Origin of the sequence: Bacillus sp. 3a, from assembly GCF_017161885.1 — a bacterium.
In the GTDB taxonomy this organism is placed as follows: domain Bacteria; phylum Bacillota; class Bacilli; order Bacillales; family Bacillaceae; genus Bacillus; species Bacillus safensis.
Genome location: NZ_CP067376.1, coordinates 2,532,240 through 2,993,612 on the forward strand (window position 1 = coordinate 2,532,240; position 461,373 = coordinate 2,993,612).

The 461,373-nt window shown below is 41.1% G+C and carries 481 protein-coding genes, 3 pseudogenes, 8 riboswitches and 2 other annotated features (2 of these 494 running past the window's edge); of the genes and pseudogenes, 86 read left to right on the top strand and 398 right to left on the bottom strand.

Annotated features, from left to right (window positions below):
- The 24 genes from asd to JJ692_RS12960 all read right to left on the bottom strand — a co-directional run.
- A protein-coding gene (gene asd, locus JJ692_RS12845) for an aspartate-semialdehyde dehydrogenase (protein ID WP_024427010.1) crosses the window boundary here: on the bottom strand, window positions 1-802 show its 5' portion. It extends 218 nt beyond the left edge of the window; 802 of the gene's 1,020 nt are visible here — the first part of the coding sequence; its start codon is at window positions 800-802; its stop codon lies beyond the left edge, outside the window.
- A 139-nt stretch (window positions 803-941) separates the two neighbouring features.
- The gene (dpaB, locus tag JJ692_RS12850; protein WP_024427009.1) at window positions 942-1,535 is read right to left on the bottom strand and encodes a dipicolinate synthase subunit B; all 594 of its coding nucleotides are present in this window, start codon (window positions 1,533-1,535) and stop codon (window positions 942-944) included.
- On the bottom strand, window positions 1,532-2,434 hold the full coding sequence (gene dpaA / locus JJ692_RS12855; protein WP_206533849.1) for a dipicolinic acid synthetase subunit A: 903 nt from the start codon (window positions 2,432-2,434) through the stop codon (window positions 1,532-1,534). Before dpaA ends, dpaB begins: the two co-directional genes overlap by 4 nt.
- A gap of 125 nt (window positions 2,435-2,559) precedes the next feature.
- A complete protein-coding gene (locus JJ692_RS12860; RefSeq protein ID WP_073205208.1) occupies window positions 2,560-2,829 on the bottom strand; it encodes a YlmC/YmxH family sporulation protein in 270 nt (89 codons plus the stop codon).
- A gap of 71 nt (window positions 2,830-2,900) precedes the next feature.
- On the bottom strand, window positions 2,901-3,824 hold the full coding sequence (locus JJ692_RS12865) for an aminoglycoside phosphotransferase family protein (protein WP_206533850.1): 924 nt from the start codon (window positions 3,822-3,824) through the stop codon (window positions 2,901-2,903).
- A gap of 72 nt (window positions 3,825-3,896) precedes the next feature.
- Window positions 3,897-5,126 carry a M16 family metallopeptidase gene (locus JJ692_RS12870; protein WP_024424132.1) on the bottom strand — a complete coding sequence of 410 codons (1,230 nt, stop codon included), beginning with the start codon at window positions 5,124-5,126 and terminating at the stop codon, window positions 3,897-3,899.
- A 33-nt stretch (window positions 5,127-5,159) separates the two neighbouring features.
- The gene (locus JJ692_RS12875; RefSeq protein ID WP_056766474.1) at window positions 5,160-6,113 is read right to left on the bottom strand and encodes a polysaccharide deacetylase family protein; all 954 of its coding nucleotides are present in this window, start codon (window positions 6,111-6,113) and stop codon (window positions 5,160-5,162) included.
- A gap of 124 nt (window positions 6,114-6,237) precedes the next feature.
- The gene (pnp, locus tag JJ692_RS12880) at window positions 6,238-8,355 is read right to left on the bottom strand and encodes a polyribonucleotide nucleotidyltransferase (protein ID WP_024424134.1); all 2,118 of its coding nucleotides are present in this window, start codon (window positions 8,353-8,355) and stop codon (window positions 6,238-6,240) included.
- 181 nt (window positions 8,356-8,536) lie between these two features.
- The gene (rpsO, locus tag JJ692_RS12885; RefSeq protein ID WP_008354438.1) at window positions 8,537-8,806 is read right to left on the bottom strand and encodes a 30S ribosomal protein S15; all 270 of its coding nucleotides are present in this window, start codon (window positions 8,804-8,806) and stop codon (window positions 8,537-8,539) included.
- 140 nt (window positions 8,807-8,946) lie between these two features.
- A complete protein-coding gene (ribF, locus tag JJ692_RS12890; RefSeq protein WP_056766472.1) occupies window positions 8,947-9,912 on the bottom strand; it encodes a bifunctional riboflavin kinase/FAD synthetase in 966 nt (321 codons plus the stop codon).
- A gap of 17 nt (window positions 9,913-9,929) precedes the next feature.
- Window positions 9,930-10,859 carry a tRNA pseudouridine(55) synthase TruB gene (gene truB / locus JJ692_RS12895; RefSeq protein ID WP_024424136.1) on the bottom strand — a complete coding sequence of 310 codons (930 nt, stop codon included), beginning with the start codon at window positions 10,857-10,859 and terminating at the stop codon, window positions 9,930-9,932.
- A 68-nt stretch (window positions 10,860-10,927) separates the two neighbouring features.
- A complete protein-coding gene (gene rbfA / locus JJ692_RS12900) occupies window positions 10,928-11,278 on the bottom strand; it encodes a 30S ribosome-binding factor RbfA (protein ID WP_007499525.1) in 351 nt (116 codons plus the stop codon).
- A gap of 17 nt (window positions 11,279-11,295) precedes the next feature.
- The gene (locus JJ692_RS12905) at window positions 11,296-11,574 is read right to left on the bottom strand and encodes a DUF503 domain-containing protein (RefSeq protein ID WP_024424137.1); all 279 of its coding nucleotides are present in this window, start codon (window positions 11,572-11,574) and stop codon (window positions 11,296-11,298) included.
- Window positions 11,571-13,691, bottom strand: coding sequence for a translation initiation factor IF-2 (infB, locus tag JJ692_RS12910; protein ID WP_025092597.1), 2,121 nt, complete (start codon window positions 13,689-13,691; stop codon window positions 11,571-11,573). The genes JJ692_RS12905 and infB overlap by 4 nt, the downstream gene beginning before the upstream one ends.
- Window positions 13,692-13,710: 19 nt before the next feature.
- Window positions 13,711-14,013, bottom strand: coding sequence for a YlxQ family RNA-binding protein (locus tag JJ692_RS12915; protein WP_206533851.1), 303 nt, complete (start codon window positions 14,011-14,013; stop codon window positions 13,711-13,713).
- Window positions 14,006-14,290 carry an RNase P modulator RnpM gene (gene rnpM / locus JJ692_RS12920; protein ID WP_024424139.1) on the bottom strand — a complete coding sequence of 95 codons (285 nt, stop codon included), beginning with the start codon at window positions 14,288-14,290 and terminating at the stop codon, window positions 14,006-14,008. The genes JJ692_RS12915 and rnpM overlap by 8 nt, the downstream gene beginning before the upstream one ends.
- A 15-nt stretch (window positions 14,291-14,305) precedes the next feature.
- Window positions 14,306-15,421: a transcription termination factor NusA gene (nusA, locus tag JJ692_RS12925; protein ID WP_024424140.1), complete on the bottom strand. Its 1,116-nt coding sequence runs from the start codon at window positions 15,419-15,421 to the stop codon at window positions 14,306-14,308.
- Window positions 15,422-15,453: 32 nt separating this feature from the next.
- On the bottom strand, window positions 15,454-15,927 hold the full coding sequence (gene rimP / locus JJ692_RS12930; protein WP_003211398.1) for a ribosome maturation factor RimP: 474 nt from the start codon (window positions 15,925-15,927) through the stop codon (window positions 15,454-15,456).
- A 710-nt stretch (window positions 15,928-16,637) separates the two neighbouring features.
- A complete protein-coding gene (locus JJ692_RS12935; RefSeq protein ID WP_206533852.1) occupies window positions 16,638-17,444 on the bottom strand; it encodes a class I SAM-dependent methyltransferase in 807 nt (268 codons plus the stop codon).
- Between the two features lie 26 nt (window positions 17,445-17,470).
- Window positions 17,471-18,136 (bottom strand): CPBP family intramembrane glutamic endopeptidase, encoded by a 666-nt coding sequence (locus tag JJ692_RS12940; protein WP_206533853.1) that lies wholly within the window; start codon window positions 18,134-18,136, stop codon window positions 17,471-17,473.
- Window positions 18,137-18,149: 13 nt separating this feature from the next.
- Window positions 18,150-18,959, bottom strand: a complete 810-nt coding sequence (locus JJ692_RS12945; RefSeq protein ID WP_206533854.1) for a SagB/ThcOx family dehydrogenase — start codon at window positions 18,957-18,959, stop codon at window positions 18,150-18,152.
- A gap of 24 nt (window positions 18,960-18,983) precedes the next feature.
- The gene (locus JJ692_RS12950; RefSeq protein WP_206533855.1) at window positions 18,984-20,330 is read right to left on the bottom strand and encodes a YcaO-like family protein; all 1,347 of its coding nucleotides are present in this window, start codon (window positions 20,328-20,330) and stop codon (window positions 18,984-18,986) included.
- Between the two features lie 2 nt (window positions 20,331-20,332).
- Window positions 20,333-21,313: a TOMM precursor leader peptide-binding protein gene (locus JJ692_RS12955; protein WP_206533856.1), complete on the bottom strand. Its 981-nt coding sequence runs from the start codon at window positions 21,311-21,313 to the stop codon at window positions 20,333-20,335.
- A gap of 14 nt (window positions 21,314-21,327) precedes the next feature.
- Complete coding sequence (locus JJ692_RS12960) at window positions 21,328-21,918, bottom strand: Rossmann-fold NAD(P)-binding domain-containing protein (protein WP_241257963.1); 591 nt, start codon at window positions 21,916-21,918, stop codon at window positions 21,328-21,330.
- 533 nt (window positions 21,919-22,451) lie between these two features.
- Here JJ692_RS12960 and JJ692_RS12965 point away from each other — a divergent pair.
- The gene (locus JJ692_RS12965) at window positions 22,452-22,577 is read left to right on the top strand and encodes a plantazolicin family TOMM peptide (protein ID WP_080701195.1); all 126 of its coding nucleotides are present in this window, start codon (window positions 22,452-22,454) and stop codon (window positions 22,575-22,577) included.
- A 452-nt stretch (window positions 22,578-23,029) separates the two neighbouring features.
- Here the strand turns inward: JJ692_RS12965 and JJ692_RS12970 are convergent, their stop codons facing one another.
- The 85 genes from JJ692_RS12970 to JJ692_RS13390 form a co-directional block, all read right to left on the bottom strand.
- Window positions 23,030-23,506: a pentapeptide repeat-containing protein gene (locus JJ692_RS12970; RefSeq protein ID WP_206533857.1), complete on the bottom strand. Its 477-nt coding sequence runs from the start codon at window positions 23,504-23,506 to the stop codon at window positions 23,030-23,032.
- A 76-nt stretch (window positions 23,507-23,582) separates the two neighbouring features.
- A complete protein-coding gene (locus JJ692_RS19000; RefSeq protein WP_346986670.1) occupies window positions 23,583-23,996 on the bottom strand; it encodes an ABC transporter permease in 414 nt (137 codons plus the stop codon).
- Window positions 23,997-24,677: 681 nt separating this feature from the next.
- Window positions 24,678-25,466, bottom strand: coding sequence for an ABC transporter ATP-binding protein (locus tag JJ692_RS12980; RefSeq protein ID WP_241257966.1), 789 nt, complete (start codon window positions 25,464-25,466; stop codon window positions 24,678-24,680).
- 21 nt (window positions 25,467-25,487) lie between these two features.
- Window positions 25,488-25,781: a winged helix-turn-helix domain-containing protein gene (locus JJ692_RS12985; RefSeq protein ID WP_056766457.1), complete on the bottom strand. Its 294-nt coding sequence runs from the start codon at window positions 25,779-25,781 to the stop codon at window positions 25,488-25,490.
- Window positions 25,774-26,367, bottom strand: a complete 594-nt coding sequence (locus JJ692_RS12990) for a hypothetical protein (protein ID WP_206533858.1) — start codon at window positions 26,365-26,367, stop codon at window positions 25,774-25,776. The genes JJ692_RS12985 and JJ692_RS12990 overlap by 8 nt, the downstream gene beginning before the upstream one ends.
- Before the next feature lie 325 nt (window positions 26,368-26,692).
- Window positions 26,693-27,826: a glycoside hydrolase 5 family protein gene (locus JJ692_RS12995; RefSeq protein WP_206533859.1), complete on the bottom strand. Its 1,134-nt coding sequence runs from the start codon at window positions 27,824-27,826 to the stop codon at window positions 26,693-26,695.
- A gap of 24 nt (window positions 27,827-27,850) precedes the next feature.
- Window positions 27,851-29,080, bottom strand: a complete 1,230-nt coding sequence (locus tag JJ692_RS13000; protein ID WP_122631386.1) for an endo-1,4-beta-xylanase — start codon at window positions 29,078-29,080, stop codon at window positions 27,851-27,853.
- A gap of 81 nt (window positions 29,081-29,161) precedes the next feature.
- Window positions 29,162-31,267 (bottom strand): glycoside hydrolase family 48 protein, encoded by a 2,106-nt coding sequence (locus JJ692_RS13005; RefSeq protein ID WP_206533860.1) that lies wholly within the window; start codon window positions 31,265-31,267, stop codon window positions 29,162-29,164.
- Between the two features lie 33 nt (window positions 31,268-31,300).
- The gene (locus JJ692_RS13010) at window positions 31,301-33,151 is read right to left on the bottom strand and encodes a glycoside hydrolase family 9 protein (protein WP_206533861.1); all 1,851 of its coding nucleotides are present in this window, start codon (window positions 33,149-33,151) and stop codon (window positions 31,301-31,303) included.
- Between the two features lie 425 nt (window positions 33,152-33,576).
- Window positions 33,577-37,890: a PolC-type DNA polymerase III gene (locus JJ692_RS13015; RefSeq protein WP_206533862.1), complete on the bottom strand. Its 4,314-nt coding sequence runs from the start codon at window positions 37,888-37,890 to the stop codon at window positions 33,577-33,579.
- Between the two features lie 73 nt (window positions 37,891-37,963).
- Entirely contained in the window at window positions 37,964-39,661 is a 1,698-nt protein-coding gene (locus tag JJ692_RS13020) for a proline--tRNA ligase (protein ID WP_206533863.1), read from the bottom strand.
- 80 nt (window positions 39,662-39,741) lie between these two features.
- A complete protein-coding gene (rseP, locus tag JJ692_RS13025; RefSeq protein ID WP_087975441.1) occupies window positions 39,742-41,007 on the bottom strand; it encodes an RIP metalloprotease RseP in 1,266 nt (421 codons plus the stop codon).
- Window positions 41,008-41,013: 6 nt separating this feature from the next.
- A complete protein-coding gene (dxr, locus tag JJ692_RS13030; RefSeq protein WP_206533864.1) occupies window positions 41,014-42,165 on the bottom strand; it encodes a 1-deoxy-D-xylulose-5-phosphate reductoisomerase in 1,152 nt (383 codons plus the stop codon).
- A gap of 39 nt (window positions 42,166-42,204) precedes the next feature.
- Window positions 42,205-42,999: a phosphatidate cytidylyltransferase gene (locus JJ692_RS13035; protein WP_241257968.1), complete on the bottom strand. Its 795-nt coding sequence runs from the start codon at window positions 42,997-42,999 to the stop codon at window positions 42,205-42,207.
- Between the two features lie 12 nt (window positions 43,000-43,011).
- Window positions 43,012-43,794: an undecaprenyl pyrophosphate synthase gene (locus JJ692_RS13040; RefSeq protein ID WP_048239732.1), complete on the bottom strand. Its 783-nt coding sequence runs from the start codon at window positions 43,792-43,794 to the stop codon at window positions 43,012-43,014.
- A gap of 129 nt (window positions 43,795-43,923) precedes the next feature.
- On the bottom strand, window positions 43,924-44,481 hold the full coding sequence (gene frr, locus JJ692_RS13045; protein ID WP_024424150.1) for a ribosome recycling factor: 558 nt from the start codon (window positions 44,479-44,481) through the stop codon (window positions 43,924-43,926).
- A 1-nt stretch (window position 44,482) separates the two neighbouring features.
- A complete protein-coding gene (gene pyrH / locus JJ692_RS13050; RefSeq protein WP_008344767.1) occupies window positions 44,483-45,205 on the bottom strand; it encodes a UMP kinase in 723 nt (240 codons plus the stop codon).
- Between the two features lie 134 nt (window positions 45,206-45,339).
- A complete protein-coding gene (gene tsf, locus JJ692_RS13055; RefSeq protein WP_034281801.1) occupies window positions 45,340-46,221 on the bottom strand; it encodes a translation elongation factor Ts in 882 nt (293 codons plus the stop codon).
- A gap of 91 nt (window positions 46,222-46,312) precedes the next feature.
- Window positions 46,313-47,047 carry a 30S ribosomal protein S2 gene (gene rpsB, locus JJ692_RS13060; RefSeq protein WP_024426991.1) on the bottom strand — a complete coding sequence of 245 codons (735 nt, stop codon included), beginning with the start codon at window positions 47,045-47,047 and terminating at the stop codon, window positions 46,313-46,315.
- Between the two features lie 155 nt (window positions 47,048-47,202).
- Window positions 47,203-47,742, bottom strand: a complete 540-nt coding sequence (locus JJ692_RS13065) for a Swarming motility protein SwrB (RefSeq protein ID WP_144485199.1) — start codon at window positions 47,740-47,742, stop codon at window positions 47,203-47,205.
- Between the two features lie 21 nt (window positions 47,743-47,763).
- Entirely contained in the window at window positions 47,764-48,531 is a 768-nt protein-coding gene (locus JJ692_RS13070; RefSeq protein ID WP_048239727.1) for a FliA/WhiG family RNA polymerase sigma factor, read from the bottom strand.
- A gap of 24 nt (window positions 48,532-48,555) precedes the next feature.
- A complete protein-coding gene (locus tag JJ692_RS13075; protein WP_048239726.1) occupies window positions 48,556-49,056 on the bottom strand; it encodes a chemotaxis protein CheD in 501 nt (166 codons plus the stop codon).
- Complete coding sequence (locus tag JJ692_RS13080) at window positions 49,056-49,682, bottom strand: chemotaxis protein CheC (protein ID WP_095408489.1); 627 nt, start codon at window positions 49,680-49,682, stop codon at window positions 49,056-49,058. Before JJ692_RS13080 ends, JJ692_RS13075 begins: the two co-directional genes overlap by 1 nt.
- Before the next feature lie 12 nt (window positions 49,683-49,694).
- Window positions 49,695-50,156: a chemotaxis protein CheW gene (locus tag JJ692_RS13085; protein ID WP_024424157.1), complete on the bottom strand. Its 462-nt coding sequence runs from the start codon at window positions 50,154-50,156 to the stop codon at window positions 49,695-49,697.
- Between the two features lie 24 nt (window positions 50,157-50,180).
- Entirely contained in the window at window positions 50,181-52,205 is a 2,025-nt protein-coding gene (locus tag JJ692_RS13090) for a chemotaxis protein CheA (protein ID WP_206533866.1), read from the bottom strand.
- Window positions 52,206-52,210: 5 nt separating this feature from the next.
- Complete coding sequence (locus JJ692_RS13095; protein ID WP_142944796.1) at window positions 52,211-53,284, bottom strand: protein-glutamate methylesterase/protein-glutamine glutaminase; 1,074 nt, start codon at window positions 53,282-53,284, stop codon at window positions 52,211-52,213.
- On the bottom strand, window positions 53,281-54,186 hold the full coding sequence (locus tag JJ692_RS13100) for a MinD/ParA family protein (RefSeq protein WP_095408486.1): 906 nt from the start codon (window positions 54,184-54,186) through the stop codon (window positions 53,281-53,283). The genes JJ692_RS13095 and JJ692_RS13100 overlap by 4 nt, the downstream gene beginning before the upstream one ends.
- Window positions 54,180-55,301 (bottom strand): flagellar biosynthesis GTPase FlhF, encoded by a 1,122-nt coding sequence (gene flhF, locus JJ692_RS13105; RefSeq protein WP_206533867.1) that lies wholly within the window; start codon window positions 55,299-55,301, stop codon window positions 54,180-54,182. The genes JJ692_RS13100 and flhF overlap by 7 nt, the downstream gene beginning before the upstream one ends.
- Entirely contained in the window at window positions 55,301-57,334 is a 2,034-nt protein-coding gene (gene flhA, locus JJ692_RS13110; RefSeq protein ID WP_206533868.1) for a flagellar biosynthesis protein FlhA, read from the bottom strand. The genes flhF and flhA overlap by 1 nt, the downstream gene beginning before the upstream one ends.
- Before the next feature lie 29 nt (window positions 57,335-57,363).
- A complete protein-coding gene (flhB, locus tag JJ692_RS13115; RefSeq protein WP_206533869.1) occupies window positions 57,364-58,452 on the bottom strand; it encodes a flagellar biosynthesis protein FlhB in 1,089 nt (362 codons plus the stop codon).
- Window positions 58,449-59,228 (bottom strand): flagellar biosynthetic protein FliR, encoded by a 780-nt coding sequence (gene fliR, locus JJ692_RS13120; RefSeq protein WP_024426982.1) that lies wholly within the window; start codon window positions 59,226-59,228, stop codon window positions 58,449-58,451. Before fliR ends, flhB begins: the two co-directional genes overlap by 4 nt.
- 6 nt (window positions 59,229-59,234) lie before the next feature.
- The gene (gene fliQ / locus JJ692_RS13125) at window positions 59,235-59,504 is read right to left on the bottom strand and encodes a flagellar biosynthesis protein FliQ (protein WP_003211206.1); all 270 of its coding nucleotides are present in this window, start codon (window positions 59,502-59,504) and stop codon (window positions 59,235-59,237) included.
- 16 nt (window positions 59,505-59,520) lie between these two features.
- Window positions 59,521-60,186, bottom strand: coding sequence for a flagellar type III secretion system pore protein FliP (gene fliP / locus JJ692_RS13130; RefSeq protein ID WP_008354479.1), 666 nt, complete (start codon window positions 60,184-60,186; stop codon window positions 59,521-59,523).
- On the bottom strand, window positions 60,179-60,838 hold the full coding sequence (gene fliZ, locus JJ692_RS13135; RefSeq protein WP_024424165.1) for a flagella biosynthesis regulatory protein FliZ: 660 nt from the start codon (window positions 60,836-60,838) through the stop codon (window positions 60,179-60,181). The genes fliP and fliZ overlap by 8 nt, the downstream gene beginning before the upstream one ends.
- An 18-nt stretch (window positions 60,839-60,856) precedes the next feature.
- On the bottom strand, window positions 60,857-61,219 hold the full coding sequence (locus JJ692_RS13140) for a chemotaxis protein CheY (protein ID WP_007499584.1): 363 nt from the start codon (window positions 61,217-61,219) through the stop codon (window positions 60,857-60,859).
- A 27-nt stretch (window positions 61,220-61,246) separates the two neighbouring features.
- Complete coding sequence (gene fliY / locus JJ692_RS13145) at window positions 61,247-62,368, bottom strand: flagellar motor switch phosphatase FliY (RefSeq protein ID WP_122631393.1); 1,122 nt, start codon at window positions 62,366-62,368, stop codon at window positions 61,247-61,249.
- Window positions 62,358-63,356 (bottom strand): flagellar motor switch protein FliM, encoded by a 999-nt coding sequence (gene fliM, locus JJ692_RS13150; RefSeq protein ID WP_024424167.1) that lies wholly within the window; start codon window positions 63,354-63,356, stop codon window positions 62,358-62,360. The genes fliY and fliM overlap by 11 nt, the downstream gene beginning before the upstream one ends.
- Window positions 63,357-63,388: 32 nt before the next feature.
- Window positions 63,389-63,817, bottom strand: coding sequence for a flagellar basal body-associated protein FliL (fliL, locus tag JJ692_RS13155; protein WP_024424168.1), 429 nt, complete (start codon window positions 63,815-63,817; stop codon window positions 63,389-63,391).
- Window positions 63,814-64,029 carry a swarming motility protein SwrD gene (gene swrD, locus JJ692_RS13160; RefSeq protein WP_008344794.1) on the bottom strand — a complete coding sequence of 72 codons (216 nt, stop codon included), beginning with the start codon at window positions 64,027-64,029 and terminating at the stop codon, window positions 63,814-63,816. The genes fliL and swrD overlap by 4 nt, the downstream gene beginning before the upstream one ends.
- Window positions 64,030-64,066: 37 nt before the next feature.
- Window positions 64,067-64,861: a flagellar basal body rod protein FlgG gene (flgG, locus tag JJ692_RS13165; protein ID WP_073205183.1), complete on the bottom strand. Its 795-nt coding sequence runs from the start codon at window positions 64,859-64,861 to the stop codon at window positions 64,067-64,069.
- Window positions 64,862-64,878: 17 nt separating this feature from the next.
- A complete protein-coding gene (gene flgD / locus JJ692_RS13170; RefSeq protein WP_024426978.1) occupies window positions 64,879-65,325 on the bottom strand; it encodes a flagellar hook assembly protein FlgD in 447 nt (148 codons plus the stop codon).
- Window positions 65,325-66,650, bottom strand: coding sequence for a flagellar hook-length control protein FliK (locus JJ692_RS13175; RefSeq protein WP_206533870.1), 1,326 nt, complete (start codon window positions 66,648-66,650; stop codon window positions 65,325-65,327). The genes flgD and JJ692_RS13175 overlap by 1 nt, the downstream gene beginning before the upstream one ends.
- Window positions 66,651-67,352: a MotE family protein gene (locus JJ692_RS13180; RefSeq protein WP_025092579.1), complete on the bottom strand. Its 702-nt coding sequence runs from the start codon at window positions 67,350-67,352 to the stop codon at window positions 66,651-66,653.
- A 12-nt stretch (window positions 67,353-67,364) separates the two neighbouring features.
- Window positions 67,365-67,808: a flagellar export protein FliJ gene (gene fliJ / locus JJ692_RS13185; RefSeq protein ID WP_024424173.1), complete on the bottom strand. Its 444-nt coding sequence runs from the start codon at window positions 67,806-67,808 to the stop codon at window positions 67,365-67,367.
- 8 nt (window positions 67,809-67,816) lie between these two features.
- Entirely contained in the window at window positions 67,817-69,133 is a 1,317-nt protein-coding gene (gene fliI / locus JJ692_RS13190; RefSeq protein WP_024424174.1) for a flagellar protein export ATPase FliI, read from the bottom strand.
- Window positions 69,130-69,894 carry a flagellar assembly protein FliH gene (gene fliH, locus JJ692_RS13195; RefSeq protein ID WP_122631395.1) on the bottom strand — a complete coding sequence of 255 codons (765 nt, stop codon included), beginning with the start codon at window positions 69,892-69,894 and terminating at the stop codon, window positions 69,130-69,132. Before fliH ends, fliI begins: the two co-directional genes overlap by 4 nt.
- A complete protein-coding gene (gene fliG / locus JJ692_RS13200; RefSeq protein WP_024424176.1) occupies window positions 69,887-70,903 on the bottom strand; it encodes a flagellar motor switch protein FliG in 1,017 nt (338 codons plus the stop codon). Before fliG ends, fliH begins: the two co-directional genes overlap by 8 nt.
- An 11-nt stretch (window positions 70,904-70,914) precedes the next feature.
- Window positions 70,915-72,507, bottom strand: a complete 1,593-nt coding sequence (fliF, locus tag JJ692_RS13205) for a flagellar basal-body MS-ring/collar protein FliF (protein WP_073205172.1) — start codon at window positions 72,505-72,507, stop codon at window positions 70,915-70,917.
- A 49-nt stretch (window positions 72,508-72,556) separates the two neighbouring features.
- Complete coding sequence (gene fliE / locus JJ692_RS13210; protein WP_025092577.1) at window positions 72,557-72,874, bottom strand: flagellar hook-basal body complex protein FliE; 318 nt, start codon at window positions 72,872-72,874, stop codon at window positions 72,557-72,559.
- 11 nt (window positions 72,875-72,885) lie between these two features.
- A complete protein-coding gene (flgC, locus tag JJ692_RS13215; RefSeq protein WP_024424179.1) occupies window positions 72,886-73,338 on the bottom strand; it encodes a flagellar basal body rod protein FlgC in 453 nt (150 codons plus the stop codon).
- Window positions 73,338-73,727 (bottom strand): flagellar basal body rod protein FlgB, encoded by a 390-nt coding sequence (gene flgB / locus JJ692_RS13220; protein WP_012009952.1) that lies wholly within the window; start codon window positions 73,725-73,727, stop codon window positions 73,338-73,340. The genes flgC and flgB overlap by 1 nt, the downstream gene beginning before the upstream one ends.
- Window positions 73,728-74,015: 288 nt before the next feature.
- The gene (gene codY / locus JJ692_RS13225) at window positions 74,016-74,795 is read right to left on the bottom strand and encodes a GTP-sensing pleiotropic transcriptional regulator CodY (RefSeq protein WP_007499612.1); all 780 of its coding nucleotides are present in this window, start codon (window positions 74,793-74,795) and stop codon (window positions 74,016-74,018) included.
- A gap of 34 nt (window positions 74,796-74,829) precedes the next feature.
- Entirely contained in the window at window positions 74,830-76,230 is a 1,401-nt protein-coding gene (gene hslU, locus JJ692_RS13230; protein ID WP_024424180.1) for an ATP-dependent protease ATPase subunit HslU, read from the bottom strand.
- A gap of 16 nt (window positions 76,231-76,246) precedes the next feature.
- A complete protein-coding gene (gene hslV / locus JJ692_RS13235; RefSeq protein WP_024424181.1) occupies window positions 76,247-76,792 on the bottom strand; it encodes an ATP-dependent protease subunit HslV in 546 nt (181 codons plus the stop codon).
- A gap of 14 nt (window positions 76,793-76,806) precedes the next feature.
- A complete protein-coding gene (gene xerC, locus JJ692_RS13240; protein WP_024424182.1) occupies window positions 76,807-77,724 on the bottom strand; it encodes a tyrosine recombinase XerC in 918 nt (305 codons plus the stop codon).
- 62 nt (window positions 77,725-77,786) lie between these two features.
- Window positions 77,787-79,091, bottom strand: a complete 1,305-nt coding sequence (gene trmFO, locus JJ692_RS13245; RefSeq protein ID WP_073205170.1) for an FADH(2)-oxidizing methylenetetrahydrofolate--tRNA-(uracil(54)-C(5))-methyltransferase TrmFO — start codon at window positions 79,089-79,091, stop codon at window positions 77,787-77,789.
- 70 nt (window positions 79,092-79,161) lie between these two features.
- On the bottom strand, window positions 79,162-81,237 hold the full coding sequence (gene topA / locus JJ692_RS13250; protein WP_044330667.1) for a type I DNA topoisomerase: 2,076 nt from the start codon (window positions 81,235-81,237) through the stop codon (window positions 79,162-79,164).
- 192 nt (window positions 81,238-81,429) lie between these two features.
- Window positions 81,430-82,332, bottom strand: coding sequence for a DNA-processing protein DprA (dprA, locus tag JJ692_RS13255; protein WP_073205168.1), 903 nt, complete (start codon window positions 82,330-82,332; stop codon window positions 81,430-81,432).
- 63 nt (window positions 82,333-82,395) lie between these two features.
- Window positions 82,396-83,298 (bottom strand): succinate--CoA ligase subunit alpha, encoded by a 903-nt coding sequence (sucD, locus tag JJ692_RS13260; RefSeq protein ID WP_007499624.1) that lies wholly within the window; start codon window positions 83,296-83,298, stop codon window positions 82,396-82,398.
- Between the two features lie 22 nt (window positions 83,299-83,320).
- The gene (sucC, locus tag JJ692_RS13265; RefSeq protein ID WP_024426972.1) at window positions 83,321-84,481 is read right to left on the bottom strand and encodes an ADP-forming succinate--CoA ligase subunit beta; all 1,161 of its coding nucleotides are present in this window, start codon (window positions 84,479-84,481) and stop codon (window positions 83,321-83,323) included.
- 176 nt (window positions 84,482-84,657) lie between these two features.
- The gene (locus JJ692_RS13270) at window positions 84,658-84,933 is read right to left on the bottom strand and encodes a FlhB-like flagellar biosynthesis protein (RefSeq protein ID WP_003211418.1); all 276 of its coding nucleotides are present in this window, start codon (window positions 84,931-84,933) and stop codon (window positions 84,658-84,660) included.
- A complete protein-coding gene (locus tag JJ692_RS13275) occupies window positions 84,930-86,669 on the bottom strand; it encodes a glycosyltransferase (RefSeq protein WP_122631399.1) in 1,740 nt (579 codons plus the stop codon). The genes JJ692_RS13270 and JJ692_RS13275 overlap by 4 nt, the downstream gene beginning before the upstream one ends.
- Before the next feature lie 26 nt (window positions 86,670-86,695).
- On the bottom strand, window positions 86,696-87,460 hold the full coding sequence (locus JJ692_RS13280) for a ribonuclease HII (RefSeq protein ID WP_206533871.1): 765 nt from the start codon (window positions 87,458-87,460) through the stop codon (window positions 86,696-86,698).
- 76 nt (window positions 87,461-87,536) lie between these two features.
- Window positions 87,537-88,385, bottom strand: coding sequence for a ribosome biogenesis GTPase YlqF (ylqF, locus tag JJ692_RS13285; protein WP_024424188.1), 849 nt, complete (start codon window positions 88,383-88,385; stop codon window positions 87,537-87,539).
- A gap of 89 nt (window positions 88,386-88,474) precedes the next feature.
- On the bottom strand, window positions 88,475-88,822 hold the full coding sequence (gene rplS / locus JJ692_RS13290; RefSeq protein WP_008354510.1) for a 50S ribosomal protein L19: 348 nt from the start codon (window positions 88,820-88,822) through the stop codon (window positions 88,475-88,477).
- Between the two features lie 137 nt (window positions 88,823-88,959).
- Complete coding sequence (trmD, locus tag JJ692_RS13295) at window positions 88,960-89,694, bottom strand: tRNA (guanosine(37)-N1)-methyltransferase TrmD (protein ID WP_024424189.1); 735 nt, start codon at window positions 89,692-89,694, stop codon at window positions 88,960-88,962.
- Window positions 89,691-90,215: a ribosome maturation factor RimM gene (rimM, locus tag JJ692_RS13300; RefSeq protein WP_044330677.1), complete on the bottom strand. Its 525-nt coding sequence runs from the start codon at window positions 90,213-90,215 to the stop codon at window positions 89,691-89,693. The genes trmD and rimM overlap by 4 nt, the downstream gene beginning before the upstream one ends.
- Before the next feature lie 8 nt (window positions 90,216-90,223).
- A complete protein-coding gene (locus JJ692_RS13305) occupies window positions 90,224-90,610 on the bottom strand; it encodes a YlqD family protein (RefSeq protein ID WP_024424191.1) in 387 nt (128 codons plus the stop codon).
- 103 nt (window positions 90,611-90,713) lie between these two features.
- Window positions 90,714-90,959, bottom strand: a complete 246-nt coding sequence (locus JJ692_RS13310) for a KH domain-containing protein (RefSeq protein WP_024424192.1) — start codon at window positions 90,957-90,959, stop codon at window positions 90,714-90,716.
- The gene (rpsP, locus tag JJ692_RS13315) at window positions 90,959-91,231 is read right to left on the bottom strand and encodes a 30S ribosomal protein S16 (RefSeq protein WP_008344841.1); all 273 of its coding nucleotides are present in this window, start codon (window positions 91,229-91,231) and stop codon (window positions 90,959-90,961) included. The genes JJ692_RS13310 and rpsP overlap by 1 nt, the downstream gene beginning before the upstream one ends.
- A 105-nt stretch (window positions 91,232-91,336) precedes the next feature.
- Window positions 91,337-92,677, bottom strand: a complete 1,341-nt coding sequence (ffh, locus tag JJ692_RS13320) for a signal recognition particle protein (protein ID WP_024426967.1) — start codon at window positions 92,675-92,677, stop codon at window positions 91,337-91,339.
- 13 nt (window positions 92,678-92,690) lie between these two features.
- Window positions 92,691-93,023, bottom strand: a complete 333-nt coding sequence (locus JJ692_RS13325; RefSeq protein ID WP_012009935.1) for a putative DNA-binding protein — start codon at window positions 93,021-93,023, stop codon at window positions 92,691-92,693.
- A 143-nt stretch (window positions 93,024-93,166) separates the two neighbouring features.
- The gene (ftsY, locus tag JJ692_RS13330; RefSeq protein ID WP_024424194.1) at window positions 93,167-94,153 is read right to left on the bottom strand and encodes a signal recognition particle-docking protein FtsY; all 987 of its coding nucleotides are present in this window, start codon (window positions 94,151-94,153) and stop codon (window positions 93,167-93,169) included.
- Between the two features lie 21 nt (window positions 94,154-94,174).
- The gene (smc, locus tag JJ692_RS13335) at window positions 94,175-97,735 is read right to left on the bottom strand and encodes a chromosome segregation protein SMC (protein ID WP_122631400.1); all 3,561 of its coding nucleotides are present in this window, start codon (window positions 97,733-97,735) and stop codon (window positions 94,175-94,177) included.
- A 105-nt stretch (window positions 97,736-97,840) separates the two neighbouring features.
- Window positions 97,841-98,584, bottom strand: coding sequence for a ribonuclease III (gene rnc, locus JJ692_RS13340; RefSeq protein WP_008344850.1), 744 nt, complete (start codon window positions 98,582-98,584; stop codon window positions 97,841-97,843).
- A 181-nt stretch (window positions 98,585-98,765) separates the two neighbouring features.
- Entirely contained in the window at window positions 98,766-98,999 is a 234-nt protein-coding gene (acpP, locus tag JJ692_RS13345; protein WP_003212028.1) for an acyl carrier protein, read from the bottom strand.
- 81 nt (window positions 99,000-99,080) lie between these two features.
- Window positions 99,081-99,824 carry a 3-oxoacyl-[acyl-carrier-protein] reductase gene (gene fabG / locus JJ692_RS13350; protein WP_025092570.1) on the bottom strand — a complete coding sequence of 248 codons (744 nt, stop codon included), beginning with the start codon at window positions 99,822-99,824 and terminating at the stop codon, window positions 99,081-99,083.
- Complete coding sequence (gene fabD, locus JJ692_RS13355; protein WP_206533872.1) at window positions 99,824-100,768, bottom strand: ACP S-malonyltransferase; 945 nt, start codon at window positions 100,766-100,768, stop codon at window positions 99,824-99,826. The genes fabG and fabD overlap by 1 nt, the downstream gene beginning before the upstream one ends.
- A gap of 16 nt (window positions 100,769-100,784) precedes the next feature.
- Complete coding sequence (gene plsX / locus JJ692_RS13360; protein WP_024426965.1) at window positions 100,785-101,783, bottom strand: phosphate acyltransferase PlsX; 999 nt, start codon at window positions 101,781-101,783, stop codon at window positions 100,785-100,787.
- Between the two features lie 15 nt (window positions 101,784-101,798).
- Window positions 101,799-102,365: a transcription factor FapR gene (gene fapR / locus JJ692_RS13365; RefSeq protein WP_024424199.1), complete on the bottom strand. Its 567-nt coding sequence runs from the start codon at window positions 102,363-102,365 to the stop codon at window positions 101,799-101,801.
- Window positions 102,366-102,477: 112 nt separating this feature from the next.
- The gene (gene recG / locus JJ692_RS13370; protein WP_151039470.1) at window positions 102,478-104,526 is read right to left on the bottom strand and encodes an ATP-dependent DNA helicase RecG; all 2,049 of its coding nucleotides are present in this window, start codon (window positions 104,524-104,526) and stop codon (window positions 102,478-102,480) included.
- Complete coding sequence (gene sdaAA, locus JJ692_RS13375) at window positions 104,504-105,406, bottom strand: L-serine ammonia-lyase, iron-sulfur-dependent, subunit alpha (protein ID WP_024424200.1); 903 nt, start codon at window positions 105,404-105,406, stop codon at window positions 104,504-104,506. The genes recG and sdaAA overlap by 23 nt, the downstream gene beginning before the upstream one ends.
- 20 nt (window positions 105,407-105,426) lie before the next feature.
- Complete coding sequence (sdaAB, locus tag JJ692_RS13380) at window positions 105,427-106,089, bottom strand: L-serine ammonia-lyase, iron-sulfur-dependent subunit beta (RefSeq protein ID WP_024424201.1); 663 nt, start codon at window positions 106,087-106,089, stop codon at window positions 105,427-105,429.
- 148 nt (window positions 106,090-106,237) lie between these two features.
- Window positions 106,238-107,911, bottom strand: a complete 1,674-nt coding sequence (locus JJ692_RS13385; protein ID WP_151039469.1) for a DAK2 domain-containing protein — start codon at window positions 107,909-107,911, stop codon at window positions 106,238-106,240.
- 15 nt (window positions 107,912-107,926) lie between these two features.
- Window positions 107,927-108,289 (bottom strand): Asp23/Gls24 family envelope stress response protein, encoded by a 363-nt coding sequence (locus JJ692_RS13390; protein WP_008344871.1) that lies wholly within the window; start codon window positions 108,287-108,289, stop codon window positions 107,927-107,929.
- 271 nt (window positions 108,290-108,560) lie between these two features.
- Here JJ692_RS13390 and rpmB point away from each other — a divergent pair, with 271 nt between their 5' ends.
- Entirely contained in the window at window positions 108,561-108,749 is a 189-nt protein-coding gene (gene rpmB, locus JJ692_RS13395) for a 50S ribosomal protein L28 (protein WP_003212514.1), read from the top strand.
- A 69-nt stretch (window positions 108,750-108,818) separates the two neighbouring features.
- Here rpmB and spoVM read toward each other — a convergent pair whose 3' ends face one another.
- The 17 genes from spoVM to JJ692_RS13480 all read right to left on the bottom strand — a co-directional run bounded on the left by spoVM (window position 108,819) and on the right by JJ692_RS13480 (window position 126,386).
- Complete coding sequence (gene spoVM, locus JJ692_RS13400) at window positions 108,819-108,899, bottom strand: stage V sporulation protein SpoVM (protein ID WP_008354550.1); 81 nt, start codon at window positions 108,897-108,899, stop codon at window positions 108,819-108,821.
- A 71-nt stretch (window positions 108,900-108,970) separates the two neighbouring features.
- Window positions 108,971-109,615, bottom strand: coding sequence for a thiamine diphosphokinase (locus JJ692_RS13405; RefSeq protein ID WP_087975454.1), 645 nt, complete (start codon window positions 109,613-109,615; stop codon window positions 108,971-108,973).
- Window positions 109,616-109,675: 60 nt separating this feature from the next.
- Entirely contained in the window at window positions 109,676-110,326 is a 651-nt protein-coding gene (rpe, locus tag JJ692_RS13410; RefSeq protein WP_122631402.1) for a ribulose-phosphate 3-epimerase, read from the bottom strand.
- Window positions 110,327-110,329: 3 nt separating this feature from the next.
- Window positions 110,330-111,226, bottom strand: coding sequence for a ribosome small subunit-dependent GTPase A (rsgA, locus tag JJ692_RS13415; protein WP_024424205.1), 897 nt, complete (start codon window positions 111,224-111,226; stop codon window positions 110,330-110,332).
- 12 nt (window positions 111,227-111,238) lie between these two features.
- Entirely contained in the window at window positions 111,239-113,194 is a 1,956-nt protein-coding gene (pknB, locus tag JJ692_RS13420; RefSeq protein WP_044330695.1) for a Stk1 family PASTA domain-containing Ser/Thr kinase, read from the bottom strand.
- Entirely contained in the window at window positions 113,188-113,958 is a 771-nt protein-coding gene (locus JJ692_RS13425; protein ID WP_029706534.1) for a Stp1/IreP family PP2C-type Ser/Thr phosphatase, read from the bottom strand. The genes pknB and JJ692_RS13425 overlap by 7 nt, the downstream gene beginning before the upstream one ends.
- 3 nt (window positions 113,959-113,961) lie before the next feature.
- A complete protein-coding gene (gene rlmN / locus JJ692_RS13430) occupies window positions 113,962-115,044 on the bottom strand; it encodes a dual-specificity RNA methyltransferase RlmN (protein WP_024424208.1) in 1,083 nt (360 codons plus the stop codon).
- 3 nt (window positions 115,045-115,047) lie between these two features.
- Window positions 115,048-116,391 carry a 16S rRNA (cytosine(967)-C(5))-methyltransferase RsmB gene (gene rsmB / locus JJ692_RS13435; RefSeq protein ID WP_024426957.1) on the bottom strand — a complete coding sequence of 448 codons (1,344 nt, stop codon included), beginning with the start codon at window positions 116,389-116,391 and terminating at the stop codon, window positions 115,048-115,050.
- A complete protein-coding gene (gene fmt / locus JJ692_RS13440; RefSeq protein WP_206533873.1) occupies window positions 116,378-117,331 on the bottom strand; it encodes a methionyl-tRNA formyltransferase in 954 nt (317 codons plus the stop codon). The genes rsmB and fmt overlap by 14 nt, the downstream gene beginning before the upstream one ends.
- A gap of 5 nt (window positions 117,332-117,336) precedes the next feature.
- Window positions 117,337-117,819: a peptide deformylase gene (def, locus tag JJ692_RS13445; RefSeq protein ID WP_024424211.1), complete on the bottom strand. Its 483-nt coding sequence runs from the start codon at window positions 117,817-117,819 to the stop codon at window positions 117,337-117,339.
- Between the two features lie 15 nt (window positions 117,820-117,834).
- Window positions 117,835-120,243, bottom strand: a complete 2,409-nt coding sequence (gene priA / locus JJ692_RS13450) for a primosomal protein N' (protein WP_122631404.1) — start codon at window positions 120,241-120,243, stop codon at window positions 117,835-117,837.
- Entirely contained in the window at window positions 120,240-121,457 is a 1,218-nt protein-coding gene (gene coaBC, locus JJ692_RS13455; RefSeq protein ID WP_044330707.1) for a bifunctional phosphopantothenoylcysteine decarboxylase/phosphopantothenate--cysteine ligase CoaBC, read from the bottom strand. Before coaBC ends, priA begins: the two co-directional genes overlap by 4 nt.
- Window positions 121,458-121,574: 117 nt before the next feature.
- Window positions 121,575-121,778 carry a DNA-directed RNA polymerase subunit omega gene (gene rpoZ / locus JJ692_RS13460; RefSeq protein WP_003211647.1) on the bottom strand — a complete coding sequence of 68 codons (204 nt, stop codon included), beginning with the start codon at window positions 121,776-121,778 and terminating at the stop codon, window positions 121,575-121,577.
- A gap of 3 nt (window positions 121,779-121,781) precedes the next feature.
- Entirely contained in the window at window positions 121,782-122,396 is a 615-nt protein-coding gene (gmk, locus tag JJ692_RS13465) for a guanylate kinase (protein WP_024424214.1), read from the bottom strand.
- 9 nt (window positions 122,397-122,405) lie between these two features.
- The gene (gene remA, locus JJ692_RS13470; RefSeq protein WP_008344898.1) at window positions 122,406-122,675 is read right to left on the bottom strand and encodes an extracellular matrix/biofilm regulator RemA; all 270 of its coding nucleotides are present in this window, start codon (window positions 122,673-122,675) and stop codon (window positions 122,406-122,408) included.
- 76 nt (window positions 122,676-122,751) lie between these two features.
- Entirely contained in the window at window positions 122,752-123,627 is an 876-nt protein-coding gene (locus JJ692_RS13475; protein WP_034281735.1) for a YicC/YloC family endoribonuclease, read from the bottom strand.
- Between the two features lie 83 nt (window positions 123,628-123,710).
- Window positions 123,711-126,386: a calcium-translocating P-type ATPase, SERCA-type gene (locus JJ692_RS13480; protein WP_206533874.1), complete on the bottom strand. Its 2,676-nt coding sequence runs from the start codon at window positions 126,384-126,386 to the stop codon at window positions 123,711-123,713.
- Window positions 126,387-126,550: 164 nt separating this feature from the next.
- Between JJ692_RS13480 and JJ692_RS13485 the strand changes: the two genes are divergently transcribed.
- Window positions 126,551-128,260, top strand: a complete 1,710-nt coding sequence (locus JJ692_RS13485; RefSeq protein ID WP_206533875.1) for an Rqc2 family fibronectin-binding protein — start codon at window positions 126,551-126,553, stop codon at window positions 128,258-128,260.
- A gap of 35 nt (window positions 128,261-128,295) precedes the next feature.
- On the opposite strand, the gene JJ692_RS13490 is transcribed toward JJ692_RS13485, so the two are convergent.
- From JJ692_RS13490 to JJ692_RS13780, 59 genes are all read right to left on the bottom strand, one after another.
- Complete coding sequence (locus tag JJ692_RS13490; RefSeq protein ID WP_103132561.1) at window positions 128,296-128,799, bottom strand: precorrin-2 dehydrogenase/sirohydrochlorin ferrochelatase family protein; 504 nt, start codon at window positions 128,797-128,799, stop codon at window positions 128,296-128,298.
- Entirely contained in the window at window positions 128,780-129,565 is a 786-nt protein-coding gene (locus tag JJ692_RS13495; RefSeq protein ID WP_149126679.1) for a sirohydrochlorin chelatase, read from the bottom strand. Before JJ692_RS13495 ends, JJ692_RS13490 begins: the two co-directional genes overlap by 20 nt.
- A 74-nt stretch (window positions 129,566-129,639) precedes the next feature.
- Window positions 129,640-130,395 (bottom strand): uroporphyrinogen-III C-methyltransferase, encoded by a 756-nt coding sequence (gene cobA / locus JJ692_RS13500; RefSeq protein ID WP_025092552.1) that lies wholly within the window; start codon window positions 130,393-130,395, stop codon window positions 129,640-129,642.
- 29 nt (window positions 130,396-130,424) lie between these two features.
- Window positions 130,425-131,018 carry an adenylyl-sulfate kinase gene (gene cysC, locus JJ692_RS13505; protein ID WP_024424221.1) on the bottom strand — a complete coding sequence of 198 codons (594 nt, stop codon included), beginning with the start codon at window positions 131,016-131,018 and terminating at the stop codon, window positions 130,425-130,427.
- Between the two features lie 14 nt (window positions 131,019-131,032).
- Complete coding sequence (sat, locus tag JJ692_RS13510) at window positions 131,033-132,169, bottom strand: sulfate adenylyltransferase (RefSeq protein WP_024424222.1); 1,137 nt, start codon at window positions 132,167-132,169, stop codon at window positions 131,033-131,035.
- A gap of 57 nt (window positions 132,170-132,226) precedes the next feature.
- Complete coding sequence (locus JJ692_RS13515; protein ID WP_025092551.1) at window positions 132,227-133,291, bottom strand: sulfate permease; 1,065 nt, start codon at window positions 133,289-133,291, stop codon at window positions 132,227-132,229.
- Window positions 133,292-133,304: 13 nt separating this feature from the next.
- Window positions 133,305-134,006, bottom strand: coding sequence for a phosphoadenylyl-sulfate reductase (locus JJ692_RS13520; protein WP_024424224.1), 702 nt, complete (start codon window positions 134,004-134,006; stop codon window positions 133,305-133,307).
- 45 nt (window positions 134,007-134,051) lie between these two features.
- On the bottom strand, window positions 134,052-134,156 hold the full coding sequence (locus tag JJ692_RS13525; protein ID WP_369810469.1) for a DUF2292 domain-containing protein: 105 nt from the start codon (window positions 134,154-134,156) through the stop codon (window positions 134,052-134,054).
- Window positions 134,157-134,272: 116 nt separating this feature from the next.
- A riboswitch (SAM riboswitch) is annotated at window positions 134,273-134,375 on the bottom strand.
- A gap of 166 nt (window positions 134,376-134,541) precedes the next feature.
- Window positions 134,542-135,180 (bottom strand): orotate phosphoribosyltransferase, encoded by a 639-nt coding sequence (pyrE, locus tag JJ692_RS13530; RefSeq protein ID WP_024424225.1) that lies wholly within the window; start codon window positions 135,178-135,180, stop codon window positions 134,542-134,544.
- A gap of 7 nt (window positions 135,181-135,187) precedes the next feature.
- Complete coding sequence (pyrF, locus tag JJ692_RS13535) at window positions 135,188-135,892, bottom strand: orotidine-5'-phosphate decarboxylase (protein ID WP_171464215.1); 705 nt, start codon at window positions 135,890-135,892, stop codon at window positions 135,188-135,190.
- Entirely contained in the window at window positions 135,864-136,796 is a 933-nt protein-coding gene (locus JJ692_RS13540) for a dihydroorotate dehydrogenase (protein WP_024426944.1), read from the bottom strand. The genes pyrF and JJ692_RS13540 overlap by 29 nt, the downstream gene beginning before the upstream one ends.
- Window positions 136,790-137,566, bottom strand: coding sequence for a dihydroorotate dehydrogenase electron transfer subunit (locus JJ692_RS13545; RefSeq protein ID WP_176967438.1), 777 nt, complete (start codon window positions 137,564-137,566; stop codon window positions 136,790-136,792). Before JJ692_RS13545 ends, JJ692_RS13540 begins: the two co-directional genes overlap by 7 nt.
- Entirely contained in the window at window positions 137,563-140,778 is a 3,216-nt protein-coding gene (gene carB / locus JJ692_RS13550; protein ID WP_024424229.1) for a carbamoyl-phosphate synthase (glutamine-hydrolyzing) large subunit, read from the bottom strand. Before carB ends, JJ692_RS13545 begins: the two co-directional genes overlap by 4 nt.
- Window positions 140,763-141,857, bottom strand: coding sequence for a carbamoyl phosphate synthase small subunit (locus JJ692_RS13555; protein WP_024424230.1), 1,095 nt, complete (start codon window positions 141,855-141,857; stop codon window positions 140,763-140,765). The genes carB and JJ692_RS13555 overlap by 16 nt, the downstream gene beginning before the upstream one ends.
- On the bottom strand, window positions 141,854-143,140 hold the full coding sequence (locus JJ692_RS13560; RefSeq protein ID WP_206533876.1) for a dihydroorotase: 1,287 nt from the start codon (window positions 143,138-143,140) through the stop codon (window positions 141,854-141,856). Before JJ692_RS13560 ends, JJ692_RS13555 begins: the two co-directional genes overlap by 4 nt.
- Complete coding sequence (locus tag JJ692_RS13565; RefSeq protein WP_024424232.1) at window positions 143,124-144,047, bottom strand: aspartate carbamoyltransferase catalytic subunit; 924 nt, start codon at window positions 144,045-144,047, stop codon at window positions 143,124-143,126. Before JJ692_RS13565 ends, JJ692_RS13560 begins: the two co-directional genes overlap by 17 nt.
- 130 nt (window positions 144,048-144,177) lie before the next feature.
- Window positions 144,178-145,506, bottom strand: a complete 1,329-nt coding sequence (locus tag JJ692_RS13570; RefSeq protein ID WP_025092549.1) for a solute carrier family 23 protein — start codon at window positions 145,504-145,506, stop codon at window positions 144,178-144,180.
- A gap of 155 nt (window positions 145,507-145,661) precedes the next feature.
- Window positions 145,662-146,204 (bottom strand): bifunctional pyr operon transcriptional regulator/uracil phosphoribosyltransferase PyrR, encoded by a 543-nt coding sequence (gene pyrR / locus JJ692_RS13575; RefSeq protein ID WP_024424234.1) that lies wholly within the window; start codon window positions 146,202-146,204, stop codon window positions 145,662-145,664.
- A 170-nt stretch (window positions 146,205-146,374) separates the two neighbouring features.
- A complete protein-coding gene (locus tag JJ692_RS13580) occupies window positions 146,375-147,289 on the bottom strand; it encodes an RluA family pseudouridine synthase (RefSeq protein ID WP_024426940.1) in 915 nt (304 codons plus the stop codon).
- Complete coding sequence (gene lspA / locus JJ692_RS13585) at window positions 147,286-147,753, bottom strand: signal peptidase II (protein ID WP_024424236.1); 468 nt, start codon at window positions 147,751-147,753, stop codon at window positions 147,286-147,288. The genes JJ692_RS13580 and lspA overlap by 4 nt, the downstream gene beginning before the upstream one ends.
- A gap of 94 nt (window positions 147,754-147,847) precedes the next feature.
- Complete coding sequence (locus tag JJ692_RS13590) at window positions 147,848-148,222, bottom strand: TraR/DksA C4-type zinc finger protein (protein ID WP_206533877.1); 375 nt, start codon at window positions 148,220-148,222, stop codon at window positions 147,848-147,850.
- Between the two features lie 160 nt (window positions 148,223-148,382).
- The gene (gene ileS / locus JJ692_RS13595) at window positions 148,383-151,148 is read right to left on the bottom strand and encodes an isoleucine--tRNA ligase (protein WP_024424238.1); all 2,766 of its coding nucleotides are present in this window, start codon (window positions 151,146-151,148) and stop codon (window positions 148,383-148,385) included.
- A 59-nt stretch (window positions 151,149-151,207) separates the two neighbouring features.
- Window positions 151,208-151,444, bottom strand: a binding site (T-box leader).
- A 59-nt stretch (window positions 151,445-151,503) separates the two neighbouring features.
- Complete coding sequence (locus JJ692_RS13600; protein WP_008344947.1) at window positions 151,504-151,998, bottom strand: DivIVA domain-containing protein; 495 nt, start codon at window positions 151,996-151,998, stop codon at window positions 151,504-151,506.
- Between the two features lie 26 nt (window positions 151,999-152,024).
- Window positions 152,025-152,801, bottom strand: a complete 777-nt coding sequence (locus JJ692_RS13605; RefSeq protein ID WP_024424239.1) for a YlmH family RNA-binding protein — start codon at window positions 152,799-152,801, stop codon at window positions 152,025-152,027.
- A gap of 53 nt (window positions 152,802-152,854) precedes the next feature.
- Window positions 152,855-153,136, bottom strand: coding sequence for a YggT family protein (locus JJ692_RS13610; protein WP_024424240.1), 282 nt, complete (start codon window positions 153,134-153,136; stop codon window positions 152,855-152,857).
- Window positions 153,137-153,142: 6 nt separating this feature from the next.
- A complete protein-coding gene (sepF, locus tag JJ692_RS13615) occupies window positions 153,143-153,601 on the bottom strand; it encodes a cell division protein SepF (protein WP_024424241.1) in 459 nt (152 codons plus the stop codon).
- Window position 153,602: 1 nt separating this feature from the next.
- Window positions 153,603-154,292 (bottom strand): YggS family pyridoxal phosphate-dependent enzyme, encoded by a 690-nt coding sequence (locus tag JJ692_RS13620; RefSeq protein WP_024424242.1) that lies wholly within the window; start codon window positions 154,290-154,292, stop codon window positions 153,603-153,605.
- A gap of 6 nt (window positions 154,293-154,298) precedes the next feature.
- Window positions 154,299-155,162, bottom strand: coding sequence for a peptidoglycan editing factor PgeF (pgeF, locus tag JJ692_RS13625; protein WP_073205108.1), 864 nt, complete (start codon window positions 155,160-155,162; stop codon window positions 154,299-154,301).
- A gap of 211 nt (window positions 155,163-155,373) precedes the next feature.
- Window positions 155,374-155,610: a YlmC/YmxH family sporulation protein gene (locus tag JJ692_RS13630; RefSeq protein ID WP_008344958.1), complete on the bottom strand. Its 237-nt coding sequence runs from the start codon at window positions 155,608-155,610 to the stop codon at window positions 155,374-155,376.
- 79 nt (window positions 155,611-155,689) lie between these two features.
- Window positions 155,690-156,466: an ABC transporter ATP-binding protein gene (locus tag JJ692_RS13635; RefSeq protein WP_024424244.1), complete on the bottom strand. Its 777-nt coding sequence runs from the start codon at window positions 156,464-156,466 to the stop codon at window positions 155,690-155,692.
- Between the two features lie 129 nt (window positions 156,467-156,595).
- Window positions 156,596-156,952, bottom strand: a complete 357-nt coding sequence (locus tag JJ692_RS13640; RefSeq protein WP_099680479.1) for a PTS glucitol/sorbitol transporter subunit IIA — start codon at window positions 156,950-156,952, stop codon at window positions 156,596-156,598.
- A gap of 26 nt (window positions 156,953-156,978) precedes the next feature.
- Window positions 156,979-157,989, bottom strand: a complete 1,011-nt coding sequence (gene srlE, locus JJ692_RS13645) for a PTS glucitol/sorbitol transporter subunit IIB (RefSeq protein ID WP_024426936.1) — start codon at window positions 157,987-157,989, stop codon at window positions 156,979-156,981.
- 13 nt (window positions 157,990-158,002) lie between these two features.
- Window positions 158,003-158,533: a PTS glucitol/sorbitol transporter subunit IIC gene (gene srlA / locus JJ692_RS13650; RefSeq protein ID WP_024424246.1), complete on the bottom strand. Its 531-nt coding sequence runs from the start codon at window positions 158,531-158,533 to the stop codon at window positions 158,003-158,005.
- 18 nt (window positions 158,534-158,551) lie between these two features.
- Window positions 158,552-158,983, bottom strand: a complete 432-nt coding sequence (locus JJ692_RS13655) for a transcriptional regulator GutM (RefSeq protein ID WP_024424247.1) — start codon at window positions 158,981-158,983, stop codon at window positions 158,552-158,554.
- Between the two features lie 12 nt (window positions 158,984-158,995).
- On the bottom strand, window positions 158,996-160,240 hold the full coding sequence (locus JJ692_RS13660) for an NAD(P)H-dependent oxidoreductase (protein ID WP_024426935.1): 1,245 nt from the start codon (window positions 160,238-160,240) through the stop codon (window positions 158,996-158,998).
- Window positions 160,241-160,484: 244 nt separating this feature from the next.
- On the bottom strand, window positions 160,485-161,423 hold the full coding sequence (locus JJ692_RS13665; RefSeq protein ID WP_024424249.1) for a sugar-binding transcriptional regulator: 939 nt from the start codon (window positions 161,421-161,423) through the stop codon (window positions 160,485-160,487).
- A 150-nt stretch (window positions 161,424-161,573) separates the two neighbouring features.
- The gene (sigG, locus tag JJ692_RS13670) at window positions 161,574-162,353 is read right to left on the bottom strand and encodes an RNA polymerase sporulation sigma factor SigG (protein WP_024424250.1); all 780 of its coding nucleotides are present in this window, start codon (window positions 162,351-162,353) and stop codon (window positions 161,574-161,576) included.
- A gap of 143 nt (window positions 162,354-162,496) precedes the next feature.
- Window positions 162,497-163,216 carry an RNA polymerase sporulation sigma factor SigE gene (gene sigE / locus JJ692_RS13675; RefSeq protein WP_007499746.1) on the bottom strand — a complete coding sequence of 240 codons (720 nt, stop codon included), beginning with the start codon at window positions 163,214-163,216 and terminating at the stop codon, window positions 162,497-162,499.
- 58 nt (window positions 163,217-163,274) lie between these two features.
- Window positions 163,275-164,204: a sigma-E processing peptidase SpoIIGA gene (gene spoIIGA, locus JJ692_RS13680; protein ID WP_206533878.1), complete on the bottom strand. Its 930-nt coding sequence runs from the start codon at window positions 164,202-164,204 to the stop codon at window positions 163,275-163,277.
- A 249-nt stretch (window positions 164,205-164,453) separates the two neighbouring features.
- Window positions 164,454-168,770, bottom strand: coding sequence for a S8 family peptidase (locus tag JJ692_RS13685; RefSeq protein ID WP_206533879.1), 4,317 nt, complete (start codon window positions 168,768-168,770; stop codon window positions 164,454-164,456).
- Window positions 168,771-169,072: 302 nt separating this feature from the next.
- Complete coding sequence (gene ftsZ, locus JJ692_RS13690; RefSeq protein WP_024426931.1) at window positions 169,073-170,218, bottom strand: cell division protein FtsZ; 1,146 nt, start codon at window positions 170,216-170,218, stop codon at window positions 169,073-169,075.
- A gap of 33 nt (window positions 170,219-170,251) precedes the next feature.
- On the bottom strand, window positions 170,252-171,574 hold the full coding sequence (gene ftsA / locus JJ692_RS13695; RefSeq protein ID WP_024424253.1) for a cell division protein FtsA: 1,323 nt from the start codon (window positions 171,572-171,574) through the stop codon (window positions 170,252-170,254).
- Window positions 171,575-171,733: 159 nt separating this feature from the next.
- Window positions 171,734-172,102 carry a small basic family protein gene (locus JJ692_RS13700; protein ID WP_003210988.1) on the bottom strand — a complete coding sequence of 123 codons (369 nt, stop codon included), beginning with the start codon at window positions 172,100-172,102 and terminating at the stop codon, window positions 171,734-171,736.
- A complete protein-coding gene (locus JJ692_RS13705) occupies window positions 172,102-172,827 on the bottom strand; it encodes a DUF881 domain-containing protein (protein ID WP_206533880.1) in 726 nt (241 codons plus the stop codon). The genes JJ692_RS13700 and JJ692_RS13705 overlap by 1 nt, the downstream gene beginning before the upstream one ends.
- Window positions 172,828-172,847: 20 nt before the next feature.
- A complete protein-coding gene (locus tag JJ692_RS13710; protein ID WP_039178348.1) occupies window positions 172,848-173,537 on the bottom strand; it encodes a DUF881 domain-containing protein in 690 nt (229 codons plus the stop codon).
- Entirely contained in the window at window positions 173,534-174,313 is a 780-nt protein-coding gene (locus JJ692_RS13715) for a cell division protein FtsQ/DivIB (protein ID WP_024424256.1), read from the bottom strand. Before JJ692_RS13715 ends, JJ692_RS13710 begins: the two co-directional genes overlap by 4 nt.
- Before the next feature lie 125 nt (window positions 174,314-174,438).
- Complete coding sequence (gene murB / locus JJ692_RS13720; protein ID WP_024426930.1) at window positions 174,439-175,350, bottom strand: UDP-N-acetylmuramate dehydrogenase; 912 nt, start codon at window positions 175,348-175,350, stop codon at window positions 174,439-174,441.
- A 31-nt stretch (window positions 175,351-175,381) separates the two neighbouring features.
- Window positions 175,382-176,476: an undecaprenyldiphospho-muramoylpentapeptide beta-N-acetylglucosaminyltransferase gene (gene murG, locus JJ692_RS13725; RefSeq protein WP_034623688.1), complete on the bottom strand. Its 1,095-nt coding sequence runs from the start codon at window positions 176,474-176,476 to the stop codon at window positions 175,382-175,384.
- Between the two features lie 196 nt (window positions 176,477-176,672).
- The gene (gene spoVE, locus JJ692_RS13730) at window positions 176,673-177,773 is read right to left on the bottom strand and encodes a stage V sporulation protein E (RefSeq protein WP_024424259.1); all 1,101 of its coding nucleotides are present in this window, start codon (window positions 177,771-177,773) and stop codon (window positions 176,673-176,675) included.
- Between the two features lie 59 nt (window positions 177,774-177,832).
- On the bottom strand, window positions 177,833-179,179 hold the full coding sequence (gene murD / locus JJ692_RS13735; protein WP_415475391.1) for a UDP-N-acetylmuramoyl-L-alanine--D-glutamate ligase: 1,347 nt from the start codon (window positions 179,177-179,179) through the stop codon (window positions 177,833-177,835).
- Window positions 179,180-179,188: 9 nt separating this feature from the next.
- Window positions 179,189-180,163, bottom strand: coding sequence for a phospho-N-acetylmuramoyl-pentapeptide-transferase (gene mraY, locus JJ692_RS13740; RefSeq protein WP_003211854.1), 975 nt, complete (start codon window positions 180,161-180,163; stop codon window positions 179,189-179,191).
- A 135-nt stretch (window positions 180,164-180,298) separates the two neighbouring features.
- On the bottom strand, window positions 180,299-181,774 hold the full coding sequence (locus JJ692_RS13745) for a UDP-N-acetylmuramoyl-L-alanyl-D-glutamate--2,6-diaminopimelate ligase (RefSeq protein ID WP_024424262.1): 1,476 nt from the start codon (window positions 181,772-181,774) through the stop codon (window positions 180,299-180,301).
- Window positions 181,775-181,985: 211 nt separating this feature from the next.
- Window positions 181,986-183,905 carry a stage V sporulation protein D gene (locus JJ692_RS13750; protein WP_024424263.1) on the bottom strand — a complete coding sequence of 640 codons (1,920 nt, stop codon included), beginning with the start codon at window positions 183,903-183,905 and terminating at the stop codon, window positions 181,986-181,988.
- 133 nt (window positions 183,906-184,038) lie between these two features.
- Complete coding sequence (locus tag JJ692_RS13755; RefSeq protein ID WP_206534469.1) at window positions 184,039-186,189, bottom strand: penicillin-binding protein; 2,151 nt, start codon at window positions 186,187-186,189, stop codon at window positions 184,039-184,041.
- 7 nt (window positions 186,190-186,196) lie between these two features.
- On the bottom strand, window positions 186,197-186,544 hold the full coding sequence (gene ftsL / locus JJ692_RS13760; RefSeq protein WP_024424265.1) for a cell division protein FtsL: 348 nt from the start codon (window positions 186,542-186,544) through the stop codon (window positions 186,197-186,199).
- Window positions 186,545-186,581: 37 nt separating this feature from the next.
- Window positions 186,582-187,514, bottom strand: coding sequence for a 16S rRNA (cytosine(1402)-N(4))-methyltransferase RsmH (rsmH, locus tag JJ692_RS13765; protein ID WP_024426925.1), 933 nt, complete (start codon window positions 187,512-187,514; stop codon window positions 186,582-186,584).
- A gap of 66 nt (window positions 187,515-187,580) precedes the next feature.
- Window positions 187,581-188,012, bottom strand: a complete 432-nt coding sequence (gene mraZ / locus JJ692_RS13770; protein ID WP_003211163.1) for a division/cell wall cluster transcriptional repressor MraZ — start codon at window positions 188,010-188,012, stop codon at window positions 187,581-187,583.
- Window positions 188,013-188,140: 128 nt separating this feature from the next.
- Entirely contained in the window at window positions 188,141-189,760 is a 1,620-nt protein-coding gene (gene bshC, locus JJ692_RS13775; protein WP_073205080.1) for a bacillithiol biosynthesis cysteine-adding enzyme BshC, read from the bottom strand.
- Between the two features lie 65 nt (window positions 189,761-189,825).
- A complete protein-coding gene (locus JJ692_RS13780; RefSeq protein ID WP_073205078.1) occupies window positions 189,826-190,725 on the bottom strand; it encodes a 2-dehydropantoate 2-reductase in 900 nt (299 codons plus the stop codon).
- A gap of 210 nt (window positions 190,726-190,935) precedes the next feature.
- Between JJ692_RS13780 and JJ692_RS13785 the strand changes: the two genes are divergently transcribed.
- The gene (locus JJ692_RS13785) at window positions 190,936-191,415 is read left to right on the top strand and encodes an N-acetyltransferase (protein WP_007499784.1); all 480 of its coding nucleotides are present in this window, start codon (window positions 190,936-190,938) and stop codon (window positions 191,413-191,415) included.
- A 45-nt stretch (window positions 191,416-191,460) separates the two neighbouring features.
- On the opposite strand, the gene gerR is transcribed toward JJ692_RS13785, so the two are convergent.
- The 3 genes from gerR to JJ692_RS13800 form a co-directional block, all read right to left on the bottom strand.
- A complete protein-coding gene (gene gerR / locus JJ692_RS13790; protein WP_024424269.1) occupies window positions 191,461-192,000 on the bottom strand; it encodes a sporulation-specific transcriptional regulator GerR in 540 nt (179 codons plus the stop codon).
- Window positions 192,001-192,138: 138 nt separating this feature from the next.
- The gene (gene rpmF, locus JJ692_RS13795) at window positions 192,139-192,312 is read right to left on the bottom strand and encodes a 50S ribosomal protein L32 (protein WP_008354700.1); all 174 of its coding nucleotides are present in this window, start codon (window positions 192,310-192,312) and stop codon (window positions 192,139-192,141) included.
- A 21-nt stretch (window positions 192,313-192,333) separates the two neighbouring features.
- Window positions 192,334-192,852 carry a YceD family protein gene (locus JJ692_RS13800; protein ID WP_019743276.1) on the bottom strand — a complete coding sequence of 173 codons (519 nt, stop codon included), beginning with the start codon at window positions 192,850-192,852 and terminating at the stop codon, window positions 192,334-192,336.
- A gap of 206 nt (window positions 192,853-193,058) precedes the next feature.
- On the opposite strand from JJ692_RS13800, the gene JJ692_RS13805 reads away from it, so the two are divergent.
- Window positions 193,059-194,306 carry a nucleotidyltransferase gene (locus JJ692_RS13805; protein ID WP_073208307.1) on the top strand — a complete coding sequence of 416 codons (1,248 nt, stop codon included), beginning with the start codon at window positions 193,059-193,061 and terminating at the stop codon, window positions 194,304-194,306.
- A 232-nt stretch (window positions 194,307-194,538) separates the two neighbouring features.
- Here the strand turns inward: JJ692_RS13805 and JJ692_RS13810 are convergent, their stop codons facing one another.
- Together JJ692_RS13810 and JJ692_RS13815 are read right to left on the bottom strand one after the other, a co-directional pair.
- A complete protein-coding gene (locus tag JJ692_RS13810) occupies window positions 194,539-195,567 on the bottom strand; it encodes a SepM family pheromone-processing serine protease (RefSeq protein ID WP_025092533.1) in 1,029 nt (342 codons plus the stop codon).
- 4 nt (window positions 195,568-195,571) lie between these two features.
- Window positions 195,572-196,351, bottom strand: a complete 780-nt coding sequence (locus JJ692_RS13815) for a patatin-like phospholipase family protein (protein ID WP_024424272.1) — start codon at window positions 196,349-196,351, stop codon at window positions 195,572-195,574.
- Between the two features lie 156 nt (window positions 196,352-196,507).
- Between JJ692_RS13815 and ylbJ the strand changes: the two genes are divergently transcribed.
- On the top strand, window positions 196,508-197,716 hold the full coding sequence (gene ylbJ, locus JJ692_RS13820; protein WP_042968177.1) for a sporulation integral membrane protein YlbJ: 1,209 nt from the start codon (window positions 196,508-196,510) through the stop codon (window positions 197,714-197,716).
- A 13-nt stretch (window positions 197,717-197,729) separates the two neighbouring features.
- Here the strand turns inward: ylbJ and coaD are convergent, their stop codons facing one another.
- The 9 genes from coaD to JJ692_RS13865 all read right to left on the bottom strand — a co-directional run bounded on the left by coaD (window position 197,730) and on the right by JJ692_RS13865 (window position 202,788).
- Complete coding sequence (gene coaD, locus JJ692_RS13825; RefSeq protein ID WP_024424274.1) at window positions 197,730-198,212, bottom strand: pantetheine-phosphate adenylyltransferase; 483 nt, start codon at window positions 198,210-198,212, stop codon at window positions 197,730-197,732.
- A 1-nt stretch (window position 198,213) separates the two neighbouring features.
- Window positions 198,214-198,771 carry a 16S rRNA (guanine(966)-N(2))-methyltransferase RsmD gene (gene rsmD / locus JJ692_RS13830; protein WP_034623702.1) on the bottom strand — a complete coding sequence of 186 codons (558 nt, stop codon included), beginning with the start codon at window positions 198,769-198,771 and terminating at the stop codon, window positions 198,214-198,216.
- A gap of 310 nt (window positions 198,772-199,081) precedes the next feature.
- Window positions 199,082-199,354, bottom strand: coding sequence for a YlbG family protein (locus JJ692_RS13835; protein WP_024424276.1), 273 nt, complete (start codon window positions 199,352-199,354; stop codon window positions 199,082-199,084).
- Window positions 199,355-199,419: 65 nt separating this feature from the next.
- A complete protein-coding gene (gene ricF / locus JJ692_RS13840) occupies window positions 199,420-199,869 on the bottom strand; it encodes a regulatory iron-sulfur-containing complex subunit RicF (RefSeq protein ID WP_007499807.1) in 450 nt (149 codons plus the stop codon).
- A 57-nt stretch (window positions 199,870-199,926) separates the two neighbouring features.
- Complete coding sequence (locus JJ692_RS13845) at window positions 199,927-200,334, bottom strand: hypothetical protein (protein ID WP_206533882.1); 408 nt, start codon at window positions 200,332-200,334, stop codon at window positions 199,927-199,929.
- A gap of 73 nt (window positions 200,335-200,407) precedes the next feature.
- On the bottom strand, window positions 200,408-200,656 hold the full coding sequence (locus JJ692_RS13850; protein WP_024424278.1) for a YlbE-like family protein: 249 nt from the start codon (window positions 200,654-200,656) through the stop codon (window positions 200,408-200,410).
- A 19-nt stretch (window positions 200,657-200,675) separates the two neighbouring features.
- On the bottom strand, window positions 200,676-201,089 hold the full coding sequence (locus tag JJ692_RS13855) for a YlbD family protein (protein WP_044330803.1): 414 nt from the start codon (window positions 201,087-201,089) through the stop codon (window positions 200,676-200,678).
- A gap of 110 nt (window positions 201,090-201,199) precedes the next feature.
- Window positions 201,200-202,243, bottom strand: a complete 1,044-nt coding sequence (locus JJ692_RS13860; RefSeq protein WP_044330804.1) for a CAP domain-containing protein — start codon at window positions 202,241-202,243, stop codon at window positions 201,200-201,202.
- Between the two features lie 122 nt (window positions 202,244-202,365).
- Entirely contained in the window at window positions 202,366-202,788 is a 423-nt protein-coding gene (locus JJ692_RS13865; RefSeq protein WP_029707658.1) for a CBS domain-containing protein, read from the bottom strand.
- Between the two features lie 161 nt (window positions 202,789-202,949).
- On the opposite strand from JJ692_RS13865, the gene JJ692_RS13870 reads away from it, so the two are divergent.
- Entirely contained in the window at window positions 202,950-203,315 is a 366-nt protein-coding gene (locus tag JJ692_RS13870; RefSeq protein ID WP_024424282.1) for a YugN family protein, read from the top strand.
- A gap of 101 nt (window positions 203,316-203,416) precedes the next feature.
- Here JJ692_RS13870 and JJ692_RS13875 read toward each other — a convergent pair.
- The 7 genes from JJ692_RS13875 to cyoE all read right to left on the bottom strand — a co-directional run bounded on the left by JJ692_RS13875 (window position 203,417) and on the right by cyoE (window position 210,852).
- A protein-coding gene (locus JJ692_RS13875) for an IS3 family transposase (protein ID WP_206533883.1) occupies window positions 203,417-204,567 on the bottom strand; the annotation gives its coding sequence in 2 pieces (ribosomal slippage) (window positions 203,417-204,294 and window positions 204,294-204,567; 1,152 coding nt in all).
- A gap of 112 nt (window positions 204,568-204,679) precedes the next feature.
- Window positions 204,680-205,558, bottom strand: coding sequence for a cytochrome c oxidase assembly factor CtaG (ctaG, locus tag JJ692_RS13880; protein WP_024424782.1), 879 nt, complete (start codon window positions 205,556-205,558; stop codon window positions 204,680-204,682).
- Window positions 205,559-205,588: 30 nt separating this feature from the next.
- A complete protein-coding gene (gene ctaF / locus JJ692_RS13885; protein WP_024426910.1) occupies window positions 205,589-205,918 on the bottom strand; it encodes a cytochrome c oxidase subunit IVB in 330 nt (109 codons plus the stop codon).
- A gap of 2 nt (window positions 205,919-205,920) precedes the next feature.
- Window positions 205,921-206,541: a cytochrome c oxidase subunit III gene (gene ctaE / locus JJ692_RS13890; RefSeq protein ID WP_024424780.1), complete on the bottom strand. Its 621-nt coding sequence runs from the start codon at window positions 206,539-206,541 to the stop codon at window positions 205,921-205,923.
- Window positions 206,541-208,412 (bottom strand): cytochrome c oxidase subunit I, encoded by a 1,872-nt coding sequence (gene ctaD, locus JJ692_RS13895; protein WP_024424779.1) that lies wholly within the window; start codon window positions 208,410-208,412, stop codon window positions 206,541-206,543. The genes ctaE and ctaD overlap by 1 nt, the downstream gene beginning before the upstream one ends.
- 175 nt (window positions 208,413-208,587) lie before the next feature.
- Entirely contained in the window at window positions 208,588-209,655 is a 1,068-nt protein-coding gene (coxB, locus tag JJ692_RS13900) for a cytochrome c oxidase subunit II (protein WP_024424778.1), read from the bottom strand.
- A 279-nt stretch (window positions 209,656-209,934) separates the two neighbouring features.
- Window positions 209,935-210,852 (bottom strand): heme o synthase, encoded by a 918-nt coding sequence (gene cyoE, locus JJ692_RS13905; RefSeq protein ID WP_034281660.1) that lies wholly within the window; start codon window positions 210,850-210,852, stop codon window positions 209,935-209,937.
- Window positions 210,853-211,245: 393 nt separating this feature from the next.
- On the opposite strand from cyoE, the gene JJ692_RS13910 reads away from it, so the two are divergent.
- A complete protein-coding gene (locus tag JJ692_RS13910; protein WP_044334038.1) occupies window positions 211,246-212,169 on the top strand; it encodes a COX15/CtaA family protein in 924 nt (307 codons plus the stop codon).
- Between the two features lie 37 nt (window positions 212,170-212,206).
- On the opposite strand, the gene JJ692_RS13915 is transcribed toward JJ692_RS13910, so the two are convergent.
- The 5 genes from JJ692_RS13915 to glsA form a co-directional block, all read right to left on the bottom strand.
- Window positions 212,207-213,643 (bottom strand): cryptochrome/photolyase family protein, encoded by a 1,437-nt coding sequence (locus JJ692_RS13915; protein WP_268748934.1) that lies wholly within the window; start codon window positions 213,641-213,643, stop codon window positions 212,207-212,209.
- 100 nt (window positions 213,644-213,743) lie between these two features.
- The gene (pyc, locus tag JJ692_RS13920) at window positions 213,744-217,190 is read right to left on the bottom strand and encodes a pyruvate carboxylase (protein WP_206533884.1); all 3,447 of its coding nucleotides are present in this window, start codon (window positions 217,188-217,190) and stop codon (window positions 213,744-213,746) included.
- 79 nt (window positions 217,191-217,269) lie between these two features.
- Window positions 217,270-218,481, bottom strand: a complete 1,212-nt coding sequence (gene ftsW, locus JJ692_RS13925) for a putative lipid II flippase FtsW (protein ID WP_034621092.1) — start codon at window positions 218,479-218,481, stop codon at window positions 217,270-217,272.
- A gap of 210 nt (window positions 218,482-218,691) precedes the next feature.
- Window positions 218,692-218,973: an Fpa/YlaN family protein gene (locus tag JJ692_RS13930; RefSeq protein WP_003212509.1), complete on the bottom strand. Its 282-nt coding sequence runs from the start codon at window positions 218,971-218,973 to the stop codon at window positions 218,692-218,694.
- Window positions 218,974-219,095: 122 nt separating this feature from the next.
- On the bottom strand, window positions 219,096-220,025 hold the full coding sequence (gene glsA, locus JJ692_RS13935) for a glutaminase A (protein WP_206533885.1): 930 nt from the start codon (window positions 220,023-220,025) through the stop codon (window positions 219,096-219,098).
- A 120-nt stretch (window positions 220,026-220,145) separates the two neighbouring features.
- Between glsA and JJ692_RS13940 the strand changes: the two genes are divergently transcribed.
- Complete coding sequence (locus JJ692_RS13940; protein WP_024426903.1) at window positions 220,146-220,628, top strand: hypothetical protein; 483 nt, start codon at window positions 220,146-220,148, stop codon at window positions 220,626-220,628.
- Between the two features lie 15 nt (window positions 220,629-220,643).
- Here JJ692_RS13940 and JJ692_RS13945 read toward each other — a convergent pair whose 3' ends face one another.
- Window positions 220,644-221,966 (bottom strand): PhoH family protein, encoded by a 1,323-nt coding sequence (locus tag JJ692_RS13945; protein WP_025092370.1) that lies wholly within the window; start codon window positions 221,964-221,966, stop codon window positions 220,644-220,646.
- Window positions 221,967-222,106: 140 nt separating this feature from the next.
- Here JJ692_RS13945 and JJ692_RS13950 point away from each other — a divergent pair, with 140 nt between their 5' ends.
- Together JJ692_RS13950 and JJ692_RS13955 are read left to right on the top strand one after the other, a co-directional pair.
- Window positions 222,107-222,724 carry a YhcN/YlaJ family sporulation lipoprotein gene (locus tag JJ692_RS13950; RefSeq protein ID WP_133743858.1) on the top strand — a complete coding sequence of 206 codons (618 nt, stop codon included), beginning with the start codon at window positions 222,107-222,109 and terminating at the stop codon, window positions 222,722-222,724.
- Between the two features lie 102 nt (window positions 222,725-222,826).
- A complete protein-coding gene (locus tag JJ692_RS13955; RefSeq protein ID WP_024424769.1) occupies window positions 222,827-223,057 on the top strand; it encodes a YlaI family protein in 231 nt (76 codons plus the stop codon).
- Window positions 223,058-223,088: 31 nt separating this feature from the next.
- Here the strand turns inward: JJ692_RS13955 and JJ692_RS13960 are convergent, their stop codons facing one another.
- A complete protein-coding gene (locus tag JJ692_RS13960) occupies window positions 223,089-223,370 on the bottom strand; it encodes a YlaH-like family protein (protein ID WP_044334035.1) in 282 nt (93 codons plus the stop codon).
- Between the two features lie 96 nt (window positions 223,371-223,466).
- Window positions 223,467-225,305, bottom strand: coding sequence for a translational GTPase TypA (typA, locus tag JJ692_RS13965; RefSeq protein WP_024424768.1), 1,839 nt, complete (start codon window positions 225,303-225,305; stop codon window positions 223,467-223,469).
- Window positions 225,306-225,418: 113 nt separating this feature from the next.
- Between typA and JJ692_RS13970 the strand changes: the two genes are divergently transcribed.
- Together JJ692_RS13970 and JJ692_RS13975 are read left to right on the top strand one after the other, a co-directional pair.
- On the top strand, window positions 225,419-225,598 hold the full coding sequence (locus tag JJ692_RS13970) for a DUF5325 family protein (protein ID WP_024424767.1): 180 nt from the start codon (window positions 225,419-225,421) through the stop codon (window positions 225,596-225,598).
- Between the two features lie 275 nt (window positions 225,599-225,873).
- Window positions 225,874-226,509, top strand: coding sequence for a hypothetical protein (locus JJ692_RS13975; protein ID WP_024424766.1), 636 nt, complete (start codon window positions 225,874-225,876; stop codon window positions 226,507-226,509).
- A gap of 42 nt (window positions 226,510-226,551) precedes the next feature.
- Here the strand turns inward: JJ692_RS13975 and JJ692_RS13980 are convergent, their stop codons facing one another.
- The 6 genes from JJ692_RS13980 to JJ692_RS14005 all read right to left on the bottom strand — a co-directional run bounded on the left by JJ692_RS13980 (window position 226,552) and on the right by JJ692_RS14005 (window position 230,782).
- Entirely contained in the window at window positions 226,552-226,848 is a 297-nt protein-coding gene (locus JJ692_RS13980; RefSeq protein ID WP_044334015.1) for an anti-sigma factor family protein, read from the bottom strand.
- On the bottom strand, window positions 226,845-227,363 hold the full coding sequence (locus JJ692_RS13985; RefSeq protein ID WP_044334033.1) for a sigma-70 family RNA polymerase sigma factor: 519 nt from the start codon (window positions 227,361-227,363) through the stop codon (window positions 226,845-226,847). Before JJ692_RS13985 ends, JJ692_RS13980 begins: the two co-directional genes overlap by 4 nt.
- Window positions 227,363-227,626 (bottom strand): hypothetical protein, encoded by a 264-nt coding sequence (locus JJ692_RS13990; protein ID WP_044334013.1) that lies wholly within the window; start codon window positions 227,624-227,626, stop codon window positions 227,363-227,365. The genes JJ692_RS13985 and JJ692_RS13990 overlap by 1 nt, the downstream gene beginning before the upstream one ends.
- Window positions 227,616-229,541 (bottom strand): hypothetical protein, encoded by a 1,926-nt coding sequence (locus JJ692_RS13995; RefSeq protein ID WP_206533886.1) that lies wholly within the window; start codon window positions 229,539-229,541, stop codon window positions 227,616-227,618. The genes JJ692_RS13990 and JJ692_RS13995 overlap by 11 nt, the downstream gene beginning before the upstream one ends.
- Before the next feature lie 111 nt (window positions 229,542-229,652).
- A complete protein-coding gene (locus JJ692_RS14000) occupies window positions 229,653-230,459 on the bottom strand; it encodes an inositol monophosphatase family protein (protein ID WP_044334009.1) in 807 nt (268 codons plus the stop codon).
- 134 nt (window positions 230,460-230,593) lie between these two features.
- Window positions 230,594-230,782 carry a hypothetical protein gene (locus JJ692_RS14005; RefSeq protein WP_024424761.1) on the bottom strand — a complete coding sequence of 63 codons (189 nt, stop codon included), beginning with the start codon at window positions 230,780-230,782 and terminating at the stop codon, window positions 230,594-230,596.
- Window positions 230,783-231,060: 278 nt separating this feature from the next.
- On the opposite strand from JJ692_RS14005, the gene JJ692_RS14010 reads away from it, so the two are divergent.
- Window positions 231,061-231,696 (top strand): DUF1054 domain-containing protein, encoded by a 636-nt coding sequence (locus JJ692_RS14010; protein ID WP_024426894.1) that lies wholly within the window; start codon window positions 231,061-231,063, stop codon window positions 231,694-231,696.
- 227 nt (window positions 231,697-231,923) lie between these two features.
- Here JJ692_RS14010 and JJ692_RS14015 read toward each other — a convergent pair whose 3' ends face one another.
- Window positions 231,924-232,193, bottom strand: a complete 270-nt coding sequence (locus JJ692_RS14015; RefSeq protein WP_034281639.1) for a UPF0223 family protein — start codon at window positions 232,191-232,193, stop codon at window positions 231,924-231,926.
- 190 nt (window positions 232,194-232,383) lie between these two features.
- Between JJ692_RS14015 and JJ692_RS14020 the strand changes: the two genes are divergently transcribed.
- Complete coding sequence (locus JJ692_RS14020; RefSeq protein ID WP_103132241.1) at window positions 232,384-233,856, top strand: aminotransferase class I/II-fold pyridoxal phosphate-dependent enzyme; 1,473 nt, start codon at window positions 232,384-232,386, stop codon at window positions 233,854-233,856.
- A gap of 43 nt (window positions 233,857-233,899) precedes the next feature.
- On the opposite strand, the gene JJ692_RS14025 is transcribed toward JJ692_RS14020, so the two are convergent.
- The gene (locus JJ692_RS14025; RefSeq protein ID WP_003212464.1) at window positions 233,900-234,019 is read right to left on the bottom strand and encodes a GapA-binding peptide SR1P; all 120 of its coding nucleotides are present in this window, start codon (window positions 234,017-234,019) and stop codon (window positions 233,900-233,902) included.
- A gap of 316 nt (window positions 234,020-234,335) precedes the next feature.
- Between JJ692_RS14025 and JJ692_RS14030 the strand changes: the two genes are divergently transcribed.
- Window positions 234,336-234,716 (top strand): hypothetical protein, encoded by a 381-nt coding sequence (locus JJ692_RS14030; RefSeq protein WP_223250976.1) that lies wholly within the window; start codon window positions 234,336-234,338, stop codon window positions 234,714-234,716.
- Window positions 234,717-234,842: 126 nt separating this feature from the next.
- Here the strand turns inward: JJ692_RS14030 and lpdA (JJ692_RS14035) are convergent, their stop codons facing one another.
- The 5 genes from lpdA (JJ692_RS14035) to JJ692_RS14055 form a co-directional block, all read right to left on the bottom strand.
- Window positions 234,843-236,255 (bottom strand): dihydrolipoyl dehydrogenase, encoded by a 1,413-nt coding sequence (gene lpdA / locus JJ692_RS14035; RefSeq protein WP_024426892.1) that lies wholly within the window; start codon window positions 236,253-236,255, stop codon window positions 234,843-234,845.
- A gap of 4 nt (window positions 236,256-236,259) precedes the next feature.
- Window positions 236,260-237,600, bottom strand: a complete 1,341-nt coding sequence (locus JJ692_RS14040; protein WP_024426891.1) for a dihydrolipoamide acetyltransferase family protein — start codon at window positions 237,598-237,600, stop codon at window positions 236,260-236,262.
- Between the two features lie 107 nt (window positions 237,601-237,707).
- Entirely contained in the window at window positions 237,708-238,685 is a 978-nt protein-coding gene (gene pdhB / locus JJ692_RS14045; protein WP_012009824.1) for a pyruvate dehydrogenase complex E1 component subunit beta, read from the bottom strand.
- Between the two features lie 3 nt (window positions 238,686-238,688).
- The gene (pdhA, locus tag JJ692_RS14050; RefSeq protein ID WP_024424754.1) at window positions 238,689-239,804 is read right to left on the bottom strand and encodes a pyruvate dehydrogenase (acetyl-transferring) E1 component subunit alpha; all 1,116 of its coding nucleotides are present in this window, start codon (window positions 239,802-239,804) and stop codon (window positions 238,689-238,691) included.
- 409 nt (window positions 239,805-240,213) lie between these two features.
- Entirely contained in the window at window positions 240,214-240,882 is a 669-nt protein-coding gene (locus JJ692_RS14055; protein ID WP_044334002.1) for a YkyA family protein, read from the bottom strand.
- Between the two features lie 234 nt (window positions 240,883-241,116).
- Here JJ692_RS14055 and JJ692_RS14060 point away from each other — a divergent pair, with 234 nt between their 5' ends.
- A complete protein-coding gene (locus JJ692_RS14060) occupies window positions 241,117-241,308 on the top strand; it encodes a YjcZ family sporulation protein (protein ID WP_029706718.1) in 192 nt (63 codons plus the stop codon).
- Window positions 241,309-241,419: 111 nt separating this feature from the next.
- A complete protein-coding gene (gene def, locus JJ692_RS14065) occupies window positions 241,420-241,977 on the top strand; it encodes a peptide deformylase (protein WP_024424751.1) in 558 nt (185 codons plus the stop codon).
- Window positions 241,978-242,016: 39 nt separating this feature from the next.
- On the opposite strand, the gene JJ692_RS14070 is transcribed toward def (JJ692_RS14065), so the two are convergent.
- Entirely contained in the window at window positions 242,017-242,796 is a 780-nt protein-coding gene (locus JJ692_RS14070; protein WP_206533887.1) for a Cof-type HAD-IIB family hydrolase, read from the bottom strand.
- Between the two features lie 397 nt (window positions 242,797-243,193).
- On the opposite strand from JJ692_RS14070, the gene JJ692_RS14075 reads away from it, so the two are divergent.
- On the top strand, window positions 243,194-243,403 hold the full coding sequence (locus JJ692_RS14075) for a DNA-dependent RNA polymerase subunit epsilon (RefSeq protein WP_008345114.1): 210 nt from the start codon (window positions 243,194-243,196) through the stop codon (window positions 243,401-243,403).
- Window positions 243,404-243,408: 5 nt separating this feature from the next.
- Window positions 243,409-245,076, top strand: a complete 1,668-nt coding sequence (gene rnjA / locus JJ692_RS14080) for a ribonuclease J1 (RefSeq protein WP_012009818.1) — start codon at window positions 243,409-243,411, stop codon at window positions 245,074-245,076.
- A 98-nt stretch (window positions 245,077-245,174) separates the two neighbouring features.
- Here the strand turns inward: rnjA and ade are convergent, their stop codons facing one another.
- The 5 genes from ade to JJ692_RS14105 form a co-directional block, all read right to left on the bottom strand.
- Window positions 245,175-246,902, bottom strand: coding sequence for an adenine deaminase (gene ade / locus JJ692_RS14085; protein WP_206533888.1), 1,728 nt, complete (start codon window positions 246,900-246,902; stop codon window positions 245,175-245,177).
- 261 nt (window positions 246,903-247,163) lie between these two features.
- Window positions 247,164-247,832, bottom strand: coding sequence for a potassium channel family protein (locus tag JJ692_RS14090; protein ID WP_008345123.1), 669 nt, complete (start codon window positions 247,830-247,832; stop codon window positions 247,164-247,166).
- Window positions 247,833-247,869: 37 nt separating this feature from the next.
- On the bottom strand, window positions 247,870-248,706 hold the full coding sequence (locus JJ692_RS14095; RefSeq protein WP_206533889.1) for a gamma-glutamylcyclotransferase family protein: 837 nt from the start codon (window positions 248,704-248,706) through the stop codon (window positions 247,870-247,872).
- 4 nt (window positions 248,707-248,710) lie between these two features.
- A complete protein-coding gene (locus JJ692_RS14100) occupies window positions 248,711-250,021 on the bottom strand; it encodes an ATP-binding protein (protein WP_024424747.1) in 1,311 nt (436 codons plus the stop codon).
- Window positions 250,022-250,166: 145 nt separating this feature from the next.
- Window positions 250,167-250,445: a transcriptional regulator AbhA gene (locus JJ692_RS14105; protein ID WP_024424746.1), complete on the bottom strand. Its 279-nt coding sequence runs from the start codon at window positions 250,443-250,445 to the stop codon at window positions 250,167-250,169.
- Between the two features lie 276 nt (window positions 250,446-250,721).
- Between JJ692_RS14105 and mreBH the strand changes: the two genes are divergently transcribed.
- The 3 genes from mreBH to JJ692_RS14120 all read left to right on the top strand — a co-directional run bounded on the left by mreBH (window position 250,722) and on the right by JJ692_RS14120 (window position 253,275).
- Window positions 250,722-251,729, top strand: coding sequence for a rod-share determining protein MreBH (gene mreBH, locus JJ692_RS14110; protein ID WP_024424745.1), 1,008 nt, complete (start codon window positions 250,722-250,724; stop codon window positions 251,727-251,729).
- 74 nt (window positions 251,730-251,803) lie between these two features.
- Window positions 251,804-251,935, top strand: a complete 132-nt coding sequence (locus JJ692_RS14115; protein WP_003210922.1) for a protein YkpC — start codon at window positions 251,804-251,806, stop codon at window positions 251,933-251,935.
- Window positions 251,936-252,042: 107 nt separating this feature from the next.
- Entirely contained in the window at window positions 252,043-253,275 is a 1,233-nt protein-coding gene (locus tag JJ692_RS14120) for an aminopeptidase (protein WP_024424744.1), read from the top strand.
- 34 nt (window positions 253,276-253,309) lie between these two features.
- On the opposite strand, the gene JJ692_RS14125 is transcribed toward JJ692_RS14120, so the two are convergent.
- Window positions 253,310-254,929 carry an ABC-F family ATP-binding cassette domain-containing protein gene (locus JJ692_RS14125; RefSeq protein WP_024426884.1) on the bottom strand — a complete coding sequence of 540 codons (1,620 nt, stop codon included), beginning with the start codon at window positions 254,927-254,929 and terminating at the stop codon, window positions 253,310-253,312.
- Between the two features lie 143 nt (window positions 254,930-255,072).
- Between JJ692_RS14125 and JJ692_RS14130 the strand changes: the two genes are divergently transcribed.
- A complete protein-coding gene (locus JJ692_RS14130) occupies window positions 255,073-255,348 on the top strand; it encodes a hypothetical protein (protein ID WP_024424743.1) in 276 nt (91 codons plus the stop codon).
- A 63-nt stretch (window positions 255,349-255,411) separates the two neighbouring features.
- Here the strand turns inward: JJ692_RS14130 and lepB are convergent, their stop codons facing one another.
- The 8 genes from lepB to yknW all read right to left on the bottom strand — a co-directional run bounded on the left by lepB (window position 255,412) and on the right by yknW (window position 263,704).
- Entirely contained in the window at window positions 255,412-255,984 is a 573-nt protein-coding gene (gene lepB, locus JJ692_RS14135; protein ID WP_029706712.1) for a signal peptidase I, read from the bottom strand.
- A gap of 211 nt (window positions 255,985-256,195) precedes the next feature.
- Window positions 256,196-258,088 (bottom strand): PTS fructose transporter subunit IIABC, encoded by a 1,893-nt coding sequence (locus JJ692_RS14140; protein WP_024424741.1) that lies wholly within the window; start codon window positions 258,086-258,088, stop codon window positions 256,196-256,198.
- A 13-nt stretch (window positions 258,089-258,101) separates the two neighbouring features.
- Entirely contained in the window at window positions 258,102-259,013 is a 912-nt protein-coding gene (pfkB, locus tag JJ692_RS14145; RefSeq protein ID WP_025092362.1) for a 1-phosphofructokinase, read from the bottom strand.
- Window positions 259,010-259,765: a DeoR/GlpR family DNA-binding transcription regulator gene (locus JJ692_RS14150; protein WP_024424739.1), complete on the bottom strand. Its 756-nt coding sequence runs from the start codon at window positions 259,763-259,765 to the stop codon at window positions 259,010-259,012. Before JJ692_RS14150 ends, pfkB begins: the two co-directional genes overlap by 4 nt.
- A gap of 318 nt (window positions 259,766-260,083) precedes the next feature.
- Window positions 260,084-261,277, bottom strand: a complete 1,194-nt coding sequence (locus tag JJ692_RS14155) for an ABC transporter permease (protein ID WP_073205022.1) — start codon at window positions 261,275-261,277, stop codon at window positions 260,084-260,086.
- Complete coding sequence (locus JJ692_RS14160; protein WP_024424737.1) at window positions 261,264-261,965, bottom strand: ABC transporter ATP-binding protein; 702 nt, start codon at window positions 261,963-261,965, stop codon at window positions 261,264-261,266. The genes JJ692_RS14155 and JJ692_RS14160 overlap by 14 nt, the downstream gene beginning before the upstream one ends.
- Entirely contained in the window at window positions 261,962-263,068 is a 1,107-nt protein-coding gene (locus JJ692_RS14165; protein WP_073205021.1) for an efflux RND transporter periplasmic adaptor subunit, read from the bottom strand. The genes JJ692_RS14160 and JJ692_RS14165 overlap by 4 nt, the downstream gene beginning before the upstream one ends.
- A gap of 9 nt (window positions 263,069-263,077) precedes the next feature.
- The gene (gene yknW / locus JJ692_RS14170; RefSeq protein ID WP_073205018.1) at window positions 263,078-263,704 is read right to left on the bottom strand and encodes a YknW family membrane protein; all 627 of its coding nucleotides are present in this window, start codon (window positions 263,702-263,704) and stop codon (window positions 263,078-263,080) included.
- 519 nt (window positions 263,705-264,223) lie between these two features.
- On the opposite strand from yknW, the gene JJ692_RS14175 reads away from it, so the two are divergent.
- Window positions 264,224-264,601, top strand: a complete 378-nt coding sequence (locus JJ692_RS14175) for a Rok-like winged helix domain-containing protein (RefSeq protein ID WP_024424734.1) — start codon at window positions 264,224-264,226, stop codon at window positions 264,599-264,601.
- A gap of 47 nt (window positions 264,602-264,648) precedes the next feature.
- Here JJ692_RS14175 and moaD read toward each other — a convergent pair whose 3' ends face one another.
- Genes moaD through JJ692_RS14205 form a run of 6 tightly spaced genes read right to left on the bottom strand, consistent with a single transcriptional unit; the run spans window position 264,649 to window position 268,784 of the window.
- Window positions 264,649-264,882 carry a molybdopterin converting factor subunit 1 gene (gene moaD / locus JJ692_RS14180; RefSeq protein WP_024424733.1) on the bottom strand — a complete coding sequence of 78 codons (234 nt, stop codon included), beginning with the start codon at window positions 264,880-264,882 and terminating at the stop codon, window positions 264,649-264,651.
- A complete protein-coding gene (locus tag JJ692_RS14185; protein WP_073205015.1) occupies window positions 264,875-265,366 on the bottom strand; it encodes a molybdenum cofactor biosynthesis protein MoaE in 492 nt (163 codons plus the stop codon). Before JJ692_RS14185 ends, moaD begins: the two co-directional genes overlap by 8 nt.
- Window positions 265,363-265,887, bottom strand: a complete 525-nt coding sequence (gene mobB, locus JJ692_RS14190; RefSeq protein WP_073208298.1) for a molybdopterin-guanine dinucleotide biosynthesis protein B — start codon at window positions 265,885-265,887, stop codon at window positions 265,363-265,365. The genes JJ692_RS14185 and mobB overlap by 4 nt, the downstream gene beginning before the upstream one ends.
- On the bottom strand, window positions 265,869-267,146 hold the full coding sequence (locus tag JJ692_RS14195; protein WP_073205013.1) for a molybdopterin molybdotransferase MoeA: 1,278 nt from the start codon (window positions 267,144-267,146) through the stop codon (window positions 265,869-265,871). The genes mobB and JJ692_RS14195 overlap by 19 nt, the downstream gene beginning before the upstream one ends.
- A gap of 9 nt (window positions 267,147-267,155) precedes the next feature.
- The gene (locus JJ692_RS14200) at window positions 267,156-268,172 is read right to left on the bottom strand and encodes a ThiF family adenylyltransferase (RefSeq protein ID WP_206533890.1); all 1,017 of its coding nucleotides are present in this window, start codon (window positions 268,170-268,172) and stop codon (window positions 267,156-267,158) included.
- Window positions 268,173-268,202: 30 nt separating this feature from the next.
- On the bottom strand, window positions 268,203-268,784 hold the full coding sequence (locus tag JJ692_RS14205) for a molybdenum cofactor guanylyltransferase (protein ID WP_206533891.1): 582 nt from the start codon (window positions 268,782-268,784) through the stop codon (window positions 268,203-268,205).
- Between the two features lie 85 nt (window positions 268,785-268,869).
- Between JJ692_RS14205 and JJ692_RS14210 the strand changes: the two genes are divergently transcribed.
- Entirely contained in the window at window positions 268,870-269,787 is a 918-nt protein-coding gene (locus JJ692_RS14210; protein ID WP_206533892.1) for a coiled-coil domain-containing protein, read from the top strand.
- Window positions 269,788-269,834: 47 nt separating this feature from the next.
- On the opposite strand, the gene rok is transcribed toward JJ692_RS14210, so the two are convergent.
- From rok to ahpA, 3 genes are all read right to left on the bottom strand, one after another.
- The gene (gene rok / locus JJ692_RS14215; protein ID WP_024426871.1) at window positions 269,835-270,407 is read right to left on the bottom strand and encodes a transcriptional regulator Rok; all 573 of its coding nucleotides are present in this window, start codon (window positions 270,405-270,407) and stop codon (window positions 269,835-269,837) included.
- A 469-nt stretch (window positions 270,408-270,876) separates the two neighbouring features.
- Window positions 270,877-271,335, bottom strand: coding sequence for a TlpA family protein disulfide reductase (locus JJ692_RS14220; RefSeq protein ID WP_024424727.1), 459 nt, complete (start codon window positions 271,333-271,335; stop codon window positions 270,877-270,879).
- A gap of 82 nt (window positions 271,336-271,417) precedes the next feature.
- Entirely contained in the window at window positions 271,418-271,960 is a 543-nt protein-coding gene (gene ahpA, locus JJ692_RS14225; RefSeq protein WP_003211758.1) for a biofilm-specific peroxidase AhpA, read from the bottom strand.
- A gap of 271 nt (window positions 271,961-272,231) precedes the next feature.
- Here ahpA and JJ692_RS14230 point away from each other — a divergent pair, with 271 nt between their 5' ends.
- Window positions 272,232-273,041, top strand: coding sequence for a mechanosensitive ion channel family protein (locus JJ692_RS14230; RefSeq protein ID WP_024424726.1), 810 nt, complete (start codon window positions 272,232-272,234; stop codon window positions 273,039-273,041).
- 22 nt (window positions 273,042-273,063) lie between these two features.
- On the opposite strand, the gene JJ692_RS14235 is transcribed toward JJ692_RS14230, so the two are convergent.
- The 15 genes from JJ692_RS14235 to fadH all read right to left on the bottom strand — a co-directional run bounded on the left by JJ692_RS14235 (window position 273,064) and on the right by fadH (window position 284,252).
- The gene (locus JJ692_RS14235; protein WP_024424725.1) at window positions 273,064-273,306 is read right to left on the bottom strand and encodes a YkuS family protein; all 243 of its coding nucleotides are present in this window, start codon (window positions 273,304-273,306) and stop codon (window positions 273,064-273,066) included.
- Between the two features lie 50 nt (window positions 273,307-273,356).
- The gene (locus JJ692_RS14240; protein ID WP_151863012.1) at window positions 273,357-274,487 is read right to left on the bottom strand and encodes an N-acetyldiaminopimelate deacetylase; all 1,131 of its coding nucleotides are present in this window, start codon (window positions 274,485-274,487) and stop codon (window positions 273,357-273,359) included.
- Between the two features lie 82 nt (window positions 274,488-274,569).
- The gene (gene dapD / locus JJ692_RS14245; RefSeq protein ID WP_008347987.1) at window positions 274,570-275,280 is read right to left on the bottom strand and encodes a 2,3,4,5-tetrahydropyridine-2,6-dicarboxylate N-acetyltransferase; all 711 of its coding nucleotides are present in this window, start codon (window positions 275,278-275,280) and stop codon (window positions 274,570-274,572) included.
- A 109-nt stretch (window positions 275,281-275,389) separates the two neighbouring features.
- A complete protein-coding gene (locus JJ692_RS14250) occupies window positions 275,390-275,815 on the bottom strand; it encodes a flavodoxin (protein WP_029706705.1) in 426 nt (141 codons plus the stop codon).
- Between the two features lie 49 nt (window positions 275,816-275,864).
- Complete coding sequence (locus JJ692_RS14255; RefSeq protein ID WP_024426867.1) at window positions 275,865-276,758, bottom strand: hypothetical protein; 894 nt, start codon at window positions 276,756-276,758, stop codon at window positions 275,865-275,867.
- Window positions 276,748-277,224, bottom strand: a complete 477-nt coding sequence (locus JJ692_RS14260; RefSeq protein ID WP_024426866.1) for a flavodoxin — start codon at window positions 277,222-277,224, stop codon at window positions 276,748-276,750. Before JJ692_RS14260 ends, JJ692_RS14255 begins: the two co-directional genes overlap by 11 nt.
- A 184-nt stretch (window positions 277,225-277,408) precedes the next feature.
- Window positions 277,409-277,831, bottom strand: a complete 423-nt coding sequence (locus JJ692_RS14265) for a DUF4275 family protein (protein WP_206533893.1) — start codon at window positions 277,829-277,831, stop codon at window positions 277,409-277,411.
- Window positions 277,832-277,908: 77 nt separating this feature from the next.
- Entirely contained in the window at window positions 277,909-278,790 is an 882-nt protein-coding gene (locus JJ692_RS14270) for a transcriptional regulator CcpC (protein WP_024424721.1), read from the bottom strand.
- A gap of 96 nt (window positions 278,791-278,886) precedes the next feature.
- Entirely contained in the window at window positions 278,887-279,330 is a 444-nt protein-coding gene (cbpB, locus tag JJ692_RS14275) for a cyclic-di-AMP-binding protein CbpB (RefSeq protein WP_024424720.1), read from the bottom strand.
- Window positions 279,331-279,476: 146 nt separating this feature from the next.
- Window positions 279,477-279,668: an antirepressor AbbA gene (abbA, locus tag JJ692_RS14280; protein ID WP_003210802.1), complete on the bottom strand. Its 192-nt coding sequence runs from the start codon at window positions 279,666-279,668 to the stop codon at window positions 279,477-279,479.
- Between the two features lie 149 nt (window positions 279,669-279,817).
- Window positions 279,818-280,333, bottom strand: coding sequence for a ribonuclease H-like YkuK family protein (locus tag JJ692_RS14285; RefSeq protein ID WP_024426864.1), 516 nt, complete (start codon window positions 280,331-280,333; stop codon window positions 279,818-279,820).
- Window positions 280,334-280,479: 146 nt separating this feature from the next.
- The gene (locus tag JJ692_RS14290; protein ID WP_003212254.1) at window positions 280,480-280,722 is read right to left on the bottom strand and encodes a YkuJ family protein; all 243 of its coding nucleotides are present in this window, start codon (window positions 280,720-280,722) and stop codon (window positions 280,480-280,482) included.
- Between the two features lie 184 nt (window positions 280,723-280,906).
- Window positions 280,907-281,803, bottom strand: coding sequence for a manganese catalase family protein (locus JJ692_RS14295; RefSeq protein ID WP_024424718.1), 897 nt, complete (start codon window positions 281,801-281,803; stop codon window positions 280,907-280,909).
- A 399-nt stretch (window positions 281,804-282,202) separates the two neighbouring features.
- Window positions 282,203-283,423, bottom strand: a complete 1,221-nt coding sequence (locus JJ692_RS14300) for an EAL domain-containing protein (RefSeq protein ID WP_044331961.1) — start codon at window positions 283,421-283,423, stop codon at window positions 282,203-282,205.
- Between the two features lie 64 nt (window positions 283,424-283,487).
- Window positions 283,488-284,252 (bottom strand): 2,4-dienoyl-CoA reductase, encoded by a 765-nt coding sequence (gene fadH, locus JJ692_RS14305; protein ID WP_024426862.1) that lies wholly within the window; start codon window positions 284,250-284,252, stop codon window positions 283,488-283,490.
- A 138-nt stretch (window positions 284,253-284,390) separates the two neighbouring features.
- On the opposite strand from fadH, the gene JJ692_RS14310 reads away from it, so the two are divergent.
- The 4 genes from JJ692_RS14310 to JJ692_RS14325 all read left to right on the top strand — a co-directional run bounded on the left by JJ692_RS14310 (window position 284,391) and on the right by JJ692_RS14325 (window position 287,728).
- Window positions 284,391-285,248 (top strand): metallophosphoesterase, encoded by an 858-nt coding sequence (locus tag JJ692_RS14310; RefSeq protein ID WP_206533894.1) that lies wholly within the window; start codon window positions 284,391-284,393, stop codon window positions 285,246-285,248.
- A 156-nt stretch (window positions 285,249-285,404) separates the two neighbouring features.
- Window positions 285,405-285,902, top strand: coding sequence for a L,D-transpeptidase family protein (locus JJ692_RS14315; protein WP_034623332.1), 498 nt, complete (start codon window positions 285,405-285,407; stop codon window positions 285,900-285,902).
- Window positions 285,903-285,975: 73 nt separating this feature from the next.
- Window positions 285,976-287,253: an MFS transporter gene (locus JJ692_RS14320; RefSeq protein ID WP_024426859.1), complete on the top strand. Its 1,278-nt coding sequence runs from the start codon at window positions 285,976-285,978 to the stop codon at window positions 287,251-287,253.
- Window positions 287,254-287,512: 259 nt separating this feature from the next.
- Window positions 287,513-287,728, top strand: coding sequence for a hypothetical protein (locus tag JJ692_RS14325; protein WP_151863011.1), 216 nt, complete (start codon window positions 287,513-287,515; stop codon window positions 287,726-287,728).
- A 152-nt stretch (window positions 287,729-287,880) separates the two neighbouring features.
- Here JJ692_RS14325 and JJ692_RS14330 read toward each other — a convergent pair whose 3' ends face one another.
- Window positions 287,881-288,777 carry a DMT family transporter gene (locus JJ692_RS14330; protein WP_151863010.1) on the bottom strand — a complete coding sequence of 299 codons (897 nt, stop codon included), beginning with the start codon at window positions 288,775-288,777 and terminating at the stop codon, window positions 287,881-287,883.
- Window positions 288,778-288,895: 118 nt separating this feature from the next.
- On the opposite strand from JJ692_RS14330, the gene JJ692_RS14335 reads away from it, so the two are divergent.
- Together JJ692_RS14335 and JJ692_RS14340 are read left to right on the top strand one after the other, a co-directional pair.
- The gene (locus tag JJ692_RS14335; protein WP_151863009.1) at window positions 288,896-289,813 is read left to right on the top strand and encodes an AraC family transcriptional regulator; all 918 of its coding nucleotides are present in this window, start codon (window positions 288,896-288,898) and stop codon (window positions 289,811-289,813) included.
- Between the two features lie 178 nt (window positions 289,814-289,991).
- A complete protein-coding gene (locus JJ692_RS14340; protein WP_008356877.1) occupies window positions 289,992-290,453 on the top strand; it encodes a YkyB family protein in 462 nt (153 codons plus the stop codon).
- A gap of 36 nt (window positions 290,454-290,489) precedes the next feature.
- Here the strand turns inward: JJ692_RS14340 and JJ692_RS14345 are convergent, their stop codons facing one another.
- From JJ692_RS14345 to JJ692_RS14355, 3 genes are all read right to left on the bottom strand, one after another.
- Window positions 290,490-291,398, bottom strand: coding sequence for a chemotaxis protein (locus JJ692_RS14345; protein WP_024424709.1), 909 nt, complete (start codon window positions 291,396-291,398; stop codon window positions 290,490-290,492).
- Window positions 291,399-291,471: 73 nt separating this feature from the next.
- Window positions 291,472-292,782: an MFS transporter gene (locus tag JJ692_RS14350; protein ID WP_024424708.1), complete on the bottom strand. Its 1,311-nt coding sequence runs from the start codon at window positions 292,780-292,782 to the stop codon at window positions 291,472-291,474.
- Window positions 292,783-292,907: 125 nt separating this feature from the next.
- The gene (locus tag JJ692_RS14355; RefSeq protein WP_024424707.1) at window positions 292,908-293,447 is read right to left on the bottom strand and encodes an RDD family protein; all 540 of its coding nucleotides are present in this window, start codon (window positions 293,445-293,447) and stop codon (window positions 292,908-292,910) included.
- A gap of 301 nt (window positions 293,448-293,748) precedes the next feature.
- On the opposite strand from JJ692_RS14355, the gene JJ692_RS14360 reads away from it, so the two are divergent.
- A complete protein-coding gene (locus JJ692_RS14360; protein ID WP_162842519.1) occupies window positions 293,749-293,901 on the top strand; it encodes a hypothetical protein in 153 nt (50 codons plus the stop codon).
- Between the two features lie 64 nt (window positions 293,902-293,965).
- Here the strand turns inward: JJ692_RS14360 and JJ692_RS14365 are convergent, their stop codons facing one another.
- Window positions 293,966-294,850 carry a cation diffusion facilitator family transporter gene (locus JJ692_RS14365; RefSeq protein ID WP_024424706.1) on the bottom strand — a complete coding sequence of 295 codons (885 nt, stop codon included), beginning with the start codon at window positions 294,848-294,850 and terminating at the stop codon, window positions 293,966-293,968.
- A 293-nt stretch (window positions 294,851-295,143) separates the two neighbouring features.
- Here JJ692_RS14365 and JJ692_RS14370 point away from each other — a divergent pair, with 293 nt between their 5' ends.
- Window positions 295,144-296,313 carry an aminotransferase A gene (locus JJ692_RS14370; RefSeq protein ID WP_024426854.1) on the top strand — a complete coding sequence of 390 codons (1,170 nt, stop codon included), beginning with the start codon at window positions 295,144-295,146 and terminating at the stop codon, window positions 296,311-296,313.
- A 25-nt stretch (window positions 296,314-296,338) separates the two neighbouring features.
- On the opposite strand, the gene JJ692_RS14375 is transcribed toward JJ692_RS14370, so the two are convergent.
- Both JJ692_RS14375 and JJ692_RS14380 read right to left on the bottom strand, forming a co-directional pair.
- Window positions 296,339-298,168 (bottom strand): PAS domain-containing sensor histidine kinase, encoded by a 1,830-nt coding sequence (locus JJ692_RS14375; protein WP_206533895.1) that lies wholly within the window; start codon window positions 298,166-298,168, stop codon window positions 296,339-296,341.
- Between the two features lie 156 nt (window positions 298,169-298,324).
- Window positions 298,325-300,451, bottom strand: a complete 2,127-nt coding sequence (locus tag JJ692_RS14380; RefSeq protein ID WP_206533896.1) for a peptidoglycan D,D-transpeptidase FtsI family protein — start codon at window positions 300,449-300,451, stop codon at window positions 298,325-298,327.
- Window positions 300,452-300,788: 337 nt separating this feature from the next.
- Here JJ692_RS14380 and JJ692_RS14385 point away from each other — a divergent pair, with 337 nt between their 5' ends.
- The gene (locus JJ692_RS14385) at window positions 300,789-301,589 is read left to right on the top strand and encodes a CAP domain-containing protein (RefSeq protein ID WP_073204985.1); all 801 of its coding nucleotides are present in this window, start codon (window positions 300,789-300,791) and stop codon (window positions 301,587-301,589) included.
- A 61-nt stretch (window positions 301,590-301,650) separates the two neighbouring features.
- On the opposite strand, the gene JJ692_RS14390 is transcribed toward JJ692_RS14385, so the two are convergent.
- The 10 genes from JJ692_RS14390 to JJ692_RS14435 form a co-directional block, all read right to left on the bottom strand.
- Window positions 301,651-302,523 (bottom strand): NAD(P)-dependent oxidoreductase, encoded by an 873-nt coding sequence (locus JJ692_RS14390; RefSeq protein ID WP_151039407.1) that lies wholly within the window; start codon window positions 302,521-302,523, stop codon window positions 301,651-301,653.
- 13 nt (window positions 302,524-302,536) lie between these two features.
- Window positions 302,537-303,322 (bottom strand): SDR family oxidoreductase, encoded by a 786-nt coding sequence (locus JJ692_RS14395; protein ID WP_044331932.1) that lies wholly within the window; start codon window positions 303,320-303,322, stop codon window positions 302,537-302,539.
- A 73-nt stretch (window positions 303,323-303,395) separates the two neighbouring features.
- Complete coding sequence (locus JJ692_RS14400) at window positions 303,396-305,357, bottom strand: methyl-accepting chemotaxis protein (RefSeq protein WP_122631263.1); 1,962 nt, start codon at window positions 305,355-305,357, stop codon at window positions 303,396-303,398.
- A gap of 113 nt (window positions 305,358-305,470) precedes the next feature.
- Window positions 305,471-306,499, bottom strand: a complete 1,029-nt coding sequence (splB, locus tag JJ692_RS14405) for a spore photoproduct lyase (RefSeq protein ID WP_024424698.1) — start codon at window positions 306,497-306,499, stop codon at window positions 305,471-305,473.
- A gap of 82 nt (window positions 306,500-306,581) precedes the next feature.
- Entirely contained in the window at window positions 306,582-306,809 is a 228-nt protein-coding gene (locus JJ692_RS14410) for a transcriptional regulator SplA domain-containing protein (RefSeq protein ID WP_003211490.1), read from the bottom strand.
- Window positions 306,810-306,924: 115 nt separating this feature from the next.
- Entirely contained in the window at window positions 306,925-308,643 is a 1,719-nt protein-coding gene (ptsP, locus tag JJ692_RS14415; protein WP_024426847.1) for a phosphoenolpyruvate--protein phosphotransferase, read from the bottom strand.
- Entirely contained in the window at window positions 308,643-308,909 is a 267-nt protein-coding gene (locus tag JJ692_RS14420; protein WP_003211078.1) for a phosphocarrier protein HPr, read from the bottom strand. Before JJ692_RS14420 ends, ptsP begins: the two co-directional genes overlap by 1 nt.
- Window positions 308,910-309,002: 93 nt before the next feature.
- Window positions 309,003-311,102, bottom strand: coding sequence for a glucose-specific PTS transporter subunit IIBC (ptsG, locus tag JJ692_RS14425; protein ID WP_024426846.1), 2,100 nt, complete (start codon window positions 311,100-311,102; stop codon window positions 309,003-309,005).
- A 202-nt stretch (window positions 311,103-311,304) separates the two neighbouring features.
- Window positions 311,305-312,159 carry a glucose PTS transporter transcription antiterminator GlcT gene (gene glcT / locus JJ692_RS14430; protein ID WP_024424695.1) on the bottom strand — a complete coding sequence of 285 codons (855 nt, stop codon included), beginning with the start codon at window positions 312,157-312,159 and terminating at the stop codon, window positions 311,305-311,307.
- 55 nt (window positions 312,160-312,214) lie between these two features.
- A complete protein-coding gene (locus JJ692_RS14435) occupies window positions 312,215-313,204 on the bottom strand; it encodes a LacI family DNA-binding transcriptional regulator (protein ID WP_044331922.1) in 990 nt (329 codons plus the stop codon).
- 93 nt (window positions 313,205-313,297) lie between these two features.
- On the opposite strand from JJ692_RS14435, the gene JJ692_RS14440 reads away from it, so the two are divergent.
- The gene (locus tag JJ692_RS14440; protein WP_172643420.1) at window positions 313,298-313,441 is read left to right on the top strand and encodes a hypothetical protein; all 144 of its coding nucleotides are present in this window, start codon (window positions 313,298-313,300) and stop codon (window positions 313,439-313,441) included.
- Window positions 313,442-313,495: 54 nt separating this feature from the next.
- Here JJ692_RS14440 and JJ692_RS14445 read toward each other — a convergent pair whose 3' ends face one another.
- From JJ692_RS14445 to JJ692_RS14465, 5 genes are all read right to left on the bottom strand, one after another.
- The gene (locus tag JJ692_RS14445) at window positions 313,496-314,590 is read right to left on the bottom strand and encodes a M24 family metallopeptidase (protein ID WP_206533897.1); all 1,095 of its coding nucleotides are present in this window, start codon (window positions 314,588-314,590) and stop codon (window positions 313,496-313,498) included.
- A 104-nt stretch (window positions 314,591-314,694) separates the two neighbouring features.
- A complete protein-coding gene (locus JJ692_RS14450) occupies window positions 314,695-316,614 on the bottom strand; it encodes a heavy metal translocating P-type ATPase (RefSeq protein WP_034623349.1) in 1,920 nt (639 codons plus the stop codon).
- 289 nt (window positions 316,615-316,903) lie between these two features.
- Window positions 316,904-317,392 carry an endospore biogenesis thiol-disulfide oxidoreductase StoA gene (gene stoA / locus JJ692_RS14455; protein WP_034623351.1) on the bottom strand — a complete coding sequence of 163 codons (489 nt, stop codon included), beginning with the start codon at window positions 317,390-317,392 and terminating at the stop codon, window positions 316,904-316,906.
- 54 nt (window positions 317,393-317,446) lie between these two features.
- Window positions 317,447-318,763, bottom strand: coding sequence for a polysaccharide biosynthesis protein (locus JJ692_RS14460; protein WP_024424690.1), 1,317 nt, complete (start codon window positions 318,761-318,763; stop codon window positions 317,447-317,449).
- Window positions 318,764-319,072: 309 nt separating this feature from the next.
- Window positions 319,073-319,744 carry a hypothetical protein gene (locus JJ692_RS14465; RefSeq protein ID WP_087977256.1) on the bottom strand — a complete coding sequence of 224 codons (672 nt, stop codon included), beginning with the start codon at window positions 319,742-319,744 and terminating at the stop codon, window positions 319,073-319,075.
- Between the two features lie 407 nt (window positions 319,745-320,151).
- On the opposite strand from JJ692_RS14465, the gene JJ692_RS14470 reads away from it, so the two are divergent.
- The 3 genes from JJ692_RS14470 to JJ692_RS14480 all read left to right on the top strand — a co-directional run bounded on the left by JJ692_RS14470 (window position 320,152) and on the right by JJ692_RS14480 (window position 322,073).
- The gene (locus JJ692_RS14470) at window positions 320,152-320,322 is read left to right on the top strand and encodes a hypothetical protein (RefSeq protein WP_163115210.1); all 171 of its coding nucleotides are present in this window, start codon (window positions 320,152-320,154) and stop codon (window positions 320,320-320,322) included.
- Window positions 320,323-320,650: 328 nt separating this feature from the next.
- On the top strand, window positions 320,651-321,799 hold the full coding sequence (locus JJ692_RS14475; protein WP_206533898.1) for a Rap family tetratricopeptide repeat protein: 1,149 nt from the start codon (window positions 320,651-320,653) through the stop codon (window positions 321,797-321,799).
- Complete coding sequence (locus JJ692_RS14480) at window positions 321,789-322,073, top strand: hypothetical protein (protein WP_206533899.1); 285 nt, start codon at window positions 321,789-321,791, stop codon at window positions 322,071-322,073. The genes JJ692_RS14475 and JJ692_RS14480 overlap by 11 nt, the downstream gene beginning before the upstream one ends.
- Before the next feature lie 35 nt (window positions 322,074-322,108).
- On the opposite strand, the pseudogene JJ692_RS19005 reads toward JJ692_RS14480, so the two are convergent.
- From JJ692_RS19005 to JJ692_RS14490, 3 genes and pseudogenes are all read right to left on the bottom strand, one after another.
- A pseudogene (locus JJ692_RS19005) lies at window positions 322,109-322,337 on the bottom strand (transposase); the annotation flags it as partial.
- A gap of 276 nt (window positions 322,338-322,613) precedes the next feature.
- Window positions 322,614-323,264: a cell wall hydrolase gene (locus JJ692_RS14485; RefSeq protein ID WP_206533900.1), complete on the bottom strand. Its 651-nt coding sequence runs from the start codon at window positions 323,262-323,264 to the stop codon at window positions 322,614-322,616.
- A 307-nt stretch (window positions 323,265-323,571) separates the two neighbouring features.
- A complete protein-coding gene (locus JJ692_RS14490) occupies window positions 323,572-323,766 on the bottom strand; it encodes a hypothetical protein (protein WP_039178090.1) in 195 nt (64 codons plus the stop codon).
- 167 nt (window positions 323,767-323,933) lie between these two features.
- On the opposite strand from JJ692_RS14490, the gene JJ692_RS14495 reads away from it, so the two are divergent.
- Together JJ692_RS14495 and JJ692_RS14500 are read left to right on the top strand one after the other, a co-directional pair.
- A complete protein-coding gene (locus tag JJ692_RS14495; protein WP_003211747.1) occupies window positions 323,934-324,122 on the top strand; it encodes a YkvS family protein in 189 nt (62 codons plus the stop codon).
- A gap of 147 nt (window positions 324,123-324,269) precedes the next feature.
- Window positions 324,270-324,794, top strand: a complete 525-nt coding sequence (locus tag JJ692_RS14500) for a GNAT family N-acetyltransferase (protein ID WP_206533901.1) — start codon at window positions 324,270-324,272, stop codon at window positions 324,792-324,794.
- Window positions 324,795-324,893: 99 nt separating this feature from the next.
- Here JJ692_RS14500 and JJ692_RS14505 read toward each other — a convergent pair whose 3' ends face one another.
- Both JJ692_RS14505 and JJ692_RS14510 read right to left on the bottom strand, forming a co-directional pair.
- A complete protein-coding gene (locus tag JJ692_RS14505; protein WP_206533902.1) occupies window positions 324,894-325,112 on the bottom strand; it encodes a hypothetical protein in 219 nt (72 codons plus the stop codon).
- Between the two features lie 381 nt (window positions 325,113-325,493).
- On the bottom strand, window positions 325,494-326,240 hold the full coding sequence (locus JJ692_RS14510; RefSeq protein ID WP_034623355.1) for an SDR family NAD(P)-dependent oxidoreductase: 747 nt from the start codon (window positions 326,238-326,240) through the stop codon (window positions 325,494-325,496).
- 168 nt (window positions 326,241-326,408) lie between these two features.
- Here JJ692_RS14510 and JJ692_RS14515 point away from each other — a divergent pair, with 168 nt between their 5' ends.
- Window positions 326,409-326,771, top strand: coding sequence for a winged helix-turn-helix transcriptional regulator (locus tag JJ692_RS14515; RefSeq protein WP_034667321.1), 363 nt, complete (start codon window positions 326,409-326,411; stop codon window positions 326,769-326,771).
- A 442-nt stretch (window positions 326,772-327,213) separates the two neighbouring features.
- On the opposite strand, the gene queF is transcribed toward JJ692_RS14515, so the two are convergent.
- From queF to JJ692_RS14540, 5 genes are all read right to left on the bottom strand, one after another.
- Window positions 327,214-327,711 (bottom strand): preQ(1) synthase, encoded by a 498-nt coding sequence (gene queF, locus JJ692_RS14520; protein ID WP_122631255.1) that lies wholly within the window; start codon window positions 327,709-327,711, stop codon window positions 327,214-327,216.
- A 15-nt stretch (window positions 327,712-327,726) separates the two neighbouring features.
- Window positions 327,727-328,458 (bottom strand): 7-carboxy-7-deazaguanine synthase QueE, encoded by a 732-nt coding sequence (queE, locus tag JJ692_RS14525; protein ID WP_034623358.1) that lies wholly within the window; start codon window positions 328,456-328,458, stop codon window positions 327,727-327,729.
- Window positions 328,451-328,891 (bottom strand): 6-carboxytetrahydropterin synthase QueD, encoded by a 441-nt coding sequence (gene queD, locus JJ692_RS14530; RefSeq protein ID WP_024424684.1) that lies wholly within the window; start codon window positions 328,889-328,891, stop codon window positions 328,451-328,453. Before queD ends, queE begins: the two co-directional genes overlap by 8 nt.
- Window positions 328,892-329,548, bottom strand: coding sequence for a 7-cyano-7-deazaguanine synthase QueC (gene queC / locus JJ692_RS14535; RefSeq protein ID WP_024424683.1), 657 nt, complete (start codon window positions 329,546-329,548; stop codon window positions 328,892-328,894). It abuts the gene before it with no gap.
- Window positions 329,549-329,706: 158 nt separating this feature from the next.
- Window positions 329,707-329,751, bottom strand: a riboswitch (PreQ1 riboswitch).
- Window positions 329,752-329,822: 71 nt separating this feature from the next.
- A complete protein-coding gene (locus tag JJ692_RS14540) occupies window positions 329,823-330,866 on the bottom strand; it encodes a YkvI family membrane protein (RefSeq protein WP_073204958.1) in 1,044 nt (347 codons plus the stop codon).
- Window positions 330,867-331,110: 244 nt separating this feature from the next.
- On the opposite strand from JJ692_RS14540, the gene JJ692_RS14545 reads away from it, so the two are divergent.
- The 3 genes from JJ692_RS14545 (at window position 331,111) to motB (ending at window position 335,149) form a co-directional block, all read left to right on the top strand.
- Window positions 331,111-333,213 carry an ATP-dependent Clp protease ATP-binding subunit gene (locus tag JJ692_RS14545; RefSeq protein WP_206533903.1) on the top strand — a complete coding sequence of 701 codons (2,103 nt, stop codon included), beginning with the start codon at window positions 331,111-331,113 and terminating at the stop codon, window positions 333,211-333,213.
- 378 nt (window positions 333,214-333,591) lie between these two features.
- Window positions 333,592-334,386 carry a flagellar motor stator protein MotA gene (gene motA, locus JJ692_RS14550; RefSeq protein WP_024424680.1) on the top strand — a complete coding sequence of 265 codons (795 nt, stop codon included), beginning with the start codon at window positions 333,592-333,594 and terminating at the stop codon, window positions 334,384-334,386.
- The gene (gene motB / locus JJ692_RS14555) at window positions 334,379-335,149 is read left to right on the top strand and encodes a flagellar motor protein MotB (RefSeq protein WP_024424679.1); all 771 of its coding nucleotides are present in this window, start codon (window positions 334,379-334,381) and stop codon (window positions 335,147-335,149) included. Before motA ends, motB begins: the two co-directional genes overlap by 8 nt.
- Before the next feature lie 192 nt (window positions 335,150-335,341).
- On the opposite strand, the gene mhqR is transcribed toward motB, so the two are convergent.
- Entirely contained in the window at window positions 335,342-335,797 is a 456-nt protein-coding gene (mhqR, locus tag JJ692_RS14560; RefSeq protein WP_024424678.1) for a MarR family transcriptional regulator MhqR, read from the bottom strand.
- Between the two features lie 204 nt (window positions 335,798-336,001).
- Here mhqR and JJ692_RS14565 point away from each other — a divergent pair, with 204 nt between their 5' ends.
- Window positions 336,002-337,507: a sporulation kinase KinD gene (locus tag JJ692_RS14565; protein WP_024424677.1), complete on the top strand. Its 1,506-nt coding sequence runs from the start codon at window positions 336,002-336,004 to the stop codon at window positions 337,505-337,507.
- Between the two features lie 46 nt (window positions 337,508-337,553).
- Here JJ692_RS14565 and JJ692_RS14570 read toward each other — a convergent pair whose 3' ends face one another.
- The 6 genes from JJ692_RS14570 to JJ692_RS14595 form a co-directional block, all read right to left on the bottom strand.
- The gene (locus tag JJ692_RS14570; protein ID WP_024424676.1) at window positions 337,554-337,796 is read right to left on the bottom strand and encodes an aspartyl-phosphate phosphatase Spo0E family protein; all 243 of its coding nucleotides are present in this window, start codon (window positions 337,794-337,796) and stop codon (window positions 337,554-337,556) included.
- 300 nt (window positions 337,797-338,096) lie between these two features.
- A complete protein-coding gene (locus JJ692_RS14575) occupies window positions 338,097-338,627 on the bottom strand; it encodes a 1,2-dihydroxy-3-keto-5-methylthiopentene dioxygenase (RefSeq protein ID WP_073204954.1) in 531 nt (176 codons plus the stop codon).
- Between the two features lie 16 nt (window positions 338,628-338,643).
- Entirely contained in the window at window positions 338,644-339,282 is a 639-nt protein-coding gene (locus tag JJ692_RS14580; RefSeq protein ID WP_025092328.1) for a methylthioribulose 1-phosphate dehydratase, read from the bottom strand.
- Entirely contained in the window at window positions 339,246-339,941 is a 696-nt protein-coding gene (locus tag JJ692_RS14585; protein ID WP_061109754.1) for a 2-hydroxy-3-keto-5-methylthiopentenyl-1-phosphate phosphatase, read from the bottom strand. The genes JJ692_RS14580 and JJ692_RS14585 overlap by 37 nt, the downstream gene beginning before the upstream one ends.
- A complete protein-coding gene (gene mtnW / locus JJ692_RS14590; RefSeq protein ID WP_073204952.1) occupies window positions 339,941-341,161 on the bottom strand; it encodes a 2,3-diketo-5-methylthiopentyl-1-phosphate enolase in 1,221 nt (406 codons plus the stop codon). Before mtnW ends, JJ692_RS14585 begins: the two co-directional genes overlap by 1 nt.
- Window positions 341,162-341,263: 102 nt before the next feature.
- A riboswitch (SAM riboswitch) is annotated at window positions 341,264-341,365 on the bottom strand.
- A gap of 44 nt (window positions 341,366-341,409) precedes the next feature.
- Window positions 341,410-342,600, bottom strand: a complete 1,191-nt coding sequence (locus JJ692_RS14595; RefSeq protein WP_073204950.1) for a pyridoxal phosphate-dependent aminotransferase — start codon at window positions 342,598-342,600, stop codon at window positions 341,410-341,412.
- A gap of 164 nt (window positions 342,601-342,764) precedes the next feature.
- Window positions 342,765-342,922: riboswitch (SAM riboswitch) on the top strand.
- Window positions 342,923-343,002: 80 nt separating this feature from the next.
- Here JJ692_RS14595 and mtnK point away from each other — a divergent pair.
- Together mtnK and mtnA are read left to right on the top strand one after the other, a co-directional pair.
- The gene (gene mtnK, locus JJ692_RS14600; protein WP_024424671.1) at window positions 343,003-344,196 is read left to right on the top strand and encodes an S-methyl-5-thioribose kinase; all 1,194 of its coding nucleotides are present in this window, start codon (window positions 343,003-343,005) and stop codon (window positions 344,194-344,196) included.
- A gap of 6 nt (window positions 344,197-344,202) precedes the next feature.
- The gene (mtnA, locus tag JJ692_RS14605) at window positions 344,203-345,264 is read left to right on the top strand and encodes an S-methyl-5-thioribose-1-phosphate isomerase (RefSeq protein WP_073204948.1); all 1,062 of its coding nucleotides are present in this window, start codon (window positions 344,203-344,205) and stop codon (window positions 345,262-345,264) included.
- 24 nt (window positions 345,265-345,288) lie between these two features.
- Here mtnA and JJ692_RS14610 read toward each other — a convergent pair whose 3' ends face one another.
- The 3 genes from JJ692_RS14610 to JJ692_RS14620 all read right to left on the bottom strand — a co-directional run bounded on the left by JJ692_RS14610 (window position 345,289) and on the right by JJ692_RS14620 (window position 348,219).
- Complete coding sequence (locus JJ692_RS14610) at window positions 345,289-345,426, bottom strand: hypothetical protein (protein WP_162860203.1); 138 nt, start codon at window positions 345,424-345,426, stop codon at window positions 345,289-345,291.
- 89 nt (window positions 345,427-345,515) lie between these two features.
- Window positions 345,516-346,007, bottom strand: a complete 492-nt coding sequence (locus JJ692_RS14615; protein WP_024424669.1) for a methylated-DNA--[protein]-cysteine S-methyltransferase — start codon at window positions 346,005-346,007, stop codon at window positions 345,516-345,518.
- 1 nt (window position 346,008) lies between these two features.
- Window positions 346,009-348,219, bottom strand: a complete 2,211-nt coding sequence (locus JJ692_RS14620; RefSeq protein WP_024424668.1) for a PAS domain-containing sensor histidine kinase — start codon at window positions 348,217-348,219, stop codon at window positions 346,009-346,011.
- Window positions 348,220-348,512: 293 nt separating this feature from the next.
- On the opposite strand from JJ692_RS14620, the gene JJ692_RS14625 reads away from it, so the two are divergent.
- The gene (locus JJ692_RS14625; protein ID WP_041116436.1) at window positions 348,513-349,532 is read left to right on the top strand and encodes an acyltransferase family protein; all 1,020 of its coding nucleotides are present in this window, start codon (window positions 348,513-348,515) and stop codon (window positions 349,530-349,532) included.
- Between the two features lie 28 nt (window positions 349,533-349,560).
- Here JJ692_RS14625 and JJ692_RS14630 read toward each other — a convergent pair whose 3' ends face one another.
- The 5 genes from JJ692_RS14630 to htpX form a co-directional block, all read right to left on the bottom strand.
- Window positions 349,561-349,734: a hypothetical protein gene (locus JJ692_RS14630; RefSeq protein ID WP_166644678.1), complete on the bottom strand. Its 174-nt coding sequence runs from the start codon at window positions 349,732-349,734 to the stop codon at window positions 349,561-349,563.
- Window positions 349,727-349,891: a hypothetical protein gene (locus JJ692_RS14635; RefSeq protein ID WP_087975542.1), complete on the bottom strand. Its 165-nt coding sequence runs from the start codon at window positions 349,889-349,891 to the stop codon at window positions 349,727-349,729. The genes JJ692_RS14630 and JJ692_RS14635 overlap by 8 nt, the downstream gene beginning before the upstream one ends.
- 6 nt (window positions 349,892-349,897) lie before the next feature.
- Window positions 349,898-350,416: a DUF421 domain-containing protein gene (locus JJ692_RS14640; RefSeq protein ID WP_024424666.1), complete on the bottom strand. Its 519-nt coding sequence runs from the start codon at window positions 350,414-350,416 to the stop codon at window positions 349,898-349,900.
- Window positions 350,417-350,513: 97 nt separating this feature from the next.
- Window positions 350,514-351,860, bottom strand: coding sequence for a TrkH family potassium uptake protein (locus JJ692_RS14645; protein ID WP_080696318.1), 1,347 nt, complete (start codon window positions 351,858-351,860; stop codon window positions 350,514-350,516).
- A gap of 144 nt (window positions 351,861-352,004) precedes the next feature.
- Complete coding sequence (gene htpX / locus JJ692_RS14650; RefSeq protein ID WP_024424664.1) at window positions 352,005-352,904, bottom strand: protease HtpX; 900 nt, start codon at window positions 352,902-352,904, stop codon at window positions 352,005-352,007.
- Window positions 352,905-353,182: 278 nt separating this feature from the next.
- On the opposite strand from htpX, the gene JJ692_RS14655 reads away from it, so the two are divergent.
- Window positions 353,183-353,899 carry a DUF1836 domain-containing protein gene (locus tag JJ692_RS14655; protein WP_024424663.1) on the top strand — a complete coding sequence of 239 codons (717 nt, stop codon included), beginning with the start codon at window positions 353,183-353,185 and terminating at the stop codon, window positions 353,897-353,899.
- A 124-nt stretch (window positions 353,900-354,023) separates the two neighbouring features.
- Window positions 354,024-354,218 carry an alpha/beta-type small acid-soluble spore protein gene (locus JJ692_RS14660; protein WP_024424662.1) on the top strand — a complete coding sequence of 65 codons (195 nt, stop codon included), beginning with the start codon at window positions 354,024-354,026 and terminating at the stop codon, window positions 354,216-354,218.
- Between the two features lie 38 nt (window positions 354,219-354,256).
- Here the strand turns inward: JJ692_RS14660 and JJ692_RS14665 are convergent, their stop codons facing one another.
- The 4 genes from JJ692_RS14665 to JJ692_RS14680 all read right to left on the bottom strand — a co-directional run bounded on the left by JJ692_RS14665 (window position 354,257) and on the right by JJ692_RS14680 (window position 358,088).
- On the bottom strand, window positions 354,257-355,435 hold the full coding sequence (locus JJ692_RS14665; protein ID WP_185854362.1) for an anti-sigma factor domain-containing protein: 1,179 nt from the start codon (window positions 355,433-355,435) through the stop codon (window positions 354,257-354,259).
- Complete coding sequence (gene sigI, locus JJ692_RS14670) at window positions 355,432-356,187, bottom strand: RNA polymerase sigma factor SigI (RefSeq protein ID WP_003210952.1); 756 nt, start codon at window positions 356,185-356,187, stop codon at window positions 355,432-355,434. The genes JJ692_RS14665 and sigI overlap by 4 nt, the downstream gene beginning before the upstream one ends.
- A 215-nt stretch (window positions 356,188-356,402) precedes the next feature.
- Window positions 356,403-357,194: a TerC family protein gene (locus tag JJ692_RS14675; protein ID WP_025092318.1), complete on the bottom strand. Its 792-nt coding sequence runs from the start codon at window positions 357,192-357,194 to the stop codon at window positions 356,403-356,405.
- 31 nt (window positions 357,195-357,225) lie between these two features.
- A riboswitch (yybP-ykoY riboswitch) is annotated at window positions 357,226-357,396 on the bottom strand.
- Between the two features lie 77 nt (window positions 357,397-357,473).
- Window positions 357,474-358,088, bottom strand: coding sequence for a DedA family protein (locus JJ692_RS14680; RefSeq protein ID WP_133743894.1), 615 nt, complete (start codon window positions 358,086-358,088; stop codon window positions 357,474-357,476).
- Between the two features lie 246 nt (window positions 358,089-358,334).
- On the opposite strand from JJ692_RS14680, the gene JJ692_RS14685 reads away from it, so the two are divergent.
- On the top strand, window positions 358,335-360,755 hold the full coding sequence (locus JJ692_RS14685) for a bifunctional diguanylate cyclase/phosphodiesterase (protein WP_151039387.1): 2,421 nt from the start codon (window positions 358,335-358,337) through the stop codon (window positions 360,753-360,755).
- A gap of 234 nt (window positions 360,756-360,989) precedes the next feature.
- On the opposite strand, the gene JJ692_RS14690 is transcribed toward JJ692_RS14685, so the two are convergent.
- The 3 genes from JJ692_RS14690 to JJ692_RS14700 form a co-directional block, all read right to left on the bottom strand.
- Complete coding sequence (locus tag JJ692_RS14690) at window positions 360,990-361,454, bottom strand: MarR family winged helix-turn-helix transcriptional regulator (RefSeq protein WP_087975546.1); 465 nt, start codon at window positions 361,452-361,454, stop codon at window positions 360,990-360,992.
- 356 nt (window positions 361,455-361,810) lie between these two features.
- Window positions 361,811-361,975, bottom strand: a complete 165-nt coding sequence (locus tag JJ692_RS14695) for a hypothetical protein (protein WP_024426818.1) — start codon at window positions 361,973-361,975, stop codon at window positions 361,811-361,813.
- A gap of 37 nt (window positions 361,976-362,012) precedes the next feature.
- Window positions 362,013-362,168, bottom strand: coding sequence for a hypothetical protein (locus JJ692_RS14700; RefSeq protein WP_087977671.1), 156 nt, complete (start codon window positions 362,166-362,168; stop codon window positions 362,013-362,015).
- Between the two features lie 192 nt (window positions 362,169-362,360).
- Here JJ692_RS14700 and JJ692_RS14705 point away from each other — a divergent pair, with 192 nt between their 5' ends.
- Window positions 362,361-362,690: a MerR family transcriptional regulator gene (locus tag JJ692_RS14705; RefSeq protein WP_024424656.1), complete on the top strand. Its 330-nt coding sequence runs from the start codon at window positions 362,361-362,363 to the stop codon at window positions 362,688-362,690.
- A gap of 34 nt (window positions 362,691-362,724) precedes the next feature.
- Here JJ692_RS14705 and JJ692_RS14710 read toward each other — a convergent pair whose 3' ends face one another.
- The 7 genes from JJ692_RS14710 to JJ692_RS14740 form a co-directional block, all read right to left on the bottom strand.
- On the bottom strand, window positions 362,725-363,123 hold the full coding sequence (locus JJ692_RS14710) for a hypothetical protein (RefSeq protein ID WP_073204935.1): 399 nt from the start codon (window positions 363,121-363,123) through the stop codon (window positions 362,725-362,727).
- Between the two features lie 290 nt (window positions 363,124-363,413).
- Complete coding sequence (gene mgtE / locus JJ692_RS14715) at window positions 363,414-364,772, bottom strand: magnesium transporter (protein ID WP_039178033.1); 1,359 nt, start codon at window positions 364,770-364,772, stop codon at window positions 363,414-363,416.
- A 207-nt stretch (window positions 364,773-364,979) separates the two neighbouring features.
- A riboswitch (M-box (ykoK) riboswitch) is annotated at window positions 364,980-365,144 on the bottom strand.
- Between the two features lie 133 nt (window positions 365,145-365,277).
- A complete protein-coding gene (locus tag JJ692_RS14720; protein ID WP_003212346.1) occupies window positions 365,278-365,418 on the bottom strand; it encodes a hypothetical protein in 141 nt (46 codons plus the stop codon).
- Between the two features lie 205 nt (window positions 365,419-365,623).
- Window positions 365,624-366,142 (bottom strand): PepSY domain-containing protein, encoded by a 519-nt coding sequence (locus JJ692_RS14725; protein ID WP_151039385.1) that lies wholly within the window; start codon window positions 366,140-366,142, stop codon window positions 365,624-365,626.
- A 93-nt stretch (window positions 366,143-366,235) separates the two neighbouring features.
- Window positions 366,236-366,925, bottom strand: a complete 690-nt coding sequence (locus JJ692_RS14730; protein WP_151039383.1) for a PepSY domain-containing protein — start codon at window positions 366,923-366,925, stop codon at window positions 366,236-366,238.
- A gap of 66 nt (window positions 366,926-366,991) precedes the next feature.
- Window positions 366,992-368,341 (bottom strand): sensor histidine kinase, encoded by a 1,350-nt coding sequence (locus JJ692_RS14735; RefSeq protein ID WP_122631239.1) that lies wholly within the window; start codon window positions 368,339-368,341, stop codon window positions 366,992-366,994.
- Window positions 368,342-368,344: 3 nt separating this feature from the next.
- Window positions 368,345-369,031, bottom strand: coding sequence for a response regulator transcription factor (locus tag JJ692_RS14740; protein ID WP_206533904.1), 687 nt, complete (start codon window positions 369,029-369,031; stop codon window positions 368,345-368,347).
- A gap of 443 nt (window positions 369,032-369,474) precedes the next feature.
- Here JJ692_RS14740 and JJ692_RS14745 point away from each other — a divergent pair, with 443 nt between their 5' ends.
- The 3 genes from JJ692_RS14745 (at window position 369,475) to guaD (ending at window position 373,787) form a co-directional block, all read left to right on the top strand.
- Window positions 369,475-370,434, top strand: coding sequence for a S8 family peptidase (locus JJ692_RS14745; RefSeq protein ID WP_024424648.1), 960 nt, complete (start codon window positions 369,475-369,477; stop codon window positions 370,432-370,434).
- Between the two features lie 112 nt (window positions 370,435-370,546).
- Window positions 370,547-370,738, top strand: a riboswitch (cobalamin riboswitch).
- A 150-nt stretch (window positions 370,739-370,888) separates the two neighbouring features.
- Window positions 370,889-373,177 carry a 5-methyltetrahydropteroyltriglutamate--homocysteine S-methyltransferase gene (metE, locus tag JJ692_RS14750; protein ID WP_024424647.1) on the top strand — a complete coding sequence of 763 codons (2,289 nt, stop codon included), beginning with the start codon at window positions 370,889-370,891 and terminating at the stop codon, window positions 373,175-373,177.
- Window positions 373,178-373,316: 139 nt separating this feature from the next.
- Window positions 373,317-373,787, top strand: a complete 471-nt coding sequence (gene guaD, locus JJ692_RS14755) for a guanine deaminase (RefSeq protein ID WP_206533905.1) — start codon at window positions 373,317-373,319, stop codon at window positions 373,785-373,787.
- 237 nt (window positions 373,788-374,024) lie between these two features.
- On the opposite strand, the gene ohrB is transcribed toward guaD, so the two are convergent.
- Window positions 374,025-374,441 (bottom strand): organic hydroperoxide resistance protein OhrB, encoded by a 417-nt coding sequence (ohrB, locus tag JJ692_RS14760; RefSeq protein WP_024424645.1) that lies wholly within the window; start codon window positions 374,439-374,441, stop codon window positions 374,025-374,027.
- Between the two features lie 161 nt (window positions 374,442-374,602).
- On the opposite strand from ohrB, the gene JJ692_RS14765 reads away from it, so the two are divergent.
- Complete coding sequence (locus JJ692_RS14765) at window positions 374,603-375,049, top strand: MarR family winged helix-turn-helix transcriptional regulator (RefSeq protein ID WP_024424644.1); 447 nt, start codon at window positions 374,603-374,605, stop codon at window positions 375,047-375,049.
- A 32-nt stretch (window positions 375,050-375,081) separates the two neighbouring features.
- Here JJ692_RS14765 and JJ692_RS14770 read toward each other — a convergent pair whose 3' ends face one another.
- The 6 genes from JJ692_RS14770 to purU all read right to left on the bottom strand — a co-directional run bounded on the left by JJ692_RS14770 (window position 375,082) and on the right by purU (window position 380,643).
- Window positions 375,082-375,510 (bottom strand): organic hydroperoxide resistance protein, encoded by a 429-nt coding sequence (locus JJ692_RS14770; RefSeq protein WP_024424643.1) that lies wholly within the window; start codon window positions 375,508-375,510, stop codon window positions 375,082-375,084.
- Window positions 375,511-375,680: 170 nt separating this feature from the next.
- Complete coding sequence (locus JJ692_RS14775) at window positions 375,681-375,815, bottom strand: hypothetical protein (RefSeq protein ID WP_024424642.1); 135 nt, start codon at window positions 375,813-375,815, stop codon at window positions 375,681-375,683.
- Window positions 375,805-376,941: a Rap family tetratricopeptide repeat protein gene (locus JJ692_RS14780; RefSeq protein WP_024426809.1), complete on the bottom strand. Its 1,137-nt coding sequence runs from the start codon at window positions 376,939-376,941 to the stop codon at window positions 375,805-375,807. Before JJ692_RS14780 ends, JJ692_RS14775 begins: the two co-directional genes overlap by 11 nt.
- 124 nt (window positions 376,942-377,065) lie before the next feature.
- Window positions 377,066-378,313, bottom strand: coding sequence for a glutamate-5-semialdehyde dehydrogenase (locus JJ692_RS14785; RefSeq protein WP_206533906.1), 1,248 nt, complete (start codon window positions 378,311-378,313; stop codon window positions 377,066-377,068).
- A gap of 12 nt (window positions 378,314-378,325) precedes the next feature.
- Window positions 378,326-379,423: a glutamate 5-kinase gene (gene proB, locus JJ692_RS14790; RefSeq protein ID WP_024424639.1), complete on the bottom strand. Its 1,098-nt coding sequence runs from the start codon at window positions 379,421-379,423 to the stop codon at window positions 378,326-378,328.
- A 55-nt stretch (window positions 379,424-379,478) separates the two neighbouring features.
- Window positions 379,479-379,697, bottom strand: a binding site (T-box leader).
- A gap of 43 nt (window positions 379,698-379,740) precedes the next feature.
- Window positions 379,741-380,643: a formyltetrahydrofolate deformylase gene (purU, locus tag JJ692_RS14795; RefSeq protein WP_024424638.1), complete on the bottom strand. Its 903-nt coding sequence runs from the start codon at window positions 380,641-380,643 to the stop codon at window positions 379,741-379,743.
- Window positions 380,644-380,804: 161 nt separating this feature from the next.
- On the opposite strand from purU, the gene JJ692_RS14800 reads away from it, so the two are divergent.
- Window positions 380,805-380,990, top strand: a complete 186-nt coding sequence (locus JJ692_RS14800; RefSeq protein ID WP_024424637.1) for a hypothetical protein — start codon at window positions 380,805-380,807, stop codon at window positions 380,988-380,990.
- 67 nt (window positions 380,991-381,057) lie between these two features.
- Here the strand turns inward: JJ692_RS14800 and JJ692_RS14805 are convergent, their stop codons facing one another.
- Window positions 381,058-381,372: a DMT family transporter gene (locus tag JJ692_RS14805; protein WP_024424636.1), complete on the bottom strand. Its 315-nt coding sequence runs from the start codon at window positions 381,370-381,372 to the stop codon at window positions 381,058-381,060.
- Window positions 381,369-381,698, bottom strand: a complete 330-nt coding sequence (locus tag JJ692_RS14810; RefSeq protein WP_025092310.1) for a DMT family transporter — start codon at window positions 381,696-381,698, stop codon at window positions 381,369-381,371. The genes JJ692_RS14805 and JJ692_RS14810 overlap by 4 nt, the downstream gene beginning before the upstream one ends.
- Window positions 381,699-381,764: 66 nt before the next feature.
- Window positions 381,765-381,874, bottom strand: a riboswitch (guanidine-I (ykkC/yxkD leader).
- A 223-nt stretch (window positions 381,875-382,097) separates the two neighbouring features.
- On the opposite strand from JJ692_RS14810, the gene JJ692_RS14815 reads away from it, so the two are divergent.
- Complete coding sequence (locus JJ692_RS14815; protein WP_073204910.1) at window positions 382,098-382,232, top strand: YrzI family small protein; 135 nt, start codon at window positions 382,098-382,100, stop codon at window positions 382,230-382,232.
- A gap of 229 nt (window positions 382,233-382,461) precedes the next feature.
- Window positions 382,462-383,505, top strand: coding sequence for a bifunctional transcriptional activator/DNA repair enzyme AdaA (locus JJ692_RS14820; RefSeq protein WP_024424634.1), 1,044 nt, complete (start codon window positions 382,462-382,464; stop codon window positions 383,503-383,505).
- Between the two features lie 14 nt (window positions 383,506-383,519).
- Here the strand turns inward: JJ692_RS14820 and JJ692_RS14825 are convergent, their stop codons facing one another.
- From JJ692_RS14825 to JJ692_RS14845, 5 genes are all read right to left on the bottom strand, one after another.
- Window positions 383,520-384,065 (bottom strand): GNAT family N-acetyltransferase, encoded by a 546-nt coding sequence (locus JJ692_RS14825; protein WP_024424633.1) that lies wholly within the window; start codon window positions 384,063-384,065, stop codon window positions 383,520-383,522.
- Window positions 384,066-384,082: 17 nt separating this feature from the next.
- Entirely contained in the window at window positions 384,083-384,571 is a 489-nt protein-coding gene (locus JJ692_RS14830) for a small multi-drug export protein (RefSeq protein ID WP_024424632.1), read from the bottom strand.
- 105 nt (window positions 384,572-384,676) lie between these two features.
- Entirely contained in the window at window positions 384,677-385,435 is a 759-nt protein-coding gene (locus JJ692_RS14835; RefSeq protein ID WP_073204907.1) for an HAAS domain-containing protein, read from the bottom strand.
- 4 nt (window positions 385,436-385,439) lie between these two features.
- Window positions 385,440-385,766 (bottom strand): PadR family transcriptional regulator, encoded by a 327-nt coding sequence (locus JJ692_RS14840; protein ID WP_073204905.1) that lies wholly within the window; start codon window positions 385,764-385,766, stop codon window positions 385,440-385,442.
- A gap of 114 nt (window positions 385,767-385,880) precedes the next feature.
- Window positions 385,881-386,402 carry an acyl-CoA thioesterase gene (locus JJ692_RS14845; RefSeq protein ID WP_008346212.1) on the bottom strand — a complete coding sequence of 174 codons (522 nt, stop codon included), beginning with the start codon at window positions 386,400-386,402 and terminating at the stop codon, window positions 385,881-385,883.
- A 178-nt stretch (window positions 386,403-386,580) separates the two neighbouring features.
- Here JJ692_RS14845 and JJ692_RS14850 point away from each other — a divergent pair, with 178 nt between their 5' ends.
- The gene (locus JJ692_RS14850; protein ID WP_073204903.1) at window positions 386,581-387,462 is read left to right on the top strand and encodes a dimethylarginine dimethylaminohydrolase family protein; all 882 of its coding nucleotides are present in this window, start codon (window positions 386,581-386,583) and stop codon (window positions 387,460-387,462) included.
- Window positions 387,463-387,507: 45 nt separating this feature from the next.
- Here the strand turns inward: JJ692_RS14850 and JJ692_RS14855 are convergent, their stop codons facing one another.
- From JJ692_RS14855 to proG, 10 genes are all read right to left on the bottom strand, one after another.
- Window positions 387,508-388,476 carry an ABC transporter ATP-binding protein gene (locus JJ692_RS14855; RefSeq protein WP_073204901.1) on the bottom strand — a complete coding sequence of 323 codons (969 nt, stop codon included), beginning with the start codon at window positions 388,474-388,476 and terminating at the stop codon, window positions 387,508-387,510.
- Window positions 388,473-389,384, bottom strand: coding sequence for a C40 family peptidase (locus JJ692_RS14860; protein WP_073204898.1), 912 nt, complete (start codon window positions 389,382-389,384; stop codon window positions 388,473-388,475). The genes JJ692_RS14855 and JJ692_RS14860 overlap by 4 nt, the downstream gene beginning before the upstream one ends.
- Entirely contained in the window at window positions 389,384-390,463 is a 1,080-nt protein-coding gene (locus JJ692_RS14865) for a dipeptide epimerase (protein ID WP_073204895.1), read from the bottom strand. Before JJ692_RS14865 ends, JJ692_RS14860 begins: the two co-directional genes overlap by 1 nt.
- On the bottom strand, window positions 390,460-391,401 hold the full coding sequence (locus JJ692_RS14870; RefSeq protein WP_025092301.1) for a S66 peptidase family protein: 942 nt from the start codon (window positions 391,399-391,401) through the stop codon (window positions 390,460-390,462). The genes JJ692_RS14865 and JJ692_RS14870 overlap by 4 nt, the downstream gene beginning before the upstream one ends.
- A gap of 316 nt (window positions 391,402-391,717) precedes the next feature.
- Window positions 391,718-393,340, bottom strand: a complete 1,623-nt coding sequence (locus JJ692_RS14875; protein ID WP_073204892.1) for a peptide ABC transporter substrate-binding protein — start codon at window positions 393,338-393,340, stop codon at window positions 391,718-391,720.
- A complete protein-coding gene (locus tag JJ692_RS14880) occupies window positions 393,337-394,350 on the bottom strand; it encodes an ABC transporter ATP-binding protein (RefSeq protein ID WP_073204889.1) in 1,014 nt (337 codons plus the stop codon). Before JJ692_RS14880 ends, JJ692_RS14875 begins: the two co-directional genes overlap by 4 nt.
- Window positions 394,351-394,357: 7 nt before the next feature.
- The gene (locus tag JJ692_RS14885) at window positions 394,358-395,320 is read right to left on the bottom strand and encodes an ABC transporter permease (protein ID WP_024424622.1); all 963 of its coding nucleotides are present in this window, start codon (window positions 395,318-395,320) and stop codon (window positions 394,358-394,360) included.
- Window positions 395,317-396,252: an ABC transporter permease gene (locus JJ692_RS14890; RefSeq protein WP_024424621.1), complete on the bottom strand. Its 936-nt coding sequence runs from the start codon at window positions 396,250-396,252 to the stop codon at window positions 395,317-395,319. The genes JJ692_RS14885 and JJ692_RS14890 overlap by 4 nt, the downstream gene beginning before the upstream one ends.
- 18 nt (window positions 396,253-396,270) lie before the next feature.
- On the bottom strand, window positions 396,271-397,095 hold the full coding sequence (locus JJ692_RS14895) for a M55 family metallopeptidase (protein ID WP_073204886.1): 825 nt from the start codon (window positions 397,093-397,095) through the stop codon (window positions 396,271-396,273).
- Between the two features lie 189 nt (window positions 397,096-397,284).
- Complete coding sequence (gene proG, locus JJ692_RS14900) at window positions 397,285-398,109, bottom strand: pyrroline-5-carboxylate reductase ProG (protein ID WP_073204883.1); 825 nt, start codon at window positions 398,107-398,109, stop codon at window positions 397,285-397,287.
- 167 nt (window positions 398,110-398,276) lie between these two features.
- Between proG and JJ692_RS14905 the strand changes: the two genes are divergently transcribed.
- The gene (locus JJ692_RS14905) at window positions 398,277-399,566 is read left to right on the top strand and encodes a S1C family serine protease (protein WP_073204880.1); all 1,290 of its coding nucleotides are present in this window, start codon (window positions 398,277-398,279) and stop codon (window positions 399,564-399,566) included.
- Between the two features lie 35 nt (window positions 399,567-399,601).
- Here JJ692_RS14905 and JJ692_RS14910 read toward each other — a convergent pair whose 3' ends face one another.
- Window positions 399,602-400,558, bottom strand: a complete 957-nt coding sequence (locus JJ692_RS14910) for a ring-cleaving dioxygenase (RefSeq protein WP_025092293.1) — start codon at window positions 400,556-400,558, stop codon at window positions 399,602-399,604.
- Between the two features lie 329 nt (window positions 400,559-400,887).
- Here JJ692_RS14910 and JJ692_RS14915 point away from each other — a divergent pair, with 329 nt between their 5' ends.
- Window positions 400,888-402,213, top strand: a complete 1,326-nt coding sequence (locus JJ692_RS14915; RefSeq protein ID WP_025092292.1) for an APC family permease — start codon at window positions 400,888-400,890, stop codon at window positions 402,211-402,213.
- Window positions 402,214-402,387: 174 nt separating this feature from the next.
- Here JJ692_RS14915 and JJ692_RS14920 read toward each other — a convergent pair whose 3' ends face one another.
- From JJ692_RS14920 to ggt, 18 genes are all read right to left on the bottom strand, one after another.
- The gene (locus tag JJ692_RS14920) at window positions 402,388-402,717 is read right to left on the bottom strand and encodes a bh protein (protein ID WP_034281483.1); all 330 of its coding nucleotides are present in this window, start codon (window positions 402,715-402,717) and stop codon (window positions 402,388-402,390) included.
- Window positions 402,718-402,780: 63 nt separating this feature from the next.
- On the bottom strand, window positions 402,781-403,737 hold the full coding sequence (locus tag JJ692_RS14925) for a sugar-binding transcriptional regulator (RefSeq protein WP_024424944.1): 957 nt from the start codon (window positions 403,735-403,737) through the stop codon (window positions 402,781-402,783).
- Window positions 403,738-403,830: 93 nt separating this feature from the next.
- Window positions 403,831-404,616: an SDR family NAD(P)-dependent oxidoreductase gene (locus JJ692_RS14930; RefSeq protein WP_206534470.1), complete on the bottom strand. Its 786-nt coding sequence runs from the start codon at window positions 404,614-404,616 to the stop codon at window positions 403,831-403,833.
- Entirely contained in the window at window positions 404,594-405,295 is a 702-nt protein-coding gene (locus tag JJ692_RS14935; RefSeq protein WP_175579094.1) for an SDR family NAD(P)-dependent oxidoreductase, read from the bottom strand. Before JJ692_RS14935 ends, JJ692_RS14930 begins: the two co-directional genes overlap by 23 nt.
- A gap of 25 nt (window positions 405,296-405,320) precedes the next feature.
- Window positions 405,321-406,703, bottom strand: a complete 1,383-nt coding sequence (gene lpdA, locus JJ692_RS14940) for a dihydrolipoyl dehydrogenase (protein WP_122631228.1) — start codon at window positions 406,701-406,703, stop codon at window positions 405,321-405,323.
- A gap of 12 nt (window positions 406,704-406,715) precedes the next feature.
- A complete protein-coding gene (locus JJ692_RS14945) occupies window positions 406,716-408,041 on the bottom strand; it encodes a dihydrolipoamide acetyltransferase family protein (protein WP_122631227.1) in 1,326 nt (441 codons plus the stop codon).
- Window positions 408,042-408,058: 17 nt separating this feature from the next.
- Window positions 408,059-409,039, bottom strand: a complete 981-nt coding sequence (locus JJ692_RS14950) for an alpha-ketoacid dehydrogenase subunit beta (RefSeq protein WP_034281944.1) — start codon at window positions 409,037-409,039, stop codon at window positions 408,059-408,061.
- A gap of 31 nt (window positions 409,040-409,070) precedes the next feature.
- Entirely contained in the window at window positions 409,071-410,054 is a 984-nt protein-coding gene (gene pdhA, locus JJ692_RS14955) for a pyruvate dehydrogenase (acetyl-transferring) E1 component subunit alpha (protein WP_024424949.1), read from the bottom strand.
- 180 nt (window positions 410,055-410,234) lie between these two features.
- Entirely contained in the window at window positions 410,235-411,266 is a 1,032-nt protein-coding gene (locus tag JJ692_RS14960) for an alcohol dehydrogenase catalytic domain-containing protein (RefSeq protein ID WP_024424950.1), read from the bottom strand.
- Entirely contained in the window at window positions 411,263-411,709 is a 447-nt protein-coding gene (locus JJ692_RS14965) for a hypothetical protein (RefSeq protein ID WP_073204868.1), read from the bottom strand. The genes JJ692_RS14960 and JJ692_RS14965 overlap by 4 nt, the downstream gene beginning before the upstream one ends.
- A 60-nt stretch (window positions 411,710-411,769) precedes the next feature.
- On the bottom strand, window positions 411,770-412,048 hold the full coding sequence (locus tag JJ692_RS14970; protein WP_003212259.1) for a PTS sugar transporter subunit IIB: 279 nt from the start codon (window positions 412,046-412,048) through the stop codon (window positions 411,770-411,772).
- A 19-nt stretch (window positions 412,049-412,067) separates the two neighbouring features.
- Complete coding sequence (locus tag JJ692_RS14975; protein ID WP_025093457.1) at window positions 412,068-413,441, bottom strand: PTS galactitol transporter subunit IIC; 1,374 nt, start codon at window positions 413,439-413,441, stop codon at window positions 412,068-412,070.
- A 53-nt stretch (window positions 413,442-413,494) separates the two neighbouring features.
- On the bottom strand, window positions 413,495-413,962 hold the full coding sequence (locus tag JJ692_RS14980; RefSeq protein ID WP_024424952.1) for a PTS sugar transporter subunit IIA: 468 nt from the start codon (window positions 413,960-413,962) through the stop codon (window positions 413,495-413,497).
- A 238-nt stretch (window positions 413,963-414,200) separates the two neighbouring features.
- Window positions 414,201-414,932, bottom strand: coding sequence for a sulfate/molybdate ABC transporter ATP-binding protein (locus JJ692_RS14985; protein ID WP_206533907.1), 732 nt, complete (start codon window positions 414,930-414,932; stop codon window positions 414,201-414,203).
- A gap of 15 nt (window positions 414,933-414,947) precedes the next feature.
- Complete coding sequence (gene cysW, locus JJ692_RS14990; RefSeq protein WP_024426779.1) at window positions 414,948-415,817, bottom strand: sulfate ABC transporter permease subunit CysW; 870 nt, start codon at window positions 415,815-415,817, stop codon at window positions 414,948-414,950.
- A gap of 5 nt (window positions 415,818-415,822) precedes the next feature.
- Window positions 415,823-416,668, bottom strand: a complete 846-nt coding sequence (gene cysT / locus JJ692_RS14995) for a sulfate ABC transporter permease subunit CysT (protein ID WP_206533908.1) — start codon at window positions 416,666-416,668, stop codon at window positions 415,823-415,825.
- Between the two features lie 11 nt (window positions 416,669-416,679).
- Window positions 416,680-417,717, bottom strand: coding sequence for a sulfate ABC transporter substrate-binding protein (locus tag JJ692_RS15000; RefSeq protein WP_206533909.1), 1,038 nt, complete (start codon window positions 417,715-417,717; stop codon window positions 416,680-416,682).
- A 261-nt stretch (window positions 417,718-417,978) separates the two neighbouring features.
- A complete protein-coding gene (ggt, locus tag JJ692_RS15005) occupies window positions 417,979-419,730 on the bottom strand; it encodes a gamma-glutamyltransferase (RefSeq protein ID WP_029707621.1) in 1,752 nt (583 codons plus the stop codon).
- Between the two features lie 227 nt (window positions 419,731-419,957).
- Here ggt and JJ692_RS15010 point away from each other — a divergent pair, with 227 nt between their 5' ends.
- From JJ692_RS15010 to JJ692_RS15035, 6 genes are all read left to right on the top strand, one after another.
- Window positions 419,958-420,416, top strand: a complete 459-nt coding sequence (locus JJ692_RS15010) for an ASCH domain-containing protein (protein ID WP_024424958.1) — start codon at window positions 419,958-419,960, stop codon at window positions 420,414-420,416.
- Window positions 420,417-420,622: 206 nt separating this feature from the next.
- The gene (locus JJ692_RS15015; RefSeq protein ID WP_024426775.1) at window positions 420,623-421,240 is read left to right on the top strand and encodes a DUF47 domain-containing protein; all 618 of its coding nucleotides are present in this window, start codon (window positions 420,623-420,625) and stop codon (window positions 421,238-421,240) included.
- 15 nt (window positions 421,241-421,255) lie between these two features.
- Window positions 421,256-422,254: an inorganic phosphate transporter gene (locus JJ692_RS15020; protein WP_017359158.1), complete on the top strand. Its 999-nt coding sequence runs from the start codon at window positions 421,256-421,258 to the stop codon at window positions 422,252-422,254.
- Window positions 422,255-422,400: 146 nt separating this feature from the next.
- Entirely contained in the window at window positions 422,401-423,171 is a 771-nt protein-coding gene (locus JJ692_RS15025; RefSeq protein ID WP_024424960.1) for a type II toxin-antitoxin system SpoIISA family toxin, read from the top strand.
- The gene (locus tag JJ692_RS15030) at window positions 423,146-423,316 is read left to right on the top strand and encodes a type II toxin-antitoxin system SpoIISB family antitoxin (protein ID WP_024424961.1); all 171 of its coding nucleotides are present in this window, start codon (window positions 423,146-423,148) and stop codon (window positions 423,314-423,316) included. Before JJ692_RS15025 ends, JJ692_RS15030 begins: the two co-directional genes overlap by 26 nt.
- Window positions 423,317-423,414: 98 nt before the next feature.
- A complete protein-coding gene (locus JJ692_RS15035; RefSeq protein WP_120207232.1) occupies window positions 423,415-423,546 on the top strand; it encodes a type II toxin-antitoxin system SpoIISB family antitoxin in 132 nt (43 codons plus the stop codon).
- Here JJ692_RS15035 and JJ692_RS15040 read toward each other — a convergent pair.
- Window positions 423,535-424,434, bottom strand: a complete 900-nt coding sequence (locus tag JJ692_RS15040; protein ID WP_206533910.1) for an N-acetylmuramoyl-L-alanine amidase — start codon at window positions 424,432-424,434, stop codon at window positions 423,535-423,537. The two genes, JJ692_RS15035 and JJ692_RS15040, sit on opposite strands and share 12 nt — an antisense overlap.
- A gap of 310 nt (window positions 424,435-424,744) precedes the next feature.
- Here JJ692_RS15040 and JJ692_RS15045 point away from each other — a divergent pair, with 310 nt between their 5' ends.
- Window positions 424,745-425,293, top strand: a complete 549-nt coding sequence (locus JJ692_RS15045; protein WP_024424963.1) for an ImmA/IrrE family metallo-endopeptidase — start codon at window positions 424,745-424,747, stop codon at window positions 425,291-425,293.
- Window positions 425,294-425,319: 26 nt separating this feature from the next.
- Here the strand turns inward: JJ692_RS15045 and JJ692_RS15050 are convergent, their stop codons facing one another.
- Entirely contained in the window at window positions 425,320-425,943 is a 624-nt protein-coding gene (locus JJ692_RS15050) for a poly-gamma-glutamate hydrolase family protein (RefSeq protein ID WP_024424964.1), read from the bottom strand.
- 242 nt (window positions 425,944-426,185) lie between these two features.
- Here JJ692_RS15050 and JJ692_RS15055 point away from each other — a divergent pair, with 242 nt between their 5' ends.
- Complete coding sequence (locus tag JJ692_RS15055; protein WP_041105917.1) at window positions 426,186-426,557, top strand: DUF5412 domain-containing protein; 372 nt, start codon at window positions 426,186-426,188, stop codon at window positions 426,555-426,557.
- A 38-nt stretch (window positions 426,558-426,595) separates the two neighbouring features.
- On the opposite strand, the gene JJ692_RS15060 is transcribed toward JJ692_RS15055, so the two are convergent.
- On the bottom strand, window positions 426,596-427,420 hold the full coding sequence (locus JJ692_RS15060) for a methyl-accepting chemotaxis protein (RefSeq protein WP_034281469.1): 825 nt from the start codon (window positions 427,418-427,420) through the stop codon (window positions 426,596-426,598).
- 216 nt (window positions 427,421-427,636) lie between these two features.
- On the opposite strand from JJ692_RS15060, the gene JJ692_RS15065 reads away from it, so the two are divergent.
- Window positions 427,637-429,109, top strand: coding sequence for an FAD-dependent oxidoreductase (locus JJ692_RS15065; protein ID WP_206533911.1), 1,473 nt, complete (start codon window positions 427,637-427,639; stop codon window positions 429,107-429,109).
- 34 nt (window positions 429,110-429,143) lie between these two features.
- Here JJ692_RS15065 and hag (JJ692_RS15070) read toward each other — a convergent pair whose 3' ends face one another.
- From hag (JJ692_RS15070) to JJ692_RS15090, 5 genes are all read right to left on the bottom strand, one after another.
- Complete coding sequence (gene hag, locus JJ692_RS15070) at window positions 429,144-429,965, bottom strand: flagellin Hag (RefSeq protein WP_073204837.1); 822 nt, start codon at window positions 429,963-429,965, stop codon at window positions 429,144-429,146.
- Window positions 429,966-430,252: 287 nt separating this feature from the next.
- Window positions 430,253-431,188: a flagellin Hag gene (gene hag / locus JJ692_RS15075; protein ID WP_048238583.1), complete on the bottom strand. Its 936-nt coding sequence runs from the start codon at window positions 431,186-431,188 to the stop codon at window positions 430,253-430,255.
- A 231-nt stretch (window positions 431,189-431,419) separates the two neighbouring features.
- Window positions 431,420-432,949 carry a Kelch repeat-containing protein gene (locus tag JJ692_RS15080; protein WP_073204834.1) on the bottom strand — a complete coding sequence of 510 codons (1,530 nt, stop codon included), beginning with the start codon at window positions 432,947-432,949 and terminating at the stop codon, window positions 431,420-431,422.
- A 118-nt stretch (window positions 432,950-433,067) separates the two neighbouring features.
- Window positions 433,068-434,249: an alanine racemase gene (gene alr, locus JJ692_RS15085; protein ID WP_073204833.1), complete on the bottom strand. Its 1,182-nt coding sequence runs from the start codon at window positions 434,247-434,249 to the stop codon at window positions 433,068-433,070.
- Between the two features lie 172 nt (window positions 434,250-434,421).
- On the bottom strand, window positions 434,422-435,033 hold the full coding sequence (locus tag JJ692_RS15090) for a hypothetical protein (RefSeq protein WP_073204831.1): 612 nt from the start codon (window positions 435,031-435,033) through the stop codon (window positions 434,422-434,424).
- A gap of 140 nt (window positions 435,034-435,173) precedes the next feature.
- Here JJ692_RS15090 and JJ692_RS15095 point away from each other — a divergent pair, with 140 nt between their 5' ends.
- Complete coding sequence (locus JJ692_RS15095; protein WP_133743922.1) at window positions 435,174-435,542, top strand: YunG family protein; 369 nt, start codon at window positions 435,174-435,176, stop codon at window positions 435,540-435,542.
- A 33-nt stretch (window positions 435,543-435,575) separates the two neighbouring features.
- Here the strand turns inward: JJ692_RS15095 and JJ692_RS15100 are convergent, their stop codons facing one another.
- From JJ692_RS15100 to JJ692_RS15115, 4 genes are all read right to left on the bottom strand, one after another.
- Window positions 435,576-436,025 carry an AraC family transcriptional regulator gene (locus JJ692_RS15100; protein ID WP_206533912.1) on the bottom strand — a complete coding sequence of 150 codons (450 nt, stop codon included), beginning with the start codon at window positions 436,023-436,025 and terminating at the stop codon, window positions 435,576-435,578.
- 370 nt (window positions 436,026-436,395) lie between these two features.
- Window positions 436,396-437,529: a Rap family tetratricopeptide repeat protein gene (locus JJ692_RS15105; RefSeq protein ID WP_044334601.1), complete on the bottom strand. Its 1,134-nt coding sequence runs from the start codon at window positions 437,527-437,529 to the stop codon at window positions 436,396-436,398.
- Between the two features lie 129 nt (window positions 437,530-437,658).
- On the bottom strand, window positions 437,659-438,078 hold the full coding sequence (locus JJ692_RS15110; protein ID WP_206533913.1) for a GNAT family N-acetyltransferase: 420 nt from the start codon (window positions 438,076-438,078) through the stop codon (window positions 437,659-437,661).
- A 31-nt stretch (window positions 438,079-438,109) separates the two neighbouring features.
- Window positions 438,110-438,679 carry a TetR/AcrR family transcriptional regulator gene (locus JJ692_RS15115; protein WP_206533914.1) on the bottom strand — a complete coding sequence of 190 codons (570 nt, stop codon included), beginning with the start codon at window positions 438,677-438,679 and terminating at the stop codon, window positions 438,110-438,112.
- A gap of 186 nt (window positions 438,680-438,865) precedes the next feature.
- On the opposite strand from JJ692_RS15115, the gene lpdA (JJ692_RS15120) reads away from it, so the two are divergent.
- Entirely contained in the window at window positions 438,866-440,260 is a 1,395-nt protein-coding gene (gene lpdA / locus JJ692_RS15120) for a dihydrolipoyl dehydrogenase (protein ID WP_206533915.1), read from the top strand.
- 110 nt (window positions 440,261-440,370) lie between these two features.
- Here the strand turns inward: lpdA (JJ692_RS15120) and JJ692_RS15125 are convergent, their stop codons facing one another.
- Window positions 440,371-441,528, bottom strand: a complete 1,158-nt coding sequence (locus JJ692_RS15125; protein WP_206533916.1) for an MFS transporter — start codon at window positions 441,526-441,528, stop codon at window positions 440,371-440,373.
- A gap of 127 nt (window positions 441,529-441,655) precedes the next feature.
- Here JJ692_RS15125 and JJ692_RS15130 point away from each other — a divergent pair, with 127 nt between their 5' ends.
- Both JJ692_RS15130 and JJ692_RS15135 read left to right on the top strand, forming a co-directional pair.
- On the top strand, window positions 441,656-442,546 hold the full coding sequence (locus JJ692_RS15130) for a LysR family transcriptional regulator (protein WP_240503417.1): 891 nt from the start codon (window positions 441,656-441,658) through the stop codon (window positions 442,544-442,546).
- Window positions 442,547-442,563: 17 nt separating this feature from the next.
- Window positions 442,564-443,127: a GNAT family N-acetyltransferase gene (locus JJ692_RS15135; RefSeq protein WP_073204815.1), complete on the top strand. Its 564-nt coding sequence runs from the start codon at window positions 442,564-442,566 to the stop codon at window positions 443,125-443,127.
- 4 nt (window positions 443,128-443,131) lie between these two features.
- On the opposite strand, the gene JJ692_RS15140 is transcribed toward JJ692_RS15135, so the two are convergent.
- A complete protein-coding gene (locus JJ692_RS15140) occupies window positions 443,132-443,656 on the bottom strand; it encodes a DinB family protein (protein WP_206533917.1) in 525 nt (174 codons plus the stop codon).
- 179 nt (window positions 443,657-443,835) lie between these two features.
- Between JJ692_RS15140 and JJ692_RS15145 the strand changes: the two are divergent.
- Both JJ692_RS15145 and JJ692_RS15150 read left to right on the top strand, forming a co-directional pair.
- Window positions 443,836-444,361 (top strand): annotated as a pseudogene (locus JJ692_RS15145) (aspartate/glutamate racemase family protein).
- Window positions 444,362-444,384: 23 nt separating this feature from the next.
- A complete protein-coding gene (locus tag JJ692_RS15150; protein ID WP_206533918.1) occupies window positions 444,385-445,260 on the top strand; it encodes a LysR family transcriptional regulator in 876 nt (291 codons plus the stop codon).
- Window positions 445,261-445,304: 44 nt separating this feature from the next.
- Here the strand turns inward: JJ692_RS15150 and JJ692_RS15155 are convergent.
- Window positions 445,305-446,201 (bottom strand): annotated as a pseudogene (locus JJ692_RS15155) (macrolide 2'-phosphotransferase).
- Window positions 446,202-447,386: 1,185 nt separating this feature from the next.
- On the opposite strand from JJ692_RS15155, the gene JJ692_RS15160 reads away from it, so the two are divergent.
- Window positions 447,387-447,755: a hypothetical protein gene (locus tag JJ692_RS15160; protein ID WP_206533919.1), complete on the top strand. Its 369-nt coding sequence runs from the start codon at window positions 447,387-447,389 to the stop codon at window positions 447,753-447,755.
- A gap of 1,331 nt (window positions 447,756-449,086) precedes the next feature.
- Window positions 449,087-449,275, top strand: a complete 189-nt coding sequence (locus JJ692_RS15165) for a DUF2651 family protein (RefSeq protein WP_206534471.1) — start codon at window positions 449,087-449,089, stop codon at window positions 449,273-449,275.
- A gap of 32 nt (window positions 449,276-449,307) precedes the next feature.
- Here the strand turns inward: JJ692_RS15165 and JJ692_RS15170 are convergent, their stop codons facing one another.
- The 5 genes from JJ692_RS15170 to JJ692_RS15190 all read right to left on the bottom strand — a co-directional run bounded on the left by JJ692_RS15170 (window position 449,308) and on the right by JJ692_RS15190 (window position 452,943).
- A complete protein-coding gene (locus tag JJ692_RS15170; RefSeq protein WP_206533920.1) occupies window positions 449,308-450,135 on the bottom strand; it encodes an SMI1/KNR4 family protein in 828 nt (275 codons plus the stop codon).
- 109 nt (window positions 450,136-450,244) lie between these two features.
- Window positions 450,245-450,421 (bottom strand): hypothetical protein, encoded by a 177-nt coding sequence (locus JJ692_RS15175; protein ID WP_034621741.1) that lies wholly within the window; start codon window positions 450,419-450,421, stop codon window positions 450,245-450,247.
- On the bottom strand, window positions 450,411-451,529 hold the full coding sequence (locus JJ692_RS15180) for a Rap family tetratricopeptide repeat protein (protein WP_122631201.1): 1,119 nt from the start codon (window positions 451,527-451,529) through the stop codon (window positions 450,411-450,413). Before JJ692_RS15180 ends, JJ692_RS15175 begins: the two co-directional genes overlap by 11 nt.
- 205 nt (window positions 451,530-451,734) lie before the next feature.
- Window positions 451,735-452,397 (bottom strand): type A chloramphenicol O-acetyltransferase, encoded by a 663-nt coding sequence (catA, locus tag JJ692_RS15185; protein WP_206533921.1) that lies wholly within the window; start codon window positions 452,395-452,397, stop codon window positions 451,735-451,737.
- Between the two features lie 222 nt (window positions 452,398-452,619).
- Window positions 452,620-452,943, bottom strand: a complete 324-nt coding sequence (locus tag JJ692_RS15190; protein WP_206534472.1) for a SunI/YnzG family protein — start codon at window positions 452,941-452,943, stop codon at window positions 452,620-452,622.
- A 332-nt stretch (window positions 452,944-453,275) separates the two neighbouring features.
- Here JJ692_RS15190 and JJ692_RS15195 point away from each other — a divergent pair, with 332 nt between their 5' ends.
- Complete coding sequence (locus JJ692_RS15195; protein ID WP_044335953.1) at window positions 453,276-453,464, top strand: hypothetical protein; 189 nt, start codon at window positions 453,276-453,278, stop codon at window positions 453,462-453,464.
- Window positions 453,465-453,702: 238 nt separating this feature from the next.
- Here the strand turns inward: JJ692_RS15195 and hag (JJ692_RS15200) are convergent, their stop codons facing one another.
- Both hag (JJ692_RS15200) and JJ692_RS15205 read right to left on the bottom strand, forming a co-directional pair.
- On the bottom strand, window positions 453,703-454,674 hold the full coding sequence (hag, locus tag JJ692_RS15200) for a flagellin Hag (RefSeq protein ID WP_151039300.1): 972 nt from the start codon (window positions 454,672-454,674) through the stop codon (window positions 453,703-453,705).
- Window positions 454,664-454,849, bottom strand: a complete 186-nt coding sequence (locus JJ692_RS15205) for a hypothetical protein (protein WP_024424989.1) — start codon at window positions 454,847-454,849, stop codon at window positions 454,664-454,666. The genes hag (JJ692_RS15200) and JJ692_RS15205 overlap by 11 nt, the downstream gene beginning before the upstream one ends.
- Window positions 454,850-455,122: 273 nt before the next feature.
- Here JJ692_RS15205 and JJ692_RS15210 point away from each other — a divergent pair, with 273 nt between their 5' ends.
- Both JJ692_RS15210 and JJ692_RS15215 read left to right on the top strand, forming a co-directional pair.
- Window positions 455,123-455,569, top strand: a complete 447-nt coding sequence (locus tag JJ692_RS15210) for a MarR family winged helix-turn-helix transcriptional regulator (protein ID WP_044335949.1) — start codon at window positions 455,123-455,125, stop codon at window positions 455,567-455,569.
- A 32-nt stretch (window positions 455,570-455,601) separates the two neighbouring features.
- Window positions 455,602-456,543, top strand: a complete 942-nt coding sequence (locus JJ692_RS15215) for an acetyl-CoA carboxylase carboxyltransferase subunit alpha (RefSeq protein WP_206533922.1) — start codon at window positions 455,602-455,604, stop codon at window positions 456,541-456,543.
- A gap of 147 nt (window positions 456,544-456,690) precedes the next feature.
- On the opposite strand, the gene JJ692_RS15220 is transcribed toward JJ692_RS15215, so the two are convergent.
- The 3 genes from JJ692_RS15220 to JJ692_RS15230 form a co-directional block, all read right to left on the bottom strand.
- The gene (locus tag JJ692_RS15220; protein ID WP_326161022.1) at window positions 456,691-456,870 is read right to left on the bottom strand and encodes a hypothetical protein; all 180 of its coding nucleotides are present in this window, start codon (window positions 456,868-456,870) and stop codon (window positions 456,691-456,693) included.
- A 9-nt stretch (window positions 456,871-456,879) separates the two neighbouring features.
- Window positions 456,880-457,155, bottom strand: coding sequence for a MarR family winged helix-turn-helix transcriptional regulator (locus tag JJ692_RS15225; RefSeq protein ID WP_241257971.1), 276 nt, complete (start codon window positions 457,153-457,155; stop codon window positions 456,880-456,882).
- Between the two features lie 149 nt (window positions 457,156-457,304).
- Window positions 457,305-457,688: a RidA family protein gene (locus JJ692_RS15230; RefSeq protein ID WP_044334827.1), complete on the bottom strand. Its 384-nt coding sequence runs from the start codon at window positions 457,686-457,688 to the stop codon at window positions 457,305-457,307.
- 105 nt (window positions 457,689-457,793) lie between these two features.
- On the opposite strand from JJ692_RS15230, the gene JJ692_RS15235 reads away from it, so the two are divergent.
- Window positions 457,794-458,132 carry a winged helix-turn-helix transcriptional regulator gene (locus tag JJ692_RS15235; protein ID WP_024424994.1) on the top strand — a complete coding sequence of 113 codons (339 nt, stop codon included), beginning with the start codon at window positions 457,794-457,796 and terminating at the stop codon, window positions 458,130-458,132.
- Between the two features lie 399 nt (window positions 458,133-458,531).
- On the opposite strand, the gene JJ692_RS15240 is transcribed toward JJ692_RS15235, so the two are convergent.
- Both JJ692_RS15240 and JJ692_RS15245 read right to left on the bottom strand, forming a co-directional pair.
- Entirely contained in the window at window positions 458,532-459,638 is a 1,107-nt protein-coding gene (locus JJ692_RS15240; RefSeq protein ID WP_206533923.1) for a Rap family tetratricopeptide repeat protein, read from the bottom strand.
- Between the two features lie 202 nt (window positions 459,639-459,840).
- Window positions 459,841-460,677 carry an SMI1/KNR4 family protein gene (locus tag JJ692_RS15245; RefSeq protein WP_122631198.1) on the bottom strand — a complete coding sequence of 279 codons (837 nt, stop codon included), beginning with the start codon at window positions 460,675-460,677 and terminating at the stop codon, window positions 459,841-459,843.
- Window positions 460,678-460,799: 122 nt separating this feature from the next.
- Between JJ692_RS15245 and JJ692_RS19175 the strand changes: the two genes are divergently transcribed.
- Entirely contained in the window at window positions 460,800-460,922 is a 123-nt protein-coding gene (locus tag JJ692_RS19175) for a hypothetical protein (protein WP_259279658.1), read from the top strand.
- A gap of 323 nt (window positions 460,923-461,245) precedes the next feature.
- Here JJ692_RS19175 and JJ692_RS15250 read toward each other — a convergent pair whose 3' ends face one another.
- Window positions 461,246-461,373, bottom strand: partial view of a hypothetical protein gene (locus tag JJ692_RS15250; protein WP_206533924.1) — the 3' portion only. It continues 97 nt past the right edge of the window; only the last 128 of its 225 coding nucleotides appear in the window; its start codon lies off the right edge, out of view; its stop codon occupies window positions 461,246-461,248.

Sequence of the window (461,373 nt, forward strand, 5' to 3'; positions counted from 1 at the left end):
CATCTTTTAGAATTGATTTGAGGTCTTCCACTGTTGCATCATTTGATTCTAGTTCGACGTAGACAGATTCTGAATGGCCTGTTTCAATTGGAAGCCTTACGCATGTTGCCGCTACTTCCAGCTCAGGCATATGCATGATTTTTTTCGTTTCGTTGATCATTTTCATTTCTTCGAATGTATAACCGTTGTCTTGGAATTTATCAATTTGCGGGATCGCATTAAATGCAATTTGATAAGGCATGACTTCTGGTGTTACATCCTCTTTATTTAAAATGGCTTGTGATTGGCTGTATAGTTCGTCAATGGCTTCATGTCCCGCACCTGATACTGCTTGATACGTAGAGACAATGACTTTTTTCATTCCATATGCCTGACGAAGCGGTTCTAATGCCGCTACCATTTGAATCGTTGAACAGTTAGGGTTTGCAATGATCCCTTGATGATCATGCAAATCTTTTTCGTTTACCTCTGGTACGACAAGAGGGATGTTTTCGTCCATACGAAAAGCACTTGTGTTGTCAACAACAATCGCACCTCGTTTGACTGCTTCAGGAGCCAGCGCTTTAGAAACATTTCCTCCAGCACTGAATAATGCGATGTTCACTCCTTCAAAGCTTTCAGGTGTTGCTTCCTGAACAGTGTACTCTTGACCTCTGAATGTCACTTTTGTTCCAGCAGAACGTTTTGAGGATAGTAGAGTAAGTGTATCCATTTCAAAATCTCTGTCAGCTAGTGTTTTTAACATTTGTTGACCGACAGCTCCAGTCGCTCCAACTACAGCTACATGCAATCCTCTTCCCATCAGTAAAACTCCTTCCGACCCATCCATGATTCTTTTCTTTCGGATGGCCATCCTATGACTTTTTACATTTTATTTTACCATAGAAAAGCAAGGCTTGAAGCATCTTTTTTGAATCTTTCATGATTTTCTAGTGAATCTATTATTCGTTTGGTCCAATTAAAATTGGCTGAATTTGTCTATGCTGGAGTGCCTCTTCTACTGTTTGAGATAGCAGATCCATGTTCGCGACCATAGAGGTCGGTTTTTTGAATGGATCATCCTGACCAAACGGAATAAAGAAAATATTCTTTGTCGACATCAGCCTCATCAGATTTGTACCATTTAAACCTAACGCATCATTTGTTGAGATACCTAAAACGACTGGTCGATGATTCCGTATGGTTGCTTTAGCAGCCATTAAAACAGGACTGTCTGTCATAGCATTTGCAAATTTCGCCATCGAGTTACCAGTTAAAGGAGCAATGACCATACAATCAAGCGGCAGCTTAGGTCCGAGCGGCTCTGCTTTCACGATTGAGTCAATCGCTTGAAATCCAGTCAGCTTCTCAATCCGCTCGATCCACTCGGCTCCATCTCCAAATCTCGTATTCGTGCTCTGCACCGTGTACGACACCACTGGACGCACCTCTGCCCCTTCTTTTACAAGCGCTTCGATTTGCGGAAAAACAGCTTCATACGTACAGTGGGAACCTGTTAAACCAAAGCCGATTCTTTTCCCTTTTAATGTTGTCATGATTCCATCCCCCTTTTTTCCTCCGCAAGTTCACATAAAAGCCCGGAAAGCACTTTTGCAATGATTTGTCCTGCTGTTTTTGGTGCAACAATCCCCGGGAGTCCTGGTGCAAGAAGTGCCTTCACTCCGTGCTTTTGTGCAAAGTCAAAGTCTGTTCCGCCTGGGCGTGAGGCGATATCCAAAATGAGTGTCTTTGGTGTCATGCTGACGATGACAGATGAATCTAATACAAGACTTGGAATGGTATTGATGATAATATCAACATCCGTTACTTCCTCTTTTAACTGGTCCATTGAAAATGGATTAAGCCCCATCTCAAATGCCCGCGCTAAATGTGCTGTGTCTGCCGCCCCTACTTTTACGTCTGCCCCTAGTGCCCGAAATGTGCGGGCAATGGTGAGTCCTGTTCTTCCAAGTCCGAGAACAGCGACATGAGACCCGTGAATCGTATAGTCCGTTTGCTGAATGGCCATCATGATAATTCCTTCAACTGTTGGAATAGAGTTATATATGGCAATATCATCTCGCTCAAACAGCTTCACAAGCTTCCGGTTCACCTGCTTTGCCAGATTGTCTAAGTACGTATTTGAAATACCTGAGTACAAGATACAATGGGCAGGGGTTCTTTCTAAATATTTAGATTCCAGCAAGACCTGCTCGTTTGAAAAAACGGTAGCAACAGCGCCTTCATCCGTTGTCCCAGATACTGGAAGAATCATACTGTCTACTTGTTCGAATGGAAGTTCAGACATTTTCAGCTTTTCAGCACCGATAAATCCATGATCCAGTTGGTCAAACCCAACCAAAAATACTTTGGCATGCTGCTGTGACAACTTGCGAATAATTTCAAGCTGCCTTGCATCTCCCCCGATCACCGCAACCGTTAAACCGCTCAACATACTGACCGTTCACCTTCTTTATTTAAAAAAGTCTGTAATATTTTCTGAATCTCCCTTTCAGCATATGAGGAGAGGATTCAGCCTGTGAACGAATCAGAGAGAGAAAAGAAAAAGAGCACCCATTATTATGGGTGCTCTTTTTCTCCGTGCGGCTGAAGTTCTTCAGGCACATCGAGAATGATCATATCTGATCCTATTTTTTGAATGTGATTCCACGGGACGCGGATGTCATTTCCTTGTTTTCGAAAGCCAAACCACTTCACGGAAGGTATAATGAGTGCTGTAATTTGACCGTCCTGTTCATTGATTTCAAGGTCGGTTTGTCCAAGCACGCCAAGCCGCTCCGCTCTTTTAATATCGACGATCTCTTTTCCTGACAGTTCACTCAGCCTCAAAATCGCATCACTTCCCTTCCGTATCATATATGCAGCAAAAGGAAGAAATAGACCGTCCTGCTCTTTTCAAGTTATGTATGATGTGAGTTGGTATACCAAACAGGCTTAAGTTGATGAAAGCAATTATGATCTTTTAGCATTCTCTCCACTCGTTTCACCATGTCTTTTACATGTCCCGGATCATAGGAAAGCGACCAGATGATAGATGAAAAGCAGCTCATTGCTGTATAGATGGAAAAAAGAAGCCAAAAATGGTTTGTGGACTGCGTACTCACGTATTGATCCAGTTGTCCAGCTGAGAACGGAATGCTGCTTTCTCGACTAAATAAGGACAATTTATAAAAGTCATGAACCGGGTCGCCCCAGTCGGATTGATCGAAATCAATCACACCGGCATATTGATTACCTTGTATGATAATATTCCCTAAATGAAAATCATCATGCTGGAACTGGTTAGGCCTCTCTTTTACCGCATCAACATTCGACTTGATAAAATCTAATACAAACTGATCATTGGAAAACGTCACGCCACTTGATTGATAGGCATGTACATACCGTTCATGTTTTGCCATGACTTTCTCATCCCACGGACGAACATGAGAAGGTGCACGGCATGTATGCATCAAACTTAGCTCTCTGGCTGCCCGCCTCCCGATTTCATACTGCTCTTCATTTGTAAGTAGATGGATGGAGTCTCTAGCATTCTCGCCTTCGATAAAGGAGAAAATACGATAGGTACAGTTTAGTTCAGCACTCATTCCAATCTCAATCACTTCAGAACAAAGAATCCCTCGATCTTTTAACTTCCGCTGAAATGATGCTTTTCTTTTATAGCGCGAATACGTTTGAATGTCTGATAACTTAAGCACCAGCTTTTCACTAGATGATATTGTAACCAAAAAGGTGCGATCTCCCGAAAAACCAGATGTCATGGCTTGGAAAGAAATAGCTTGTGTCAGAAGTGGAGAGAGCTGTTTCAGCTTTTCATGTTCCATGAAAGCAGAACCCCTTTCTTCTTTACCTACAATAAAACGGCAGACTTTTTTGAGTCTGCCGTGTTGTTTACATTATGATGGCTGATCACCTGTCGGACTAATAAGCGAGAGCGCATAATCTTCTGTAAAGATACGTTTAGATAAGTTATTCACGCCATCTAATGTGACGCTGTTGATTTCATCAATAATTTCATCGAGTGTCCGATGTTTGCCAAGGAGCAGTTCATTTTTACCGTTTCGGCTCATTTTGCTGTTTGTGCTTTCAAGGCTGAGCATAAGGTTGCCTTTCATTTGCTCCTTAGAGTTCTCTAGTTCTTTCTGCGTGATTCCTTCACGCTTTAAGACGTCTAATGTTTGTAAGATGGTCTCAGAGAGCAGGTTTAGCTGCTTCGCTCCAGTCCCGCCATAAATCGTCAGCATTCCATTATCTGCAAATGAACTGTGATAGCTGAAGACGGAATAAGCAAGTCCTTTGTCCTCTCTTACATCTTGGAATAATCGGCTGCTCATGCTTCCGCCAAGAACATTATTTAAGACGATTAAGTCATAGATGCCCTTATCTCCAGCTGGAAGGCCATTAAAGCCCAGGCATAGGTGCGCTTGTTCCGTTTCCTTTTTGCGTGTGAGCTTGTCATAATGAAATGTTGGAGCTTCTACAGGCTGCTTCTTCCCTTTTCCTTCATAAGAACCGAACAGCTTTTCAACCTCACGAATAAAGGTCTCATCTACGTTCCCTGCAACAGAGATCACGACGCGGTCCGGCGTATAGAATTCATCCATATATTTTCTAAGTGAGTCTCCGTTAAAGGTAGAGAGTGTTTCCTCTGTTCCTAAAATCGGATATCCTAATGAATGATCACCATAAATGGCTTTGCTTAATAAATCATGAACGATGTCATCAGGAGTATCCTCATACATTTTAATTTCTTCGTACACCACATTTTTTTCTTTTTTCAGCTCTTCTTCATCAAAAGCTGAGTGAAAGAACATGTCGCTTAATACATCGAGGGCGTAGCCAGCATGTGAATCAAGCACCTTCGCATAGTAGCAAGTGTATTCTTTTGATGTAAAGGCATTCACCTGACCACCAATGCGGTCAAAGGATTCTGCGATATCACGTGCAGATCTTGTCTTTGTCCCTTTAAAAAACATATGCTCTAAAAAGTGTGAGATCCCATTAATTTCAGGTGTCTCATGTCTAGAGCCTGTTCCAATCCAGACGCCAATTGCGACAGACCTTACAGTGGGATTGTTTTCGAGTACAATTCTTACTCCGTTTTGGCATGTATACGTTTTGACCAAGTTTTGCTCCTCCTATTCAACAAACAGATCGCATCACGGATGTCTTTTTTCACTTAGGAGGTCAGAAACCGTCCCTAATTCATATCCTCTTTCCTTGATTTGAGTGATAAGTGCGTCAAGACTTTTCGCTGTTGCATCTGTTGGATGCATTAATATCATCGCCCCATTGTGAATTTTCCCAAGCACCCGCTTTTGTAAAATAGCCGGGGATGGTTTTTGCCAGTCGATGGTGTCTACTGTCCACATAATGGTTTCCATGCCTTCTTGTTTGGCAAGCTTGACTGTTTCTTCTTTAAAGCTGCCGCTTGGAGGCGCAAACCATTTTGGTTTCTTCCCAAGGGATTCTTCAATTTGGCGATTTGTTTTCGTTATCTGCTCTAATGCTCGTTCTCTTGTCAGTGTGCGCATATCTGGGTGATTGTATGAATGATTTCCAATTTCATGACCATCTGCCACGATTTTTTTAGCAAGCTCTGTGCTTTTTTTCACCCATTTGCCTTCTAAGAAAAAGGTCGCCTTGACTTGATGCTTTTCCAGCGTCTTTAACATGTTGATTAAATGCTCGTCACCCCAAGCTACGTTGATGAGGAATGCATTCATTTTTTTATCCGGATGTCCCTTATAAATGGGCTCTGCACCAAGCTCATGTAAATGAATAGATGGTTTTGTTTCATTAAAAACAAGCAGCTTTTCATCGAATGACCCCTGTTTCTTCATTTTTTCATAAGAGGCATCGATATCAACTGTCTGTCCATTTAAGCCAGGCATCTTTTTCCACACTTTATCAATCTTAGCATTTTGCGCCTTTACTTCATAGTCAGAAGACTTCGATTCAATTTCCTGAAATAAAATATCTTTTGAAACAGATGCAACCTCGGCATGCTCTTTCATTGATTCAATATATGTAACAGCAGCCGGCTGCTTCATCGTTTGATATGACACGAGCAGTAAAAATACAAACACAATGAATGGTAACGTTTTTTTCAATGGTTGTCCCTCCCCTTTACCACAAATTATGACGGGGAGAAACAAGCTAGAACTATTGTTAGCGCAAGAAAAGAAAGAAGCCTGGCACGGATACCTGGCTTCTAACACATTTTATTTGATCTCATTAAGACTGCTTTTCTTCTTTTTCCTTTTCTTCACGTAAAACAGCTTTCCGAGAAAGGTTCACACGGCCTTGTTTATCGATTTCAGTGACTTTGACAAGTAATTCATCGCCAAGTTTCACGACATCTTCTACTTTGCCCACACGCTCAAGCGCAAGCTCAGAAATATGAACAAGTCCATCTTTTCCGCTGAAGATTTCAAGGAAGGCACCGAATTTTTCAATGCGTTTGACTTTACCTAAGTAAAGCTGTCCTACTTCAACTTCTCTCACAAGATCTTCAATGATTTTCTTCGCTTTTTGGTTCATATCTTCTTCTGTAGAAGATATGAAGATTGTACCATCTTGTTCAATATCGATTTTCACACCGGTATCTTCAATAATTTTATTGATTTGTTTACCGCTTGGTCCAATGACATCGCGAATTTTATCCGGATTGATTGTCATCGTTAAGATTTTAGGTGCATAACGAGACAATTCTCCTCTAGAAGCAGGAATCGTTGACAGCATGCTGTCTAAGATTTCCATTCTTCCTTTTTTCGCTTGTTGAAGAGCCTCTTCTAAGATGTCTTTTGACAAGCCATCGATTTTGATGTCCATTTGAAGGGCTGTGACACCTTTTGATGTACCTGCCACTTTAAAGTCCATATCTCCAAGTGCATCTTCCATTCCTTGAATGTCTGTCAGCACTGTGTAGTATTCCCCAGATTTCACAAGTCCCATTGCAATCCCTGCAACTGGTGCTTTAATTGGAACACCCGCATCCATCATCGCAAGTGTGCTTGCGCAGATACTTGCTTGTGAAGTAGATCCGTTAGATTCTAATACCTCTGAAACGAGGCGAACCGTATAAGGGAAATCTTTTTCGGATGGAATGACTGGTTCTAGTGCACGTTCACCTAGTGCACCATGTCCGATCTCACGACGGCCTGGACCGCGCATTGGACCTGTCTCACCAACACTGAATTGCGGGAAGTTGTAATGGTGCATGAAGCGTTTTGATTCTTCAACACCTAGACCATCAAGAATTTGCACATCGCCAAGTGCACCTAATGTACAAATACTGAGGGCCTGTGTTTGTCCTCTTGTAAATAGGCCTGAACCGTGCGTTCTTGGCAGAAGTCCTACTTCTGAAGAAAGTGGACGGATTTGATCTACGCCGCGTCCATCTGGACGTACTTTCTCTTCAGTGATCAGACGGCGAACTTCGTTTTTGACAAGCTTGTTTAATACATCTTTTGCTTGTTTAATCGTTGCTTCGTCACGTTCTTCTGCTTCAAACTTCTCAACTACAGCTTTTTTCACAGCACTGATTGCATCCTCACGCGCATGCTTCTCATGTACTTGAATCGCTTTCAGCAGGTCAGCTTCAGCAAGTGCTTTTACTTCGTCTGCTAACGTTTGATCTACTTCATATAAAGGAATATCGATTTTTTCTTTACCGACTGCCTTCACAATTTCTTCTTGGAATTCGATTAAGCGTTTAATCTCTTGGTGACCGTACATGATCGCTTCAAGCATTGTCTCTTCCGGTACTTCATCAGCACCAGCTTCTACCATGTTGATCGCATCTTTTGTTCCGGCAACCACAAGATTGATGTCACTTTGTTCAAGCTGCTCCACATTTGGGTTAATGATCAGCTTTCCATCCACTCGTCCTACTGTAACGCCGGCGATTGGTCCCTCAAATGGAATGTCAGACACACATAAAGCTAAAGATGAGCCAAACATTGCAGCCATTTCAGATGAACAATCTTGATCCACACTCATGACGATACTAATGACTTGTACTTCGTTTCTAAATCCATCTGCAAACAGCGGACGAATTGGTCTGTCAATTAAGCGGCTCGCAAGGATAGCCTTTTCACTTGGACGGCCTTCTCTTTTAATGAAGCCGCCAGGAATTTTACCTACTGCGTATAGTCTTTCTTCGTAGTTCACAGTGAGCGGGAAGAAATCAAGTGGTTTTGGTTCTTTAGAAGCTGTTGCTGAGCTAAGCACAGCCGTATCTCCGTAGCGTACGAGGACCGCTCCGTTTGCTTGCTTTGCAAGCTGGCCAGTTTCAACTGTCAGTTGACGTCCAGCCCAGTCTATGGTGAAGACATGTTTCTCTTGTCCCATTCTGAGATAAACTCCTCTCTTATCGTAAAATTTTAGTTAGTTCTTATTATGAACAAAATGATTTTCACATATCAATGTGAAAGCTGTATGTAGAAGGGTATTTGCCATTCTTTCAACATTTTAACCATAAAATATTAGTGATTATACGATAAAAAAGCGGGAATCCTCCCGCTTTTTACGATTATCGACGTAAGCCTAGTTTGTTAATTAACTCACGGTAACGAGTTACGTCTTTATTACGTAGATACGTAAGAAGATTACGACGTCTACCTACCATTTTCAAAAGACCGCGACGTGAGTGGTGATCTTTCTTATGAGTACGTAAATGCTCGTTCAAGTTGTTAATTGATTCTGTTAGGACAGCGATCTGAACTTCTGGAGATCCAGTATCAGATTCGTGTGTTTTGAACTCATTAATTAATTGCGTTTTACGCTCTTGAGTAATTGCCATCCTGTTTCACCTCCAAATCATGTTAGCCCCATCTACCTCGCAGCCGTCGGTGAAGTCGGCCTGCCAAGTAAGTGGTTTTAAAGCTACAGGAATAATCATACTAAAAATATGCTGAATTTGCAAATGGTAGAGCAGTTTTTCTATGATTTTTTTGTTTGCTTATGCTGATCTTGAAAAAACTGAATCGCTTCTTCTTTATCTTGACTGATTTGAGCCGTCAGCTCCTGGATTCCGTTAAATTTTCGTTCACTGCGAATGCGCTTGAACCATTGTAATTTAATCGGCTGGCCATATATTTCTTCGTTAAAATCAAAGAGGTTTACTTCAATGGCAGGCTGATCAGGACGTTTTTCATAAAATGTTGGTTTATAGCCGACATTACAAACACCGTCATATACTTTACCTTTTACTTCTGCTCTTACTGCATATACCCCTGTTGGCGGAATAATGTATTCAGCAGATAAGCCGACATTAGCTGTCGGAAACCCGATCGTCCGTCCGCGTTTGTCTCCATGGATGACAATGCCGCGAAGCTGATAAGGTTTTCCTAAAAGCTCGCTCACATATTCAACATCCCCATTTTTTAATGCGGAACGGATGAGAGTGGAGCTGACTTTTCGGTCTTGATTGGACAGCTTAGGTACGATGGTTGCATTGATACGGCCTTTTCCGTATTCGTCGAACGTTTCCATTGTGCCTGCACCAAAACGGCCAAACGTAAAATCAAACCCCGCTACTGCGTGCTTCACATTCAATTCATCCAAATATTGATCCACAAACTCTTGAGGAGATAGAGCTGCAAAACTCTCGCTGAATTGTACGATGTATAAATAGTCAGCGCCCAGCTGTTCGATAAAATCAATTTTATCCTCAAGCGGTGTAATTAAGTCTTTTGGTTCCCGTGCCTTTTGCAAAACATGTGATGGATGCGGATGAAAGGTCATGACTGCTAAGGCCAATCCTTCTTTTTCCGCAATGCTTTTCGCTTTGTCAATGACTTTTTGATGCCCAAGGTGAACACCGTCAAAGTACCCTAAAGCCATGACAGACGGGACTTGATCCTTTTGATTCAATGTATGTGGGTGTGAAATATGTATAGTCTTCACGAGATGTCACCTTTTCTTTAAGATTGCTTGTCCTGAGATAAGATCTTCGCCGGCTTCATCAGGTTCTGTTTGGTCGGGTGCTTCATATAAATCGCCAGACAACGGCCTGAAGGAGCAAATACAGCGACACGATCCGACTCTGCGAAATGAGCAAATTCATCAGGCATTGGCAGGACTGCACCGTTTTCCACTTTACTTGCTAATGTATCATTTATCTCCCATTTCGGCAAATGATTGAGCGCACGCTCGATCGGGACAAGGTGCTCATCTACAGTTCCTTCCTCGCTTATATCTCGCAGCTCATCCAGCGTGATACATTCATCAAGTGTAAAATCACCAGACCCTGTACGAATGAGATGTGACATGTGGGCTGGAAACCCTAGTTTCTTCCCGATATCAACCGCTAAGGTCCTCACATATGTTCCCTTTGAACATAGAACGGTAAACCTAAATGACACGCTACCATCCTCATATGTGACAGGTGTAGTCCGCTCGATACGGTGAATAGTAATTTCTCGGCTCGGCCGCTCAATTTCAATGCCTTCTCTTGCATATTCATAGAGCTTTTTCCCGCCAATTTTCACAGCAGAAAACATGGGAGGAATTTGTTCAATGGTTCCTTCAAACTGCTTCAGCGCCTCATCAATTTCTTTTTCTGAGATCGGTTTTTCCACCTTTTTTTCTTCTACGATCTCACCTGTTTGGTCTTCTGTTGTTGTAGAAAAGCCAATCGTGATCTCCGCATCATACGTTTTCGATTTATCTGTTAAGTATTCTACAATCTTCGTTGCTCTTCCGATACAAATAGGGAGAACACCTGAAACCTCTGGGTCGAGGGTGCCTGTATGGCCGACTTTTTTTGTGTGCAAAATTTTTCTTACTTTAAACACACAGTCGTGTGAGGTCATGCCTCTTTCTTTATGTAATAAAAGAACACCATTTATCATCTGCGTTCTCTCCTTTCATAAACGATGAAAAAGGACAGACGATCATCGCCTATCCTTATTTCAACGTCTTATTCGTGATCTTTTGTGTTTAATTCAGCAATCAGGCTTTCAATTCGATTTCCGTAATCTACAGATTCGTCGAATTCAAAGTGCAGTTCTGGTGTTTTGCGAAGTCTGATTCGATTGCCAATTTCAGAGCGGATGTACCCTTTAGCCTTTGCAAGACCTTTTAAGGTTTCCTCTCTTTTCTTCTCGTCGCCAAGAACAGAAATGTAGACTTTGGCAATTTGCAAATCACCGGATACTTCGACATCAGTTACAGTCAAAAAGCCGATTCTTGGATCTTTTAGCTTTCTGCCTAAGATGTCGCCCAATTCTTTTTTCATTTGCTCACCCACACGGGTTGCTCTCATACTCATGATCTTATCACCTCTAATTAAAACCACTCAGTTTTCGTGATCGTTCGTTCAATTTCAGGAAAAGAATCGATAAAGCTTAATACACGCTGAAGCTCCTTTTCCACTTGAACCCGAGATGAGGAAATCACGGCGATTCCGATTGATGTACGCTGCCATGTATCCTGGTAATCCATTTCAGCAATGGTTACATTGAATTTATGACGCGTTCTTGTCAATATTCGCTGAAGAACCGCACGTTTTTCCTTCAGTGAGGATGCATCATAGATCATGCACTCACATTCGGTATAACCGATCATTTTCTTTCGATTTCTTGCATAACGAATGATTCCATGACATCACCTTCACGGATATCATTGTATTTCTTAATGGTAATACCACATTCATAGCCTTGTGAAACTTCTTTCACATCATCTTTAAATCGTTTTAACACGTCAACTTCGCCTTCAAAAATAACGACGCCGTCACGGATTAAGCGGATTCCGCTATCTCTTGTAATCGTTCCTTCAGTTACATAACCGCCAGCAATTGTACCGATTTTAGATACTTTGAACGTTTGACGGACTTCAACTTGACCGATGACTTTTTCTTCATATTCAGGGTCAAGCATTCCTTTCATCGCAGCTTCAATTTCATCGATGACTTTATAGATAATGCGGTGCAAGCGGATATCAACGTTCTCAGTCTCAGCTGTGCTCTTCGCATTTCCATCAGGACGTACGTTAAAGCCAATCACGATGGCATTAGAAGCACTTGCTAAAATGATGTCTGATTCTGTAATCGCTCCAACACCCGTATGGATGATTTTCACTTTTACGCCTTCGACTTCAATTTTTTGAAGAGCTGCTGTTAATGCTTCAGCAGAGCCTTGTACGTCTGCTTTCACGATCAAGTTGATATCTTTTACGTCACCTTGTTTGATTTGCTCAAATAGGTCGTCTAGAGATAATTTTGCTTTATCTGAACGCTGTTCGTCCAGCTGTTTAGAAGCACGCGCCTCACCGACTTGACGAGCTGTTTTTTCATCTTTGAATACGAGGAACTGATCCCCTGCATTCGGTACATCGTTTAAACCAGTGATTTCAACAGGTGTAGATGGTCCTGCTGTTTTCACGCGGCGGCCGATGTCATTGACCATTGCACGTACACGGCCAAATGTATTTCCGACAACGATTGGGTCACCTACATGAAGTGTACCTGTTTGAACAAGAAGGGTTGCAACAGAACCTCTTCCTTTATCAAGCTCAGCCTCGATGACAGTCCCTTTTGCCGCACGATTAGGGTTGGCTTTCAGTTCTGCTACTTCGCTGACAAGAAGGATCATTTCGATCAATTCGTCAATGCCTTCACCTGTTTTCGCAGATAGTGGAACGAAAATGGTTTCGCCGCCCCAAGCTTCTGGTACAAGACCATGCTCAGTTAATTCCTGCATCACGCGGTCAGGGTTCGCTGTTGGTTTGTCAATTTTGTTAACAGCGACAATGATTGGCACTTCTGCCGCTTTCGCATGGTTAATCGCTTCAATTGTTTGCGGCATGACACCATCATCAGCTGCAACAACCAGAATGGTCGTATCCGTTACTTCGGCACCACGTGCACGCATCGTTGTAAATGCTGCGTGTCCAGGTGTATCAAGGAATGTAATTTTTTTGCCGTTTTCTTCAATTTGGTATGCACCGATATGCTGCGTGATTCCACCTGCTTCGCCTTCGACGACTTTTGTCTTACGAATGCTGTCAAGAAGAGTTGTTTTCCCGTGGTCAACGTGTCCCATGATCGTTACAACTGGAGGGCGTACTTGCATATCTTCTTCTTTATCTTCAACTTCATACTTTTCAAGTTCAGTTTCTTCTAAAATAATGACTTCCTCTACTGGAACACCATATTCAGAAGCGATTAATTCAACTGTATCTTTATCAAGTTCTTGGTTGATCGTTGCCATGACACCAAGCATCATCAGCTTTTTGATGATTTCAGCTGTTTCTTTTCCAAGCTCATCAGCCAGCTGGCCGACAGTCATTGAATTTGTAAATTCAATTTTTTCAGGAAGCTCTTTTTTAGGCTTCACAGGTCTAGCTTGCTGATGCTGCGGTTTGTTATTTCCACCGCGTTTATTTTTGTTTTTATTTTGGTTGTTGTTTTTTTTGTTTTTATTAAATTGATTATTCTGCACGTCATTCTTCTTTCTATCATTGTTTTTGTTAGATGATTGTTTTTTTTGTTCTGCGGGTTTCTCGTTAGCTGTCTCTTTTGCTTTGGCTTTTTTATAGATAGCGTCTAGCTTTTTCACAGTGTCGTCTTCAAGCGTCGCCATGTGGTTGTTCACTTCCACGTTCATATCCTTAAGCGCTGCTATAATATCTTTACTTGAAACATCTATGGCTTTTGCGTATTCATATACTCTCACTTTAGCCATTCGTTCACCCCCAAATAAATTAATCGAGCAAGCTTATGAGCTTCTTAGCGAAGCCTTGGTCAGTGATAGCGACAACTACGCGAGCTTCTTTCCCAATAGAACGTCCGAGAACGGAACGGTCTTCAACTTTTCTAACCGGAACATTATAAAATTTGCATTTGTCAGATACCTTTTTCTCTGTGTTAGATGAGGCATCTGCTGCAAGAAGAACCAGCTTAGCACGCGCATGTCTAATTTCTTTGATCACCAGATCTTCTCCTGACACGACTTTACGAGCTCGATTTGCTAGACCAAGCAAAGGATACCATTCAGATTCATTCATTAGGTTTTTTCACCTTTTCAGCTAGTTCTAGTAATTCTTCAAATATGTGTTCGTCAATCTGTGTCTGAAATTGCTGCTGTAAACTGCGTTTGTTCTTTGCCGCAAGAATGGTTTCTTTATCGAGAGAAAGGTAAGCTCCGCGTCCGTTCATTTTTCCGGTAGCGTCAACAGACACTTCTCCTTCTTTAGAACGAACAACACGGATCAGTTCTTTCTTTGGTTTCATTTCTCCCGTCACGACGCATTTTCTAAGCGGGATTTTTTTTCGGCTTTTCACCTTTAATATCACCTCTTATTCGTCAGATTCCTCAGCTACTGGTTCAGCCTCTAAGAAAAGAGATTCAGAGTCTTCAGTTCTTGGGAAAATACCGAGTTCCCTTGCATCTGTTTCGCTTTTAATGTCGATTTTCCAGCTAGTCAGCTTCGCTGCAAGGCGGGCATTTTGACCTCTTTTACCAATCGCTAATGACAGCTGATAATCAGGGACAATGACTGTTGTCGCCTTGTCTTCTTCATTCACAATGACATCAAGTACTTTTGATGGACTGAGCGCATTGGCAACAAATTCAACCGGGTCATTAGACCAATGGACAATGTCAATTTTTTCGCCTTTTAGCTCATTGACAATTGCTTGTACACGCTGACCTTTTGGTCCAACACAGGAGCCAACTGGATCAACATCAGGATCATCTGTACGAACAGATATTTTAGAACGGTCCCCAGCTTCTCTAGCAACCGATTTAAGTTCTACAGTACCATCATAAATTTCTGGTACTTCAATTTCAAATAAACGCTTTAAAAGACCTGGATGTGTTCTAGACACATAAATTTGTGGTCCTTTTGTTGTTTTTTCTACTTTTGTAATGAACACTTTAATGCGGTCATGTGGTTTGTATTCTTCATTTGGCATTTGTTCATTGACAGGAAGAAGGGCTTCGATTTTGCCAAGTGACACGTAAATAAATTTACTGTCAATCCGCTGAACGATTCCCGTCATAATGTCTTCCTCGCGGTCGATGAACTCAGTGTAGATCACACCACGCTCTGCTTCTCTCACTCGCTGCGTCACAACTTGTTTCGCTGTCTGAGCTGCAATGCGTCCGAAGTCTTTTGGTGTGACTTCAATCTCAACGACGTCACCAACCATGTAATTCGGGTTAATATTGGCTGCATCATCTACAGAGATTTCAAGGCGAGAATCATACACTTCATCTACAACATCTTTTCTTGCGAACACACGAATCGTTCCCGTTTCGCGGTTTAAATCAACACGAACATTTTGTGCTTGATTAAAATTACGCTTATATGCAGAAATGAGTGCAGCTTCTATCGCTTCAATGATAATTTCTTTACTAATACCCTTCTCTTTCTCAAGAACAGTCAGGGCATCTAACAACTCACTACTCATTTTTATGGTTCCCCCTTATATCAATGAAAAGGTTAATTGAACGAAACTGCTAATCTTGCGTTAGCTATTTTTTCGTATGGAATATTGATCTCTTTCTTTCTTGTCTTGATCTTCACTGTCACTGTTGCAATCTCACCATCAAAGCTTGTAAGCTCACCTTCAAATGCTTTTTCACCATCAATTGGTTCATATGTTTTCATGAAAACATTTTTTCCAAGTGCTTTTTCAAAATCAGCTTTTTTCTTTAATGGGCGCTCCGCTCCAGGAGAGGACACTTCAAGAAAGTAGTTTTGGCTAATCGGATCTGCCTCATCAAGCTTTTCGCTCAAGGCTTCGCTCACTTTGGCACACTCTTCGATATCGACACCTTTATCAGAGTCAATAAACACGCGAAGGAACCAGTTTTGACCCTCTTTGACAAATTCAACATCAACGAGTTCAAGCTGTAAGCCATCTAAAATTGGCTGCACCATTTCGCTTACGACATCCACTACTTTTTTGCTCATTCTCTTCCTCCTTGTGCTTTCGATAAACGCTCTTATCAATCATTCTGCATAAAAACCCTGCTTTATGTGAGCAGGGGGAGCAGAAAACGGATGAATAATGTCGAGACAAAAATTGCCTGTTCAATACAAAAGAGCGGGTTTCCCCACTCTTGTCTCGGTAATCGTTAGCATTTCCATAAAAACTATACCATATCCAATTTTTTTATGCAAATGAAGTTCCTCCTTATAATAGGTACTTGCTCAACGATTACTGCAGCATGTTCAGTACCATTAATACCTCTCTCTTCCTTTATATATAAACGGAAAGCCACTATGAATAGAGCGGACTGGTAATAATGCACCTGAATGCAATGAGCGAAGAACAGAGCTCCCCTATGAAAGAAAGTAACATCTACACTAAGCCATCTCTATTTCCAAAAAACATTTTGTATGACACAGTATGGTTATTTATATAGAAGCAAAGAGTGTATCAGTAAACAGCCTTCACTTTCAAATTTTTCACCCCCCCCTAATGGATAAGTACTTTAACGTTAAAGAAATAAGCACTTTGCCTTTGCTCACTCACTTCAGAGAACCGAGTTCTAATTTTTAGGGAATAGCAATGTAAAGATCATTCATATTGAACTCCCCGAAGAGCAGGCGGAGACTGAACGGATAACCAAACCTTCATATTATACATAGAGAAAGAACCATGTTTATATGGAATGAATTTATCCAGACTGTTTAATCAGCCATGCATGTAAAAGTAAAGGTGTCTTCTGTGCTGAATTGCTATATTCATCTGGAACCTGCCTTAACGTTTGTTGTAAATTTTCATTTCCTATTAACGATAAAAATTCCATACTAAATGGGCTAAACCCTCCAATTATAGAAGTACCAATCTTATACATCATATCTTTTCTAGTTTTGGTCATATAGGTGAGTAGCTGCTCGAACTCAGATAATGTCAATGAGGCGTGATATTGATCATATAAATACAGTTCTTCTTCTTTGTTCTGAACTGAACTCAATCCACTTTCTAAACTATCTCGATTTAAATCAACTATATAAATAATCGATTCATTTGATAAATAAGGAAGTAACTGTTCTAATAATGCTAAAGGATCTTCAAATAGCCCAAAACACAGATGTATTAAAATCGCATCATAACTTTTCGCATGTGATGAAAAATTTTTGATATCTGTACAAATAAAATGAGCTTTTATATTCAATTGATTTGCACAATGTATGGCTTCTTCAGATGAATCAATTCCAGTCAAATCAGCTAGAGGTAATTGCTTAGATAAATACTCAAGCATCTGCCCTTGTCCACATCCTATATCTAAAATAGAGGCAGGGTTTTTTTTGAATGTTAGTTGATAATAAGAAATGAAAGTTTCAGCTGATAGACATCGAGTAAATGGCGTTTCTCTATTATCATAATTTGAACTTATTTTTCTTTTTTCTGGATCCAAAAACCATGACTGCGCCAGAGCTCTTTTTCCTTTAAGCTCTTTTATCTTTTCTTGTATTATCACAGGGTTTACCACCTTTATAAAAAGTCTCACCAATCAGTTTCAGATAATACGGGAGGTTTCGTTTTGAAGTTCTTTATTTTGCGAGGTTGAAAAAAATGAATGAACAGATTATGTGAAATATGAAATGCTATCGCTGCTAGAATACCAAATGTTAAGTATGAAATAACTGTGATTAATGTAAAAAGCGACATATAAGCAATAGACTTAACACCGCCTATTGGTATATGCAGCAAGATAAATCCTATTGAACTGATACAGATCGATACCGCTACAGACTCCACAGAATTTGTTAGTAAAAATAACGGAAGAAAGAACCGCCAAATCAATTCTTCTGATAGAGCCGTTAATGGAAGAAAAATGATTGAATCAACATTGACAACATATCTGCCTCTAAATGCAACAACTTTGTTTTTTAATTTCCATAGAAATGACGGTAATAGGACACCTAATAAAAAGAAGAATAAAACACCATACACATTTTTATTATTAGAAATTTCAACTAAGAGCTCTTGAGAAAATGCTCCACAGCATATAGAAGCTCCGATAATCGTGAATCCATCATAGCTCCTCTGAGGAGTGATATATGTTATTAACTTTCGATCGGATATTGGTTTATCTCTCTTGATTTTGATCACCATTTTAGAGCTTAAGGGACCCAAAAAGTGAATGAGGATCCCTAAAGCTGCTACCATTGAAATCATCTATTTAAGTACCCGCAATCAATGTATAAATTGGGGCATCATCTACTCCATTAAATCCACCGATCAGTTCCATTAACTCATCATCGATAAACCCTCCGAATGGTCGGCTATTAATCTTCTGTGCAGTAGATAGCAAAATCATATTTTGCATGACATGTCCTGCCTCCATAAAAACGAAGCGATAAGAACGATGTCCATACTTAAATCGAGAACGCCAAAAATTAGCTGAAATGACTACAGCAAATGCAAAATCTTGAACGGATTCTTCTTGTAACATTATTTTCTCAAATTCTTTTTCAGAGTAATCACCCATTTTAGTCAATCCTTTTCTATACGGATCGAAATGATAAATACCTTTGTCTAAAGAATCCACTTTATTGGCTACAATAAATAGATCTAGCGGATAAAGTGCCCCGCCAGATGGTATAGGGCGTCTAGGTCCCTCTTTACGCTCTACCAATCCATAACTCTTCTGTAAAACTGTTGAGAGTTGTTCTAATGAAACACTCCCCCCGTTAAAATAATCTGCACTTCTTCGTTCCTTAATGACATCGTCTAAAGTTATATTTGTATTTAATGGTTTAGGTAGTAAAATTAAAGGTAGGTCATCAAATCTTTTACTTGCATGTGTAGCAATCTTTTGCAAAGTTTGAGATCGCAGCAGCCCTGCAACACCAGGTGCGTCCCATGCCATTGAACCCCTATAGATTTTTGTTGCCTCAAACCAATTTTCAGAAGGATCATCAAACCGTAATGCTTCGTTTCCATACACAACATCAGCCAAATTAGTAGCATGTCTTTCAATACTATTCATATATTTAATCACCTTTCTACGATATTAAGGAAATGGATGTGGAATTGGATTCAGTTCTTCTAACTTAAAAGGTTTATCTACTAAACCTAAATGATAAGAATGTTTTAAAATTCGTTCTCCGCCCAACATTCTACCTCTATAAAGAACGTCAATCGGTTTATATCCAGGAATAATTGATTTTACGACATAGGCACCAGCATCTTTTATATCAGGGCTGGTTAAATCAAAAGTTGCCACATGATATCCTTGTTTTGATAAATGACTGACAAGGTTAGTCCATAAAATGTCTGGAGAACGATCATCAAACGGTGTATAGTCTTTAACGTCCACTAATTTCTCACTCGCTGTTAAAAAATCAGCTTCTTTCACAATATCTGTTCCCGCATAGAGTTTAATATGATCTTCAAAACTGTTAATATCTCGATGATAATCTACATCCACTAAGGCGTTCCCTAATCGTTGTTCTGTTTTTACCCAAGTTCTTGTATACATTCCCTCTATTGCAGCTTTCTCACATGCTCTTTCAATTGAATGAGCAGAGGCCGCGCCAATAGCAAATGGAGCTAAATCTGTATGAGGATTTCTTATCACTGCCAAAATAGTAGGAACACCAGAAAAAATGCTCATGTCTACTAAATGCAAATCAAGAGAAGTAGGTTTAATATATCTTTCATAGAAGTGTTTTAATCTAGGTGAGGTATTAATATCGATCTGCGGTAAACTTAACTTATTGTACCAAGTAAGCATAAATGCATCTCTTTCAATTGTTTCAAATAAACCTGAGATTGCCGCTTCTTGATATGTAATACCACAAGCTAGTCCATTACTAGTTGCATGACCAATATTGGGGTCTCCTGGCCACTCAGTATAGTTTGCAATATGAATTAATTGAGCAGGCGTCCAAACTTCTTCATTATTTTCAGCAATATGACCTTTTCTCCACCATAATTTTGTATCTTCATTCCATCTATCATGAGGAAAATTCGGGTCTTCATATTGAGTGACAGCATACATCTCCCACTTATCAAAGCCAATTACTGATTTGCCTTCATTGATTAAGTCCTTTTGAGTACCAAAACATACAACATCAGAGTTTAAAGGTAAATAAGCGGCACTATATCTTTCCACCGTTTCACCTATAGCTGCTAATCTGGCTGCAGCTGGATTAGCAGATCCTCCCCCATTATATGAATTAGATGGTATTCCAAATAAAATATTGCTGTCTGTACCATGCGCTCCATATGAATGACCCCATATATCATCAACGTCTCTGAGTTTTCTATACTCTCTACGGACTATCCCAACATAAGGATCTGCCAATTGGTCGAGTATTTCCCATGACTCTTCTAACGTTGTCCATTTATTAGCCATAATTAATTATTCACCTCACCATGAAACCAAACTTGAGGAAAACCTGTATCTGCAGCTGGGGAACACTTTGGGCATCTAGGAACTCGATAAACACGATGATGATTACATGAGACACCTTTATCATCTAAATTAATTGTTGTAAATCCACCTGGTGTTGCACTTGGTGCGTAATCTTTTAGTGTGAGCCATTCTAAAATTAAATTACTTGCAATTCCGATTTGAACTAAATTAATCGGCATATGATAAACCGGTTTCTTTTCAGGATTTATAGGTTTTATTTTCATTAAGTCTGATCGCAATACTTCGTCAGAAAAATTTGCTGATTTTCGAAGGTTATAGCAATGTAAACAAGCTGATTGATGTGGCAAGAAAAATGGACCTACCCAAGATGTCTGTCCATCATATGGCACAATGCTTAACCAAGGGACATGGTCTTCTAATGCCAGATCATTTATTTCTTCAAAAATCGGATCTAAATGAGAGTTGCCAATAGCAACCCTGATATCTGGCTGCTTATTTAATTCTCCTTTAAGCACTACTTGTAGCCCTGCCGCTTGCAAATGACGAATGAATTCAGCAGCAACTGGGTTATGATCTCGCGTAATAACTTCAACAATCCCTGTTTTTAAACGATCTAGTATATCTTCAACCAATACTTGTCCACCGGCTCTTTCATAAGACAAAAGCGCAGTTAAATCAAAGGTCATATCCGTCTTAACACACATTCCGTTCGCAACTAAAAATTCGAGGACATGTTTTAATTGATCACTCTCTACTTCGAAATTCTCCTCCAGCTCTTTAATGGAAACCCCATTATCTTCCGTAAGATAATTAGAAATTTCTTGAATAAATTCAATAATTCCGTCACCTTCAATTTTGGTGATAGTTTGCGCTTTTAAACCAATCAAACTGTCTTCTAGTTTACCTAGCGTAATGTGTGGTGCTAATTTATACCTCGTCATTTCTTGATCTTTGACAAACATATATTATTCCTCCTTTAAGAATAATTAATTTGTATTTTAGATAATTGTGCCTGATTTGGGGGGTGACCAATTATTTGTTCCAGCGTGTTCGTAAATGGCTGTAAATGTTTTGAAGAAGAAGCTTCTTGAAATTCGGCTAACCATTCTAATACGTCTAAAGGCATATTGTTCTGGGACAAAATTGATATGACCTCTTCTTTACTTTTACAATACAATTCAATTTTCATGTTTAAATCCTCTTCAAATATATCCTTCAGCCTACTCATACTTACTAACTCTGGTCCTGTTAAATCATATGCCTTTCCAGCGCGATTCCTAACATCCTGTTTAGGGATCAAACATGCCTTTACAACATCTTTTGTATTGATCCAATTAACTCCCTCGGGAGAAAATGCAGTTATTAATTTACCAGTAGCACCTGCCCATCCTCTGTAAAGTTCTATATTAATATCAAGCGGTGAAGTCCTATAAAGTATGCTATTCTGATGAATTTTCAACCAATTCACTTTCAGAACTAGTTCATCCTCAGTATACCAGCTTCTATTAGATAAAATAATCGTTTCCGTTTGAAAATCAGTATTATTTACTAAAGTATTCTTTTTCATAATAACAGCCCCGCCAAAATCAATTATTGAACAGGATAGTCTTCATACTCAACTTTCATCTTCTCTAAAATGACTTTTATTGGTTCTCTAATCCCGACATAATGAATACTCATAAAGATCCCCTCCCTCTCTTTTCTCTTTCTTGATTATGAGTGAATAGTGAAAATCTAAATTAATCAAACTTATAATAGAAATAGTAATCTTCTATTTGAGTTCTTCATAGCTGCCTCAACTTTTTTCATACATTTAATTAATAATATCTAAATACCCAAAATATTTGATCCAAATTAACACCAACCTTTAATCCAAAAATAACATAAAGACCATATAAAACCTTAAAATACATTAAATTTTAAATATAGTATTATTTTCCATAGTCATATTAAACCACATTTTCCGGTGGTATCAACGGACTTTTCAGAAAAATATAAAACTTTCACACTCGGATATTGACAAATAAAGACATGAACCATCATATGTAATATATCAACTACATATCTATGTTGATAAATTTTAACTAAGGAGGTCTAAAGATGACTAAAATTACAATCCCAACTGCTTTGGCTGCTAAGGTACATGGGGAAGGTCAACATTTATTCGAACCAATGGCTGCGCGCTGCACTTGCACAACAATCATCTCAAGTTCTTCAACTTTCTAATCAACTTTAGTTTTTTCGACATATCATTGAAAAGATCGCTCGCCCACCTAGCGAAGCAGACTTAGCTAGGTGGGTGGGCATTTTTTATTTGAAAATAAAGTTTCCACATTTATTTTGCTTAACGAAAACCTTGCATCCATATCATGTTAATGGGACAGCAAGAGATAGTGAATAAAACAAAAAAAGGCGTGGATTTTCTCAATGGCCCCCGCATAATATCCGATTGCCACACCGCTTAAATCTGCCCTTCTCCTGCTAAAATATGATAAGTCATTTTTATCCATTGTCACTCCAATAAGAAGTTTCAATTTTAATCGTACATGATTTAAAATTAACATTGATTGGTAGAATTCCTCAAAAGAATGTTTTAAAATAATGAATTTTCAAATAAAACATTTATTAAAGATGATTCATCAATGCTAATGTTGGGTAAAAATGACCCAGTATATGGATTAATTCGTTATCTCACAATGTTCAAAATGAGATTGAGTCAAATCACTCTTTTCAAAGGTAGATGAGGAAATTTCAGAATGGCTAATATTAACTTTTCTCAGATAGCACCCATTAAAATCTGAATGGCTCATTACTTTTTGTACAATCGATAGCCCCTTAAAATCGCATAACTTATATTTAACATTTATAAACGTTAACCAATCTAAATCAGCATTAACAAATATTTTTTTCACATGCTCTACGCGGTTATGTTCATCAATTACTAATGTATGATTATCAATGCTTATTTCGCCTGATTTCAGCTTTTCAATAAGCATATCTGACAATTCTATATCTTTTAATCCATCATTTTCGAGTTTTAATTTAACATTTCCAAGCAGCTCTAATAATTCTTTTTTCTTTTCTTCATATGTTTTGTCTTTTTTATATGGCCGAAAACAACTTTCAACATACAGTTCTAACTCTTCACTTAACATTGACTCACTCCTTTTTTCAGACAGCATACATGCATTGATTTTGCGGTGCATAACATTTAGCTGAAATTTTTAGAGACTAGCCTCTTGCTCGCTTTATATATTTTTTATAGCCAACCAACGAAAGAATAAACCCTAACAGTGTATAGCCTATAAGGACTGCTGTTACTAAGATCAAATTCTCTCCCCCTGGTAGTGTTGATACTGATTGCACTAAGCCTTGATGTGCCCAATATTGCGGGAAGAGCATACCAATTATTTTGAGATAACTAGGTAATTGATCAAATGGAGTCCATAAACCACAAGCAACTGCTGTCCCTAAAGCAATCATGTTCGTCATTACTAAGCCTGTATTCTCAGTTTTAGCAAATGCGGCGATGGCAACTCCCCATGAAGTCACTTGCATTGATAATAGGACAACTACTAGAAACCACGAGCTGTATTGTGTTATTTCAATACCATATAAATAAACCCTAAAAATGGTTAACAACAAAACTTGAAATAAGATAATGATAAAAAATGGAACGCACTTTCAAGAAAAAATGATGCGGCTGTAAGAGTGCCTTTAACCTTGCCACAATTCTGCTCTCACGATCTTTACAAAACTAATGACAATTGAGAAACTAATGACAAATGTGGAGAAAACACGCTCATCCCTGTCACTGATTGAGGAAGCAGCTAATGTTTTTGTGCTTGAGAACTACCTGATATAAATAATTCTATTAAAAGATAATTGAAGCAACTGGTAGCAAATGGTCCAGAACAACAATGATCGATCTTTCACCTGTTTTATAGATTCGATGCCGGATAATAGCCTATAAACATCACTTTCCCGTTATATTCATTTGATTCCCTTCTATATAACTCTTAAATAATCACATTTTTTATTTATTTTACCATTTTCGGATGTGACGAATTAGAAATTAGTCACGCAATGTTGACTAATTACGTATGATTTTGCAAATCTACGGTACACACAAATTAATTCTGTTCGTTAGATTTATGCTCTTTTACATTAGTTACTCTTTTAAGTTATTTTGATTTACGAAGAGTGCTTTTCATTCATAAAGACATTTTATTGTAATTGATCCGTAAATCTGTTCCTGATAGTGAAAGACACTCTTCAAGTCTCAGTCTGTACAAAGATAGTGTTGGGGAACCAATGATTCCTTTTTTACTCAGTTTGTAAATCTTCTAAAGTATCTAATGGTTTTGTAGTTTTAACTAACACTCCACCTTGATGAGTAACAAAATCATACCCGAGACTAGTTAATGTTTTATTAGGAATCATAGATTCAAAAAAGACAGATGTTTCTGCGTAACGATTCAAAAGCTCATCTATTTTGCCTTCTTCAACAATATTCCCTTTATCAATGAAAGCCACATAATCACATAAACTCTCTATTTCCTCCATATAATGACTAACATAGATAATAGTTCTTCCCTCTTCCTTCAATTTGTTAATGATGTCGAAAATATAACGTCTTGATTGAGGATCTACCCCCACTGTCGGTTCATCTAAAAGAATTAACTTAGGAGCATGCATTAGAGCGCAGCCAATATTCAAACGACGTTTCATTCCTCCTGAAAAGCTTTCAACTATATCATTTGCTCTTTCCCACAATCCTACATCTTTTAGTGTTTTTTCTACTCTTTCTTCTAATGTTTTCCCTTTCAAACCATAAATTTGTCCAAAAAACTCCATATTTACTTTAGCTGTTAATTTTTCCTCTAAGCTGATGTCTTGCGGGATGTAGCCGAGCGCACTCTTAGACTCACCAACATGCTCAACTCTGCCTTCATAAGATTTAATGATGTGAGATATAATTTTCATCAAGGTTGATTTACCAGAACCATTTGGACCTATTAATCCATAACAAACTCCTTCTGGAATCGTTAATGTAATACTCTTTAACGCTTGGGTAGTCCCGTATTTTTTACTGACGCTTTCTATTTTCAACATCCGGCACCCTTTCCTTCCATGTCATTTATTTTTTAAAATGGCTTCAATAACACTCAAATATTCTTTGTAGGCGTGCTCTCCTAAATCTGTTATACTAACGATTGTTTTTGGTTTTTTATCCACAAATGTCTTTGTAATTAGCACATAGCCTGCATCCTCTAATTTTTTTAAATGCGAGCCCAAATTACCGTCTGTTACAGATAAAGAGGCTTTTAAGAAGCTAAAATCACATTTTTCATAAATCATTAATAAACTCATAATCCCTAACCGAACTTTTGGATGGATTAAATCATTTAAACTATTGACATTACTCATTTCCTTGTCCTTTTCTTTTTAAAATCACACCAGTTAATAACAAACTTCCTCCACCAATAAAAGCGAAGATAATGTTCATTAAACTAGGAAATAATAAAAATGTAGTTACACCTAAAACACTTAGCCAGAACCCCATAATAAAGATTTCTTTAGCTAGAACAATACCTAAGAGTAAATACATGATAGAAACCAATAAAACAACATAAAAGGGTAAATTATTTAATGTATATGGTAATAAACCAACACATATTAAAAAAATAAAGATACCTAAAATAATTCCAAGACCAAGCCATGTGTATTGTAATTGAGTTCTTAAAAACAAGGGCATTGGGATCATTTTCTTTTGTTTAAAATATGTAGTTAAAGTGATAACCCAGCCCGCAATGCCTAAAATAAACCAAAAGACACCTGCAGTTATTGAATGAGCAACAAGTAAAGGTATTGAATATCCCATTATCCAAATGAGGCCCCAAATGATAAAATAAATACTGGTTTGTTTACAATACTCTGTTTTATAGTTTGTAATCGTCTTGATATGAGATAAATTCTCTAATATTTCTGAATTATTGAATTTTTCATTAGACATAAATAAACTCCTCTTCCACAAAGAACTCTGTACTACAGAGTATAGAATGAAATTTCCATTTAGTCAAGTTATTGGAAATACCTTTTTTATGAATTAAAATAAAAAATAGATATAACCACCTCCTTCCTAACGAATCTCCAAATACCTTCTGCTTCTTGATCGTTTCTGAAAACCCTTTTTAAGGGTTGTCGCATAACCGCTTCATATTTCAAGAAATTTAAATATAGAAAAAGTGATAAACAGGCATTTTAATTTTCTATTTGGAAAGTAAGAACTACTAATTGGAGTGAGCTATATAAACAGTTCCTTATTCAGCAGGCATTCGTCATCGATTCTTTTCATTCATTCTTTTCGCATGTTCACTAATAAGTGCTGCCTCCCTGCTTCCTTTTATAATGCGGAAACCGTCATAATCCGGATAGAGCGAGTCATCGTCCTGAATGCTTGTTAAAATCCAAAATTGACTGCCAGCGCCTCCGAGCCGCTCTACCGCTGACAGCCAGCTCTGATATACGTCAGGACGAGCTGATTGATTTTGACAGCCAAACTCTTCTAGCACAACTGGCTTTCCGATTGACTTCCCGCGGGTGATATGGTCTTCGATCCATTTCACTCCCCAGGCAGCAGACTTGCTCCAGTGATCTGGGTACAGATGATAGGTTCCATAATCGATATTAGGAAGAGATGTTAAACGGTCCCAATCGACGCCTTCTCCTCCTCCGTAAAACCAATCTTCATGTCCTGGTATGCGAAAGAATCCTTCATCTCCTACTGCAACAAGATGGTGACGATCCAGCGATTTGATCCATGTACTCATTTCATCTGCCCATTTGACTAGTACATTTCCCGTTGGATCTGACTGCATCCGCGGCTCGTTGGCTAATTCCCAAGTCATAATAGCTGGATCGTCTTTATATTGAACACCTGTGTACGTATTGGTTCTTTCTAATACATAGCGGACATAATTTTTGTAAGCTTTTTGAATACGAGGATCTGTATAAAAGGCATCATGCGATCCTGCCCCGAACCACTTCACATATTGATTCATACCGCCGAAGTCATCCCAATTATTCACTAGTGGGATGACAAGCTTTATTCCTTCCTGGCCTGCTTTATAAATCGCATAATCTAGTTTTTGAAAACCCGATTCTTCATAGACGCCTGGACTAGATTGTAAGACTGAGTTTTCTTGAGGGGCCCCGTCGTGAAAGCCCCAAATCCGTATGACCTTTAAATTCATTGCTTTCATATCATCGAACACAGCATCTACCATTTTTTTAGATTTGTAATGGAAATAGTAATTATTTGTGCCGGCGAAGTAAAATGGTTGATTGTTCAGCGTAAATTGTGTACCAGACGTCTGCACATAAGCGGCAGCCTTCATCGTAAGCGAAAACCAGCCAGACCATATAACGGCCACAAATATGAAGCAAGACACTCTTTGAGCCCACTTTTTCATTTACATTCTCCTCACAATCTATCTCTATCCTTCTTGAGGCAGGATCACGTCTAGTTGAAACGGTGTTTGTTCATTTGAATCAAGTTCAATCGTCTGCTGTTTGAGCATTTTATTTTCTTTACCGATTCGAATCTCATATGTTCCGTGAAATGCTGGACATTTCACATGGCCATTAGCATCTGTTTTTTCAACTCTTTGGGTCGTCCACTCGTTTAGAAGCTTTTCATAACGTCGTCCTGCTTCATTTAAAGACCAATCATAATTCACGATGGCTGCATGTTCACCTCTCCAATGGGCACCTGCCCAAAATCCCCACATCAGCACTCCTTTTACGGCTGGATGACTAAATGCGACGCGATATAAAGCTTCCAGGTTATCCGCTCTTCTATTAGGGTCAGGGTGAACAGAATCGTACTCTGTGACCCATATTGGAAGACCAAGCTCAGCCAGCACATCGAGCCTCTCTTTGACAATGACTGGATCGACCCGTTCTTCAAAATGGCCTTGAACCCCAATCGCCTCAATAGGTGCGCTTAACTGACGCAGTTCATTGATATGCGCTTTATAGGCATGGTGTTCACCATAAGAGATCACATTATAATCATTCACAAACAATAGGGCTTGAGGGTCAATTTTTTTCGTTTCTTCATACATCCACTTCCAAATATTTTTACCAAAGCGATCTTTAAAAAATGAACCATGCATCATTTCATTGTTTACATCCCAATGACGGAACCTTCCCTTAAAGTGATTGCCCGCATGCTCAAGCCGGTTTTTCATGGCTTCATATACTTCGTGATTCGGCAATGACCTTAGCCAGCTTGGATTCGCATCCTCTACCTCCCAAAATAAAGCGTGCCCCCTCACTGGAAGCTGATGTCGATCTGCAAAATTCAGCATCGCATCTGCTTTTTCGTAGGTGATTTTCCCTCTTTCTGGCTCATTCGCATACCATTTTGCTTCATTTTCAAAAACAGCCCAATTAAAATGCTTCACGAAAAAATCAGCATATTGTTGATTAAATAACACTTGATCATTCATCGCTGAACCAAAGGCGAATTCATGTCTGATTTGCTTTATTTCAACCTCTATTCCTGCTATTGGCTTTTTTTCGCCGTTTGTCACGTTGATCACAAGATCTCTTTGTCTATGCTCTGAGATTCGATCATCCGCCTCTTTTTTCCACATCAGATTTTCCTGCCCATTTTCGCCTCTATTGAAGGAATGATGAAGAAAGCTTCTTTCTTTGACCATGTGAAATCACCCTTATCTTCATTGGATTCATATTACCTATTCAAACTGCCGGCCAGAAGCCGGCAGCTTGCTTTTAACCTCTTAGTTGATCAGACGATGGTATTCAGCATAGGCAGTGGCCATATCCACTTGAGACCAGAAGCGGTGATAAGTGAAAACTGGTGCGCCATTCTCCCATTTGCCTGTAGCTTCATTAAATGAAGACTGATATTTACTTTCGAGTGAAGACCATGCTGGATCTTGTTTAATCTTCGGACGAAGATCAGCAAAACTCGTATAGACCCCATTCCCTCCTCGCTGCGGGTCAGAAGGAATGGTGCTGGCTCCAGGAATTTGATTTCCTTGACCAAATGTCCCGTTCCATCCATTTGGGAAATACACTTCTTTTCTAAAGAAACGGTCATAGTCTTCTCTATCTTCCTCTGTCACTATGCCGACGCCATCATTGTAATTCCATGCAACCTCTAGGAGCTGCGCAGCTGCATCTTTCGCTCTTGCACCAAGCGCTGTATAATCACCTGTTTCCTGCTTTGTGGCTGCAGCAAAGAATATCAAAGCTTTGGCTAGACTTCCTAATACGCCCGTATCCTGAGTCGGATCTTTAGTTACAGCTGTTAAATTTGGATTTCCTGTTGCAGACTGGAACCCGTTCCAAGTATCAGGCTGTCCGCTCCAAGCAATATTTCCAGGAAGCCAAAACTCTCCAGGCGCACTTGTTGTAGCAACTGAAACATTCGTTCCTCCTAGAATTCTCTGTCCTTGTTCATCTAAGAAATAACCCTCTTCATCTGACACAGGACGGCTGCCGATAAAAATGTAGTCTAAGGCATAGCTGACCCATTTTGTTATGACAGATTTGGCCATTTGGACATTTTCAGATGTTTTGTCGCCATCTTTTACAAAAATATAATAAAGCTCTGCTACGCGCTCCATTGGCCACGCCTGCATTCCAAACCAGTTATTTGAAGGCGGGTCAAGGTAAACAGGTGCATCTTCATATGCCATATCATAAAAAGTACTTCTTCCTGCTGGATAAGCGCTATAGTCTCCATTCCAGCTATTGGTTGCGCCTCCTGCTATGGCTCCTTCTTTCGATTGAAGCCATACGTAAAATTCAAGCTGTCTCTTTAATGTTTTTTCCCAATCACTTGCCCCGGTAGCTGAAGATGGCTTTAAGCCTCCTTTATCTGAGGATAAAGCATAAGCGGCAACAGGGTTTTGATATCCCTGATGACAATGGCTCGCCCCGATCCGCCATGACCAGTTTGCATAATCCCCAAGTCCTCCGCCCCAAGAGGTATACCATGCCATTAAATAATGACAGCCGCCCTTTCCGTTTCCAGGATACGGATTCCCCTGCTTCCCGCTTCCAATCGTTTGAAAATATTTATCGTACATGCCGTAACGGAGGAAATCCCCCATTTTTTTCGCTTTATCAAGATAAGCCGACTTATTATAGCCGAGCTCTTTTGCCCAATACATCGCTTGTATCGCACGTGCATCAGCATCCGTTGCATTCGTATAGCGCCACTGAGCAGCTGGAGCTTGATTTTCTTTTGTGAACAAGCTCATAAAGCCTTCATTCGGCTTGCCAAAAGATTTATCGTCCTGTGATGGATGAGGGATGGATTCCCATACAGATTCCTGTGGACCACGCTGGAAGGTGTTCACATATGCCGCTTTATGTGATGGGTTGAGCAAGTTTCCATAGCCATACCAGTTATCTACGTCAAGGAGCCAGTGCATTAAATACGTTTCATTCGATCCATAGGTTGATTTCAATTCACTATCAATTGGATCTTGACCAGCAGGACGGGCACCGGTTAATTGGCTTGGGTATTGATCCGGAAATGGTTTCTCTGCTGCGTATGTGGCTGGACTGGACGGATTATAAGCATTCATATGCGGCTGCTCATCATGTCCATCCTCATTGACTGGAATGATGTACTTCTCCATATTGTCCCAAGCTGCCTCTAATTTGCTCCAGTCCCCTGTGTAATGTCCATACAGCACCTCAAGCCACAGCCAATAGCTATACGCTTCTGAAGTTGTCATATGCCCATAATCAGGAGCTTCACAAATGAGCGTCTCAATTGAATGATACGGAATTCCTTCTGGTGAAAAATATCCATTCGCATCGCTTTTAATTTGATGATAAAGCGTTAAAAACCGTTCTTTGTTTGACAAATCCTTCACCCTTTCAATAAAATCGTTGTTTTTTTATTTATCTGGAAGTGTGCCAAATACTAAAGCACCATCGTCAAAGACAGGAATCTTCGTTGTTTTTTGCATATTGGATGTTAACCCTTGATAGGAATAATCATTTGAGGCATCCCATATATTCGATCCATTTGGAGCAGATAATCGAAATTGTATTTCCTTCTTATGCTCAGATTCTCCTCCAGGGAAAATAGCTACGCCCGTAAAATCGATCTCTGCAAAATAGACGTGTCTTGATGCGTCATATACCTTTAAAGGCGATAAGGAAGCGCCTTCATTGTAGGCTGCTGTCACTTGAATATCCTTTTCCGTGAATCCCTTTGCAAAGACCTCACTCAGATTGACGTAATATCTAAATGACAGTGTTTGACTGCTTCTTGCCGGCCAGCCGGACCGGTTGTATAGCACCGCTTTCACTTGAGTAGATGTTGTATCGTTATGCATCACAGCTGCCTCTACAAAAAACTCATCCTCCACCTGTTCTTTAGGCGGGAAATTTGGCAGTTTTGATTGTCCTTGACCAAACAGCTGCACCATTTTGGCGATATTTCCAGTAAAGGCGGCATTATAATCGGTCGCCACCTCGTTTGATATATAATCCGAGATGTCATCGTCATATTGATCCTGTGCATTAGGGCCCCCAACAAGCGCTCCATAAAGTGTGTGCCGATGAACTGAAGGATTTGTCAGCTGGTTCGACCATGAGCCGTGTGCAGTACGGTGGTGCGGATGCTTCGGCGGATTCTGGCCAAAACCAACGACGTAGCTTCTATTCAGCGGATTGTCACCTAGCATATAGTGAGTTTGCTTGATCGCAAACGATTGGTATCGATTCTTCTTTTCTTGATCAGATACCCAATCAGCATATACAAAGGCTAAAAATGCTGCATTGGCGGCATAACGAAGTGAACCCCATTGATCCAGCCATGCCAAACCGCCAGGCGTATAGGTGATTCTTTCTACTTTTCCATTTTGAACAAGACCTGTGGTCCAGTAATCAAGATTACGCTCAGTCGATTCTATAAATCTGTTCTCTTTCGTAATTCTTGCAAGTAAAATTTGTGAAGCAAAAAAAGTATTGTCCCATGACATGGTAAACGTATAATCCCAATCCTTCGGCCATTCCTCTACCGCTTTTAATGCTTGGTTTAAATACGTTTCTTCATTTGTGGCCAAGTACAGCCAGATTCCGCCCCAAATAAGTTCGTCAACATAGCCGCTCCAGGAGTTGTAAAATGGCTGCGCATTGGTGACACAATCTGTATACTTGCCGCGATACCTGTCAGCAAATGCATATAGCTGTTTGGCGTGCGTCAAAAGCTTTGCTGCATAAGACGCATCTGTTTCTTTAAAAATGATAGAACCTGCTGCTAAAGCCGCCGCAGTTTGTGCAGCTACTTCTGTTCCAGGACAATGTTCATCAATTTTAAAAGCTGGCCGGTTCATCGGCATCACTTCTGCTGGTCCCCACCAAGCGTGATCGGCGTTTCCATCACCTACTTGCGCCCAAAATTCATTCGGTCCTGTATGTGCTTTCAAGAAATAATCCGTTGCCCACTTGATTTGATCTAGTATCTCATCAAGCAGCTCCGCCTCTTCATAAGCTTCTCGGTATTCATATACTGTCCATGCAAGCACAGCTGCTGAGTAAGCCATCGGAAGTCCAAATTTCACATGATCTCCTGCATCATACCAGCCGCCAGTTAAGTCATGCCCAACATCCTTCCCGTCCTCTAGTCCAGAATCTCCCCGCCAGTTCAGACGATTACTATCCGGAAGCCGGCCTGACCGCTGCGCTTCATAAAACAGCATGGATTTTTGTAGAACCTCTACATAGTTGTAAGATGCCATTTCTTTATTGCTCACCCCTTCTTTTTAGTGAAACATTGATCAATAGACGAACCGCCTCCTTTTGATACTTCGTTTCGTGATCTGTACAGTTTTGAAAAGAATCAAATAGGTTTCAAAAATAAGCATGGTAAACAGCAATCAGCTTTACGCTCATCGAAGATTTTTCTTTTGATTCTCCTTCTGACTGTACCCAGAATGATCATATGTCGCTTAAGAACATTTCAGACGGCGAAATTCTCTTTTGAGCTCTATTTGGGTAGAAAGAATGACATACAATCTCTTCTCTTAAAACATCACGATAAATCAAGATATATGAATGAATAAGAAAATAATTCCAGTTGATGAGAAATCTTTATTAGTTAACATAATAAAATTATTGTATATATAAAAAAGAACGCCCTTTTAGGGCGCTCTTTTTTATCACATTAAAATAAAGAAAGCTGGTTTTGATCAGGAAGTGCTTCTAAACAGCCTTGACGATCTAAATATTCAAGGATGGTTTTCGACACTTTTCCACGTTTTTGTAAATCTTCTTTTGAAAGGAATTCCCCATCTTGCCGCGCGCGAACAATATTTAACGCAACGTTTGTTCCGAGTCCAGGGATTGAATTGAATGGCGGAATTAATCCGTCTCCATCAATGATAAACTCTGTTGCACTTGAGCGGTAGAGGTCCACTTTTTTGAAATGGTAGCCTCTTTCGCACATTTCAAGGGCAAGCTCTAGTACAGTTAATAGGTTCTTTTCTTTCGGTGATGCATCTAGACCTTTTGAGTTAATGTCATCCATAACGGCTCGAATCGCATTCGACCCTTTTGTCATCGTTTCTATATCAAAGTCATCCGCACGAACGGTAAAGTAAGCCGCATAGTACAGAAGTGCATGATGCACTTTGAAATAAGCAATACGAACAGCCATTAATACATAAGCAGCCGCGTGGGCTTTAGGGAACATGTATTTGATCTTTTTACAAGAATCAATATACCAGTTTGGTACATTATTATTCTTCATTTCTTCTTCCCATTCAGGAGGAAGTCCCTTTCCTTTACGAACAGATTCCATGATTTTAAAGGCGAGTGACGGCTCTAAGCCCTGATAGATGAGATAGACCATAATATCATCACGGCACCCAATCACTTCACTTAGTTCACACGTTTTATTGTGAATGAGCTCTTGCGCGTTTCCGAGCCATACATCCGTACCATGTGATAGTCCAGAAATCTGAACAAGCTCTGAGAAGGTCGTTGGTTTTGTATCCTCTAGCATTTGGCGAACAAATCTTGTCCCAAATTCCGGTATACCGAGTGTACCTGTTTTACAGCCAATTTGCTCTTCTGTTACACCTAAAGGCTCTGTCCCTTGGAAAATTTTCATCACTTCAGGGTCATCTGTTGGAATCGTTTTTGGATCGATACCGCTTAAATCTTGAAGCATACGAATGACCGTTGGATCATCGTGCCCAAGAATATCCAATTTCAACAAGTTATCGTGGATGGAATGGAAGTCAAAATGTGTCGTCTTCCAATCAGAACCTGTTGCATCTGCTGGGAATTGAATAGGTGAGAAATCGTAAATGTCCATATAATCAGGCACAACGATAATCCCGCCTGGATGCTGGCCCGTTGTCCGTTTTACCCCTGTACAGCCTTGTACAAGCCGGTCGATTTCAGCGCCTCTCATATGAAGGTTATGATCTCCTGCATAGCCTTTCACGTAACCGTATGCTGTTTTTTCTGCAACGGTACCAATCGTACCTGCTCGGTATACGTACTCTTCCCCGAACAACTCTTTCGTATAGTTATGCGCGATCGGCTGATATTCACCTGAGAAGTTCAAATCAATATCAGGGACTTTGTCTCCTTTAAATCCTAAGAACGTTTCAAACGGAATATCATGTCCGTCTTTTTTATACGGCGTACCACATTCTGGACAGTCTTTATCAGGAAGGTCAAAGCCTGAACCAACAGATCCGTCATTAAAGAACTCAGAGTGCTTACAGCTTGGGCATACATAATGAGGTGCAAGTGGATTCACTTCAGTAATCTCTGTTAATGTCGCAACAAGAGATGAGCCGACAGATCCCCTTGATCCAACTAGATATCCATCATCAAGTGATTTTTTTACGAGCTTATGAGAGATTAAGTAAATAACGGCGAATCCATGACCGATAATACTTTTTAATTCTTTCTCAATGCGGTCTTCTACGATTTTCGGCAGTTCATCTCCGTAGATGCTACGCGCCATTTGATAGCTCATTTCCCGTATTTCTTCATCTGCACCTTCGATTTTTGGTGTGTAAAGATCATCTTTGATAGGTTTAATGCTTTCGACCATCTCAGATACTTTTTGAGTATTCGTTACGACGATCTCTTTTGCTTTTTCGTCTCCTAGGAAGGAGAACGCTTCTAGCATTTCATCTGTCGTTCTAAAATGAACTTTTGGCAGTTCATGGCGGTTCAGCGGATTCGCTCCACCCTGTGATGAAATTAAGATTTTACGATAAATTTTGTCCTCTGGATGCAGGTAATGTACATTTCCAGTCGCTACAACTGGTTTATTCAGCTTTTCACCAAGTTTGACAATGTTTGTGATGATTTCTTTTAACGCACGTTCATCTCGAACAAGCTCAAGCTGCAGCAGGTGCTGATACACTTCTGGCGGATGTACCTCTAAATAGTCGTAAAATGCTGCAATGTCTTCCACCTCATCAGGTGATTTTTGCATCATCCCTTCAAACACTTCACCCTTATCACAGGCAGACCCGATTATTAAACCTTCTCGATATTTCTCAAGCTGTGAGCGAGGTATGCGCGGGACCCGGTAAAAATAATGAATATGAGAAAGTGAAACAAGTTTAAATAAATTTTTAAGGCCTGTCTCATTTTGAGCAATCAAAGTCGCATGGTAAGGACGTGAGCGCTGGTAGGCATTCGACTGCCCCATGTTTTCATTCAATTGATCGTGATAGGCAATCTCTTTTTCAGCCGCATCTTTTAGCATCTTCAGCATGAGATAGCCTGTCGCCTCTGCATCATAAATCGCCCGGTGATGCTGCGTTAGTTCAATATCGAACTTTTTACAGAGGGTGTTCAGCCGGTGATTTTTAAATTCTGGGTAAAGGAATCGGCCAAGTTCAAGTGTATCAATGACAGGGTTTGACGCTTTATCTGTTTTTAACAGACGTTTATATGCTGCATTTAAAAAGCCCATATCAAAGCTCGCATTGTGTGCAACAAGGATATCTTGTCCAATCCATTCTTTGAAATCCCGCACAACGTCGACAACATCTGGTGCATCTCTCACCATATCATCGGTGATACCTGTTAATTCAATGGTTGTCGCTGATAACGGGTGATGGGGGTTTGCAAATGCCTCAAAGCGGTCAATGATTTCCCCACCTTTTATTTTCACTGCTGCCAGCTCAATGATCGTGTCATAAACGGCTGAAAGTCCAGTTGTCTCTACGTCAAATACGACATACGTCGCATCCTCTAACAAGCGGTGCTCTGGGTTATATGCAATCGGTACACCATCATCAACTAAGTTGATTTCCACACCGTACATCATTTTGATGCCATGCTTTTTACTTGCTGCATACGCATCAGGGAAGGATTGTACAACGGCATGATCCGTCAAAGCAATTGCTTCATGTCCCCATTTTTTTGCTTGTTCAACAAGCCTGCCAATGCCAGTGACAGCATCCATTTGGCTCATAGGGGAATGTAAATGAAGCTCCACACGCTTTTCACCCTCAGGTGCTGTATCTTCTTTTAGCTGCGGTTTCATTTCATTGACATCATTGGCGATCATGACAAGATCTCTGACAAATGTATCATTTTGAATGCTTCCTCTTGCTTTCACCCACATGCCTTTTTTCAATGATTTCATCAGCTGAGCATCTTCTTTTTCTCTTGCAAACATTTTGATCAAAATACTGTTTGTATAATCTGTGATCTTAAAGATACAAAGCGTTCTCCCGCTTTTCAGCTCACGCGTTTCTGCATCGAATACGTAGCCTTGAACGGTAATTCTTCTTTCCTCGTCCATGATACTATCAAGCGTACGAATTTCTTCATTGTCTTTGATTTGATAGCCAATCATCAGAGGGCCTGACGGAGCTTCATCCTGCTCCTCACTTTCTTTCTTCTCCATCTCAGTGAGGGCTTGCATGGCTCTTTCTTGATCTTCAGCAAGCTTTTGTTCTCTGAACTTCTGAATCTCTTGATCTGATACAAAAATTTCTGTATCGAATTGCAGCTCTGGAAAGCCCACTTGTTTAAATGCAGCCTGGAGCATTGGGCTGTACTTTTTCTTAATAGCGAGTGCCTCTGTTTCGCTTTTCGTTTTAATGATGATTTTATGTCCAGACAGCGATGGTTTTTGCTGCTGAAGCAAACTGACGATTGGGGGGGAAATTCCTTGAAGTTCTTCCACACAATGTGACCAGTACGATTGCACGAGTTCTTCAGATATGTGCGGATCATTCACTTCAATCGTACAAGTGATTTGTGCAATATGAGAAAATGCATTTGTCAGCCTGCTGAGAAACATGGCGTATACTTTGTAAGGCAAAAGCGCCTGAAATTTAAAAAGGAAATGCCATGTTTTCGTCGCCTTATGCACCGTCAATTTGACGATTTCCCCTTCTTCAAAGTAACGACTGAGGTCATCATCTGTCATTTGAATCTGATTGAGTAATATATGAAATTGCCGCCGTGTGATCGATAATTGTTCATCCAAGACAGGACCCTCCTTTTGTCAATCAGAAAGGTACCTCTTTTCTCCAGGAGGTACCTTCATTTTTTTGTTCGTTTTATGCTTGGCGTATAAACGAAATCAGATCATCAACAGAAACTTCATGTGATTCACCTGATTTTCTAAACTTCACTTCAACAATACCTTCTTCTGAACGTTTTCCGCAGCTAATGCGAATTGGCAGTCCAATTAAATCACTGTCTGCAAATTTCACTCCTGCACGCTCCTGGCGGTCATCGAAAAGTACATCGAAGCCTTCATCTTCTAATCGCTCGTACAACGTTTCAGCCAGTTCTTTTTGCGCATCGTTTTTCATATTTAACGCAAGGAGATGAAGGTCATATGGCGCCACTGTTTCCGGCCAAATGATTCCTTTCTCATCGTGATGCTGTTCAACAATCGCTGAAAGCGTTCTAGAGATGCCGATGCCATAGCAGCCCATAATCATAGGCTGCGCACGACCATTCTCATCGAGGTACGTTGCATCCATTGATTCAGAATAACGAGTGCCCAGTTTAAAGACTTGTCCAACTTCAATCCCTTTTGCAAACTGAATAGTGCCTTCCCCATCTGGAGAAACGTCTCCTTCTTGAATCAAGCGAAGATCTGTGAATTCTTTTACCGACACATCTCGTGCTGGATTGACATTGACATAGTGATAATCCGCTTCGTTTGCACCAGCGACTGCATTTGTCATGCCTTTAACCGCAAGGTCCGCATAAATATCGACTTCTGCTTCCAGTTTAACAGGTCCAACAAATCCAGGCTCAGTTCCAATGACTTCCAGCACTTCTTCGCGTGAAGCAAGCTCGACAAGCTGTGCTCCTACTAAGTTTTTCACTTTCACATCATTTACTTCATGATCGCCTCTAGTAAGGATCAGAACATACGCATCATCTGCTTTAAATAAAACAGATTTAATGCAAGCAGAAGGATCCACTTCTAAAAATCCAGCCACATCTTGAATCGTTTTCGCTTGCGGCGTGTGGACTTTTTCAAGCTCTTTGAAGTCCGCAGGATTTGCTTCTTCTCCGTGATATACAGCCTCTGCCATTTCGATATTCGCGGCATATGAAGAAGTATCGGAATAAGCGATGGTATCCTCTCCGACTTCTGAGAGCGCCATGAACTCATGCGTATCTTTTCCGCCCATTGCCCCTGAATCTGCAATGACTGGTCTAAAATTGAGACCCACTTTTGAAAACACATTAGAGTAAGCCGTAAACATTTTGTTGTATGTTTCATCAAGGCTTTCTGGCGAAGAATGGAATGAGTATGCATCCTTCATAATAAATTCACGTCCGCGCAGAAGTCCAAAGCGTGGTCTCTGTTCATCACGGAATTTTGATTGAATTTGATATAGAGTTAAAGGAAGCTTCTTATACGATTTCACTTCGCTGCGTACTAGTGATGTGATCACTTCTTCGTGGGTTGGGCCAAGCGCAAATTCGCGGCCATGGCGATCCTTCATACGCATCAATTCGGGACCGTATGTATACCATCTTCCTGACTCTTGCCACATTTCTGCCTGCTGCAGCACTGGCATTAACAGCTCAGCTGCGCCTGCCTTTTCCATTTCCTTGCGGACGATGGATTGAATATGCTGAATGACTTTATGCGCAAGCGGCAGATAATGATAGATTCCACTTGTGTTTTGTCTAATAAATCCAGATCTTACTAAGAGTTGATGACTTTTTGCCTCAGCATCTGCTGGCACCTCTCGAAGAGTTGGAATGAAAGTCAGGGATTGTCTCATGTCGTTACACCTCATTTATGAAATAGGACTTCTCACAAAAACTCTTGTTTCCCGGAATGAGAAACAAGAGAGAATGGTTTTTATAAAAATAACCGCTGAATGTCATTCCACGTTACCACTAACATTAACAGCATGAGGAAAGCAACACCGATAAAGACGACAAGTGCTTCCTTCTCACGATTAATTGGCTTACCGCGAATGGCTTCAACAAATAAGAATAGTAAACGCCCTCCGTCTAGTGCAGGAATCGGTAATAAATTCACGATGCCTAGGTTGATACTGAGGAACGCCGCAAACTGCATTAATGTTAACACACCTTGTTTGGCTACTTCTCCTGTCATGTCATAAATTCCAACAGGCCCTGCTAGCATGTCTAGTGAAAATTGTCCTGTGACAATTTTTTGCAAGTTCGTTAAGATCAGACCTGCTGTTGATATGACAGTTGTTCCTGAAGAGGAAATGACTTTCAAAAATCCATTTTCCGTTGGTGGATAGGATCCGAAACGGCCAATGCTTTTTCCGTCAGCTTTCACAGCTTCTGGCACAACCTGCACAGTGCTTTCTTTGCCGTCTCGGTCAATGACGACATTCATTTTTTTCTCAGGGTTCTTTTGAACTGTTTGAACGACGTCTGTCCAAGAATTCATTTTCTCGCCGTTAATGGACACGATGTGATCTCCCTGCATGAGTCCAGCCTCCGCTGCTCGGCCGTCTTTCGTGAGCTTACCGAGTACAGGATCATCAACGGTTACCCCTTGAATAAAGCCTAAAGCAACCAAAATCACATACGCCAGGATAAAGTTCATGATCGGTCCAGCTGCGATGGCTTTAATTCGCTGCCATACTGTTTTTGAACCGAATTGACGATTGTATGGTGCGATTTGAATTTCTTCACCATCTGCAATATAGAAACTTGTTTGACTAACATTGTAGCCAGTCAGAATATCTTCATTTCCAGCCTCATATCCTGAGATTCTCATGGCATGATCTAAATCAATCTGCTCAACTTCGATGACAAGTGCATCAGGATATTTTTCTTTATCATTTAAAATGATCTTTTCTACTTCATTTTGCTCATTGAATAAGAGCCCCACTGTATGACCTGGTTTAATTTCGATGACTTCAGGGTCTTCTCCAGCCATTTTAACAAATCCGCCAATAGGGAGAAGTCTAATGGTATAAACGGTTTCTTTTCGTTTAAAGGAGAAAATCTTCGGCCCAAAACCAATTGCGAACTCGCGGCATAAAATCCCCGCGCGCTGCGCCATAATTAAATGGCCAAGCTCGTGGAAAAAAACGAGCGTTCCAAAAATAATAATAAACGCAATCACTGTATTCACGAACATACCACCTTATGTGAGGATTGATTGAACAAAGTCTCGTGTATCTTTGTCCACTTCATGGATATCTTGCAAACTAGGCGCTGAAATCACATGATGTCTAATTAGTGCCTTTTCAATCAATTCTTCAATTTGCAGGAACGTTACTTTGCCTTTCAGAAATGCATCAACTGCTATTTCATTTGCTGCATTGAGTACAGCAGGCATTGTCCCTCCTATTTTACCTGATTCATAAGCAAAATGTAAGCAGCGATACCTGTCAAAATCCGCTTTTTGGAAATTCAATTGTCCAATCTCCCAAAGGTTCAATGATTTCGCTTCTTGTAACGGCGCCCTGTCAGGATATGTGAGTGCATATTGAATAGGTACTCTCATGTCAGGTGTCCCTAACTGAGCCATGACGCTTTTGTCGTGAAATTCCACCATCGAATGGATAATGCTCTCTTTATGTAGCAGCACATCAATTTGTTCATAAGGGATATCAAACAACCAATGCGCCTCGATCACCTCGAGCCCTTTATTCATCATCGTCGCTGAATCAATGGTGATTTTCGCTCCCATCGACCAGTTCGGATGGTTCAGCGCTTCTTCAACCGTAACACCTTCAAGTTCAGTTCGTTTTTTATCTCGGAAACTACCACCTGAAGCTGTCACGATTAAGCGTTCAATGTTTTTAGCTTGTTCACCTTGCAGGCATTGAAAAATAGCGGAATGCTCACTATCGACAGGAAGTAAAGGTACATCATATGTTTTGGCGTACTCTTTTACTATATGACCAGCTGTCACAAGTGTTTCCTTATTTGCGAGTGCAATTGTCTTTTTTTGTTCAATGGCCTTTAATGTTGGAACAAGTCCAACACTTCCTACAAGTGCATTGACCACAACGTCCACTGCATCATAGGTCGCTGCCTCGATGTTGGCTTCATCACTAGCAGCCAGCTTCACGTCGTATGCAAATGAATGATTCTTTAGTGTGTGATAGGTTTCTTCGTCTACACAGCCGACGAATTCAGGCTGAAAGCGCTCAATGATCGGAATCGCCTTTGCTATATTTCTGCCAAATGTCATGGCTTTCAGCTGAAACTTGTCCGGGTGCTGACTGATCACATCTAACGTTTGTTCTCCAATTGATCCTGTTGCGCCTAATAGCGAAATATATTTCAAATTGCCACTCCTTCTCTCGTTCAATAAGTTTCTATGAGGTTAGCTGGCAAGCGTTGCGAGCAGTAAGTATAAAAACGGCAGAACGAATAAAAAGCTGTCAAACCTATCCAAAATCCCGCCATGACCAGGGAGAATTGTCCCTGAATCCTTCACGTGATAATGACGTTTTAAAGCAGATTCCACAAGGTCGCCAAGCTGTCCAAAGATACTAAGTAAAAGAGTAATAAACATCACAAGCAGATATGATGGCAAAAATCCTGTAACCGCCTGAAACACAAGTGACAACACGACCGCTGTGACGATTCCGCCGATAAATCCTTCTACTGTTTTGTTTGGGCTGATTTCTGGCCAAAGCTTTCGTTTCCCCATAGATTTCCCAATAAAGTAGGCTCCTGAGTCAGTAGACCAAATAATCACTGCTGCGAAGAAGATCGCACTCATGCCATATAAGCCTCTAATTTGGATAAAATAATAGAAACTAACGCCAATATATAATGTGGCTAATACAACAAAAGCAACCTCATCGAATGTGAAAGAGTTTTTGCTCAAAACTGTATAAGTTAAAAGTATTAAGACTGCAAATAAAGCAATCTGCATTTTTGATGCGTCTACGTTTGGGAAGAAGCTGTTGTCTCCGCCCATTAAAAGCCAAAGCAATATTAAGCTGACAATACCAGGAAAGCTGAAAATCGAGATCTTTTTCATTCTTAAAAGCTCAAAGAGAGCGACACTTCCCATTAAATAAATCAGCAGGGTAAATGGCATCTGTCCATATATAACAGCAAGTAAAAAGACTGCAGCTGCCAAAACACCCGTCAAAATTCTTTGTTTCATCTGCACCACCCTCTAAATTCCACCGAACCTCCGGCCGCGGCGCTGGTACTCTCCAATAGCGCCTATAAGGTGCTCATCAGAAAAGTCAGGCCAAAGCACATCCGTAAAGACAAACTCGCTGTACGCAATTTGCCAAAGCATAAAGTTGCTTAATCTAATTTCTCCACTCGTGCGAATGAGCAAATCCGGATCTTGAAGAGATTCTGTCATTAAATAAGCTGAAAACATCTCTTCTGTGATGTCTTCCGCTTGAAGCTTACCTTCTTTGACCTTTTCAGAAATTTGTCTGCATGCGGAGACGATTTCTGTGCGCCCTCCATAGTTGAGCGCAAAATTCAAAACGAGCCCGTCGTTATTCGCCGTACTCTTTACTGCGTTCTCTACCGCTTTTTTCGTATGCTGCGGGAGGCCGTCTGGATCACCTGTTAAACGCACACGGACATTTTCCTCGATGAGTTCAGGCAGGTAGATGTTTAAAAATTCTTCAGGAAGTTTCATTAAAAAGTCTACTTCTAGTTTTGGACGTTTCCAATTTTCCGTAGAGAAAGCATACAAAGTCAGCACTTTGACATTCAGCTCATTTGCAAGCTTTGTCATGCGCTTGACGACTTTCATTCCTTCATGATGACCTGCTACCCGTGGAAGAGCACGTTTTTTCGCCCATCTTCCGTTCCCATCCATGATAATGGCGATATGTTCAGGAATTTCTCCATTTAATATGTCTTCTTTTGTCAGGCTTTCTAAGTTGGAAGCTGCTGTTTGCTGATTCTTCCAATTTTTGAGTATATTGAGCATGAGATTCCTCCATCACCCAAAAAGGTTGCGTTCCCGCTAATAATATAGTCATCAACAGTATTAACAAAAAAACCCCCTGTAAACATGAAGAGGGTCTTTTCACTATTATCTATTGTACATAGTTTTTTCTTAAACTTCCATGATTTCTTTTTCTTTATCTTTCGTCACGTCATCAATTTTAGCGACATATTCATCTGTCAATTTTTGAACATCCTCTGTTGATGATCTTAATTCATCTTCAGTGATCTCCCCATTTTTCTCAAGCTTTTTCAAATCATCGTTTGCATCACGACGCACGTTACGAACAGCTACTTTTGCTTCTTCTGAGTATTTTTTTACGACTTTCACAAGCTCTTTACGTCTTTCTTCTGTCAGCGCAGGAATCGCAATGCGGATCACATTTCCGTCACTTGTTGGCGTGATGCCAAGATCAGACTTTTGGATCGCTTTTTCGATATCACCGATTGCTGTTTTATCGTAAGGTGTGATAATCAGCATACGTGCTTCTGGCACTGTGATCGACGCAATTTGGTTAAGCGGTGTTTGTGCACCGTAATAATCCACTGTCACTTTATCAAGCAGTGAAGCATTCGCACGGCCTGCACGAACAGTTGCAAGCTCACGTCCGTACGCTTGTACGGCTTTTTCCATTTTTTCCTTCGTTTGGTTCAATACTTCTTTTGACACGTTATTTCCCCCTCACGATCGTTCCGATTGATTCGCCGTTTACGGCACGTTTAATATTTCCTTCTTCCATAATGGAGAAGACGATTAATGGAATGTCATTGTCCATACATAATGAGGACGCAGTAGAATCCATTACAGCAAGCCCTTCTTTAAGTACATCAAGATATGAAAGCTTATCATATTTTACTGCATCCGCATCTGTACGAGGATCAGCACTGTAGACACCATCTACATTATTTTTCGCCATTAAAATGACATCTGCTTCAATTTCTGCTGCTCGAAGTGCTGCTGTAGTATCTGTAGAGAAATAAGGATTCCCTGTTCCAGCAGCAAAAATGACGACACGTTTCTTCTCAAGATGACGGATCGCTTTTCTTCTTATGTATGGTTCTGCAACCTGTCTCATTTCAATAGAGGTTTGCACTCTAGACTGAATGCCAAGCGTTTCTAGGCTGTCCTGTAACGCCAGTGAGTTCATCACTGTTGCCAGCATCCCCATGTAGTCTGCTGTTGCACGGTCCATTCCTAGATCACTGCCTGTCTTCCCGCGCCAAAGGTTTCCTCCGCCTACAACGACTGCAACTTCAACATCAAGCTCTGCAATTTCTTTTACTTGCTTTGCAATGGATTGAATGACAGTTGGGTTAATTCCATTTCCAGCATCACCCGCTAGTGCTTCGCCACTTAGCTTCAGTACAATGCGATTATATTTCGGTTTGCTCATGATAACCTCCAAGTGTATACTATACCGTCTCTTATTATGCGTAAGAAACTGCCTTTTGTAAATCAATATCCTCTAAAAAATAGGGAACACAGTGCTTGTGCTCCCTAAAAAAGCCCCAGAGAGCTTTTCAAACATTATTTTTTCACTTGGCTCATAACTTCTTCAGCAAAGTTGTCTTGACGCTTTTCGATACCTTCGCCCACTTCATAGCGAACATAAGTTTGAACAGTTGCGTTTTTCGCTGCTACAACTTGTTTCACTTTTTCATCTGGGTTTTTAACGAACGCTTGGTCAAGTAAGCAAATTTCTTCGAAGAATTTGTTTAGACGGCCTTCAACCATTTTAGCTACGATGTTTTCAGGCTTTCCTTCTTGAAGCGCTTGCTGTGTTAATACTTCACGCTCACGGTTTGCTTCTTCTTCTGACACTTGGTCACGAGAAATGTATTTAGGGTTTACAGCTGCAACGTGCATTGCGATGTCTCTTGCAAGCTCTTCGTCAGTTGTTCCGTTAAGAACAGCTAACACACCGATACGTCCGCCCATGTGCAGGTAAGAACCGAATGCAGCATTATCTTCTTTCGTGATGACAGAGAAACGGCGTAGAGTGATTTTCTCTCCGATTTTGGCAATTGCAGATGTGATATGCTCTTCAACTGTTGAACCATTTTCCATTTTAGAAGCATGAGCTTCTTCAATTGTTGCAGGTTTAGCAGCAAGCAAATGATCAGCAAGTTCGTTAAGAAGTGCTTGGAATCCTTCGTTTTTCGCAACGAAATCAGTCTCAGAGTTCACTTCAAGGATGACGCCTGTGTTGCCGTCAGTTTTGATAAGAGTTAATCCTTCTGCCGCAATACGGTCTGCTTTTTTCGCAGCTTTTGCGATTCCTTTTTCTCTTAGAAGGTCGATTGCTTTCTCGATGTCACCATCAGTTTCTGTTAATGCTTTTTTACAGTCCATCATACCTGCACCAGTTTTTTGACGCAGTTCTTTAACTAATTGAGCAGTAATTGCCATTTTACATTTCCTCCTTCTATGTTAAAACACGGATTACTAGGTGAAAAAAAGGTGATAAAAGGCATTTCCCTCTTATCACCTTTTGAATAGGTTACGCAGTTGTTGTTTCAGTTTCTGTCGTTTCTTCTACAACAGCTTCTTCTTCGCCTTGTTTAGACTCAAGAATCGCATCTGCCATTTTAGCAGTTAGAAGTTTTACAGCGCGGATTGCATCATCGTTTGCAGGGATCACAACATCAATTTCGTCTGGATCACAGTTTGTGTCAACGATACCGATGATTGGGATATTCAATTTACGAGCTTCTGCAACTGCAATACGCTCTTTACGAGGGTCGATAATGAAAAGTGCATCCGGAAGACTCTTCATGTCTTTGATTCCGCCTAGGAATTTTTCAAGACGCTCTAATTCTTTTTTCAGTTGAACGACTTCTTTCTTAGGAAGAACTTCGAATGTACCGTTTTCTTGCATTTTTTCAATATCTTTTAAACGTTTAATACGTTTTTGGATTGTTTCAAAGTTTGTTAAAGTTCCACCAAGCCAGCGTTGGTTCACATAGAACATACCAGAACGGATTGCTTCTTCTTTCACTGAATCTTGTGCTTGCTTTTTCGTACCAACGAAAAGGATTTTTCCTCCGTCAGCAGCAAGGTTTTTCGTGAAGTTGTAAGCTTCTTCTACTTTTTTCACCGTTTTTTGAAGGTCGATGATGTAGATACCGTTACGCTCTGTAAAGATGTAACGCTTCATTTTTGGGTTCCAACGGCGAGTTTGGTGACCGAAGTGAACACCAGCTTCTAGCAATTGTTTCATAGAAATAACTGACATTTTGTTGCCTCCTAATATAATGGTTTTTTTTCCTCCGCTTAAGTCATGTTCACATAAAACTGCGCCACGGCAGCACCTTCATACGAATCATTAAGCGTGTGTATTTAACACCAAGAAATAATATAACACATGATGGACTGACAATCAAGAATCCTTTACAGCTTTCCGCTAAATTTTAATAAAAGCTCGATTTCTGTCTTGCCAGTTTTCATTTCTTTCGCTATTTCTTCTAGTGACCGCCCTTCATCATATAAGGTCTTTACTTGGTCCTCGAATGTTTCTTCTATTTCACTTTTAGAAGGCAGAGAAGCCTCTGTGTCAAGTTGTGGAACGGGTTCATTTACCTTCTCTTCCTGTACCTCAACTTCGCTAAGGAGAGCCGACAGGTGCTCTGGTACTGGATCTTCACTTTCGACCGATTGCTGGGATTCAATTGGTGGTTGTGGCTGCTTTGGTGTCTGAAGATCCGATTTCAGCTCTTCAGCAGAAAAATCAGGGGAAGCGGCTGCCACTTTTGATAGTTTGTCATTCTCTTCTTTGACCTCCATCAAAAATGCAGCCAGGGTATTTTCCGTTTCTTCTAGAAGTTCTCGCTGCTTTTGTTCTGTTGCCTTCAGCGAATTCATTCTCGTATATAAAATGATCACAAAATAAATAAGTGCAGCATGAAGCATGAAGCTAATCAGCCATAACATATTTTTTCACTCACTAACTCTTTAAGATTGAATGGCTTTATCAAGCAGATGCTTAAGCTTGAACAAGGCCTTTGAATGAATTTGCGAAATGCGCGAGGTAGATAAATTGAGCACTTGACCGATTTCCGTTAATGTCAGTTCTTCTTTATAGAAAAGACTGATCACGAGCTTTTCTTTTTCAGAAAGCTCTGTGATTTTTTCAGAAAGCTGTTCAATTAATTCATCTTTCAGCATTTTCTCTTCAGGAGTCACTGTCTTCTCGTCGCGAATCATGACTTGGACGTTTTCTCCGTCTTCTTGATCATGCAGCTTCTCATCGATTGATAGCAGATTTGCAAAGAATCCTTCATTCATTGTTGTGACGACATCCTGTTCACTCATGCCGAGTTCCTCAGCCACCTCTGTCGGCGTCACATTACGCAAATAACGCTGTTCAAGCTTTTCGATAGCCGCTTCTACTTTTTTTGTTTTTTCTCTTGATGTACGAGGCAGCCAGTCCTCTTTACGAAGACCGTCGATGATGGCCCCGCGGATTCTGAAGGATGCATATGTATCAAACTTCAGATCTCTTCCAGGATCAAATTTTTCAAGGGCATCATATAAACCGAGCATCCCTAGACTGATCAAGTCTTCTTTATGCACTGACTTCGGGAGACCGATGGAAATTCTTCCAACATGATATGTGACGAGCGGCATATAGCGGCGCATAAGATCATCTCCAGCAGCTGGGTCTTTCCACTCTTTCCATCTAGCCCATAGCGCCTGATCTTCGTAATTTAAGGATTGCATCTTTATCCCCCTATACTTCCTTAGTTATATCTTCATAATGCCTTGCTTCACTGTACGGATCTCAAGCTCTGCCGTAAGCGGATCGAATTCAATCGTACGGCCATTGTTTCCGCCTGTATCCTCACTAATAATCGGGATATGATGAAGAGACAGATGTTCTTTCACAGCTGAAACGTTTCTAGGCCCAATTCTCATAAGATCATTGGTTGACTTAAACTTAAACATTTCCGCCCCGCCAGCAAGTTTTGCCTTTAGCGCATGTTTGCGTGCGCCTGCTTTTAGGAGCAGATCAATTGTATGCTTGACACCTGTATCTGCATATTTAGCCAAGTTCTCCACCGCCCCTTTTGAAAGGGAGGAATCTGGAAGCATAACATGGACAAGGCCTGCCAGCTTTTTCTCTTGATCAAACAAGACAAGCCCTACGCAAGAACCAAGACCAGATGTCCGAATGCGGTCCGGTGTTTTGACAAGCTGAACATCTGCAATACCAACCTTTACAACTGCCGGAATTTGCACGTTCATTATAGGTTACCTAATGCTTTGAATAGTTTTTCAAACGATTCAAAGTCTGGTAATAGAAACATATTTCCTTTCAGCTCTTGCTTATTTTGATCATCAAAAATAGATGTATCAATCACAATCGCCTGATCACCAAGAGGACTGAATTGCATTAACCCTTCACTAATGACAGCCCCGAACATATCGAGCGTGACATCTGGAACACTTGGGTAAAGCTGCAATTTTGTTAAGTCGGCAAGGGCTGATAAATAAGAGCCCGCTAAAATATTTCCCAGCTCATGAAGCGCTGACGTTCCCATCTCATGTTCATGAATCGTATCAATATCAAATGCCGGGTCCTGGACAAGCTCTCTTACAAATTGCTCCGCTTGCTCAAACGGCATAATGAAAAAGATTGAACCGGATAAATCCCCTTCCATTCGCAGGAAAATACTTGCAACGGGAAGGTCTGCACCGCCAAAGAAATCCATTAAATCTTCAAACGAGAGAACCTTGACAAAAGGAACAGCCATATCTATTTTGCGATCCAATAGGTTGGCAAGAGCAGACGCTGCGTGGCCTGCCCCGATATTCCCAACCTCTCCTAAAATATCTAGCTGTTCATCTTTAATTTCCTTGAAAATGCTCATTTCACATCCCCCTTAATGAACAGGTGCACCTTGAACGCTCTTGTCGAGGACAGCACCAGCATGAATGATATTGAAAAGACGCTGATCATGCTTAATGATACCTGTCACCCATGACTGTCCTTCTTTTTCAGCTGATTCAGGAGAAGATTCTACTTCTTCCTGATGGACGGTAATCACATCATTTGCTTCATCAACAATCCAGCCGACTTCAATGTCGCCAACTTGTACAATGATCATTCTTGTTTCATCTGTAATCTCGTTGTCAGTGGAACCAAGTCTGACTCTCAGGTCAATGACAGGCGTCACGACACCGCGTAAATTAATTACACCGCATATATAAGGGGCAACGCCAGGAACTCTTGTCGGCTGCTGCCATTTTTCAATGGACTTTACTTCTGATACTGAAATGGCGTATTCTTTTTTGTTTACGATAAACACAATCATCTTTTCGCCAGTTTTGATATCTGTACTCATTTCAGACCGCTCCTCTATTGTTTTTTACTTGATCAGTGCATTACAGTCAACGATGAGTGCAACTTGACCGTCACCTAGGATCGTTGCGCCGGATATCGCAAATACGTTTGGCAGATAATCTCCTAGTGATTTTAATACAACTTCTTGCTGACCAATAAATGAATCGACTACAAATGCTGTCAGCTTGTCTCCTTTACGAACAACAATGATGTGCAGTTCTTCCTCTAATTCATTCGCATTTGGTACGTGGAATTGTTTCTTCAAGTACACGACCGGTACGATAAATCCGCGGAAATCAATCACTTCACGATCATGCGTTTGAAGGATGTCACTTTTCTTAATGACAGCCGTTTCAATAATAGAAGAAATCGGAATCGCAAAAGTTTCCTCTTCTAGTTTTACAAGAAGAACGGAAATAATCGATAGTGTAAGCGGAAGCTGGATTGAGAATAGTGAGCCCTGTCCTTCTGTTGAGTTAATGCTCACAGATCCGCCTAGTGATTCCAGCTTGTTTTTCACAACGTCAAGACCTACACCACGGCCTGAGATGTCAGAAATCGTATCAGCTGTAGAGAATCCTGCTGCAAAGATCAATGAATCAATTTGATGATCTTCAAGCGTTTCTGCTTCTCTTTCTGTAATTACTCCGCGCTCTAATGCTTTTTCAAGCACCTTTTTACGGTTAATACCGCCTCCATCATCTTCTACTTCAATGAAGACATGGTTTCCGCTATGATACGCTTTTAATAGAACCGTACCTTTTTCCGGCTTGCCTTTTTTCACACGTTCTTCCGGTGATTCAATCCCGTGATCTAGGCTGTTTCTAAGTAAGTGTAAGAGTGGATCTCCAATCTCGTCGATCACTGTTCGATCAAGCTCTGTCTCAGCACCCTCAATAATAAGTTCAATTTTCTTATTAAGCTCTTTCGTCAATTGACGAATCATACGCGGGAATCTGTTAAACACAGTTTCCACAGGGACCATTCTCATGTTCAGGATGATTGATTGCAGGTCTCCTGAAATACGTGTCATTCGTTCGACTGTGTCTGTGAGTTCGTTATTTTCTAGTTCTTTCGCAATCTGTTCTAAACGGCCTCTATCAATTACAAGTTCTTCAAATAGGTTCATAAGAGAATCTAGACGGTCGATGTTGACACGAATTGTTTTTGTTCCGCCTGCAGCTGCACCGTTATTGCCATTTGCTTTTGGCGCATCATTTGCTGGCGTCTTCGCAGCAGGAACAGATACTTCTTCTTTTTTCTGTTCAGGCTGCGCCTCTTGTTTTTGAGCCGGAGCTGCTTCTTCAAATGCGGAGACTTCAGAGATCTCAACCTTCTCAACCTCTGAGATCGCCGTGACGATTTTCTTCACTTCGTCCATCGGCTGTTTAGAAAGATAAGAAATGCTGAATTCAGATTCAAAATCTTCTGATTCTAATAGTTCTGCATTTGGAACGGTTTTAACAACCTCACCTGCTTCATTTAGTCTTTCAAAAATCATATAGACACGAACGGCTTTTAGTAAGCACGCATCGCTTAATGTCACGTTGAGTTCATAACATTTGAAGCCTTGCTCTCTCGCTTCATCAAGAACCGTTCGTTCAAATTCGTTATAATCTAAGTCATTAGCAGCTGATACATCCGCTGTTTCAACGCTAGAAGCTGCCTCAGCATGGCTTCCTGTCACATCTAGCTTTTTACTAATCTCTGTGACATCACGTTTCCCGTCTCCGCCTTCTGCAATCGATTGAACCATTGCTTCAAGATGATCGAGTGCTTCGAACATCGTATCCATTGACTCAGGTGTGACAATCATTTGTTCATTACGGATAGCATCAAACATGTTTTCTAAATGATGCGTTAGGTGAGCCATATCGTCAAAGCCCATCGTTGCACTCATGCCTTTCAATGTATGAGCCGCTCTGAATATATCATTCACTAGCTGCAAGTCGGTTGGGTTCTTTTCTAAATCAAGAAGTTTTTCATTACAAGTTTGTAAGTGTTCTCTGCTTTCATCTAAAAAGATATCTAAGTATTGGTTTACATCCAACGTGTTCACGCCCTCTCTTTTTTCATGGAGCTTATAATTGCATGTGCGATGTCATCCACATGCCTTGTTTCATGTGCAAGGCCTGCTTTAATGACTGATTTAGGCATTCCGAAAACAACACATGATTCTTCTTTTTCTGCAATGACTTTCGTATGACCGCTTGCGACCATTTTTTTGACACCTTCAGTACCGTCACTGCCCATACCTGTCATAATGACAGCGATTTTCTCGTAACCCTTTATGCTGCTGATGGATTCAAATAAATAGTTAACAGATGGTTTGTGCCGGCTTTCCGTGTCTTCAGGGGACAGCCTAATGACGAGTGACCCCCCTTGGTCATGAAGTGACATATTCATTCCACCAGGAGCTATGTAAGCTACTCCATTTTTCGCGATGTCTCCATCTTGTGCTTCTTTAATTGTAATTTGTGATAAATGATCTAACCTCGTAGCAAGTGATGCCGTGAATCCTGCCGGCATATGCTGCACAATTAATATAGGTGCCTCTATGTCCTTAGGCAGCTTCGTTACGACTCGTTGAAGCGCCCTTGGCCCTCCTGTAGATGTTCCGATCGTAATAATCTTTCGGAGTGAGCTGCCTTTTACTGATTGCGGGCGAGGGGCAGCCACTGGACTTGGCGGCTTTATCACTGGCTTAGGAGACACCTTCTCTTCAGTGCGTTTCCTTGACAGTCCTGCCGCAAGTACCCGCTCTACAATTTGCCCCCTCACTTTGTGCAAATCGAGAGAAATACTTCCCGAAGGCTTTGTCACAAAGTCGAAAGCACCGAGTTCTAAGCAATGGATGGTTAAATCTTTTCCTTGCTTTGTCTGGCTTGACACCATAATCACGGCAAGGTCGTGTTCAGCCAGAATTTGTTTTAATGCTTCTGTTCCATTTAAAACAGGCATTTCCACATCTAATGTGACAACATCTGGATTCAGTTCCTTGATCCGTTTTAAGGCATCTTCCCCATTTCGCGCCGTTCCGACGACTTCTATTTCTTGCTCGGCACTTAGAAAATCACTAATGAGCTTTCTCATAAAGGCCGAGTCATCTACTACTAGCACTCTAATCATGAGTCCACCTTCCTCCTTTTAAAAAAAGAGGACAACTTATCTATAAACGTATGCTGTTCTCTCCGTGCCTCTCTTATCTGCTGATGATATAGTGTTTCTGCCAGCATCTTAATCGTTTTACTCAGCCTTGAATGAGGCTGCTTCATATAAAATGGAATTTGTTCTGATACTGCTTTAGGAACCGCAGGATCATCAGGCACAGCGCCAGCAAATACAAGTTTTCTGTGAAGAAAAGATGTGACCACTCCTGCTAATTTCCGGTAGGTTTCAGACCCTTCTGACGGGGTTTTACATCGGTTCACAATGATCTGCACAGACCGTTCAAACTGATGAATGGCTAAGTGTTTAATCGCGCTGTAGGCATCCATGATGGATGTTGGCTCTGGTGTAGTCACAACGACCACTTCTCCTGCTGATAAAACAAAAGGCAGTTGATCTTTTGACAAGCCAGCACCCATATCAAAGAAAATACAATCAAAGCCCTGCATGATTCTTTCCATCTCTTCCAAAAAGAACGACCATTGATCTTTATCTAAAGAAAACAGCTGTTCAAGCCCGCTTCCACCAGAAATGTAATATAGGTTATCCGTTCCTTTTGTCATGGCTGCTTGGAAGGATTTTTTTCTGACGAGAACATCTAATATAGAACTAGTCGATGCTTTCCCTAGTAAAATATCGATATTCCCCATCCCAAAATCAAGATCGATCACTAACACTCTTTTGCCTGTACTTGCGATAGACAGTGCCATATTCAGGGTCAAATTCGATTTACCTACCCCGCCTTTACCGCTCATGACGGCAATGGTTTTTGCCTGTCCGCTGACGTTAAGAGGAGCCGGTGTGATCATTTGACTCTGCTGAACTAGTTTTCTTAACCCTTCTGCTTGGTCGGGCTTCATGATTGTAAAACCATCCTTGTTAGTTCAAGAGGAGATCCTTCAAGAATATCCTCAGGCACATTTTGGCCATTTGTTAAAAAACCAAGTTTGATTTGAGAGTCTGCAATGATTTGAAAAATGGTTCCCATCGTGTCCGTTTCATCTACTTTTGTAAAAATGAATTGATCGATTGGAACGTGTTCAAAACGCTTGACCATGGCTTTCATGTCTTGATACTTCGATGTGGCACTCATCACAAGAAAACTTTGAATGCTCTCATCGAATGGAATAATGTCGGTCAGCTCTTTGATATACGCTTCTTCTTTAAAGTTACGACCTGCTGTATCAATGAAAATATGATCATACTCTTTAAAGGTCTCTTGGGCTTTCACAAAATCCTCTCTCGAATAACAAACCTCAAGCGGTGCATTCAGCAGTTCAGCATAAGTTTTCAGCTGTTCGATTGCTGCAATCCGGTACGTATCGGTTGTAATAAAAGCAATCTTCTTTTGCTGCTGAATGGCTGTTTTAGCGGCAAGCTTCGCAATCGTTGTCGTTTTACCAGCTCCGGTTGAACCGAACAGTACGATGTATTTTGAAGAAATCATCGGCTCATCAGAGGTTTGGGCTGGCAGCATATCAGTCAGCAGTTGTTCAAGTTCTTTATTTATGTGCTCTTCTTTAACTGCGCCCTTTGTTAAAAGACCCTTCAGGCATTCGTCTCGAATGGCATCATCAAGACCTTGATCCTTTAGCTTTTGATAGATTGCTATGAGAGGTTCGGGTAGAATACCCGCATGCCGTTCATTCCTCACATATTCTAAAGGCTGTGCGGCATGAGAAGGCGCTGGTTTTGCCGACTTGGGAGCAAAAGATGGCTCTTCGGGCTGCTTTTGAACTTGTTCCTTTTTTGGTAACACTGGAAGAGGCGGCGCAGGGTTTAAACCTTTACCAGCTCTTTCCTCGAAATCTTGATCCAGCACTGCAATCACTTCGACCATTTGCTGTTTCTTTAAACCGAACAGTTTGCGTTTGACAACGGTTTTGGAATTTAAAATAACGGCATCTTTCCCAAGCTGCTGCCTGATTTGAATCGTTGCCTCCTGCATAGAATTTGCTGTGATTTTTTTCATTTTCATTAGATATCCACCACTCCGATGCTCTGTACTTCCACATTCGCTTCTAGTTCGTTATAAGATAGTACCGGTAAATCTGGGAAATATCTTTCTAACAACTGCTTAACGTACATTCTTATAGGAGGTGAGCATAATAGAACCGGCGTTTCCTGACGAAGCGAAAGCTGTTCAATTTCTCTCGCCACTGATTGAATCACACTTTCAGAGGATTCTGGATCTAACGATAAGTAGTTGCCATGCTCTGTCTGCTGAACGCTGTCTGCAATCACCTTTTCTACTCGGCCTGAGCATGTCACGACTTTGAGTGATTCATCTTCTCTTGCATACTGTGCGGTAATCTGTCTTGCCAGCGCCTGTCTGACATACTCTGTTAATAAATCTGTATCAGTCGTTAATTTTCCGTAGTCTGCAAGCGTCTCAAAAATGGTGACAAGGTTTCGGATAGAGACCTTTTCTTTCAGCAGCTTCGCCAGTACTTTTTGAATATCACCGACTGCCAGCGGATTTGGCGTTACCTCATCCACTAAGACAGGATAACTTTCTTTCAAATGATCGATTAATTGCTTCGTTTCTTGGCGTCCGAGCAGTTCATGTGTATTTTGTCTAATCTTCTCTGTGATGTGAGTAGACACTACAGACGCTGGGTCCACTACCGTATAGCCAAGCATCTCAGCCTGATCTTTTTCTGCTTCTGAGATCCATTTAGCCGGAAGACCAAAGGATGGCTCGATTGTTTCAATTCCTTCAATCGGATCATCATCAGGCGTAGGCGACATCGCTAAGTAGTGATCAAGCAGAAGCTCGCCTTTTGCCACTTCGTTCCCTTTTATTTTGAGTCGATATTCATTTGGGTTAAGTGCAATGTTGTCCCGGATCCGGACAACTGGAATCACAAGACCAAGTTCAAGGGCAAGCTGCCTTCGAATCATCACAATCCGGTCTAACAGGTCACCGCCTTGATTTGCATCGGCTAGCGGAATCAGGCCATAGCCAAACTCAAATTCAATGGCATCCATTTGGAGAAGGTGAATGACACTTTCTGGACTTTTCATCTCTTCTACCTCTGCCTGCTCCTCTAGTACCTCTTCTATTTCTTCTTGATCCTGTTTGTTTTTTGACATCAAGTATGCGCCGAGGGCAAGTAAACCTGCGATCGGTCCTGTCAAAAGTACGCCGATTGGTGTAAACAACCCAAGAAGGAAGATCGTACCTGCCGTGACGTAAAGCATAGCTGGAAATGCAAACAGCTGTTCAGTGATATCTGACCCAAGGTTCCCATTAGAAGCAGCCCTTGTGACGACAATCCCTGTCGCTGTTGAAATGAGAAGTGCAGGGATTTGTGAAACAATCCCGTCTCCTACCGTTAATAATGTAAAGTGGGAAGCTGATTCTTGAATCGACATTCCTTGCTGAAGCATCCCGATGATAATCCCAAAAATAATATTAATAATGACGATGATAATACCTGCGATGGCATCCCCTTTGACGAACTTACTTGCTCCATCCATCGCACCATAAAAGTCTGCTTCTCTCGCTACTTTTTCACGGCGATTTCTTGCTTCACTTTCTGTCAGCATCCCAGCATTTAAATCTGCATCAATACTCATTTGTTTCCCTGGCATCGCATCGAGGGTAAATCTTGCCGCAACCTCTGAAACACGCTCAGCCCCTTTGGTAATGACAACAAATTGAATGATGATCAGAATAAGGAAGACCACAAGACCAACGAGTACATTTCCTCCAACAACAAATGAACCAAACGTTTCTACAACCTTTCCAGCGTCTCCAGTTGAAAGAATAGATCGTGTTGTAGAGATGTTAAGCCCTAAGCGAAAGAGCGTTAAGAGCAAAAGCAATGATGGAAATATTGAAAATTGTAGTGGTTCTTGCATGTTCATTGTGGTGAGAAGCACGATAAGCGCAAGAGAAATATTAATAATGATTAAAATACTTAATAGCATTGGCGGAAACGGTATGACCAGCATCGCCACAATTAAAATAACACTGAATAAAACAGATAAATCTCTTGCTGACATGCCTGTTCTCTCCTTTTAAAACCAAAAATTCATAAAATCTTTTGTTTCGTTTTATAAACATAAGCTAAAATTTCTGCGATGGCCTTAAAGTATTCCTCTGGCACCGCTTGGTCAATGTCGACCTGATCATAGAGTGCACGAGCGAGCGGCCGGTTTTCTACGGTCATAATATCGTGCTCTTTTGCAATCGTTCTAATTTTCAAAGCCAAAATATCTGTTCCCTTTGCGACAACAAAGGGCGCGTCCATCTTTTCTTCGTCATATTTCAAAGCAATGGCATAATGGGTTGGGTTTGTAATGATGACGTCCGCTTTTGGGACTTCCTGCATCATCCGTCTCATGGCCATTTCCCGCTGACGCTGTTTAATCTTTGATTTTATGAGCGGGTCACCCTCTGATTTTTTATACTCATCTTTGATGTCTTGTTTGGACATCCGTAAGTTTTTTTCATAATCAAATTTCTGATACATATAATCAAGCCCTGCCAAGATCAGAAGAGCACCAGCAGCATACAGCCCCATAATCAAGGTCATATTTGCGACGAAATGAAGGGTTTCCTCTGCTGTTAATAAAGGAAGCCGCAGAATTTCGTCAAAGTGCATCCAAAGAGCGATAAATGTCGCAAAGCCAACAAAGCCAATTTTCAAAATGGATTTTAATAGCTCTACGAGGGCTCGAATACTGTATATCCGTTTAAACCCTTTGATTGGGTCAAGCTTTTCTAATTTCGGTTTGATCACTTCTGTTGAAAAGAGAAAGCCGACTTGTAAATAGTTACTGATAATCCCCGCCAGCATGCCAACACCAAGGATTGGCATGAGGAGGAGCCCTGTTTCTTGAAGCAATTCCAAGAATAATTGATGAATATTAGATGTGCTAACTTTCATTAGCATGGTTGTTGAATAAAAACGTTCTATGAGCGCGATAATCCGCTCTTTCATAAAAGGCCCAATAAAAAAGAATGATAAAAAGATTAATAGAAATGAGATGGCTGTATTGACGTCGGTACTTTTGGCAACCTGTCCTTTTTTACGTGAATCCCGCCTTTTTTTCGGCGTTGCTTTTTCTGTTTTTTCACCTGCGAAAAATTGCAAGTCTAGTCTAAGCCTTGTCATCATGACGAACCACCGACCAATGCTAAGAAATTCCTCATGGTGAGTACAATCGTTTCAAATGTATTTTGGACAACACCGAAGATGACGCCCATACAGATGATGATCATAATAAAACTCACACCCATTTTAATAGGAAGTCCAACCACAAATACGTTCATTTGCGGAACTGTACGTGCCACAATCCCCAGCGCCAAATCGACTAAAAACAGACTTGCCACGACAGGTGCCGAGATTTGAAAGGCGATGATAAACATTTGGTTGAAGCTCTTTGCGATAAAGTAAGCAAAGGATTCACTGCCGAAATTCAGCGCGTATTGATCAACTGCAATGTATTGAAAGCTGTAATAGATTCCATCAAGCAGCAAGTGATGTGCGTTTGTTGCCAGCATCAACAGCAATGTGACCGTATAAAAAAACTGTCCCATCAGCGGTGTCTGCGCCCCTGTTTGCGGGTCAATAATATTGGCAATCGCAAAACCCATTTGAAAATCAATGAATGAGCCGGCAATTTGAACAGCGGACACCATGATGTATGCAATCAGTCCAAGCAGAAGTCCGACCATTGCTTCTTTCACCGCAAGCATCATATAAAGACCGTCTATGTCGAGTGCTGGCGGTTCTTTTATGGTGCTAAAACTAATGACAGCTAAAAACAGTGAGAATCCAACTCTGTGTACAGCCGGGATCGTTCTATGCGCTAAAAGCGGTACTGTCACAAAAAAAGCGGTGATCCGAATAAAAACTAAAAGAAAAGCAGGGAATAATTCTATGATTGACATCGCTGGTTAACCTGCAAATCGATCTAAATTCGAGAACAGCTCTGTCGTAAAGGACACAATTGTTGAAAGCATCCATGGACCAAACACAACAAGTCCAATGAGTACAGCAACAATCTTAGGAATAAACGCAAGCGTCTGTTCTTGAATTTGGGTTGTCGCCTGAAACACACTGACAATCAGTCCCACAATGAGTGCGAGCGCTAGAAGCGGCCCACTCACAAGCAATACTACATACACTGATCTTTCAGCCATCGTAATGACAAATTCTGAACTCATGTTTTAAGCACCTACTCTAAAAGCTTTGCAGCAAAGATTTCACTATCAAATACCATCCATCGACTAGAACAAATAACAATATTTTGAAAGGGAGCGATATCATAACCGGCGGAAGCATCATCATCCCCATTGACATCAGAACACTTGCGACCACCATGTCAATAATTAAAAATGGAATAAAGATCATAAAACCAATTTGAAATGCCGTCTTTAATTCTGAAATGGCAAAAGCGGGAACCATCGCCGTTAATGGAATATCTTTAATCGATTCAGGTGTATCCATTTTTGCGTAGCTAAGAAATAAAGCCAAATCTTTCTGTCTTGTATGTTTACTCATAAACTCTTTAATAGGCACTTCGGCTTTTTCATACGCCTGATTTAACGTGATGTCATCATTTAAAAGCGGCGTCAGCGCCTCTTTATTAATCTGTGAGAACGTGGGTGCCATAATAAAAAATGTGAGAAACAAAGCAAGTCCAACAAGCACTTGGTTTGGCGGCATTGAGTTGGTTGCAAGCGATGTTCTGACGAATGAAAGAACAATCACAATCCGTGTAAAACACGTCATTAAAATGAGAATGCCCGGTGCAACCGAAAATACAGTTAAAAGTAATAGAAGACGGACAGATGTGCTGATATTTCCTGCACCGCTGGAATTAAATAAATCGATAAACTCATTCATTTTGTTTCGGGCCTTTCTTTCTGACTTCTGATTGGGTCTTTTTCAATTCGGCTAGCTGCGCCTTTAAATTGGCTGAAAAAGAAGAAGTGGTCGTCTGATCATGTTTCTTTATCTGCGATGTGAATTTTTGAACCATTTTTGGTAAATCGGTTTTGCTTTCCATCGCTTCTTCATATTGTTTCACGATTGCTTCACATTCTTGTTCATCATCAATCTCTTTTAGCAGCTGGATTGAGTCTGCTACGCCGACAACTAATACTCTTTTGCCCACTTTGATCAGCTGGACTGAACGGTTTTGTCCGACTGTCGTTCCGCCAATATTTTCAACATAGCGAAATGGTTTAAGTAAGCGGTTTTGCTTACCAACAAATCTCACTAATCCATAAATAAGCAGGATGACAAAAAGTAAGGCACCAATCATTTTGACAAAATCCATAATGGAGACAGAAGAAGAGGGAACTTCTTCTGCCGGATTCGTTTGATTGTCAGTGGTTTTCTTCTCTGTATCCTTTTTGCTTTCTTTCTCATCTTTGAGCCAGTCATTCACTGTGCCATTCTCAGGATCTTTCGTTTCGGCAAACAGTGAGGCAGGCTGCATCGTCAAGAAAAGCATAAAACTGATCATTGCTATACATATCAAACGTTTTTTCAACAAATCTTACACCCTTTTTTAGCCTAACGTTTTATTAATTGCTTCAAGTACGCGGTCTGCCTGGAATGGCTTCACGATAAAGTCTTTTGCACCTGCTTGGATCGCGTCAATAACCATTGACTGCTGTCCCATAGCAGAACACATGATGATTTTTGCAGAAGCATCGATTTGTTTAATTTCTTTTAGTGCAGTGATTCCATCCATTTCTGGCATGGTGATATCCATTGTGACAAGATCAGGAGATGTTTCTTTGTATTTTTCAACTGCTTGTGCGCCGTTTTCTGCTTCTCCTACTACATCAAATCCGTTTTTTACAAGAATATCCTTGATCATCATTCTCATGAATGCTGCATCATCTACGATTAATACCTTAGTAGCCATTTACTTATTCTCTCCCTATATGTTTGTTTATTTTAAATTAGAAAGTCTTTCTGACTGACTTAAAATATCAGTCACACGAACACCAAAGTTCTCATCAATGACAACGACTTCCCCTTTGGCGACGATTCGTTTGTTCACTAGAATGTCTACTGGCTCACCAGCAAGTTTGTCCAGTTCAATGATACTTCCAGCTGAAAGCTCAAGAACTTCTTTCACACTGCGCTGAGTTCTTCCAAGTTCCACCGTAATGGAAAGCGGAATGTCCATCAACATATCAAGGTTTCCAAGCTGGCTTGTTGTATGCTGAGGCTCACTGAACGATTCAAATTCAACCGGCGCCACATTTACAGGTGCTGCCGGCTTTGGCTTCGCCTGTCTTTTCGGCGGTGCTGCTTGCTGCGCTGGGGCAGACTGCGTTTGCGGAGCTACCGGCTGAGGTTCAGGTGCACTCATTTCTTCTTGAACCGGCTCTTCTTCTTGCGCAGGATCTGTTAATTCTGCAATTAAATCCTTCGCAAATGTAATAGGATAAAGCTGCATAATATTTGAATCGATGAGTTCACCTATTTTTAATCTGAAGGATACTTTGACAAGCATTTCTTCAGCTGGAATGCGGTCTGTCCCTTCTCCTTCTTTCACATCAAGTAATTCGACGCGCGGCGGAGAAATATCAATCTTTTTATTAAAGACAGTCGACATGGATGTCGCAGCAGAACCCATCATTTGGTTCATTGCTTCTTGTACTGCACTTAAGTGAATCTCACTTAAAGAAGGGTCAGCATTTGTCCCGTCTCCGCCCATCATTAAGTCCGCAATAACTGCTGCATCTGTTTGCTGGACGACAAGCAGGTTACTTGCGCTGAAACCTTCCGTATAATTCACTTCAATAGCGACATACGGATGAGGAAATTCCTCATTCAGCATACTTTTTTGAATTACTGTAACAGTTGGAGTTGTAATCTCCACTTTTTGATTTAATAGGGTTGAAAGTGCTGTTGCAGAGCTGCCAAATGAAATATTTCCGATTTCTCCAATGGCATCTTGCTCCATTGCAGAAAGGATTGTATCAGGCTCTATATCGTCATTGCTGCCTCCTTTAAGGAGCGCATCGATTTCGTCTTGTGATAATTTACTTCCGTTATTCTCCATCTTCTTCACCTCTTATGTCGTGATCTAGAATTTGAATCGCCTGTTTCCGATTCACGCGGCCGGCCTGTCCCAAGAATTTCGGTTTATTTCCGACCATAACAGTAAGAGGCGCATTTACTGGTTTGTCCAAGGCAATACAATCACCAATTTCCAAATTCAAAAACTCTTCCACTGTCATTTCCGATTGTCCCAGCTCTGCGACTACCGGTATTTTTGCCTTCATAATCCGTTTTTCAATGGCCTTTGTTTCTTGCTGTTTTGGTTCATTTCGTTCAGACTGCATCCAGTAGTGTACAGACAGCTTCGGAATAATAGGCTCTAATACAACGTGAGGAATACATAGGTTAATAACCCCGCTTACCTCGCCAATTTGTGTATTAAGCGAAATGACGACAACTGTTTCGTTTGGTGACACCATTTGAACAAACTGGGGATTTACCTCGAAATCTGCCATTTCAGGCTCGATGTCGGTTATGGACTGCCACGCTTCTCTGTAATTTTCCAAAGCTCCCTCAAACATGTTTGAGATAATCTTTGTTTCAATTTCTGTAAGTGATTCTGTCTTATTATGACTAATGCCAATCCCGCCCATCAGCCTGTCCATCATCGCATAGCCGATTGTTGGGTTTACTTCAAGCATGATTCTTCCTTCAAGCGGGCTGACATAAAATAAGTTTAATAATGTCATATTAGGAATCGAACGAATAAACTCTTCGTATGGTACTTGGTCAACCGAGCTGACAGTAATTTGAATATATGATCTTAGCTGCGCTGAAAAATGAGTGGTGAGCAGTCTAGCGAAGTTATCATGAATCCTTGTTAAACTTCGAATCTGGTCTTTTGAAAAGCGCAGTGCACGTTTAAAGTCATACACCTTCACTTTTTTCGTCGTTTCTTCTTTTTTCAGCTCTTCTGCATCCATTTCGCCTGTTGAGATGGCGGATAATAGTGCGTCGATCTCATTCTGGGAAAGCACTTCTCCTGACATTTCTTCACCTCCATCGTGTCAATTAATCGCCTCTATTGCAGATTAAAGGAGGTTATATATACTTCTTTCACCTTGCCATCTTGCAAATAGTTATTCACTTTGTTTTTGACTTGTGTTTTAAAATGTTCTCTGCCTTTTTTGCCATCAAGTTCATCTGCATTCGTATCTGATAAAATGTCGATTACAGCATCTTTTACTTGGAAACTTCTTTTTTCAAGCTCTGATTTTGCTTTTTCAGAGTCCGTTTCAATATTCAGGACAAGTTTGACAGCATTTCCTTCAGATTTTAAATTGGTGATAATCTCAGGAATTTCAACAGAAGCTTTTACAACTTCATCTGCTGTTGGCTCTTTTTCGGCTTTTGCTTCGTCTGACCCATTCAGCAGAAAAAAGATGCCTGCTCCAATTCCGACGATGGCAATAATCATGATTAGCATTACTACGACTAATTTCTTCTTCATTCAAACTCCTCTATTCCTTGATTCAATGAAATGACTTGGATTTTTCTGTAGAATGAAATGATTTTCTCTTGAAGCTGCTCTTCATCTTCTTTCACAACGAATTTCTTTCCATTGGCCAAAGTAATGGTCGTGTCTGGAAAGCTTTCGATTTGCTCGATATGGAGAGCGTTCAGCATAAATCCTTTGCCATTTAATCTTGTCACTTCAATCATATTAAGCAGAGAAGCGAGCATCCGCTCCCCCTACCTCCTATCGTTTCAGATTCACAAGCTCTTGCAGAATTTCATCAGATGTTGTGATCGTCTTTGCATTCGATTGGAATCCACGCTGCGCGATAATCATTTCGGTAAACTCGTCTGTTAAATCAACGTTTGACATTTCAAGTTTCCCTGTTTGAAGTTCACCTGTTCCTTGACTTCCAGGAGCGATGGCATTACTTGGCGCACCGGAACTGAGCGTTTGGCGGTATAGGTTATCCCCAATCTTATCTAATCCTCCTGCATTACTGAATGACACAAGTGATATTTGCCCAACAGTACGAGAAACGTTGTTCTCAACAACAGAAACGGTCCCATCCGGCCCAACACTGACACTTGACACATTGTCGCTTGGAATGTTGATTCTTTGCCCATCCATGCCAAGTAGATAGTTTCCATCAGGTGTTGCCAAATCCCCATTTGAATCAGGTTTGAAGTTCCCTGTTCTTGTAAATAGGATTTCACCTTGCTTTTGAATACGGAAAAATCCATCTCCATTAATATAGAAATCATATGGTTCGTCTGTATTTTGAGAAGAGCCTGGTTTCATGATTTTATCAATAGAAGATAAAGATGATCCTAAACCAACTTGTTTTGAGTTTATTGAACCAGAGTTGTTCGTCGGTCCACCTGAGCTTGAAATGGTTTGGCTGACCATATCTTTAAATGTGATACGGCTTTTTTTGTATCCGTGTGTATTGACGTTGGCTACGTTGTTGGCTACCACATCTAATTTTGTTTGGAAGTTTTTCATTCCGCTAATTCCTGAGTAAAGTGAGCGTAACATTTATTTTCCTCCTCGAATTACTTCGTTTTTTCTCCAACTGCTGTAACATCCCAAGGGCTGATTTTCGTTCCATCTTCTAAAACAAGTAAGTATTCATTGTCTATGTTTTTAACAGACTTCACAGTGCCCGATATCTCTTTATCATCCAATTTGCCCGATACTTCTTTACCAATCCAGCCTACATACGTCGTAAACGGATCTTGGTGTGCAACAAATGTAGACATGAGCTGATTCAGCTTGGTGATCGAATCGTTCATATTGGTTTGCTGTTCTAAAGATGAAAATGTCGCAAGCTGCGTGACAAACTCACGGTCATCAAGCGGATTTGTCGGATCTTGGTTTTGAAGCTGCGTGAGCAAAATTTTCAAGAATTGATCTTTGCCAAGCGTATCTGTTTTCTTTTCTGCTTTTGAAGAAGTGTCTGCTTGTGCGGCTGTTCTATTCGTAGCATCAACTGTTGCCATTAGATCTCCTCCTCTTCTTCATCTGACCCAACAAGAGCGTCCAGTACATCTTGAAATTCTGCTTCCTGTTCATCAGTCTGCTGGAAATTCTGTCCTTTTGGCTGCTGCTGCTTGTTTTCTTCACTAAACTGTCCAAATAACGGCTGCTCATTTGATTGAAGCGGTATATGGAAACGGTCCACTTGAACCGACATATTCGGAAGCGCCTGCTTGAGCTGCGGCAGATGATGCTCTAACAGCTCTTTCGCTGCTTGCGTCGAGGCTGTAATTTTACTAGCATACATACCGTTTTGCTTCGTTAGCTGAATGGTAATGAATCCAAGATTTTCTGGATTTAATCGAACGGTAAAGCGTCCGCTTGAATTGCCAAACGGCGTGAATTTCATTTGCTTCCACGTGTTTAGAATTTGCTGATCAACTGTTCCCGGCTTCTCATCAGTCGTTTGTGTCTGCTGAACAGGAGCCGCTGACTGCAGTTGGAAAAACTGCTTATGACCTGGCAAAAGTGTATGGGTCATTATTTTTTCAGAAGCTGGTGCAGCAGCGCTTTGTCCTTTAACGACTTCTTTTTTGATGAGCCACTCAAGAGATGCATTCCCTTTTACCGGAGAAGAGAGTGTAGATTCTTGTTTTGGAGAGTTTAGTTCTTTCAACTCTCCAAGTGAAATTTTCCACTCTTTGTCAGACCCTTTCGCATTCGCCATCATATGGTCGATTAACTGATTAAAGTGCTTTAGCTCACTTTGAGTCATCGAATTCAGCTTTGGCGTTGATCCCTGCGAGAAGAACTGCTCTTTTACTTGCTGAATGAGTTTTTCATCTACCCCGTTTTTCGAAAGAAAGTGGATAAAGTCTTGACCTTTTCCTTCAATATCCTGCACAAGTTTCGCATCAAAGCTGAGCGGCTGTTGATTGAGCAATTGATAGATGAAGAAGTGGACTTGTATGAGCTGTTCACTATGTTCAGAACCTGGCTTTTCCGCTTGATCACCGTAAATGGAAGATTCCATTTTTTGAAATAATTCTTCAAGTGATTTGAGATCAGATGATTCAAGCGTTTGACCTTGTAGTGTTTGAAGCGCACTTAGTAGGTCTGCGCTCATTCCTTCTTCAGGTGATTGCATCCATTTTTCAACAATTTGCATCGCATCATTGATAGAAAGAGAGGCTGCAGCGGCTGTCTCAGCATGAACAGGACCGCTTTGAGCGCCTGCTCCGCTAAGCAATTGTTTAAACAAACCTCGTGCAGATGCGGCGCCGTCTCCTTTTAGCCCTGAAAGACCTTGAGAAGATTGCTGTAAGGCTCCAATATCCAATAGCTTCACTTATTGTCCACCCCCATTTTCACTTTCTTCTTTTTTGGCAAGCTCTTTTGTAAACGTTGCTGCCTTCTGAGGTGTCAGTTTTGCTAATATGTCTGTCAGTTTATTTTTGCTCAACTCTTCAAGAATTTTTAACGCCTCTTTATCACTTAATTCTGATAAAATTTTGGCGGATTTTCCTGGGTCCATGCTTTCATAAATGCTGGCGACCTTTCCTTTTGTCTGCTGATTAGAGGATGCCGCTGCATCAGAGGACGTCCCTGCCGAGTTATTATCTGACGTGTTATTTGATGAGCTGTTATTCGATGAACTGTCATTGGCTGACGTATTCTTTGCATCATTTTCAGATGTTTTTTCAAGTGAGTTGATTTTTTGATTCAGTCTTTTAATCTCTTCATCACTTGTTTTCAAATCTTTTTGTGCAATTTCGAGTTCATTTTTTTGCTCTTTAATGGTCTTTTTCAGTTCTTTCAACTCTGCATCGCTTTGATCATTAGGTGAAGATGACGTTTTTGAGGTGTCATCTGAACCAACTAAGCTGCTAATCACCGGAATGTTTTGGAGCGGTTTTTTTAGATCAAAACCTGCCATATAAAGGATCGTGCCAGTGACAATCACAAGCACAATCAATGGGATGATGACAATAAACAAGATCCATTGAAATTTCCCGCCGCCTGATTCCTTCGTTTTTTCCTTCTTAGGCATTCATCTCGACTCCTAATGTCCTTGAAACATGAATTGGCTGATAGAGATATCATCCATTTCTTTCATTTCAATTGCCTTATGTTCAAGGGAGAACTTTTCAAATTGCTTTTCTTTCATTTTTTCAAACTTTTTAAACTCAATGTTTTTTTCAGTTAAATCAGATTGTTTTTCATTCATTTGATGGCGTTTCATGATCACAAGCTGCTGATAATGCTGGATGGTGTTATCTAAGTTGGTCACAAATTGCTGGTAATGACGCATTTCTTGAACACTCATTCCACTTCTCAGCTTTTCTTCTTTGCTTTTTTCCATTAGCTCTTTTTTACTCATATTTTCATAGAGTTTTTCAGCAACTTGCTCAAATGCCGAAACGGATTGTTGGTATGCTGCGAGTGACTTGTCTTTTTCACTTTCTTTCAGTTCTAAGAGCTTTTGAAATTTGTATTGATATCTCACTGTTTTTGTCAATCCTCTCTATTCATCAAACTGAGCAATAAACTCACACTGTCTTCAATAGATACAGCCTCTTCTACATCCTGCTTCAAAAAAGAAATCAGGTGAGGGTAAGCCTGCATGGCCTCATCAATATCTTTGGAGGAGCCTTTTTTATATGCTCCAATATTAATGAGGTCTTCAGCGTTTTGATAAGTGGATAAAAGCTGGCGGAACCGGTTAGCCGCTTCCTTGTGATCATGACTTGCGATATTGCTCATGACACGGCTGATACTTTTCAAAATATTAACAGCGGGAAATTGTCCTTTGTTGGCTAAAGCACGATCAAGTACAATGTGACCATCCAGGATCCCCCTCACTGTATCAGCGATGGGCTCGTTCATATCGTCCCCATCAACAAGCACTGTGTAAAACGCTGTGATCGAACCAAGCTGATTTGTCCCAGTTCGTTCGAGCAATTTTGGCAGTATAGCGAACACTGAAGGTGTATATCCTTTTGTTGTTGGCGGCTCGCCAGTTGCGAGTCCTATTTCCCTTTGCGCCATGGCGACCCTTGTAACAGAATCCATCATGAACATGACATTTTTGCCTCTGTCCCTGAAATACTCCGCAATAGCTGTTGCTGTATACGCAGCTTTCAGTCTCGTCAGTGCAGGCTGGTCAGAAGTTGCAACGACAACAATGGATCGCTTCAGTCCTTCAGCACCTAAATCCTTTTCAATAAACTCACGAACTTCACGGCCACGCTCTCCAACAAGAGCAATGACATTCAGGTCTGCTTCTGTCTGCTTTGCAATCATCCCCATTAAGGTACTTTTTCCAACACCGCTTCCGGCAAAAATCCCGATCCTTTGACCAGTGCCAACTGTGAGCAGACTGTCAATGACTCTAACACCGACACCCATCTTTTCTCGAATAGGTGGCCTGTCCATTGGATTTGGGGGTGACTGATCTGTCGAAACAGGTGCAAGTCCTTTTGGAAGCATACTGCCATCAAGCGGATCACCGAAGGCATCAACGACTTCACCAATTAATCCAGTCCCAACTTTGACCTTCAGCGACTCACCCGTCGCTTCAACAAGACTTCCTGGTGAAATATTGGATGCTTCTACATAAGGCATGAGCAGAATGTTTTCATCTCTAAACCCTACGACCTCTGCTTTTATCGGATGGTGCTTGCTCCCTTTTTTATGAATGAGACATACATCACCGATCGAACTCTCCGGTCCCTTAGATTCAATCATCAGCCCAACCACTCGATTGACTTTACCAAATCGTTTATAAGGATCAGCGGTTTCAATCGTTTCTTTTAGCACATCCATTTTCATTTGTGATCACCTGAATCAATGACTTCTAATAATTTTTCTTTCAACTGATTCATTTGGGTATCAACACTCGCTTCCACTTTTCCAAAACTTGTTTCTACGTAACAAGTTCCTTTTGGCGCTTTTTCATCCGAGTAAATGGCAAGGTGTGTATCCTTTTGAAGGATTCTAATCAATTCGTCTTTATATTCCATCACATGCTCGTAATGTTCAGGGTCAACATAGATGGAAATATCATCATATTCTTTCACTTCTGAAATGACCTGCTTCACAAGAGCCAAAAATGGATCTTTCGTGTCCTCAGCTGCATTCCAAACGCGTTTGGCGAGTTCAAAAGCGAGTTCCACAATTTGCTCAACAGAGCTTTCAATTTTTTCTTCGTAGTCCTGCCTTGCAAGACGAACGATGTCATTTGCTTGATCAAGAATAGCTTGGTACTGCAAATTCGCATCTGCTTCGCCCTTTTGGAAGCCGTCTTGATAACCTGCTTGTTTCGCTTCTTCAATGAGCTGCATTCTTTCTTCTTCAAAATCAGTTCTGCGCTGATTGATTTCAGCCATTGTTTTTTCCAGCTCACTGTTTGCTTGTTCTAATATGCGGCTCGCTTGATCTTCTGCATCACTGAGTACAAGCTGCGATGCTTCGGTTTCATTGACAAGCTCTTCTTCGTGATGTTCTCTTTTAAAGTTTACTTGCTGTAAAGGAATCGTTTGCCGTCCTTGTTCAGGAATAACAGATGTTTCATGTTTGATAATCCTAGACAATGATATCGTCTCCTCCGCCTCGAGCTATGACGATTTCTCCAGCTTCCTCAAGTCGTCTTACGATGCTGACAATACGGGTTTGTGCTTCCTCGACATCTCTAAGCCGGACAGGCCCCATAAACTCCATTTCTTCTTTGAATGTTTCGACCATCCGCTGTGACATGTTGCGGAAGACAATTTCTTTGACCTCTTCGCTTGCCACTTTGAGTGCGAGCAATAAGTCATCATTTTCAACATCTCTGATGACGCGCTGAATCGCTCTGCTGTCAAGAGTGACAATATCTTCAAAGACAAACATACGTTTCTTAATTTCATCCGCAAGCTCTGGATCTTGAATTTCAAGTGTGTCTAAAATGGTCTTCTCAGTAGCACGGTCTACACCATTTAGCACTTCTACAACCGCTTCGACTCCGCCCGTTTGCGTATAGTCCTGCGTAAAGGTTGAAGAAAGCTTTTGTTCAAGAATACGTTCCACCTCATTGATGATCTCTGGAGATGTGCGGTCCATTAAGGCAATACGTCTCGCAACCTCAGTTTGTACTTCCTCGCCTAACTCAGATAAAATTTGCCCAGCCTGCACTGGATCCAGGTAGGAAAGGATAAGTGCAATCGTTTGTGGATGCTCATGCTGGATAAAGTTTAAAATTTGTTCTGGCTCAGCCTTTCGAGCAAAATCAAATGGTTTCACTTGAAGAGAGGATGTCAGCCTGTTTAAGATGCTGTCCGCTTTATCCTCACCAAGCGCTTTTTCAAGCACTTGTCTTGCGTACATAAGACCGCCCTGCGATATGTAGTCCTGCGCGATGGCAATGCTGTGAAACTCTTCGATGACTTCATCTTTTTTAGCAGTATCTACACTTCGTACATTGGAAATTTCTAATGTTAATTTTTCTATTTCGTCTTCAGACAGATGTTTGTATACAGATGCTGACACGTCTAGCCCTAAGGAAATCATTAGGATTGCTGCTTTTTGTCTGCCTGTTAGTCGATTTGGATCTTTTCTCGACATGTGTATTCCTCCTAATCCTCGGACAGCCAGCTGCGTAGCAATTTAGCAAAGTCTTCTGGTTTTTCTTTTGCCATTTTTTCAAGCTGATTTTTTCTCACCATTTCTTCTGTTTCTGGTTCAGTGTCGATATCAGGAACATCGATTGGTGTACGTTCATCAAACTCAAACTCTTCTTCCTCATCTTTTCTACGCTTGCGTACAAGAAGAATGATAAGAGCGATAATTGCAAGTAGGAGCACACCGCCTACAATATAAACCCAGATTGGAATATTGTTTGAAGGGTTATCTGCCGCAGTTTGCTGTTTACCGTCTAATTTTGATACAGATAAAACGATTTTGTTATCTAAGTCTGCTTGAGTGAGCGCTTGACCATTTGTGTATTCTTTATCAATCGATGTGCTAATGATCGTTGAAAGAATCTTTTTGATATCATCTTGTCTTTCTGCTGTTAAAGAGTTTGCATCGTTTGCAGTTGGTGGTTCGACCAATGCTTGAATGCCAACATCTCTAATTTTATAAGGACTTTCTTTGATATCTTTATGAATGCGGTTGACTTCATAATTGATACGATCTTCGCTCTTTTCGTAATCTCCGCTTCCATTCGCTCCATCGGCACCTTGATAATTTGTGACATCATCGTCACCTGTTCCAGCAGTGCCTCCAGCTGCTGCGCCATTACCTGAATAAGTTTCAGCAATCTTTTCAGCGCTGACAGCAATCCCCTGCATGTTTTCTTTATCAACAGGTTCTACAAGGTCTTCTTTTCTTTTTTCTTCAGTAAAATCAATGTCTGTTGTGACCGATACAGCCACTTTATCTTGACCCATCATTGTTCCGAGCAGCTGCTGAATTTTTCTTTGAAGATTCTTTTCAATTTCCTCTTTTTTCTGCTGCTGTGCATCCATTCCACTTGCATAGGAATCGGAGCTGGTGTTTAAGTCGTAGTAGTTGGAATCTTGGTCCATAATGACAATGTTTTCTGTTTTTAAATTCGGCACACTTTTTGAAATAAGATGATAAAGGCCTTTTACTTGCTGCGGTGTGAGCGTGTAGCCTGGCTCAACTTGCAGCACAATGGATGCTGATGCATTACTTTGCTCTTCTCCAACAAAAACGGAATCTTTTGGCAGGTTAATCATCACTTTTGAATCTTTAATCCCATCAATCGTGTTGATCAGATTGGATAGTTCTGTCTGAGTTGCGTCTACTTTCAGAACATCAAATTCATTATCTGTTAAACCGAAGCCTGAATTGTTTGCAAAGAAGGAATAATCAATGTTGCCTGTCTTAGGGAGCCCTTCAGATGCAAGTGTTACTTTTAAAGAATCTGCTTGCTTTTCTGGAACGAGAATCGTTGTTCCATTGTTTGCAAGTTCCGATTTAACGTTTTTGCCATCTAGTTCCTGTTTGATTTGTCCAGCTTCTGCCTCAGACAAGTCTCTAAAGAGCGGAACCATTTTTTCAGAAGAAGCAAAGATGCTAACAACCGTAATAATGATTGCTAGGGCAGCAACGCCGCCAATCATGAGTATTTTTTGTAATTTTGATCGATTTCGCCAAAACTCAACTGTTTTTGTTCTTAATTGCATTAAAGTACGATTCATCTTAACCCCCGGTCATTCCATTCAGTCTTTTTTTGTCCACCAGCACCTCCTACATCTGCATTCTCATAATCTCTTGGTACGCTTCGACTGCTTTATTACGAAACTCTGTTGCAGCTGTGAGTGTAACACTCGCTTTTTGCGCGGCAATCATGACTTCATCGAGATTGACATCTTTTCCTTGTGCAAGCGCATTTGTATACTGGTCTGATTTCAGCTGTGATTGATTTAATGCCTCAATGGAATTCTTCAGCACATCAGAGAAATTCGTTTGACTTTTAGGTGCAGCCGCCTGAACGGGCGTTGCATTCGTCAATTCACTTGCTTGCTGAGCAGTTTGAAGCTGGAAAGGAGATATTGCATTAACCAATTATTTTCACCTTACTTTCCTATTTCTAAAGCTTTCATCAGCATGCTTTTATTCGCATTTAGAGCAGTCACGTTTGCTTCATATGATCTTGAGCTGCTGATGAGGTCGACCATTTCTTTTAATGGATCGACATTTGGTGTTTGAACATATCCATTTTCATTGGCATCGGGATTTGTAGGATCATATTGAAGGTTGAATGGAGTTTCGTCTTCAGTAATCTTTGTTACTTTGACGCCGTTTCCTAATTTGCCGCTTGAATTCATACTTGAGTTCAATATAGATGAAAACGATTCACCTGACGGCTGTAATGTGACAAGCTTACGTCTATAAGGCTCCCAGTTGCCATCAACCTGTTTAGCTCTTGTTGTATCCATATTTGCAAGGTTTGAGGATACAACGTCCATTCTGAGCCTCTGTGCCGTTAATGCTGAGGCCGAAGCGTTCACTCCTGAAAAAATCGACATCACTTACCTCCTGTCAAAACTGTTTTAAGAGAATTGAATTTCCCGCTCATTCTTTCCACCAGCGCATTATACTGAATTTGGTTTTTAGCGAGTTCACTCATCTCTTGATCAATATCGACATTATTTCCGTTTTCTTGATAAGAAGTACGGTTGCTCGAAACAACTGAATAATTGGACCCTGTTTTTGAAAAATCAATGTGACCTTGGTATGTTTTTTTGGCATCTAATTTGATTGACGCATCATTTAGCATGTCATGGAATGCGACGTTTTTCGACTTGTAGTTCGGTGTGTCTATATTTGCGATATTATTGCTTATGACTTTTTGCTTAACATTCGCTCTGCCCAAGGCATTCTCAAGGTTGCTTATCGTTCCAGAAAATATATCCAAAACCATATACCTCCAATCATATGTATTTCATTCCATTTAATCATGTCGAGATTTGTAAAACCATATGTTCATTGTAAGAAATAATAGGATTAAAGTCTATGATGTATATGTAAAAAAAACTCGTAATATATATCTATTTTACGAATAGGTATAAAGACCTAGATTCAAAGCACTACAGATTTGTAAGGGGTTTCTTGGAAAAAAGAGTGACATTTTTCGGACAAATCCTCATTTTTTCACATAAAAAAACCCTTTTCAGCATTTATTTCGGCCAAAAAGGGTTTTTGATTAATGAGATTTTAAATTTTCGAGTTCAATTAAAAATTTGTTGTTTAACACTTTGATGTACGTTCCCTTCATTCCAAGAGAACGAGATTCAATCACGCCTGCACTTTCTAACTTACGTAAGGCGTTTACGATCACTGAGCGCGTGATCCCTACACGGTCTGCAATTTTACTTGCAACGAGAAGACCTTCGTTTCCATCCAGCTCTTCAAAAATGTGCTCAATCGCTTCAAGCTCACTGTAGGAAAGAGAGCTAATCGCCATTTGAACAACCGCTTTACTTCTTGCTTCTTCTTCGATTTCCTCTGCTTTCTCGCGAAGAATCTCCATTCCAACAACTGTTGCCCCGTATTCAGCAAGAATTAAATCATCATCTGTGAATGTATCTTGTAAGCGGGACAGGATTAACGTACCTAAACGATCTCCTCCGCCGATAATTGGAACAATTGTTGTTAAACCTGATTGGAATAAGTCCCGGTTTTCAATCGGGAAAGCTGTATATTCACTGTTAATATCAAGGTTTGAAGACGTTTCAGGGACATTGAATAGACTCTTTGTATATTCTTCAGGGAACTGACGATCTTCAAGCATTTTTTTCATACGTGCATTTTCGATCTGTTGATTAATGGAGTAGCCAAGAAGCTTTCCCCTTCTGCTTAATACGAAAATGTTTGAATCAATGACATCTCTCAGTGTTTCTGCCATTTCTTTGAAATTAACTGGTTTCCCCGCTGCATCTTGCAGCATTGAGTTAATAATCCTTGTTTTTTGTAGTAACGCCATAATAATGATCCTCCTAGATTACTTTATTCATTTGTTAAAGTATAAATTGACTTAAATCTTTGTTATTTGCAATCTTTCCTAGCTTCTCTTCGACATACTGAGGTGTAATGGTCACTGTCTCCATCGTAATATCAGGCGCCTCAAATGAAAGCTCTTCAAGCAGCTTCTCAAGTATGGTATGAAGCCTTCTTGCACCGATGTTATCTGTCTCCTGATTGACATGATAAGCCACTTCGGCAATCTTATGAATAGCATCGTCAGAAAATTCAAGAGATATACCTTCTGTTTCAAGTAAAGCTTTATATTGCTTTAATAATGCATTATCTGGTTCCGTTAAGATTTTCACAAAGTCTTCTATACTTAATTTATCTAATTCTACACGGATTGGGAAGCGTCCCTGAAGCTCTGGAATCAAATCTGATGGCTTTGCCATATGAAATGCACCTGCTGCAACAAACAGCACATGATCAGTTTTAACGGCACCATATTTCGTCATCACAGTTGAACCTTCTACAATCGGTAAAATATCACGCTGAACCCCTTCACGAGAAACATCTGCAGATGATGCACCACCGCTTTTGGCGATTTTGTCGATTTCATCGATAAAAATAATTCCTTGCTGCTCTGCTTTGTAGACCGCTTCCTGACTGACTTCATCCATATCAATCAGTTTTGAAGCTTCCTCAGCCGTTAACGCCTTTCTTGCTTCTCTGACAGTCAGCTTTCTGCGTTTTTTCTTTTTAGGCATGAGATTGCCGAGCGCATCCTGCATGTTCATACCCATTTGCTCCATACCCGAGCCTTGAAGCATATCAAACATGGAAGGCTGCTGTTCTTCTACTTCAATCGTAACGTAATGATCTTCAAGTTCTCCCATCGCCAGCTGATGAGCGATTCGCTTTCTTGTCGATTCGAGTTCCACTTCTTCATTTGAATGATCTCGATCACGGTCATCTTCATCAGAACCGCCAAACAGCATCTCAAACGGATTTTTCACAGACTGGCTTTTTTTCTTGCCAGGAACAAGTAAATGAACAAGACGTTTATTTGCTTGTTTTTCTGCTTCCTCTTGAACATCTTTCATCTTTTCTTCTTTGACGAGTCTAATCGCTGTTTCAACTAAATCTCTCACCATGGACTCTACGTCACGGCCGACATAACCCACTTCAGTAAATTTCGTCGCTTCCACTTTAATAAAAGGCGCACCAGAAATTCGAGCAATTCTGCGGGCAATTTCTGTTTTCCCCACACCTGTTGGACCGATCATTAAAATGTTTTTAGGAACGACTTCATCCTTTAGCTTATCATGCAAAAGACTTCTTCTGTAACGGTTTCTTAAAGCCACCGCCACTGCTTTTTTCGCATCAAGCTGACCAATGATGTATTGATCAAGCTTTTCAACTATCTCTCTTGGGGTGAACGGCTTTTTCTCCATACGTCTCATGTCCTTTCTATTCAAGCTCTTCTAAAGTGATTTGATCGTTCGTGTAGACACAGATTTCTCCGGCCGTTTCAAGAGCGGCCTTTGCAATTTCTCTCGCTGAGAGATGATCACCTGCATGGGTTTTGAGTGCTCTCCCGGCGCTAAGCGCATAGTTGCCGCCTGAGCCAATGGCCAAAATCCCATCATCTGGTTCGATGACCTCTCCTGTTCCAGAGACAAGCAGGATGCTTTCTTTGTTCATGACGATGAGCATGGCCTCAAGCTGCCTTAGCATCTTGTCACTTCGCCATTCCTTCGCTAGTTCTACGGCTGCCCGCTTTAAATTACCACCATATTCTTCAAGCTTTGTTTCAAACTTTTCAAAGAGTGTAAAAGCATCGGCTACTGAACCTGCAAAACCTGCAAGCACCTTGCCTCCGAAAAGACGGCGCACTTTTTTTGCTGTGTGTTTCATCACGACAGCCTGCCCGAAAGTGACTTGACCGTCGCCAGCCATTGCACTTTTTCCTTTATGCTGAACGGCAAAGATGGTTGTTGCATGAAATGATGACATGAAAAAACCTCCTTTTAGGATCGTTTAAAAGCCCTTGGGTGATGAGACATGTACGTGTTTCTTAAAGAATCTTTTGATACATGCGTGTACACCTGTGTAGATGATAAATTTGAATGACCGAGAAGTTCTTGAACACTTCTCAAATCCGCCCCCTCGTTTAAGAGATGCGTGGCAAAGGTGTGCCTTAACATGTGAGGATGGATATGTAATGTACCTGACGCCTTTTTCATTAATTCAGTGAGAATGAATCGTACACCTCGGTCTGTAAGAGGCGTCCCGCGCTGATTCAAAAACACATGAGTATCAGCACGGTCTTTCCCTTTAGATTTCAGCTTCTGCCTTCCATCCTCTAAATAAGTAATGAGCGCTTCATGAGCATATGACCCGAAAGGAACATACCGTTGCTTGCTGCCTTTCCCATGAACAAGCACTGTATCCATCGATAAATCAAGATCAGATTCTTTTAATGAACATAACTCACTGACCCTCATACCTGTTGCATAAAGAAGTTCTAAAATGGCTTGATTTCTTTGCCCAAGCGGTGTGCTGACATCAGAAACTGTAAAAAGCTCTTTTAGTTCCTCTTCATACAAAAATGAAGGAATCCGCTTATCCTGCTTTGGTAAGCTAACGAGTAAAAAAGGATTTTCTTTCACAAGCTGTTCTCTTAATAAAAATTTATAAAAGCTGCGAAGCGCAGAGACTTTCTTACTAATCGTTCTTCTTGTCAGGCCTTTTTCATAAGCTTCTGTTAAATAAATTCTCGTATCTTGATAGGATACCTCTTCAAAACCGTCTATTCCTTGAATGTTCATAAATCTGACAAACTCTTCAATGGCTTCTGTATATCCTGAGATCGTTAAAGCTGAATAGTTTTTTTCAATTTGCAGATATTCAATGAATAAGTGGACAAGACGCTGTTTATTCGTCATTTTTACACCTCTTTAAGGCTTTTAAATGGTATCACATATCTTGCTTTCCGTGCAATGTTTTACTACAGAGATTTCGAAATAGTTTGAATAGTTTCGATTGCGCGCTTAGCGTACTCTGCATAACGTTCTTGTTTGTTTTTAATTCGAACTCCTAGATCTTTCAGCAAACCGAAGTTCGCATTCATCGGCTGGAAGCTTTTCTTGTTTGTCGATGTGATGTAGTGAGCCATACTGCCAATCGCCGTCTCCTCAGGAAGTGTCACAAGCTCTTCTCCTTTGACAAAACGAGCGGCGTTAATTCCAGCCACAAGTCCGGACGCTGCGGACTCGACATACCCTTCAACGCCTGTCATTTGTCCGGCAAAGAATAGATCATCTCTATTTTTAAACTGATAAGTCGGTCTTAAAAGACTTGGCGAGTTAATAAATGTATTACGGTGCATCACGCCGTAACGAACAATCTCTGCTTCTTCAAGGCCTGGAATCAAACGGAATACTTCCTTTTGATCGCCCCACTTCAGATGTGTCTGGAAGCCAACGATGTTATATAAAGTACCTGCTGCATCATCCTGTCTTAATTGAACAACAGCGAAAGGTCTTTTTCCTGTTTTCGGATCTTCCAGTCCTACTGGCTTCATCGGACCAAACAGCATCGTTTTCTTTCCTCTTTTCGCCATGACTTCAATTGGCATACAGCCTTCAAAGAAGATTTCTTTTTCAAATTCTTTTAATGGCACAGTTTCAGCAGAAATGAGCGCCTCATAAAAACGATCGAATTCCTCTTCTGTCATTGGACAGTTTAAATAAGCGGCTTCTCCTTTGTCATAGCGTGATTTCAAGTACACCTTATCCATGTCAATGCTGTCTTTCTCTAGAATAGGTGCTGCTGCATCGTAGAAATAGAGATATTCTTCTCCTGTTAACGATTTTAATTCTTTTGAAAGTGCTTCTGATGTCAGCGGACCAGTCGCGATAATTGTCGGACCTTCTGGAATGCTCTGCACCTCTTCTTGAAAGACAGTAACATTCGGATGATTTTTCACGCGGTCAGTCACGTTTGCTGCAAATTCATGACGGTCTACTGCAAGCGCGCCGCCAGCAGGAACTGAGCTTTCATCTGCTGCTGCGATAATAGCTGAATCTAAATGACGCATTTCTTCCTTTAATACACCTACTGCATTCGTCAAAGCATTCGCACGCAGTGAGTTGCTGCATACAAGCTCCGCAAATTTATCTGTGTGGTGAGCCGGCGTTTGTTTCACAGGTCTCATTTCATATAAATTGACTTTAATCCCTCGTTTAGCGATTTGCCATGCAGCTTCACTTCCAGCTAAACCGGCTCCGATCACATTTACAAATTGACTCATTGTACAACTCTCCTATTTCGTAAGGTCTGTTTGATGACATAAAAAAGCAGGTGAACAAGGCTGCTCACCGCTATTTTTGTTGTTCCTCTTTATAATCACAGTTGACACATTGAACTTGAACGCCTTTTTTCAGCTTTTTCTCTACAAGCATATTTTCGCATTTTGGACACTTTCTTTCAATTGGTTTGTCCCAAGAGACGAATTCACACTCTGGAAAACGATCACAGCCGTAAAAAATGCGGCGTTTTTTCGATTTTCGTTCAACAATGTTTCCTTCATGACATGACGGGCATTTGACCCCGATATCTTTGACAATTGGCTTTGTGTTGCGGCAGTCAGGAAAGTTAGAGCACGCCATGAACTTGCCGTATCTACCCATTTTGTACACCATCGGATGTCCGCACTCTTCACAATCAACACCTGCGTATTCCGGCTCAATCTCAACTTCTTGCATCTCTGCTTCAGCTTTTTCTACCCGTTTTGCAAAGTCTTGATAGAAGCTGTCGATAATACGAACCCATTCGATCGTACCTTCTTCAACACTATCAAGTTCCTTTTCCATTTTCGCTGTAAATTCAACGTTGATGATTTCAGGGAAGAATTCAATGATTAAGTTGAGTACAATCTCTCCAAGCTCTGTCGGAGTAAATCGTTTATTATCAAGTGCGACATAGCCGCGCTTTTGAATTGTATCTAATGTTGGTGCATACGTAGATGGACGGCCTATACCGAGCTCTTCAAGTGTTTTGACCAATCTTGCCTCAGTGTAACGCGGAGGCGGCTGTGTGAAGTGCTGTTCAGGTTCGATATCTTTTGAAAGAACTGTGTCCCCTTCTTTCAGATCAGGAAGCATTTTGTCCTTTTCCTCTAGCTGGTCGTCCTTTCCTTCCACATAAACCTTCATAAACCCAGGGAATTTTACTTTACTGCCATTCGCACGGAAAGTAAGACCGTTATGATCAAGGTCCACACTCATTGTATCAAGAACAGCCGGCGCCATTTGGCTTGCCACGAATCGTTCCCAAATCAATTTATACAGACGAAGCTGATCGCGGCTTAGCACATGCTTGACATCTGCCGGTTTTCTTAACGTAGAAGTCGGGCGGATGGCTTCGTGAGCATCTTGTGCATTTTCATTCTTTTTAGCTGTTCGTTTTGTTGTGTTTAAGAAATTCTTGCCGTACGTCTGATCAATGAAGGCAGATACTTCTTCAATCGCTGTATTGGAAATACGCGTTGAGTCCGTTCTCATATATGTAATGAGACCGACTGTACCTTCTTTACCAAGATCAATTCCTTCATATAATTGCTGTGCAATCATCATTGTCTTTTTCGCACGGAAGTTTAATTTTCTTGCAGCCTCCTGCTGTAAAGTAGAGGTCGTAAACGGAACAGCTGGATTACGTTTCCGCTCTTTTTTCGTTACTTTCTCTACAGTGAATTTGCTTCCCTTTAATTTCGAAAGGATTTCTTTTACATCTTCTTTTGTTTTCAATGGATGTTTTTTGCCATTGAGGCCAAAGAAACTCGCTTCGAAGCTTTCTTTTCCTTTAAGGAATGTACCATCAATTGTCCAGTATTCTTCTGGTTTAAATTCATTAATTTCATTCTCGCGATCAATAATCAGGCGGAGTGCAACTGATTGAACACGTCCGGCACTTAAACCCTTTTTCACTTTCTTCCATAAAATCGGACTGATTTTATACCCAACGAGACGATCTAAGATCCGTCTTGCCTGCTGCGCATCAACTAGGTCCATATTGATCATACGTGGATGCTTAAAGGAATCTTTAATCGCATCCTTTGTAATCTCGTTAAAAACAACGCGGCAGTCAGAAGAGAGGTCAAGGTCAAGGCTGTGTGCTAAATGCCAAGCAATCGCTTCTCCCTCTCTATCGGGGTCAGCTGCGAGATAGACTTTTTTTGCTTTTTTCGCCGCTGTTTTTAATTCTTTTAAAACTGGGCCTTTTCCGCGAATCGTAATATACCTCGGTTCGAAGTCATGCTCAGTGTCAACACCGAGCTGACTTTTCGGTAAATCCCTTACGTGTCCCATTGAAGCTTTTACTTTATACTTTTTTCCTAAATAACGTTCAATCGTTTTCGCCTTTGCTGGCGACTCAACGATGACTAAATAATCAGCCATACTCAAAATCCCCCTTAAGAGGTGTTCTCTCTTTATACATTTCACAATTCATATTTATGTTAATTGCACCTATCTAACAGGCAATCATTAAAAATTCTTTATGATGAACATCATTATAAACACGAAAAACAAAGTGTAAACTTAAATCCTCACTATTATTAAATATTCCGATGTCTTTTGTCAAACGATATTTTATGAGGGTTCAGTATATTGAACGCTGTGGAAGGAGAATTCCTCTAAAATATCCTTTGTGGAATGAACAAGCTTTGCCCCCTGCTGAATGAGTCTTGCCGGACCTGTGGAATTAGAATCAAAGATGGATCCGGCAACCGCAAATACTTCTTTGCCTTGCTCAAGCGCTTGATAGGCTGTAATAAGAGAACCGCTCTTTTCTTTGCACTGAATCACGATGGTTCCTTTCGTCAATGCACTAATTAAACGATTTCTCATTGGAAAATGCCACTTTTCTGGTTTGACATAAGGCGGATGCTCTGACAAAAGCAAATGATGTTCGCCCATGTATTGAGCCATTTGTGCATGTTCTTTTGGGTATACATGCTGAAAGCCGCCTGCTATAATGCCGATCGTTTTTCCTTTTTTCCTGATGCACTCTTTATGTGCAAGTCCATCGATTCCTTTAGCTAAACCACTGACAATCATCCACTCTTCCTTGACAAGCTCACCAACAATTTTCTTCACACATGCATCTCCATAAGATGATGGAACTCTTGTGCCGACTACACCTAAACTTTTTTCTTCATTTAAATATGATACGTTTCCTTTTAGGAATAACACAGGGGGAGGATCATAAATATTTTTTAGTGTGCTGGGATATAAGGGTGATGTGATGGGAATCATGTGAACGTTTTGCTTTAAATAGGCTTGAACGATGTGTTGAAACATGGGGAATTCATTTTCTTCAGCTTGTTTTAAGCGGGTAAAGTCGATCGTTTGTAATGCTCGATCCTGTTTAAAATGATGTGTTTCTTCATTTATATATAGCTCAGGATCGACTTTCCACCATTTTGTTAATAATGAGGGTGAGATGAGGCCTTTTAAGCGGTGAAAAATCATTCTTTCGGACACGTTGTACATACCATTCCTCCTGTTTAAGATAGAAAGAAGAAGACTTGTCAAAGAACAAGTCTTCTTGTGTCATTAATGCGTTTTACAAGCTTCGAAGAGATTCTTCTCTTTTAATACTTTAATCAATGTTTCTCCCATGACAGATGGTGTTTCTGCCACTTCAATTCCACATTCACGCATTGTTTTTACCTTTTCATCAGCTGTGCCTTTACCACCAGAAATAATAGCACCAGCATGTCCCATACGTTTTCCTGGAGGCGCCGTTTTACCGCCAATAAAGCCAACGACTGGTTTTGTCATATTTGCTTTTACCCATTCAGCTGCTTCTTCTTCAGCCGTACCGCCGATTTCACCGATCATAATCACAGCATGTGTTTCAGGGTCTTCATTGAATGCTTTTAACACATCAATAAAGTTTGTCCCATTTACCGGGTCTCCCCCGATTCCTACAGCTGTCGATTGACCAACGCCAGCTTCTGAAAGCTGATGTACCGCTTCATATGTAAGCGTTCCAGAACGAGAAACAACACCCACATGACCTTTTTTATGAATGTAGCCAGGCATGATACCAATTTTACATTCTTCAGGTGTGATGACACCTGGGCAGTTTGGTCCAACTAGTCTTGTCTTTTTCCCTTCCATATACCGCTTCACTTTGACCATGTCAAGCACTGGAATATGTTCAGTGATACAAATGACGAGATCAACTTCTGCGTCAACAGCCTCTAAAATGGCATCTGCCGCAAATGGAGCTGGTACATAGATAACAGAAGCGTTCGCTCCAGTAGTCTGAACTGCTTCAGATACAGTATTAAATACAGGAACTCCTTCTACTTCAGTTCCACCTTTTCCAGGTGTGACACCACCAACAATATTTGTTCCGTACTCAATCATTTGTTTTGTGTGGAACAATGCGGTTGAACCGGTAATCCCCTGAACAATTACTCTCGTATTTTTATTAATAAATACACTCATTTAGGTTCCCTGCCTTTCTGCTCTACTTGACTAAAGATACAATCTTTTCTGCCCCGTCAGCCATAGACTCAGCAGAAGTGATATTTAAGCCTGAATCACTCAGGATTTTCTTCCCTAATTCAACGTTTGTTCCTTCAAGACGTACAACGAGTGGTAATGTTAAGCCGACTTGTTTCGTCGCTTCAACAACACCTTCTGCAATCACATCACATTTCATGATGCCGCCAAAAATGTTCACGAAAATCCCTTTAACATTTTGATCAGATAAGATGATTTTAAATGCTTCCGTTACTTTTTCAGCTGTTGCACCGCCGCCAACATCTAGGAAGTTTGCAGGGTCCCCGCCGTAATGCTTGATGATATCCATTGTAGACATCGCAAGACCTGCTCCATTGACCATACAGCCAATATTTCCATCTAGAGAAATGTAGCTTAAATCATATTTAGATGCTTCAATTTCTTTTGGATCCTCTTCATCAAGGTCACGGTATTCTAATATATCTTTTTGTCTATATAAGGCATTGCTATCAAAGTTTAATTTTGCATCAAGTGCCATGACTTTTCCATCGCCTGTTACAACAAGTGGATTAATCTCAGCAATTGAACAATCTTTTTCAATAAACGCATTGTAAAGGCTTGTCATAAACTTAACAGCTTGGCCAACTAATTTTGTTGGAATATTAATTTTAAATGCCACTTCTCTCGCCTGATAGCCTTGCAGACCAATCGCTGGATCGATGACCACTTTGACGATTTTTTCTGGCGTTTTTTCTGCTACTTCTTCAATTTCAGTACCGCCTTCTTCAGATGCCATCAACACAATTCTTGATGTCGCTCTGTCCAAAACTAGTCCAACATAGTATTCCTTTTGAATATCGCAGCCTTCTTCAATAAGTAAGCGTTTTATTTCGCGCCCTTCAGGCCCTGTTTGATGTGTGACAAGTGTCTTGCCGAGCAATTCCTCTGCAAACCCTTTCACTTCATCTTTCGTTTTTGCAATTTTTACCCCGCCTGCTTTACCACGGCCGCCTGCATGAATCTGTGCTTTTACGACATATACAGAGCTCCCTAGCTCTTCTGATGCTTTCACTGCTTCATCAGGTGTAAATGCTACTTTACCATTTGGAACTGAAACCCCATATTTTCTTAGGATTTCTTTTCCTTGGTACTCATGGATATTCATTTCCCATCCTCCCAACATATGTAGAAACAAAAATTATAAAATAGACTGCGCTTTCATTTTAAAGAATAAAAAAGAGAATGTCTAGGGTTCTATGTAAAATCGTAAAATCCTTCTAAACATTCAAACTTTTATTTTATTAAAAATATAAATTTTTCAGCCAAATCACTTATTTTACCTTATTTTTTCATTTTTTGATCTAACCTGTAGATAAACGAAAAAATTTCTGCTACAGTATCGTATAACGCTTCAGGGATCTCCTCATCTAATGTTAAGTGGCGCATGAGTTCGACTAAATTACGGTCTTCCTGGATTGGGACTCCCGACTTTTTTGCTTCTTCAATAATATGATCTGCCACATAGCCGCTGCCTGTTGCAACGACTTTTGGCGCCTTTTGTTTTTCTTCATCGTAATGCAGAGCGACCGCTCTTCTAAGCGGTTTTGAATCCTTCATACTCGTAAGTCCAGCCCTTTCTCGCTGATTTTATGAAAGTGTTCATCTAGAAATTGAGACGGATCTACTGGCTCTTGTCTCTTTTTTGCTGTAATTCCCGTTAAGCTGTATCCTAGCGCATTTAAATTCTCTCGAACAGCCGGAATCATTGGATTAATGGTGCCTTGCAGTTCATGGGCTGTCTCGACAGTAATGGACATGACCTTTTGCTGAATCGTACAGTCTATTAAGGTTTCTTCAAGGTTTTCCATGTTTAAGTAAAACATGAGGCGGCACTGAGAAATATCAATAGAGCCATCCTTTTTCTTATGTCCTTTTAGAATAAAGGTTAAATCTTGAACACTATGTTTTGAGAAAAGCGGATAGGAAATCATCATTTGACTGACGGTTTGGTTCTCCTGCTGCACAAATAACTGTCCATTCAATCTATGAAACAATTGATCCACTTCTTTTTTAACGGGCTCTGGTAAATCCGCCTGCCTCACATCATTTAAGGTGAGCTTTAATTGGTGTAGCTCCTGACTTTTGACATCCTGGCTGCCTTTTTCAAGCAGTTTCAGCATACCAATTTCATCACGTACACCTATTGCCTTTTTCATCGTCATAAGTAAATCGAGCACATCGGTTTTATTACTTAATGTTGGTTCTGTCTGCTGCACTACCTGGGCCAAAGCTTTTGCCTCTCTTTTTGACAGGAAGGGAAACTCTTTTTGAAGCACAGCTGCTTTTGCGTCAGGCTGAGATCCTGCCTGCTGGAGCCCGTGCAGCAATGCTGTGAGCTGTTTTAAGTTAGGTTCTTGCTGCCCGTCTGCACCTTGTTTCATCAAACTTGCCAGTATCCGCTCAATTTGCTGAGGCGGGATTTGCAGCTCTTCTTTTGGACTTGTTGACTGCTGCACGTTTGTCTGAGGAACTTGGGACGGCTGACGCTCTTGAACGATTGCGGCATGGCTATTTTCTTTTTGCTGAGAAGGATTGAGCTGAGTCGTTACTGGTGAATTGCCACCTTGCTTCGCCTCGCCTTCTCTCGCTGCTAGAAGGACCGATAAGAGCTTTTCTGCATGGACGGCTGTCTCTGCATCTACAACTGACCGAACGGCTTGTATAAGGGTCTGTGTGGCATCTGTGTGCTTCGGAAGCTGTGTTAATTGATTTAATAGTGCTGTTATATCCTGATGAAGGGCAGAGGGTGATTTTACGGCTAAAATAGATTGAAGCACCCCTTGCTGGATCGGTAAATCTTTCTTTAAAGCAAAGAGGAGGGCCTGGAGCCCTTTCTTCACATCAGCTCCTTGAAGCTGTTCGATCCACTTCACTGCCGTTTTTAACTCTCCTTCGTTGATGACGGACTTTTCCTTTAAAAAAGCTGTAGCTGTCAGCATGTTTTCAAGCCCATTTTTCAGTGAGAGACCTTCTAATAGTTTGACTGCTGCATCCTTTAATGTCTTAGGATCTTGGTCAAATTGCTGAACGGGTCTTAGTTTATTGAGGCTGCCTCCACCCTCTTGTTCAAATTGGAACCAATAAAATGCGTCTGCTTTAAGCTGAGCCGCCAGCTGTGCTTTTATTTTCGTTGAACCTATTTGAACAAGGGCTGTATCATCTCCAAGCATTTTTAGTACTTTACCGAGAATCAGCCGATGAACATTATCCTTCCCTTCGGTGTTTAATGGAACCGATTCGGCCGTATTCAGCCGGCTATTCAGTGCTGTATGTATGTCCTCAACTCTTGTCATCACAGGCAGCCTCCTTAGATTAAAATTTATGATATAACAGATTTCACTGGCGCAAACGATAACCGGTGGATGGGGGTAGCACCGTGTGTTTGAATCGCAGCCAGGTGCTCTTTCGTTCCGTACCCTTTATGTTTTTCAAATTGATACTCAGGATACTTACGCCCGTACTCTTCCATCATCTGATCTCTTGTCACCTTTGCAATACATGCACCTGCTGCAATGGATGCACTTTTTGCATCTCCTTTGATGATATTCTCTTGGTGAGTAGAAAGCGGGAGTGTCATGGCATCTATGAGTAGATAATCAGGTGTATGAGTTAACTGCTCTACAGCTCTTACCATCGCCAGTCTTGATGCTTCATAAATATTGATTTCATCAATCGTAGCCGCATCAACAATGCCGATTCCGATATCAAGTGCTTCTTTTTGAATTAAATCATAATAAGCCAATCTTTTTTTCTCAGATAATTGCTTTGAGTCGTTTAAACCGAGCAGGACTGTATTTTCCTTTAATATAACGGCTGCTGCCACAACTGGGCCGGCAAGCGGTCCTCTTCCTGCTTCATCTATTCCAGCAATACATGTGTATCCTTGCGCCTTTGCTTTGTTTTCAAATTGCAGCATGTCATCCCATGCCACGTGAAGTGCTTGCTGCTTTTCTCTCTCTTTGTGCCACTTTTCTATCAGTTTTTGGACACTTTTTCTCGTATCATCTTTCACAAGCTCGCGAATGTAGGACTCGTCGCCTGCATGCTTTTCTATAAGTTCTTTTATTTGTTTCACCGTGTACATAGGCTTTTTCGCAGCCTCCTTCTTTATATCGGCAGTTTTTCACAAAAAATAAAGACCCGCATGAGCTGCGTGTCTTTTAGCTTTCAGGCTTCTCAAAAGTGAGGGGACCAAATTTTTCTGTTCGAATGTCCCGAATAATGATTTCGGTGGTTTTGTCATAGTTTATGAATCCCCCGCTCATTAGACAGCCGCGCTTAGTGCCAATTGCATCAAACAGCTCAACCGTATCTTCAGGTATCTCCGCTAGGTCATAGCGTTTTTTTAATCGCTCTGGGTAGTTCTCTTCTAGAAAACGAAGGGCATACACAGCGACATCCTGTAAATTGATGATCGAATCTTTGATCGCTCCAGTCACCGCAAGTCTGAGTCCTACTTGCTCATCTTCAAACTTCGGCCAGAGGATTCCAGGGGTATCGAGCAGTTCTAGTTCTTTCCCTACCTTTACCCATTGCTGTGATGTCGTAATACCAGGCCGATCTCCTGTTTTGGCAATGTTCTTTTTTGCTAAACGATTGATTAAGGTCGATTTGCCGACGTTGGGAATCCCGATAATCAGTGCTCGAATTGCACGTGGTTTGACGCCTTTTGCTTTCATGCGGTCGAATTTTTCTTTTAAAATTTCTTTTGAAGTCGTGATGATCTGATTTAACCCTTGTCCATCGACAGAGTTAATGGCAAGTGACCGAACGCCTTGCTGCTCAAAATGCGCCTGCCACTCCTTTGTCATACGAGGATCTGCTTTATCTGCTTTGTTTAAGAGCATGATTTTGGGTTTGTTTTGAAGGATTTCTTCGATCATTGGGTTTCTAGAGGACATCGGAATTCTTGCATCGGTTAATTCAAATACGATGTCGATGAGCTTTAATTTTTCTGTGACTTCACGTCTTGCTTTTGCCATATGGCCTGGAAACCATTGAATCGTCATAGGTGCACCTTCTTTCTTCTACCATTATCTTTATACATTGTACAAAAAAAGAGCCTGTTACAGGTAACAAGCTCTTTCCTTTGATATCATTATCGTCTGATTTCTTTGATACGAGCCGCTTTACCGCGAAGTTCACGTAGGTAGTAAAGTTTCGCACGACGTACCTTACCGTGACGTACAACTTCGATCTTAGCGATTTTTGGTGTGTGTACAGGGAATGTACGCTCAACGCCTACACCGTAAGAGATCTTACGAACTGTGAAAGTTTCGCTGATTCCACCACCACGACGCTTAATTACAACACCTTCAAAGATCTGGATACGCTCACGAGTACCCTCGACAACTTTAACGTGTACACGTAAAGTGTCACCAGGACGGAACGCAGGAAGATCAGTGCGTAATTGTTCTTTTGTGATTTCTTCAATCAAATGTTGCATCGTTTTCAACTCCTTCCAACAGATGCTCATGTCCTCTTTCTTCATTGCAGCGGAACATCGTTTTCAAACTTGGATCAGCAAGCCGTCCAAGTCACAAGTAGTATCATACCATACCTCTATGCCGTGTGCAATACAATCTAGTCATTATGAAGCTGCCAAAGCCATCTTTTTTCTTCATCCGTTAATGTTTTGCAAGAATCGATCAAATCTGGCCTTCTTGTATAGGTTCGCTTCAAGGATTCTTTGCGCCGCCACTCTTCAATTTTGGCATGATTTCCAGAGAGAAGCACATCCGGCACTTTTAGTCCTTTATAATCCGCTGGCCTTGTATAGTGCGGGTGCTCAAGCAGACCTGTACTGAATGAATCTTCGATGTGAGACGCTTCTTTTCCAAGCACATGAGGCAAAAGCCTGACCACACTGTCTGCAATCATCATCGCTGGCAGCTCTCCGCCTGTGAGGACGAAATCTCCGATTGAAATCTCATCTGTGACAAGATGCTCCCTGATGCGCTCATCGTAGCCTTCATAGTGGCCGCAAATGAACATAAGATGCTCTTCTTTTGCAAGTTCCTCTGCTTTCTTTTGTGTATATCTTTCCCCTTGAGGACAAACAAGAATGATTCGTGGTTTCGTGCTTGCTTTTTTCGTTAAATCTTCTACCGCATCAAATACGGGCTGCGCTTTCAGTACCATACCAGCACCGCCGCCATACGGATAGTCATCCACTGTTTTATGCTTATGATCCGAATACTCTCTAAAATTGACGACTTGAAATGAGACAGCTTCTTTCTCCTGTGCTTTTTTTAAGATCGATGAGTGAAGCACACCTTCGAACATTTCAGGAAAAAGGGTTAAGAAATCGATTTTCATTCGTCAATAAGTCCTTCCATCACTTCAATGTGTACGGTTTTGGATGAGATATCGATCTTTTTGACGACAGATGGTATATATGGAATGAGGGCATCTTTTTTGCCTTTTCTTCCAACCACCCACACATCATTTGCCCCTGGCGTAAGGATTTCTTTGATTTGACCGATCAGCTTGTCCTCTTCATCGTATACTTCACAGCCAATGATTTGGTGGAAATAAAATTCTCCTTCGTCTAATGACCCAAGATGTTCTTTTTCTACCTTTAAGATTGATTCTTTCAAATGCTCTGCTTCATTTAATGAGCTGATTTCTTCAAATGTGATCAAATCAAACTGTTTGTGCTGGCGATGTGATGCGACAGTCACTTTCAGCGGCTCGCTTTGACCTTGCTTAAAAATATAGAGGACGCTTCCCTTTTTGTAGCGCTCTTCTGGGAAATCCGTCTTTGACACGACGCGTACTTCTCCGCGCACTCCGTGTGTATTGACGATCTTTCCAACATTCAACCATTCTAGCTCCATGTTCTCAATCACCCCTGACGTATTTCCACAATGGTGCCGTCTTTCACGACGATGACATTGTCTTGCATCTTGTCATCCCATTTATCACCTATTTTTACTTCAACCAATGCATCCACTTCTGTTTCTTTCATTTCACTTCCAAGCGGCAAAATATGCAGCTGCTCTACTTGAAAATCAATTTGCCGGATCTTCTCTTGCCTTTTATCGATCGCTTTTTGAAATTGAGGGATGGCTTCTTGCTGATGTGGTTCTTTTTCATGTTTTTTTAGTTGAAAATATAGTTGATTGCATTCACGTTCTAGTCTTTCTTTTTTCTCCAAAAAAGTCGTTAACAGTTTGTCCTTACTGCTTTCAGTTAATACTTGCATCACGGTGACATGTTGAATGATCTGCATCTTCCTTTTTGTCCCCCTATCCGAAGGCATTTGTCCTCTACAGTATAACGAAAAATAGATTTAAACGTGTAAAAAAAGGGGAGGTCCTAAGCCCTCTCCCTTTTTAGTCAGCAATCTCAAGTTGAACTTTCTTAGAAGACTCTGCACTTGCTGCAAAAATGACTGTTCGTATCGCTTTTGCTGTACGTCCCTGCTTTCCGATCACTTTTCCGGTATCTTCAGCATTGACAGACAGTGTGTAAATCACCTGCTCATCTTTTTCTAATGAAGATACGTGAATATCTTCAGGGAAATCAACAAGTGGCTCGACGATGGACACAATCAATTCTTCCAAGGACAGCTCATTCATTATTTGCTGTTTTTCGCATTATGAAATTTTTCAAGAATTCCTTGGCTTGAGAAAAGGTTGCGAACTGTATCAGATGGTTTCGCACCATTTTGAAGCCATTTAAGCGCTAATTCTTCGTTGATTTTCACCTCAGCTGGTGATACCACTGGGTTGTAAGTTCCAACTGTTTCGATGAAACGACCGTCACGTGGTGAACGAGAATCTGCTACAACAATACGATAGAAAGGAGATTTTTTTGCTCCCATACGTTTTAAACGAATTTTTACTGCCATTTTACTAGCACCTCCGAAAATATTTCAACAAGATAGTATATTAACAATGATAAAAGGGTTGGTAAAGTGTTTTTTCTTAACAACGGTTTTATCATGTATAACCAATTACATAAATGGTAATTTAAAGCCCTTTTTCTTTCCTTTGGACATGTTGGTCATTTGCTTCATCATCTTTTTCATTTCATCAAATTGCTTTAAAAGGCGATTGACTTCCTGTACAGATGTTCCGCTTCCTTTTGCAATCCGTTTTCTTCGGCTTGCATTGATGACCTCTGGCTGTTCTTTTTCCTGAGTCGTCATTGATTTAATGATCGCTTCGATGTGATTGAGCTGCTTTTCGTCTACTTGGACGTTTTTGAGCCCTTTCATTTTACCGGCTCCCGGCATCATTTGGATCAGTTCATCAAGTGGACCCATATTTCGAACTTGGCCAAGCTGCTCGAGGAAATCATCGAGCGTGAAGCTCATTGTCCGCATTTTTTGCTCAAGCTCTTTCGCTTTATCTTGGTCGACGTTTGCCTGTGCTTTTTCAATCAGCGTGAGCACATCTCCCATGCCAAGAATTCTTGATGCCATCCGCTCTGGATGGAATGGTTCAATCGCATCAAGCTTTTCTCCTAGTGCAGCGAATTTAATCGGCGTATTGGTGACAGCTCGAATAGAAAGTGCTGCACCGCCTCTTGTATCACCATCTAGTTTTGTGAGAACGACACCTGTTAAACCAAGCTGTTCATTAAAGCTTTTTGCGACATTGACCGCATCTTGACCTGTCATAGAGTCAACAACTAGGAAAATTTCTTCTGGATTCGCTACTTCTTTTACTTTCTGAAGTTCATCCATTAATTCTTCATCGATATGAAGACGTCCTGCTGTATCTAAAATGACATAATCATGGTGTTCTTCTTTCGCTTTTTCAATTGCCTGTTTGGCAATTTCGACAGGGCTGACTTGATCACCTAATGAAAACACCGGCATATCAAGCTGTTTCCCGAGCGTTTGAAGCTGCTGGATTGCTGCTGGTCGGTAAATATCAGCAGCCACCATCATCGGCTTGCGATTATGTTTTTTGCGAAGTAAATTGGCAAGCTTCCCAGTTGTGGTTGTTTTACCTGCCCCTTGAAGACCAACCATCATAATGACGGTCGGAGATTTTTTCGCTACAGCGATCTTACTCTCTTCTCCGCCCATTAATTCAGTGAGTTCTTCTTTTACAACTTTAATGACCTGCTGTCCAGGGGTAAGGCTTTTCATGACCTCTTGTCCAACTGCCCGCTCACTTACTTTTTTCACAAAGTCTTTGACTACTTTAAAATTGACGTCAGCTTCAAGAAGGGCAAGGCGTACCTCGCGCATCATTTCTTTTACATCTTGCTCTGACACTTTTCCTTTGCCGCGGATTTTTGAAATCGTCTGCTGCAGTCGGTCGGCTAATCCTTCAAATGCCATACTGTGCCGCCTCCTAATCTAATTTCTCAAGCGATTCAATTAAAGCTTCTGCTTCTTCTGTTTGCGCAGAATCAGCTACAAGCTCTCTCATTTTTTTGAGAAGTTCTTTACGCTCTTTAAATTTCTTAAACAAGAGCAGCTTTTCTTCATATTGTTCAAGCATCGCTTCAGTCCGTTTAATATTATCATAAACAGCCTGCCTTGATACTTCATATTCATCCGCAATTTCACCGAGGGAAAAATCGTCTAGGTAGTAAAGCGACATGTAGCTCTTTTGCTTTGCGGTCAACAACGATTGATAGAAGTCAAACAAGTAATTCATTCTCGTTGTTTTTTCAAGCGTCATGGGCTCTCTCCCCTTTGTTAAGTTCATTCCCTTTACATCAACTAAGTTTACACGGTTCTCTTCTGAGTGTCAAGTTTTTATCTTGTCACTTCATGAAGCGGCGTATAAATAAAAATGCCAGCAGTTTCGCCGGCATTTTTTTGTTAGTCTTGTTGATCAATTACGTCTGAGAATAATCCATACACATACGATTCTGCATCAAACTCTTGCAGATCGTCCACCTTTTCACCTAAACCAACAAGCTTCACGGGAATGTTCAGCTCATTTCGAATCGCAAGAACGATCCCGCCTTTTGCAGTACCGTCAAGCTTTGTTAAAGCAATCCCTGTCACATTTGTCGCTTTAGAAAATTCCTTGGCTTGTGCCATGGCGTTTTGACCCGTTGTCGCATCAAGAGCGAGCAATACTTCATGAGGTGCATCAGGAACCTCGCGCTCAATGACTCTCTTGACCTTCTCCAGCTCTTTCATCAAGTTGACTTTGTTTTGAAGTCTTCCTGCTGTATCGCAGATGAGGACATCCGCATTTTTCGCTTTTGCTGATTGAACGGCATCATAGATCACCGCTGCTGGATCAGAGCCTGCTGTTTGTTTGACGACAGGAACACCTGAACGCTCTCCCCACACTTCAAGCTGCTCGATGGCACCGGCACGGAACGTATCACCTGCTGCTAAAATGACGGATTTCCCTTCATTTTTCAGCTTGTTTGCAAGCTTGCCGATCGTCGTTGTTTTCCCAACACCGTTGACGCCTACAAATAAAATGATATTCAAACGCCCGTCTTCAATGTTCAGCGCAGAGATTTGTTCCTCTCCGCTATTGTAGATATCAACCAGTTTTTCAGAAATGACCGCTTGTACTTCGCTTGGGTCTTGAATGTTTCTTAATTTCACTTCTTTTTTCAGCTCATCAATCAGTTCCATCACAGTTGTGAAACCGACATCAGCTCCAATCAGAACCTCTTCCAGCTCTTCAAAAAAGTCTTCGTCGACCTTGCGATAGCGGGAAATCAGTTCATTTACTTTTCCTTGGAAGGAGTTTCTCGTTTTTTCGAGTCCATCTTTAAACTTTTCTGATACTGAATCGGTTTGCTGCGTAAATTTTTCTTTTAATTTCTTAAAAAAGCTCATTGGTTCAAAAACCTCCTTTAATTACTGGACAAGCTCTTTCGTTTCTTCTAGTTTGACAGATACAAGCTTAGAAACACCTGATTCCTGCATGGTCACGCCGTAGAGCACATCGGCTTCTTCCATTGTTCCCTTGCGGTGCGTAATGACAATGAACTGTGTTTCCTGGCTGTATTTCTTTAAATATTGCGCAAAACGGAAAACATTTGCTTCATCAAGTGCCGCTTCTACCTCATCTAACACGCAGAATGGAACAGGTCTCACTTTTAAAATAGAGAATAGTAAAGCGATCGCTGTTAAGGCTCTCTCTCCGCCTGAAAGAAGGCTTAAGTTTTGCAGTTTTTTCCCTGGCGGCTGCGCGACAATATCAACGCCAGAGTTGAGTAAATCATTTGGATCTGTCAGCTTAAGATCTGCTCTCCCACCGCCAAATAATGCTTGGAAAACAGATTCAAAATGCCCGCGGATTTGAGAGAATGTCTCAGAGAAACGCTTTGTCATCTCTTGATCCATTTCTTCGATGACTTGGAATAATGTATTTTTTGCTTCTGTCAGATCATTTCGCTGTTCTGTTAAGAAGAGATAGCGTTCATTCACACGTTCATACTCGTCAATGCTGCCTAAGTTCACTGTTCCAAGCTCTTCAATCGCTAGTTTGATCAGCTTCACTCGTTTTCTTGCTTCATCTGGCGATAACGTCAACTGATACATCTCTTTTGCTCCTTCAAATGAAAGAGCATATTCATCGTTCAAATAAGCGATCAGGTTATCGAGCTCGACTTCCATACGGCCAAGCTTAATCTCTTCATCTTTTAAGCTTGTGGTGAGCTGCTTATACAAACGTTTTTGTTCTTTAAGCTCACGTTCAGCGAATTCTAATGTTTCAGAAAGAGCGAGACGCTGCTTACGACGCTCTGAAATGAGGGCGGTTGTTTTGTTTTTGTTTTCCAGCTTCTCTTTCGCCGCTTCTTCCAGCTGTTCGGCTCCGCTTGAACTAGATGACATTTCACTTGTTAAGAGTGACAGATCTTCTTTTGTTTCCATCAGCGTCTGTTCAGCCTCTTCTAATTCAGCCATTAAGCTCGAAAGCTTTTCTTGTTCATTCGCTAAGGACTGCTCTTTTTTGGCAAGCGAGATTTTCAGCTCTGTTAATTCAGCTGAAATGGTTTCCTTCGTTGAGCTTTGCGTCTGCTTACGCTTTGTTAATGTATTGATTTCTTGATCAAGAGCCGTCAGTTTCTCACCTATAGAGGCTTCTAGAGCGACCTGCTTTTTGTCCTTATCCGCGAGTTCAGTAGAACGCTGCTGCAATTCTTCTTTTTCTTGATCATAGAGCTCAAGATGAGCATTGATATTTTTTTCTGCAACTTGCAGTTCGTATAGCTTCCCTTTGAGATCTTGCTGCTTTTCACGAAGCGTTTCGCCGCGCTGACGCAGTTCGTTTAATTGGCCTTCGTTAGCTCCGATCAATTGCTTTGTTTCTTTTGTTTCTTTTTCAAGGATCGTTGTTTTCTCTTCCATTTCAACGAGTTGCTTTGTTAACGTTTCGATCTCCCGGTTTCTTGAAAGAAGAGAGTTGTTCTTTTTCTTTACGCCGCCACCAGTCATTGAACCGCCGGGGTTTACGACATCTCCATCAAGGGTCACGATGCGGTAACGATGTCCAAGCATTTTCGCCAGTTCATTGGCGCCTTTTAAGTCTCTAACGATCAGCACAGTTCCAAGCAAATTCTGAATCACCTTTTGATACTTTTCGTCAAAAGAAACGAGGTGACTCGCTACGCCGATAAATGCACCGTGCTGCTCTGCTGTTTGAACATCTCTGAGCTGAATTGTTCTTTCTTTGATCACGTTCATTGGCAGGAAGGTTGCACGTCCAAAGGAGTGCTGCTTTAAGTAACCAATCGCTTGTCTCGCAGCTGCTTCATTTTCTGTAACGACGTGCTGCGTCGCTGCACCTAGCGCAATTTCAATCGCTGTCTCATACTGCTGATCCGTTTGAATCAGCTCTGCAATGGCACCATGAATACCGCCTAACCGTTCTTTTGCCTTTAAGACCTCTTTCACTCCTTGGAAAAAACCTGAGAAGTCTTCCTGCATGGATTCAAGCATTTCTTTTTTGGATTTTGCCTGCTGTACGTATTGATAGGCTTGGTAAAGAGCCGTTTCTTTTTTCTCGTATTGACGCTTTATTTGCTCAAGCTTTTGTTCTGCTTCTCTAAAGCGTTTGACTTGAGCCAGAATGTCTTCTTCCAGTGCTGAAAGCTGCTGCTCAGCTTCTGTTTTCTTTTCTTTAACAGACACCCGTTCTTCGATATGTTTTTGGTTATTTTGCGTCAGCCGCTCTAGCTGCATCGCTGCTTGGCGCTGCTGTTCTTCTAGTAATTTACGTTCATTACGGATGGAAGCCTGTTCATTGAGCAGATCAAAATAATCGCTTTTCAGCTGTTCAATTTGACCTTCCACATCTTCACTATGAAGCGACAGTTGATGCTGCTTTGTTTTCACTTCATCTTTTAGCTGGTGCACTTCTTTTTGCAGGCTGTCCCGAGTGATTTTCTGCTGCTCAATCTTTTCGGTTAACAGCGACTGCTTTTCAGTTAAACGAATGAGCGTTTCTTCAAGCTGTCCTTGGTTTGCGGCCGCATTTTTTTTCCGTTCTTTTAGCACTTCTTTTTTACCTTCAAGCTTTTCTAATTCTTCACTTGTGAAAAGAAGAACTTCTTGCAGGTCATTAATTGATTCGTCAAGCGCTTGAATGCGGTCTCTAGACTCTTCAATTTTGGCTTCTTTTGCTTGGATATCTGTAGACTGCTTCATTTCATCTTGTTTGAAGCGCTCGACTGCTTCACCAAGTGTTGTCCATTTTTCATGAAGTGCTTCGATGTCATGGACAGTTAGGGCAATTTCGACATTTTCAAGCTCTTCTTTTTTTTGCAAATAGTCCTTTGCAATGGATGCTTGCATTCTTAATGGTTCTACTTGATCTTCTAGTTCATGCAGAATATCTTCTACTCGGTTTAAGTTGTCCTGCGTTTCAAACAGTTTATTTTCGGCTTTTTTCTTTCTTGTTTTATATTTTAAAACGCCAGCCGCTTCTTCAAAAATACTTCTTCTCTCTTCTGCCTTGCTTGATAGAATTTCCTCTACCTTTCCTTGGCTGATGATTGAAAAAGCTTCCTTTCCAAGACCTGAATCCATGAAAAGATCAATAATATCCTTTAAGCGGACAGATTGATTGTTTATGAGAAATTCACTTTCGCCTGAACGATAAACCCTTCTTGTCACACTGACTTCATGAAAATCGATCGGTAAAAAGTGATCTTCGTTATCTAACGTTAAAGTCACCTCTGCTAGATTGACTCTTTTTCTTGAGTCACTTCCTGCAAAAATGATATCTTCCATTTTTCCTCCGCGGAGGCTTTTCGCTGATTGTTCTCCAAGTACCCAGCGGATGGCATCGGTAATATTACTTTTGCCGCTTCCGTTTGGTCCAACAACAGCTGTGACCCCTTTAACAAAGTCCACGGTCACTCGCTGTGCAAATGATTTGAATCCTATCACGTCTAAACGTTTGAGGAACATGAGAGTGATCCTCCTTATGTATTTAAAGTACTATCATCTTACCATATGAAGTGAAAAAAGATGATGGAAAACAGAGTGAAATCCCCCTGAATAACGAGGGGGATTTTATTGGTTCATATGATGTTTCTGCAATTTAGCAAGTGCTTCCTGTGCAGCGTGCTGTTCTGCTTCTTTTTTAGAGCGTCCATTTCCAATTCCGAGCACTTCACCTCGAAGGGATACATTTGCTTCAAATTCCCGGTTGTGTGCAGGCCCTTTTTCATGCAGGATACGGTATTCAAGCACACCTTTTCCATCGCGCTGTACAAATTCTTGCAGCTGGCTTTTAAAGTCCATGACGTGCGAGAATGCTCCATCGTTAATTTTCGGATAAACGTACGCTTCTAGGAACCGTTCAACCGGCTCAAGTCCTTGATCTAAATAAAGTGCACCGATAAACGCCTCGAATACGTCCGCTAAGAGTGCTGGGCGTTTTCTGCCGCCTGTCATTTCTTCGCCTTTTCCTAAAAGAACAAGGTCACCGAAGGACAGCTCGTGTGCCAGTGATACAAGTGACGGTTCACATACGATCGCCGCTCTTAGTTTCGTTAAATCTCCCTCGCTCATCGCTGGATATTTTGCAAATAAGAATTGAGAAATGGTCAATTCTAAAACAGCATCTCCTAAAAATTCAAGTCTTTCATTATCCTCGTATGGCTTTTTCCGGTGTTCATTCACATAAGAGGAATGGGTAAAGGCTTGATATAGAAGCTTTTCATTTTTAAAGTGTACAGAAATGCGCTGCTGGAATTCTCTAAATTGCTCTAGTTTTTTGCTCTGTTTCTGTTTGTCTTTATATTGTTTTGGCATAGCAACCTCCAGGTAGGCGTAATCGCCTTTAAGGATACTGATTATATGGAGTCTCTCTTTCTACATGCAGGGAAACATTGCTCCCAGCATCTGAAAAAGGCTGACAATTGATCAGCTGAATGTGTTGAAACTAACATAAATTTTCAAAGTCCCGTCGAAAGTAGACGGGACTTTGTTACGCTTATTGCTGGCTATTTATGTAGTTCACAGCGTCACCGACTGTTGCAATTTTTTCAGCATCTTCGTCAGAAATTTCCATATCGAACTCATCTTCAAGTTCCATAACTAGCTCAACTACATCAAGGGAATCAGCGCCTAAATCTTCTTTAAATGAAGCTTCCATTTTCACGTCAGCCTCATCAACGCCAAGGCGGTCTACAATAATTTTTGATACACGCTCTAATACGTCTGCCATTGCCTTTCACCTCCCCTCAAAGTATTATAGTTGAATTGTTTTTAAAAAACTAGAGAAAACCTAATGAAATTTTGATATTTCTTAGGACATGACCATTCCGCCATCTACTTGGATGGTTTGGCCTGTAATATAACCTGCTCCTTCTGAAGCTAAAAAGACAACGACGTTGCTAATATCTTCAGGTGCACCAAAGCGTGCGAGCGGAATTTGCTTGAGCATTTCCGTCTGTACATTTTCATCAAGCTTGTCTGTCATATCTGTTGAAATAAAGCCTGGTGCTACTGCATTAACAGTAATATGACGGGTTGCCAGCTCTTTTGCTGTTGTTTTCGTTAATCCGATGACACCAGCTTTTGCTGCAACATAGTTTGCTTGTCCAGGGTTACCACACACACCAACGACTGAAGCCAAATTGATGATTCTTCCGCTTCTTTGCTTCATCATTTGACGTGTCACGGCTTTTGTACAGTTAAAGACACCTTTTAAGTTTATGTTAATGACATCATCCCATTCATTCTCTTTCATTCTCATGAGCAGGTTGTCCTTTGTGATCCCTGCATTATTCACAAGAATGTCAATTGAACCAAAGGTATCAATTGCTTGTTTCATCATGGATTGTACTTCTTCAGCATTTGAGACATCAGCTTTCACAGCAAATGCCTGCTGGCCGAGTGCTTTGATTTCATCTACGACTTCATTTGCTTTTGCTTCGTTTCCAGAATAGTTCACGACAACATTTGCACCACTTTTCGCTAGATCGATCGCGATGGAACGACCAATCCCGCGTGATGCTCCTGTTACAACGGCTGTTTTATTTGTAAGCATCAAGAATCCCCCTTGAGTGTTTGAATGGCTGCTTCAATTGTTTCTTGATCTGAAACGGAAATCGTCGTCAGACGGCGATTCACTTTTTTCACAAGACCTGAAAGCACTTTGCCAGGACCAATTTCAATAAATGTTGTCACACCTAAATCAATGAGGCGTTCCACACTTTCTTCAAAACGAACTGGAGAATACAGTTGTTCAATGAGCTTTGTCTCAATTTCATCACGAGAAGTTACGATGTCTGCTGTTACGTTTGAGATGACCGGAGTTTTCGCATCTGCAATGTCCAGCTTTGACAAAACATCTGTAAATTTTTCAGCGGCTGGTTTCATTAATGCAGAATGGAAAGGTCCGCTTACTTCAAGGGCAATTGCACGTTTTGCGCCTTTTTCTTTCGCTTTCTCTGAAGCAAATTCTACTCCTTTTGCTGTACCAGAGATCACGATTTGACCAGGACAGTTTAAGTTAGCGAGCTCTACAAGGTGACCGCTCTCTGTCACTTCTTTTGTCACTTCTTCAAGTGCCGCTTTGTCTAAGCCAAGAATTGCTGCCATGGCGCCTTCTCCTGCTGGAACAGCTTCATTCATTAATTCTCCGCGCTTTCTGACTGCATAAACAGCATCTTTAAACGAAAGTGCGCCTGCTGCAACAAGGGCAGTGTATTCACCAAGACTGTGTCCTGCTGCATAATCTGCTTTGATTCCGCTCTCTTCAAATTTCTTTAAGATGGCGATACTTGTCGTTAAAAGAGCTGGCTGCGCGTTAAAGGTGAGCGTCAGTTCTTCTGTATCCCCTTCAAAAATCATAGAAGATAAGTCAAACCCGAGGGTATTGTCTGCTTCTTCAAAAACAGCTTTAGATACTGCTTCTTGGTCAAATAAATCTTTTCCCATGCCAATTTTTTGAGAGCCTTGGCCTGGGAATAAAAATGCAATTTTAGTCATGCTGCTTTACCTCCAATTAAGACTCTTTCGTCGTTTCTTTTTGGACTTCTTGATGAATGATAGCTGAAACATCTTTTTCTACGATATCACGGGCCTGACGAATTGCATGGAAAATGGCATTTTCATCAGAAGAGCCGTGCGCTTTAATAACAGGTGCCTTTAAACCAAATAAAGCAGCACCGCCATATTCAGAGTAATCCATTTTAGATTTCATCTGCATCAATTTCGGCTTCATCATGCCTGCTGCTATTTTTGCTGTGAAGCTTGATGTTAAGGTTTCTTTCAGCATTTTAAAGACAGAAAGGGCTGTGCCCTCAATCGTTTTAAGCGCAATATTTCCAGTGAAACCATCTGTGACAACAACGTCAGCAACACCTTCTAATAAGTCACGGGACTCTACATTTCCTACAAAATTCAAGTCGGAAGCTTTTAATAATTCAAAGGTTTTTTTCGTTAAATCGTTGCCTTTTTTATCTTCTGTTCCTACATTTAGCAGTCCAACACGCGGATTGCTCTTTGGGAAAACACGCTCTGCGTAGATGGATCCCATCATGGCATATTGCACGAGATGTTCTGGTTTAGCATCAACGTTGGCACCAACATCTAGTAATAAGAAGCCGCTGCCATCCAGTGTTGGCAAAGTTGGGGCAAGGGCTGGTCTGTCAATACCGTCAATTCTGCCTACGATAAACAGTCCCGCTGTCATGAGGGCGCCAGTATTTCCTGCTGAGATGCAGGCATCTGCTCGTCCCTCGGATACTTCCTGCGCCATTTTCACCATAGATGAATCCTTTTTACGTCTGACTGCACGCACTGGTTCATCTGTCGGTTCAATGACTTCTTTTGCATCTAAAATCGTGATGCGGTCGTTGTTTGTTATGTATGGTTTAATTTTGTTTTCATCGCCGACAAGTGTAATCTCGATATCTGAAAATGCTGTTAAGCTTTTTTGCACACCGTCAATAATGGCTTTAGGGGCATGATCTCCCCCCATTGCATCGACTGCAATTCTCATATTACGTGCCACCTTTTACTTTTGTTTTGAGCGATACATGACGAAGTCACCTGAGAAGACAACTTCCTCACCAACATAGCTGTTTACTTCAACTACGGTTCTTCCTTTTTCTTTATCATGTGAGGCTACTTTGGCTTTAGAGACGACTCTTTCGCCTTGTTTCACCTGCCTTGTAAACCTGATATTCGCTTTTGCTGTCAAAGCCAGTTCATCGTCAATGACGGCAACTGCCAGCGAATTTGCCTGGGCGAAGAGATGATGTCCCCTGGCAATTTGGTTTCGGCTGAATACATGCTCTTTTCTCACTTCTAAAATGGAAATGGCTTGATCATCAAGCTCTACATCAATCATTTCTCCAATCACTTCATCCAGTGGAAGTGACTTTACTTCATCCTCTAATGTCTTTTCGGCCACATGCTTAATTCTTTCGCGTAATTCAGGGATCGACAGCTCTAAACGATCAAGACGAACCGTTTGTATGCTGACACCGAATTTACTTGCCAATTCTTCATCAGTAATGAATGGAGTCGAGCTGATCGTTTGCTGGAGAAGCTTTTGACGTTCTTTTTTATTTAGTTTCATATGCAGACACCATCCGTACATTTATGACTAGGTACTAATAGTAGTATATAATCTCATAGATGATAAATCAATCCTTGTTTCAAAAAGACAAGAAAATTCCTCCAGCGTTTGATCAGCTTAATTTATCTCCTCCCAGCACACCGCTGTCTATCAGCGTTTGCCGAAGTTCTTTGTATTCGGGATCAGTCCAAAAGGCGTCCGATTGGACAAGATCTGCTGCATCTTTTCTAGCCGTTTCCAGCGCTCTATAGTCGTGAACCATATCTGCTACCTTAAATTCTGGCATCCCGCTTTGTTTTTTACCGAAGAAATCGCCGGGTCCTCTTAGTTCTAAGTCCTTTTCAGACAGCTCAAAGCCATCGGTTGTTTCGGACATGATCCGCATCCGCTCTTTCCCCGTTTCTGACTTCGGATCAGCCATTAAAATACAAAATGATTGATGCTCTCCTCGTCCGACCCGGCCTCTTAACTGATGAAGCTGAGACAGTCCGAAACGGTCTGCATCATAAATGACCATGATGGTTGCATTCGGCACGTTGACCCCGACTTCAACAACTGTGGTTGAAACGAGAATTTGTACTTCATTTGCGGTAAAGGCTCTCATGACCTGATCTTTTTCATCACTCGCCAGCTTCCCATGCATTAAGCCGATCGACCACTTGCCGCGGTATGCCTCAGTGAGCATGCTATGGACATCAAGCGCATTTTGGACATCAAGCTTGTCTGATTCTTCAATGAGCGGACAAATGATATATGCCTGTCTTCCTTTTCTCAGCTCTTTATCCACAAAAGCAAGAATTCTCTCAAGCATGTCATGCTTCACCCAATACGTTTCGATTTGTTTTCTGCCAGCTGGCAATTCATCAATGACGGATACGTCCATTTCTCCAAAGACAGTGATCGCAAGTGTTCGCGGAATAGGTGTGGCCGTCATAAACAAGACATCTGGGTCCTGTCCTTTACTTCGCAGTTTTTTCCGCTGCTCTACGCCAAACCGGTGCTGTTCATCTGTGATGACAAGACCGAGCTGCTGAAATTCGACTTCGTCTTGAATGAGCGCGTGCGTGCCGACTAATATGTCAATCTCGCCTTCTTTTAAACGTTCAAGCAATTCTCTGCGTCTCTTTCCTTTCACAGAGCTTGTCAAAAGGGCGATATTCAGCCCCCATTTTTCAAACAGCTGGTAAAGTGAATCGGCATGCTGCTCTGCCAAAATTTCTGTTGGGACCATTAATGCACCTTGAAAACCTGATAAATGAGCGGCATAAAGCGCAATGGCTGCAACAGCTGTTTTCCCTGAACCTACATCTCCTTGAAGCAGCCGGTTCATTCGATATGGAGACGCCATGTCCGACATGATTTCATCAAGTACTCTTGATTGTGCCTTCGTCAGCGGAAATGGCAGGCTGTTAACAAACTCAAAAACAGCCTCTTTGGAAAACGGATGCTGGATGCCTGATGTTCTCTCTCGTTCTTTCTTTCTAATCGCCTGCATCTTCAGCTGAAAAATGAGAAATTCCTCGTACACAAAACGGCGTCTTGCTTGCTTGAGCGAGTCTCTTGTTTCTGGAAGATGAATGGCTTTTAATGCTTCCTGATAGGACATGAGTTTATAGGCAGAGACAAGCTGATTTGGCAATGGATCTTCAGCTTTGTCTGCATAAAGTGACAAGGCCTGCTTTACAAAGCGCCTCATCATTTTCACGGTCACATTTTCTTTTACAGAATAAACGGGCTCTATACTGCCATCTTGCTCGTGCGTCCCTTTTTTAAATTCCTGCACCATGATAGATTGACGGTTTTTATCCCATTTTCCTGTAACGGAAACTGTATCACCTAACACAAGGCTTCGTTTTAAATATGGGCGATTGAAACAAATCGCTGTAATGAGAAAACGCCCGACAAGCAGCCTGAATGTCAGCCTGCTTCGTTTTTTTCCATAATAGGTGAGAACGGGCTCACTATGTACTTTTCCTTCAACTGTGACACGTTCGTCATGTTTGACTTCTTCTAAGTTACGAAGCTCATAGTCGTCATATCGATAAGGAAAGTAGCCGAGTAAATCGGCTACTGTGTAGATTCCAAGTTCATTGAGTGTTTTTTCGGTTTCCTCTCCAATCCCCTTCAGGACAGAGACATTATCTTGCAGTTTCTGTATCACGAGATGAGGTCACACCTCCGAAAATCTTCTTTTCAAGCTCTCTTGCTGTCGGTGTCGCAGCGAGACCGCCTTGTGCAGTTTCGCGAAGAGCTGTTGGCATCGTTTGACCGATTTTGTACATCGCATCAATGACTTCATCACAAGGAATGCGGCTTGTGATGCCAGCAAGAGCCATGTCTGCTGCGATCATCGCGTTAGATGCACCCATTGCGTTTCGTTTCACGCAAGGTACCTCGACAAGTCCCGCTACTGGATCGCAAACAAGTCCAAGCATATTTTTCAGTGTAATCGCCATTGCTTCTGCAGATTGCTGCGGTGTACCGCCTGCCATCTCGACAATCGCTGCTGCCGCCATACCTGATGCAGAACCTACCTCTGCCTGACAGCCGCCTGCTGCACCGGAAATGCTCGCGTTATTCGCCACAACAAAACCAAATGCGCCAGAAGTAAATAGGAATCTGACCATTTGTTCCTTTGTTGGCTTTAATGTTTCTTTTACTGCAAATAACGTACCTGGTACAACACCTGCTGAGCCTGCTGTAGGCGTTGCACAAATGGTTCCCATTGCGGCATTGACTTCATTTGTTGCAACTGCTTTACTGACAGCATCTAATATCGTATGACCAGACAGTGTTTTGCCTGATGCGATATAGGCTTGAAGTTTGACTGCATCTCCGCCTGTTAAACCTGATAATGATTTCACACCCTTCAGCCCGTTTTCAACGGCCTGCTCCATCACTTCTAGGTTGCGGTACATCTGGGAGAAAATTTCTTCACGTGACTTCCCTGTCACTTCCATTTCTTGCACAATCATAATTTCTGAAATGGAGGTATTCCGTTCTTCTGTTAGCTGCACGAGTTCTTTGACGTTTTTAAACATCATTCATAACCTCCTTGTTGTTACTCTGCAATTTGTGTGACTTGAATAATGTTTGGCAGCGTTTCAAGCTCTGATAGGACAGCTGGGTCAATATTTTGATCCACTTCAATGGTCATCAGTGCCTCTTGCCCGACATCTTTACGCGCCACTTCCATATGACCGATGTTGATGGCGAATTTCGCTAGGACATTAGCAACTGCCGCAATCGTCCCGTAGCGATCGTTATGAACCACAAGAATGGCAGGGTGATTCCCTGAAAGCCTGAGCTCAAAGCCATTTAATTCTGTGATTTCAATTTTACCTCCGCCGATGGAAATCCCGATTAGTTCAAGGCTTCCGTTCGCATCTGAAATCTCTACTTTTGCTGTATTCGGATGCGCCGGCACCGCCTCTTCTTCTTTAAATTCAATGTCGATCTCTTTGCTTTTTGCAATATCGATCGCTGTTTTGATTCGTTCATCAAATGTATCAAAGTCAAGAACACCGCCAATAATGGCGACATCTGTACCGTGTCCTTTATACGTATCTTTAAAAGAACCATAAAATGAAACGACAATTCGTTTCGGTTCTCTTCCAAATAAGCTGCGAGCTACTCTCCCTATACGAGCCGCACCCGCTGTGTGCGAACTTGATGGCCCAATCATGACAGGTCCAATAATATCAAACACACTTCTAAATTTCATAGGTCTTCCCCTCTCATCACCACTCGCGTATGGTTTGGTTCTTTCTTTAGACTAATGGATTCATTCGTTTCCCGCAACTCATTTCACCGTGGAATGGCTAGTAAAAAATTGCAAAAGAAGAAGAAGGGCTTTATTTGCCCTTCTTTCGTTATTCAACCGCCAAAATATATGAATAAAGCGGCTGTTTTCCATCGTGGACTTCAACTTCTACATCTTCAAATGTTTCTTCAATAAAGGCTTGCAGTGCATCCAGTTCATCAGATGATGCATCTTCCCCTTTAATGATGGTGACAATCTCATCATCTTCTGTCACCATTTTGGTGAGAAGTTCTTTTCCTGCATCTAATTGATTTTTCGCTGTTAAGGTGATTTTCCCGTTGAACAGACCCATATAGTCACCTTTGGCAATGTCGATGCCATCAATTTGAGTATCTCTCACTGCAAAGGTAATTTGCCCGCTTTTCACATGGTCAATCGCTTCTAGCATCGCTCTTTCGTTGTCTTCATTTGAAGCTGCTTCATTGAGAGAAAGAAGTGCCGACATTCCTTGAGGAACGGTCTTCGTCGGAATGACAACGACCTCACGGTTTGAGACAGTTGCCGCCTGTTTAGCTGCCATGACAATATTAGAATTATTAGGTAAGATAAAGACGGTTTCGGCATGTACGCTTTCTATTGCTGTGACAATGTCTTCTGTGCTCGGATTCATCGTCTGTCCGCCTTCAATGACGACGGAAGCTCCGATGCTTTTGAACAAGTCAGCAATTCCTTCTCCCATTGCGACACTGACGACGCCAAAGCGCTGTTTTTCAGCAGCAGGTGCTTTTGGTGCAGCAGGCACATGTTCTCTTTCTTCGTTCACGATTGAGCTATGCTGCTCTCTCATGTTTTCTATTTTCATATTAATTAAGCTGCCGTAGCGCTGTGCATAGGATAAGACATCTCCTGGCTGCTCTGCATGAATATGAACTTTCGCCAGTGTATCGTCAGATACCACAAGAAGTGAATCTCCGAATTCACTTAAGTCTTCTCTGAAGGCATTCTCATCAAAGGACTGTTTGTCTTCTTCAAATTTCACCATAAATTCAGTACAGTAGCCAAATTCGATATCTTCTGTGTTCATGTGGCTTTGCGCACTTTTATGATGCTCAGCACTAACGAGTTCTTTTAGCGTAGGTAAAGAAGCCGCTTTAGGAGGAAGCTCTTCTCCTCTTAATGAAGCAAGGAAACCTTCATATACGCATAGAAGTCCTTTACCTCCACTATCGACAACACCCACTTCTTTTAACACAGGAAGCAGATCTGGCGTTCGATCAAGTGATGCTCTTGCTTCCTCAATCGTTAACTCTAAAACGCGGTCAATTTGATCCTCTGCTGCCGAAACAGCAACCGCTTTCTTTGCTGCATCCTTTGCAACTGTTAAGATCGTTCCTTCAATCGGTTTCATCACGGCTTTATATGCTGTATCAACACCCGCCTGTAAGGCAAGAGCAAATTCTTTTGCATCAATCGTTTCTTTTTGTTCAATATGTTTACTGAAACCTCTAAAGAGCTGTGACAGGATCACGCCAGAGTTTCCTCTTGCGCCCATCAATAACCCTTTCGAGAGGGCCACGCCGACCTTCCCAATATGATCGGTATTTGTTTCTTCAACTGCTTTTGCCCCTGAAGTCATCGACAAATTCATATTTGTCCCCGTGTCTCCGTCTGGCACTGGAAAAACATTTAACGCATCAACAATTTGTGCGTTTTGAGAAAGATGGTGAGCACCTGCAAGAATCATTTTTGCAAATGAACGGCCATCAAGATTTCTAATAGACAATATATTTCCTCCTTACTACGGGTTCGTAACTTTTACTCCTTGTACATAAATGTTGACCGAGTCAACAGAAAGTCCGATTGTGTGATGAATCGTATATTTGACTTTCGTTTGAACATTATGTGCGACTTCTGATATTTTTGTACCGTAGCTGACGATGATGTACATATCAATATGAATGCGGTCTTCTTTTTGACGCACAAGAACACCCCGGCTGAAGTTCTCTTTGCGGAGAATATCCGTCAAGCCGTCCTTGATTTGATTTTTGGACGCCATGCCAACAATACCATAGCAATCGATCGCAGCGCCTCCTGCCACCATTGCAATGACTTCATTTGATATATCAATTTGTCCGTATTTCGTTCTAAGTTCAATGGACACATTGGTTCCCCCTTTTTGAGAAATTGCCCTGAGTTATCACTATTTTACTATAAGACCCTTCTTTTTAAAAGAAATCATTCAATCCGACCCAATCCTACTTATACTATAGCCTTGATTTTTTATCAAGATGTCAAGGTATTTTTCTTGAAAGAGGAGTAAACAATCCTTGCAAACCCCTTGAAGCTGTGGTAAATTATTAAAGTATCTTGAGGCATCTCTAAGTACGTATATGAAGAATATGATGATGTTTTCGCAGTTAGGAGGGAAACAAATGGCACGTAAATGCGTTATTACAGGCAGAAAAACAAAAGCTGGGAACAACCGTTCTCACGCAATGAACTCTACAAAACGTACATGGGGCGCGAACCTTCAAAAAGTTCGTATTCTAGTGGACGGTAAGCCTAAAAGAGTATATGTATCAGCTCGAGCTTTGAAATCTGGTAAAGTTGAGCGTGTATAAGCAAGAGTAAACGCCTGCTACAATAAACTGTAGCAGGCGTTTTTATGTGGAAATAAAGGAGATTACTCATTAATCTTTTTTAAATGAACCAAGCATCGCACGGACAATGCCGCCAAGAAATCTAGGCAGTTTGATTGTATAAAATTTCATTTTGTCCCCCTCCTAAAAGTACCGCTTGCAGCACAATTGAGCTTAATCAGCCATCCACATTGATAGGTTGGTCAATCTTTGCTTCTTACCATTATTAATATGCCTTCATGAAAAGAAAAAGTACCATTTGAGTGGATGAGTTCGTTACTAATACATAGTGTGGAACCAGGCTCAATATGACAATTTTTCAGAGGATATTTGAAACCTTTTAATGTCAGCTTTTCAACCGATGTACCAAAGGGCAGAAACGACACATATTTTTTATCAGGGTCTTCTTTTATTTCGTATGTACCAGGTCCAAACATTTGAATGATATTTTGCTTATCTATAAGAGTGATGTTCTGCTTGTGCTGAATGCCTTGATATAGAAGGTGAATATTTCCTAGAAAGTGATCAGCTCTTCCTCCTGTAATGCCGTAGATGTGAATATGCGCTGGGTGCTGGCGCATGGCCCAGTTCAGCGCAAGCTCTAAATCGGTTTCATCCTTTTCAGCCTGAAATACATTCAGGGCAGGCAATTTCTTTTTCAGCTCACAAAGCTCTTCTTCTGTTACACTGTCAAAATCACCAAAAGCCTTGGCAGGCATGATGCCGTGTTCTAGTAAAAAAAGCGTCCCCCGGTCTACACCGACCCAGAGAATATCGTCCTGTGATGCTTCCTGTTCAAGGGGCGGGATGTATTTAAAAGGACCGCCGGCTACGATATGTATGTGCATGATATACGCTCCTCTCCATGTAAAAAGAACCAAAGATCAGAGTGACTTTGGTTCCTTTTTTTACGCTTCTCGAATGGCCTGAATGGCGGCTGCACGGTTGTTTTTACCGTATACCGCTGAGCCGGCCACAAGTAAGTTAGCGCCCGCCTCTTTACAGCTCTTTGCAGTCTCTACATTGACACCGCCGTCTATTTCTATGAGTAAGTCTGATAATCCCTTTTGTTCGCTAAGGGACTTCACTTCTTTTACCTTCTCGAGGACAGATGGAATGAACGCCTGTCCGCCAAAACCAGGATTCACCGTCATGAATAAGACAAGGTCTACGTCCTCTAATACATGCTCAATCTGGGAAACAGGTGTGTGCGGGTTCAAGACGACCCCTGCTTTTACACCTTGTTCTTTTATGTGCTGTATCGTGCGGTGCAAGTGCGGACAAGCTTCTACATGGACAGAAATAATATCAGCACCTGCTTTTGCGAATGCAGGAATATACCGGTCTGGCTGTTCAATCATTAAGTGAACATCGAGCGGTAGCTTTGTATGCGGTCTGATTGCTTCCACAACATTCGGACCAAATGTAATATTCGGTACAAAATGGCCGTCCATCACGTCGATATGAATGTAATCCGCTCCGCCTTGTTCCACATCACGGATATCTTTCTCCAAATTGGCGAAATCTGCTGATAAAATGGAAGGGGCAATATAAACCATGAGTTAGTACCTCGGCTTTCTGTCTTTGATTTCAGTTAAAAACTCTAAATAATGCTGATAGCGATACGCTCTGATTTGCTCTTGTTCGACCGCGCCTTTTACCGCACAGCCAGGCTCTTTCACGTGCAGACAGCCTCTAAACTTACAATCTGCACTCCGCTCTTTGATTTCTAAAAAGTAAAGGCCTAAATCTTCCGCTTCGATGCCGGTAAATTCGAGCGAGCTAAAGCCAGGTGTATCTGCAATGAGCCCTTCTGCTGTACGAATGAGTTCGACATGTCTTGTCGTATGCTTCCCCCTTCCAAGATGAGAGGAAATATCATTGGTTTTCAGCGCCAAATCAGGACTCATCGCATTTAAAAGGGAGGACTTACCTACACCAGACTGACCGGCAAATACAGTGATTTTATTGTGAAAATGCGGGGTCAGCTTTTCAATTCCGTCTCCCTCGATCGTGGATGTTACATGAACATCATATCCAATTTGCCGATAGTCCTCTGCATAGCCTTGAATACTTTCACGCTCTTCATCTGTTTTCAATAAGTCCATTTTTGTGATACAGATAATCGGCTTAATATCATTTGCTTCCACCAGCACTAGAAATCTGTCTAAAAGCGATGTGCTAAAGGTCGGTTCTGTCGCAGAGAAAACGAGCACCGCTTGATCGACGTTACTAATAGGCGGACGAACAAGTTCGTTTGTCCGCTCTTTTACTTCTAATAAATAGCCTTCTTTATCGTTATCCGCTTGATATACGACATAATCTCCAACTAGAGGTGTGATTTTGTTTTTTCGAAAAATGCCTCTCGCTCTGCACTGAATCACTTTTCCACTTTCTAGAGACTCATCGAGCACATAATAAAATCCGCTTAATGCTTTAATAATTTTGCCCTCAGGCATAAAGTCCCTCCTTTATTCATCGTCAGGGTATTCGATTGTTTTAGAGCTTACGACTTTATCATCAACCGTCACTTGATAGTATCCTTTTTGACCTGGTTCAATCTTAAATTTAATGGTCCGTTCAGTTGGTGCAGTGATGTTAAAGGTTTCATATGAATCAGAAATGCTATGCTCAGCATCGTCAATGGAAATCTGAACGGTCATCTCTTGCCCTTCAGTGACTGGCTCATACGGGATGGCAATCTTCTCAGTAACCGTTTTAGCCGGTTTTTTCTTCGGTCCGAGTGAGAAGGTGATCTTAACCGTATCCCCTGGTTTCACAGCAGTACCTGCTCCTGGCTCCTGCTTCATGACCTCACCTTTTGGTACATCATCAGAATACGCTTCTTTTTCATCAAGCTTTAATCCGTTATCCTCTAAATAATTCGATGCAGCCTGTTTACTATATGTCGTTAAATCCCGCAAAGTAATATCGGCAGGACCTATGCTGACCGTCAACGTCACTTCTTCATCTGCTGCCACAAGCTCAGTACTCGCTGAAGGTTTCTGTTCCATGACAATCCCAGATTCGGTGTCATTATCATTTACTTCCTCCACAACAACTTGCTTAAACCCTTTTTTCTCTAATAATTCTTTTGCTTTATCGACCTTTTCACCTGTTACATCAGGTAATTCGGTCTTTTCCTTGCCCGAACTTTGGTACAGCTGAATCTCGGTGCCTTCTTTTACCTTTGTGCCGATTTTCGGGTCTGTTTTGACAACAAGCCCTTTTTCAATTTTCTCATCAGCGATCTCAATTGGTTCAGAGGCAACGGTAAAACCGGCTTTCTTCAAGGTGTCCTCTGCTTTTTCAATCGTCATGCCAGATACATCAGAGACCTCAACATCTTTTGGAAAGAGCAGTCCGGGAAACACAGTGATGGCTAAAATGGTCGCAGCCGTTAGAATAAACAGGATGGATGCCACAACCCATGGCCATTTTTTTCGTTTCTTTTTCGGCTTTTGTTTCTCTTTTTTCTTCGGTTTTTGCACCGGATGGACAGCTGTTTTTTCATTGTCTTCATCGACTTGATGATCTTGAATGATTGGGATCGCTTTCGTTGCTTCATGATCCTCTTCAATGACAAAGCGTTTTTCTTTTAGTCTTGAAGGGTCGAAAGCAGTTTGCAGATCTTTTTGCATTTCAGATGCATCTTCATATCGATAAAATGGATCTTTGGCCATTGCCTTTAAAATGATGTTTTCCACGCTTTGTGGAACAGAAGGATTCCACCTTCTTACAGATGGCGGCTCTGATTGCAAATGCTTCAGCGCAACACTGACAGCTGATTCCCCTTCAAATGGCATGCGTCCAGAAATGAGTTCATAGAGCACAATTCCAAGTGAATAGATGTCTGACTTTTTCGTCGCAAGACCTCCGCGGGCTTGCTCTGGAGACAAATAGTGCACGGATCCTAGAACCGAATTTGTGTGGGTGATGGTCGCTGAGCTGAGTGCAATGGCAATCCCAAAATCAGTGACTTTAATATTCCCCATGTTGTCTATTAATATATTGTGAGGCTTAATGTCCCGGTGGACGAGCTGCTTTGCATGGGCTTCTTCCATTGCCGCAACCACTTGCTCCATAATGCGAACGGCTTCTTTCGGATGAAGCGGGCCATTGGCATGTATGTATTCTTTCAGCGTCATCCCTTCGACATATTCCATGACAATATAATAAATGTCATCTTCTTCCCCTACATCGTAGATGCTGACAATATTTGAATGATCTAAACTTGCGGCTGACTGCGCCTCACGCCGGAAACGTCTAATAAAATCATCATCGCTTGCAAAGTCAAAGCGCAAAATTTTAATCGCGACTTCGCGATCTAAAATCATATCCTCCGCCAAATAAACGTTTGCCATTCCGCCTCCGCCTATGACGCGAAGAATCTGATAACGGCCGCTGATCCGTTTTCCGATCAACACTTGCTGTCACCCTCCTCTGGCTGGGAGGAGATTTCTAACAATACTGCTGTAATGTTATCTTCACCGCCGTTGTCATTCGCTGTTTGGATTAATGCTGTTACTTTTTCATCTGGTGCGGTCGTTTGGTTTAAAATATGAATCAAATTCTCTTCTTCTACTTTATTTGATAAACCATCTGAGCAAAGCAGGATTTGATCTCCTGGATCCACTTCAAAGGTATGTGCATCGATTTGAACGTGTTTATCTGTTCCTAATGCTTTCGTAAGCACATTTTTTCTTGGATGATATTCTGCATCCTCTTTAGAAATTTCACCTGTTTTCACAAGCTCATTTACAAGTGAATGGTCATCTGTTAGCTGGGTCAGTGCTCCTTCTCTTAGCAAGTAGCAGCGGCTGTCGCCAATATGGGCAATTGTGACCGTTTGCAAATGAACGAGCGCACAAACAATGGTTGTCCCCATTCCTTGGCATTCCTCATTGTTTTTCGCATGTTCATATACTTGATCATTAATGTCACTTATTTTTGAGATTAACCAGCTTTCTTGCTCTGCTGGTTTTGCTGGGATTGATGATGTTTCTTCCCAGTATTCTTTTAAAGAAGAGACGGCCATCCTACTGGCGACATCACCAGCAAGATGACCTCCCATTCCATCTGCTACAACAGCTAGAAGGGTGTCTTCTTTTGCTTCAAAAATACCTGCATCATCTTCATTATGCTGACGGACTTTTCCTGTATCGGTTTGAAAGGCTGCCCTTATCAACATTCGTCACCTCGTCTCTTCCTGACGCTCCTTCGCTCTTAGCTGACCGCAAGCAGCATCAATATCATGGCCTTGCTCTCGTCTAATTGTTACGTTTACGCCGCGTTCCTTCAGCGTTTTTTCAAATAGGAAGATTTGTTCTCTCGGTGTTCTTACATAATCCCTTTCCGGTACATAGTTCACCGGAATGAGGTTCACGTGGCACTTGATTCCTTTTAATAAGTCTGCAAGCTCTTCTGCATGATGAACTTGATCATTTACTCCGCCAAACAGGCCGTATTCAAAGCTGACACGTCTCCCCGTTTTTTGAATGTAGTATTCAATGGCTTCCATTAATTTTGGCAGCTTATATGCTTTATTGATCGGCATCAGACGGCTTCTGATCTCTGTGTTCGGTGCATGCAGAGAGACAGCAAAATTGATTTGCATTTGCTCATCAGCGAATTGATAGATCTTTGGAATGATTCCGCTTGTCGACACTGTAATATGACGCGCGCCAATATTTAAGCCGTTGTCATGGTTGATGATTTTAAGGAAGGCAAGCATTTCGTCAAAGTTATCAAACGGTTCGCCAATTCCCATGATGACAACCGAGCTGACTCTCTCATCTGTTTCGTCAAGTGCCTGCTGCACTTTCAATACTTGAGCAACGATTTCTCCTGCTTCAAGGTTTCGTTTTAACCCGCCAAGTGTAGATGCACAGAATGTACAGCCAATTCGGCAGCCAACCTGAGTTGTAACACAGACAGAGTTTCCGTATTCGTGGCGCATCAGTACTGTTTCAATCGTATAGCCATCATGTAATTCAAATAAAAACTTGATCGTTCCGTCTTGAGACGTTTGTTTGATCACGGTTTTTAATGTAGTGATCGCAAATTGATTTTTTAATTTTTCTCTTAAATCCTTTGAAAGGTTAGACATATCGTCAAAGGATGTCACACGTTTCTCATAAAGCCACTCGAAAATTTGAGCTGCGCGGAAAGGCTTTTCGCCTTGTTCTTTTAACCATTCTTTCATTTCGTGAAGCTCAAATGAGTAGATCGACGGCATTTCTGTCTTCAGTTCTTTTCTTACTTTTTGTTCTGTCATTTTTTATCCCTTCTTTCTCATGCTGCAAATAAAGAAACCATCTGTTCCGAAATAATGAGGAAGAATTTGTACACTTCCGTTTTGAACAAACGGAGCAACCTGCTCAGGCAGCCGTTCATTAAGAGATAGATCGGGTTCGAAGTCTTGGTGTTCTTGTAAAAACGCATGAATCACTTGTTGATTTTCTGTTGGGTCCATTGTACATGTACTGTATACAAGGGTTCCGCCCGGTTTTAAAAGCGGGGCCGCTTCCTTTAAAATGGCCTGCTGGATAGCCGCAAGCCTTGCTGAGTCTTCTTGTGACTTTGTATATTTCATATCTGGTTTTCGTCTAATGACGCCAAAACCGGAACACGGTGCATCAATGAGAATACGGTCAAACGAAGCTTCGCTGTAATAGTCTGCCGCTTTCCTTGCATCAAGTGCTTTTGCCTCAATGTGAGTAAGGTTTAGACGTTTTGCTGCTTGTTTGATGAGTTTCACTTTGTGTTCATGTAAATCAAGAGAAACAATTTTGCCCTCATCATTCATACGTTCTGCAATATGTGTTGATTTTCCGCCAGGAGCCGCACAGGCGTCAAGCACCGTTTCTCCCGGCTGAGGGTCGAGCGCTCTTGCGACAAGCATCGAGCTTTCATCTTGTATCGTCACATAGCCTTCTTGAAAAGAAGGGGTTGAGACGATGGACCCTTTCATGAGCTTAAGTGCATCTTCAGATAAGTCGCCAAGCTCCGTTTCAATGCCTGCATCCATTAGTTTTTGCTGCAGTGCCGTGCGGTCAGTTTTCATTCGATTGACACGAAGGGTTTGCTTTGGCGGAACTAAATGAATGCGGCACATGCTTTCTGCCGCTTCAAACCCGTACGCCTGAACCCACTCCTGCACAAGCCACAATGGGTGGCTTGTCTCAATGGACAGCCGCTTTACAGGGTCTTTGATCGCATCAAATGACGGAACGCCTTCTCTTTGCACGGAACGAAGAACACCGTTCACAAGTGAAGAAATGCCTTTGTGCCCTCGCTTTTTCGTTAGCTCGACAGCTTCATGAATGGCTGCACGATCTGGTATTTTTTCAAGGTACACCATTTGATAAAGAGACATCCGCAAAAGCTGCATCACCCATGGAGCGACCTTTTGCGGTTTTTTCACAAAGGGCGTCAGCATATAATCTAATGCCAGCTTATTCTGCAGTGTACCATATACAAGCTCTGTTAACAGCGGTTTGTCCTGATCAGCTAAGTCTTTATCTTTCATGACTGACTGCAACAGCAAATTACTGTAAGCTTGGTTTTGTTCGAGTTTGATTAAAGCGTCCAGCGCTACTTCTCTCACATTACTTTTCTTCATTCATTAACCCTAATTTCTGTCCAATTTCGATATTTGCGCCTCTTAAGAAGTCTTCGCCGCTCATTTTTTTCTTACCAGCTGGCTGCACACCTGTTAATAAAAGGCCTTGCTCATTCCCCGTTCCAATGACCGGACCTTCTTTTTGAAGTTCAATCACTTTCCCTGGTTCTTCTTGCACTTGAAGCGGAACCTTTTTCGCTTCCCATACTTTTAGATGAGCGCCGTTCCATTCAGTATAGGCAACTGGCCAAGGATTTAGCCCGCGAACTTGGTTGTAAAGCTCTTCACCGGTTTTTGTCCAGTCTAATCTTTCTTGCTCCCGCTTAATATTTGGTGCGTATGTGGCCGCTTCTTCATTTTGCGGAATCGGAGAAATAGACCCGCTTAGAACGTTTGGCACCGTATCTTTTAGCAGCGTGGCACCAGCTGCACTTAATTTGTCATGCAATGTTCCGACATTGTCTAATTCATCGATTTCTACTTCTACTTTACTGATCATGTCACCTGCATCAAGTCTTTCCACCATGTACATGATGGTAACGCCTGTTTTCTTTTTGCCTTGAAGGATCGCATAATGGATCGGCGCGCCGCCTCTTAGTTCTGGCAGGAGCGAGGCATGAACATTGATACAGCCAAACTGAGGTTCATCGAGTAATCGCTTTGGTAAGATTTGTCCAAATGCCGCTGTGACGATTAAATCCGGCTGTAATGCAAGCACCTTATCAATTTCTTCATCAAGGCGCACCTTTTCAGGCTGCAACACAGGAATGCCGTGCTTTAAGGCTTCCACTTTTACAGGAGGCGGTGTGAGCACTCGTTTTCTTCCTTTTGGGCGGTCTGGCTGCGTGACAACCCCTACCACTTCGTATCCTTCTGTTATCAGTGTTTGCAGCACAGGTACTGAGAAATCAGGGGTTCCCATAAATACGATACGTGCCATTTTCTTCACCCTTCCATTTCCGCAAGTTCTTTTTCTGTATACGTTTCAATGATTTTTGACGTAAATAAAATGCCGTCTAAATGATCAATTTCGTGCAATAAAGCTCTTGCTAAAAATCCGTCTGCTTCTATTGTAAATGGTTTGCCTTTCTTATCAAAGGCTTTTACCTTCACATAGTTCGGTCTCTCTACAGTGCCGTATAAAGATGGAAAGCTCAGGCAGCCTTCAATATCTGTCTGGCTTCCTTCTACTTCAAGCACCTCGGGGTTCACTAAGTCAATTCTGCCAGGTTCTTCCCCGATATCTACAACAGCGATTCTTTTTGAAATACCGATTTGTGGTGCTGCTAGTCCAACTCCATCCAGCTCAAGCATTGTATCATACATATCATCCAGCAGTTTTTTAAGCTTTTTATCGAACGTCTCGACGCGCTCTGTCTTTTGTTCAAGCACTTCTGCCGGATGTATGACTATTGGTTTTACTGCCACTTACAGCCCTCCGTTTTACATCATCATATATGGATTCATATCTATTGAAATCATCAATTGTTTTTGTTCCATTTCCTTTTGATAATGGTCTTGTATTTTCCGTAGTAAACTTGCCAGTTCATTTTCCCTTTTGTATTTTATCACGCATTGATACCGATATCTATCTTTGATCTTAGCGATTGGCGATGCGGCCGGACCAAGGATTCGAGTATTCGGTGCACAGTTCATTTTTAGGAACTGGACAATTTGATCAGTGACATGTGCTGCCTTCGTCACTTCTTCGTGTGACACTGTCACCATCGCCAAAAAGTAATAAGGCGGATAGGACTGGTGGCGGCGATGCAGCATCTCCTGTTCATAAAATGCTTCGTAGTCATGCTGCTTCGTTAATTCAATACTATAGTGAGAAGGTGTATACGATTGAATAATAACCGAGCCCGCTTTTTCATGGCGCCCTGCCCTGCCGCTGACCTGCGTGAGAAGCTGAAATGTTTTTTCACTTGAACGAAAATCAGGGATGTGAAGGGATGTATCCGCACTGAGAACACCAACAAGTGTGACATCTGGGAAATCCAGCCCCTTTGCAATCATCTGCGTCCCGAGCAAAATGTCCGCTTCTTTATTGCCAAAAGACGTAAGAAGCTTTTCGTGAGCACCTTTACGAGACGTTGTATCCACATCCATTCGGATCACACGCGCCTCAGGCAACACCTTTGTCAGTTCTTCTTCTACTCGCTGCGTGCCAGTCCCAAAGTAGCGAATATGCTCACTGTGGCATTCTGGACATTCAGCAGGTACTGGTGCTTCGTGACCACAATAATGGCACTTCAGCCGTTTTTGATAGCGGTGATAGGTAAGAGAAATTTCGCAATGAGGACATTGCTCCACATATCCGCAATCACGGCACATCACAAAGGATGAATAGCCTCTTTTGTTCAGAAATAAAACGGCTTGTTCTTTTCTTTCAAGCACTTCCTTTAACCTGATCATTAATTCTTCTGAGAACATGGAGCGGTTGCCATTTCTTAGTTCTTCTCTCATATCAATTAACGAAACGTGCGGCAGCTGCTGCTGGTTGACGCGGTGCTTGAGCGAGAGCAATGTATAGACGCCTTTTTTCGCACGTGCATAGGTTTCAAGTGAAGGTGTTGCACTGCCTAATACGACTGGACATTGATGCCGCACTGCTCGTTCAATGGCGACATCCTTGGCATGGTAACGAGGCATTTCTTCTTGTTTATAAGAGGATTCGTGCTCTTCATCTATAATAATCATGCCTAAGTTTTCAAATGGTGCGAAAACAGCAGATCTTGCGCCAACGACTAGTTTGACTTCCTTGCGATGGATTTTCCGCCATTCATCATATTTTTCTCCTGTCGATAAGCCGCTGTGAAGAACGGCTACATTTGAGCCAAATCGTTCTTTAAATCGCTGCACCATTTGAGGGGTTAACGAGATTTCAGGAACTAAAACGATCGCTTCTTTTCCTTTTTGAAGAACATGATCAATTGTCTGCAAGTAAATCTCCGTTTTGCCGCTTCCTGTCACTCCGTGCAGCAAAAAGGTTTCGTGCTGGTCCTCACTGACTGCTTGATGAATATGTTTTGCCGCCTCTGTTTGCTCAGGCGTGAGATCAAGTGATGCAGATGGTGTAAACTCCCGATCACGGTAAGGATCCCGGTAAACCTCTTCATAGTTTTCTGTTAACAGCCCTTCTTGAATAAAGGTTTTAAGCGTTTGAGAACTCGCGCCTGTTTGCTGCTGCAAGTCTTTCGCTAAAAAGGTTGTCTCTCCCGCTTGAAGCAAGTAAAAGATCAGTGCCTTTTGTTTTACCGCATTTTTCTTTAGCTGCTGCTGCTTTTCTTCAAGTTTTTCTTTCGATACAGCCAACTGGAGCATGCGGACCTTTTTCTTTCCAGATTTTTGCGAGACATGGTATCTCACCTCTAGATGACCTTTTTGGACATGCTTTTGAATCTGTTTTAATTGTTCAGCCGGGATGTCAGCATAAAGAATGCTCTCTCGCTGACCGAAAAGCTCTTTCAATGACTGCGGAAGTTCTTCCTCTGATAGCACCTGTATTTCTTTTTCATACTTTGCCTTCATGGCTGCGGGCAGCATCGATTGAAGTGCCGTAATATGATAGGACAATGTTTTTTCCGTCAGCCAGTGGGAAAGCTCCAGTAGCTCATCTGTCAGAACAGGTGATAAATCAAATAAATCGACTATCTCTTTGATGCTTCCTGTCTTGATGTCTGTTTCCTCTTTGACTTTTGTCACAAACCCTTGAATCTTCCGCGGGCCAAAGGGAACGACCACCCTCATTCCCGCTTTGACGAGATCTTTGAATCGATCTGGTACACGGTAATCAAATGGCCGGTCAATGGCTTTCGTTGTGACATCTACGATGACTTCAGCAATCATGCGCGATCACGCTCTTCTGGAAGCAGCTGTATTGCCTCCTTTAAAATTTCAAAAGCGAGGTCTTTTTTGCTCATCATCGGCAGCTCTTTTTTCGTTCCATCTGCTTTGATGATCGCTGCCACATTGGTATCTGTGCCAAAGCCTGCACCTTCTTTAGTGACGTTATTGGCCACAATCATATCTAGATGCTTGGATTCAATTTTCTTTTTCGCATAATATTCTACATCCTGCGTTTCAGCTGCAAATCCGATCAGCACTTGATGCTCTTTTCTTTTCCCCAGCTCTTTTAAAATATCTTTTGTCCGGGTGAATTCAATGTCCAGAGCGCCGTCCTGTTTTTTCATTTTATGAGCATATGTCGTGACAGGGGTGTAATCGGCGACAGCTGCTGATTTAATAACAAGATCAGCTTCTCCGTATACATCTAGCGCAGCTTGATACATCTCTTCAGCTGATTCAATGTGCACTACATGCACATGGTCAGGTTCAGTTAAAGAAACAGGTCCAGAAATCAGCGTCACATCTGCCCCCATTTGCTGAGCAGCCTCTGCAATCGCATAGCCCATTTTTCCACTAGAACGGTTTGTAAAGAACCGGACAGGATCGATGACTTCACGAGTAGGACCTGCTGTCACCACAACTTTTTTACCTGAGAGCGGTAAGCTTTTTGGCTCTTCAAAAAAGGCCCGGATGTGTTCCACAATTTTTTCAGGCTCTTCTAGTCGCCCTTTTCCAATGTACCCGCAGGCTAAATAACCTTCACTTGGCTCAATAAACCGGTAGCCGTCTTCATATAATGTGCGAATGTTCCGTTTCACAGCCGGGTGATCGTACATATGCACATTCATCGCTGGTGCGATCCATACAGGCGCTGTTGAAGCAAGCAAAGTCGTCGTGAGCATATCATCTGCAAGTCCAGCGGCCATTTTACCAATCGTATGTGCTGTTGCAGGGGCAACAAGAATGAGATCGGCCCAGTCAGCTACGTCAATATGTGCAATGACTTTTGGATTGTTTTCTTTGAATGTATCTACATATACCTCATGCCGAGACAGTGCTTGGAAGGTAAGCGGAGACACAAACTCACGAGCAGATTCCGTCATAATCACTCTGACATTTGCGCCTGCTTGTACGAGTTTACTAGTAAGTGCTGCTGCTTTATATACGGCAATTCCTCCGCTGACACCGAGCAAAATATTTTTTGACTGTAACATTTGTTTGTCCCCCTTAACGGCCTTTTTCACAAATTCGTCTACAATTCAAAAAAGTCAAAACCAATCATAGTTTTGACTTTTTTGAACGTATCGTATCTGCATTGCAGAAGCGATGTGTTATTCTTGATCCTCTTTTTCAAATGTCAAAAGACCAGCGTCGATTTCTTCTAGTGCTTTGCCTACGAATTTGTAAGACTTTGTGTTTTCAATCTGCTGATCTTGGTGGATCTGCATTTCACGTGCACGGCGTGCAGACACTGTTACAAGTGTATATTTTGAATCAAGTTTGTTCATCAATGAGTCAATTGAAGGATCTAACATGGTTTATTCTACCCCCAGCATTTTTTTATATCTTGGTGCGACTCTGTCTCTGCGCAGGTGTTCTGCAAGGACGATCGCTTTGATTCTTTCACAAGCAAGCTCGACATCATCGTTTTCAACGACATAGTCGTAAGCATCCATCATTTCAATTTCTTCTTTCGCAGCGGCCATTCGGTTTCGAATGAGCTCCTCAGATTCTGTACCGCGAGTAATGATGCGGTTTTGAAGTTCTGAAAGACTAGGCGGTGCAAGGAAAATAAAAAGACCTTCTGGGAATGCTTCTCTTACTTGAAGTGCGCCTTGCACTTCAATTTCAAGGAAAACATCTTTTCCTTCGCTCAATGTCTGTTCTACATAGTCAACAGGCGTGCCGTAGTAATTCCCGACGTACTCTGCCCATTCTAACAGTTTTTTGTTTTCAATCATATGTTCAAATTCTTCCCTGGTTTTAAAGAAATAATCGACACCATTTCTTTCACCTTCACGCGGTTTGCGCGTTGTCACAGAAATAGAGTATTCAAATTTCGTATCTTCCTGGGAGAAAATGGCTTGTCTGACCGTTCCTTTTCCAACTCCCGAAGGTCCAGAGAGAACGATTAAAAGTCCTCTTTCTTTCATAATGGCGTATTACCCCTGCCCTTCATCTATGATTTCTTCTTTTACAGAAAGTCTTTGCGCGACAGTCTCAGGCTGAACGGCAGATAAGATGACATGGTCACTGTCCATAATGACAACAGCACGGGTTCTTCTTCCGTATGTAGCATCTATGAGCATGCCTCGATCTCTTGCGTCTTGTATCATTCGTTTAATCGGTGCTGATTCCGGACTGACGATCGAAATCATCCGATTCGCTGAAATGATGTTTCCAAATCCGATATTGATCAACTTTATGGTCATCTTCTTTCGTCCCCCTGTAATATAAACGTCTCTAGTCTCGCCGAAAGAGACGCACTGTAAACAGCATACACAATGACTATTCTATATTTTGCACTTGTTCTTTTATTTTTTCAATAGCACTTTTCATTTCAACCACCAGCTTTGTTAAATGGTGATGGTTCGCTTTTGATCCAATGGTGTTCACTTCACGGTTGAGCTCCTGTACAAGGAAGTCAAGTTTTCGGCCGGCAGCACCGCCTTGCAGCAAGATTTGCTGAAACTGCTGAAAATGACTTTTTAATCTCGTAATCTCTTCTGTAATGTCACACCGGTCAGCAAAGATGGCTGCCTCTGTAGTCAGTCTGCTCTCGTCAAGCGCCTCTCCGATCCATTCTTGCAATCGCTGATTCAATCGTTCTTTGTACTGACTAACAACCTCTGGTGCAAAGACTTTGATTTCTTCTGTATAGGCCTCTAGTTCAGAAAGCCTCAGTTCACAGTCTTTTTGAAGGGATGCTCCCTCTTGCTCTCTCATGAAGCAAAGCTCCTTGACAGCAGCCTCGCAAGCTTCCATCAGCAGCTGCTCTAACTGTTCATTTCGGCTGGCTGACTCTTCCACCTGAACGGCAAGCTCCAGCCCCAGTAAGTCATGTGCATGCTGAATGCCTGAAATGTGATAGCGTTCCTCGAGGTCTTTTGCGGCTTTCATGTATTCATCAAGCAGCGGCCAGTCGATCTGTAAGGACCGGCTTGCTAGTTTACCGCCTTCAATCGTGACAAACAGCTCAATTCTACCGCGCTGCACGTGACGAAGAATGATCTTTTTTAATGTATCTTCGAAATATAAAAGCGGCCTCGGCAAACGGGCATGAACCTCTTTAAAACGGTGATTGACCGATTTTAGCTCAACTGACACTGTCAGTTCTCCATCCGTTTTACTCGCTTGGCCGAATCCCGTCATACTGCGTATCATGTCAAAACACCCAATTCTTTCATATTAATAAAATGAAAAAGGTAATAGCAGACACTATTACCTCAAAATTATACCATAATCAATTATTTTTTTCTTGTCAAAAGTGATCCTGCCAGTAAAAAAGTTGGCAGTGCAGACATCCCGATGATCAGCAGCCAATCAATCGGTGCAACCGCGACCGTTTTGAAAATCGGCTGAAGCGGCGGGTAATAAATGACCACAAGCATGAGCAAAAGTGATGACAAAACCGCACCGATCAAATAAAGGTTTCCAAATGGATTACGTTCAAAAATGGACCGTTCACTGCGGCAGTCAAATACATGAATGAGCTGCGCCAAAACAAGCGTACTAAATGCGACAGTCTGTGCATATTGCAGGTTGTTTGGATCGCGGTGATACACAAATATAAATGCCAAAAGGGTCGCAAGCCCGATGAGGAATCCTCTTGAGATGACCTTCCAGCCAAGCCCTCTTGCAAAAATGCCCTCTTTCATATTCCGCGGCTTTCTCTTCATGACATCGCCTTCTGGCTTATCCATGCCAAGTGCCATAGCCGGGAGACCATCTGTGACAAGGTTTACCCATAAGATTTGTATAGGAACGAGCGGCAGCGGCAGCGCGAGGAGCATCGCAAACAGCATGACCAAAATTTCCCCGACATTTGATGCCAGCAAATAGCGGACAAACTTACGAATGTTTTCATAAATATTCCGGCCTTCTTTAATGGCGGATTTAATGGTCGCAAAGTTGTCGTCAAGTAAAATAAGAGAAGACGCTTCTTTGGCTACGTCTGTTCCAGTGATGCCCATGGAGATGCCGATATCTGCTTGTTTAATGGCAGGCGCATCATTGACCCCATCACCTGTCATCGCCACAACATGCCCATTTTTTTGATAGGCTTTGACAATTCTCAGTTTATGCTCAGGGGAAACCCGGGCAAAGACGTATACATTTTCAGCCGTTTGCTCAAGCTCTTTGTCGCTCATCTGATCAAGTGCTTTTCCGTCTAGCACCTGTCCTTGCTTCGGTAAAAGGCTTAAGTCTTTTGCGATCGCTTTGGCCGTTTCCACGTGGTCGCCTGTAATCATGACCGTTTTAATCCCGGCATCCCGGCACTCTTTAATCGCTCGTCTGACTTCAGGACGCGGTGGATCGATCATGCCCTCTAACCCGATAAATGTTAAATCGGTTTCAGCCTGCTGTACAGAGGTGATTTTGTCTGTCAGACCGACTTTTTTATACGCAATGGCAATGGTTCTAAGCGCCTGTCTTGCTAAGCCTTGAATCGCAGCTTCTGTTTCTTGCCTGTGAGTTGCTGAAAAAGAAGCTGTGCGCCCGCCGTGCATGATATGACTTGAACGGTTCATTAGTACATCCGGCGCACCTTTTGCAATGACATACCGCTCTTTTTGATTCGTTTCAACGACGACTGACATCATCTTTCTTTCTGAATCAAAAGGAAACTCCTCAATGACATGAAATCCAGCTTCAATGAATTGCTCTGTAAAACCCGCTTTACGTGCTGCGGTAAGAAGCGCCCCCTCTGTCGGATCGCCATCAAGCCTCATCTCTCCATCTTTTTCAACGATGGTCGAAGTATTACAAAGCGCCCCGTATAATAACACCTTTTGCAGGCTTGGGTGCTTGTCGGCATGGACGATTTCTCCGTTTAAGGTAAAGTCACCGGATGGCTCGTAGCCTGTGCCAGAAATATTCCACGTTTTCCCCTCTGCCCATACATGGGTCACAGTCATTTTATTTTGCGTCATCGTTCCTGTTTTATCTGAGCAAATGATTGACGCGCAGCCGAGTGTTTCCACCGCCGGGAGTTTTCTGACAATCGATTTTTGTTTGATCATCCGCTGCACCCCTAGGGAAAGTGCAACAGTGACGATCGCCGGCAGTCCTTCTGGAATCGCCGCAACAGCAAGAGATACTCCCGCTAGGAACATATGATACAATTCATGTCCTTGCACAACACCGAGAATCACTACGAGCACCGTTAAAAATAAAGCAGCCACAATCAGAATTTTCCCGAGCTGCTCGAGACGCCTTTGCAGCGGCGTTTCCATATTACCTGCTGCATCCAGCATACCGGCAATTTGTCCCATTGCCGTATTCATTCCTGTACCAATGACAACCCCTACGCCGCTTCCTCTAGTAACAAGCGTCCCCATAAAGGCCATGTTCGTCAAATCTCCAAGTGAGACATGGCTGCTTGAAAGAGGACTTGCGTGTTTGACCGCTGGGATAGACTCGCCAGTGAGAGCGGACTCCTCAATTTCTAAGCTCTTTGTTTCTAGTAATCTAATATCTGCCCCAATCCGGTCTCCGCTTGAAAATTTCACAATATCCCCTGGCACGAGATGTTTAGACGGGATCTTGACCCATTCATTATTTCTCCTTGCATATACATGCGGAGTTGATAATTCTTTTAACGCTTGAAGGGATTTTTCCGCCCGGCGCTCTTGATAAAAGCCGAGTACACCATTAATCAAAACAATGGCTACAATCGCAACAGCATCAATGTATTCTCCTAAAAAGGCAGAAATGATTGTTGCTGCAAGCAAGATTAACACCATGAAATCTTTAAACTGTGCTAAAAAAATGATCAGAGCCGACGCCTTTTTTCCTTCCTGCAATTCATTTGGCCCGTGTTTTTCAAGCCGCTTTTGTACATCTTTTTCTGACAGTCCGTCACCTATCGATGTATTCATGGTTTTTAATAAATCGGTTTGGTTCAGTTCATGCCAATTCATTTGACCTCGTCCACTCCTCTTTTGTTCTCTCTCATATGCAGTGTTCTATAAGCCAGTTTATTCAGACTCGTCCTAAATCATGCTATAATAATAAGACTGCCTAAAGAACGAGAAAACGGAAGTTCTTTCAGTAGATTTGTGTGGAAGAAGAGGGTGTATCCAACATGTCATTTGACGGCATTTTTACATATGGTATGACAAATGAATTGCAAGAGACATTAACTGGCGGGAGGATTTCTAAAATCCATCAGCCATATAAGCACGAGCTGATTTTTCATATTCGGGCAAACGGAAAAAATCATAAGCTCCTTTTATCGGCTCATCCGAGCTATGCGAGAGTGCAGCTCACTGAGCATCAATACGACAATCCAAGCGAGCCGCCAATGTTTTGTATGCTCCTCAGAAAGCATCTTGAGGGCGGCTTCATTGAACGTTTTGAACAGATTGGATTTGACCGGGTGATCGTGCTTCATGTAAGAAGCAGAAATGAAATTGGCGATGAGCAGACGCGTAAGCTTTACATTGAAATCATGGGACGTCATAGTAATTTCATTCTGGTAGAGGATGGAACGCAGCAGATCATTGATGGTTTGAAACACCTTTCTCCATCTGTGAACAGCTATCGAACGGTGCTTCCTGGTCATGAATACCTTCTGCCGCCTGCGCAGCAAAAATTGAATCCTTTTGACGTGACAAAGGATGATATTTTGAAGCATTTACGCTTTCAAGAAGGAAAGATCGCAAATCAAATTGTCGATACCTTCTCTGGGGTTTCCCCGCTGTTTGCAAAGGAAGTTGTACACCGGGCCGGTCTTGCCAATCAAGAAACGATTCCAAATACACTGCTCGACATGTTCCAGCTCATTCGCATGCATTCTTTTACACCGCAGCTCACAAGAAAAGACGGAAAAGAGTATTTCTATTTATTAGAGCTTCAGCATGTCCATGGCGAGATGAAGACATTCGACTCACTCAGCCAGCTGCTTGACCGCTTTTATTTTGGAAAAGCTGAGAGAGATAGAGTCAAACAGCAGGCAGCGGACCTTGAACGGTTTGTCGTAAATGAAAAAAAGAAAAATGAAAACAAGCTGAAAAAGCTAAAAAGAACCCTTGAAGAATCTCAAGGTGCACACAAATATCAGCTCTATGGTGAGCTGTTAACAGCCAATTTATATGCGATTAAAAAAGGGGATAAAGAAGCGACTGTCATCAATTATTACGATGAAGACGGCGGAGAAATCACGATTCCGCTCAAAACAAACAAAACCCCTTCTGAAAATGCCCAGGCATATTTTACAAAATATCAAAAGGCAAAAAATGCTGTAGAAGCTGTAAATGAACAAATTAAGCGGACACATGAAGAAATTGCTTATTTTGAAGAGCTGATTCAGCAGCTGTCCTCTGCTTCACCGAAGGATTTAGAGGAAATGAGAGAAGAGCTTGTTGAAGGAAAATATTTACGCGCCAAACAAAAGCGTCTCGCCAAAAAGAAAAAACCGGCGGCCATTCAGCTCGAAACGTATGAATCATCCCAAGGCATACCAATTTTAGTCGGAAAAAACAACAAACAAAACGAGTATTTGACTACAAAGGCAGCTGCTCGTGATGATATTTGGCTGCATACAAAGGATATTCCTGGGTCACATGTCGTCATCCGCCACCAAGCACCTGATGAACAAACGCTGCTTGAAGCGGCTCAAATTGCCGCCTATTTTTCAAAGGCAAAAGAGTCCAGCTCCGTACCTGTCGACTATACAAAAATCCGGCATGTGAAAAAACCAAACGGAGCAAAGCCAGGCTTTGTTACGTATGATCAGCAGCAAACTTTATTTGTCACGCCTGACGAAGATCTTGTGCTCAAGCTGAGAAAATAAATAAAAAAAAGCCGATAAAATCTCCTGTAAGGATTTTATCGGCTTTTTCTTTGTCGTTTTTTTCTTTCGATGTAAAGGGCATCAAGTGCGTCAATATCCTCTTCTTCAAGCAAGGATTCTATTGCCGCAGCCAGCTGTTTTGTCCGGGCGGGGCTAGCACCGCTTGTAGAGACTGAAATCGTCACTTTTCCTGCTTTGACAACCTTCGGCATCATCACATTGCCGAGCTCAGATTGGCTCACACAATTCACGAGCTGGTGAGGCTGCGCTGTTTGTGCAATCCATTCATTTACCGAAGGGTCGTTTGTAGCAGCTACAATGAAAAACGCATCCTTCAAATCTTCAGCGCCCACCTTCTTTTCCTTCCAATTCAATGCGTATGTATCAATGAGGCACGCCATCTCTTCAGAAAGATCAGGACTCACAACAGTTATATGGCAAGACTCCGTACACAATGCCTTTGCTCTTCTTAATGCGACAGATCCGCCGCCGGCGATGACCACTTGTTTATTGGTTAAATCAAGATGGACTGGAAGCATGGCTTTCTCCTCGGAAACGAAACGCATCGTCTTTGTTTAAAATGGTTTCTTGCACGCGTTCAATATAAGCCGCTTTGACATGCGGATGAAAGCCAATATACCGGCATACCCGGACATCTTTCAGCCGCTTTCTCGCCTGAGCGGCTTCACTTTCAATTTCTTTCATTAAAATCCCCGTAAACAGTAAGTAAGGAACGATATAAACAGGCCCATCGTCATCTTCTGATAACTGCGCGAGAACATCTCGATAATTTGGCTCACATGCTGTAATAAAACACGGAAGAACCTCTGCATGCGGAAGCAGGCTTCGGACATCGTCTGCAATGCCAAACACATCTCGCTTCACATCCGGATCAGAACTCCCGCGGCCAATTAAAAGAATCCGAGCGCGCTCGCCTTGATATCCTGCTTCTTTAATTCTTGCGGCAACCGCTTTTGTTACTTCTTGATTCACCCCGATCGGCTTTCCATATGTGACCTTCACTTGCGGGAAACGCGCGCGCACTTTCTCAATTTCGACCGGGATATCCGATTTGGCATGCATGGCAGTTAAAAGGAGGAGCGGGACGATTGCAATGTGTGTCGCTCCTTTTTTCACACAGGCCTCAAATCCTTCTTCTATAGAAGGATCCGTCAGCTCTAAAAAACAAATTTCTTGTATATCTGCTTTCACTAACGGCATACAGCTTTTCATAAAAGAAATGGCCTTATCTTGTGCTTCTTTCACCCTGCTTCCATGCCCAACATAAAGGACAGCTTGTTTCATGCGGCTCCTCCCTCTCACTTGTTTTCATCAGACGAAAAGACACGATGTATGCACGTGTCTTTTCTCTACCATTCTCATTTCTCGATTAATGCGGGTTCAAACCAGTTCAGCTTTTGATGAAAATGAACGACATCTCCAACAACAATTAAACTTGGATGCTCGATCCCTTCTTTTTCAACAGTTTCAGACAGTGTCGCAACCGTGCAGCAAGTTGTCTTTTGCCTCGATGTGGTTCCCCAGTGTATAAATGCAGCGGGTGTTTCTGGGTCCCGTCCATTTTTTAAAAGCAGGCGCTGCACTCTTTCCACGTTTTTGACACCCATGTAAATCACAAGAGTATCAATCCCTGTAGCCAGCGCCTCCCACTTTTCTTCAAAATGTTCATCCTTTTGATAGTGGCCCGTGACAAAAGCAACATTTGAGCTGAATTCACGATGTGTCACAGGGATGCCCGCATAAGCAGCCGCTGCAATCCCAGAAGTAATTCCTGGGACGACCTCATACGGAATTCCGTGCTCAGCTAAGCATTCGATTTCTTCACCGCCGCGGCCAAAGACAAAGGGGTCGCCGCCTTTCAGCCGAACGACAACGTTCCCTTCCTTTGCATGAGCCACAAGCGCTTCATTGATGGCTTCCTGCCTCATTGTATGATGATTTGGCAGCTTGCCGCAATAAATCAATTCCGCCTCCGGTTTGGCATGGGCGAGAATTTCTTGATTGACAAGACGATCATATAAGATGACATCTGCCTGCTGTATCGCCTTATGGGCCTTTAATGTGATTAAATCTGGGTCACCGGGTCCAGCACCCACAATGTATACTTTCCCCATCTTGCTTTTCTCCCCCTGCCATCAGGCGATTATTTCGTTGTTCCTTTTACATAATCAACAAGACGCTGTTTAGATTCCTCACGGGATAATTCCCCTGTATCTAATACGAGCTCAGGCGCAGCAGGCTCTTCATACGGTGAATCGATTCCAGTGAAAAATGGAATTTCACCGTTTCTCGCCTTTTTATATAACCCTTTTGGATCACGCTCTTCACACACGTTCAGATCACATTTGACAAACACTTCGTGAAATTCTCCCTCTTCGACCAACTGTCTGACAGTGTGGCGGTCTTCCTGAAATGGAGAAATAAAAGCAGTGATGACAATCGTTCCTTGCTCCACAAATAATTTCGCCACTTCTCCGATCCGGCGGATGTTTTCTTTTCTGTCATCATCTGAAAACCCTAGATCTTTATTGAGTCCGTGCCGCACGTTATCGCCGTCAAGAACTGTGACTTGGTAGCCTTGTTCAAACAGCTCTCTTGCAGCTGCATTCGCGATCGTTGATTTACCTGACCCGCTTAGACCTGTAAGCCAGATAATGCCGCTCGTATGATTGTTTTTTTGTTGATATTCTTTTTTTGTAATAGATGAATCATGCCACACGATATGTTCGTTGCTCATGTCATACCCTCCCGTTAAGATACCGTCGTTTTTAATCCTTCGATTAATGTTTCAATGACTTCTTTTCGGCTGAACGTGCTTGGTGGTAATTCACCGTTTCTCAGCATTGTTCGAACCTTTGTACCTGAAAGAATGACATGCTCGCTTTTGTCGTGAGGACACGTTTTTGGAGTGGCCATCGCTTCACATGTATTACAGTAGAAGCTGTGTTCAAATTTTAATGGAGTAATGCCGATTTCTTCGCTTGTAAATTGATCAAATAGTTCCTGCGCCTCGTATGTGCCGTAATAGTCACCAACACCTGCATGATCTCTTCCGACAATAAAATGGGTGCAGCCATAATTTTTCCGTACGAGCGCATGAAAAATGGCTTCCTTTGGTCCAGCATAACGCATTGCAGCAGGAAAAACACCTAAAAAGACGCGGTCTTTTGGATAATAACCGTCCAATAACACTTGATAGCTTTTCATTCTTACATCTGCCGGGATGTCGTCAGATTTTGTTTCACCGACAAGAGGATTTAAAAATAAACCATCGACTGTTTCCAGTGCTGTTTTTTGAATATATTCATGAGCACGGTGAACCGGGTTTCTCGTTTGGAAACCAACAATGGTTTTCCAGCCGTTTTCTTTAAAATGACGTCTTGTTTCTTCTGGCTCATACGTAAATTGAGGGAATGGTTTTTCACTGCGTTTCGTCAGTGTAATTTTCCCGCCAATGTAAGTATCGCCGCGTTCAAATAATTTTTTCACGCCTGGATGATTGCGGTCATCTGTTTTATAGACATTCACCGCTTCTTTTTCCTTATCTGGTGTGTATTGATCCTCTACTTCAATGACCCCATATACAGTTCCATTGTAGGATAAGCGCACGATATCGCCTTGATGGATTTCCGCAGCCTTTTCTTTTGTCACTGGCAGTGTAATAGGAAGAGACCAAACGACACCACTTGCTAGCCGCATACTGCTTACAACTGCTTCATAATCAGCTTTTGTTAAAAACCCTTCAATTGGACTATATCCGCCAATTGCAATGAGTTCAAGGTCTGCAAAGGAAATCGCATCTAGTTCAATTTCCTTCGCAGCCGTGCTGAGATCATATTCTTCATTTACTCGATTAATTAATACGCCACCATGTGGTGTTAAACTCATTTGTTCATCTTCCTCTCAATGTTCATATTTATTAGATGTTAATAGTCGGATTTATGGTTAAATCCCGCCGCCCTGTTCATGAATAGAGCTGCTTTCATTTTTGACTGCTTTCATCAGACTCAGCGCACCAAGTGAGGCAAGCAGTACACTCATCATGATAAAGATAGAGTAATAGTCTCCTTTTAAGAAAAGGCTCACAAGCAAATACGATAGGCTGAGTGATAAGAAAGGTGAGACCACCCATACTTTCAGCATTTTTTTCACCACATGTTTGTGAAAAATGTTAGGCCCGCCTTTTGCCATTCCAAGCCCGATAATAGACGAGGAGGTGATTTGCGTAAGTGGAACGGGCAGCCCAAAAATAGAGCTGACGATGACAAGCCCGGCACCGGTACTCGAAAGTAAAATCCCTTCGCCTGTTTGATAGCGGGTAATTTTCTTTCCGTTTGTTTCCAGTACTCTTCTACCTAGCAAGAGGGCCCCTGCTGCGACGAAGATTCCGCCGTAAAGTGTTCCCTGCCCAACTGACAAAACCCCTGAAGCGACGAGCGGGCCGACGGCATTTGCCACATTGTTCATACCGGCTGAAAATGCCTCTAAAAATCCGCTGAGAATTAAAACGATAGATAAAATAGCTGTGCCTTTTTTAGACAGCTTCCGTTTAGGGAACATTCTGATGATTTTGACGACAGCAAAGGTAAAAAGAAAGGCGAAAAGCGGGATGATGACCCAAAATGCCACAATCACTAAAATGGATTTCACAAACAAAACTTTATATGCGACTGCCACACCAACTACAGCCCCTACTGTGACCTCGCTTGTTGATAAAGGAATCGCCATCAGATTTGCTATGAAAAGTGATAGTGCAGCAGAACCAATGATAATACAAACGATTTCAAGTGTAATGACTGATTCTGGCATAATACCAGAGCTGATCGTTTTGACGACCTCACCGCCGCCAATCACTGAACCTGCTAAAATCCCAACTGCACAAAAACTGAGCGCATAAATGGGCTTTTGAATGGCACCTGATCCATACGCAATGCCCATAGAAGCAGCTGCTCCGCTTGCGCCTATGTTTAAAGCAAAGAATAGACTAAATAAAATTGCGGCGATTTCCATACATTATGCTCCCTTACTCATGTAATCCGCACTCTGTCTTTGCTGTGCCTGACCATCTGCCAGAACGCAGATCATCTGCAGTAAATGCTGGCTGTGTACACGGTGCACAGCCGATACTTGGATATCCTTGGTCATGCAGCGGATTATAAGTAAGTTCCTCTCTAGATGCATATCTCCATATGTCCTTCCACGTCCAATGGATAAGCGGACATACTTTCACTGATTTGAATTTTTCATCCTTATTTAAGAAATTCGTCCCTGCTCGTTTTGGTGACTGCTCTCTTCTTAAACCAGAAAGCCATGCTGGATAACCAGATAAGGCTTCTTGCAAAGGAATGACCTTACGCATATGGCAGCAGCTTTGAGGATCTGTTTTCCATAATTGATCACCGTGCTGCTCATTTTGCTGTTCAACCGTCAGCTCAGGCGTTTTCAGTACAATATCTAAGCCCGGATATCTTTCCTTTACCGCATCAATTGTGTCGTAAGTTTCTTTAAAATGCAGACCTGTATCTAAAAAGACAATTCTCGCATCTTTTTTTACTTTTGCAATCAGATCAATTAGAACAATGCCCTCAATCCCAAAGCTGCACGCATATACGAGCTGGTCACCATAATGACCGTACGCCCATTTCAGTACAGACAGGGCTCCTTTATACAAATCATCCTCTTGAAATGTAATGGACGGCTCTTGCCAATTTTCATAAGTTAACATGATTTCTCCCCTTCCGGAGTACCGCTCATATTGCTATTTTCCGCACTACTTTAATCTAATTTTTTCGTTTTTTTCCACTTGAATCACTTGACCGTCCTGAACAATTAACGTAATTGAACCAAATTTCATATCCCCAATCAGTTCTTGCATATGCTTTACTAAGTCCTCATCCTGATTTTGTTTCACTTCCATCTCCTCTTCCTCCTCACCGTTAAAATAAAAAAACTTTCTTTCAGTCCGAAAGAAAGATGAGGAAGCTCACAATTTCCTTATCTTTCAAAATAGAATCATTTTGCAGGAAGTAGCACCTTGCGAATCGCAGGTTGCCGGGTTTCATCGGGCCAGTCCCTCCACCTCTCTGGATAAGAGTTTCAATTTGTCTTAAATATTAACACAATTCAAACAAAAGTCAACCCGACTTTATTGATAGGATTAGTTTTTATTAAATTTGAGTCTATTTTACTATTTTTACCCAAATAAAAAAGCCGTGCGGGCAGGCACAGCTTTAAAATTGTTAACGATGGACTTTGACTTTTCAGACCGTTTCTTCCATCCAAGATTCAGAGGAAGGATCTTGTCTCCAGCGTTTTAGTTTGTTCATCGCAGACGGCTCAATCGCTTTCAGTTCAAGTGCCACATCTGTCAATGTGTCATAGTCTGTCAGGGTGACATATGGAATATTTTTTTCTTGAAAAGCGGCCGCTGCTTTTGGCAGTCCGTATGTGAAGATTGCGGCAACTCCTAGTACCTCGCAGCCCTCAGCTTGAAGAGCAGCAACCACTTCCAGTACACTGCCTCCTGTGGAAATAAGGTCTTCGACGACGACAACCTTTTGGCCTTTCGATACGGCCCCTTCAATTTGATTTCCTTTGCCGTGTGCTTTCGGCTTACTTCTGACATAACACATCGGGATGTTCAAGCGGTCTGCTGCTAATGCCGCATGCGGAATGCCTGCTGTTGCAGTACCCGCAACAACCTCTGCACCCTTAAAATGAGTGAGAATCAAATCTTTTAGACCTTCCGCAATGTCGTGTCTGACTTCTGGATATGATAATGTGAGGCGGTTATCACAATAGATCGGTGATTTTATACCGCTCGCCCATGTAAACGGTTCGTCTGGTTTTAATGAGACCGCTTTGATTTGTAATAGATGTTTCGCGATTTTTGATTTCATCTGGCAGTCACTCCCACTCTTTCAAAATTTGATGATAGGCTTCTATTGGTTTATCAGCTTTTGTGATTGATCTTCCGACAACAATTTGTGAAACACCTTGCTCTTTTGCATAGGCAGGTGTCGCCACACGCTTTTGGTCATCGGTTTGATCATTCGGTAAGCGAATACCTGGCGTTACAGTGAGAAAGGAGGGTGAGATATGTTCATGAAGTGCTTTAGATTCATGAACAGAGCAAACAACCCCGTCCAGCCCACTTTCATATGCTAATTGTCCGTACCGGATCACAGTCTCTTGCAGCGGACGGTCAATGAGTAATTCTTTTCTCATCATGTCTTCTGACGTACTAGTCAGCTGGGTCACTGCAATAATGCCCGGGCGGCTTTGTCCAGCAGGAGTCCCGCTTTCAAGTCCCTCTAACGCAGCCTGCATCATTCGTTTCCCGCCAGCCGCATGCACATTGACCAAGTCAACGCCAAGTGCGGCAAGCCGGTTCATCGCTTTTTGCACCGTTGTTGGAATGTCATGTAATTTTAGATCGAGAAAAATGCGGCAATTTTTTTCTTTCAGCGCTTCAAGGATGGCAGGTCCTTCTTGGTAAAACAGCTCCATGCCGACCTTCACAAATAATGGTGTCCCTTCAAAGGGATCTAAAAAGGCAAGCGCCTCCTGTCCTGACGGAAAATCAAGCGCGATGATGGGCAAGTGCTTCATGTTTCCAGCTCCTTCCGATACATTCCTCTACAGATGAATAACCATATGCTGCTAACACATTTGGCAGCTCTTCAATGATTTCCGGGCAAATAAATGGATTCACAAAATTGGCTGTACCGACAGCTACTGCACTTGCACCTGCTAGTAAAAATTCAAGTACATCTTCAGCACTTTGCACTCCGCCCATTCCGATAATCGGAATAGAAACCGCTTGACTCACCTCATGCACCATACGTACAGCGACAGGTTTGACAGCTGGTCCTGATAATCCGCCTGTTTTATTGGCAAGGATGGGTTTCCCCGTTTTTAAATCTAAACGCATCCCAATTAATGTGTTAATCATGGTGAGTCCATCCGCTCCAGCAGCTTCAATTGCTTGAGCAATTTCTACAATATTGGCTACGTTAGGTGACAGCTTGACATAGACAGGTACGGAAGAGACTTTCTTGACTGCTTTTGTCAATGATGCTGCCATATTTGGATCTGTACCAAAGGCGATTCCGCCGGTTTTCACATTTGGGCAAGAAATATTCAGCTCAAGGGCATGAACATTTTTTGCTTGGCTGATTTGCTTGGCTACTTCAACATAATCATCCACCTGTGAGCCAGCAACATTCGCAATAATAGGCGTATCAAACTGCTCGAGCCAAGGCAATTCATTTTCAAGCACGCCTTTTAGACCTGGATTTTGAAGGCCGATTGCATTGAGCATACCAGCTCCTGTCTCAGCAACCCTTGGAGTCGGATTGCCAAATCTCGGTTCAAGGGTTGTGGCTTTGATCATGATACCGCCCAGCAATGATAGGTCATATAAGGATGCAAATTCTCTCCCGAATCCAAAGCAGCCTGATGCAGGGATAATTGGATTCTTTAAAGATAATCCCGGTAACTCAACGCTTAGCATGACAATGCCACCTCCTCTGCTTTAAAAACAGGTCCATCAAGACACACTTTGACATAAGGTTTGTCGAGCTGATCGGTATGACAGACACATGCAAAGCAGGCACCAATTCCGCAGCCCATTCGTTCTTCCATCGAAATGTAGACAGGCTTATCAGGATACGTGTCTTTCAGCGCTTTTAGCATAGGTGTTGGACCACAGGAAAGCAGCACATCAAAGCTCAGGTTTTGCTCTTTTATCACATCTGTTACAAAGCCTTTAGCACCGTATGTGCCATCAACCGTTGCAATAAACGTATCGCCGAGTGCTCTAAATTTTTCCTCGTAAAATACATCCTTTTTCGATTGAAAGCCGAGGACATGCTTTACGATGACGCCTTTTTTCGTTAACCGCTTAGACAGCTCATATAGAGGTGGTACGCCAATTCCGCCGCCGACTAGTAATGCCGTCTCTCCGGGCTTGACGACTGAAGGATCATACCCGTTTCCAAGCGGCCCTAATACATCGACTGATTCTCCCTCCCGCTTTTGGGAGAGGAGCTTTGTGCCCTCTCCCTCTGCGCGGTAAATGATGGTTGCTTCTTTTTGCTCGGCATGAATGTTGGCAATACTGATCGGTCTTCTCAGCAGCGGTGTCATCGATTCACTGACCTTTAGATGAAGAAATTGTCCAGCCGTTTGAAAGGAGTCCACAAGGTCACCTTTTAATGTCATTTCGTAAATATGATCAGCGATCTCTCGGTTCGAGACGACCGTCAAGTATGCTTTTTTCATATCGTTACTGTCACCTCAGCATTCGTTTTCACTTCTGGCATTTCATCCGCTCTAAATGTCATGCTCTCAAGCACTCTTAAAATGGCTTCTGCTGTATCTAGTGACGTTAAGCAAGCCACTCCGTTTTCAACAGATTCACGTCTAATTCTAAAGCCGTCTCTTGCCGGCTGTTTTCCTTTTGTTAATGTGTTGATCACGAATTGGGCTTCCCCGTTTCGAATGACATCAAGAAGATTTTTGCCTTCTTCTCCAATTTTGCCGACTACACTTGAAGGAATGGAGGCTTGTTTTAAATAATTCGCCGTTCCTTCTGTTGCTAAAATATGATAGCCGATCGAATGGAATCTTCTTGCGATCTCAAGTCCTTCTTCTTTATCCTTATCAGCCACTGTCAGAAGAACTGTTCCGTCATTAGGGATTTGAATGCCTGATGCAATCAATCCTTTATATAGGGCTTTTTCGATCGTGACATCTTTCCCCATGACCTCACCTGTTGATTTCATTTCAGGCCCGAGTGTAATATCCACTCTTCTTAATTTTGCAAAAGAGAAGACTGGAACTTTGACGTACACTCCTTCTTGCTCTGTATGAAGCCCTTCTTCGTAGCCATAATTTTTGAGCTTGTCTCCTAAGATGACTTTTGTCGCAAGGTTTGCCATCGGGATGCCTGTAATTTTACTTAAGAAAGGAACCGTCCGGCTTGATCGCGGGTTCACTTCAAGGACATACACTTCACCTTTTGATAGGACAAATTGAATGTTCAAAAGCCCAATAATGTTGAGTCCTTTTGCAAGCTTGATCGTGTATTCTGCGATCTTTGCTTTGATGTCCTCAGACAATGTTTGCGGCGGATAGACCGCAATCGAGTCACCAGAGTGAACTCCGGCTCTTTCAATGTGTTCCATAATGCCTGGGATCACGACAGTTTCTCCATCAGACACGGCATCTACTTCAATTTCTTTTCCTGTCAAATACTTGTCAATTAACACTGGATGCTGCGGGTTGACCTTCACCGCATTCTCCATGTAGTGAAGAAGCTCGGCTTCTTGATACACAATTTCCATCGCGCGGCCGCCTAATACATAGGAAGGGCGGACAAGGACTGGATAGCCGATTTGATTTGCAATTGCTACAGCTTCAGGCACAGACGTTGCTGTTTTTCCTTTAGGCTGCGGCACGCCGAGTGTTTCTAAAGTTTGTTCAAACTTGTCCCGGTTTTCTGCACGGTCTAGGTCTTCTAGAGAAGTTCCAAGAATTTTAACCCCTCTATTTGATAATTCATCTGCTAAGTTGATCGCCGTTTGCCCGCCGAACTGAACGACGACTCCTTCAGGCTGTTCAAGGTCGATGATGTGCATGACATCTTCTACAGTGAGTGGTTCAAAGTAAAGCTTATCTGAAATACTAAAGTCTGTTGAGACCGTTTCAGGGTTGTTGTTTATAATGATCGCTTCATAGCCTGCTTGTTTAATTGCCCACACAGAGTGAACGGTCGCATAATCAAATTCAACCCCTTGTCCAATTCGGATAGGACCTGAACCTAATACGATAACGCTTTTCTTGTCTGTACGTTCTGATTCATTTTCATCTTCATACGTGCTGTAGAAATATGGTGTCTCTGATTCAAATTCTGCCGCACATGTATCCACCATTTTGTATACAGGTACAATGCCTGCTTCTTGTCTTAGCTTGTAGACATCCGCTTCTTTCATATTCCACTCACGGCTAATGTAGATATCTGAGAAGCCTTTTTCTTTCGCTTCTTTTAATACGTCTGTATTGCCTTTGTTTTCTTTTAATGTCTTCTCAAAGGCAATGATGCCTTCCAGCTTATGAAGGAAGAAGTAATCAATTTTTGAGAATTCATGTATTTGTTCGACTGTATAGCCTCTTCTAAGCGCCTCAGCGATATAAAATAATCGTTCGTCTCCCGCTTTGATAATCCGTTTTTCAAGCACTTCATTTGTGATGTCTGCTTCATCTTTTAATTCAATGTGATGCACATCGGCTTCAAGTGAACGTACAGCCTTTAGAAGAGACTCTTCTAATGTGCGGCCGATTGCCATGACTTCACCAGTTGCCTTCATTTGCGTACCAAGACGTCTGTTCGCAGATTCAAATTTATCGAACGGCCAACGCGGTATTTTTGAAACGATATAGTCAAGTGCCGGCTCGAAGGCTGCATAGGTTTTACCTGTGACTGGGTTCATCATTTCATCAAGCGTTAAGCCGACAGCAATTTTCGCTGCCAATTTGGCAATTGGATAGCCTGTCGCTTTTGACGCAAGCGCAGATGAACGGCTCACACGCGGGTTTACCTCGATGATATAGTATTGAAAGCTGTTTGGATCAAGTGCCAGCTGAACGTTACAGCCGCCTTCAATGCCAAGTGCACGGATCAGCTTAAGCGACACATTGCGAAGCAGCTGATATTCACGGTCACTTAACGTTTGGCTTGGGGCTACAACAATACTGTCACCAGTATGGATGCCGACAGGGTCAAAGTTTTCCATGTTACAAACAACGATTGCATGGTCACCGCTGTCTCGCATGACTTCATATTCAATTTCTTTAAAGCCTGCAATGCTTTTTTCAAGTAAGCATTGTGTGACTGGGCTTAGCTTCAGACCGTTTTCAACGATTTCCTTCAGTTCTTGCTCGTTTGTACAAATTCCGCCGCCTGTTCCGCCTAATGTATAGGCTGGTCTGACGATGACAGGGAAACCGATTTGATCTGTAAACGCCATCGCTTCTTCCAGGTTATGAATGATTTCACTTTCTGGTACTGGCTCATTTAGTTCATTCATTAAATTACGGAATAAATCTCTATCCTCTGCTTTTTGGATGGCTGACAGCTTTGTACCGAGTACTTCAACGCCGCATTCAGCTAATACGCCAAGCTCTGACAATTCAACAGCAAGGTTTAATCCAGTTTGCCCGCCAAGTGTTGGCAAGATCGCATCAGGGCGTTCTTTTCGAATGATTCGTGTTAAAAATTCTGGTGTCAGTGGTTCGATGTATACCTTATCAGCCATTTCTGTATCTGTCATAATGGTCGCAGGGTTAGAGTTCACAAGAACGACTTCATAGCCCTCTTCTTTTAGCGCTAAGCAAGCCTGTGTACCTGCATAGTCAAACTCCGCTGCCTGACCGATGATGATAGGACCTGATCCGATTACTAAAATCTTTTTGATGTCTACGCGTTTTGGCATACTTCTTCCCCTTCTTTCTCAGTCGTATGAATCATTTCCATGAACTGGTCAAATAAGTAGTTTGCATCTTCTGGACCCGGTGATGCTTCTGGGTGGTACTGAACAGTGAATGCTGGTGCTTCTTTATGTTTTAATCCTTCAATCGTATTGTCGTTTAGGGCAATATGTGTGACTTCGAGCACGTCTTCGTTAATACTGCTAACCGTGTAGCCATGGTTTTGAGACGTCAGTGTCACCTTGCCAGTTGCTAGTTCTTTCACCGGATGGTTTGATCCTCTGTGGCCAAATTTCATTTTTTCTGTGCTTGCACCGCACGCTAGAGCAAATAATTGATGTCCGAGGCATATACCAAAGAGCGGCACCTTTCCAATCAATTGCTGAATCATCTCAACGGCTTCCGGTACATCCACAGGATCTCCAGGTCCGTTTGAAAGCATGATGCCATCAGGCTTTAGCTGCAGCACTTCATCTGCAGTGATGTTGTATGGCACCACAATGACGTCGCAGTCACGTTTATTGAGCTCGCGCAAAATGCCGTGCTTCATGCCGAAATCGACAAGGACAATTCTTTTTCCTCTGCCTGGGCTTGGGTACGCATTTTTCACAGATACTTGACTCACTTGATCTGTTGGCAGCTGCAATGTTTGAAGGCGGCGGACAACGTCTTCTACTTGTTCATCAGGTCCTGCAAATGCCCCTCTTAAAGTCCCTGCACTTCGAATCATTCTAGTCAGCTTCCGTGTATCGATTCCGCTCAGCCCCGGAATGTTTTTCATTTTTAAATATTCATCGAGTGAATATGAAGAGCGCCAGTTTGAGGGCTTTTCACAAAGCTCTTTCACAATCAACCCTTTCACAAACGGTGTGATCGATTCAAAATCGTCACGGTTAATGCCATAGTTGCCGATAAGCGGGTAAGTCAGTGTGACAATTTGTCCGCAGTATGATGGATCAGATAAAATTTCTTGATAGCCCGTCATCCCTGTATTAAAGACGACTTCTCCGACTGATGGTTCTAAGCTGCCAAAGCCTGTTCCTTCGAATACTGTTCCGTTTTCTAGCACTAAGCGTCTCTTCATTTTACTAGTCTCCCCTCTTCATAAACGACTTTCCCAGATGCAAGTGTCATGACCGGCCATCCTGATACAGTCAATTTGTCAAACGGTGTATTTTGCCCTTTAGATAAGAAGCTTTTTTTATCGATTGCCATTTCTTTGTTTAAATCAATGAGTGTGATATCAGCTATGTGCCCTTCTTCAAGCTTTCCGTATGGAAGAGAAAATGCTTCAGCTGGTTTGATTGTCATATAATCAACGAGTTCTTTTAATGTCCATTCGCCTGTTTTGACAAATCGTGTATACAGAAGCGGAAACGCAGTTTCAAGTCCCACAATTCCAAACGGGGCACGCTGCATCGTTTCGTTCTTTTCTTCTTCTGTATGCGGCGCATGGTCTGTTGCGATGAAATCAATCGTTCCATCTAACAGTCCCTCGATCAATGCCTCGCGATCCTCTGTTCCTCTGAGCGGCGGGTTCATTTTATAGTTTGTATCAAGACCCGGAATGTCCGTATCACACAACAGCAGGTGATGCGGTGACACCTCAGCCGTCACACGGATGCCTGCTTTTTTTGCATCGCGTACGACCCGCACAGATTCTTTCGTACTGATATGACATACATGATAATGACAGTTCGCTGCTTCTGCTAAAAGAACATCTCTTGCAATATGCACCGATTCACAAATGGACGGTATTCCGTTTAACCCATTTGCTTTTGAAAATTCTCCTTCATGAACGCACCCGCCGTAAATGAGCGAGTTATCTTCACAGTGCGCCACAATCGCTTGATCAAGACTTGCTGCCTTTTTCATCGCTTCGTACATCATGCCTGCTGTTTGGATGCCGACACCGTCATCTGTAAAGGCAAAGGCGCCTGCTTCTTTTAGTGCTGCAAAATCCGTCATTTCTTCCCCAATTTGTCTCGTTGTGATGGAGGCGTATGGCAGCACTCTCACAGATGAGGTCTCTTCGATTCGATTCATCAGCCATTCCATTTGCTCTTTTGTATCTGGAACCGGCCTTGTATTCGGCATCGCTGCAATCGTCGTATATCCGCCTCTTGCGGCTGCTTTAGAGCCTGTTTCAATCGTTTCCTTTTTCTCTCCGCCTGGCTCTCTTAAATGCACATGCAGATCGATCAAGCCCGGTGACACAAATAGCCCTGCTGCATCAATAACCTCTTCTCCGTCTTCTCTTTCTAGGTGACCAATCGCTTGAATCACTTTTCCTTTTACCCTAATATCCTGCTGCACTCTTTCACCTGTGCTTGTTAAGATAAACCCGTTTTTAATGAGATATGACATAGACAGAATCTCTCCCTTTTTGATGTAGTGTGCTATTTTGAAAAGCTCTTTTTAATACAGCCATTCGGATATAAACACCATTTTCCATTTGTTTGAAAATCCTTGACTGCTTGGACTCTACTAATGAATCATCTATTTCAACACCTCTGTTTACTGGTGCTGGATGCATAATAATCGCGCGTTCTTTCATTTTGTTTGCTCTGTCTACTGTTAATCCATAAGTTGATAAGTAATCTTCGCTGCCCATTTTTTCAGCGTGCCGTTCATGCTGGATTCTAAGCAGCATCACCACATCAGATTGTGCGATGGCTTCATCTACTTGGACATACGTTCCGTGAGGGTTTTGTTCATCCTGGAAGGAAGCAGGCCCTGAAAACAGGACTGTCGCTCCCAGCCTTGAGAGAACCTCAGCATTTGATCTTGCCACCCTGCTATGTTTGATGTCTCCATGAATCGAAATCGTTAAGCCTTCAAAGCCGCCAAACTCTTCAAAGATGGTCATGAGGTCAAGCAGTGATTGGGTTGGATGCTGTCCGCAGCCATCTCCTGCATTGATGATGGGAATTCCAACCTTCCCAATCAGCTCGTTATAATATTCATCGGTGCTGTCTCTGATCACACATGCCTTTACTCCGATCGATTCGAGTGTTTTTACCGTATCGTAAAGTGTTTCGCCTTTTTGAACGGAGGTGCTTGCCGCATCTAAGCTCAGGACATTCATCCCTAGTTTCTTCTCGGCTACTTCGAAGCTAAAACGTGTTCTTGTGCTTGGTTCAAAGAAAAGGTTTGCCACAAATTCTCCGGCTAATCCATGTTCTTGTTTCCCCTTTTTGAGTGCAGCTGCTTCTTCAATCAGCTGTAAAATCTCTTCTTTTGATAAGCTGCTCATTGTCGATAAATCATTCATTTTTTCTTCCCCCTCTAGTTTTTCATCACTTTCAGGTTCAAAAAAACCCTAAGCCTCGGCAGCTTAGGGTTCTCCAAAAGAAGCAGCGGCACTTTTGTGCATTCTGCTCCATTTAGAACCCTTGTCAGCCTCACTGGACTTCTTTTAAAAGGTTTTCTGTATTTGATTCATTTGAGTTGTCATCTTCTGCTTTTTGATGCGGCAGGATCAGATTTAACAGGACACCCGTAATCGCAGCAAGTGCCATTCCAGATAGGGTGAGATTGATTTGTTTCACCTCAATGAATGCCCCGCCAATCCCAATGACTAGGATGACTGATGCGATAATGAGATTACGCTTTTCTTCAAAATTCACTTTATGATCAATCAGAATTCTCAGGCCGCTTGAAGCAATGATTCCAAAGAGCAGGAACGAAACGCCTCCCATCACCGCGGACGGCACTGTACTGATTAATGCTGAAATTTTTCCTACAAAACCGAAGCAGATCGCAAACACGGCTGCTCCGCCGATGACGAAGATACTGAACACTCTTGTGATGGCTAGTACGCCAATGTTCTCTCCATAAGTTGTTGTTGGTGGTCCGCCAATAAGTGAAGCGAAGATCGTCGCCGCACTGTCTCCTAAAATGGAACGGTGAAGACCTGGTTTTTTAATAAAATCTTGTCCTACGACCTTACTTAACACCACTTGGTGGCCGATATGCTCAGACATTGTGACAAAGGCTACCGGCACCATCACTGTGAGAATGCTTAAGGTCACAGCAGGTGTATAGTCGACAAATGGCACAACGAAGTCTGGTACAGCAAACCATTTTGCGTCAATGACCGGCTGGAAGTTCACGATGCCTTGTGTTAAGGCAAAGAGATAGCCGCTGATGATGCCGATTAATACTGGGATTAAGCTAAGGAATCCTCTTAGGAAAATCATACTGATAATGGTGACAGCCAGTGTGAAGCCAGCGACCATTAAGTGTTTGAGGCTGTAAACAAGCTCGGTTGCATTCGGATCAACATACATCGCCATGTTGACTGCTGTTCCAGCGAGTCCGAGTCCGATGACCATAATGACTGGTCCTACGACCACCGGCGGCAGAAGCTTCATCAGCCAGCCTGTGCCGAGCCATTTAATGAATAGGGCGATGAGTGCATAAGCGACACCCGCCATGAAGGCGCCAACCATTGCGGCTCCAGGGCCTCCCGTTGCTTTCACATTCAGTATGGGGGCGATGAAGGCAAAGGACGATCCAAGATACGCCGGAATTTGTCCTCTTGTGATGATTAAGTAAACAATCGTTCCCACTCCGCTTGAGATGAGCGCGACGGCTGGACTCATATCAATGATTTTTGGTACAAGAATGGTCGCACCAAACATCGCAAACAAATGCTGAAGGCTAAGTGACAGCCATGTGAATGGTTTTGGGATATCTCGAATGCCTAAATTGGCTTTTTGCTGACTCATGATTTTCCTCCTAGATGTGTCCTTTTTCATTAAAAAAGCCTCTTTGCGAGTATGCGCAAAGAGGCCTAGATAAACCGGACACGTCATGTTGGCCGTGTGCTCGGTTTCTCTGTTATTGCCCTCTTTGCAAACTCTCTGGAATGCATTTAAAAAGGTTATTTTTCATATATAGCGACAAGGTCGTTTTGATCTACTTCATTGAGCTGAACCATGACTGTCTCTGCTTTTGAAGTCGGAATGTTTTTCCCGATATAATCGGCTCGGATCGGCAGCTCCCGGTGTCCCCGGTCAACGAGCACAGCCAGCTGAATGGAAGATGGTCTTCCTACATCCACAAGGGCATCCATAGCTGCTCTGACGGTTCTGCCTGTAAACAGGACATCGTCAACAACAATAAGTGTTTTGTCATTAATGTCAGCTGGTATGTCTGCACCCTTTACAAGCGGGTCTTGGTTGTCTGTCTTTTTTGTCAGGTCATCACGGTATAGCGTAATATCAAGTTCACCTACAGTGACTGGATTCCCTTCAATTTGCTCGATGCGCTCTGCAAGGCGCTTTGCAAGATGTATGCCTCTTGTCTTGATCCCGGCAAGGATGACATCCTTCATCCCTTTGTTGCGCTCAATCATTTCATGTGCAATTCGGGTAAGCGCTCGTCTGATCGCTTGTTCATCAAGAATGACTGCTTTTTGTTCCATCTTTTACACCTCTTTTTGACAAATAAAAAGCCCCTTCTGCAAAGGGCAGAGAGGGGCGTTCATTTGTGCATATGCGTGCACAAATTGATCCGTTATCCTTCTCAGCCTCTCTGGACTGTTTTAAAGAATCTCAATTTCTTCGTTTATTATTTCAAAAAAAGAACGGCCTGTCAATCGTTATTTCTTAATGAATCGATAAAGGCTTGCATATCAGCTGGAATTGGTGCTGTGAACTCGATATATTCTCCTGTTCTAGGATGATCAAATCCTAAAACACCTGCATGCAGCAGCTGTCCATTAAAATCGACTGTTTTTCTCGGCCCATATTTCGGATCTCCTGCAAGAGGGTAGCCGATATATTTCATATGAACACGAATTTGGTGTGTTCTTCCTGTTTCAAGGCGGCATTCGACAACTGTGAAGTCTTTAAAGCGTTCAATCACATCAAAGTGAGTAACGGCTTGTTTTGCATTTTCTTTTGTGACCGTCATGCTTTGGCGGTCTTTTTTGTCTCTGCCAATTGGTGCATCAATTGTGCCTGTATCATGCTGGATAATACCGTGGACAACAGCCGTATACTTTCTTGTGACAGTTTTAGCCACCAGCTGATTGACGAGTGACTCATGTGCCATATCGTTTTTAGCGACCATTAACAGCCCAGACGTATCTTTATCAATTCGGTGGACAATTCCAGGACGCATCACACCGTTAATCCCTGATAAGTCTTTGCAATGTGCCATCAGTCCATTTACAAGTGTTCCTGACACATGACCTGGCGCTGGATGAACGACCATTCCTCGTGGTTTATTTACGACTAACACATCTGCATCCTCATAATAAATATCAAGATCCATTGGTTCTGCTTCTACATCTAGGGCTTCCGGATCTGGGATCTCCACTTTGATTTGATCTCCAGCTTGTACTTTGTAATTGGCCTTTACTTGTTTCCCGTTTACTTCGATCAGCCCATCTTTTACCCATTGCTGGACTTGGGTTCTTGACCATTCTGGTTCTGTCGTGCTTAGAAATTTATCTAGCCGTTCACTCGTTTGTTCTTCTGAAACGGCAATATTTACTTGATTCATGTAGTTGACTCCTTATTTTTCTTTCCATCTAACAGCATTTGAATGAAGAGCAGAATAACCCCTACACAAAGAGAAGAATCTGCAATATTAAAGATTGGGTAGTGATAATCCCCAAATACGAAATGAGCAAAATCAACCACTTCCTGACGGAAAATACGGTCGATAAAGTTTCCGATTGCTCCGCCAAGCATTAAGGCCAGCGCTACTCCCAGCAGCTTGTCCTTTTGTCCATGTTTTTGTAAGTAATAAACAATTCCCGCAATAACAACGAGTGTGATCACATAGAAAAACCACATTTGCCCTTGGAGAATTCCCCATGCGGCTCCTGAATTTCGGTGAGACGTGATATAAAAGAATCCATCAATGACTGGAACAGAATCACCGAGCATCATATTTTTGACAATGAGCCATTTTGTTAATTGGTCTAAACAAATGATAACGAATGCGATTATGTAATAGAACACACACGTTCCTCCATCTTCATACTTTGATCTTTAAGCATTTTATCAAGAAAACAGGAAGGAGTAAAGAAACTTTAGTTGACAGACAAAAACCTCCCTACATGTGGAAGGCTTCAAAATGAGAATCATTTGATTCGTAAGGATAAGGAGTGAATGCTTTTTTCTCGTATTGCTTATGATATAAAAAGTCGTCAGCCGTGCGGGCGGTAGGAAGAATACTCATTTGTTCAAGCGGAATCACATCTCCTGTTGCCTCACATATGCCATAGGTTCCTTGTTCGATTTTTGCAATAGCGAGAGACACATCTTGCAGCTCTTCTTTGATGTGATAAAGAAGCGTGGTCGTTTTGACCTCATTCAATGTGACATGCTCAGCGGGTGAACGAAATGATGCGTATTCAAACAGTTTAGATTGCAGCTCTTCTTTCATTTGAAGGAGTTCCGTGTAAATCATCTCTATATCGCCATTCATGTCGCTATTTCAACTCCTGCCCTGTCGTGATAATCATATTGTTGCCCCGCCTGGTCACTTTAAAGCCATAAGATTTTTCCTTTCGTTCTAAACGCTGTCATTTTCTCATAAAAGAAAACGCCCCGCATATGACGGGGCGCCAGCTTGTGATATCGCATTGTTAATTTTGGTAATATTTCTCCACGATTTCAGCATTTTTCAGCGACAATGTTGGGTATTTCGGATTTGCACCAACGTCTTTTGAAATAATGCGGGAACGCTCGCACAGTTCTCCTTCTGCTTTTTGAACCACAATTCGTCCTGATGCATATTCAGGCGCTGATGTATCTGCATGCTGCTCATCTTCTACCGTTAATTCAGAGATGATAAAGAGCTGCTTCACATCTTCTTTAATGGATGCAAGAAGGTTTTTCACTTCGTCTGTCGCATAAAGCGTCACACTTGCTTCAAGTGAACGTCCGATGACTTTCTCGTTACGCGCAATCTCCAGCGCTTTTAGCACATCATCACGTACTTCCATAAAGCGGTCAAATTTCGCTTCTGTCGCTTCAGCTTGAGGAACTGCCACACCTTCTGGCATATCTGTTAACTGAACACTCGGCTCTTCAACAAAGCTTAAGTGGCTCCATAATTCATCTGCGGTATGCGGAAGAATTGGTGCAGTCAGCTTTACTAAAGCCATTAATGTTTCGTAGAAGACCGTCTGCATGCTGCGGCGGTCTGGATGATCGGCATGCTCAATGTAGACGACATCCTTTGCAAAATCAAGATAGAAAGAGCTGAGCTCAATCGTACAGAAATTGTGAATCGCATGATACACGACCGCAAATTCGTAATCATCATAGGCTTTTTTCACTTTATCAATCAATTTGTTTAATTTGATCATGATGTATTGATCCACTTCGCGAAGCTCTTCTACTGGCACGGCATTTACTGCTGGGTCAAAGTCAAATAGGTTTCCATGCAGGAAGCGGAAGGTGTTACGGATTTTACGATAGACTTCTGCTACTTGTTTCAAAATATCATCAGATACTGGATGATCGGCTTGATAGTTGACTGAAGATACCCAAAGTCTTAGAATCTCTGCACCAAGCTGCTTCGCAACCTTCGTTGGATCAATCGTATTGCCTAATGATTTACTCATCTTTCGTCCTTCTTTATCAAGCGTAAAGCCATGACTTAGGACACCTTTATAAGGTGCTTTTCCAGTGACAGCAACTGCTGTTGATAAAGAGGAGTTAAACCAGCCGCGATATTGGTCAGAGCCCTCAAGGTAAAGATCTGCCGGACGGACTAGGTCGTCTCTTTCTTCTAAAACGGCTTGGTGAGAAGAACCGGAATCAAACCATACATCCATGATATCCTGCTCTTTTGTGAATTCACCATTCGGGCTGCCTGGATGTGTAAAGCCTTCTGGCAATAGCTCTTTTGCTTCTTTTTCAAACCAAATATTCGAGCCATGCTCTCTAAATAATTGAGATACATGCTGAATGGTTTCGTCCGTGATGATCGGCTCACCATTTTCCGCATAAAAGACCGGAATTGGAACGCCCCATACACGCTGTCTTGAAATACACCAGTCACCTCTGTCACGCACCATATTGAACAGGCGTGTTTCTCCCCATGCTGGAACCCATTTTGTTTCTTTAATATTGTCTAATAACGCTTCTCTAAAATCTTTAATGGATGCAAACCACTGAGCTGTCGCACGATAAATCGTTGGTTTTTTCGTTCTCCAGTCATGCGGGTAGGAGTGCGTGATAAAGTCGAGCTTTTTCAGCGCACCTTTTGCTTCAAGCTGTTCTGTGATGGCTTTATTGGCATCCTCGTAGAATAGTCCTTCAAAACCAGGCGCCTCATCTGTCATCACACCTTTTTCATCTACTGGACAGAGCACATCAAGACCGTATTTCATACCGACAATAAAGTCATCTTCCCCGTGGCCTGGTGCTGTGTGAACACAGCCAGTTCCCGCATCAGTTGTCACGTGATCGCCAAGCATCACAAGAGAATCTCTATCGTAAATTGGATGTGCTGCAACGATTTTATCTAATTCTTTACCTTTTAATGTTTTCACAACTTCGTATTCTTCAAAGCCGAGTGTTTTTACTACTTGTTCAACCAGTTCAGATGCAACGACATAACGCTCAGCACCGACTTGAAGAACACTGTACTCTAAGTTTGGATGAACACAAATGCCAAGGTTTGCAGGAAGCGTCCAAGGTGTTGTTGTCCAGATAATGAATTGTTCGCCGTTTTCAAGAACGCCTTTGCCATCTTTTACTTTAAACGAAACGTAAATCGATGGTGAACGTTTGTCTTTATATTCAATTTCCGCTTCAGCGAGGGCTGATTCACTTGAAGGAGACCAGTTAACAGGCTTTAATCCTTTATAGATGTAGCCTCTCTTCGCCATTTCACCAAAGACAAGGATTTGCTGTGCTTCGTATTCAGGCTTTAATGTGACATATGGATTGTCCCAGTCTGCTCTAACGCCTAATCGCTTAAACTGGCTGCGCTGACCTTCAATTTGCTTCCAAGCATACTCCTCGCATAGTTTGCGGAATTCTGCTGTAGACATTTCTTTGCGTTTGACTTTTTTATTTTTAGTAAGAGCTGTTTCAATTGGCAGCCCGTGTGTATCCCAGCCCGGAACATACGGTGCATGATACCCGTTCATTGATTTAAATCGGACGATAAAATCTTTTAGGATTTTATTAAGTGCATGCCCCATATGAATGTCACCATTCGCATATGGAGGTCCATCATGCAAAATAAACGTCGGGCGTCCTTTAGTCCGCTCTAAAACCATTTGATAGATGTCTTTCTCTGCCCACTCCTCTTGGATTTCAGGCTCTTTGTTCGGCAAGTTCCCTCTCATCGGGAATTCTGTTTTCGGCATTAATAAGGTGTCTTTGTAGTTCATACCCATTCCTCCACATGCAAATTCTGATTAAAAAACAATAAAAAAAGCCCTCTCATCCCATAAGGGACGAGAAGGCTTGTCTCGCGGTACCACCCTTTTAGACAAGCGATATGAAAGAGCCGCTTATCCACTCTAAAATCGTAACGTGATCAGACGCCTTTTCTTACTGTTTTTTTCAGAAAAGGAACTAAAGGGGTGATCTCATTGCAGCGTCTCGTAATGTCAGGCTTCCACCATCCCTGATTCGCTTTATTACGCATGTGACAGCTGCGAGTGTCCCTTTCAAACGTTTATCTCTTGTTAATTTATGATGGTATTATATGCAACATGAGCACGTCATGTCAAGATGATGCGCTTATTCTTTTTCATCAAAGACAGCGTCTACTTCATATTCCAGTAAATGATCCCAATCGTCATTTTTCAGAAGATCAAGCTGCGCTTCGATGAGCATTTGGAAACGAGTTCTAAAGACCTTCGACTGTTTCTTCAGCTCTTCGATTTCCATTGCAATTTTTCTTGATTTTGACAGCGCTTCGTTGATAATACGGTCTGCATTTTTCTCTGCTTCACGAATAATCAATTTTGCTTCTTTATCCGAATGGCGCTTTACGTCTTCTGCTGCTTCCTGCGCCACAAGAATCGATTTGTTTAATGTCTCTTCAATTGTTGCAAAATGACCTAGTCTTTCGTCAAGCTCGTTTACTTTGTCTTCAAGCTCATTCTTTTTACGAAGTACGATCTCATAGTCTTTACGTACTTGGCTTAAAAACTCGTTTACTTCATCTTCATCATAGCCGCGAAAGCTTTTTGTGAACGTTTTATTATGAATATCATTAGGTGTTAATGGCAACCTCGCCACCTCCAGATTCAAGTTCGTTATGTCAGAAGCTCAAATGTTACTTTGAACTTATCTTTTTTGGTCTTCCCATCAATCGTTTTGAGGCTAAAGCGGCCAAATCCCCGAACAGAGAGCTGATCGCCTTCACCGATTGTAAAAGAAGGGTCCTCTGTGACTTTCCAATTGACTTTGACAAGCCCATTTTTGACTAAAAGCTGTGCTTTTTGCCGAGACTGACGGCTGACAGCAGCACATACAGCATCAAGCCGAAGTGAAGAAATGGTATCTTCTTTGATATCAGTCTTTGTGATCACTGGCTTTATTTCTGCCTGCGTGATTTCCTCTAATGAAACGGCTGCTCTGCCGACATGAGTCAGCTGCGCCCGCACAAAATCGGCGACATCACTTGTACAAATAAACTGCACATCTTCCTCTGAAAATAATAGATCTCCGAATTTTTGACGCTTCAAGCCTGTCCCAATCAATGAGCCGAGAAGCTTCGGGTGTTCTAAAGAAATAAACTTTTTCGCATAGTTCACCTGAAAATATGACAGCTCAACATCTTGAATAGAAGGTTCTAAATAATCAGGATAAATGAGGGCTCTTTTGCGCTCCGCTCCCTCATACCCGCCAAAAAACATGATCCCAAGTTCTTCGCCATGCTGGATGACGGACTCAGTAATAAATTGCTCACGCGGATCAAGGAAATCTGTTAATTTCATTCGATATTGGTCGAGTGCGATTTTTTTCCAGCCTAACACTTGGTCGACAAATGGCTGTTCGTCTTTTCTAAAATGCTGATAGATATCGCTCATTTTGTTCCCCTCTTATGTAAAAGAGCCTGGCAGTGCCAAGCCCGGCAGCCTGTTTACATGAAGCGCACAATCATATTGTAAAGACCAGTTAGTCCATATGATGATGCAAAACGAATCACAAGCAATGCCACAATCGGCGAGATGTCAATCATGCCGATTGGCGGAATAATTTTACGAAATGGTTCTAAATACGGTTCGCAAATATTTGTCAGAAAACGGCCAAACACAGTTTCTCTTGCAGATGGCACCCATGACATAAAGATGTAAATAATAATCGCGAATGAGTAAATCGTTAATACCGTTCCTAAAATATTAAAAATGAAATTTAGAATCACTATGATTTACCACCTCTGAGGTTCTTCCTCTGTCAATAGCTCTGATATTGTACCAGATACATCTACATTATCAGGTGTGCAGAGGAATATATTCGAGCCAATACGCTGGATGTCTCCACCGATTGCATAAACGGTTCCGCTTAAGAAGTCAATGATTCGCTTTGCTTGATCATGCTGAATGCGCTGCAAATTCACGACGACTGCACGTCTGTTTTTAATATGGTCTGCAATCTCCTGCGCCTCTGCATAAACACGCGGCTCACTTAACACCACTTTAGAGGATTTTTGCACGCTTTGCAAGCTGACGACATTTTGTTTTCCTGTCTGCGGGCGATCTTGAAATGCTGCTTTGTCCTTCGTTCCTTTTTCTTCTTGAACGGGTTCTCTTTCTTCATCAATATATTCGTACTCATACTCTTCATCGTCGAGAGTGAAAAAGCTTTTAAACTTATTTTTTATGCTCATGTCACGCACCTCCTGTTTCATTTCCAACAAGTGAAGAGCCAATCCGAACGAATGTCGCACCTTCTTCAATTGCGATTTCAAAATCATTTGACATGCCCATCGATAAATGCTGACAAGGTGCATTTACTTGGTTAAGATGTTTTACTTCTTCTTGAAGATTTTTTAATGTTTTAAAACAGTTGCGAATCACAGTGTGATCATCTGTAAATGGAGCCATCGTCATCAGTCCAGCAATTTCAATCTGTTTGAAATCAGCTAGCTGCTTTACAAATGGAATGACGTCTTCACTTTTCAAGCCGTGTTTTGACTCCTCAAGTGATGTGTTCACTTGTACAAAACAGCGAACTGTGTGATCCGCTCTTTTTTCAATTTCATTCGCAAGAGACATTCTGTCAAGCGAATGTAAGTAGTCAATTGTCTGAATGACAGATTTCACTTTTCGCGTCTGTAAACTGCCGATAAAGTGCCAGCTAATGTTTTCATCGGTTATGGCCGCCTGCTTTTCAAGTAACCCTTGGTCACGATTTTCACCAAAGTGCATAATTCCTGCTTCTTTAGCTTCTTGTGCTCGTTCAATGGAGACATACTTTGTCACAGCGACGACCGATACATCTGCTGGATGTCTACCGGCTCTTTTACATGCTTCGTTTATTTGTTCATTTATTTGTCTGAGATTCTCTCGTACATTCAATTGCACTTATGCCTCCTTAAACCCGACAAAAGACATCATACGTCCTGTTTTCCCTTGATCACGCCGGTGTGAGAAGAAAAGCTGATCATTGCAGCTTGTGCACATCGAACTGACATGTATGTTTTCTTCTTTAATTCCTGCATGAAGCAATACGTTTTTGTTTAATGTTTTCAAATCAATTTTATATTGTCCTGGTGAAATCTCGGAATACACATCCTCTGTTGAAAAAGGAAGCTGTTTCACTTGATCCATGACTGCGTCATCGACTATGTAGCAGCAGCTGCCAATGGATGGTCCAATGACGACTTGAATATGATCGGCCTTGGCATCTTCTTGGCTGACCCATACATCAACCATCTTTGCACCAATTTGCTTGACGGTTCCTTTCCAGCCGGCATGAGCCGTTCCAATTAATCCGTTTTGCGGAGCTAGAAAATAAAGCGGAACACAATCAGCGAAACAAAGAGCGAGCATCATGTTCGTCTCAGACGTATATAAACCGTCTGTACCAGGCAGTGCCTCATGATAATGAAGACTTCCTCTTCCTCTTTGCTCCTTGGTGACTTTTAGGATGCGATCCTCGTGTGTTTGGTCTGCAAACACCCAATCAGAGAGCGGCACAGCAGCAGCATCTGCTATGACTTGACGATTCATTTGAACACTAGAAGCATCATCTCCTACATGGAGTCCAGTGTTCAATGATTGATATGGAGGTAGGCTGAAGCCGCCGTTTTTTGTTGTAAACCCGGCCAATACCTCTTTACCAGAACATGTCATGTTCGTCCAATCATGAATGGTCATTGCATATGGTGATTTCTGCTGAAAGGGGTCATATTTGTATGTCAAAGCTGCCTCCCACCTTTCATTCATCTCTCTTTATTTCGCTCCTATTTTACCACAAGACATGCATAGACAGTTAGTGGGATTCATTAAATATTACACTCAAATGTGCCCTTTCTGCAGGTTTTTTTACAAATTGATATGAAAACGTAATCTTTTTACCCGAAAAAGACATTGTTTGCTAAGAATGAAGAGTTTGTTTTAAGGAAAAATTGAATGATTCATTGAGGAATTATACGAATTAAGAAGACAAGCGGACAAGTATCACATCTTCGCCAATTTTTACTATATTTCGCCATGGGACAATCATTTCCTCTTCTTTTCCGAAAAATCCCATCATTTTACCTGTGCCGCCAATAATAATCGCTTGGATTTTGCCGCTTGTGACATTAATATCAATGTCCCCAATGGTACCTAATTTTTTCCCGCTGGATACATCGACGACATCCTTGATTTGGAATTCAGAAATACTGATCATCTGTCCTTCCCCGCCTTTCGTTTTCTACTATAATATGTATGATGGAAAAGCAGGGAAGCAGACCAATAGTTTCTTTTATCTACAATTTGCTTAAATGCGGACGGCCATTTCTCCACATGACATCTACCGGACATTCAAAAAAAGAAGAAAGCAGGCCGCTTGTCATCATCTCTTTTGTTTCTCCTTGATCAAAAACCGATCCATTTTTTAATAATAAGGTATGCTGAAAAACAGGCAGAATCTCCTCTGCATGATGGGTCGTATAGAGCAAAGTAGGCGCATCAGGCTTAGCTGCAATAAATGAGATGGTCTCCAGCACTTGCTCTCTTGCTAAAAAATCAAGACCCGTCACAGGTTCATCTAAAATCAAGAGCTGCGGATCATTCATTAAAGCCCTCGCAATCAAGACTTTTTGCTTCTCTCCCTGTGAGAGGGTTTCATATGTTCTGTTGGCATATTTGAATGAACCAAACGCTTTTAATAGATCAATGGCTTTCTCTCTCATTTCATCTGTCGGGGTTTCATAAAGCCCGATAGAAGCAAATGCGCCGCTCAAAACAATTTCAAAAGCATTGTCGTCTCTGTGCAATTTCTTTTCAAGTCCCGCTGAGATGAGACCAATTTTCCTCCTGAGCTTTTCACCAAGAGCTTCCTTGCCAAAGACATGCCCCAGCACTGTCATCTCGCCTGAGGTGGGGAAATAATAGGAGCAGAGCATATTTAATAAAGCGGTTTTTCCCGCACCATTTAAACCGTAAAGCACCCAGTGTTCCTGCTTATTTACCTGCCAGTCAACAGACTGCAGCAGCCATTTCCCATTTCTTTTTAATGAAACATTCTTCAATTCAAGTGACACCATAACTTCCTCCTGAGTAAAAATTCTGAATATACAAATAATGAATGTTTACAGCATATCGTAAATGCTCTTTCTGGTAAACCTCATATAAAAAAGCTGCTCCAATTTAGGAACAGCTTTTTTACAAGGTTACGAAATTTCAATTCGTACGCCTTCTTTTATATCAGGAAACGTGTGCGGGGATGCAAATACAGCTCCTGGTAATACATCATCAAACGGCTCTTGGAAGTAGATCGAAATATGGCCGAGCTCTTTAAAGTTGTCATTTGCTTTATTGCCGAGGGCTGTGATCGTGTACGTTTGATCGCCCACTTGAATGGTTCCGCCTAGCTTCAGCGGCTCTTCTTCTAGATGTTCGAACTCATGAATGACAGACATATCTTTTAATTCCTGCGGCGCTGCGGGTCCAAATAAAACAATCAGCTTATCTTCTTTAAATTGCGGGACTAAGATCCCAATTTCTTTTACGACAGATTGTGTTACCATGTATCTCGATTCCTCCTTTAATACGTTTAATACATACCGAAGCTGGCAACGTATGCGATCACAACAGATAGAACCCCTGTAATAAGACGGCTATACAAAACAGCTGGTACCCCATATTGTACCGTTTCCGGCTTCGCTTCACCAAGTGACAGCCCCACTGGAATAAAATCACACCCTACTTGACCGTTGATGGCAAATAGTGCAGGAAGTGCAAATTGAGGCGGAATGTTTCCTAGTGCAATTTGACTACCAATCAGAACACCGATGACTTGGGCAATGACTGCTCCAGGTCCTAAGACAGGTGATAGGAACGGCAGTGTACAGACCACAACGAGCAGTAAGAGCCCCCAAAGAGATCCTGCCAAAGGTGATAGAAAATGGGCAATCAGATCACCGATTTTTGTATAATTGATAATTCCAATTAACATACTGACAAATGCCATGAATGGAATAATGTTTTTCAAAAGCATATCAACAGAATCACGGCCAGCCTGGTAGAACGTACCGGTGACTTTCCCGATTCCGCGTGAGAATCTCATCAGGAAATTGCCTTTTTCCTGCCGCTCAATATTTTCCTCTTTCAGCTTTGCATACGTTTCTTTGAAATTCTCTTTGTCAATCGACTCACTGTTTTCCTGACCTTCTGCTTTCGCCTCACCATCAGATGCTTCTGCATAGGAAATATCTTTTTCTGTTACGCCTGATACGAAGATATCTTCTGTAATATGTTTAGCAAGCGGCCCAGAAGGAGAGGATGCCAAAACGTCTACAGTTGGAATGCGTTTCATTGGATAAAGTCCGATTCGCGCTGTTCCCCCGCAGTCAATGACAACACACATCATTTCATCTTCTGGTATAGAGTTTTTAAAGCCGTCACATGCTTCTGTCCCTGTCATTTCTGCAATTTTACGTGCAACCGGGTGAATGCCTCCCCCTGTAATGGAAACGACCTTTCTTCTTTTACCAGTTGGTTCAAGCTCTAAGCCTTCTCCCCATCCGCCAGCACCTTTTGCAACAAATACTTTGTGGTTTGTCATGTCTAACCCTCCCCTATTGTGAATTCGCTTTCATTTTTCCTGCTAAATATTTTGTAATCCATTCAGTAATGATTCCGCGTAGTAAAATGACGACGATCCCGACTAAGAAGTAACGAACAGCGAGCTCTGACATTGAATATCCAGCTTCTTTAATCCCGTTCGCAATTCCTAAGTAGACAAATAGTTCTCCTGCGTTGGCATACGGGAACAGTGATGTCACCGGATGAACAAATGAAACAGCTGAATCATAGAATGCCGGTTTTTGTTTTTCAGGTAAGAAGCGGCCAAACGTATAAGCCATTGGGTTTGTCAAAATAAGTACAGATAAGATCGGCATTAACGTGTAGCGCAAAATGGTATATTTCGCTGCAAACTGAATGGCTCTATTCACTCGCTCTTCTCCAATAAATTTCATGACAGCATAAGTGAAAGTAAGTAACACAACAAGCGTTGGAACGATACCTGTAATCAGACCCATGAACTGCTTTCCGCCGGCTTCAAACATTCCGATAAAGTGCTCTCCAAACCATTGAATCCATTCCATGTTTCATCTCCCCTTTCTTTAGTTCACATTTGTTATATTTTTTTTCGAAATCGAGACAAGTGCCTGTTCAGCCGCCATGGAAAGTGCTTGCATGACAGCTGGCGCTTTTTTGCGCTTTTTCAACGTTTTCTTCATCATGTGGTGCTCGTCCAGCACAGCCCCTACATGCTTGCCTTCATATGCAGGGACTTCTTTAAATTTAGATAAGATCGACACGCCGCCAAGCACATGGCATTTTTGAATGATATACGATTCATCCACAATGATGAGCGCAATGGCCCCAGGGCCAACTTTGCGCCGTTCCATTCCTGAAAATAAGTGATAGCCTTGTTTCCCTCTGTAGTCATCAATCAGTGAGTCCATGCTTTTACGGTAATACTTGATTTGAATAAAAGATAACCCATACTGCACGATGAGAATGATACAAAGTACGATTGCTAATTTTTCCATAGCTTCACGTCCTTATGATTGAAATAAGTGATCTTGTAATGAACGCAGCTTCCAGACGGTTGTGTTTGAATCAAGCTCTACATCATCATGAGTAAGGAACTGTCCTAATTTAATGTCTTTTTTCGCTACGACTTTTCCGCTGATTAAACCAATTGGAATGTGACCGTTCGTTTTCATGTCTTGATGCGTTTCAAGTACACCTCTTACGGAGTATCCGCCAATCCCGTCAAGTGATTCCCCTGCTTTAATATCTCTTTTCGCAACAGCGACTGTTTCTGACACTGGTACACCAATCGGGTGGATCGATGAATCATGCTGTAAGACCGCTTTTGCGATGGTAACAGGTGTTTCAAGACTCGCTAAATGGAAAGGACGGTAAAGCGTGTAGTGAGGACCTTTTCCAACTTTTAAGTAACGAAGCTCTTCATCTACTGGCTCTAGATCACTCTTGACGATAACGAATACGCCAGGAGCAAGTCCATTTACATATTCAACGACTCCGAAGTTATCGAGCACGCCGCCTTGTTGTTTTTGATTCAATTTATCTGCTACATTCTCTAAATTTGCTTCGACTCCGTGCATACCGACTTTATCTGGCAAAAGCCCTGTCGCGTTACTTAATAAGTTCATTTCTGCCATTGTTTTTGTTCCGTCTTGGAAGGCAGCGAGCATATGTGCACTCATATGTTTACTATCTGCTTCTGCTTTACACGTATCTGGATTTGCTTCTGGGAAGAATGGGTTGTTCTTGCCTTTCCCAGCAACGAGCACCTCAAGTCCCATTGTTTTTGCAAATTCATATAATTCTAGTGTTGCTGCCGGTTCGTCTCCAGCTGATCCAGAATAAACAAGTCCTGCATTTGTGAATAATTTATGCATCACCAAACCGATGGTAATATCAACTTCTACATTTAAAAGAACGAGATGTTTCTTTGAATTAAGCGCTTCCAAAGAAATGTTTGCTCCGACCTCTGGCACTCCTGTTGCATCTACGACAACTTCCACAAAATCTGATTGAATCACTTCTCTATAATCATTTGTGACGACCATTTGATGCGGCTTCGCATGCTGCTTATAAAAATTCGCTGCCTTCTCTGCTGCACTAAGGTGAATATCACAAACACCTGCTACAATCATGCCTGGAATTTTAGAAATTTGTGAAATAAGTCCAAAGCCCATTTGGCCTGCCCCAATAATTCCTACTTTGATTGGATCTCCACTGCGTTCTCGAGCTAACAACTGTTGATAGATTGACATCTAAATCATCCTTTCAGGTTTTCTTGCTTCTCGGGTAGATTGCTAGAAAAATAATCTGAAACTTTTAACAAATGTTATAAAAATTAACAAAAATCTGTTTCTTGTAACATTTGTTATTTTATTTATCATTTGTTATGAACTTAGTTTATATGATGTGTCAACTTTGTGTCAAGATAAAATCAATAAAATTTTCAATCTTTTTGAGTCTAAAGACTCAAAAAAACTACCTAATCATATTAGGTAGTTACTTTAATAAGGCATCTCCTGTTCGTTCATCCGTAATTAATACATGAATTAATCCACCTTCTAAGGCTGCCCGGATCGCTTCAACTTTTTCTTCTCCTCCAGCGACACCAATGACTAGCGGGATTTCTTTCAACTTTTGCGGGCTTATGCCCATTACCCTGTCGTTCCATGGGTGAGGATACACTTCCCCTTGGTGATCAATAAAGTTATAGCAAATGTCACCCGCTACATCCTTCGCTTGAAGAATATCCTCCTCACCGCTTGTCATATAAGATTTCACCATCGTTGAATGCTGCGGAACCCCGCCAATCCCGACAACCGCAATATTTGATGATTCTCCTAATTCAATCACTTTTTTGATTGACGGCTGCCGTATCAGTACATCCTTCGCTTCTTTCGTATCAAGCATGACAGGCACATGTAAAAACTCACATTTAGATTTGAGTGCCTCTGTGCATCTCGCAATAATATAATTGGCATGGATATCAACATCTTCGTTTCCCACACCCCCGACAAGCGGAACAAATGTCACGGATGGGTAGTGCTGAACTGACGTAAGCGATTTCGCCATTTCATGCAAAGTGGTTCCTGAGGAAAAACCGATGACTTGTCCATCCTTCATGACTTTTAATAAAAAGCCTGCCGCCGCAGCGCCGATTCGGCTTTTTGTTGTTTCTTGGCTGAGCGTTTCCACACAGACGACTTCTCGCAGCCCGTATTTCCGCTCTATTTTTCTTTCTAAAGATCCATATTGTTGATTCATTTCATCATGAATAATGATTTCCACGATTCCTGCTTCACGTGCTTTTGCCAAATATTTCGATATGAGCGAACGGCTAACCCCAACAGCATCTGCTATTTTAGATTGAGTGGCGCCTTCTTCATAATACATATGCGCAACCTTAATGAGCAGCCTTCTTTCATCATGGAATGTCATAATAACCCTTCTTTCCGCTTAAGTGTTCCCTAACAAATGATATCTAAAATAACATTTGTTAAAAACAGATTAAATGAAAAAAATAACAGAGTCAATACTAGAGACGTGCTCTTTCCAAGAATGAAAAAAGCCGCACATGAAGCGGCGGCTTTAAAAGATGTTTTTATTCATTTGTTTGATGGCTGCTTTTTCAAGTCTTGAGACTTGTGCTTGAGAAATCCCGATCTCTTCAGCGACTTCCATTTGCGTTTTTCCTTGGAAGAAGCGTTTGCGGAGAATCATTTTTTCTCGATCATTCAATCTGCGCATTCCCTCTTTTAAGGCCAATTCCTCTACCCATTGTGTGTCTTTGTTCCGATCATCACTAATTTGATCCATCACATAAATCGGATCTCCTCCGTCATTATAGATCGGTTCAAACAAAGAAACAGGATCTTGAATCGCATCTAGGGCAAAGACAATTTCCTCATGAGGCACTTCCAGCACTTTGGCAATGTCTTCTGCCGTTGGCTCCTTGCTTGTCTCACTAATCAGCCTCTCACGAACCTGAAGCGCTTTGTAGGCAATATCTCTTAGTGAACGAGACACCCGAATTGGGTTGTTATCACGCAAGTATCGACGGATTTCTCCTATGATCATAGGGACCGCATAAGTTGAAAATCTGACATTGTGGCTTAAATCAAAATTATCAATTGATTTCATTAATCCGATACAGCCTACTTGGAAGAGATCATCCACATACTCGCCTCTGTTGTTAAAACGCTGAATCACACTTAAAACCAACCGCAAATTGCCATTGACTAGCTTTTCTCTTGCTGTATCGTCACCCTCATCTTGCAGCTGTCTGAACAATTTTCTCATCTCTTCGTTTTTCAGAACAGGCAGTTTGGAGGTGTCGACTCCGCAGATTTCCACTTTATTTCTGGACACTTTTTTCCCTCCCTACAGGAGCTGTTGTACAAAGTTCAGTATCTCCTTGGGATGGAAAAATATGCACGAGTGATGATGAGAATCATGAGAAAAGAAGTTGATTCCTTTGACAGCAAAGGGACAGAGCTTTTTTAAAAATTTTTTTAGACCATTTTGTTAAATTCTTTTTGTAATCGTTTAATAATTCTTTTTTCAAGCCTTGAAATATACGACTGGGAAATGCCTAGCATATCAGCGACATCTTTTTGGGTTTTTTCCTCACCGCCAACCAAGCCGAATCTGAGCTCCATGATCTGTTTTTCACGGTCATTTAATTGCTCCAGCGCTTTTTTCAAAAGTTTTTTATCTACATTTGCTTCAATATCCCGTGTGATAATATCATCATCTGTTCCAAGTACGTCTGATAAAAGCAGTTCATTTCCGTCCCAATCAATGTTGAGCGGCTCATCAAACGACACTTCTGAACGAATTTTATTATTTCGGCGCAAATACATCAAAATCTCATTTTCAATACATCTCGAAGCATATGTCGCAAGCTTGATCTTTTTTTCTGGGTTAAATGTATTGACTGCCTTAATCAGGCCAATAGTTCCAATACTAATTAAATCCTCAATATTAATCCCTGTGTTTTCAAATTTTCTTGCGATGTAGACCACCAACCGCAAATTTCTTTCGATCAGGATAGCCCTTGCTGTTTGATCACCTTTTGGTAATTTGACAAGCAGTTCCTGCTCTTCATCCTTTGATAATGGCGGCGGCAACGCCTCACTACCACCAATATAATAAATCTCATCACTCTTAAGACCTAGCTTCATGAGGAGTTTATACCAGTAGTAAGTGAGTTTAAATTTTAATTTTTTCATCTTCTTCTCCCTTCTAAATGTCAAGTTGACCTCGTAAGATAAAAGACATCACCAAAACTTAAGACACCCCTTGGATGATTTTTCCGTCTAACATATCTGGATGAATGATGGATTGAAATTCCTGATCTGCTGATAAACCGCTCAGACTCATACCTACAAAACACTTGGCTGGCTGGATCATATGCGTTTTTGAATAAATGATGACCGTATCTGGTTTTAAGCATAGAAGAAACCCGTGATCATGACCGACCGCTCGATATGGAACAAGTCTTAAACGATCAAGAAGCGGAAATCGATCATCGAGCTTTTGCATCACTTCAACAGGATGAGACTGCTTCATAAGCTCTATAAATGGCTCTCCGCAAATGGACATGAGTTGATCTGCTTGAACGATCATCACAGGTGTTTTCGTCATAGGATCATACAGCTGATTGCCAGAATCGACGAGTCCCTTTAAGCGGATGGTCTCTCCTTGAATGTGTATCTCCGCAAGGACTTGTTCATCAAACTGTCTTTTTTTCGCACCGACCTCTCCTAATCGTTTCTTTGAAAACAGCCAAATCGCAGGAAAGCCGGTTAAAACGAAAAGCCAGCTAATGGGATCACCAAAGCCATCATTTTGTGAAATCAGCAGCCCGTCTTGAATAACAGTATTGGTTTGTAAAAACGAATGAACCCCGATCATGCCTCCTCCCATCAAAAATGTGACAAAGTAAAAAGCAAACAGGTTTTGAAAAAAGAATCGAAATCTTTGAAATCCAAAAGTTGCAAGCACGATCAAGACAGAAAAAAGCATTTTGCCTAGAGGGTGTGACACAAACATTGCAAATGGTGTAAAGAGCAAGAGAACAATGCTCGATCCAATCAGAGCTCCTAACATATATCGCCGTTTTTTTACTTGTCGTTTGAGAATAAATGCAGTGAGTAAGAGAAGCAATAGATCAAAACAAAAGTTTAACAGCCAAATCACATCTAAATAAATGACCACCTTCTGCTCCTTTCATCTGAAACAAAGAATCAAAAGCAGTACTTGCACTTGTTTGTACCAGTATAAAACAGCCAAGAGATGGAAGTCTGTCAATTCTTGTTGGGGATGATAGAGAACTTTTGGTGGATTGTTATTGTTTTTGTCGAGGAATGAGAGCGCAAAGCAAGAGAGTGTGCTTCCGGACAAGCTTTTAAACAATGATTCGAAACGAAAAAGACACGCTCCAAGGAGGCGTGCCTTTCTTAAGGATTATTTTTCATTGATATTTAATGTGCCTGGGGCTTTTTGTCGTGTGACATTTCCATAATCATCCCGCACAATCACTTCAATGACTGCACCTTTTGCTTTGGCGGTAGAAGTAGCTGTCCAGTAACCTTCATATGTTCCCTTGGCTACCTCACGAAGCGGCAGCTCTGTTGTATTTTGCAGCTTTGATCTCGCGTTTGTCAGCGGCATGTGAATGACAAACGTTGCGTCTAGCTTTTCTCTGCTGTTAAATGAAATTTTAACAGACTCACCTGATGATAGATTGACATTCTCTGCTGGTGTCAGCTTAGAAATCTCAGGCGCTTCGTATTGAACATCGATATCGACTTTTTTAGTCGTTTTGTTTCCTGCTGCATCTTTTGCTGTTACTTTGATCGTATTTTTCCCGTTTTCAAGCAGGATTCTTGCAGAATATTTCCCATCTTTTATTGCTGCTTTTTTTCCATTCACAGTGACTTGATCAAGATGATCATCCGTTACCTTTCCTTCTACAGTGAGTGATTCTTTGTTAGACTTTTCCCCTTTTTTTGGTGTATCTATCGTTAACACTGGGGCTGTTTGATCAATGATCACCTTGACTGATTTGGATTTTTTCGTTGCGCCTTTATCCGTAACAGTAGCAGCCGTGAATACATGCTCTCCGCTTGACACTGTAACCTTCTCTTTGAAAGCACCCGACTGATCTGCTTTCACTTTGGCAATCTCTTTATCGTTTTGATAGATCGCTACATCAAGCCCTGGAGAGGCTTTCCCTTCAATCTCCAGTTCATCTTTGTTCGTGATCGTTCCAGCCTTTGGAGATGTTATTTCTGGCACACCTGCTTCATATTGGACAAGCGCACGAATCATATAATTTCCCTCTTCTTTTGGAGAAGGAGAAAAGGCACCGCTTGTCAGCTGCCAGCTTCTTTCAGCATTTGGTCCATCTTCATCTGTTGCAAGGCCTGGAGATTCCGTATTCTTTTTCGTTTGAATATAGACAAGATAGAAATCTCCATCCACCGTAATGGCTTGATCTTCTAAATCTACTTTTGTCCATTCACCATTACGCAGCGCATTCGCTTTAAAAGGTCCAGCAATTTTCTCACCTGGAGCGCCGTCCTTCCCAGAAGCATCATACACTTCAACCGCAAATTCATTCCCGCCAGGGGCTGGCCACTCTGTTGTCCAGAAACGGAAAAGCCCCCCTGTGACCTGTGCTTGTTTCTTCCCTTTTTCTAATGAAAATTTCACCGCCCAGCCATTACCAGGATCATAGAACGCCCGTGCATTTTCAGCTGTTCCGTCATCGTAGCCAATTTCGCCAGCAAAACCGATGAAAGGTTCCAGCTTGATTGCTTTTTCAAGCGGCTTTTCTGTCACATCGGCTGTAAACGAATATCCTTTAAACCCTTTCGCAAATACTTTGACTGTATACACACCGCTCAATGCCTCTAGAGAAAACTCGCCAGATTCATCTGTTTTCACCGGCTCAATTTTCGCATCCTCTACAAGATAAACCGTAGCATCCTTTACTTTTTCACCCGTTGTTTCATTGACAATTGTGCCAGATATCGTTCGTTTTTCTAGTGGCTGTAATGAGAAATTTGCCTCTGCTTGATCATTTGCAGAAATATTGACTTTTTGTGTGCGTGATTCAAAGCCATATGCTTCAGCTTTCACTGTAAATTCCCCTGCACCATGAGAAAGCTGATATCTCCCTGTCGCTTCATCTGTGTACGTGGACTTGCCGCTTTCAAGAACACTGATTTCTGCCTTCATCGGAAGAGCTTTGATAGATGGGGCATCTACACTTTTTTCCTTTTTCATCTGGACATGTTTTTCTTTTATTTTAGCAGGCTTTGCGCTTTTCGGATCGACAGGTTTCTTCTGCTCCTGTGCTGGCTTTTCTTTTTTGATGACGCCAAGCTGTTTCTTTGCCTTTTGAGGCAAGGCTTGATCTGTTATTTTCACATCATCTAAATAAAAACCGTCTTTTGTTACACTGCCATCCGTTCTTAGCTGAAAAATAACTCTCACGTTCTGACCTTTGTAAGCAGATAAATCTACTTCTCCTTTTGTCCATCCACTTGTTTTGCCTGTGTAGGCTGCCACTTGGACAGCATCTTCCCCCTCAGGCTGCACATGAATATGCACATAGTCATAATTTGCTTCAAGGTCATGCCAGTATTGATATTGTAAAAAGGAGGAGCCTGACTCAGGTACAGCAATCATCGGCATAGATAAATGAGCATCTGTTTGATTTTCATAAGGACTGTCTAGGTTTGTAGCATAGACATGATCTCCAGTAAAGGCCTTTTTCGGACCGGTGGTCGGCTTCCCCCACTGCCAAGGATCTTTTGTTCCACCACTGAACCATCCACTTGGCCAAGCTTCAAAATCTTGCGAGTAGCCAGTCGTGATGGATGTTTTAATCGGAAGCGTATACGGTTCTGATGCAGCTTCATTTTCTCCAAAATCTTTCACAATCCATCGATACGTGACATTTTCACCCTCAACTTCTGGGAGCTGAACAACATATGTCCCTTTTAAATGATTTCCATCCGTTCGTTTTGCTTGCAGCGTCTCCCTTTTCCCTTGATCCACTTGATAGCTCAAGGAGACATTTGTCACAGCTACTTCATCTTCTGCTGTAATACTTAGAGGTGTTGGTGTAGAGGCAAAAATTTCATTCGGTCCTTTATGAGAAAAAACAGGTGGGTCTGTATCTTCTCCTTCTTTTGTTACCTGTCCTTCAATCTTGCCAATTCCATCTGTTAATGCTGTGATGGCTTCTTTTGCATCAACTAATCCTGCCCCATAGCCATTGTTAGGGGATTCCGGGAATTGCTGATCTGTCAGCGGTTTTGCAGTATCAATGAGAATTTCTTCGATCTCTTCAACAGACAGATCTGACTGTACTTGGCGCAGAAGAGCCACAACAGCTGAAACATGCGGACCTGCCATCGAGGTTCCATTCCAGCCATCCTCATACCCTTTCCCAGGAATAGAAGAACGAATATTTACCCCTGGAGCCGCAATATCTGGTTTCATGACCCCATATGGAGAGGGGCCTTGCAAAGAGAAAGAGCCCAATTTGTTGTTTTGATCTGTTGCACCCGTCGCAAAGGCTTCGGGATAGTTCGCAGGATTTGCAATAGATCCCTCACCGCCAGGGTTAAATAAATCCGTATTACCAGCTGAAAACTCTGGGAAGATGTCCGCTGCTCTCCAAGCATTGACCACATCTTTATACCAATCATCAAGACCAGGCCCACCGCCCCAAGAATTATTGACGACATCTGGCGCCTTTTCTGGATGAGGGGTTCCGTTTTCATCTTTTGGAGCTAAAATCCATTCACCTGCGTCAAGCAGATCAGCATCTGATCCACCATCTTCTGAGAAAGCTTTCACCGCGATCCATTTTGCACCTGGTGCGACTCCAATTTGATTCTCTCCATTTGGCTCAGAGCCAACCATCGTTCCCGTTACATGTGTACCATGCTCTAAATCATCGTATGGCGCTTTAGAACCTGTCGTTGCATCGTACCAATTGAATTCATGAGAAGGTTCATTCGGACGTGCAGGGTCAAATCCGCGGTATTTTTCTTTTAATGCAGGATGATCCCATTCCACACCTGTATCAATACTTGCCACAACGGTACCAGTTCCGTCATAGCCTAAAGCCCACGCTTCTGGGGCATGAACTTGAGAAATATTCCACTCGATTCCATCTGCTGCTTTGATTTGTTTGTTTTTCTTTGAAGTCTTCAAATCAACAGGACGATGGATTTGACGGATTTCATTTGGCAGCACTTGATCTACTTCTGGGAAGGAAGCTACCTTTTCCATGACTTCTTTCGTTCCCGTCACAGCGAGACCATTCACAATATAGTACGAATGAATATCCTTCACTTGCTTTTTCTTCTGGGCTTTTTGTAAATAAGCAAGCAGCGCTTCCTGCGTCTCTTCAGACGTCGCTCTTAGTTCTGATACGACAGCTGATCTTTTTGTGTACTGCGTTTTAGCAGCTGTTAACTTTTGTTTTTTGGCTTTTGACACAGCATCCTTCGCCACTTTTTTGACATTGGTTTGTTCCTTCATTTTGACTAAAAAGGTCACCTTGTCTTCTTGTTGAAACTGTTTCATTAATCTAGATGAGATCTTTGCTTTTGTTTTCTTGGAGGAAACAGCTTCCTCTTGATATGAGGTAGAAGTCGATTTTGCTTGAACCATCCCAAAGCTTGTCATCATTAAAGTACCAATCACCAAAAGACTCATCAAACGATAGCCGGCGGTTTTGCGAAACTTCACTTTCAATCAAATCCCTCCTCCTCAAATGGTCAAACAGTGTATGGGTTTAACTCCTCCCTTTCCTTTGTTCATGACAAGATTCATGGTGTTCTATTTAATGTAGTCAAATAAAGTTCATCATTTTGTCGCTTTTTGTAATAGGATTTAAAAATGATTCTTTTTACTTAATCACTCTAAGTCGAAATACATATGTTGGATAAAGTAACCCAGACACATTTAAGACTTTTTAATTAGTAGTGATGCGGGTTTCTTTATATATTGGACATGAAAAAATCCCCTTCCGGTGGAAGGGGATGAGTGATACTCGATTAACGTTTATTACGGTTGCGCAAGAACGTTGGGATATCCAGCGTATCATCGCTTGATTGTGTATTTTGTCTCGGCTGAGATGATGACTGCTGATGTTCCTCACGTTTTACCTCACGTTTTTGAGGAATGGATTGATTTTGCTTTAATCCTTGCCCTAATGGATTTCTTTGTGGTTTTGACACCTCTGGCTCTTGCTCAATAAATCCAGTTGCGATCACGGTTACCACAATTTCATCCTTCAAGTTATCATTAATGACAGAACCGAAAATCATGTTTACATCTTCATCAGATGCAGAAGCCACAATGTCCGCTGCTTCTTGTACCTCATAAAGACTTAGGTTCGTACCACCAGTAATATTCATGATGACACCTTGTGCACCGTCGATTGCCGTTTCTAGAAGTGGTGAAGAAATAGCTTTCTTCGCAGCTTCAGCGGCACGATTTTCACCAGTCGCAACACCGATACCCATAAGAGCAGAACCTTTATTGGACATGATCGTTTTCACGTCAGCAAAGTCAAGGTTGATTAAACCTGGTGTAGCAATAAGATCTGAGATCCCTTGAACACCTTGTCGTAGCACGTTATCTGCTGCACGGAATGCTTCAAGCATTGGCGTGTTTTTATCAACAATTTCAAGCAAGCGATCGTTTGGAATCACAATTAAAGTGTCAACTGCTTCTTTCATAGAAGCAATTCCTTCGACTGCTTGAAGCTGACGCTTTCTTCCTTCAAATGTGAAAGGACGAGTCACGACTCCAACTGTCAATGCACCAGAATCTTTTGCGATTTTTGCAATGACAGGTGCAGCACCCGTACCAGTTCCACCGCCCATACCAGCAGTAACAAAGACCATGTCTGCGCCTTTTAATACTTCTTCAATCTGTTCTTTGCTTTCCTCAGCAGCTTTTTTACCGACTTCAGGATTCGCACCTGCTCCAAGCCCTCTTGTCAGCTTAGCACCGATTTGCATTTTCGTTTCTGCTTTTGATAGATTTAACGCCTGTGCATCTGTGTTGACTGCAATGAAATCGACACCTTGTACGTCATTTTCGATCATTCGGTTGACAGCGTTATTTCCGCCTCCACCTACTCCGATTACTTTAATTGATGCTAGGCCGTCTATATTTGTTTCAAACTCCAACATGCTGAATCCTCCTAATCCGTCGAAAATCTAATTCTATTCCCAGAACATATTAAATAGTTTTTTCATTTTGCCCGGTTTTTTATTTGTCTCTTCTTGTGCTTTTTGTTTTACTTTCGGTCTTGGCTGCGCTTCTTTCACTTGTGGTGCAGAAGAAACCGGCTCCATGGATGCGCCTACTTCATGAAACGCCTCATCCGGCATTTGGAATCCAACTTGTCTGCCCTGAATCTTTGCATTGCGATAAGCAAAGTGGATCAGACCCACTCCTGTCATATACTGAGGTTCTCTCACCCCAATATAATTCGGACTTGCAATTCTAACATTGTTTTGCAAGACCGTTTGTGCAAGAGAAAGGATACCTGGTATAGCTGCCTGTCCACCTGTTAGAACGAATCCGCCAGGCAAATCATGGACACCCATATTTCTTAATTCCTCTGCCACAAAGAGCAAGATTTCTTCCAGCCGAGCCTCGATGATATTAGCCGCTTCAAGCTGTGTATACGTCTGTTTCTGATCGGTACCGATGACAGAAACTTCAAATGTTTCTTCAGACGATGCCTCATCATAAAACGCATGTCCAAATTGTTTTTTAATTCGTTCAGCTTCTTCAGTAGAAGTTCTAAGTCCTATAGACAAATCTTTTGTAATGTTCTCTCCGCCCAAAGGGATACTGTGAGTAGAATAGAGATGCCCGTTTTCAAATACGGAAATCGTTGTAGATCCGCCGCCAATATCGACGAGAGCTACCCCTAGATTTTTTTCATCTTTCGATAATGCTGCTGAGCCCGATGCGAGCGGCTGCAAGCAAATATCCATAATTTCAATTCCAGCTCTTTCTACACATCGGAGCCAGTTATGTAGAATCGTTTTAGAACCTGTAATTAACGATCCATCCACCTCTAGCCGAACACCAAGCATTTTTTTCGGATCAGTGATCTCATCTCTTCCGTCGACGATAAATTGTCTCGGGATGACGTCTACGACGAGATGTTCTTGAGGAATAGATACTACCTGTGCAGCATCTAAGACACGTCTCACATCTTCAGCATGTATTTCTTTGTTTTCACTAGATACTGCGACCACGCCGCTCGTATTCTGAATATGAATGTGGTTTCCGTTAATTCCGACAATCGCCTTTTGTAAAGGAAAACCTACCATTCTCTCAGCCTGTTCAAATGCTTGTCTAATAGAATGAACTGTCTCATCTATATCAACAATCGATCCTTTTTTTAACCCTTCTGAAGGGACATTTCCAACACCTATAATGTTAAGCGAATCATCCGCCATTTCTCCGACGATGACTTTTATATTGGATGTACCGATGTCAAGGCTGACGTAAATTTCATTGTTGTTCATTCTATGGCACCTCCTCACATATCAATACTTTCTATTCTATTATTTGCTGAACAACAATACAATGAATGTGTTTTTACAAGTGTGTAACAAAACTTAAAAAATCAACATTTTTTATTAGGATTACTGAAAATATTCGTTACATCATATGTATATCCTTTTTTATGACTCACTTTTTTTCTTTTTTTCTCTAGAAATTGTCCATTTTGTTAGTAGAATTCTTCGAATAACTGCTATATTTTGAAACAATCTAACGCCGAAAGCAAACATTCCGACTAAATACAAGTCTACACCAAGATGGACGCCCAGAAAAGCTAAACTTATTGCAAGTATAATATTAAAGAAAAAGCCTGATACAAACACTAGTTCATCGTATGCCCCTTGCAGATGTGCTCTGATTCCACCAATCAATGTATCAAGCGCAGCAAGTACAGCGAGGGAAAGATAATTAGAATACTCATTCGGTATCGTAAAATTTGTTAAGAAACCGATCGCAACTCCTATGATTAAGCCAAGTACAGGAAGCCACATTAAGATTTTCCCTCCTTTACATCGTCAAGAGGCTTCAACTCGTTTAACTGAATTGCACCGTCATATGCTTTTAATTGAATTTGCTGCTTCGGCTGGCTAATACTTAAGCCGAAATTTTCCTGAGCAAACAAATCACCAATATCTGATACATTTAAACGGCTGTATAATTTGTCGGCCTGGTCGCTGATCATCTTGATGGTCACTTCATCACCATCTAAGCTGTAGCCATCCATTTTCGTCGTACCATTAATATCTCGAATCACACTTGTATTAATCACACGGTGGTCATTAATGGAAATATGTTTTGCCCCATACATATTGGCTTCGTTGATTAGCTTTTTCAGAAGATCAGGCGGGATATTTTTCACTTCTTCTCCGGTCAGATCCTTGGAGAAGAGCTGAGAGATGTCAACTTCAATTCCCTCCCCTGCCACTTCTGTAAAACCAGCCTTTTCTTTTAAATCTTTTAATGTTTTAGTTAGTTGAGCTTCTTTTGATTGATCTCCTTGATGACCATACTTTTTCAGCATTTCATCGTATTTATCAATTTCTTTCAGTAAATCCAATTCTTTACTTTTAGATGCAGATAAATCCTCTCTTAGCTCCCACACATCGCGAGTATCACGAACTTTGGGCTTTTGCAATGAATTAAATTGGATGGAGACCATGATGCCGAATATCACCATTAAGGCTGTCAAACTAAGTAAAGGCTTCTTTTTCCTCAACACCACTCACCTTTTCACTTTTAATCTTTGTGTTTTAAAAGAGGATTCATACGAATATCCTTTTTTTCAATCGTCATCGAAATGTGATCACTTGTCAGCTGATCGACCACTCCTCCTGCAATATTTAATGCAGGTATTAACACAGCCGGATCACCAATAGCAGAAATAACAAATGGCGCTGGATGCTGAACACCGTCAACTGTGACAACTGGGCCGTTACAATGTATGTATGATTGGTGTGTAATTCTCTGTCCATTAATAGATACGGCAGAGGCCCCTGATATAAACAGTTCGTTTATCACATGAAAAATGTGGCTCTCATGAACAATGTAATTATTGACATTTTGTCCACTCGGGATATAAGATGCATCTTCAAGGGATACTTTTACCCCTTTTCCTTTTACACCGATCTCTCCTGTAAACATCCTGTATTTCTCAACATCTTCCAATACATTAAAATACTGCTCTTTTTCATTTTTCAAATTGGACTCAGTGGCTTGAACCTGTGATTGAAGACTATATAATTCTTTTTCAAGTTTCTGATTCGCCTTTTCTTGCTTTGTCAGCTGACTTTTCAAGGAGTATTCTTTTTTCCATTGCTCTGTTCTAATGACTTCTGCCTGATGCTGCTTAGTATATTGGTATGAAAAAGAAATCAGAAAACCAAGAACAAGCATGACAATTGAGAATATAACTGTTTTGCCTCTCAACGTTCATCTTCCTTTTTCTTAGATTTAAACGCTTCAAAATACGTCGCGACTTCCATATGGATTGTGCCTTTTTCAGATGGCGAAAGTTCTTTTACAATGGCAGGATAGGTTTTCATTTTATCAGCGAATGTTTTAATTGATGCAATCACGGTGTTCCCGTCATTCATATAAAATTTAACGAGCCACTGGTTTGAGCTTGTTGGCACATAATATATTTCTGAGATGAGTTCCTGAATAGAGGCTGGCAGCTGATTTAAAGATCTAACCGTTTGCTTCAGCTTCTCTTTATTGTCCCAATCAACAAAAATAGGTCCTGCATGACTTGGTGTGACTTCTTCTGGTAATGCTGTCCCATTTTCAAGAAGCTCATAGTATAAATTCCCCTTTTGAAGATACGCAATATTGGCATATTCCTTGACAGCAATACTAACCTTATTTGGAAAATGTTTTTTGATACTGACACTTTTAATCAGTTTGTTTTGCTTAATATGGTCTGCTGTTAAATCTTTATTTAAATTCCAAAACTCTGTTTCGCCTTCTTTAATCTGGGAAAGTTTCACAAGCTGTTTTGTAGGGACATGCTCATTACCCGTAATAGTTAAAGAAGAAATTTTACTGATTGGTGTCTGCAAATAAATAATGATTAAAACCATGATAAAAAACAGTAGAATAAAAGAGATTAGTCTCCGATTCGCTTTCTGCTTCCTTTGTTCTTTAATTTTAGGAATTCGTTCTTCTATATTGACGATCTTTTCATTTTCATGATCAGGCCGCATATATATTCTTCACCCCATTCAAAGCTGCTTGTCCACACCTTTGGGTCATCTTTTGATGAGAAAACAAACGGCATTCTTTCATGCCGTTTGTTTTCCTGTGATGCCATCATTCATAAAACTTGCTTTTAATTTGCTTCACCGATAATTTCTACTTCTGTATGCATATCTACATTGTAGTCATCTTTAATTTTCTTTTGGATGTACTGGATTAAGTCCAGCACGTCTTGAGCAGTAGCCCCGCCAGCGTTCACAATAAAGTTGCCATGCATATCAGAGATTCTTGCTCCGCCAATTTGGTACCCTTTTAAATTCGCTTTTTCTACAAGCTGTCCTGCATATTCAGGCAGCGGATTTCGAAAAATACTTCCGGCACATGGTCGATTATAAGGCTGTGTTTCCTTGCGATAGTCTTTATTTTGCTGCATTTTCTTTGTGATTTTCTCGCGATCATCCTGTTTGAGCTTAAACACGGCCTCGAGAACAATGCCTGGTCGTTCCTTTTGAAGGACAGACGTTCTATAGCTAAAGTTCATCTGTTCATTTGTTAGCCACTCGATGCTTCCATCTTCAAATAAGATTCTCGCTTTCACAAGAATCTTACTGATATCAGATCCGTGCGCACCTGCGTTCATATAAACAGCGCCGCCAATAGACCCTGGGATACCAGCTGCAAATTCCAGCCCTGAAAGACCCTGCTTACTAAGAGACGTTGCAAGCCTTACAACAGAGTAGCCGCCGCCAACTGTAATTTCTTCATCATTTACAGTTAAGTGATCAAGTCCAGCGCCTAACTTCAGGACGACGCCACGTATTCCTTTATCAAGTACGAGTAAATTTGACCCTCTTCCAATAACCGTCCAGTCCGCGTGGTGTTTTTTTATCTGATCCATGATCGTTTTAACTGAATCGATATCTTTAGGAACGATCAATAGATCTGCCGGCCCGCCTATTTTCATTGTCGTATGATTTGCAAGCGGCTCATTTTCAAGCACTTTACCGACTTGCGCTTCTAATAATTCATTCTTCAAGTTCTCCATATTACCCTCCGCCTTACCTAATATCATTCCATCATGTAGTCGTAATTTCTTTTAATACATTATATAAACGTCCAGCCGCATCTGGTACTCCAAGTTCTTTTGTTAAACGGCTCATTTCGTTTAATTTTTCTTCATTACCAGCAATTTCATCAATGGCATGAAGGAGGCTTTCTCCAGAAAGCTCTGATTCTCTTAAAACGATTGCAGCGTCATGCTTTTCTAGTGATCTTGCATTGATTTCCTGGTGATTTGCCGTCACGTATGGGCTTGGAATAAAAATAGTTGGAATTCCAAGGGCTGTTACTTCAGCAATCGTTGTGGCACCGGCTCTTGCAACAATCACATCAATCGATTTCAAGTACTCCGGCATTTGATGCAAGAAAGGCTTTGTGATCATATTAGGTGCTGCACCTTTTTCCTTTAGTTCGTTCAGCACTTTTTCATAATGAACCTCACCCGTGATATATAAAAGCTGATAGTTCTTAGCCTTTAATCCATCTTGCATGTCAATAACTGCTCTATTAATTGGCGCAGCCCCCCGGCTTCCGCCAAAAATAAGAACCGTTTTTTTCGTTTCATCCAGTCCAAACTCCTTCAGAGATTTCCCCTCTTTTATAGAGACGACTTCAGAGGCTCTAGGGTTTCCCGTAAATACAACCTTTTCAGAAGGAAAATGTGCCTTTGCTTCTTCAAAGCAGATGGCTACCTTATCAACATATCTTGCTAGAAACTTATTTGTGATACCAGGCAGGCTGTTCTGTTCGTGAATAATGGTCGGGATTTTCAGCTTAGAAGCTGCATAAACGACAGGGCCGCACACATAACCACCTGTTCCAATGACCGCATCTGGCTTAAATTCCTTTAAGTAAGATTTGCTTTTTTGAACGCCTTTTAGAAATCTCATCACCGTTTTTACGTTATCAAAGGAAAGCTTTCTTTTAAAACCTGAAATTTCTATGGACTTGAAAGGGATATTTTCTCTTTCTACAATTTTCTTTTCAAGTCCATTTTCAGTACCAATATATAAAAATTCTACATCAGGATGCAGTCTTTTCACTTCTTTAATAAAAGCTAAGGCTGGATAAATATGTCCGCCTGTTCCGCCTCCACTGATTACTATACGCATTATACCATTTCCCCTCAATTTTTTTCTGCTCTGAACAAAGTATAAACCCTGTTTTAAACAACAGGGCTCCGTTAAAACCTGTAAAGAAGAGTCAAAAAACATGTTTCCAATACAAAATCTGTCATTTCTACTCTTCAAATCATTTTTTTGTACTTTTGCAAAATAAATGTCATCATGGTTTCATGAACTAGCAGCACTAATATCTAGCGTACCTGCTTACATTTAAGAGTACGCCAATTGCCATCAGCATTAATGTCAGTGATGAGCCGCCATAACTTAGGAATGGGAGCGTGATACCTGTCACAGGGATAAGTCCAGTAACAACTGCGATATTAATCATCACTTGAATGGCAACCATTGAAATAATACCAACTGCTAGGAAACTTCCATATAAGTCTGGGGCTCCAAGTGCTATTCGTATGCCTCTCCATAATAGAACACTAAAGAGCAGCAAAATGAGTGATCCTCCTATAAAGCCGAGCTCTTCAGACAATATTGCAAAGATGAAGTCTGTTTGAGGCTCAGGTAAATAAAAGAATTTTTGTCTACTTTGACCGAGACCCATTCCGAACAGACCGCCTGGACCAACAGCGTATAAGGATTGAATAATTTGAAACCCACTGCCTAGTGGATCTTCCCAAGGATTTAAGTACGATGTAATTCGTTTTATGCGGTAGGGCGCTGATAAGACTAGTGCAGCAAATCCGCTGAGCCCTAAAAGACCGAGAAATATAAAGTGAGCAATTCTCGCACCTGAAACAAATATCATAATAATACAGGTTCCAACCATTACCGTCCCTGTTCCCAAATCTGGCTGCAGCATGATGATGGCAAATGCAGAAAATACAATGCCTAATGCTGGTGCGAAACCTTTACGAAAGGATGTGATATTTTTTTGTTTTTCAGATAAGAATTTTGCAAGAAACGCAATCATCGCAAGCTTCATAAATTCAGAGGGCTGAATACTAAACGCACCGACACCGATCCAGCTTCTTGATCCATTTCTCTCCATACCGATACCAGGAATAAGTACAAGCAGCAAAAGGAGAAAACAAACAGCAATCAATATCTTTGACCAAGTCCGCCACGTCCAATAATCGACTCGCATAATGAAAAACATCGCGATAACTCCGATTCCGGCAAACAAAAGCTGTCTTTTTGCAAAATAAAACGAATCATCAAATTTATACGATGCCCACACAGCACTAGCGCTGTACACCATAATTAAACCAATCGTCAATAAAAGTAACGTAATGACAACAAGCAAAAAGTCCGGAGAAGTTTTCTTATTCGTCAAGAGACCGACACCCCAAGCATAATTTCATTTGGGCTGTCAGTCATACGAGAGACAAGCCCTTATTTAAGCATATGCACGGCGTTTACAAACATGTCTCCACGTTCTTCAAATGTTTTATGTTGATCCCAGCTTGCACAAGCCGGAGATAATAAAATCACGTCTTCTTCTTCAGAAATGTTAAACGCCGCAGGTACTGCTTGTTCAACATTATCGACATGTTTTACGTGATGTATTCCCAGTTCTTCACCAAGCTTTACAAACTTAGGTGCCGTCTCACCAAATGTGATAATTCCTTTTACATTTTTCATAAAAGGTTTCAATTCATCAAATTCATTGCCGCGATCAAGCCCGCCAGCTAGTAAAATGGTCGGCTGATTAAAAGCTGATAATGCTTTACTTGTTGCCAGTATATTGGTGGCTTTACTATCGTTATAGAATTTTCTGCTTTGAATTGTATCTACAAACTGCAGACGATGCTTCACTCCACTAAATGTCGTAAGAACGTGTGCGATTGCTTCATTTGAACAGCCTGCATTTTTCACGACACAAATAGCTGCCAAAATATTTTCTTGGTTATGCTCACCAGGAAGAACAACATCCTTTAAATCGATGATATGTTCATTCATGTAGTAGATCGCACCATTTTTAATATACGCACCATGTTCTACTTGCTCTTTCACTGAGAAAAACACTTTTTTTGCTTTTGAAGCTTCAGCCAGTTTTACGACTGATGGATCATCGAGGTTAATAACAGCTATGTCATCTTCAAGTTGATGTGCGTATACTTTCTGCTTTGCTTTTTCATATTCATCACGAGTGTGGTGATAGTCTAAATGTGCATCAAAAATATTTAATATTAAGCTGATTTTAGGTCTGAAATCAACTGTTCCCATTAACTGAAAAGAAGAGAGTTCAGTTACGATCCACTCATCGCCAGCTGCCTTTGCAGCGACTTCGCTGGCAACTGTGCCAATATTACCTGCCACTAAAGTTTTTTGACTGTCTTGTTTCAACATTTCATAAATCAAAGTCGTGGTAGTGGTTTTTCCATTTGATCCAGTAATCCCAATAAAAGGAGCTGAGGTTAAATGATAAGCTAATTCTATTTCCGTCCAAACTGGAATTCGTCGGCGAAGCGCTTCTTGAACCATCACATTTTCATATGGAATTCCTGGATTTTTAATCAAAATCGTAATTTCTTTATCATCGAACATACGAAGAGGATGGCTGCCGCAAATGACATCAATCCCCTTTTCAGAAAGAAGCTGAGCAGGTTCATTTTCTTCAAACGGCTTTTGGTCATTTACTATGACATTTACTCCATGCTCATGAAGAATTGAAGCTGCCGCATATCCGCTTTTTGCAAGACCTAATACTAGTACATGTTCGTTTTTTAACATTTGCATCTTATTCAATTATAACCACACCTCGATGTAAATTCCTAAAACAGCAAGTAATAAACCAGCTGTCCAGAAGGTGACAACTACTCTCCACTCAGACCAGCCAACTAACTCATAGTGGTGGTGAAGCGGACTCATCTTAAAGATTCTTTTTCCAGTTGTTTTAAAGGAGATCACTTGAAGAATAACGGATAACGTTTCGACAACAAATACTCCTCCAATAATGACAAGTAAAATTTCAAGCTTTGTTAAAATCGCAATTGCTACAATTGCTCCGCCTAAAGCAAGCGACCCTGTATCACCCATAAATACTTTTGCAGGATGCGCGTTAAACACAAGAAACCCAAGAACGGCTCCAGCAACAGCTACTGAAAAGATCGCTACATCGTACTGTGATTGATTCCAAGCCAATATAGCAAAGGCTCCAAAGGCAATAGCCGCGGTTCCAGATAATAGACCATCCAGTCCATCCGTTAAGTTCACGGCATTAGAACCTCCGACAAGCATGAAAACGACAAGGATAAAGTAAGCCCATCCTAAATCGAAGCTCACATCTGTTCCTGGAATGCGAATCGTCGTTGCAAACTGATAATAATGGAAGACTGCATAAAAAATCACTGCGATCACAATTTGACCAATTAATTTCTGTTTCGATGTTAAACCTAGGTTTCGTTTCATCGCTACTTTAATATAATCATCTAAAAATCCTAATAGACCGTAGCCAAGCGTAACAAATAACAATAAAAACATTTCTGGACTAATCTCAGAAAATTTGTTGATCATCACAATCGTTGTAATGGTAATAGAAAAGATAATCATAATTCCGCCCATTGTCGGAGTACCTGATTTCTTTTGGTGAGACTGTGGTCCTTCTTCTCTAATACTTTGACCAAATTTAAGCCTTCTTAAAAACGGAATAAAAATCGGGGATAAAAGAACACTGATTAAAAATCCCATTATGATTGTAAACAATATCACCTGTTCAAGCATCGTTCTTTACTCCTTCCGAATTTCCAAAGCCGTTTTCCATCAGAAAATCACATTCATTATTAAGGTATTCATTCGCGTTCTTCGTATGTTGTTTTTGTACAAAATGCTTCATTTCATTACACTCTTTTCATCATTTTAAGATTTGTTTAGATCTAAAATAGCGTCCATAGCAACCTTTGCATCATCAAAATCGTAAACTTGATCGCCGACGATTTGATATGTCTCATGACCTTTACCCGCTATTAAGACTGTATCGCCTTTTTTCGCATTGGCAATTGCAAAAAAGATGGCTTGTTTGCGATTCACAAAACTATGATAATATGCGTCTGGCACCCCATTTTCCATATCCTTTAAAATAGCTGAAGGATCTTCGCTTCTTGGGTTGTCTGAAGTAAATACAGGTTCATCTGCATACTTCACAGCGATTTGGGCCATTTGAGGACGCTTTGTTTTATCACGATCGCCGCCGCAGCCTATCACACAGAAAATTTTGCCCTCTGTTAATTCTCTACACGTTGTCAGGACATTTTCTAAGCTGTCAGGTGTATGGGCGTAATCGACGATAACAGGGAAATCTTGATCACAGTTCACAAGTTCAAATCGGCCTTTGACTCCCTCCAGCTCTTCAATAGCACTTACAATCGTTTCAAATGTTAAGCCAGATACGATCCCTACTGATACAGCTGCTAGGATGTTGTACACATTAAACTTACCGATGAGGGCAACTGTCACATTTTTTGTGCCAATTGGAGTGATCAAATCAAATTGAGTTCCCTTCGGTTTGATTTGAATATTCTTTGCCATTACATCTGCTTTTTGCTCTAAGCCATATGTCATGACTTCAGCAGCTGTCACTTTTTCATAATAACTTGAAGCGTCATCATCTGCATTTAAAATCGCATGCTTCGGCTTATCGTGATGAAAGGCACTGCCAAGCTGTGAGAATAGCAAGCTTTTCGCATGTTTATATTCTTCCATTGTGTTGTGGTAATCAAGATGGTCCTGCGAAAGGTTTGTGAAAACGGCAATATCATAATCACATCCATGTACCCTGCCAAGATGCAGTGCATGTGATGATACTTCCATAATGGCTGTGTCTACATCTTGGTCAAGCATCTGTTTAAAAGTTTTCTGAAGTGTGACACTTTCAGGTGTGGTGTTTTTCACATCGAGAATGTCATCATTCACCTTCATATACATCGTACCGATTAAGCCAGTTTTCTTTTCGGCTTTTCTCATCATTTGTTCAATCATGTGTGTTGTCGAAGTTTTTCCGTTTGTTCCTGTGATCCCAATGAGATTCAGCTTATGAGTTGGCTGCTCGTAAAACGCATCAGCTATTCTTGCAAGAGCTCTTTGAGAGTGTTTTACAATAATGACTGGTACATCTGATATGTTAAGAGGGTGTTCTGCTACAATCGCTGCAGCCCCGCTTTTCACCGCTTTTTCAGCATAATCGTGTCCATCTACTGTATAGCCTTTTATACAGACAAAAAGGCTTCCTTTTTTCACCTCTCTTGAATCCATTTCAATGGAAGTGATATCAGGATTTTCGTTTATTAGTTCGTTGTTTTCACTTTTAAAGTATGTAAGGAGTTCTTGTAATTTCATTTCATATCAAACCTCTCAAATTCGTTCACGTGCATGTCTTGTGAAAAAAACACACAGTCTATATTTTATCGTAAAAAAAAGGATACATCCAGCGTATTCCTTAAGTTTCTCTTGGAAAAAACACACTTTAGGCTCTTTTTTTCAAACAGACCTTCTCTTTCAACAAAAAGAGGCAGCCGAATGAGTGCGGCTACCCTCTGTTCATTCTTTATTATTCATCGTTTAAGTATAATCTGATGGTGGAGCCTTCTTTGACTTTTGTTCCGGCAGCAGGCGATTGCTTCACCACTTTACTGCCAGTTCCAGAAGCATCGATCTTAAGGTTAATCAGTAAGGATTCAAGGTCTGAAACAGATCCCCCTACAAGATTCGGTACTTCAATGGTTTTTGTGTCCAGCCACTGGTACTTCTTTTCAATTTGTCCTTTTCTTTTTTTCACACCCATCTCAGGCAGGCTGTCCCGCATAATATGACCCACAATTGGTGCAGCAACTGTCCCGCCAAATTGAATAGTGCCTTTCGGATTATCTACAGCCACATATACAACGATACTCGGATCATCAGCAGGCGCAAACCCGATAAATGACACAATGTGGTTATTTTCCATGTACTTGCCGTCTTTTACCTTCTGTGCTGTCCCTGTTTTTCCGCCAACTCGATATCCTTCAACAAATGCATTTCGGCCAGTTCCTTGAGCGACTACACTTTCAAGCGCATATCTGATTTCTTTGGATGTTTCTGCTGAAATCACTTTCTTTTTGGCAATCGGTGATTGCTTTTTCACTACCTCTTTTGTGATTGGATCTATCCATTCTTTTGCAATGTACGGCGTGTAAAGTGTTCCGCCATTTACCGCAGCTGCTACGGCAGCTACTTGCTGTATCGGCGTAACAGATACCCCTTGACCAAAGGCAGTTGTCGCCTGCTCTACAGGGCCAACCCGGTCCAGCGGGAACAAAATGCCTCGCCCTTCCCCTTGAAGATCGATTCCTGTTTTTTGGCCAAATCCGAAATTTTTAATATAGGAAAATAATTTATCCTTTCCTAGACGGTCGCCTAGTTCAACAAAACCGGGGTTACAGGAGTTTTGAACCACTTCTAAAAATGACTGTGATCCGTGGCCGCCTTTTTTCCAGCACCTAAGTCTTGCACCATCAACTGTCACAGAACCGCTGTCAAAAAAATGGTCACGTTTTAAATTGACTTTTTTCTCTTCTAGTGCTGCTGCAAGCGTAATAATTTTAAACGTCGAACCTGGCTCATATGTGCTCCACACCGGTAGATTTCGGTTAAACACTTTCGAGTCAACTGATTGATAATCCGCTGGATCAAAATCCGGTCTGCTCGACATCCCAAGCACTTCACCGTTCTTCGGGTTCATCGCAATTGCAATCATCCCATCTGGGTTATATTTTGCCTGCGCATTGTCTAATTCCCGTTCTATAATGGTTTGCACCTTCGCATCGACAGTTAACTTCATATCAAGACCATCTTTAGGCGGTGTATAATCATCTGCTTCATCTGGCATTTTCTGCCCTTTTGCATCGGAATAGAACTTGACAGAGCCTTTTTCACCTTTTAGGTCATCATCATAATAGGCTTCCAGTCCAAGTAACCCTTGATTATCAATTCCAGCGAAGCCCAGCACATGAGAAAGAAAACTGCCAAACGGATAGTGTCTGATGCTGTCTTCCGCAACATAAACGCCATCTAAATCAAGCTCTCTAACTTCTTTTGCTTTTTCATGAGATACTTTTCTGCCTTCTGGAGAAATTCGTTCGATGGATGTTTTCTTTGTGACGTGCTTGTACGCTTTCTCTTCAGACATATTCAGTACTGCCGCCAGTTTTTTGCTTGTTTCTGCCGGATCTTTAATTTGCCGGGGGACGACCAATATAGATGGGGCACTTTTGTTCGTCGCAAGCTCTACCCCATTTCGGTCCAAAATATCTCCCCTTTCTGGTTCGAACGGGAGGTTCCGGCTCCATGAATCTTTTGCTAAGCTTGTGAGCTTCTCGCCCATAATAAACTGTACATATCCTAATCTAGTATCTATGATGAAAAAAATGATCACCCCAAACAGCAGCACGAAAAGCAATCGTTTTCTCACTGTTACACTTGATACTCGCACGCCCGGTTCACTCCTTACATACATATGGCTTGTTTCCATCATATGCAGGCCCGTCCTTATGTAGAACGTCTCGTCTATCCCGCTTGGCTCGGCAAAAGAAAAAACCTAGCAAGTCGTTTGCTAGGTTTTGCAGTTAATTCGGGCTTTTAAATGTCACAGTGACGACTTTATCTGAAATCTCCGCTCCATTTTTCACACTTTGTTTGACAGCATATCCTTGTCCTTTTGTTTCGATATGCACACCGGAAATGGATGCATATTGAAGGACTTCCCGTCTCGACCAGCCTGTCATATCAGGCATTTTTATCGTTTTTCCTGCTGTTTTCAAGAAAACTTTCTGGCTTTCAGAGAATTCAGAGCCTGCACTTGGCCACTGTCGTTTAATGGAGAGACCGTCGCCGATGACAACAGGCGTTAAGTTTTTGTTTTTGGCTTCTGTTTCCGCCTGCTTCACTTCTAAATCTAAGAATGAAGGCATTGTTTCTTGTTTCACTTTTTGTTCACCTGATTCTTTATCGTCTGTTTTTGTTGGTGCAATATTTAAATATAGCAGACTATTTTTCATCACTGGGTTAAAGATTTGTGCAACTGGAGCAGAGCCAGTTTCTGTATCAGACAGCTGCGGCTGCTGTACAGCTACATAAACGAGCAGCTTCGGATCATCTTTTGGCGCCATTCCCATAAATGAAAAGACGTAATCGTTTCTTCCTTTGAGATAACCGCCGGCACCGCCAATTTGTCCTGTTCCTGTTTTCCCAGCAACATCAAATCCTTTGATTTGGTAAGGCTGGCCTGTTCCAATCTTCGAGGAAACCACCTCACCTAAAATGTCACGGACTTGCTTTGCTGTATCAGAGGAAATTGGTTTTCCAGCTACTGTTGGTTCGTGCTGTAAAATCGTTTTGTTTGTGTTCGGGTCTGTAATATGATCAATGACATATGGCTTCATCATCGTTCCGCCGTTTGCTATCGCTGTCGCTGCTTCGATTTGTTGAATCGGTGTAATGGCAGACGCTTGACCGTAAGCCGTCGATGCTTTGTCATATTCGTATCTGTAATTGATTTTACTAGACGCTTCGTTCGGTAAGTCAATACCTGTTTTGTCATAGAAATGGAACTTCTGCAAATATTGTTCGTAGCGCGTGAAGCCTAATTTTTCTTTTGCCAGCTTTGCAAAAGCTACGTTAGACGAACGGAGAACCCCTTCATGAAAGTCAATTTTTCCCCAGCCGTTTCCATTGTTGTGGTCTCTTACAAGGCCGCCTCCTACTTTATAAGTACCAGATTGATATTTATCATTGCCTTGGTAGACCCCTTCTTGGATTGCCGCAGCAAGTGTAAAGATTTTCATCGTTGAACCTGGTTCAAACGCATATGAAATGACATCATTGTTATAATTCGTAATGTCTAATTCATTTAAATTAAAGCTTGGCCGCTGTCCCATCGCGAGCACCTTTCCCGTTTTTGGGTCAACGACTGTGGCAATGATTTTCTTCGGTTTATATTTTTTGGCAACCTGCGTCATACTTTCTTCAAGGAACGCTTGGATTTTTTGATCGATGGTCAGCGTGACATTTTTTCCATCCTTCGGAGCGACAATGTCTTCTTTACTATTTGGAAGAGCCCATCCGCTTCTGTCACTGTTATATGTCACATAGCCGTCTTTTTCTTTTAAAAATTTGTTCAGCGCCTTCTCAAGTCCCATCGCGCCTGACATGTCCTTCGTTGCCTCATCTAATCTTGCATAACCGATCAGATTCGACGCAAACATGCCGTTTGGATAATATCGCTTCGTGTCTTTTTCAAATGCGATCCCTGGAAGCTTTAGCTTTTCAATTTTTTCTTTTGTTGAAAAACTGATGTCTTTCCCAGCTTTACCAAACTCCACTTGGAACGCATCTTTTGTATTCAGACGCTTTAAAATTTCGCTTTCACTCATATCAATGACTTTTGACAGCTCTTTTGCTGTCTTTTCTTTGTCGACGACATGCATCGGGTGCTTTGGATCGACCGTCATTTTCTTGCTCATGATCGCAATGAGCTTATAGACAGACGTATCCTCGGCAATCACATTCCCATTTCGGTCTAAAATAGACCCTCTTTTCGCTTCAAGTGTTTTCTTCGATTGATATTGTTCATTTGCCTTTGCGGCTAACACTTGGCCATCGACCGTTCCTGTAATCTGAATATAAATAAAACGTGCAAGGATGATAAAGAAAAACAGGGCGAAGCAAATACTCGCAATTGCCGCGCCTCTGTTCATCATTTTATTCTTTTTAGGCATCGCCATCTTAATCGACCTTCTTAACATCTTTCGAAATGCTTAAGCCTGCTTTTTTCGCAGTATCAATGACTCTCTCCGGTTCACTCAGCAAGTCTTTTTCTTTTTGAAGCTCAGTGATCTTCTTCGATTCTAAAGATACTTGCTGCTCTAATTTCTGGACTTCGATATTGGCGTGATAGACAGCAAAGGCCTTAGAAATGATGAGAATGGAGCTGCACATAAGAGCCATGACAAACATGACAAGTAAGATTTTTTCACCAAGTGTGATAGAACCTCTTCTTTTAATAACAACCGATTGGCCTTGCTGCTCTGTTTGATATTGTTTTACTTCTCTTTGGTAAGCCAAATTACTCATAAGAAACCTCCTTTTTATCATCATCTATGGTGTCGTTTTACTTTTTTTCTGCAATTCGGAGCTTCGCTGAACGGGCACGGTTGTTATGTTCCAGCTCTTGTTCTGATGCAACGATTGGTTTTCTCGTGATCAGCTTCAGTTTTGGTTCAAGTCCTTCTGGAATCACTGGTAGTCCGTGCGGAAGTTCTGGAAGAGAAGACATTTCTTTAAATGTACTTTTACAAATCCGGTCTTCAAGTGAATGGAATGTAATGACAGAAATTCTCCCCTTCGGATTGAGTAACTCTATTGCTTGTTCTAGTGCTTCTTCAAAAACTTTCAATTCATCATTTACGGCAATTCGGATCGCTTGAAACACTCTTTTTGCTGGATGTCCGCCAGTTCGTCTTGCAGGTGCGGGAATTCCTTCTTTGATAATGTCGACAAGCTCACCTGTTGTTTCAATTGGTGCTTTTTTTCTAGCTTCTTCAATTTTGCGTGCGATTTGCTTGCTGAATTTTTCTTCCCCATATTTGTAGAAAATCCGAACTAGATCTTCAAATGGCCATTCATTCACCACTTGTTTTGCCGACAATGCGGCTGTTTGATCCATTCGCATGTCAAGAGGTGCATCATGGTGATAACTAAAGCCTCTCTCTGGTGTGTCGAGCTGAGGAGATGAAACCCCAAGGTCAAAAATCACACCGTCTACGCTTGTAATGCCTTGTTCATTCAGACGTTCTTTTAAATATCGGAAGTTGCTTTTTATGAAAAGAATGTTCGCTTTAGAATCCGCGAGCTTCTCTCGTGCATGATCCAGTGCAGCATCGTCTTGGTCAAATCCAATCAATGTACCTTTTTCTGATAGTTGAGATAGTAAATATGAGCTATGACCTGCTCCGCCCAGCGTGCAGTCTACATATGTACCGTCTTCTTTGACGTTTAAACCGTCAACTGTTTCTTTTAATAATACTGTCTCATGTTGAAACATGATGTTATGGTCCCACCTTTTTCAAATAGAAATGAATGTGTAGAAAGCTTGCTGCACAAGGGATTATTATATATCAAACCCAATCATGTTTTCAGCAATTTCAGCAAAAGAATCTTCTTGCTCTTCTGTATATTGTTCCCAGATCGACTTACTCCACAACTCAATTCGATTTGAAACGCCGATGACCACACATTCTTTTTCGAGTTTTGCATATTGGAGTAGGTTTGATGCGATGTTAATGCGCCCCTGCTTGTCCAGATCACATTCAACTGCGCCGGAGAAGAAGAACCGGGTAAACGCACGTGCATCTTTTTTCGTTAGCGGCAGTGCTTTGAGTTTCTCTTCAATTAGTTTCCACTCACTCATAGGGTAGCCAAATAAACATTGATCAAGCCCTCTCGTCAGCACAAACTGTTCTCCGAGACCGTCTCTAAATTTAGCAGGGATGATCATGCGCCCTTTTGTATCAATCGTATGTTGGTATTCACCCATGAACATGATAATCAGAGCCCCACTTTCTCACCCTTACTCTCCACTATCCACCACTTCTCTCCACAAAACTTATTTTACACTGTTTCTACATAAAAAAAAACCCTGAACTAGTCAGGGTTCATTAAAACTTTATTTCAAAGTTTGACAATTTGCTGCTTGTTTTGAAATGAAAATGGCAGATTTTTGAACGTTTTGAAGAATTCTGGACCATATTTGTTTAAAAAGTACATGATATTCCAAATTCTTTCTTGCGGGGCATCTAATGGTTTTAAGCTGTTTTCAATCCGTTCAAAATCTCGAAGGATATAACCTTCCTTTTCTTCCACACGCTGCGCCACCTTTTGATAAACAAATTGAAGCTGATCTTCGATAAATTTGGCATTTTTATCTAGCAGCTGCTCGAAGTTTGGTTCAACCTTCAGTGCTTCTTGCCTCAATACACCATGAACATTCGCTAATTCACGTTTCGCTTGATCAACGGCTTGAACAAAGCTGTCTGGAAGGCTTTGCTCAAAGTGAGCCTCTTTCTTTTCTTTTACTCCTTTTGTGAGCACTTCTTCTAGAGAAATTTCTCTGACAGGCAGCTTCTTGTCGATGTGTCTTTCAAGGATGGTCACGTGCAGTCTTGGAAGAACAGGTGCCATCTTTAATTTAAAATGCTCAAAGATTCCTTTCAGTTCTCCCCAATAGTTGACTTCACCGTGTCCTGCCATAAAAGCAAGTGTTGGGAGAAGGGTTTCCTGCATTAAGGGACGCGTCACCACATTGTTGCTGAACCGTTCTGGGTGCTCCTCAATTTCCTGCAAAAGCTCTTCTTTTGTCCACGCAAGCCCCACTTCTGATATAGAAAACTGGCCGTTTTCTTTTTCAATAAGGAAACGCTCTTCATCATATTCGTAAAACAGATTCGCCTGATTGTCACCAGCTTCAATGATCGGCTGATATCCCGCTCGTTTCATGGCAGCCTGCGTTTCATTCAAACGAGCTGTGACTGCATCATTTGTCTCGACAATGTGCTTGAATAACGTACGCTCAAGTGGTTTGACGCCTAAGTCTCCTGAATTAAATAGAAGCAGTCCATCTTCTTCAAAAAGGTCGCATACAATCCATTCAAAGAAATCCGTAAATGTTTGTGATTTGCGTAAACATCGAAGAAGCTGATCAAGCAAGTCATTAGTATACGCAGATTCTTCATACGTTGAAAACACATCGCGGAGCCATTTTTCTGTTTTTTCTTGATGCAGAGGTGTTCTTTTGGCCGCAGTTTTTTTGACGTTATGTAATGGCAGCTTTTGCTTGACTGGACCTTTTCCGCCGGATGTGTAGACAAAATTAATTTCATCTACGTCATGATCCTCACCTGCTACCCAAAAGACTGGAATCACAGGAACGCCAAGCGCTGTTTCTTTTTCTTTTGCGAACTGAATAATGGATATGATTTTATGTATGGTATAAAGCGGTCCTGCCAGTAGGCCTGCCTGCTGTCCTCCAACCACCATGACACTCCGTTCATCACGGATCTTTTCAATGTTCTGACGCATCGCTGCCGATTCAAACTTTGCGTGGTATGCGCTCATATAATCCGCTAAAGCCTCGCGCGGGAAGCTCATTTCCATGAGATCGTCGTATCTCTTTTTCCATGTGTGCTCAGAATGTATATCATAATCAAAAAAAGCAGTCATCTCTTTTTTTTCTTCTATATAATCACGTATGAATAAATTCTGACTTCGGATGGAAAGTTCAGTCAATTGCATGTTTAGAACTTCCTTTCTTCAATAAATAGTTAGTTTCCCGAAAAAAGTATAGCATGTAAATGAGCTCACTCAAAAGATTTTGTTTGCTTTTTTTCCAATACTTCCAAGCTTCGATTAAAGAAAGTAAGATGTGGCGTCATTATCTCTTGAGCTTGAGCCTTTTTTAAAAGATAGCCAACGATGGCTTTTCTTTCGGTTTCACGGCCTTTGACGATATCTTGAAGCATTGACGATTGATTGGCGGCCGTTTTTTTACAAATTGAAACGACGTGTGACCAGAGACGCTCTTCTTCAGCCAGACCTAGAATGGACAATGCTTCTTCAAATGCACATTTCATCATGTATTCATATGCAGGATTTGCGATCAATTCTCCATTTTTCACACGCAATAAAGCCGTGAGCGGGTTAATGCAAACATTAACTAGCAGTTTTTCTTCCAGCACTCTTTTCCATTCATCCGTATAAATCATCTGAAAATGGGCCGGCGTTTCATTCAAAGCATTTCTCACATCATCTGTATCCTCAGGATGAAAAGCTCCCCACTTGATGACACCGATCCCTGTATGGTTCACTGCATGGTCTGATACCTTCATGGCGCCGTGCTCTACGACACCTATATATATCGAATGCGACGTGTCCCATTTTTCTAAATCTAATAAGTGGGCCATGCCATTTTGTAAAAATAGGATTCGCTGACGAGGTAATGTTGATAGTTCATCAAGCACCTCTTGCAGATGGTGATATTTCACTGTCACAATCAGCAGATCAAATCCTCCTGTAATCCCTGCCCTTGCCTCCGCAGACGCCCGGAATGTCTCTCCTTTTACCGTTCGCTTAATTCCTGATGTTCGAATCTCCTCTGCTTGTTCTTTTCTTCTTGTCAAAACAGTGATGTCATGATGCTGTGATAAATAACTGGCACAAAGCAGACCAATCGCACCGCCGCCAATGATTCCAATGTTCAACTGCCGCACTTCCCTTTTACTGTTTACTTCATCATATCAACCATTTTAACAGTTTCAAGCCGCGATGCAAAAAGCAGATAGCGCACCGCGATTGAATTTTTTTAATTTAAAAACTATAATAATAAGTGTAAAAACTTTTTAAGGCGGATGGGATGAAAACGCCTTCAATGACATCACTGTCGACATTATGTGTGTAAGGGGGAAGATCATATGACACAAGTAAAACGACTTCTAATCAATTACAAAACTTTAGAGGAATTTAAACAATTTAAAGAATATGGCATACAAGAACTATCCATGCTTGAAGACCTTGAAAGTAATATGATTGAAAATGACAGCAATTCTCCATTTTACGGGATTTATTTTGGAGATAAGCTGGTTGCACGTATGAGCCTTTATCAAGTGGACGGCTCGACGACAACGTATTTTGACCACAATCATGATTATTTAGAGCTGTGGAAGCTGGAAGTGCTTCCTGGGTATCAGCGTAAAGGGTACGGCGAGGCACTTGTTGATTTCGCCAAATCTTTCGGATTGCCAATCCGGACCAATCCTCGCGTCAAATCTGCCGGTTTTTGGGATAAAATGGGCTTTGAAGCGGTCAAATATGATATGGAACGCGACAAAGGTGAAAATCCACTCATCTGGGAACCTGCCCATATCCAAAAAAATACAGGTGAATCCGCTTAATACTGATGGCAAAACGCCCCTCCTTTCTCTGTGAGGGGCGTTTTCTTATTTAGCATATTCTTTTAAGTTGATATTCTGTTTGACTCTTTCAACAATCCCAATGAGTGCCCGGTAATCTTCTTCTGTCATTTTTAATTGCCGCTTCAAGTGTTCATTTTCTTCCGTGAGCGACTTCAGTTGATGCTGCGTGTCCGCTAGTTCTTCGCGTAAATCAGCAGAGCCAGCAGGTTCTTTTTCAAGCTGCTCTAAGAACTGAATCACTTCTCGCAAGGTCAATTCAGCCTGATCTGAAGTTGCCTTTTCTTCTATCGTTAACGTATTTTGTGGTAAACCCGAGGAATGAATCCCAATCTTTTTACGCAGTTCTTTCCGCTGTTTTTTCGCCAACTCAATGCCTGCCTGATATTGTTTTCTGACGTATGAATTCCACCTGAATCCACATGCTGCAGCCGTTCTTGACAACGCTTTTCCGACTTCTTCAAATGCGGAAAGCTGCGTTCCTCCATCTCGAATGTGTCTTAAGACGACTTCTGCTAAAAGTAAATCTTCATCTTGCGTCCATGCGTCCTGCCTTGTAATCGTCAATTGATCATCCCCCCTGAATCTGAATACCACATCATATGCGCTTACTAGAGTAGATAGACTATTTGCAGGAGAGAAACCTAAAAAATAGACAAATAAAAAAACGCAAGGGAAGATTCCCTTACGCTTTTTTATCAAGCATTAGTTGCTTTTTACGTCTTTGCCTTTGTATGTTCCGCAAGATTTGCAGACACGATGAGAAATTTTCATTTCACCGCATTCTGGGCAAGCTACCATACCAGGTACTTGTAGTTTGAAATGCGTACGACGCAATCTTTTTTTCATTTTAGAAGTTCTTCTAAAAGGTACAGCCATTATTCCCACCTCCTTAAAGAGTTAAGATTCATTATTTTCTTCTAAGAGCTTCTTCAAGCCTTCCAGACGCGGATCAATTCGGTTTTGATGTGCATCTTCCGAAATGACCGCCCAGTCATTCCCTTCCTGTGGTGCAGCACCTTTTACGTCTGTTTGGTCGCAAAAGATTTGCATCGGCACTTCAAGAAGAATTTCTTCCTTGACTATAGGCGTTAAGTCGATGATATCGTCTTCTACAACAGATACGTCTTCATCTTCTATATCGTCTGTCTTATGAAGTACAAATAGTTCTTTCGTTGAAATCGCAAATGGATAATTTACATCAACAAGCGTTCTTGAACAAGGCAATGTCATTTCACCTGTGATGGTTAAATCAAATGCGACTTGCTTTGATTCGATCACTCCAGTCCCTTTCACCTCTACTGGTGAAATGCGACGTATATCTGAATGAAGGCTAGTAAGTTCATTTAAGTCAACCGTCTCATGAAAATCGAAGCTGTTTTTAGCTTTTTGATGTAACTGATAAACTGTCCATTTCAATTGTATCACCTCTAAGAGCAACAAACATGATTATAGCTTTCATCATGCTATTTGTCAATATTTTTTCTTTACAGTCCTTTGTGATGTCAGAGCGTTGTTTGACATCAGTTCACGGAATGCCTACACTGAAAAAAATGGGCTTCATTTTTCCCTTATGCTACTGTAGCATAGACCATTTAACCATAGCAAGAAAGGCGGAACATCTATTGAAAGCAACAGGAGTCGTTGTCGAGTACAATCCATTTCATTATGGACATGCCTATCATGTTCGCCAGGCGAAAACACATACCTCCTCAGATGTAGCCATTGCCGTCATGAGCGGATCTTTCCTCCAGCGCGGAGAACCTGCTATCGTCTCCAAATGGGCACGTACAAAAATGGCATTGCAAAACGGTGTAGACATCGTATGTGAGCTTCCATACATCTATGCAGTGCAAAAGGCAGAAACCTTTGCAAATGGTGCTGTGTCTATTTTAGACGCTTTAAAATGCCGCTCCCTTTTTTTCGGAAGCGAGGATGGGGACATTAAAGCATTTGAGCGAACAGCGCACGCTTGGCATGAAAAAAAAGAAGAAATTGACCTTTTCACAAAAGCAAAGGTCAAAGAAGGGCTTAGTTATCCGGCAGCCTCTGCCGCTGCGTTTCAAAAGATCATTGATCCTAAACACTTACTGGATCTGTCTAAGCCCAATAACATTTTAGGCTTCCACTATGTCAAAGCCATCTTAGAGAGATCTCCTCACATAGAGCCCTTTACCTCTCAAAGAATTGCATCCGGTTATCATGATCAAGAGCTTCCTAAACATCAGAAAATCGCAAGCGCGACAAGCATCCGAAAAGCCTTAAAAGAGAACGGATCATTTGAAACTGTCGCCTCTTATCTCCCGGAAGCTTCGCTTAAGCAATTACATGACTATTATTCTTCTTATGGTCTTTTACATACGCAAGAAGACTATTTCAGCTTCTTAAAACATGTGTTTCACACAATGGATACAGCAGAATTAGAAGGCATCTATGAAATTGAAGAAGGCATCGAACACCGCATGCAAAAGGCGATCACACATGCGTCCACCTACGAGGAATATCTATCACTTGTGAAAACAAAACGATATACGTGGACAAGGCTGCAGCGGATGAATACGCACCTTTTAATGAGGGTGAAGAAAACTGTTATGCATGAGCTGCTAAAGAAGAAACACGCGCCATACATTCGTTTACTTGGTATGTCAAAGAAAGGTCAGCAATACTTATCTCTTGTCAAAAAGGAATTGGACGTACCGCTTGTCAGCAAGCTGTCTTCCTTTTCACATCCTGCCCTTGATCTTGACATTCGCGCTTCCCGCGTCTTCAGCCTTCCCATCAGCGAACCAATGCAAACAAAGTTAACAGAAGCAGAATTTAAAACCTCACCGATCCGCTATGATGAAGAGACTGGTCTCTTCCAATCTCGATAAAAGAGCAGCCCTTGATGAAGGCTGCTCTCTGATTGTTGACAAAGGGCTAAGATGATCTTTATTTTATCCCTTTGTCTTCTTTTCAGCGTGATAGAAAACCTTTGAAGTCTAGGAAGGGCGAGCACCGGAACGGAGCGAATTTGACATTCGTGATTACCGGCGCAGAGACCTGACACCGAATGCGAGGGTTTGTCTACACGCTGAGAGCAGCCTAAGGCTGCTCTTTTTTCACTTAAGATGCTTTCTCTTTTAACTTGTTTAAATAGTTCAGTGCGTCCTGCATAGTGTCCACAGGAACGATTTTCATCTTACTTTTAATATCTTTCGCTGTTTTCACTGCATTTTTGTAGTCTGAATTTGGATCACCTTTATCATTTGGTGCAAAGAAGATATCTTTTCCTGCTTTATCTGCTGCAACAACCTTTTGATCTATTCCGCCAATTGGCCCGACCGTACCATCAGCGTCTATCGTTCCAGTCCCTGCAATCGCATAGCCATGTGTTTCGTCTTCTTTTGTCAGCTGATTATAAATTTCAAGTGACATCATTAAACCTGCCGACGGGCCGCCGATATTTTCAATATCCACTTTAATAGAAGGCGACACTTTCACATTTCGGTCTGTAAATAAAGATACGCCAATTCCGACTCGATTCGGCTCTTCTTTAAAAGGCTTCAACTTCACTTTCTGCGTGATATCCTTGCCGTTGCGTTCAAGGACAAAACGGACAGATGTACCAGCTTTTTGACGGCTGATATACGACACCATTTTATCAGCAGAATCATACGTCTTGCCATCAACGCTTTTAATCCGGTCGCCCACTTCAATTTTGCCGTAAGCAGGCATGCCTTTCATGACGTAGCTCGCATATACCCCATTAAACGTATAATCTACTTTTTTGCCTGCTTTTGTATACGCTGCAATCATGGCATTTTCTTGAGAGCTTTTCATCAGCTGAAGCTGTCTTTTCATATAATCTTCATCCGACTCTCCGTCCGCTTTAATATTTTCTTCTGGGACGATTTCGTCATATTTATTCATTTTCGCAAGCAAATACGTATACGGATTGGCTGGGCCTACTTTTATCGTCATAAGAGAGAAGCTGCCCTTCTCGCCGTATCCACCATCCACTTGAATGTGAGGGGCAATCTCTGTTGCATCACCCGGCTTTGTCACGTAATACGGCAGTTTAACAAAAGTTAAGCCAAATAAGACAAGAACAATAACAAAAAAGCTGAGCCAGCGAATATTCAATTTTTTCATTCGATTAACACTCCCATTTATCAATGACATCTTTCAGTTCACCTGCTAATTGGTCTGCGGCGAGCTCACCAGCTTCAATCATCTCCTGAACCTGAGTGAATGAACTGGAGCTGAATGTTTCAAGCCTCGGCCGAATCATGAGATCTGCATGAATGGTTTGATGACGGACCAATTCATTTTGAAGGATGTCCAAACTTTGCATAATCACATCCGATAATCTCGTCGCCTTTTCTGTTTTTTTCACCCTAGATACATCAGAGGCGATAATAAGGTCTGCGCCCATTTCTTTTAAAACAGACACAGGAATGCGGTCAACAACCGCTCCATCCACTAGCTGTCTGCCGCCCATTTCATGAGGAACAAACACGCCTGGAATGCTGATGCTTGCTCTGACTGCTTGTGAGACAGACCCTTCTTTAAACACAACCTTTTCCCCTGTCTCGAGGTCACAGGCAACCACCGCAAGGGGCATTCTTAATTCTTCGAATTTTTTCCCATATGTAAACGTGTGAATCAGCTGCAAAATTCGGTTTCCTTTTAAAAGACCGATTTTTGGCAGTGTATAGTCAGCATAATACTTTCTTCTGAAGACAAGTGCAAGTTTTTTCATTTTTTCTACGTCTTGTCCTGCCGCATAAAAGCTCCCAACAAGTGCGCCAATACTGCTTCCAGCGATCATATCTACCTGTATCCCTTGCTTCTCAAGACTAGACAAAACCCCGATATGCGCCATTCCCCTCGCACCCCCGGAGCCTAGTGCAAGCCCGATGATCGGTCGCTTCATGAAAATCCACCCTCCTCTTTCTATGCATATATACGAATCTATAGGTCTAAACATGCCCCTACTGCTCGTATAGTAATAGAAGACAGGCTCGGCTAGTTTCTTTTTCTATAATCACGAGCTCGCCAATAGATCATAACGGCAAGGGGCGAAATCTCCATGAAAAAATGGAACACTCTGTTCATCGCTGCTTTTTTTATTTTCTTAACAGCCACTGTGATTACACACCCACAAGCCTCTTTGCAAGCATCGAAAAATGGACTTGCAATGTGGTGGGAGGTTGTATTTCCATCATTGCTTCCTTTTTTTATTTTGTCCGAGCTATTAATTAGTTTTGGGATTGTCAGATTTGTCGGGGTATTATTAGAGCCATTTATGCGCCCCATCTTCCGGGTGCCGGGTGTAGGGGGATTTGTACTGGCTATGGGAATGGCTTCAGGGTTTCCTTCTGGTGCGAAATTAACGACAAGACTGAGGCAGGAAAGGCAGCTGACGCGGATCGAAGCAGAGCGTCTCGTTTCCTTTACAAATTCATCGAATCCATTGTTTATTTTCGGTGCAGTGGCTGTTGGTTTTTTTCATCATCCAGCTTTAGGCATTGTATTGGCCAGCGCTCATTATTTAGGGAATCTCGCTGTTGGTGTGACGATGAGGGGATATAAAGCGCGGCATGATGCACACCTAAGAAGCCGAAAGAAGTTTTTATTCCCGCCGTTTAAAGAGGCATTCAATGCTCTTCATACAGCAAGACTCGCAGAGAAAAGACCGCTCGGCCAAATTTTAAGTGATGCAGTCATGTCATCAGTCCAAACACTCTTTATGATTGGCGGCTTTATTATCTTATTTTCTGTGTTTAGCAAAATGCTGTCAGTTGTCCATGTGACAGACCTTTTATCCATCGGGCTCGGATATATGCTGCAAACGATGCATCTTCCGCCAGAATTAGACCTTGCCATGATTGCCGGTTTATTTGAAATCACATTAGGAAGCCAGATGACGGGGTCACAGGAAGTCACCCTTCTCGCTAAAACCATTGTCGTCAGCTTTATTTTAGGATTCAGCGGGTTTTCTGTTCAAGCCCAAGTCGCCGGTATTTTAGCGGCAACCGATATCCGCTTTAAACCGTTTTTCTTCGCCCGTTTGCTTCACGGAATTTATGCAGCTGTTTTTGCCTTTTTATTATTCAAGCCTCTTTATGTCTCTCGATCAGACATGGCTCTCCCAGCGGGTGCCTTTGATGCAAGCCAGCAGGTCGTCATGTTCAGCAGCGTGCTTTGGAATCAGCTTGTGAAAGCCGGTCCCTTCATCACACTTTGCAGTATGATAGTGTATATCGCGCTATACTATCGGAAATTAAAAAATGGATGAGTGCCGGGTGCACTCATCCATTAAATTTTTCCTTCAGCGCTGCTTCTACCTCTTTTGGTACAAGATCGTTGACTGCCCCATGATATTTCGCTACTTCTTTGACAATGCTGGAGCTTAAGAAAGAATATTGATTGTTGGTCATCATAAAAAACGTTTCAATTTCATCGTCTAACACTTTGTTCATTGAGGTGCCTTGCATCTCATACTCAAAGTCTGTCACAGCTCTTAGTCCGCGTAAAATGACTTTGGCTTCTTTTTGCTTCGCATAATCAACAAGCAGACCGTGAAACGATTCAACTTTGATATTTGGCAGCTCCTTCGTTGCTTGGCGAATAAGCTCACACCGTTCTTCAACAGTAAATAATGGTTTTTTAGATGAATTATTTAGTACACATACATACACTTCATCAAAAATCTTTGCACCTCTTTTGATGATATCCAAATGCCCCAATGTAACTGGATCGAAGCTGCCCGGACAAACGGCTATGTTCCCCATGCTAATTTCCCCGCTTTCTATAGATCGTAATACCAGTCAATCCGTACAGTTCCTGTCTTGTGATGTGGAGCTGCCCTGCTTCTTCTGGCAGCTTCACATCTTTATCATGCTCACACACGATCACGCCGTCATCTGTTAACAAGGCGTGCTCGTCAATCATTTCAAGAAGTGCTTTTAGCTGTTGATCTTTATAGGGCGGATCAAGGAAAATGGCTTGAAAGGATTCCTCTCGTTTCACAACAGCTGCAAGTGCACGCTTTGCTTCATTTCGAAACACTTCACTTTGATCCATTAGCGACAATTGATTCAGGTTTCCTTTAATCGTCTGAATCGCCTTTATATCTCGATCAACAAATATGCAATGATCGAATCCTCTAGAAAGCGCTTCAATCCCTAAACCACCGCTTCCTGCAAATAAATCAAGAGCCCATCCGCCATCAAAATACGGGCCGATCATATTAAATATTGATTCTTTTACTTTATCTGTCGTCGGTCTTGTTGATTGACCTGGTACCGCTTTAAGTGTGCGGCCTTTTTTCGTTCCAGAGATGACTCTCATTTTTCCACCACTTTTTCTACTTGCTTCTATTGGTCATTGTTTATGACAAAAAATTCAACATTATCTTACCACATCACTCCTCAAGGAACAATGCAATGATATTCATTCATTTTCTATGTATAGATCAAGAAATACGGGGTCATACTATTTATAACAGCATCTGATGTGGTGCTGTTGCCAACCGCGGAGAAGACTTACGTTTCCCCATAAGTTCTTCCTCCGGTTTCTCCTCTCCCTTTGCCTTCTCCTTAATGAATCATTAAGAATAGAAGGACCCCGCGGGTGATGCCGCGGGGATTTTTTTGTGTCTTTAAAAGCCCACCTTATAATCATACTCTTTTGCTTTGTCCAATTTGGATTCGTACTCTAATTTAATAAAAGGTTTATATGAAGGCTCAACACGTTTCACAAATGGTAACGAGCTGAGTTTAGCCATATGGCGCTCAAGATCATCCATATCACAATAGATCACAGCATATTTCATTTTCCTTGAAATATAGTGAACATTCCCGAATTTTCTTAGCGCTTTTGACTGCTTTAACGAATGCAGCCAGACGACCATCCCTTGACGTTTGGTTTCCATCTTTTCACCTGCCGCTTTTCAATTCTTTTCATTCATTATGTAAAAGACGAGACATTCAAGTCTCGTCAAGATACTTTACAGCCGCAGCTGCCACCTGATCCACAGCCACCGCCGCATGATGATAGACCATCAAAATATGGGTTCCCTGTTGGAACTTTAATATATGCTGATACAGCTTGACCGATTTCAATACTAATCTCATCTAAGATGGATTGAATCGCTGTTTCTGCTTTTTTGAAATCAACCACTGTATCGTGAAGATCTAGCTTTCTTTTGACCTCACGCATTTCCTTTGAGATCGTTCTATAGTCCGGATGATATTTGCCGAACCGCTGCACATCCTCATACTGCTCTTTTACTTTTGTAAAATGGGCAATAATTTGTTGGGCTTCTTCGTCTTGCTGGAGACGCTTAAAGCAGTTGCGGTAATGTTCAGCCTCCTCCGACTGAAGAATCATGGCAGCCAATTGATTTGCTTCCTCTTGGAGCTCCACAGATTCGATTGTCGCATACATAAATGTTGCACCTCCAATTCATAGTTTACCACGAAACCTATGGATCAGAAAATGCTTTTACGTGACAAATACATCCCATGTTTCTCTTTTCTGTTTATATTCAGGATGACGGGAATTCAGCAAAACGGTCATTTTATGCTTTCCTTTTGAAAGATGCTTGACCACAAATGCCGCGGTATACTCATTCCCTGCACGTTTCCCGTCTACATACACTGTAAAATATCCCGCCTTCTCGTTCTTTTTCAGACGCTTTGGCTGAAGATGAAAATCTTGAAGTGTACTTTCTATATAGACAGACGACCCTTGCACTTTGTATTTCAAAAAGCCTTGCTGCTTCATTTCGCTTTGGGCTTGCTGCATGACTGGTACTGCTCGGTCTTGCTTAATCACTTGCTCTTCTCCATGTTGACTTTGACACCCGGTGACAAGAAAAAGCAATGCGCCTATTGACAGCATCCATTTCATCATCTGATTCTCCTTTCATCTACTTTTATAGGATGCTCAGGAAATAGACATCTTAATCAACTCAAAAAAAGCCTCAACCGGCTCCATTTTGATTGCGCATTGCTTGGAACATTTGAATCATCATTTCAGCCATTTGGACGCTATTGCTCAACTGACTCACACGATGAGGAATGGTTTTTTCGTAAAAGTTCATTTTATCTAATTCAAAGGACGTTAGATTTTCAGGATGTCGCGTCAGCTGTCTGTACCAGATAGGACGCTGCCTTATGAATTTGATTCGCTCCTCTTCGGCCATGACAAATTCCTGTACTTCTTTTCGCACCAGAAGCATCCCCTTTCACTTAATCTTTCCTGAAGGAGAATGGGTGCTGACTGCCTCCAGATGAACCTTTCTTTGAACCATTGGATGAAAATTGGCCGAGCAAGCTTTGTAAAGAGGAAATAGACTGGCTCATTTTGTTAATCTGTTCATTCATTTGATCAGCGTCCATTTTTTTCACAGCAGAAACCATTTTAGACATAAAATCTGCTTTTCCTGCTTCACTTGGCTTAGAGACTTTTTCTTCTTTCGCATCTTCTGATTTCGATTGCCGGTAAGGTGACCACATCTCATCTTCCTCACCAAACATGACCCAATTCTCGTATACACTTTGCCAGCTTTTTTCTTGCGTTTGCACTTCTTGAATTAACTTCGGATGGCGTCTGACGAACTGTTTAAATTCATCAATGGATGTTTGTTTTTGCTTGTTTGTCATATCCTCACCCCCCATACAAATGCCTACTATACTATATACACCAGCATCTGTTTTGGTGAGCCTCTTTTTAAACATCAAAAAAACAGCTGCGACCATGCAGCTGCTTTCGTTTAAGAAGTTTTCTTGATGAAATTTTGGGTGTAATATTTTTCTTTCACCCCTACGCCAAGATGCGTGTAATCTTTATTTAATAACGCCTTCCTGTGACCTTCACTATTGAGCCAGCCCTCTACCGCTGCAGGTCCATCGACATAGTTATAGGCAATGTTTTCACCTGCGAGCTGAAAGCCCACCTCGCCTCTTTCTAACCGGTCTTTCAGCGTACCGTATTTTTTAGATTCATGGGAGAAATAATGATTCTCTTTCATGTCCTCACTATGCATGAATGCCACTTCAGAGGTTTCATCATCCCACTTTAAGATCGGCAGGTTGTACTTATGGCGGATAATATTGGTCATATCAAAAATTTGTTTTTGACTGGAAGCTTCTATATCTTTCCACTTTTCGCCTGATATCGCCTCAGGTTCTACCAATTGACCTCGGTAGACCACCTCATACGGCTTTTGTTTCACAAATGTATCTGCGTTGAAGGCCCTGATACTTGAAAGGATGCTTTCAAACTTATCCATGTAAAGCTGAACATACACATCATCTCCCACTTTCACAGTGGGTCTTGTATTCATATCATCTTCTGAGAATTCAAAGCGGTATGAATTTTGTTCATCCTCCACATGAATATAAGGTGCAATTTGTGTTTTCTTAAATACTTCACTCGTGGCTTGACCGATTTTAAACGGTTCTACATTCAGACCGTCTCCTGTAGCAAACAAGGTCACCACTTTACTATCCTTTACCCCTACTTGAATATAGTGCTTCTTCGATTGGTTGTAAATCCACCAGTCATAATCATATGCGGAAGGATCAATTCGATCTGGTTCTCCCAGCTGTTTAAGCACTTCGTTTGAAGATTTCCCCATAAAGGACATGAGCCCCTTTTTTGGGATGTTGATCGGCTTATCGCTAGATGTTTCTTCATTAGACACCTTCGGTTCATTGCTGTTTTCTTTTTCTGGTGAAGATCCATATTGAATAAACAGAACGTACGTTCCAGATATAATCAGGAGGATGAGGAGTGTTTTGAGCACAGTTTTCAAATAAACACCTCCGTTAAATTGGCAAGGTACAAAAAGTACCTTCTACTGTCATTTAAACAAAACTTGCTCCATTTATCAACGACAATACAGCCTATTTAACACGAATTTAAAATATGCCCCTCTTAATGAAGAAATCCTTGTCCATGATCTTGATCCTGTTGAGAGATTTCTGTCAGTGCCTCTCCCGCGCGATCATTTGATAAATCTTCGACTGATAAATCTCCAAGAGCGACAATCCCTGTTAATGCGCCGTTTTTTACAACAGGAATGCGGCGGAGCTGATGCTCTGACATGAGCCGGACAATTTCTTCAAGTGTGGCATCTTCTTCAGCTGTTAATACTTCCTTTGTCATCAGCGAGCCCACTTCCTGTGAGTTTGGCTTTTTTTCTGCAATGCCTCTAAGCACAAGGTCACGGTCTGTCACTATTCCTACGAGCTGATCTCCATCAACCACTGGAATGGCACCAATATCAGCATCTCTCATTTTGACTGCTGCTTCATACGTATTGTCATCTTGCTGACATGTCACTACTTTTTTTGTCATAATATCTTTGATTTTTTTCGTTTTCACGTTGATTCCTCCATCCGTTATTTTCTTTATTACTGTAACCAGCTTATAAAAGAACATACCTTTCACAGTTGAAAGTTTAACGCTTTCATACTATGATTGTCAGTAAAGGGAAATTTTATAAGGAGGGGTTTTGGGTGAAGTTTGAAGGTACGGGGATTGAAAAGGTATCAGCTGACTTAAATAAATTAGATTTCATTATGGAAAGTGAAGGATTTGTACGAGCCGATCAATGGGATTATGAGCGTGTGACATACGACAGAAAGTACAGCATGGTAGAGGGAACCTTTTATTTACGGATTTCCGGCTACGCCACTGAAGGAGATGTCGGATCCAAAAAGGCACACATTCAGCTTCTAACACCGTTACTTGGAAAACACTATTATCCACATGGCGTTGAATACGGCGAAGGCGAAGAATTCCCTAAGTCTCTCATCCAATCAAGCAAAAAAACACTTGCACAGCTGAAGGAAAAACTAGAAGCCATGACGGCTGAAGCATAAAACAAAGGGCTGAAATATTCTTTATTTTAGCCCTTTTTCTAAGCTGAAAGCACAGCCAGATGGGACTGACCCCCGTTTTTGAGACAGGGATCAAAACACCTTTATACAGCCAATTGCCGATAGTTGATCGGTGATTGGTTGTTTAGTTTTGTTTGAATACGAATGTTGTTATAATAATAAATGTATTCTTTGACAGTGCGTTCTACGATGGTGGTCGTAGTTCGATCAATGCTGTTAAGATAGAACGTTTCAGACTTTAGCGAGGAATGAAACGATTCGATGGAGGCATTATCAGCGGGCGTCCCTTTACGGGACATGCTCATGGTAATGCCTTTTATATGAACAGCTTTCTGATACTCGTAAGATGTATACACAGAACCTTGGTCGCTATGTAACACACAGTTTTCAGGCAGTGCTGGGAGCTGATCAAGTGTGTTTAAGATAAAGTCTGTGTCCTGCTTATCACCAATCGTAAACGCAATCACTTCTCCATTATATAAATCCAATATACTGGAAAGGTACAATTGTTTCTGTCCATAAGGCAAATACGTGATGTCCGTTACTAGTTTTTCAAGAGGGCGATCAGACTGAAAGTTCCGATCCAGTATATTACCGGCCACGGCATAGGGCTGCCCATTCTTCTTACGCTTTTTCATTTTAACCCGGCACTGCCACTGGTTTTTCTGCATGATACGTTGAACAGTTTTATGGTTAATACGCATTCTCACTTTTAGTAAGGCTGTGATTTTTCGGTATCCATATCGATACTTATGTTCTCGGCACAACGTGCCGATTTGCTTCTCTAGTTGTCTTTTAGAATGATTCTGAGTCAGATTCTTTTTCCATCTATAGTACGAAGCGCGTGAGACGCCTAAATGGATACAGATGTCCTGTACTGTCATCGTTTTGCACAATTCTTCTACCAGTTTGATTGACGTTTCCTTATCAACTTCCTTTCCAATTCGTTGTACTTTTTTAAAACTTCATTCTGTTGACTCAGATAGCGATTTTCTGCCTGCAGTCTCTCTAATTCGGAAGAGTACTCGGGACCCTTTCTATGGGTATATTGTTTTCCAACAGGCTGTTCAAACCGGTGTGTATCCCCAGCCTTATGCCACCTCACCCATGTCTGAACCTGCGTTTTATTTGTGATATTCAATTCCCGCAAGATCTCTTTCATTGATACGCCTGCCAATCTCATTTCTACAGCCTTCTGTTTGACTTCAACCGGATAACTCACTCTTGTCCCCATAGAAAAAACACCTCCATGTTTTATTTCGGATCACAACGATCCGTTTTCAAACTTGAAGGTGTTTTTTATTTGTCTCATCTTATGGGGTCAGTCCCAGATGGCTGTGCTTTTTTTATTCATATTTCGGAATAAGCGCATCTGGTACGGCATCTTTTGCTCTTTCTTTTCTTGCCCAGTCAAAGAAGACAACAGCAAGAATAGAGCCGTACACAATCTCCTGAATAATTTTCATCAAAATCGCACCTAGCTGCTGGTCCTCTAGCAGTGGCAAGGTGTGGAACATATCAGGGCCAGTGAGGGCAAGGCCTGCTAGCATATCACTTGGCACACATAAATGCAGTGCTTGTATCCATGCGCCGGCATCTGAATAGGTTGCATAGATCGGTGCTTCACTAAACATGATGAGTGCACAGGCCGGTGTCATCAATATCCCGTCTGCCATGATATATCCAAGCTTCAAAATGCCTGTGATCTGCGGCTGACTTTGAACTTTATGGACAAGCGGCCACCACATGAAAAAGGCAGCGATAAAAATAACCACCGTCATCACTGCGTGGTAAAACGGATCTGTTTTCACAAAATCAAACACAAGCGGAATGTGATACAGCGAAAACAAGCCGTTAAACCCAAGCAGTGCAATTAAAGGTTTGGAAAACAAACGGAAAACAGCTTGAATACCTGGTGTTTGAATGATCCGCTCCCAAATGGCTGGAGGTAATCCTGTAATAAGGAGAGGCGGGATGACTAAGTACAGCACCGCCATTTGCGCCATATGTGCACTAAACATAATATGCCCCATTAAATCAATTGGGCTCCCTTTCACAGCATATAACAGAACAAGCCCCGTCAGAAATAATGTTTTCTCTTTCACCGTCGCACGGTGCTTTCCCTTTGTCACAAGAAGCAGATAAAGAGCAGCTGCTATCACAATACAAGTCAAATAATAAGGGCTCCATAATGCCCGAAATCCGAATATTTCTAAGTTCTCCATTGCTGCGCCTCCTTCAAGGGCAAAGCGGGTTTACCACCATATAATGGTCAAAAAGGCTAATACGGTAATAAACGCAACAAACACACCTGAGTATAGAAACAAGGCGGGTGTTTCATGCCCTTTTTGGTTCATGTGCATAAAATAATAAAGTTGAAAAGCTACCTGAATGCCTGCAAGCAGTAAAATAAATGGTACTGCGAACCAGTTTCCAACGTCTTCTGAGGCGATCGTTAAAAACGCAACAAATGTTAATCCAATCATCAAGCCGAAAGAAATGAGCTGATGCTTCATTTCTTCGGCATTTTTCTTTTTACGATATACAAGGTCGACTTTGGACTGATTTGTGTTTTTATTTCCCATTCTTATCCCACCATTCCCATTAAATATACAACGGTAAAGATGAAGACCCACACAACATCAATGAAGTGCCAATAGAGACTTGCCACATAATATTTCGGCGCATTGTATAAATCGAGTCCGCGTCTCATATTTCGAATCATAAGAGCGGTAATCCAGCAAAGTCCGAAGGCGACGTGAGCTCCGTGAGTTCCTACAAGTGTATAGAAGGAAGAACCAAGAGCAGAGCTGGTAATCGTAAATTCATACGCATGCACATAGTGATAAAACTCATAAATCTCAACCCCTAAAAACCCAGCACCTAAAAGGACCGTGATACCAAGCCAAAGCTGCATCTTTTTAAAGGCAAAGTTTTTCATATGATACATGGCATACACACTCGTTAAACTGCTCGTTAATAGAAGCATTGTGGCAATAAAGACAAGTGTGAGGTCAAACATATCAGTTGTTTTTGCTCCGCCTGCATTTGAGTTTTTCAGCGCCAAATAAGTGGCGAAAAGCGATGCAAACAGAACGGTTTCTCCTCCAAGAAACAGCCAGAACCCGACAAACTTATTCTTCCCTTCTAACGTGGCCTTCTCGGGAGAAGCCGGAAAGGTTTCCGCCGTCATTTTTTGTGGTTCCATTATGCTTTCACCCCTTTATCATCGTCGTCAGTCAAATCTTCTTTGTGAATATGGTATCCATGATCATCTTTCAAAGACCTAACGAGCATGGTCGCAAACGTAATACCAAGACCAATGAAGATCACCGGAAGCCCCCAGCTGTGCTCTTGACGATACATGAAACCAAACGCTGACACAAATAGACCGAATGAGATAATGACAGGCAAAATGGAGTTATTCGGCATGTGAATATCATCGAGCGGTTCAGATGCTGTCATTCCTTTTTTACCATCCATTTTTTCAATCCATAATGGATCTAGTCCTCTCACAAGCGGCAGCTGTTTAAAGTTGTATTCTGGCGGAGGCGAAGAAACTGCCCATTCAAGTGTTCTTCCATCTCCCCAAGGATCGCTCGATACCCGCTCTCCTTTTGCTGTTGTCCAGATGATGTTAATCAGCATGATCACAACAGCTACAAACATAAACAGTGCCCCAATCGTACTGACTAAGTTCCCAAGCTCGAGACCCTGACCTGGCAGGAACGTAAAGACCCGGCGCGGCATGCCCCATAAACCGAGAAAATGCTGGATAAAGAAAGTTAAATGGAAACCGATGAAAAACAGCACAAAGCCAATTTTTCCAAGCTTCTCATTCAGTATTTTTCCAAACATCTTCGGCCACCAGTAATGCACACCTGCTAGAATACCGAATACAACCCCGCCGATAATGACGTAATGGAAATGCGCCACAACAAAATACGTATCATGGAACTGATAATCTGCTGCAGCTGCCGCAAGCATGACCCCAGTTACCCCGCCAAGTAAGAACGACGGAATAAAGGCAACAGAATAAAGCATCGGCGTTGTAAACTTCACATTACCGCCCCATATCGTGAGCAGCCAGTTGAATACTTTAATTCCTGTTGGCACTGCTATTGCCATGGTCGCTACAGCAAAGATCGCATTGGCGATAGGTCCGAGCCCCGTGGTGAACATGTGATGCGCCCACACCATGAATCCAAGGAAACCAATCAATACAGTAGCAAACACCATGGACGAGTAACCAAACAATCTTTTTCTTGCAAACACTGGAATGATCTCTGAGAAGATTCCGAATGCCGGCAGGATCAAGATATATACTTCCGGGTGTCCGAAAATCCAGAACAAATGCTCCCAGATGATTGTATTTCCTCCAAGCTCTGGATTGAAAAAGCTCGTGTCAAACATTCTATCAAGCATCAGCATCGCAAGCCCTGCTGTCAGCGGCGGGAATGCGAATAAAATAAGTGCGGAGGCGACAAATGTCGTCCAAGTAAAGAGCGGCATTCTCATATACGTCATACCAGGCGCTCTCATATTAATAATCGTTGCAAGAAAGTTAATTCCGGCAATCAGCGTACCAATACCCGCGATCTGTAAACCTAAAATGTAGAAATCCATTCCATGACCTTCTGAATTCAGCGTGAGCGAAGCGTATGCAGTCCAGCCTGCATCAGGTGCTCCGCCCATAAACCATCCAAGGTTTAAGAAAATTCCTCCGAAAAAGAATAACCAAAAACCAAGTGAATTCACAAACGGAAATGCTACGTCACGTGCACCAATTTGAATTGGTACTACCGCATTCATTAATGCAAATAACAGCGGCATAGCTGCAAGGAAAATCATTGTCGTTCCATGCATCGTCATGATTTCATTGTAAACCCCTGCACTGACAAAATCATTTTCAGGGATGGCTAGCTGAATACGGATAAACATCGCTTCTAGGCCGCCAACCAAAAAGAAAAATCCCCCTGCCACTAAATATAATATGGCAATTTTTTTGTGGTCAACCGTTGTCAAGTAATCCCATAAGACAGCGCCAAACCCCCGCTTTTTAGCTATTGTACTCACCATGAAATCCCCCTCTTATCTCCCATTTGCCCCTTTTCATATAGATGTCTTTCTTCACGATCCTTTAAACAGACTATGTCTGACAGATGACGACCTCTCGGTTGTAGAGACATATTCGGGAGCTCTTAACAAAAACTTCACATCGATCACATACCCTCTTGAATATTTGCTCTAGTTGTTACTCGATTTTAAGACCTTTTAAATACTCGTAAAGTGCATCTGCTTCTGAGTCATTTAATTTAGGGTACGTTCCTGTCATCTTATTACCTGGTTTAAAGCTTTCTGGATCTTTCAGCCATGCTTTCACATTTTCTTTGTTCATGTCTTTAATTCCAGCTACTTTCGTCCGCTCTCCGAAGGTCGCAAGGTTTGGTGCAGTCCTTGCTGCTTCCGGCCGTTCGTCACCAGGCTCTACTGCGTGACAGCTTAAGCAGTTTTTCTCTTTAAATAGCTTTTCACCCTCTAAAGCGAGATCTTTTGTGGATTCAGGCTTCTTGTAATCAGCCATTTTTTTCGTCCATCCTAAAAACTCATCTTGAGAAAGCGTTTTAACTTTAAAGTCCATTAAAGCATGTGACGGCCCGCACAGCTCCGCACATTTCCCGTAGAAATATTCCCCTGCATCTTTCGTTCGTTTCGAGTCAAAGGTTAAATAAAATTTGTTCTCATTATCTGTGTTTGTATCAATTTTACCGCCAGCCGATGGAATCCAGAATGAGTGTTTGACATCGGACGCTTTCAGCTTAAAATATACCTTCTGATCTGTTGGTACGATCAATTCCTGACTTGTGACAATCCCATAATCAGGGTATTCAAATTCCCACCAATATAAGCTGGCTCTTACATTGACAACAAGTGTCTTTTCAGGATCTCGTTTTTTCTTATCCATAGCGCTTGTATCCCCTAGTTCAAGCGTGTATGCCACAACAGGTACAACGAGAATAATGAGTAGAAGAATCGGAATCGCTGTCCATGTGATTTCCAGGTTGCGGTTCCCTTCCACCTGCTTTGGAATCGTATCTTCTCCCACTTTAGAACGTTTGAATTTAATGATGACGTAAAAGAAAATGATCGATACAACAATGACGACAAGAACCATAATGAGTGTACTCAGTACCGTTAGGAAAAACTGTTTATCTGCTACTTCCCCAACAGGCTTGAGTGTTGATAAGTATGGTTCACCACAGCCCGCCAAAACGAGCGTCAGTAAGAGAAACAGTGAATAAACACGCCATTTTCTTATCATAATTTGTCCCAACCCCTTTTGCTTGATCTCCTTTGCCTTTCGCTTTTTACCTCTTATTTATAAAATCACTTCTCACCCATGCATAACCCCCGCCTCTTATAAAAGCACTTACATTTCCTCTTTTCATAAAAAAATGATGTTTTTACTCAAAATACCATCTATGTATAAACAGAAAGCCGCCTAAATAGAACTGAATATCAGGCGGCTTTCATAGTTGTTAGAAAATGTTGTGTTATAAGATATAGCCATTGTTTTGATGTGATCAAAGTGTATTTCACTCTAGAATAGTGTAATAATAATCATCGCTACGAAAAAGATGGTTAAGTAGTTTAATGAATAAACGAACATGAGCGTTGACCACTTCATGATGTCTTTCATTTTAAAGCCCATAAGGCCAATAACAAGCCATCCAATATTAAGCAATGTACCAAGTGCGACAATCGGCCATCCTAATCCACCTAAGAAAAATGGAAGCGGAAGAAGACATGCTGTCCAAATGATGATCTGGCGTTTTGTGACTTCAAAGCCGTAAACAACTGGCAGCATTGGAATGCCCGCCTTACGGTAATCTTCCGTTTTCTTAATCGCAAGTGACAGGAAGTGCGGGATTTGCCAAATGAACATAATCATAAACAAAACCCAAGCTGTTGTGTCGATTGTACCTGTGACAGCTGTCCAGCCGATTAATGGCGGAACCGCGCCAGATACACTTCCGATAACTGTATTGATGGTGTAGTGGCGTTTAGACCACATGGTGTAAAGAACCGCATAAGTAAAGACTCCAATAAATCCAATCACTGCTGATGTAATGGTTGTCATCAGAAGCATAATGAGTCCTAATACAACAAGCAGAATGCCAAATGCATACGCTTGCCCCGGCTGAATTTTACCTGTAACCGTCGGTCTTGTTTTTGTTCTTTCCATTAATATATCAATATCACGGTCAAACGCATTATTAATTGCGCATGAACCGGCAATAATAAGAGAAGAACCAATCATTGTTAACAGCACAATATCAAGATTTCCAAGAAAACTCATACCTGTAAAATAAAAAGCAAGCCACATTCCAGTAAATGTCGTAATGAAATTGGAATTGACGATGCCCATTTTAATCAGAGCAAGAAAATCTTTCCACGCTGTTGTTTCTTCTATTTGTCCATGAATAGCTGCTTCCGCGGCTGTTTTGGAATTTGCCAATGTGTATAACCTCCCTTGCTCAAACCTTCAAACGAACGAATGACACGTAAAATCATTACAACTCTATCATACAAGATAAACAGCTGTAAAAAAACATCCTATTAAATAATAAACGACAAACTTGAAGTTATTTGTGAACTTTTCGTGAATTTATTAGGATATATGTGTGTTTCAGAAGGCGGTGCAAAATGAAATATTCTCTCCTCTATTTCTATCAGACTGTCAAAGAAAGATCAAGCACTCTAAATCTGTAAACTTTGTGAACTAACATATCATTTTTTTGTGAACTTTGGTCATTATGAATTGCAACAGAACACGCATTTGGCTTAAACTTGAGAGCATGTGAGGTTTTCATTTACATCAGAAGTTTTTTAGAGAAGGTGAAATAATTTGATGAAATTTGCTTTAAGGCTATTGAGCGTGATCACAACGTTTGTGATGCTGATCGTACTGATTGGCGGTGCGCTTGTGACGAAAACCGGTTCGGGTCTTGGCTGCGGTAGACAGTGGCCCCTTTGCCATGGTCGTTTCTTTCCTGAAATGAACCCCGCTTCCATCATCGAATGGAGTCACCGCATGTCAACAGGGGTTTCCACCATTCTTGTTCTGGCACTGGCGGTCTTATGCTGGAAAAAAATTAGTCCAGTATTCCGTGAAACCAAATTCTTGGTCATCATGTCCATTATATTCTTAATGCTTCAAGCGCTGTTAGGAGCTCTTGCCGTCGTATTTGGCTCTAACGCACTTATAATGGCACTGCACTTCGGTATTTCACTCATTTCATTTGCTTCAGTATTACTGCTTGCACTTCTTGTCTTTGAAGCAACCAGATCTGAAACAAAGCTTGTGAAGCCGCTTCATATCGGCAAAAAAATGCAGTTCCATATTTATGGAGTGATCACGTATACGTATATCGTGGTATATACGGGTGCTTATGTGAGACATACAAAGTCAAGTCTTGCTTGCTCTGTGTTCCCGTTTTGTTCAAAAGACGGTGCACTTCCAACGTATTTTAATCAGTGGGTTCAAATGTCTCACCGAGCAGCAGCACTTCTTTTATTCGTCTGGATATTTGTCGCAATGTTCCATGCCATGAAACATTATAAAGAACAGAAGCAGATTTATTATGGGTGGATTATCTCAGCCATTCTGATTACACTTCAAGCCATTTCAGGTGTGATGTCTGTTTATTCTCATCTTGCACTTGGTTACGCGCTGGCTCATTCATTCTTTATTTCTTGTTTGTTTGGGGTACTATGCTACTTCTGCTTACTCATTGCCCGGTTTAAATATGAAAGCAAAGAGCCATTTAGATAAGAATTGTATCCCCCTATCATGTGAAGAGGGGGATTTTTTATTGTTGTTTTGCTTCTTCGAATAGCGAGATGGCCTTTTTGCGTCTTTCCTTGTGATCAACTGTCGGCAGCGGGTATGTATCACCTAGCACACAGCTCGATTTCAGTTGTTCATCTATCGGCATTTTACTTGGTTCATGAATCCATTTTTCATCAACATGCTCTAGCTCTGGTACATATCTTCTAATATATTCCCCGCTTGGATCAAACCGCTTCGACTGGGTCGTTGGGTTAAAAATACGGAAGTACGGCACGGCATCTGTCCCAACAGAAGCTGCCCACTGAAATCCTCCGATATTCGAAGCCTCATCATAATCCACAAGCTTTTTTGCAAAATACGCTTCTCCCTTTCTCCAATCAATCAAATAATCCTTTGTTAAAAATGAGGCGGTGACCATCCTTAAACGATTATGCATCCAGCCTTCCTCATTTAACTGTCTCATCCCTGCATCAACGAGGGGAAAGCCTGTTTCACCTTTACACCATGCTTCAAACAGCGTCTCATCTTCATTCCATTTCATCCCTTGAAACGCCGAATTGATTTCTTTTTCTTTCATCTCTGGATAATGAGCATAAATCATATGGTAAAAATCTCGCCACGCCAGCTCTTTGATAAAGGTTTCTCTGCCCTCGTCTTCAAACAGTGCTTCCTCATGTACCGCATGAAAGATCGTTCGAATTGAGATGGTCCCTGTTTTTAAGAAACGTGACAGCTTGCTCGTTCCAAAAACAGATGGCATATCTCGTTTTTCATGGTAACGTGTTAGTCTTTTTTGGATAAAGTCATGCAGCGTGTTCATCGCTTTGTGTGAGCCGATTTGATCAAATTTTCTTGAGCATCTCATGATTATACTGCGTAGTTTGTCATTCCCTTTGTGTGAAAGTGACTCATCACAAATCGTATGAGCGCTACTGAGAAATGATTTGTCAACTTTTATCACAATCTGCTTCTCTTGCTTTCGCCATGATTGATAGTATGGAGTAAACACTTGATAATGAGTGCCATCCGCTTTTAAAATATCTTGCGCCCCGTGAAGGTGTGTATCTTGCCATTTTGACACATGAATGCCCTTCTTTTCTAAAAAAGCGGTTACTTGATGGTCACGCTTTTGACCGATTCCCACTTGATCTTCATTAAAAAAGACAGCTTTGATGTCATAGACATCGATAACTTGCTGAAAGGCACGCAAGACATCTCCATAGAGAAGGTGAATATACGTTTGAGATTCTCTTGCTTCCTTGACGAAATGCGCCAAGTTTTGAAAAAAATGTTCGTTGTTTAAATCGAGGTCCATTTCAGTAAAAAATGGATCTAGATGATAAAGAGCAAATAATTTGTACTCGTGTTTTTTTGCATATGTGATCGCTTTTGATAAGGCGATATGATCATCTAATCGCATATCCCGGCGAAACCAAATCACAACAATGTTTTCCAACCTTCTTCACCTCACTCTATAGTGTAATCACTCTCACTGGCTGCTGCACATTTTAATGCGCTCAAAAAAAAGACACATCACGGTGGATGTGTCTCACTTATTATTCAGGCTTTAATACGATTAACAGATCACCGGTTTGAATCGGTTCTCCATTTGTCACATGTATTTCATCTACAACCGCAGAAAATGGAGCTTGTACAGTCGTTTCCATTTTCATGGCTTCATTGATCATCAAATGCTCACCTTGAGAAATTTTCTGCCCTTTTTCCACGAGTACTTTGATGACAGTGCCTGGCATTGATGCGGCGATGTGATTTGGATTCGAGCGGTCCGCCTTCATTTTTTCTTGAACAGAGGATTTGATGCTTTCATCCTTAATCACTACTTCACGCGGCTGGCCATTTAACTCAAAGTAAAGAACTCTTGTGGCATCTGGATTCGGTTCACCAATTGATACGAGTTTGACAATCAGAGTTTTTCCTTTTTCGATTTCTACCTCAATCTCTTCTCCAAGCCTCATCCCGTAGAAGAACGTTGGTGTATCAAGAACAGAGATGTCACCATAGCTTTCTGCTGTTTGGACAAATTCAGAAAAGACTTTCGGATATAAGGCATACGCAATTGCGTCTTGCTCTGTTAACGTCAGGTCATGAGATTCTTTGAACTGCTTCTTAATGTCTTCAAAGTCCACTGGCTTCAGCTTCTCACCAGGTCTGACAGTAAGAGGCTCTTCCCCTTTTAAAATCAGCTTTTGCAGCTTTTCTGGGAATCCGCCATGCGGCTGGCCTAAATAGCCTTTAAATAATTCCACAACAGAATCCGGGAAGTCTAGTGTTGCGCCTTTTTCATAAACATCTTCTTCTGTTAGATCATTTTGCACCATATAAAGTGCCATATCTCCAACTACTTTAGAGGATGGTGTTACCTTTACAATATCACCAAACATGTCATTCACACGTCTGTACATTTCCTTTACTTCATTCCAGCGCTCGCCAAGACCGACACCTTTCGCCTGCTGCTGCAAGTTACTATATTGACCGCCAGGCATTTCATGCTCATAAATTTCTGTATGAGGCGAATTCATGCCGCTTTCAAATTCATGATAGTATTTTCTGACGGAATCCCAGTATTGAGAAAGGCGTTCGACAGATTGGACGTTCATGTCTGGCTTTCTTTCATGTCCATCTAAAGCATAATAAAGTGAGCTTGCACTTGGCTGCGATGTGAGTCCTGCCATAGAGCTGACGGCAACATCCACAATATCAACGCCTGCATCAATCGCTCTTGCATAGGTGAACAGTCCATTTCCACTCGTGTCATGCGTATGAAGATGGATAGGGATCGTAAGCTCATCTTTTAAAGCAGAGACTAGCTCGTATGCTGCCTGCGGTTTTAATAGCCCCGCCATATCTTTAATACCTAAAATATGTGCGCCGGCAGATTCAAGCTCTTTTGCAAGAGATACATAGTACCCAAGATCATATTTTGGACGAGATGGATCAAGAATATCCCCCGTATAACAAATCGCCGCCTCTGCCACTTTGCCTGATTCCCGAACAGAATCAATGGCAAGCGTCATGCCTTTGACCCAGTTTAAGCTGTCGAAAATACGGAACACATCAATGCCTGCCTCGGCTGATTCTTTTACAAATGCTTTGATCACATTATCTGGATAGTTTGTATATCCGACAGCGTTTGATGATCTTAATAGCATTTGGAACAGCGTGTTTGGCACTTCTTGACGAAGCTCTTTCAATCGTTCCCAAGGATCTTCTTTTAAGAAACGGTACGCAACATCAAATGTAGCCCCGCCCCACATTTCCATACTAAACAGCTCTGGCCATAAACCTGCTGTCGGCTGGGCAACTTTCTTTAAATCATGTGTTCTAAAGCGTGTCGCAAGCAGAGACTGATGCGCATCCCTAAAGGTTGTGTCAGTTAAAAGGACGCTACTTTGTTCTTTCACCCAGTTGGCAAGCCCCTCAGGTCCATGCGTATCTAACAATTGTTTTGTCCCAGACGGAATCTCTTGATTGAGAGGAAGCTTCGGTACGTCTGGCTTGTCAAAATGAGGCTTCTTTTTCTCCGCAATACCCGGGAACCCATTAATGGTAACGTTACCAATATAAGTCAACATCTTCGTTCCGCGGTCTTTTTGCTTAGGGAAATTAAATAGCTCTGGCGTTGAGTCGATAAACGATGTATCGTACTCCCCTTTTAGGAACTTCTCATGCTTAGCCACATTTTCAAGAAATGGGATGTTAGTTTTAATTCCGCGAATCCTGAATTCTTGTAAATTTCGAACCATTTTAGCAGCCGCTTGATCAAACGTGAGCGCCCATGTAGACAGCTTGACCAATAGTGAGTCGTAATAAGGTGTAATGACCGCACCTTGGAAGCTGTTCCCTGTATCAAGACGTACACCAAATCCCCCACCTGAGCGGTAGGCCATAATTTTTCCTGTGTCTGGCATAAAGTCATTTAAAGGATCTTCTGTTGTGACCCTTGATTGAATGGCAAAGCCGTGTGTAAAGATATCTTCTTGCTTTGGAATACCAACTTCTTTGCTGTGAAGGTTATGCCCCTTTGCAACAAGAATTTGAGTTTGAACGATATCGACACCTGTGATCATTTCTGTGATCGTGTGTTCTACCTGCACCCTTGGATTGACTTCAATGAAGTAAAACTCTCCATTTGCAACTAGGAATTCTACAGTCCCTGCATTAATGTACGATACATTCTGGGCCAGCTGGACAGCCGCTTCGCAAATATCTTCACGCAATTGATCTGTTAGAGACACACTTGGCGCCACTTCAATGACCTTTTGATGCCGCCTTTGAACAGAGCAGTCACGCTCATATAAATGAATGATATTGCCGTGATTGTCTCCAATCACCTGCACTTCAATATGTTTTGGATTTTCAATCAGCTTTTCAACGTATACTTCGTCATTTCCAAAAGCAGCTTTGGCCTCTGACTTCGCACGGTCGTAGGCTTCCTTCAGCTCTTCTTTTGATCTGACAATCCGCATACCCCGGCCGCCGCCGCCTAGTGAAGCTTTAATAATAAACGGGTAACCGTATTCTTCACCGAATTTTTCGACTTCTTCGACCGAATCAACTGGTCCGTCACTTCCTGGAATGACTGGAATACCAGCTTTTTTCGCTTCATCTCTCGCCTTTACTTTATCTCCAAACATATCTAAATGCTGAGAAGTTGGACCGATAAATTGAATGCCTTCCTCTTCGCATCGTCTTGCAAAATGAATGTTTTCGGATAAAAATCCGTAGCCTGGATGAATCGCATCCACGTCATTTCGTTTTGCAATTTCGATGATCCCCTCGATATCGAGGTAGGCATCAATCGGTTTCTTCCCTTCTCCAACTAGATATGCTTCATCAGCTTTATAGCGATGATAAGAGCCCGAGTCTTCTTTGGAATAAATGGCCACTGTACGTAAATTGAGCTCCGTACAGGCCCTGAAGACTCTGATAGCGATTTCCCCTCTGTTTGCAACTAGAACCTTTTGAATTGTTCTCTGTGACATTCTCACTCCTCCATATCCCTTAAAATTTTATATGTACTCTATAATAAAGGAAGAAATGAAAACTGTACACTTTTGTTTTCTAAAGATTCAAAGTTTTCTGCAATCCATTTTTTTCAACTGATGGTTTGCTCATTGATTTTTTCTTTTTGTAACGCTCTTTATATTCAGTAAACATGCTGATATTCAGCAGCATTCCCATACAGATGCTAAGTAAAATGATAGACGATCCCCCGTAGCTGATAAACGGAAGTGTCACCCCAGTAATTGGAATAAGACCTGAAACACCGCCTAAATTGATACAAGTTTGGATCGCAATCATGGAGGAAATTCCTATTGCAAGCAAACTTCCAAACGGATCTTCACACTTTCTCGCAATGTAAAAACCTTTCACGACGATGAAACCAAGAAGAGCGAGAACAAAAAACACGCCGAAAAAGCCAAGTTCTTCTGAGATAATTGCCATGATAAAATCTGTGTGCGGTTCTGGAAGATACCCGTACTTTTGAACGCTTTCTCCTAGACCGAGTCCAAAAAAGCCGCCTGATCCAATCGCATAATATGAATTAATCAATTGATGCCCAGTAGCCCCTGCATCTTTAAATGGATCTTGGAAACTCTCAAAACGTCCGAGACGATTTTGCGTGAAAATTTTATCCCAAAAAAGAATAATAAATGGGGTCACGACGACCATTACTGCACTAAATAGCGCGAGCAGCTTCGCTAGCGTTTTGCCGCTAAAACCTGAGCATAAAATCATCGCAAGGGCAATCATGCCAATGATAAAGGCTGTCCCATAGTCCGGCTGTAAAATGATAAATCCGCACAGGATAGAGACAATCACGATCGGAGGCGTAACACCTCTTAAAATATGATCAATATAATGCTGCTTTTTGGCATACACCGCAGCAAGATAGATGATGACGACAATCTTTACAAATTCAGCTGGCTGAAGACTAAAAGGGCCTAATTTGATCCAGCTTCTTGCGTTCCCTGCAATATGACCGCCAAAGTACACATAGATGAGGGAAAAAACTGAAATCAGCAGCATACCAATCTGGAATTTCTTATTTGAAAACAGCTGATATGGAACTAATGCTGTAAAGATCAAGATGACTGCTCCAACAATCATAAATAAGAGCTGTTTCTTAAAAAAGTTATCTGGCGCGGCATCGTATCTGATAACAGATGTAATCATACTTGAGCTATACACCATAACCAAACCAAATGCGCTGATTAAGATAATGGCGAACAATAATGAGTAGTCATACGATTTTAGCATTCTCTTTAACATATAATCCTCTTCCTAACGTCTGTTTCTACTGCTTGATATCTTCTTAGCTGTTCTTATTCTACTACATTTTCTCCGTTTGATCCCGTTTTACCTCTTTTATATTGTTCGTCATTCATGAAAGAATCAAGTCCGTTTACCGTCAATCCATCAAAAGAAAATAGGGGACAAAAAAACTCAAACTTATGTTGTGGAAGTTTGAGTTTTCAATCGTTATTTTTTTGTGAACGCATCATGAAGTGCGGAAAGCTCTCTCTCAAGTTTATCGAGTAGTTTCTTGCCTTCATGTTGATCAACTAATCCAAGCCGGACAGCAAAATCAATCTCTCTCGATAATCCGAACATTTGAGTATCTAAAACCTCTTCATAAAGAGGACATTGCGGCATCGTTAAGTTGTCCATTTGCACTTGGATCAATTTTAAAATTTTATCTGCATCCAATTTTAATAAAGCCAGTGCTTTTTGCCGATGATCGACTAAAATTTCTGACGCCAAAAGTATCCCTCCGTTCCCCAGGCGAGTACCTAATTCTTCTATTTATCATAAAGCGAAACGCCCAAAATTGCAAGCAGATTTGTACAGTTCGCTTTGTGAAAATAAAAAGAAGACATTTCTCATTAAAAGATACTCATCTCATATTTTTCACTCATGAGCTCAAGCAGCTTAATCCCAGCAATACTATTCCCTTTTTCATCCAGGGCAGGACCGAAAATTCCGATTCCAAAATCATATGGTGCCGCTCCCATAATCCCGCCTGAAACACCGCTTTTAGCAGGTATGCCGATATTAATGGCAAATTCCCCGCTTGCATTATACATGCCGCACGTCACCATAAAGGTTTTACAAATTCTAGCGACATCTTTTGAAAGAATTTGCTTGCCCGTCTCTGGATGTCTGCCATCTAATGAAAAAACACAAGCAATTTTCGCCAAATCTAAGCTGTTCATCATGATGGCGCATTGTTTCGTATACACGTCCATGACCTCTTCTACGTTCCCTCTAATAATATGATATTGCTTCATATAATAGCACATAGCCCGGTTAATCATCGATGTCTCAAATTCGGATGCGGCTGTTTCCTTGCAGTATGTAATGCTTTTGTCATTTGCGAGCTCTCTAATAAAGCCAAGCAGGCGGTTCAGCTGATCTTGCGGAGTGGCTCCTCTTATTAAGCTTGTGACTGCAAGCGCTCCTGCATTAATCATTGGATTCAGCGGCTTATTCGGATTTGCTGTCTCCAGCTTAATCATTGAATTAAACGGATCACCTGTTGGCTCTTGTCCAACAAATTGGAAGACTTTTTTTGGCCCTTCTTCTGAAAGCACGAGCGCAAGAGCTAATACTTTAGAAATACTTTGCAGGGTAAAGCGTTTATCTACATCTCCTGCCGAGTGGCAAGTATTACTCACATGGTACACAGCCACAGATAAATCCGTCTGATCCGCTTTGGCGAGAGCGGGAATATAGGATGCTACTTTGCCATCTTTGGCCACTTTTTTTGCTTCTTCTACAAATCGCTGAAGCTCTTCATTGTCACGACATGCCATGCCCAACATCCTCCCTATCTTTCATGTACGATTAGTGTGTACAAGGAAAAGCATGTTTATGAAAGTGACAAAGCAGGCGAAAACTTCTATAATTTATGTTGGAAAGGGGTTGTCTTGAACATGAGCATCATTCAAATTAAGGGGAACGTAAAGTACAAGATCACCATTGATCCAAGTGTATGGATTTTTGATGACCGCAAATTTTTAATGGATTCATTTTTTGAAAAAAGCACGGCAAATGAAGAAAGTCAGCTGGATCAGGAGCTTGACCAAGAGCGGGTGATCAGAGAAGGACAAACACTTCCACCCACTTTAAAAACAGAGAAGAAGTACGAAAAGGAAAGACTCATCACAGGCAGCTTCGGAATGAAGCTGGGTGATATGCTGAAAAATGCAGAACCGCTTGAACATGCAGACACATGCGAATTTGTCACAGAAACAGAGACAATTGCTGTTCCGCTTTCTCAGGCAATGGAAAGCATTGCACACTTCAGCCAAAATGGGAAGCCGATGACAGAAGAAGGACCAATCCACGTTTATTTCGCAGATCAGTCCAACCTCACTCAGCCGATAAAAGGTGTCAAAGAGCTCATCATTACATAAGACAGAGGGTCTGGACTACAGCAAATCAGCTGCAAGCTGTGCAAGTCCAGACCTTTCTCCTTTGACAAGCTTGACATGTCCAGATATTTGCTGACCTTTGAACCGCTCAATGACATACGTAAGCCCATTATTTAAGCTGTCTAAATAAGGATGATCGATCTGCTCCGGGTCCCCCATCAGCACGATTTTACTTCCCTCTCCGACGCGCGTTAATAATGTTTTTACCTCGTGTTTCGTTAAATTCTGCGCCTCATCAATGATAATAAATTGATCAGGAATACTTCTTCCACGGATATACGTTAAAGCTTCCACTTGAATAGAACCAATTCCCGCCAAAATCGCATCAAGTTCACCAGGTTTTTTTGTATTAAATAAAAATTCCAGGTTGTCATAAATCGGCTGCATCCATGGTCTGAGTTTCTCTTCCTTTTCACCTGGCAAGTAGCCTAAATCCTTGCCAACAGGGACAATGGAACGGGCTACGATCAGTTTTTTAAACATCCCGAGATCCTCTGTCTGCATTAATCCGGCAGCCAGTGCAAGCAGTGTTTTACCAGTTCCTGCTTTTCCGATCAATGTCACGAGCGGAATATCACGGCGCAATAACAGCTCTAGGGCCATCGTCTGCTGAACATTTTTCGGACGGATTCCCCAAACATGCTCTTGATCATAAATAAGCCGTTTCACATGCTCTGCCTTTTGATCAAGCATTCCTAAAGCAGAACCGCCTTCATTCCCCTTCATAATGACAAATTGATGAGGGTTTAATGGTGCACTTGTGACTTCTTTTATCGGCAATTGACTTTGCTTATAAAATGTATTCAATTGCTCGGTCGGAATATAGAGCTCATGATAGCCGTTATCAATGTCTTCGTTTTGCAGCACACGGTCACTTAAGAAGTCCTCTGCTTGGAGACCTATAGCATCTGCCTTTACCCTGACTAAGACATCCTTGCTGACCAAAATAACAGGCCGTCCGTGAGGCTTTGTTTCTTCCTCTAAGCTCAAATTTTTCGCGACCGCTAAAATCCGATTATCGTTCGTTTTTTCAATAAAAATTTCTTGAAGTTCATGGAAAGAGCGGTGATTCAGCTCGATGCGCAGCGTCCCTTTTGATTCTAGTGTAATTTTTTCATGCAGTTTCCCTTTCGATCTCAAACCGTCGATTAAACGTGAGACGCGCCGGGCGTTTTGCCCAACCTCGTCCATGTATCTCTTTTTCGAGTCTACTTCTTCTAACACAACGGCCGGAATGACGACCTCGTTGTCTTCAAATGAAAAGATTGAATTCGGATCCTGTAATAACACATTTGTGTCTAATACATAAATTTTACTCAGGTCCTTCGCCTCCTGATCGGGGTTTCATTCATCCTTGTCTTTCCCAAAACGATTGTTAAAATATATGTTTTCATGAATAAAGTTAGAAGGTTAATTCAACAATAAAATAAATCATGCAGTTTGTGAAGGAGGGAATATAAATGCGACTATTTTTAACATTATTCATGATTCAATCGATCATTCTGTTAGGCGCTTGCCAGCAGCAGGAAAAGCCAGAAGCGCTGGACAAGCAAGATGGACGCCAGCACTTAGTAAGGGTGTCTGACTCATCCAAGAAAGAGACCAATCAAGCCCGCCCATCCACAGATGTTGCGCAGCATCTTGTCAATGTGACAGAGCACGTAGCAGATGTCAATGATGCAACGGCAATCGTCATCGGCCGTTATGCTGTTGTTGGTATTGATGTAAAAGATGATTTAGATAGAAGCAAAGTAGAAACCATTAAATATTCAGTTGCAAAAGCGCTGAGAAATGACCCGGAAGGCGCAAATGCTGTTGTGGTTGCTGATCCGGATACAGTCAGCCGATTAAAAGAAATGGGCAAAGAAATCCAAGCAGGCCGTCCGGTAAGCGGTATTATGGATGAACTGGCTGCCATTGTCGGCCGCGTGATGCCAGAGATGCCGAGAAATGAGATCGACCGTAACGAAAAGGATCCGACAAATGATCCGAATAATCAGCTCAAAGAACAGGATCAAAAGCAGTTAGAAAAAAATCAAAACGACCAATCAAACCATCATATGAATCAGAAGAACTAATGAGAACGGCTTATATCTCCTGTGATATAAGCCTTTTTCTACGCTGATTTTAAGTAGCTGGAAAACATGCTATAATAAATGCAATAAAGTGAGGTGAAAATGATGAGAGTGAAGTGCTCATTATGTGAAAAGCTTGAAACCATTGATGATGATACACTTGTTGCTAAACGGTTAAGAAACCGGCCTATTCATACATATATGTGCGATGACTGCCAAGAACGCATTAAAATAAAGACTGAAGCTCGCATCAAAACTGGCAGATTCTCTCTTTATCAGGATCCTGCGACGAAAGAGAAAAAGAAGAAAAAAGGAAAGAAAGAACAAAAGACATAAAAAAAGACCTGACACATGTTCAGGTCTTTTTTTACGTATTGACTGTTCCTTCTTTTTTCGCACGATGCAGCCGTATTTTATAAATAATCAAAATGGCAGCTGCCACAACCAGTCCTTCCGCTACTGGCAGGAAGATACCTAGAAATGTGAGAAACGTGCAGCCAAAAATCAAAAACAAATAAATCACGAGCGCTTTTAAAATCGGTAAACGTCTTGCAAAGCCGAGCTTAAAAACAATAATCGCTAAAACAAGGATGGTGCCATATAGGAGCCACATCCCTGTTTGCGGATTTTCATCGACACGAAACAGCATCGCGAAAAAGGATAGATTTTCACTTACTTCCTGATCATTCAAAAAGATTCCCTCCCCTTATCTTTCAGGGTTCTATCTTTTTAATTCTTCATGGAATTAAGATAATCCTGCTAGCTTTTTCTTCTTCGCTGCTTTCTCTCGTTCGTTTTTGTCTAAAATTTTCTTTCTAAGACGAATGGATTCAGGTGTAACCTCACAGTATTCGTCTTCATTCAAGTACTCAAGAGATTCCTCAAGTGACATAATGCGAGGTTTTTTCATGCTAACTGTTTGATCTTTCGTCGCTGAACGTACGTTTGTTTGTTGTTTCATACGGCTTACGTTTACAACAAGGTCGTTCTCACGGTTATGCTCCCCAACAATCATCCCTTGGTATACTTCAGTACCTGGCTCAACGAAGATCACACCGCGCTCTTCAACACCTTGGATTCCGTAAGCAGTCGCTTTACCTGTTTCCATTGAAACAAGTACACCTTGACGGCGTCCGCCAACTTGACCAGACTGCATTGGCTGGTAGCTGTCAAACGTATGGTTCAAAATACCAAAACCACGAGTTAATGAAAGAAATTCAGTTGTATATCCAATTAAACCACGTGATGGCACTGTAAAGATCAGGCGAACTTGACCGTTACCATTGTTGATCATGTCAATCATTTCACCTTTTCTTGCACCCATTGATTCCATAACAGAGCCAGTATGCTCTTCTGGTACATCAATTTGAACGCGCTCTACAGGCTCACATCGAACACCATCAACTTCTTTTACAATAACTTCTGGCTTCGATACTTGTAATTCAAAACCTTCACGTCTCATATTCTCAATGAGAATGGATAAGTGAAGCTCTCCGCGTCCAGAAACAACCCAAGCATCAGGTGAATCAGTTGGATCTACACGAAGACTGACGTCTGTTTGAAGCTGCTGCTCTAAACGCTCTTCGATTTTACGTGATGTCACGTATTTTCCTTCACGGCCTGCAAATGGGCTGTTGTTTACAACAAACGTCATTTGAAGTGTCGGCTCATCAATACGAAGGATTGGAAGTGCTTCTTGGTGTTCTACCGGACAAACCGTTTCACCTACGTTGATGTCTTCCATTCCAGATACAGCGACAAGATCTCCCGCTTTCGCTTCGTTGATTTCCACTCGTTTTAACCCTTGGAAACCAAAGATCTTTGTCACGCGGAATTGTTTCACAGTGCCGTCGACTTTCATCAAGGCTACCTGCTGTCCTACTTGCATTGTTCCTCTGAATACACGGCCAATTCCAATTCTGCCAACATAATCATTGTAATCAAGTAGTGCCACTTGGAATTGAAGCGGCTCTTCATGGTTATCAACTGGGCAAGGAATATGGTTCACAATGGCTTCAAACAATGATTCCATGTTTTCATCTTGCTTGCTCGCATCGTTACTTGCTGTACCATTGATTGCTGATGCATAGACAACTGGGAACTCAAGCTGTTCTTCTGTTGCATCCAATTCAATGAACAAGTCAATCACTTCATCGACCACTTCAGCCGGACGAGCAAAGTCGCGGTCAATTTTATTGACGACAACGATTGGTGTTAAGTTTTGCTCAAGTGCTTTTTTCAGCACAAAGCGTGTTTGAGGCATACAGCCTTCATAAGCATCCACAACAAGGAGTACACCATCTACCATTTTCATGATACGCTCAACTTCACCACCGAAATCGGCGTGTCCTGGTGTATCTAAAATATTAATGCGTGTATCTTTATAATTTATCGCAGTATTTTTAGCTAAAATCGTAATACCGCGCTCTCGCTCTAAATCATTTGAATCCATGGCTCTCTCAGCGATATTTTCATTCGCACGGAAAGTACCAGCTTGATGGAGCAATTGGTCAACAAGCGTCGTTTTACCATGGTCAACGTGGGCAATAATTGCGATGTTGCGAAGGTCTTTTCGAAGTTTCACATTTTCATCTCCTAAAATAATTAGATAACTTTCATATTATATCACAATCCCCTTTAAATGCCGATCGTTTTTCTGTAAACTTATATTAACTCTAAAAAAAGGGATGGAGACAAATGAAACAAATCAAATGGCTTCTATTATTATGTGCATTACTTGCAGTTGTCAGTATGGCGTTTATTGGGGTATCTCTTGCTGAAAAAAACATACTGGGCATATGTTTAAGTATCGTGTTCGCCATGATTTTCATGGGTACAGGATTTACATTAAAAAGAAAATTAAACGTGCAATCATAAAATTAGTGAAAAGCCTTTTACATTCTATATGTAGAAGGCTTTTTATTTTGAGTAAAAACAAGACAAATCACCTATGAAAGCTCCATTTTGCAAACAGAACGTATCTTGAAGAATTGACAAAAGTAAGCAATCTGAACCCCTCCATTTTTCGACAAGAACTTTTATAGTTCTCCAAAATCAAACAGAAAGTTACAATTTTCCTATTCTTCCACAAAGTTTCTCATGGTATGCTTTTCTTGCAACAAAATTTAACAGAAAAGGGAGAGAAAAGAAGCATGAAGAAGTTTTTGAGCAAATCGCTCAGCTCTGTTGTATTTTTCGCTTTAGCTATCATTCTTACTTTCACAACAGTAGCTCCTGGGCAAGCAAGCGCTGCAACTTTCAAAGGAATTCCTTTTGAACAGCAGCAAATCATTAAAGAATTATTGGAGAAAAACGAGCGTGTCATCAACATTCTCATCAATTCATTTGTTGAGGAAGACAACAACTACACATTTGATGTGAAAAAAGCTGTTGAGCTCGGACTAACTGAAGAAGAAGCGGCGACTGCTGAGAAATTCTTAGATCGCGCAGCTGTTCTTACAATCGTTTTCAGTGAAAGCATCACTAAAAACGAAAAAGGGAAATTGGTTTTTGATGCAGCAAAAGCTGTTGAACTTGGTCTTACAAAAGAAGAAGCGGCTAAATTCGAAAAGCTTTTCAAATCAGTGATCAGAATTGCTGATCTTGCTGGTGATGCCCTTGTTCTAGACAAAAAAGGAAACGTTGTGATTGATTCAAAAATTGCAAAAGGTCTTGGATTCAGCTCTACTGAATTACTTGTTTTCAACCAAATGCTTAAGAAAATTCCTCAAGAGCAATTGAAAACGTTCTATGATGCAGTTCAAATTGCGAAAGAAAAATTAAGCTAATCTAGAAAAAACCCCCAACTGGATAAACCAGGTGGGGGTTTTTTATTTCAGCCAATAAAGAATGATCATCACGACATATCCTATACAAAACGCGATACTTGCTCGATATAACAGCTTGCCATAGTAGCGCTTTTCGAATTTTCTTCTTTCTTCCTTTTCATCTATATATGGCATGAGATCAGGAGTTTGTATAAAAGTTATTGGCTCTTTCATTTCGTGATAAAGGTGTTGGCAGCTCTCGCAGGATTGTAAGTGCTCTGCAACAATTTTATTTGTTTCTGCACTTGTGTCCCCCTCTATATAAAGTGGTAACAATTCTTCAATCAAATAACAGCTCATTTATTGAACTCCTCACAATGTAGCATTCGCTTCAGCTCTAATCTGGCTCGATGAAGGGTTGTTTTGACTTTAGATAAAGTCCAATTCAAAATTTCAGCTACTTCTTCATATGACAATTCTTGAATATCTCTTAAAATAAGGACCTCCCGGTAGGAATCCTTCAGCTGATAAATATGATGCCACAGCCTTTCTATATCAGCTTGTTTTTCAATGTGATCTTCTGGTGTCGTGAACGACTGCTGCTCTAAGAAATCTATTTCCTCTACGTTTGTAAAAGTCCATTTTACTTTTCGGCGATAATCATTCACAAATGTGTGATAAGCAATGGTATAAAGCCATGTTTTCATACTAGAATGTCCCTTAAAGGAGGACAATCCATGCAGTGCCTTCATAAATACGTCCTGTGCAAGGTCCTTGGCTGTTTCCATATTTCCCGTCCGGCGATATAAATATTTAGTGATTTCCTGAAAATATTCTTCATAGATTTTTTCAATTTGTTCTGCTGGTCTGGACATCAAAAATAAAACCACACAGTCATCCAAATCGATAAAACGATAAAAAAGAAATATAATGAGTAAATAAACCCTTTCATACGTTTTAACTCGTCATAGTCATTCTGACCTTCCATCGGTGCTGATGACTGCTTTTTACCCGCGTCCACATGCTGAAATTGCTGCTCGTGTGCCTTCATCCAGCTCGCTGCCTCGGCTCCCAGATCCCCTTCTTGATACAGTTCATATAAGTCTTGAAAGATGGCTTGTTTTTCTTTATCTGTCAAAACGATGCACCTCTTTTGTTCGTCCATTCACTTCATAGATTTTATGCTCATTTGATCCGAAGGTTTGTATGATGACAAGCCACGAAATGTCGATGTTCCCTTCTTTGTCGATCATCTTCACAGGTTTTATTTGTTTTTTATAGATCGTAGATGGTTTATACCTTTTAAGTACTTGCTGATAGACTTCCTCCCGATCTTGATTAGATACTGCATGCGGGATTGAAGAATCTGATTGTACTCTCAACTCAATTCCATCATCCCCTTTAAACAGATTGACGACATGAGATGAGTGGTTAAATGTAAATTGTTTGCTTTCACTAGTGCCTGTTTCTTTTCTTATGTCTTTTGGTTTTTTCCCTATGATTTTTAACAAATCTTCATCGCTAACGTTCCCTTTTTTCTGTTGAAGAATCGCTTTTGACAGCTTAAAGCTGATAACTTCTTTTGTTGAGCCATTAAACAGAAACTCCGATTGATCTTTTGTTGTAACCCTCACTTCATGCTGCCAATTAAAATAAAATTCATCAATGCCTGTGATTTGATAAGCTGGCGGCTTGAGGTTTAAGTGTTTATAAATACTGTTGATCCTGTTTTTTATCTCCGTTTCTGTTAAATGGATTCCGTCAATATCCTTTAATTGAAAGATGGCGTTTACGTATTGCGCTTGTCGAAGCGTCCCTTTTTTCCAGGTGGCAGACGCTAAACTGTCCTCTTCATTCTGAGACATTTTTGGCAGAAGTAGAACATTCGTCTCACCGTCCTGTTTTTTTACAGCTAATTGAATACGCTGTAGATCGATTGACCGCCCGCTTCTTTCGAAAAATTCAATGGTTTTTTTCCTATATTCTTTATCGGTCATCTCCTTTCCCTCTACACGACCTCGATAAGAATATCCGCTTAATTCACCTGTAAACGGAGAAATATTCACTTCATACTGATCATCTGCAAACACGTAATGATCAGGGATAGGCTGATGACTAGCATTTAAATAAAGCGATTGATCCTCTGGTACAAATTTTGAAGCGAATGCTTTTGCACTTGCTTCAGATAAGGGGCGATATTCTTGTGAAAAAGTATCTACCAGTTCCGTTTTGGTAAATTGGAACATGGTATGAGGAATATTGACAACCGGGTTGAGTAACAGCAGAAAAAAGACAGTTATACAACCAGCGCCCCACTGCCTTAATCTCAGCTTGTCCCGTAGTAAAGCAGATAAAAAATCAATCGTCATAAAGCTTCCTGCTGCTGCTATTAAAATAACAATCGATTTAAATGTAGATTGGAGCTCATGCTTCGAGATAGAAGGATAAAATATATAAAGCAAGGCTGCGAAAATCAAGCCATAGAACAAAAGCAATTCCTTCCACTTTCGGTGCCAAAACAAGCGAAAGAAAAGGTGCAACAGCAAAGCGGCAAAGCAAGCCATAGCCAAAATGGTGATCATATCTCTCCATACTAGCCCCGTATCACCGCTAAGAAAGAACTTTTTGCTTTCAGCAAACACAATAAACACTGTTTGACATAAAGGTAGAAGTAATACAGATAAATCAAAAACAAAGAACATACCTTTATTTTTTAAATAAGGAAGAGTAATCACATAGTACAGTGATGCAAGCAAGACATACCCATAAATGAGAAATTGCATGAAATCTGTCAGCACCTCGAATGTTTCGATCGTATACTGTCTAGACAGGACTTGGTGGATCATTTCAACTGTCATACCGCCAAGCAGAACAACTCTTAATACGATTCCAGCATAAAATACATAACTACTCCTCTTTTCTTTCCATATGGTGAGTGTCACGAACAGGACAAATAGTCCAAGTACACACCATTGAATGATGTGGATACTGTACTCATTTAAAATAAAATACCTTTCAAAATGGAGCGATAAATCACTAAACAAATCAAACATTGATACACAATCCTTTACATGAAATTAAGGCCTCATTCGTATAGACATCCGCCTTACCAAAAAGTTTCAGGAAAAACAAAAAATCACTTCATTCTCATGAAGTGATGTCGTTTATTTTTTATTTCCGCTTCCTTTTATGTAATCATGCAAGATTTTTTCACAAATGGATCGATTTCCAGCCACTATACTGTTTTTGTCTAGGAACGTAAGACGTTCTCCGTGAATATTTGAGTAAACGGCCCCTACTTCATCAAGCAGTACGCAGCCCGCTGCATAATCCCACGGCGCAAGCCTTAAGGTGACATATGCGTCACTTCTGCCGCTTGCAATATAAGCAAGCTCAAGGGCAGCTGATCCAATCGTTCGTGTCCCTCTCACGTCACGCACAAGACGGGCAAATGGTTTGGCGTCAAAATAAGGGCTTTCAATCGCCCATGTCGGATTAATACCCACAATGGCTTTTTCAATCTCCACATCTTTTAATGGAGGGAGCAGGATATCGTTCATATAGGCTCCTTCTCCTTTAATGGCATGGTAGAGCTCGTCATGAATGACGTCATAAATAAGACCGATTTTCCCCACACCATTTTCAAATATCCCGATTGAAATGGCAAAGTTGCGTTTTTGATGGACAAAGTTCATTGTGCCATCGATCGGATCAATGATCCACACAATTCCATCGAGTGAGGTCACCTCTTCCCCTTGTCCCTCTTCTCCTAAAATGTGATGATCTGAAAATGTCGACTGTATTTTTTCAATAAAAAAACGTTCTGTTTCTTTATCGATATTCGTGACTAGATCATTTGGATTTGATTTTGTTTCAATTGATAGACCTTCCTGCATGGACTCTTTAATACGGCTCCCTGCTTCTTTTACCCAGAGCTTTGCAAGACGGTCAATTTCCACCCAGTTTGTCATCAGATTGTAAACCTCTTTTCTATGTAGGACCTATTTGTAATAGCATACTGATATTATGTACGTAAAAGCAAGAAAAAAGCAGCTTCATACAAAAACGAACCGATGAATTGGTTCGTTTTTACCTCACGCTGTTTTTACCCTTGAAGCTGCTCCCATTCTTTTCTTAGGCGCTCAAGCTTTCGTTTGCTGCGTTCGATTTGGATGTCATCTTTTTGTTCGATGGCTTCATGAAGCGTAGAAAGCTCATAATCAACCTCTAATCTCCACACAGCGATGCGATTTTTCTTCTCCTGTCTATAGCCCTGCTTCACGATTTGCTTCATTGGTCAACGCCCCTTCCAGAGAATGATTCATTCCTTGTCAGTTTTCATTGATAAAAATTCAATCGATAAGAGAAATGGTTCTTGCTTATATCGTATGAAGCGATCGCATAACCGCAACGACATTCTGAAAATTGTGTCTTTACCTATTAATGATGTACCACAAAATGAAAGGTTTTAAACGCTGCACCACGCCCCTTTTATCTGCCGGTGCATCTTTTTTTGAGCTTGACCCAAGCTATGATAAAATATGATCAGCGAAAAGATACAGGAGGCATAACATGAGTGAAATGCGTTTTAGAGATGAAGATTTTGAAACATTCACAGTTGATGGTTTAGATGAACGAATGACTGTATTAAAAGAAAGAGTCCGTCCAAAGCTTGAGGCACTTGGCGAACATTTTGCACCACTTCTTTCTTCTATTACAGGAGACGAAATGTTTGTACACGTCGCAAAGCATGCTAGAAGATCTGTCAACCCGCCAAATGATACATGGGTTGCTTTTGCAAACAGTAAGCGCGGATATAAAAAGCTCCCTCATTTTCAAATTGGGCTTTGGAAAACACATGTCTTTGTCTGGTTTGCGCTCATTTATGAATCTCCAGTGAAAGGTGAGTACGGCCAGCTATTTGAAAAAGAGCTAGACACCATCCAGCAGAAAATACCGCAAGATTTTGTATGGTCTAAAGATCATATGAAACCAGACGTCATGCGTCACAGCGAACTAGATTCCGAACAGCTGAAAACGCTTTTTGAACGTGTTCAAACAGTGAAGAAAGCCGAGCTTCTGTGCGGCATTCAGCTGCCTAGAGAGGAAGTCGTTCAAATGAATAATGAAGAATTTCTATCGAAAATCGAAAATGCCTTCCGCACGCTGACGTATCTATACCGCTTCACACAGAAAGAATCTGTATAAAAAAACGAGCCCTTATAGGCTCGATTCAAATTGTTGACAAAGGGCTAAAATGATTTTGATTTTAGCCCTTTGTCTTCTTTTTCAGCGTGATAGAAAACCTTTGAAGTCTAGGAAGGACGAGTACCGGCGCGGAGCGAATTTGACATTCGTGAGCACCGGCACGCAGGCCTGACACCGAATGCGAGGGTTTGTCTGCACGCTGAAACGAGCCTTTATAGGCTCGTTTTTTACATGCGTATAACGGCTGTCTCTTCTGCCTCTCTTGCGGTTTTCACTGCACGATAAGGGGAATACCCGCTTCCCTTTTCAAACGCCGCACAATGCGTTTTTTCCTCTGCTTTTGATGGCACAACCTCTTTAAATCGTTTATAAGCATCTAATAACTCCTGCTTCGCAATTCCTTTTTCATATGCTTTTTCAACAGCCTGAAAAAATGAAATGACTGCAATTTTTTCCTCTGTCGTCCAGTCGACATCCATTGGATATTGATATTCCATTTACTTGTCCCTCACTTTAACACTCATTTCTCATTTGAACTTTTATTATAGCATCTGTTTGATCAGAAACCGATTGATTTTATGCTTTACATTCCGATCAGTTCATAATATAATTCTTTTGTTTTATGCAATGAAATCTGCTGTAATTGGCACAATAATAGCAGGTATTTCGATGAAGGTGGGAAAGCAATTGTCACAACATGATACACCCTTATATACTGGACTAAAAAAACACGCAGCAACCAATCCAGTCCAATTTCACATTCCAGGCCATAAAAAAGGAGCCGGAATGGATCCTGAATTTAGAGCATTCATTGGCGACAATGCATTAAGCATTGACCTCATTAATATAGAACCTCTCGATGATTTACATTCACCTCGAGGGATGATAAAAGAAGCACAGGAGCTTGCTGCTGAAGCCTTCGGTGCTGATCATACGTTTTTCTCCATTCAAGGCACAAGCGGCGCTATCATGACAATGGTGATGACGGTATGCGGGCCCGGGGATAAAATCATCGTTCCGCGTAATGTCCATAAATCAATTATGTCCGCGATTGTATTTTCTGGCGCAGTTCCTGTTTTTATTCACCCAGAAATAGACAAAGAACTTGGCATCTCTCACGGTATTACACCTGAATCAGCCAAAAAGGCGCTCACTGAGCATCCAGATGCGAAAGGTTTGCTTGTCATTAATCCAACGTATTTTGGTATTTCAGCAGACTTAAAATCAATCGTAGACATTGCCCATTCATTTGATGTGCCTGTCCTTGTCGATGAAGCACACGGTGTGCATATACATTTTCACGATGAGCTTCCCCTCTCTGCGATGCAGGCAGGTGCCGACATGGCAGCAACAAGTGTCCATAAACTCGGCGGCTCTCTTACGCAGAGCTCTATTTTAAATATGAAGGAAGGGCTTGTTTCAAAAGACCGAGTGCAATCGATTTTGAGTATGCTGACGACAACGTCCACTTCTTATTTGCTCTTAGCGTCACTTGATGTCGCTCGAAAACGATTAGCCACTGAAGGAAAGGCACTAGCTGAAGAATCCATTCGTTTGGCTGAATCAGCGAGAGACCGCTTGAATCAAATTGAAGGCATTACCTGCATTGGCAAGGAAGTACTCGGTTCAGCTTCCACTTACGATTATGACCCAACGAAATTAATTATCTCCATTAAAGACCTTGGGTTAAACGGACATGATGTCGAAAAATGGCTGAGAGAAAGCTATCGAATTGAAGTAGAGCTCTCTGACCTTTACAACATTTTATGTATCGTTACCCCTGGCGATTCAGATGAGACAATTGATACGCTCGTGACGGCGATGCAGGAGATTGCCGCAGCCTCTACTCGTGAGAGCGGCAAACAAGCAGTAACGGAAGTGCTGCTGCCTGAGATCCCATCGCTTGCTATGACGCCGCGTGACGCCTTTTACGCTACAACGGAAGTCGTTCCATTTAAGGAAGCAGTCGGCCGCATTATCGCAGAGTTTGTGATGGTGTATCCGCCAGGTATTCCGATTTTTATACCAGGTGAAATTATCACAGAAGAAAATATATCGTATATCTTTAAAAATATTGAAATTGGTCTTCCTGTCCAAGGACCTGAAGATTCAACGCTTGAAATGATCCGTGTGATTAAGGAACAAAAACCAATTTTATAAAAAAGAAACATGCAGCCCCAAATGGAGCTGCATGCTTTTTTATTTATTCAGAGGCTTCATCACAGCAATGACAGTGACCACACGTTCCATATAGCGTTGTCACTTTTTCATTTTCAAATTGATCAATGGTTTCATTGCAATCTTGACAAATAATTGTACCCACGTACATTCCCCTTTTCTTCATTCATAGTTTGAAAGCGTTTGATCTATTTCTTATTTCTATAATATGATGTCACATTTAAGTTGTCAACGGTTAATTGTATGACACATTTAATCATTTTTTATAAATATGTGCTTTTTTCTTATCATATTGTGGGAACGTTTCAATTGTATTTTGCTTCATATCAATTCTGTAACAATTGAGTAACAATCGAAAATTGTCAAAAGGGACATGATACACTAGAGTGACTAACAGGGAACAAGCTCCTAAAAATGTTGGGACAACCCCAAATGATTTTGAGGTGAATAGATTGAATTTTATGAGGACACTTCTCATTATATTCCCCATGCTCTTTGTACTTAGTTCATGCTCATTTGCGTATATCATACCGAATCAGACCGACCAAGTCCGTCATATTCAAAAACCGAGAATTCTCTTTTTTACTGATGCAGAAAACCTTGATAAAGAAAGCCCATATTATGATGCAGTCCTCGATTTAAAAAATGAATACCCTAAGGAAATGTCAAAAATGATTGTGAAAGAAGATCGTAAAGGGTGGAAAAATGAAGTTGATGAACTGCCGGCTATTTTACTTGTCAATGATGAAAAAGTGATCGTGAAAGTGGAAGGAAATGTCCGCAGTAAACAGGAGATCTTATCGCCTTTATGTCATGCTTTAGACCGCGTCAATACAAACTAATGATATGTACCTTGCACTTATATATATCCATATGAAAAAACCCCTCACCTCATGAGGGGTTTTTCATATGGTGTTCAGGGCGCCAAAAAAACCCTCTCCTTGATGGAGAGGGTTTCATAGGTTTCATTATTTTACGATGTGGATTGGGCTTCCGATTGCTACTTCAGCCGTTTCCATTGTAATTTCACCTAATGTTGGGTGAGCGTGAATTGTCATAGCGATATCTTCAGCAGTCACTCCAGCTTCGATTGCAAGGCTAAGCTCTGAAATCATATCAGAAGCGCCAACACCTGCGATTTGAGCACCGATCACTAGACCATCCTCTTTACGAGTGATCATTTTCATGAAGCCATCAGTTGCATCAAGAGAAAGTGCACGTCCGTTCGCTGCGAATGGGAATTTCGCTGCAACGATTTCGATTCCTTCTGCTTTTGCTTCTGCTTCAGTGTATCCAACAGTTGCAAGTTCTGGCTCAGAGAATACAACAGCAGGAATACCAAGGTAATCAATTTCAGCTGGCTCTCCAGCGATTGCTTCAGCTGCAATTTTACCTTCGTAAGAAGCTTTGTGAGCAAGTGGTGGTCCATCAACGATGTCACCAATTGCATAGATGTTAGATACGCTTGTACGGCATTGTTTGTCTGTTTTGACAACTCCGCGGTCAGTCAATTCAACACCAACTTGCTCAAGACCAAGCTCATCCGTGTTTGGACGACGACCAACAGTCACAAGTACGTAATCAGCATCAACTGTTTTTTCTTCGCCTTTTACTTCGAACGTAACAGTGACACCATCAGATTTTTCTTCAACGCCTTTTGCAAGAGCGTTTGTATGGATTTCAACGTTTCCTTTTTTCTTCAGGTTACGTTTAACCAATGAGCTCATTTGCTTTTCGAAACCTGGAAGGATTTCGTCTCCACCTTCAAGGATCACAACTTCAGTTCCAAAGTTTGCATAAGCAGTACCAAGCTCAGTACCGATGTATCCACCACCGATGACAACTAACTTTTTAGGTACTTCTTTAAGCGCTAAAGCACCAGTTGAGTTGATCACGCGGTCTGTGTATTTAAAAGTAGGCAATTCAATTGGACGAGATCCAGTTGCAAGAATTGCATTTTTGAAAGTGTAAGTCTGTGCTGAATTATCATCCATTACACGTACAGAGTTGCTGTCTACGAAATAAGCTTCACCTTTGACGATGTCTACTTTATTTCCTTTAAGAAGACCTTGAACTCCACCTGTTAACTTATTAACAACAGAAGCTTTCCACTCTTGAACTTTTGTGAAATCAACTGTTACGTTTTCAGCTTTGATACCCATGTCTTCAGAATGCTTAGCATTTTCAAAACGATGGCCAGCATTGATTAGTGCTTTTGAAGGGATACAGCCAACGTTTAGACATACACCGCCAAGTGTTCCTTTTTCAACGATTGTTACTTTTTGTCCAAGCTGTGCAGCACGAATAGCAGCTACATATCCACCAGGACCTGCACCGATGACAAGAGTATCTGTTTCGATTGGGAAATCTCCTACTACCATGACATTACGCCTCCATTAAAATTAATTGTGGATCATTCAATAAACGCTTGATGTGGTTAAGGGCATTTTGCGCAGTAGCTCCGTCAATCATACGGTGGTCAAAGCTTAGGGAAAGAGCTAAGACAGGAGCTGCAACGATTTCGCCATCACGAACAACCGCTTTTTCAGCGATACGGCCAATACCAAGGATCGCTACTTCTGGGTGGTTGATGACTGGAGTAAACCATTGTCCACCAGCAGAACCGATGTTTGTGATTGTGCAAGATGCACCTTTCATTTCAGCTGGAGCCAATTTACCATCACGTGCTTTTGTTGCAAGCTCATTGATTTCGTTAGAAACTTCGAAAATCGCTTTGCGATCTGCATTTTTTACAACTGGAACTAGCAAGCCTTTTTCAGTGTCAGCTGCAATTCCGATGTTGTAGTAATGCTTTTGAACAACTTCATCTGTTTTATCATCGATAGAAGTGTTAAGTACTGGGTACTTTTTCAAAGCAGAAGTTAGAGCTTTTACAACGTAAGGCAAGTAAGTTAACTTGATTCCTTGATCAGCTGCAACTTGTTTGAATTGTTTACGATGTGCAACAAGGTTTGTTACATCAACTTCATCCATTAATGTTACGTGAGGAGCTGTATGCTTAGAGTTCACCATTGCTTTTGCGATTGCTTTGCGGATTCCGCTCATTTTCTCGCGAGTTTCTGGGAATTCTCCTTCAAGAACTGGAGCTGCTGCCGCTTTAGGAGCTGCTTCTTCTTTCGCACTTTCAGCTGCTTGAGGTGCTGCTTCTTGAGCTGCAGAACCACCATTAACGAAGCTGTCGATATCTTCTTTTAACACACGGCCGTTTTTACCAGAACCTGCAACTTTGTAAATTTCAACGCCTTTTTCGCGAGCATATTTACGTACAGATGGCATAGCGATCACGCGTTTGTTTGGATCAGCGTCTACTTGCTCTTGTGCGCCTGCACCAGTTGCTGCTGCCGCTTCTTCTTGTGCTACTTCTTTCTTCTCTGGCTCGTTACCAGCTTCAGCAGTACCTTGTACTTGAGCTTCAGTTTTTGCTTCGCCTTCTTCTTCGCTGCCTTTAAATTGAAGATTTTCGTAACCAGGTGCATCAAACGTAATGATTGTTTGTCCTACAGTTGCAACTGTTCCCTCTTCAACTTTTAATTCTAATACTTTTCCTTTAACAGGTGAAGGAATTTCTACAACTGCTTTATCATTTTGTACCTCTGCTAAAACGTCATCTTCATTGATTTCGTCGTTTGGTTTAACAAACCACTTAACGATCTCACCTTCGTGGATACCTTCTCCGATGTCCGGAAGTTTAAATTCAAATGCCACTGTTTTTCGCCTCCTAGATTTTGTTGAACCCTTGTTGTGTATATTTACACGGTCATGTAATTGATAAAGGGGAAGAGAAATAAATTCTTTTCCCCTCTGTCATTTAATTAAAATTCAAGAACTTTCTTCGCTGTTTCAAGTACATCTTTATGGTTTGGAAGCCATACGCTCTCAGCTTGAGAGAAAGCAAATACAGTATCAGGTGCAGCTACACGAAGTACTGGTGCTTCCAAGCTAAGGATCGCTCTGTCATTGATTTCAGCTACTACGTTTGCAGCAATACCAGCTTGTTTTTGTGCTTCTTGAACAACGATCGCACGGCCTGTTTTTTCAACAGAAGCGATGATTGTTTCAATATCAAGCGGGCTTACTGTGCGAAGGTCGATCACTTCAGCAGAAACGCCTTCTTTTTCTAGCTCTTCAGCAGCTTTTAGTGATTCGTGAACCATTGCACCGTAAGTGATGATTGAAAGGTCAGAACCTTCACGTTTCACGTCAGCTTTACCGATTTCAATTGTGTACTCTTCTTCAGGAACTTCCTGACGGAAAGAACGATAAAGTTTCATATGCTCAAGGAATACTACAGGATCGTTGTCACGAATTGCAGAAATTAAAAGTCCTTTTGCATCGTAAGGTGTTGAAGGAATAACAACCTTGATACCAGGCTGTTGTGCGATAAGACCTTCTAAGCTGTCAGCGTGAAGCTCAGGTGTGTGAACTCCCCCGCCGAATGGAGAACGGATTGTCACTGGAGAATGCCAGCGTCCGCCAGAACGGTAACGCATACGAGCCATTTGTCCAGAAACAGAATCTAATACTTCGTATACGAATCCGAAGAATTGAATTTCCATTACCGGGCGGAATTCTTGTAGTCCAAGGCCAATAGCAAGACCGCCAATACCAGATTCAGCAAGTGGAGTATCGAATACACGATCCTCACCAAACTCTTTTTGCAATCCTTCAGTCGCACGGAATACGCCGCCGTTTTTACCAACGTCTTCTCCGAAAACGAGAACGTTTTCGTCATTTTTCAGTTCTGTGCGTAACGCATCAGTGATCGCTTGAATCATTGTCATTTGCGCCATGGCTTACTTCGACTCCTTCTGTTTGTAAATTTCAAGCTGTTCAACTAAGTTGAATGGTTTTACATCGTACATGTTTTCAATCAAGTCAGTGACTTTTTGCTTAGGCTGTTCGTCAGCTTCTTTGATCGCTTGTTTGATTTGTTCTTTTGCATCTTCAATCACTTTATTCTCTTCTTCTTCAGACCATAGGCCTTTGTTTTCCAAGAATTTGCGGTAGCGTACCAATGGATCTTTTTGCTCCCACTCGTTTTCATCTTCTTTTGTACGATATCTTGTTGGATCGTCACCAGCCATTGTATGTGGGCCGTAACGGAATGTAAGAGTTTCGATTAATGTTGGACCTTCACCATTTACAGCGCGCTCACGAGCTTCAGCAGTTGCTGCATAAACAGCTAATGCATCCATACCGTCAACTTGTACGCCTACGATACCAGCTGCAGCTGCTTTTTGTGCAATTGTTTGTGCAGCAGACTGCTTTTCAACAGGTGTAGAGATCGCATATCTGTTGTTTTGGACAACAAAAATCGCTGGCGCTTTGTAAGCCCCTGCAAAGTTAATACCTTCGTAGAAATCACCTTGTGAAGCTCCACCGTCACCAGTGTAAGTGATTGCAACAGCTTTTTTACCGCGCTTTTTCAAACCAAGAGCTACACCAGCAGCTTGAATGATTTGAGCACCGATAATGATTTGTGGTGAAAGTGCATTCACATCTTCAGGCATTTGGTTACCAACAAAGTGTCCGCGAGAGAACAAGAATGCTTTTGTTAGCGGAAGACCATGCCAGATTAATTGTGGTACGTCACGATATCCTGGAAGAATGAAATCTTCTTTCTCAAGTGCAAAGTGAGTTGCAAGCTGAGAAGCCTCTTGTCCAGCTGTTGGCGCGTAGAAGCCAAGACGGCCTTGACGGTTCAATGAAATTGAACGTTGATCTAATACTCGTGTAAACACCATACGGCGCATTAATTCTTTTAATTGGTCATCTGAAAGATCCGGCATTGCCGCTTCGTTTACGACTTCGCCTTTTTCGTTTAAAATTTGAAACGTTTCAAACTGCTTTTTGATGGCATCAAATTGCTTTTTGCTATCAACAATTGCTTTTTTTGTTTTTGCAGCCATTCTAAAGTCACCTCTTCCTTTCTTTTAACAGTCCATTTGTCGTGAATCCATTTATACATACAGATATAGGATAACCCAAAATACTCATATGACTCCTGTATATAATAGCCACTAAGATCGTTGTCGAAACATTGGTTGACCACTCGTTTTTGAGCCCTTCTAACTGTATTAACGATAGTTCACAAAAAACTAATACAACTTCTGTTAACAAGGAATAGTTTACAACAAGAAAAATAGTCCGTCAATTGATTTAACGGCTTTATTTAAATAAATGTATTCGCTTTACTTTTTATGGTGAACTGTATCAATCTGTTTAACAAACAACCTAATCTGTACTAGTATAGAGTGTACTACTGTACTACAATAGAAAATGTTTGTTTTTGTCGAAAAATAAAAAAAGAGCTGTTTTTCAGCTCTTTTTCGACTCTTGATCTGCTGCTTTATACAAAGCCTTTTTATGATCATTCAATTGATCTGTATATCGATTGAACTTCTTACTTTCTTTTCTAACTTTGCTATATAAACGATTCACGGTCTTCAGCTTTGACTTCAGTTCTTCATATCCGAGATCCTTTTTCTTCAAAGATTGATACAAATGCTGGTCTTGTTTCAGCGCCTTTTGATACTCCTTGTAAAGCTGATCATATGACGCATATCGTTTCTCAATCGATTTGACCGTTTGATCTGCTTTCTCTTTTAACTCCGCATCTTGCAATCGTGCAGCAGATTCCTTTACCGTTTTCAATTCTTTTTTCGATTCATCCATACTGTCTTTTTCTGTTTTTAAATGTTCTTCTCGTTTCGCTGCCGATGCTAACGCCTGATCAGAAAGGCTTGCCACTGTTTTTGTATGGTCCTTTGTTGTTTGAATCATTTTTTTATACAGCTTCTGCTCTTTTTCTTCATAGCTTTGCAGTGTACCTTGCTCTTTTTCGAAGGATGCTTCTTTTTCACTCATTTTCGTCATTGCGTCCTGCATATCATTAAACGGACTTTGACCTCCGCACCCTGTCAGCAAAAGGGTACATATCCCCGCTAAAGCAGCACCTGCTTTCATGCTTCTTTTCATCTGTCTCATGACAAGGTCCCCCCTTTACATCTCCACATACCACTATAATTTTTATAGACGTTTGTGACAAGGGAAGAGGTCAATCAGATGAGGCGGAGAAGATTTTTTTCAAGCAATAGGCGCATGACTATACAAATAGTGCATTCATACATAGTTTATATTACACGCTTCGCCTTCACTTATGAGAGGCCAAGTGTATTTCCAAAGGAGGTCAAAAGTATGTCTAATTATAGTCATGGAAGTATGTATGGTGGATACGGCGGTTACGGGTATGGATTCGGTGGTGGATATGGCGGCGGCTGTTGTTACCCAAGTTATGGCGGTGGATACGGATGCGGATACGGCGGCGGACGTACATTCGCTTTAATCGTTGTGCTTTTCATCCTATTAATTATCGTTGGCGCAGCATTCTTAGGCGGCGGTGGCTGCTGCTAAGGCTGTTTAAGCCTCTGACCGGTCTCATAGGACCGGTCTTCTTTATTTCATTGCATATGTTGTGTATCATTTTATATACTTTACATACAAAGGAAATAGGAGTGAAGTTTTGTGATTACCATGGATGATATCGTAAGGGACGGACATCCCGTCTTAAGACAAACAGCTGAAGCGGTCGAGCTCCCGCCGACAGAAGAGGAAAAACAGCAATTAGCTGACATGATCGAATTCGTCAAAAACAGTCAGGATGCTGACATTGCTGAAAAATACGGACTAAGACCCGGCGTTGGATTGGCAGCTCCGCAAATCAATATTAGTAAACGAATGATCGCTGTTCACTGTGAGGATGAAGACGGAGAAGAATACAGCTATGCTCTGTTCAACCCGCGTATTGTCAGTCATTCAGTCAAAAGAGCTTATTTAGCGACTGGTGAAGGCTGCTTATCAGTTGATGAAGCCATCCCTGGATTTGTTCCTCGATATCAAAAAATCAGGGTCAAGGCCACTACGCTTGAAGGAGAGGACATTGATATCCGTCTAAAAGGGTTCCCTGCCATTGTCTTTCAGCACGAAATTGACCATTTAAATGGCATTATGTTTTATGATCATATTCAAAAGGATCAGCCATTCGCTGAGCCAGAAAACTCTGTTGCGATCGGCAGATCATAACATAAAAAAGAAGACCCGGCGATCTAAGGGTCTTCTTTTTTATTCTCCAATGAGGCCAAGATGGGTCAATGCATGGAATATGCCGTCCTCATCTACTGGCTTTGTCACAAAATCAGCCAATGCTTTCAGTTCACTCACAGCATTTCCCATCGCCACGCCTGTTCCAGCAAACGAAATCATTTCTCTATCGTTCAGTCCGTCTCCAAAGGCAATGGTATCCTTTTGATCATAAGGAAGTCTTTCGATGACTCGTTTGATTCCTTCAGCTTTTGATCCCCCTTTTGGCAGAACGTCTGTTGACAGCTCATGCCATCTGACAAGGTCAATTTCTTCGCGGAATGCCTTATACTCCACTTCCTCTTCTGCCTTACAAAATAACAGCATTTGAAAAATGTCGTTTTCTTTAAAGAAAGATACATCGTGCTCAGGATGCTCTGTTTTTAAAGTACCGATTCCTTCATGGATAAACGGATGATTCGGCACAGACGCCTTCATCGTTTCTTCTCCCATAAAAACAAGCGGATGATCATGACGATCCGCTGTTTCATAAATCCGCTCCATCAGCTCCTGCTTCAGCGGATTGCCGTAAATAACGTCTCCCTCATACATGACATACTGACCGTTATAAGCAATGAATGAGTCAAGCCCTAATTCTTCTAAAATGGGCCGAATCAGAAAAGGAGAACGCCCAGATGCAATAAAGAGATGATGACCTTTTTCTTTTAATAAATGAACCGCTCGCTTCGTTGACTCAGGTATATTTTTATCATGGTCATATAAAGTACCGTCGATATCAAAGAAGATGACTTTTTTATTCATATCTCGCCCTCCTGCTCTTCGTTATGTATACACACTCCCTTTCATCATACAGAAAGATTTCCGCTTTCGAAACCAATTCCTTTTGAAAGCGCCTATTTCCCACATATAACCATGTAACATTCAATAGAAACATCATATAATACAAGTATATAGAGAGACCGGAACACGCTGGTTAAGCTTACTTCAACCCGAAAGGAGGCGGCATGTGATGCTTCGTCGTCTGCGTAAGAAAATTCGAAGACAATGGAAGGACATGCTTCGTAAAAAATCGATTGCTTAAAGGGATCTTCCGCACATTTGCCGAAGGTCCTTTTTTCTCAGAGACTTTTCTTATGCGCGTTTTTTTAATATAATAGAATAAGCGAGTGTAACATACGGTATTTAAGGAGAGATTTGGATGATATATAAGGTATTTTTTCAGGCAAGTACTACTGAGGTACCTGTAAGAGAACACACAGATTCACTATACGTTGAAGCGGTTTCTGAAAGAGACGTACGCGATAAGTTGAAAAAACATAACTACAACATTGAATTCATTCAGCCTGTAGACGGTGCTTTTTTAGACTATGAACGAGAAAGTGAAAATTTTAAAGTATTGGAGCTATGAGAGGAATGAAATTTGTTAAAAACGATCAGGCGGCAGTTTTTGCGCTCGGCGGTTTAGGCGAGATCGGTAAAAACACGTATGGCGTTCAATTTCAAGATGAAATCATTTTAATTGATGCAGGTATTAAGTTTCCTGAAGACGAGCTTCTTGGAATTGACTACGTCATCCCTGACTATACGTACTTAGTTAAAAACGAAGATAAAATCAAAGGTCTTTTCATCACTCACGGACATGAAGACCACATCGGCGGTATCCCTTACCTTCTCAAGCAAGTGAATATTCCAGTTTACGGCGGCAAACTCGCAATCGGCCTACTTCGTAATAAATTGGAAGAGCACGGTCTCTTGAGACAAACAAAACTTCATATTTTTGAAGAAGAAGATACCATTAAATTTAGAAAAACAGCTGTGTCTTTCTTTAGAACGACACACAGTATTCCAGATTCTTATGGAATTGTCGTCAAGACACCTCCTGGTAACATCGTACATACAGGTGATTTCAAGTTTGACTTTACTCCTGTTGGCGAGCCTGCCAATTTAACCAAAATGGCTGAGATCGGAAAAGAAGGCGTTCTTTGTCTTTTATCTGATAGTACAAACAGTGAAATCCCAGAATTTACGATGTCTGAAAGACGCGTAGGTGAAAGCATTGATGACATCTTTAGAAAAGTCGATGGACGCATCATCTTTGCCACGTTTGCTTCCAACATTCACAGACTTCAGCAAGTGATTGAGTCTGCTGTTGCCAACGGCAGAAAAGTCGCTGTATTTGGACGCAGTATGGAGTCTGCTATTGATATTGGACAAGATCTTGGCTATATTAAATGTCCAAAAAACACGTTTATTGAACATAATGAAATCAACCGCCTTCCGGCAAACAAAGTGACCATTCTTTGTACTGGAAGCCAGGGTGAACCGATGGCAGCTCTTTCTCGTATTGCGAACGGTACTCACCGCCAGATTTCTATTAACCCTGGAGACACTGTTGTCTTCTCATCTTCACCGATCCCAGGTAACAATATTAGTGTAAGCCGCACCATTAACCAGCTTTATCGTGCAGGTGCTGAGGTCATTCATGGCTCGCTTAATAATATTCATACATCTGGTCACGGCGGACAAGAAGAACAAAAACTCATGCTCCGTTTAATTAAACCAAAATTCTTTATGCCGATTCACGGTGAATACCGCATGCAAAAAACGCATATCAAACTTGCGAATGATTGCGGCATCCCTGAGGAAAACTGCTTTATCATGGATAACGGTGAAGTTCTTGCACTGAAAGGTGACGAAGCAAGTGTCGCTGGCAAAATTCCATCAGGCAACGTGTATATCGACGGAAGCGGTATTGGCGATATCGGAAACATCGTTTTAAGAGACCGCCGCATTCTTTCTGAAGAAGGTCTTGTCATTGTCGTCGTGAGCATGGACATGAAAGAATTCAAAATCTCTGCTGGTCCTGATTTGATCTCAAGAGGTTTTGTCTACATGAGAGAATCTGGAGATCTGATCAACGATGCACAGGATTTAATTTCGAAGCATCTTGAAAAAGTAATGGAACGTAAGACAACTCAGTGGTCTGAAATCAAGAACGAAATTACTGACACCCTTGCACCTTTCCTTTATGAAAAAACAAGACGCCGTCCAATGATCTTACCGATTATTATGGAAGTGTAATCACAAAAAGAGACACAAGCCGCTTGGCTGTGTCTCTTTTTTTCACTATTCATTGAAAAAAGCGCATATATACAAGGTACACATGCGGTTTCTCATTTTTATTGAATTGGGAGATGCTGAAAGCTTCTGACATCAAACAAACCCTTTGTCGTCATTTTCACATCAGGAATGACTGGGAGTGCCAAGAAGGACAGCGTCAAAAATGGATTAAAATCTAAAGTAAAGCCTGTTTCTTTCAACGCTTCATGGAGTGCATGAAGGCTTTCATTTACAAGATGTGCCGGCTGATCTGAAAGTAAACCAGAGATCGGTAATGGCAGCGTATGAAGAGACTGGCCCTCTTTGACAACCGTCAAACCGCCCCCTGCTTCTTTTAATGCGTCAATGGCTTTCACGATATCAGCATCATTTGTGCCAACCGCAATTAAATTGTGAGAATCATGCGCAACCGTTGTTGCAATTGCGCCCTTTTCTAATCCAAAGCCGCTGACAACCCCTATCCCCATTTCAGATAAGCCTTGATGGCGTTCGACAAGCACCATTTTTAATACATCTCTTTCTGTATCACTAGTGAATTGTCCGTTCGTTTCTGAAGGAGAGATTTGTTCTAATTTTGTTTCTAGCTGATTCGGAATAATGCGGATGACATTCATTTTTTGATGAGCTGTGATAGGCAGAGACAGATCCTGCTCTCGAACGTCTATAGCATGAACAGATTGTAATAAGGCTGGACTCGGTGCAATTTTTTCGACACCTGGCTTGTACTCTCCATGCTGCGCCACCAATTCTCCTGCAATAAATACGCTGGTGATGTCTACTTGATGAAGATCAGAGACAAGCATAAAATCAGCATCAAAGCCTGGCGCAATGGCTCCCTTTGTTTTGAGGCCAAAACACTCCGCTGCGTTTAAACTTCCCATTTGATACGCTAAAAATGGGTCTAACCCTTCTTTTATAGACATACGTACTTGTTCATCAATACTTCCTTCAGCCATTAAATCATCTAAATGTTTATCATCGGTACAAAAGAAAAAACGTCTCGCATTCTTTTCATTCACAGCTGGTAAAACGTTTTTCACGTTTTTGGCAACAGAGCCTTCTCTCAGCATGACATACATGCCTCGTTTTACACGTTCAAGGGCTTCGCCGGCTGTTGTTACCTCGTGATCTGTTTGGACACTAGCTGTGCGGTAAACGTTTATTAATCGGTCTGTTAAGCCTGCTAGATGGCCATCAATCAATTTATTCTCATTTTGAGCATCAAGCAGCTTTTGAAGCATATCTTCTTCAGCCTGCTCCACACCGACGTAATCCATCACCTCGGCAAGACCAAGAACCTCTTTCTCTTGATACAAAGGCTTTAAATCTTTCGCTTTTAAAACAGCACCTGATCGCTCAAAACTAACTGCCGGTACGCAGGATGGCAGCATGAAATAAATATTTAAGGCAGCTTTTCTCGCTTCTTCCAGCATAAAACGGATGCCTGTGATCCCTGACACATTGGCAATTTCATGCGGGTCTGTTACGACAGTTGTCACACCGCGCGGGACGACAGCTTTGGAGAATTCAGCAGGGGTGACCATGGAGGACTCGATATGAACGTGGCCATCAATAAAACCGGGTACAAGCATTTGACCTGCTGCATCCAGCTCCTGTTCTCCCTCGTACTCTCCAATCCCTACTATTTGTCCATTTTCAACAGCGACATCAGCGTCTAGCCATTCCTGGTTAAACACGTCCATAACCTTCGCATGTTTAATCACTAGGGCTGCTTTTTTTCTCTTTGCAGCTACCTCAATTTGATGTCTGAAAAGCTCCTTATCCAACGACACTGCCTCCTCCAAGTAAACAATATAATGTTTCTTATCGTATACGAATCTGTTTGCCCAGTCAATGACATTTAGAGAAAATCATCCAGATAAAAAGACTGATTTTTATTTCTGAATAGTGATAATTGCATGAAAAATATGATGATTGACTTTAGCTGTTTATGCAGAACAAAACAGCCCTTTTAAATGTCTTCTTCCCTCTTCACTGTCCACCTCATGTGTACACAATCATATAAAAAAACACCCTGCCCAGGGTGTTTAATAATCGTTCTGCATTTCTCGTTTTTCAAAGCGTCCGATATCGGCAACTGCCCCAATGACAATCAGAATATCTTCTTTTTGAATCATTTCATCTGCGAGCGGTGAAACAATCACTTCTTTTCCACGCTTAATCGCCACAATATTAATGCCATATCTCGCTCTAATATCGAGATCTAAAAGAGAATGCCCTGCAAGCCTGCTGTTGGCAACAATTTCAATGAGGCTGTACTCATCTGACAGCTCAAGATAATCTAATACGTTATTGGAGATGATTTTATGTGCAATTCGTCTGCCCATGTCCCGCTCTGGATGAACGATGCGGTCAGCCCCAATTTTATTTAGTACCTTTTCGTGATAGTCGTTTTGCGCCTTTACTGTGACCATTTTGACGCCAAGCTCTTTCAGCATGATCGTCGTTAAAATACTGGCCTGAATGTTTTCACCAATCGCAACGATGACATGATCAAAATTGCGAATGCCGAGATTTTTTAAAACAGATTCGTCCGTCGAATCACCAATGACCGCATGTGACGCAATTTTCGCGTATTCGTTCACTCGATCTTCATTCATATCCATGGCCATGACTTCAAGTCCTTCTTCGCTCAGCGCCTTGCAAATACTTCCGCCAAAGCGTCCAAGACCAATGACTGCATATTCCTTTTTCATGTTCAGACTCCTTTTATCTTACTTACCATGCATTTTACTACGGTTTGATTAACGAATCCATATGCGAGCGAATTTTTTTGCGGAACGCTTCACTTAAGTAAAGATCTGCTCCTTTTTCAATTTCACTGCGGTAATGACCTGGCGGAGCAATTTCATCGCTCTTTTGAAGAACTAAAAAGGTTAAACAGTCTGCATATATTTGATCACCTATTTTGACATCGACAAAAGCTGGACGATATGTGCCCTCATAGACGCCTTCTCGTTTGTACAAATATCGAATGGCATCAAAAGGAACCTCATATAAAACGCCCTCTGTTTCTCCGCCGTCTTCTACCATATCGGCTCTTGATCCATCAGGCCTTACCAACGTAAATCTAGTTGTAAAGCCGTTCAGTGCACCGCCGCCGATGATTTGTTTAAAATAATGATCAACTTCCGCCAGTTTAAATCTTGCATCATCCATACAGGAGCCATAGGCAAAATAATAGAAGGTTGCCGGCTTCTGCTGCCACAGTCTATATTCCTTCCAGCAGCCGCTCTCGATCTCCTTCAGAGATGATGCCTTCTGCTTTGGTAAAGTGTATGTAACAGCCGCCACCAGCCCTTGGTCTGTCATGACATCGACCACCTGCTTGTCATACCCTTCCTCAAGAAAATCTATCTTATTCAGCGTGCTTGCGGTTACCTCGTACAATTCTCCATACACTGTGCTTTTCTCTTCTAGAACGCACGCAGGGTATCCTTGACCTGTATCATAGATTCTGCCGCTGATCCAAGCTGATTTAGCTAATGGCCTGCTATCTTTCATATACGACTCGTGGTGCTCTTCATGCTGCAAAAGCGTCCCATATACGAATAAAGCTTTCACCTTCATGAAATCACGTCCTCTCGCCTTGCTGTTGTCTGCATTTTTGCCACACAGGTAAATAGATATGAAAAGCTGTACCTTTTCCCAGCTCACTGACCACATCCATCCTACCGTGATGATCTTTTAAAATCGCTGCACAGATGGTGAGGCCAAGTCCCGTCCCTTCTGTTTTCGTCGAGAAGAAAGGATCATATATTTTCTGAATATCCTCTTCAGACATCCCTTTTCCTTCATCTTGAATGGTAATTTTCCATTCGTTCATCACTTTTTCTGTTGATATGTATATGCTGCCGCCTTCGGGCATTGCCTCAATGGCATTTTTGATTAAATTAATGAACAGCTGCTTCATTTGATTAGCGTCTGCTAATATAGCACCGGCATCCTGCTTTTTAAATGGCTGTTTAAGATCAATATTCGAAAGGACTGCATTGGTTTTCAGCAATGTAATGACCTGCTCTAACAGTCCATGAAGCTGAACTTCTTGAAAATGGACCGACTGCGGCTTTGCCAGCACAAGCAGCTCACTTAAAACAAAATCAATTCGTTTAATTTCGGAAAAGATAATGTCAAAATAATCGGTTCTTTCAGGATATTGTGTTTTCATCAGCTGCAAAAAGCCGTTTACTGAGGTCAGCGGATTTCTGACTTCATGAGCGATTCCAGCGGCTATTTGTCCTGCAACGGCTAACTTTTGCGCCTGCATTTGCACTTGTTGATTTGATCTTTCAAGTTCAAGCTTTGCCAGCTTTTGTTTTGTAATATCTGCAACTGTTCCAATACCTCCAGTAAACTGGTGCTGCTCATCAAAGTAGAGCTTATAATGAACGTCTCCCCATACTTTCTTCCCCTCTTTATGAAGAAGCTGCAGCTCGATCCGCCCTGAATCTTTATGCTCTTTGATAACAGATGACAAATGCTGAATAACTCTTTCTTCTTGATCAAAGTACTGATTGTACATCGTACCTAGACATTCATCTATGTCATAGCCGGTCATTTGTTTCCATGCTTGATTTAAGAAGATGATGTGCCCTTTTTCATCTGTTTCAAAGACAATTTCTTGCAAGTTATCTGTAATTCGATTCAGCCGCTCTGTCAGTTCGTGTGCTTCTTTTTCTCTCTTATTTAGATCTGACACAAGTAAATTCAAGCGGTCTACATATCCTGAGACAACCCAGATCCCTGCTAACACAACGACTGTAAAGGCTAGATCGAGCGGCCAATTAATTTGATAGCCGCCTAGATAATAAAACAAATCCCAGCTTATGATTAAGATAAATGCAAGAACAGATAACACGATCCGCACTTGATATGTTTTGTTCAAATGATTCCACCTGCCGCCCTGAGATTCTTTGTCAATTGTACCATTTTCCACTTATTTTTTGAGGGAGATGGGGCATTTTTAAGGAACTTTTTTAAAGAAAAAATAGCCTGTTCTCAGCACAAAGGAAGAGAGCAGGCTATTTTGATTACTTCTGAAGAGCTTCTTGCAGCTCTTTTAACAGCAGTTCTGCGCCTTCAGCGCTTAATGTAATTTGACCATTTCCATATTCATGGTTCTCAGATGTAATCTCACCAGTCATGAGACAAACGCCCTCTGGCTGATATTTTTTCAAGACGATTTTATCTCCATCTATAAAAAATTCCATACTGTCTTTAATAGCGATATCAAGTGCTCTTCTCAATTCGATTGGCATCACAATACGCCCTAGTTCGTCTACTTTTCTTACGACTCCGATAGATTTCAATTTCGTTCCCTCTTTCTTTCATTAGCTCAAGATCAATCTGTTTTTCACCAATTGATATATCGTAGACGTAAGAGATTCTTAAAAGGTTTCTCCTCTATAAAAATTTTTTTCATAAAAGAAAAAACAAAGGGAAAATTTATTGTGATTGTCAAAATGATACTTGAATTTTACAGATTCATTTCAAGGTGATCACAAACCCCCACAAATGACATCAACCCTCTGAACTTTTAAATGTAAAATTGTTTAAAACAGCAAAAATAGAGATTGGGTGAAAACATGTTTCAAAATGCCGAAATTGGAATTGATTTAGGAACAGCTAACATATTGGTTTATAGTAAAAATAAGGGAATTATTTTAAATGAACCGTCCGTCGTAGCAGTCGATACAGAAACAAAGACTGTACTTGCCGTCGGATCAGAAGCGAAAGAAATGATCGGGAAAACACCTGGGAAAATTGTTGCGATCCGTCCGATGAAAGACGGTGTCATCGCTGATTATGATATGACAACAGATTTACTTAAACAAATCATGAAAAAAGCAGGAAAAAATATCGGGTTTACCTTCAGAAAGCCAACTGTCGTTGTATGTACACCTTCTGGTTCAACAGCTGTTGAGCGCCGCGCGATCAGCGATGCTGTGAAAAACTGCGGAGCAAAACATGTGCATTTAATTGAAGAACCTGTTGCAGCTGCAATCGGTGCTGATCTTCCGGTAGACGAGCCTGTTGCGAACGTTGTAGTCGATATTGGCGGCGGAACAACAGAAGTTGCAATCATTTCATTTGGCGGCGTTGTCTCTTGTCATTCGATCCGAATTGGCGGCGATCAGCTGGATGAAGATATCATTACGTTTGTCAGAAAGAAATATAACCTATTAATCGGTGAACGGACTGCCGAGCAGGTGAAAATGGAAATTGGGTATGGTCTCATTGAGCATGAGCCTGAATCATTAGAAGTGCGCGGGCGCGATCTTGTGACAGGTCTGCCAAAAACGATCACACTTGTCTCTCATGAAATTCAAGGCGCCATGCGTGAATCACTTCTTCATATTTTAGAAGCGATCCGTGCCACATTAGAGGACAGCCCTCCAGAGCTAAGCGGAGATATTGTAGACCGCGGCGTCATTTTAACTGGCGGAGGCGCTCTTTTAAATGGAATACAAGAATGGCTTTCTCAAGAGATTGTTGTTCCAGTCCATATTGCAGCCAATCCCCTTGAATCTGTTGCAATTGGAACAGGTCGTTCATTAGAAGTGATCGACAAATTGCAAAAAACTTTAAAATAATCTTCTTGTTCTACTTCTTTTTTTGTCATTTCGATCATATCGTGAGAAATGGATAAACGTGAAGGAGGAAGAACATGTTGCTTGATTTAGGTAAACGGGTCGTTGTCACAGTCATTTTAACGGGTATTATTTTAGGAGGAATGAGCCTGTCGTTTTCACATATGCCGCCTTCTAATGCACAGCCTGTGAAACAACTGAACCGCTAAAAAAGCCGCACGAAAGCGGCTTTTTTATTTTGGCTTTAAACGGGCTCCCCATTTTCCTTTTCGGTCATAAATCTGATATGATGAACATGACTAAAGGAGGGGTTTTTATGAGTTCATTTGAAAAACAACTAGATCAATATGCGAAGACCATCGTTGAAGTCGGTGTGAACGTACAAAAGGGGCAGGAAGTCGTTGTATCCGCATTTACTGAATCTGCACATCTTGTTCGTCTTGTAGCAAAACACGCGTATGAGCGCGGGGCGAAAAACGTACATATCCGCTGGAGTGATGGTGTTCTCACCCGTTTAAAGTATGAACATGCACCGCAAGATGTATTTGAGCAATTCCCTGAATGGGAAGCACAGATGATGGAAACCATCGCAAAACGCGGAGGCGCTTTTATTACCATCCTGTCAGAAAGCCCTGACCTTTTGCGAGGCATTGATTCGAAAAAAATCGCTGCACAGCAAAAAGCTGCTGGTTCAGCACTACATACATATCGTCAATACGTTCAATCTGACAAAGTCGCTTGGACAGTCGTAGGTGCTGCATCAAAAGAATGGGCGAAAAAGATTTTCCCTGATCATACAGATGAAGAAGCTGTCACGTTATTGTGGGATCAAATCTTTAAAGTCGCACGCGCTGATCAAGCAGATCCAGTAGAGGCTTGGAAAAAGCACGATGCGTCATTAAACGAAAAGGTCAAAATACTCAATGAACGCCACTACCACAAGCTTCATTATGAAGCACCGGGCACAGACTTAACGATCGAGCTTCCAGAGCAGCATATTTGGGTAGGTGCTGGCAGCGTAAGTGAACGCGGCGTTTCGTTCATGGCCAACATGCCGACAGAAGAAGTCTTTACCGTACCGAAAAAAGACGGTGTAAACGGGACAGTCTCAAGCACAAAGCCGCTCAGCTATGCTGGAAACATCATTGATGAGTTTTCATTAACCTTTGAAAATGGCCGGATTGTGGATGTGAAAGCAAAAGAAGGCGAAGATATTTTAAAATCTCTCGTTGAAACAGATGAAGGCTCTCATTATCTAGGTGAGGTTGCCCTCGTACCAGATGATTCACCAATTTCTAACTCAAATATTCTTTATTACAATACACTTTACGATGAAAATGCATCAAATCACCTTGCCATCGGCAGCGGATATGCGTTTAATATCGAAGGCGGAAAAGAAATGAAACGAGAGGAATTGGATGCTGCGGGTGTGAACAGCAGTATTACACACGTTGATTTTATGATTGGTTCAAAGGAAATGAATATTGACGGAATCACAAAAGACGGGAAACGCGAACCGATCTTCCGAAATGGAAACTGGGCGATTTAATCAAAAAAAGACATCCAATGGATGTCTTTTTTATTTATGCGTAAAGCTCTTCAAGTCTTTTTTGGATGTCTTGATCTGATAAAAACTCATCATATGTTGTTTGTTTATCGACGATGCCATTTGGCGTCACTTCGATAATCCGGTTTGCAACTGTTTCAACAAACTGATGGTCATGAGATGAGAAGAGCATGGCTCCTTTAAAGCTCATGAGACCGTTATTCAACGCTGTAATGGATTCTAGGTCTAAGTGGTTCGTTGGCTCATCCAGCAGCAAAATATTCGCTCCTGACAGCATCATTTTTGATAACATACAACGAACCTTTTCTCCTCCTGATAAAACACTTGCTTTTTTCTTCACTTCTTCCCCAGAGAAAAGCATACGTCCTAAGAAACCACGCAGGAAGCTTTCGCTTTGATCATTCGGAGAATATTGACGAAGCCAATCAACGAGATCAACGTCATTCCCTTCAAAGTATTCACTATTATCTTTCGGGAAAAAGGCTTGTGACGTTGTGACGCCCCATTTAAATGATCCGCTGTCTGGCTCCATTTCACCAGCAAGGATTTTAAATAATGTGGACACAGCAAGCTCATTACGGCTTAAGAACGCAATTTTATCTTCGCGGTTCATAATAAAGCTGACATTATCCAGTACTTTTACACCGTCAATTGTTTTTGATAGACCTTCTACTTGAAGGACATCATTTCCGATTTCGCGCTCTGGTGCAAAATGAACATACGGATATTTACGTGAAGAAGGCTTAATGTCATCTAAAGAGATTTTATCAAGCAATTTCTTTCTTGATGTCGCTTGCTTGGATTTAGAAGCGTTCGCACTAAACCGGGCAACGAATTCTTGAAGCTGCTTAATTTGTTCTTCTTTTTTCTTATTTGCTTCTTGGCTTAGTTTCAGCGCTAACTGGCTGGACTCATACCAAAAATCATAGTTACCGACGTATACTTGGATTTTTCCGAAATCAAGATCCGCAATATGTGTACATACTTTATTTAAGAAATGACGATCATGCGAAACGACGATGACTGTATTTTCAAAGTTAATGAGGAACTCTTCGAGCCACTGGATTGCTTGTAAGTCCAAGTGGTTCGTCGGCTCATCGAGAAGAAGAACGTCAGGCTTGCCAAATAAAGCTTGAGCTAAAAGTACTTTTACCTTTTCCGAACCGCCAAGCTCAGACATTTTCTTCGATTGAAGGCTTTCTGGAATGCCAAGACCCTTTAATAGGATCGCTGCTTCACTTTCAGCTTCCCAGCCGTTTAATTCGGCAAATTCACCTTCAAGTTCTGCTGCACGAATCCCGTCTTCATCTGAGAAATCAGGTTTCATATAGATCGCATCTTTCTCCTGCATCACATCATATAGACGTTTGTGACCCATGATGACGACTTTCAGCACTTCAAACTCTTCGTATTCAAAGTGGTTCTGTTTTAAAATCGCTAAACGCTCGCCAGGACTCATATGAACATCGCCCGTTTGAGGCTCAATTTCGCCAGAAAGAATTTTTAGGAACGTTGATTTACCAGCTCCATTGGCACCAATTAATCCGTAGCAGTTGCCAGGAGTGAATTTAATATTTACTTCTTCGAATAGTTTACGATCAGCAAATCGCAAACTAACATTATTTACTGCAATCATTTATTAATCCTCCATCACTCATTCATCATTATGAAGTATAACATGAATAACGTTTGATAGAAACGTCTCTCGCTAAGAACGAAGGCTTTTTGTCTATTATGATATAATAAACGGGAATGATTGATTGAAGGAGTTCGGGCGATTTGAGATTACTCACACTGATGGAATACTGTTTATTGATTTTCTTTATGGGCATTTATTTATCTGCAACAGGCTTTAATGCGAGGGACTTTGGCCTTTATATTGGGCTTGTCCTCATTTACACACTGGTTCACATCTTTTCCAAACGCTTTTTACAAAAGCGGGGAAAAGAAAACCAAAAAATCGGATTGTTTCGATCCGTTTTAGCCATTACCGGATCTGTGTTCGCTTCTGTTCTTGCGATTGTGATCATTGTGACGGTGCTCACACCAAATTAAAAACGACCCTTCTGTAAGGGTCGCTCGTTCAAGTACCTTTCTCTTGCCCATGAGAAGGTGCTTTTATTTTGTCTGTCGAATATCGCCAAATGGGAAGAAAACAAATTCTGATGTCCCGACAACCCGATCCTTTTCAATGAGGCCAAGTCCATTTCGGCTGTCCATAGAATTGAGTCTGTTGTCCCCCATCACAAAGTAATCGTTTTTCGGTACTTTTACTGGACCAAAATCTCCAGTTAAATGCACTTCATACTCTTTCGCATGCGCCTTGTTCTCTTTTAAATAAGGCTCATCTACTTTTTTTCCATTAATGTAAAGCGTATCATCCTTCATTTCAATCGTATCACCTGGAAGGCCGATCAATCGTTTGACATAATGAATCTTCTGACCATCTTTTCCATTAATAATCACAATGTCACCGCGTTTCACACCACCGAGATAGTTAATGGTTTTGTTGACAAACAGCTTTTCCCCGTCATGAAGTGTCGGCTCCATTGACTCTCCTTCCACTACATACGGTTCAAATATAAATGTACGGATGAGCAAGACGAGCGCAAGTGCAATTAAAATGGCTTTTATCCATTCAAACAGTGAACTTTTCTTCTCTGTTTTGGCTTGCTTCGCATCAGATTGAATTTCATTTTCGTTTTGTTTGTTTTCTTCGTTCAAAATACTGCTTCCTCCTAAGACTTTCTACTAAAAGACATAAAACGTGAATTGAATAACTTTACTTTATCATATGTCATTTAAAAATTCACAAGCCAACCATTTAATTAGATATTTTTTCCTAATTCACTGATGATTAAACAAAAAGAAGCACCGTTTTTCACGATGCTTCTCTTCTGCATTACGCTTCTTGTCTGACTGGTTTTTTCAAAATACCCAGTAAAATCGCTGTCACAACGGCACCGATTAAGATGCTGATGATATAAAGAACTGGATGATTTGTTACCCAGAAAACAAATAGTCCGCCATGCGGTGCAGGAAGCGTCACTCTAAAGAATTCCGTTAATCCGCCAGCAACTGCTGCACCAATAACAGCTGAAGGAATGACACGAAGAGGATCTGCCGCCGCAAACGGGATCGCTCCTTCCGTGATGAAGGCAGCTCCCATGAAGTAACATGTAATCCCTGCTTCACGGTCACGTTTTGAAAACTTATTTCTAAAGATCGTTGTTGCAAGTGCAATACCTAGTGGTGGAACCATTCCGCCTGCCATAATCGCAGCATGCGGTGCATAGTTGCCAGCAGCAATCATCGCAAGACCAAATGTGTAAGCCGCTTTGTTAATTGGACCTCCCATATCAATTGCCATCATACCAGCTAAAATAATACCCATTAAGACAAGGTTTCCCGTACCTAATGATTCAAGCCAATGTGTTAATCCGTCCATCACCATTTTCACTGGTGTGTTGACAATATAATGCATGATAATGCCTGTGAAGAAAATACCGAACAATGGATACAGCAGAACCGGTTTAATCCCATCGAGTGTCTGTGGTACGAATGTGAATACTTTTTTGAGCAGCACAACAATGTAACCTGCTAGGAAACCAGCAATCAATCCGCCTAAGAACCCTGCACCTGCTGCTGACGCCATAAAACCACCGACCATACCTGGCGCAAAACCTGGACGATCTGCAATACTCATGGCAATAAATCCAGCTAATACCGCAACGATTAAGGCAAGCGCATTATCGCCGCCAATTCCTTTTAAGACAGCTGCAAATGAATTAAATGAAGGGTCCTTAGGATCTGCTGAGTTAATGCCCCAGAAGAATGAAATCGCAACAAGGATACCGCCTCCGACAACAAATGGAAGCATGTTACTTACACCACTCATTAAGTGCTTGTAAAATCCGCTTCTTCCTTTGCCAGATGATTCATTTTCCTCTTTAGAAGAACTGCCGCCTGAACCTTTATAAATCGGCGCATCTTGATTGATTGCTTTTTCAATTAATTCCTGTGGACGGCGAATACCAGCTGTTACAGGGACTTCAATGACATGCTTGCCTTTAAAGCGTTCCATCTCTACTTGCTTGTCCGCTGCCACAATGATAGCTGGTGCTTCTTCAATTTCTTTTGCTGTAAGGGCATGTTTAATACCGCCAGAGCCGTTTGTTTCAACTTTAATGTCAACGCCCATTTCTTTTGCTTTTTCTTTCAAAGCATCTGCTGCCATAAATGTATGGGCAATACCTGTCGGGCAAGCGGTTACCGCTAAAATTTTAGCAGGTTTTCCTTCTGCAGCCGGCTCCTCTTGAACTTCCTCTTCTTCTTCATCATCTTGATCATGTGTATTGATGATCTCAATGATTTCATCTTCAGTCGCCGCTTCAAGGAGCTGCTTCCGAATTTCTTCACGCATAAGAAGTGTGGATAAACGAGAAAGTGCCTCTAAGTGCGTGTTGTTTGCGCCTTCAGTTGCGGCAATCATAAAGACAAGATGACTCGGCTGCGCGTCTAGTGATTCATAATCAACACCAGCAGTTGAGCGGCCAAATGCAATGGCAGGCTCTTTTACACTCGCTGTTTTAGCATGCGGGATGGCAATTCCTTCGCCAATACCAGTAGAGCTCTGTTTTTCACGATTGATCACTGCTTCTTTGTAGCCCTCTTTATCATTTAACTTGCCTGCTGTATCTAAAACAGTGACCAGCTCTTCAATGACTGCTTCTTTCTGCTGGCTGTCTAATTGAAGCTTAATGGTATGCTTCGTGAGTAGTTCTGTAATTTTCATGATGACTCCTCCTTTAAATGCGTGTGACTTTTACTTGTGGTAATAGTGTGTCAACAAGCTCTTTTGTGCCAAGCTCCTCAGAAAAGGCTGTAGCGCTTCCTGAAGTAACACCAAGCTTAAATGAATCTTCAATTGAAAGGCCTTTTGAAACGCCGGCTAAAAACCCTGCAACGACTGAATCTCCTGCTCCAACTGAATTTACGAGCGTTCCCTTTGGAACATTGGACTGATAGATTCCTTCTTTACTGAATAAAAGGGCGCCATCTCCAGCCATGGAGACGATGACATGTTCAGCACCTTGTTCTAACAGCTTTTTCCCATAAGGAATTGCTTCTTCTGCTGATGAAATACTCGTCTCAAACATTTCACCCAGTTCATGATGATTTGGCTTCATTAAGAACGGTTTCATGTCTGCTGCTTTTTTTAACGCTTCGCCAGAAATATCAAGAACAACTCTTACACCTTGCTCTCTGCAAACTTCAGCAATGCGCTCATATGTGTTATGAGGTAATGAAGAAGGAATGCTGCCAGCTAAAACCACGACATCTCCTTCAGTCAATGAAGAAAATTGAGATAGAAACGACTCAAATTGCGCTTCAGTAATAGATGGGCCGAGTCCGTTGATTTCTGTCTCTTCACCTGTTTTTAGTTTCACATTAATTCTTGTATCTTCTGACACCTCGTGAAAGGCTGTTTGTAATTGTTCGTTCTGTAAAAAATCTTGAATATATTTGCCTGTAAATCCACCAATGAATCCAAGTGCTTTTGATTCAACACCGTGACGTTTTAATAACCTTGAGACATTGATTCCTTTACCACCTGGATATTTTTGATCATAGGTTGAACGATTTAAACCGCCGACTGCAAAATCCTCCACGTGTACGATGTAATCAACTGATGGGTTTAAAGTAACTGTATAAATCATGTTTTCACTACCTTTATAACCGTTTTTTCATGGTAATTATCGAATGAATCCTCTTTTGCGTCGTTTGTGATAATGGTGGCTTCCTGTAAACTAGCAAAGGCTGAAAACGATATTTCGCCAAACTTCGAGGCATCTGATAAGATATAGGTTTTTTTCGCCTGTTTCATGGCTCTTTTTTTCATGAGTGCTTCCTCTGGATCAGGCGTTGTAAAACCCGCCTCGGGATGGATGCCGTTTGTCCCAACAAAGCTTTTGTCAAAACGATAATTTTCCATCGCTGTCAAAGCTGCGGCTCCCACCATGGCTCCTGTTCGATGTTTCACTGATCCGCCTATCAAGTAAAAAGTAATGCCTTTTCTCATAAGTGCTTCAATGTGCATCACACCGTTTGTCACCACAACAATATCTTGATCTGGATCGATATATTCAATCATTTGCTGTGTGGTTGTACCTGCATCTAAATAAATACAGTCGCCCTGTTTTAAAAGAGATGCCGCTGCCTCTGCTACCAATGACTTTTCTTGAAGGTTTTTGGCAGATTTCTCAAATACATCTGGTTCAAGGCGAATACTCGAAATCTTGGCTGCTCCTCCATGAACCCTTTTAAGAAATCCTTTTTCTTCAAGGGCTGATAAATCTCTTCTAATTGTAGATTCAGACGCATCCGTCATCATCGTTAAGTCCTGTATTTTAATGACATCATTTTCTTCTAAGCTGTCGATAATGAGTTGATGTCTTTCCGGTGTTAACATGAGAACACCCCTTTTGAAAACGTATTCATTTTGCGCGCACCTTTATTGTAATCGCTTTTTTCAACATTATCAATACAAAACAATCAAATACATTCAATAACTATCAAAATCTTTCACCATGGTCATCTTACCTTTATATGTACCATTTGTAAACTGAAAAATATGTGACATTATGATGAAAGTCATGATATTAGCATTTCTATCATTTTTTATTTCATTCAATGGAACTAAAAAAAGCTTTTATGCGATTTGCATAAAAGCTTTTGGTGTGTAATGAAGGCGAATGTAGACCATTTGTATGCTTTTTTCTCCTCCGAATCATTCATACCTGAGCGATTCAATAGGGTCTAGTCTCGCTGCTTTATTCGCAGGAATTAACCCAAAAACAATTCCAATGAGCATACTAAACAATACGCCTCCACAAACCACTTGCCAAGATACGAGAGACGGCCAGCCGGCAAATAGTGATACTAGCGAAGCACCGCCTAATCCAAGTGCAATTCCCATCAGCCCGCCGATGAGTGTTAAAACGACAGACTCAATTAAAAATTGAACGAGAATTTGCGCCCTTGTTGCGCCCATCGCCTTTCGAATACCTATTTCTCTTGTCCTCTCTGTCACAGAAACGAGCATAATATTCATTACACCGATGCCGCCGACAAGTAAAGAGATTCCGGCGATTGAGCCAATGATCGTTGTCATAACGGACGTTATTTGACCGATCCCCTCTGCGATTTCTTCCATATTGATCATTTCGTAAGCTTCTTCTGTATGATGATTTTCATTTAGTATGGCAGCCGCGCTCTTTCCTACTTCCTTCATTTGATCCGCATGTGCGACTTGAATAGACAACTTATCATATTCATTCATACCAAATGTGGAGGTGAGCATCGCAAATGGGACATATATTTCATTCATATCAAATGAAAACATCCCTTTCTGTTTTGCTAACACACCGATGACTTCAACTGGCTGTCCGTTCATCCAAATCAGTTCACCTAATGCCTTTTGTCCATTGAATAGTTCTTTTTGTAAGCCATCCGAGATGAGGGCAGCTCTTCTGCCGCTTCTAAAGTCAATATCTCTTAAATTCTGTCCTTCTGCGATTTGTAATGAATGTACATCCGTATACCCCTCATTTATGCCGTTAACGGTCGCATCAACTGTCGTATCTTGAAATCTCAGCTGCATTCCTTGTGCAGTCGAGGAAGCGACCTGCTTCACCCCATTGATTGTCCTAATGCTTTTTATGTCTTCCTCAGTAAATGAGGCTTCGAATAAAGCATTTGGATTTACATTTAACTCTTCGTCAGAAGGCGTATATGTCATATCAATGGTATTGTTTGGACCTGAAATCGATCCTTTTAACATTTGCTCACCGCCTTGACCGATCGCCACGACTGCAATGACTGATCCAACACCAATAATAATCCCAAGCATCGTTAAAATAGAACGTAATTTATGAGCTAAAACCGAATTCAGCGCTATTTTGATATTTTCAAAGAGTTTCATTCATAGCGTCCCCTTGTATCCATCTATCTTCAACAAGCCGTCCATCTCTCACAACGACCGTACGGTTTGTATACGCAGCTATTTCTTCTTCATGGGTGACAAGCACAATCGTTGTCCCTTCCTCATTCAGCTGTGTAAACTGTTCCATAATTGACATGCTTGTTTTTGAGTCGAGCGCACCAGTCGGTTCATCTGCTAAAATAAGCTGAGGCATATTGACAATCGCTCGTGCAATGGCCACCCTTTGCTTTTGTCCTCCTGACAACTCACTTGGCATATGTTTCATTCGATCTGCCAAACCAACCTTTTCAAGCGCCAATTCCGCACGTTCTTTTCTTTCCTTTTGACTGATCCCAGCATAAATCATTGGCAGTTCAACATTGCGCCTCGCATTTAACCTTGGTAGGAGGTGAAATTGCTGAAAAACAAATCCAATGGATTGATTTCGAATGACCGCAAGCTCTTGATCCTTTGCTGCTGACAGCTCTGTACCTTGAAAATGATATTGTCCTGTCGTCGGGCGGTCTAAACAGCCAATAATATTCATTAATGTTGACTTTCCAGAGCCGGACGGGCCCATAATGGACATATACTCGCCTTTTTCAATGACAAGATTCATGTCACTTAATACATCAAATGTTTCGTGTGCGACCTCATAGCTTTTTGTTACGTTGGAAAGCTGAATCATTCAGCATCCACTTCCATTCCGTCATACATATCATCTGCTATATGAGCAATGATTTGATCCTCTGCCTTGACACCTTTTGTCACTTCAAGATCATGACCTGACGTTTCCCCTATGACCACTTTTACTTTTTTCAGTACATTTTTTCGAACAACATAAACGTATTGTCCATCAGTCTCTTTTTTTACCGCTGTTTCAGGAATCGTTTGCGCTTGGCGCTTATCTGTTTCAATTTCCATGATCATTTTAAAACCAGGCTTCGCCTCAGGTTTCTTTCCCTTTATTTCAACTTCAACAGGATATTGAACCGTTTGATCGCTCGAAGTTGTTTCGGCTGTAGTCTGGACAGGAACAGCGCCCACTTTTTTCACGACTCCTTGCCAGCTCTTCCCGCGAATAACATCAGATGTTACCTTCACTTTTTGTTTCTTTTTGATTTTGATGGCATCATACTCTGAGATCAAACCCCGCACAATCATTTTTTTCTCATGACCAATATGGATGATCGGCTGTCTTTCTTCCGGTCCCCCTGCCCCGGCCTCTTGCTCAATGGAAATGACCGTTCCATCAATTTTACTATGTACGGTTAAATCTTCTATTTGCGCCTTTACTTTTTCTTGGCTGATCTCTGCTTGCTTTTGTTCTAATTCAGCCGCTTTCAGTTCTAATTGAAGCTGATCTCGCTCGCTTTTAGCATTAGCGTCAGATCCGCCTGCTTTTTTCTCATCTAATTCACTCAGCCTTTTTTGCAATTGTTCCAGTTTTAATGTACTTGACTCAGCCGCTAGTGCTTGCTGCTGCTCCTCAAGCTCCAGTTCCTTGTTTTCATATGTAAGAAGCGGCGTACCAGCCTTTACCTTTTCCCCTTCTTTCACAGCAATTCCCTTCAATTTCCCCTTTTCCTCTTCTTCATAGATGAACTGCTCTTCAGAGAACGAAAGTGTCCCGGGTGTCATCACCGTAGATGTGATTTCTTTCGGCGTGAGTTTGACTGTTTTAATCGCTGCTGTAGAAGCAGGCTTTGCTTGGTTTTTCGCAATATTAAATCCAATAAATAGTCCAATCACAATAATTAAAATAGATCCGATGATGATTTTCTTTCTCATAAAAACCTTCTACCCCCAGCTTACTGATATGTTAATTGTTGTTCCTATATATTGAAAAATTAACGATAAGATATAAAAAACGCCTATAATCACCCAAGAAATTCTCGGTGATATACGCCCAACTCGAATGAATAAAAAGCCTGTTAAAACAAGATTCCAGATCACAAAAAGATCGATATTGGCTAACACCGCCTGCCATGGACCAGAAATTCGAATGAGCGCGTTTAACGAGGTAACCGTGATGTCTTTTGGAACATGAAAAAGGATGACTGCCAAATGAGAAATAATCGTTCCAATGATCGTAACGGGCGTAATGAACAGGACCGCTGAAAACAGCTGCCGAAATGATGCATCACCTTTCGCTAAAAATACGATGAACTTATATATAGCTGCATTGATGACAATGCCAAATACCAGGCCAATGAGCGTCACCACATAAACAACAGGTACCGGCAAACTTAAATCTGCCCACATTCCCTTATTTACGTGCTCAGACAAATAAGTCACAACGACTGTTAAAATAAGCACACAAGATAAAGGCCACCAAACAACTGGATGTTCCCATACTCTTTTCAGGTGCTCTGATGGTCTTGTGCTCACTCCAATGATCGTAGGTTTTTGCATGTTTTCTTTCATCAAATCTCATCCTCTCTATGTCAAGCAAGTATGCAAACGCACAAGACGCTCTTTTTCTTTCTATTTTATCAAAAGATTGCCAATAAGTGATCAATCATTTAATTTTCTTATTTTCGTTGAGAAAAAATTTTATCTATTATTCTATTTTCACGAATGAAATCCTTCAAATGACCTCATGATCCGACCATATTCATATCAAGAATCGTGCTTTTACTGACTTAAAAACATTTTATTAAGTAAACAATATGTCTTTCGGAATAAATATCCTTTTCTTTTGGATTCGCATGGTCTTACATAGACACAACAATTTTTTTTTGTTAAAATAATCCTAGTAATTTCGGCAAATCCCGGCTTTATAGGACTATGAATGGTTTCTTTTACAGAACAAATAAGTCTTTAGTATCAATACTTTCATATTAAAAAATTAAAAATAAAGGGATTTTACTTGATCAAAAGTTATTTTTTCATATAATGTAAAATAGAGGTAGGTTAAATGATAGTGGAAATGGAGTCAAGTGAATGTTAAGAGAAAAATTGAAAATGCAATTGATTTTACTGTATGAAAAGGAACAAGAAGCATGGCAATACTTTCGAAAGGAAAGAGAATCGATTTATCATGAGCTCAAATTACTTGATATGAAAGAAAGCAGACCTTCTAACGACAAAATATACTACGCTGCAAGATGTGTAGATATTATTAAAGAGAAAAAGGGAAGCATTGTGAGCACAAAAGAATTAAAGGAACAGCTTCAAGCTCAAACAGATTTCAATGTGAGACGAATCAGCGAATTGTATGATCTCATTCAGCAGCTCGATCCTCACATTTCTAAAGCAAGAAGGGGATGTTTTATTTACGAAGATCACACCCAAGCACCTCTACAAACTTTTCACACATAAAAAATTGGTTACAGCCGGGTGGCCATAACCAAATCCTCTAATATCTATTATCCACCACTTACAGGAGGAATGAGTGCAACAGTGTCCCCGCTACGCACTTCAGCATTTCCCCTCGTATATATTTCGTTGACTGCAACCATTACATTTTGTGCAGCATCAACACCATATACCTCCTGTAATTCTATTTTAATCTCATCAACCGTTGTTTGATCTTTTTGAATGATGATTTGTTGTTTACCGGCCTTCTCAGCAAGGCCGGCGAACAATAACACATTAATCATGCTGATCACCTTCTTTCTCTGCAAGTTGAAGATGCCTAGGTTTACCTTCTGGATATGAAACCGTTTCAAGCTGATCACCTATCCAGGCCTCTCCATCTTCCCAATATTCTTTTTTCCAAATAGGAACGATTTCCTTGATTCGTTCAATAGCATATTCATTGGCTTCGTAGGCAGCCTTCCTATGAGGAGACGAAACGGCGATCGCAACAGCAATATCGGTTATCTCAAGTGTTCCAATCCGGTGCACAATCGCTGCTTCAGTGTCAGGCCACCGATTCTTCATTTCTTGTCCAATCTGCCTTAGCATGTTTTCCGCCATTGGTATGTATGCTTCGTAGGTTAAACGCAATGTTTTCTTGCCGTTTGTCCATTCTCTGACCGTCCCGATAAACGTTGTAATGGCTCCTGCCTTTCGTCTTGTCACATGCTGAATCAATTCGTTTACCTCAATCGGCGTTTTTGTTATTTTAAAAAGTTCGCTCAAAACGTGCCGCCTCCCTTCAATAAGTGAAAAGCAAATGTCATCCCGCGCTTATCAAAAGCTGAAAACACAGGAAACGGGTAATTTTCGGTTAATGGATCCTCTTGAGAAAAATAAATAGCTGCTTGTATATTAGAAAGAGTTGAAAGGTCAATAAGCTCCTCTTCATTCTTGACACAAACGATTTTGCGATAAGGCGCCTGTTTGTACCCCTCTATGAGAACAGCGTCTAACGGAAGATGCTGACACATGTTGAGCAGCTGCTCTAACGTGATGTGCTGCATCGAAAAGTGAAATTCACCCTCTCCTTCCACACCTGCGGCATATGCACCTGCCTGAATATATCGATCAGTATCTTTTTCTTTGAAAAGAAGATCTGGTGTCCCGCCATGTCCATGGTGTTTAAAGCAGCCTAGCTTCAGCCCTTCACATTCAGCCAGCTGACAGAGCTTTTCGATCAACGTGGTCTTGCCGCTATTTTGATAACCGACCACCTGTAATATGCTTAATTTGTCATCCAGCATGGAGACCCACCGCCTTTGTGCTGAAACAGCAGAACATCAACTTGATCACCTGCTTGAAAACCTCTTGTTCCCCCAGGCAGCACGATGAAACAGTCAGCCTCTGCAATAGAGGTCACTGCACTTGATTTATCAAGACCTGTTGGAGTCACACTGATCTGACTGCCAGTGAATTGAAGGGCCGCCCTGACAAAACGAGTGAACGGATTGGCTTTTGGAAAATCATGTGTGAGTTTCGCCTCAGCGAAGCCGGGAAACGGATTTTCTTTCCTATACCATTTATAAATGATCGGTTTCACAAATAATTCAAAGCCCACAAAACAGGCAGCAGGGTTTCCGGACAGCCCAAACAGCAATTGACCATTCGGCATTGCAGCCACAGTCGTCACACTTCCAGGTCTCATGGCTACTTTATTAAACAAGACCTTGGCTCCCAGCTTTTCATAAATGGCAGGCAGAAAGTCAAAATCGCCCACTGACACACCGCCTGTTGTGATCAGAATGTCTACCTTGCTCATGGCTGCTTTTACTGCATGATAACTTTTGTCAAAATCATCGGAGACTCTGCCTAAATCAAGCGGCTCAGCTCCGGCCTCAAGTACTTGAGCATAGACCATACTAAGATTACTATTTCTAATCTTGCCGTCCACCATGGCATCACTTACTTGAAGAAGCTCTGTGCCTGTTGAGATAATGCCAATCACCGGTTTTTTGACAACTGGCACTACCGAATATCCGAATGTCGCCAATAGAGCCGTGACGCCAGGAGTGACATCTGTTCCTTTTCTGACCATCACGTTTCCTTTAAGTACCTCTTCTCCTTGACGAGAAATATTGTCTCCCTTTTTCAGCGGTCTTTTCAGTGACATGAATGATTTGCCGCCTTTTTCAAAAGGCTTCGTCAGTTCAATCATGATAACGACATTTGCGCCATTTGGAATTTTTGCTCCTGTCATAATACGAATGGCCTGAAAGGGACCGATAGTTTTTGCTGAGACCATTCCTGCACCAATATGATCAATGACCTCGAATTCAACTGGATGCGCACTTGACGCTTCTTTTGTATCTTCTGCCCGAAGTGCAAAGCCATCATACGGAGAACGATCAAAAGCCGGAACATCATGGTCTGCCAAAATATCTTCTGCAATAAACCGTCCAAGGCTGTCTTTTAAAGGGACCCATTCTATTTCTCCATGTTTTTCGTATTGGTGGACTTTCTTTATGGCCTCTTCTACTGGTATTGGCTGCCGTCTTTCCATCACACATCACTCCTATATCCCTAGCAGTCTTGCTAGTAATGAATTGGCTTCTTTTTCATCATTTGTTCCATGGATTAATGCACGTCCCCCTTTGAAACAGACCATTCGGTAGTTTTCGTAGCGTACATGGATTAAGAAGTCGTTTACTTCCACCTCACATATAGATGAGAGCCGCTCTTTTATATGCTGAAATGATAGTTTTGCTAAATCCTTCGATACAATTTGAACGGTGTCACGTCCGCAAAGGACCGTCGATTTTTTACGCTGATCATGTAAATAAGGATAGGTTCTTGCCGTGCCGCAAGTTGGACAGGTCTTCTCTTTAGTGCGAGATAAATCCATTTTAAATGATGTAGACTGCCAAAGATCAAACGTGACAAATTTCCGCTCGATTTGCTCTTCATGACCTGTTAAATATTTGAGTGCCTCTGTTTGCTGATAAGCAGAAACCATTTGAACGGCAGGTGAAATAATCCCCGCTGTATCACACGTCAAGCCGCCAACAGGCATTGCCGTGAACACACATGATAAACATGGCGTTTTATCCGGCAATATGGTCATATACATCCCCTGACTGCTCACACAAGCGCCATATATCCACGGCGTCTTCGTTTCTAGTGATAAATCATTCATCACCATTCTTGTCTCAAAATTATCTGTTGCATCAATGACGATATCTGCTCTCTGGAATAACAGCCTTAACAGCTCCGCCCCTGCATCTTCAATCAGGGCGTGTATCGTTACTTCATGATTGATCTGCTCGAGACGTTTTTTTGCCGCTGCTGCTTTTGGCACATGTGCGTTTGCATCATGTTCCGTGTACAGCTGCTGCCGCTGTAAATTTGAAAATTCCACATAATCACGATCGACAATCGTAAGCGTACCGATGCCAGACCGAACAAGCCCTTCCGCAGAGGCGGTACCAAGAGCACCGGCTCCAACGATCAGAACATGACTTTCAGCCAGCGCATGCTGTCCTTTTTCCCCAACCGGAGGGAACAAGATTTGTCTTGAATATCGGTCATTCAATGCTGTTCTCTCCTCACCGTTTTTTATGTATCATATCATACCGTTTTCAGGTAAATCGCTTCTTTTATTGATATTACGAAATTCATTTAATGTCACGTTCAGTTCTTCCTCTGAAACGATACGCACTTGAAGCTTTTGAAGCAAGTCCTTGACGGCAAATTGATTCTCTTTTAAACACGCGCGAATAAAAGGCAGAGAGCGGCGGTGATAAAGCGCAAACAAAGGCTGTAATCTGCCCTGAACAAGCGGGATAATGGCATCTGCGTGCTCGCTGCAATAGGACGATAATACTTTCGCCGTTTCCTTCCGTATGAAAGGCATGTCACATGCCGTTACTAAATACCATTCTGCCTCTTGCTTTTGCATCGCCGTATATATGCCGGCAAGCGGTCCGCATCCGCGCACCTCTTCATCATCTAACCACACACTTTGTTCACCTCTTGCTTTGAAAAAAGGAAGAAGCGACGGATGGCTGATGATAACCGTCTGCCCTTCTAAAAGCTGCTCTTTCACATGCTCATATAATGCTTTCCCTTGATATATATGACTTGCCTTTGGCTCTCCAAAGCGTCTGGAAGCGCCTCCAGCTAAAATGACATTCACTACGTGCATCCTCTAAGTCCTCCTTTGATATGGTTGTTCTAATCGCACTCCTTTCGCATACTTTATTGGTAACATGAATAAGGAGGGTCTATCGATGAACAGGCGCCATGCTTCTCCCCTATTCCATGATTTATCTCAAGAGAATTTATACTTAAAAGCTGAAACTGCCAAATATCAACAAATGATCTCTGATTTACAGTCCTCATATACGTATTCTAAAAATAAGAAGTTAACTCAAGAATATCATGAGATGAAAAAGGATTTCACGCAATTAAAACAACAATTGGATGAAATGACCAATGATCAACACGATGCTGCCTCAAAAATACAGGAACTCTCCTACAGCAAATCAGAATTATTACATAAAATTGTTCTTCTCCATGAGATGCTGCAAAAGGAAACCTATCATAGAAGAAAAGAAACCGAAGAAAAACACAGGCTGCATTTGAAAGTTGTCAAATATAAGGAAATCTCTCAACAATTAAATGAGCGGATAGAGGATCAAGATAAACAGCTTGCAAAAGAGGAGAAAAAAGGAAATACTTTATCCGCAGTGATTGAGAAGCTGCAGCAAACATTGAGCGATAAAAATGCAGAGTTTCATGTATTACAGGAAGGCGTCAAACACCTTCAAGAGCGTTTTTATGAAACACAAGAGAAATTGCTGCAAATAGAAAAAGCAAAAGAAGCGATTTTTTACGAAACGCTCACAAGCTATCAAAAACAGTTAGCAGAAAGCGAAGAATGGATCGCCTCTCATTTTGCTGATATTGACCAGTCAGCAAAAACAAATGCACAGCCATTCTCACGAGACCGCATCCTGCAAACGACAGAAGAAATCGAACCGATCTTGAAGAAACTCAACGAACAAGTTCAAACACTTCAGGAACACGTCGATGCAGTGCAGCGTAATGGTGAAGTCATGACAGTCAAAATCGACAGCTTCAAAAAACAGCGTGATCACCTGCCCAAGGAACGCAAAATTGTCTATACAGTTGATCAAAAGAAGTAATTCTCGAAATAAAAAACTGCTGGCTTTTACGCCCAGCAGTTTTTTATTTATTCGTCTTCTGTTTGAATGTCGCCTTCTAAAATATACTGTCCGCGATAAGGCTTCTTCACTTCAGGGTACATTTTAATTAAGCTTTGCATAAACGTTGTCATATTTGGGATTTCAAGACCGCTCTCTTTTTCGATCTCTTTTTGAAGTTCTGAGCTTTTAATCGCTGCATTATGACGTTTTAACGTTTTAATCGCAGCTTCACGAAGCTTCGCTGCCTTAGAGCCAGGACGAGCTGTGCCTCTTCTTCGTCTTGTCGATCCTTCAGGAATACCTACAGGTGCACCGTTTAGCTGTCCTGTTCCTAAAGATGATGATTGTGGTTGTGCCGGCTGCTGGTAGCTTCTCATTTCTTGCGCAGCAAGCTCAGCTAATACAGGCAGTGAATCCGTCTTTCTCTCTGTACGTACTTCTTTTTTTGTATCTGACACTAGACCTGTTCCTTGACGGTCTAATTCTCTTAATTTTGCATAAATCGCATCTCGCTCAATTTGATATTCACGGATGACCTTTACTTCTGCCTCGTTTAATTGTTCCAATCGTAAACGTAACGCTTCCCTCTCATTAAACAATGGATTTCCCCCTCATCATATAAAAAATATTCTATAGTAAATATTAGATTAGAAAACTAATTTTATCAACTATTTTTTTATCATTTTACAGTTTGCTAACAGATAGGTATTTTCAACTAAAATTTTGCCAAAGAGGAAAAATCGGCACCCATTTCATTGCCACTATAGGCTTTTGACAAACCTTAAAATATTGTAAAAAAATTGAATAAACGCTTATACTACTTGATTTATATAGTTATTTACCTAACTGAAATTTCTTTTGTGCAAAAACGTTCTGAATAGTAAAAAGTTAAAATCTTTACATTTTCATTTCAAAACAAAAATGTAAATAGGTCGTTATACCTTTTGTTTCAGGGATATTTTTTAATAAACTCCCTCATTTTCTCTTTTCTTAGGAATAACAAACTCGTCCAGTGCAATACGCCGCCTGTTTTTACCCATGAAAAAACCCCCATTTATGGGGGAAAGCCTATTCTGCAGCCTTTTCAGACTCAGAAAGCACTCGATTGACACGTTTTTCAAGCATTTTCATTCCGCTTCCGCCGGCTTGGAAGTGGCGCAAAGCACCTGTTTTATCAAATACATAATATGCCGGTACATATTCGTTTTCAAAGGCTTCTGTTAAGTGATGATCACTGTCCACAAAGATTGGCTGCGTGATTTCATGCTCTTTCGCAACTTCTTTGATTTTTTCTAGATCTAGGTCATCCTCTGAACGAGGCATATGAACTGCCACAACGTTTAGTTGATCCTTGTATTCATCACGGAATTGATTGACTTGAGGCATTGCCTCTTTACAAAGATGACAGCTGACTGACCAGAAATGAATCAATGTTGGTTTGTCACCAATCAAATCTTCTTTTGTTACTTCTCCATTTAACCATTCTTTTGCACCAGTTAGTTCTGGCATTGGTTGACGTAATTTCATTATGAAGCGCCTCCATCCATTGTATGTGTCGAAACAAAAAGGTCTAACATTAGTTAGACCCTCCTGTTTCTTCAGCTATCAATTAAAGTGTTTTTTGACCAGGTTTCCAGTTCGCTGGGCAAAGTCCACCAGTTTGTAATGCTTGAAGAACACGTAATGTCTCATCTACATCACGACCGATGTTGTTGTGGAATACTGTTTGGTATTGAAGTTCGCCTTCTGGGTTAATGATGAATAAACCGCGAAGAGCAATTCCTTCTTCTTCAATTAAAACGCCGTATTCTCTAGATACTGTGTGGTTAGTATCAGCAGCTAACGGGTATTTTAATTCACCTAGACCATTATCTTTACGGTCTGTATTGATCCAAGCAAGATGCGTGTGGATTGTATCAGTAGATACACCAATGATTTCTGCATCTAAATCTTCGAACTCATCATAACGATCGCTCATTGCTGTAATTTCAGTTGGGCAAACAAATGTGAAATCCATTGGATAGAAGAAAAGAACTGTCCATTTGTCATTCTTCATGTTTTCCTCTAAACTTACTTTACCAAATTCCTTGTTAGCAAGTACTGCTTCCATTTCAAAACGTGGAGCTTGTTTTCCTACAAAACGCTCTGCCATATGTAAATCCCTCCAAAAAATAATATCTTTATACAGTCTTCTTAGCTGTATATAAAATGAGAATCAAAACTTAAAATTCTCATTTAGTTAATAACTTCACAATTACAATTATAATACTTATGCGATTTTTAGTCAATATTAATTAATAATAAATTTAATTAACGATTTGTCACAATTCCTGCTCTACTTATCAAAAGTTTAACATGACTTGCATAAGGGAACAAATGATTAGCTTCTCTTTTAGAGCATACATAGAAAGGTTTTGAAGATTATGAGAGCATTTCAACAAGTAGATTGGGTTTCCATTATCCTCAATAGCAGTATGATTTTGCTAAAACTAGTCGCCATTTTTGCCATTTACTTTATCATCAGAGCCATAGGAAACAAGATGATTAAGCGCGCCTATTCAACATTCGCTGAAAAGCATGAAGTCTCTTTATCAAGAGCTCAGACACTGCAAAGTTTGACGTTAAATATTTTCGCCTACTTATTGATTTTTATTCTAGTTGTGATGATCCTCGACTTATTTCATTATAACCCGACCGCTTTGCTGGCAGGTGCGGGCGTTGTGGGACTTGCGATTGGTTTTGGCGCTCAAGGTTTAGTGAGTGATATTGTGACCGGATTCTTTATATTATTGGAAAAACAATTTGATGTAGGAGAATATATAACGGTCGCTGGCTTTGATGGGATTGTTGAACAAATTGGCCTAAGAACCACGCAGCTTCGAAGCTTTGACGGCACCCTTCATTTCATTCCAAATCGCAGCATACTGAATGTGAGCAATCATTCAAGAGGAACTATGCAGGCACTCGTTGATATTGAGCTGTCACCGGATGAAAATGTGGATCAGATGATCACAGCCCTTCAAGCTGCCTGTGATGAGGTGCGAGAGGAAACTCCGCAAATTATCGAAGGTCCTCAAGTTGTCGGCGTAGAGGCGTTCGGTTCTTCTTCACTTGTGCTGCGCATCATAGCGAAAACTGAAACAATGGAGCAATGGCGAGTGGAACGAATCTTGCGCAAAAAAATGAAAGAAGTACTCGATATAGAAAAAGAGCAAAAAGAACCGGGATCATAATCTACCGGTTCTTTTTCTTGTTTTATTGAACACGCTGTTCTACTTCTTGACAAATTTCATCAGCCGTCATACCTGATGCTGTAATAACAGATGCCTTTGTTGTTGTGTCTGAAATGCCAAGAACATTTGAATCTAGTCCTGTGACGACATAACAGTCACACTGATCCATTTGCTGTTCATTTTGAATACGTACGACATCATACCCTTTTTGCTTCAATAGTTCTTCTACATCGGATAAAGATTGTTCTACACCAATTCTTGTCATAATCAAGAACACCTCCTGTTCATAAGGTGTACAGGAGGCAGCTCGATTATTCATTCGCCAGCTTGCTTTTTAAAATAAGCCGTCATGACTTTCACAGCTGTTTCAATCGCGTTTTCATCAGGCTGGAGCTTTGCATGGTGCAGGCCGTATTCTGAATCGACCCCTAACCAAAACATGAAGCCGGGATACTTTTTCAGCATGTACCCAAAATCTTCTCCTGTCATGGCTTCTCTGCATTCAATCACATTTGCTAGCCCTTCTTCGGCTACATATGACATAAATTCCTCAGTCAAATCCTTTGAATTGTCCACTTCGTAATAAGATGAAGGGTATCGAACGGTTGCCTTGCATTCGTAGCCAATTTCAATGCCTTTTGCCAATGCTTCAATTCTCTTTCTCACCTTGTCCATAGACTCTGGGGATAGTGTGCGAATGGTACCGTCAAGCTTTGCATGCTGCGCAATAATATTTTGAGCCGTTCCACCGGTAATTGTACCGACTGTAATGACCGCACTATCAAGGGGGTCGACATTACGCGAAATGACCGATTGCAGCTGACCTACAAGTGCACTTGCAGCAACAACCATATCATTGGCTAAATGAGGATATGCAGCGTGTCCGCCTTTTCCTTCAAGCTCAATCACAAGCTCACTCGTATTGGCAAATAACAAACCAGACTTCGTAGCAATTGTTCCAACAGGATATTCAGGTGCGATATGCAGCGCTGTAATAAAATCTGGCGTCCATTTTTTCAATACATCACTTGTAAGCATCGGTTCAGCTCCGCCTGGACCTTCTTCTGCCGGCTGGAAGATAAATAATACGTCTTCTTTGATCGGTTCATGGACGAAATGATCAATGATACCAAGTGCAATGGTCATATGAAGGTCATGTCCACATGCATGCATCTTTCCTTCATGCACAGATTCAAATGGATACCCTGTTTCCTCAGGAATAGACAGACCGTCCATGTCTGCACGATAAGCAAATACGCGCGTTGGATTTGTTCCCTTCACTTTCACAAAAAGCCCAGTTCGCCACGTTTCAATCTCAACTCGATCTTTTGAATAGATATTAAGGTGCTGAATGAGATACGCTTGTGTTTTAAATTCTTGGAAACCAAGCTCAGGGATTTGGTGTAAATCTCTTCGAATGGATATTAATTGCTCACGATTTAACAAGTGAACTCACTTCCTTTCTTCTATACGAATAAGACGTGGATATCTCATCCACGTCTTTGTCTTCAGCTGCGAATTATATGAATTAAAGCTGACGCAGTTCTTGTTTGATTTCAGTCTTACCTTTTGTTTTCTCATCAATGTCTTTGATTTTCTTAGCAGGTGTACCTGCTACAACTGTGTAAGGCTCTACATCGTTTACAACGATTGCACCAGCAGCTACTACTGCACCTTTACCAATTGTCACGCCTTCTAGAACAACAGCGTTCGCACCGATGACAACGTCATCTTCTACAACAACTGGTTTAGCAGACGGCGGCTCAATGACACCTGCAAGAACAGATCCAGCACCGATATGACAGTTCTTACCTACTGTCGCACGGCCTCCAAGCACCACGTTCATGTCAATCATCGTACCTTCGCCGATCACAGAACCGATATTAATAGAAGCACCCATCATAATGACTGCATTATCACCGATTTCAACTTGGTCACGAATGATTGCCCCTGGCTCAATACGGGCTTTAATGTTTTTCAAATCTAACATCGGAATTGCAGAGTTGCGGCGGTCATTTTCCACGACAACATCTTCAATTTTATCTTTGTTAGATGCTAGCGCTTCTTGAATTTCGCTCCACTCACCGAAAACAACTCCAGTGTTTCCTGTGATGAATGTTTTTGCATGTTCACCAAACTCAATACCTTCTAAGTCACCTTTGATATAGACTTTGACAGGTGTTGATTTTGTACTATTTTGAATAAATGAAATAATTTCATTAGCGTCCATTTGTTTCATGTATGTATGTCCTCCTCTTAATTTATACTTCATTACTGTACCAAAGGAGTGTTTTAATGACAAGTGAAAGAGTCCTCTCCGCAATGGAAAATAAAACAAGCGGGACCGATTATCCCGCTTCTTGCTGGTGAAGCTGAACAAATTGTCTGCCAAAAGATATTAATTCGTCTTCTTCCTCCCCTTCTGGATTCAGCTCAATCTTAACTGAGGGCAGGACAATGTCACCGCCAAGCTCCTTCACTTTTTCTTCAATTAGGTCAACAGCTCCGCAAAAATGTTCGTAAGATGTATCGCCAGAACCAAATACTGCAAATGCTTTTCCCGTTAAATCAAGCTCTTCCATTTCTTCATATAAATCAATAAAATCATCCGGAAGATCGCCATCTCCCCAAGTATACGCACCTAACATAATGTGCGAGTAATCATTGAGCAGCTCGGCATCAATATCCATCGCTTCATGCCGGTCTACGCTGGCTCCTGCTTCCGTTATACCTTTTTCAATTAAATCTGCCATCGCTTCTGTATTTCCAGACATCGTGGCATATACCAATAAAACCTTTTCTGTCACTTTTTCTTCCTCCTTATCAATGAATCAATGCAGGCTCCTCATATGGCCTGACAAACTTACTTTCATATAAACCCGCACAGAAAAAATTTTCGTTTTGATTGGCTACACGAAAACCATGTCCTTTGATCGTATCAAACCATTTGAGCTCTTTTTGCTCAATATCAAGCTGATACACTTTAGAAAATCCGTGTTCGTCTTGTGAGGTGGTCACATACACAATGCCATTATCCTCTGACACATCCAAAAATGACTCTTCTCTAGCAAAGGCCTGTGATTGAATATCATGCAGAATATTTGTATGTAAATCTAAAATTTGAACAGATCCTTTTTTGCCTTTTTTTGAACCTAACGCACAAACAAGAAGATGTTCATGACAGAGCAGCATAGAAGCCGTCATGCGGTGCTCCTCTCTGTTTAGAAGAAAAATATGTTCTCTTTGCAAGTCATACACCCATATTCCTCCGTGAACCTCATGAATCTGTGTTCCAATATAAAGATGGTCACCTGCAGCACATAAAGAACGAATGACCGGCGGATGATTCACATGAGCAAATGGCTTCATAATTTCCCAGGAAATTCCGAAATCATTTGACACATAGATACTATGTTTTCCATGCGCACATACAAACCCATCTTTGCGTCCTGTAATAGACCAAACGACTGCATTTGTTGGAAATGAAGATAACGCCCATGTGTTGCCTTCATCTCCTGATCTAATTACTGTGCCATTTTCACCAACACCGAATAAATAAGGGCCAATATAGCTGATCGCATGGATTTTATGCTTGAGCTTAAACAGCTGCTGCCATCCGCTCTCCACACTATAGTGAAAAATACCTTCACGTTTTACAGCAACAAAGTATCCACCGCTTTTAGATGCTGCAACGGCTGTTGCTCCTTTATGAAACATGATTTTCAACTCGTTTCTCAGATAAAGCAGCCCACGTTAAAAAGCTCGCAGCAAATTCCTGACAGCACGCCACATCTTCATCTGTATCTGGTGCAAGCTCCATTTTTAATGTTTCAGGAAAAACAGATGCACCCGTTGATTTCAGCATGTCATGGAATGTATGGACAGCCTCGCAAAACTTCGGATAGCTGTAATCACCCGATCCAAAGACAGCTGCTTTGATGTGGCTAAGTTCAAGAGTAGAGACCTCTTCATAAAAATCCTCTGCTTCATAAGGCAAATCTCCATCACCCCATGTATAAGAACCAATGAATACGTAATCGTATGAGGAAAGGTCTTCTGCATTCGTATCATCAAATTCCATCATTTCTGTATCGATCCCTTTTCCTTCAAGTGTTTGCTTTAAGATCGCTGCCATATCTTCCGTATTTCCAGACATACTCGCAAATGCAATTAGTGCTTTCATCTATCGGTCACCTCATCTAAATGATAATCATTTTCAATTATTATATGTACACTTTAAATGATAATGATTTTCATTGTCAAATGTTTTATGAAAAGACATTGATCAAGATCAGCATAACCAAATAAAAAACCCGCTCATTCCAACTGGAAGGCGGTTTTTTTATTTCGAAAGGATCATAGCTTGATCATTCGATCGTTTCATCTATTTGAATAAAATATGGACCATAGTCCGTTTCATGCGTCATCACAAATGTCCATTTTTCATTCCAATCCATCACATACATATCGTTATAATCCATATCATCAGATTGATATGGTAAATCATTAATTGAAAGTGAGCTGGCATTTTCAAACAGATACGCCTCGTTCACAAATTGATAAAAAACAGTACATTTGTACTTTGGTTGTTTAAGAAATGCGTCAATCGCTTCATCTTTTTCAAGGCATGTAACCATTCCTGAGCTACATAAATGCCATAGAAAGTCATCTATTGCCGCCTCTTTTTGTTCCTTGATTGACAAATGACGAGCAAAACGTTCACGCCATCTCGCGCGTAAATCATGTCCCCATTTCGGTTTGTTGATTTTGATCAACTGTTTGTTTCTCATTTGTGAAATCGCTCCTCAAATAGTGTATGAAGTCGAAGGTCTTAAAAAAAAGCACCTTCTTTCTTCCAAGAAGGCACTTAGACGGCATCATTCTCAAGCATTTCTTTAACCACACCAACAAATGCTTGTACCTGTTTTAACTGAAAAGACGCTTCATAGCCTAGCAGCCATGTGTCACGGCCGATTTGCTCTCCGTTCACATCAACAAGCGGTGTTTTATAAACACTTTTTTCGTGGTCATATAAGGTAACAGAAGGCAAAATGGCGTAGCCGATGCCGTGGTAGGCCATTTGTTTACATGTTTCAATTTGGTCTACTAAAATCGTCTGCTTTGGAGACACTTTAAACTTTTGGTGCCACCAGTGCTGGATTTCCTGATAATACGTGCTGTCGCTTTTAAATTGGATAAATGGCCGCTCTGTCTTGATTAATTCATCTACGTCCTTGATCACGGAATCGACTAAATATAAATGATCTGTCATCAAGTATTCCTTTGTCCCCTTCCAATCAGGGTTACCGCGAATGATTCCTATGTGCACGTGGTCTTCATACAAGCTTTTGAGCATTTCACTGCTCCAGCCAGTAACGAGTGATACTTTGGCATTTGGATATTTTTCAACATACCGTTTTAACACCTTTGGCAGCCAGTGCTGTCCAATAATCGACGCCACCGCAAGCTTGAGTGTACCGTGAATATCACCCTCAAGTTCATCAATTCGCTCTCTCACTCGATCCTGTTCAACCGTCACCTCTTTTGCAAATTGAATAATCTGTTCACCTGCCGAGGTCACAGTCAGCCCCTTTTGTGAACGAAAAAAGATTTTGGTTCCCCATTCCTTTTCGATCGTCTGCAATCTTTGAGATAATGCAGGCTGAGAGACAAAGAGCCGCTCTGAAGCCTTTCTCATATTCAATTCTTCACTTAGCACAACAAGCATATGTAATTCCTGAAGCTGCATGGGCGTCCCCTTTCTCTCTATAAGTTTTTCTTATTTTATATGCTCATTATATAAATTTTAACTTATGAAGGCAAAAAAAATAAGCTGGGCTGCAGCTCATTTTTTTGCGGAATGAATGACCTCATTTAAGCGCTTTAATACAACTCGTCGAGTAAAAATGCCTTCAAAGACCTGCTCCTCATTTTCTACACAAACAAATCCATTATTCGTCACAGCGTGAACGCCTTTTAGTACAGGATCTGTTGTTTTAAGTCTCGGAATATCCTTCAGCATGACTTCTTCAACCTTCAACTGATCGAGCTTCTCGAATTCGATTCGTTCTAAACCGAAGATTTTATCCATAATCATATTCGTTCCAATTAACCCGTGTAAATGATAAGAAGCGTCTAATACCGGTATAGCTGTATATCCTGTTTTTGTTAGAACCAATAGGGCATGCTCAAGGTTATTTCCAATTTGAACATGTGCGACTTTATCTGCATCAATCATATGCTCGGCTACTGTGGACTCAAGCAATTGAGTCGGTTCTATCTCTATCATGTTTCTTCGACCCCTTTTCTCTCAATCATCAATCATACATTCCCCATTACGATTAAGCATAAACTAAAACGAATTTTGTCGAAAGATTTTTTCTGCATAAAAAAGATACTCAGCCCCCGAGTATCTAATAGAATGTTAAACCAATATTAATTCTCAAACCTTACCCTGTCATACAATGTGATCAATTGCTTATACGTATTGTCGTCGACATTTTTTGTTCCACATTCTATATCATTGATCTCACTGCTTAGTAATTCGACAGCATATTCCTGATTCAGCAATACGTTTAATAATAGCTTTTTCTCTTCTTCATTAAAACGATTTTCGATGACGCTCATTCAACATCAGGCCCCCTGTTTCATATATGCTTTTATATTGATTAGCAGGCTTTTGAATGTCTGCTTCCTCTCTATACAGCTAGAATAAGGAACTAGAATCGAATCGTCAACCGCACGTTTCGACAAGGTTTGGAGAAAAATGACGGAATTTATTTTGTGTATCGATTGGCATAGCAAAATGCTGCATATGAGTCGGGTTTTATTTTTGCTTCAATTCCCATAGCTGTGATCATTCCGGTCATTTCCTGAATCAGCTCTTTCGTACTTCCTTTTTTGCCAATATCCAGATGGGCTTCAAAACGAAGGTCTGCCCCTTCCTCAGCAAACGGAAGAAGCAAATCCATCAGTTCTGTTAAAGGCCCCTCAAGGATGTCTGCACATACCTTTTGGCTAAACGCTGTCTCTAATGAAATTTTTTCTCTAAGACTTTGCACAGGCCTCTCGATCACTTGTTGTGTGAGACAGCCCCATGCTCCTTTGCCAATCCGGTGGAGATGAATTGCAGTCATAAATGTTGTGACATTTTGATTGACCTGAGAGTCCGTACCAATTGATAACACATAGGCGGATCTAGGGTCTTTTCGAATAAAGTCTTTCATTCTCATGACGACATCAGAAAACGCTAAATGATCTTCAGAAAGATTGTAGAAAAAAGAATCACTCACAGAAAGGAACTCCTTTTTAATGGTCTCTTATCCGAAAAATGCGCTGATTGATCATCTTCCATTTGTACATATCATCTATGATGATCCATGTATGCTGCCGCAATAAACGAAGGAATCCTCAGAAAAAACATTTCATACGATTCAGCTTAGGATTGTAGAAGCTCAAAAATCTCAATCGAAATCATATCAATGTTGTCAAATGGGAAAGTATTTGGCTTATCCCCTTGTTGAAAAACAGTCAATTCAAACGTTTGATTCTTTTCGAAATACTTAACACTACAGATTTTCTCACCGTTCACTTCGAAATAACGCTGTGCCGGCTCGTTTGCAGCTTCTGCTGTCTCTTGAAGACTTTGCAGCCTTGTAATGATACCCATTAATTGTGACATTCTAAAAAAAGACTCCTTTCAAAAAAACAACTCAAGATGAACCCGTATTGATTATACACAAGTCCTACAAAGCATCATACCATAAAGTGTTCTCAGATGATATTTTTCCTCTTGAATTCAAAAAAAGAAAAAGAATCTGTTTTTTTAGTTTGAGTCTTTTTTCTCATCTCATGCACCATGATTTTTATAAACCAGCAGATCTCATCAGCCGTTTCGCAATTTCATCAAAATCCTCTTTTGAAATGCCTGGAGCAAACTCTTCCGGTAATTCTCTATAATCTGGCACAGGTGCACCTTGCGGGGTGCCCTCAATGACTGTCAGCGGCTTTCCATCAATCGGATGGCTCCCTTTCCAAATTTTATTGATATCCTTGTAATCCGTATCACTAAATGTATACAGCTTTGTATGAACATTCTGATCTTCAAATTTTCTCGCTGAGTCAAAGTATTTGTTGTCGAGGTTTGGGATTGGCAGCATCTTCCCCACATCTACTCCTGTAGCGACTTCAAGTGCCTTTGCATATGCCACAATATGCACGCCTCCCCTGACAAGTAAATAACCGATCATCTCTCTTGCTGTAGGATGGTCCGTCATTTCATATACGCGCATTTTGTGCGTACGTGCTCCGCATTCAAGAAAGAAATTATGGAGAAGATCAAGAATGAGGTTGCCACTTGAGAACACATTCTCTCCGGTCCAAGGTTTTGCCATTGAATCAAACGGATAGCCTGTTTGGGCTGTTTGAATAAAATGCTGTGTATTTCGTTTATCGACAGCTGCCTTCATCGGCGTCGTATCTGGGTCCCCGCCATGGGTGGTTCCTGTAATCATGAGATTGATGGCTGTGGTTACAAGCTCAACATGACCGAATTCTTCAGCCGTAATACTGGATACGAGGTCATAAAACGGTTTAAGTTTTCGTTTTCCTCTAAAGTTAAAGGATTGAAACATGTAATTATTTAATGTGGACATTTCACCGAATTTTCCGCCGAGTAATTCTTGCACAGCAGCGGCACCATTTGCATCTGGATGATCTGGCCTTGGCAAATCAATGAGCAGCCGCGTGTCACGTTTGATCATGATGTTTCCCTCCTACCGTCTAACTATCATCACTTAAGATGTATGGAAGGTTTGGGCTGTCCTATGCATGAAGGGAAAGATTGAAGCACAAAAAAAACTTGGCGGGGGTAGCGCCAAGTTTTTTGGATCTTGATCTGATAGAGGGGTTGGGGAACAGAGAGTAGCTTCTCTCTATAACTAAATGATAATGATTATCAGTTTCATTGTCAACCATTTTTTATTTCTTTTTTCTATCAAAAAAAGCAGCCTTCAAGGCTGCCTTTTGTTTACATTTCAGTGTGATAGAAAACTTTTGAAGACTAGGAAGGACGAGTACCGGAGCGGAGCGAATTATACATTCGTGAGCACTAGCACATAGGACTGACAACGAATGAGAGGGTTTGTCTTCACGCCGCATCTTCAAATTAATCCATCTTGCTCATATAAATAAGCATACGGAAGGTCTATAAACAAATACATATCTCCCTCTAAAGGATAAGAAAACGTACGTATCCTCTCACCGGTTTCTAAATCACTGTAAATATCGCTGAAAAATCCTTTTCCGCTAATTCTCATTTGAAGAATATTTGCTAGGAAATAAGGACGCCAGCTCCAGTTTTTTTCGATATACTCCGGCTGAAACAGCCATTCTTCTTCTTTTTTGAACACATTTCCAGTGATTTGAAAGCCTTCTTCATTACACATATAAATCCGGAAGCTGCAATCTGTTAGTTCGAGTGCCAGCTTTTGAATGAGCTCATCATTTGTACCGCACGATTTCTTTAAAGTCGTAACAGCTTGATGAATTCGTTTATAGAATGTTTCAGAATGTTCGTAGACCGCTTGCAGCTTCTTTTTCTCATGAGCAATAAATTGCTGGAATTCTTCTCTAAGCTGATCTTTTCGGTGGCTTCGGTCGATTAATTCTCCTGCAGGCTCATGAAGATAGAACCCTTGAAAATATCTCCCGCCATTTCTCCAAGCATACTGCAGCTGGAAATTTGCTTCAATATCCTCATAAATTAAGGCTGCTCCTATTTTTCTTGCAAGCAATGAAATGCTGTACAAGACATATTCATAGGAAGGAGATGGAGCCGATGCCTTTAATGCCTGTAAATCTATTTTTAATAAATCGGGTGAAAGCAAGGCAATCCGGTCAAGATTACTGCTTTCTTTTCCTATATTTGAGACGGCGATTTTAATCCCATATGTACGATAATACGTTAACGTATGGTATAGCTGTTCAATGTCGCCGCTAAACGTATGCTCTGCAAACTCAATAACAAACCGGTTAAGCTGAATGCCCCGTGCTTCATATTCCTTTAAAAGTTCTAAAAAGCTTTCTCCATGATCCAGCATGAGGATATTGGCATCATGATTAATAAAAATGAGCAAATCGTCATCTGCAGTTGTGAAGAGATCAAGTGCTTGAGTCAATACTTTGTGATCTACTTCCAATTTATATTCGTCAGGAATAGATGAATCCGTAAAGAAGGAGCCTAGGCTGACCGTTTCTGACTCAAGCTTCATTCTTCCTAGAATCTCATAGCCTATCACTTTTTGCTCTTCCGCACTGAATATTGCTTGATAGTGCGGGAAAACATCTTCAATATTCGTTAAAATATCCAATGGATCGACCATTTTCATCACCTGCTTCTCTCTTTGTGTGATTATACCACATCAAAAGCAGGTCTTACATCGTCAATCAAAATGGTGATTGGTTGAGCCATTGTCCCCCATCCATCGTGATACAATCTCCATTTATATAAGACGCATGCTCAGACAATAAAAAGCTCGCAAGCGCTGCAATTTCCTCAGGTGTGCCCAGTCTGCCAAGAGGAACACTATCTAATGTTCTTTGCGCTGCCTCTTCAGATTCCCATAGTTTATCTGCACCGCCTGTTCTCTCAATTGGACCTGGTGCGATCGCATTGACGCGAATTCGATATTGCTTCCCCCATTCCACAGCAAGCGTTCGAGTGAGAGACAACACACCGGCCTTTGCTGCCGCCGAATGCGCCACGCCTACACCAGCACCCCATGCATAGGTGGCCACCATGTTAATCATACTTCCTCTTTTCTTTTGACGAATCCAGTAATTCCCCACTGCATGGCTGCAAAAAAATGTACCATTTAACACAATATCAATGACAGCCTTCCAGCCGTTAGGAGACAGTTTTTCTGCTGGCACTAAAAAATTTCCTGCTGCGTTGTTAATGAGGGCATCGACATCACCAAATGTATCCACTGCAAACTTGACCATTTGGTCAGCATCCTCTGGGTTTCGTACATCCATTTGGAAATAAGCGACCGATCCGCCCTTCTGCTTCATTTCTTTTGCCGTTTTTTCCAGCGTCTCTTCCGTTCTACCAGTAATCACGACATTCCAGCCTTCAGCTGCCAAATGAGCAGCCATCGCCTTCCCCATACCGCTTGATCCCCCTGTGACAATCACTGTTTGTTTCGTCATTTGTTCTCCCCCTCTGTGTCATTTGAATGACTATTCATTCATTATTGTCTATCATATCATGATTGACCCTCGGTGCACCATATGGGAGATTATCCAAATATGATGCTATACTTAATTTTATTTATAAAGGAGTCTTATATGAAGCAGCTTTCCCGCAGACAATTTTTAAAAGGAGCAGCTGGTGCGAGTATTCTCGGTTTTTTGGCTACAAGTTGTGGATATGGATATGCCAGGTACATTGAGCCGCGCATGATCGATACCGTGTCACTGATCATTCAAGATGCTCAGCTTCCAGCTTCATTTGACCAGTTTAAAATAGCCCAATTTAGTGACGTTCATTTGAGTGATACATTCGCTGCGAAGAATCTAGAAGCCATCGTCCAGAAAATCAATGCTGCATCTCCAGATCTCATTGTGTTCACAGGTGATCTCGTTGATTTTCAAGCATCCTCTGAAGAGCATGAAAAAGCGAAGGCTTATTTGAATAAGCTTCATGCTCCGTTCGGTAAGCTTGCCATCTACGGAAATCATGACTACGGACCATTTGGCGTGGAGCTTTATGAGAAAACAATGGAGGCTTGTGGATTTACTTTATGTAAAAATGATGTGTTTCTATTAGAAAAAGATCATGCGCATATTCAGATTGCTTCACTGGATGATCTCATGATGAGCGTGCCTGATTACGATTTGATCAAACGGGAAGTATCAACTGATTTATTTACATTACTGCTCGTCCATGAGCCTGATGCCGCATTAGAGCTGAAAACCACACCTATTAACTTGCAGCTTTCCGGGCATACGCATGGCGGTCAAGTGCAGCTGCCTTTCTATGGACCGATTCTCACAGCACCTTACGGCCGTACATATGTAGAAGGTTTATACGGCAGCGATCAGCACCGCATCTATGTCAACCGTGGACTTGGAACAACACGGCTGCCGCTTCGGTTTTTAGCCAAACCCGAGTTAACCTTTTTTACCTTGACATCACGCGTATAAATAGAAGCCAAACTGCCCTCTCCTGCATATGTATAATCAAAGATCTTTCTCATGACAAATGTTAGGAGAAACCTTACGGGGCCTGATTCCGTCCATATAGTATGTCAAGCGACGGCATCACGGCTTCTTTTATTTGAGTAAAAGGAGTGTGCTTTGGTGCTTCGATACACGGTGAAAAGCGGGGAAACCCTTGCTTCTATAGCACTTGATTTTCGAACAACAACAGATGCCTTAAAGGCTGCAAATCCGTCACTTCAAGCTCGCGAGCCCGAACAAAATGAGGTCATCATTATTCCTGGTTTGCCGGATCCTAATACGATCCCTTACCGCATCTTTGTTTCGATTTCAACGAAACGTCTTGTTTTGTTTTCTGGATCACAGCTTATTCGTTCGTATCCGATTGCAACAGGGAAAATTTTAAATATGACACCGACAGGTTCTTATTATATTGTCAACAGACAGCCAAACCCAGGAGGTCCCTTTGGCGCTTATTGGCTGAGCCTCTCAAAAATTCATTACGGCATTCACGGTACGAATAACCCGTCTTCAATTGGTAAAGCTGTTTCTAGAGGATGCATTCGCATGTATAATCAGAATGTCATCGAGCTTGCTTCACTCGTTCCAAACGGAACACCTGTGACCATTAGCCAGTAGATGAAATCAATTGTACGAATGGTTAAAATTTTATATGATATAAAGTGGGATCTTCAGGTTAAGGAGCGTATTTATGGATATTTTTAAAAACAGAAATTTTGTTCGTCTCTTTTTTGCGGCACTTGCTTCGCAAATGGGGACAACAGTAGGCAATATGGCGTTTGCCTTTTATTTGCTCGACCATTTTAGTCATCAGCCCGCATACGCCACATTGGCTGAGCTTATGTATTCTCTTCCTACTGTCTTTGTCTTTTTTATGGTCGGTGTGGTCGCAGACCGGTTTGATCGTAAAAAAGTCGCAGAGAATTGTGATTGGATACGAGCTGGGCTGACGATTGTATTATTCATCGTGATTTATTTTAATTCACTGCCACTCATTTTCTTGATCTTGTTTATTCGAAGTGCCATTACGAAATTCTTCTATCCAGCTGAAGCTTCTCTCGTTCAGGCCATTTTAAATAAAGATCAATATGCAAAAGCCGCTGGCTTAAATCAAATGCTGTTTAGTTTATTTATGGTATTTGGCGTTGGACTCGGTGCCATTATGTATAAAACGATTGGTCTTCACGGTGCCATTACAATTGATTTAGTCAGCTTTATTATTTCAGGCATCCTGATTCGTTCATGTAACATTCCAATTGAAGCGCGTCAGCCAAATGGACAAGCTGGCTGGAGAGGCATGACCATTAAAACGTCTCTGAAAGATTTTAAAGAAGGCATACTGTATATTTTAAAAAATAAATTATTGGCTTCTTTAATTTTCGGCTTTTTTGTTTTCGGTCTAGTCAATGGCGCATTTGCCGTTCTTCCGATGTTTACAATGAAATATGGACTTTCACCGGACCATTTTGAGCTGCATACATCCTTCTTTACAATTGCGATCGGTGCAGGATTGCTCGTTGGAAGCTTAATGGGCTCTGTCCTCGCTAAGAAGGTAAAGATGCAATATCTCATGTCGATTCCAATTCTGGTCGCAGGTATTTTGATTTTTGTCCTTGGTTCTACCCATACATTATGGTTGTTTTATGTCACATCATTTGTCATTGGTACATGCATTGGCCCAGTCAACATTGTCATTGGCGGCTGGCTGCCTAGAATCGTCCACCCTCGCCTGATGGGCCGTGTGTCAGGATGGGTTGATCCGCTTACTATGTTTGCTCAATCGATGACATTAGGTCTGATTGCTGTATTATTTCCAAAACTCATCACAAATGTTTCTTATATTTATTACGGAATGGGCTTTATTATTTTACTCGTTTTCCTTTTTTACTTCATTACACTGCCAAAGTTCAGCAGAGAAGCTGCCGACTTAGACGTGCAGCGTGAACTAAAGGGTCAGGGAGTTCAATAAGTAAATAGCAAAAAGGACTTTCTTTTCGGGAAAGTCCTTTTTGCATGGCTGAAACATCCTTCATGTCATTTCCTCTGCCCATAGAATCTGTTTGGAGCATGCATAAATAAATCACATATACCTCGCTTTACTACCCCCTCCATCCATTTAGCACTTCTCGTTTTGTTTTGTTGATCCATTTTTTCTTGTTTTTCACAATAAAATTCCTTTACATCATTAAACGTTTTATAGTAGGATAGTCAGGTTGGAGGTGAAAGAAATGCTAAAAAGTTACTATTTTATTCATACAAAGAATGAACAAGGACAGTTTGTTGTACATACAGAAGATTGTGCATTTTTAGGTGATGCTGCAAGCCGTACATTGATTGGCATGCATATGAATGGGGAAAGCGCCATGGGCGAAGCCAAAAAAATGACAAATGAAACGGACTTTAATGGTTGTTTTTATTGCGCTTATTCTATTCATACAAAATAATTCATCTGCTTACATCATATAAAAAAATATCATTTGAGAAACTACCCATTTTAATAAATAGGTAGTTATCATGAACTAATAGTTCACTTTATTTATATTTCATTCAGTCAATTCTTCTTATCATTCCTTCTATTGTTCAACACCCATCCCTCTCATTTTTTCGGCTGATACAATGCCAAGAATAAAATCATATAGACAATACAAGCTGTCCCTATCCATTGGAAAAGTCCGAATGGCTCTTTTAACCAGAAAACAGTCGTAACGACTGCTGCAAGGGGCTCAACACTTCCAATTAAGCTCGACTCTTTTGGTGATAAGTATTGCAAACTTTCTATGTAAAACCAAAAAGCGAGCATCGTTCCAAATATGACCACAAATAATAAATAGACATACGCTTCAAAAGGTAAATGAGTGAGATTAACCTTCCAAGGAGGATGGATCAAGCTAAGGACGCCTCCTCCTATCAGCATCGCCCAGCCGACAACCACTAGAGAATCGAATTGTTTTAACAGGCTGATTGGATATAACGTATAAAACGAGAGCGCCACAGCCGATAATATTCCCCAAATCACTGCCGCAAATGGAACGGTTAATGTTGAAATAGAACCATTCGTCAATAAGAAAAACATACCCGCTAAAGCCAATACCACTGTGACCAGATCTCTTCTAGTGAAGGTTGATTGCCTGCGAATGACCAAATACACGATAATCATAACAGGGGCTGTATACTGCAGCAGCGTTGCCACAGCAGCATTTCCATGTTGAATGGATGCCATATAAGTATATTGAACAGCCAGCATCCCCATGAGCCCAAATAGAAGGATTTGCATCACTGTCCTCTTCTTTTGCCACACACCCATCAGATGTGTTTTTTCTTTTGTCATCACATGAACAAATAAAAGCAATCCCCCTGAGATGAGCAGCCGGACCGTCACAAGCCAATTGACATCAATCCCATATTGCTGAAACAATTTTTGTGAAATCGTTCCTCCTACACCCCAGCAGATGGCGCCTATGAGTACAAGTAAAATGCCCTTTCTCCTATTCATTTTCATTCTCCTCAATTCTTAACAAATCATGATAATATAGTTTAGTTGATAGTAGTTCACTTTGTTACATATTGATATATTAATTGAACATAAAAATAAAAGAATATTGAGGAGAATTATGCACAACCATCATTTTCTGATTGACTACAACCTGAAAGAATTAACGGAGCATTCCACGACAACATGGCCTATTGCTCTTTATCATACGAAAATTCGTCATCATAGAAGCGGCTATATTCCTCTTCACTGGCATGACGAGTTTCAATTTGTCTTTACTTTAGAGGGTGAGGCTGAATTTCATATCAATGAAGAGACATTATATGTAAAGCAAGGAGATGGCATTTTCATCAATAGTGGCTGCCTGCACATGGCAAAAGATGCGAATGGGACGGCATGTACTTATGTTTGTTTAAATGTCTCTCCCTACTTCATCACAGCGAATGAATTATTCACCACTTTTGTCCATCCTTATATGCATGCGAGCCAGACACCTTATATTTTACTCAACCGAAAAGATCACTGGCCTAAACATATTTATCAATGTATTCAAACCATTCAACAATTAATTGATGAAACTCCAGTCTATTATGAACTTGAACTCAATATTCAGCTCATCACCATTTGGAAAAGCTTATTACAAAATGGCTTCCAAATGAAACATGATGCGCGTAAACACGATAAAAATGAACGGATGAAACACATGCTGAATTGGATTCATCAGCATTATCATGAAAAGATCCTTCTCCAAGATATTGCTCGTGCAGGACAGCTTAGCCGCTCAGAATGCTGCAGATCCTTCAAAGACATTTTAAAGAAATCACCTATGCATTATGTAAATGAATATAGAATTCAGCAAAGCCTCATCCTGCTTCAAGAAACGGATCTCACTATCACAGAAATCGCTTACCAAGTAGGCTTCAACAGCACAAGCTATTTTATCAATTTGTTTAAAAGAATAAAAAATACGACACCTTTAGCATATAAAAAATTAAAACAGCTGGATCTTTTCCAGATAAAACAGGTAGAGGAAAACTGATGGCAGATAGCTTGTTTACTAAAAAGCAGAAGGTGTTTTAGACCTATCATGAATGGCAATTGTAAATACAAGCGATGAGAATCCCATCGCTTTTTACAATAACTCTATTTGCAATTTACTAATAAAAACGTATAATTTATACTAAGCACAGGAAGACGAAAGACAAAGGAGAGAAAAAATGGACGATTATGCTCATACTAAAGACATAGAACCTACAGCAGAAAACATCGCAAAAGCCATTTATACTGTTAACCGCCATGCTAAAACCGCACCAAACCCCAAGTTTCTTTATCTTTTGAAAAAACGCGCGCTGCAAAAACTATTGCAAGAAGGTAAAGGAAGAAAAGTGGGCCTACATTTCTCTAACAATCCCAAGTATAGTCAACAACAGTCCGACGTGCTGATTGAAATTGGAGATTATTATTTTCACCTGCCACCAACGAAAGAAGACTTCGAATTTTTGCCACACTTAGGAAATTTAAATCAATCATATCGCAATCCGAAAGCGAATATGTCATTAAACCGAGCAAAGCAAATACTTCAAACGTATGTCGGTTTAAAAGAAAAACCTGCCGCCACAAAACAAAAATCACATTACACAAAGCCCGTCTTCAAACGTCTCGGGGAAAGTTATTTTTAAACAGAAAAAACCACTCATACCGAGTGGTTTTTTCGTTTAGATAATAAAATGATCGACTTTTTCAATCAGCTGATGAATTTCTGGTTTACTGATTTGATCATCTGCCCCGATCGTTTCCCCTTTATGACGCAAATCTTCAGTGATTAACGAAGAGAAAATAAGAATCGGAATGGAATTTGTTAAAGGATTGTCCTTCAGCAGTTTTGTTAGCCGGTGGCCATCCATTTTAGGCATTTCAATATCCGTAATAATCATATCAATTTCTTCTGTGACACTGATTCCTTTGCTGACAAGGTCCATGACATGATCATATGCTTGTTTGCCATCTTCAAAGGTCACAATGTTTTTATAGCCTGCTTCGGTTAATTCATTTGTTAATAAACGCATGAGAAGCGGAGAATCTTCAACGACATACAGTTTCTTCCCTGTTCTTCTCTCGTCTTTCTCACCGTCAAACATATGATACGTATCAACACCAGAAGCGGATTCAATATCATAAATGATTTTTTCGTAATCTGGAAGGAAAATCATTTTTTCATCAAGCTTAATGATGCCCGTTAAATGACGGTCCATCCCTTGATTGAGTGCAGTCGGCTTCTCAATCTCTTCCCAGCTGACGCGGTGAATTTGTGATACCGTTCCTGTATGGAACACAAATTTCCGTTGGTTGAATTCAGTCACAATATATTTCTCTTGTTCTGACTGATCTGACTCGACATTAAAAAAGGAAAATAGATTGATGACTGGTAAAATCTCGCCTCGTAAACTAATCATCCCTTCTACATCTTGGTGAGAGTGCGGTACAACCGTCACCTCAACCGGCTGAATGATTTCTCTTACTTTCATGACGTTAATGCCGAATTGATTTGCACCAATTTCAAACTTCACAATTTCCAATTCATTGGTACCAGAGTCAAGTAAAATTTCTTGTTTGTTTAAAGCCACGGAAATCCCTCTATTCTTCAATATAAGATTGTACTTTTTATATCGGCAGCATAGGTAAAAAGTTGACGTTTCTTTACGCTTTCTCTCGAACGAATTGATGAATCACAAGTCCTATCGCTGCAAGGATGAGCAAAGACCCTAGTGCAAGGCGGCTTGCGAGATTTCCGTGCTCTGCAAACAGCAGGGTAACTGAGCCATAAATGATCGGCCCGATAATGGAAGATACCTTCCCTGAGAATGCAAAGAGGCCAAAAAACTGTCCTCGCTTTTCCTTCGGTGTCAGTTCAATAATCAAGATTCGTGATGCCCCCCAGCTTGCGCCAAGTGAAATCCCGAATAAACTGCCCGCTATCCAGAAGACCCATTCGGTTGCCGCTGTCACAGCCAGAATGAGCGCCACAATTAAAATGACATACACGACTGTAATCGATCGCTTTGCCCCTATCGCTTTTGTGATATAACCAAACAGAAAGGAGCCAATGATACTTGAAATGGTCGACACAAGATAGAGCAAAATAAATTGCCCAGCAGTAAAGCCAATGATGATTTTGGCATAAACAGCCATCATCGCAATCGCTGTTTGTAAAGCATCATTCATAAAAAAGAAAGCAATCATAAAGATAAAAGCTGGCTTGTACTTTTTCATCTCTTTAAACGTGTGAATAATCTCTTTATACCCGCTGAAAAAAGACGCCTTTTTCTCTCGCTGAGGCAGCGGATGAGGATCTTTTACAAAAAAGAGAAAGGGTAGAAAAAAGAGAAGGAATAAAAGAGCTGTCGGAATAAATGCTTCATGAAACTGGTCATTGCCGACAAGTAAATAAACAGAGAGACCGACAAGTGTTCCTAAATAGCCAACGGCGATACCAAATCCTGAAATAAGCGGGATTTCTTCCTTTGTCCCAAGATCGGGCAAAATGGTGTCATAGAAAACAAGACTAGAATGATAAAAAAACTTTGCGATCACAAACAAGGTGACCACGACTAATAAAGAAACAGGCAGCCCAAACCATTCACTTGAGAAATCAATCCCAGCAAAAATCCCCATCATCAACGTACAAGCAATACATATGAACGTAAACACCGTAATGTAGCGTTTCTTTTTCCCTGTACGATCAATCAGCACTCCGTATAAAGGTGTAAAAATGACGAGAAAAAAGCTGGCTAGTGCGTTTGCATAAGAAATAAAGGTGCTGGCGATCTGGTCCATTCTCGCACTGTCCCCGATCGTTTCCTGCAAGTAAAATGGGAAGAAAATGGTGATCATATTTGATGAAAAGATCGTATTAGCAAAATCATACAACGCCCAGGCCAGCACAGGTGCTGTCAAAAACAGCCCAAAGCCTGCCCCTTTTTTCTGTGCGGTCTTTTTTCCTGTTCTCAATCGATTGTCTCCCTTCCCTGCCTCATTTTTCACTATCATTCTATTTTATGTGCTGTTTCCCTCTTCCATACGAGCGATCTATGAAAAAAAAGCACCTCTTACCATATAGCAGAGGTGCTTTTTCATTATTTCTTCACAACAATGGTACTTGCAATCAAATCGTGAAGTGCTTGTTTTTTTTCTGTGAAGAAAGCAATGATATAGCCAATATATAAGATCGGAGACAAAAAGCCTTTTGCAAAGAAGCGGCCAGTTGCACGGCCAAATGTGACCTTTTCGCCTGTGACTTTTGTTACTTTGATGCCGAGAGCCATTTTTCCAAGTGTTCCTTGCAATTTTGATGATTCCATGATGGCGTAATAAAGCCATGTCACCACGGTACCCATCAAGATTGCCCCTATATAGAAAAAGATCAGTCCCATAATAGCTTCCCACTCCTCATCCGTAATGACGGTTGAAGAATAGTAATAACTGTCGTCATCCATCATCATTGCTGCCTCTGGGCTTGAGATAAAAAAGACTGACGCCAAAATAAACATGATAAATGCAATTGGTACACCGATAATGATACCGTCCAAAAGGTGTGCAAGAAAACGATAGCCTACACCTGCTAGCTCAGGATGCTTCTTTTCTTGAATGTGTGGTTCTGTTATGTTGGTTTCCATCCTATTTCTCCTTTATTATGTATGTTTTCTATAAATTTCTTATAATCATTCGTTATTATATCCTATGAATATAGCAAGATCAATGGAGCTTTACACTTTTACATACATTTTAGATCAGTTTGATCTAAGCGATTTATGTGAATAAATACTGAAAATTTGTGAAAAACATGGCACTTCTAGTTCTTTTACCTCCTGATTTTTTAACATTTTGTGATATTTTCGTCTTGTTTCCATTCTTCTGTTGACAATGATTCTTCAAATGGTACAATAGTCAAGGATTTTTTAAAGAAAGGTGTTCATGATGGGAACTGTCGTATTATTAAAGAACAACGAAATGACTGTAATTGAAGATATTTGCGAGGCTGATTTTTTAGATATGAAGCATGGTTTGTCAAATGATGACACAGCTTATATCTCTTGGTATGAAGACTACGATACTGCTTATGGATATTGATTTCATTTCATAGATGAAGCGTAAAAAAAGGCGATACAACCTGAGAATAGGTTGATCGCCTTTTTTACGTTTGTGCGCTTCTTTCACTTTCAGGTTCCACATGAATAAAGATTTGTGCATGCGGAAATTCCAGCTGAATCTTCTCTTCAATTCGATCACATAATTGGTGCACATCTTCAATCGTTGTCTTTCCATCTACAATCAAATGAAAATCAATATATTCCTCGGCACCAGACCGCCTTGTTCGAAAGTCATGATATTCAATAAATTCTTGACTAAATCCTTGAATGATCGCTTCGATTGATTGTTCTTCCTCTGGTGTTAACCGAGCATCAACAAGCGGCGGGAAGGCTTCCTTCATGAGTTTAAACGCTTCACGCATAATAAAGAGGGCCAGAACCATTCCAATGATCGGATCTAGGAAATACCAGTCGGTTAATGCCACAAGCAATAAACTAAATGCCACCCCTAATGACGTAAACACATCCGTTAAAAGATGCAGTGCATTTGATTTCATGGCAACTGAATGTACTCGCTCAGCCTCTTTGTTCACAACCCTCGATACAACAAAATTGATGAGAGCGCCTAGCAGCATGACCACAATGCCAAGCACAGGCAGCTTGACTGGCTCTGGATGCATTAATTTGTGAACACATTCGTATATAATCCAAATGCCAGCAACGAAAATCAGCAGTGTCTCAATCGTTCCAGAAATATTTTCGACTTTTCCATGTCCATAAGGATGTTTAGAATCTGCTGGCTTTCTTGAAATACGAACAGAAATAAATGCAATAAACGATGCCATTAAATCGAGAAACGAATGAATGGCTTCTGATAAAACCGCGACAGATCCGGTTAATAGACCCACAATGATTTTTAAGATGACAACAAATGTGTTGCTCAGCACGGATAGAAACGCGATTTTCGATGTCTTCGCTGATTGTTCCATCTATCGTCCTCCTTTAGGAGATCGTATGTCTATGAAAGCAATTCCCATGACCCTGATTCTCACGTTCTTTCAGTTTACGCAGTTTTGCCGTTTTCTAATCATCTTCATCACAGCCTGTATTTTCTCTTGAGGTTACGCTATAATAAATGTTGCTCTTTCTTTAATATATCACTCATGCGGTGATGGATAGGAGAATAGACTACATATAACGATATCCAGTGCCTTTCGCAGGTGACATTTATGCAGTGAATGGTAAAATAGGATAAAAACATAAATTTTTAAGGTGATGAGAAATGGAGCATTTGCTGAATCCAAGAGTAAAGGATATTGAAATTTCAGGCATTCGAACATTTTCAAATCTCGTATCGTCATATGAAGATGTCGTTTCATTGACGATAGGCCAGCCCGATTTTTATACGCCGCATCATGTCAAAACAGCTGCCAAAGCAGCCATTGACGAGAATTTCACCTCATACACTCACAATGCTGGTTTCCTAGAGCTAAGACAAGCGATCCAGCATTATATCAAGAAGAAAGTGAATCTTGATTATGATGCAGAGTCAGAAATCATTGTGACGACAGGTGCAAGTCAAGCAATTGATGCTGCGTTTCGAACCATTTTAACAGAAGGCGATGAGGTCATTTTACCTGGACCTGTATACCCCGGATATGAACCGATCATTCGAATGTGCGGTGCCATGCCCGTACATATTGACACAACGAATGCCGGCTTTAAATTGAATGCCAAGCTGATTGAGGATGCGCTAACGGAAAAGACAAAGTGTGTGGTTCTTCCTTACCCTTCAAACCCGACTGGTGTCACGCTTTCAGAAGAAGAATTGAAAGAAATTGCCCAGCTCCTTGAAGGAAAAGACATCTTTATTTTATCCGATGAAATCTACAGCGAGCTGACATTTGACCGGCCGCATCATTCAATTGCCTCTTTCTTAAAAGAACAGACCATTGTCATCAATGGACTGTCTAAATCTCATAGCATGACTGGATGGAGAATTGGATTTTTATTTGCTTCAGCTCCAATTGCTAAACATGTATTAAAAGTACATCAATATAACGTGTCTTGTGCCTCGGCTGTCTCACAAAAGGCGGCACTTGAAGCTGTGACAAATGGTGTGGATGATGCACTGATCATGAGAGAGCAATATAAGAAAAGACTCGATTATGTATATGATCGGCTCATTTCTATGGGGCTTCCGGTGATTAAACCTTCTGGCGCTTTTTATATTTTTCCATCCATTGAATCGTTTGGGATGAGTTCCTTTGATTTTTGCATGGAGCTGTTAGAAAGTACAAGACTTGCGGTCGTACCAGGCTCTGCTTTCTCTCCACTTGGCGAAGGGTATGTGCGCCTGTCTTACGCTTATTCACTTGAAACGCTGAAAGAAGGACTTGACCGGCTAGAACAATTTGTACTCGAAAAACGTTCTATTCATTCGCTAGATTGAAACAACGGCTCTCTTGCCGTTGTTTTTATTTTGCAGGAAACATGATGTGAAATATGGTGCCCTTTTCAGGCTGACTATCCACACGGATCGTCCCGTTATGATTTTCTAAAATATTAAATGTGACCATGAGGCCAAGTCCTGTTCCTTTTTCCTTTGTGGTTAAAAAGGGCTCTCCAATCCGCTTCATCACCGATTCAGGAATGCCGATCCCTTCATCACGAATCGTGACAAGTATTCCATCACCTTCTGCTTTGGCTGTGATGTCTACCTTTCCTCCGTCCGGCATGGATTCTACGGCATTTTTGATTAAATTGATAAACACTTGCTTGAGCTGATTTTGATCTCCGTTCATCAGGAGACCCTCCTCTATCTCACTTGTGTTCATTAAAATGCCATTTAAGTTCGCTTGTGTTTCTAATAAGGCTGTGACTTCGCTGATGATTTTTTTCAAATCCAGCGTCTGCATTGAGGACGTTTGCTGCGGTTTCGCCAGCATTAGCAGCTCACTCAAGATAATTTCTATTCGGCTCAGCTCAGAGAAAACAATCTCGAAGTATTGATCGCGATCTTTTGTTTTCGGTTTAATAAGCTGTAAAAAGCCTTTGATGGCGGTCAATGGGTTTCTGATTTCATGTGCAATGCCAGCCGCCAATTGGCCTGCAATCGATAATTTTTCAGAGCGGAGCATGAGCTCTTCTGTCTGCTTACGTTCGGAGATATCTCTTAAAATAATTTGAACCGCTGTTTCTCCAAAAAATGTAGTTGGGATACAGACCATTTCTGTATAAATCAGCTTATGTTTAAACGTATGACAGCTCATTGTGACAATCTCAGAATCTGATGCTCTTTCAATAATACGTGATAAACTCTTTTTGACCTTTTGCTGATCACAGGAATGAATTTGATGAAAGATATCCTTTCCTATTAATTTATCGTAATGCTCGGCTTCAAATAATTTAATGCCAGATTCATTCATAAACACCCATTTGTGATCATGGATGACCGCAATCGTATCAATGGAATTTTGAATGAGCAGCTGATACCTCTCCCGGCTTTTTTGAAGAACGGTTTGAAATTTTTTACGGGATGAGATGTCCACTAGCAGTAAAAGCTCTGCCCGCTGATTTTGATAAATCGTCGGTGATGACTTTACCTCAATATGAATACTGCTCCCATCTTGACGCTTCCATATCTGTTCAATCATTCCGACTGGAAGTCCTTGCTGCAGCCTTGTTATTCGGCTTCTGACAATGTCATGGTACTCTTCAGCAATAAAATCAAACGCGGACTTGCCGATCATGTCATCTCTTGCACTTACCCCCATTAATTGCAGCATTGCATCATTCGCATACACAATTTTCCCTAAAGTCGTAATACATAACGGATTTGGCAGCATGGCAATCAATTGTTCAGCTTCACCGACATTTTGGAAAGCCGGCAGACTGCCTAACGACTGTTCTGCTACGTTTGATGTTGTTTGAAATGCTGCTTTTTGGGGCTCAGTATCCAGCACCCTCATTTTCAGGATCATTTCTCTACTTACTTCGTTGTCTAACCCATCACAAGCAACAAAATCAATGCTTGCTTCGATCCATACAGCTGTCAGATCACTTCTTAGCAGTCTAAAGTGGCAAACCTCTAGCATGTGCTGATTGTAAAAATAACTTTCGACGAGAAATTGATCTTCGGTATGAACAAAGTCTTTCAAAAAACACCCTAGTAAATCCTTTTGTTCATAGAGCAAAAGCTGCTTACAGTTGGAAGAAATGTAGAGAAAGCGGCCATTAGAAGAAAGAACGGCATGTAAATCGATGTTCGAATACAATTGATTCGAATCTTTCATTTGTTGTTCCATCGTCGTCCGACCCTCCTTTTCATTTTTTAGGGTTGTCCTTAGATTGATGTATAAAAAAGATTCGCTAGAAAACCCGTATTTTCCTTCTGTCATCGAGGGAAACGTCCATATTTTCAGGAAAAAGGGAGCACTTTCTGCTGCTGTGCTCCCTGCGGTTTATTGTTTTTCATATTTCTTTTGTAATTCAACGTACTTATCCACAATTTTACTTGGGATGTTTTTAATAACAGGATCTTTATCTGAGACATAAGGTGTCACGACACTAAACGCCACCTTTGGATTAGAAGAAGGATAATATCCTCCAAAGGTTAAGTTGTACGTTGAATTTCCCCACCAGCTGCGGTTGGCACCATAGTAGAACGTTTGCGCTGTACCTGTTTTTCCCGCGACATCATGCTGACCAAATCGGCCAGCGGCAGTTCCGCCTGTTGATGTGACCATTTTCAGTCCCGTTTTTACGCGGTCAATATCTGCTTTCGAGTTGTTAATCGTATTCAGCACCTTCGGCTCATATTTTTTTACGACTGGGCCTACTTCATCCTTCTTCGTTGGAAGATGAACACTTTTCACCACTCTTGGCTGAATACGGCTGCCTCCGTTGGCGATCGTCGACATGTATTGTGCCACTTGAAGCGGTGTATACGTGTCGTACTGACCAATTGCTTCATCAAGCAAGAGTCCGCCGACCGTCTTAGGATGCGTCTGCATCCCGCTTGATTCCTGCGGCAGATCGATCCCCGTTTTCACGCCAAGACCGAATTGCGCATAGTAGTTTCTCATTTTTTGTAAGTGCTCAGGCCTTGCAGGTAACGGACCATCCTTTTGATAGGTGATGCCCGCCATTCTCATCGCTACTTGGAACATGTAGACGTTGGAACTTTTTTGGAGTGCTTGAAGGTCATTGACCCATCCTAGATTTTTATAAGACTTTTTCGCCTTTCCATTACTTCCTGCAAAATAGAGCGGTGTATCCATATAGGCTTGGTTGTGTGACATCCCGTCCTGATAACCGCCAAGTACTGTGGCTCCTTTGACAACAGAGCCCATTTCGTACTGGGTCGTAAATGTTCCGATCGCATAATCTGTGACGTCTCTGCCGTCCATTTTCTTGCCTGACATGGCGAGAACATCCCCTGTGTGAGGGTCCATCATGACGACAAAGGCACGATCCATCATATAGTTTCTCGCGCTGGCGGATCTAAGCTCTGATTCAACGATTTTGTCGACTTCCTTTTGCAGCTCCATATCAAATGTCAGCGCAAGATCAAGTCCTCTTCGTCCTTCTGTCCGCTTGATTTCATCGAGCAGCTTCCCGCCAACCTGTGTATATTGAACGGTCGCTTTCTCTGGGTTTAGAAAATCCTCGTATTGATATTCTAAATAGCTCTTACCTACCCGGTCATTTCGCGAGTAGCCTCTTGCCATATAGTAATCTTCACGCTCTTTAATGATTCCTTGCTCTGGTGTAGTCACACCGCCAAGTACATTATAAAGGGTCTTTTCATACGGATATTTTCTTGTCCAGTCGTTGATGACGTTCACACCAGGCAGTTCATCAAGGTGCTCTGAGACAAGTGAAATTTCTTCATATGTCAGGCTTACGGATGAAGTTTGTTTTGATTCTTTCGTTTCATCGAGTAAAGCCACTTTTTCGTCCCCTTTTTTCTCTTCGTTTGGGTTCATTGCCTTCACGATTTGGGGCTCAAAGGCATATCCGCCTGTAAATCTACGGTAGATCGCTGCAACAGCTTTTTCCTCTGCATCCTTTTCGATCGCTTTGACTTCTTTCTTTGGGACACGCTCTACTTGAAGCGGATAGACATCCTTTGCATCGATATCTTTTTTCTCCGCTTTTGAAATGAGTTTATCCGCTTCTTTCGGATGGCTCGCCAGCCAAAAATCTCGAATGTCACGCTCTCTCAAAAAATCAGTATCCATTTTTATATAAGTCGCAAGTTTTCTTGCTACCTTAATCTTATCCTTCGCTTTCACACCGCTTTCTGATGTATAAACGATGGCAGGTACACTTTCGTTATCAACGACGACTCTTCCTCTCGCGTCATACATTTTTCCTCTTGGAGACGGGTATGATGCTGTTTTGACCTCTGTTCGGTTGGCTTGCTTTTTATAATCTTCACCATTGACGATTTGCAGCACACCAAGCTTGATCACAAGTCCAGCAAATAAACTAAATACAGCGAAGAAAAAGAGATTAATTCTCCAGGCGTTCCGGCGCTTGATTTTTTTTTGCTCGGCAGCACCTTGATGCTGTTTCTCTCCCACTTATGTAGCTCCTCTCATCCTTTTCAATCTTTTACAATTACCACTCATTATTGTAACACTTTTGTAATAGTTGTTACAGCGAAACGAGTGAAAAAAAGCTGTCAATCCCTAATCTGCAAAAAAATATACTAACACTTTAAAATATTGGTATGTTTATGTCGTTTTCTTTAAATGGAAGAATTCCCTATCCTTTGATATGAAGCGGCTCTTACGATGACTTTAACAAAAATGACAAACTTGCATTGTCAATGGAGGATGCTGGTACGTTTATAACAAAAAGTCCATGGTATGATTTTTTGTGAGAAAACAAAACAAAGATTTTAGGAGGAGTTACAATATGAAGAAGAAATCATTCTTTTTTTCAGCGCTGACAGCTGCTGCACTCATCACGTTCACTGGAGGACATTCAGCTGATGCGAAGGAGCTTAACCTGAAACAAGTAATAAATGTACAGCATCAAGCCATTGATCTTCATACACTAGCAGCAAAATTACATATCTCTTCAGATGTAAACAAGCTAAGCAAGTCGAATCAAAAAGAGATCGAAGCTCTATTAAACAAACTGATCAAAAGCGGTCAACCTGTTACAGGAACAAAAGTAGTAAAAGAAGTAAACAAAGCAAAACAAGAACAAAAACAAGAATCAGTGAAAAAACCAACTGCTTCTAAACCAAGCACTCCAGCAAAAGAAAATACAAACAACAACAGCAACACAAAAGCTGACCAAAAAGACACAACCGCATCAAAAGCAGACAGCAGCTTAAATGCATTTGAAAAAGAAGTGGTTGAACTTACAAATAAAGAGCGTGCAAAACAAGGCTTAAAGGCCCTTTCTGTTGATTCTAAATTAAGCAAATCTGCTCGCGCAAAATCTCAAGATATGAAAGATAAAAACTATTTCTCTCATACAAGCCCAACTTATGGATCTCCATTTGATCAAATGAAGCAATTCGGTATCACTTACAAATCAGCAGGTGAAAACATTGCCCAAGGTCAAAAATCTCCTCAAGAAGTTGTGACAGCATGGATGAACAGTGAAGGCCACAGAGCGAACATTTTAAACAAAAGCTTCACACATATCGGTGTTGGTTATGTGAAATCTGGCAACTACTGGACGCAGCAATTCATCGGAAAATAATATCAAAAAAACCTGTCCCTATTTGGGACAGGTTTTTAGTTTGTTTTGAGAGTGCTGCAAACTATTTGACCCATAATTTATAGATGCTCTGGGTCCCGCTGTTTTCTTCGCCCTGTTCGCTCAGCTTTTCATAAAGGGACTTCGCAAGTGAGAGCCCTGGCATTTCTTCCCCCATCAGCTCTGCTTCTTCAAGTGCAATGCCCATATCTTTGATAAAATGCTTCACATAAAACCCTGGCTCGAAATCGCCTTTCAGCATTCTTGGTGCAAGGTTTGACAAAGACCAGCTGCCGGCTGCACCTGTTGTGATGCTTTTGAGCACCTGCTCTGGATCAAGCCCTGATTTTTCGGCATAGGCCATTGCCTCTGCGACACCGACCATTCCCGCTGCAATGGCAATTTGGTTACACATTTTTGTATGCTGACCGCTTCCTGCCGGTCCTTGATATTGAATGTTTTCACCCATTTGCTCAAATAGCGGCAGACAGGCTTCATAGGCTGACCTTTCTCCGCCGATCATAATGGCCAGCGTGCCATTTTGGGCTCCTATGTCTCCGCCTGATACAGGTGCATCTAATGTAAATATACCTCTTTCCTTCGCTTTCAACTCAATTTCTTTTGCAAGCTGAGGCTTCGATGTTGTCATATCAATGAGATATGTACCTGGCGCAGCATGTGCCACAAGCCCATCTTCACCTAAATAGATCTCTTCTACATCAGATGGATATCCCACCATTGTAATGACGGCATCTGCACTTACTGCAATCTCCTTTACTGCCGGCTTCCATGATGCGCCTTTTTGAATCAATGCGTCTGCTTTTGCTTTCGTTCTTGTATAAACGATCACTTCATAGCCTGCATCCATTAAATGTCCTGCCATACTGCGACCCATTACACCGATTCCTATAAAACCAACTGTTTTGATTTGTGCCATCACTTGTTCCTCCTTAAAGAGACTTTGTCAATCCACCATCAATGATCAGTGTTTGACCTGTCATATATGTATTGGCTTCTGATAAAAGAAACATTGCATATGCTGCAAATTCCTCTGGCTGGCCGTAACGGCCAAGCGGGATCGCTCGTTCAGCCTGTGCTTTGATTTCTTCAATCGTTCGATTCTCTCTTTGTGCGCGGTGCTTTTCCAGCTGTTTCACACGGTCTGTTTCAATTTTTCCCGGTGCTAACGTATTGATCAAAATACCATCCTTTGCAAACTCCAGAGCGGCTGTTTTTGTCCAGCCGGCTATGGCCGGTCTAAATGTATTCGACAGCATCAAGCCCGGGATCGGTTCTTTCACTGACATTGACGCAATATTTAACACACGTGCGCCGCGTTTTTTCAAATAAGGCAATGCCTCTTTTAATAATCGAATATAGCTGAGTAAATGAAGCTGAAATGATTCGATCCAATCTTCATCTGTTAAGGTGTCGAGCGTTCCTGTTTTAGGCCCGCCTGTATTGTTCACAAGAATGTCTAGACACTTCTCATCACCAGCCGCCGCTTGAACAAGCGCCTTGATTTGCCCGGCGTCAGATACATCACATACTTGATAAGTCAGCTGTCCTTTGACAAGCGGAGACAGCTCGTTGACTGTTTCTTTCAGCTTCTGTTCATGTCTTCCCGAGAGCATCACATCTGCTCCCTCTTTTGCTAGAGCAAAGGCAATCGCTTTTCCGATACCTTGACTGCTTGCAGCTACCAATGCTTTTTTTCCAGTTAGATTGACATCCATGTCAACACCTCCTCTAGTTTATTTTATCATACAAAAAGAACCTTGCTCACATCACAAGGTTCCTTTCCGCTCATTACACCTTAAATCGGTCAACCGCCTGACGCAGTGCCTGGCTTGATTCGTTCAGCATTTCAGTTGAGGTTTTCGTTCTTTCTAACACTTGAACTTGTTCATCTGTAGACGCATGCACTTCCTCAGCTGAGGCAGCAGATTCTTCTGAAATGGCAGCAATACTTTGAATGGAGTCACTCATCTTCTGCTGTTCTTCTGTCATTTCATTAATCTGTGTATGAATACTGTCGATTGAACCGACAAGTGCCTGCATTTCCATTGTGATGCTGCTGAGTGCCTCACCTGTTGCATTGATGGCGGCACCTTGTTCCTCATTCATTTTACTTGCTGTTGTCATCGCTTCAGCCGCCTTCTTCGATTCATCTTGAATGAGTTTGACGGTTTCACTAATGTGTTTTGTTGACTGCGCAGATTGTTCAGCAAGCTTTCTCACTTCTTCTGCAACTACAGCAAATCCTCGTCCGCTTTCTCCTGCTCTCGCTGCTTCAATGCTTGCATTTAGTGCAAGTAAATTCGTTTGATCCGAGATTTCAGAGATGGCGGTCACGACATTTTCAATATTTTTCGTTTTATGCTCAAGGTCTAGCAGCATTTGCTCAACCTTTTTCGATTCTTCACTCGCTTGTGTTGATTTTTGGACGAGCAAACCAAGTGCGTCAAGCCCTTTATAGCTTGCATCTTCAGATGATTTCGAGTTGGTTTGCATTTGTGAAGCGAGCTCACCCATATGGCGCACTTTCTCATACAAATACTCTGATTTTTCATTAATCGTTTCTGCATCTGACGCCTGCTTAGTCGCTCCTGTTGCCACCTCTTGAATGGCCGTTGCAATCTGTTCGCTAGACAGCAAAGTCTCATTTGAAATGTGGGTCACTTCATCCGCTGATTTCACAACTTGATCTGAAGCCCCTTTCACTTTTTCAATTAACTCCCTGACATCCTCGGTCATTTGATTAATGCTTTTCGTGAGGGAACCAATTTCATCTTGGGATTTCACTGCAAGCGTACTTGTTAAATCGCCTTCTGACACCTTACGCACATGCTCTATTAGACGCTTGATTGGCGTTGTAATGCTTCTTGCCAATAAGAAGCTGAGGATTATCGCAAGAATAATGGCAATGACGGATATAATGATACTTGTCTGATTCATTTGTTCTGTGATCCAAAGCAGTTTACTTTTCTCAAAGCTGACACCAACCGTCCAATCGGCTTCTTTGATTTTAGATAGGACCGTCAGTTCTTTGCTGTCATCAACACCTGAGTTGTCAAGCGCTTTTTTCACAGAAGGGACCTTTGATATGTTTTTTCCTTGCTCTGTTGGATGCGCCAAAAGGGTGCCTGTGCCATCAACTAAGAAAGCGGTCCCCTTATAAGGAATCTCTTGTTCATTTATATACGTTTGAATAGACGACAGCTTCAAATCAAGTCCAGCGACCCCAATGACTTTTCCATTTTTGACAATCGCCTTCGTGGCTGAGACAATCACTTTTTTCGTTGCTTCATCGACATATGGATCTGTCCAAACGACCTGATCAGGCTTTTCTGCTGCTTGTTTAAACCAGCCTTGTTTCGATGGATCATATCCTTCGCCAAGATCGAACTCCGGAAAGCCGAACATTTTTCCGTCACTTGTTCCAATATAGGCAAACGAAATGAGCTTATCCTGTTCCTGCATGTTTTTTAGTTCATCGTTTTCAAAAGCCAATGTTTGCTTGGTTTGTTTTCGCGCAAATTCTTCAGTCATTGTACTTGTTGCGAGTTTATTAATTGTATTGCCGTAATTATCAAGCTTTTCTGTAATAATGTCTTTCATGCTTTCTGCCGTTGCTGCTGCGGTGGTTTTTGCATCTCGTTCAATCAGTGGTCTTAACACTAAGTTGGAACCCACTTGAACAGCCACGACGGTTAAAATTAAAATAACTGAGATGAAAACAGCTATTCTCACTTGAAGTTTCTTAAACATCTCATCACCCCTACATCTACTTTCACACCTTAATTTATATATCGGCAAAATGATACCGCATTCAATAGTTGTAAGAAAATTTAAATAGAAAAAACAAGCCTTATTGGCTTGTTTTAAGTAAAATATTCAATTTTTGCAGAAGGAAAGTACTGATCTATATATGACTCTAAAGTCTTTCTTAGTTCTTGTTCCTCATCTTTTTGATAGATATATTTTCCTATTCCGTATCTTCCCCACTTGTACCTTCTTTTTTCTTCATCCAACTCTAATTTTGATTTTGGGTAGTTTTTTTGAATCACACGCTTTGCTGGTTTTGTAAAGCGATGCTGAATCATCTCAAAGGTGATATCGTCTCTCACATCTTCAGGAAGAGCTGCATCAAGCTTTTCAAAAAGAACTTTATATCCTTCCTGCCAGCCTTCATGGATGTAGATTGGAGCAACAATAAAGCCTAGAGGATAGCCTGCCTTTGCGACCTTTACAGCCGCTTCAATCCGCTGATCTAGCGGTGATGTGCCGGGCTCAAAATATTTAATGACATAATCGGCATTGATACTAAAACGGAATCTTGTCCGGCCATTATGCTTTGCGTCTAACAGATGATCAACATGATGGAACTTCGTGACAAAGCGAAGCTTTCCTAAGTCGGTCTGCCCAAAGTATTCAATCGCTCGTTTGAGTGTATGTGTCAAATGGTCAATTCCTACGATGTCTGAAGTACATGATGCTTCAAATCTCGTGATATCCGGCGCCCGCTCGTTCATGTATTGCTCTGCCTGATCTAATATTTCTTCTACATTGACGTACGTTCGAATGTACGGCTTACTTCCCATTGTTGTTTGCAAATAGCAATAATGACAATGTCCCATACACCCTGTTGCAAATGGGATCGCATACTCTGCAGATGGTTTAGATGAGTCAAACTTCAATGTCTTCCTCACACCAATGACAAGCGTTGACTTCGCATTACGATACTTTTGCAAGTCATTTTTTCCCGGAATATTTCTGACCTGGTTGTGTGAAGTCGTTTCTCTTATTTCGATTCCCATACCCTCAAACTTTTCCTTCAGCTCTCGTCCTAACGGGTACTCTAACGCCCGGGGTTCAATGTAAACAAGCTGGGGAACGAAAGGTTTGATCATATTAAGCACATCCTTACCTTTAAGGTTTTCATACCGTTACTTTAACCGCACAGGATGGCTTTTATCCTTTCTAAAATCTCCCTTATTCAAACAAGTCTTGATAAAGAGCTTCTGCTTCTTCATATGTTGGAAACACAGCATCATCAGGTGCTAGTGGATGATACGTTTCAAGTAAAAAGAGGGCAAGCTCTTCTTCGTTGTATGGATGTGAAACAATTTCTGCTTCTTTAATTTGTGCTACGTTTGCAGCATGTGGATTTCGATAAATCACATATACTTGATCACCCGGTTTGTAGTCTGAGAAAGGCAATCTGGTCACCTCCATTTTTTAATTATAGGGTGCCCTTCTCACTGCCCAATATGACTCATTATGATAAAATTCGACAAAAAAACCAGACAGTCTCACCTGTCTGGTTTTCATTCACTTAGTTCTGTTGAAACGTCTTCTTGACGAAATCAACCACTTCTTCTGTTGTGCTAAGTGATAAAATATGCTCTTTAAATGATGCAGCTTCTTCTTTAGAAAGCTTGCTTAGCTGCGTTCTAGCTGGAAGAATGGATGTTGCACTCATTGAGAATTCATCTAATCCTAATCCAAGTAGAAGTGGGATTGCGATTTCATCTCCTGCCATCTCTCCGCACATGCCGACCCATTTACCCTCTTTATGCGCTGCTTCGATCACAAGCGTAATAAGACGTAAAATCGCTGGGTTGTAAGGCTGATAAAGGTAAGACACTCGTTCGTTCATTCGATCAGCAGCCATTGTGTATTGAATCAAATCATTCGTTCCAATACTGAAGAAATCTACTTCTTTTGCAAATTGGTCTGCGATGACAGCTGTTGATGGAATTTCTACCATCATTCCGATTTCAATGGAATCAGAAACGTCTGTACCAGCGGCAACCAATGCTTCTTTTTCTTCAAGTAAAATGGCTTTTGCTTCTCTAAATTCTGATAACGTCGCGATCATAGGGAACATGATTTTCAAGTTTCCATATGTACTTGCACGAAGTAAGGCGCGTAGTTGTGTTCTGAAAATCTCCTGCTCTTCCAGGCAAAGGCGAATGGCTCTATAGCCAAGGAACGGGTTCATTTCTTTTGGAAGCTGCAAGTAAGGAAGTTCTTTATCGCCACCAATATCTAGTGTGCGGACAACCACTGCTTTCCCTTCCATCTTCTCTAAAACTGTTTTATAGGCATCAAACTGCTCTTCTTCTGTAGGAAGCTGGTCTCTGCCCATGTATAAAAATTCAGTACGGTACAATCCGACTGCTTCGCCGCCATTTTCAAGTACACCTTTTACATCTTCAGGTGTTCCGATATTTGCAGCTAGCTCTACGTGAACGCCGTCTTTTGTAACCGTTGGCTGGTCAACAAGTTTCGCCCATTCCGCTTTTTGAGCTAAGTAGTCTTCATGCTTTTTTTGATACGCTTTCACTTCATCTTCAGAAGGCTGAATGATGACGTCGCCGCTAATACCATCCACAATGATCAGATCATCGTTTTTCACCGTTTTTGTTGCTTCTTTTGTCCCAACAACTGCTGGAATCTCCATAGATCTTGCCATGATCGCTGAGTGAGAAGTACGACCGCCGATATCTGTTGCAAAGCCTTTGACAAATTGTCTGTTCAGCTGAGCAGTATCAGAAGGTGTTAAATCTTCAGCAATGATGATGACTTCTTCAGAAATCATGCTTGGGTTTGGAATGTCAACGCCTAGCAAATGGCCAGTCACACGTTTCGTTACGTCGCGAATATCCGCTGCACGTTCCTTCATGTATTCATTGTCCATTGCTTCGAACATTGTGACAAACATTGTCGCTGTTTCTTTTAAAGCAAACTCAGCATTTACTTTATCAGATTTGATTTTATCCTTTACTGGGTTTAGCAGTTCAGGATCACTTAACACAAGAAGGTGGGCAGAAAAGATATCTGCTTTGTCTTGGCCAAGCTCTTTTAGCGCATGCTCTTTAATTGCTTCAAGTTCTTGTTTAGAAACATGAATTGCTTCTTCAAAACGCTTCACTTCTGTCTCTGGATCATTGATGTCTTTTTGGTGAACTGTTAAATCTGGTTCTTCCAGACGATACGCTTTTGCAATCGCAACGCCTGCTGAAGCACCGATTCCTTTCAGTTGTTGCATTACTCGCCTAGGCCTTCACTTTTCATTGTGTCTTTAAGCGCAGCAAGTGCATCATTTTCATCAGAACCAGAAGCAGAGATTGTGATTGTAGCACCTTTCGCAATTCCTAGAGACATTACACCCATAATAGATTTCAGGTTCACTGTTTTACCATTATATTCTAAGTTGATATCAGCATCATATTTACTAGCAGTTTGTACAAGAACTGTTGCAGGACGTGCGTGAATTCCAGAATCTGCAGTTACTTTGAATGTTTGTTGAGCCATTTTTATCAATCTCCTTTTTATACAATTAATACATCCACAATATTATATCATACTGCCGAGCTTGTCATCTAACAAGAACGGCAGTTATGAAAATTATTTTGAAATTTTCATGATGTTTTCTTGTCCAGCTTTGATTTCACCGGATGCTTGAAGGTCAATAAATTGTCCTTCACTTAAGTTGGTAAATACAATTGGAGTCATCAAAGATGGTACTTCAGACTTAATTTTATCAATATCAACCTCTAAAAGTTTTTGACCGATTTCTACTTGATCTCCCTCTTGTACAAATGCTTCAAACCCTTCTCCTTTGAGGCCGACCGTATCAATTCCGAAGTGGATCAAAATTTCAAGTCCACCATCAGACTGCAGGCCAATGGCGTGTTTCGTCGGGAACACATTTAAGATCTTCCCTCTTACCGGTGAAACAACCGTTCCATCTGTTGGCAAGATGGCGAAACCGTCACCCATCATTTTCCCTGAGAATACTTGATCTGGTACATCTGTAATTGGATGAAGCTCCCCTGTAATTGGTGAAGCAAAAATTTCTTCCCCTTGCTCATTTTGAAGCGGTTTTGCAATAACTTCTTCAACCTGCTGGCTGACTTCTTCTTTTGCAGAAGGGTCTTTCGCTGGACGAGGCGTGCGGCCTGCAATGATGTCCTGCATTTGTGTTTTTAAGTTATCAGAGCGAGGGCCGAAAATGGCCTGAATGTTGTTCCCTACTTCGAGAACACCAGAAGCGCCAAGCTTTTTCAAACGGTCTTTATCCACTTTCTTCTGATCATTCACAGTGACACGTAAACGCGTGATACAAGCATCCAGGTGCTTAATGTTTTCTTGATCACCCATTGCTTCAAGGATTTCATAAGGCAAGTCATTACCTTTTTCAGACTTCGCCTCACTTGCTCCATCTGCTGCTTCATCCTCGCGGCCTGGTGTTTTCAGATTAAATTTGCGAATAGCGAATCTAAATCCGAAGTAGTAAATGACAGCAAGTACGAGACCTACTGGAATGACGAGCCACCAAGCGGTTCTATTTGGCAGGATACCAAATAGGAAGAAGTCGATTAACCCTCCTGAGAAGGTCATCCCGATTTTCACGTTTAGAATATCCATTATCATAAAGGATAATCCAGCGAATACACAGTGAATCGCAAATAATACTGGTGCAACAAACAAGAATGAGAATTCAAGCGGTTCAGTGATCCCTGTAAGGAAAGAAGTAAGGGCCGCTGATCCCATAATTCCTGCTACTAGCTTTTTATTCTTTGGTTTTGCTTCATGGTAAATCGCAAGTGCTGCTGCTGGAAGACCGAACATCATGAACGGATATTTCCCTGTCATGAATGTACCAGCTGTCAGCTGTACACCATCTTTGATTTGCGCCATGAAAATACGCTGGTCACCACGGACAAGCTCTCCTGATAAGCTCTTGTAGCTAAAGAACTCATACCAGAATGGTGAGTAGAAAATGTGGTGCAGACCAAACGGAATTAATGATCGTTCAATGACACCGAATACAAAGGCAGCCAGCGGCTCATTCGCTGCGAGCAGTCCTGTTGAAAATGAGTTCAGTGCACCTTGGATTGGCGGCCAAATGACTAGCATCAATAGCCCTAAAATAAGTGCTGAAATAGAAGTAACGATTGGAACAAAACGCTTACCAGCAAAGAAGCCAAGATATTGCGGGAGCTCAATTTTGTAAAATTTATTATACATATAAGCTGCTAATACCCCGACGATAATCCCGCCAAAAACGCCGGTAGACAAGGTCGGTATGCCGAGCATATTAATATATGCTGGATGGCTTTCCTTGAAGAACTTAGCCAGTTTGAGTGAATCGGATGGAATGGATCCGTTAGCCATTAATACGGCACTCATCGTGACGTTCATGACAAGGTAACCGATGATAGCGGCAATCCCTGCCACTCCGTCTCCATTGGCAAGACCGATGGCAACCCCTACAGCAAATAATAGCGGAAGATTCGAGAAGACGATGTTCCCCGCATTCTCCATGACACTTGCAACAAGCTGAATTGTATCATTGCTTAAAAATTGAGCTACATCAATCAGCTGCGGATTTTGCATCGCATTCCCAAGTGCCAGTAAAATACCAGCAGCAGGAAGGATCGCAACTGGAAGCATGAGTGCTCGTCCAATTTTTTGCAACACACCAAAAAGTGATTTAAACACTGGTTGAACCTCCTTTTGTTTTCGCTTACAACATACATTTGGGATGCTCCCTGACGTACATTTCATAATTAACCGTTTACATTTCACTTTCAAACGCAAAAAAAGGCATGGTGATATAAGGTTGCGCAAATAACAGGATCTTATCCTGTATTTACCTTAAGTCACTCATGCCTGATCGAATCAGTTACACGTTTCAAGGAAACTATGAAATTTTATTTGTCAATCTGTACAGATGAAGTGTCAGGTAGACAGCCTCAGCATCCTGTACAGGCTTTTTCAATGCATGCTGCAAAATTTTGATCATTTTCCAAGCAGTATTGTAGCATAAAGGATATTCATTTTTCAATAGATGAAGCAATTTTTCTGGCTCCTCTAATGATTCTCCCCGTTTAATACGCTCAATTGAAAACGTAATATGGCGTAATAAGCGTAAATAATGAATACTTTCTCTGTCTACTTTCATATGAAATGAATCTTCAATGACTTGGACCATTTGTGTAATGAGCTGCGAATGACGGTTCACTTCAGATAATGGCCGATTCGTCAAAGCTGAATGGATATGAAGCGCTATAAAGCCAATTTCTCCTTCTGGCAGCTTCGTTTCGACATCTGGCCGCTCGTTAATCAGTTCAACGACTTCCTTTGCAACCTCGTATTCTTTCGGGTAAAGCGATTGCGTCTCAAGCATAAAAGGGTTCGTGATATCATAGCCTTGCTGCACCCGCTTAAAACTAAACGCAATATGGTCGGTCAGTGCAACATGTATATGCTCATTCAATCGTTGTCCCATTTTTTCTCGTATATGATAAATGACGTCATTGGCAAGCTCGATCATGTTCTCATCAATATGATGAAGCAGTTGTTTATATTCTGTTTGTTCCTTCGTGTTTTTTAACACAAACATTTTTTCAAACACGTCTTGATCGAGAAGATCCCCCGATTTTTTACCGAAGCCGATCCCTTTCCCAATCAGAACCACTTCGCCCAAAGAAGGGTGTCTTGCGATGATGACATTATTATTTAACGCTTTATCAACGGTGAAGGATTCCATGAACATCCCCACCTCCTTCTTATTCAATCCCTCTTATCGTACAAAACAGATGAAACGTGCGTCAACGATTGTTTTTCAAAACGGTTGTTGTTCGCTCAATCAGGCGAAATGGCAGCATTCTTTTTTCTGATTTCTCTCCCTTTAATGCCCGGTCAAACAAGTCAAACGCTTCCTGTCCCATTTGTTTGAGGGGAATATGAATGCTGGAAATCCCCAAAGCCTCACTCAATTGGTTATTTTGAAAGCTGAGTATGGCTGGTGATTCTCCTACTTTTATGTCTTGACGCTGCGCCTCTAATAAAAAGCCGGCAGAGACTTCGTCATTTGTAATAAATAAAGCTGTAGGACGATTTTTCATTTCCTGCCATTCTGCAAATAATTGCTTCCCATCAAGCAGGGATAACTTCCCTTCGATGATCCACTTCTCATCAATGGTCTGCCCGAGCGATTGCATCATGTCTTGATAAGCCTGAAGTCGCGACTCGCTATTCGCTCCTTCTGTTCTGGCGAGAACGATCGCAATTCGTTGATGGCCGCATGCCGCCAAATGATGCAGGCCTTCCTTAAATGCTTGATCATGCGCAATCGACACGGTTGAGCATTGATCGTGCGGTGCAGGATGACAAAATATAATCGGCCCTGATTCCTGCCACTTTAAAATGTGACCATCACTTAACGCATTTGAACAAAATATTAAACCATCTACACGGCGCTCTTTTAAACTCATTAACGCTTCTTTTTCTTTTAATGGGTCATATCCTGTTTGAAATAAAGCAAAATGCATGCCGCGCGCCTGTGCTTTTTCTGCAATACCTGTGACGAGTGCACTGAAATAAGAGTGTTCAATGTTTGGAAGGACGATGCCAAGCATATTCGAATAGCCCTTCGCTAAATGGACCGCCTGGATGTTTCTCGTATACTTGAGCTCTTTCATCGCTTGTAGAACACGTTCCCTTTTTTCTTCTTTAACATAAGGATGCTCATTCAACACACGTGATACGGTTGTCACAGATACGCCCGCTCTTTTCGCAATCTCCCTTATGTTTGCCATTTTTTCTCCTACTTTCTCTTGATATGGTAAGCGTTTCATACTTTAAGATGTATGTGAGCTGAACAAATCACTGGATGGAAAGGGGAATTCAAGATGGGTTTCATCATATGGATTATATTATGTATGACTGTTTTGTTTTCTGCTCGTTTTGCATTACATCCTTTAGGAAAAGAACATAAAATCAAATCGTTTCAATCAATTGATGATTTTTTTGTTGATAAGGATCGAGAAGAGTGATAAAAAATCACGATGACACTTCCAAGACCTGGACGTTCATCGTGATTTTTTTCATTACTTGATGATCGTCAGCTCTTTCGGATAATTGGTTAAGGTGACTGGACCATCTGCCGTAATGAGAACATCATCTTCAATTCTTACGCCGCCGACTCCTGGGACATAAATTCCTGGTTCAATCGTATACACCATACCTTCTTGCAGAAGGTCGTCATTTGCCTGACTCATAGAAGGAAACTCATGAACAGAAACCCCTAACCCATGTCCGAGACGATGAGGGAAATATTCACCATATCCCGCTTCTGTGATCAGCCCGCGGGCTTTTAAATCAAGATCACCGATTCTCACGCCGGGCTTACTCATTTCAAGTGCTGCCATTTCTGCATTTAAGACGGTTTGATAGATGTCCTTTTGCTTTTCAGAAGCTTCCTGATAGATGAATGTTCTTGTGATATCTGAGCAATATCCATCGACAATGACGCCAAGGTCAAATAACACAAAATCACCTTTTTTTAAGGCTGCCTGTCCCGGATTTCCATGAGGCTCGCCTGATTTTTCACCAAAGAGAACCATAGTTGAAAAGGACATACCTTGAATGCCTTTTTTCTTTAGTTCATATTCTATGACAGCGAGCACTTCTGTTTCTGTGATTCCTTCTTTTAAGGCGTTAACCCCAATCTTTACACCTTCATCTGCCAATTGAGCCGCTTTTTTGAGTGTAGCAATTTCAGATTCATCTTTAATCAGTCTGAGCTGATTGAGCGCATCTTCAGCCCGGACGAACGTTTCTGCCCCGGTAACAGCTTGGAGCTCTTCTGCTCTTTGAAGCGGAATTGATTCTTTTTCAATGGCAAGACGCGCCGCTTGAATACCTCGTTTTTCTATCGCTGATTGAATGAAATCAAATGGATTCTCATGATCTTCATATCCAATGATATCGCCGGACCATCCTGCATTTTTTGCCTGCTCGACTTCCATTTTAGGCAAAATAAAAAATGGTTCTGCCTCTTGGAACACAAACAGCCCCATCACTCTTTCATGCGGCTCTGTGAAGTATCCAGATAGATAAAACACATTTTCCTTTGTATGTATAAATGCACCTTGAATGTCTTCTTTCTTAAGCCAAGAAGACAAGCTCTTCATTCGGTTCATCATGATCCTCCTCACACGTTTTACTACTGATCTATTGTATCAGTTTTTGCTTTATTTCGCACAAAAGCGCACTGGCATGAATCCAGTGCGCCCTGATGATTGATTTAAGATGCACGAAGCAGACGCAGACCATTTAAAATGACCAAAATCGTACTTCCTTCATGCCCGATGACGCCAAAAGGCAAATCAAGCACTTGTAAGAAATTCGCACAAATTAACAGACAGATCACCGTTAATGAGAAAATAATGTTTTGCTTAATGATTCGATTCATTTTTCTTGAAAGACGGATCATCTTTGTTAGGTTATTTAAATTGTTCTTCATTAAGATGAGATCCGCTGTTTCTAAGGCAACGTCTGTGCCTCCGCCCATCGCAACCCCAACATCTGCTGTGGCAAGCGCTGGTGCATCATTGATTCCGTCTCCTACCATGATGATTGAATTACCTTGTTTTTTTAATTGATTGACCTCATGTACCTTTTCATCTGGAAGACATTCAGCCACTACGGTTTGGATGCCGGCTTCCTGCGCAATGGCTTCAGCCGTTTTTTGCTGATCTCCTGTCAGCATGACGGTCTGGATGCCTAAATCATTTAGTTCTTGAATCATTTTTTTGGCTTCAGGTCTGATTTGATCCTTAAGGCCAAGACAGCCAACAACTTTTTCATCCTTTTGAACGTAGACCACTGTGTATCCTTGCGCTGAAAGGTCATCACCTGTCTCTTCAATCTCGCGGTCGATTGACGCCTTACCCGCAAAGTCTTTCTTCCCAATCCGCCACGTTTCTCCATTTAATTGTGCTTTCACACCAAATCCAGAGGTTTCTTCAATGGTGACATGGACTGTTCTTTCTGTTTGGTGCTCTTTTGCCATATCAGAAATTGCTTTCGCTAATGGGTGGTTTGATTGACTCTCAATTTGATAAAGTGCCTGGTAAAAAGCAGATTCATCCTGCCCTTTCGTCATGACAACTTGTTCTACGGCTGGCTTCCCGCTTGTAATCGTCCCCGTTTTATCAAAAGCAATCATGCTGCTCGTGCCTAGTTTTTCTAAAAAGACACTTCCTTTAACAAGCATTCCATTTCTTGCGCCATTTGAGATCAATGACAGTGCGGCTGGCATAATGGATGCAACAAGAGCACAAGGTGAAGCAACGACCATAAACACCATAGCCCGATAGAAGGTTTCACTCATGCTCCAGCCGAGGACAAAATGAGGCAGAACCATTAATACCGCGACGGTGATCAGCACACCTTTTACATAGACACCCTCGAATTTTTCGATAAATGCCTGGCTTGGCGAAACACTTTCTTGAGCGGATTCGACAAGTTTAATAATTTTATGGAATAACGTTTCTTCATTATGTTTCGTGACTTCCACTGTTAAGGAACCATTTAAATTCACTGTTCCTGCAAATACGTCTTCCCCCTGCCCTTTTTCCTGTGGAATAGATTCGCCTGTGAGGGCAGATTCATCCACACTTGTTCTCCCGCTTAAAATGACACCATCTGCTGCAATGCGTTCCCCAGCTTTGACCATAATCCGGTCACCTGGTGTTAATGAAGAAGCGGCGATTTGAATGGTCGTACCGTCTTCTTCAATTAAAGTTGCTTCATCTGGTGCAATGCTCATTAATGCTGTTAAATCTTTCTTGCTTTTATTTGACGTATACGTTTCAAGCGCACCACTCAGTGAGAAAATAAAAATTAAGATAGCGCCTTCTGCCCAATAGCCGATTAGAGCTGAGCCTATTGCTGCGAAAATCATTAAAAGTTCCACATTCAAGGTCTTCGACGAAATCGTTTCTTCAATTCCTTCCTTCGCCTTTGCAAACCCTCCAATAACAAAAGCTAGGATGAAAAGAGGAATGCTCCACATGCTCTGATCCTTTAGAATCCATCCAATTAAAATGAGAATCCCCGAGATACCTGCTGCAATTAATTCTCCGTGCTGAGCCCATTTATGTAAGGACCATTTCGATTCCTTTTGATTTGTCGTTTGATAAAGTGCTGTATTCTCATTCATGATTGTTTTCTCCTCTCTAATTGATAATCGTTTTCACATTATCAATCGTTACCCGTTTCTTTTTCCATCTATATTTTCTGCTATTTCAAGCTTTTTATTGGTCTGTAACTCATTATAACAGGTTCTGATCAATTTTCAATTAATAATTATTATAATTTCTTTTTGATAATAATTATCATTATTGATATAGATCGTTCCGTCTTCTTCTGAGCACAGTGTATTCAGATGAAAAGCAAAGGAACACAAAAAAGAACCAACAGAATTGGTTCTTTCACATAAAGGATTTGTTCTACGGATTTGTCCACTCTTTGATTTGTTTTTTCGTCAGTGGACCTACATGATTTTTCACCACTTCTCCTTTTTCGTTAATCAAAAAGGTCGTTGGGATGGTGATGATTTGATATTTCTTCATCATTTCTCCGTGTTCATCTAGGATGATCGGGAATGTAAACCTTCTGTCTTTCACAAATTGGGCAACAGCATGTTTACTTTGTTCAGCACCTAGTAAATTCACGGTCAATATGTCAACATCACTCTGATTTTCTTTCACAATCTGTTCAAATTCGGGCAGCTCCATTTTGCAGGACGGGCACCATGTTGTCCAAAAATGCAAAATGGTCTTTTTCCCTTTTTCGGGAACCATCTGCATGTCACCATTTAATGTCGGCGCCTCTATCCTTGGCGCCATCACAGGCTCTTTTGCTTCTGCTACTGCGCTCATGAGAAATAGAAGCACGCTCATCATCAGAAGACTGGCGGGTAGATGTTTACGATTCATCAGGATCTTCCTTCCCAGTTTTCTTATAGCTTGCCCTCTCGATGACGATGACATTCAAGCTTTTTTCAATGTAAGAAACATTGAAACGCCGAGCTCCTTACAAATCGTCGCATAATGCAGCGCAGTCAAAAGTAGCATGCCTGTGTTCATCCCTAAAATGACCCCCATCATATTCAAGCTTTCAATTGAACCAAGGAAATACACCATAGAAAAAGAGACGACATGCACCCATATATTATGTAGGAACACATCTTTGATGAGCCCCATTCCGATTAAACATGCTTGAAACGGCATCACAAACAGATGGCATAAAAAGTATGGCCAAAGCAGCTGTAAATAGACAGCAGCTTGCGGTGAATCAAAAAAAAGCTGTGTGAGCGGGTAAGCAAAATAATACATCACCATCACTGCCGGCACCCCGTATCCAAACGTTATGAGAATCGCCTGTCTGACACGTTTTTTCACCAGATCATACTGACCTAAAGCATAGGCTTCAGAGACACTCGGAATCATCACAATCATGATGGAATGAGCGATAAACGCTGGGAAAAACCCGATCGACATTGCGACACCAGCCAGCATGCCATAATGATCAACAGCAAGTGTTCCAGAAATGCCTGCTGCCACGAGCGCTCCTTTGATTAAAAATGGTTCAACAGCATTGGCAATCGCATGAAAGATGCGCATGCCCGTTGTCGGAATGGAAACGGCTAATAGGCGCTTTCGCACATCACTTCCTCTTAATTCAACAGACCTGACATTCACAGCATTTTTTGCCATGACGTATTGGGAGTATAAATAAATAAAGACAACAAGATCACTCGCAACAATGACACCAATGGCGATGAGTACTGCTGTTTCAATATCAAACGAATACCAATGAAAAAACAAAAACAAGCAGATAAGCTGGATCGTTTTCTTCAGCATATTGGCTAAAGCAATTCTGCCCATTTGCTGCTTTCCCATAAAATAGCCGCGGGCAATGGAGGTAAACGCAATAATCGGGATAAGTGACAGCACTAGGCCCTTCATCAGCGGATGATACGACTGAAACACTGGAATGAAAGGCAGTACAATGGCTGCTATAGCTGTTGTTGTACTTGTCACCACAAGTGTCATTTTAAAAGCATGACGGAGCATGCTTTTGTGGAGACGCTCATGTGATTCTGCAATGAATTTAGAAATGGAGACTGGCAGCTCTAAACTGGCGATCACAAGGACAAGCATGATGATTGGAAGGATACTCATATATAAACCCATTCCATGTTCTCCAAGCTCTCTCGCTAAAATCATATTGACTAAAAACTCTATACACTCCGCAATAAAAGCTGCGACAGATAGCAGAATGACCCCTTTTACAAATCGATTCATGTAGCCTCCCCTTGTCTAAAGCAAATTCTTTTCACATTCTATGAGACAAGTCCAAAAAATATTTTAATAATTGAAGACAAAAAAAGAGCAATCTCATTGATCGCTCTAAGCATGTAACAAACCCTCGCTTGGTGTCAGTCCCACGTGCTGGTGTTCATGAATGTCAAACTTGCTCCGCGCCAATACCTGTCCTTCCTAGAATTTAAGGATTTTCATATCACAATTAAGAAGACAAAGGGCTAAAATAAACAACATTTTAGTCCTTTGTCAACAATCTGAAGCAGGCTCTTACTGGAGCCTGCTTCTTTTTTAATATTTTTTTCCGAGTCGTGTTTGATGGCTAACCTTTTTTAGAAGTTTTTTGCGCTTTGAATCTTTGTAGACAGATAAGACAAATTTGTTGTTCCAGTAGCCGTTTTTCGGACTGTAGTACGTTTTGAATGTGTAATGAAAGACTTTTTGACCTGTTGATCCTGAAGCGGATGTTACTGCTGTAGCTATTATGGCTACTGCTTTCAGTGTCAAGACTGCGCCAGCTATAGCACCGGTCCCCGTTGGTAATGCTAAAATAGCACCTGTCACAAGAGCGACAATAGCAACAGTGATGTTGAATTTGTTTTTATAGTTTTTTACAAGTCTCCATTGGTAATCTTTGTTTGACTTTGTGCTAATCTCGCCGTCTTCATTGATTAATTCTTTTCCAGCTTCTTTAAATTCCTCTAACTCAACTAATTCATTGTTGATACGAAGTTCTTTTTTTGCTCGGTCAAAAGAGACGGTATCAACTTGTTCGCCATTATCAATCGTTATTGTTTGAGTGCTGCCTTTGGTCACGGAATTGAAAGTATGTACCTTACCTTCAATTTTAGTTTGATAAGATTCTTTAATTTCTTGAGGTTGGTGGGTTACTGCGGCTACGGTTTGTAATGGAACTGTTAAAAATAGCGTCAGGCCTAAAAGCACGATTATGAACTTTTTCAATTTGGATATTTCCCCCTTGTTTTTTGTGCGATAATATACATATGGATAAAAAATGCTTTTCTTTTAAAAAAAGGTAGTTGAGGAGTGATTGATGTGTTTTGGACTTGGGTAGTAGGCATGATCGGGATAATCATAGGAGCTTGTATTTTTGCAACGGAGTTCGAAGATGCTACTTTCTTCACTCGCTTTATTTTCAAGCTTATTGCGATTTTACTTCTTGTGTTTTCAGTGACTTTTATTAAGTGGCGGCGTAAAAAAATAAAACAGCATAAGTCATAGTTCTCCCTCCTTTTTTTGACATGTTTTCATCCTATCATTGATTGATTCATATTTGGGAATTCATTGGAAAATTTCTTTTTGGGTTGCGGTGACCGCAATATAGGTTCTTTTATTTTGGGAGAGAATTTATGATAACTGTAGTACCAGTATTGATGATGTTAATCGGTGCTTCTTATTTTGCTTTTCATATGAAAAAACGTAAAAATAATAAAGAAAAAAAGATGGGGTATAAAGTTCTTTTTGCCGTTGTTTTCTTTTTACTGAGTGTCCCATTTATCAATATGGTCATCACTGGATAATAAAGAACAGGCTCTTCAGCCTGTTTTTTGTTTCTTAAAATACATGGCGACTATTTCAAAAACACCACCAATAGCGTTTATATTCGATTCTAAACACGTTTACTTTTTAATATTGTGTGATGCTTCAAGTGCGCTTATATGGGATTTAAATGCGTTTGCCATTTTAACAGCTGCGATAGCATCTAAAAACCGATATGTCTTGTGTCCTACTTGCTTAAAAAATGATTGCGACATGCCGAAAATTTACACATAAATGGATAAATAGGGTTTTATTAGGAATTATTGTGCTAACATTTATTAAAAATTGGTTTTCTAGGGGGGATTGTAGATGGCGTCTATACCGTCTCCAGTTGTAGCGATCAAGATCAATGAATGGTATAAACATATAAAAAGATTTAATGTGAAAGAGGCCCATATGCTAAGAGAAGAGGTTAGAAAAGATATCGATGTCATGGAAGAAGATGAACAGGCGGTTCTTTATTTTCAGTTGATGGATTTCCGTCATCAATTGATGACAGACTATGTGCAGCCTTCTAAAAAACCACTTGAAAAGTCGGATTACTTAAAAGCTGTAGAAGGACAAGGAAAGAAGATGTCAGCCATTCTTGAATACTATTTTAATTTTTTTCAAGGAATGTATGAATTCAAAAATGGTGAGTTTATTAGAGCTATTGTGTTCTATAAGCGCGCGGAAAAGCGCTTAGAGCAAGTAGGGAATGAGTTAGAGCAAGTAGGGAATGAGTTAGAAAGAGCGGAATTTTATTACAAATTATCAGAAGTGTTTTATCACATGAAACAGACCCATGTGTCTATGTATTACGTTGGTCTTTCTTATGATACTTATAAGGCACATAAGAGCAATTCACTTTATATGATTCGAGAAATTAATTGTCTAACTGTAATGGCTGGTAATTTCATTGATTTTGAATGCAGAGAAAAGGCGCTTCCTCATTTATTGTCAGCTTTAGAAAAATCTAAGGCCATTTCTAATAAGCCAATGATTGTGAAGTCATTATTTAATATTGGTTGTTGTTATAAAGGATTAGGTGATTTTAATAGGGCACTAGCTTATTTTAATCAGGTTATTCTTGAAGGAGAGCCTATTCATGCTACAGAGTTGCTTTTGGTTTATTATGAATTATCGTTATTTCATTTGAGTCAAAAGGAATTTATTGAGGGTGAAAGATTTTTCAAAAGAGGCTTGGAAGAAGCGAAGAATAGAAAAAATGATCTGTTTTTATCGTTGCTGATGGTATTGGAAATTTTATTTTTAAAAACAGCAAACCTAAGTGAGGTCTTGAGCTCGTTGGAAAAATTAGAGAATGAGAGGGGTTATCCATACATGGAAGACCTAGCGCTCGAAGCGGCTCGGTACTATAATGAGAATGGGCGTATGGATGAATCTGTAAAAATGTATGAAAAAGTGATGTACGCCCGAAAACAAATCCAAAGGGGCGACTGTTCATATGAATTTTAAAACGGTTCTTACTGGTTTTTTGAGTGCTTCAGCATTGCTAGGTGTGATCTCTTTATCATCTGTCAATTTTGATGTGAATTCAAGAAATGCTACTTCTCCAGAATCAACTGATCTGACTGTAAGAAATGCTACAGACAGTAGCGTTACTACTCAAGATTTTCCTCTTATAACTTTATCTCAACATGATAACGATTGTGCTGTAAGAAATGGAACACGTTCTAGTGTAAATCCGGATATTCGTTTTGGAACACGTGATTCTAGGTTATCTACTTGATGAATCAAACAGACCTTTAGAGTCTAAGACCGTAGTCAAGCCCCACCTTTACTTCGAGTAAAAGTGGGGTTTTCACTTATTTTGATAAAATTGATAGCCTGCATTGAAACTTTTTTCAGTCCTCGAAGTTTCGTCCATTGCATACATGCTTTTCTTTTGCATCTGCAAAAACACGTTCTATTGTCTCTTTCCTTTTGTATAGATGTCATTATTCATTTATGTGAGTCTAAGATGATCTGCTTCATTTAGATAGTCCTGCCAAATAGATATTAGATCAAAACCATTTTAATGAGGACAACAATATCCACACTTGATCTGCCATTGTCTGAACTAAAATGATCCTTTGACAAGATCATAAACGAAATCAAAATGATCTTCAGGCACTAATTCATCTAAGGCCACTACTTCTAATTGATTTCTTCTTCACGTTTCGATAGCATGTTCATCTCCCACAGAAATATGTTATTGTCCATATTATACAAAAAAGCGTGTAGACTTTGTCTACACGCTGAGAGCAATCTCATTGATCGCTCTTTTTCTTTATACGGCAAACACGTGACGGCCGATGCGTTCTACAATTTTGCGGGAACGAATCCAATGATCTGTTGCCGTTTTTGGATTATAAAAATAGATAGCCTTTGTTGTTCTGTCATGCTCTTTTACTACCTGCTTCACCGCTTTAATGGAATCTTGATCTGCCTTATCATGAATGCTTCCATTCGATACTGGCTGGAAGGCATTTCGCTGATAAATCACACCTTTCACGCTGTCAGGAAAAGATCGATGCTCCACCCTGTTTAAAACAACGCTTGCCACCGCTTTTTTCCCTTCGTAAGATTCACCTTTCGCTTCAGCATGTACCAATCGAGAAAGCAAATCCATTTCTTCATTAGAATACTGTTTGCTGCTTGCCTTATTCGTCGATTCAGATTTTACTTTTTTCTTTTGCTTCGGTTTTGAAGACTTTTCTTCTGTTGACGTACTTAGCAATTTCACTTTTGGCTGACGCTTTTCTTCAGAAAATGCTGGGATGACTTGATCGTGGTCTTGATCTATATATGAAAGCTGATGTTTAACAGGTGCTTGTGAAAGTTCGTGACTTAATGTGCCTTGCTGCTCTTGTATATTGTCCATCTTCATTGCTGCAACGAGCATAAGGATGACAAAAAGAGCTGTATGAATTTTAATCATTCGCCTTTTTCCTCCTTTAATCAAAAGTAGGCTGTAAGATACTTGTCCACTCTAACAAGAGCTCATTCTATTTTCACGCACAAAGATTTACATGCCTGTCCAAATTCCGTCATTAAATGGCATGTCCTAGTTGAGCGCACATAAAATGGAATTGTTAGCGCTTAAAAAGGTCCCTTTTTCACCTATCATCATCCTTATGCTCCTGATTATGGGTTATTACATTTTCTTTTCATATGTATCAGAGTGGTTTGAAGTGTGACAAAAGAATGAAAATAAAAAAGCTTTCTCTCATCAATGAGAAAAAGCTTTAGCTTCTTGCTTCTGTAAGATATTCAAAAATAACATCTCCACCATGTTTGGCGATCCCGCGAAAATGTTTAAAATCATCTTGATTCACCAAAACAGAACGAAACGTTAAAAAATCATCTTTTTGGATGGTCACTTGTTTTTCCGTCCCATTTCGTAAAGATTCGATTATTGTGAGGATTTGTTCTTCAGTCAAAAAAACCGCTCCTTTTCAGCCATGATCAAATATTAAATATACCATTCGTTAGAAAAGCATACAACGAAAACAAAACAAAAACGTCTTTATCCTTTACATTGGTATGAAAATATTGCAAAATACTTTTTAATAGGGAATGAAATCTGTTTTTAAAGGAGAGGGATCGGTTGAAGATTGCAAAAATTGGAAATGTGATCGAATTTAGAAATGGTTTAACAGGTGTAGTTGAAAAAGTGAATGAAAACTCTGTCATTGTGGATGTCACCATTATGGACAACTATAGAGATTTAGAACTGGATTCACTAACAGTCGTTAATCATAAAAACTATAAAATCATCAAAGACTCCGTACATTAATTTGCAATCCTCAATTCAGACGATCGGTACATACGAAGCAAAGCTAATCACGATTTGGTCAAATGGTGAAAGCTATTTCAATACCCTTCTTTTTCATTTTAAAAAATGATGAGATGCAGTATTAGCTCTAGACAGGAGAAAACTAATATGCAAAATTCCAATGATATCATTGTACGTTTTGGAAAAATGGAAGATGCTGAAATGACTTTAGAAATACAGAAATCTGTTATTGCTGAATCAGATTATCTACTTACATCGCCTGAAGAAAACAAAAAAACCCTCTTAGAACACAGGGAATGGATACAGAAAAGAATAGAAAATGAAAATGAGACGTACATAGTTACTCAAACTGATGAAAAAGTCATTGGATGGATAGCCTTTGAACATTCATCAAATAGAAAAAGAACTTCCCATACGGGTTCTTTTGGGTTGATGGTGCATAAGAGCTATAGAGGTTTAGGCGTTGGGGAAATGCTGCTAACAGCATTATTACATTGGGCAGAAAAGAACCCTTCAATTGAAAAGGTTAGTTTAGCCGTTTTCTCAACAAATCAAAAGGCCATTTCTTTGTACAAAAAGATGGGGTTTATAGAAGAAGGACGTAAAATAAAAGAATTTAAAATAAATGATCATGAATACTGGGATGATGTTTTAATGTATAAGCTTGTTTAAAGCTGTGAAAACGAATTGCAGAAGTAAGGACATATCAATTGAGTCATCAATTTGTTATGTCCTTTTCTTATTTTTACCTTACTTCATATGAAGAAAGCATCAATCTTTTTTCATATGAAAAGTTTGCATTTCCGCCTTCGTCTTGTACATCTCGACTTCCTCGGGTGTGATCACTCCTTTATCAATCAAGAGGGCAATCACTCCAAGCAATGTGGAGGCACTCCATTTATACCGTTCTTTGTTTTGATGTTCAAGCATTTGAAGCTCTTCCTTTAGTTCCATTAGCAGCTGCTCTGCCCGCTCTTCTTTGTTTGCCAACTCAAACGCCTCCGTTTCTCATTCATTGCCTCTATTTTATCTTACATCAAATGAGATAAGCAAAAAAAGCACGACCCCTCTTTACAAACATACGTTCTGTCATGTATAATATGTTTACGAGCTGGTAGCCCCCAGCCGTCCTAGCAAGTTCTATTCCCATTCGTATGAGAAGAGTGACATGACTCTTCTCTTTTTTTATGGTTGATTCGCAAAAAAAGACATGCATCTGGCATGTCTTTTCCTTTTTTCTCATTTTACATATCCATCATCAAACTTAGTTTGCAGCATTTATGGTTACTCAGGACATAAGGAAAACGACTTTTTTAATACGACTCAAGGAAATCCCCATTAAGGACGATTTGTAATCCCTTCGCAGTGACATTATACCTGTGCTAGCCCGCCATCTACGAACAATTCAACACCCGTCAAGTAACTGCTTTCGTCTGATGCAAGGAAAGATACAGCGTTTGCTACTTCTTCAGGTGTCCCAACTTTTCCAGCTGGAACAGTATTTCTGGCATTTTCCATCGCTCCTTCAAGTGCATCACCAAAAAGCTCATCGTATGCAGGTGTAAGAATCACTCCTGGACTTACCACATTTACACGAATTTCAGTACCTTTTAGGTCAAGAATCCAGTTGCGAACTAGTGCTCTTAATGCTGCTTTAGATGCTCCATATACACTAAATGCTGGGTTGCCAATTGATCCAGCAGTAGAGCCCGTTACAATAATAGAACCTACTTTGTCCGGGAATAGTGATAGCGCTTTTTGAACAGTAAAAATGGTTCCTTTCACGTTAATGTCGAACGTTCTATTAACCTGCTCTTCAGTAATTTCACCTAATGGAAGGAAGTTGCCGATGCCTGCATTAGCAAAAAGGATGTCCAACTTACCTTTTTCCTGCTTTATCATGTCATATAGTTTGTCTAAGTCTTCAAGCTTAGAAATATCACCTTGAACACCGGTTACGTTCTTGCCAATTTGGTTAACAGCTTTATCAAGTTCGTTTTGTCTACGTCCCGTGATATAAACATATGCACCTTCGTTTACAAATTTTTGTGCTGTAGCAAGACCAATCCCACTTGTTCCACCCGTTACAAGCGCTACTTTACCTTCAAATTTCCCCATACTTAACACTCCTTTAGAATTCATATTATTTTATGTCTAGTACCTTTAAGTACTTGAAGAACAACTTACAAGTAATAGTATCCTTCAGTAAGCACATTATCGGAAGTACCCACTTTTTTGTGATATAGTAACTAAAAAGTAACAAATGTGAAATGGAGAGCTTTAGACATGAAAAAATTTAGCTGTGGGTTTGAAGTGACAAAGGAAGTGATTGGCGGAAAATGGAAAGGACTTGTATTATACTTTTTAATGAATGGACCAAAGAGAACGAGTGAATTAAAGCGCATTATCCCAAATATAACTCAGAAAATGCTGATTCAAACTCTTAGAGAGCTTGAAGCCAGTGGACTTGTGACAAGAAAGATGTATAATCAAGTACCGCCGAAGGTTGAATATTCATCCACTGAACTTGGAAAATCTCTTAAACCTATCTTGCAGGAGCTCTGTCAATGGGGGAGCCATTATGCGGAGCAAGAGTATGCAGAAGGTGAATATGAAATTGTACAACCAGAACAACTAAAGTTAGGATAGATGTAGCTGCTGAAGTAAATGCTAAACAACTTCAATACCCTCACCTAACAGATGAAGAACTGTCAGAAATAAATGAGATAGTCAATTTTGAAAGTGAAGTTCTAATCAGAAGTGTCATGGACTATATTCAGGAGAGCTTTGATGAAATTCAAAAATGAGCTGTTTCAAATGTTAAAGAGAAGGTTCAGTAACTTAACCAAACAATAATGCCTATGATCTCATAATAGGCATTTTTTCTTTCGGATAAAAAAGAAAAGACGTACAAATTGTACGCCTTCATCTGCTTCTGTACTATCAATTTTTCACTGCATAAAAGTCACAGTTAGGTTGCACCTTAGGTCACACTTTTTCATACAATTCTCATGAGTATTTTCAGGTGTGACTTTTTCCACTTTAATGTGACACCATTTCGTTTCATACTCCGTCTCACACAGCGGAATAATTACCGATTATCAATCGTCTCCGGATTCATATCATGGTTCATCATACGGTATTCTGCCATTTCCTCATATTTCGTGCCAGGTTTCCCGTAGTTCGTATATGGGTCAATGGAAATACCGCCTCTTGGCGTAAATTTGCCCCAAACTTCAATATACCTTGGGTCCATCAATTCAATCAGGTCGTTCATAATAATGTTCATACAGTCCTCATGGAAGTCACCATGGTTACGGAAGCTGAACAAATATAATTTTAACGATTTACTTTCGACCATGATTTCATTTGGGATATAGCTGATATAAACTGTCGCAAAATCAGGCTGACCTGTTTGCGGACATAGTGATGTAAATTCTGGGCAGTTGAATTTCACAAAGTAATCTCTATTTGTATGTTTATTTGGAAACGTTTCAAGCACTTGTGGTGCATAATCAAACAAATAATTGGTTCCTTGGTTTCCTAGTAGCGTGACACCTTCTAATTCTTCTGGTTTTCTTGTCGTCATGTGATCTCTTCCTTTCTATACGCCTCGTTTATTTCCCCACAATAACGTGTGCAGCTGCGGCAGCACTCTTACGCGGTTTAAGTCTGGATCTTGCGCGACTTGATTCACAAGCGCTTCATATTTCTTTAATAAATGCGTTAATAAGTACGCATCATCACCTGTCGTTGTGTCATCATTTCCTACCTGCAAATAAAAAGGAAGCTCAGGATATTTCGCATGAACATCCTTCGCATACGCAAGATCACGATCGTCAAAAATCACGACTTTCAGGCTAGCATGCTGCAATCTATTCCCACTTTTCAGCTCATCTATAATACGTGTTAGTTTCGTAAAATCTGTTTTCATATTCGAGCTTGGCGGCTTAGGAGAAATGGTTAAATCATCAATTTTCAAAAACCATTCCTGATACATCGTCCCTTGTGTTTCAAGCGCTGTATCAATTCCTTCTTCATGCAGTAAATCAATAAGGGATTCCATTTGTTTTAAAAGCGCCGGGTTTCCCCCTGAAATGGTGACATGAGAAAAAGCCTGTCCGCCTATTCTTTTTAATTCTTTGACAATGTCTTCTGCCTCAAGCCACTGAATGTCATGCTTCGCTGAGCCATCCCATGTAAAAGAGGAATCACACCAGCTGCACGAGTAGTCACAGCCAGCCGTTCTGACAAACATGGTTTTTTGTCCAATGACCATTCCCTCTCCTTGAATGGTTGGACCAAAGATTTCTAATACGGGAATCGCTTTAGCCATTGATCTCAACTCGTTTCGGACGGTAAATGCAATAGCTTGTTGGTGTCTCTCTGACAAAGACCTGAACACATGTCGGCTTGTTCGCTAAAGTCGATAAATACGCTGCGACTTTGTCATGTACGGTCTTTGCCACCACCTCAGTGGTTGGCATCGCGTATCGATCGTTTGATGAGAATTCCTCATGATCATTGAGCAGCGTGTGATCGTACTGCCCATGAATGAGCTTCTTCAATGTACTGAAATTGACAAGGAAACCCGATTCATCTAGCTCGTCTCCCGCAATCGTGATATTGATGGTGTACGTATGACCATGAACACGGCTGCATGCGCCCGCATCTTCCCGCGGGATGAAATGGGCAGCAGATACATGCATATCTTTATTTAGTTCAAATGAAAATGGATGATCGGTTTGTGGATAGATCTGAGAAAGCATTTATTTTGCCTCCTTCATTTCCATATAAGTGTCATAGCCATTTTTCCGCAGCTTACACGCAGGACATTCCCCGCAGCCATCAGAGATGATGCCGTTATAGCAAGTGAGCGTTTCATTTTTCACAAAATCCAGCGCATTAAGCTCGTCTGCCAGCTTCCATGTTTCTGCTTTATTCAGCCACATCAGTGGTGTATGAATCACAAATGGTTTTTCCATTGCTAAATTCACTGTGACGTTGCAAGATTTCACAAACTCGTCACGGCAATCTGGATAGCCGCTAAAGTCTGTCTCACAAACACCTGTGATAATATGTCTTGCTCCAATTTGATACGCTAATATAGAGGCGAAGGATAAGAACACTAAGTTTCTTCCTGGTACAAATGTGGAAGGAAGCTCTCCTTCTTTTTCCTCAATGTCAATGTCATCTCTTGTTAAAGCATTAGGTGCCAGTTGATTTAAAAGTGACATATCTAATAGATGATTCTTCACACCTAATTTGTCAGCGATTCTTTTGGCGACATCAATTTCTTCTTGATGACGCTGATTATAATGAAAGGTCACTGTTTCTACCTCTTCAAATTGTTGAAGTGCCCATAATAAACAGGTCGTACTGTCCTGTCCCCCGCTAAAGACAACGACTGCTTTTTCATTTTTCATTTTCTGTTCTCCTCCTTTTGCAGATGGTACAACCGTACAACACTGCATCTGAAAGGCTCCTGAAAACCCCTATTTTTCTCAAAAGAAAAGACACCTTTACATGTGTATGAGGTGTCCCAGCCATAAAAAATAAAAAATGCCACATCCAAGGATACGGCAAGTCCTTAGTTTTTTATAGAGGGTTTTGCTAGAACCTCTCCCGTCTTCACGGATTTTTGTTCAATTTTCACAGAGGATAGTGTACCACATATTTTTCTTGCAGGCTATTCTTTCTTTACTTATCTAGCGGTGCAGGCACTTTTTTTAGACAAAGAAAGAGGATAAAAGAGATGCTGACATAGCCAAAAACCGGATAAACCGTTGAAATCAGTGTACCGTAACCAATTTTACTAATCACATAGCAGCATATGAGAATAAGGGATATCGTAAAGATGCTGTTCATTCGGATATATGCCCTCACTTGTCTCTCCAGCCCGTATAAATTACCTATGACGGATGTAAAAACTTCACCGAAGATGACAAATAAATAAATGAGATGAATCGAGTTTGCAACTTGATACACCACCTGGGCCATTGGAATATCAAACGCCTCCAGCATATCTAATGAAGAAAGAGATAAGAAGCAAGCAAGCAAAATGAGTGTCAGCATGACGCCCCCAAGCACCGCTCCCTTTTTAATGACTGCTTCAGAGGTCATTTCATTTGCGACGGGTACTAACACTGCCTGTGACAGTGCTAAATTAAAGGCACCATATGACACTGCTGATAATATCCACTCGCCCTCACCCATTTGCAGCGCAAGAACATAACTTTCACTGCTGCTAAACACAAATGAATCAAGAAACACGATCATTGAAAAGAAAATCAGCATTGGAACGACAAGCACGTTGACGCCAAATAACCCTTTTGATCCTTTAAAGAGTACAATGACGCTCAGAATGATCGTCAAAAAGATCCCATATTCCTTCGATATGCCAAGCTGTTCCTCAAAAATAGCCCCTGCGCCTGAAATCATCACTGAGGTGACACCAAGTAAAATAAAAAACATGACAATATTAATATATCGACTCGCAGCTGCGCCAAATAAAAAACGATTCATATCTTGATAAGACTCTGCTTCGATTCGTTTCGAAATCAGCATCATTTTTGCCCCAAGGCCAGTAAAAATCACACCGCTAATCAGGATTCCTAATAGTCCAATCCAGCCAAAACGAACAAAAAATTCTACGATTTCTTTTCCTGTCGCAAACCCAGCTCCAACCACTGTTCCTACATATACAAAGGCAAGCTGAAAAGCAGATTCATTTGAACGTTTCATGTGACCCCTCCGCACCCATCACTTTCGATTGTTCCTTTTTTATCCTATGAGACAAGTTCCTTGAAAAGAAGGACAAACCATGATTAAATGCAAAAAAGGATTTTTATTCCCCTTTGAGCAAAACAGTTGAAAGTCAAAATAGGTCAGAGTATACTATAGTCAAAGATGGTCAAACAATAGACCATTTTCTTTAACATTCATTGGTCAAATAAAGTCAAACTTTATTTTAAGGAGGTCATGGCAAATGCGTTGTCAACATTGTCAAGTAAATGAAGCAACTATTCGCCTGAATATGCAAGTAAATTCGTCCCGGAGCCAAATGGTTTTATGTGAAGACTGCTATACCTCTTTGATGGAGCAGTCAAAAATGAAAATGGGACCGCAACTCTTTGGAGGAAGTTCATTCTTCTCTCAGGCAGCAGGTCATGCCCCAAACATGGAGCAGCCAAAGCAAAAAGGCTTACTCGATGAGCTTGGCCGTAACTTAACAGATGGAGCAAATGCTGGTTTAATTGATCCAGTCATTGGCCGTGATGAAGAAGTCGCAAGAGTCATTGAGATTTTAAATAGAAGAAATAAAAATAACCCTGTTCTTATTGGTGAACCAGGTGTTGGGAAAACAGCGATCGCAGAAGGACTCGCGCTCAAAATTGCGAGCGGCGATGTGCCAAATAAATTAAAGAACAAACAAATCTATTTATTAGATGTTTCTTCACTTGTCGCAAACACAGGTGTACGCGGTCAATTTGAGGAAAGAATGAAGCAGTTAATCAAAGAACTGCAAAGCCGTAAAAATATCATCTTATTTGTAGATGAAATCCATCTTCTTGTGGGCGCAGGATCTGCAGAAGGATCAATGGATGCTGGAAACATTTTAAAACCAGCCCTTGCAAGAGGTGAACTGCAGCTAGTAGGTGCGACGACATTAAAAGAATATCGCCAAATTGAAAAAGATGCTGCACTCGAACGGCGCTTCCAGCCCGTCATCGTAGATGAGCCAACACAAGATGAAGCGATCGACATCTTAAAAGGCATTCAAGATAAATACGAGGCTTATCATGGTGTCACCTATTCAGATGAAGCAATCAAAGCGTGTGTTCAATTATCTTCGCGGTATATTCAAGACCGCCATTTACCGGATAAAGCCATTGATTTAATGGATGAAGCTGGTTCAAAAGCGAACCTCTCCATTGATGCAGCAAGTGAAGATGAGCTGACAAATCGATTAGCGGAAATTGCCGCAGAAAAACAAGCTGCGCTAAAAGAAGAACAATATGAAAAAGCAGCGAAGCTTCGCGATGAAGAAGAAGCCATTGATGCAAGACTTCAAAACAAAACAACTGAAAAAGAGCATATCGTTACAGCAGAGGACATTCAGGCCATTGTGGAACAAAAAACAGGCATTCCTGTCGGGAAACTCCAAGCAGACGAACAAACCAAAATGAAAGAAATTGACGTCCGTCTAAAAGCACGAGTGATTGGGCAGGAGCATGCGGTTGATAAAGTGGCCAAAGCTGTGAAAAGAAGCAGAGCTGGATTAAAATCGAAACATAGACCAACAGGCTCCTTCCTTTTCGTTGGACCAACAGGTGTCGGGAAAACCGAATTGTCTAAAACGTTAGCTGAAGAATTATTCGGTTCAAGAGATGCGATCATTCGTTTAGATATGAGTGAGTACATGGAAAAACACTCTGTGTCCAAACTCATCGGTTCTCCTCCTGGTTACGTTGGACATGATGAAGCTGGCCAGCTGACTGAAAAAGTGCGCAGAAAACCATACAGCATCATTTTGCTGGATGAAATCGAAAAAGCACACCCAGATGTACAGCACATGTTCCTGCAAATCATGGAAGACGGCCGCTTAACAGACAGCCAAGGCAGAACGGTCAGCTTTAAAGATACAGTCATCATCATGACAAGTAACGCAGGCACCGCAGATAAAACAGTCAAAGTGGGCTTCCAATCTGATCAGGAAGAGGCGTTTGAGGAACAATCACTCATTGATTCACTGAGCAGCTACTTCAAACCAGAATTTTTGAACCGTTTTGACAGCATCATTCAATTTGATTCACTAGACAAAGAGGACTTAGTGAAGATTGTTGATCTTCTGCTCAATGAGCTGTCAGAGCAATTAAAAGAGCAGAATTTAACAGTTCATGTCACAAATGAAGCAAAAGAAAAGATCGCAGAGCTTGGATATCATCCTGCATTTGGTGCTCGTCCACTTCGAAGAACCATCCAAGAGCACGTTGAAGACCAAATGACGGAGATCCTGCTTGAAGAGGAGCAGCTTTCTGGATTTACTGTGGATGTTGAACATGACGAAATCGTCGTAAAAAAAGGATAACTACATCTTCAGGATGATATGCACCTCCATCATGTTGCGGCGTCTAAGTTCCATCTGAACGCCGACGCTCCCCCGCCTCTTTTCCTTTACGATAAAAGAAAAAGAGGTGGATCACATGATGAATTGGAGCTACGATCTTATCAAAATCATATATGAAGAAAAATTAAAAGAACTGCTTCATTTAGATGAACCAGCTCAAAACGATTAAATGGAGACTCCCTTTATATGAGAGGGAGTTTCTTCTTTTACATATTTAGAAAGCGCTTTCGTCAAAAATTCTTCACAGAAACTGTCTTAATTTTATATTCTGACTAAAACCATTCTAGAACACACCGATATTAACTATAGAAAAAGATAGTTAAAGGATTTGGTGAGATAATGGACAAAACATCGTTAATTGGTATTATTTTAGCATTTATTGCACTGGGTGTCGGTATGGTTTTGAAAGGTGTGAGTCTAACTGCTCTTCTCAACCCGGCGGCTATATTAATCATTATTGTTGGAACGGTTGCAGCTGTTGTCATCGCATTCCCTTCTAGTGAAATTAAGAAAACACCAAAATTGTTCGGAAAAATTTTCAAAGACAGCCAGCTTCCAACGATTCAAGAAATGATCCCTCTATTTTCAAACTGGGCACAAATTGCGCGTCGTGAAGGTCTTTTGGCATTAGAAGCAAGTCTTGAGGAAGTCGATGATGATTTTCTAAAGAACGGGTTAAGCATGGCAGTTGACGGCCAAAGTGCTGAATTTATTCGAGACGTCTTAACAGAAGAAGTTGACGCCATGTCTGAACGACACCAGTCAGGTGCATTAATCTTTACACAAGCTGGTACATACGCTCCGACGCTAGGGGTACTTGGCGCCGTTGTCGGACTTATTGCCGCACTTGCCAACATGGGAGATATTGAGGCACTTGGACATGCAATCAGTGCTGCCTTCGTCGCCACACTGCTTGGGATTTTTACCGGGTATGTATTATGGCATCCATTTGCCAACAAGCTGAAGCGTAAATCAAAGGAAGAAGTAAAGCTTCGTCTAATTATGATCGAAGGTATTCTGTCTGTTCTTGAAGGTCAGTCTCCAAAAGTCATTGAACAAAAACTTCTTATGTACTTACCAGCAAAAGAGCGTGCAAATCTTGTCATTGAAGAAGGAGAAAATCAAAATGGCTAGGAAACGTAAAAACCATGATCATGAAGACCATGTAGATGAATCTTGGCTTATCCCTTATGCCGATCTTCTGACGCTTCTTCTCGCCCTCTTCATTGTGCTTTTTGCATCTAGTTCAATTGATGCGGCAAAATATGAACAGATGGCTAAGTCTTTTAATGTAGTTTTTACTGGCGGTACCGGTGTTATGGATCAATCCAGCATGCAAAGCACGGAAGAAACTGAAAACAGCAACCAGGTCAAGAAAGCAGCCGAGGAAGAGAAAGATGAAGAAGCCAAAGCAAAGGCTAGGGACCAAGCGGTTCTCACAAAGGTCAAAAAGCAGGTCGATTCATTCATTGCAAATAAAAAACTTGGTGCCAAGCTCGAAACAAAGCTTACGGATGAAGGACTTCTCATTACGATTGAAGACAGTATCTTCTTTGATTCTGGGCGGGCAGTTATTCGCCCTCAAGATGTCCCGTTAGCAAAAGAAATCTCAAAACTGCTCGTCATTAATCCCGCACGTGACATTGTCATTAGCGGACATACAGATAATGTACCGATCAGAAATTCAGAATTTGAATCAAACTGGTATTTAAGCGCCATTCGCGCTGTGAACTTTTTAAATATTCTTCTTGAAAACAGCAATCTAAACCAAGAGAACTTTAGTACAAAAGGATACGGCGAATTCAAACCGATTGCCTCAAACGATACAGCAGAAGGCAGAAGTAAAAACCGGCGTGTAGAAGTACTCATTTTACCGATTGAGAAAAAAGCGAAATAAAAAAAGAAGCCAGCGGCTTCTTTACAGATTGTTGACAAAGGGCTAAAATGATCTCTATTTTAGCCCTTTGTCTTCTTTTCAGCGTGATAGAATACCTTTGCAGTCTAGGAACGAGCACCGGCACGCAGGACTAACGCCAAATGCGAGGGATTGCCTGCACGCTGAAAAGGAAGCCAGCGGCTTCCTTTTTATTTAGTCTTGATGATCATATAAATGCTTTGCACGCAGCCCTACATGTTTGAGCATATCAATGCAGACATCTTTCTCTTCTTCGCTCAGGACACTGATCATCTCATGAATTTCTTTCGCATGATCTGGGAAGATGTCATCAAGCAAAGCTCGTCCCTGCTTGGTAATATGCGCAAATGTCACTCTGCGGTCTTCTGCACAAGCCTTGCGACTGAGAAGTTCTTTCTTCTCCAATTTATCGACCACATACGTGATGCTGCCGCTTGCAAGTAAAATCTTATCACCGATTTGCTGAAGCGGCTGATCACCTTTATGATATAGCAATTCTAGCACAGCAAATTCAGTTGGATTCAGCCCGTGCTTCACAATATGTTTGTTCATGTGATGATTAATTGAGCGATAGGCACGTGATAATACAATAAATAGTTTCAATGATTTTTCAACATTATGATTTTCCATTTTTTATCATCCTTTATGAAATGCAACCTACTAATGTGACATTAATAAACAATAAGTAAAATGTCAACATTTTGATCCATCTTTAGCATGAAAATGAGACCAGAACGAATCACCTAATTTTTTAAAAATCACACAAGTCATCGTAATAAAGATAGGTTCAATGCTATAATAAGTCTATTAGGTAATACGTTGGAGCGATGAATGATGAGTATACTGAAAGGGTTTTGGAAGAAGATCAGGCTTTACCTTATTTTGGTCATGCTTCCAACCCTAATCATTAGTTATTTTATCTACGAAAAAGAAACTGAAAAAATCGATTTAAAGAACAAACAAACCGCTACACTTATGTTAAATATTCACAAAAACCAAATGAATTATTTAATAAGTGAGACAGAAGCGAGATTAACTTCCCTTGCCATGGGATTTGACCAGCCGCTTGAAACGAAAAAAGTACAAAACATCCTAGAGAAAATCTATAAACAAGAACCTCGTTTTTCAGGTCTGTATCTCCTAGACAAAAAAGGAAATGTAACAGCAAGCACCACCCCGTTAAAGGAAAAAATCAACCTATCATTCAGAGATTACTTTAAACGCATTCAAGTGACCAAGCAGACCGTGATCACAGACAACTATGTGAGCCGAATTACAAAACAGCGGATTCTCTCCATTTGTGTGCCTGTTCTCGATGAAAACGAAGAGGTCACCAATGTACTGATTGCCGCCATTCAAATTGATTATTTAAGAAATATTATGAATGTATTGAACCCTGATCTTCATTTTAAGATGCTGAATCAAAATGGACATGTTGTGTTTACAAGCGGTCCACAGCCAGTACCCGAGGGCGGCAGCACCGTGTCTACATATTTAGATGAAAACAGCTGGAAGCTGGAGGTCTTTCCGCAGCGTGCTTCAACTAGTGAAGTGCTGTCTGTGATGCTCATCCCTTTATCCAGTGCGTTTATTTTATTAAATATTTTATTCACACTCGTCCAATATATCGTGTTAAGGCGGCAAACTCAGCAGGAGCGTCATGAAAATGAAGCGCAAAAGCTTGAATTGATCGGAACACTCGCAGCAAGTACAGCACACGAAATTCGCAACCCATTAACAGGGATTAGCGGATTTATCCAGCTATTGCAAAAGAAGTATCATTCGGAAGAAGATCAGCTCTATTTTTCTGTCATCGAGGAAGAAATTAAACGGATCAACCAAATCGTCAGTGAATTTCTTGTATTAGGAAAACCAACGGCAGAAAAATGGCAGAATAACTCTGTAAAAGAAATTGTAAGTGAGATCATGCCGATCGTTTTCTCTGAGGCAAACCTTTATAATGTGGAAGTGGATTTGCAAATCAATACGATTCAAGATGTGGGCGTATATTGCACAAAGGATCATATTAAACAAGTCGTTTTAAATGTAGCAAAGAACTCTTTAGAAGCGATGCCAAACGGCGGTCATTTGAAGATTGTGATCGAAGCTGAAAAAGAACATGTCATCATTAAAGTAGAGGATACAGGTGAAGGCATACCAGAAGAGATGTTAAAGCACATCTTCCTCCCCTTTATTACGTCGAAGGAAAAAGGCACAGGTCTTGGGCTTGTCGTGTGTAAACGAATCATTTCGATGTATGGCGGAACAATTGATATTCATAGCGAAGTGAATAAAGGAACGACTGTTATGATCATGCTTCCTTCTGCTCACTCAGCATAACTGAAGATGTCAGCCGGTTTTGCTTATGCAAGACCGGTTTTTCATGTCAATAAGAGGGGCGGTTCACAGATAAAAGACTCATTTGAGACACAAGATCATGAAAGGAGGGGGCAGATTGTTTCTCATGAAAAAGAAGATGCTGATACTCATTCATCAGGTTGTCCAGTTCTTGACTATATTTAATTGTCTTCTCACCAGTGTACCCTTCCACTTGAGCAGCTTCTACCATTTGTTTTCTCTTCTCATCAATGGACATCAGCAATTGTTCTTTCCTTACATAAATATTCATGATCTCAGCTCCCGCAATGAATTCGACTGTCTATGCTCAAAATGATCCGACACAAAAATTATACTTTATTTGTAAATTAAATTAAATATGCTTATTTTATTTAATTTTTTACAGCCTAAAGACCTTTTACCCAATCAAATTTGGGGGTAAACTTCAAATTTGGACAGGACTGACACATTGATTAAACAGAATTTTATCCTATGCAGAAGATCAAAATCAACTATTTTCTTTCTCATTTTATGTCTAATTTCCTAAAAAAAAGCTGATCTTCCGCCTCATGCGGAATGATCAGCTCTATCATTAAACCGTTTCTTCCTCGTAAATCGGCACCCAGCCCTCAGTTGTGACAAATATGCGAACTGCGACCACTTTGCGATCCTCTTGAAGTGTAAAGTAATGACGAATGTTTGGCGGCACAGAAATTAAATCACCTGGATTCAATCTCACATCAAAAAAGACGCCATCCTTGCCTTGAATAGCAAAGATTCCGTGCCCGCTCACAATAAAGCGTACTTCATCATCTGTATGGTGATGCTCACGTTTAAAGTTTTGGAGCAGCTCATCAAGATTTGGAGTGGCATCAGACAATGAAATAACATCCTGCGCTTTGTACCCTCTTTTTTCAGAAATACTTTGGATTTCCTTTTGGAAAACAGTCAAAATCTCTTCCTTTTCCTCATCAGTTAAATCATACTTTTCTGATAAACGGTTTGGCAGCTTTTCAATATCCCAGTGCTCATAAATGACCCCTTGGTTTTCTAAATATGATGCTACCTCTTGTTCGTTCTCAAGTAATGTGTTCTCTTGGTTATGAATCAAAATCGTCGTCATGTGCTTTTCCTCCTTTTTATCTTACAAGCTGCTGTTGATAAAGCGCTAATTTTAAGTGATAGCTAAATAAAAATTCATATGCTTCTAATACTCGTTTTGCTTCAAAGGCTGTTTCTCCCCAGACCGTGATGCCATGATTGCGAATAAGTACAGCACCAGATGACGCCTCTAGTGTCAGATGTTTGGCAAATTGCTCTGCAAGCTGCGGAATATGAGCTGGATTTTCAATAATCGGAATCGACACTTCTGCATCCTCTTCCCAATAACCAAGCGCTTTGATGATTTCGTTGCCTTTAAAACGAATCTCTCCCTTATCCCCATACAGCTCTGACATCACATTATTATCGATTGTATGGACATGGAGGCAGCAGCCTGCTTTCGTCCGTTCATACACGTACGTGTGAAGCAGTGTTTCAGCTGATGGTCTAAGCGGTTCGTTCGGATGATGGGGCTGGCCTGCTGCATTTACTAGCACAAAATCTTCGTTTGTTTCTTTTCGTTTATCTTTGCCGCTTGCCGTCACCAAAAACGTGATTGGATCATCCGACACCTTGATCGATAAATTACCGCTTGTTCCGAAAAACCAATCTCTTTGGGCCAGTTCACGTTTAACGTCTGCTAGCTCCTGCCAGCGTTTGCTCTTTGCGTCTGCCATTCCTTCACTTCCTTTATTTGAACAAATTGCGCGTGTAGATCAATAAATGTGTCATACTCCTTATGTACGAGCCCGAGCTCTTGACATTCATTGAGTAAGTAGTCTCGCGCAAACGTAAGATCCGCATGCTTCGCCGCCTCCACATCAGTCACTGAATCTCCGATCATGATGATGAAGTCATCCTCATGAGTCAGCTTTCGAATGATTGAGGGCTTGCAGCATCCGCAGCCATTTTGACATTGCGTATCACAGGCATGCGGCCATTCAATCTGAATATGGTCTTCCCCAAATGATGCATGGTTGCAATAAATATCGTCTCGATCGACAATGCCTTCGAGGATAGGGTAGACAAAAAAGTCCATCCCCCCGCTAAGTACATAGAAAGGAATATCTGCTTTTTTTACCTCATCCACAAATTGCTTAAATCCTTCTCGAATCTCTGTATCCTCTAAAATAAATGATTGAATGGCATCCTTCTGATCACTTGTCAGTAATTGAAACATTTGCCCGACGCCTTCTTGAATGGTGATTTCCTTTGACAGGACACCATCCTTCAACTTCGTCCATTCACTTGGTGCAAACTGTTTCATGATGCGGATGATATTATCATTTTTTGTAATTGTTCCATCAAAATCACAACACACAATTGGTTTTTTCATTATTCTGCTACCCTTCCCCAAAGATCAAGTGCCGCTTTTAAGTCTTGGCAGGAAGCCGCCTTATCTTGGATGGACTCTTCATGAATCACGGCATCAATGATCGAACGAAATGCCTTCCCTCCGCCGATGGCTCCCCGCGGATGTCCGTGAATGCCTCCGCCTGCATTTATCACATGATCAATTCCAAAATCTTTGATCAATACTGGAACCATTCCTGGATGAATGCCTGCTGACGGGACAGGGAATGTTTTTTGAACCGTATCCTCTTTCACGCAAGCTTCATAGATTCCAAGGGCATCTTTTTTCGGAAGTGCAACCGACCCATAAGGTGAGGGGAAAAGGCTCAAATCAGCGCCAGCATATCGATTTAATTTGCCTAAAAGAAGAGAATGCGAGAATCCATATTCAGGAGAGGATGTCAAAGCACCACTCACAGCGGGATGCGCCATAATCGGCAGTGGAATGTTTGGGTCCTCAGCTAGGCTTTGCATAACATCCAGGCCGTAAGCAAAGACATTGAATAAGAGCGCATCTGCCCCAAGTTCAGCGGCCTTTCTCGCCCGATCCTTCAGGTCAAAGGTTCTGCCCGTTAAATTGACAGCATACAGTGTGCGGTGTCCTGTCTCTTCATAGGTTTCTTTTAAAATCGCTTTTCCTTCTTTGATTCGCTCTTCAAAAGGAGCTAATGGACTTTCAAATAAAATTTCATCGTCTTTGATGAAGTCAACCCCGCCTAATGCCTGTAAACGGAGCTGCTCTTTTAAATCCTGCATATCACGGCCGATAACGCCTTTAAAAATACTCATCAATAATGGACGATCAAACACATTTACCTTTTTTCGAATGCCATCAATTCCAAATACAGGTCCTGGCAGGCTTTTTTTAAATTCTTCAGAAAATTGGATATCGACTAGCTTCACTTTTCCATCTAGTGAAAGCTTTCCAAAAATCGTCGTGAAAACTGCTGGTAAATCAGCTGAAAAGTTTGCCTCAGGATAAGCAATCGTCACCTCTGATTGATAAAGACCATTTTCGGCTGGAGCAGCTTTTTCTAATACTTTTTCAACTCGGCCTTTATGCTTTTGAAGCTGCTCCTTTTTGAGCTGCGGCAAATCCGTCCATGATCCCACTGTTAAACCAAGCGCGATCTGCTCCGCTTTTCGATTTATTTGTTCATCCTCTCGATGTGTTAATACGTATGTTGCCAGTAATTCACTCACTAGGAATCCCCTTTCGATTGCGTCATGCATATGTTCAATAAAAAAACCTCTTCAAGTGCTTCTTGAGCGCCTTAAAGAGGTTGTTTCGTGTCATTCATCCGAATCTTATCTCTCAGCGCTTGCTGCAAGAATTAGCACCGTGCTTCATGGAAGTCGGTTGCCGGGCTTCATTGGGCTAGTCCCTCTGCCTACTCTTGATAAGAATATTCAATTTTCTTAAATATTGCCTGAATTATCGCACCATTTTTTTATGTTGTCAATGGCTTTTTTTCAAACAGATTCAAGGCAGCGATGCGCTGAGCAGCTTCTTGTAACCGCTCCTCACTTGTTAGAAGCCCTGCTCTCACGTACCCTTCACCGTGATCACCAAAGCCATTACCTGGCGCAACCACAACATGTGCCTTCTCTAATAATAAGTCAGAAAAGGCTTCAGATGTATATCCTTCCGGCACCTTTAACCAAGCAAAAAATGATCCCTTTGGTGCACTGACTTCCCAGCCAATTTCTTTGCAGGCAGCAATCCATACATTCCGCCTTTTCTCATATCGATCATTTTGCACCTGTACGCAAGTTTGATCGCTTAATAGCGCTTCCGCTGCTGCATCTTGAGTGGCTTTAAACAGGGAGACAAACAGATGATCCTGATAAAGCTCAATGGCTTCAATAACAGACGAATTTCCGGCTGCAAATCCTACTCTCCACCCTGCCATATTGTACGTTTTAGACAAGGTGTAAATTTCTATTCCCGTCTCTTTCGCTCCCTCTATTTGCAGAAAGCTGAGCGGCTTTTCTCCATCAAATCCAATGCCGCCATATGCAAAATCATGGACAACACATAGCTTGTGATCTTTCGCAAATGTAACGGTTTCTTCAAAAAATGAACGGCTTGCCGTAGCCCCCGTCGGATTGTTGGGGTAATTTAAGTACATTAATTTTGCCTTTTTCTTAGCATCTTCAGGCAGCAAATCGTAGTCAGGTAAAAAATCATTTTTTTCAAGAAGTGGCATGGTTACCATATGCGCTCCAGCAAGCACAGCGCCTGACCAATAATCAGGATAGCCAGGATCAGGGACAAGAAGCGTATCACCCGGATTCAGCAGGCATTGCGGCAGCTCAACAAGCCCTGCTTTCCCGCCAAATAAAATCGCAATTTCCGTCTTTGGATCAAGTGTGACGCCATATTCTCTTTCATAAAAAGCGGCAGCAGCCTTTTTTAATTTCGCTGTTCCACGGAATGAGGAGTATTGATGATTTTCAGGTTTTGCTACCGCTTCCTGCATGGCTTTTACAATGTGCGGAGGAGTTGGCTGATCAGGATTTCCCTGTCCCAAATTAATGATATCTGCCCCTTCCTGCACTTTTTTCTGCACCTTTTGGACAAGGGACGCAAAAAATTGTTTCGGTAATTGTTTCAACACATCTGATTGCTGGAATTCCATTTCTTCACCTTCTATTCAAGTTACGTGACAATACAATCACTGTAATGGATTGTTTTATGAATTGTAAAGCAATTTTGAAAAAAGATTGACATGTAAAGCAACGCTCTGATAATATCTTGAATTAAGAAATGCAAACAGACACGAAACAATTACATATTGATTTCTCTTATCGAGAGTTGGGCGAGGGATTTGGCCTTTTGACCCCAACAGCAACCGACCGTTAATACCACTGTGAAGTGGGGCGCAGCAAGTAACGCGCCAAGACAATTGTCTTATAGGGCACGGTGCTAATTCCATCAGACGTATGTGCTGAGAGATAAGAGAGGCTTTGAGCATACACACCATCAAGCCTCTTTCTCTCAGGAGAAAGAGGCTTTTTTATATGATTTGGAGGGGAAGCAATTGGTTACACTTACGGCATCATATGAAGAACTAACAGAAAGCTCGGCAGTTGCACTCGCAATTAGACTTGGCTTGATCCAAGAAAGCAGTCATTTGACATGTACTGAAATTGGTGACGGAAATTTAAATTACGTCTTTCATATTTATGATCACAAACAAGAAAAAGGATTGATCATCAAGCAGGCGCTGCCTTATGCAAAGGTGGTTGGGGAGAGCTGGCCGCTTACATTAGACCGGGCAAGAATTGAAAGTGCCGCCCTGATCAAGCAGTCAGAATATGCGCCGCACCTCGTACCAGCAGTCTATTATTCAGATACAGCTCTTGCAGTGACAGCCATGGAGGATCTCTCTCACTTAGAAATCGTCAGAAAAGGGCTAATTGCCGGAAAACAATATCCGCATTTATCTGATCATGTTGGAGAATTTTTAGGAAAAACACTTTTTTACACATCTGATTTTGCTACAAATCCTAAAATCAAAAAACAATTTGTGAAGCAATTTACGAACCCTGACCTGTGTGATATTACAGAAAAACTCGTCTTCACAGACCCTTTCTTTGATAGTGAAACAAATGACTTCGAAGAAGAATTAAGAGAATCAGCAGAAGCGCTTTGGGCAGATCTTGAGCTGCAAGCCAAAGCAGCGGAATTGAAGCGTATCTTCCTGACATCAGCTGAAACATTGGTTCATGGAGATCTTCATACAGGCAGTATTTTTGCAAATGAGACTGAAACGAAAATCATTGATCCAGAATTCGCGTTTTACGGTCCCTTTGGATTCGATATCGGCCACTTTATCGCCAATCTGTTCCTGAATGCTTTATCTCGCGAGAATGAACACGAGCAGCAGCACCTTTTTGACCATGTCGTCAATGTATGGGCAACATTCAAAGAAGTGTTCACAAAAGCTTGGAAAGAGGACAGCATTGAAGCGTTTAGTGTATCGGACAGCTTTTTAGAAACAACCTTTGACCGGATTTTAAAAGAAGCGACAGGCTTTGCCGGCTGTGAGCTTGTCCGCCGAACAATCGGTCTTGCTCATGCCGCTGATCTTGATGCGATTCCATCACCAACTAGACGGATTCAGCAGAAAAAAGCCGCACTGACACTTGGAAAAACATTTATCAAACAATATCATACAGTGGAAACAGCGTCTGATCTCGTCGCATTATTCCAGCCATCTGTAAAGGAGTGACGGGTTTTGTCAAAAGAATTTGAAGTCCCCCGTTCTGTCGAATGGGAAGAAAACCGTATTCACATTTTAAATCAGCAAAAATTACCGGCCGAAACCGTATTTGAGCATTTATATACGAAAGAAGATGTGTATGATGCGATTGTGTCATTAAAAGTACGCGGAGCGCCTGCGATTGGCATTACAGCAGCTTTTGGGCTGGCGCTTAGTGCGCAAGCCATTGAGACAGAAGAAATGGATGTGTTTAAACAAGAAGTCATTCGAATCAAAGAATATTTAAACAGTGCTCGTCCAACCGCTGTGAACCTCGCCTGGGCATTAGACCGGCTGCTGCAGCGTATTCAGCGTGCAGCATCAGTGAATGCAGCCAAAACAGACCTTGTCCATGAAGCCATTCAAATTCAAATTGAAGATGAAGAAACATGCAGACAAATCGGTCAAAATGCTCTTCAGCTCTTTAAATCAGGTGACCGTATCATGACCATTTGTAATGCAGGTTCCATCGCAACAAGCCGGTACGGAACAGCCCTTGCTCCCTTTTATTTAGCCAAAAAGAAAAATCTTGATCTTCACATTTATGCATGTGAAACACGTCCTGTTCTTCAAGGCGCTCGTCTGACAACATGGGAGCTTATGCAAGGCGGCGTGGATGTGACGCTCATTACAGATAACATGGCAGCCCATACGATGAAGGAAAAGCAAATTTCTGCTGTCATTGTTGGAGCTGACCGTATCGCCCGTAATGGAGATACAGCAAATAAGATTGGAACGTTAGGTCTAGCCGTTCTAGCCAAGCATTTTCACATTCCGTTTTTTGTAGCAGCACCGCTTTCAACCTTTGATGTATCCACCCGCGACGGGTCAGATATTCCAATTGAAGAGCGCGACCCGCTGGAAGTAAAGGAATTAAACGGCGTCCCCATTGCACCGCCTGATGTTCAGGTATTCAATCCCGCCTTTGATGTCACTCCTCATCATCTTATTTCAGGCATCATTACAGAAAAGGGAATTATCACATCAAACTATGCAGAAGAGATTGATGCTCTTTTCGCCGAAAGCATCTCTCAATGATCGCAAAAAAGCGCCGTGTTCTTGTCATTTAAGAGCACCGCGCTTTTTTGTTTCTTGATTCGTTTTTGTTAAGATTTCTTTTTTTTGTTCTTCTGTCAAAACGTTCATTTTGACACATAGTGATGTAACGGCATACATTTTACCTTTTTTGCCCCAAAACATGCCAGCGCCCTCCTTTTTCCCTCGGCCAACTTTTTTAGCTTAATAAAAGGATATGTCGCTTGACAAACATTTGGAACAGGTCAATCGATTTATTTTTGAACAAATGGGATGCCTTCTAATTCAAGGAGGACCGCTTTCATGTCTGTCTTCGATCCTGCATAGCCCGTCAAAGACCGGTCTTTTCCAATCACCCTGTGACATGGGATAAAAATAGGTAATGCATTTCGTCTGTTAGCTTGTCCGATGGCTCTTACAGCCTTTGGATTGCCAATCGCTTCTGCAATGTCTGCATAGCTTTTTGATTCACCATATGGTATGGCCGACAATGCTCCCCACACCTGCTCTTGGAACGGAGAACCTGTTTGCTTAAGCGGGAGATCGAATACTTGACGCTCACCCTTGAAATATTCATCTAGCTGCTTTTTCGCTTCTTGTAAGACAGGCGTATCTGCTTGCTTTAGATTCGCTGTCTGCTTTTTTGCTAAAAACGGTTCATCATCAAACATCACCTCGATGATGGCACCATCCTTTTCTAGTATGTATAATTCCCCGATGGGTGCGTGATAGACGGTATAATACACGTTACTGCTCTCCTTCTTGTTTCTGCTGCCTAAGTGGCAGCGTGAGATGAAAGACGGTTCCTACGCCTTCCTCACTTTCTACCTCAATGGTTCCTTGATGCTCTTCAATAATTTTATAACTAACCATTAAGCCAAGTCCAGTTCCTCTTTCTTTCGTTGTATAAAAAGGCTCACCTAGACGCTTTAGCTTATCCTCTGCCATTCCGCAGCCTTCATCACGCAGTGAAATGACAATATGCTCCTCGCCCTTCCGCTGAATGCTCACATAGACATTTCCTTTGCGCGGCATGACTTCAATTGCATTTTTTAAAATGTTAATAAAGACCTGCTTTAATTGGTTTTGTTCACAATAAATGAGCGGAATCTCATCCAGCACATTGAGATGCATTTGAACATTGCCAAGATTCGCCTGTGCGTGCAGAAGATCCATCGTGTCTTTCACAATCTGCACCACATTTTTTTCTTCATATACAATGGCTTGCGGTTTCGCTAAAATCAAAAATTCGGTGATGATGGATTCAATTCTTTTCAGCTCTGATGTGATGACATTGAAATAGAGCGAATACTCCCCTTCTATATTTCCTTTTAACAGCTGAATGAAGCCTTTTAAGGCTGTCATCGGGTTTCTAATTTCATGAGCAATTCCAGCGGCAAGCTCTCCGACCACATGAAGGGTATCTGATTTTCTCACCCGCTCTTCTAATTCCTTCCGCTCTGTCACATCTCTAAAGATCGCCAAATTCATATTATGGATAATGTTGCGTTTAAAAGAGAATTCCAGGATACGCTGATCTGGATGGTTCAGTACAAACGGAACTTCATTATCCATTTCATCTAATGACATCGCCTCGGCAGGCTGAGCTAAATTTTCTATTTGATAAGGGGCAAGGATGTGGAAAAGATTCATTTCTGTTAAATGATCGTCCTTCAATTGAAGCAGCTCGCTGGCAGATGGATTGACTTCAATGATTCGGTATTGATTATCAAAAAGAACAATGCCGTCCATTGATCCATTAAATACTTTGCGGAATTTGAGCTCACTTTCGCGCAGCTCCTGCTCCATTCTTTTTCGATCACTTACATTACGTAAAATGGTTAAGTGCTGTCCTTCTAATACCGCATGCTTTGATGTAAACTCAAGCTCTTTATACTGTCCATTTGCCATTTTGAACAATAGCTCTTCCCTTATTTCATGATTCCGGATATAGCGTCTTCTTGTTGGTCTATATCTCTTATCAGATTTGACGAGAAAGTCGGTAAGTTTTTTGCCAATCAGCGAGTGCATAGGTAATTCAAAAATTCGGCAGGCTGATTCATTGGCTTTCACAATCTCTCCATCGTCCGCCCATATGATGATGGCATCCATTGCATTTTCGAAAATTTCTCTAAAACGTTCTTCACTTTTTAACAGCTTCTCTTCCATCAGTCTTTTTTCTGTAATATCCCGCATGATGGACATATAAAAACCACTCATCACATTTGATGTGATGGTGAGTTCAAATAGTTTTTGCTGGCCAGATTGAAGGGTAACAGGAAGCTCCCCTTTTGCTTTCCCTGTTTCTTTAAGTGACGTTAAAAGATGCTGCAAGGCGGGAAGATTTTCTTCTTCGACAAATTCATGTAAATAGCGATCGGTTAAATCAGTCTTTTGCAGCTCAAAGCTCTGACAAAAAGAATGATTCGCATCAATCATACAGCCATCCTGATCAAAAATGACCATCCCGTCAATAGCTCGGTCAAACAAATCTTTGAACAGCTGCTCATTCATGGAGCGCTCTCGTTCTAATATTTTCTTTGATGAAATATCTCGCATGACCACTATATACTGCTGATTCATGGTGTCGTGCTCTGCGACAAATTCAATGTATTTTGTTTCGCCATTTTCCAGCTGAATGGAGATTTCTCTTTTTAACGTACCTTTTCGAAAAAATAGATCGAGTGAGCATTCAACTTTATCTTTCGGGATGCCGTATAGGAAATCTAGAACGGATTTATTGAGGAGGTCTTCTTTCGGTGTCTGGACAAGCCTGCATGTTGCTTCGTTGGCTTGGATGATGTTGAGGTGCTGATCAAATATAAAAATGGCATCTAGCGTCTTATTTAACAGCATTTTTTGCTGCATCAACTCAGTTCGCAAATATTCGTTCTCTTTTTCTAATTTTCTGATATCTCCCGCAGGGGTTAACCTATTGCCATCGAGCGTTTCAGTCATTCTCTTACACTCCTTTTCCAGCCTCATTCCTCTACAATATTTCTACAATATTTTCATTGTTCCTTCATTCGACTCATAAAAAAAGATAACTTTTTACACGAAGACTGTCTCATTTATTTCATTTGGATGACAGGATTGTATAACAATTCACTTTTCTTACGCTTCTTTTACAACCGTTCTACAATTTCACATCAAATAGCGAATTAAGCGAAAATGTATTTTAGAATGAGGCAAATAAGGGAACAGTGCACTTAGAACATTTATGTTCGAAATCGAGCAGGAAAGGTGATGTTATGGCATCCTCACGAGATAGTTATTTTGATAATGCGAAATTCCTTCTGATTTTTCTAGTTGTTTTTGGTCATTTGTTACGATCATTCATTCATGATAATGACTGGATGCTCTATTTATACAAGTTTATTTATACCTTTCACATGCCCGCCTTTATTTTAGTTTCTGGCTTTTTTGCAAAAGGGTTTAGAAAACCAGGCTTTATGAAAAAAGTCGCCGTTAAGCTGATCATCCCATATTTAATCTTTCAGGTGATCTATTCGGTTTACTATTATCTATTACAGGATCAAAGCATGGCCAATTTAAATCCAATTGATCCGCAATGGTCCTTATGGTTTTTAATTAGTTTATTCTTTTGGAACTTGCTGCTTATTCCTTTTTCAAAACTGCCGTTCCACTGGGCGATGATTGTCAGTTTATCGATTGCATTACTTGTCGGTTATGTGGACAGCATCAGCGATACACTCAGCTTATCACGTACGTTTGTCTTTTTGCCTATGTTTTTAGCTGGATTCTATTTAAAAAAGCAGCATTTTGAATTCATCCGTACAAGCAAAGGAAAGCTTGCAGCACTTTTTGTATTAATGGCTGTGTTTCTGTTTTGCTACTTCTATGAATTTGATTATTCCTTCTTATTTGGCTCAAAGTCGTATGCTTCTCTTGGAGATGAAGGAATGATTGCGGCGATGAAACGAATGGCATGGTATTTGCTTGCATTTGGCGCTACATTCAGCTTCTTTGCATTAGTTCCAACACGCCGTTTCTTCTTTACAAAATGGGGAACAAGAACGTTATATGTTTATTTATTACATGGCTTTGTGATCAAGTTGCTAAGAACCACTTGGTTTGATGACTGGGCGCTAAATGCAGCAAGTGTACTCATTTTATTGCTGCTGACCATTTTGTTAACCTTTACCCTGTCTAGCACTTTTGTCAAAACCGTTGCACAGCCAGTGATTGAGCTCAAAATGACCAATCTCATGCGAACAATCACCGGCAGGCAAGGCAGTTATATCAAATAAAAAACGATCCTTTATGGATCGTTTTTTTCTATTTCTTATTCTGCTGACATGCAGCATCTTTCTTTGGCTTCACCAATGTATCAATCCATTTGCTGCTGTTAATATCTCCAAGCTCACTGCCAAATTCCTCTTCTAAAATATCTGGGTCCATTGGCTTTTTATGGTCCTTCATCTCTTTGCTCTTCATATGCTTCTTAGTCACGAGATGCTCCCCCTTGTTTTCCTTTATGAGAATTTCGGTTTGCCTGACGATCTCTTGATTGTTCGTCAAATTGGGTTTGTCCTTGATCATGTGCCATGCTTTCTGTCGGCGTCATATTATTTGTTAATGCTTCATTTTTCGCTGCTTTTCTTTTCATCTGCATTCAGTCCTTTTTTGACAGGTTTAGTTCTTCTCTTAATTGGTCAAGGAGTTCTTTCATTTGCTTGACCGTCACTGGCTTTTCCTCAGGTTTTAACTCATAGCCAATTTGTCCATTGGCTTCTAGCGTGGCTTTTTTGAGACAGCTGATGTCAGTGATGCCTTGCTGCTTTAAACGCATTTTAAATTGATCCCTTGTGAGCCTTGTTTTCTTCAGCTTATGATCAAGCATTTCGCCATCCTGTAAAATCACAACCGATTTTCCTGAAAGCAATTTTTCAAAAAAATCCGATTGAATTGACAGCTTTTCCATAATGACAAGTGCCACAATAAAGATGGTAGCTGCATAAATGGTTTCAAGTAAATTATGCTCAATAAAGGGTTGGATAATAATCGATCCGATTGAAATCATAATCACTGTTTGTTGTACAGTTAATTGACTAATGGATTTAGGCCCTGCTATTCTCAGCAGCAAGGTACCAACTAGCAGCATGACAATTGCTTTCCATAATACATCCAGCACGTCTCGTTCACCTCTTACCTATAGATTGCGAACATCCCATATGATTTAGCCAGTTAGATAATGGAAATAAAAAAACAGCATTCAAATGGAATGCTGTTTAACCAATAATGACGCGCTCTTTCGGATAATGATAATTTGCTTCGCTTTCTCTCCGGCCTATTAAATATAAAAAGCTTGGAATGCCGATCCGGCCAATAAACATGACCACCATGATAATACATTTACCAAACACAGTGAGATCTGAGGTGATCCCAAGCGACAGCCCCGTTGTTCCGAAAGCAGAGCAAACTTCAAATAAATTTTCAAGAAGTGTATTATGCTCTGTTAAGGATAACAGGAACGTAGCGCCAAAAACCAAAATAAAGGCCATCATGGTCACCATAAGGGATTTATTAATATCCGCTTGATGAAGCTCCCTCTTGAAGATTTTTATGGACTTATTTCCCCTAGCATAATGAAACAATGCGAGTAAATTAAGGGCAAACGTAGTTGTCCGAATTCCGCCCCCCACAGAGCTTGGGGAAGCCCCGATAAACATGAGCATACATAAAAATAAAAGCGTCGGTTCCGTCAGCTGCGTAATATCTAACGTTGTCAGCCCCCCGCTTCTTGTTGCAGTCGATTGAAACAAAGAATAGAACAAAATTTCGTGCCAACTTTTCCCTACAAAGCTAAACCCTGCTTCAAGTGCATAGATTCCAATCGCTCCAACAACGACAAGGCCGCCGAACGTGAGTGTTGTAATTTTTGTAAACAACGAGAACGATGCGTGCTTACGGTCCTGATTGAACAAATAATCCTTTACTTCCACAAGCACAGGAAAGCCAATCGCTCCAAAGATGATCAGCAGCATCGTAATAAACTGGACGAAATAATCATCTTTGTAAGGGATAAGAGAACTCCCTGTAATATCGAAGCCACCATTGGTTGTCGCACTAATACTCGAAAAGAAGCCATGTAAGAAAGCTCCTTGCACATCGTAATATTTGAGAAAATACATGCTTAAAATCAGCCCGCCGACAAACTCAATCAGCAAAATTAAATATAAAACCTGCTTCATTAGTTTCACAATTCCTGATAAATTGCTTTGATTTTGATCTGCCATGATGAGCTTTCTTTCTTTAATTCCAATTCTTTTTCGCATGACAAGCCATACGAAGGTACCGAGCGTCATGATGCCGATGCCTCCAATTTGCAGAACAAACGCAAGGATCCACATCCCTGTCACACTAAATGTTTGTGAGGTGTCGACAACAGTCAGTCCTGTGACACTTACAGCACTCACCGCTGTAAATAAGGCATCAATGAATGTCCATTTGACTCCCTCTTGATGAGCCACTGGAAGGCTGAGAAGAATAAACGATACGGTCACAGCAAGAAAATAATAAAGGGCAATCAACTGAAACGCTGACAGCCGGTCAATTAGCTTTTTTATAGGATTCATTGTCATTCCTTCTTTTATCTATCTTTTCGAATACCTTTATCATTTTAATGAAAAGAGACATGATTTTAATGCTATTTTATGCTTTATTTTCTTTTTCATCAAAAAGAAAAAGACATCCTGTTAAAGAATGTCTTTTCGTCTTTCTTATTTTGCTTCTAGTCTTCTGATTCTTTCGTTCAAATCAGGGTGTGTTGAGAAAAGAGAAGCTTTTCGTTTACCGCTGATTTTCAGCGTAGCGACTGCTGTTTGATCATCATCTTTGATTCTTGACGTGTACGCCTCAAGTGAACGAAGCGCATGAATCATTTTATCTTTACCTGCAAGGTCGGCTCCGCCGCGGTCTGCATGGAATTCACGGTGTCTAGAATATGCAAACACGACAAGGCTTCCTAGGATAGAGAAAATGATTTGGAAAACAATCACAGCGATAAAGTGAACAATCGGCACAAGCTCTTCACGTGAAACAAAACGGCTTGCGATCCATGCCGCAATTCTTGAAAGGAACACAACGAACGTGTTGACGATTCCTTGAAGCAGCGTCATCGTCACCATATCACCATTCGCAACGTGAGCGACTTCGTGGGCGATTACACCTTCAACTGCTGCATCATCCATTTCATGAAGCAATCCAGTTGATACCGCAACAAGTGATCTTCTCTTAGAAGGACCTGTTGCAAATGCATTGACTTCAGATGATTGATAAATACCAACCTCAGGCATTTTAGAAAGGCCTGCTGCTCTTGAAAGTCTGTGCACGCGGTCAACAAGCTGCTGCTCATCATATGTTAATGAATCCTTTTCTGGATTTAACACACGTACACCCATCATCATTTTTGCCATCCAGCGAGACATTGCAAGTGACATAAACGAGCCAACAAAACCAACAACTGCACTGAATACAAGAAGATAAAGGATATTAAGTCTTCCGTCTGCTCCTATATAAGAACCAACACCAGTTGCTGCACTAATAACCGACAGTACAATACCAATCGTAGTGATAACAAGAATGTTCGTTAATATAAACAGAAATATTCTCTTACCCATACATAACCTCCGCTGTCATATTAAGTTCAAATGAACTTATTAATAAAATTATAAAAATAAACGTCTCAAATTGCAAGGAAAAAGGAATCACTTTCTCTGTTTATCATAACGGCTAAAGCCCCATCACATCAATATTTACGACATTCGCCCCAGCAGAAAAGTGAACAAATTGTGACGCGCAGGTTTGAATTTGAGTTTATTTTGCATTTTCATCAAAAAGAGACTATGATGTTGAATTAGATCAATAATCACGTTTTGACGTACAAATGAGGTGGAACATGGTTACTTTTAAATTAACGAGAATTGACATGACAAGACTTCTGTATTCTCTAAAAGGAGAGGGAGATCTGACTCCGCTTCAGCTTTTGAAACTATCTGTAAAAAATGGCAAGGATCATGACTATGATGAATTAAAGATCCCGTCTTTTTTTGAGAAGCTTGAACGGCGGAAGCAAAAATCAGAGCATGGCCTTTCTACAAATGAAATTGTTGAGCTTGGCAACTTGTGTGAGCTGACTTCTCTTAAATCGACGGCGATTCAAAATTGGATCAAACGTGATATTAAAGATATGATTGGCCATCCAGAGCTTGGCAAGAAGTACTCTATTGATCAGGTCGTTATTTTATTAATTGTCAGGGATTTAAAATCAGTTTTTGACTTCGATAGCATTCGTATGATCTTATCTGCCTTATTTAACACCATCACAGATCGAACAGATGATATTATTAGTCCAATCCGTTTTTATGAAGCATATGCGCACGTCCTTGATTTTATTTATCACCATACACAATTTCCATTAAAGGAAACAAATTTACGAGAAATAACTGAGGAGCAGACAGACAAACTCCATGACGAGTTTACAGAATTGACGAAGAGCCAATGGAATTTGATTAAAGGAATTATCAGTTCTACCGTCTTCTCTGTATTTACTTCTCATTTGCAAAGTACAGCTCAAGAAATGATGTATAATACGCTGCAGCTGAATAAGGGATAAATAAGAACCGAGGTGACCTTCATCATCTCGGTTTTTTTGTACAGCAATTGCCAGCATAAATGTACGGCTTTTTTTTCAAAATAAGAAGGCGCAACAAACATGAGGTGAAAGGAGGAATATGAACATGGCAAATCGAAATCAACTTCTTGTTCCTGGAGTAGAACAAGCTTTAGATCAATTTAAATACGAGATCGCTCAAGAATTTGGCGTCACTCTCGGTTCAGATACAGTCTCACGTGCAAACGGTTCTGTTGGCGGTGAAATCACAAAAAGACTCGTTCAACAGGCTCAATCACAAATGGGCAATCAATCTAAATAAAGACATGGTGAAATACGCCGGAGCTAATCTGGCGTTTTTTATTGTTCATATGTGTGCTCATGCCGGTTCTCGCGATAAGGAAACGGTGCACCTTTCCCTTTTTGCTTCGCATGTTCTCTTTTTTGTTCAGCGGATGGATTGTTCTGATCCCTGCCGTTTTTTTTTGCATGTTTTTCCGCATCACCACGTGATGTGCCGTTCCAGTGTCTTCTTTCATCAGGATCGGTTGATTGATTTTTTTTTTGCTCTTTATCGAAAGAATGATCCTTTTCTTCCTTTATCTTGTTGTCTTTGCTTGCATCATCAGGTTTTTGAGGCTTTTGAACAGATCCTTGCTCTTCCCTCTCTGCCTCCTTCTGCTCTTTGTCCTCAGCTTCAGGAGCCTCTTGATCTGGCTGCATCTCTTCGCTATCGTCTGTCTTTACGTCTTCTTGTTTGTCTTTATCTGCTTGTTCTTCATCATGTTTCTTAGGATCTTCTTCCTTCACAGCATCGTTATCTGCTCCGTCTTCATCCTTTTTGATGTCTTCATGTTCTTGATCTTGCATTTCTTGATTTCTAATATATGTTCCTGTTGAAATGCCTGCCTTTTGAGCCTTTTCTCTTGTTTCCATGTCACTTTCCACAGTTTCCAGCTTATAATTGCGTTTTTGATATTCACCAGAAATGGTGTTAATTTTGCTTTTTACGTTTGTTTTATATGTATTGTCCTGCTTGTTTTCATAAACGGTTGAAATATAAATACTTTTAGAATGGTTCACATATCCTTTTTTGTCACAGTCATCTATAATTTCCTGCACGACTTTGGTCATGTCGTTTTTTTCTAAATCCTTCATACTCGCCAGTACTTGCTTTGCATCTTTATTCAGCGGTGTGACACCGATCACTTGATAATTATGATCAAGCTTCAGCTCAAAGCTTGGATTAATATCAATTGTCATATACGCATATGCTTTTTGACTTGAGAAAGATGGCATCATAGTAAAAATTACGACAATAATCGCTGCTATCGATAGGATTCCTGCATTTAACGGACGTAAACGAAGCAGGTCAAAAAAACCGGCTCTTTTTCTTTCGAGACGTGATTCATTCGGAAATGTCACTTCTTGGCCGATTTCATAGTTTTGCTCTTCATATTTTGTCCGCAGAAATTGTCCATCAGGGGTCAGCAGCGTGACATATTTTTTGTTTTTCTCTACTATAATGCCTCTTCTCATGAATTAAGCACCCCTTTAAGGTAATCTTTCAAATACACATAATCACCTGTCATAATGATCGCCATCGCAATGATATATTTTCTATTTCTCTCAATCGTTTTGCGGCTGACTTCCACTAGCTTTTCCAGCTGTTTGACGGGCAATTGTTTTTTCTGAAATAAAATGGTTCTCAGCTCATCGTGTTCAACGAGTGTATGGGCTACTTTAATGGCATTTTGCCTGGCATCTGCATGCTTTGGTGAATGCTCAAGCAGCTCTTGAAACGTGAGACCGTATACTTTCAATCGTTCTTTAAAATGTTCAATCTCTTCTCTTCTATGTTCTTGTTCAATTAAACGCCTATATTCATTTGCAGAGAGCTCGGCTTCAATCATGCTTTGAGAGTATTCGCCGTTCTCACTTTCTTGCAGGTCCATTTGAACCGTTGGCGCATTTCTTGCTTCTTTTCGAATATAGTCAATCACTTTTCTTTTAATAATTAATTCTGCGAAAGCAAGCAGTGAGTTTCCTTTTTCGGCAGAGTATTTTTCTATCGCTTCATTAAAGGCGATTAAGCCTATGCTGAATTCATCATCTTTTTCATCTATATATCGTTTACAAACGGATGAAACCGTCTTAGCGACAAATGGTTTGTATTGCTCTATTAATGCATTTTGCAGTTCGATATCACCTTGTTGAATACTGATAGCCGACTGCTCTAATGTTTGCTTTTTCTTTCCTTTTTTAAACAAAAGGCTAAGCAATGGTTTCACCTCAGTTCTCCCTATATTACTCATTTATGATAGCTAATTTATGAGGGAAGCGCAAAGGAAGAAATGAGGAATTCATTTCCTGTTACTCAATTATGACATGTATGTCACCATCTACTTTACAATGTTTCGTCTAAAAGCAAAGAAATAAGGGGGTATCTCCCCCTTATTTGTAATATACGTGTTATGAAAATGAAATGATATTTCTTTCAAAAAACCTACTCTCCCAGGCGTGCCTCTTGCTTCTCCTCGTTTTCCTGCCCGCCTTTTCTTGATGGACTTGATAAAAACCAGCCAAATGCTGCAATTGCGAGAAGCACTGTCCAGAAAATGACTTTCCATAATGCTGAATGAATAAAATGAGACGATACGACCCCAATAGCTGGATGTGACAGTGTATAAAGCGTGAGCTTCACACCCACCCATCCGACAATGACAAATGCTGCTGTTTCTAGGCTCGGTCTTGTTTTGAGCAGTTTCACAAAGACCGTTGCTGCAAATCGCATAATAACAAGACCAATGATACCGCCTAAAAGAATGACAATAAATTGACCGCCATCGAGTCCACCGATTTGCGGAAGACTTGTTTTTGGCAGTGTCACAGCTAAAGCGACGGCCGCTAAAATGGAATCTACAGCAAAAGCAATGTCAGCAAGCTCTACTTTCACGACTGTTGCCCAGAAGCCGCTTTGTTTCACATTTGTTTCAGTTTCCTTTTTCTTAAATACGTGCGATTTTAAAATATGGTGAATGGAAATATAAAGAAGATAAATTGCACCAATGGCTTGAACTTGCCACACATCCACTAAAAACGAAATAAGAAACAGAGAACCAAACCGCATGACAAACGCACCTGCAAGTCCGTAAAACAATGCCTTTTTTCTTTGTTTTTCAGGAAGGTGTTTGACCATCACGGCCATGACCAGCGCGTTATCAGCTGCTAAAATCCCTTCTAATCCAATCAGTACGAGCAGAACCCACCCGTACTCTAAAATAATAGCTGCATCCATCATCATTCCTCCTTGTTTTTATCTATTGTCCCACAACAGACAAAGGCTTATGAATGCAAAAAAGACCTTTGCCTGTAATGGCAAAGGTCTTGCTAGACATGTGATATGTAGAATCATGCCAACAAAGCCGATGAACATCAGTCCATGTAATGACGACTTTGTTTCCGGTAAAAACCGGACGCTACTCCCCTTTGGCGGGATTTAGAATATTTAGATTACTTATATCATAATCAATAGACACTCGATTGTCAACAGGTGACTTTCACTTCGATCCATTGATTAGGCAGTTGGCGTTTCTGTTTTTCTTTTTCTTCGTTTTAGCAATAAGTAGAGAACAAACAATAACACAACACCGATCCCAATTGGTAAAAGATAAGGATCTATCATGGCGCCAACCTCTTTCCAGTTCTCCCCAAGCATAAACCCAAGATACACATACACAAACGTAATTGGTGTAATTGCCAAAAACGTATACAGGCAAAAGACCCACACATTCATCTTGGCAATACCGCACGGGATGGAGATCAACGTTCTGACTCCTGGTATGAACCGGCCGCTGAATGCGACGAATCCGCCATGCTTTTCAAAAAAAGCATCCGATTTATCAAGCGCCTCAGGTTTTATAAAAAAGTACTTTCCATATTTATTTAAAAAGGGTCTGCCGCCGTAACGTCCTAACCAGTACAAGGTCAAAGGGCCAGCCACGCCGCCAATAGAGCCGGCCGCCACAACACCGATAAAAGCCATGTCCCCTTCTGAGACCCAGTAACCCGCAAGAGGCAAAACCACTTCAGCAGGTACAAATTCAATGCATAATGCGAGGAAGATGCCAAAGTATGACAAGTTCTTAAAGGCATCAGCTAAAGAAATAATAAAATCTTCGATGTTTATCAATCCCTTTCAAACATAATCATTTGACTGATTCTATCTCTTTTAGAATCACACCATATATTAAACGAATAAAACCGAAGAAACGATTCGCTTTTCGTCGTTTTTTTACATTAAATTTGATTTTACTATAAAAGAAGGGTGAAAAAAACGTTGATTATTGTATTTAAGTGAAGGAAAGGTGAACACAGAAGCCATTCGATCCGATATATTAAGTATATGTCTGTTTTAAGATACAGGAGGTTTTCTTACATGACCCATTTAACAGGAAGCTACAATGGATGGCTTGTCTTTCTGTCAATCGCTGTCGCCGCTGTTGCCTCCTACTCAGCTCTTCATATAGCCAGCAGGGTAGCACAATCAAGCGGTGCAAAGAAAAAGGTATGGCTGCTCATTGGTGCAATGATCATGGGAATGGGGATATGGTCGATGCATTTTATTGGCATGATGGCATTTCAAATGCGTGTTGGCATCACATATGATACATACTTACTGATTTTATCGATTTTGGCCTCATTTATCGGATCCTTGATCGCTTTTTCAATATGCATTCAAAAGCAGCTCTCTAGAAGACGGCTGCTCATTAGTTCAATCACCATGGGTTCAGCTATTTGCAGCATGCATTATCTTGGAATGGAATCAATGGCCAATGTCTCAATCAGCTATGATCCAGTCCTCTTTTTTCTTTCGTTTTTCATTGCTGCCATTACCTCCTACTTCTCATTGAAACTCTTCTTTCGTGTTGACCGCACGAAAAGTAAACGGGAGAATTATCTTTTAAAGGGTCTTGGTTCAATGTTGATGGGCGGTGCTATAGCCGGTATGCATTATACTGGTATGGCTGCCTCTACCATGTTTTATCATTCAAATGGACAGGCTGCTATAGGTGGATCTCTTGAAATGTCGCCATTCAGTCTGTCGATTTTTGTCGGCTTAATGACACTTATAGTCCAAACACTGATGATTTTTGGTGCCTATATTGATCACCGGATCATGACGCAGTCAGATCAGCTGAAAGAAAATGAACAGCGGTTTCAATCGCTTATCAAACATAATATAGACGGCATTATCGTGTTATCTGTCGATCGAAAGGTTCTTTCTGCAAATGACTCTGGTAAACAAATCTTAGAGTTGTGCAATTCTAAGATTGGTGATGATGTCAGCCAATATGTGATGCCGACTGAGTTGTGGGAAGAATTTATTTCTCAGTCAAAAAAAGCTATCACACGCGAAGCAGAACTGAAAGCAGCAGATCGTTTTTATTATTATCATGTCACTTACATACCTGTTCATGTGAACAATTCACTCGACAGCATTTATCTTGTTTTAAAAGATTTAACGCAGCAGCGGATTGCAGAAAAAGAAATTCATGTGATGGCACATTATGATGCACTAACAGAGCTTCCTAACCGCCGCCACGGCATCAATCATTTAAATGATGTTCTCTCCGCTCAAGAAAAGTCAAAAACATCAACAGCGGTTCTGTTTCTTGACTTAAATCGTTTTAAAATTATTAATGATGCACTTGGGCATAACATCGGAGATTTACTGCTGAAAGCTGCCGCAAATAGACTGACACAATGTTTACCGGACAATGGCTTTATCGCAAGACTTGGCGGTGATGAATTTTTAATGATCTTTCCCCACATGGATCATGATACACATAAAGTCGAACAATTTTCTAAAAATATCATCCATCAATTTGAACGTCCTTTTTTCATCCAGAACCATCAGCTCATTACATCGATCAGCATTGGGATCGCCATCTCTCCGCAAAATGGCAAAGACGGGATGGAGCTGATGAGAAAAGCCGATATGGCCATGTATTTATCCAAAAAACATAAGCAAAGCCGTTATGAGTTCTTTACCGAATCCATGGAAAGATTAAGTGAGGACAGGTTAAACCGGGAGCTGGAGCTGAGGGATGCCATTCAAAGAGAGCAATTTGTCCTTCACTACCAGCCGCAAGTCAGTGCCAAAACAAGAAAGATGACTGGGGTTGAAGCCCTTTTGAGAATGAAGGCACCAGATGGTTCCTTAAAATCACCTGAGGCTTTTATTGAGCTGGCAGAGGAATCAGGTCTGATCATTGATATTGGCAGATGGGTCATTGATACGGCTGGCAAGCAGGCAAAAATGTGGTATGACGATGGGCTGAAGATTCCTGTGGCTGTCAATTTATCTGCGAAACAATTCAATTCTGAAGACTTAATTGATTTGATCAAGCTCACACTGAAAAAATACGACCTGAAACCGTCACTCTTGGAGCTTGAAGTCACAGAAAGTATGACAATGGACAATATCAAGCAATCAAAACAGGTGTTAACATCGCTAAAACAGCTTGGCGTCCGCATTAGTATTGATGATTTCGGTACAGGCCACAGCTCATTAAGCTATTTAAAGGATTTACCGATTCATCGACTGAAAATTGATAAATCCTTTATTGAGGATATTTTAAGTGATTCAAAGTCTGAACAGATTACAGGGGCTATTATAGCGATGGGACACCAGTTATCTCTCGAAGTGATAGCAGAAGGTGTTGAAACGTTTGCACAGGCTCAGCTATTATCTGCCCAGGGCTGTGACGACCTGCAGGGGTTTTATTATGCCAAACCGCTGCCAGCAAGCGATATTGAAAAATTCATCGCCTATCCGGCGCTGCTTGACACATAAAAAAGGTGCCAATGAGGGCACCTTCCAGCGTGCAGACAAACCCTCGCATTCGGTGTCAGTCCTGCGTGCCGGTGCTCACGAATGCTCAATTCGCTCCGCTCCGGTACTCGTCCTTCCTAGACTTCAAAGGTTTTCTGTCACGCTGAGCTGAGAAGAAGACAAAGGGCTAAAATAAAGATCACTTTAGCCCTTTGTCAACAATTTAAAAGGTGCCATTATTGGCACCTTTTCGTTTTATCTAAATAATAAATGCTGACTGTGAATACCTGCTTTTTTCAATAGACTAATCAATTGCTCTTGCTCTTCACGTGTCAGACCAGAGAATGCACGCGCAATCCGAAGAGAGTGGATCGGATAAATCTTGTCAAGATAGCTTCGCCCTTTTTCCGTTAAATGGGCATAAACCGACCGTTTATCCTTGGGGTCCTGTTCTCTTTCAATGAAACCATTTCGTTCTAATTTGTCAATTACGTACGTCACATTCCCGCTGACAAGCAGGAGTCTTGAGCCGATTTGCTGAAGCTTTTGAGCACCTCTTGTGTACAGTAATTCAAGAACGGCAAATTCAGTTGGATTAAACCCATGCTCTTTGCTGTCTCTAATACTGTGTTCTGAAACGCTTTTAAATGCTCTTGCAAAAACCTTGTAAAGCGTCATTGAGCGTTCTACTTCTTCTTCATTAAACGATAGTCTCATCACATATCTACCTCTTATAATATTTTTTTAACTTCAAGGCTGTCTTGCGGTGCAGTTGGAGCCTTTCGTAAAAAATAGAAGTACGTTTTTGAAAACCCTTTCAACCACATAAGTGACTCCATTCGTGTTATGTATAAGGTTTCGATATAAACTTTTAAAATCCTTCTTATTTTTCACAATCATCTCGAAAAAAAGCTTTTTCAGCAAACCATCAAGATGCGACACACTTTAACAAAATCTGTAAAGAATCTATGGTTTCTTGCACTTCATTCGCCAAATTTCTACAAAATTCAATATTGCTATAATATTAAACAAAAAAAAGAACCCTTTATGTGACATACGCACATTTCAAGGGATTTTTACAGACAGCGTTCTGTTTTGTTGAAAAAGAAATGATACTCTTTTTTTAAGTCACTAATTGTCATGTTCTTGGCCGCATCAGGGCTGTAAACCCCTAATGAACATAGCTGCTTCGTATAATAATGTCTTTCCTTTGCTAAAGCTTCTTTTAATATACGCCGCACCGATTATCCCTCCTATCAAGTGATTTGGATCGGGTGCTTATGAAGACTTCTTATACAAATCATTTTGCATGGCTCTTAGAAGCGCATGTGCATTCTGACCTGCAGCCTGCATGAATTGCTCGAGCAATTCATCCCTCTTCACATCTAATGCGATGATTTCTTTTGCCATACGAATGATCTGTGCTTCCTCCATCATATGCTCCTCCTCCTATGTCAATTCACCATGATTATATGCCGCCGTAAGATGTATTGCACACTCCCTGTAATCTTTCCTCCCATGGTTTTTTCATTTTTTTCGTTTTTGTGTTATATTTTCTAACAAACGATAGGTTTTTTCACTTCTCGTTCTATATAATATGAAGAAAAGACTTGCAGGGGTGAGTATATGACGCAGGAAGATGTATCTTATAAAGATAAAAAAGTCATTTCAATCGGGATTGTCAGTGAGCTAACAGGGCTTTCCGTCAGGCAAATCCGATATTATGAGGAACGTAAACTCATTTACCCCCAGCGCTCAACAAGAGGCACACGGAAATATTCTTTTGCAGATGTTGAACGTTTGATGGATATCGCCAATAAACGGGAAGACGGTGTGCAGACAGCTGAAATTTTAAAGGACATGAAGAAAAAAGAACAAGCGCTAAAAAGCGGACAATTTAAGAAAAAAATGCTGGAAGGCCAGATTAACGCACACTTTCGGTATAAAAATCGTTAAACAAAAAAAGAATCGCTCTTTTGAACGATTCTTTTTATTTAGAGGAAGCTTCAGTACCTTCTACAACCCCTACAAAGTCAATCAGCACGCCGCCTCTTTCAGGGTCTTCATTCACCCGCAGGGCAAGTGCCTTTTTCTTCCCGGTTTTTGCATCTTCATAATTCGCATGGAACACATGAATGCTGGCTTCTTCCAATTGAAAATCCTCATAAGAAAGCGTGTCTATGCCCCATTCTTTTTTCAGTTTCAGAATGTCATCCGGGCTCGGAACCGCACCTTCGACGTAGATGTCTTCCATTTTTCTTTTATTTCCTTCGGTGATGGCTTCAAGCATATGCTCTGCAGCCACTAGCCTTCGGTCTTTCCCCTCGTCCTCCCTTTGACATGCACTCAGCAAAAACATACACATCAAAACGAATAAGAATTTCTTCATGTTTCTCTCCCACCTTCTCCTTAAAATGTAAAGGATGGAAGCGCTATATGCAATCTTTATACAAAAAAAGCCTGTAAAACGTCATGTTTTACAGGCTTAGATTGTGGACAAAGGATGGTCCTTTGTCTACCTTTCAGCGCGATCTGAAAACCTTTGAAGTCTAGGAAGGACGAGTACCGGAGCGGATCGAATTGAACATTCGTGAGCACCGGCACGCAAGGACTGACACCGAATGCAAGGGTTTGTCAGCGCGCTGAGACTGCAAAACGTCATGTTTTACAGTCTTCTTGCTACATAAGTGTATGAAGGAACGCTGTCGCAATACCAAAATAGATGAGCAGTGATAAAATATCATTCAATGTTGTAATCAGTGGCCCAGATGCAATCGCAGGGTCGACGTTTAATCTGTGTAAAATAATAGGCACGATCGTACCTGCCATCGTTCCAATAATCAGTGTGGCAAGCAGTGAGGAACCGACAACAAATCCTAAAATCATATTGCCCTGCCACACCATTGCGACGACTGTAATAATGATGGAACAGACAATCCCAATGTAAATACTTGTTCGGAGCTCTCTAAAAATCAGGCGCATAATGGTTTTTTTCGTTAATTCTTCTTTTGAAAGTCCTCTAATGACGACGGCAAGCGACTGTGTGCCTGTATTCCCTGTCATTCCTGCAATCATTGGCATGAAGAAGGCTAAGGCGACGACTTGCTGAAGGGTATCTTCAAAGTAATTTAAAATACTGCCTGAAATCAGCCCAATGAATAAGAGCAAAATGAGCCACGGGAGACGGCGGTATGCCGCAACAAAAGCGGGCGTGTCGAATGTAATATCTTTACCAGAGGCAGCGAACTTCTCATAATCTTCTCCTGCCTCTTGAATGACGACATCAATGATATCATCGACTGTGACGATTCCGACAAGGACATTGTTCTCTTCTACAACAGGAATGGCAAGAAAATCATACCGTTCAATCAGCTTTGCGATTTCTTCCTGATCTTGAAAAGCTCCAACGGCAATGACTCTTGTAAACATAAGATCCTGCACTTTTTCATCTGGTTCACCTAAAATGAGATCCCGGTACGACAGAACCCCTACAAGCTGCTTTTGATCATTAATGACATATAAATAGTTGATCGATTCTGCAATTTCAGCAAAGCTTTTCAGCTTTACAACCGCGTCCTGAACCGTATAGTGCTGAGGAATCCAAACGTACCGGTTGGTCATGATCCGGCCTGCTGTCTCAGCAGGATAATTCATGAGAAGCTGGACGGCCTTTGATTCCTCTGCCTCCATGTTTGATAAAAGCTGGTCTTTCAGCTCATCATCCATTTCATCAAACAAGTTGGCTAGGTCATCGTTATCCATTTTGTTTGTGACGAAGGTGGCTTTGTCTTTTCCTACTTTTTCAAGCACAATTTCTTGGTATTCGCGCTCAAGCTCACCCATCATTTCCGTCACATCATCGACTGTTAAAAAGCTGAGGAAACGGCCGCGGTGTTTTTCTGGAAGTTCTTTAAATAAATAGGCCATATCATATGGCTGAAGTTCTTCCATAATGTTTTTAAATTCTTTGCGTTTGCCATCTCTTAATAAAATAATGATTCTTAAAATGAGTTCATCGTACGTAATGTTCTGTATCATCGCTGTTACCTCCCCAAAGTCAGGAGATACCCGAATCCCTTAGAATGTGCGGGGTCAGGATCTCCTCTGTCTGATGCGTCAATCTGATCTTTTGACATACTCTCTATGTGTCTCGAATCGGGATGATCCATCCCCACACCTCCTTTTCTCATAAAAAAGCACCTTCAACCGAATGAAGGCGCTTTGTAAGCATGACAAAATAAACACTTGCTCCTTCAATCGTAGAGCTTTAGCACTGTATGGCATAGGATCAAATCCAGCTGCATTAAAAATCACCTTATGTCGATGATTTCTGTTGACCCATTGGCGTCTTTGGACATTTTTGGGCAGCAGCGTATCTCCATACAGGAGCCTCACCTAACGAAGTCTCATATTGTTAACACACTGAGATTACAGAAAAAGCGGAATGATGTCAATAAGCAAGATGCCAAGTATCCTTATGTATTCGCTTACTTTTCAAAAAAAGAGCGATAGACAGCTCAGCCATCGCCCTTTTCATGTCTTTTTATTCCTCTTCCGGCTGATTCATATCCTCTTGGGAGAGGAGATGAAAGGAATCATGCAAAAACAAAGCATATCCTTCTCCATCAGGATGCGGAACGTATTCCGCGTGATCCATTGTTTGCTCTTCTTCTTTTTTCTTCATATTCTCTCGCCTCCTTTCCCGTAGTTTGTCCCAATGAAAAAACCTTACACATGAAAGTGTAAGGTTTGCAGTCTAGGAAGGGCGAGCACCGGAGCGGAGCGAATTCGACATTCGTGAGCACCGGAGCGCAGACCTGACACCGAATGCGAGGGTTTGTCTACACGATGAAAACCTTACACATGAAAATGTAAGGTTTGGTCATAGCTTAATCATCCCATTCTTGCTTCAGGATTTTGCCTGTTTTAGCGGAAATCTCAAAATCAACTTCCTCGCCGCTTGGTGTTGTGATTTCAATTTCGTAAATGTACACACCATTTTCTTTATCTAGATCAGAATCTGTGACTGTGCCTTTTACTTTTGCAAGAGCCATTTTTTCAGCCTGTTTTTTCGTGATCTTCACGTTCTGTTTCTTTTCTTTGACTGGATCATTCAGCGCTTTTCCAGTTTTTGCATCGACATATACTTTATATTCAAAGCCGCCTTTTTTGATCTCGACCTCATACACCCATTTTCCTTTTTTACGCTCAAGATCCACATCATCCACATAGCCTTTCACCACTTTTAAGGCTGCTTTTTCAGCTTGTTTCTTTGAAACAAATGGCGATTTCTTTTGCACGACTTGCTCGGCGTTTGCTGTTTGATTTGTATTTTGCGCTTGAAGTGTGAAACCACCTGCGACAAGAGTTCCCGTTAATGCTGTAGCTACTAGTATTTTTTTCATCATGTTCATTTCCTCCTCTGTTTGATTTCTTCTATATCTTAAGAAAACAAGATGATAAAGGAAGGAAAGAAACATGAGAATATCATGAGAAAAGGATTAGTTTTCGTACGTAATGCCCTCAATATCTCCTGTATAGGCGTTCACAAGCACCTCTGCCTCTCTGCCGTCAGGCAAATCCAGCTCCACCTCAAATACGAGCATACCGCTGAATGTTTCAAGATCAGCATCATCCACTGTTCCGCCAACTTCTTTGACGGCAATTTGGATGGCTTCCTCGACGGTGATTTTCGTGAGCTTCTTTTCTTTAGAGGTTGGTTTTTTCTTTTCTGCTTCAAGCACCTTAAATGACTGTTTGCCGACCTCGACTTGATACAATTCTTTTTTTGATTGGATGGTAAAAATGAAACGACCTGACGTCTCCTTTTTTTGAATGACGGTTCCGCTCACCTTTTTAACAGCTGCCTCTTCTGCCTGGAGCTCAGCATTTTTTTCATTTGTCTTCTGATAGCTTTTTAACTGTCTAATTTCTTTCATTTGACCGCTTGCAGAAGATGCAATGATTTGATAGATGCCATTTGCATTTTCCAGCGTCATTGTGTAGTCCTGTTTATGATTGATTAAATCAATATGTGTAATGTTTCCATTATAGTCTTTTGAGATCATTTTTTTCATTTCTGCTTCACTTAATATTTTTTGATCAATGGTTTGGATCATGAGCATTGCAAAGGCCGCAAGAATCACAAGACATCCTGCGAGCGCAAGCACCATTTTCGTTTTTCTAGACATGCAGCGCCTCCTTCCTATTTCCTATTTTATAAGGAGGAAATGAGAAATTGATGAGAAAAGACCCATTTATTTCTGAAAAAGAATGGTCATAGCTGTCCCTTCGCCGATACGGCTGTCTACCTTCAGCTCGGCCTCATGTTCTTCTGCAATTTGCTTCGCAATTGAAAGACCGAGTCCGGTTCCGCCCGTCTCACTGTTTCTCGCTTCATCCACACGGAAAAAGCGGTCAAAGATTTTCGGCAGATCCTCTTCTTTTATGCCAATTCCTTGATCAATCACTGAAATAAATGGCTTGTCTCCTGCCCATCCGCAGGTCACATCAACTGGCTCTCTGCTATATTTGACCGCATTATCAATTAAGATAGTCAAAAGCTGTTTGATTTTCTCTTCGTCTCCTTCTGCGATCAGCGGCTGATCTGTCTGCACATGAGATTGAATCGTTCGATTGGTGGCCACTTCAAGTGTATGACATAGCTGCTTGCACAAATGACCAAGATCAACCGGCTTCATATCCAAGTATAACGGCTGGCCGTTTTTCGCCAATGTCAGTAATTGATCTGTCAGTCTTTTCATTTTTTTCGCTTCATCATGAATCGCTTGAGAGGATTCTTCTACAACCTCTGGACGTGTTTGCCCCCAGCGTTTAAGTAAATTGCTGTAGCTCATAATGACGGTAATCGGTGTCTTCAATTCATGGGAGGCATCATGCAAAAATTGCTGTTCTTTTTCATAATGCTTCTCGAGAATCTCGGACATTTCATTAAAGGTTTGTCCCATTTGATATAGTTCATCCTTTGAATCGCCTGTTAATTCAATTCGTTTAAACGCCTTCTCTTTCATACTTGCCTTCATGGTATTCGTCATTCTGCTAATCGGCCGGACAATTTGCTTTGTTAAAACGTGGCCTGCAAAATAGGAAAGCACAATAAACAAAACGCCGGTAGCGATTAAAATCATTTTTAATAACGCTAAGTTCTCTTCCGTATTTTCGATTTCTTCATATACTTGAAGCGACATAATCTCACCATTTGTCCAAATGACCGGAATAGCAGCGAATGCAATCATATGCTTATTGTATTCTTTGATTTCTGCTGTCTGACCAGATTCGTATGTAAACGGCAGTGAGCTAAACGTTGATTCCTTTGTGACAGTCAGTTTTGACTTTCCCGTTTCTGTCACGACACGGATCATACCATTTTGAGGCAGGTACGCCTTCAGCAGCTCCGAGGACGGAAGACCCTCTTCCTCTGATTTTTTTAAAGCAATCGCAATATTTTCAGCCACCTCAGACAAGCGGGACATATCTTTTTGCGTCAAGGTCATCGAAAAAATAAAATAAATGGCTGTATGAAACAAGAGCACCATTAAAAACAAAGACAACGACGTATAAAGCTGAATCTTATTTTTTAATCTCATTCTTTATCCTTTCATCACATAACCCACACCTCTCACTGTGTGAATCAGCTGTTTTTCGAATGGGTAATCGATTTTTTTCCTTAAATAACGAATATAGACATCTACCACGTTTGTATCACCGAAATAATCAAAACCCCAAACCGCTGTTAAAAGCTGATCTCTTGTGAGCACTTGCTGCTGATGGTTCAGTAAGTGAACAAGCAGGTCATATTCTCTCGGTGTAAGTTCAAGCATTTGCCCAGCCCTTTGTATTTCTCTTGTTTTCTCGTTGACCGTTAAGTCTGCTATGCTCAGCTCTGTCTCCTTTTCTTCTTGTGCATGTATATTCAACCTTAGCTGCGCGCGAATTCGTGCTAATAATTCTTCTATGTCAAAAGGTTTTGTTATATAATCATTCGCCCCAAGATCGAGCCCGCTTACTTTATCAGGAATACTTCCCCTTGCTGTAATCAAAATAATAGGTGTCGCTGTATTTGTCTTCCGAACCCTTCTCAGCACTTCAAGCCCGCTTAACTCTGGAAGCATGACGTCAAGCAGCACCAAATCGAAGCTAACTTCTTCAAGAGCCTGAAGCCCGTCTATTCCTGTCTCTTTGACTGTCACCTCATATCCTTCATATTCAAGCTCAAGTGACAGCACCCTTGCGATTTTCTTTTCATCTTCGACTACGAGTATCTTCCCTTTGTTCATCTCTATCTCTCCTATCTAAAAGGCAAGCTTGTCTTTCCATTATTATATGTTGCCTTTCTTATTTGGAACAGTCACAATCTTCACATCTATTTTTTTATGGAGGGAATTATTTTTGAGAAAAAACATTTAACTTGAGCCTTCTTCTCAATTTGTTACTTCATCTCATTATTTTTTAGTCTGCCTCTTTTAGTTCTATTCACCCATTTTCATCTGTACATGTGCAACCTCACTATGCAGCTTTTCCTTCTTTTTCATATGATATCAAGAGTTTTCTTCAAAAGGTGAGCTCTTTCGTCAATATGTGAGGAGAACTGCACTTTTGATAATAGATTGATTATTTGAAAAATTATTACAATTGACCCTTTCCGATCAAAAGTTTCTTTTATACAATAACATTATGCAGCCTGAATCTACTTTGAAAACAAAATAAGGAGGGCTTTCTTATGAAAGGTGAAATTCGCTTAATTCCGTATGAAGTAAAAGCCAATGTGATGGAAGCGAAAGAGACGCCGGAAAGTATTCAGGAGATTAAAGCACCCGAACTTTGGTCAAGTGGCTTCAAAGGAAAAGGCATAACCATTGCTGTCCTTGATACAGGCTGTGACACAGAGCATCCCGACTTAAAAGATCAGATTATCGGTGGGAAGAACTTTACCGATGATGACGATGGAGATGCTGAAAATGTAAAAGACTACAATGGGCATGGTACCCATGTAGCAGGAACGATTGCCGCAACAGATCAAAATGGCGGAATTTTAGGGGTTGCCCCTGAAGCCAAGCTTCTCATCGTGAAAGTTCTTGGCGGTGAAAATGGCAGCGGAAAATATGAGTGGATCATTGATGGCATCAACTATGCCGCAGAGCAGAAGGTGGATATTATCTCCATGTCTCTCGGTGGTCCAAGCAATGAGCCTGCCCTGCAGGAAGCCATTCAAAATGCGGTAAAAAGCGGTGTGCTTGTTGTGTGCGCAGCAGGAAATGAAGGGGACGGGGACGAGCGTACGGAAGAGTTCTCCTACCCAGCAGCATACAATGAAGTCATTGCCGTCGGTTCTGTTTCCCTTGCTAGAGAATCCTCTGAATTTTCTAACGCCAATAAAGAAATCGACCTCGTCGCTCCAGGAGAAGACATTTTATCCACTCTCCCTAACCATAAATATGGCAGGCTCACAGGAACTTCAATGGCTGCCCCTCACGTAAGCGGTGCACTAGCCATTATTAAAAATGCTGAAGAAGAAGCGTTCCAGCGCAAGCTGACAGAGCCTGAGGTTTATGCTCAGCTTGTCAGAAGAACCCTTCCATTAAAGCAGTCGAAAGCCCTTGTAGGGAATGGATTTTTATATTTAACTGCGCCTGATGTCCTTTTAGAAAAAACATTGGAAGCAGATCTTTTATCTCTATAGCTTAAATAGAGGTCCTGAGAAAAGATAGAATTTTCTCAGGATTTTTTTAATTAAAATTATTCAAAATTTACTTTGACGAAATGAAGTGAACGTTATATAATCGAACACAATAAATTCATAGTTTGAGAGTCGGTAATTCGATTACACGTCGAATTTTAATTGGGAAGACCGGTGAAAATCCGGCGCGGTCCCGCCACTGTGAGTGAGGAGAGCTTTTCTCAGGAATCCACTGTCATGAGGATGGGAAGGATGAAAAGCTTGCAGATTCACCAGCCAGGATACCAGCCGCTCTATCACATCAAACCCCCTACGGTTGATAGGAGATGTCGGAAAAGCGTCAGTGATACTCACGCCTTATTTCGCACACACATTTTGTCTTTTAAACCAGACATTTACCTCATCAATCATGATCATGAGCGTAAATGTCTTTTTATATTTAGAGGAGGAATTGGAATTGACAATTGTTAAAACAAGTAATCTAGGCTTTCCGCGAATTGGTTTAAACAGAGAATGGAAAAAAGCACTTGAGTCTTACTGGAAAGGTCAAACAGACCGCGAAACCCTCTTAAGCACACTGGATGAACAATTTTTAACTGCCATTAAAACACAAATCGATCAACAAATTGATGTTGTTCCTTCTGGAGACTTTACCTTCTATGATCACGTGCTGGATACCGCTGTTATGTTCAATTGGATTCCAGAGCGCTTCCGCAGCTTAAAAGACCCGCTAGATACATACTTCGCGATGGCAAGAGGAACAAAAGATGCCGTCTCAAGTGAAATGACAAAATGGTTTAATACAAACTATCACTACATCGTTCCAGAATACGAAAAAAGCACAGAATTTAAACTCACACACAACAAACCGCTTGAAGCTTACGAAAAGGTGAAAAAGGCGTTTGGTGTTGAAACAAAACCGGTTGTACTTGGTCTATATACATTTGTCTCACTTTCTAAAGGTTATGAAGCAAATGAAGTAAAAGAAATCCAGCAGCGTCTAGTGCCGCTTTATACTCAGCTTTTAAAAGAACTTAAAGAAGCAGGCGTCAAATGGGTTCAAATTGATGAACCTGCACTTGTCACAGCTTCCAGTGAAGACGTAAAAGCAGTAAAAGAAATCTATCAAACGATCAAAGAAGCCGTACCTGGGTTGAACATTCTTCTTCAAACATACTTTGATTCAGTAGATGCGTATGAAGAGCTTGTCACATATCCTGTTGAAGCAATCGGTCTTGATTTTGTCCATGATCAAGGGCGCAACCTTGATCAAGTGAAAAAGCACGGCTTCCCGAAAGATAAAATTTTAGCAGCAGGCGTCATTGATGGAAGAAATATTTGGAGATCAGACCTTGGCGAAAGATTATCCTTTATTTCTGAAGTCATTGCTGACGTTCAGCCGAAAGAAGTGTGGCTGCAGCCATCAAGCAGCTTGCTGCATGTGCCAGTTGCCAAACACCCAAGCGAACAGCTTGAAGAAAAACTATTAAACGGACTGTCTTATGCTACTGAAAAGCTGGCTGAATTGACACTGCTAAAAGAAGGTTTAACAAAAGGAGCAGCTGCCATTGATGCTGATATTAACGAAGCAGCACAAGCACTTCTTACCTTAAAAGAGTTCGCAAAAGGAACAAATGCGGATCTAACAGCGGAACGCAACAATCTTTCATCGAAAGATTTTAAACGTCCAGCTGCCTTTGAAGAACGCCTTCGTATCCAAAACGAATCTCTTGAACTGCCGCTTCTACCAACAACAACAATTGGCAGTTTCCCGCAGTCTGCCGAAGTGCGCAGTGCTCGTCAAAAGTGGCGCAAAAATGAGTGGACAGATGCAGAGTATGATGAGTTTATTAAGAAAGAAACAAAACGATGGATTGATATTCAAGAAGAAATTGGTCTGGATGTGCTCGTACATGGAGAATTTGAACGTACAGACATGGTTGAATACTTCGGTGAGAAGCTAGCCGGATTTGCCTTTACAAAATTTGCTTGGGTTCAATCCTATGGATCACGCTGCGTGAAGCCGCCAATCATTTATGGAGATGTAGAGTTTACAGAGCCAATGACAGTGAAAGAGACAGTTTACGCACAAAGTTTGACAGAGAAAAAAGTCAAGGGCATGCTGACAGGACCTGTTACCATCTTAAACTGGTCTTTCCCAAGAACGGATATCTCTCGCAAAGACATTGCTTTCCAAATCGCTTTCGCTTTGCGTAAAGAGGTAGAAGCTTTAGAAGCAGCTGGTATTCAAGTGATCCAAGTGGATGAGCCTGCGCTAAGAGAAGGACTTCCGCTCAAAGAAAGTGATTGGGCAGAATATTTAAACTGGGCAGCAGAGTCATTCCGTTTATCCACATCATCCGTTCAAAATGAAACACAAATTCATACACATATGTGCTACAGTAACTTCGAGGATATTGTCGATACAATCGAAGACTTGGATGCTGACGTGATTACAATTGAACATTCACGCAGTCATGGCGGATTCCTCGATTACTTAGAAAAACACCCGTATTTGAAAGGACTTGGACTAGGCGTTTATGACATCCATAGCCCGCGTGTTCCATCTGTTGAAGAAATGAGCGAAATTATTGATGATGCGCTGAACGTTTGTCCAACAGATCGCTTCTGGGTGAATCCGGATTGTGGTCTAAAAACTAGACAAGAGCCTGAAACCATTGCTGCTTTGAAAAACATGGTCACAGCTGCTGAAGTCGCTCGTAAAAAGCTGGCGCAGCACGCTTAATTGAATGTCTCTCCCCTGCTGAACTCAGCAGGGGTTTTTTATGCGCAAATTGGCCTGTTCGATCTCCTACTATGATGATTTCTTTTCTAGCATGATTCGTTTATACTAGAGAAGTCAGTCGAACAAAGGGAGGAAGACAATGAATCACGAAGATTTTTTACAACGCGCAATTGATCTTGCAGTAGAAGGAGTCAATAGTGGTACTGGCGGTCCTTTTGGAGCAGTCATTGTCAAGGATGGTCAGATTATTGCAGAGGGCAGCAACAACGTGACAACGAGTAACGATCCAACCGCACATGCAGAAGTCACAGCCATTCGCAAAGCGTGCCAAACTCTACATACATACCAATTAGAAGATTGCATTCTATACACAAGCTGCGAGCCTTGTCCGATGTGCCTTGGCGCTATTTACTGGGCTAGACCAAAAGCTGTGTATTTTGCTGCTGGACATCAGGATGCAGCGGATTCTGGTTTTGATGACTCATTTATTTATGAAGAAATCAACAAAGAATACGAATCAAGAAATATACCATTTTACAAACTGACAACTCAAAAAAACCTTGCGCCATTTGAAGCATGGGAAGCATATGATAAAAAGAAAGAATATTAAAAAAAGACACCTGCTCGTAAGCAGGTGTTGCGGATTGTTGACAAAGGGCTAAAATGATCTTTATTTTAGCCCTTTGTCTTCTTTTCAGCGTGATAGAAAACCTTTGCAGTCTAGGAAGGACGAGCAGCGGAGCGGAGCGAATTTGACATTCGTGAGCACCGGAGCACAGACCTGACACCGAATGCGAGGGTTTGTCTACACGCTGGACACCTGCTTGTAAGCAGATGTCTTCTACTATTACTCCGCCACTTCAAGCTCTACTTCAATGTTCCCTCTTGTTGCTTTTGAATATGGACAGAATTCATGGGCAGCATGGACAAGCTCTTTCACTTTGTCATGATCATGACCTTTCGCAGACACAATCAGCTTTACGCCAAGCTTAAAGCCGCCGTCGCTTTCATCTTTTAAAAGACTGACATGTCCTTCTACTTCCGATTCTATTTCTATCCCTTGCTTCTTCGCTACGTGTTCAAGTGCTCCTCCGAAACAAGCTGCATAGCCTGCTGCAAATAATTGCTCTGGGTTTGTTCCAGTCTCTCCATCTTTCTTGGCGTTAGGCATGACAATGTTATGGTCGAGCACACCATCCTCTGAACGAACATGTCCAGCTCTTCCATGCTGTGCCTTTACTTTTGCTGTGAATAATGGTTTCATCTTCATCTCCTCCTTTATCTATTGATCCTTTTCACGTTCTATTCATTTCTCAAACATTTATCGCACATTGAACAATTTTTCATTTTTCGTCTGTATTTATTTTAAAAAGGAAGAAAATCTTATACAATGATAAGTATGACAAAAAATAGTTGGTGACTGACATGACAAATGAATTTGAACATATGAAGCTGGAAAATCAGCTTTGTTTCTTGTTATATGCAAGTTCACGAGAGATGACGAAGCAGTATAAACCGTTATTAGAAGAATTAAACATTACGTACCCGCAATATTTGGCACTGCTTTTATTGTGGGAGCATGGAACATTAAATGTGAAAACGATGGGAGAGCTTCTCTATTTAGACTCCGGTACACTCACGCCCATGCTGAAACGAATGGAGCAAAATGGACTCATTATCCGAGAACGTTCAAAAGAGGATGAGCGGTCTGTACAAATTCGTTTAACGGAATATGGAGAGCAGCTAAAAGAAAAGGCCACTGCGATTCCGTCTCACATGCTGACTGGGACAGGCAGATCGGAAGAAGAGCTAAAAACACTGCGTGCCTCTTTACATGAGCTTTTGCAAAATTTAACACAATCAAAAGGCTGAGGGAATGTTCCCTCAGCCTTTTATAATGTCTATTATTGTGCGACAGCTACTAGTTCTACTTCGATGTTTCCTTGAGTTGCTTTTGAATATGGGCAAACGCCGTGTGCTTTATGAACAAGTTCTTCTAATGCTGACTGCTCAATTCCAGTTCCTTTTACCTCTAATTGAACGCCTAGTTTGAAGCCGCCATCTGAACTGTCTTTTAATAAGCTGACATGTGCTGTAACTTCACTTTCAAAGCGAATACGCTCTTGTCTCGCTACCATTTGAAGGGCTGAATCAAAACATGCAGAGTAGCCTGCTGCGAATAATTGCTCTGGATTTGTTGCTTTTTCAAGTTTTTTTGCTCTTGGTGTTCCAGGCATTGCTACGTCATGTTCAAGTACACCATCTGTTGAAACAACCTTACCTTCTCTTCCTCCGACAGCTGATACCGTTGCTGTAAATAAAACGTCTGACATGAATATAACCCTCTTTCTCTCCAATAATGTTTTCTACAATTGAATTGTACACAATTTAAATTACAGAGTCAATCAATAAATACTCTTTTTTAAGTTTTCCTGCCTGAACCCTTTTTATGAGTATGTCCGGAAATTGTTAGGCAGTAAAAAAAGCCCTTTAACAAGGGCTTTTAGATCGTGTCATGCTGCGGATTCGGTTGTTCTAGCGTATGGTTTCTGTTATCTGGGTCGGCATTTGCTGCTGCCAGCCACAATGCCATAATGGTGATACTTGTACAGACGACTGCCCATTTTTTAAAATTCATATAAACAATCCCCTCTCTGAATATAGATTCGAGCATGTTCCGCTTCCCCATAGAACATGGAAGATTTTTCATAATCCCCCATTTCATTATAATACTTTGCGGTATCTAATGCCAGCTCCTCTATATCTGGATATGCATAGGCAGACTCTAAAAAATGGAAAATCCGTTTAATATGCTCAGCATCTTGTCTTAAATACAATGCTTCTAGAAATATGGTTTTCTGAATATGAATGTCATCTTGAAGAGCTTCTGCTCTCTTCATACATTCTTCTCTGTAGTGTAATGCTTCTTCGTGTTTTCCTTGTTTGTATAATATCTGAGCGGCTGTATAAAGAGGGTCTATAGATCGACGAAGATGGTCGGATTGATTTTGATCAAATAACGAGATGGATTCTTTCATTAATTCGAGTGCGCGGCCCAAGTCTCCCATTCGGTAATAACTGTTGCCCATATTAAACAAAGAGGAGGCAATAAAACGCACATTTTGAAACTCTCTTGATCTCGCAAGTGCTCTTTCGAGATGTGGTAATGCTTTTTCATGCCTTCTCATATCATCGTAGTTACCGGCCACAATAAATTCACACTGAATCGTGCGAAGCGCATACAGTTCATGCTGAACATAAACATCCAGCGCTAGTTTAGCATGGTGCATCGAGATATGAGTTTGTTTCATGTGATAATATATTTCTGACATTTTAAAATGAAATTCCGCACGTTCAATATCATCTGATACAAAAGAAAGCTTATGCTCTGCCTTTTGATAAGACGATATGGCAGCAATATACTCCCTCCGCCCGAATTCATACATGCCTCTAAAAAAATGATAGTAGTATTCAAGCATGCCTGTGACATGCGTTTGATGCTCATCTATTTCTTTCGAAAGCTCGGAAAAGTTGGCGCGAAGCTTTCCTTCCTTTAATGGCTTTAAATAATCGAGCATGACCTCATGCCTAAATTCCATTAAAGAAAAATAGAGAAGCAAATTCTGATCTTCTTCCATTGAATCAAGAGAGGTGCGAATTTCCTGCTTTAACTGTTCTGCTTGTTCGGAATCAAATCTGCGGATTAATTCATACCACTTGTTGATTTTCACTCCAATATCCGAAGAGGGAATGATTTTCGCCATACGTTGCCTTCTCCAATCTTCTCAAAATATAAAACATTACCATATTTTATCATACTTGACCGGAGAAATACAAAAATGAAAGGAAAAAGAGAGCCTGTTGTCACAAGACTCTCTTTTAAATTCGTTATTCTCTTATTTGTCCTTGACCACGAATGACAAATTTTTCAGACGTTAAGGCTGGCAGACCCATTGGCCCTCTTGCATGAAGTTTTTGCGTACTAATACCTATTTCCGCTCCATAGCCAAATTCAAAGCCATCTGTGAAACGAGTAGAGGCATTATGATAAACAGCGGCAGCATCGACTGCTGTTAAGAAAAGGGCTGCATGCTCATCGTTTTCCGTAATGATCGCTTCAGAGTGCTTAGAGCTATATGTTTGAATATGCTGAATCGCTTGTTCTATGTTTTCTACAATTTTAATACTGACGATCGGTGCTAAAAACTCCGTTGCATAGTCCTCATTTGTCGCTAATGCAGCACTAGGAGCAAGCGCGCAAACGGCTTCATCACCGCGTATTTCTACCCCATTGGATTGAAGGGCTTCAAATAAGGAAGCACCGTAGTTGTTTGCCCATGTTTTATGAATGACAATGCTCTCGATCGCATTACAAACAGAAGGTCTTTGAGTTTTGGCATTCAGCACAATCCGCTCAGCCATTTCGTTTTTCGCTGTTTCATCAATGTAGATATGACAATTTCCTGCACCTGTCTCAAGCACCGGCACAGTTGACTCTCTCACGACAAGATCAATTAAATTCTTCCCGCCGCGCGGAATGAGGACATCCAGGTATTCATTTAAAGTGAACAGCGTTTTCGCCGTTTCACGGCCAGTATCTTCAATTAATTGCACACTGTCTACTGGAATATCCGTCGTATGAAGCGCTTCATGAATCACCTTTACAATCGCTTTATTACTATGAATAGCAGATGAGCTTCCGCGCAGAATCACAGCATTCCCAGTTTTCAAGCAAAGGGTCGCAGCATCGACTGTCACGTTTGGTCTTGCTTCATAAATCATTCCAACCGTTCCAAGCGGTACACGGACCTTTTCGATGAACAGACCGTTTTCTTTTTGAATGGTTTCTAACGTTTCACCAATTGGGTCTTTTAGCTGAATGAGTTGAAGGGTCGCATCTGCAATGGCTTCAATTCTCTCTTCCGTGAGTGTGATCCGGTCAATGACAGATTGCGTGAACTGCTTTTCCTCAGCAGCCTTAACATCCTTTTGGTTCTTTTCTATTAAATAAGCTGAAGATGCTTTTAGTGCACTGGCAATGGCGTGCAGGGCAGCATTTTTTTGTTCCGTCGTTTTTAGAAGCAGCTGATCTTTGGCTGCACTTGCTTTTTTTGCTTTTTCAAGAACTTCATTCATCGTATTCCCTCCTCAGTTTTGTACATGCTGTACCCAGTGATCTCGGTGTATGACCTCAGGCTTCTCTTTTGCAAGCTCGTCACTTCGCATTCCTTTAATGCCGAGAAGCTCGTCGGAGGCGTACAAGGTTTGTCCCTTACCAACTAATCCGTTTGGACCGACGACTTCTACGACTTCTCCTTTAGAAAAGTCACCAGCGACATCAATAACTCCTGCCGGAAGAAGGCTTCTGCCATTATGCAAAATCGCCGCTTCCGCTCCTGCATCAATCATGATCTTCCCAGAGACCGGTGAGTGGAATTGAATCCATTGACGGCGGTTGTTCACAGCTGATAAATCCTGTTCACCGATATACGTTCCGTCGCCTTGACCCGCAAGTATGCGAAGCAGCTTGTCTTCCCCAGTGCCTGTGCCAATGAAGACTTTCACGCCAAGTGAAAGTGCCGTTTGTGCAGCTGAGAGCTTCGATTTCATTCCGCCTGTTCCAACCTTTGAACCGGTGCTCTTTGCATATGAAAACAATTCTTCTGAAATGTGGGTCAGGACATCAAATCGCTTCGCCTCAGGATGCTCATTTGGATTTGCATCATAAATGCCATTGATGTCTGTTAATATGATCAATTGGTCTGCATGGATTAATCCACTGACAAGAGCTGACAGCATGTCATTATCCCCAAAGGTAAGCTCCTCGATGGAGACTGAATCATTTTCGTTTATGATCGGCAAGATTTTTCTTTCAAGCAGCTCCATCATCGTTGCGTACGCATTTCGATATCTTGTTCGATCTGAAAAGTCATTACGTGTTAAAAGCATTTGAGCAGGTGTCATATGAAACTGTGAAAAAAGCTCTGTATATTTCTGCATTAACAAACCCTGTCCAACGGCGGCAGCTGCCTGTTTCCCCTTTAAGGTCACAGGTCTTGATGGATAGCCTAAACTGCCAAACCCTGCTGCAACGGCTCCTGATGAAATTAAAATGATTTCATGACCTGCTTCTTTGAGCTTTGCTATGGCTCTTACATGATCCTGCATCTTTTGTTCATCAATGGCTCCTTTTTGCTCTGTTAATGAACTGCTGCCAATTTTTATGACGATCCTTTGCTTTTTCATCCTTGATTCCCTCCGCTATACCTTTAGGCACAAAAAAATCCCTATTTCTCCTTATGTAAAGGACGAAAAGGGATTTTCCGTGGTACCACCTTCATTGAATAAGCATGCGATCTGCTTATTCCACTCAACTCCTGTAACGCCAGGCACGCGCTTAGATTTTTCCTCTAAGGCTCAAAGGGCAGGTTCAGCAGCTGTCTGCGGCAAATGTTTCAGCACATCATTTGCTCTCTTTACGCATCAGTTCCTGCTTACTATTCCTTTTCAACGCTCGTTAATTTTTTTATATTATCACCAATTGCTAAAGAAAAGTCAAGCGGTCAATTAAAGACAATCGTTTTATTCTCATGAACAATAATGCGATCTTCAAGGTGCCATTTGACAGCACGTGCAAGCACACTGCGCTCAATTGTCCGGCCAATATTTTTTAGGGCTTCCGCATCATCCCGGTGATCGACCCGCTCAATATCCTGTTCAATGATCGGGCCTTCGTCTAAATCATTGGTGACATAATGAGAAGTCGCACCAATTAATTTGACCCCCCGCTCATATGCCCGCTTGTATGGGTTTGCACCAATAAACGCTGGCAGGAAGGAATGATGAATATTAATGATTTTGTTCGGATGCTCTTCAATGAATCCAGGCGTTAAAATTTGCATGTATCTAGCAAGCACAACCACATCAATGTCGTACTCTTCTAATAAGGCGAGCTGCTCTTTTTCAGCTTCTTTGCGAATGTCTTTGTTCGCCTTTACAAAATGGAATGGGATTCCAAGCGATTCTACTGTATCTTTTGCCGTTTCATGATTGCTGATCACAACTGCGATTTCAGCCATTAAATTTCCGCTTTGCCATTCCCACAGCAGCTCATGCAGACAATGAAGCTCTTTTGAGACAAAGATTGCCAGCTTTTTAAGCTCACTTGCACGCGACATGCTCCACGTCATTTGAAATGATGCTGCGATTGGCTCAAAACTATTTTTCAATTGATCCATATTCGCCGAGATGTCTTTCCAATCAAATTCAATTCTTAAAAAGAACCGGCCGCTTTCATGATCGGTTGTGTATTGGCTCGATTCAATGATGTTCGCTCCGTGCTCAAATAAAAAGGAAGAAACAGCTGATACAATACCAGGCTGATCTGGGCAGCTGACAAGTAATCTGCCTTTTTGCTCGTGCTTTTGTCTGTGTAATTCAAGTTTCTCTGTAATCAATGTTCTCATGTATCATGACCTCATTTGCGTTTTCATTCTAATGAAATATTATACTGGACTGGAAAGAGAAAAAGCAATGAAGAGTCTATTTTTTATTGAATATTCATTCAATTCTGCACCTAGCGTGATATAATGTGAGTAGACCTTTTATCACAAAAGGAGTGATGGAGATGAAAAGCATGACTTTGTTTGGTAAAGTGAGCTTTTGGCTCGGCATCGTATGTCTGATCACAGGTATTTATCTTTTTATGGCCGGTGAGAGACTCATTCCTTTGCTCACATTTGGTGTCTGTTTTCTTCTAGTGAGTCAGCTTTACCGCAAAAATGAAAACGATTCCAATCATCATTCGATGTAACAAAAAAGGGCTAAAATGATTTTTATTTTAGCTCTTTTTCTTCTTTTTCAGCGTGATAGAAAACCACTTATTCAATGATTTTTAACCCGACCGCCGCAGATAAAATCAGTGCGATAAAGAATATACGTTTTGCGTCCTTCGACTCACCGTAAAACAGCATGCCGACAATGGCTCCTCCAGCAGCTCCAATGCCAGTCCAAATGGCGTATGCCGTTCCCATCGGAATTGTATTCATCGCAAGAGAGAGCATGAGAAAGGACAGCGAAAATCCAGCTGCAATGAATAAAATCCATTTGACATGCCGGTCTTTCTGGAATTGATTCATCATGGTGACACAAAGCATTTCTAAAATGCCTGCACCAATGAGTAAAAGCCAGCTCATGATTCAGTCTCTCCTTTCTTTTCACCTGTGGTTAGTTTAAGTCCTAATACACCGCTTAAAAGCACCATGATTAAAAGTAATTTCACTAGCTGTACTGGCTCTCCCAGTACCATACCTACTATGACAGTACCTGCTGTCCCAAGTCCGGTGAAAACGGCATAAAGTGTGCCAACTGGCAGTACAGTCGTGGCTTTCAGGAGTAAATAAAAGCTGACGACAATACAAACGATGGTTGCGGCCCATTCCAATAAAGAGTCAGCATATTTCAACCCCATCACCCAGCCGACTTCAAAGATCGCCGCAATCAAGACGTTTCCCCATTTCATCTAATCCCTTCCTTTCTGAACGATTCCAAGCAACAAAAAAAGCCCGGAAATCGATCGTTTGATCAAATCTCCCGGGCTTTTATCCCTCCGTGTCCATACGGTCTATTGTCTAGACCCTATGTGTTTTCTCTCGGTCCAGACTGCGCCACCCGCACGGAACCCTAGAAAACCATTTCTTAATAAGCAGATCTGACTTAAAGCAGATTCTGTGTGTCAAAATTGTATCACACCCCGAAATACCGGTCTACCGCTTTGCTTCCCACATGCAAATATACTTGTTCATTTTTCGAAAGAATTTTTATGGAACCGCCGTATACTAAGTGTTAGAAACAGGTCAACTGATAAAGAAGATTTGCGGGCTGTTTTCGTGTGCTGCGGACTGAAGGGAAATGAGCGTATATGACAATCCATTTATTTTTTATGACATTGACGATCAAGCGTAAATACAAGGACATGGAGACCGTACTTTACGAACAAGAAGTTGAAGCATTTTATGAAGAAATGAAACAGAAGCAGCTAAAATATATGAACTAAAACAGGAATGAGAAAAGGAGGAGATTGACATGTTTATGATGCTTGATTGTAAACAGGATCTATACCGCATTCCTTAAAGCACGGATACGTCAATGATCACATCGCTGATATAATGAAATCAGATTGATGCGATGAACGTTCAACTTTAGAGTGATGTATTTACAGATCATCCGTCGTACCCAAAACAATGCTGAAAAACATTTTATAGAAAATCAAGAGGTGGCTTCATATGATGATGACCGATGAACAAAAACATGAATTTTATCAAGCACTTGTTGACAAGAATCCGCAATATGACGGCACATTCTTTGCCTGTATTAAGACAACCGGTATCTTCTGTCATGCCACATGTACGGCCAGAAAGCCAAAATTTGAAAACTGTGAGTTTTTCTTTACAGCGGAGGAAGCACTGCTGGCAGGGTATCGCCCGTGCAAGCGCTGCACACCATTAACATACCCTAACAGCATTCCTGAAGAAGTCAAAACACTCGTTTCAGCAGTAGAAAAAAATCCTGAGAAACGCTGGAAGGAAGAGGACTTCCGCCAATTAGGGATTCATTCTGCCACAGCTCGAAGAAAGTTTAAAGACATTTACGGCATGACCTTTGTACAATATGCAAGATCACGCCGAATGGGACTTGCCTTTAAAGAAATTTTGAACGGAAAAAAAGTAATCGATCAGCAGGTCACTTTCGGCTATGAATCTTCAAGTGCCTTCAATGATGCATTTACGAAAATCATGGGAAATCCCCCTAAAAAAGCGCAGATTCATATTCTTTATGCTAATTTTATTTCCACACCGATCGGGCGCATGATGAGTGTGACAGATGCCACACATGTGTATTTACTGGAGTTTATGGACAGGCGGGGACTCGAAAAAGAAATTGAAACATTAAGAAAGAAGCATCATGCCCGCATTTTAGTTGGAGAAACAAACGTCCATCAGCAATTAGCAAAGGAATTGGCCTTATATTTTGAGAAAAAGCTGACCAAGTTTACTGTACCGCTTTCTTTACATGGCACCCCTTTTCAAATGAAGGTGTGGGACCAGCTCTCACGCATTCCAGCAGGCGAAACGAGATCCTATCGAGATCTAGCCACGAAACTGGGCGATCCGCATTTGGTTCGTGCCGTTGGTAATGCAAATGGTGCCAATCAATTGGCGATTATCATTCCCTGCCACCGCGTGATTCAAACAAGTGGTAAGCTTGGAGGCTACGGCGGGGGGATTGAACGGAAGAAATATTTGCTTCAGTTAGAACAGCGTGCATAAAAAAACGGCTCTGCTTATTCGGTAAGCGAGCCGTTTTCTCCGTTACGGGTGATGCTGTATACATCAATGATTTGGTCCCATTTTGAAATGGTTTTTTCTTTTTTCATGCCCATTTTTAAAGCGACCTTCACCGACGCTTCATTCTCAGGACGAATTAGGCTGACCATCCGTCTGACCTTCATTTCTTCAAATCCATAGGTAAGGCAGCCTTTTGCAGCCTCAGCAGCATAGCCATTCCCCCACGCCGCTTTCTTTAGCATATAGCCAATCTCAAGCTCGGTTTGTCCTTCAATGTTTTGCAGGACAATGCCGCTTTGTCCAAGTCGTTCATTTGTTTCTTTATCTTCAATGATCCATAGCGAGGTGTGGTACATGCGGTCATTTTTTTGATTCCATGCAATCCACTCTTTTGTCTGCTGTTCATCCTTCAAAGAAGGATAATACTTCATCACTTCTTCATCCTGAAACAGCTCGTCATATAAAAATGACGCATCATGTTCATTCATCGTTCTCAGTTTCAGGCGCTCTGTTTCAAATACTGTTCTTGTTTGAACTGTCATTGATGATCCCCCCTTTTTTACTTGCTAAAAATATCTCCGAACAATCCATTTGAATCTGGGGCAAAGTAATGGAAGCCCGCACCGGTTAAACTTGCAGCCAGCGCTGTCCACATCATTAAACTGACAGTCATCCACACCGCGACTTGCTTTCTTTTCGTTCCAAAGCTCATGCACATCAAGGCTGCTAAATGACTGCCGATGATAAAAGGTCCTATGAGTGCTAACCCAGGCAGACCGTATCGTTCCCAAATTTTTCTCGCGCGCATCTGCTTTTTCTCTCCTTTTTCATCACCTTTTTCCTCTTTTCTTTTTAACCACCATGCTTTAAACCGGTCCACGAACACAATGAGAAGCAAGACTGTCAAAAAGTTGCCGATGAATCCAATCAAGGCCGTTGTCACAGGATGCAGCCCACTTAAGATTGCGAATGGAACGACACCAATCACTTCAAAAAAAGGCAAGGCAGCCAATACAAAAACGAGTACATATCCCCATACGATATCCAAAAACAGAACCCCTTTTCATTTTTGTCCTCTCCCCATTGTAATGAAAAATACAATTCCATTTCTACATTTTTTTAGAAAAAGAAAAGCACATCGGATAGGATGTGCTCAGTTTATATTCGTATTTTCATTTTTCTTATTTGTCCGGCGCAGTACCATGAATATAAGCCCCATTAAAATCACAATAGATAGCAGACTTTGCAGCAAAATCACACTTGGTGACGTCCAGCCAATCCATTCGAAGATAAGCTGCGGTCCGAAAAAGATGAGTGGAATCAATGAAACGACATTCGCCTTTAAGATTGCATTAAATACAACGATACATAGCAGCATGAGCAAAATGACGCCCCACCTCTGGCCAGAATTAAGGACAAGTAGTGGTGTGCCGACTTTTTGATCCAATAGTTTGATTGTGACCATCGCTGTCAGCTGAAAGATTCCTAACATCCAAAAGTAGAGAAATACCCGGCTGCTTGTTTGAAAGGCGGACGCTCTAAACATCACAATGATCATGATGACATTGGCCACTAAAACGAGCGGATATCCAATCAAAGCAAACCAAGAATAGGATAAGTTTTGGCTGATTGCATCTGCTAAAATCATGTAAAAAAGCGATCCAATTAAGAAAGCACTGACAAACGGCACCCAGTCTTTATGGTTTCCTGACAGCTCTTTTGCCAGTTCATCAGCATAGCTCCGCGGATCTCCGCCGAACACATCCTCACCTGTTTTGCCGTCTTTTTCAGCCTCAACCGCATGTGCTGTCAGTTCGTCCATCAGCTCATCGATTTCATCCTGATTTTTTCCCTTTGATATGAGATAAAGTTGCAGCTCTAGTAGAATGTGTCTTGTTTCTTTTGATACCATAATCTCACTTCCCTTTTTGTAATAAGCAGTTTACATTTTTTGAAAGCTCATTCCAGCGGTCAATAAACTCTGTGAGCGCTTGTTCTCCCGCTTGTGTGAGCGTATAGTATTTCCTTTTCGGGCCGGTCGCTGACGCTTTTGTGACGGTGGTCACCAGCTGTTCCTTTTGCATACGCAGCAAAATCGGATAGATACTGCCTTCACTTATTTGATCAAACCCATAATGCGCGAGCTTCTTCGTCATTTCATACCCATAAATTTCGCCCTCAGAAATAATCGACAGCAGGCAGCCTTCTAAAATTCCTTTTAGCATTTGTGTGGATGTTGTCATGATTGTTCCTCCGATTCCAGTACCTTGCATCACAAGATAGCTTTATCTTACCATACACTATCTTGCCATGCAAGATACTGACACAGAAAAAAATCACCGCTTAAAGGGTGATTTTTACGCCCAAGGCTTATCTGTCCCAAGTGCGTCAGCAAGCGCCTTACTATGCTTTCGGCGGCTTTTTCTTTCCTCTGCCCGCTGCTTCGCTGTTTGATGAAGCATGATCTCTTCCTCTGTTTCCGGCATCACCTGCGGGACTCGTTTAGGCTTTCCGTTTTCATCTAATGAGACAAATGTCAGAAATGAAGTTGCTGCGAGTCTGCGCTCTCCAGACATCAAGTTTTCTTTAATGACTTTGACGAACACTTCCATAGAAGACGTACCCACCCATGTGACATAGGATTCCAAGCATACGGACTCCTTTTGTCCAATCGGCTCTAAAAAGTCAACAGAATCCATTGAAGCTGTGACCGTTTCACTGCGGCTGTGTCTTGCTGCCGAGATGGAGGCAATGTCATCTATATAACTCATTAATTTCCCGCCAAATAACGTTTGGTGGTTATTCGTATCGAGAGGGAACACCCTGCTGGTTTTAACAACTTTCGATTCCTTGCAGTATTTGAAATTTTCTTCACTCATCATCATAGCTCCTTCTTGCTGTTTTCGTGGTGCGGAACGACTTTTATTAAACACTATTCTTTTAGGTTTGTCTAAACTTTTTGCTTTAGTCTTATGTGAGAGATTTTCTTTCGGAAATGTTTCAACCATGGCTAGAAGAAGGAATAATAGAACTATGAACGAACAAGGAGGCCATTTGATGGATTCTATGAGAGCAGAGCAATTATACAAAATGCCGCAATGCATGAGTGAATATGACGATTTACAGGAAGTTCTTTTATGCAGTCCTATTTATATGGAAATCAAACAAATTATTAACGAAACCCAGAAACATTTTGCGAAAGAAAATATTTCTCAAATGAAAGCAGTCGCTCAGCATAAGCAATTGATCCAAACCCTTAAAGATCATCAAGTACGGCCCATCCTGCTCCCGGCGAATGAACGCTTCCCTGAGCAAGTCTTCACTCGGGATATTGGGTTTACGATTGGACATACACTGTTTGTTTCAAGTATGGCCGCTCCGGTTCGGCAAGGGGAAGAACAATACCTAAAAGAATGGGCACAGGCAAAAGGGTGGTCAGCTGTCACTTTGACAGACGGAACGATTGAAGGCGGCGATGTGCTTGTGGATCAGAACCGTGTGTTTGTTGGCACGAGCAAAAGAACTAGTCCAGCCGCTATCTACCAGCTCAAAAAGGAGCTGCCGGATCACGACATCATTCCGATTCACCTTCCTCCTCACATTTTGCATCTTGATTGTGTGATGAATATTCTGTCTCATGACGAGATCATCATTTATCCTGAAGCGTTCAAGCAAAAGGATCTCCAGCTGCTCAAAACGTATTATGATTTGATTGAAATCAGCGAACAAGAGCAATTCACACTTGGACCAAATGTTTTATCCATTGGGCAGAAAAAAGTGATCAGCTTGCCCAGCAACCAAGAAACAAATGCTGCGTTAACCGCTCACGGATACACCGTTATTGAAGTGGACTTTTCTGAAATTATTAAATCTGGCGGCTCTTTCAGATGCTGCACATTGCCTATTCGGCGTTCATCTATTAAAAAAGCCAGCATGTAGAACAGCTTGTCTACTTGCTGGCTTTTGTCTAGCTTGTCCTATTTTCTATTTTCTATTATATAAATGACAGGCGACTTCATGTCCTTCTTCCACCGCTTGTAATGTCGGCTTTTTTTCAGCACACACATCCATCGCGGCAGGGCATCTTGTTCGAAATACACAGCCGCTTGGCGGGTTCACTGGACTTGGAATTTCTCCTTTTAAAATAAACCTTTTGCGTTTGTCCTCTACGTCAGGATCTGGAATGGGGATTGCAGACAGCAAGGCTTGTGTATATGGGTGAAGCGGTGTTTGATATAATGCATCACTTGTCGTCAACTCGACGAGATGGCCTAAATACATCACACCGATCCGGTCACTAATATATTTCACCATTGACAAGTCATGTGCAATAAAGAGAAAAGTTAATCCTTCCTCTTTTTGCAATTTTTTCAGCAGATTCACGACCTGCGCTTGAACGGAGACGTCTAGTGCAGAAATCGGCTCATCTGCCATAATAAATTTTGGCGCTAAGGCAAGTGCTCTTGCAATGCCGATTCTCTGCCTCTGTCCTCCGCTAAATTCGTGCGGATAGCGGGTGGCAAAATCATAGCTTAATCCTACCGCTTCGAGCAGTTCTTTCACGCGGGCAATCCTTTTCTTTTGACTGCCATAAAGCTGATGAATCTCCATTGGCTCCAGCATAATATCTTTTACTGACAGTCTTGGATTTAACGAAGAATACGGATCTTGAAAGACCATTTGCATTTGCCGGTTGAAATCAAATGATTCTTTTTTAGAAAGGTGGTGAAGACTTTTCCCTTCATATAAGGCTTCACCATCTGTTGGTTCATAAAGACGCATGAGCACTTTTCCAAGTGTGGATTTGCCGCAGCCAGACTCACCAACGAGACCAAAGGTTTCACCTTGTTTCAGCTGAAAAGAGACACCATCCAGCGCTTTTAAGGTTCTCCCTTTCGAAAGGTGAAAATGTTTTTTAAGGTTGTTTACTTGTAAAAGTGGTTCAACTGTCATGTATCGCTCCTCCTCTCACTTGGTAAATACCGCCTTGCACCTGCCCATTCCTTTTCATATGAAGTGCCAGAAAGAGAGAGAAGCTCAATTTGTCTGCCGGTTTTAGGCGAATGAAGCATCATCCCGTCCCCAGCGTAGATCCCTACATGGCGGACCGCTCCCTTTCCGTTTTCATTTGCAAAAAACAGCAAGTCGCCTTGTTCTAAATGACTTGATGTAACCGGCGTTCCTTGAACTGCTTGGTCACTTGCGTCTCTCGGCAAAAGATATCCGCACGCTTTGTACATGCTGTAAGCAAAGCCTGAACAATCATAGCCAAAGCTGCTCATGCCTCCCCATAAATAAGAAAGGCCAATAAATTGTTTTCCTGCGTCTACGACATCTTTGCCGGTCAAAGAGAAAGCTTGCGATACTGGGCGTACATCCGCTTTGTTGATTTCTCTTATTCCTACTGGGGTGACAACATGAAATTGATCATCTGTTTCTTTGGAGGCTGCCAGCTCTGTTAAAAAGCTAATCTCCATATCAGGTTCCCCGTTTTGATAGAGTGTGGCTTTTTTCTGACAAACGATAAGAGATGCAGCTGACGCACTTCCCTCTGTTACTTGTTTTAATTGCTCAGCAGGCATATAGCCTGGATAGCCTTGCGGATGTTTCCGGCTGGCCTGCTGCGGAATGACGACTTTCATCCAGCCATCTGTCTCTTCTAATCCAATCACTCGTCCGCCGAGCAGTACTTGAGATTGAATCAAATTTTCTTCACATAAAGCCAGCTTTTCTTCATATGTTTGCTGGTCAATCCATTCTTTGATGTTGATGGAGTCCTGAAGTACCTTTCGATCGATTTCTCGGGGAGACTGCGGCGCTGTCCAAACGTTAGCGACTGGAACCTTTGATTCGTATATCATCATGAGACTCCTTTCACCCCTTGAATGCCTAACCCATGATGCAGCGGTAAAAATATATCTTTTCCTTTGTACACGATTCCTCCGTCTATCATGTCCTCTTTCAGCATAAGCGGGGCATCAAAATCGCAGCGGGTGATATTCGGTTGGCTTGCGGCGAAATGTGCCGCTGCTGTAATGCCAAGCTTTGACTCAATCATACTGCCAACCATGCACTGAACACCGTATGCTTCGGCAAGGGCATTGATTTTTAATGCTTCTTTTATGCCGCCTGATTTCATTAATTTTAAATTGATCAGATCACAGCTTCTCGTTTCAAGCACCTTGATTGCATCATGAAAACTGAAAATGCTTTCGTCTGCCATGATCAATGGATCAACTGCTTCTGTCACACGGCGCAGACCTTCGATATCTTCTTTCGGCACTGGCTGTTCTACTAGTTCAATATTCAGCGCTTCCATTTTTCGAATGGCTGTGATCGCTTCCTTCCACGTCCAGCCCTGATTGGCGTCGAGCCTGATCTGAATGTCTGGCCCGACTTTTTCTCGAATACGCTTGATCCGCTGAATATCCGTGTGTATGTCATCTTTTCCCACTTTGATCTTTAACGTCTGAAAGCCTTCGGCTGCGTATTGCTTCGCATCTTCTGCCATCTCAAGCGGCCGGTTTACACTGACCGTATAGTCGGTTTCGAGCTGATGACGATATCCGCCAAGGTATTGATAAAGCGGAAGTCCTGCCTGCTTTGCTAACCCATCATACATGGCCATATCGATTGCAGCTTTTGCGCTTGTATTGCTTGCGAGCACGCGGTTCATAGCAGAAAAGATTTGTTCATACTCTGCCAAGGAAGCCCCGAGCAAAATGGGTCTGATCACTTCACAGATGGCATAGTCGATGCTTTCCAGCGTTTCTCCTGTAATCACCGATGTGGGAACTGCCTCTCCGTAGCTGACGTCACCTTGATCATATGTGATGATGACGATCAGAGATGCTGCGTCATACACCGTTCTTAAAGCGGTTTTGAAAGGCTTTTTTAGCGGTACACTCGTTCTGCATGTACGAACATCGACAATTTTCATTTGATCGCCTCTTTCGCTGCAACGCCTGGAGAAATGTGCAGTTTTTTCCCTGCGGCATCTAGTGCAGCCTGCACGCCCATCGGAAAGGCAAAATTCGGTGATGAATGACCGATCCGAAAGCCGCCGAGTGCAGGTTTCTTTTGCGGCACAATATAGGTTTCCCACAGCTGTTCCAAGGTTAAGGACTGGTCTTTCTTTTTTGGTTCACATTGATGAAAATCTCCAATGATGAATCCAGCCGCATCATCCAATTTTCCAGCAGAGGTGAGGTGCTGCATCATGCGATCGATTTTATAAGGCTCTTCGTCAATATCTTCAATGAACAACAGCTTTCCCTTCGTATCAATTTCAAAAGGTGTACCAAGTGTTGTCACGATGAGGGCAAGATTCCCTCCTATGATGTCACCTGACACGGTGCCGGGGTAGAATGTATGAAGAGGTGACAAGTGATGCGTATACGTAAAGGCCTTCGGCGTGAACAGCTGCAAAAAGGTATCCTTCGTATACGGATGGACCTCTTCAAGTCCCACATCAGAGGAAAGCATTGGACCATGAAAGGTCACAAGACCGGTCTGCTGCTGGATGGCCGTATGTAAAAACGTAATGTCACTATAACCCCAAAAGATTTTTGGATTCCGGCGAATGAGGTCATAATCAATGGCTTCCGCAAGTCTTCCAGTTCCGTACCCTCCGCAGGCACAAATAACTGCTTTGACTTCTGGATCTTGAAACATGCCATGAAGATCTTCCACTCTTTCATGATCACGCCCTGCTAAATACCCGTACCGGGAATCGAGATACTTCCCTTTTTTCACCTTCAGCCCAAGGCTCTCTAAAAAGGCAATCCCTTTTGCTAATTTCAACTCATCAGGCGGGCTTGCTGGTGCGATAATCCCCACCGTATCCCCTGTTTGAAGCGCCGCTGGCAGCTGGTTCATGCCAATCCCCTCTTTCTCTTTATTTCTTACAATCTATGGGCATTTTCTCCATAACATGAACAAATAAAGGAACAGACGCTTTTGTTCAAAGCGTCCCATATTGTTGACAAAGGGCTAAAATGATCTTTATTTTAGCCCTTTGTCTTCTATTCAGCGTGACCTGAAAACCTTTGCAGCCCTAGGAAGGACGAGCATCGGAGCGGAGCGAATTTGACATTCATGAGCACCGAAGCGCAGGACTGACAAAGAATGCGAGGGTTTGTCCTCGTGCTGAGACGCTTTTGTTCAAAGCGTCCGTGTCCCTCATTCCCTTCAATTACTCTCCATCTACTTGTGCCCATTTCAAATCGATATACCCAACAGGGTGGCGGACAATTCCCTTCACGCCCTCTTTTTGCAAATGAACTTGGTTATAAAAATGAATTGGAATGATCGGTGCTTCTTCAATGAGAAGTGCCTCTGCATCATGAAGGATGCTGTTTCTTTTTTGTTCATCTGCTTCCTTTCTCGCCTTTTTCATCAGCTGATCATAGGTGTCGTTTGACCATCCAGTCCGGTTCATCGCATTCCCTGTTTGAAAGCTCTCTAGGAAATTAATCGGATCTGCATAGTCTGCTAAAAATGAACTTTGCGAGAATTGAAATTTCAGCGCCTTTTGATCTTCTGCAAATACATTGGCTTCCATGTTCGCAAGCTTCACGTCTACACCCAGCGCTTCTTTTAATTGCTGCTGGATGGCTTCAGCTTTTTTCTTGTTCTCAGGCTTTGTGCTATATGTTAATGTGACGGGCGGCAGCTTTGAATAGTTCTCTTCTTTCAGCCCTTTTTCTAATAGCTTCGCAGCTTCACTCGTATCTTGTTTGACAAGATCGCCGCCAGCTTCTCTGAAATCCTCACCCTTTGAATCTAGAATCCCCGGCGAAACGAAGGCACGAGCTGGCTTCTCTTTATTCTTCGTTACATAATCCACGATATCTTGCGGATTGATCGCCATTTGAAAGGCTTTGCGAATGTTCTTATTTTGAAAAGGTTCCATGTTCACATTCAGACGATAAAAGAACAGTCCAGCCTGATCTTCAATTTGTACATCTTTATTTTTCAGCAAATTTTCACTTTGTTCTGCTGGGACGAAGGCAGTATCTAAATCTCCCGATTGATACATTTGATAATCAGTGTTTCGATCGCTGATCATCAGCCACTTTACCTGATCCAGCTTGACTGATTTTTTGTCCCAATACGTCTCACTTTTTTCCATAGTGAAGCTCTCATCATGCTTCCATTCTGTCAGCTGAAACGGTCCATTCCCAACAAAGGTTTTGGCATCCTTTGCCCAGTTTGGATCCTTCTCTGCTACCTTCTCATTGACAGGGAAAAAGGCAGGGTTTGCGGTCATATTTAAGAACGATTTCTGCGGGTATACCAGTGTGACCTTTAGCGTTTTGTCATTTTCAGCACTGACTTTTACATCCTCTTTCTTTCCTTTTCCGCTGTTAAATGCCTCTCCGCCTTCAATCATGTAAGCTAAGAACGATGCAGAAGAGCCTGTTTTCGGATCAAGCAGACGCTTCCACGCATATTCAAAGTCACTCGCTTTCACTGGATCACCATTCGACCACTTGATGCCGTCTCTTAAATGAAATGTGTACGTTTTTCCATCCTCTGAAATTTCCCATTTTTCCGCCATTGCAGGAGATGGTTCGTGCTTTTCATTCAGTCTTGTTAATCCCTCCATTAAGTTATTCAGACCTTGCCACGATACATTATTAAAACCAATCGGCGGGTCAAATGACGTCGGTTCGTTTTCGTTATTTAAGGTTAATACTTTCTTTTCATTCTTGTTGCTTGATGATCCTTTACCTGCTTGCTCATTGGCTGTACATCCTGCGAGCAGCATGATGATGAACAAACAAACACTAATGATCCACCCTTTTTTTCTCATGAAAAACTCCCCCTTTGTGTTGAAGATAACATCGCTTGGTTCGCTCGCTCATCCTGGAGCCAGCAATGCACTGTATGAGTAGGTGACCGCTGCGTTTCGTGCGGCATGATATGATCGCACACTTTCATGGCAGCCGGGCAGCGATCGGTATACGGACAGCCCTTTGGCGGTGCAAATAAATCAGGCGGGCTTCCTTCAATCGGAATCAGTTCATCTTTCATATCAAGTCTTGGAACGGATTGCAGGAGTCCTTTTGTATAAGGATGCTGAGGACTGTAAAAAATATCATGCCTTGTTCCGGTTTCAACCATTTTCCCTCCGTACATGACTGCTACCCGGTCGGCAACTTGGGCTACGACTCCTAAGTCGTGTGTGATTAAGATAATGGTAACCCCTGTTTTCCTCTGAATCTCTTTAAACAGTTCTAAAATTTGTGCCTGTATGGTCACATCCAGCGCGGTCGTCGGTTCATCTGCGATCAGCACCTTTGGCTCACAAATCAGTGCCATGGCAATCATGAGCCGCTGCCTCATTCCCCCGCTGAATTGGTGCGGGTATTGCTTTAATCTCTCCTTCGGCTGCGGAATACCAACCAAATCAAGCATCTGTATGGCGGCTTCTTTCACTTCTTTTTTCGTCAGCTTTTGATGCTCCTTCGCCGCCTCCATCAGCTGATCTCCTATTGTCAAGGTTGGGTTTAGTGCTGTCATCGGATCTTGGAAGATCATCGAAATATCGACACCTCGTATGGCGCGCATTTCTTTTTCAGATAATGACAGCAAGTTGCGGTCTTGAAACCAGATTTCTCCCTGATCGACTTGCGCGCTGTATGCAGGCAGAAGCCTCATAATGCTTTGTGATGTCACACTTTTTCCGCAGCCTGATTCTCCCACAATGGCTAAGGTTTCTTTTTCATATACATCGACATTCACTCCGCGTACTGCTTGAACTGAACCGCCGTATGTCCGAAAGCTGACGTGCAGATCGATGATTTGTAGAACTTTTTTCAAAGCGCCATCACCTCTTCATCTTTGGATCAAGCGCATCTTGCAAGCCATCACCTAAATTGTTAAAGCAAAACATCGTAAGTGAAATAAAAAATGCCGGGAAAAATAAACGCCACCAATGTCCATTGTCTGACAGCACAGTCGGCAAAGCATCATTGGCCATCACGCCCCAGCTTGCAAATGGTGCTTGAATACCTAAACCGAGAAAGCTTAAGAACGCTTCAGCAAATATCGCGGTCGGCACAGTCAGGGTCATTTGGACGATAATCGGCCCCATCGTATTCGGCAGCAGGTTGCGGCGAATGATCCGCAGGCTTTTGGCACCAAAGGTCTTTGAGGCAAGGACATATTCCTGGCTTTTCAGCTGAAGAACCTGACCTCTCACAATTCTTGCCATTCCAATCCATCCGGTGACAGTGAGCGCTACAATAATGGTGACAAGCCCTGGGCCCATGAGCACCATCAATAAAATGACGACAAGTAAATAAGGAAGTCCGTAGAGTACCTCGACAATCCGCATCATGACATGGTCATAGCGTCCGCCTTTATAGCCGGCTATGCCCCCATAAATCACACCGATGGCAAAATCAATCAAGGCTGCCATGACACCCACAAATAACGAAATGCGTGCTCCGTACCAAGTCCGAGTAAACACATCTCGTCCAAGCTCATCTGTTCCAAACCAGTGAGCAGCCGAAGGCGGCAGATTTTGCATCGAAAGACGCTGCTCTGTCACACTATTTGGCGCAAGCAATGGGCCTAAGACTGCCATGACAAAAAGAAAAATCAGAACCGATAGACTAAACATCGCAAGCTTATTTTGCTTCAGCCGCCTCCATGTATCTGCCCAATAGGAAAGAGAGGGTCTTTTAATGGCATGGGCTTCTGTTTTCTTTTGCTCTCGTGGAGAAAACCATTCGTCCGGCACTTCAGGATGCCTGTTCGGTGGATCATGCTGAAGGTGTATACTCATGCCTTTCCTCCTTTCTGATGCAGCTGAATCCTTGGATCAAGGAGACGGTACGCCACATCGACAATGAAGAGAAGTGTGATTAAAATAATGCTGTAAAAAACAGTGGTTCCCATGATGACAGGATAATCACGGTTGTTTATGCTCTCGACAAAGTATTTTCCCATTCCAGGAATGGCAAATATTTTTTCAATGACAAAACTTCCTGTTAAAATACTTGCGACAAGTGTTCCAAGAATGGTCACAACGGGTAATAGTGCATTCCGAAGCGCATGTTTAAATACAATTTTAAAGGGAGAAAGTCCTTTTGCTTTGGCCGTACGGATATAGTCTTGCGACAGCACTTCAATCATGCTCGACCTCGTTAACCTGGCGATAATGGCCATTGGGCTGACAGCAAGGGCGATTGTAGGCAGCACCATATGCATTGGACTTGTCCACATCGCTGTAGGAAAGAGCTTCAAATTGACAGCAAGCTGCTGAATTAATAAGGTAGCAAAGATAAAGTTTGGAATGGATATACCGAATACAGCAATCGTCATGGCGATGTAATCAATCAAACCATTATGCCGGAGGGCAGCCATAACCCCTAGCAGAATGCCAGAGATGACAGCAATCAATATTGAGATAAGACCAAGTTCTAATGAGACTGGGAAGCCTCTCGCCAATAGATCATTGACACTTTCAGAAGGCTTTTTAATGGAAGGACCAAAATCAAAGGTAACAATGGATTTTAAATAGATGACATATTGAACATAGAGTGGTTCGTCTAAGTGATAGTAGCTTTCGAGGTTTCGCTGGACGGTTTCGTTTGTATTTCGTTCTTCATTGAAAGGCGATCCTGGGATGACCTTCATTAAAATAAACGTTAAAGTCGTAATCGTTAAGATCGTGGCAATCATCGCAATAAAACGCTTGAGCAAAAAGCTGGCCATCTGCTGTCTCCCCCTCGCTTAACAAAATGTTGTACGTGCGGCAAGCTCTGTCATGACAAGCATTGCTTGATAGGCTTCTAATATATTGTCTGCCTGGTACGTCACCGTCGTTGTTCCTTCTATGATGGCAGTACCGGGCATTAAATTCGCCCATTCAGCTTGTCCATAATTGGCAAACTCAATCTTAAGCAGCGGCTGATCAGGAGGCGTCAGCGGCTTCATTTGATCAATCTGTTTCATCGCGGCTTCCACTTGCTGCGAGATTTGTTGATTGACTTTGGGTGGAGTTAAGCATTTCACAGCAGATCTTGAGATTGTCTCTTTCACTGCCACTGTTTTCACACCAGGCATCAGCTTTTCTGCCTCAAGTGCTGCTTGATCATCCCCGCAAACAAGAATCACCGGCACACCATAGTAGCCTGCAACATACGCATTAAAGCCCATTTCACCAATTGGATGATCATTTATGTAAAAATGTCTGACCCCAAAAATCATACTGTGTGACATCACACCTTTCATTGATGCCCTTGCATGATAGCCTAAAAAAACAGCTGCATCATAGGTTTGATCCAATCCTTGCACCATTGAATAAGGCTTTACGTCACCTGATATGAGAACTGCCTCTTCATGCAGTTCTTCGATCAAAAGATTATTCATTTTAGAATGACTGTCATTCACCAAAATGTCGGTGGCACCATGCTGAAGAAGTGCATCTACACAAGCATTCACTTCACCCGTCATAATGCGTCTGCCACGCTCGTAGTTATGCTGGCGTGAATCAACAAATGTATGATCAGCTAGACCAGTAATTCCCTCCATATCGACAGATAGATAGAGCTTCATTCCCATCCCCCTTTAATTAAACATAAAATTTGTGTATATTTTTCTAAATTTTCTAAAAAATTATATGAGAACTTGATTGATTTTTCAATACAATGTCCGAAAATAAGGAGTTTAGACTCAGATAATACAGGTCAAACGGCTTTTTTAGAAAGGATTTTTTTAACAAATAAAACACCACTAACTATGTCTTTAGTGGTGTTTATCCGCTTCGTTAATCTGCGATTTCAGCTGTTCATATTTCTTCATGGTTTGTGTAAATAAATCATCAAACATCTGAGGTGCCTGCTGTTGAATGACCTCAGCACCTTCTCCTGTAATTCCCCCTTTTGTCGCCACTCTATCGACAGTTTCAGCAAAGGTTAGGCCTCGTTCTACGAGGATCTGGCCAGTTCCTAAAAGGGCATACGTTAAAAATTCATTCGCTTCCTCTAAGGAAAGATCACTATTTCTCACAGCCGCTTTCGCCATTTCTTCAAAAAGAGCAGCGATAAAACCAGGAGATGAGCTTGTCAAATTGCTCGCCGCATCAAACCGGTCTTCCTCTACTTCCCTGACGATGCTAAAAGCTGAAAGCAGCCGGTGCAAACGCTCCTTGTCCTCACGTCCTGCGGCTGCACCATGCGCAACAAGGGACACGCCTGTCCCAACAGCTGACGTGAGCGTTGGGATGTATCTGGATACTGGCTGCGCTGTATGCGCCTGTAACTTTTCTAATGTCACAGCTGCTGCTACTGACACAATATGTACCGCTCTCCCTTTAGAAGGCAGCTGATCCAGAACATTTAGTACAGCAAGCGGCGGCACGCAGACAAACAATATATCACATGACGCAGAAAGTTCATCTAATGAACAAATGTTGATTTCTTGGTGCTTTTCTTTGAGCTGATGAAGGCGCTCCGTTTCACTTCTTGTATGGATCATGATTTGATGAGCATCCAGCACCCCATTTTCCAGCCACTTTTGCACCATCATATCAGCCATACTTCCATATCCAATGATTCCAATTGTCTCCACAGTTTAATCTCCTCTATCTTGCTTAGATTCACTACTTATTTTAACAATTTCCCACAATGTTTTCATTTTTATCCCACACTTTTTTCATACGATAAAGTCAGTCCCCACCACATACGGTAAAACACCCAAACACATACATGAAAAATCATTGAAAGAGAGTGATTGAAATGACAGAGCACAAAGATGACAAACAAATAATTGAACAACCTCAAAAACAGAAAAAGCCAAACGGCTGGTTTAAGCCATTTGTCAGCGGTGTTGTAGGCGGTACATTAGCGTTAGGTGTCTACGTTCTTACGCCATATGCTCAGCATTCATCAGACAGCACCGCAAATGATTCGGCAGCAAAAACAGAAGCAGTATCGACAAATCACACGAATTCGTCAAAAGCAACAGCCGTCCAAACATCAAATTCATCAAGCAGCATCTCAAGCATGGTCGAAAATGTATCACCAGCTATTGTCGGCATTACAAACTACCAAGCGCAAACTCAAACAGACACGAGCTTTGGCGATTTCAGTACGCCTTTCGATGAATCACAGCAAAACAAAAGCAGTCAAGAGGAAGAAACCGGTACAGGCTCAGGAGTCATTTTCAAAAAATCAGGCAATAAAGCCTATGTCTTAACAAACAACCACGTCATTGAAGGCGCAAATAAACTAACCGTATCCTTACACGATGGCAAAACCATTGAAGGAAAACTGGTTGGAGCTGATCCGCTCACTGACTTAGCCGTTGTAGAAATTAGCAGCAGTCATGTGACGAAGGTGGCGGCATTAGGCAATTCCTCATCACTGCGTGCTGGAGAAACCGTCATTGCGATCGGAAACCCGCTTGGTGAAGATCTTTCAAGAACGGTGACACAAGGAATTGTCAGCGGCGTCGACCGAACAGTCTCTATGAACACATCAGCAGGTGAAAGCAGCATTAATGTCATTCAAACAGATGCAGCTATTAACCCAGGTAACAGCGGCGGTCCGCTTCTGACGACAGACGGAAAGGTTGTGGGGATCACGAGTATGAAAATCTCTGAAACAGGTGTTGAAGGCATTGGGTTCGCACTGCCAATCAATGATGTCAAACCAATCGCTGATCAGCTTCTCACAAAAGGAAAAATTGAACGTCCATATATCGGCATCAGCATGCTGGATCTCGAACAAGTTCCAGATGTGTATCAAAAAGAAACTCTCGGACTTAAAAGCAGTCAGCTCGATCAAGGCGTGTACGTCAAAGATATCGCCGCAGGTTCACCTGCCGCCAAAGCTGGCTTAAAGTCAGAGGATGTCATTACCGGCATCAATGGGAAACAAATCAAAACTGGCAGTGAATTACGTCATGAGCTATACACGAATGCAAAAGTAGGAGACACCGTGAGCATCACCCTCATTAGAAACGGAAAACAAGAAACAAAGCAGGTCACATTAACACAATCTGAATCTAAGCAGGTCAGTTCCTAATAAAAAAAACAGCTCAGTTGATGAGCTGCTTTTTTTTATGACGACTGAATTGGTGTTAGTCTTTGTTCAATTTCTGCTCGTTTATGCTCTAGGAACGGCGGAAGGGCTAATTGATCACCAAGTTCGTCCACCCCTTCATCCACTGTAAACCCAGGGCCATCTGTTGAAATTTCAAATAAAATACCATTCGGTTCTCTAAAGTAAAGAGCTTTGAAGTAAAAGCGTTCTACGACACCAGAGTTCGTAAAGCCTGCTTTTGAGATTTTTTCATACCATTTTTCAAGCTCCTCTGCATCCTTCACGCGAAATGCGACGTGATGCACACTTCCTCTTCCCGAACGCTCAGAAGGCCCTTCTGTTTTTTCGATCACATGAATTTCTGTTCCAGCACCGCCATTTCCTGATTCAAAAATGGTCACGATCTCACCATCATTTGATTGTTCACGTGCTCTTTCAGTGAATCCAAGGATGTCTGTTAAAACACGGATCGTCTTATCAGCTTCTGCAACGGTTAATTCAACTGGACCTAAACCTCTAATCGCAAACTCTGCCGGAATATCGTCATGCACTGGCGGTGAGCCTGCCTCTTGCGTATTCGGTTCTACTGTTAAAAACAGCTGCTGCCCTTCTGGGTCTTTAAAACGCAAAGCAGGTCTTCCGCCTCTCAAGGAAGCTGTTTCTTGCTGCACGCCTTTATCTTCAAACCGCTTTTCCCAAAACGTGAGTGCCTCTTCAGAAGAAACGAGAAGACCTGTGCTTGTGATCGCATTTGTCCCTTCCAAACGGCGGGCAAGCATTGGAATTTCAAAGAATGTTAGCTCTGTTCCTGGTGAAGCGACCTCATCTCCATAAAACAAATGATACATAGACGGATCATCCTGATTGACTGTTTTCTTTACAAGTTTTAAGCCAAGGATTTGGCGGTAGAAATCAACATTTTTCTGAGCATTGGCTGTTAACGCAGATACGTGGTGAATCCCATTGATTTTCATTATTTTCACTCCTATTTTAAATTATCTCGAATTCGAGATAATATCCTTATGAATAAAATAGTTCATTTTTCAAGAAAAGTCAACCATTTGGCTGCACGTTTACTGGATGTTCGGTTTTCGGTCATTAAATTAACATTAAATCAAAAATAAACTTTCATTGTTCGTTTTTAACACAACATTTACCCTAATATCTCCAATAAAAGAACACTTTTAAATACAAATACGAAAATCAGAAAATTTTTTTAATTCTTGTTTTCCTAAAATCGTATTACAATGAACAAAATACATGTCACAGTAACGTACGAAAGTGATGCAGGAGGTCGTGTGTAATGAACAAAGAACAACCAGCGTTAAAACAAGACATCGGCTTATTTTTCGCCCTATCTCTTGTCATCGGGACCATTATCGGGTCAGGCGTCTTTATGAAGCCAGGCAACGTCCTTTCCTATTCAGGAAGCTCAGACATCGCATTATTCGCTTGGCTGTTAGGTGGAATCTTAACCCTTGCAGGCGGACTGACTGTCGCTGAAATTGGTACACAAATCCCGAGAACTGGCGGTTTGTACGCCTATCTTGAAGAAGTGTATGGTGAATTTTGGGGCTACTTATGCGGCTGGGTGCAGATTATTATTTACGGACCCGCCATCATTGGTGCACTTGGTCTTTATTTTGGTTCATTATTAGCCAATTTATTTTCTCTTTCGACTTTGTGGTCTACAACGATCGGCATTATCACCGTTTTATTTTTATGTATCATTAACATCATGGGAACAAAATACGGCGGATTTGTTCAGGGGCTGACTACTATCGGAAAGCTTGTCCCAATTGCCGCGATTATTGTGTTTGGCATATGGAAAGGTAACGAAAACATCTTCATGGCCGTCAACGATAGTATCGCTCAAATGAACTTCGGTGCAGCGATTTTGGCTACGCTGTTTGCCTATGATGGCTGGATTTTACTTGCTGCGCTTGGTGGTGAAATGAAAAACCCTGAGAAACTGCTTCCTCGCGCGATGGCAGGCGGAATTTTAATCGTGACGGCTTGTTATCTCTTTATTAATGTCGCACTTTTGCACGTGCTGCCAGCTGATCAAATCGTCCAGTTAGGTGAAAATGCGACAAGCACTGCTGCTACCATGCTCTTTGGACCAATTGGCGGGAAAATCATTAGTATTGGGATCATCATCAGTATCTTTGGCTGTTTGAACGGAAAGGTTCTTTCATTCCCACGTGTGATTTTTGCGATGGCAGAGCGAAAGCAGATTCCTTTCGCCAACGCGATTTCGCGGATTCACCCAACGTTTAAAACACCTTGGATCGCTGTATTTGTGCAAATTTTGATCGCCATTGTGTTTATGATCGTCAGTAATCCAGAGAAACTGTCTGAGGTGTCGATTTTCATGATCTACATCTTTTATGTCATGGCCTTTTTCGCCGTCTTTAAGCTGAGAAAACAAAACAGCGGAATGAAGCGTGCGTACAGTGTACCACTTTACCCGCTGACACCGATCATTGCGATTATCGGTTCATTATTCGTTTTAATCAGCACCATGATCACCGATTGGAAAAGCTGCCTGATCTCCATGCTGATCGGGATGGCCGGACTGCCTATTTATTATTATATGAAAAAAGCACAAAAAAAAGCAGAGCACTAATCAGTGCTCTGCTTTTTTCCCTTCTTTACAGCGTAATAGAAAACCTTTGCAGTGTAGGAAAGACGAGTACCGGACCGGAGAGAATGTGACATTCGTGAGCACAAGAACAGAGGACTGAGAAAAAATGCGAGGGTTTGCCTACACGCTGAAGCAGAGCGCTAAACGGTCTCTGCTTCATTTTTTATATTGTTTGATCACTTTGTATGATTCGTTTAAATATCTCATGAGCCGGTATGGCTTACTAAGCACGCGGATTGGGAGCCTTGAGATAAATCCATTCAGGTTCGACTTATATTCCTGCGTGATCCGCTTTGGCTTTGTTGCTATTTTCTCGTATACTTCCTTGTAAAATTCCTTCATGATGTCGACTTGCACACTGATCTTTTGATGACACTCTGTACACTCAACGCTTTTCATCTGATCATTCACATAAACGATGCTGTGGAGGGTCTCTTCTTGGCACCGAGTACAGTGTAGGTTTGCTTCCATTTCGGTTTGCTTCAAGATACACAGCTCCTTTCTCGTTTGATGTTGCTCTTGTTATATCATTCGAACGCTGCCAGTCTTTTATTGAACGGATGCTTCCTTTAAAATGGCTGCCGCCGTTAGTTCGTCTGTCACCAGTACTTGGATGAAGCCGCCATTTAAAGCCCCTAAAATGCTCTCAGCTTTATGGGTGCCTTCTACAACAGCGATGACCGTTTTGACGCTCTTTAATTGTTCCAGCGATAAGCCAATGACCTTCTGATTCAGTTCATCTTGGACAGGTTTTCCTTCTCCATCAAAGAAACGAAAGCCAATATCACCGACAGCCCCTGATTGCCTTAAACCAGATAAGTCCTCTTCTTTTAAATAACCGACTGTTTTTAAAGTTGACCCTTTATGCGGGTTGCCAATACCGATGAGGGCAATATCCACATTTCTGCCTTCTTCAAGCACAGCTTCTATGTCCTGCATCGCCATAAGCCGTTCTTTTAATTCTTCTGTTTCTAAAATCGCAGGGGCATATAAATAGGAACACGTGCCGTTCATTTTCTTTGCCAGCTCATATGCCAGCTGATTGGCATGAATGTCGACCGCCTGCCTGCCCATTCCGCCCTCTAAAGGAATGACCTTCACATCATTTCTTCGTTCAAAAGGATATTCTTTGACAAGCTCAGCTAGCGTCGTGCCCCATGAAATACCGATTTTCTCCGCATTTTTCATGTTTTTAGACAAATAATAGGCGCCTGCTTGACCGACTGCCCGCTTCACCATCTCAGACATTGTCCCGACACTTGGGACAACGACCGCATCTGTTAATTGAAAGGTTGTTTCTAGCTGCTTTTCAAGTTCCACCGTATGAATGCTTTCGTCTTTAATGTACACTTCAACGATTCCCACATCTTTCGCTTTTTGTAAGAGCTTTGAAATGACTGGTCTTGAGACATTGAGCTTTTTTGCAATTTCCTGCTGCGTCCACCCGTCTGTATAATAAAGATGAGCAACTTTGACGAGCTGTCGTCTTTCTTCCCAATTCAGCATGTGACATCATCCTTTTAATATACTATGATTACCAGTATACCAAACATTCGTTTCCAATTGGAACAATTGTTATGAAAATGACAAAAAGAGCGATTAACTCTCCGCTCTTTTTCCCTCAGTATATTTCGGCTGATACGTTCTCCCTCCGTCTAACAGGATAATTTGTCCGTGCAAATAACTCCCCTCGCTACGTGTGAGAAATAAAGTGAGTCCTGCAATATCCGCAGGCTTTCCTAATCTTCCGATGGGAATGAGTGATTGCAGCTGCCGTTTCTCCTCTACAGTAGGATAGAGCGTATCAAGCATTTGAGATTCAATGACGCGGGGGGCAATCACATTGATGCGTATATGATGCGAACCTAGTTCTTTTACGAGCGAACGCATCAATCCAAAAGCCCCTGCTTTTGATGCATAATATTGAATACCGCCGCCTGATCCGGTGATTGCCGATCCCGATCCAATAATGACAACACTGCCTTCCTGCCGCTCACACATATAGGGTGCCAACGCTTTGATGCAATAGTAAAGACCATATAAGTTCACAGCCAGTGTCTTTTTCCAAAGTGAAAAATCGACTTCTAAAAAAGGCAGTGATTTTGTCATTCCTGCTGAATACACAAGGTGAGCAATACCGCCCAGCTCCCTTTCAGCTTCTGATATCATTTGCTGAACACTTTCCCACGATGAAACGTCAGCTTGAAATATCAGCAGCTGAGGATACTGTGTCTTTAAGAGCGAAAGTCCCTTTTCGTCTATATCTGACACGGCGACTTGGTGCCCTTCTTTTAAAAACCGCTCAGCAATTTCTTTTCCGATCCCTTGGGCTCCGCCAACGATGAGAACTGGTTTTTGCACATTAGCCAGCACTCTCACCCCCATCAAGCATAATCGCCGCGCCATCTGTAAATGCACCATAGGATGTACTGAGAAACACCGTCATATGGGCCACAGTCTCCTTGATTTGCTCTGTATCAGGAACCAAATCGAGAGGCGGCGGCAGCAGCGCAAGCACCCGAATACCTTTGTCTTTAAATTCTCTTGCTAACCCTTTTGTCATGGCATTCAGCATAGAATTTGATGTAGCATGTGAGATCCCGCCATCCCCTGTGATACTGCCTGATGACGATATATTAATGATGCAGCCTTGCTTCTGATCAACCATATGCCATACGGCAGCCTGACTGGAAAGAAAGACGGTATTCACAGCCGATTCCACTTCATCCACCCACTCATCTGGGCTCACGTCATCAAGCTCCGCGTCCGCTCCTTGTTCAGCTTGATTGACCAAAATATCCAGTTTACCGCATGTATCAATCACTTGCCTCAGCATCCGTGTGGCATCACGCGGCGTTTCCAGCGGGTTCTGAATGATACTCGCTTGACCGCCCATTTTTTGAATGTCTTCACGAATGGTTTTAGCCTTTGATTCATCATGAAACGTGTGTAAAAAAACATGTGCACCTGCCCGGGCTAAAGCCAGGCAGATGGCTTCTCCAAATCCATCTGTGCTACCTGTCACAAGTGCCGCTTTCTGATGAAGCTGGACGTGCACATGCATCTCCTCCCTATCCCTTGTTTGGCAATTATTTTCTCAGCTTACTCACGATATCAAGTGCTGCTTCATAAAAACCTTCTGAGATGGTCGGATGCGGATGAATCATTTTCGCCATCTCTTCTGCTGTTCCTTCTAAATACATAAAGGAGGAAGCTTCTGAAATCATCTCTGTGACGTGCGGGCCAACCATCGTCGCGCCAATCACTTCACCATAGGCTGTATCATATACCAATTTAATAAAACCTGTTTGCTCGCCTGCCGCTAGTGCTTTACCGCTTGCCGCTAAATCAAATCGTTCTGCCCGCACGTTAAGTCCTTTGGCTTTTGCCTCTTTCTCAGTCAGACCGACACTTGCTACCTCTGGTAATGTATAAATACATCTAGGCATGATATTAGCATTCATTTTTTCAGACACACCGCAAATATTACTGACCGCAACAGCGGCCTCTGCCATCGCTGCGTGAGCAAGCTGATAGCCGCCAGCGACATCCCCAACTGCATAGACACCTTCCACGCTTGTCTGCATCTTGTCGTTCACCTTGATAAAAGGACCATCCAGCTGAAGGTCAAGCTGGCTGACAGCAGAAACGCTAGGTCTTCTTCCTACACAAACAAGCAGTCTTTCAGCCGTAAAGATATGCGTCTCTCCTTTATCGTCTGATGCATGAACCGCTTTGATTCCTTCGCTTTCCGTCACCTCTGTCACAGTGGTTTTTTTCGCGATATGGATGCCTTTTTTCTTTAACTCTCTTTCTAGCAGCTTAGATGCTTCCTCATCCTCTTGCGGAATAATAGACGGAGCCGCTTCGATAATCGTGACTTTTGATTGAAGACTCTGGAAGATACAAGCCAGCTCAAGTCCAATGACACCGCCGCCAATGATGACGACAGAAGCCGGAATATCTGGGATGTCAAAGATCGTATCACTTGTGTCAAATTGAATGTCTTTAAGGCCCGGTATTGGCGGAATGGCAGGTGAAGATCCAGTAGCAATGATGAGTTCTTTCGTTTCGATCGATTCTGCCCCATCTTGCTTTTCAATCTCAATCCGGTGCTTTGTAACAGCTGTACCTCTGCCGTTATATACATCAATCTTTCCTTGCTTTAATAAAAAGGCAATTCCGCCTCTGAGCTTTTCAATGACGTCATCTTTGCGCTTTCTCATTTTATCGAAGGAAAGGACCAAATCACCTGTTTCAATTCCCCAGCTTTTCGCCTTCTCAATTGATTCAATGACTTCTGCATGTTTGAGCAGCGTCTTTGAAGGAATACAGCCCCGATTTAAACAAGTACCGCCTAGAAAATCCTCTTCAATCAATGCGACCTTCCGTCCACGCTCAGCTGCTTGAAGGGCGGCAGTATACCCGCCAGGCCCTCCGCCAATGACTGTCAGATCATACGTTTTCGTCATCCGATTCATCTCCTACATTAGCAATTCAAATGGTTGTTCAAGCACTTTTTTAAGATCTGTTAAAAAGGCAGCCGCTGGTGCGCCATCTACCACTCGGTGATCAAACGATAAACTAACGCCCATCATCGGCCGCACCTGAATTTCCCCATCTACTACAACAGGTTTTTCTTGAATGCGCCCAACCCCTAAGATCGCCACTTCTGGCTGATTAATAATCGGGGTAAAGGTATCAATGGCATACATCCCTAAGTTACTAATGGTAAAAGTGGACCCTTTCAGCTGGTCTGGCAGCAGTTTTTGATCACGTGCGTTTCGGCCGATTTCTTTCGCCTCTTTTGTCAGCTGTTTTAACCCTTTTTGGTTCGCATGAGAAATGACTGGAACCATTAAGCCATCTTTTACAGCGACAGCGAGACCAATGTGCACATCATCATGGAAATGGAGCTCATTTTGTTCAAACGTCATATTGATATGCGGGTGGCGTGTGAGTACGTTGCTGACCGCATGAATGATAATTTCTGTGAACGACAGTCTGTAGCCTGTCTCTTTTTCAATCGCTGGCAATAGTTGTTTGCGTACTTCTTTCGCTTTTGTCATATCGATTTCACTTGTTAATGTCACGTGCGGTGCTGTAAAGGCACTTTGTGACATGCGGTCAGCAATCACTTTTCTCATGCCAGCTAGTTTTTGTGTTTTCGCTGGAGAAGACTCTGCTGTTTGTGCAGCTGCTGCCGTTACATCACTCTTCATAATTTTTCCGTGTGCACCAGATCCAGCCACATTCGCTAAATTGATTCCTTCACGAGCAGCCACTTTTTCTGCAAGTGGTGACACGCGCTGATCTTTCTCACTAGAGTGGACGGCCGCCTCGACGTCACGCTTTTGAACTCTGCCTTTAGGTCCTGTGCCAGATACCTCATGAATCGCTACATGATGATCCTTTGCCGTTTTTCTCGCCGCAGGTGTGGCACGTACTTTTTCATTAGGTGTTTTTGGGACTTCAGTAGAACTGGATGAAGCCGCTTCTGATGAAGACGATTCGCTGCTGCCTGGTGAATCTTCATCTGATTGTGCTGGCGGTTCACTTGGCACCTGTTCATTTGCCTCTCCGATGTATCCAATGACAGCATTAACTGGAATTTGATCATCGGCTTCATAATATTTCTTTAGAAAAATACCATCATCATAGGCTTCCACCTCAATATTGATCTTGTCTGTCATAATTTCAAAAAGAGGCTCACCGATTTCAACCGAATCTCCTTCTTCTTTAAACCATTGAAGCAAGGTGCCGACTTCCATCGTACTGCTTAGCTTCGGCATAAATATCTCTTTTGGCATGATCTTCTCCCCTTTACTTAAGAGCGCACAAGCTCTTTTGCTGCTTCAATAATATCTGGCACTTGTGGAATGACCGCTTTTTCCAGCGTCGGGTTGTATGGTATTGGAACCGCAAGACCGCCAAGTCGTTTAATTGGAGCATCTAAGTAGTCAAAGGCTTCACTTTCCGCTATCATACTTGCAATCTCTCCGCCATAGCCGCCTCGTTTTACCGCTTCATGAACGACGATACATTTACCTGTTTTCTTCACAGATTCGATAATCGTTTCTTCATCTAATGGCACAAGTGTTCTTGGGTCAATGATTTCAACATCGATTCCCTCTGCTTCTAGTTCCTTCGCCGCTTCTAACGCTTTGTGTACCATAATCGCTGTTGCTACAATCGTGACGTCTTTCCCGCTTCTTTTCACATCTGCTTTCCCTAGAGGAATGGAATATTGCTCTTCAGGCACTTCACCGATTGTTTTATATAAAAGCTTGTGCTCGTAGAAAATGACAGGGTTGTCATCATCCATCGCCGCTTTTAAAAGTCCTTTTGCATCATAGGCTGTTGAAGGCTGAACCACTTTAAGTCCTGGAATATGTGCCATCCACGCTTCTAAGCTTTGGGAGTGCTGCGCCGCTGCACCCGTTCCTGATCCTGCTGGTGTTCTTACGACAAGCGGCACCTTTCCTTTTCCGCCAAACATGTATCGTGTTTTGGCTGCTTGGTTCACAAGCTGATCCATTGCGATTGTGATAAAGTCAGAGAATTGAAGTTCTAAAATCGGACGCATACCAGTTAAAGCCGCTCCGACTGCCCCACCTGCGATGGCAGCCTCTGAGATAGGTGTATTGCGAACACGCTCTGGACCGAATTCTTCAATCATGCCGCGCGTGACCCCAAAAGCACCTCCATATACGCCGATATCTTCACCTAAAATGAAGACATCCTGGTTTTCTCTCATTTCCTGACTCATAGCCTCTCGAACGGCTTCTAAATATGAAATCTCTCTCACTGTTGTTTTTGTCACGTGATTCCCCTCCTAATTAGGCGTATACATCCTCTAATAGTGTGTCAATTGACGGTTCTTTACTGTTTTTGGCGAATTCTACAGACGCTTCAATTTCCTGCTTTGCTTCTTCCTGTAAGCTTGCTGCCTGCTCTTCTGTCAAAACATTCAGTTCAATCAAGAGAGACTTAAAGCGTTTGATTCCGTCTTTTTGTCTCCACTCTGTCTCTTCTTCACGTGTACGGTATTTTTTCGCATCACTCTTAGAGTGACCCTTCCAGCGGTATGTTTTCATTTCAATGAGTGATGGGCCTTCTCCCGCTCTCGCACGGCTGACTGCTTCATCAACTGTGTTCATAATTTCGACCATGTCATTTCCATCAACCGTTTTTCCTGGCATTCCGTAGCTTTCTGCTCTTGTTGAAATGTCTTCAATGTTGATCATTTCTTTCACAGGGCCAGACATGCCGTACTGGTTGTTTTCACAAATAAACACAACTGGTAAATCCCAAATAGACGCAAGGTTTAATGCTTCATGGAAGCTGCCTTCATTTGTGGCACCATCTCCGAAGAAACAAAGAACAACAAAGCCTTCCTGCTTCATTTTAGATGTGAGCGCTGCACCTGTTGCCAGCGGGATACCGCCGCCAACGATTCCATTTGCCCCAAGATTTCCTTTTTCTAAGTCCGCAATATGCATGGAGCCGCCTTTTCCTTTACAATAGCCGGTTTCACGTCCAAACAATTCAGCCATCATTTTATTAACCTCGGCCCCTTTTGCAATACAGTGACCGTGTCCCCTGTGTGTGCTGACGATCTTATCTTTATCTTCTAATACGGCAATCGATCCAACAGCTGACGCTTCCTGTCCAACACATAAATGAGTGGTGCCATGGATAAGTCCTTTTGCAAAAAATTGATCGACCTTTTCATCAAAATATCTCACTAACCACATTTGTTTATATAAATCTGCTAATTTCTCATGACTAATCTGTTCAGGCAAAGTGATTTGTTTTTGCATTTCTTCTCTCCCCTTTACATTTGTTCTTATGTGTTACATTTGTAATTATCATACGTTTAAGTGTCATCGAAGTCAAGCATTTCTCTCTCATTTTTAAGCGTTTTCATCTTTTGTCAGAAAAAAAGAGAAAGGCAAAGCCCTTTTCCAAAGAACTTCTCTTTCTCTTTTAATCTCATACACTCATTCATCTGGATACATCATGATTTTGACGCTCTCACCCTCAGGATGCCTCGCACATTCTATCGCCTGAAGCAGCTGGCTTAATGGATAACGATGCGTCACCATCTTTTCAGTGTTGACCACTTTTGCTTTCAAAAGCTCAAGGGCTTCACGATAATGATATGGATGCGAGGAATAGGCTCCTACTACCTTCACTTCATCATTGAAAAATCGTTCAGCAGGAATGGCCACATCTCCCTTTGGAAAATGAGCAAACACCAAAATCGTCCCGCCTCGCGCTACAGCCTGAAACGCTTCTTTTAAAAGCGCACTGCTCCCAACAGAAATAATGACAAGGTCTGCTCCCTTTCCATCTGTTTCTTTCATCACCCGGTTTTCAACCGGCTCAGCTGCTGGATGGAAGGAGGCGTCTGCACCTAAACTCCTCGCTTGCAGCAGCCTGTTCTCATTCACATCTGTTATCATCACTTTCCCAGCCAAATAATATTTGGCGAGCTGCAATTGAATACAGCCAATTTGCCCCGCTCCAAGGATCAAGACGGAATCTCCTGGATGAACAGGAGCTCGCTCAAACCCATGCAGACAGCAGGCTACCGGTTCTACCATCGCCCCTTGCTCATACGATACATCTTTTGGAAGCTTGCCCATCGTGTGCTTGACATGCAAAGCAGGTACACGGATATATTCTGAAAACCCGCCCGGCTCTACATTTGTGGCTGTAAACTGCGGACACATCGTATAAAACCCCTTTTGACAAAAGTCACAGGTGAAACAAGGCACATGATGCGCCACATAAACCCTGTCTCCCGTCTGGACATTTGTCACACGCTTGCCGGTCTCGACAATATCACCAGCGATTTCATGCCCCAGCACTGTCCCAGGAGGTACTGTCTCATGCGTTGCTTTGTAAATATCCGTTCCGCATAAGCCGCAGGCTCGCAGCTTTAACAGAACTTCATCATCACCGATGACTGGCCGGTTCCGCTCCTCATACCGAATGTCCTCTGAAGAATAAAAGACAGCTGATTTCATGTAGCAGCATCCTCCTTTTCATCACCCTTCGCAAAATCCTGTAGTGTTTGAACAAGCTGCTTGTACTCACTCATCTCACTTGATATCCAGTAGCGCCCTCCGAATATCCGGGCTGGTCCCACCCTGACATAGACTTTCCCAATATGAGGATATGGCTTTAAAAAAAGCTTTCCTTTAATATCAGAAACTGCATATGTGTGCCATCTGCCAAAAGCCCCTATCTTCAGTTGATCTTCACTAATGACGACGTTTGTCGGCTGGTTCAGTCCTGTAATACTAGAGAGCATGAGAATAGGCAGCGTATAAACGCCTAACACAGCTAAAGGCTCAGGTCCTGCTGACCATAACGTATAAAGAGACCAGAGAAAAAACAGACAGATGAGCACAGCCGGAAGAAAAATAGACAACATTGCAGACGTTCGGCTATAAGCATGATGCTGCATGAGACTTCCTCCTTTCAGATCACTAGAAGGAGCCCGAAAGCTCCCCCTTGAAATAGTCTTCTACTTGATATGATCGATGATTTTCTCGATATCATCTTCAATACCAAATCCAGTTAAAAAGGATAATGTTTGAATCACAGGTGTCCCTTTTGTATCACTCACAGGCGTTGTTGTCACAATTAAATCTGCACCCTCCGCTTTTTGCGGGACTTCAGATGCCTTACACTGTTCCACGACGACATCATATCCTTTTTCCTTTAATGTCTCTTCTACCTTTTTAGCCACAACCGTTGATGTTGCAACTGCCGTTCCGCATGAAACTAATATTTTCTTCGCCATTAGAATCCCTCCAGCTCATTTATTGTTCTTTCTGATCTAAGCCCATTTCTTTCGCATACTGCTTTTTAATATCATTTCGTACCCAGTACCATAGAAGCGCATAAGCCAAAGCACAGATAATCGCTGCAATAAAGTAAGGGTTGCTCGGATCAAGAAGTCTCACCATGATCCAAGGAATAACGTGAGAACCAAGGTCAATACCTGAAATCATGTTTGCCCCTTCTGGGAAATCAAAGCCGACTGCTTTCCCCATGGTTGTCGCAAGCGGTGCAAGGTTCGTTGCGATAAAGAAGACAATCATTAATGTAAAAATACTGTTAATAAGACCGCGAATAATATTTCCACGAGCGGCTGCTACTGCCCAGACAACTGTAAATGGCAGAACCGATAAGTCAGCAAACGGGAGCATGCCATTGTAAGGCAGGACAACTGCGAGCAAAATCGTAATCGGCACCATTAAAAGGGCTACCGCCATATTCGCTGGATGACCAATCACAATCGCTGTATCTAAACCAATATAGACATTTTTCCCTGGGAAACGCTTTTGAATATAAGAACGAGCGCCCTCAGAGATTGGAATGAGTCCCTCCATTAATAACGCAACCATTCTTGGCATTAAGACAAGAACTGCCGCCATTTGAATACCGAGCGTCATCACACCTTTTGCATCATAGCCGCCGAGAAGACCAATAATGATACCAAGTATGAGACCCATCACAAGCGGTTCGCCAAAGATGCCAAAGCGTTTCTTCAATGTTTCTGGATCAGCATGAATTTTGTTTAAACCAGGAATCTTATCAATGACGCGGTTTGACGCATACATGAGCGGTGCAAAGTTGACCGTTTCAGCATGAGCCATCGATACGCCTTTTAATCCGAAATGGTGTTCGATTGTCGGCGCCGTCCAATCGGCTAATTTTAGTGTGATCGCAGAGACGATCAAGCCAACAGCAAGAGCCAAGAACATATTATGATAAGCGTAGTAAGTAACAGAGGCTGCGAAAATCAAATGCCAGAAGTTCCAAATATCCACATTCAGCGTTTTCGTAAAGTTTACGGACAATAAGATGACATTTAATAAAAGTACAAGAGGAATCATGAGCGGGGCAACGGGTGTACCAAAGGATATGGCAGCTCCAATCGGCCATCCAACATCCAAAATATCGAGCTTTAGCCCAAGGGAATTAACCATGGCTTTTGCTGCTGGCCCAAGACCGCTCACGAGCAAATTAATGACAAGATTGACACCGACAAATCCAATTCCGATTGTAATACCGGCCCTGAAGGATTTCTTAAAGCCCTGCCTTAAAATCATACCGAAAAGCGTCATAATAATCGGGAGCATAATAGTTGGTCCAAGGTCTAATATAAAATCGACGGCTTGCTTGATCATACATCCACCTCCTGAATTTTTCAGATAAAGCGCTTACATATTTTCGAGAATAACTATTGGTTTAGTTCTTGCTGAAGCACGTCAACTGCTTCTTCATAAGATGTCATGTGTGAGAGCTTTGTCATCACCTCTTCTTTTCTAAAAAGTGTCATCAGCTTCTCCAGCATCACAAGCTGTTTGCTAGGCTCAGAGATTGCTAGGACAAACACAATTTTGGCTTGCACTGTTTCATCAGGGCTTCCCATCTTATGAAAAATGACAGGCTCCTTTAAAGTAGCTACACTAATCGCTGGTTTGTTCACATGCTCAGGATCTGTATGCGGAATCGCTACCCCAAAGGCTGCCAGTGGAAGGCCTGTAGGATATGTTTTTTCTCTTTCAAGCACTGCTGGTAAAAAGCTCGATTTAATGTACCCTCCAGCTTCTAACCGCCCTGCTAAATATGTGGTCACCTCCTCTCTCGAAGATGCTTCGAACTGCAGCTTAATCAGTTGTTCATCTAACTCAAACAAGCTGTTCAAACAACCACCCCTTTCATTTGGTATAAATATGAACACATGTAACAAAAGAAAGAACATTTTTAGAATAGAACCTTTTATAAAGCGCTTACAATTATGAGTTCTAAAAAATGTTCAATACTGTTACCTTTGTAAAGATATTATAGTATTCAAAATTATAAGTCAATCTCCCTAGGGAAATTTAAATAAAAAAGACGCAGTCATCACCGCGTCTCTTCCTTCTAATCTTCTATACTGCTTGTTAAATATGGCTTCCTATATCTAAAAATTCAGATACAAATAGATTGTCTGTCTGCACTGCCATTTCTTCCTTTGTGCCAATTTTTTCGATTCTTCCTTCATTCATCACCACAACACGATCAGCAATATCGAATGCTTCTTCTTGATCATGTGTCACAAAAATGGTGGTCATTTGAAAGTCACGATGAACTTTTTTCAGCCAATGCCTTAATTCTTTCCTCACCTTTGTATCAAGCGCACCAAAGGGTTCATCTAAGAGGAGTGCCTTCGGCTGAACGGCAAGTGCGCGTGCCAGTGCTACACGCTGCTTTTGCCCGCCTGACAGCTGATCTGGATACCGCTGCTCATACTGCGTAAGCTGAACAACCTCTAAAAGCTCATGTACCCGCTCTTTGATGTCTTTTTTAAGCAGTCTTTCTCCTCTAGGTTTAATTTTCAGCCCATATGCCACATTATCAAAAACCGTCATATTTCGAAAAAGCGCATATTGCTGAAACACAAAACCGATCTGCCGTTTTCGTACTGGAATGTGTGTGTAATCCTGATCTCCGAATAAAACCTGCCCGTTATTGGCGTAATCAAGACCTGCAATGATTCTTAATAACGTCGTCTTCCCAGAGCCAGACGGTCCTAGTAAAGAGATCAATTCACCATTTCTTATCGATAAATCCACGTTTTGCAAAACCTTTGTCTGACCAAATTGTTTTGATATTTGTTTTGCTGTAATCCCCAAGGCCGATCCCTCCATTTATGTTGACCGCTTGCCAAGCCGGTGATCCCTCTGTTGAATGATTTGCTTAATGATTAAAGTAATGACAGCCACAAACGCCATGAGAGACGCCACAGCAAAAGCGGCTTGAAATTGGTACTCATTGTATAAAATTTCGATATGAAGCGGCATCGTATTGGTCATGCCTCGAATATGACCTGATACAACCGACACGGCACCAAATTCACCAATCGCTCTTGCCCCGGCTAAAATGACACCATAAAAAAGAGCCCATTTGATATTCGGCAGTGTCACAAAGAAAAAAGTCTTCCATCCGTTTGCACCAAGTGTGAGCGATGCTTCCTCCTCATGAATGCCTTCATGCTGCATAAACGGGATTAATTCTCTGGCAATAAACGGAAATGTAACGAATATGGTGGCTAGGATCATGCCTGGTACAGAATAAATGACTTTCCATCCATTCGCCATAAGCCAAGGTCCTAAAAGCCCGTTTGAACCAAATAAAAGCACAAATACAAGTCCAGCAATCACAGGCGAAACGGCAAACGGGAGATCAATCACAGTGGTTAACAAACGTTTTCCGCGGAAATTAAATTTTGTGATAAGCCATGCAGCACTCACCCCAAAGATCATTTGAAGCGGCAAGGTGACGACGACAATGAAAACAGTCAATTTGATCGCCGCGAGTGTATCTGGATGTGAGATGGCCAGAAGGTATGAACTCCACCCTTTCTCAAATGCTTTTGAAAAAACGGCGATCAGCGGTATGAGTAAAAATAAAATCAAAAAAGCATACACGACCGTAATCAAGAGGATTTTCACCCCTTTAGATTCGGTTACAGGACTTTTATACTGAACATGGTGCTGATGACTAAGCTCTCTCTCCAATGGTTTCACCTCACGTATACTTGTTTTTTCCGCTCAACATACCACTGAATGCCGTGAATCAATAACAGGATGAAAAACGAAAGAAGCAGCATCAAGCATGCAATCGCTGCTGCCCCATGATAATCATACTGTTCAAGCTTGGACATGATCATCAGCGGTGTAATTTCTGTTTTAAACGGAATATTTCCAGCAATAAACACAACAGAGCCGTATTCACCTAGCGCTCTTGCAAACGCAAGTGAAAATCCAGTCATCACCGCAGGAAACAAGGCCGGCAGCAGTACGTGAAAAAAGGTCTGTCTCCTTGTCGCACCAAGAATCGCCGCAGCCTCTTCGACTTCCTGCTGCAGCCCTTCTATCACTGGCTGAACGGTTCGGATAACGAATGGAATGCCAATAAAAATCAGTGCCAAAATAATCCCAATCGGTGTGTACGCCACCTTTATATGCAGAAATTGACCAATCCATCCATTAGGAGAATAGAGGGTGGTCAGGGCAATACCCGCAACAGCTGTTGGGAGAGCAAAAGGCAAATCAATGAGAGCATCTAAGATTTTCTTTCCATGGAATGTGTACCTGGCGAGAACCCAGGCAATCAGTACACCAAACCCTGCATTGATGAGAGCAGCTGCAAAGGAAGTCGTCACGGTCAGCTGAAGCGACTTCAATACTCTTGCATCGGTAAAAACCTTCCAAATCCCCTCTGCTCCTAATGAAGCCGTCCAAATAAATACCATGGATATAGGAATGACGACAATCGCACTCACATAAACGAGCGTCACCCCAAGGCTCAGCCCAAATCCAGGCAATATACGTTTTCTTTTATTGGCGGCTGCATGTGCTTTCTTCATCACATCGCCCCCTATTTTTGTCCGCTGTATATTTGATCAAATAATCCGCCATCATCAAAAAATCTTTTCTGCGCCTTTCTCCACCCGCCAAACGCTTGATCAATCGTCACCATATCAATCTTTTTAAACTGGTCTTTATATTTGTTTAAGACTTCTTGATTTCTAGGGCGATAATAGTTTTTTGCCGCAATTTCCTGCCCTTTTTTAGAATATAAATAATCTAAATAAGCCTTCGCCACTTTCTCTGTTCCTTTACGTTTCACATTTTGATCAACGACCGCAACAGGCGGCTCCGCTAGAATACTAATTGATGGGGTGACAATTTCAAATTTGTCTTTGCCTAGTTCGTGCTGCGTTAAATAGGCTTCATTCTCCCATGCAATTAACACATCCCCAAGTCCGCGTTCAACAAAGGTCGTTGTGGCTCCGCGTGCACCTGAATCAAGGACTTCGACATGTTCATATAGCTTTTTGACAAAATCCTTTGTTTTTTCTTCATTCCCATGAAATGTTTTATCGGCGTAGGCCCATGCAGCTAAGTAATTCCATCTCGCACCGCCGGACGTTTTCGGATTTGGCGTAATGATGGACACACCTGGCCGAATCAAGTCGTTCCAATCTTTAATATTTTTGGGATTCCCTTTCTTCACAAGAAACACAATGGTCGATGTATACGGTGTTGACTGATTTGGAAATTCTTTTTGCCAATCTTTTGAAAGCAGTCCGCGATCTGCAATTGCATCAATGTCATACCCTAAAGCCAGTGTTGCCACATCTGCCTCGAGTCCATCAATAATCGATCTTCCCTGCTTTCCTGATCCACCATGAGACTGCTTGATCGTGACATCCTCACCTGTTTTGTCTTTCCAATACGTCTGAAAGGCTTGATTGTATTCCTGATACAATTCACGTGTAGGATCATACGAAACATTTAACAGCTCAACCTTTCCCTTTTGCTTTGAAGCTTCGTTTGCGTTTGAGCATGCAGTACTCGTCACAGCCAAGACGAATATAATGGTCACGACCCAGACCCATTTCCACTTTTTCATGTTATCCCGCTCCCCCGTTATCAAAAATAGTGACACCAACCTTGCCGTTTCATACGCAAAAAAGACCCTTAGCCACCTGAAATACATCACAGTCCTGTACTTCAAATTGCCAAGAGCCTTCGGTTGTCCGATCAGCTATGTATGATTGATGTTAGTCTATATATTATTCAAACTATTCACAGGTGTCAACTATGTTTTTTCATTTAAACAAAAAAAGAAACGCCATCTTGAAGAGGCGCTTCTTTTCCCGGGAAATGGTTTTTAATCGGCAGAAAGCTTTAAATTGACACCAACAGCGGTTCCATTTCTCGAGGAGTCAGCTACTCCTGTAAATGTCCCTGCTTTCCGATCAATGAGCAAGGCTTGCACATTTCCTATATCAATAGGTGAACTGCCAAAACGATGACCCATATCATTTAGCTTCGTTCTTACATCAAGGGGAACACCTACTTCGTAACGGTAAGAAGTTGTACTGTTTGTATAAATCCGCGGCTCTTCCACCGCATCTTGCAGCTCCATGTCGTATTCAAGCAAGTTTAATATGGTTTGTGAAACAGAAGCAATAATAGTCGTTCCTCCAGGTGAGCCCACAGTCATGACCGGCTCGTTATCTTTGAATATGATGGTTGGAGTCATACTGGATAATGGACGCTTATTCGGCTGGACTTCATTTGCTCCGCCTGGTCTTGCGTCAAAATCTGTTAGTTCATTGTTTAAGAAAAAGCCATATTCCGGAACAAGGATCCCTGTACCAAATAACTGTTCAATGGTTGTTGTGAATGACACGACATTTCCCCACTGATCGGCAACAGTAAAATGAGTAGTCTCGCCAATGGTTTTATCTTCTGGCTGCGGGACAATTGGGGATGGATTTTTTTCATCCTCATACGCCCATGGATCTCCTTCTTTCGGGTTTTTGTTCATTTGATCTAATTGAATGAGAGAAGCTCTTTTTGAAATGTAATCATCGTCTAGTAGTCCTTTTAGTGGAACATCTACGAATTCGGGGTCGCCTGCATATGCAGCACGGTCAGCATAGGAGAGATGCATTGTTTCAGCTAGCAGCTGATATTTTTCGAATGATTTGGGGTCATATTGTGATAGATTGAAGTGATCTAGTATTTTGAGTATTTGCAGCATAAACACACCGCCTGAGCTTGGTGGAGGCATACTTGCAAGCTGGTATCCTTTATAGTCCCCCCAGATAGGCTTGTCAGTCTTGACCTCATAACGACCAAGGTCATCAGTTGTCATCGTTCCGCCAAAATCTTGGACTGTCTTTGCAAGTGCTTTTGCTACTTTTCCTTCATAAAATGCTTTGCTTCCTTTTTTCGCAATGAGCTTAAATGTTTTTGCAAGACCTGGCTGTACAAGCAGATCGCCTTCTTTGAGCGGCTGATCATCTGGAAGAAAGATTGGCGCTGCGGCCGTTTTTTTCAGCTTTTCTTGATGATCTTCAATGGCTTTTGCCAGAACAGAATCGATTTCAAATCCATCCTCTGCAAGCTGAATGGAAGGCTCAATCAATTCCTTCATCGAACGGGTTCCCCACTTATCTAATGCTGCTTCGAGACCTTTTACTGTCCCTGGAACACCAACCGCATTACCGTGTGTGGACCGCTCAGCAAATGGGATGACTTTTCCCTCATCCGTTAAAAACATGTCAGGTGTTGCGCCCTGTGGTGCTCGTTCTCTACTATTGATGATGGATGTTTCTTTTGTCTTTCCATCATAAACCATCATAAAACCACCGCCGCCAATTCCAGACATCATTGGCTCTGTCACATTCAGTGCGTACTGGATGGCAACAGCAGCATCCACTGCGTTTCCACCTTTCTTCAATACATCAGCACCTACTTCTGATGCCAGCGGGTGAGCAGTAGCCACCATGCCATCTTTACCAACAGCTACTTTACTCCCATGAGATTCGTTCGCATTGACTTGGCTGACAGGCAGAAAAAACGAGAAAACAAACAGACATATGGACAAAACAGTTAGAGAAATGCGTTTCATGAACAACACCCCTTCCATATTCTTACTTTGACCTTACCGACTTCTTGACCAGAATACAATAGATTATTCTAAAATTTCAAAAATTTTCATCCTATCATCCTACATTTCCCAAATAAAACATTGTTTTTCAAAACATATGACGCACTCACTCATTAGGAATAAAGACACACCATTTCCAACGATTCAGCTTCAAGGTATAATAAACACAACAAAAAGGGGGAAAAACATTGAACAACAAATGCAGATTATTTTGGGAAGACTATTGGAAAGAGAAATCAGAAAAAGCACCTGCTGACGCGTTTGTTTCGGCGTGGGCATTCGGCTCAGATCCTGATCATTTGCTTGATCTTGTAAAGCAAGGAAAAAAAACAGCCACTTGTTCTGGACACCTTTTTTATGAAAAGGAACAGGAGCCGCTTCCACAACCCGGACAATATGCGGTCATTTTGGACAGCCAAGAAGAACCAAAAGCCATCATTGAAATTACACATGTTGATGTCATGCCAATGAATGAAGTCCCCGTATCATTTGCACAAGCAGAGGGTGAAGGCGACTTATCTTATGACTATTGGTACAGAGAACATAAAGAATTTTTCACAGAAGCACTCCAATCATACGGTTTAGAATTCAAAGAAGATATGCTTCTTGTTTGTGAACGGTTTAAGCTGATTCATTCAGCTTCTTAGCCTTTAAGCGGCGCCAAATATGGCCCGCTTTTTTCGTTGCTTTTCCCCTTTTAGAAAAAGGTGTGTTGAGATCACATCTTTAGGTCAGAATAAGATCAAATAGAAAAAGTGAAGAAATTTTCGACTACACCTGTTTTTTTTCGACAAAAGAATATATAATTATTTGATGTGTGCATTGTCTCATTTATACAATGGAGGGTTTTTACATGTTAAAAAGGAAAAAAGACAAGTTTTCCGTCTTGTTAACGGAAATTGCTAAAAATTTAGATGAAACTGCTGAGTATTTTGTTAGCTATAAAGTAACAAATCAAACCACTCTGAAAGAATTTTCTGACACATTGAAGGAATATGAGACAAAAGGTGATAATCATGTTCATACCATGATTAAAGAGCTGAACAAAGCCTTTATTACACCGATTGAACGTGAAGACATTCTTCAATTGACGAATAGCCTCGATGATGTTTTAGATGGAATTGAGCATTTTTCCGCAACATTAGAAATTTACTCAATTACAAGCTCTGACGAACATATCGACAAATTCAGCCACTACATCAGAGAGTGTGCGAAAGAAATTTTAATCACAATTGATCTACTAGCTGAAAATCGCTTGAAAGATATTCATCCGCACGCAATCAAGATCAAAGAGATTGAACATAATTGTGACAATCTTCATCGTAAATCATTAAAGAACTTGTTTGGAAAAGAAACAGATCCAATTAAAGTGATTCAATACAAAGAAATTTACGAAACACTTGAAGAAATCGCTGATTCCTGTCAAAGTGTTGCCAACAATCTAGAAACAATCATTATGAAGAATGCGTAACGGGGTTAGTTAAACATGGACACATTACTCATCCTTACCATACTTATTGTCATTTGTGCACTTGCTTTTGATTTCATTAACGGGTTCCACGATACAGCAAATGCCATTGCGACTTCAGTTTCAACGAAGGCATTAAAGCCTAGACATGCGATCATCATGGCAGCGTTCATGAACTTCTTAGGAGCAATGACATTTACAGGTGTGGCAAAATCCATTACAAAAGATATCGCAGATCCATTTACACTTCAAAACGGCTCTGTTGTGATCTTGGCTGCTTTAATTGCGGCCATCACATGGAACTTGCTTACTTGGTATTACGGGATTCCGAGTAGTTCTTCACATGCATTAATCGGATCAATTGCAGGAGCGGTTATTGCCTCTGCCGGTTTTGGCGCTTTAAACTATTCGGGATTCATTAAAATCATTCAAGCACTTTTGCTTTCACCTATCCTAGCTTTCGTATTGGGATATATCGTGTATACCATTATCAAAATTATATTTAGAAACAACAATCTCGCAAAAACAAATAAACAATTCCGACGTGTTCAAATTTTAACGGCTGCACTGCAATCGTATACCCATGGGACAAACGATGCGCAAAAAGCGATGGGAATTATTACGATGGCTTTAATTGCAGGTAATTTGCATACAACAGACGACATTCCTTTCTGGGTACAATTCTCTTGTGCGCTTGCAATGGGACTCGGTACTTCTATCGGCGGCTGGAAGATTATCAAAACAGTCGGCGGTAAAATTATGAAAATTCGACCAGTAAACGGAGTATCTGCCGACTTAACGGGTGCAGCTATTATCTTCGGTGCGACGTTTATTCACTTACCTGTTAGTACGACTCACGTTATCTCATCTTCTATTCTAGGTGTAGGTTCTGCACACAGAGTCAAAGGGGTTAACTGGGGTACGGCAAAACGTATGCTTGTCACTTGGGTGATTACATTACCGATTTCAGGAACTCTAGGAGCTCTTATATACTTTGTGTTAAATGCGATTCTCTAATATCAAAGACCTGTCTAACAGGTCTTTTTTTATTTGCCCGCACACTTAAAAACCCTTTTCCTGCAGGACATTTTTTCATGAAGCAGGGTTTCCAATCATATCCATAGAAATAAACAAGTATTCATCTGTCTATGGGAGAGAAGAACATGCTATTATTTTTTCAATTGACTGTATGGTTATTGCTAGGTGCTCTTGCAGTGTATGTATTTGCAGTTTGGCGCTTTGAACAAAAAGTAAAAGAAAAGATGTTTGCCATTCGTAAAACGTGGTATTGGATTTATGTAGCGGGTGCTGTTGTGTACTGGACAAATGACCCTTCTTCTATCTTCACCGATTGGATGCACTACTTGATCATTGCCGTATTTTTCGCATTAACTGATGCTTTCATCTTTCTTAGCTCCTATATTAAGAAACTCGGAAATCATGAGCTGGAAACCGACACCCATCAACTCCTTGAACAAAATAACGATCTCCTTCATTCTTACCTCAATAAACTAAAAACGTACCAATACCTATTGAAAAATGAACCGATCCATGTATATTATGGAAGTGTAGAGGCATATATAGAGGGAATTGAGCGGCTGATTTATTCTTTTGCCGACAAGATGAATATTCAAGCGGTGCTTTGTCCATACGATATGCAGGAACAAAAAGACGACCTGCTTCGGACACTTGACCAGCGGGCTCTTATTCAGGCGAAGCTTGACAGGCAGGAAGTATATTACGATGATTTCGGTCATTTGGTGCTCATCCCATTTTCTGTAGCAGATGCTCATTTTGTCATTAAGCTCACCTCCGATGAGATTGTCACGGAGTTCGACTATTTATTAATGACATCACTTACAACAATTTATGACCTAATCTTGCCTGACGAAGAGGAAGGTGATGAAGATGGACCACGCACTTCAAGGGGATAACAACAACCCTAAGAAAAACCCTTTTAAGATTTTAAAGAAAAAACGCCATATCAGTATGGCCGATTATAAGGTAAGCCCCCATACTGAGCGAATTTTTAAAAAGAATGAACAGCTTCTGGATGAGTATAAAAATAAAAAGGCTTGATTACACTAAAGGACGCGGAACGAAATCCGCGTCCTGCTTCCATTTTCACATAGACTTGCATACAATACACTATACGCTGCAACGATTGAGGTGCCAAAATGAAAAAGAAAATCAAACAACTGAGATATGTTCAGTTTGCTGAATATCAGCCGTCCCCATATACTAAGCGTTTAATTGAAAAGAGTGAAACAGCCATCCAATCATACAAACAGAAACACTCACTGATTTAACAGTTTAAGCAGCTTCTCCTTCGTTTTAGGACCGTATACCCCATCACTTGTCAGACCGTTCACCAGCTGAAAGCGCGCTACGGCATTCGCCGTTTTTTCTCCGTAAACACCATCGATGCCTTTATCTGCAGCCGATTTATCAGGGTAAAAATAAACAGCAGCAAGCGCTTTTTGGACGAGGCGTACGTGCTCTCCCTTCGTTAGAGGCGAAGTCACCTTTAAAATCCCATCTGGCAGCTCATACATCATTTTTCCATCATTTCGATAAATTTTGAGAACCTGTCCAATTTGAATCTTGTTCGGTTCGCTAATGTTATTCCACTTCTGAAGGTCTTGAACTGTGACGTCATGAGCTTTGGCAATACTCGTTAACGTATCCCCGCTTTTGACAACATACGTGATGACCGTCTCAGGCTCTCCTGCCGTTTCAATTCCTTTTTTAAATTCATCCCATGTAGCGAGAAGCAGACGCGGACATGCTTTTCCAGACCAGTGCTGATGTGTGACCACATTCGCTAGTGGAATATGATGCTCTTTCAGCAGCTTTTGAATGAGCCATTGCGCATGTTTGACCGCTTGTTGGAAATTCCCATCTTCATTTTCACAAATTTCAATCCCGATCGACTTTCTGTTCCCATTTCCATTTCCGTCCCCTGCATGCCAGCCATTTTCATTTAACGGCAGATGCTGAAAGATTTCATGATCATCCACTGTAAAGTGCCAGCTTTCCGCTGTCGTTGGGCGTTTCACATATGCCGCATGACTTTTTGCATCCGCTCCCTTTGACGTGTTTGCTGTGTTATGCACCGTCACATACATCGGTGTCATGGCGTATCCTGGGCGGTTCCCGTTTCCAACTGGAATAAAATCTTGATAAATTTCTACCATGTTCTGCACTCCCTTTTGCTAAATTGAATTGATCTTTCTCATCAATTGGTGGCGTTCGTAAGACAACTTGTGTTTGTTTTAGTGATAAGACTATGGTAAAATTTGAATTCAATCCACTCTTTTTAGTAATGGAAAACGCAAAAATGAAGAAAAAAACAGGAATTAATTCCATTTTTCCTTGATTTTATGTTAAAATTGTTAAAAATAAGCCGATATTAAAAGTAAGTAATAGCTTCATTAGCTATTTAGTCCTATATGGACTTTTCTTTTACACCAAAAACAGAACATACGTTTGCTTGGAGGTTTTTAAATGACTGGTTTTTTAACCCATTTAGAAGAAGAGATTAAGCGGTTATATGCCAAATTACAAATAAGCGGTCCTGCTTATAGAGACATGCAAAGGATCGCTTCTGAATTTCATGTATGGGTCCACTATGAGGATACTGGCAGCATGATGATCAAACATCAAGGTCTTTACAGTATTATATTAAACAGATCTCTATCGTCAGAGGAACAATGGCAGGATTTTGCCCACGAGCTTTGTCATGTGCTGAAGCATGCAGGCAACCATTTCAAGATGCACAAACTCTTTCGAGAACTGCAAGAGTTTCAGGCTAAACAATTCATGTATCACTTTTGTGTGCCGACCTTTATGCTGATGCAAATGAAGCTTCCAAACCTTCGGCAGCAAGCCATTTTGCACATTGCGCAAACATTTCATGTCACCTGGGCTTTCGCTGAAAAGCGGCTCGCCTTGTTCGAACAGCGGAAAGCAGGCATTCGCTTCCAACAAGAGTTTACATCTTATTTAATGAAAGCCGAGAAGGTCGCGGAAAAAGAAGCTGTTTATCAAACGTAAGCCTCTTCTGCATAGGGCGACAGGGTTTATCCATAAAGATTTAATACTTGCTTGAGTACATTTGTGTACCGATAAAATTGCTCATTTTGCGTTTCACGGCGATAGCGCCGTCTGAAGTCTTGAAAGAATGCTCTTCTTTGCGCCTGACTGATTTCAAGTTGTACACTTTTTCCGGTTAGACATTGATTATTAATATTGTGAGGGTGTGTTCCAGAATAGCGATCAGATTCAGATAGCAGCACTGCGGGAAATCCATTAAGCGTTAAACGTTTCACTGTTTCTGCCGCTTTTTCTCTGTCTGTCCCGCCCACTAATGTTTGAAGCACCTCCGTTTCCCCGTAGCCATGGAGCGCAAACGTGTAATGATGGGCATGCACTAGAGAAAGGCAGACCGGCTCATTGAAACGTGTGCTTGTAATATGAAGCACATGATTGCCTTTCACTTTAAGGCCTTCAAATAAATACATAGAATCATCACTTGCGATTTCATGAATGAGCTCACTCACGCCAGATTCAATTCCCCCAGCATGAGGGGACAAAACCAAAAGCTGATCTCCTTTCCGCTCGTGAAGAATTTGATAGTCGATTCCCTCTCTTTCATGAGCGGAAAGCTCTTCATAACTTTGATATGTATCAATGATTTGCGTCATTCCATCTTCCCCATTTCTCTATATGAGCATAAGTCTACTGATCTTAAATTCTTTTGTAAAGGGATTTCGCATGACCTATCGACTTAATACATCCTTAAATTTTCCTTATCTTTTCGGCTATCTGTTGAATTTTGAGAAAAAATGACCGATAATTGAAATGAATAGAACTTTTGGACTATATGAATCTTTTTGCATTCTCTCTCATAAATTAGAAATATTGTGATCTACATCTGGAGGAATTCATGTTAAAAAAGAAAACCACCATCACCCTTGTCATCTTAATCCTTAGCTTCGCTGGCATCATTTACTGGAAATGTTTTTCTCTTCAAGGCGTATCTCACGGAACCTTTATCCGCTCGATGACATCACCTGACGGAACATATATCATCAACACCTATCGACATAGCGGAGGGAAACTAAAGGAGAACGCAGTTAGAGCAGAGATTGAAAACAAACTCACCCACCGAAAGAAAACGATTTACTGGAAATACCCTGACAAAGACCCTCTCATCAAATGGAAAAATGGACAGCTTGTTCAAATTGGGCATGAATTTTTAAATGTGGTAAAAGGAGAAACATACGATTATCGCTTTGACCGGAACAAAAGAAAATAGCGTATCAAAAAAAAACGAATCCCTATTGGATTCGTTTTTTACGTTGACATCACATGCTGCATGAATTCTTTCATTTCTTTACTTACGCTCGTTAGTCGTTCCACAATTTCACTAAACTCTGTCACAAGTAAAGCCTGCTCTGATGATGAACCTTTCATATGGTCCATGCTCTCAAGTAATGTATGTATATTAGAGGAAATTCCTTGCAGTGAACTTTCAATATTTTCTGTTGCACGTGAAGTTTCACTTGAAAGCTTTTGAACCTCACTGGCTACAACACTAAATCCAGCCCCCTCTTTTCCTGCCCTGGCTGCTTCGATTGACGCATTCAATCCTAGCAAACTCGTTTGTTTCGAAATGCCCTTAATCATTTTTGTAATATCAGATGTTTTTTTCGAGCTTTCAAGTGTTTGCTGCGTTTGTAAGGTCATTTCCTCACTTGTCGCAGAAAGCTCTTCTGAATGTGCCGCCACCACATGGACCTTTTCTTGAATACTTTGAATGATGTCATTTAATGACTCCATATATGCTTCAAGCTCTAATTGATTTTTAAGTGGAAAACCTAAAGCGAGTGCGCCGATCACTTGTTGATTTTCATCAAAAATTGGCAGACCCATTGCATTTAACGGTATTCCGTAAACCGATTCAGGGACAAACATACTTGATGTCTCACCTCTGAGTGCTTTTTTCATATTTAAATCATCTGGCTTAATGAGTTCTCCAGCTCGAATTTGAAAATCCACATCTTTCGATGGCAAATACAGCAAGAATTTCTCTCGATCAATGACACCCATCGTCACTTCGTTTTTTAAAATCTGCATCATATAAGGTGCTGCTGTCACAATACTCTGTAGTATATCCAATTTCTCTACCCCCTTATATAGTTTATCGGTCGTTCTTCTTAAATTAATAGTTACTTTTTAAAATAATCATGATGATTAGAAGAAATTCTTCATATTTACGAGTAAAAAGAAGTGCTTTCCTTTCTATATTCAAACGTATATTTGCTATAATTAATGAATCAACATATGATGAAATGGTCATGTAGCCATTTTTTATATTCATTGGAGGCGCATGTTGTGACACAACCCATGAAATATGAGCGGGCGATCGTCATTGGCGGAGGTATCACCGGAATGCTCGCTGCAAAAGTTTTATCAACGTTTTATCATCAAGTTTTGATTATTGAAAAGGATGAACTGCCAGAATCTCCTGAGAATCGTCTTGGCACTCCTCAAGCCTTTCATCCACATAGAATGCTGCCACTTGGCAAGCAAATCGTTGAACGTCTATTCCCTGGTTATACAAAAGAGTTACTGGCAATGGGCGGATTTAATACAAGGGATCAAACCTCTCGATTTATCACAAAAGATGGCGAATTAACGCTCACTGATACAGAAGAAACCGCCGTCACAAGACGCGCGTTACTAGAGTGGGTGCTGATGCAAAGAATGGTAAAAGAGGAACATGTGCAGTTTTTAGAAAAACATGAAGCCATCTCGCTTCAGTTTAAAGAAGGAACAAATCAAGTCATGGGTCTCATCGTGAAGAACCGGCAAGTAAAGCCTGGAAGCATTCATGAAATGAAAGCAGACTTAGTGATTGATACGTCTGGAAGAATGTCTAAGTTGCCAAAATGGTTGAAAGACGCTGGATTAACCTTGCCACAGACTGATGAGTTACATGTGTTTCTAGGATACAGCACAAGATATTATCAAATACCATCAGGTGCGCCACCCCTACAATCAATGGTTGTAGTTGGCCAGCCAGACAAGCAAATTCCAACAGGGCTGTTTGAACGGGTTGATCATGATTTAGTAGCTGTGCTTCTTTCTGCAGCTGGCGGTTCACATTATCCAACAACGGATGCAGATCAATTTGATTCAGAAACCGCTGCACTGAGCGATCCCGCGATAGCAGAAGCCATCTCCCATTTAACGCCCTTTACAAATCCAAAAGGATTTAGAGTCCCTTCTTGCGTGAGACATCACTATGAACATATGCAGGATTGGCCAAGTGGATTATTGGTGATGGGCGATGCCTTGTGTACGTTAGATCCCATTCATGGGCAGGGCATGACAAAGGCAGCCCTCGAAGCACAAACTCTTGACCGAATGCTCAAACAAGCACAAAAAAATGAGCGGCTGTCTTTTGAAAAGGACACATTACAACAAATGCAGCAAGCGAGTGAACTTGGCTGGTGGCTTTGTGCAATTGCTGATATGGCGTGGGACGGTGTCGAGTTAAAAGGAGAAACAACCATCCCCCACTTGACGTTCGTACAGGAATTTTTAAATCGCTACGTACAATACGCCATTGTCACAAAACAGCCTAAACGACTTGAAGCGTATCACCGGATGCATTCTTTCTTAACAGAACCGAGAGAAATCATCAACTTAGAACAGCTGCACGACATGATTCAAGCTGACACCTCAGGAGAAACCGCTGAATGGTGGAAGCAATGGGATCAAAAGAACGATGAAGGCAACCGAGCTTTTTTCCATGAAGCGGTTCCTGACTTTCGTCTAAAGCACTTGCTGTCATTAAATTAAATCAAAAAAAGCCCCCTTTAATGGGGCTTTTTCATTAACGTAATAATTGAAGTACGTTTTGCGGCTGCTGGTTTGCTTGAGCTAACATTGCTTGAGATGCTTGAGAAAGAATGTTGTTCTTTGTGAACTCACTCATTTCCTTCGCCATGTCAACGTCACGAATACGAGACTCAGCAGCTGTTAAGTTTTCAGCAGAAGCACCAAGGTTGTTGATTGTGTGCTCTAGACGGTTTTGGACTGCACCCAGAGCTGAACGCTGTTTAGATACAGCGCCGATTGCTGCGTCGATTTTTGCTACTTCGGTGTCAAAGTTAAAGCCTTCTTCATTAACTACAATATCTTTTACAGTTAAAGTTTCTGCATCCATTTTGCCAATCTGCACTTTAATATTTTGTTCGACATTCGCTCCAATTTGGAATTGAAATCCATCTTCCACACTACCATCTAAAAGGTTTTTTCCGTTAAATGCTGTGCGCTGAGAAATTCCATCGATCTCATCAACAAGCGCGGTGATCTCATCTTGAATAGCAGTTAAATCTTCAGTTTGCTGAGTACCTGTATTACCAGCCTGAACTGTCAATTCACGCATACGTTGAAGAATTGCATGTGTTTCAGTTAATGCACCCTCAGCTGTTTGAATAAGAGAAATACCATCCTGTGCGTTTTTAGAAGCCATTTCTAATCCGCGGATTTGTCCACGCATTTTTTCAGAGATGGCAAGACCTGCTGCGTCATCTCCTGCACGGTTGATTCGAAGACCAGAAGAAAGCTTTTCCATGTTCTTTTGCCCTGCTCCATTGTTTGCAGACAAACGGTTCAATGTGTTAAGTGCTGCGATATTGTGGTTAATTCTCATGTTAAATGACCTCCGTGTGTTTGAACCAATTGGACGTCCTTATCCAAAAGTTCTAAATTAGAATTTTTTTGTAAGCCTTACAATCCATTTATCGAACTTCAATGGAATATGTTTAACAAAAAAGGAATAAATAAGGATAAAGTCTCATTAACTATGATCGTTTCGCTAGAGTATGCCAAATTTAAAGGTCATTTTTCATGATTTATAACAGGGGTTTAAGAATCATAAGACTGGAGAAAACGCGAAGAATAAAGCATAAAAAAAAAGCCCCATAAAGGGGCCTGTCATTAACGTAGTAATTGAAGTACGTTTTGTGGCTGTTGGTTCGCTTGTGCAAGCATTGCTTGAGACGCTTGAGAAAGAATGTTGTTCTTAGTGAACTCACTCATTTCTTTCGCCATGTCAACGTCACGGATACGAGACTCAGCAGCTGTTAAGTTTTCAGAAGATGCACCAAGGTTGTTGATTGTGTGCTCTAGACGGTTTTGGACTGCTCCAAGTTTACCACGTTGAGCAGATACTTGGTTGATAGCAGCATCAACGATTTTCAATTGAGTATCAAAACCAACATCTGTTGCATCTGCTGCATTATCAGCAAATTTAGTTACATCAATATCTTTTACAGATTGATTAGCTAAGATTGCTCTTCCAGTTGTATCAGCTGGATCTTTAACTCCAAGTGCATCAGTGCTCATTTTTTCAATGTTAACTGAAATTTGTTGAGTTGCGTTAGCACCGATTTGGAATACTAAAGATTTCTCAGTAGCAGTTGGTGCTGCAGGATCAGCAGGAGCTTTAAATGTACCATCTAACAATTTCTTACCGTTAAACTCTGTACGATTTGAGATACCATCTACTTCTTCTTGTAGAGCTTTAATCTCATCTTGAATAGATTGAAGATCAGTAGTTTTATCCTGTGTACCAGTGTTTCCAGCTTGTACAACTAGTTCACGAACACGTTGAAGGATTGAGTGAGTTTCAGTCAATGCACCTTCAGCTGTTTGGATAAGAGAGATACCGTCTTGTGCGTTTTTAGAAGCCATTTCTAATCCGCGGATTTGTCCACGCATTTTTTCAGAGATTGCTAGACCTGCAGCGTCATCTCCTGCACGGTTGATTTTAAGACCAGAAGAAAGTTTCTCCATGTTCTTTTGGCTCGCACCGTTGTTTGCAGACAAACGGTTTAATGTGTTAAGTGCTGCGATATTGTGGTTAATTCTCATTTCCTATTACCTCCATGTATGTGGGACCTGACAGACGTCCTTGTCTGAAAAAAGTCCTTTATTCTAGGGCTTATCAACCCTGACAATTCTATTATCGGATGTGTTTATAGGATGTTTAGCAGATTTTTTAAAAAATACCGCATTTTTTTCATGACGTTGATCCTAATTTTAACAATTTTATCAAAATAAAAGCTGCTGATCTATTATCAGCAGCTTTACAATTTATGAATATCAGTATTGTTTGATATCAAACATTAAGATATTTTGGTACACGACGTAATCCTTCTTACTTGTGAAAGGTCCTTTATTATGTTCATCATTGATTTCATAGAAATTCATCCCAATTCCAAAACTTCTTTCTTTATACCAGTTAAAAAAATCGTTGATTTCTTTCATTGAAAGCAAATAATCCTTTTGAAGCCCATTTATCATCGTAATTGAAAGTATACCTTTTGTTGCTTCTTCACCAGGTTTTGTTCCGTCTTGATCCTTTGGTTCTTCGGTTGTGCCGTCACCTGGCTTTGTTCCGTCTTGATCTTTTGGTTCTTCGGTTGTGCCGTCACCTGGCTTCGTTCCGTCCTGATCTTTCGGTTCTTCAGTTGTGCCGTCACCTGGCTTTGTCCCGTCCTGATCTTTTGGTTCTTCGGTTGTGCCATCATCTGGCTTTGTCCCGTCTTGATCTTTCGGTTCTTCGCTTGTTCCATCACCTGGTTTTGTTTCATCCTGATCCTTAGACACTTTTTGAAGATCTTTTAATGAAATTGAGATTACAGATTTAAAATTGTTTTTGACAGAATAACTACCAATTGATTCAGCATAATCTCTTCCACCAATAACATATAATTGATCATCAGCAATAACTGCCACAGATCCAACTCTACCTTCAGGGATTTCATATAAAGAATCTTGGACTTGACTAGTTTGTGGATCAAATATCTGGACTTGTTTTAATAATTTACTCGATCTATCTCCAATTCTCTGACCACCAATCATAAATAATTTATGATTGTATGTCGCATATGCAGCTTCATAAGCAAAAGAATTTAATTGAATATCCTTTAAGCGTTGCCACTTCCCTAGCGTCATATCATATTCTAAAATATCTTTATCATTCGTTCGGCTAACATTAGCCTCACCACCAGCAATGTATAACTTTCCATTTATCTCTGCAATACTTCTCCCTTGACGAGAAGTTAATTGAGAATTATCTAAGCTTTCCCACTCTCCACTTACCGTATCATAGGAGTAAAAATTTACTTGAGAGCTTGATAAAGATGCCACTATAAAAATTTTTTCTCCAACTGTAACTGCTCTTAAGGAACCATTTATATAGGATGTATATATAAATTTCTCAGGCATCTGAATCGGTTCTTCTGTCCATTGATCTAGTTCCGTATCATAAACATCGATGGTTTTGTGAACTGTTTTAGTTGTATCAGTAAGACCGCCAATAACATAGATTTTTTTACCTACTGTTGCGTAGGCAGCTCCTGTTCTTAATCTAGGCATACTTGCTTTTTCTGACCACAAATCAGTTTTAGGATCATACATATATGTCGAATTGTTGAATTTAGACTGCTGACTTGCTCCACCGAATACATATATTTTCCCCTCAACTACTCCTACACTTGCTCCGATACGCTCTTCCGGTAAGTCCGCTCGCTTCGTCCACCCATTTGTTTCAGCAGCATGAGCTTTTAACGGATGAATTGTGACCATCATAAAAATGGTCAAAAGCACTAAGAATAAACCTTTTTTCATTATTTCATTCCTCCAAATCTTAAATACCCCTCCTTTTATCGACATATTTGTAATAAAATTTAATTTTTATCATTGTACACCAGAACAAATATCCTCAAATTGCACCTGTTATTTACCCTCACACATACATCACCGGTGTCGATATTTTAATAATCTTTCCGCCTCGACGGTAAAATCTTGGGACGCGGCGGCTTAAGGTGGCGATGACTTCGTAGTTGATCGTATTGAGCATTTCGGCGATTTCATCGACAGAAATTTCTCCGCCCTTTTGACGGCCGTAAATAACAACTTCTTCGCCTTGCTTTGCTTTCATTTCTCCTAAACTGATCATCGTCATATCCATGGTGACGCGGCCAGCAATCGGCATTCGTTTTCCACGGAAAAGCATAAATCCTCGATTGGATAATGCTCGTGAGTACCCATCTGCATAACCGATTGGTATGGTTGCTATTACTTCATCAGGTTTTGCTACATAGGTTGCCCCATAGCTGACGGTCCTTGGCTTTGTCACCATTTCCTTCACGAATGCAATCCTTGCTTTTAAACTGAGAGCGGGCTCCAGCTTAACAGCGTCTAAACTCTCAATGTATTGCGAAGGGTACAGTCCATATAATCCGATGCCGAGCCGAATCATATCTGCGCTAAATTCAGGAAATGCGATGGCAGCCGCTGTATTGTTCATATGTACTGTCGGCAGTGTAATGCCTTGTTTTTTTAAGAAACGAAGAAAATCAATAAAAATGCTGTGCTGCAGCAGTGTGAAATCAGGGTCAGGCTCATCCGCAGTGGAGAAATGCGTAAATATTCCATCCCACCTCAGGTTTTCACTCTTTTCAAGCGCCTCCACCACCTCTAACAGCTCTTCCTTTGTCCGTACACCTAATCGTCCCATCCCTGTGTCAACATTGACATGAATCCCAAGGCGATGCTGACTTTCTTCTTCCTCTAAGATCTCATTTGCTTGAACAATCCAGTCTTCTCGAAGGCCGGATAGGTCAATTCTCCAGGCTGCAGCCCTTTTCACACAGTCGAGCGGGGTAAATCCAAGGACCAGAATCGGTGCTTCAATTTTTGCTCTCCGCAATACAATGCCTTCTTCCAAGCTGGCAACCGCAAGCTCTGTCGCACCGCTTTCTAGTGCCTGCCTCGCTACTTCAACTGAACCGTGTCCATAAGCATTCGCCTTTACGACAGCCATGATCTTGCTTTTCCTTGGAATATGCGCTTGAATGGCTTCGATATTTCTTTTAATCGCGTCAAGATTGACCTCGATCCAGACTTCCCTGCAAAGCTTTTGCATGTATGTTTCCTCCAGTCATTTCGATATCAATGTTCGTTTTCGTGTCTAGTCTATCTTTATTCATTTTTGAGAAAAACATTCAACCGCAATGATTGAACCAGCTTTTGTCTTGATGGACATAAAAAAGAAACCACCTCAAATGGTGATTTCTTCTTTATGGGACAGTCATTTATTAAACCGCAGATTTCATCATTGAATCAATTTCATGATAAATCTCCTTCAGATTTTCTCGTTCAGTCAAATATTCGGCGTCACTCTTACGAACAGGCACATCAAAAGCCAGAAAGGTGAGCGTGATCGTTGATGATTCCTGATCATTCATAGTTAATCTCAATTCAAGTGTCGAGATCTCTTCATTATTATCACTCTCAACAGATTGTTCAATCGGCACACCATCTTCTAACATGTCAACTTGTTTCAACTCTTTCATGGAAAGCTCAGTAACATCAAACCTGAATTTTCGAGATGAGCTGCCAGGTTGATGTGTAATAAAGCGCATGACCTTTCGCACATCATCAATCGCAAAGCCTTTATCCACATTTTGCGAAAAGATGTATGTTGAAGCCTGAAAACCGTCTTCTTGAAAAAGCATCATCATTTTATCTAATAATATGTTTGGATCATTCTTTTCTTTTTGTCTTTGCAATCTACCAGCTATGAATAAAATGACCATTCCCCCGATGATGCTGAGAGCCGTCCCCAACCCATTCCCTACATCTACGAAAACAGTAAAGCCTAAAATAGCAACAATATAAGCGATTACAATACCTATGATAAATACCACACCGAGCTCCTCCTGTCATGAATCTTCATTGTTATATTGGTTTAGCCATAGTATATCTGGATTTTGATTGAAAAAAAATCTACTATAGACTAAACAGATACTACATTCATTTCACTTTTTAAATAGAAAGGATTTTTATGATGAACCTCTACACGACAGACGAAATCATTGATGCTCTTTTTAAAGCATGGTCTTCTCAATCTAGTTCAAAATGGAGTAAAGACAACCCGGCAAACGGACAATGTGGCGTCACTTCTTTAGTCGTACATGATCTTTTAGGCGGAAAAATAAACAAAACTGCATTACCCAATGGATGGCATTTTTACAACGTAGTGAATGGAACAAGAATCGACTTTACTTCTTCACAATTCTCTGAGGAAATCGTTTATATGGATGTACCTTCAAATCGAGAAGAAGCATTTCAAGATACGAATGAGGATCAGTATCGTTATTTAAAGGAGCGAGTCGTAGAATATTTAAACATATATTATCATGAAAACAGACCATAAGAGGTCTGTTTTCATTGCAGTTCGATAAAGTGTTTAAAAGATAGGTAGTAAGAACTCACACACGCCTTCTTCTTCTCTATATCGCTCTATGATAGGTTCCTGACGCATGTTCAATTGATTGTTTTGGATCATTTGAGGCAATTGGCTCCAAAACAAATTCACTTTTTCAGTTGTATGTGTCACCGTAAACACAGCATACTTTCCTCCTTCAAAATGACCAGTCTGAACCATTTGATCTTTTGAAAAATCTCTATTTGTCATAAGCATAAGGTCATATCTGCATCTTTCTAATGGAATTTTTTCAGGATCATCTTGAGGAACACCATATATACCATATTCCTTTAATTCATCATTTAAATGATGTTGTTTGATCCATTTCTTAAATCTCTTCATCATCTCAAAGTTCTCTTTGCTGACATATGATCCGATATTTCTCATATACACCATTTTCATATTCATTAACATTTCAATTTTGCAATTCATGATTTCCCTCCAATTTTTATTGGAAGACTGGCCAATCATTCCTTACAACCAACGGTAACATCCTTTAAAATATAATGCAGTAGGATATTAAAAATAATGTAATGTATGATGGAAAATACATATTTTTCAAGATTTGAATCTTTAAAACAAAAAAGAACGGACAACGGCCGCTCCCTTTCTATTACGATTCATTTTTTTAAGGCTTAGCACATTGAAAACCAAAAAAGCCATTATAAAGGCTCTTTTAGTTTAAGCAAAATAACCGATACTAGATGTATGTCCTCTTTGGGCTTCATTATGGATATCGTTTGACGAAACATAGCTAAAAGCACCTAACACACTGACAATTATAAATACGGTTGCTACTGACTTAAATTTCATAAAGACAGTCTCCCCTTTTAATTTGGTGTTGGAAATATAGAATCTTCTCGTAAAATTCGTTTGAGCGTTCTATATCTCCTGCTTTATTATAATGCTTCGCTGCATCTTTCGCTAAATCTTCAAGATTTGCAAAAAAAGACTTTGATTCCAAATAAGCCATTGACTCTGTTATACGATTCACATTGTTATCTATATATAGTGATTTCAACATAATGAATGTATTTATAAAAATATCATCCTTTAATTTTTCAGCTAACTCGATCCCATAGTTTAATGCATATAAACCTAAATCACTCTGATTATCTTTAAAGTATGATTTTGTCAACATGACCAGCGGATCAAGGATTTTGTTTAAATGCTCATATCCCTGTTCTTTAAACGAATGAATAGATTCATTAAAATATTTAATTGCCATTGAAAGGTTATTGTTATGAAAATAACTCAACCCTAAATTATAGAGTGCTGATCCTTTTAATCGTTTTGTTGAGGTGTCGGCGGCTTTTTCTAGTGCGTGTTGAAAATGGGGTATTGCTTTTTCGGGGCAGCCCATATCTATATAGTTTAATCCGATCACAAAGGAACATTGTATTTCTCTTACAGTGTATGTATCTTTTTCTCGATAACATTGTATCGCCTGCGCGATATGGTGCATGGACATGTGGGTTTGTTTCATGTGGTAATAGATTTCAGCCATCTTGTAATTGAACTCGGCCCGTTCAATATCGTCACTGACAAGAGACAGCTTTTTTTCTGCCCGTTTATAGAAGGTAATCGCATTTAGGTATTCATAGTTTTCAAATTCATACATGCCGTAGAAAAAATTGAAGTAATACTCGAGTAATCCTGTTAATTTCTCTTGGTCCCTTTTGATCTTCATTGCGAGCTCCTTGAAGTTGGCCCGCTCTTTCCCATTTTCTAAAGGATTCAAGTAATCAAGCATTAATTTATGTCTGAACTCCATGAGTGAGAAATACAATAATAAATCTTGATTTTCTTCCATATGATCAAGCATTGATTTGATTTCCTCTTTATATGCTTCGGCGTCCGGTACGTTAAATCTTTGAATATGATAATACCATTCATTGATTTTCAAACCGACGTGAGAAGAAAGCACTTTCTCCATCAGCCCTTACCCCTTCCTCTATTTTCCCTATAATGACATATATTATCATTTTATGAACCATTCGACACCGAAAAGAAACCGCAAAAAAGCCCTATAAAGGGCCGTGTGAATGATAAGATAAAAAGACTTCTATTCATAAATAAGCACCCAGTATTCCGCCCCAGGTTCTCCTTCTTCTACAACAGCCTTCCACCCTCTTTTTTGATAAAAAGATAAAGCTTTGTGATTTTCGGAGACGCATTTGAGGGTGACCGGTGTTCCCAAAACTTTTATCGCTTGTTTGAGCAGCAGATCTCCTGCCCCTTGACCAGCAGCTTCTGGATGTACAAACAAGAGGTGAATAAAACGATCTGGTACATATAGAGAAATGAATCCAAGGATTTTATTGTTCTCTTCAACTAAGAAAATTTGCTCTTCCTGCGTATCTTGATCAAAATCTTGCAGATTGAGGTCTTCTGGATTGAGCCAGTGAAAGCTCTGGCGTCGGGATTCTAAATAGATTTGTCTTAATTCTGGATAATCTTCTATGCTCGCTTCTCTAATCAACATCGCAACATCCCCTATGTTTTTTATTTGAATGTTAATTCGCCTCTAGAACGCGTTTTGCCTGTATTATACCTGCCAGTAACAATTGATCACTGAACTGCGAATCATTGACAGCGCGTGCAAGAGCGATTGTACCAATCATGCTGCTTACTAGTGCGTAACTCGTAGAGAGATCTATATTACCAGCATCAGCTATAAACTCCATAAATCGTTTCAGTTCATCGGTATAAGCTTTCCGTACCTCTTGCGATAATTGAGGAATTTCTCCTGCCAGCGCAGGCAGTATACAGCCGACCTCCGTCTGATCACGGTGAACGGAACTTAAATAAAATTCAATGATCGTCTGAATTCGAGGCTGGTCTGCTTTCTTGTCTGCAACACTTTGCAGCAGCTTGATCGTATCATTAATAGCAAAATGAAAAGTCTCTATGACCAACTGATCCTTGTTCTTAAAGTGAGCATAAAACCCTCCATGAGTTAGACCTGCCCCTTTCATAATAAATGGCAAACTAATATTACGAATGCCATTTGTTCGAAATGCTCGTGCAGCACTTGCAATGATTTGCTCTCTCACTTTTGACTTATGACCTTTCGGATAAGGCATTTTCTCACTCCCCTCCTTCACTTTAACTCTTTCTAAGTGTATTTATCAAAATATTATATTCATCATATTATCATGTGTCAATTGACTGGAAACCATCTTTCCTCACTCAAATGGAATTGACTTCTCCAAAATATGATGACTATAATATATTATGATCATCATATTTTAAAAGCGGAGGTGCAAGAAATGATTCATTTAGAAACAGTAGATACATTAGTAATTGGATCAGGTCCGGGAGGCTACGTGGCTGCATTACGTTCAGCTCATCTCGGCATGAAGACAGCGATTGTAGAGCGTGATCAGTTAGGTGGAGTATGCACCCATGTAGGCTGTATCCCTTCTAAGGCGCTAATAGCAGAAGCAGAGCGGTTCAAACTCCGCACACAATGGGGTGGTTTTCAAGAAGGCGGCTCTTTCAAGGAAGCTCAAGCGTTCAAAAAAGCTGTTGTGGAAAAACAAGCGGGAGGCGTACAATTTTTGTTAAAGTCAGCGGGAGTTACCATACTGGAAGGCGAGGCCAGCTTGATCGATCAGCATACAGCGGTCATTCAACATTCTGCAAAAGGTGAGAAGCGAATCAACTTCAAACACCTTATACTAGCAACCGGCTCCCGTCCAATTGAAATTAAATCACTCCCTTTCGGAGGTCGTATATTGTCTTCAACTGAAGCACTCTCCCTTCCCGAGACCCCTAAAAGCCTTGTCGTAGTTGGGGGCGGGTATATTGGTGTTGAACTAGGGCAGATGTTTGCAAGATTTGGAACAAAAGTCACCATCTTGGAAGGTGGCAATCAAGTATTGCCTGGCTTTGAAAGTGAACTTGTCTCGCCTGTCGTTCGTCAATTGAAAGAAGATAACATCACGCTGATTACAGGAGCAAACGTCACAGATGCCGAGCAGCATATGAGCGGAATTGATCTTCATTATGAGAAACAGAAAGAAAGCTACACGGTGAAAGCGGAATATGCCCTAATTACTGTCGGAAGAAAACCGAATACAGATGGAACATTAGGTCTTGATTCTATCGGGTTGTCTATTCCCCCTCACGGACGTATTGAAATTGATGAACAATGCAGAACATCCATCCCGCACATATATGCGATTGGTGATATCACCGAGGGTCCTGCTCTCGCTCATAAAGCTTCCTATGAAGCGAAGGTTGCAGCAGAGGCAATCGCTGGTAAACCTTCTATTATAGATTATAAAGCAATCCCACTTGTTGTTTTTTCAAGTCCAGAATTGGCGAGTGTTGGACTAAGTGAAACAGATTGCAAGCAACATTCCATTCCGACTGTCATTGGGAAAACAATGTTCTCCATTAATGGCCGAGCGCTTGCATTAAAAGAACCAGAAGGTTTTGTAAAGATTGTAGCCCATGCTGAATCTGGTCTTATTCTAGGGGCACAAATCGTAGGTGCTGAAGCATCTACTCTTATATCAGAACTAGCACTCTCTATAGAAATTGGCGCTACAGCAGAAGATTTAGCAATGACGATTCATCCTCACCCAACATTAGGTGAAATGATCATGGAAGCTGCAGAAATGGCCACCCGTAAAGTTGAAAAATATCTTGCACGATAAATGGTTCAAGTGCAGCTTCTAGAAAAATAATCGCCATAGCCTATTTATTTAGGAATAGGCTATGGCGATTTCCATTGTGCAATTATATAAAAGAGCCGATCAATTGATCTTTAATTGGATCCCACTTCGCGTTTTTTACCGAGATTCATGGATAACTGAACGCCAATCATCAGCATGACGATGACAAGCATTGCCACAATGGAAGCATAAAAATGTCCGCTTAGATCGAAAACCAAACCTATGAAAAACGGACCGAATCCACCCACGATGTACCCGCCCATCTGCGACATCGCGGACCAGGTCCCAGCTTCCTCCGGAGTACTCGTCTCCATAATCGGGAGCATAAGCGCTAAAGGAAATAATCCACCTGCACCCATACCTAGGAAAATGACGGCTGGCAAGATCGGCATTGGCAGAAGAAGAATGATAAGCCCAATGAGTTCAGACAGACTGCATAAGATGAGAAATAATTTCGGTTTTCCTAATCGAGTAACGACCGCTGGAACGAGTAGTGCCACCGGTATCTGAATGAGTGTAAATATGGTCAATAGCATGGCAGCATATTGCGGACTGTTTCCAAAGCTAAGAGCAATGGGTGAAATCCATGCCGTCAAAGAATAAAACATACTGGACATAAAACCAAAGAACAAGGTGAATTGAATGGCCTTTTTATTTCTCAGCGGCAATTTTAACGGCAAGGTTACATGATCACTCTGCTCATTTTTGCGAACTAAACCTATCCATAGAATAAGGGCAATCACCCCTAGGAGAGCCCAGCAGGACAAGGCAAACGTAAGGTGATGTTGACTGCGTAAATAAATTGGAATGGTAAAGCCGGAAGCGAGCGCTGCACCTATCGTCATCGAAATTGAATACACACTGACGATACCAGGATTTCTCGGGAAATATTTTTTAATAAAGCTAGACAATAAAGGACCCGCGAAGCTAATCCCAACACCTCCTGCAAACGCAGTCATGAGCAGGATAGCAACCGATTGGCTTGTACCACGCAGTGCGGTGGCAATCGTGATAAGCAGAATTGAGAAAAACAGCGTTCTTTCTAAACCAAAACGCCGGCTGAGTATCGTCGCAACAGGAGCAAATATTCCCATACAAAGAACAGGCAAAGTGGTCAAAAGACTTGCTGTCAGTGCGTTTACGCCAAGCTCCGATTGGATCATGCTCATCATGGAAGCTACGGAAGTAATGATCGGACGTAAGTTTAATGCCGCTAAAAATAAAGCGGCTAAATAATATATTTTTTTCATCAATACCCTTCTTTCTCTCTCATCTTGTTAAGGTTACTTTGAGTATAAATCTGCTGCATTCATTGATCAATACAATAAATCGTATTATGATAATAGGAAAAGGCTATCGTTTATGAAAGGAGGACAAATGGATACCCGGCATATTACCTATTTTATGGCTGTATATCATCATTTGCATTTTACAAAGGCTGCTGAGCAGCTAGGCATATCACAGCCTACACTTAGTCAGCAAATTCGACTGCTTGAAGCAGAAGTTGGGATGCCGCTCTTTGATCGAATCGGCAAAAAAGTCGTGGCCACCGAAGCTGGTTCGCTGCTTTATCAATATGGCATGAAAATGCTTCAAGCTGAAAGAGATGCAAAAAATGCGATGAAAGAACTATTATCAGAAAAACGAGGAACCGTTCGTCTCGCAGTACTCCCATCCGATCTTGATTTTCAGCTGGTTCCACTTTTTGTAGAATTTAAAACCCTTTATCCCGAAACCAATCTGAAGGCATATTCAAATATCTTCGTTCGTGAAGAAGTCCTTTCGCATAAAGTGGATCTCGGCATCGGGCTGCGAGGGCCTGCGGATAAGCGGCTCGTTCAAATTCCACTTGGAAGTGAGCCTTACGAATTATTTGTTCATTCAGAAAGTGATTTGGCTCAAAAAAGTGAAGTGACATTAAAAGAGCTGGCTCAGCATGCGTTGGTCATGTATCCGAAGGGATATCTTGGAAGAGATTTAGTAGATGACGTATGTAAAGAACAGGGTGTTGAACTGGACACTGCCATGGAGGTTGGGTCTGCATCTTCGCTATTGCAGCTGGTTGAAGCGGGAATCGGCGCAACCATTCAGCCAAGAGGATTACTAAAACAACATTCGACGTGGCCCAATATTGTTTCGATTCCTATTGCTGAGCCAGCACCTGTCCGTCACTTGGAATTAATTTATTATGCAGATCGATTTGTCAGCAAAGCACAACAGCAGCTATCTGAATGGCTGATAGACTTTTTCAAATCAAGAACAAACTAAAAAAGTGAGGTTAACACATGAAGAATGCAAACAGCATATTTACAAGAACAAACCGAGTTGTTATTCGCCAATTCGATAGACAGGATATTGAAGCATTTTATCAATACCGAGCAAATCCCACAATTGCAAAATTTCAATCCTGGGAAAACTACACATACGAAGATGCTGAATCATTTGTTCAACATCAAATGACACAAAAACCTAATCAACCGGGGACGTGGTTTCAATACGCTATTGCCTTATCTGAGTCCAATCAGCTGATAGGAGATTGCGCCATTCATACACTTGACAGCGAACCTAGAATCGTTGAAATAGGATTTACCCTCGCACCTGAATACCAAGGAATGGGCTATATTCACGAAGCTCTCAGTTCAATCTTTGAATATATTTTTATGACACTGAACAAACATAAAATCATTGCCTTTACCGATGTGCGCAACGAAAAATCCATTCGAGTGCTGGAACGTTTAGACATGAGACGCGAAGGACATTTGCTGCAAAATTATATGTCTAAGGGACATTGGGTTGATGAATATCAATATGCCATGCTTCAATCTGAGTGGGCCGCTAAGCGTCATTAAACATTTATTTCCTATTCAAAATTCCTAAATAAGCGCTCCATGGACCCACATCGGTTCGATATCGTTCCGCCATGACCCGAACAATCTGGGACATATGTGTGAAGTCATGGACAACCCACGCAGAAAGTAATTCGCTCACTTGCACGACCCCAAACTCCGGATGAACGCCCTTTTTCTCTAAATCAAGGCCTGAATGTGTCATACGCTGAATGTATGCCACATTCTCCATCCGCACATGATGAAACTCAGAAAGTGCTTGTTCTATCTGTCTTTCAGATTGGTTCAAATGGGAGTAGCGGTCAAACGCAGGAAATGGTGTATTCTCTCCATCAGCAAGAATCACATTTAATCGAGGAATCCAATTGAATTTCTCTGCTTCAATCAAATGTTCAATGACTTCAACTGGATTCCATGTCCCCTCCCCTTCACGGCTGTGAAGCCAATCCTTCGATAAACCCGACAAAAGACTTTCTAACGTGTGAGGAGTTCGACTCAGCATATCCAAAGCTTCATTTAAATTGAAATTCATGTGGTTGCTCCTTTCTCAATTTTTCTTTATTCTAATGTTTTTTGAATAGATTGCAACTCATACTTCAAGACAGATAAAGGCGTTTTTGATCAACCTTCTATATACAAATAGAACTTTTCTATAACGATCACCATGCTTTCTTTTTTTATAATAGAAAAAAAAGAAATGTGGTGGTGTATATGTCTACAACGATCGGAATTATGGGCGGGATGGGCCCTTTAGCAACGATTGATCTGATGAAAAAAATCATTTCTCATACTCCAGCGATAAAAGATCAGGATCATCTCCATGTGATTGCTGATAATTATCCGCAAATTCCTGATAGAAACCGCAAAGCACCTGAACAAACATCACTATACGTCTGTGGGCTTATTATGTACTGATGGCACATTAAAAACTAAGCTCTACCAAAAGGCTTGTGCTCATCACAAGGTTGACGTTATGACCCCAAGTGAAGAGCTTCAGAAAAACGTGATGAATGGGATATATGCGGTGAAGGCAGGAAAATTAAGTAAAGGCGAAAGTGAATTGGCGTTAGCTGCAGAAATTTTAATCAATCAAGGGGCAGAAGCCATCATTGCCGGCTGTACAGAAATCCCCTTAGTCCTAAGGTCAACTAAAGATGTGAAAGTGATTGACCCTACTGTCATTTTGGCGAAAGAAGCTGTAAAATTAGTGTACGAGCTTGAAAAGCTAAACATTTAAAGAACGTCATATAAGGGGATAACATGAATATTGAGAATATAGAAGCGTTTATTTATGTATGCCAGCTAGGCAGTATCAATAAAGCTGCGGAAGCACTGTATTTAACTCAGCCTTCTGTTTCGGCACGTATTCAATCGTTAGAAAAGGAATTAGACCTGAAATTATTTGATAGACAGAGAAATAAACTATCTCTGACGGAAAAAGGTGAACAGTTTTACCCGCATGCCAAAAAGATTCTCCATTCTTATCAAGAAGCAAGGCATAGTCTCAAACAAACGATGATCCCTTATGAATTGACAATTGGATGCGCATCCTCTATTTCCAATAATCTATTGCCTAACATATTGCCAGCCCTAAAAGAAAAATACGAAAACCTGAAAGTAAAAATTGTAACAGGGCATTCAAAGGATGTTGTCCAAAAAGTGATTAACAATCAAGTAGACTTTGGCATTGTCAGGACTGAAACACATCCTCAAATTGAATCGATTCCTATTTTCAGCGATCCGATTGGGCTGTTCGTCCCAACTCATCATCCGCTTGCCAGCCTTGACAATATCAATATGAAAGAACTAGAAGAACAGCCTTTTATTTTCTTTGACTACGGGTCATTTGATTGGTTGATGCTTCACCGATTATTTCAAAAAAACAACATCACACCGAACATTTCCATTGAGGTTGATCATATGGAAACCGCAAAAAATTTAGTGCTACAAGGAATGGGGCTATCGTTTCTACCTCATCATTGTGTTAGAAATGAAGTAGAACAAGGAACATTAAAACAAATTTCAATCGATCCATCCATCAATTTCAATATCAATATCGAGTTCATTTATAAAAAAGGAAAATCAAAATCCGTTTTCATTGATCAACTCAAACAGTTTTTTCATGAATTAAATTAAAAAAGCCCTTTTTAGGGGCTTTTTTTTTGATTCATTCTGATTGATTAACTTTCGTTTGCCAACATGTATGCTGCAGCTTCATGCATATCTTTCAATCCTGATCTCTGTGCGTACTCGGCCACAGTGATCGCACTTGTAGTCAGAAGTTCTATTATATGTTCATCCATTCCTGGCCAAGTTCTCCCGCCTGCTTTTTCATACGCATGGATAAGTTTTGTTAATCCTTCTTTCCCAAAGAGAAGTTGATGAGACAAAAAGTCTGCAGATACATCACCAACCCCCCCCTTCAGACCAATCAATCACACCCGTCACACATTGATTTTCATCAATCAGAATGTGGCCAGGATGCAAATCTCCATGCTTCACTCCCACGAAAGGCGGCCATAAAGAATCTTTAGCTAGCCATTCTTGCCAGCGCTCCCATAAATCGCTGTTAATGGTGTATTGCGATTTGACACGTTCCATTCGCTGTTTCATTGATCCTCTTAATTCATGAGCACTGAGCATCTCCACACCGATTGTTTTAGAAGCTGTTGATCTAAGGCATGTACATTCGCTAGAACTCTCCCTAATGATTACTAATAGGCTTGCGGTACATTCGTTTGGTCAAAACTCCACACATACGATTGCTTCTCCACATCAATACTAGCCGCCGGTACCCCCTCTAATTGTTTATAAGCAATCAGACTTTCTGTAAAGATAGACCACTTAGGGACCTGAAAGTGAACCTGCTTACTCATATGATCTAATGTCTTTTTTTCTTGTAAGGTATGTTTCATTGATTCAGGTCTGCGAGGCACTCTTAATATCCATTGATCACCATGTAAATCTTCGACATGTGCGACATGGAAATCAACACCTGATTCATTTATTTTCATGGTATTCTCTAAAATCTCTAATCCGTGATGTTTGGCTAACTGCTTTAATTCCAGTCTATTCATATCCATTCCTCCAATTGCTCATTTAGTCATGATCAATAGGCATCAAGAATATCATCACAAAAAACCACAAACAGACTACTTTATGTGGTCAGAGTAAACAAAGCTAGACTTATACCTTTCTTTGTATTATAAAAACATACAAAAAAGACAGAACAATTATCTGCCTGTCTTCTAGTGAAATTGCATACTTTCCCGCTGAAGATCATTAAAAATGTGCAGACTACCCCGTTTACTCCGTTTGATGAAAACAGAGCCTTTCTAAAGTTACTATACTTTATTTAATTGCGACTTTTAACGACACCAGGAACCAGGAAATATATAACATATAGAAATGACCAAATTCAATATAATTGGTTAATTTGTCATATTATTTATATGTTACAATATAATTACACTTTATTACAAATTAACATATTTTTGTTTAAAATGTTATTATATGGTCATTGATTATTTTTGACTTGTGCCAAAATAATCAATTGAGAGTAGTTATAGAGTATTAGAAATACTTTAACAACTACATTATAACTAATGAAATAAAGGAGGGGTCATTTAGATTTTTTAATTCACAAAAATATTTATTTTCTTACTATTGAATCAATCTTATTTAAATTGACTTTTCTCAAACCTAATACAATATACATGTGAAAACTAGTTTCGCCAAAAAAAGAAAATTGATAAAATAAAAGTTCATATCTCCAAACTCTTACATTTATCAAACTGAAATTTAGTTTTAAGTACCGTACTGAAATTAGAAGCGACATGTTTATTTGACAATATAGGTAGAGAAAATTCCTAAAAAATTCAACTGGAGTTTTTCATGAAATTAAAAATTAGTATTATCTCTACCACAGCTTCGTCAGCTTTATTATTTACTACTTGGTTTGGAACATTGTCTCAGCAGAAGAAAAAGTCTCTACCAAAGATCATATTCTTAATTTCATTTTTAGAAAAGAATCCAGGGGCTTGAAAGAAGAATTAATGGCAGATATAAATAAAATTGTAGTTGATGAAAAGAAATCAGAAATGGAAATATTAGAGCAAATAAAAAGTGAACTAAAACACAGGAGGAAAATATAAATAAAGGGAAGTCACAACTTAGGTGAATAATAAAGGTACCAAAATAATAGGAAATAGTGTAAAGGAAATATCTTTATACAAGCGCTGCCACTTGGGAGGGTCTTAATCATGGTCATGTTGGTATGTACTATAAAAACTCATATTGTAGAGTCGGTTCCTAAACTCGGTGTCCGCTCAATTTCAGCAAAAAAACGAAAAGTAGAAAAAGGTGCAGTGGTTAAATCAGTTAAAGTATCAACAAAGAAAAAAAATGCTGCAGTCGACTGGGGAAAAGGGCGTATTAAAAAAGATGGTTATTCGGTAAATTTTGCTACAAATCGAACAACCGGTCATTATGGAAGTAAAAATTGTTCAAAATTAATTTGGTCTGCCTTTAAATTGAAAGCAAAGATTGATATAGACAAAAATGGAGGACTAGGAGTCTATCCTCGAGATGTTCGGGATTCAGGGGTACACAAAGTTGGTGAGAAAAGTTAAATAGACTGAACTCCCTTTAGAGAATATTCATTCTCTCTAAAGGGATAAATTTTTCTAAGAATATTCTTTTCATTATACAAGCCCTAATGAGAAAGGTTGTTTTGAAAATGAGGCCCAAGAAAAAAATTAATTATTAGCATCATCATTGGTTTTTGTTTTATTTTCTTCCTATTATCTACTAAAAATTTATTCATTAAAGAAAATACTACATCTGTAACAGAAAATGAGTTCAAACCTTCATTTCTAAATGACAAATTAGCTACCATTTATCTTTCAGCATCAATTATCAACGTGAAGGAAGCTACACAATATATATTAATAAAAAGGTGAATTAACTATCTCAAAGGTGAGACGCAATCGAATTAGGTTCATTGCTCAAGATTTGATCAGATGTTACTGAAAGAAAATTTTCAGAAATAAATATTCTTGGAAAAAAAAACTTCTCACTTTATGTTCAAAAATAAAGTACATACTGGTTATGGACCTAATGGATATTTAAAAAATAAAGAAATATTTTATACATTAAACAACCAAGGTTTTTGGAGAGAAGGACTATGAAAGTTTAATTAGATGGGGCAACAGTCAAAACTTTCACGAGCAAATTTTAAATGGATACTTTGTTAGTACAGGTAACGACGAAGATAAAATTTACGTGATCAATCAAGATATGGATACTGATCAATCTACTTTTCATGAATTAAATTTAGAGTAAAAACCGACTCTTCAAAATGGGGTCATGTTAAGCCCATCAATGAAGACTGGGAAGTTTATTCAAATATTATCATTAAGGACAAATTAGCTTATTTTATCCTCTATCACACTCCTGAAGATTCTAAAGATGTGTCTTTTAAAGTAGCATATTTGATATAAAAAGAAAAAAAGGGGAGCATATTTACTTGGTAGCTATAAAAGAAGATCAACTAATTCACAAATGAAAAGCACTTCTATATAAAAGACGATATTTTATATCACTTAACTGCAAATTCTAAGATTTATACATTTAACACAAAAACGATGAAACCAGAAGGATCCTTTTTCCAGAGCAAAAGAGGGACGGGAAGTTAGTTTTCATTTTAATTCTGATCTTATTAAAAAAAAAGTCGGGAGAATATGAAATCTCTTTCCCATTCATACAAAAGGAAAAAAGATTGAATTTTTTTAAAGATAAAAGGTCTCGACAAATCTTGGATAATAATGTACGAATATGACTTTTTTGAGTTAGAACAAAATAGAAATGATATTATCAAAATATTTAATAAGTGATTAAGGGAGAGAATTGATATGACTCCTAACTCGTATTCTCTTTTTAGTAAGTATAATCATCTTCTTTTATCGTCACATTGTTTGTACAAAAAGTTTATTTCATGCCAGTTGTGAGCTTTATCATTTTGCTCATCCTGACATTTACACTTTTTAATGTCTCTTTCTTAGGGTGGTCAGTTGTTTACACTTTAGGCTCATTCATTGCTTCATATATAGCATTATTCATCATGAAAACTTTAAATAAAAAGAGATCTTAAACTACATTTTTAAAAGCCCTTTTGAGGGGCTTTTATTCTTTCACTGGATGAATGTCTTCTCCTAAAAGAGTGGTAAGAGACTCTCCACTATCTTCTAGAAACTCCGCTATTTCTTGCAGCTCTTTATTGATACGGTCATTCCTTGGCATATCAGGATTTAACAAAAGAATGGAGTGAACAGTCGTGGCTGCTTCGTACAAGACATTTTGATCTTTTATCTGTTTGATGCATTGTTTCATACGATCGAAAAACCATTCAATCTCTTCAATGTCTTCCATCGGATAATGTGCCATTTTAAAAAGATTCTGCTGACGAAGGTCTTGTCTTTCAAAAATTTGTTCAAGCTCTTCTCTACTTATATATAATTCAGAAGATTCATCATCAATCTCTACTACCTCGACCATCACATCTTCAGCTGTATATAACTGCTCAATAAAATCATCGAAAGTATCCGCCAGCTTAAAATCGACTCCCATTTCTAAATCAAAATAGTGAATAGGCGGGTGTTCCTTCGTTTTTCGATAATCCATTGCGATCCATGTATCTTCCTCTCCGCTGATGATCACAAGTCCCTCCGGCAGCTCCAATTCATCACTTAACTGGGAACTATTCATGATGCCATCATCTTTGGCGATTCCTCTTAGATGGTCAAATTGAACATGATCCTCAGCCCATGAATTCGGTTGTTCCGTTGGAAACGCATTACGAACTGTAAAGCCACCATTCCATTCTAAGATGAGCTTTTTATATGTATCAGGTAAAGCGACACCAAGTCTTCCCTCTGCTTCACGAATTTTTTCCTCATCTATCTTTTCTAACGTGAAAGGACTCGCTTCTTCTTTCTCCCAAAAAGGTTCCAAAGTGGATGCCTCCCTATATCTATTGAGATAAGTATAACATTGACCAACTATTCATTTGCTCATTCTACTCTATAAAAAAACAGACTATTAAAGTCTGTTTTAATCTTGTCTATACGTTTTCAGAGGTTGTATTTCGATCAATTATAGTCGTATTTCGATTTGATTTTTGTTGTTCCTCCATTGTTGTATTTCGAATTGATTTTGTTCCAATGATTTTCAAAGTTTCTGCTGTTGAAACACTTAACAATACAATGGATACAATGACTAGTAATTTTTTAATAATCATACAGACACTCTCCTTTTTGAATATCATTTTGAGCTTTAAGAGCCTTTCTGTAATATTCGGCAGCTTTTTCAAAGTCCCCTTTTTTTTCAGAAGATAATCCTATACTTTGAGCAAATGCCTCGACATAGACATATAGTTGCTTTTCCTCAAAATAATCTAGCACTTCTTGAATGGCTTTCTCATTAGCATTTATATAAATCGCTTTTAAAGCTTTAAATAACATCAAACACAACGAATCATTTCTCTCTAAGGAACACTTAAGACCATCTTCTACGAGTGGAGCGGCTTCATCATGTTGACTAGACTTATACAACGACCAACTTAAACTAAATAGGGTGATTGGTTTTATATCAATACTTCGTGGTGTAATAATGTCTAAAACTTCTCTGTAGCGTATGATTGCTTCAGTGTACTTTTGTTGTCGATCATATGTATTCGCTATGTTCAATAGAATTTTAGCAATTAACATATTATCGGCGAGCTCTTCTGCTATAGAAAAAGCTGTATTTAGATGCTCTAATGACTTGTCATATCGCTTGAAATCATCATAATTTCCTGCAATAACAATCAAGCTTTGTATTTGGCGAACTTTATATTGTTCATGCTGCTTATAGATGTCTAAGGCCTTTATAATATGATGCATAGAAACATGAGTTTGTTTCATAATATAGTAGGCTTCAGCCACCTTGAAGTGAAACTCTGCTTGCTCAATATCATCGACAACCAATGCGAGCTGCCTTTCAGCGATCTTATAATATTGGATAGCCAGTATGTATTCTTTCTTACTAAACTCATGCATACCTCTAAAAAAAGCATTATAGTATTGCAGCATACCAGAAAGTTGATGATTTGAGTTTTCAATTTTATCAACCAAATCAGAAACAGAAGGCGATCGTTTTTCTGAAGGTTTAATATAATCGAGCATAAGCTGATGTCGAAAACACATTAATTGATAATAAATGAGTAGGTCTTGATCCTCTTCCATTCGCTCAATTTCCCGTTCAACTTCCGCTTTCAAAATCTCTGCATCAGGTACACTGAATTGCCGAATCATTTTATACCATTCATTTATTTTCACACCTACATGTGAAGAAAGAACTTTCTCCATCCCTTATTCCCCTTCCACTGAACTCCCTTATATGACATTTATTATCACATACAAGAATTTACAAAGCACCGAAAAGAAACCGCAAAAAGAACAAATATAGCCTCAGTAAACCTTTGAACATTTTCATTCTCATCACAAAACAAAAAGGCAGACTCATTTCAGTCTGCCTTCATCTTCTAGATTTCCATGAGCATACCTTTTGTCTTCAGGTAATTGGCATTGAATCATTTAACCACTCGTCACAATGTTCAATAAGCCACCTCAAATATTCCACATATTGACCGACGTGATAGCCATCACAAACAGCATGATGTACTTGAATCGCAACGGGCAAAATGATTTTCCCTTCTTCCACTTTAAATTTGCCTATCGTAAATATTGGCAGTAAATAAATCTCTTTTGTAGATACATTAAGGTTAAAAGAAGTAAAATCAATCCAAGGCAGGCTTGAAATATTGAACATATTTTCTGGCATATCAGGCTTCGGAAATAGTTTGTTACTTTCGCTATAAGCTTCAATATCAGCTATACAGCTTTTATAAAACTGAGCAAAGTTTTCGTCATAAGGCGTCCAAATACTTGAAAATGTCTTTGTTTCTTTATTTAGAATCGTATAACTAGGATGGATAATCTCCCAGTAACCCAGTTCATCGTTCACTTGATCCATCCGGAACTCAGGAATTTGCTGCACAGCTCTTGCTAACAAATAAATTTGCACAGGATATACTTTTAACTTTTTTTCTTTTAATATTGAATGCAATTTCGTGATGTCTAAATCAATAACTAGGCTATATGAGCATCGGGTTACCTTCATATAATGTTGAAAGTGCTCTTTTCTCGGATAATTCCCATCTATTTTTTTAAACATTTTTTATCTCCTCCTGAATGTGATTTACTTTATTCAGGAGGAAATTTTATCTGCTTTCACCACCACAATCATCCTTTCAAGATATAGTCTATCACTTAGCCTACGATAAAACCTTCAACAACTCTTCGTAAGTCAGCTTGCCCAACGTGAACTGTTCTAGTGCTATATATGTTTTCTCTGCTGGGGTATTCATAGTATATAAACACCTTAGAAGGTACTTATCTATATTCTAGCACTAGCTTTTTTATATTTTTGAAGAAATTGATGACCTTCATTTAAAAAAACTAGAAAACGCTTATTCATAGTTTCAATAACGATTCTATCTGGTTGACCATATGGAGCACCAATTCTATAATCAATATTATCTGCAACCCCATACTTGTCCGACTCTTTAATATTAACGATTTGATCAATTGGTATTTCTGTTTTAGATAAACCAAATTTTAAGACTAAGCATTTTTCATCAAAACTATAACGAGTTTTTAGAAAAACAGTAAAAATAAAAAAAAGTGCTAATAAAAAGATTAACATAATTACATATTCCATAGAATCACTCTTTCTTATACTTTTATCTAATTTTACCATGTTTTTTACTTTTTAAAACCAACAACTTTAAGAGAAGTATTATATACGTTTTAAATTCACCCTAGTAAGGCAAGTTCTATGAAGTGCTGTTTATACATTTGTATAAGTTAACTGCGATTCCCCCTCCTCTATATTGGAAAGAATGACTGAGATACTTCTCACTATTTTACCGATGTAAAACTTATAAAAAAGCATCTATATATGTTCATCTTACTTTTAGAAAAGAAATCAATTGTTTTAGTTTGTTGCGAACGACCTTTGTTCGTGTAATTCCTCAAGGAGGTGCTCGGCTAGTGACACAGGAAAATAAGGCATCAAAAAGTCTGTTAATTACTTTACCTGCCGCTATTATCGCTATTGTGTTGATTTTAGGAAAAATTGATACACCTGTAACAAATATTTTATTTTATGTAGTAGCTTTTGGTGTAATGGGTTTAACTGTTTCAAGCTTAATAAAAGACTACAAAAAAAAGAAAGATTAGAAAGATTGATTACTTGTCAGGGAGCTGCTTTATGTAGCTCCCTGTTTGTTAAAAACAGGATAATGATCAACACTGAGAAATACAAAAGTCACTCTCGAATATTTGGTCAGTTGGATAGTAATATTCTTTGTCGTATTTATTGGCGTTGAAGCATCTTTTAGAACGATCAATAAAATGAGGCATCGAACCGAATAAAGACTAACAAAAAAAGCCCCTATATAAAGGGGCTTTTGATTTATTAACGTAATAATTGAAGTACGTTTTGTGGCTGTTGATTCGCTTGTGCAAGCATAGCTTGAGAAGCTTGAGAAAGAATGTTGTTCTTCGTGAACTCACTCATTTCTTTTGCCATGTCAACGTCACGAATACGAGACTCAGCAGCCGTTAAGTTTTCAGAAGAAGCACCAAGGTTGTTGATTGTGTGTTCTAGACGGTTTTGGACTGCACCAAGTTTAGCACGCTGTGCAGAAACTTGTTTAATAGCCCCATCAACGATTGCTAACTGATCATCAAATCCACCATCGTCATCAGCTGCAATTGTTTCAAATTTAGATACATCGATATCTTTAACAGACTTACCTGTCTCAACTGCACCATCGTTGTCTGTAACGCCTAAAGCAGCAGCGCTCATATCTTGAATGTTTACCTTAATTTGTTGTGTAGCATTTGCACCAATTTGGAATACTAAAGCATCACCAGGAGTTGCTGGGACTGCAGGTGTACCTGTACTTGGATCATCTGGATCTGTCGGCGGAATTGCTGGTGTGCCAGGTGTACCTACTCCATTAAACGTACCATTTAATAATTTTTTTCCGTTAAACTCAGTACGATTAGAAATACCATCGACCTCTTCAACAAGCGCTGTGATCTCATCTTTAATTGCAGCTAAGTCTTCACCTTGCTGTGTACCAGTATTTCCAGCTTGAACGACTAGTTCACGAACACGTTGAAGGATTGAGTGAGTTTCAGTCAATGCGCCTTCAGCTGTTTGGATAAGAGAGATACCGTCCTGTGCGTTTTTAGAAGCCATTTCTAAACCGCGGATTTGTCCACGCATTTTTTCAGAGATAGCTAGACCTGCTGCATCATCCCCTGCACGGTTGATTTTAAGACCAGAAGAAAGTTTCTCCATGTTCTTTTGGCTTGCACCATTGTTTGCTGATAAACGGTTTAATGTGTTAAGTGCTGCGATATTGTGGTTAATTCTCATTTCCTATTACCTCCGTGTAATTTTTTTTAGAGAGCTTATCTGTAAAGTCCATTTGGATGAGAAGCTCTTCCTTAGAATTTTCGATTTCTAAGGCATGTGTATAGTAGTAACGCAGAGCACCTTTTGGCTCTCTTACTTTACTACCGTATGTAACATCAGTTATGGCAATAATCATGAAACCTCCTTCTATTCATTCAAAATGATTAGTCTTGTCACTTTTACGAGACTAGATACCCGCCATAACAATGAGTATTATGTTACCTACTATAGACTGAACTTCCATATATTTTAGTTTGTGGAATTTGTTAAATTCACAAATTAGACACATTTAACAAGAAGAAATATCTCGTCCATGTTGTCACATTGGCTTATGTTAAGCTTGTGAAAAAACCAAATTGATGTATAATACAATTGATGTATGATGCATGAATTGTAGGAGGTTGACCTTTTGAAAAGAGAAGATGCCTTAAAACTAAGAACAGATATTAAGAAAATGATTATATTAACTGGTGTTTTTGAATCTCAGAATTTGCCGAATGGACCATTTGAAAAACCTCTACCAACTTCTCAAATGATGGCGTTAGAGGAACTAGAAATGGAAAAATTAACTGTTTGGCAACTATCCAATAAACTTAGATTAGAGACTTCAACTGTAAGTAGGTTGGTAGATAAGTTAGTAAAAATGGGGCTTGTTTATCGTGAAGTAAATGAAAAAAATAGAAGAGAACTTTTTCTGCACCTCACAGAAAAAGGTCACATTACTGTTAATCGTTTAAGAGAACAATCCCTTACATTTTATCAACGTATCCTCAATAATTTATCAGAATCAGAACAAAAAATAGTTGTGGATGGTTTTGAATTATTTATTAATTCTATTTCTAAGTCTTTTGATTAGAGTGAGGTAAATCATAACCTTTGGAGGATAAAATGAGTTTGGATTTTGAACGTCCTATCATTGAACTAAAAGAGAAATTTGATGAATTAAAGAAAATGATGAAAGAAAATAATGTAAATTTATCGTCAGAAATTCATTTATTAGAAAAACGTTTAAATAAAATACAAGATGAAATTTATTCTAATCTTACACCTTTTCAACGAGTTCAAATTGCAAGGCTACGTAACCGGCCCACGACATTGGATTATATACCTTTATTGTTTACAAACTTTTTCGAACTTCATGGTGATCGATTATATGGTGATGATCAAGCAATGATAGGTGGTATTGCAAAATTTAAAGGAATGCCCGTTACGGTTATTGGTCATCAAAGAGGTAGAAGTACAAAGGAAAATATAGAGAGAAATTTTGGAATGGCTCATCCAGAAGGATATAGAAAAGCGCTAAGACTAATGAAACAAGCTGATAAATTTAATCGCCCTATTATTACATTTATTGATACAATAGGCGCCTATCCAGGGAAAGGGTCTGAAGAACGTGGAATTTCTGAAGCGATAGCTCGAAATCTATTTGAAATGGCTACGCTTAAAGTGCCAATTGTTTGTATTGTAATTGGAGAGGCATCAAGTGGTGGAGCTCTTGGCATTAGTGTCGGTAACCATATCCATATGTTAGAGTATTCATGGTACTCGGTCATTTCGCCAGAAGGAGCAGCATCTATCCTATGGAAGGACGCTAAGTATGCTCCAGAAGCTGCTGAACATATGAAAATTTCAGCAAAAGATTTAAAACAGTTAGGAATGATTGATGAAATCATCCCTGAAATAAAAGGTGGAGCACAAAATGATATAAAATCACAGGCAAAAATGATTGAATCTGTCATCGAATCATCTCTAAAAAAATTGATACCATTATCCTCGGAAGAGCTTTTACAACAGCGATATGAAAAGTATAGACAAATAGAAAATATGTAAAGTTCATATTACATTTAGGAGAATTTTTACAAAAAATTCTAAATAATTTGTAAGTAACCTCTTAAAGTGAATATGCTGATACTATTAAAAGGTGTGGGATCAGTATGAAAAAGGATTTTCTTCCATCAATACTTTTTCTGAATGTCCTCAAATCGTCTTCATAAAAAAACAGACCATGCATGGTCTGTTTTCATTTTGCCCATCTCTCAGTCGCCGAGCCATATCTAAAGCAAAATAAGTCAAGATGCCATCGCATCCGGCGCGTTTAAACGACATTAATGATTCTTCAATTACAACATTTATGGATTTAATATGAAACTTGTTTATAAAAGTACATCATTGAAAATTATTTATAATGGTACTTAATGCTTTCTTTAGTACAACCTTATCATCATTTGACAAGTTTTGAAGCGCTGTCTTGTTCAGCTCAATTGTTGCTGCTTCAACTTGATCTCTAATGACTAAAGATTTTTGAGTAGCCTCTACTAAAATATTTCTTCGATTGTTTCGATCTATTGTGCATTCAATTAAGTCAGCTTTTTTCATTTTATCTAAAATACCAGAAACGGTTGAGGCTTCTAAAAAATAACCCTTGTTACGCAAGGGTTTCAACGATGATTACGATTGGGCTACCTCAGTTATAGTTTTTTGATTGTTTAGCTCGAAGCCTTATTCTGCTTAAATTATAAGATAATCAACCGGATAAAGATTCTACCCTTTCCCTTGTATAGAGAATTGATCAAATTAATCTGATAACGTATTTAATCAGTGTGTGCGATAGCCTTGACTTCAATCAATTGCTCTGGGAAAGCCAGATATGTCACACCAATGAGACTGCCAGCTGGTCTGTGTTGACCTAAGTATTCCTTGAATAGATCTATGACCGTTTCGGAGTGTTCTTGTGGATTTGTTAGAAAAATTTCCACATATGCAATGTTGGATTTCGTGGCTCCCAATTCCACCAATACCCGATCAAGGTTCTCAAATGTTTGTAGAGTCTGAACTTCAATATCCTCTTTACCAACGAACATACCATTTTTATCGTATGAAAACTGACCTGAAATGTAAATTGTTCCTTTAACGCTATATCCTTGGGTAATACCGTGATCCCATAGATTGTGATTGTAGGTTTTAATATTAGTCATTGTTTTCTCTCCTTTATTTCAAAGTAAAGTAAGTATAAAATGAATATAAATAAAAAAATAGTACGCACTATTTAGATAGCTACTATCAGAAAGGATAGTGTCAATATGAGTATGGCTGATTATAGAAAAACGGGTAATATCCAAGAGACACCTTTTGGATATACTTTATCAGTTATAGGAGGCAAATGGAAAATGCTAATTCTGTATCTCCTTTCGGAAAATCAACCCGTTCGTTTTAATGATATGAAAAGGAGACTTGGAACGATTACCTTTAAAACATTGAGTGCACAACTTAAAGATTTGGAAGCAGATGGGATGATTATACGAAAGGAATATCCACAAGTCCCCCCTAAAGTGGAATACAGTCTTACAGATAAGGCAGAAACACTTTTACCAATTTTAGAACAGTTATGTGATTGGGGAGAGAAAAATCGAAGTAATTAAATTCTTTTTGTATACATAATTCAAAGTATTGACTATGAAGAGACAAAAGAAAAGCAGCTTTTGATAAAGCAATGGAGCGTATAGGGAACTTCTAATCTTAATGAAAAAGATAGTAATGATTAGGCCCCATCCGTCCCAATAAAAACAGACCCTGCAGGGTCTGTTTTTATTTTGCCTATACGTTTTGAAGTTGTGTTTTGATCAATTGAAACAGCAATGAAAATAGCAGATAATGTTCAAATAAAAAAAGCCCCAAAAAGGGCTTTTTTATTAATAGACTTCATGCTTAACCAAAGTAGCCGTTTTCTGCGGTTTGAAAATCATTTGAGGAATTTATATGTACAGTGGTTGTGATCCCCATTAATAAGGAAAGGCTTAATATCATAACTTTCAGGTGCTTCATTCAGCTTCCTCCTCCATCCATGTCAATTTTTTGGCCTGTGATTCCAAACCTTCATCAAAGTATTTTGATGCCAGTTTGTAATTATCCTGCTTTTTATAAAATCTTGCTGCCATAATTGACAATTCTGCGGCATCTGTCCAAAGTTTTTGATTTTTCAGTACTTCAAGAGCTGCGTCGAGCTGAATTTCATCATCTGTTACATATATTGAATGTATGATATTTAACTTAGCAATATACGCATTGTCAGCTAATTCATTCGCTAACATGAGTGACTCGTTGTGTGCATTCAGCCCTTCAGCTTTTTTATCTAACTGGAAGAGTACACGCGCTAACATGTAATTTGTTCTCATATACAGTGGTTTGTGTGGCTTTTTTAATTCAACCGAAAAGACATTTTGTAAACATTCTAAAGCTTGCTGAAGCTTTCCTTGACGCTCATAACATATCCCAAGATTGAAATACCCTAGCGCTTGTGGCAAATCAACTTTAGATTCTGCTGCTAAATTAATAGCATCCTTATAGGTGGATTCAGCTTGTACAAATTGGTTTAAATCCATCTTATTTGATGCGATTACCATTAGAGTAGTAGCAACCCGACTCTCTTGTAAATCTGCTGATTTAAAGCTTTCTAAAGCTTTTTTGGCGTGGTTAATGGAGAAATGATTTTGTGCGATTTCGTAGTATGCAATCGAAAGCTGATAATTAAATTCAGCACGTTCTAAATCGTCAGGAACGTTTCGAAGTCGGGTCTCTGCAATATGATAATAGTTGATAGCGTCTGAAAAGCGCTTTTTATAAAACTCATACATGCCATTGAAGAAGAAATAATAATACTGAATCATGTCATCCGTTTTCTGCTTCTCTTCAATGTCTATTTGCTTCAATATATCTTTTGATCCCTCAAACTCCTGTGCCAACATTTTGTATCTGGAATCAATCAAGTTAAAGTATAATAAGACATTTTGATCTTCTTCCATATTTTCAAAGGCTATTACGATCTCTTTTCTCTTATTTTCAGCCTTTAGAATGTCCTGTTTCTTTATATATCCGTACCAATCACCGATCATTTTAGCAACAAATGGGCTTGCTACTTTTTCTCCCAAACAAACCTCCCCCTGTCCATTCCTTTATTTTCCCTATAATTACATATATTATCATCCATTTGAATATTCCACACCGAAAAGAAACCGCAAAAAAGAACAAAAAAAGAGAGACGAATTCACCTCTCTGGTATGCCTTTTATTATTTGATGATACTCCAAATAAATCTTCCACTAGTATGGCCTGTTTTTTGTGCCCAAGCTTACTAAAGGAAACTTGTTTTCATAGCAATATGTTCTCCGAGATTTACTTTAAGTGGATCTTTATTTTTTTCTAAAAATTTAGCAATTTGATTTAGATTTCCATTAATTTTATCGTTGATTGGCATATTAGGATTCAATAAGAGAACGTTGTTAATCGTAGAAGCTACTTCATAAAGATCATCTTCATCTCTTGTTTTTTCAATGTGATATTGCATCTTTTTAAAAAACCATTCAATTTCGTTCAAATCAACCATTGGGTAATATTGAATTTTTTGCAAATTACCTTCATCAAGGACGTCCAATTCAAATATGGCTTCAAGTTCTTCTTTACTTAAATGAACTTCAGAAAGTTCATATTCACCCTCTGCTGCTTCCTCATCGGCAGTGTACTCAGCTGTATAAAGCCCCTCAATGAATTCATCAAAGGAATCTGCTAATTTAAAGTCTTCTTCCATCTCAACATCAAAATAATGAATTGCAGGATTCTCTTTCGTTTTTTGATAATCCATCGCTACCCAAGTATGGCCATCCCCGTTAATCAAAACAAGCCCTTCTGGCAGCTCCCACTCTTTTATTAAGTAGGCACTATCCATAATCCCCTCATCTTCTGCAATTCCCAAAAGATGATTAAATTGAATATGATCCTCAGCCCATGAATTAGAGTGAGTGGTTGGAAAAGCATTATGAATTATATAACCGCCATTCTGTTCCAGTATGAGCTTTTTATATGTATCTGGCAAAGTGACTCCTAGTTTCTTTTCAGCCTTAGCTACTTCTTCTGCGGTGATCTTTTTTAACGTATAGTAACCTTCATCGTCTATTTCCCAAAAAGATTTCAAAGTTTATTTCCTCCTAGTGTCATTTAACAAAACCATTTCATGAACTTATATTCTATTAAATTGTTTTTGGTGGTGATTGTATGTCTTATCTTGAGAGAAAGATTTATTGAATTATTTATAATATGAGTCGCTTTCGTAAGAATCCAACAATTGATGACATGAAAAGAAAAACAGGTAAAGATGAGACGACTGTTAGGCAAGCAGTCAAAAACCTTCTGCCAACTGAGAAACAATCTGGCGGATAAAGTTCGTCCCCAATTCGTCCCCATTCAAAAGAAACTGAACAAATATTCATTGTTAAAAAAACAAAAAAACCCTTGCTACGCAAGGGTTTAAACGATGATTCCGACTGGGCTCGAACCAGCGATCTCTACCCTGTCAAGGTAGATATATAGAATCCTGTGATTATCAGCGATATCCTCTATTCACTCATAAACCTTGATACACAAGCTTTCTTTATCCTTCTGTATCCTCTTGTGTTCCTTCGTATTTTTTAAAAACTAAAAATTTTGTTACTTTTTTGTTACCTTTTTATGCGCCTGTTTTAAACCTATGCCTGCCTATAAATTTAAGCTTTATCACCATTAATATATTTCACTAACATAGCTGCTGCGTACATAAAGAATGCAGCGATTAAACCATTTACCATACTCCCAAAAATGACAATCAACATCTGTCCTGCATAATCTGCCCATG

Coding starts and splice junctions, on each gene's coding strand:
- sdaAB (WP_024424201.1), bottom strand. CDS start 106,089: ATGAAATTTAGAAGTGTGTTTGATATTATTGGACCTGTCATGATTGGG.
- murD (WP_415475391.1), bottom strand. CDS start 179,179: ATGCAAATGTTAAAAAACGAACATGTACTAGTATTAGGTCTTGCAAAA.
- JJ692_RS14160 (WP_024424737.1), bottom strand. CDS start 261,965: ATGATTCAGCTTTCCAACGTAACAAAAAGCTATGAGGTCGCACACGAA.
- swrD (WP_008344794.1), bottom strand. CDS start 64,029: ATGATTGAAGTGACAAGATTAAATGGCAAAGGATTTATGCTGAACGCT.
- JJ692_RS14775 (WP_024424642.1), bottom strand. CDS start 375,815: ATGAATTTTAAAAAATGGGCAGTCGTCTGTACAAGTATCACCATTATG.
- JJ692_RS12965 (WP_080701195.1), top strand. CDS start 22,452: ATGACTAAAATTACAATCCCAACTGCTTTGGCTGCTAAGGTACATGGG.
- rplS (WP_008354510.1), bottom strand. CDS start 88,822: ATGCAACATTTGATTGAAGAAATCACAAAAGAACAATTACGCACTGAT.
- fliR (WP_024426982.1), bottom strand. CDS start 59,228: ATGTCAATCATAGAATTATTCCCTGCTTTTCTTTTAGTTTTTATTCGG.
- dprA (WP_073205168.1), bottom strand. CDS start 82,332: ATGTACAACGTGTCCGAAAGAATGATTTTTCACCGCTTAAAAGGCCTC.
- mreBH (WP_024424745.1), top strand. CDS start 250,722: ATGTTTCAAAATGCCGAAATTGGAATTGATTTAGGAACAGCTAACATA.
- truB (WP_024424136.1), bottom strand. CDS start 10,859: ATGATAAATGGTGTTCTTTTATTACATAAAGAAAGAGGCATGACCTCA.
- JJ692_RS13660 (WP_024426935.1), bottom strand. CDS start 160,240: ATGTCAATCTATCAACAGTTGTTAGCTCGAGAACGCAGTGGAGATCCA.
- pyrR (WP_024424234.1), bottom strand. CDS start 146,204: ATGGAACAAAAAGCAGTCATTCTTGATGAACAAGCGATCAGACGAGCG.
- coaBC (WP_044330707.1), bottom strand. CDS start 121,457: ATGTTACAGTCAAAAAATATTTTGCTCGGTGTCAGCGGAGGAATTGCC.
- JJ692_RS13995 (WP_206533886.1), bottom strand. CDS start 229,541: ATGTTTGATTTGTTTAGTGATTTATCGCTCCATTTTGAAAGGTATTTT.
- moaD (WP_024424733.1), bottom strand. CDS start 264,882: ATGATTAATGTGTTATTGTTCGCCGGCCTTGCTGAGAAGGCCGGTAAA.
- JJ692_RS14845 (WP_008346212.1), bottom strand. CDS start 386,402: ATGAGTGAAGAAAATTTCAAATACTGCAAGGAATCGAAAGTTGTTAAA.
- JJ692_RS14210 (WP_206533892.1), top strand. CDS start 268,870: ATGAACAGGCGCCATGCTTCTCCCCTATTCCATGATTTATCTCAAGAG.
- fliQ (WP_003211206.1), bottom strand. CDS start 59,504: ATGAGTTCAGAATTTGTCATTACGATGGCTGAAAGATCAGTGTATGTA.
- ricF (WP_007499807.1), bottom strand. CDS start 199,869: ATGTATGCGACAATCGAATCTGTGGAGCTCCAAGAGGAAGCAAATCAA.
- JJ692_RS13520 (WP_024424224.1), bottom strand. CDS start 134,006: ATGTTAACTTATGAAAATTGGCAAGAGCCGTCCATTACATTTCAAGAG.
- coxB (WP_024424778.1), bottom strand. CDS start 209,655: ATGATAAGAAAATGGCGTGTTTATTCACTGTTTCTCTTACTGACGCTC.
- pfkB (WP_025092362.1), bottom strand. CDS start 259,013: ATGATTTATACAGTTACTTTAAACCCATCAGTTGATTACATCGTACAC.
- JJ692_RS14595 (WP_073204950.1), bottom strand. CDS start 342,600: ATGGAATTCCAGCAATCAGATGTGTTGAAACAATTACCGAAACAATTT.
- sat (WP_024424222.1), bottom strand. CDS start 132,169: ATGAGTTTAACACCACATGGTGGCGTATTAATTAATCGAGTAAATGAA.
- JJ692_RS14855 (WP_073204901.1), bottom strand. CDS start 388,476: ATGACAGTTGAACCACTTTTACAAGTAAACAACCTTAAAAAACATTTT.
- JJ692_RS14125 (WP_024426884.1), bottom strand. CDS start 254,929: ATGATTGCAGTAAATAATGTTAGTTTGCGATTTGCTGATCGTAAACTA.
- JJ692_RS14300 (WP_044331961.1), bottom strand. CDS start 283,423: ATGGTCGATCCATTGGATATTTTAACGAATATTGAAGATGTTTTCCCG.
- JJ692_RS14260 (WP_024426866.1), bottom strand. CDS start 277,224: ATGAAAGCACTAATTGCATTTGCGAGTATGTCTGGAAATACGGAAGAT.
- rimP (WP_003211398.1), bottom strand. CDS start 15,927: ATGAGCAAAAAAGTAGTGGATGTCGTAAGCGAAATGGTGCAGCCAATT.
- JJ692_RS14960 (WP_024424950.1), bottom strand. CDS start 411,266: ATGAAATCAGCTGTCTTTTATTCTTCAGAGGACATTCGGTATGAGGAG.
- smc (WP_122631400.1), bottom strand. CDS start 97,735: ATGTTCCTCAAACGTTTAGACGTGATAGGATTCAAATCATTTGCACAG.
- fmt (WP_206533873.1), bottom strand. CDS start 117,331: ATGGCACGTATCGTATTTATGGGAACCCCTGATTTCTCAGTACCTGTG.
- pdhB (WP_012009824.1), bottom strand. CDS start 238,685: ATGGCGCAAATGACAATGATTCAAGCGATCACTGATGCGTTACGCACA.
- JJ692_RS12990 (WP_206533858.1), bottom strand. CDS start 26,367: ATGTCTAATGAAAAATTCAATAATTCAGAAATATTAGAGAATTTATCT.
- JJ692_RS13940 (WP_024426903.1), top strand. CDS start 220,146: ATGAGCATCATTCAAATTAAGGGGAACGTAAAGTACAAGATCACCATT.
- JJ692_RS13815 (WP_024424272.1), bottom strand. CDS start 196,351: ATGAAGCGACCGATCATCGGGCTTGCACTAGGCTCCGGGGGTGCGAGG.
- JJ692_RS14435 (WP_044331922.1), bottom strand. CDS start 313,204: ATGGCAAACATAAGGGAGATTGCGAAAAGAGCGGGCGTATCTGTGACA.
- JJ692_RS13955 (WP_024424769.1), top strand. CDS start 222,827: ATGAGAGTGAAGTGCTCATTATGTGAAAAGCTTGAAACCATTGATGAT.
- JJ692_RS15205 (WP_024424989.1), bottom strand. CDS start 454,849: ATGATTATTGCCATAACTGATGTTACATACGGTAGTAAAGTAAGAGAG.
- hag (WP_073204837.1), bottom strand. CDS start 429,965: ATGAGAATTAACCACAATATCGCAGCACTTAACACATTGAACCGTTTG.
- JJ692_RS14445 (WP_206533897.1), bottom strand. CDS start 314,590: ATGAACCGAATGAAGAGCTTGTCTTCTTGGCTTAAGAAAGAAGACATT.
- gmk (WP_024424214.1), bottom strand. CDS start 122,396: ATGAAAGAAAGAGGACTTTTAATCGTTCTCTCTGGACCTTCGGGAGTT.
- JJ692_RS13640 (WP_099680479.1), bottom strand. CDS start 156,952: ATGGTAACACAATCTGTCGTAAAAGAAATTGGGATCTTAGTCCCGCAA.
- murG (WP_034623688.1), bottom strand. CDS start 176,476: ATGCGTATAGTAATCAGTGGAGGCGGAACAGGCGGACATATTTATCCA.
- JJ692_RS14070 (WP_206533887.1), bottom strand. CDS start 242,796: ATGAATAAAAAAGTCATCTTCTTTGATATCGACGGTACTTTATATGAC.
- JJ692_RS13630 (WP_008344958.1), bottom strand. CDS start 155,610: ATGATCAGTATTTCTGAATTCCAAATCAAGGATGTCGTCGATGTATCC.
- queC (WP_024424683.1), bottom strand. CDS start 329,548: ATGAAAAATGAAAAAGCAGTCGTTGTCTTTAGCGGGGGACAGGACAGT.
- fapR (WP_024424199.1), bottom strand. CDS start 102,365: ATGAAACTAAATAAAAAAGAACGTCAAAAGCTTCTCCAGCAAACGATC.
- JJ692_RS12970 (WP_206533857.1), bottom strand. CDS start 23,506: ATGTTAAGTGAAGAGTTAGAACTGTATGTTGAAAGTTGTTTTCGGCCA.
- dpaB (WP_024427009.1), bottom strand. CDS start 1,535: ATGACAACATTAAAAGGGAAAAGAATCGGCTTTGGTTTAACAGGTTCC.
- JJ692_RS14825 (WP_024424633.1), bottom strand. CDS start 384,065: ATGACAGTTCAAACAAGAACAGTATTTGAAACAGAGCGCCTGAAACTG.
- nusA (WP_024424140.1), bottom strand. CDS start 15,421: ATGAGTAGTGAGTTGTTAGATGCCCTGACTGTTCTTGAGAAAGAGAAG.
- JJ692_RS14735 (WP_122631239.1), bottom strand. CDS start 368,341: ATGAGATTAAAAAATAAGATTCAGCTTTATACGTCGTTGTCTTTGTTT.
- JJ692_RS13000 (WP_122631386.1), bottom strand. CDS start 29,080: ATGGTCAAAGAAAGAAGCTTTCTTCATCATTCCTTCAATAGAGGCGAA.
- JJ692_RS14585 (WP_061109754.1), bottom strand. CDS start 339,941: ATGAAAAAACCAATTGTGTGTTGTGATTTTGATGGAACAATTACAAAA.
- sdaAA (WP_024424200.1), bottom strand. CDS start 105,406: ATGTTTAAAAACGTCAAAGAACTCGTGCAGCTAACAGAAGAACGGAAT.
- abbA (WP_003210802.1), bottom strand. CDS start 279,668: ATGAGCGTCATCGAAAATCGTTTTAATGAAGAAGAGAAAAAGCTATTA.
- bshC (WP_073205080.1), bottom strand. CDS start 189,760: ATGCAATTGACTGAACTTTCCATCCGAAGTCAGAATTTATTCATACGT.
- infB (WP_025092597.1), bottom strand. CDS start 13,691: ATGGCTAAAGTGAGAGTATATGAATACGCAAAAGCCATAGATGTTTCA.
- glcT (WP_024424695.1), bottom strand. CDS start 312,159: ATGTTCATGGAATCCTTCACCGTTGATAAAGCGTTAAATAATAATGTC.
- flhA (WP_206533868.1), bottom strand. CDS start 57,334: ATGTCAGCAAGAGATTTATCTGTTTTATTCAGTGTTATTTTAATTGTG.
- JJ692_RS14935 (WP_175579094.1), bottom strand. CDS start 405,295: ATGCATGTGCACGTCCAGCTTCATCAGAAAGCGGCACTTGTGACAGGT.
- JJ692_RS14265 (WP_206533893.1), bottom strand. CDS start 277,831: ATGAGAAACAAACAGTTGATCAAAATCAACAAACCGAAATGGGGACAT.
- fliG (WP_024424176.1), bottom strand. CDS start 70,903: ATGTCGAGAAAAGATCCAAATCGACTAACAGGCAGACAAAAAGCAGCA.
- JJ692_RS14510 (WP_034623355.1), bottom strand. CDS start 326,240: ATGGGGAAATTTGAAGGTAAAGTAGCGCTTGTAACGGGTGGAACAAGT.
- hag (WP_151039300.1), bottom strand. CDS start 454,674: ATGAGAATTAACCACAATATCGCAGCACTTAACACATTAAACCGTTTA.
- priA (WP_122631404.1), bottom strand. CDS start 120,243: ATGATTGCTGAAGTCATCGTAGATGTCACAACGAAAGCCATTGACCGG.
- catA (WP_206533921.1), bottom strand. CDS start 452,397: ATGTTTAAAAAAATAGATGGGAATTATCCGAGAAAAGAGCACTTTCAA.
- JJ692_RS14730 (WP_151039383.1), bottom strand. CDS start 366,925: ATGTCTAGAAAAACGAAAATGGTGCTTGCGCTCGCAGGATGTCTTGTG.
- codY (WP_007499612.1), bottom strand. CDS start 74,795: ATGGCGTTACTACAAAAAACAAGGATTATTAACTCAATGCTGCAAGAT.
- JJ692_RS14925 (WP_024424944.1), bottom strand. CDS start 403,737: ATGCTGAATTGGGAAGAAAGACGACAGCTCGTCAAAGTTGCTCATCTT.
- JJ692_RS15035 (WP_120207232.1), top strand. CDS start 423,415: ATGAAAAAGAAAATCAAACAACTGAGATATGTTCAGTTTGCTGAATAT.
- JJ692_RS14440 (WP_172643420.1), top strand. CDS start 313,298: ATGGGTTTCATCATATGGATTATATTATGTATGACTGTTTTGTTTTCT.
- JJ692_RS14400 (WP_122631263.1), bottom strand. CDS start 305,357: ATGTTTAAGAAACTTCAAGTGAGAATAGCTGTTTTCATCTCAGTTATT.
- rsgA (WP_024424205.1), bottom strand. CDS start 111,226: ATGCCTGAGGGCAAAATTATTAAAGCATTAAGCGGATTTTATTATGTG.
- JJ692_RS13515 (WP_025092551.1), bottom strand. CDS start 133,291: ATGGAAATCGCCGCAATTTTATTTAGTCTATTCTTTGCTTTAAACATA.
- JJ692_RS13980 (WP_044334015.1), bottom strand. CDS start 226,848: ATGAGCTGTTATTTGATTGAAGAATTGTTACCACTTTATATAGAGGGG.
- JJ692_RS12980 (WP_241257966.1), bottom strand. CDS start 25,466: ATGTTGAAAATAGAAAGCGTCAGTAAAAAATACGGGACTACCCAAGCG.
- purU (WP_024424638.1), bottom strand. CDS start 380,643: ATGAGAACATTGATTACAGAGAAACTTGAATTACACAGACAAAAGCAC.
- JJ692_RS13580 (WP_024426940.1), bottom strand. CDS start 147,289: ATGAATCAAGTAAATATTGCCGTTTCAGAAGAACAAACGAGTGAACGG.
- cobA (WP_025092552.1), bottom strand. CDS start 130,395: ATGGGGAAAGTATACATTGTGGGTGCTGGACCCGGTGACCCAGATTTA.
- JJ692_RS13485 (WP_206533875.1), top strand. CDS start 126,551: ATGTCATTTGACGGCATTTTTACATATGGTATGACAAATGAATTGCAA.
- JJ692_RS12950 (WP_206533855.1), bottom strand. CDS start 20,330: ATGGCTAATAAATGGACAACGTTAGAAGAGTCATGGGAAATACTCGAC.
- JJ692_RS15020 (WP_017359158.1), top strand. CDS start 421,256: ATGGACACATTACTCATCCTTACCATACTTATTGTCATTTGTGCACTT.
- JJ692_RS14815 (WP_073204910.1), top strand. CDS start 382,098: ATGACAATCCATTTATTTTTTATGACATTGACGATCAAGCGTAAATAC.
- JJ692_RS14365 (WP_024424706.1), bottom strand. CDS start 294,850: ATGGAACAATCAGCGAAGACATCGAAAATCGCGTTTCTATCCGTGCTG.
- JJ692_RS14010 (WP_024426894.1), top strand. CDS start 231,061: ATGAGTGAAATGCGTTTTAGAGATGAAGATTTTGAAACATTCACAGTT.
- JJ692_RS15115 (WP_206533914.1), bottom strand. CDS start 438,679: ATGCCTTATCCGAAAGGTCATAAGTCAAAAGTGAGAGAGCAAATCATT.
- coaD (WP_024424274.1), bottom strand. CDS start 198,212: ATGGGGAACATAGCCGTTTGTCCGGGCAGCTTCGATCCAGTTACATTG.
- mraZ (WP_003211163.1), bottom strand. CDS start 188,012: ATGTTCATGGGTGAATACCAACATACGATTGATACAAAAGGGCGCATG.
- JJ692_RS14290 (WP_003212254.1), bottom strand. CDS start 280,722: ATGTCACAATTAATGGGTATCATTACAAGGCTGCAAAGTCTTCAAGAG.
- fadH (WP_024426862.1), bottom strand. CDS start 284,252: ATGACGAAACAAACAGTGATTGTCACAGGGGGATCAAGCGGTATGGGG.
- alr (WP_073204833.1), bottom strand. CDS start 434,249: ATGCAAAAGCTTTGCAGGGAAGTCTGGATCGAGGTCAATCTTGACGCG.
- JJ692_RS14705 (WP_024424656.1), top strand. CDS start 362,361: ATGACGCAGGAAGATGTATCTTATAAAGATAAAAAAGTCATTTCAATC.
- JJ692_RS13270 (WP_003211418.1), bottom strand. CDS start 84,933: ATGAAGGATTCAAAACCGCTTAGAAGAGCGGTCGCTCTGCATTACGAT.
- ahpA (WP_003211758.1), bottom strand. CDS start 271,960: ATGGCAGAGCGTTTTGTAGGAAAACAAGCTCCACGTTTTGAAATGGAA.
- rnc (WP_008344850.1), bottom strand. CDS start 98,584: ATGCCAAAACAATATAAAGACAAACAGAAACAGAGCAAAAAACTAGAG.
- JJ692_RS14875 (WP_073204892.1), bottom strand. CDS start 393,340: ATGAGAAAAAAAGGGTGGATCATTAGTGTTTGTTTGTTCATCATCATG.
- JJ692_RS14030 (WP_223250976.1), top strand. CDS start 234,336: ATGAGGACACTTCTCATTATATTCCCCATGCTCTTTGTACTTAGTTCA.
- fliM (WP_024424167.1), bottom strand. CDS start 63,356: ATGTCAGGAGAAGTGCTTTCCCAGAATGAGATCGACGCACTATTATCC.
- rbfA (WP_007499525.1), bottom strand. CDS start 11,278: ATGAGTATGAGAGCAACCCGTGTGGGTGAGCAAATGAAAAAAGAATTG.
- sucC (WP_024426972.1), bottom strand. CDS start 84,481: ATGAATATCCATGAGTACCAAGGAAAAGAAATCCTAAGAAAATATGGG.
- JJ692_RS14165 (WP_073205021.1), bottom strand. CDS start 263,068: ATGAGAAAGAAAATCATCATCGGATCTATTTTAATTATTGTGATTGGA.
- JJ692_RS13865 (WP_029707658.1), bottom strand. CDS start 202,788: ATGACAAAAAAAGTAGTGACATGTCAGCAAGATGACAATACGTATGAA.
- ctaE (WP_024424780.1), bottom strand. CDS start 206,541: ATGGAACCACAAAAAATGACGGCGGAAACCTTTCCGGCTTCTCCCGAG.
- ctaD (WP_024424779.1), bottom strand. CDS start 208,412: ATGGTGAGTACAATAGCTAAAAAGCGGGGGTTTGGCGCTGTCTTATGG.
- ylqF (WP_024424188.1), bottom strand. CDS start 88,385: ATGACGATTCAATGGTTTCCAGGCCATATGGCAAAAGCAAGACGTGAA.
- JJ692_RS13075 (WP_048239726.1), bottom strand. CDS start 49,056: ATGAACGTGCAAATTCCGGCAGTTGTAAAGGTTGGTATTGCAGATGTT.
- JJ692_RS13970 (WP_024424767.1), top strand. CDS start 225,419: ATGAAACAAATCAAATGGCTTCTATTATTATGTGCATTACTTGCAGTT.
- JJ692_RS13540 (WP_024426944.1), bottom strand. CDS start 136,796: ATGCTAAGCGTTGAGTTACCGGGATTATCTTTAAAGAATCCAATTATC.
- fliY (WP_122631393.1), bottom strand. CDS start 62,368: ATGGAGAATAACGGAAGTAAATTATCACAAGACGAAATCGATGCGCTC.
- JJ692_RS13525 (WP_369810469.1), bottom strand. CDS start 134,156: ATGCAAGAACTGATTGGGGATATGAAATTTGGTTCAATTACGTTAATT.
- JJ692_RS12905 (WP_024424137.1), bottom strand. CDS start 11,574: ATGATCGGTTATACCGAATGTGAGTGCATGATCTATGATGCATCCTCA.
- JJ692_RS14785 (WP_206533906.1), bottom strand. CDS start 378,313: ATGAATGAAGTTCTTGAAAAAGCAAAAAAAGCAAGTGCAGCCAAAGAT.
- JJ692_RS14770 (WP_024424643.1), bottom strand. CDS start 375,510: ATGTCAGACGTTTTATTTACAGCAACGGTATCAGCTGTCGGAGGAAGA.
- JJ692_RS14335 (WP_151863009.1), top strand. CDS start 288,896: ATGCACAACCATCATTTTCTGATTGACTACAACCTGAAAGAATTAACG.
- rpsB (WP_024426991.1), bottom strand. CDS start 47,047: ATGTCAGTTATTTCTATGAAACAATTGCTAGAAGCTGGTGTTCACTTC.
- JJ692_RS14390 (WP_151039407.1), bottom strand. CDS start 302,523: ATGGCACAAATCAAAACAGTTGGTTTTATAGGAATCGGTGTAATGGGT.
- JJ692_RS14475 (WP_206533898.1), top strand. CDS start 320,651: ATGGCGTCTATACCGTCTCCAGTTGTAGCGATCAAGATCAATGAATGG.
- cbpB (WP_024424720.1), bottom strand. CDS start 279,330: ATGATAGAGATAGAACCGACTCAATTGCTTGAGTCCACAGTAGCCGAG.
- ffh (WP_024426967.1), bottom strand. CDS start 92,677: ATGGCATTTGAAGGATTAGCCGACCGACTGCAGCAGACGATTTCAAAA.
- hslU (WP_024424180.1), bottom strand. CDS start 76,230: ATGGAGAAAAAGCCGTTCACCCCAAGAGAGATAGTTGAAAAGCTTGAT.
- JJ692_RS14255 (WP_024426867.1), bottom strand. CDS start 276,758: ATGTTTCATAAAGGAGCAACAGCCGTTGCAGCATCTAAAAGCGGTGGA.
- JJ692_RS13035 (WP_241257968.1), bottom strand. CDS start 42,999: ATGAAACAAAGAATTTTGACGGGTGTTTTGGCAGCTGCAGTCTTTTTA.
- JJ692_RS14805 (WP_024424636.1), bottom strand. CDS start 381,372: ATGAGCTGGCTTTTACTCATTGGTGCAGGCATTTTAGAAATGCTTTGT.
- JJ692_RS14545 (WP_206533903.1), top strand. CDS start 331,111: ATGCGTTGTCAACATTGTCAAGTAAATGAAGCAACTATTCGCCTGAAT.
- JJ692_RS14570 (WP_024424676.1), bottom strand. CDS start 337,796: ATGAATATTTATGTAAGGAAAGAACAATTGCTGATGTCCATTGATGAG.
- JJ692_RS14610 (WP_162860203.1), bottom strand. CDS start 345,426: ATGTTTTGGGGCAAAAAAGGTAAAATGTATGCCGTTACATCACTATGT.
- JJ692_RS14575 (WP_073204954.1), bottom strand. CDS start 338,627: ATGACGACGATTTTGATTCATAACCAAGAGAACACATTACTTGAGAAC.
- JJ692_RS13845 (WP_206533882.1), bottom strand. CDS start 200,334: ATGAAATGGATGCTGTCAATAGGCGCATTGCTTTTTCTTGTCACCGGG.
- JJ692_RS13545 (WP_176967438.1), bottom strand. CDS start 137,566: ATGAAAAAAGCATACTTGACGGTCGTCTCGAACCGAGAGATCGCTGAT.
- queF (WP_122631255.1), bottom strand. CDS start 327,711: ATGACGACAAGAAAACCAGAAGAATTAGAAGGTGTCACGCTACTAGGA.
- guaD (WP_206533905.1), top strand. CDS start 373,317: ATGAATCACGAAGATTTTTTACAACGCGCAATTGATCTTGCAGTAGAA.
- JJ692_RS14745 (WP_024424648.1), top strand. CDS start 369,475: ATGAAAGGTGAAATTCGCTTAATTCCGTATGAAGTAAAAGCCAATGTG.
- JJ692_RS14625 (WP_041116436.1), top strand. CDS start 348,513: ATGGCATCCTCACGAGATAGTTATTTTGATAATGCGAAATTCCTTCTG.
- JJ692_RS14930 (WP_206534470.1), bottom strand. CDS start 404,616: ATGGGGGTGAGAGTGCTGGCTAATGTGCAAAAACCAGTTCTCATCGTT.
- JJ692_RS14660 (WP_024424662.1), top strand. CDS start 354,024: ATGGCAAATCGAAATCAACTTCTTGTTCCTGGAGTAGAACAAGCTTTA.
- JJ692_RS15135 (WP_073204815.1), top strand. CDS start 442,564: ATGAAGAATGCAAACAGCATATTTACAAGAACAAACCGAGTTGTTATT.
- JJ692_RS13985 (WP_044334033.1), bottom strand. CDS start 227,363: ATGTCCAGACCAGCAGAACAAATTGAAAAAATCTATGAAGAATATTTT.
- JJ692_RS14450 (WP_034623349.1), bottom strand. CDS start 316,614: ATGAATGAGAATACAGCACTTTATCAAACGACAAATCAAAAGGAATCG.
- pgeF (WP_073205108.1), bottom strand. CDS start 155,162: ATGAATGAAAGGTGGGAGGCAGCTTTGACATACAAATATGACCCCTTT.
- JJ692_RS14500 (WP_206533901.1), top strand. CDS start 324,270: ATGCAAAATTCCAATGATATCATTGTACGTTTTGGAAAAATGGAAGAT.
- rimM (WP_044330677.1), bottom strand. CDS start 90,215: ATGGAGCTAGAATGGTTGAATGTTGGAAAGATCGTCAATACACACGGA.
- cysT (WP_206533908.1), bottom strand. CDS start 416,668: ATGAAGAAAGCACATGCAGCCGCCAATAAAAGAAAACGTATATTGCCT.
- JJ692_RS13590 (WP_206533877.1), bottom strand. CDS start 148,222: ATGAATGGCGATATAGAGATGATTTACACGGAACTCCTTCAAATGAAA.
- sucD (WP_007499624.1), bottom strand. CDS start 83,298: ATGAGTGTATTTATTAATAAAAATACGAGAGTAATTGTTCAGGGGATT.
- fabG (WP_025092570.1), bottom strand. CDS start 99,824: ATGCTTACAAATAAAACAGCCGTTGTAACAGGAGCATCACGCGGGATT.
- fabD (WP_206533872.1), bottom strand. CDS start 100,768: ATGACTAAAATTGCATTTTTATTCCCAGGCCAAGGCTCTCAAAAAATT.
- JJ692_RS13700 (WP_003210988.1), bottom strand. CDS start 172,102: ATGTGGCTTCCTGTACTTGGCTTAATCATAGGAGTTGCGATCGGTTTC.
- JJ692_RS13555 (WP_024424230.1), bottom strand. CDS start 141,857: ATGAAGAGACGCTTAGTGCTAGAAAACGGAACAGTATTCGAAGGAACA.
- JJ692_RS14765 (WP_024424644.1), top strand. CDS start 374,603: ATGACAAATGAATTTGAACATATGAAGCTGGAAAATCAGCTTTGTTTC.
- JJ692_RS13405 (WP_087975454.1), bottom strand. CDS start 109,615: ATGCACATACATATCGTAGCCGGCGGTCCTTTTAAATACATCCCGCCC.
- topA (WP_044330667.1), bottom strand. CDS start 81,237: ATGGCTGATTATTTAGTCATCGTTGAGTCGCCAGCAAAGGCGAAAACG.
- motB (WP_024424679.1), top strand. CDS start 334,379: ATGGCTAGGAAACGTAAAAACCATGATCATGAAGACCATGTAGATGAA.
- JJ692_RS15095 (WP_133743922.1), top strand. CDS start 435,174: ATGAACCTCTACACGACAGACGAAATCATTGATGCTCTTTTTAAAGCA.
- JJ692_RS14965 (WP_073204868.1), bottom strand. CDS start 411,709: ATGCAGCATCATGCTTATAGCCGAACGTCTGCAATGTTGTCTATTTTT.
- rlmN (WP_024424208.1), bottom strand. CDS start 115,044: ATGACAGAACAAAAAGTAAGAAAAGAACTGAAGACAGAAATGCCGTCG.
- JJ692_RS14700 (WP_087977671.1), bottom strand. CDS start 362,168: ATGGAGGAAGCACAGATCATTCGTATGGCAAAAGAAATCATCGCATTA.
- JJ692_RS15235 (WP_024424994.1), top strand. CDS start 457,794: ATGAGTATGGCTGATTATAGAAAAACGGGTAATATCCAAGAGACACCT.
- JJ692_RS13835 (WP_024424276.1), bottom strand. CDS start 199,354: ATGGAAACCAAACGTCAAGGGATGGTCGTCTGGCTGCATTCGTTAAAG.
- JJ692_RS13605 (WP_024424239.1), bottom strand. CDS start 152,801: ATGAGCGATATCTATCAGCATTTTAGAAAAGACGAACAGCCATTTGTC.
- rsmH (WP_024426925.1), bottom strand. CDS start 187,514: ATGTTTCAACATGAGACAGTATTATTAAAAGAAACAGTTGACGGTTTA.
- JJ692_RS14840 (WP_073204905.1), bottom strand. CDS start 385,766: ATGACAACATCCACACAAATGCTAAAAGGAATTTTAGAAGGCTGCCTG.
- JJ692_RS14075 (WP_008345114.1), top strand. CDS start 243,194: ATGATATATAAGGTATTTTTTCAGGCAAGTACTACTGAGGTACCTGTA.
- JJ692_RS14340 (WP_008356877.1), top strand. CDS start 289,992: ATGGACGATTATGCTCATACTAAAGACATAGAACCTACAGCAGAAAAC.
- JJ692_RS14120 (WP_024424744.1), top strand. CDS start 252,043: ATGAGTTCATTTGAAAAACAACTAGATCAATATGCGAAGACCATCGTT.
- srlA (WP_024424246.1), bottom strand. CDS start 158,533: ATGGAATGGATTCAATGGTTTGGAGAGCACTTTATCGGAATGTTTGAA.
- JJ692_RS15190 (WP_206534472.1), bottom strand. CDS start 452,943: ATGGAATATGTAATTATGTTAATCTTTTTATTAGCACTTTTTTTTATT.
- motA (WP_024424680.1), top strand. CDS start 333,592: ATGGACAAAACATCGTTAATTGGTATTATTTTAGCATTTATTGCACTG.
- JJ692_RS14820 (WP_024424634.1), top strand. CDS start 382,462: ATGATGATGACCGATGAACAAAAACATGAATTTTATCAAGCACTTGTT.
- glsA (WP_206533885.1), bottom strand. CDS start 220,025: ATGGCATGTCGTGACAATGAAGAGCTTCAGCGATTTGTAGAAGAAGCA.
- flgC (WP_024424179.1), bottom strand. CDS start 73,338: ATGTCGATTTTTTCAGGAGTGAACGCTTCGGCCTCAGCATTAACGGCA.
- JJ692_RS15215 (WP_206533922.1), top strand. CDS start 455,602: ATGAGTTTGGATTTTGAACGTCCTATCATTGAACTAAAAGAGAAATTT.
- JJ692_RS14725 (WP_151039385.1), bottom strand. CDS start 366,142: ATGATGAAAAAAATACTAGTAGCTACAGCATTAACGGGAACTCTTGTC.
- JJ692_RS13020 (WP_206533863.1), bottom strand. CDS start 39,661: ATGAGACAATCCCTGACTTTCATTCCAACTCTTCGAGAGGTGCCAGCA.
- ftsL (WP_024424265.1), bottom strand. CDS start 186,544: ATGAGTAATTTGGCTTACCAAAGAGAAGTAAAACAATATCAAACAGAG.
- JJ692_RS13655 (WP_024424247.1), bottom strand. CDS start 158,983: ATGGAAAAATTAGCAATCGTACTTTGTATCATTCTCATCGTGCAGTAT.
- JJ692_RS13425 (WP_029706534.1), bottom strand. CDS start 113,958: ATGTTGATAAGGGCAGCCTTTCAAACCGATACAGGAAAAGTCCGTCAG.
- JJ692_RS13040 (WP_048239732.1), bottom strand. CDS start 43,794: ATGCTCAATATACTCAAAAATTGGAAGAATCAGCAAACAGCAGCTTCC.
- proB (WP_024424639.1), bottom strand. CDS start 379,423: ATGAAAAAGCAAAGGATCGTCATAAAAATTGGCAGCAGTTCATTAACA.
- JJ692_RS14915 (WP_025092292.1), top strand. CDS start 400,888: ATGAACAAAGAACAACCAGCGTTAAAACAAGACATCGGCTTATTTTTC.
- remA (WP_008344898.1), bottom strand. CDS start 122,675: ATGACCATAAAGTTGATCAATATCGGATTTGGAAACATCATTTCAGCG.
- JJ692_RS15130 (WP_240503417.1), top strand. CDS start 441,656: ATGGATACCCGGCATATTACCTATTTTATGGCTGTATATCATCATTTG.
- rpsO (WP_008354438.1), bottom strand. CDS start 8,806: ATGGCAATTACTCAAGAGCGTAAAACGCAATTAATTAATGAGTTCAAA.
- JJ692_RS13715 (WP_024424256.1), bottom strand. CDS start 174,313: ATGCGGCCTGATCATGAAAATGAAAAGATCGTCAATATAGAAGAACGA.
- murB (WP_024426930.1), bottom strand. CDS start 175,350: ATGGAGAACTTGAAGAATGAATTATTAGAAGCGCAAGTCGGTAAAGTG.
- trmFO (WP_073205170.1), bottom strand. CDS start 79,091: ATGAGTCAATTTGTAAATGTGATCGGAGCCGGTTTAGCTGGAAGTGAA.
- JJ692_RS14580 (WP_025092328.1), bottom strand. CDS start 339,282: ATGGCAGACGCAAAGAGCAAACGCTGGCAGGAGCTAGCAGACGTTAAA.
- JJ692_RS15175 (WP_034621741.1), bottom strand. CDS start 450,421: ATGATTATTAAAAAATTACTAGTCATTGTATCCATTGTATTGTTAAGT.
- srlE (WP_024426936.1), bottom strand. CDS start 157,989: ATGACAAACCACAAAGTATTTGTTGCAAAAGGTGCTGGCGGATGGGGA.
- JJ692_RS14460 (WP_024424690.1), bottom strand. CDS start 318,763: ATGAATCGATTTGTAAAAGGGGTCATTCTGCTATCTGTCGCAGCTTTT.
- ggt (WP_029707621.1), bottom strand. CDS start 419,730: ATGAAACGCATTTCTCTAACTGTTTTGTCCATATGTCTGTTTGTTTTC.
- JJ692_RS14905 (WP_073204880.1), top strand. CDS start 398,277: ATGACAGAGCACAAAGATGACAAACAAATAATTGAACAACCTCAAAAA.
- JJ692_RS14220 (WP_024424727.1), bottom strand. CDS start 271,335: ATGAAATTACGTCAACCAATGCCAGAACTAACTGGTGCAAAAGAATGG.
- hslV (WP_024424181.1), bottom strand. CDS start 76,792: ATGTCATCATTTCATGCAACAACCATCTTTGCCGTTCAGCATAAAGGA.
- JJ692_RS13785 (WP_007499784.1), top strand. CDS start 190,936: ATGACACAAGTAAAACGACTTCTAATCAATTACAAAACTTTAGAGGAA.
- trmD (WP_024424189.1), bottom strand. CDS start 89,694: ATGAAAATCGATTTCTTAACCCTTTTTCCTGAAATGTTCGAAGGTGTG.
- JJ692_RS13910 (WP_044334038.1), top strand. CDS start 211,246: ATGAAATTTGCTTTAAGGCTATTGAGCGTGATCACAACGTTTGTGATG.
- tsf (WP_034281801.1), bottom strand. CDS start 46,221: ATGGCAATTACTGCTCAATTAGTTAAAGAACTGCGTCAAAAAACTGGT.
- fliP (WP_008354479.1), bottom strand. CDS start 60,186: ATGAATGAGTTTATCGATTTATTTAATTCCAGCGGTGCAGGAAATATC.
- JJ692_RS14910 (WP_025092293.1), bottom strand. CDS start 400,558: ATGAAAATCAATGGGATTCACCACGTATCTGCGTTAACAGCCAATGCT.
- rpoZ (WP_003211647.1), bottom strand. CDS start 121,778: ATGTTAGATCCTTCAATTGACTCATTGATGAACAAACTTGATTCAAAA.
- rpe (WP_122631402.1), bottom strand. CDS start 110,326: ATGGTTTATATTGCCCCTTCCATTTTATCAGCAGATTTCGCCAATTTG.
- JJ692_RS14295 (WP_024424718.1), bottom strand. CDS start 281,803: ATGATCAAACGTGACACGCGGCTGCTCATTGATTTGCCAAGGCCAGAT.
- acpP (WP_003212028.1), bottom strand. CDS start 98,999: ATGGCAGACGTATTAGAGCGTGTATCAAAAATTATTGTAGACCGCCTT.
- sigE (WP_007499746.1), bottom strand. CDS start 163,216: ATGAAAAAATTAAAATTTAAACTCACTTACTACTGGTATAAACTCCTC.
- JJ692_RS13950 (WP_133743858.1), top strand. CDS start 222,107: ATGCGACTATTTTTAACATTATTCATGATTCAATCGATCATTCTGTTA.
- JJ692_RS14675 (WP_025092318.1), bottom strand. CDS start 357,194: ATGGATGCAGCTATTATTTTAGAGTACGGGTGGGTTCTGCTCGTACTG.
- JJ692_RS13305 (WP_024424191.1), bottom strand. CDS start 90,610: ATGCAGATCATTCAACATGTCACCGTGATGCAAGTATTAACTGAAAGC.
- JJ692_RS15040 (WP_206533910.1), bottom strand. CDS start 424,434: ATGGTAGAAATTTATCAAGATTTTATTCCAGTTGGAAACGGGAACCGC.
- lpdA (WP_122631228.1), bottom strand. CDS start 406,703: ATGACGAAAACGTATGATCTGACAGTCATTGGCGGAGGGCCTGGCGGG.
- JJ692_RS13560 (WP_206533876.1), bottom strand. CDS start 143,140: ATGTCATATCTCATTAAAAACGGGTTTATCTTAACAAGCACAGGTGAA.
- lpdA (WP_024426892.1), bottom strand. CDS start 236,255: ATGGTAGTAGGAGATTTCCCAATCGAAACAGATACTCTTGTCATCGGT.
- flgG (WP_073205183.1), bottom strand. CDS start 64,861: ATGTTACGCTCACTTTACTCAGGAATTAGCGGAATGAAAAACTTCCAA.
- JJ692_RS14810 (WP_025092310.1), bottom strand. CDS start 381,698: ATGAAATGGGGAAACGTCTTGATTGCGGCGATCTTTGAAGTCGGCTGG.
- spoVM (WP_008354550.1), bottom strand. CDS start 108,899: ATGAAATTTTATACAATCAAACTGCCTAGATTTCTTGGCGGCATTGTC.
- JJ692_RS12985 (WP_056766457.1), bottom strand. CDS start 25,781: ATGAGTAATGTCAATAGTTTAAATGATTTAATCCATCCAAAAGTTCGG.
- JJ692_RS14115 (WP_003210922.1), top strand. CDS start 251,804: ATGTTGCTTGATTTAGGTAAACGGGTCGTTGTCACAGTCATTTTAACG.
- JJ692_RS14870 (WP_025092301.1), bottom strand. CDS start 391,401: ATGAACCAGCTGCCAGCGGCGCTTCAAACAGGGGATACGGTGGGGATT.
- JJ692_RS14375 (WP_206533895.1), bottom strand. CDS start 298,168: ATGGAACAACAAATGAAAGATTCGAATCAATTGTATTCGAACATCGAT.
- mhqR (WP_024424678.1), bottom strand. CDS start 335,797: ATGGAAAATCATAATGTTGAAAAATCATTGAAACTATTTATTGTATTA.
- JJ692_RS14860 (WP_073204898.1), bottom strand. CDS start 389,384: ATGATATACGAATCAAAGGTTCCAGTCGCTAACGTTTGGACAGCGCCG.
- JJ692_RS14330 (WP_151863010.1), bottom strand. CDS start 288,777: ATGAATAGGAGAAAGGGCATTTTACTTGTACTCATAGGCGCCATCTGC.
- JJ692_RS14470 (WP_163115210.1), top strand. CDS start 320,152: ATGATAACTGTAGTACCAGTATTGATGATGTTAATCGGTGCTTCTTAT.
- flgD (WP_024426978.1), bottom strand. CDS start 65,325: ATGGCAACAGTTGATGCTACGAATAGAACAGCCGCACAAGCAGACACT.
- JJ692_RS14150 (WP_024424739.1), bottom strand. CDS start 259,765: ATGTTAACACCGGAAAGACATCAACTCATTATCGACAGCTTAGAAGAA.
- JJ692_RS15125 (WP_206533916.1), bottom strand. CDS start 441,528: ATGAAAAAAATATATTATTTAGCCGCTTTATTTTTAGCGGCATTAAAC.
- rsmD (WP_034623702.1), bottom strand. CDS start 198,771: ATGAGAGTCATCTCTGGAACGAAAAAAGGCCGCACACTTAAAGCGGTA.
- sepF (WP_024424241.1), bottom strand. CDS start 153,601: ATGAGCATAAAAAATAAGTTTAAAAGCTTTTTCACTCTCGACGATGAA.
- JJ692_RS14620 (WP_024424668.1), bottom strand. CDS start 348,219: ATGACTGAAACGCTCGATGGCAATAGGTTAACCCCTGCGGGAGATATC.
- JJ692_RS14175 (WP_024424734.1), top strand. CDS start 264,224: ATGTTAAGAGAAAAATTGAAAATGCAATTGATTTTACTGTATGAAAAG.
- fliL (WP_024424168.1), bottom strand. CDS start 63,817: ATGAAGAAGAAATTAGTCGTAGTAATGCTAATCATGATTATTGCCATC.
- ylbJ (WP_042968177.1), top strand. CDS start 196,508: ATGAAAAAATGGAACACTCTGTTCATCGCTGCTTTTTTTATTTTCTTA.
- JJ692_RS12955 (WP_206533856.1), bottom strand. CDS start 21,313: ATGTTTGTCAAAGATCAAGAAATGACGAGGTATAAATTAGCACCACAC.
- JJ692_RS13810 (WP_025092533.1), bottom strand. CDS start 195,567: ATGAAAAAATTGAATATTCGCTGGCTCAGCTTTTTTGTTATTGTTCTT.
- JJ692_RS14945 (WP_122631227.1), bottom strand. CDS start 408,041: ATGCCAAAAGAGATATTTATGCCGAAGCTAAGCAGTACGATGGAAGTC.
- JJ692_RS14005 (WP_024424761.1), bottom strand. CDS start 230,782: ATGAAGCAAATCGTGAAGCAGGGCTATAGACAGGAGAAGAAAAATCGC.
- dpaA (WP_206533849.1), bottom strand. CDS start 2,434: ATGTTGAGCGGTTTAACGGTTGCGGTGATCGGGGGAGATGCAAGGCAG.
- JJ692_RS14015 (WP_034281639.1), bottom strand. CDS start 232,193: ATGGAATATCAATATCCAATGGATGTCGACTGGACGACAGAGGAAAAA.
- JJ692_RS12995 (WP_206533859.1), bottom strand. CDS start 27,826: ATGAAAAAGTGGGCTCAAAGAGTGTCTTGCTTCATATTTGTGGCCGTT.
- JJ692_RS14360 (WP_162842519.1), top strand. CDS start 293,749: ATGGGAACTGTCGTATTATTAAAGAACAACGAAATGACTGTAATTGAA.
- JJ692_RS13310 (WP_024424192.1), bottom strand. CDS start 90,959: ATGAATGAGCTGTCCTTGGAAGAATTGATTGTGTCCATCGTCGAGCCA.
- JJ692_RS13480 (WP_206533874.1), bottom strand. CDS start 126,386: ATGAATTGGCATGAACTGAACCAAACCGATTTATTAAAAACCATGAAT.
- ftsW (WP_034621092.1), bottom strand. CDS start 218,481: ATGTTAAAGAGAATGCTAAAATCGTATGACTACTCATTATTGTTCGCC.
- JJ692_RS14000 (WP_044334009.1), bottom strand. CDS start 230,459: ATGACAAACTGGGTGGAAATTGACCGTCTTGCAAAGCTCTGGGTAAAA.
- yknW (WP_073205018.1), bottom strand. CDS start 263,704: ATGAAAGAAAACATGCAAAAACCTACGATCATTGGAGTGAGCACAAGA.
- JJ692_RS13495 (WP_149126679.1), bottom strand. CDS start 129,565: ATGAAACAAGCTGTCCTTTATGTTGGGCATGGAAGCAGGGTGAAAGAA.
- ftsZ (WP_024426931.1), bottom strand. CDS start 170,218: ATGTTGGAGTTTGAAACAAATATAGACGGCCTAGCATCAATTAAAGTA.
- JJ692_RS15080 (WP_073204834.1), bottom strand. CDS start 432,949: ATGAAAAAAGGTTTATTCTTAGTGCTTTTGACCATTTTTATGATGGTC.
- mraY (WP_003211854.1), bottom strand. CDS start 180,163: ATGCTTGAACAGGTGATATTGTTTACAATCATAATGGGATTTTTAATC.
- JJ692_RS15030 (WP_024424961.1), top strand. CDS start 423,146: ATGGACCACGCACTTCAAGGGGATAACAACAACCCTAAGAAAAACCCT.
- JJ692_RS13665 (WP_024424249.1), bottom strand. CDS start 161,423: ATGACATTCCATGATGAAAGAAGGCTGCTCATTAAGGTTGCGCATATG.
- rpmF (WP_008354700.1), bottom strand. CDS start 192,312: ATGGCTGTACCTTTTAGAAGAACTTCTAAAATGAAAAAAAGATTGCGT.
- JJ692_RS14800 (WP_024424637.1), top strand. CDS start 380,805: ATGAAAAGCATGACTTTGTTTGGTAAAGTGAGCTTTTGGCTCGGCATC.
- JJ692_RS13745 (WP_024424262.1), bottom strand. CDS start 181,774: ATGAAATTACAAGAACTCCTTACATACTTTAAAAGTGAAAACAACGAA.
- JJ692_RS14140 (WP_024424741.1), bottom strand. CDS start 258,088: ATGAAAATTACAGAACTACTCACGAAGCATACCATTAAGCTTCAATTA.
- JJ692_RS13095 (WP_142944796.1), bottom strand. CDS start 53,284: ATGATTAGAGTGCTAGTAGTAGATGACTCGGCCTTTATGAGAAAGCTC.
- JJ692_RS14740 (WP_206533904.1), bottom strand. CDS start 369,031: ATGAACAAAGGGAAGATACTCGTAGTCGAAGATGAAAAGAAAATCGCA.
- JJ692_RS13275 (WP_122631399.1), bottom strand. CDS start 86,669: ATGACAAGAGTTGAGGACATACATACAGCACTGAATAGCCGGCTGAAT.
- JJ692_RS14270 (WP_024424721.1), bottom strand. CDS start 278,790: ATGCAGCTTCAGGAATTACATATGCTTGTTGTGCTAAGTGAAGAATTG.
- JJ692_RS15150 (WP_206533918.1), top strand. CDS start 444,385: ATGAATATTGAGAATATAGAAGCGTTTATTTATGTATGCCAGCTAGGC.
- JJ692_RS14885 (WP_024424622.1), bottom strand. CDS start 395,320: ATGAGTATACACCTTCAGCATGATCCACCGAACAGGCATCCTGAAGTG.
- JJ692_RS14325 (WP_151863011.1), top strand. CDS start 287,513: ATGCTAAAAAGTTACTATTTTATTCATACAAAGAATGAACAAGGACAG.
- JJ692_RS14230 (WP_024424726.1), top strand. CDS start 272,232: ATGAGAGCATTTCAACAAGTAGATTGGGTTTCCATTATCCTCAATAGC.
- flhB (WP_206533869.1), bottom strand. CDS start 58,452: ATGATGACAAGGCTTAGACTAGACTTGCAATTTTTCGCAGGTGAAAAA.
- JJ692_RS12945 (WP_206533854.1), bottom strand. CDS start 18,959: ATGAATAGTATTGAAAGACATGCTACTAATTTGGCTGATGTTGTGTAT.
- dapD (WP_008347987.1), bottom strand. CDS start 275,280: ATGAAACAAATGGACGCTAATGAAATTATTTCATTTATTCAAAATAGT.
- JJ692_RS14835 (WP_073204907.1), bottom strand. CDS start 385,435: ATGGTATCAAAAGAAACAAGACACATTCTACTAGAGCTGCAACTTTAT.
- JJ692_RS14540 (WP_073204958.1), bottom strand. CDS start 330,866: ATGAAACGTTCAAATGAATCTGCTTTTCAGCTTGCCTTTGTATATGTA.
- JJ692_RS14720 (WP_003212346.1), bottom strand. CDS start 365,418: ATGAAGAAAAAAGAAGAAGAGCAAACAATGGATCACGCGGAATACGTT.
- JJ692_RS14055 (WP_044334002.1), bottom strand. CDS start 240,882: ATGAGACAGATGAAAAGAAGCATGAAAGCAGGTGCTGCTTTAGCGGGG.
- ileS (WP_024424238.1), bottom strand. CDS start 151,148: ATGAACTACAAAGACACCTTATTAATGCCGAAAACAGAATTCCCGATG.
- JJ692_RS14485 (WP_206533900.1), bottom strand. CDS start 323,264: ATGATTAAAATTCATACAGCTCTTTTTGTCATCCTTATGCTCGTTGCA.
- JJ692_RS14480 (WP_206533899.1), top strand. CDS start 321,789: ATGAATTTTAAAACGGTTCTTACTGGTTTTTTGAGTGCTTCAGCATTG.
- JJ692_RS14850 (WP_073204903.1), top strand. CDS start 386,581: ATGGATTCTATGAGAGCAGAGCAATTATACAAAATGCCGCAATGCATG.
- JJ692_RS13085 (WP_024424157.1), bottom strand. CDS start 50,156: ATGAGTACAGATATCAAAACTGGCGAAAAGATGATTGTGTTTATCGTA.
- fliI (WP_024424174.1), bottom strand. CDS start 69,133: ATGAAAATGGATGTGCTAAAAGAAACGATTGAAACCGCTGATCCTTAT.
- JJ692_RS13080 (WP_095408489.1), bottom strand. CDS start 49,682: ATGAGCATTTTCAAGGAAATTAAAGATGAACAGCTAGATATTTTAGGA.
- JJ692_RS12940 (WP_206533853.1), bottom strand. CDS start 18,136: ATGGTAGCAGCTTTAGGGATCCTCATTCACTTTTTGGGTCCCTTAAGC.
- ftsY (WP_024424194.1), bottom strand. CDS start 94,153: ATGAGCTTTTTTAAGAAATTAAAAGAAAAATTTACGCAGCAAACCGAT.
- JJ692_RS14895 (WP_073204886.1), bottom strand. CDS start 397,095: ATGAAGCTCTATCTATCTGTCGATATGGAGGGAATTACTGGTCTAGCT.
- JJ692_RS14355 (WP_024424707.1), bottom strand. CDS start 293,447: ATGGAAACCAACATAACAGAACCACACATTCAAGAAAAGAAGCATCCT.
- JJ692_RS14090 (WP_008345123.1), bottom strand. CDS start 247,832: ATGAAAAAGGAATATGCAGTCATTGGTCTTGGACGCTTTGGCGGAAGT.
- JJ692_RS14970 (WP_003212259.1), bottom strand. CDS start 412,048: ATGGCGAAGAAAATATTAGTTTCATGCGGAACGGCAGTTGCAACATCA.
- JJ692_RS13570 (WP_025092549.1), bottom strand. CDS start 145,506: ATGAGTCAGCAAAAAGCCAATTTAGGCATTCGAGATATCCCAAAACCA.
- JJ692_RS14780 (WP_024426809.1), bottom strand. CDS start 376,941: ATGGCGAAAATCATTCCCTCTTCGGATATTGGAGTGAAAATCAACAAG.
- ohrB (WP_024424645.1), bottom strand. CDS start 374,441: ATGAAACCATTATTCACAGCAAAAGTAAAGGCACAGCATGGAAGAGCT.
- plsX (WP_024426965.1), bottom strand. CDS start 101,783: ATGAGAATTGCAGTCGATGCAATGGGGGGAGATCATGCCCCTAAAGCC.
- ctaF (WP_024426910.1), bottom strand. CDS start 205,918: ATGGGAAATAAAAACACAAATCAGTCCAAAGTCGACCTTGTATATCGT.
- JJ692_RS15055 (WP_041105917.1), top strand. CDS start 426,186: ATGTTAAAAAAGAAAACCACCATCACCCTTGTCATCTTAATCCTTAGC.
- JJ692_RS13010 (WP_206533861.1), bottom strand. CDS start 33,151: ATGGCATCTTACAACTATGTAGAGGTTCTACAAAAATCCATGCTGTTT.
- JJ692_RS15180 (WP_122631201.1), bottom strand. CDS start 451,529: ATGGAGAAAGTTCTTTCTTCACATGTAGGTGTGAAAATAAATGAATGG.
- JJ692_RS12915 (WP_206533851.1), bottom strand. CDS start 14,013: ATGAATGAATCTGAATGGTATCCTTTGCTTGGTCTAGCAAATCGAGCT.
- carB (WP_024424229.1), bottom strand. CDS start 140,778: ATGCCAAAACGCGTAGACATCAAAAAGATTTTAGTAATCGGATCAGGT.
- rpmB (WP_003212514.1), top strand. CDS start 108,561: ATGGCACGTAAATGCGTTATTACAGGCAGAAAAACAAAAGCTGGGAAC.
- JJ692_RS13280 (WP_206533871.1), bottom strand. CDS start 87,460: ATGTACACGGTGAAACAAATAAAAGAACTTATAGAAAAGCATGCAGGC.
- JJ692_RS14645 (WP_080696318.1), bottom strand. CDS start 351,860: ATGAATCCTATAAAAAAGCTAATTGACCGGCTGTCAGCGTTTCAGTTG.
- JJ692_RS15025 (WP_024424960.1), top strand. CDS start 422,401: ATGCTATTATTTTTTCAATTGACTGTATGGTTATTGCTAGGTGCTCTT.
- JJ692_RS15015 (WP_024426775.1), top strand. CDS start 420,623: ATGTTAAAAAGGAAAAAAGACAAGTTTTCCGTCTTGTTAACGGAAATT.
- JJ692_RS14395 (WP_044331932.1), bottom strand. CDS start 303,322: ATGGATGTCAATCTAACTGGAAAAAAAGCATTGGTAGCTGCAAGCAGT.
- lpdA (WP_206533915.1), top strand. CDS start 438,866: ATGATTCATTTAGAAACAGTAGATACATTAGTAATTGGATCAGGTCCG.
- JJ692_RS13140 (WP_007499584.1), bottom strand. CDS start 61,219: ATGGCTACTAAGGTATTAATCGTAGATGATGCAGCATTCATGAGAATG.
- mobB (WP_073208298.1), bottom strand. CDS start 265,887: ATGCTGGATGACAAATTAAGCATATTACAGGTGGTCGGTTATCAAAAT.
- JJ692_RS14060 (WP_029706718.1), top strand. CDS start 241,117: ATGTATGGTGGATACGGCGGTTACGGGTATGGATTCGGTGGTGGATAT.
- JJ692_RS14235 (WP_024424725.1), bottom strand. CDS start 273,306: ATGACAAGAATTGGTGTAGAACAATCTTTATCCGATGTAGAAGAACTA.
- pyrH (WP_008344767.1), bottom strand. CDS start 45,205: ATGAGCAAACCGAAATATAATCGCATTGTACTGAAGCTAAGTGGCGAA.
- JJ692_RS14685 (WP_151039387.1), top strand. CDS start 358,335: ATGACCCATTTAACAGGAAGCTACAATGGATGGCTTGTCTTTCTGTCA.
- JJ692_RS15160 (WP_206533919.1), top strand. CDS start 447,387: ATGGTCATGTTGGTATGTACTATAAAAACTCATATTGTAGAGTCGGTT.
- JJ692_RS14420 (WP_003211078.1), bottom strand. CDS start 308,909: ATGGCTCAACAAACATTCAAAGTAACTGCAGATTCTGGAATTCACGCA.
- pyrE (WP_024424225.1), bottom strand. CDS start 135,180: ATGAAATCAAAAATCGCGAAACATCTATTACAAATCAAAGCGGTCTCA.
- JJ692_RS13180 (WP_025092579.1), bottom strand. CDS start 67,352: ATGCCTAAGAAGGAAAAAACGAAGGAATCAGGCGGCGGGAAATTTCAA.
- JJ692_RS14250 (WP_029706705.1), bottom strand. CDS start 275,815: ATGTCTGGAAATACAGAAGCGATGGCAGATTTAATTGAAAAAGGTATA.
- pyrF (WP_171464215.1), bottom strand. CDS start 135,892: ATGAAGCACTTGCCCATCATCGCGCTTGATTTTCCGTCAGGACAGGAG.
- pdhA (WP_024424949.1), bottom strand. CDS start 410,054: ATGCAAAAACAAATCACTTTGCCTGAACAGATTAGTCATGAGAAATTA.
- ftsA (WP_024424253.1), bottom strand. CDS start 171,574: ATGAACAACAATGAAATTTACGTCAGCCTTGACATCGGTACATCCAAT.
- JJ692_RS15100 (WP_206533912.1), bottom strand. CDS start 436,025: ATGAATTGCAAAATTGAAATGTTAATGAATATGAAAATGGTGTATATG.
- rsmB (WP_024426957.1), bottom strand. CDS start 116,391: ATGAAGAAAAGTAATGTGAGAGAAGTAGCGCTGGACGCTTTAATCAAA.
- JJ692_RS13070 (WP_048239727.1), bottom strand. CDS start 48,531: ATGCAATCCTTAAATTACGAAGATCAGGCGCTATGGGCTAGATGGAAA.
- JJ692_RS15105 (WP_044334601.1), bottom strand. CDS start 437,529: ATGGAGAAAGTGCTTTCTTCTCACGTCGGTTTGAAAATCAATGAATGG.
- JJ692_RS13975 (WP_024424766.1), top strand. CDS start 225,874: ATGAAGAAGTTTTTGAGCAAATCGCTCAGCTCTGTTGTATTTTTCGCT.
- ctaG (WP_024424782.1), bottom strand. CDS start 205,558: ATGGAGAACTTAGAAATATTCGGATTTCGGGCATTATGGAGCCCTTAT.
- JJ692_RS15110 (WP_206533913.1), bottom strand. CDS start 438,078: ATGTTGATTAGAGAAGCGAGCATAGAAGATTATCCAGAATTAAGACAA.
- JJ692_RS15050 (WP_024424964.1), bottom strand. CDS start 425,943: ATGACGCAAATCATTGATACATATCAAAGTTATGAAGAGCTTTCCGCT.
- JJ692_RS12865 (WP_206533850.1), bottom strand. CDS start 3,824: ATGGAACATGAAAAGCTGAAACAGCTCTCTCCACTTCTGACACAAGCT.
- JJ692_RS15045 (WP_024424963.1), top strand. CDS start 424,745: ATGACTGGTTTTTTAACCCATTTAGAAGAAGAGATTAAGCGGTTATAT.
- JJ692_RS14205 (WP_206533891.1), bottom strand. CDS start 268,784: ATGCACGTAGTGAATGTCATTTTAGCTGGAGGCGCTTCCAGACGCTTT.
- rseP (WP_087975441.1), bottom strand. CDS start 41,007: ATGTTCGTGAATACAGTGATTGCGTTTATTATTATTTTTGGAACGCTC.
- pyc (WP_206533884.1), bottom strand. CDS start 217,190: ATGTCACAGAGAACAATTCAAAAGGTTCTAGTTGCAAACAGAGGGGAA.
- JJ692_RS14710 (WP_073204935.1), bottom strand. CDS start 363,123: ATGAAGAAATTCTTATTCGTTTTGATGTGTATGTTTTTGCTGAGTGCA.
- JJ692_RS12960 (WP_241257963.1), bottom strand. CDS start 21,918: ATGAAAAAGAATACTTTAGTAAATAATACTGATTTTCAAACGGAAACG.
- JJ692_RS13065 (WP_144485199.1), bottom strand. CDS start 47,742: ATGTTATGGCTGATTAGCTTCATGCTTCATGCTGCACTTATTTATTTT.
- JJ692_RS15000 (WP_206533909.1), bottom strand. CDS start 417,717: ATGAAAAAGTGGAAATGGGTCTGGGTCGTGACCATTATATTCGTCTTG.
- JJ692_RS13855 (WP_044330803.1), bottom strand. CDS start 201,089: ATGACAAACAAGCAAAAACAAACATCCATTGATGAATTTAAACAGTTC.
- JJ692_RS14095 (WP_206533889.1), bottom strand. CDS start 248,706: ATGAAGGTGAAAGCTTTATTCGTATATGGGACGCTTTTGCAGCATGAA.
- JJ692_RS14865 (WP_073204895.1), bottom strand. CDS start 390,463: ATGAAAATTGTCGATGTTCGTACATGCAGAACGAGTGTACCGCTAAAA.
- JJ692_RS14370 (WP_024426854.1), top strand. CDS start 295,144: ATGGAGCATTTGCTGAATCCAAGAGTAAAGGATATTGAAATTTCAGGC.
- JJ692_RS13475 (WP_034281735.1), bottom strand. CDS start 123,627: ATGATACGCAGTATGACGGGATTCGGCCAAGCGAGTAAAACGGATGGA.
- JJ692_RS13325 (WP_012009935.1), bottom strand. CDS start 93,023: ATGACGCTTGAAAAAACAACGAGAATGAATTACTTGTTTGACTTCTAT.
- JJ692_RS13565 (WP_024424232.1), bottom strand. CDS start 144,047: ATGAATGATTTATCGACAATGAGCAGCTTATCAAAAGAAGAGATTTTA.
- JJ692_RS19175 (WP_259279658.1), top strand. CDS start 460,800: ATGAGTCGCTTTCGTAAGAATCCAACAATTGATGACATGAAAAGAAAA.
- JJ692_RS14655 (WP_024424663.1), top strand. CDS start 353,183: ATGGTTACTTTTAAATTAACGAGAATTGACATGACAAGACTTCTGTAT.
- JJ692_RS14320 (WP_024426859.1), top strand. CDS start 285,976: ATGGATATTTTTAAAAACAGAAATTTTGTTCGTCTCTTTTTTGCGGCA.
- JJ692_RS14975 (WP_025093457.1), bottom strand. CDS start 413,441: ATGATCAAGCAAGCCGTCGATTTTATATTAGACCTTGGACCAACTATT.
- queD (WP_024424684.1), bottom strand. CDS start 328,891: ATGCTTTCTCAGATCTATCCACAAACCGATCATCCATTTTCATTTGAA.
- stoA (WP_034623351.1), bottom strand. CDS start 317,392: ATGAATCGTAAACATCTACCCGCCAGTCTTCTGATGATGAGCGTGCTT.
- JJ692_RS14665 (WP_185854362.1), bottom strand. CDS start 355,435: ATGAGAAGAGGCATTATAGTAGAGAAAAACAAAAAATATGTCACGCTG.
- splB (WP_024424698.1), bottom strand. CDS start 306,499: ATGATCAAACCTTTCGTTCCCCAGCTTGTTTACATTGAACCCCGGGCG.
- htpX (WP_024424664.1), bottom strand. CDS start 352,904: ATGGGTAAGAGAATATTTCTGTTTATATTAACGAACATTCTTGTTATC.
- JJ692_RS15140 (WP_206533917.1), bottom strand. CDS start 443,656: ATGAATTTCAATTTAAATGAAGCTTTGGATATGCTGAGTCGAACTCCT.
- pdhA (WP_024424754.1), bottom strand. CDS start 239,804: ATGGCTGCAAAAACAAAAAAAGCAATTGTTGATAGCAAAAAGCAATTT.
- JJ692_RS14890 (WP_024424621.1), bottom strand. CDS start 396,252: ATGGCCAGCTTTTTGCTCAAGCGTTTTATTGCGATGATTGCCACGATC.
- JJ692_RS14565 (WP_024424677.1), top strand. CDS start 336,002: ATGAGTATACTGAAAGGGTTTTGGAAGAAGATCAGGCTTTACCTTATT.
- JJ692_RS13490 (WP_103132561.1), bottom strand. CDS start 128,799: ATGCTTCCAGTCCATCTTGATTTAACCAATAAACAAGTGGTCATCGCC.
- rpsP (WP_008344841.1), bottom strand. CDS start 91,231: ATGGCAGTAAAAATTCGTTTAAAACGTATGGGAGCAAAAAAATCTCCT.
- ptsP (WP_024426847.1), bottom strand. CDS start 308,643: ATGCAACAACTGAAAGGAATCGGTGCTTCAGCAGGCGTTGCGATTGCA.
- hag (WP_048238583.1), bottom strand. CDS start 431,188: ATGAGAATTAACCACAATATCGCAGCACTTAACACATTAAACCGTTTG.
- mgtE (WP_039178033.1), bottom strand. CDS start 364,772: ATGATACAGAACATTACGTACGATGAACTCATTTTAAGAATCATTATT.
- JJ692_RS13755 (WP_206534469.1), bottom strand. CDS start 186,189: ATGCCTAAAAAGAATAAAATGATGAACAGAGGCGCGGCAATTGCGAGT.
- JJ692_RS14310 (WP_206533894.1), top strand. CDS start 284,391: ATGAAGCAGCTTTCCCGCAGACAATTTTTAAAAGGAGCAGCTGGTGCG.
- JJ692_RS14515 (WP_034667321.1), top strand. CDS start 326,409: ATGAAAAAATTTAGCTGTGGGTTTGAAGTGACAAAGGAAGTGATTGGC.
- cysC (WP_024424221.1), bottom strand. CDS start 131,018: ATGAGCAACGAACATATCGTGTGGCATGATTCATCTATTACAAAAAAA.
- flhF (WP_206533867.1), bottom strand. CDS start 55,301: ATGAAAATGAAAAAAATCACAGCAAATTCTATGCAGGAGGCAACGATT.
- rnjA (WP_012009818.1), top strand. CDS start 243,409: ATGAAATTTGTTAAAAACGATCAGGCGGCAGTTTTTGCGCTCGGCGGT.
- JJ692_RS14155 (WP_073205022.1), bottom strand. CDS start 261,277: ATGAAACTCTTTGAAAATATCAAAATAGCGCTGAATTCGGTTTTAGCT.
- xerC (WP_024424182.1), bottom strand. CDS start 77,724: ATGACGAATAAACAGCGTCTTGTCCACTTATTCATTGAATATCTGCAA.
- queE (WP_034623358.1), bottom strand. CDS start 328,458: ATGGCTAAAGCGATTCCCGTATTAGAAATCTTTGGTCCAACCATTCAA.
- fliF (WP_073205172.1), bottom strand. CDS start 72,507: ATGAATCGTACTTTAATGCAATTAAGAACAAAAACAGTTGAGTTTTGG.
- JJ692_RS15230 (WP_044334827.1), bottom strand. CDS start 457,688: ATGACTAATATTAAAACCTACAATCACAATCTATGGGATCACGGTATT.
- JJ692_RS13960 (WP_044334035.1), bottom strand. CDS start 223,370: ATGCTGTTTCGTGTCGATGAAAATCCGCAAACAGGGATGTGGCTCCTA.
- JJ692_RS14385 (WP_073204985.1), top strand. CDS start 300,789: ATGAAGAAGAAATCATTCTTTTTTTCAGCGCTGACAGCTGCTGCACTC.
- JJ692_RS14635 (WP_087975542.1), bottom strand. CDS start 349,891: ATGAAAAGAAAAGCAGCGAAAAATGAAGCATTAACAAATAATATGACG.
- pnp (WP_024424134.1), bottom strand. CDS start 8,355: ATGGGACAAGAGAAACATGTCTTCACCATAGACTGGGCTGGACGTCAA.